Raw genomic sequence first — 435730 nt, forward strand, 5'->3', positions numbered from 1 at the left:
CCCTGCACCGCTCGGGCCGGATCGTCATCGAAATCTCCGACGACGGCCGCGGCATCAACCGCGAACGCGTCAAGAAGATCGCCATCGACAAGGGTCTGATCGCGGCCGACGCGCCCCTGACCGACGAACAGATCGACAATCTGATCTTTGCGCCGGGCTTCTCCACCGCCGCCGTCGTGTCCGACATCTCGGGGCGCGGCGTGGGCATGGACGTGGTCAAACGCTCGATCCAGGCGCTGGGCGGCCGCATCTCCATCAGCTCGGTTCCGGGCAAGGGCTCGACCTTCACCCTCAGCCTGCCGCTGACGCTGGCGGTGCTGGACGGCATGGTCGTCGCCGCCGCCGAACAGACGCTGATCGCGCCGCTGCCGGCCATCGTCGAGAGCCTGACCCCGCAAGCCGTCGACCTGCACTTCGTCGGCGGCGTGGATCCGGTGATCCGGTTCCGCGACCGCTTCCTGCCGCTGATCGACGTGGCCCTGATCATGGGCTTTAGCGAACAGCCGATGAACCCGACCGAAGGCGTCGCCGTGGTCGTCGAAACCGAAGGCGGCCAACAGGCGGCCCTGCTGTTCGACGCCATCCAGGGCCAGCGCCAGGTGGTCATCAAGAGCCTGGAAACCAACTACCAGCAGGTCGAGGGCGTCGCCGCCGCCACCATCCTGGGCGATGGCCGCGTCGCCCTGATCCTGGATGTCGACGTGCTGGTCACCGACATGCGCCGCAAATCCGTCCGTCCCGACTTCAAGCTCGCGAGCTGAACCATGACCGAAGCCAAAGATCTCCAGCGTGAACTGATCGCCTTCCGCATCGGCAGTCAGGAATTCTGCGTCGACATCATGTCGGTGCGCGAAATCCGCGGCTGGACGCCGGCGACGCCTCTGCCCCGTTCGCCGGGATACATGAAGGGCGTCATCAATCTGCGCGGCACGGTCCTGCCGATCATCGACCTGGGCGCGCGCTTCGGCCTGACGACCTCGGAACCGACGGCGCGCCACGTCATCATGGTGGCCCACATCGGCGGCCGCATGGTCGGACTGCTGGTCGACGCCGTGTCCGACATCCTGCAGATGAGCGAGGCCTCGGTCCAGCCGACGCCCGACGTCGCCAGCGATCAGGTGAAGACCTTCGTTAAGGGCATCTTCTCGATCGACGGCCGCATGATCAGCCTGATCGAACTGGATTACATCCTGCCGCAAGTCGAGGCCGAAGCCGCATGACCGCCGCCGCCGGCCGGGGATCCATCGTCGAGGGCGAGTTCGTCTTCACCGCTGAGGATTTCCGCCACATCGCCCAGATGCTGCACGCCCACGCGGGCATCGCCCTGAACGAGGGCAAGGCCGCGCTCGTGTATTCGCGCCTGGCCAAGCGCCTGCGCACCCTGGGTCTAACCAGCTTCCGCGACTACTGCGCCCTGGTCGAGGGCGTGGACGGCGTGGACGAGCGTCAGAAGATGACGGCGGCCCTGACCACTAACGTTACCCGCTTCTATCGCGAGCCGCACCATTTTGACGACCTGCGCGACCGGGTCATGCCCGAACTGGCGGCGCGCGCCCGCGCCGGCGGCCGGGTCCGCCTGTGGTCGGCGGCCTGTTCGAACGGGCAGGAGCCCTATTCGATGGCCCTGACCGTGCTGCAGGCCCTGCCCGAGGCGGCCGAGCTGGATGTGCGCATCCTGGCCACCGACATCGATCCCAATATGGTCGCCCAGGGCCATGACGGCGTCTATTCCGAAGAGGCGCTGGAGCCCGCGCCCGTCACCCTGTGGCGCAAATATTTCGACCGCGCCGATCGCGGCCAGTGGGTCGCCGGCGCCCAGCTGAAACGCCTGGTCAGCTTCAAGGAGCTGAACCTGATCGGCGACTGGCCCATGAAGGGCAAGTTCGACGTCATCTTCTGCCGCAACGTCGTCATCTATTTCGACGACGCGACCCAGGAGCGGGTGTGGAAGCGGTTCACCCCGCTGATGAACCCCGGCGCGACCCTCTACATCGGTCACTCCGAACGCGTCTCCGGCCCGGCGACCAGCCAGCTTCAGACCGCCGGCCTGACCACCTATCGCCTGGGTGGCGCATGAGCCCCGTCCGCGTCCTCGTCGTCGACGACAGCCTGACCATGCGCGGGCTGATCTCGGCCGCCCTGAAGTCGGATCCTGAGATCGAGGTCGTCGGCACCGCCGCCGATCCCATCGAGGCCCGCGCCGCGATCAAGGCGCTGAACCCCGACGTCATTACGCTCGACGTCGAGATGCCCAACATGAACGGGCTGGAGTTCCTGGAAAAGATCATGCGGCTGCGGCCGATGCCGGTGGTCATGGTCTCGACTCTGACGGCGGCGGGCACGGACGTCACCCTGGCCGCGCTGGAAATCGGCGCCGTGGATGCTGTGGCCAAACCGGCGGTCGCCAGCGTCGACGCTTTCCACGACCTGATCGGCAAGGTGAAGACCGCCGCCCGTTCGCGCGTCCGCGCCCGCGGCGATACGCCCGCCGCCGCCGAGGCGCCGCGCGCCTATCACGCCGATCCCAATCAGATTCTCGCCATCGGTTCGTCCACCGGCGGGGTCGAGGCCCTGCTGACGGTGCTCAGCGGCTTCCCGCTGGATTGCCCGGCGACCGTCATCACCCAGCATATGCCGGCGACCTTCACCGCCAGCTTCGCCGCCCGTCTGGACCGCGTCTGCGCCCCGACCGTGACCGAGGCGGTGGACGGCGCGCCGCTGAAGCCAGGCCACATCTATCTGGCCCCCGGCGGCGCAACCCATCTTGAGGTCTCGGGCGGCCTGACGCCGCGTTGCCGCCTGATCGCCAGCGATCCCGTCAACGGCCACCGCCCCTCGGTGGATGTGATGTTCGAATCCGTCGCCCGGCTGAAACGTCCGATGACCGGCGTCATCCTGACCGGCATGGGCCGCGACGGCGCCAAGGGCCTGCTGGCCATGCGCCAGGCCGGCGGCCGCACCCTGGGTCAGGACGAGGCGACCTGCGTCGTCTACGGCATGCCCAAGGCCGCCCATGAAATCGGCGCCGTGGAGCGGCAGTTGCCGCTGCACCGCCTGTCCACCGCCATTCTCGAACTGTGCGCCGATCCGGCTGCGCGGTCTGTCGCCTAATCGGGAGCGTAACCTATGCCCGCCGCCGCCTCACTTCACTGCCTGGTCGTCGATGATCAGATGACGATGCGCTCGCTGGTTCGCACCAGCCTGCAACAGCTCGGCGTGCGCGAGATCCGCGAGGCCGCCGACGGCGAAATCGCCTTGCGCGAGATCGTGTCCAAGCCCGCGCACCTGATCATCTCCGACTATAATATGCCGAACCTGGACGGTCTGGGCCTTCTGCGCGCCGTGCGCGCCCACCCGCCGACCTCCAAGACCGCCTTCATCATGCTGACGGGCCGCGCCGACCGGGAACTGGTGCAGCGCGCGGTGCAGTTCGGCGTCAACAACTATCTGGTCAAGCCTTTCACCGTCGCCCAGCTGAAGGGCAAGCTGGAAGCCGTCTTCGGTCCCCTGACATGAGTTTCGCCGCCCTGAAGGACACTGCCGAAAAACGTGTTCACGTCGGTCAGGGCGAGCACTTCATCACGTCCGATCCCAATGTCGTGCTCAGCACCATACTGGGGTCCTGCGTCGCCATGTGCGTGCGCGATCCGCTGGCGGGCGTGGGCGGCATGAACCACTTCCTGCTGCCCGAAGGCTCGGGCGCAGGGACCGACGCGGGACGTCGCTACGGCGCCTATGCGATGGAGCTTCTGATCAACGACATGCTCAAGGCCGGCGCACGGCGCGACCGGTTGGAGGCCAAGCTGTTCGGCGGCGGCCGCATGTTCGACAGCCTGCGCGACGTCGGGCGCAGCAACGCCGACTTCGCCGAGAAATTCCTGCGCGACGAAGGCATTCCTGTCGTGGGCGGCAGTCTGCGCGGCGATGGCGGACGGCGACTGCACTACTGGCCCGTCACCGGCCGCGCGCTGCAGCGCGCCGTCACCGACGTCGTCGCGCCCAAGCCCGTGCCCGTCATGGCCCCGGTCGACACCGGCGCCCTGGAACTGTTCTGAAGATGAGCGCCCCTCCCGAACACGCCGATCTGCTGGCCGCCGTCGCCGACGAGCTGATGCTGGTGCGCGAAGGCATTGACGGGATCGAGGCCCTGGTCAGCGCTCTGGTCCGCCGCGCCCCGCCCGAGGAACGCCCCAACGCCCTGACCCAGGCCCAGGCCCTGGACGCCCTGACCCAGCGTCTCGAAGCCTTGTCCGGCGTCCTGCGCATGTTGGGCGGCGGCGCCAGCCCGTCCGAGGCCGTCAGCCGCCTGTCGCTGGCGGACATGGCCGGCCGCCTTCGTCCCGCCGCCGGCGAGCATCGCCCGCAATCGACCGCCGACGCCGGCGACCTGATGCTGTTCTGACGCCATGGCCAAGAGCGATCGGGTCAATCTGGCGCACACCACGGTCCTTCTGATCGACGACCAGCCCACGTCGCTAGATATGCTGGGCTCCATCGTCCAGGGGTTCGGCTGCAAGGAGCAGATCAAATGCGCCTCGGCTCAGGCCGCCGTCGAACTGCTGGCGCGCCGCTCGGTCGATCTGATCCTGATCGACTGCATCATGCCGGACATGGACGGCTATGATTTCGTGCGCTGGCTGCGGCGCGACGCCCCCACGCCGACCCGCTATGTGCCCGTCATCATGATCCTGGGTCACGCCTCCCAGGCCAAGGTCCACCAGGGCCGCGACTGCGGCGCCAGCTTCATCGTCGCCAAGCCCCTGTCGCCGTCTCTGCTGCTGAAGCGCATCATCTGGCTGGGCGGCGAGGACCGGGATTTCGTCGAGTCCGAACACTACATCGGCCCAGACCGCCGGGTGCACAACTATGGTCCGCCTCCCGGCACCGACGGTCGTCGCGAAAGCGACCTGACCGGCGATCTGGGCGAGGCGGTCGAGGAAAACATGGATCAGGACGAGATCGACATGCTGATGAAGCCGATGAAGGTCAGCCTGTGACCGAGCCTGTCGCCGCGCCCAAACCCTCCACAGTCCGCCGCGTCCACACCTCGCTCCAGCGTCAGATGGCGCGGCCCGGCGGCCGCCTGATCGTCGAGGCCGAGTCCCGCGCCAACCAGGCGCTGGATGAACAGCGCGACCATGTCTTCACCCTGCTGACGGCCAACGTCGACGCCATCGACACCTTGTGCGCGACCCGCCCGCAGGATGCCCCGGACCAAATCTACGCCTTCGCCTCCGCCATGGTCGACATGGCCGGCTATCTGGACGTCCCGACTTTCTTCGAGGCCGCCTTCAGCCTGTGCGAGATCGCCGACCGGATGAAAAGCGCCGGCAGCTGGTCCTGGCCCTCGGTCGAGGTTCACGTCCGCGCGCTCCGCCTGACCCTGGCCGCCCAGGGTCAGACCAGCGCCGACTCCGACCGCCTTCTGGAGGGTCTGCGCGCCCTGACCGCCCACGTCCCGCCCGTCGGTTAACGGCCGTTCCGTTCTCGCGGAACAAGGACGAAACGAATCAGGACCGAATCGCTGACATCGCCCGTTTCGTCCTTTGTTCACCGCGATATCTTGTAGGTTAAGGTGCCTTAACCACAAACGCCCGACGCCGGGGTCGCCCGGCCGTCGGCCGACTTTTTCGCCGCCCTGACTTCCCCCCGCCGCCCCGACCCGCTACGGCGTCGGGTGTGGCCCCGTAGCTCAGCTGCATAGAGCAAGGCTTTCCTAAAGCCGAGGTCGCAGGTTGGAGTCCTGCCGGGGTCGCCATTGCACTGACGGGTGCATTCTAATCGTCGAGGGTCAGCTTGCCCTCGAAAGGAATCCGATCAATCGGCTCCCACGGGCCGCCTAGATAGCGCCAGACGAAAAGGCCTTCAGCGAGAATGTCGAACGGCTCGAACTCCAGCTGAAGCTGCTCAAGCAGCTGTTTGGCGTCTGCGGGTTCGACCTTGTTCTGGACCGTGATGTGAGGTCGGAACGGGGCCTGGTCCTGACGGGTCAGCCAGGGTGAAAAGGCCTCCGCGAGTTGTCTACGCAGTCGGTCCAGATCGGCGGACGCCAAGCGGTAGGCGACGCCACGCCCCAGGGACCACGGGCCACGTACATCGAGGCGGATGGGCGCCTGGCGTCGGCACGCCGACTTCAGCGTCTCCAACACGAAGCCTTCCTGGGCCCCGGGGAGAGCGTGGAACAGGGTCAGATGGGCCGGGACGACGTTGCGGTGGCGGGGAAAGTGCGCCTGGCGCAAGGCGTCGAACCAGTCGAAGGCGCCGTCGTCCAGGGCTGCGGTGATGATGAGCGGCGCCGGGTCTGCCAAGATCAAGCCTCCCGCCCGGCCAAGCCGCGCCGCCAGGCGTGGGCGGCCGCGCGATGCAGCGTCGCATGGCGACGCGCCAGACGATCAATACCGTGGTCATATCCACCGCCGATGACGCCGACGAGCGGCGCGACCGCCAGACAGGCTTCAAGCACATAGGCGTCGCGCTCAGCCAATCCCTCGTCGCTGAGCGACAGCCGCCCAAGCCGGTCGCTTTCGTGCGGATCGACGCCGGCGATGTAGAAGACGAGGTCCGGCGCAACGCATTGAAGCAGGTCAGGCAGAACCTCTTTGAGCCGGGCGACATAGGCCGCGTCGCCGGTTCCGTCGGGCAGGTCGATGTCCAGATCGCTGGGCCCCCTGCGCACCGGAAAGTTCTTTTCGCCATGCATTGAGAAGGTGAAGACGCGGGGCTCGTGCTCGAAGATGAAGGCGGTTCCATCGCCTTGGTGGACGTCCAGATCGACCACCAGGACCTGTCCGACTTCGCCACTGTCGATCAGGGCTCGCGCGGCCACGCCGATGTCGTTGAAGACGCAGAAGCCGGCGCCGCCCATCGGGCCCGCATGATGGCTGCCGCCGGCCGTGTTGCAGGCAAGGCCATGGCGAAGGGCGAGACGGGCTGCGGTCAGCGTGCCGCCGACGGCGGCCTGCGTGCGTTCGACGACGCTTTGCGTGATGGGCAGGCCGATGACCCGTTCGACTTTCGGCGGAACGCAGACGTCCAGCACCTGGCGCACATAGTCGGGATCATGCACGGCGGCGAGCAGCGAGTAATCCGCAGGTTCGGGCTCCCACAGCCCCTCTGGTCCGATCAGCCCTTCCTCTCCCAGCACCTCGACCAAGCGCGCATACTTCTGCATCGGAAAGCGATGACCCGATGGCAGTTCGGCGCTGTAGGCCGGGTGATAGACGATCGGGGGGAGGGGGCCTGGATTAGACATGGGTTTCGCAGACAACGCGCCGGCCATGATGAGGCTGCATCTGGAAGGACAGCCGAACCCTCTCGCCGAAGGCCTCAGTCCGCCAATCGATACCCTACGCCCGGCTCGGTCACGAGAAGAACGGGCTGGGCCGGGTCGGCCTCGAGCTTGTGCCTGAGCTGGCCGACGACGACGCGCAGATATTGAACGTCGTCGGCGTGGCCGGCGCCCCAGATGGTCTTGAGCAGGTCGGCGTGACCCAGGACCTTGCCGGCGTTGCGGGCGAGGTAGGCCAGGACATCGTATTCCTTAGGGCGCAGCTTCACCCGCTCGCCGGCGCGGGTGACGATGCGGCGGTCCAGGTCGATGACGACATCGCCGGCCGAGACGACCCCGCCCGCGACCGGCGTCAGCGCGCCCTGACGCAGACCCGCGCGGATGCGCGCCAGCAGTTCGCCGACGCCGAACGGCTTTTCGACATAGTCGTTGGCGCCGAGGTCCAGGGCCGTGATCTTTTCGGCCTCGCGGTCGCGGGCGGACAGGACGATAATCGGCCCCTGATAGAAGTCGCGCGCCCGCGTCAGGACGTCTTTGCCGTCCATGTCGGGCAGGCCGAGGTCCAGAACCACGGCGTCGGGGCTCCACAGGGCGATGGCGCGCAGGCCCTCCTGACCGCTGTCGGCGCGGCGGGGTTCATAGCCGGCGGCGTCCAGGGCGGGCGCCAGGAAGCGGTGGATCTGCGGCTCGTCGTCGATGACCAGAACCTGGGGGCGAACGGCGGACATCACAGCAGATCCGGGTGGGTGGCGATGGACTTGGGCAGGCTGATCAGGATGCGGGTGCCGCGCTTGCCGTCGGCGTCGTCCTGGATCGGGCTGGCGGCGGCGATGCGGCCGCGCATGGCCTCGACGAAGCCCTTGGCGATGGCCAGGCCCAGCCCGGCGCCCTTGGCCCGATCGGTGGATTCTTCCATGCGGCGGAACTTGTCGAATACCCGTTCCAACTCGGCGGTCGGGATGCTGAGTTGGGCCGAAAAATCGCGCGTGACCTTGCGTTGGCCCAGGCGGCGCGACACCCGGTCGGCGGCGGTGTTCAGGATATCGCGCACATCGGTCCAGTCGGTGCGTACGTTCAGGCCGCCGCCCTCCAGCCGGGTCATATCCAAAAGATCGCCGACATAGCGCGACAGGCGTTCGGCCTCTTCGCGGATGCTGAGCAACAGGTCATCGCGGACCTCGGGCTTCAGGGTCGCGCCATAGTCGATCAGGGTCGTCGCCGAGCCCAGGACGGTGGACAGGGGCGTGCGCAGGTCGTGACTGACCGAGTTCATCAAGGCCGCGCGGAAACGGTCGGCGCGGCGCAGGGTCTCGGTCTCCAGCGCCTGACCGGCCAGATCCGCGCGCTCCAGCGCCACGGCGCCCTAGTCCAGCAACGCCATGGCCAGACGTTCCTCGTCCGAGCCCGCCGCCACGGCCGAGGCGTCGATGCCCGCGACGCCGGCCCGGCCGCACACGCCCTGCAAGGGCTGAAACCGCCAGTGGGTCTGCGGCAGGGTGCCGGTGCCGTGGCCCGTCACCTCGCCGTGGGTCCAGGCCCAGCGGGCGGCGGCCATGGCGTCGGGGGCCAGGGTCACGCCCTCGGGGCTGGCCGCCGTCAGCACAATGTCCTCGCCGTCGGGCAGCAGGACGACGGCGCCCGCGCCGGCGGCGGCGGAGGCCTGTTCGGCCAGGCTGCGGGCCGTGGTCGCGCGATCCTGGCCGGCCGACAGGGTCTGGCTGGCGGCCAACAGGGCCGAGACGGCGGCGGCGCGGCGCTGGGCGGCTCTGGCCTGTTCGCGCACTCGCCCCGCCAGGGCGCCGGTGCCCAGAGCTACGCCCCAGAACAGGAGCAGCGTCAAAAAGTCGGTCGGCGAACCGATCAGGAAGCTGTAGCGCGGCTGGAGGAACAGAAAGTTGTAGGTCAAAAAGGCCAGGGTCGCCGCCGCCAGCGCGGGTCTGAGGCCGTTCAGCACCCCCGCCGCCACCACCGCCGCCAGATAGATGACGCCCAGATCGACCCGCTCGAACCGGGTATCGAGCAACAGGGCCGCCCCCGTCGCCGCCAGGACGAACCCCGCCCCGGCCGGATAGCCGCGCCAGTCCAGCGCCGCCCGGACGCCCGACTTGGCCGCCGGTTCGGGCGCGGTCAGATCGCCCTCGGTCACGACGTGGACGGCGACCCCTTGCGCCTTTCGCAACAGTTCGGTCGCCAAGGCCCGGCCGGTCCATTCGGCGAACCGCCCGCCGCGCGTCTTGCCGATGACGATCTGGGTGACGTTGTTGCGGTGGGCGTGGTCCAGAACGGCGCGCACCACGTCGTCGCCGCTGATCGTCACGGGCCGTCCGCCCAGCTGCTCGGCCAGCTTGAAGGCTTCTGACAGCCGTCCCGCCGACCGGGCGTCGACGCGCGATCCGCTGGGCCGCTCGACATGGGCCACCGACCAGGGGGCGTCCATCATCATGTCCGACATCCGCCGACCGGTCCGAACCAGCGAGGCGGTCATGGCGTCGCCGCCGACCAAGACCAGGATCCGCTCGTTCGCCGCCCACGGCCCCGACACGCCCCGTTCGCGCAGGTGGGTCAGCAGCTGGTCGTCCACCGTCTGGGCCGCCCGCCGCAGGGCCAGTTCGCGCAGCGCCGTCAGGTTCTCGATCTTGAAGAAGTTCTCGGACGCCACCCGCGCCGTTTCGGGCACATAGACCTTGCCCTCGGCCAGACGCGCCCGCAGGTCTTCGGGCGTGATGTCGACGACCTCGATGTCGTCGGCGCCGGTCAGGGCGCTGTCGGGCACGGCCTCGCGCTGGCGCACGCCGGTGATGCGCAGGATGACGTCGGACAGGCTTTCCAGATGCTGGATGTTCAGCGTGGTCCAGACGTCGATGCCGGCGTCGCGCAGTTCCTCCACATCCTGCCAGCGCTTGGGATGGCGCGAACCGGGCGCGTTGGAATGGGCGTATTCGTCGACCAGCAGCAGTTCGGGCCGTCGCGCCAGGGCGCCGTCGAGGTCGAACTCCATCAGGGCGCGGTCGCGGTGTTCGATGGGCGCCCGCGGCATGACGTCCAGCCCGCGCAGCAGGCTCATCGTCTCCTTGCGGCCGTGGGTCTCGACCACGCCGACGACGACGTCCAGCCCCTCGGCCTTTCGACGGCGTGCGGCGCGCAGCATTTCATAGGTCTTGCCCACGCCGGGCGACATGCCCAGAAACACCTTCAGCCGCCCGCGCTTGCGGCGCGGAACGGCTGAAGTCGCGGGCGTTTCGGGCGCCGTTTCGGGCAATCAGCCCTCCGCCCCGAAGCGGGCGTCCAGCGCGCGGTTGGTCAGCAGGACATTGACGTGCGGCTGGCCGATGAAGCCCAGGAAGGCCCCCTCGATGTGCGCGTCGATGATGCTCTGGACCTGTTGCACGGGAACGCCTCTGGCGCGGGCGATCCGCGCGGCCTGAAGCCGAGCGTAGGCCGGGGACACGTCCGGGTCGAGGCCCGAACCTGAGGCCGTCACCGCATCGGCCGGGATGACGCCGGGGCCGTCCTCGGCGCGGATCGTCTGGGCGCTTTCGGCGACGCGCGCGATCAGGTCCGGGTTCAGCGGCCCCATGTTGGAGCCGGACGAGGCGGCGGCGTCATAGCCGTCGCCCGCCGCCGACGGGCGCGGATGCAGATAGGTGGCGCCGACGAAGGGCTGGCCGATCAGGGACGAGCCGACGACCCGCCCGCCGGCGTCGCGCACCAGACTGCCGTTGGCCTGGTCCGGGAAGGCGACCTGGGCGATGCCGGTGACGGCCAGCGGATAGGCCAAGCCCAGCAGCAGGGTGAACAGAGCCGTCATGACGAGGGCCGGGCGAAGTTGGTTGACCATGGTCGTCGCCTCAGAAGGTCGCCTTCAGCGTGGCTACGGCGCGTGCGCCGTAGATGTCGCCGAAGTCGTGTTGGTCGGTGTCGTGATAGCGCAGGTCCAGCGCCAAATTGTCGGTGAGCTGATAGGCCGCGCCCAGGTTCCAGGTGGTGTAGTCCAGGTCCGACGACACCCACTGACGCCCGACGGCGCCCGAGACAGTCCATTTGTCGGCCGGGCTGACCGCGCCGTTGACCTCGGCATAGGTCGCCTCGTCCTCGGCCGCGCCGAAGAAGTCGGGCGAATAGTAGACGGCGGCGCCCAGGGTGGCCGGACCGACGGCGCGTGAGGCGGCGGCTTTGAACTCGACATAATCATAGTCGGCGCCGTCCGGCTGACCGGCGTAGAGATAGCCGATCACGCCGAAGTCCAGCGCATAGCCGGCGACCTCGGGCCGATAGCCGGCATACAGATCGACCTCGGCGTCCGTGTCGTCGCCGAAATCGACGTTGGAGGCCCAGCCGCCAGCGTAGAAGCCGTTCCTGGTCAGATCGACGCCGGCCGAAAGGGCGGGGTTTTCCTGGGTCTGGCTGACCCCGCGGAAGACGTAGTCGGAGGTGACGGCGACGTTGGCCGAAACGGTTGGGGCCGACACGTCCTGGGCCTTGGCTTCGCTGCATAGGCCGAGACCGGCGAGGCCGACGATACAGGCGGCGGCGAACCAGGCGTCGTTGCGGCCCGAGGCCTTGGAGAAGGATTTACGCATTGGATTTCTCTATTCGAACAGGATGAATGGCCATGGGATTGGAGCGGGTGCGCGGGTCGGTCTGCTGCAGCGTCGCCACGCCCCACATCACGGCGATGACCAGCACCGCCACGACGAGTTGCAGGATGCGAGAGACCTCCCGACGCATCACGCCAGACCCAGGCCGGAGATGAGCAGGTCGATCAGCTTGATGCCGACGAACGGGGCGATCAGGCCGCCCAGGCCGTAGATCAGCAGGTTGCGACCCAGAAGCGCGCCGGCTCCGATGGCCCGGTATTTGACGCCCTTCAGCGCCAGCGGGATCAGGGCGACGATGACAAGGGCGTTGAAGATCACCGCCGACAGGATGGCGCTCTCGGGGCTGTGCAGACGCATGACGTTCAGCGCGCCGAGCGACGGCAGGGCCACCACGAACATCGCCGGGATGATGGCGAAATATTTGGCCACGTCGTTGGCGACCGAGAAGGTCGTCAGGGCGCCGCGCGTGATCAGCAGTTGCTTGCCGACCTCGACGATCTCGATGACCTTGGTCGGGTCGCTGTCCAGATCGACCATGTTGCCGGCCTCGCGCGCGGCCTGGGCGCCGGTCTGCATGGCCACGCCGACATCGGCCTGGGCCAGGGCAGGGGCGTCGTTGGCGCCGTCGCCGCACATGGCGACCAGACGACCCTTGGCCTGTTCGGCCTTGATCAGGCGCATTTTGTCCTCAGGCGTGGCCTCGGCGAGGTAGTCGTCAACCCCGGCTTCCGAAGCGATGGCGGCGGCCGTCACCGGATTGTCGCCGGTGATCATGACGGTGCGCAGACCCATCCGGCGCAGGTCGGCGAAGCGCGCCTTTACGCCCGGCTTGACCACGTCTTTCAGGTGGATGACGCCGACCAGGACGCCGTTCTGGGTCACGGCCAGGGGCGTGCCGCCCGAGCGGGCGATCCGGTCCACGGCCTGGCGGAACTCGACCGGGGCCGAACCGTCGATCAGGTTCAGATCCTTTAGCACCGCATCGACCGCGCCCTTCCTCCAGCTGTCCTTGCCGACGTCCAGGCCCGACTGGCGGGTGACGGCGGTGAAGGGAATGGCGACGGCGCCGGCGGGCTGATCGACCGAGACGCCGGCGTTGCGACCCAGCTCGACGATGGAGCGGCCCTCCGGCGTCTCGTCGGCGAGCGACGCCATGACGGCGGCGGCCAGGGCGGCCTCGGGGCGCACGCCGGGAACCGGGATGACCTCGGTCGCCATGCGGTTGCCGAAGGTGATGGTGCCGGTCTTGTCGAGCAGCAGGGTGTCGACGTCGCCTGCCGCCTCCACGGCACGGCCCGAGGTGGCCAGTACGTTCACCTTCAGCAACCGGTCCATGCCGGCGATGCCGACGGCGGACAGCAGACCCCCGATCGTGGTCGGGATCAGGGTGATGAACAGGGCGCCCAGCACCATCGGATCCAGATCGACGCCGGAATAGGCGCCCAGGCCCACCAGGGTCACGACCGCGATCAGGAAGATCAGGGTCAGGCCGGCCAGCAGCACGGCCAGGGCCAGCTCATTCGGCGTTTTCCTGCGATCCGCGCCCTCGACCATGGCGATCATGCGATCGAGGAAGGTCGAGCCGGGCTTGGCGGTGATGCGCACCTTGATCCAGTCCGAAACCACTGTGGTGCCGCCGGTGACAGCCGATCGGTCGCCGCCGCTTTCGCGGATCACCGGGGCGCTCTCGCCGGTGATGGCGGCCTCGTTGACCGAGGCGACGCCCTCGACGATCTCGCCGTCCGAGGCGATCACGTCGCCGGCCTCGACCAGGATGATCGATCCGACTTCAAGCTCCGAGGCGTTGGTCGGGACCACGCTGCCGGTCTTCGGATCGACGATCAGCTTGGCCTTGGTGGTGACGCGGGTGGCGCGCAAGGAATCGGCCGCCGCCTTGCCCCGCCCTTCGGCGATGCTTTCGGCGACATTGGCGAACAGGACCGTGGCCCACAGCCACAGCGCCAGCTGCACCGCAAAGCCCGCCGACTGACCGCCGGCGATGGCCGCCGCCGCCGAGAGCGTGGACAGAAGCGCCACGATCCAGGTGGTGAAGATGACTGGGTTGTTGATCAACCTGACGGGGTTCAGCTTGACGAAGGCGTCGCCGACCGCGCGTCCGATCACCTGTCCCGAGAGGCCGCCCGCGAGAGGCGACGCACGGCCGCCCTCGCGCGGATCCAGAGTTATTTGTGTCATGTCAGGATGTCCGAAGGATCAGGCGCCGGCGACCGCGGCAAGCACCTGGAAGTGCTCGACGATCGGTCCCAGGGCGAGGGCGGGCAGGAACTGGAGGCCGCCGAGGATGAGGATCACGCCGATCAACAGGCCGATAAACAGGCCATTGTCGGTCGGCAGGGTGCCGGGGCTGGGCGCCAGCTTGGGCTTGGCCACCAGACTGCCGGCGATGGCCAGGACGGCGACGGCCGGAATGAACCGCCCGAACAGCATCCCCAGACCCAGGGTCGTGTTCCACCAGGGGGCGTTGGCGGTCAGGCCCGCAAAGGCCGAGCCGTTGTTCGCCGCCGCCGAGGTGTAGGCGTAGAGGATTTCCGACAGGCCGTGCGGCCCCTTGTTCAGCAGGCCCGCCAGCGCCGTCGGGAAGACGGCCGACACGGCGGTGAAGCCCAGGATGGCCAGCGGCAGGATCAGCACCGCGATCATGGCGAACTGGATCTCGCGCGCCTCGATCTTCTTGCCCAGATACTCGGGCGTGCGCCCGACCATCAGGCCGGCGACGAAGACCGACAGCAGGGCCATGACGACCATGATGGCGATGCCCGATCCGATCCCGCCGGGCAGGATCTCGCCCAGTTGCATCAGGAACATCTGCAAGCCGCCGCCCAAGGGCATGAAGCTGGCGTGCATGGCGTTGACCGAGCCGTTAGAGGCGCCGGTGGTGACCACGGACCAGACGGTCGAGGCGGGGGCGCCGAAGCGGACCTCCTTGCCCTCCATGTTTACCGAGGCGTCGACCTGGGCCGCGACCAGGGCGGGGGCCGGCTGGGTCTCGATCACATACATGGCCGCGCTGGCGGCGCTCAGCAGGATCAGGGCGGCCGCCGCCAGGGCGCGGATGTCGCGTCCCGCCATGGCGGTGCGGCCGAAGGCGAAGAAGGCCGCCCAGCCCATGACGTTGATCGCCACGGCGGTCAGCAGATTGGTGATGGCGTTCGGGTTCTCGAACGGATGGGCGCCGTTGACGTTGAAGACGCCGCCGCCGTTGATGCCCAGCTGTTTGATCGCCACCTGGCTGGCCGCCGGGAACAGCGGCAAGGTCTGGGATCCGCCCTCGACGCCGGTCGCCGTCACATGGGCCGCCAGGCTCTGGACGATGCCGAGACCCGAAAGGGCCACGGCCAGGATCAGGGCGGCGGGCAGCAGGACGTACAGGGTCGTGCGTGTCAGATCGGCCCAGAAGTTGCCGACGCCCTCGCCGCGATTGGCGACGAAGGCGCGCGCCAGGGCCGCCGCGATCGTCGCGCCCGTCGCCGCCGAGACGAAGTTCTGCACCGTCAGCCCGACCATCTGGGTGAAGGTCGACAGGGTCGCCTCACCGCCATAGCTCTGCCAGTTGGTGTTGGTCACGAAGCTGACGGCGGTGTTGAAGGCCAGATGCGGCGACACGCCGGCGAACCCTTGCGGGTTCAGCGGCAGCACGCCCTGCAGACGCAGGATCGCATACAGCAGGACAAAGCCCGCCAGGTTGAAGGCCAACAGGGCGCCGGCGTATCCCAGCCAGCCCTGGCTGCGTTTCGGATCGACGCCGGCGGCGCCGTAGAAGACGGCCTCGACCGGCTTCAGCACCGGATCCAGCCAGGTCCGCTCGCCGTTCCAGACGCGCGACATATAAACGCCGATGGGCCAGCCGAGCATTACGGCCAGCCCAAGGGTCAGGGCGATCTCGCCCCATCCTTGCATGTTCATGAAATCCGTCCCGGTTCCTCAGAACCGCTCGGGCCGCAGCAGGGCCGCGACCATATAAACGGCGACGACCAGCGCCCCCGCCCCCCAGAGCATGGCGATCATCGTCATACCCGCTTCAACGCTGTGGCCAGCAAGGCGAAGACGGCGAACGCCCCCGCACCCACCGCCAGAAAAATCACATCGGCCAATCCGGCCTCCTCGCTCAAGTTCGAGCGGGAACAGACCACCGGGCGGCATAATGGCGCGATGCGAGTCCGGGCCGCCGACCTAAAGGATTCATAAAAACAGAGAAGCTGGGTCGGTCGCAGCGCGGGCGACGTGTGAAGGGCCGGCGGGCGGACTTTCTAATGCAAGGACGCGCTTGAGGATGCGCCGCGCAGCGTCCGGCCGTGGAGCTGCAGATCAAACAAGAAAAGCGCGGCCTTGCGGCCGCGCTTCCAACTGTCTTTGTCGAGATGATCAGCCGCGACGGTTGTCGTAATCGCGGCGTTCGTAGCGGATCTGGGCCGAGAGGCGGTCGAAGCGACGGTCCAGGTCCTGGCGCTCCCAGGCGGTCAGGCCGCCGCGGCGGTAGTTGGCCTCCAGGCGCAGCAGGCTGTTGAACTCTCCGCGCAGACGGGTGGCTTCGCGGCGGCTCAGTTGGCCGTTGCGGACGCCCTGATCGATGCGGCGATCCAGGTTGGCCTGGCGGGCGTTGATCGACTGCCACGAGCCATAGCTGGCGTGATGGGGCGGGGCCGGGCGGTGGTAGGACTGGGCGAAGGACGGCGCGGCGACCGAGGCGGCGGCCAGGGCGATGGCGGGGACGATGAGCTTGCGCATGGCGATCTCCTCAAATGTTCTGCCGGTCGGGGTGACCAGCGATGAGGCGATTTGAGCACCCGGCGACTGAGCCGGTTCTGAACAGGATCGATCAGGTTCGGTTCATCTGGATGAAAAAGACGTCACACCGCCGTCTTCGGATTTGGTCTGCGGTTTGGAGCAGCGTTCGCTTTAAACTATACGACGTATTCAGCGCCCGTTCAGATGATCGGGACTAGATCGGTCGCCATGTTTCGTAAACCCGCCCCTCTCCTGATCGCCCCTCCGGCCTTGGCTCTGGCTCTCGGTCTGGCCTTTGCGCCCGTCATGACGACGTCGGCGCAGGCCCAGTCGCGCGACCAGGATCAGCGCTCGCAGGACCGTGGTCCGCGCGTCAGTCCTGACGAGGCCCGTCGTCGTGGCGGCGAGGCCGGCGGCGGTCGCCCGATCGACACCCAACCGCGCCGCGACGGCAACTATTCCGTCCTGGTCGAACGCGACGGTCGCGTGCGCGAGGTCGTGGTCGACGGCCAGACCGGACAGGCGCGTCCCGACAACAACAATCAACGTCGCAGGCCGAACTGATGCGCGTGCTTCTGGTCGAGGACGACGCGGATTTGTCGCGTCAGCTTAAGGCGGCGCTGGGCGACGCGGGCTATGCCGTGGACCATGCGCCGGACGGCGAGGAAGCCCATTACCTGGGCGAGAACGAACCCTATGACGTCATCGTCTTGGATCTCGGCCTGCCCAAGATCGACGGCGTGTCGGTGCTGGAGCGCTGGCGGCGCTAGGGCAAGACGACGCCGGTCCTGATCCTGACGGCGCGCGGCGCCTGGTCGGACAAGGTGGCGGGTTTCGACGCCGGCGCCGACGACTATCTGACCAAGCCCTTCCACACCGAAGAGCTGCTGGCGCGTCTGCGGGCGCTGCTGCGCCGCTCGGCGGGCATCGCCTCGGCGACCCTGTCGTGCGGCGGCTTGCGGCTAGATCCTCGCGCGGCGCGGGCCAGCGTCAATGGCGAGCCCCTGCGCCTGACCTCGCTGGAATACCGGCTGCTGCACTACATGATGATGCATCAGGGCCGCGTCATCAGCCGCACGGAACTGGTCGAACACCTTTACGATCAGGACTTCGACCGCGATTCCAACACCATCGAGGTGTTCATCGGCCGGGTGCGCAAGAAGGTCGGATCGGACCGGATCGAGACCGTGCGGGGCCTCGGCTATCGGCTGACGCCGCTGGCGGGCGAATCCGACCCGGCGTGACCGAGGCGACGGCTTCGAAACCCAACGCCGACGGGCTCCACGACTGGGGTCGCTGGTTCGGTCGCCCCGGTCGCTCCCTGACGCGCCGGCTGATCTGGCTGGCCTCGGCCTGGATCCTGGTCGCTCTGGTCATTTCAGCGCTGGTGCTGACCCAGGCGTTTCAGGAATCCGCCCTGCGGCGTCTGGGTGCCATGCTGAACGAGACGATCGACGAGATCGTGGTCGGCGCCAGTCGCACGCCGCAAGGCGAAGCCATTCCGCAGATCCAGGACGCCAGAACCCTGCGTCTGCTCTCGGGCAAATACTGGCAGATCATGGAGGTTCGCCCTGACGGACGGCTGGTCAGCCTGGCGCGTTCGACCTCGCTGTGGCGCTATGACCTGGCCCTGCCCGCCGATCTGCCCGCGCGTCTGGATGCGGCCTTCGGCGACGTCATCACCTTCAACACCACCGGGCCCAAGGACGACGCCGAGACGCGCGAACCGCTGCGCGTCGCCGCCAGCATGAAGTCCATTCCCCGGCACGAACATCCGGTCATCTTCATCGCCGCGCTGGATCGCTCCGACGTCGATGCGGACACGCGCCAGTTCGCAGGTGTGACCTGGATCGCCTTCCTGATCCTGGGGCTGGGACTGGTATCGGCGGTCTTTATCCAGGTGCGGATCGGCCTGCGCCCCCTTTTCGACCTGCGCAACGAGATCGCGGACGTGCGCAAGGGTAAGTCCGCCCGGATCGGCCGCTCCTATCCTCAGGAAATCCAGCCGCTGGCCGAGCAGGTCAATCGCCTGTTGGACCACAATCAGGAGGTCGTGGATCGCCAGCGCACCCACGTCGGCAATCTGGCCCATGCGCTGAAGACGCCGATCTCGGTCATGCTGGCCGAGGCGGGGACGAGCGAGGGCGATCTGCCCGAACTGGTGCGTCACCAGACCAAGATCATGCAGGGTCAGGTCGACCACCACCTGCGCCGCGCCCGCGCCGCTGCGCGCGCCGCCCACGGTCTGGGCGAGACGACGCCCGTCGCCGAGGTGCTGGACGAGCTGGCCGTGATGATCGAGCAGGTGTTCCGCGACAAGAACGTCGAGATCGACTGGCGTGCGCCCGACAGCCTGTCCTTCCTGGGCGAGCGTCAGGATTTGCAGGAAATCCTGGGCAATCTGATCGAGAACGCCGCCAAATTCTCCAGGCGACGGGTGCGCGTCTCGGCGGGCGGCAGCGGGTTGGGTCAGATGATCCTGGTGGTCGAGGACGACGGCGCGGGCCTGCCGGCGGATCAGCGCGACACGGTCATGCAACGTGGCGCGCGGCTGGACGAGAGCGCGCCGGGTTCGGGCCTGGGCCTGTCGATCGTGGACGACCTGACGCGCGCCTATGGCGGGCGGCTGATGCTGTCGGACAGCGACATGGGCGGGCTGAAGGCGGTTCTCGAACTGCCGGCCGCCCAGGTCGACTAGGGCTGCAGGTCGTCGCCCCGGCGGTAGCATTCGCACGCCGCCCGCTCCAAGGCCGCCCGATCCAGCACCGTGATCCGACCGCGCGAATAGGCGATGGCGCCCGCCTTCTGAAGCCCCTGCGCCGCCTCGTTCACCGTGGTCCGCTGCGAGCCCAGCATGGAGGCCAGATACTCCTGCGTCAGGTTCAGAGTGTCGCCCTCGACCCGGTCGTGGCAGCGCAGCAGCCATTTGGCGAACCGCTGCCCGGCATGATGCAGGGCGTTGCAAGCGGCCGACTGCTCCAACTCGCCCTGAAGCCGCGCCATGTAGTCGGCGACGGCGTCGCGCACGCCCGGCCGTTGGGCCGACAGGGCGCGGAACTTGGCGGCGTCCACCCGGCGCGCCGTCCCGGCGACCTGAGCCACGCTGCGGGTGTGGGCATGGTGCGGCACCACCGAGGCGACGACGCCCAGCACGCCTTCGCGCCCGATCATGACGGTCTCCACGGTCCGGCCGTCTTCCAGCACCGCGACCGACGAGCAGAAGCCGCTGTCGATGAAATGCAGGTGTTCGATGGCGTCGTCAGGCTCGCTGAACACATGGCCGGGCGCGAATTCCACCGGCGTGGCTATGGCGAGGAGAGCGTCGCGATCGTCGGGGTTCATCCCTTGGATCAAGCGGTTGCCGGACGAAAGGCGGTTCATGAGTTCGCGCATAAGGCGATCTGAGCGTGGCGTCTGTCGAATCTCGACACAGCGTTGCTATATATCACGCGGCTTTCTGGGGAAAAGTCGTGTCTTTACCGCGTTGTGTACGCGATCGGGCAAAGCGCGACGGGGGCTCAGCGGGTGACGCGGCCGACCAGACGGCCGGCCTCCAGCACCTCGACGCCCGTGCAGGAGGCGTGACGCGACAGTTGAGACCGCGCGGCTTCCAGCGCCGCCGCATCGTCGGCGCCGTCGAAGAAGTCGAGCATCGGACGGCGATCCGCCTCGTCGAAGAAATGGAACTCGTAGATGTTCAAGCGAACGGCTCCCCAAGGGCGCGAACCCTAACCTTATACGCCCGCCGGCGTCTGTCGGATGTCGACACAGGGTCGAAGCGGAGCCTTTGCCTTGGCCGGCGCGTTGAGGGCGTCCTGACGTGGGAGACATCATGAACGCCGCCAAGACCCTTCGCCTGCCGCGGCTGGCGACCCTGATCGAATGGGCGGCGCGGGTCGGCTATGGGGCGCGGGGCTTCGTTTACCTGTCGGCCGGGGCGCTGACCCTGCTGGCGGCGACGGACCGGATCGGCGATGCGGTGGGGACCAGCGGGGCGGCGGGCTGGCTGGCCGAGCAGCCGTTCGGCAAGGTCTGGCTGGTGCTGCTGGGAGTGGGCCTGTGGGCCTTCGTCGGCTGGCGGGTGTTGCAGGCGGTGTTCGATGCGGATCACGAGGGCAGCGACCTGAAGGGCTGGACGACGCGAGCGGGCCAGGCGGTCAGCGGCCTGTTCTACGGCGTGCTGGCGTCGGGGGTGTTCGAATATCTGGACGAGTTCGGCGAGGCGACGAATGCCTCGACGGCCCAGGCTGAAAGCGTGGCCGAGAACCAGGAGAAGGCGGCCATGCTGCTGGGGATGCCGTTCGGAGAAGTGCTGCTGATCGGGGCGGGGCTGGTGGTGCTGGGCGTCGGCGTCGGCAATATCGTCAGGGCCATTCGCGACGACTTCGACGACGCCCTGGCCTGTCCCAAGGCCTTCTGCGGCACGGCGACGGCGCTGGCGCGGGCGGGCTATGCGGCGCGGGGGTTCGCCTATCTGCCGCTGGGCGTGTTTGTGGTTCTGGCGGGGCTGCATGCGCGCTCGGGCGAGGTGACGACGACGGCGGCGGCGCTGGACGCGCTGGAGGCCCAGCCGGGCGGATCGTGGATCCTGGGGCTGACGGCGGCGGGGCTGATGGCCTTCGGCGCCTTCGCCTTCGTGGAGGCGCGCTGGCGCCGCATTCGTCCGCCCCGGGATTTGAGCCTGGGCTAGGCCTTGCCGGTCGGCGCAGCGTCGCCATATCCGGAAAGCAACACCCGCTGTTCCAGAAGGCCGCGCCATGAACGCTCCGCTCAAGACCCTGAAGATCGACTTCGTCTCCGACGTCGTCTGCCCCTGGTGCGTGGTGGGGCTGGGCGGGCTGGACACGGCGCTGGACGCGCTGAGGGACGAAGGGATCGCGGCCGACATCGCCTTTCAGCCGTTTGAGCTGAACCCCCAGATCGCGCCCGAGGGCGAGAACATCGTCGAACACATCGGCCGCAAATACGGCGCGAGCCCTGAGCAGTCCGCCGCCAACCGAGCCATGATCCGCGAGCGGGCCGGCGAGGTGGGCTTCGACATGCGCATGACCGACGACAGCCGCATCTGGAACACCTTCGACGCCCACCGGCTGCTGCACTGGGCGCATGAGACGGGGCCCGGCCAAGGAATCAAAGATGCTCAGAAGGCGCTGAAACAGGCGCTGTTCACCGCCCACTTCACCGAGAACCGCAATCTGACCGACGCCGGGGTCCTGACCACCGCCGCCGAAAAGGCCGGGCTGGACCGGGCCGAGGCGGGCGAGGTGCTGGCCTCGGGCCGCTACGCCCAGGCCGTGCGCCAGGCCGAGGACCTGTGGCGCGCACGCGGCATCACCTCGGTCCCGGCCGTGGTGGTCGAGGGCAAATATCTGATCTCGGGCGGCCAGCCGGCCTCGGTGTTCGAAGAGGCCCTGCGCAAGATCGCGTCTGAGGTGTGAGGGGGGTGAGTGGTGAGTGGTGATTGGTGAATGGGCGTGCCTCTTTTCACGAGTCACCACTCACGATTCACCATTCACGACCCACCTTCAGCCCGGCGGTTCGGCTTTAGACGCCGCCCCCGCAAAAACACCGTCTATTTCGTCTAATTCGTCTGATCTCGGGGCCGGTTTCAGGTCGTCGAGCGCCTTGAGGCGGGCCATCAGGGCGTCGCGGCCGGCGTAGTCGCCGCGTTTGAGGGCGCAGGCTTCGCGGGCGATCTGGCCGACCTGTTCGGCGACGGCGGCGGCGCGCTCGCCCAGGTCGGGTTCCTTGGGCTGGGCCGGGGGCGGCGCCGGCGGCTTCGGCGGGGGCGCAGACGAAGGTGCGGGCGAGGCGGCCGCCATCCGGGTCAGGTCGGCGTGCAGCCGCACCCAGCGCGCGGCCTCCAGCGCGCGCCCGGCCTGAAGCGCCCGGTTCAGCCGCACCAGGGCGTGGGCCGCCATGGCGCCATAGTCGGGCAGACCCTCGGCCGTCTCGGCCTCCAGATCGATGGGCTCGCGCAGCGGATCGGGCTGATCCTCGCGCCGCCAGCCTTCGTCCCTGGCGCGGGCGCGAAAGGTGCTGACCGCCATGCCATAGACGGCGCTGACCTCCTCGGCCGTGGACCCGGCCAGATAGGCCGTGCCCGCCGCCTCCCACGCCTCTTTCGACAGGCGGCGATAGGCCCGGTTCTGCACCCGGTCGGCTGCGCGCGCGGCGGGGTCCGAGGTGACCAGATCGGGCAGCCGCAACAGATGCATCGGCAGGCCGTGCGCGCGCCAGAAGGCCGCCTCGGCCTCGGGCGAGGAATCGTGATGCAGGGCGTCGCGATACGTCTGCTCCAGACCCGCCTCGCGCAGGATGCGGATCTGATCCAGCGCCTGCTGGGTCATCGCATCGTAAAACGGATCGCGCGGCCCCTCGAACCCGCCGTCGTCATAGCTGTGGTCGTCGTCCATCCCATCCCCGGCCTGTCGCCCGCGCCCGACACAGGACGCGCCGCCAATCTAAGGCCGCGCCGAGGCGTGATAGGATAGAGGGCGTCGATTTCGCGAAAGGCGAGGGATTTCAACGGCCGGGGCAGGGACGTCGTGCATAGGTAGGGCGGCTAGCTGTGCATTCCCTTCCTGTCGTCATCCTCCGGTCGGATGCTTTTCTTTCGTCATTCCGGGCGAACCCTCGCGAAAGCGAGGGGAGACCCGGAACCCAGCGGCGCCGAAGGCGATCTGTTCACGCAGGATGTGGGGCGTCAGTGTCCGCGACAGGGTCGCGCTCGCGCGCGCCGCTGGGTCCCCCGGTATGCGCCGCGAAGACGCGGCTTGCCGGAGGACGACGAAAGAAGAGATCAGGCCCGCTTCTTCGGCGCAGGCGCGGCGTCGGCGGCGGTGACCAGATGCCCCTTCCAGCCGGGAGGCGGCAGGAACTTGCCGGACTGCTCCTCGCGCGTGCCGTGCTTCGCCATCTCGGCGGCGCGGCGAGCGGCCTTCAGCGCGGTTTCGTGGTCGATCAGCATCTTGTTCATCGCGGTCCCCAATCTAGCAGATCGAGACCGTCGTCGCCATTGGCGTAGATCTTCCAGGCATCGACGGCGGGCTTGTAGGTCGTTTCGAGATACTCGGCGCTGAGCAGGAAGCGGCGGCGCAGGGTGTCCTCGGGAATGCCATGTCCCCCGCGCGCGACCCGGCGCGCGACGCGTGCAACCGAATAGTCGGCGTTGGGCAGGCGTAGATAGACCAGCTCCACCCGATAGCCGAGCGCCCGCCAATGGCGAATGCGCACGGCGTGCGAAAGTGTCGCCAGAGTGGTCTCAAGGATCACGTCCGCCCCGGCGCGCGTCAGCGCGTCCAGCCGCTCCAAAACCAGACGCCCCGCCGCCAGATCGCGTGCCGGGCCGTCGCCGGTCAGTCCGCGCGCGACTTCATCCGGGTTGACGAACTGAAATGCCTCCGTCCGCTCCCGCAGGAAGCCGTTGATGAAGGTGGTCTTGCCGGCGCCGTTCGGCCCGGCAAGGAGGACGAGGGTGGGCATCTGTTGCACATCTTGGCGTTGTGGGGCTGAATGCGACTCTTCACGAGGGGTGAGAAGCTTGTCAGAAATTGGCGAACACGAATTCGGCAGTCTATCGACGAGCCTGAAGCTTTCGATGGTGCAGGGATATCTGCAATCCTACGCCACGCTGATGCGGAGCAAAAACTTCAAGCTTTGGTACATCGACGCATTTGCGGGGACGGGTGAGATCACCAAACGCATTGCAGAAGAGGTCACCCTAGTTGGCCACACCCCTGAGTCATTGGATCGTCGCAAGGGGTCAGCGCAGATTGCTATAGATATAAATCCACCATTCGACCGCCTGATATTTATGGAGCAGAAGCCAAAACATGTAGCTGCGCTCGAAGCCCTAAAGGCAAAATATCCAGATAGAGATATAGCGGTCCATAGGGGTGATGCGAACGACCTCTTGAAGCTCGCTGAAGATTGGTATGGCTGGAAGAGCACCCGTGCTGTGGTGTTTTTAGATCCATATCGTCTTCAAGTGGATTGGGCGACATTGGAGGCAATCGCCCGCACCAAGGCAATGGACATCTGGTATCTGGTGTCGCTGTCTGGTCTTTATCGTCAAGCTACGAAAAATCCGTCTGACCTTTGTGAGGTCAAGAGGGCTTCACTCACTCGCTTCCTGGGCACCGACGCTTGGGAGCAGGCTTGGTATAATTCGAAGGCTCATCGAGACTTATTTGGCGATGAAGTCGTCGAGACAAAGCGCACAAGCGATCTTGCCGTTTTGGAAGATTTTGTATCTGCGCGCTTCAAGACGATCTTCCCTAGAGTTGCTGGTCCCAAGCGACTCTACAACGATCAGGGAGCTCCAATGTTTTCGCTATTTTTCTTGATGGCGAATCCAAGCCCGGCCGCATGGAACGCAGCTAAGCCGATAGTCGAACATTTACTGAAGGCTGGGTAGTTCATCCCATGTTTGCCCCAGGTAGGTTCGACCCGCCGTCTTTTTGTTCTTTCCGCCCCATTGTTTAAAGAAGAACGCGGTGCCAGCTGTCCGGCAGCGAAGGCGAATTTCGTCCACCCAAATCTGGTTCATTGGGCGCGCTCTAGGGCCTGACTCACCGCCGACGATAGCCCAATGGATGTCTGTCAGATCTGCATTAGCCACTGATCCAATCAGGGGTTCGAAGGACACGAACCGAATGATGGCGGGTGTGGCTCGCAGATCATCTAGACGATGTAGAACTGCGGAATCCTCGACGCTGGTGCCGAGCCAAACATGTTCAAGCGCAGGCAGACCTAAAGTCGTCAAAACCTCGCGCATCCGTTCGGGCCGCTTCGTGAGGATCTGGTAGGTGTGTTGCGGCGTCCGCTCCATGACCGACCAAACGCGCGCAATAAACTCTGCCGGAACGTCGGCGTGGAATAGATCCGACATCGAGTTGACGAAAATCTTGCGCGGTTTCCTCCACTTCAGCGGAATGTCGAGCGAGGCCTCATCCAGCCGGACTTTCCCTGTCCAGATGTAGCGTTGACCGCTCTTTCGCGTCAGTCCCTCATACTTTGGCACACGCATAGCCTCCAGCCGCGCGGCCATGCGCATGGCATAGCAATTCGTGCATCCAGGAGAGATGATGAGACAGCCCGCGACCGGATTCCAGGTCGCGTCTGTCCATTCGATGCTAGTCTCGGCCATGAGAACAAACCATGAACTAATTGCGTTTGAATCGCAACCGTCGCTGGTTTTTGGTTAACCGACTGACTCCAAGCGGTGCATTACACTTTCACCTCCACCACCCCGCCACTGGCGCGGAACTTCGCGCTCATCTCCGCCATGCCGGCTTCGGCTTCCGACAGGGAGGCGCCGGCGTCGTTTTGGGCGGCGGCGGCGTCGCGGATGTCCTGGCTGATCTTCATCGAGCAGAACTTGGGGCCGCACATGGAGCAGAAGTGGGCGGTCTTGTGCGCCTCCTTGGGCAGGGTGGCGTCGTGGTATTTGCGGGCGGTTTCGGGGTCCAGACCCAGGTTGAACTGATCCTCCCAGCGGAACTCGAACCGGGCGCGTGACAGGGCGTCGTCGTGCAGGCGGGCGGCGGGGTGGCCCTTGGCCAGGTCGGCGGCGTGGGCGGCGATCTTGTAGGTGATGACGCCGTCCTTGACGTCCTGACGATCCGGCAGGCCCAGATGCTCCTTGGGCGTGACGTAGCAGAGCATGGCCGTGCCGAACCAGCCGATCATGGCCGCGCCGATCGCGGATGTGATGTGGTCATAGCCGGGCGCGATGTCGGTGGTCAGGGGCCCGAGCGTATAGAAGGGCGCCTCGTGGCAGTGCTTCAGCTGCTCGTCCATATTCTGTTTGATCTTGTGCATCGGCACGTGGCCGGGGCCCTCGATCATGACCTGGCAGCCCTTGGCCCAGGCGATCTTGGTCAGTTCGCCCAGGGTGCGCAACTCAGCGAACTGGGCCTCGTCATTGGCGTCGGCGATGGAGCCGGGGCGCAGGCCGTCGCCCAGGCTGAATGACACATCATAGGCGCGCATGATGTCGCAGATGTCCTCGAAATGCTCGTAGAGGAAGCTCTCCTTGTGGTGGGCCAGGCACCATTTGGCCATGATGGAGCCGCCGCGTGAGACGATGCCCGTCACCCGCTTGGCCGTCATCGGCACGAAGGGCAGGCGCACGCCCGCGTGGATGGTGAAATAGTCCACGCCCTGTTCGGCCTGTTCGATCAGGGTGTCGCGGAACACCTCCCACGTCAGATCCTCGGCGACGCCGCCCACCTTCTCCAGCGCCTGATAGATGGGGACGGTGCCGATGGGGACAGAGCTGTTGCGGATGATCCAGTCGCGGATGTTGTGGATGTTGCGGCCCGTCGACAGGTCCATGACGTTGTCGGCGCCCCAGCGGGTGGCCCAGACCAGCTTGTCGACCTCGTCGTCGACGCTGGAGAGGACGGCGGAGTTGCCGATGTTCGCATTGATCTTCACCAGGAAGTTGCGGCCGATGATCATCGGCTCGACCTCGGGGTGGTTGATGTTGTGCGGGATGATGGCGCGGCCGCGCGCGATCTCTTGCCGGACGAACTCGGGCGTCACGAAGTCGGGGATGGCGGCGCCGAAGTCCTCGCCGTCGCGGATGCAGGGGTTGTTCTGCTCGCGGCGCAGGTTCTCGCGGATGGCGACATATTCCATCTCGGGCGTGATGACGCCGGCCTTGGCGTATTCGTACTGGGTGACCGGGCGGCCCTCGACGCCCTTGAAGACGCGGTGGTGGGAGGTGTCGAAGCGCGGGGCCAGGTGGCGGCCCGACGCATGGCCGTTGTCCTCGGGCTTGACCTCGCGCGGATTGGCGACCGGGGCGATGTCGCCGCGATCCCGCTGCCAGCTGGATTTGACGTGGGGCAGGCCGCGCTTGATGTCGATGGTCACGGTCGGGTCGGTGTAGGGGCCCGAAGAGTCATAGATGGTCACCGGCGGCTCGTTGGCCGAGGGGTGGACGGCGACCTCGCGGAAGGGGACTCGGATGTCGGGATAGAGTTCGCCGGCGACATAGACCTTGCGGCTGCCCGCCCGTTCGCCGGTCGGGATGGTCCCGGTCTCCTTCATCACCTGTTCGCGCGCGTCCTTGAGGGCGAGCTCGATGTTTGGCTCTTCGGGCAGGGCGGGGGGCGTGACTTGGATGTTCATGGCGGCCTCAAACGGTTTGAGGTCCGCCGACGTCGGGCGCGAGGGGTCCTGTGACGTCAGGACCGATAGCGTTACTCATCCCTTCGCCGGCATGACCCGGATCAGGTTCGACGGGTCAGAGGAGAAACCTCAATCTCAGCCGCTCGATTGCGACCCCCCGGAGAACGCATGCAGGCTAACCCGCGTCGCGACGGATGTCGAGTTGTCCGGCGCCACACATAAGTCGTTGTAGGCGCGGCGGATTTATTGGGCTATGCGCAACGCCTGGGCCGGGCGCCGGCGTCGGCGGAGTGAAACGAGGATATGAGCCTGAACCTGGAACGCGTCCTCTACACCAGCCGCGCGCGGGGCAATTCGGACAGCTTGCTGATGCAGGTGGACATCCTGGCCACGTCGCAGCGGAACAATGCGCGCGACGAGCTGACCGGGGCGCTGCTGATCCACGACGGACGGTTCCTGCAGGTGCTGGAGGGCGCCGCGCAGGATCTGGACCGGCTGATGACGCGGCTGGCGGGCGATCCGCGCCATGACGAGGTGGTGGTGATCGAGCGCAAGCCGATCCCGGCGCGCGGCTTTTCCGGCTGGGCCATGGCCAGCGTGCGCGTGACTCCGGCGCTGGAGGAGACGCTTCGGGCCACGGTGGACGGCGCCGGCGCGCCCCAGCAGACGGTCGAGCGGATGCAGGACGCAGTGCTGGCCCAGGCGGCCTGAACGCCCCCTAGGGCGCCGACCAGCCCTTGACCGAGACGGCCGCTGCGCGCGGATCGGCGTCGAAGCGGAGGTAGGCCTTGGCGTGGCCGTGGCCGGGGACGTAGTCCAGGCTGGCGGTCGCCGTCTGGTCGCCCAGCACCCCTTCGATATCCACGGCGGCGGCGGTGTCGTCGCCGTCGTTCTGGACCCGGACAGTCGCGACCTGACCTGCGGCCGTGACGTCTACGGCGACGATGCGAGCGCTGAGCGCGGGCGGGGCCGTGGGCTGCAGCGCCTCCCACACCACGATGCCGATGGCGGTCAGGGTGATGACGGCGCCGAGCAAGGCCATGCCCCATTGCAACAGAGGGCGGGTCGATGCGGCGGGCTTGTTCTTCGTGGGCATGGGGTCAGACCAACAGACGGGCGGCGGCGGCGCCGATGGCGGCGGGGAAGCCCAGGACGACCATGGTCTGGACCACGCCGGCGACGGCATGGCCGTCGGTGCGGCCGAACAGGAACAGGGTGAACAGGCTGACGGCCAGGGCGATGGCGTAGCCGGGCAGGGTGAAATGCAGGAAGGCCTTGATCGGATGATCGGCCTCTTCCTGACCGGCGAAGCCCGCCTTGAAGACGATCAGGTGGAGCAGAAGGACGGAGACGGCGATCAGGGCCAGGATGTGGGCGGGCGTCGCCTTGTAGGCGATCAGGATCATCTCCTCGGTCGGGGCCACGTTCAGGGCGAAGAACAGGGCGCCGGCCGCCATCAGGAACAGTTCGCCGAAATAGGAGGCCTGATCCTCATCCGTATCGCCCCCGCCATCGCCGCTGAGTTGACGCCGGGCCAGAAGCGCGCCCATGGCGCCGGGAATGGCCTGAAGCGCGACCATGCCCAGGCCTTCGCGCGGCGGCGCGTCCCATTCGACGACGCCGAACAGGATCAGCAGCACCGAGGCGGTGATGAAGCCGACAGCCAGGGCCACGGCGGTGTCCAGCGCATCGTTGACCGGGCCGCGTCGCTTGGAGAAGCCGGCGTAATAGGCCAGGCCGTAGAGCAGCGGCAGGCCGGCGACGATGAAGGTCAACAGCCGCCAGCGGTCCATGATCACGCCCTGCGCCCACATCTCCATCGTCATCAACAGCGGGATGTTGAACACCAGGGCGCCGGCGAAGGCGCGGCCCAGATCGCGGACATAGGCGCGCTCGCGTTGCAGATCCAAAGGCGGCGCGGCGGCGGTCATGCGGCGGCAACGCTTGGACATCGGCTTTGGCTCCGGGCCGCTTGTCGAACGGCGTTCAGGCGGCGTTCATTCGCAGCCAAGCTTAGTCGCGTCATCGAGGGAGAGGGGACGATGAAACAGATCAAGACGACCGCCATCCTGGCGGTCATGGCGTGCGCGGGATTGACGGCCTGCGCCTCGGTGGAGGTCGGCGGCGAGCCGATGGCCCTGTCGCCCGTCATGGCCGAACAGGCACGGATCGGCAGCGTCACGACCACGACCGGCTGGCTGGATGCCGAGGACGACTTCGCAGACACCTTCAACGACGAGGTGCTGAACGAAATGGGGCTGTGCGCCGGCGGCCGGCATCGGCTGAACCTGAACATCCATGTCGAGGCGCTGAGCCGGGCGCCGCGCCTGGCCATTCTGGCCGGCGATCGCGCCGAACACCGGATGCGGGCGACCGCCGAATTGCGCGACCCGGCGCAGGGCGGTCAGGTGGTCGGGCGTTATCCGCTGGTCGTGACGGTGGATGCGGGGGCCGGGGTGCTGGACGCCCTGATTGACCGGCAGGCGGTCACGTCCCACGCCTTCGCGCAAGCTCTGTGCGACGCCGCCTTCGTCGCGCCGACGCGTGTGGCCGAGGCCGGCGCGCCGGGCTGAGGCCGAGGGCGGGGCGAAGGGGCGGGCGGCCTGGGTCTGGCGCTTTTGAATGTCACGGGCGCGGGCTATCAAGACGGCGAACAGGAAATCGTCCCATGCATCTCGCCCGTTTCGCCCGCATCCGCCTGGCCCATCTGCCGACGCCGCTGGAGCCGCTGCCCCGGTTGTCGGAAGAGTTGAGTCTGGATCTGTGGATCAAGCGCGACGACTGCACCGGCCTGGCCGGCGGCGGCAACAAGACCCGCAAGCTGGAGTTCCTGCTGGGTGCGGCGTTCGAAGCGGATGCCGACACCCTGGTGACGCAAGGGGCGGTGCAGTCAAACCATGTGCGCCAGACCGCGGCGGCGGCGGCCGCGCATGGTCTGGCCTGCGAGATCATTCTGGAAGAGCGGACGGGGTCCAGGGCGACGGACTATGTCGGCAACGGCAATGTGCTGCTGGACCGGCTGTTCGGCGCAACCCTGCGCACCGTGCCGGGCGGGACGGACATGGTCGCCGAGCTTGAGAAGACGGCGGCCGAGGTGCGGGCGCGGGGCGGCAAGCCCTATGTCATTCCCGGCGGCGGATCGAACCCTGTCGGGGCGCTGGGTTATGTCGATTGCGCGCGCGAGATCGTGGTTCAGGCCGATGAGATGGATCTGGAGGTCCACCGCATCGTGACGGCGACGGGCAGCGCGGGCACCCATGCGGGCCTGGTCGCCGGGCTGGCGGTCATGGGGGCGGACATTCCCGTGCTGGGCATCGGGGTGCGGGCGCCCAAGGACAGGCAGGAGGCGAACGTCTTCAAACTGGCCGAGGAGACGGCCGCCCTGCTGGGCCAGCCGGGCCGGGTGACGCGCGAGATGGTCGTCGCCGACTGCGACTATGTCGGCGACGGCTATGGCCTGATCGACCAGGGGGTGATCGACGCCCTGACCCTGGCCGCGCGTCTGGACGGGATCGTGCTGGACCCGGTCTATTCCGGCAAGGCGATGAAGGGGCTGATCGCCCTGGCGCGCGCCGGCCGGTTCAAGGGTGAGACGGTGGTGTTCCTGCACACTGGTGGAGCGCAGGGGCTGTTCGGCTATCAGACCGAGATCGAAGGGGCGCTGTAGAGGCCGCGCGTCATGGACCTGCGCGAGGCGACGCTGGCGCTGCTGGCCGCCCGGGCCGAGGACGCCACCGTCTGCCCCAGCGAGGTCGCGAGGGTGGTCGCGGGCGAAGACGGCGCGTGGCGCGTGGCGATGCCTGACGTTCACGCCGCGGTGGACGCCCTGGTGGATGAGGGCGCGGTGCGACTGAGCTGGAAGGGGCGGCCGCTGGCGATGCGTGCGGGGCCCTATCGGATCGCGCGGGCTCGAGGCGGTGAAGACGGGGGCGGCGGGTGACGGGGCGCGATATCGAACCCGTCCCGCCCGCGCTGTCTTTGGCGGCGGTGTTTCTGCGGTTCTTGCGGTTCGGGCTGCTGGCGTTTGGCGGGCCGGTGGCGCAGATCGCGATGATCCGGCGCGAGCTGGTCGATCAGGACCGTTGGATGTCCAGCGCGCGGTTCAACCGGCTGCTGGCGGTGTTGCAGGTCCTGCCGGGGCCGGAGGCGCACGAGCTGTGCGTCCATATGGGCATGCGGGCGCGGGGGCGGATCGGCGGTCTGCTGGCGGGCTTGGGGTTCATGCTGCCGGGGCTGATCCTGATGCTGGGGATCGGCTGGGCCTATGTGGCGCTGTCGCCGGTCGTGAGCCTGCTGGCCGGGGCGTTTCTGGGGGTTCAGGCGGCGGTGGTCGCCGTGATCATGCGCGCCGTCTGCAAGATCGGATCGCATATTGTGGAGGATCGCTGGCTGTGGGCCATCGCTGTCGTCGGCTTTGCGGCGACCCTGGCCGGGGCGGCCTTCTGGATCGTGCTGGCGGCGGGCGGGGCGGCCTATCTTCTGGTCCGGGCCGGGCGGGTCGGCCTGGCGGGCGGGGTCGTGGCGCTGGCGGTTCTTGCAGCCTTGGCGATGCACGGGCTGGGGGACGGCGGGCCGGTGTTCGGACAGACGGCGGGGCCGGCGGGCGACGGCGGCTGGGTCGCGATGTTCTGGACGGGGCTGAAGGCGGGGCTGCTGACGTTCGGCGGCGCCTATACCGCCATTCCCTATGTGCGCGCCGATACGGTGGGGCGCGGGCTGATCGACGATGGGGCGTTTCTGGACGGGATCGCCTTTGCGGGGGTGATCCCGGCGCCGCTGGTGATCTTTTGCACCTTCGTCGGCTTCGTGGTCGCGGGCTGGGGCGGGGCGCTGGCGATGACGGCCGGGGTGTTCGCGCCCGCCTTCGCCTTTTCGCTGATCTTCTATGAGCGGCTGGAGGCGGTGGTCGAGGACCGGCGGCTGCACGACGGTCTGGCCGGGGTCGCCGCCGCCGTCGTGGGAATCATCGCCGCGACCAGTGTCGAGCTGGGCTGGGCGACCCTGCAGCGGGCGCCGTCGATGGCGGTGGCCGTGGCGATCTTTACGGTCGCCCTGGTGGTGGCGTGGGCCTGGAAGAGCCGCTACGCCGTGCCGGCAGTTCTGGCCGCCGCTGCGGTCGCGGGATGGGGCGTGATGCGATGAGCAAGATTCTGGGCGTGATCGGCGGCATGGGACCGGCGGCGACGGTGGCGTTTCTGGCGCGGGTGCAGGCGCTGACGCCGGCCGAGGGCGACGCCGATCACATCCGGGTGGTGATGGACCTGAACCCCCAGGTGCCCGATCGCAACACGCGGCCGGGCGAGGCCGAGGCAGTGCTTGGGCAGATGGCCGAGGGGCTGGCGGCGGCCGGGGCCGAGGTGATCGCCATGCCCTGCAACACCGCCCATGCCCAGGCGGGAGCCATCCGCGCGGCGTGCGAGGCGAAGAGCCTGCGCTTCATCGACATGATCGCGGCGACGGCGGACGCGGCGGCGGCGTCAGGCGCCAAGTGGATCGGCGTGCTGGCGACGCCGGGGGGCGAGGGGCTTTATACCGAGGCGCTGGCGGCGCGCGGTGTTGACACTGTGCTCTTGGAGGGCGCGGACCGCGAGGCCTTCATGGCGCTGGTCTATGGGGTCAAGCGCGGCGATGTCGGCGAGGCGGCGCGGGAAGGGATGTTGCGGCTGGCTCAGACCCTGGCGGACGCGGGCGCACACGGGCTGATCGCCGGCTGCACGGAGGTGCCGCTGCTGTTGAGGGCCGAAGATGCGCCGGTCCCCCTTACGGATTCGGCCGAGGTGTTGGCCCAGGCGTGCGTGACGGCGTGTCGGGTCTGAGGCGCGGTTGCGGCTTGCTCCGCGCGGCCCGCCTGCCTAGTCATGAGCTGTGTCTATTCAGTCCCTGATCATCGATTGCGACCCCGGCGTGGACGACGCTGTGGCGCTGTTTCTGGCCTTCGCCGCGCCCGAGCTGGAGCTGCTGGCCGTCACCACGGTCGGGGGCAATGTCCCCGCCGCCAAGACCCAGCGCAATGCGCGCATCATCCGCCAGATCGCCGGGCGCGAGGAGGTGCCGGTGTTCGGCGGGGCGGAGCGGCCGCTGAAACGTCCGCCGGCGGGGGCGAGCGAGTTTCACGGGGTCGAGGGTCTGGGCGATCTGGAGCCGTTCGAACCGACGGGGATCGTCGGCGACGGACCGGCCGCCAACGCCATCGTCGATCTGGTGATGAGCCGGCCCGAAGGTTCAGTCGCCATCGCCGTTCTGGGGCCGATGACCAATCTGGCGCTGGCGATGCGGCGCGAGCGGCGGCTGGCCGAACGGCTGGGGCCGGTGGTCGTGATGGGCGGGGCGCGGTCGGAAGGCGGCAATGTCACCGCATCGGCCGAGTTCAACATCTGGGCCGATCCCGATGCGGCGGCGGTGGTGTTCGGATCGGGGTGTCAGGTGGTCGCCTTCGGCCTGGACGCGACCCATCAGGTGCGCGCGACCGAGGCCCGGATCGCGGCGATAGAGGCCATCGACAGCGAGGCCGCGCGGGCGGCGGCGTCGACGCTGCGGTTCTCGCAGCGGGTGGAGCGCGAGATCGTGGGCTGGGATGCAGCCCCCTTGCATGACCCGTGTCCCATCGCCTGGCTGATCCAGCCTGATCTGTTCGAAACCAAGCCCTGCCGGATCGAGGTGGAGACGGGTTCGGACCTGACGCGCGGGCATACGGCGGTGGAGTTCCGGATCGATCCGGCGACGGCGCGGCATCGCTGGGCGGTCGCGGCGGACGCGCAAGGGGTGTTCGATCTGATCGTCGCCAAGCTGAAGGCCCAAGCTCTGGAGGCTGAGGCGCTGGAGGCCGGCGCATGAGGATCACCGTCGTCGGTTCGATCAACCTGGATCTGGTGGCCACCGCGCCCCAACTGCCGGCGCCGGGCGAGACGGTGACCGGGGCGACCCTGGCGCGGCATCCCGGCGGCAAGGGCGCCAACCAGGCGCTGGCGGCCGAGAAGCTGGGGGCCGAGGTCTGTCTGATCGGCCGGGTCGGCAACGACGCCATGGCCGGCGAGGCCCTGGCCCTGATGGAGGATCTGGGCGTCGATCTGGCGGGGGTGGAGGTGGATGTGGCGGCCCCGACGGGCGTCGCCCTGATCGCCGTCGATCCGACCGGCGAGAACCAGATCGTGGTCGCGGCCGGCGCCAACCACATGGTCACGCCCGAACAGCTGCCCCAGCGGATCGAGGGGGCGCTTATTGTACAGCTGGAGCTGCCGATCGAGACGGTCGAGGCGGCGGTGGGCCGGGCGACCGGCTTCGTCTGCGCCAATCTGGCGCCCGCCGCGCCGGTGTCGGAACTGCTGCTGCGCCGCGCCGACCTGATCGTCGTCAACGAGACCGAGGCGGCCTTCTACGGCGACGGTCTGCATCGGGGCGGCGGTCGAGTGGTGGTGACCAAGGGCGCGCGAGGCGCGGCCATGTATCAGCGCGGCGTCGAGATGGCCTGGGCGACCCCGCCCGCCGTCGAGGCGGTCGATGCGACGGGCGCAGGCGACGCCTTCGTCGCCGCCATCATGGTGGCTTTGCTGGAAGGCATGGACCCGGCCGAGGCCCTTCGCTTCGCCTGCGCCGCCGGAGCCTTCGCCGCGACCCGCCCGGGCGCGCAACCCTCGGCGCCGGAGCGCGATCAGGTCGAGGCGCTGCTCAACGCTCAATAGACGCGGGCGCTGACGGCGCCGCGTCGGCGCATGCCGGGATGAACCAGATTACCGCACGCCTTCACGAAACGGCTGCGCCAGGGTTCGGAAATTGTCGGCGCTGAAATGGTCTGGCCATCAAAGGTGAAGGCGATGGATGCGCCCTGCGCCAAGGGCTCCAAAATCTCGTCTGCGATCGAAAATGCGTATTCAAGGGCGGGATCGTCAGCATCGCCTTTCACCCGAGGTGAGCCTGTTCTGACCACCCCGTCGCCGACCCGCAGGTCCATTTCAGGTTGGGGCCATGCATCGCGGGGTGAAAATCCCCGCACGATGGCGGTCATGGATAGGCCTTTGCAGACTAGCATGACCTGCGGGGTCGCACTGTACGGTTTGGACGGATTGGGAACCAGGAAGGCGACGGCCGGGACGTTAGGGCTAAAGAATCCTCTCCATTCCTCCCCTCCAGAGCTATGCGCGGCCGACCCTAGCGGTGATGTGGGTTGAGAGGATGAGACAGCCGGATATTGAAACCTGCTGGTGACGAGGCCCGCCAATGCGGCCGCAAAAATTACTCCGAACGCCATCGCTGTTTTCCACAAACTGACCTTGCCGGTCGCTGCTCGATACGAGCCCGACCAGTGCCGCTCGGGCGTCTGGCGGCCAACACCGAATAGTTTGGGCCGAATTTCTTGTGGCGGCTGTGGAGCTTGATCGGCGAGACGGCGCGCCAACTCGCGGCTGCTGACTGCGCCGGTTTTACGCCGTGCCGATCGGAGCCTTTCGTTGACGCTATTGACCGACAGGCCCGTCAGATTGGCGATGGTCTTGGCGGTGTGACCCTGAGCCAGAAGACGCAGCAGGTCCTGTTCCTGGGCGGTGAGACGGTCGAGATTTAGAGACATGGAATGGCGCCGAACGGACATGCCTGTCGTTCCTAGGCAAAGGCGCCGAGAGCGGAAACTCCGAAGACGCCGCAGGCCGCTACGATTTTCTTGTGGCAGTCGAAATCGAGTCGATGCGCAACAAGGCCGAAAGAGGCACCGTTCACACGCAAACCTTCGGCGCGGCGACAGCTCGCCATATTTCCGCCAAGCACAACCTGCGATTTAAAGGAAATGGAGGGGCGAATGCTGACACGACGAGGATTAGGGCTGGCGGCCGTTGCGACGGGCGCGCTGGCTGTGCGACCTGCTTGGTCGCAGACGCCATTGAGCGCCGAGCAGCAGTTCATGGTCGAAGGGCGGTATCTGCCGCAGTACCTCGAGCTGAAGGCGCAGGCGGCCGCAGGCCGTCCGGCGGCGGGAGGCTTCCTGGCGCAGTATGCCGCCTTTCTTGGCGACGAGGCGACGGCGATCGGCGGCGATGAAGAGGATCGGCCGGCCGACGCCGAACTGCCAGACCTGTCGAATGCCGAGAGCCGCGATGCCCTGTACGCCATCGTCGAAGCCGCGACAGCCAGGCAGATCGTCATACTCAACGAGGCGCACAACATATCGGGCCATCGCGGTTTCGCGACGCGCGTCATGCGGGCGTTGAGACCGCTGGGTTTCGACACCTTCGCCGCCGAGACCTTCGTTCAGCCGCAGCAAGAGGCGGCGCCCACGATACGCAGATACAGGCGCGGCGATCCCTTCCATTCCGGTTTCGGATACTACATCGCCGACCCGGTCTATGCGGAGGCCGTAAGGGAGGCGGCGGCGCTCGGTTACACATTCGCGGACTACGAATGGCGCTGGGACCAAAGGCCGCCGGCGACGGTGTCAGGAGATGAGCAGATCGCCGCGCGAGAAGCGGCGCAGGCCAAAAATTTGGTCGAGACCGTGCTGAAAGACCGACCGGATGCGCGAATCTTCGTCTTGTGCGGCTATAGTCATGCCATGGAGCTTGAAGGGCGCGGGGGCCTGTGGTTCGCCGCTCGGCTGAAGGCGCTGACCGGCATCGATCCCCTGACGATCGAGCAGTCCTGGAACTGGCCTGCAACGCGGCCGCAAGCCGATGCGCCGCATGTCGCCGCTGTCTTGAAGCGCTTCCAGCCGACCGCGCCTATCGTTGTGTCGCGCAACGGGATCGCCTTCGCCAACAGCGATTTCGAAGGTCGAGTGGACCTGAGCGTCTTTCATCCGAGACTGGAGCGCGTGGCTGGACGGCCGGGCTGGCTTGCGGCTGACCCCCTGCGAAAGGCGGTCGAGGTCTCGATCCCGGCTTTTGAAGGCCCGGCCCTGGTGCAAGCGCTGCATATGCAGGAAGGCATGGTCATCCCGGCAGATCACTTTCTGCTGGAGGCGGGCCAGGCGCGGGGGACCATGATGCTCAGGCCCGGCGACTATGTTCTGCGGTTGGAAACGACGCGAGGGATTGAACCGGCGTTCGGGGAAATCGTCGTCTGATGCCGCCAGCGACCTAATGACCGCCTGACCCAAAACGGGTTGGCGCCGGCGCGCAGGCGGGGTTAGGTCTAGCCCACGGGTTTTGTGGGGACTTCAGACGATGATGATGCGTGGACGTGGGGTTGGGCTGGTTCTGGCGGCGGTGCTGCTGAGCGGCGTGGCGGGTGCGGCGTTGGCCCAGAACGCGGGGCCGGCTGCGGGACCGATGGTTTATCAGCAGCCGCCGGCGCCGATCGCGGACATCCTGGACGCCAAGCCGACGCCGTCGTCGATGCTGAGCCCGGATCGGCGGACGCTGGTGCTGATGGATCGGTCCAACCTGCCCAGCATCAAGGCCCTGGCCGAGCCGATGCTGCGGCTGGCGGGGACGCGGATCAATCCCAGGAACAACGGCGCGGCCGAAAGCCGGGTGGCGTGGCTGACGGGGCTGAGCCTGCAGGCGGTGGACGGCGGGCAACCTCGCGTCGTGGCCCTGCCCGACGGCGCGCGATTCACGGCGCCGCGGTTCTCGCCGGACGCCAAGTCGCTGGCCTTCGTGCTGGACCGGCCGACGGGGCTGGAGCTGTGGGTGGTGGATGTGGCCACGGCGCGGGCGCGTAAGCTGACCGATCCGGTGGTCAATATGACGGGCGGGACGGGTTATGAGTGGCTGCCCGACAGTTCGGGCCTGCTGGTCGAGGCGGTCCCGGCCGGGCGTGGTCCGGCGCCGGACGTGACGGCGGCGCCCACGGGGCCGAACATCGAGGAGACGGCCGGGCGGGTCGCGCCGGTGCGGACCTATCAGGACCTGTTGTCGAACCCCGGCGACGAGGCCCTGTTCGACCATTATTTCACCAGCCAGCTGACGCTGGTTCCGCTGAACGGCCGTGCACGGACGATCGGCGCGCCGGCGGTCTATCTGGATGCGTCGGTGTCGCCGGACGGCCAATACATCCTGCATGAGATCGCCAAGCGGCCCTATTCCTATGCGGTGCCGGACGACCTGTTCCCGACCGAGATTGTGGTGACGGATCTGAACGGTCGTGTGGTGCGCACGGTCGCCGACCTGCCGCTGCGGGACGACGTGCCGACCGCCTTCGACGCCGTGGCGCCGGGGCCGCGTTCGGTCGGCTGGCGCGCCGATGCGCCGGCGACCCTGACCTGGGTCGAGGCGCTGGACGGCGGGGACATTCGGCGTGAGGCCGAGTTCCGGGACCGGGTCTTCATGCAGGCCGCGCCGTTCACGAGCGAGCCGGTCAAGCTGATCGATTTGAAGGAACGGTATGGCGGGATCGTGTGGGGCCGGGACGACCTGGCCATCGTCAACAGCCGCTGGTTCAACACCCGGCACGAGACGCGCTTCGTGGTCGATCCGTCCAACCCCGGCGAGGGCCGGGTGTTGCTGGAGCGGAACTATCAGGCGCGCTACGACAATCCGGGTCAGCCGGTGACCCAGCCGAATGCTCAAGGGCGCTCGGTGATCCGCTTCGATCCGCAGGGGCGCATCCTGATGTCGGGCGCGGGGGCGACGCCGCAGGGCGAGTTCCCGTTCCTGGCCGCGATGGATCCGGCGACGGGACGCAGCGAACGGCTGTGGACCTCGGCCAATACGGATTACGAGGCGGTGGTCGGTTTCCTGGACGCGGACGGCAAGCGGGTGGTGACGCAGCGCGAGACGCGGCTGGATCCGCCCAACCTGCAAATCCGCGATCTGACGACGGGCCAGACGACGCGGCTGACCAACTTCCCCGATCCGGCGCCGCAGCTGGCCGAGGCGACGCGGCAACTGGTGACCTATGAGCGGGCCGACGGGGTCAAGCTGTCGGGGACGCTGTATCTGCCGGCCGGTTACGACAAGGACCGCGACGGGCCGCTGCCGATGCTGATGTGGGCCTATCCGGCCGAGTTCACCGACGCGGCGGTGGCGGGCCAGACGGTGGACGTGCAGAACCGCTTCGTGCGGCCGGGCGGGTCCAGCCATCTGTTCCTGCTGACCCAGGGCTATGCGATCTTCGACAACCCCTCCATGCCCATCATCGGCAAGGACGGGGCCGAGCCGAACGACACCTATGTCGAGCAGCTGACCGCCGACGCCCAGGCCGCCGTGGATGCGGTGGTGGCGATGGGGGTGGCGGATCGCGACCGGATCGCGGTCGGCGGCCACAGCTACGGCGCCTTCATGACGGCGAACCTGCTGGCGCACAGCGATCTGTTCCGCACCGGGATCGCGCGCTCGGGGGCCTATAACCGCACCCTGACGCCGTTCGGCTTCCAGTCGGAGCAGCGCAACTATTGGGAGGCGACCGAGGTCTATACCGAGATGTCGCCCTTCACCTATGCGAACAAGCTGAACGAGCCGATCCTGCTGATCCACGGCGAGGCGGACGACAACTCGGGCACCTTCCCGGTGCAGTCCGAGCGGTTCTATGCGGCGCTGAAGGGGCTGGGCGCGACCGCGCGTTACGTCACCCTGCCGCTGGAGGCGCACGGATACCGCGCGCGGGAATCGGTGGGTCACACCCTGTGGGAGATGACCCGCTGGCTGGACCAATATGTGAAGAACGCCCCGCCGAAGCCGGCGACGAACTGAGACGCCGCTCCAGGTCCGCTGAACTGCGTCATTCCGGGGCGTCCGAAGGACGAACCCGGAACCCAGGGGACTGTTTCCGGTGGCTGACGCGGCAGGCACCGCAGATGCTGACCTGGGTTCCGGGTTCCTCGCTCTGCTCGGCCCCGGAATGACGATCAGCGCCGGGTTTGTGAACAGGCCCGCGTCTCGTCACGGTCGTACGATCAGCCGCACCACCTCGCCGGCGTGGAGGCGGTCGAAGCCGGCGTTGATGTCGTCCAGGGGAATGACGCCGCTCATCAGGCGATCGACGGGCAGGCGGCCCTGGCGATACAGGGCGACGTAGCGGGGGATGTCGCGGCTGGGGACGCAGGTGCCGATGTATGAACCCTTCAGCGTGCGCTCTTCGCCGACCAGGGAGACGACGTTGACGGCCAGCGCCGCATCCGGCGGCGGCAGGCCGGCGGTGACGGTGGTTCCGCCGCGCCGGGTCATCTTCCACGCCGCCTCCAGCGCCCGGACCGAGCCGGCCATTTCGAAGGCGAAGTCGGCGCCGCCGTTCGTCAGGCCGCGGACCTGATCGACCGCATCGGGATCGGCGGCGTTGACCGTGTGGACGGGCCCCAAGGTGCGGGCCAGGGCCAGCTTGTCCTCGGACAGGTCGACGGCGACGACGGGGCTGGCGCCGCTGGCGAGAGCGCCGAGCACGCTGGCCAGGCCCACGCCGCCCAGGCCGATGACCACGACGCTCTGGCCCGCGCGGACCTGGGCGGTGTTCACAACGGCCCCGACGCCGGTCAGGACGGCGCAGCCGAACAGGGCCGCCTCGTCGAACGACAGGTGGGGATCGATCTTGACCAGCGAGCGGCGCGAGACGACGGCCCGCTCGGCGAAGGCGGAGCAGCCGAGGTGGTGGTTGACGGGCTCGCCCTCGCGGAAGATGCGCCGGGCGCCGGACAGAAGCTCGCCCCGGCCGTTGGCGGCGGCGCCGGGCTCGCACAGGGCGGGACGGCCGCCGGCGCACGGATTGCAGCGGCCGCACGACGGCATGAAGACCATGACGACGTGATCGCCGACGACGAGATCGGTGACGCCGTCCCCCAGCGCCTCGACCACGCCCGCCGCCTCGTGCCCCAGGGCCATGGGCAGGGGACGGGGCCGGTCGCCGTTGATGACCGACAGGTCCGAATGGCACAGGCCCGCCGCCTTGATCGCGACCAGCACTTCGCCAGGGCCGGGCGGGGCCAGGGTGACGGTCTGGACCGACAGGGGGCGGCTGTCGGCGTAGGGGCGGGCGGCGCCCATGTCAGACAGGACGGCGGCGCGGGTCGTCAGGGTCATCGGAACTCCCTTTGGCGCGCGCTGCGGCCAGCGCGTTCGTGATCAGGCGTGTACCGATAGGCGCTTGACCTAACGTCGTCCAAGCTAGAGCGTCGGGATCGAGAGCGACGGATCGCGTCGCCGAGGGAGACGACGATGCCGAAACGAGACGAGGGCGCGCTGGCGCAACGGGCGACCTACAAGGCCTTTCACATGGTCTCCACCCGCTGGGCCGACAACGACCAATACGGCCATATCAACAACGCCAAATTCTACGAGTTCGTCGACTCGGCGGTGAACGCCCATCTGCTGATCGCCAATGCGCTGACGGAATCGATCGGCCTGGTGGTGGATTCGGGCTGTCGCTACACCTCGTCGCTGAAGTTTCCCGATGTGATCGAGGTCGGGATCAAGGTCGATGCGATCGGCACCTCCAGCGTCACCTACGGCTTTGCGGTCTTCAAGCGTAGCATCGACGTTCCCGCCGCCATCGGCCATTTCGTCCATGTCTATGTCGACGCCGAAACCCGCCGGCCCAAGCCCCTGCCGGCGCGACTGAGAAGCGTGGTGGAGAATCTTCGCGCGGGGTAGGGGCTTTCGCCGTTCGCCTGAAATCCAGCGCCTGTTTGCGTGATGCCTATGCCTTCCGACCCCGCCGATCTCGATTACGCCTTCTATCTGAGCCTTACGGAGGCGGATGCATCAACGACCGGGGACAATCCGCGCGGAAGCCTGGAACAGGTCGTGTCCGTGCGCATCGCCTTTGTCGCGCGGGCGTGGATCACGCGGGCCAATGCGTTATTTCGCGGCCGAGGCTATACGGCGGCGCAGCGCGCCCACCTCTATGTTCTGGCGTCCAAGCCCAAGGGGCTGACGCAGTCGGAGTTGGCGGCGATCCTGCGGATATCGGAGGCGTCGCTGTCACGCCGCATCAAGCTGTCGATCGAAGAGGGGCTGGTGTCGCGCCATCCGCTGAGCGGCGACGGACGCGCCAACCTGATCCGGCTGGAGCCCAAGGGGCTGGACGCGCTGAACACCTCCGATCGTTTGGCGCGCGAGGATCGCACCCGACTGCTGGCCGGCGTCACCGACGAGGAACTGGCCATCACCGCCAAGGTCCTGAAACTGCTGACGGACCGTATCCCGCAAACGCCCGAACGGCCGGACGCATAGTCCTGTAGATCAGTCGTCCAGACGGCCGATCAGGAACAGGGCGCCGACGGCGGTCAGGGCGCCAAGGGTGAAGGCGGTGACGATGGCGCCGGTGGCGACGGCGGTGGAGACGGTGACCGGACGGGCTTCGTACCACTCGACGATGTCGGCCTCGTGCAGGTCCTCGTCCATATAGCCTTCGGCTTCATAGATGGTGTCGTCGGCGGTCATGACTTTACGCTCCGTCTGTCTCGCCCGGATCAATACGCCCAAACGGTCGAGGTTCCACCCCTGCTGCCTATCGTGACAGGATGACGCTCTTCGTTTAGGACCGCCCGCTCAGGTTCAGAACGCTCAAAGACGATCCCATGGCCGGCCACTCGAAATTCAAGAACATCATGCACCGCAAGGGGCGCGCCGATGCGCAGCGCTCCAAGCTGTTCTCCAAACTGTCGCGCGACATCACCGTGGCGGCCAAGTCGGGCCTGCCGGATCCGGCGGCGAACCCGCGCCTGCGCCTGGCGGTCAACAACGCCAAGGCCGAAAGCCTGCCCAAGGACGTGATTCAGCGCGCCATCAACAAGGCCTCGGGCGGCGACGTCGATACGATGGAAGAGGTCCGCTACGAGGGCCGGGGTCCGGGCGGCGTGGGCATCATCGTCGAGGCCTTGACCGACAACCGCAACCGCGCGGCGTCCAACATCGGCGCGGCCTTCAAGAAGAACGGCGGCGCCCTGAGCGAGATGAACTCGGTCGCCTTCATGTGGGATAAGGTCGGCAAGATCACCTACGCCGCCGAGGCCGGTTCGGAAGACGCCGTGATGGAGGCCGCCATCGAGGCCGGCGCCCAGGACGTCGAGAGCGACCTGGTCAAGCCCGATATCTATGAGGACGCGCCGGGCCACACGATCTGGACCGCCTTCGAAGACCTGAACGACGTGGCCGAGGCCATGTCCAAGGTGCTGGGCGATCCCAAGTCCACCGCCATCGTCTGGAAGCCGCAGTCCGAAGTGCCGGTGACCGGCGAGGCCGTCGGCACGCTGTTCAAGCTGCTGGACGCGCTGGACGCCGAGGACGACGTGTCGGCGGTCTATTCCAACGAGGACATCTCCGACGAGGACGCGGCCAAGTACGCGGGCTGACGTCAGGCGGGTTCGGCCGTCGCCCTTGACGGCCGAACCGGCGACCGACGCGGCGGAACGCGTCTCCACGCCAGAACGAGCGCCGCCAGCGCCGCCGCCATCGCGGCGAGGGCGAAGGGGGCGACGGGCAGCGTGCTGAAGCCTACCGCGATCCGCGCCCAGGCCGTCGAGGCCCCGATGGTCTCGAACAGCAGGATATGGACCACCATGATCGCAGCGACGATCAGGAAGGGCCAGCGCCCGCGGGGTTCGACCCAGGCGGCTGCAAGCGCCACGGCGATGGCGCTCAGTTCGCCCGAATGGAAGAAGCGTGGGATCGGCAGGCGCGCGATCACCGGCGGCAGCACCAGGATCGCCGTCGAGAGCAGGCAGGCCGCGTGGACGGCGATGTTGCGGCGTCGCGCCATGGCGACAGACACGAAGCCGACCAGGGCGACGGTCGAGACGATGTCATGCAATCCCAGACGGGCGCCCAGGGCGGCGTAGAAGGGATCGGTCTTCAGCGCGAACTTGGTCGCCATACTGTGCAGCACAAGAACGGCCGCGCCGGCGAACAGGGGCACGACGGCGAACACGGCCAGACCCGCCGCGCGATGAAGCCGACGATCCGCGCGGTGCGCGCTCCAGCTTTGAAGGCCGATCAGGGCCAGCCAGACCGTCGCGGTCATGCCGTGGGCATGAAAGGCGAAGGAGGCGGACGGCAAGACGCCGAAATAGGCGGGCCAGAAGGCCAACAGCACGACCGGCGCCAGCAGCAGCATGGCCCATGCGGCATGACGATACGGCATTTCTCTTCCACCAGCTTCCGACGGAGGATGTCACGCAGACCGCTGTTCGCCAAGACGACGGGCCACGCGAGTCGTTCGCACGGAACCGGGTCGTGCGCCGGGCGTAACGAGGCTTCACCGTTACGCCTGGAGCCCCCTATGGACATCACCCAGCTGATCCTCGACGACCATGCCGAACAGCGTCGACTGTTCGCGATCATCGAACAGATCGACCCCAAGGACACCGATGCGCTGAGCGCCGTCTGGTCGCGGTTGTCGGCGTTCCTGGATGTGCACGCCGAGGCCGAGGAGCGGTTCTTCTATCCCGAGCTGCTGAAGCAGGGCGAGGGCGCCAATGACGCCGAGGACGGCACGGTCGAGGGCGAGACCGAGGACGCCATCGAGGACCACAACAAGCTGCGCGACGCGGTCAAGGCGGTCGAAAAGCACAAGGTCGGGACCAAGGCCTGGTTCGACGCCGTGGGCGAGGCGAACGTCGTCAACTCCAAACACATGGGTGAGGAAGAGCGGCAGGGGCTGACCGATTTCCGTATGAACGCCGACGTCGAGACGCGCCATGCGCTGGCGGTCAAGTTCGCCGCCTTCGAGGCCGAGCACATCACCGGCGTCAAGCCGGTGAACAAGGACCCCGAGACCTATATCGAAAAGCACGGCTGAGGCGGCCGCTGCGACCACGATGTCGCAGCATCGTCCGTCCAAGGAACATCAGCGCCCGGCGCATCGTTGAGCGCGGATGAATCTGGGTAGTCTGGAAGGCGCCGTCCTGCCGATCCTCGGCGCGGTGATCGCGGGCGGGGTCATCGGCTTCGAGCGCGAATGGCGAGGCCGGGCGGCGGGCCTGAGAACGCATATCTTGGTCAGCCTGGCGTCGGCCCTGCTGATGCTGGCGGCCATGTCGCAGGCGGATTGGGCGTTCCGCGCCCTGCCCGACGAGAACATCGTCACAGACCCGACGCGGATGGCGCACGGCGTGCTGACGGGGATCGGCTTCCTGTGCGCCGGGGTCATCTTCCGCACCGGGTTTTCGATCCATGGGCTGACCACGGCGGCGTCGCTGTGGATCACTTCGGCGATCGGCATTCTGTTCGGGGCGGGCCTCTATGCGCTGGGCGCGGCGGCGACGGTGGTCACGGCCCTGATCCTGATCGTGCTGAAGCTGATCAGCGGGCGCTTGCCGGCGCGCACGGTGGTGGACGCCGAAGTGTGCTGGGAAAGGCGCGAGGCGTCGCCGGAGCCGGCGATCGAGGCGGCGCTGAAAGCCATCGATGCGGACGCGCGACACGACCGGTTCGAGCTGATCGATGGCCAGACCGTTCGACGGACTTGGCGTTTGAAGGCTGCCGAGGAAAGCCAGCTGAAGCGGCTGGCGGAACAGCTGTGCGCCATACCGGGCGTGGTCGCCTACAGCCTGGACCCGCGCGACGACTGAAAGCGTTCATTGCCCGATAACCCTCTTTGCGGCATGAGGGGAACGGATGGCGAACGAACCTGTCAGTATCATCGGCCTGGACCCCGGTCTGCGACGCACCGGATGGGGGGTGATCGCCTCGGACGGCGCGCGCCTGCGCTGGATCGCGCACGGGGTGGTGGCCCCGCCCGAGACCGCGCCGTTCAGCGAGCGGCTGCTGCATCTGTTCGAGGCGCTGGCAACGATCTGCGCCGAACACGGCTGCGAGGAGGCGGCGGTGGAAGAGGTCTTCGTCAATGTGAACCCGTCCTCGACGCTGAAGCTGGGTCATGCGCGGGCAGCGGTGATGCTGGCGCCGGCCAAGGCGGGTCTGACGGTGGCGGAATATTCGCCGAACCTGATCAAGAAGGCGGTGGTGGGCGCAGGCCATGCCGACAAGAGCCAGATCGCCTTCATGGTCAAACGGCTGCTGCCGACCGCGGGCGACGTGAAGGCGGATGCGGCCGACGCCCTGGCCGTCGCGATCACCCATGCGCAACTCAGGAAGCGGTCCCTGCTGGAAGCGATGCACCGGGGGACGGCGTGATCGGGCGGTTGAGAGGCGTGCTGGCCGAGGTCGGGGAGGCGGAATGCCTGATCGACTGCGCGGGCGTGGGCTATGTCGTGTCGTGCGGGGCGCGGACGCTGGGGCGACTGCCGGCGCCGGGCGACGAGGCGACGGTGCATGTCCATTCCCAGTGGAGCGAAGATGCGGGGCCGCGCCTGTATGGATTTCTGACGCGCGACGAGCGGCGGGCCTTCACGACCCTGCTGGCCATTCAGGGCGTGGGGCCCAAGGCGGCGCTGGCGGTGCTGGACGTTCTGCCGCCCGGCGAACTGGCGTCAGCGGTGGCGCGCGAGGACAAGGCGGCGGTGGCGCGGGCCAACGGCGTGGGGCCCAAGCTGGCGTTGCGGATCGTGACCGAGCTGAAGGGCAAGGCCTTGGGCGACGCCACCTTTGCGCCTGTCGCACCCGGCATGCACGTCGAGATCGCACCGCCCGTTCCGTCCATCACCGGCGAGGCCGTGTCGGCCCTGCTTGGACTGGGCGTCGCCGAGGTCAATGCGCGCCGGGCCGTGGATCAGGCGTTGATCCGTCTGGGCGAAGAGGCGGAGCTGTCGGCGGTGATCCGCGCGGCGCTGCAGGAGTTGGGGCGGTGATTGGAAGGGAGTGGCGAGTGGCGAGTGGCGAGTGGCGAGACGTGAGAAGTGCTAGTGAGCAAGAGGTGAACTGCGGCGCGTCTGCGGTCTTCCGGATCCGCTCACCCCTGCGCTCACTTCCCGGCTCACTCTTCACTCTTCACTCGCCACTCGCCACTCGCCACTCAACAGCCACTCGCCACTCGGGCCAGCCATGACCCGCGTCATCTCCCCCGAGGCCGAGACCGGCGAAGCCTTCGATCGCGCGCTGCGGCCGCAGACCTTGTCGGAATTCGTCGGCCAGTCGCAGGCCAAGGGCAATCTGAAAGTCTTCATCGATGCGGCGCGCGGGCGGGCCGAGGCGCTGGACCATGTGCTGCTGTTCGGACCGCCGGGACTGGGCAAGACGACGCTGGCGCAGATCGTGTCGCGCGAGCTGGGCGTGGGGTTCAGGGCGACCTCGGGACCGATCCTGGCCAAGGCGGGCGATCTGGCGGCGATCCTGACCAACCTTGAGCCGCGCGACGTCCTGTTCATCGACGAGATCCACCGCTTGAGCCCCCAGGTCGAGGAGATTCTGTATCCGGCCATGGAGGATCATGTGCTGGACCTGATCATCGGCGAGGGGCCGTCGGCGCGCTCGGTGCGAATCGACTTGGCGCCGTTCACGCTGGTGGGGGCGACGACGCGGGCGGGCCTGCTGGCCACGCCGTTGCGCGACCGGTTCGGCATTCCGCTGCGACTGGAGTTCTACACCCCCGACGAACTGACGGCGGTGGTGCGCGGCACGGCGCGCAAGATGGGCGCAGCCATCGACGAGGCGGGCGCGCGCGAGATCGCGTCGCGGGCGCGCGGCACCCCGCGCATCGCCGGGCGCCTGCTGCGCCGGGTGCGGGATTTCGCCTCGGCGGAAGGGGCCGAGACGATCTCGAAACTGGTGGCGGCGCGGGCCCTGGCGCGGCTGGAAGTGGACGAGGCCGGGCTGGACAGCCTGGACCGGCGCTTCCTGAAGGCGTTGATCGAGAACTATGGCGGCGGGCCGGTCGGGATGGACACCCTGGCGGCCGCCATCGCCGAGGCGCGCGACGCGGTCGAGGACGTGATCGAACCCTATCTGCTGCAACAGGGCTTCATCATGCGCACCCCGCGCGGCCGCATGGCCTGCGCCAAGGCCTATGCGCATCTGGGCCTCAGCGCGCCGACGCAACCCGCCGCCGGACCCGTGCCGGGCGACCTGTTCGAATGAAAGACGGCCTTTTCGAATATGATCCTGAAAAGGATGCAGCCAACAGGCTGAAGCACGGGCTGTCGCTGGAGGTCGCGCGTCGCATCGATTGGAACCACGTCACGGTCATACCGGACAGGCGTCACGACTATCAGGAGCCTCGGTACCAGATTTATGGTAAGGTGCTGGATAGGCTGCATGTGTTGATCGTCACGCCGAGAGGCGGCGTGTTGAGGATCATCAGCCTCAGAAAGGCTAATCGGCGCGAGGTAATCCAATATGGCTGATCCCAAGGACGACTGGCTGAACCCGGATCATTATGATGACGTCGATATCGACGATCCCGAGAACCCTGAACTAACCGAGGCGGATTTCGCCAAAGGGCGGCCGTTCCGGGACGTGTTCCCCGATATGTTCGCCAAATTGACATCGCAGGCCGTTGCACTCGAACTCTCTCCCGAGACCATCGCAGCCTTCGCCGAGGAAGGCGACGACTGGAAAGAGCGGATGGCGGCGACGCTTGCGGCAGCCGCTCAGGCCAAGCGAGCCGCCTAATCTCCGGTAGGCGGTTGCCAAGCGGGGCGGGCGGGGGTTTGCTGGGGGCGAACCGGAGCCGTCGTCCCATGATCCTGCGCACCCTGGCCGTGATGGCGTTTGCGGTCGGCCTGACCGGTCTGGCGCCGCCTGCGAGGGCGGCGGCCCCCGTCTTCACCGACAAGGCCTGTCCCGGCGATTGGCCGACGGGTCTGCGCGAGGTGCGGTGCGGGACCCTGACGGTGGACGAGGCGCGCGACGGGTCGGTCAGCGATCGGCGCATCGACATCGCGGTGGTCATCTTCAAGGCCAGCGCGCCCTACAAGGACGCCTCGGGCCAGGCGCTGCCGCCGATGGTGATGTTCCACGGGGGGCCGGGCGGGGCCCTGACGCCGGGGGCGGGGCGGATGCTGGCGGCGCTGCGTCGCAATCCGGAAGCCTTTGCGGTGGATCAGGACGTGATCCTGTTCGACCAGCGGGGCGGCGGGGCGAGCAACCCGTCGATGGACTGTCCGGGCGTCGAACTGACCGATGCGGGGCCGCCGTCCGACGAGGATCGCGACGGACTGATCGCCTGTCTGAAGGGCTATCAGGCGCAAGGCATCGACCTGAACCAGTACAACGCCGCCGCCATCGCCGACGACGTGAAGGACATGGCCCAGGCTTTGGGTCTGGCCAAGATCGACCTGTGGGGCGGATCGTACGGGCCGCGCATCGAGGCGGCGGTCATCACCCACCAGCCCCAGATCGTGCGCGCCGCCGTGATGGACAGCCCCTGGCCGCCCGAGGGCAACTGGGCCGTCGGCACGCCCGAACAGGTCTCGGCGGCGGTCAAGATCATCGTGGCCAAATGCGCGGCCCAGGCGGCCTGCGCGGCGCAGCATCCGGACCTTCAGGCGCGGTTCGAGGCCGAGGCGCGCAAATGGCTGGCCGGACCGGTGACAGGCAAGGACGGGCGCAGCTTCAACGTCGACGACCTGTCGGCCTTCCTGATGGACACGACCTATAGCGCGACGGGCGTGCGCAGCCTGCCGGTCGATCTTGACAAGATCATCGCCGGCGACCTGACGCCGGTCGCGGAGATCGCCGAGGACCGCACCTATTATTTCGAGGGCCAGCATATGGCCCACCTGTGCAAGGAAGAGCTGCCGTTCGAATCCAAGGCGCGGCTGGCGGCTGGGGCGGCGGGCGATCCGGTGGCCGAGGTGCTGGTCCCGTCGCTGTCGCGGCTGTTCGACGTCTGCGCGGCGGTGGGCGAACGGCCGGCGCTGCCGATCGAGAATCTGCCTGTCCAAACCGACATCCCGACCCTGTTCGTCGCCGCCGAGATCGATCCGGGCTGTCCGCCGCCGCTGACCGAGGCCGCCGCCAAGGGCTATTCGAACAGCCAGGTGGTGATCGTGACCAATGCGACCCACGGCGTCATCAACGCCAGCCCCTGCACGCGCAAGATGGCGCGTGACTTCCTGCGTGATCCGTCCAAGCCGGTGGATCGGACCTGCCTGCCCGCCGCCGACACGCCGCTGGACTTCACCCTGGATGCGCCCGCCGCATGAGGGTGATGCGCCATCGCAGCCGGCTTCAGCAGCGTCTTATGATCGCGGCGGCGGTGGTTCTCGCCCTGTGCGCGGTCGGCGTCTGGGTGCTGATGCAGCCGGCGAACACCCCGTCGCCCGAGCCGGCCGATGCGCGGGTGATGCGCCAGATCCGCACCCAGGCGGGGCGCGGCGCCGAGCTGCGCTACGCCGAGAATGGCGAAAGGCGATCGGTGTGCGGCTATGTCGGGCGCGTCGCGGGCGGGCCGGCGGTGGGCTTCGTCTCCATCCCCAATCGCATCCTGTTCAGCGACGACCCCCTGCCGACCGAGTTCCGCGAAATGCGCCAAAGCTACTGCCCCGGCTTCATGGCCGCGCCGAACCGCCGGCCGTGATCCGTCGTCGGTTGAAGGGGCCAGCACTCGTCCTGATCGCACAGATCACGGCGACGGCGGCGATCAGCCTGGTGGCGATCCGCACGGCCGGAGCGGGGACGGCGTCGGTTGCGGTCCAGGCGGCGGCGTTTCTGATCGGGGCCATGGCGCTTTGGGCGGCGTCGCGGACGGGGCGGCCGGGCCGGGGTCCGAGGTTGATCTCGACGGCGGCGATCCTGGTCGTCGCCGTCCTGACGCTGACGACGGGTGTGGAGATGCAGGGCGCGCATCGCTGGCTGGCGCTGGGGCCGGTTCTGATCCACCCCGCCTCGCTGCTGGGCGCGCCGCTGCTCTGGCTCGTGGCGCAGGATGCTGACGATGTGTGGACGGCAGGCGTCGCCGCCCTGGCGATCCTGACGTTCGGTCTCGGCTTCGACGGAGCCGCCAGCCTGGCTTCCGCCGTGGGGGCGACCGGGTTGCTGACGGCGGCGAGAGGGTCGTGGAAGACGCTGGCGCCGCTGGCGGCCCTGTCCTGGATTCTGGCGCTGTGGAGCCTGGCGCGTTCGCAGGCCCTGCCGCGCGTGCCCTATGTCGAGGATGTCGTGCCGACGGTCTGGGCGGTGGCGCCGGTCCTGGGTGTTGCGGCGGTGATCGCGCTGATCCTGCTGTCGGCCCCGTTGCTGTGGTTAGGCTGGCGGGCGCGCGGCTCCGGAGCCGCCGTCGGATTGGCCATGGCCGGATTTTGGATCGGTCTGTCGGCGGCCAATCTGCTGGGCGCCTATCCGGCGCCGGTGGTGGGATATGGCGCTTCGCCCGTGATCGGATGGCTTGTCGCGATCGGACTGGCTATGGCGTCTGCACGACGTACGAGGTTCCAGTGACCGCAATCTCCGACCAACCCACCGCCGGCCGTTTCGAGGGGCGCGATCACCTTTTGCCGGTGCGCGTCTATTATGAGGACACCGATTTCACCGGCCTGGTCTATCACGCCAACTATGTGCGCTATTTCGAGCGGGGGCGGTCCGATTTCCTGCGCGCCATCGGGGTGGGGCATGCCGATCTGCTGGAGGAGGCCGAGCCGCTGGCCTTCGTGGTGTCCGAGTTAAATATCAGATATCTGAAGCCCGCGCGGATCGACGACGCCCTGGTGGTGCGCACCGTCTACGAGCAGGTGAAGGGCGTGCGGCTGATCATCCGCCAGAGCGTGGAGCGGGCCGGCGAGGTGTTGTGCCGGGCCGAGGTGACGGCGGTGTGCATCCATCTGGACGGACGGCCGCGACGGCCGTCGAAGGGACTGGTCGAGAAGGTCACGCCGTGGCTGGCGGCCAGTGGAACCGCCGACTAGGATCGCGCCAACGAGGGGGAAACGTCATGGCCGCAGAAACCTACAAAATGTCCGCCAGCGCGGTGATCGTCACGATCCTGCTGTTCGTGCTGCTGATCGGCGGCGGGCTGGTGGGCTGTCCCTATTACAAGGTCTGGGAGCGCAAGATGGCGGGCCAGGCCGAGCTGCAATACCAGCAGGGGGCGCGCCAGGCCCTGATCGCGCAGGCCGCCGCCGAGGACGAGGCGGCGATCAAACGGGCCGAGGCGGCGACGCGCCGGGTCCTGGGCTGGACCGATGCGGCCAAGCGCGGCTGCGCCGAACTGGGCCGGGCGGGCGATCGCCAGTGCGAGGAGCAGCTGCTGAAGGACGCCGCCACCTATTCCATCGCCAAGGAAGGCCACGAGGGCGTCATCATCAGCGTCGGCGCCCCGGTCTCTGTCGCGGTCGATCCGAACGCGCGGCGGACGGCGTCCGAGTAACCTGCCGTTAACCCTTATGACGCGCCTGTCAGATGACGGGCGGACGGGTCGGGGCTAAACGGGCCGGACGCCACACAATGGTCACGTCCGCTCGGTCGAAGAGGGGACGTGACGATCTCGATTCCGCCCGGAGCGCCTGAATGACCACGCCTGTCGACGCCGCGATGATGAACCCGGTCGAGCTGTTCATGACCGCCGACTGGGTGGTCAAGAGCGTGATGATCGGGCTGGCGGCGGCCTCGATCTGGTCGTGGACGATCATCATCGACAAGGCGGTGCGGTTCACGGCGCTGAACAAGCGCGCCGACGACTTCGAAAAGTCGGTTCAGTCGGGCCGGTCACTGGAAGAGGTGGCGTCGCAGGCGGGGCCGGATCCGGACCACGCCCTGCCGCGCATGCTGGTGATCGCCCTGTCGGACTGGCGCGAGGCGCGTCAGCGCGGGGCGTTGAACGAGCACCAGGGCGAGCTGCTGCTGGTGCGGATCGACAAGGCGATGAACAGCCTGATCTCGCGCGAGGGCCAGCGGATCGAGAATGGCCTGGGCGTGCTGTCGGTGGTGGCCACGGCCTCGCCCTTCATCGGCCTGTTCGGCACGGTGTGGGGCATCATGAATGCATTCGGAAGGATCGCGGCGGCGGGCAACACCAATCTGACCACGGTGGCGCCGGCCATCGCCGAGGCCCTGTTCGCCACGGCCATCGGCCTGGCGGCGGCCATCCCGGCCTATATCGCCTACAACAAGTTTTCGATCGACGCGGGCAAGTTCACGGGGCGCCTGGAGGCCTTCGCCGACGATCTGCAGGCCGCCGTGGCGCGCCGCCTGGGCAGCCCGTTAGCCCCGCCGCCTCCACCGCCGCCGTCCAGCGACCTCAGCCTGAAGCGGGGCGTCTGAGCCATGGCCCTGGGCGGTGGTGCGAGCGGCGGTGGGCGCCGGGGACGCAGGGGGCGTAAAGGTCCTCTGACCGAGATCAATGTCACGCCTCTGGTGGACGTGATGCTGGTGCTGCTGATCATCTTCATGATCTCGGCGCCCCTGCTGACGGTGGGCGTGCCGGTCGAACTGCCCAAGACCGAGGCCAGCGCGGTCGAGATCAAGTCCGAGCCCTTGTCCGTCAGCATCGACCAGCAGGGCGCGATCTTCGTCGGCGACAGCGAGACGGCGTTCGACGCCCTGTCCACGCGCCTGCTGACCGAGGCGGGCGGCGCGGACAAGGCGGCCGAGCGGCCGGTGTTCGTTCGGGCTGACGGGCGTGCGCCCTATCAGGCTGTGGCGCGGGTGATGGCGCGGTTGAGCGCCTCGGGCTTCACCAAGCTGAACCTGATCACCGACACGGCGCCGGAGGCCTGAAGCCGTTGCGTCGGCCGAGCCCCGCCATCCTCGGATCACTGGCCCTGCACGCCGGGGTGATCGCGCTCGCCTTCGTGACCTTTTCGCACAAGATGGACGAGGACGAGACGCCGCTGGTCGCCTCGGTGCCGGTGACCATCGTGTCGGAAGAGGTGATCCAGGCGGCGCCGGCGGACAATCCGCAGCCCGAACTTTCGCCTGACGACGCCGCAACCGCCCCGGTGCAGCAGCCCGATCCCGTGCCGCCGACGCCGGAACCGACGCCGCCGCAACCCCAGCCGCGCCCGACCCCGACGCCGCCGCGGCCCACGCCGCCGCGCCCGGCGCCGACGCCCACGCCAACGCCGAAGCCCACGCCGACCCCGACGCCGCCGCGTCCGACGCCTCGACCCCAGCCGCCAACGCCTGCGCCGCCGACCAAGGCCCAGCCGACTCCGCGCCCGGCGACGCCCGCGCCCGCCCGCCCGGCGCCCCAGCGCACAGAGCCGAGCCTGGATCTGGACGCCCTAGCCGGACCGACGCGCCCGACCAACAATCGCGGCCGACCGGCGACGGGGCAGCAGGGGGCGGGCGCCGCGTCCCAGGCCACGGGCCCGCAGCTATCCGCGCTTGCTGGTCAAGTAAGCCCGCACTGGAACATCAACTGTGAAATGCCGGGCATGGACAGAATGGTCATCAGGGTGACTGTTCGCTTGACGGCAGATGGAAATATTGTGGGTTCTCCCACTTTGCAGAATCCACAAAGTGATGCGTCGTGGCGTGCAGCATCGGACGCAATGCTCAGAGCATTGCGCGCTGCCTCTCCGTTTAGGGTGCCCGCAGGTTTTCAGGCACAAGAAGTGCCCTTCCGGTTTGAAACCGCTAGAAAATGCGGAAATCGATAGAGGTCAGGTAAAGAGGCCTGTTCCCGACCGAATGTCGCCCCAATCGCCATGAAGCTGGCGGTTGTCATAACGTCCGATGATAAGGGCGAGACTGTCTTTCCAATGCTTGGGAGCAAATTATGCGTCTGAACCTTTTGATGGCATCCGCCGCCGTCGCCCTAGTCGCTGGGCCAGTATCGCTTAATCCCTTAAACGCCCAAGCTGCGCCTCAGAACGCGCAGACGCAGGATGTGGTGGTTGATGACGGCGTGCTGCGTCCCCTTCAGATCGCGGTTGTGCCGTTCGCCGGGACGCACGGGTCGGACATCTCCAATGTGGTCAGCGCCAATCTGAAGCGGTCGGGCTTCTTCGAGCCGCTGAACCCGTCCAGCTTCATCGAGACCGGCCTGACCCTGGCCAATGCGCCGAACTTTCCCCAATGGACCCAGATCGGCGCGCAGGCGGTGCTGTACGGCGGTGTGACGACGCGCGGCGACGGGCGGCTGGACGTCGGCTTCCGGCTTTATGATCCCTATCGCCAGTGCCAGCTGGTCAGCTATCAGTTCACCGCGACCCAGGAGCAATGGCGCCGGATCGCGCACAAGATTTCCGACGTCATCTATCAGCGCATGACCGGCGAGGCCGGCTTCTTCGATTCCCGCGTGATCTTCGTGTCCGAGGAGGGCACGCAACTGAACCGGATCAACCGCCTGACCATCGCCGATCAGGACGGGTTCAACCCGACCTATCTGACGCAGGGCGACGAGGTGATCATGTCGCCGCGCTTCTCGCTGTCGCAGCCGGATGAGATCACCTATGTGGCGCTGGGCAAGGATTACAGCCGCATCTACCTGTATAATCTGACGACCGGCCGGCGCGAGAGCCTGGGCGAGTTCGACGGTCAGGTGCTGGCGCCGCGCTTCTCCAACGACGGCAACAAGATCGCGTTTTCGATCATCCGGGGCGGCAACACCGACGTCTATGTGATGGACCTGCGCAGCCGCCAGATCACGCGCCTGACCAGCGACCCGGGCATCGACACCTCGCCGTCGTTCAGCCCGGACGGCAGCCAGATCGTCTTCACCTCGGACCGTTCAGGTTCGGCGCGCCTGTATGTCATGCGGTCGGACGGATCGGGCCAGCGGCCGATCTCGCGCGGCGGCGGCATCTATACGGCCCCGTCGTGGAGCCCGACCGGCAATCTGATCGCCTTCACCAAACAGGGCGGCGGCCGGTTCTCGACCGGGGTGATGAACGCCGACGGCTCGGGCGAGCGCATCCTGTCGTCCAGCTATTTCGAGGAAGGCCCGAACTGGGCGCCGAACGGTCGTTACGTCATGTTCGCGCGCCAGACGCCGGGCGGCGACACGCGTCTGTGGACCGTGGACCTGTCGGGACGCGTGGTGTCGCAGGCGGGCTATAACGGACGCGGAACCGACCCGGCCTGGTCGCCGCTGCTCGATCGCGGCCCGAGCAATCTGGGCGTGAACCAGGGCGCCGACAGCTGCCCCGCCTAAACGCCGCACCGACACCGTCGGAGCCTTAAAGCTCAACTGTGCGTTATCGCCTCTAGCGTCGAAAAATCGGCCGAGGCAGACAGTAAAGCCAAGCTTGAGGCCCGCCCTTGCCAGAAACGATACGTCAGGAGACGACCCAATGAAGACTTCCCGCATTCTCAAATTGGCGATGGTCGGCTGCGCCGTCGCCGCCATGGCCGCCTGCACCCGAAAGCCCCCGGTCGAGACCGGCGTGCCCGGTCCGAACGACGGCACGACGCAACCGACGGGTCCGGCCTATCCGACCGCGCCCACCGGGCCGGTGACCGGCGGAAACATGGGTTCGGCCGCGCCGGGCACCGAACAGGACTTCGTCGTCAACGTCGGCGACCGCATCTATTTCGACCTGGATTCCTATGAGGTCCGTCCCGAGGCCATGCCGCGCCTGGACGCCCAGGCTCAGTGGCTGCAGCGCTATCCGTCCGTGACGGTCCGCATCGAAGGCAATGCCGACGAACGCGGCACGCGCGAATACAATCTGGCGCTGGGCGCCCGCCGTGCGGAATCGGTGCGCACCTATCTGATCAACCGGGGCATTCCGGCCGGCCGGATCGACACCATCAGCTTCGGCAAGGAACGGCCGATCGCGGAAGGCTCGAACGAAGACGCCTTCGCCCGCAACCGTAACGCCCACACCGCCATCGTCTCGGGCGCGCCGCGCTGACGACCGGCTGATCGGCTGATCTGAAGGAGGCGCCGGCCGCAGGGTCGGCGCCTCTTTTCGTTTCCGCGCTTGTCCTGACGCGGGGCTGGCGGCAGAACCGTCATCACAGGGATCGGGGGATCAGCGGATGGATATCGAAGGGGCGGGCGCCGTCGTCACGGCCGGACTGGTCGCAGGCGCGATTGAAAAGCCGACGGGCAAGGCCGGCGAGGCCCACGCCCACGGCGTCTGTTCCGACTGCGGGGCCGAAACGAGCGGCAACTTCTGCGCAAACTGCGGCCAGCCGACCCACGTCCACCGCAGCCTGCTGCACCTGGGCGAAGAGCTGCTGCACGGGGTCATGCATTTCGACGCCCGGATCTGGCGCACCCTGCCGCTGCTGTGGCTGAACCCCGGCCGGCTGACGCGCGAATGGGTCGAGGGCAAGCGCACGCGCTACGTCTCCCCGCTGGCGATCTTCCTGTTCACCCTGTTCGTGATGTTCTTTGCGCTCAGCTTCATGCCGCACCCGGAATCCAAGACCGAAGGCGCCGAGATGGCCGAACGGATCGCGTCCCAGCGTGTCGGTCTGGCCGAGGCGGAAAAGGCCCTGATCCAGATGCGGGCCGAAAGCGGCGCCCAGCCGGACCCGACGATGCAGATGGCGATCAACGCCGGACAAAAGCTGGTCGATGACCGCCGCGCGGCCCTGGTCCGGCTGGAGACCGAGCAGCGCGACGGTCGCGCCGACGGTCTGAAGCCCGGCAGCTGGCAGGCCGGGATCAAGGACATGGCGACCGAAGAGGCCGGCGAAACCAAGCTGAAAGTCATGGGCAAGGACGCCGAGAAGGAGGGGCACGGCATCGGCGCCACGGTCCTGAAGAAGCTACAGAACCCGGACCTGGCGGTTTATAAGTTCCAGCAGACGGTGTACAAGTTCGCCTTCCTGCTGGTGCCCTTGTCGATCCCGTTCGTGGCCCTGCTGTTCCTATGGAAGCGCGGCTTCACCCTGTACGACCACGGGGTGTTCGTTCTGTATTCGCTGACCTTCATGGCCATGCTGCTGATGCTGATGGTCATCGCCGGAACCTTCTGGGGGACATTCGGCCTGGTGGTGATCAATCTGGCGGCGCTATCGATCCCGGTGCACATGTTCGCCCAGATGAAGGGCGCCTATTCGCTGTCCTGGTTCTCGGCCCTGTGGCGGACGATCGCGCTGTTGGTGTTCTGCAACATCGTGGTCGGCCTGTTCATCGCGGCCATGGTCTATCTGGGGCTGGGCCACTAGCTCGGCCTTGCGGCGGCCCCAAATCGGTGAAAGCTAGACGCATGACCAAGCTCTCGATCTCTCGTGCTCATCTGCTCGCCGCCGCCGCCCTTGGGGGTGTCCTGATCGGAGGCGGCGCGGTCGCCCAGCAGGTCCAGCCCAACATCATGGAGCGGACCGAGTGGGACAATCGCCGCCTGGACCAGCTGGACCGCAATGTGCGCCGTCTGGAGCGGGCGCTGACCCAGAGGAACGCCGTCGGCCAGCCCGTGTTGGTCGAGCCGGACCCCGAGGTGGTGACGCTTCAGGGGCAGTTCGCCCTGATGGACCGACGCCTGGGCGACCTGGAGGCCACGGTGCGCCGGATCAACGGCGACAACGAGCGGCTGACCTTCGAGCTGGACGAGGCCACGCGCGAGAACGAGACGCTGAAGACGCGTCTGGCCGACGCCGAGGGCCGGTTGCAGAAGCTGGAAACCCAGGCCGAACTGAATGCGCCGATCGAGGCGACCTCGCCCACCGGCGACGCGACCCGCGATCTGGCGGCGGCGGTGGCCCTGCTGGCGACCGACAAGCCGCGCGGCGAGCGGGCGCTGGAGACGGTGATCGCGGCCTGGCCCGATACGCCGCAATCGCGTGAGGCCAACTCGCGTCTGGGCGACCTGCGGGTGGCGGCGAACGACAAGGCCGGGGCGGTGCCCTATTACGCCGCCGCGCTGAAGGATTGGCCGCGCATCGGCTGGGCGGCGGATACGACGCTGAAACTGGCCGACGCCCTGTTCGCGACGCAGCGGAAGCCGCAAGGGTGCGCGGCCCTGGCGGAGTTCACGCGCCGCTATGCGCCCGCCGCTTCTGACCCGCAAAAGGCGCGGGCGGCCCAGTTGAAGACGACGGGTTCCTGCGCCTGACGGCTGACCCGGATCTCAGAGCGCGAGCGTTCGCGCGGCTGGATGCGCGACTGACGCGGGACACAGGCCGGCCGCTGGCGCTGGCCCTGTCGGGGGGCGGGGATTCCATCGCTCTGTTGCGGCTGACGACGGAGTGGGCGCGGACGCGCAGGCGTTCGGTGCTGGCCCTGACCGTCGATCATCGGCTGAATGCGGACAGCGGTGGCTGGACCGAGTTTGCGGCCTGGGCGGCGAGGGACGCCGGGGCCGACTGGCGCGGGTTGAGCTGGAACGCGGACAAGCCCGCGGCCGGCCTGACGGCGGCGGCGCGGGCGGCGCGGCATGCACTGATTGCGGATGCGGCGCGCGAGGCGGGGGCGTCGGTCGTCCTGTTCGCCCACACCGCCGACGACATCGCCGAGGCCGATCTGATGCGAAGCGAAGGCTCGACTTTGGGGCGGGTGCGCGAATGGTCGCCGTCTCCGGCCTGGCCCGAGGGTCGAGGCCTGATGCTGTTGCGGCCGCTGCTGGGCGAGCGGCGGCGGGGCTTGCGCGACTGGCTGGCGAGGCAGGGGGGCGACTGGATCGAGGACCCCGCCAACGCCGATCCCCGCTTCGGGCGCAGCCGGGCGCGGCAGGCGCTGGCGGGCGCGGCGCCGCAACCGGTCGAGCAGGCGGCGGCGCAAACCGGGGCGCTACCGATGATCAAGGGCGAGGCCATGGTGCATGTGGACCGTGACGTGGGCGCGCGGGCGCTGGCGGCGGCCCTGGTCTGCGTCGGCGGCGGATCGACGCCGCCTCGTGGCGCGCGGTTGGAAGCCCTGATGGCGCGGCTGAAGGCGGGCGAGGATTTCGCGGCGACCCTGTGCGGGGCGCGGATCGAGGCTGTCGGCGCGGTGGTGCGGCTGATGCGCGAGGCCGGCGAGTTGCGCAGGCGGGACATTTCGCCGCTGGCGCTGAAGCCCGGCGTCGAGGCGGTTTGGGACGGGCGGTTCCTCTTCTGCGCCGATCGTCCAGGCTGGTCTGTGGTTCCGGCGCGGGGGCGGTTGGCCAGTCTGTCGGACGCCGACAGGGCCGAGATCAATCGGTTGCCGGCGGGGACGCGCGGGGCCTGGCCTGTGTTGATCAGGGACGGCGCTGTGGCTCCGGTTCTTGCAGGCGAAGGGGTCGAACGGCGCGGCCTTGTTACGGAACGGCTCAGGCTGGCGCTGGACGAAACGACGCACGAAGACGACCTGATTTCCGCCACCCGATAGCGTAACGCTGATTAAGCCCCTATTTTCCCAGACAGACACATCCAGACCGTCGATCCCACCGGGGTCGCGGACGACCGAGGACCTCAATGAACCTGCGTAATCTGGCGATCACCGGCGTGATCATTCTGGCGTTGCTGGCGGGCTATGCGGCGCTGTCGCAGGGCGGCGCCATGAACGGCGTGACGGGCCAGCCGGCCGGCAAGCCCGAGGCCATCAGCTATTCCCAGCTGGTGCAGCGTGTGAACGCGGGCGAGGTCAAACAGGTGACCATCCGCCTGGACAAGGTGAACGGCGAGCTGAAGAACGGCGAACGCTTCACCTCCACCACCGTCTATCCGAACGAACAGCTGGTGGCCCAGATGCTGGCCGCCAACGTCGAGATCGACGCCAAGTCGGGCGGCCAGTCGATCTGGATGAGCCTGCTGCTGGGCATTCTGCCGATCGCGCTGCTGATCGGCGTGTGGATCTTCTTCATGCGCCAGATGCAGGGCGGGGCGAAGGGCGCCATGGGCTTCGGCAAGTCCAAGGCCAAGCTGCTGACCGAGCACAAGGGCCGCAAGACCTTCGACGACGTCGCGGGCGTGGACGAGGCCAAGGACGAACTGCAGGAGGTCGTCGACTTCCTGAAGGATCCGGGCAAGTTCCAGCGTCTGGGCGGCAAGATCCCCAAGGGCGCCCTGCTGGTCGGCCCTCCCGGCACCGGCAAGACGCTGCTGGCGCGCGCGGTCGCGGGCGAGGCGGGCGTGCCCTTCTTCTCGATCTCGGGTTCGGACTTCGTCGAGATGTTCGTCGGCGTCGGCGCCAGCCGCGTGCGCGACATGTTCGAACAGGCCAAGAAGAATGCGCCCTGCATCATCTTCATCGACGAAATCGACGCCGTCGGGCGTCACCGCGGCGCGGGTCTCGGCGGCGGCAATGACGAGCGTGAGCAGACGCTGAATCAGCTGCTGGTCGAGATGGACGGCTTCGAGGCGTCCGAGAACATCATCCTGATCGCCGCGACCAACCGTCCCGACGTGCTGGACCCGGCCCTGCTGCGGCCTGGTCGTTTCGACCGCCAGGTGGTGGTGCCGAACCCGGATGTCTCGGGCCGCGAACGCATTCTGCGCGTCCACATGAAGGACGTGCCCCTGGCCGCCGATGTGAATGTGAAGACCATCGCGCGCGGGACGCCCGGCTTCTCGGGCGCCGACCTGGCCAATCTGGTCAACGAGGCGGCCCTGATGGCGGCGCGCAAGGACCGTCGCATGGTCACCCACCGCGACTTCGAAGACGCCAAGGACAAGGTGCTGATGGGTTCGGAACGCCGCTCCATGGCGATGAACGAGGAAGAAAAGCGTCTGACCGCCTATCACGAGGCCGGTCACGCCATCGTCGCCATGAACGTCAAGATGGCCGACCCGGTGCACAAGGCGACCATCGTCCCGCGCGGCCGGGCGCTGGGCATGGTGATGCAGTTGCCGGAAGGCGACCGCTATTCGATGAAGTATCAGCAGATGATCGACCGGATCGCCATCATGGCGGGCGGCCGCGTCGCCGAGGAGCTGATCTTTGGGCCGGAGAACATCACCTCGGGCGCCAGCTCGGACATCGAACAGGCGACCAAGCTGGCCCGCGCCATGGTCACCCGCTGGGGCTTCTCGGACAAGCTGGGCACCGTGGCCTACGGCGAGAACCAGGAAGAGGTGTTCCTGGGCCACTCGGTCGCCCGCAGCCAGAACATCTCCGAAGAGACGGCGCGCACCATCGACGAAGAAGTCCGTCGCCTGGTGACCTCGGGCTGGGACGAGGCGCGCACGATCCTGACCACCAAGGCCGAGGATCACGAGAAGCTGTCGCAGGCCCTGCTGGAATACGAAACCCTGTCGGGCGAGGAGATCAAGGACCTGCTGGAGAAGGGCGTCGCGCCGAACCGCGACGAGAACAACTTCCCCAACGCCGGGCCTTCGGTCTCGGTGCCGGTGACGCCGGTGTCGGACGGCACGGACATCGAGGTTCCGGTCGCCGCGCCGGCCGCGACGAGCGTGCCGACGGTTCACTGAACCCAGGCCTGATCTAAATGCGGGAATCCCGCCGGGAGAGCGATCTCCCGGCGGGTTTTTCTTTGGGCGTCTGGCTGATCCACTGGCCAGCGCAACAACCATTTCGACGAACAAGTTTGCATCACAAACATGTCTGTGAGATATGGCGGTCTCAATTGTGGGAGGGACGTCATGTTGATATCGAAAGCAGAGCAGGGGGAACGGCTGCACGGGCTGGATGCGTTGCGCGCCGGGGCGCTGCTGCTGGGGGTGGTGCTGCACGCCAGCCTGTCCTTTGTCCCGCCGCAGATCTGGATTGTGGCGGACGACAGCCGGTCGATCGGCGCCGCCTGGCTGTTCTTCGCCATCCATCTGTTTCGCATGACGGCCTTCTTCCTTATCGCGGGTCTGTTCGCGCACAGGATGCTGGCGCGGCGAGGTTGGGCCGCCTTCGCCAGGGATCGGGCGGTGCGGATCGCCGGGCCGCTGGCGGCCTTCTGGTTTCCGGTCATGGCGGGGATCGTCACGGCCCTGGTCTGGAATGCTCATGCCAATGGTCTGGTGACGCCCGGCGCGCCGCCGCCGCCGCCGACCTATGACTGGACCAACTTTCCGCTGACCCACCTGTGGTTTCTGTGGGTGCTGACCCTGTTCTACGCCGTCGTTCTGATCGTTCGCGCGGCGCTGGCTGTGCTGGATCGAAACGGACGGGCGGGGCCGGTGGTGGACAGGATCACCGGCGCGCTGATCGGCCCGTGGACGCCTGCCGTGCTGGCCGTTCCGCTCGCCCTGGTGCTGTGGCTGGATCCGAAGTGGATCGCCTTCTTCGCCGTGCCGACGCCGGACGCGGGCGTGATCCCGGACACCCCCGCCCTGGTCGGATTCGGCCTCGCCTTCGGCCTGGGCTTCGTGCTGGACCGGCGGCGTGATCTGCTGGCCCGTATCGCCAAATGGTCGCCGCTGTTCCTTTACGTGGCGCTGGTTTCGGGCGTGACGGCCTACATCCTTGCGGGCGGACCGAGCATCGCGCCGATGGGCGAGCCGACGGCCGGCAAGGCCCTGGCCGCCGCCGTCACGGCGGTCGCCGTCTATGCCTCGGCCCTGGCGGCCATGGGACTGTGCGTGCGGTTCGCCTCGGGCCACAGTCCGGTTCGGCGTTACCTCTCCGACGCCTCCTACTGGATCTATATCGTGCATCTGCCGCTGGTCATGCTGGCCCAGGTCTGGGTGCAGGATTGGGCTGGGCCGTGGTGGGTGAAGCTGATCGGCGTGTCGGCGGGCGTCTTCGCCGTGTGCCTGGCGTCCTACGAACTGCTGATCCGCCACAGCTTTATGGGGCGGTGGCTGAATGGCCGGCGCGTGCCGTGGCGCAACCGGCCTGCGCCTGCGCTGATCCCCGCCGAATAATTTGCAAACCCTTCCGGCGGCGTCCATCCGAGGGACGCGCCCGTCGCACAGGAATCACACAGCGATGTCCGACAAGTCCCGCACCGGCCCCGAAGCCGACCTGGCCTTCATGAAGGCCATTGTTCAGGGCGGCAATAATCCCAGGGCGACCCTGACGCTGGGCGTCGCCTATCTGGCGGGCGGCCTGCTCTATGGTCTGCAATGCCTGTTCCATATCGGTCAGGTGTGGGGGATCGTGCGCTGGCCGCCGCTGGGAAATCTCAGCTTTGTGGTCGCCATCACAGTCGCCTTCCTGATCGTCCTGACCTGGGCCGTGCGTGACGATCGCAAGACGGGGACGGCCGGCCCGATCGTCACCCGCACGCTGAATGCCGCCTTCAGCGGCGCGGGCATGGCCAATCTGGCGATCATCATCGTGTTCGGCGTGGGCGCGCGCCGCGATCAGGACTTCGCCGTCTGGCTCTATTATCCGGCGATGATCTTCGCGCTTCAGTCGGCGGCCTGGTTCGTGGCCTACAGTCTGAAGAAGAAGCCATGGATGCTGGCGACGTCGTTGGGCGGCTGGATCACGTCGGTCGCGCTGGGCGTCCTAGTGCGCGACGCGGTGATCTATCTCTATGTCTGCACACTCGCCCTGTTCGTGCTGTTCGCGGGACCGGGCTGGATCATGACGCGTGCGGCGCTGAAAGCCCGCGCCGTCGATACGGACGTCGGCTGATCCATGGGGCTGGACGCGCTCGGCAAGATCAACGAGGTCATCCACGGCCGGATGCGGCTGGGGATCATGGTCTATCTGGCCGACGCCGAGGCCGCCGACTTCACCGAGCTGAAGACGGTGCTGGAGGCGACGCAGGGCAATCTGTCGGTCCATATCAAGAAGCTGGAGGAGGCGGGATACGTGGCCGTGGCCAAGAGCTTCGTCAACAACAAGCCCCTGACCCGCGTGTCCATCACTCCGTCAGGGCGCAAGGCCTTCGCCGCCTATCTGGAGGCGCTGGGCGGTCTGATCGGGCGGTCGGCATGACTGTGCAGGTGATGGGCATCGTCAATGTGACGCCCGACAGCTTTTCGGACGGAGGACGATGGGCCTCGACCGAAGATGCGATTGATCAGGCGATGCGGCTGGTCGCGGACGGGGCCGATGTTCTGGACATCGGCGGCGAGAGCACCCGGCCGGGAGCCGAACCGGTAGGGGAGGCCGAGGAGATCGACCGGGTCGCGCCGGTCATCGCCGGCGTCCGCGCGCGCTGGGGCGGAGCGATCAGCGTCGATACGATGAAGCCCGCCGTCGCCCGCGCCGCCGTCGCGGCCGGGGCGACGATGTGGAACGATGTGACGGCGCTGAGCCATGCGCCCGACAGTGCGGCGGTCGCGGCCGAACTGGCTTGCGACGTGGTGCTGATGCACATGCAGGGCGAACCCCGCACGATGCAGGCGGACCCGCGCTATGACGACGTGGTGGGCGAAGTCCGGGATTATCTGCGTGGTCGGGCCGAGGCGGCGATGGCGGCGGGCGTGGCGCGCGAGCGGATCTGGCTGGACCCCGGCATCGGCTTCGGCAAGACCCTGGCGCACAATCTGGCGCTGACGGCGCGGTTGGACGCGCTGATCGATCTGGGCTTTCCGGTGCTGTACGCCGCCAGCCGCAAGCGCACGATCCAGGCCATCGATCCGACGGCGACCTTGGCGACTGACCGGCTGGGCGGATCGCTGGCCCTGGCGCTGGAAGGCGCGCGGCGCGGGGCGCGGATGGTGCGGGTCCACGACGTGCGCGAGACGGTGCAGGCGCTGAAGGTCCAGGCGGCGGTGATGGAGGCGGTGACAGCGGCGGAGTGAAGGCCCGCGACGGACGGGCGCAGCCGGTGTAGAGGGCAGATCTGCAACAGCCTTGGTCCGTCTATGCCCCTGACCGCCTACATCGCCCCCATCGTCATGCTGTGCCTGTCGAACGTCTTCATGACCTTCGCCTGGTACGGCCATCTAAAGTTCGATCACAAGCCGCTGTGGATCCTGGTCATCGCCAGCTGGGGCATCGCCTTCTTCGAATACTGGCTGGCGGTGCCGGCCAACCGGATCGGCATTCAGGTCTATTCGCCGGCTGAACTGAAGACGATGCAGGAAGTGATCACCCTGTTGGTCTTCGCCGGCTTTTCGGTCCTGTATCTGGGCGAGAAGCTGACGGTGAACCATCTGGTCGGCTTCGCCTTCATCGCGTTGGGGGCCTTCTTCATCTTCAAGGGGCCGCTGGGCGGCTGATCGCGGCTTGCTCCGGACCGCGGCCTGTTCCATCTGGTCGCCATGTCCTGGGTGATGTCGATCAATCCATGGGCGACGCTGGTCGTCGCCGGTCTGCTGGAGGTCCTGTGGGCCTCGGGCCTCAAGAACGTGGGCGTCAGCCGGCCGTGCACCTCGCTGGGGGTTGTGATCGCGCTGGCGGGCAGCATGATCCTGTTGTGGGTCGCCACGCAGAAGCTGCCGATCGGTACGGCCTACGCCGTCTGGACCGGCATCGGGGCGGTGGGCGCGGCGGCGGTCGGCATCCTGGTCTATGGCGAGCCGGCGACGGCGGTCAGGGCCGTGTGCATCCTGCTGATCGTGGCGGGCATCGTCGGGCTGAAACTGTTTTCGGGAGCGGCGGCATGAGCGCGCTTCATCAAGGTCGGGTGCTCATTCTGGCCGGGTCGGACAGCGGCGGCGGCGCGGGCATCCAGGCCGACATCAAGGCCGTGACGATGATGGGCGGGTTCGCCGCCACCGCCATCACGGCCATCACGGTGCAGAACACCCTGGGGGTCCACGGGGTCCATCCGCTGCCGCTCGATCTGATCGCCGCGCAGGCGCGGGCGGTGCTGGAGGACATCGGGACCGATGCGGTCAAGACCGGCATGCTGGGCTCGGTCGAGGTGGTCGAGACGGTCGCGGCCCTGCTGGACGAGGCGGACGCCCCGGCGGTGGTCGATCCGGTCATGGTGGCCAAGGGCGGGCACCCGCTGTTGCCCGATGCGGCGGTCGAGGCGGTGAAGCGGCTGATGATCCCGCGCGCGGCCCTGCTGACGCCCAATGCGCCGGAGGCGGAGGCCCTGACCGGGATCGCGGTCCACGACCTGGACGGCCAGAGGCGGGCGGGCGAGGCGCTGCTGGCCCTAGGGGCGCGGGCGGTGCTGATGAAGGGCGGGCATGTATCGGGGCCGACGGTGATCGACCTGCTGATGACCGCAGACGGCGAAACGGTGCTGGAGGCCGAGCGGGTCGACACCCGCCACACCCACGGCACCGGCTGCACGCTTGCGAGCGCCTGTGCAGCCGGGCTGGCGATGGGCCGGCCGCTGGAGGTCGCGGTGGCGGAAGCCTGGGCCTATGTCGGCGAGGCCATCCGCCGGGCGCCGGGCCTGGGCGGCGGGCACGGGCCGCTGGATCACGGCTGGCCGGTGCGGGGATGAGCGAGCTGGAGGCGGAACTGGCCGCCATCGTGCGCGCCGACGCTGGTTTGATGCATGTGCTGACGACCGTGCGGGCGCTGGACCTGCCCGACTGGCGGCTGGTGTCCGGGGCGGTCTATCAGGCCGTGTGGAATGCCCGGACGGGCCGGCCGGCGGGCTATGGGGTCAAGGACTACGACCTGGCCTATTTCGACGCGTCGGACCTGTCCTACGAGGCCGAGGACGTCGTCATCAAACGCGTCGCCGCCGCCTTCGACGAGCCGTTCCGCAGCCAGGTCGAGGTCCGCAACCAGGCGCGGGTGCATCTGTGGTTCCAGAACCGGTTCGGCGAACCCTATGCGCCGTTGCATTCGACCGACGAAGCGCTGGGACGGTTCGTGGCGCCGACCTTTGCGGTCGGGGTGCGGCTGGAGGCGGACGAAAGCCTCAGCGTCGCCGCGCCGTTCGGGCTGGACGACGTGTTCGCCCTGACGATCCGGCCCAACCCGAACCGGCCGACGGCCAGGGGCTGGGCCAAGGCCGTCGACAGCGCGCGGGCGCGCTGGCCCGAGCTGACGGTGATCGAGCCCTAGAAGGGTCCGTGCTTGCCGTTCGAGGAGAACTCGGGCGGGGCGGCCTTGTGGACATATTGTTCGGCGACCAGCCAGGCCTTGAAGGGGCGAAGGCAGCCCAGGCACAGGGCGACCAAGATGGGCAGGGTCACGACCAGATGCACCCAGATCGGCGGATGGACGGTGAAGTCGAACACCATCAGCAGGATCATCCCCACCACCCCGACGGCCGTCATGACGAAGAAGGCCGGGCCGTCCGCCGGATCGGCGAAGGCGTAGCTGAGCCCGCACGCCGGACATTCCGTCTGAAGCGTCAGATAGCCCTTGAACAGCGGACCCTTGCCGCAGCGAGGGCAGCGACAGGCCAGGCCGGTCTTCAGGGTGCTGAGGCGCGGATAATCGGTCATCTGGCGACTATGGGCGTTTAAAACGGCGCTGTCGCGTGGACCGGTTGTCCTAAGGCCATCCCTCATCACGGTGAACGGCGGTTAACCGCGATTAAAGGCCTTGTGCGGCATGGGTCGGGAGATATGTCCGGGGCCTCGCCGACAAAGCGCATCCTGAAGACGACCGTGGCCGCCGCCACGGCCGGCGCCGTCGTGTTCGCGCCGATGGCGCCGCTGGCCCAGGAAGTCGGCCGGTCGCGCGATCCGCTGTCCATCAATATCGGCGCCAACGCCGAGTTCACGCGGGTCGAGTTCGGCGGCGTGATCGGGGTGCGTTCGCGCGTCAGCCGCGAGGGCGACAAGGTCGTCGTCCGGCTAGGGACCACCGCCGCGCCCGACGTTTCGCGACTGAAGGTCGATCCGCCGGCCGGGGTGAAGTCGGTCGAGACGCGGCCGAGCCGGAGCGCGGGCGGCACGGACCTGATCCTGACGCTGGAAGAGGGCGCGGATGCGCGCTCGGGCGTCGCGGACGGGGCGGTTTGGCTGAACCTGTATGCGCCCGGCAAGGCGCCGGAGGGCGGTGACGCCGCCAAGCCGCAGACGACCAAGGCCGTGGTGCCGGTGCGGGCCGAGACGGCCGGCGGCAAGACCGTCCTGACCTTCGACTGGGGCGCGCCGGTAGGGGCGGCCGTCTTCCGCCGGGGCGATGCGGTCTGGGTCGTGTTCGACACGGCCGCCCGCATGGATATGAGCGGCGCCAAGGCGCTGGGGTCGGCCAAGAACGCCCAGTGGGCGGCCGGGCCGGGCTATACGGCGCTGAGGATCGCCGAACCTGAGGGGCTGGGCGTCTCGGCGCAGGGGCAGGGCGGGACCTGGACCGTGACCCTGGGCGGCCCGGACGGTGCGGCGGGCGGGGTCGAGGTCGGCCGGTCCGACGACGGCGCGCCGGTGCTGGTGGCGCAGATGGCCGGGGCGACCAAGGCGGTTTGGCTGACCGATCCGCTGGTCGGGGACCGGTTCGCGGCGGTGACGGCCCTGGCGCCCGGCAAGGGCTACGCCGGCGGACGGCGCACGGTCGATCTGAGCCTGATCCCGACCGCGCAGGGCCTGGCGGTCGAAACGTCGGCCGACGACCTGAAGATCGAGGCGGCGGGCGATCTGGTGACGCTGAGCCGGCCCAAGGGGCTGGCGCTGTCGTCGCCGGCGGCCGGGCTGGAGACGGGCGACCACAATGCGGATGCGCCCAAGCGGGCGGCCTATCCGGCGCTGATCGACGAGGCCTGGGCCGCGACGGGCGAGGCGGGATTCTCGGACCGCTATCGCCGGCTGCAGGATGCCGCCGGGCTGGAGACCATTGCGGCGGCGGACAATCCGCGCGCGCCGATCGAGGCGCGGATGGCGCTGGCGCGGTTCCTGGTCGGGTCGGGCCTGAACTATGAGGCCATCGGGGTGCTGAACGCCCTGATCGCCAAGGCGCCCAACCTGCAAGGCGAGCCCGAAGTGCGCGGCCTGCGCGGGGTGGCGCGCGTCGGCGTCGGGCGGCTGGAGGAGGCCCAGGTCGATTTCGCGGGCGCGGCTCTGGCGGGCGATCCGGCGACCAAGGTCTGGCTGGGCTATATCGCTTCGGAAATGGGCGACTGGGAGGGGGCGCGTCGCAACTTCGCCGCCGGCGCCCCGGCCATCGACAGCTTCCCCAAGGAATGGCGCGCGCGGTTCGGCGCGGCCCACGCCATGGCCGCGATCCAGTTGAATGATCTCGCCGCCGCCCAGCAGCTGTTGGCCTATGTGTTCAGCCAGGATGCGCCGGCGGTCGATCAACTGACCGCGCGGCTGGTGCAGGCCCGGATGTTCGAGCTGAACGGCGACAAGAGCCGGGCGCTGGCGGTCTACAAGGCCGTGGCGCGCGCGCCGCTGGACGGGATCGCCACGCCGGCGAAACTGGGAGCCATCAGCCTGGAGCTGGACAAGGGCGCGATCACGCCGGATCAGGCGACCGCCCAGCTGGAACAGCTGAAATGGCGCTGGCGCGGGGATGCGACCGAGATGGCGGTCGTGCGCAAACTGTCGGGCATCTATCTGCAGCAGGGGCGATACCGCGAGGCGCTGGACGCTCTGCGTGGCGCGGGCAAGCGGATGGCGGGCGTGCCGGGCGCAGCTGAAGTGCAGGCGGATCAGGCCAACGCCTTCCGCGCCCTGTTCCTGGACGGGGCGGCGGACGGTTTGCAGCCGGTGCAGGCGCTGGCGCTGTTCTATGACTTCCGCGAACTGACCCCGATCGGGGCGGACGGCGACGAGATGGTGCGGCGTCTGTCGCGCCGGCTGATCGACGTGGACCTGCTGGATCAGGCCGCCGAACTGCTCAAGCACCAGGTGGACGAGCGTCTGGACGGGGTGGCCAAGGCCCAGGTCGCGACCAATCTGGCCACGGTCTACCTGATGGACCGCCAGCCGGAGAAGGCGTTGCAGGCCATTTGGGGCTCGCGCACCACCCTGCTGCCCAATGCGATGAACAGCGAGCGCCGGGCGCTGGAGGCGCGCGCCCTGATGGATCTGGGCCGGTTCGACCATGCGCTTGAGGTGCTGGACCGGGATCAGTCGAACCCGGCGCGCGAGGTGCGGGCCGACATCTTCTGGAAGCAGCAGAAGTGGGGCGAGGCGGCGCCGATCTATGAGGCGCGGCTGAGCGATCGCTACAAGACCGCGACCACGCCGCTGACGCCGGCCGAGGAAAGCTGGCTGATCCGGGCGGGCGTCGGCTATTCGCTGGCGGGCGATCGGGCCGCGTTGCAGCGGCTGAGCGGGCGCTTTGGGCCGATGGTTCCCGGCGCGCGTTCGGCGGCGGCGCTGCGGGTCGCGCTGGACGACAATCTGTCGGGCGTGGCCGGGACGGGCGACTTCGCCAATCTGTCCAGCCAGGCCGACACCTTCGTCGGCTGGGTCAACAGCGCCAAACAGGCGTTCAGAAAAGAAGCGGACGCCAAAAGCGCCGCCTGAAACTGAAACGGGCGGAGATCGCATCGCGACCCCCGCCCATAGAAGCGTCTATTGATCCTCCCCCGTGCTTTACGGGGGAGGGGGACCACGAAGTGGTGGAGGGGGCGGGCCCAGCACGGGTGATGCGGTCGCCCCCTCCACCGCCTGACGGCGGTCCCCCTCCCCCGCGATGCGGGGGAGGATCTATCGGCTTAGCCGTTGACGGCGTCCTTCAGCGGCTTGGAGACGCGGAAGCGCACGGCCTTGGAGGCGGCGATCTTGATGGTCGCGCCGGTAGCCGGGTTGCGGCCTTCGCGCTCGGCGCGGTCGGCGGTGTCGAAGACGCCCAGGTTCGAGATGCGGATGTCGCCGCCCGACTTCAGGGTCGAGTGGATGTTTTCGACGATCGCGGTCAGCACCTTGCCGGCGTCGGCCTGCGAAACACCAGCGTCCTTGGCGACGGCGGCGATCAGTTCGGCTTGAGTGGTCATAAGAAGCGTTTCCAGTGTTAGTCGCCCGATTCCGAGCGAGGACCGGGGGATCAACACGGATTTCCCTATGCTTTGCAAGCGCCGATGACGCTTAAAGCCATATGGGGCGGGGGATTATCCGGTACCGGACGCTCGCTGGAAGCTCTCGACCAGGCTTCCGGCGACCAATCGCCAGCCATCCACCAGCACGAAAAAGATCAACTTGAAGGGGAGGGAGACCACCACCGGAGGGAGCATCATCATGCCCATGGACATCAGCACGCTGGCCACCACCAGATCGATCACAAGGAACGGAACGAAAAGGAGAAATCCGATTTCGAACGCCTTCTTCAACTCGCTGATCATGAAGGCCGGGGTGACCACGCGCAGGGGCAGGTCCTGGACGTTCTGGGGCGGGTCGATCTTCGACAGACGGGTGAACAGGGCGAGGTCCCCGCGGTCCACCTGGGCCAGCATGAAGGTTTTTACGGGTTCGGACGCCTGATCGAAGGCCTGGGGCAGTTCGATCTGCTGATCCATCAGCGGACGGATGCCCGAATCATAGGCGTCCTGCCAGGTCGGGGCCATGACGATGGCGCTGAGGAACAGCGACAGGGACACCAGGACGGCGTTTGGCGGCGACTGTTGCAGGCCCAGCGCCGTGCGCAGCAGCGACAGGACCACGATGATCCGCACGAAGCTGGTGGTCATGATGACGATGGATGGCGCCAAGGACAGGACGGTCATCAGACCGACCAGCTGGACCACGCGCTGGGTCAGGCCGGCGCCGGTGCCCAGATCGATGTTCAGCGCCGAGCCGCTTTGCGCCGCCTGCTGAGCCAGGGCCGCGACAGGCCAGGCCAGACAGACCAGGGTGGTGAATAGCGACAGCAGGGCCGCGCGTTTCAGCTCGGCGCTGGTCGGCTTGACGAAGACGGCGGGCTTCACTGGCCGCCTCCCATTTTGCCGAGAGAGGGCTGACGCGGTTCGATCAGTTCGCGGCCTTCGCCCAGCAGGATCAGCCGTTCCTCGTCGTCGACGCGGACCAGAACCAGACGGCGGGCGGGGTCCAGCACCAGGGTCTCGACGACCTGAAGCCGGCGCTCGCCGCGCTCAGCATTCAGCCGGGCCAGGATCTGCGGCGCATAGCGGCGCGCAGCCCAGGCCGCAATTCCGATCAGGCCGAGGGTGAAGGCCAGGCCGAAGACCGCCCGGGCGAGATCGAGGAAATTCATGACGCTGCAAAGGCCCCGCGCAGTCCGCGCTCAGGCCGCGAATGTTAACCACCACGGTTAACGACCCGTTGAGATAACCCCCTATTAACCATCCAGGCGGCATTTTCTGCCCATCGCGCGCATCCGCGTCGCACGGGAGACCGCCATGGGCGTCGCCGACATTCCGCTGCTGGGGCAGATCAAGGGCCGGCTGGGCTGGCTGGACGCCCGCCAGCGGGTCATCGCCGAGAACGTCGCCAACGCCGATACACCGGGCTTCGTCGGGCGCGACCTGAAACAGCCGACCGACTTCGCCGCCGCCATGCGCTCGGGCGGGGGTCTGCAGATGGTGCGCACCAATGCGGCCCATATCGCGCCGGCCGGTTCGCCGGTGCGGTTCGCTCCGACCAAGGCGCCCGATTCGGAAACCACGCTGGACGGCAACTCGGTGGTGGTCGAAGAGCAGATGCTGAAGATGGCCGAGAGCCGCATGGCCTATGACGCCGCCATCAGCTTCTACCAGAAATCCATGTCCATGATCCGCATGGCCGCCAAGCGGCCGGGCGCCTGAGGCCGATGGCCGAGAAGGACTGACCATGCCTGATCCCATCCCCCCTTCGAACAGCGCCATGGCGGTGGCGGCCTCGGCCCTGAAGGCGCAGCAGTCGCGCATGCGCGTCATCGCCGAAAACATCGCCAACGCCCAGTCGACGGCGCGCACGCCGGGCGGCGAGCCCTATCGCCGCCAGATCCCGGTTTTCCAGGCCCGCGAGGTCGATGGGGCGACCGGCGTCACTCTGGCCGAGGTCCGGCCCGACCAGGGCGACTTCAAGATGGACTATGACCCGTCGCACCCGGCCGCGAACGCGCAGGGCTATGTTATGCGGCCCAATGTCGACACCCTGGTCGAGGCGATGGACATGCGCGAGGCGCAGCGCGCCTATGAGGCTAATCTGAACGTCATCGAGACGGCGCGGTCGATGGACAGCCGCACCCTCGACATCATCAAACGCTGAGGACTAGGCCATGAATCCGATGATGGCCGCCAAGGCCTATGCCGCCGTTCAGGGCGGCGCCATGCCGACCGGACTTTCGGGGGCGGCCCAGGCGCCCGGCGTCGGGGACGGCGGCTTCGCCGACCTGGTCAAGAACGCCATGACCGACATGACCCAGCAGTCGCGCGCGGCCGAAACCCAGATGACCCGCTCGGTCCAGGGCCAGGGCAATCTGATCGATGTGGTCACGGCGCTGAGCTCGGCCGAGGCGTCGCTGGAAACGGTGATCTCGGTCCGCGATCAGGTGATTTCCGCCTACAAGGAAATCATGGCGATGCCGATCTGACGGCAGATCAGAAGTAGCGTTCGCCGATCCTCAGGGTGTCGCCGGGCGAAACGCGCGCATCGGCGGTCAGCGGCTGGGCCTCTTCGACCTGTGATCCGGCGCGACGCACGAAGACGCGACGCGTGTTGGCGCGATAGGTGAAGCCTTGCGCCGTCGCCACGGCGTTCAGCACCGTCAGGTCCGGTAGATAGGGGTATTCACCCGGTCGATTGACCTCGCCCAGGATGTAGATCGGCCGATAGGTCAGGACCTGGGCGGTGACGCGCGGCTGGTTTAGATAGCCTTGGCTCAGGGCTTGAGCGACGGCGTCCTGAAGCTGGGCGCCCGTCAGGCCGGCGGCCTGAACCTCGCCGATCAGCGGCAGGGCGATCCGGCCGTTGGCGTCGATCACGAACTCGCCGCCCAGCGCCGCCTCGCCGAAGACATCGATGCGCACCTTGTCGGCGGAGGCTAGCCGATAGTCCGACACGCTCTGAGGCGCAAAGGCGGTCAGGCCCAGCGACAGCACCGCGATCAGCAGGCCGATGCCTGTCCTTGCCCCCATGTCATCGCCCCCGATCGTTTCGGGTGTGAAGGCTAAACGCGTCGGTTGTTCGGGTCTAGGGGCGGTCCGACAGGATACGGGCGGCGAGATCGCGCGCCTGGCCGCGCAGGTCAGGCACGGCCGTCATCTCCCAGAAGGCGCCGCGCGTCAGGGGGCCGATGGCGTGAAGGCCGCGCGCGGGTGCGCCTGCGCCGTCCAGCAGACCGCCCTCGTCATCGACCTGCAGGCCCAGGCCCAAGGGGTCGGGGCGACCGTAACCCTTGTCAAAGATGTCGCTGATCATCGGTTCGGTGCTCTTTGAGATCACGCCCAGCGGCCCGGTGCAGTTCACGACCAGATCGAACCGCGCCTTGATGGCGCGCTTCTTTCCGCGCGGACGCCACGAGACCTCGATGACGTCGGTGGCCTTCAGCTCTGTCAGCTTGCCGGCCAGGATCGTCAGCTCGCCGCCGGCCAGCATGGAATGGATGTCACGGGCCGGGCCGGGCGACAGGCGGTGACGATGCACGTCCCACAGGGGGCGCAGATGGCGCAGGAAGCGGCTGCGCTCAACCCGCGACCAGCGGCGCCAGATGTCGCGCGCGCAATGACGCAGGCGATCAAACACGGCGCGCCAGTCCGCCTCGGCCGTCGCAGCGCGGATCTGACGCAGGATTTCGGCGGGGCTGCCCGAAAAGGCGCCGACATAGGGCGTGGGCGGAACGGTGGCGTGGGCGCGGGGCAAAAGCCCGTGACGCGACAGGGCGGTCAGGCGGCGTCCGGGTCGGCGCAGGGTGATGGCTGCATCCACCATCGTCAGGCCCGAACCGATCAGCAGGACATTGCGGGCGTCGCGCGCCGTCTGGGGATCGAACCGCCAAGGGTTTTCGACATAGGCGGGGGAGGCGCGCACCGCGTCCTCGACGCCAGGGGGCGAGGCGGGCTCCAGATTGCCTAGCGCCAGCACGACCTGATCGGCCGCAACCTCTCCGTCGCTGGTCACGATGCGCCAGCCGTCGTCCCGGCGATCGATGGACTGCGCCTCGGCGCCGATCAGGGTCAGGCGGTCGGGCGCGTCGTCTAGCGCCTCGTCCAGCAGGGCTTGAAGATAGTCGCCATAGACGCCGCGGGTGATGAAGCCGTCCTGGGCGCGCCACGACGGCTGTTCGGCCAACCAGTCGGCAAGGTGACTGGGCTGGTCGGGAAAGGCGCTCATATTGTCCAGGCGGACGTTCAGCAGATGGCCGGGGTTGCCGGTGTCATAGGCGGTGCCTGGACCGAAAACGCCGCGCCGTTCGATCAGGGTGACGCGCACGTCGCGCGAGGCCTTCAGCAGATTGACAGCGGTCAGCAGGCCGCTGAAACCCGCGCCGACGATGGCGACATGCGGTCCATTCTGCTGCGGCACGCGCACCCCCGTTTCCCGTTTCCGTCGCTGTCGATAACACGCGGCGGTCCAGAGAGATCATGGCGATAAATATCTATCTGGCCAGTAGGAATAACGTGATCAGCGGTTGCGACCCCTGGCCTTGCGGATGTCGCGCAGGGCCAGTCGGGAGAGCGTCCAGGGCTCGACGCAGTAGCGGACGAACAGCCGTTTGGGGTCGTGCAGCAGGCGATAGGCCCATTCGACGCCCGCGCGTCCCATCCAGCGTGGGGCCGCGCTTTGAACCCCCGCCTCATAGTCGAAGGCGGCGCCGACCGACAGGATGACGCAATCGGGCAGGCGCTCGAAGTTTTCGGCGATCCAGAGCTCCTGGCGCGGCATCCCCATGCCGACGAACAGGATGTGGGGCTTAAAGGCCGTGATCCGATCCAGGACGGCGGCGTTCTCGGACGAACCGGGCCGGGCGTCGAAGAATCCGTGGTGGATCGCGATGTCGGCGTCCGGATAGCGGAGCTTCAGACGGCGGGCCGCCTCGTCGCCGACGCCGGGCGCGCCGCCGACGGATAGGACCCGCCAGCCCTGACGGTTCGCCACGCTCCAGAAATGGCCGCGCCAGTCCAGATAGGTGCAGCGGTGAAAGCCCCGACTGTGCAGGCCCAGGGCGCGCGAGAAGGCCAGCAGCGGCGTCGAATCGACCTCGATCAGATCGGCCCTATCGTAGAAGGCGCCGAGTTCAGGCCGCTTCTGCATCAGATACAGGCTGTGCAGATTGTGATTGGCGATGAGACTTTTTTCGCCCTGTTGCACCGCCTGCTGAATGTGGTGCAGCACCTCTTCCGGCTTCACCAGATCCATCGGTTGCCCCAGGATCGTGACCCGCTCGCGGGCGCGGCGTTTCTGGCGGAACGGCGCGCGCGGCCGGGCGCGACGCTCTGTGGCGAAGCGCTCCGGCGCAGAGGGGCTGAAAGACGGGTCCGCCATGCGGCGCTTCTAGGCGAGCTGGCCTCAAGACGGGGTTAGAAAACAGGCTTAGCGCCCATTAAGTCGCCACCGAACGCGGATCGAAAACGAAGTGCGGCCAGGCTTGCCGCGCTGCGTGCGCAAGAAATCTCGCAAAGGCGAAAAATCCTTGTTGACCCCGCCCGGAGCCTCCCTTAGAGGTCCGCGCCTTCCCGATGGAAACGCCGCAAGGCGCTGCCGACGGGGCCCAGATGGCGGAATTGGTAGACGCGCTGGCTTCAGGTGCCAGTGGCTTAACGGCCGTGGAGGTTCGAGTCCTCTTCTGGGCACCATCTTTCAGAAAGCGTCGCACCGAACGGTGCGGCGCTTTCTTTGTTTTGGCCTATCGGAATGCGCGCGGCGCATTCCTGCTTGAGGCCGTTTCGTGAATAAGCTTGCCCGTTTCGCGCGCCGTGTTCGCCGTGTAAGAGCCTGAGCATGACCGTTTACCTGCATGAGGGCGACCTGCCCGACGATCTGGACCTGGGGTCCGAGGTCGCCATCGATTCCGAGACGATGGGTCTGCGTTTTCGCCGCGATCCGCTGTGCGTGGTGCAGCTGTCGTCGGGCGACGGAAACGCCCATGTCGTGCGGCTGAACCGGCCCGCCTACGACTGTCCGAACCTGAAGCGGGTGCTGACCGATCCGGCGGTGACCAAGATCTTCCATTTCGGCCGGTTCGACATCGGCATGTTCCTGCTGCACCTCGGCGTCGAGACGCGGCCGGTCTATTGCACCAAGATCGCCTCCAAGCTGGCGCGCACCTACACTGACCGGCACGGGCTGAAGGACGTGGTGCGCGAGACGGTGGGTGTGGACCTGTCCAAGGCGCAGCAGTCCTCGGACTGGGGCGCCGAGACGCTGAGCCAGGCGCAGCTGGACTATGCGGCGTCGGACGTTCTTTACCTGCATGCGGCCAAGGCCAAGCTGGATATGATGCTGGCGCGCGAAGGGCGAACCGATTTGGCTGCCGAATGTTTCGACTTCCTGCCGACGCGGTCGGCGCTCGACCTGGCCGGCTGGGACGAGACCGACATCTTCGCCCACAGCTGAGGCGCGCTTGACCGAACACGGCGAACAGTCCCGCATCGAGGCCGACGAGGCCAGGGTCGCCCTGGCCGGCGCGCGCTGGCGTGCACGCTCGCGGCGGGTGAAGCTGTATCGCCGCGTTCTGCCGATCGTCATTCTGGTGCTGGCGGGCGGCGCCCTGACCTGGACCGTGTTCCGCACCGTTATGTCGGGGGTGGAGCGCAAGGCCAGCCAGAGCCAGGAAGTCCGCCTGGACGCCCCCCTGTTCCACGGTCAGGACGCGCAAGGCCGCGCCTTCACCGTCGGCGCGCAGGGCGCGGTGCGCGACCCCAATACCGGCAAGTTCAAACTGATCGGCCCGGCGCTGAAGCTGAACCTGGGCGGGCGCAAGGTCACCGAACTGACCGCCGACGGCGGCATCTATGACGAGCAGGCCAAGACGGTGACGATCGGTCCGAACGTGCGCATTTCGGACGGCGGGACGGGCTTCGTCCTGACCACGCCCGAGGCGGTGGTCGACACCTCGACCGGAAACGTCACCGGTTCAAAGGGCGTTCAGGGTTCCGGCCCTATTGGAACCATCAACGCATCGTCCTATGCGATCTACGATCAGGGACAGCGCGTCGTGTTCGACGGCGCAGGCGACAACAAGGTGAAGGGCGTTCTGACGCCCAAGGGGTCAGGCGGATGATCGTGACGAAGATTTCGAAGACGCTGGCCGTCGTCGCGGCGGCGGCCGTCGTGGGCATGCCGGCCCTGGTGGATGCCCAGGCCCAGGCGACCAATCAGCCTGTCGCCTATGGCGCGGACTCGGTCGAATACGCGCCCAACCGCATCATCCTGCGCGGCCGGGCCGAGGCGACGCAGGGCGGCAATCGCTTTCGCGCCGACACCCTGACCCTGGTCAGCGGCGAGGGCGGCGATCTGCAACGCGCCGAGGCCAGCGGGACGGTCTATTTCGTGACGCCGGACCAGTCGATGCGCGGCGACCGCGCCGTCTATAATCTGGGCAATGGCGAGATCGTGGTGACGGGCAACGTCATCCTGACCCAGGGCAAGAACGTCCTGACCGGCTCGCGCCTGGTCTACAACATCAACACCGAGACCGCCCGCATGGACGGCGCGCCGCGCGGCGCCGCCGGAAGCCGCGTGCAGGGCGTCTTCTATCCCAACTCGAACTGAGGCCGTCTGGCCGTCACGGACCTGAGCATTTGGCGCGCAAGGAACTGTCAGCCCTGAACCTGGACGAGCGGCCGCAACCGGCCGCCGTGGCGCCCGCGCCTGCGGAAAAGGGCCTGCGGGTGATGAATCTGGCGCGGTCGTTCGGCCAGCGTCAGGTCGTGCGCGACGTGTCCCTGACGGTGCAGCGCGGCGAGGTCGCGGGCCTGCTGGGTCCCAACGGCGCCGGCAAGACCACCTGCTTCTACATGATCACCGGCCTGATCCCGCCGGACTCGGGCGCAATCTGGCTGGACGGCGAGAACATCACCGGCCAGCCGATGTATCAGCGCAGCCGCATGGGCCTGGGCTATCTGGCGCAGGAAGCCTCGATCTTTCGCGGCATGACGGTCGAGCAGAACGTCAAGGCGGTGGTCGAGCTGAACTATCCGCGCGACCAGATCCGCGCCGAGACCGACCGGCTGCTGAACGAGCTGCACATCGACCATCTGCGCCATGCGCGGGCGACGGCGCTGTCGGGCGGCGAGCGTCGGCGGGTGGAGATCGCGCGGGCGCTGGCCGGACGGCCGTCCTTCATGCTGCTGGACGAACCCTTCGCCGGCATCGATCCCCTGGCCATCGCCGACATCCGCACCGTGATCCGTTATCTGGCCAGCCAAGGCATTGGCGTGCTGATCACCGACCACAATGTGCGCGAGACCCTGGACATCACCGACCGGGTATCGATCATCTCGAACGGCGCGGTGCTGTTCGAAGGCACGTCCGACGAGGCGATCCACGACGCCGAAGTGCGCCGGGTGTATCTGGGCGAAAACTACATCTGATCTGCGGGTGTCGTCATCCTCCGGCGAGCGTAGCGAGACCGGGGGGCCAGCGGCGCGCGACAGCGCGAACCCGTCGCAGACTAGGATTTTCCAACATCGAGCGGCTGAAGCATCGCCTGCGGCGCCGCTGGGTCCCCCGGTCTGCGCCGCGAAGACGCGGCTTGCCGGAGGATGACGAAAGGGTCTGAGGCCGCGTTCGTCTCGCGTTAACCGGTTCGGCGACATTCTGTCCCAGCAAGTTCCGGGCCACTCGGCGGCCGGGCGGGAAGATTTCGGACGTGATTGGGCAAAGGTTAGAGGTCAGGCAGGGGCAGGGGCTGGTCATCACGCCCCAGCTGCAGCAGGCGATCAAGCTGCTGCAACTGTCGAACCTCGAGCTGGAGGACTTCGTCGAGGCCGAGCTGGAACGCAATCCGCTGCTGCAACGCGAGGAGCCGGAAAGCGAGACGCCCGAACCGGTCGAGCGCGTCGAGGCGGCTTCGGACAGCGAAATGTCCTTCGGCGACGGGGTCGCGGACGCAGCGGCGTCCTCGATGGACGCCGGTTCCGACGACGTCTATGGCGACGCGGCGCCCGGCGAGCGCACCAGCGACCGGATGACCGACGAGGCCCAGCCGGGGCTGTCGGACTGGTCCAGCGCCGGCAAGGGCGGCCAGATGTTCGAAGGCGAGGGCGAGCGGCCCGACGCGCACGAGCTGACCCTGTGGGAACATCTTCAGGCCCAGGCGTCGAGCGCGGGTCTGTCGCCGGCCGACCACGGGATCGCCCTGACCCTGATCGATGCGACGGACGAGGGCGGCTATCTGCGCGGAGAGCTGGCCGAGTTCGCCGATCGGCTGGGCGTGCCGCTGGAGCGGATCGAAGCGGTGCTGGGCGTCTGTCACGGCTTCGAGCCGACCGGGATCATGGCGCGGTCGGTGCCGGAATGCCTGAAGCTGCAGCTGATCGAGCGCAATCGGTTCGATCCGGCGATGGCGGCGCTGCTGGACAATCTGGACCTGCTGGCCAAGCGCGACCTGGCAGGCCTGCGCCGCGTCTGCGAGGTCGATGGCGAAGATTTGACCGACATGATCGCCGAACTGCGGGCGCTGACGCCGCGTCCGGGCGCAGGCTTCGGCGGCGAGCCGGCGCAGACGGTCGTGCCCGATGTGCATGTGCGGCCAGACCCCGCCGGCGGCTGGCGGGTCGAGCTGAACGCCGACACCCTGCCGCGCCTGTTGGTCGACAAACGCTATCACGGCCTGGTCCAGGCCGGCGCGCGCTCGGATACCGAAAAGACCTTCGTCGCCGACTGCGCCGCCCAGGCCAACTGGCTGGTCAAGTCGCTGGATCAGCGGGCCAAAACCATTCTGAAGGTCTCATCCGAGATCGTGCGCCAGCAGGACGCCTTCCTGGCCTTCGGCGTCGAGTTTCTGAGGCCGCTCAATCTGAAGACCGTCGCCGACGCCATCGGCATGCACGAATCGACCGTCAGCCGCGTCACCTCGAACAAATATATCGCCACGCCGCGGGGCGTGTTCGAGCTGAAATTCTTCTTCACCGCCGCCATTCAGTCGGTGGACGGCGCCTCAACCCATTCGGCCGAAGCCGTCCGTCACAAGATCAAATCCATGATCGACGGCGAGGGGCTGGAGGGCGACGTTTTGTCCGACGACCGGATCGTGGAAATCCTGAAGGAAACGGGCATCGATATCGCCCGCCGCACCGTGGCCAAATATCGGGAAGCCTTGAGGATTCCGTCCTCGGTCGAACGTCGCCGGATGATGAAGACGGGCTGAAATCCACAGCCAAGCGTGACCACAAATCGGTGATCTGGATTGACACCAAATCGGGTCGGGCGCGTTCTATCGGCATGCAAGTCCAAGTCAGCGGCAAGCAAGTGGATGTCGGCGAAGCGTTAGGCTCGCGCATCTCCCAGGAACTCGAAGACGGGGTCGGAAAATACTTCGCCCGAGGCGGTGAAGACGCCGAGGTCGTGGTGTCCAAGGACGGCCACAACTTCAAGGTGGACTGTTGGGTCCGCCTCGCGTCGGGCCAGACCCTGGTGACGACCGGCATGGGCGGCGACGCCCACTCGGCCTTCACCGAGGCGCTGGATCGGCTCGAAAAGCGGGTTCGTCGCTACAAGCGCCGGCTCAAGGATCACCACATCGGACCCAAGGGTCTGTCGCCCGAGAAGACCGAAAACGCCGCCCGCGAAGTCGCACGCAGCATCGTGCTGCGTGACCCCGACAGCGTGGAAGACGATGTCTTCGGCGACGCGAGCGAGAACGACGGCCCGCCGCCGGTGGGCATGGTCATCGCCGAAACCGAGCACGAAATCCGCACCATCACGGTCGGACGGGCCGTGCTGGAGCTGGATATGACGGGCTATCCGGTCGTGCTGTTCCGCAATGCGGCGCACGGCGGTCTGGCGGTCGTCTATCGTCGCCCGGACGGCAATGTCGGATGGATCGATCCCGAACGGACGGCCAAGACCAACGGTTCGGTGAACTAAGCCTCAGTTTGACTTCGGCGCGGTTGTCTCTAAACGGGCGGCCGCGCCGTTGTCTGCTGCGTGTATCGAGGTTGTGTAATGGACATCGGTGATCTGCTCGCGCCCAAGGGCGTGGTGCTGCGCAGCGGCGCGTCGTCCAAGCGACAGGCGTTGCACGCGCTGGCCGAGGCGGCATCGCATGCGCTGGGCCTCGACGAAGCCCGTATCTTCGACGCCTTGATGGAACGCGAGACGCTGGGATCGACCGGGCTAGGATCCGGGGTCGCAGTGCCGCACGCGCGTCTCACCGAGGTCGAGAAGGTGACGGCGGTGTTCGTGCGCCTGGATACGCCTGTGGCCTATGACGCGGTGGACGACCGGCCGGTCGATCTGATCGTCGGCCTGTTCGCACCGCCCAAGGCGGGCGCCGAGCATCTGCGCGCATTGGCCGCGGTGTCGCGCGCGCTGCGGTCGCCCGAACTGCGGGAGCAACTGAGACAGGCGCGCACGACCGATGCGATCCGGGCCCTGTTCGTCAAGGACGCCACGGCCGCGACAGCGGCCTGAACTTCGGCGTGAACGGCGGCGCCTGCGCGCCGCCATGCATCAGATCAGTGAACGGAAACCGGCTCCAGCTCGTGTGCTACGGCGGCGGCGAAGGCGGTGTCGCGGTCGATCATGACCGCCAGACGCTCGCCGTCGGCGCTGTGGACGGCATAGAGCATCTGGCCGGGGTTCAGATCCACGTCCTTAATCTCGACCGCCTCTTCAAGCAGGTCCGAGGCCTTGATCTCGCGCACATACACCAGGTCGGGGGCGCCCAGTCCGGCAAAGTCTTCCTTAGTCATCGTCATCGGCGTCATTAGGACCGCCTCCTTCAGTTTTGACAACGCCCGGATCGCCGGGCGGTTCGAATGGTCGTGGTTTTCAGCCGGTCGTGATTGGAATACGTCGCACCTGGCGCTCCGCCTCGGGCCGGATCAGATCGACGTGGAGCAGGCCATGCTGCAGCCGGGCGCCCTCGACCTCCAGCCCGTCGGCCAGGACGAAGTTGCGGACGAAGCCGCGCGCCGCGATGCCGCGATGCAAAAAGGCCTGTTCGCCCCTGCCCGCATCGTCGCGCTTGCCGGCGATGGTCAGCTGGCGGCCGTCCAGGGTAATGGCCAGTTCGTCGGGCGCGAACCCGGCGACGGCCAGGCTGATGCGGACGCCCGCATCGCCGATCTGTTCGACATTGTAGGGCGGATAGGTTTCGGCCGCGGCCTTGGCGGCTCGGTCGATCAGGGCGCGGGTGTGGTCGAAGCCCAGCAGAAAGGGGCTGTCGAACAGGAGGGTGCGCGTCGTCGTCATCTGGGGTCCTTGCATCAGCGACCGAGCGGTCGGTCTCCCGCAATCGGCAAGACCGTCCGTCACAGATGAAGATGGGGGCTGGCGAGGGCGGGATCAACCGGCAGCGCCTGTGGGGTCAGTGGATGGCCTCGCCGTGCTGGGTATAGTCCAGCCCCTCGACCTCTTCGTCCTTGGTGACGCGCAGGCCCGTGGTGAACTTGCAGATCATCAGGACGACGAAGGTGCCCGCCGCGCTCCAGGCCATGACGCCGACCAGGCCGACAGCCTGTTTCCACACGGTCGCCCCCTCCGACAGGGCGTTGACGGTCGTGGTGGCGAAGACGCCGGTCAGCAGGGCGCCGACGATGCCGCCGACGCCGTGAACCCCAAAGGCATCCAGGCTGTCGTCGTATTTCAGCGCGTGCTTCAGCCAGACCGCGCCCGCATAGCAGGCCGGGCCGCCGATCAGGCCGATGAAGAAGGCGCCCTTGGGATCGACGAAACCGGCGGCGGGGGTGATGGCGACCAGACCGCCGACGACGCCCGACAGCAGGCCCAGCAGGGTCGGGCGCTTGCGATCGAACCATTCGAGGGTCATCCAGCCCAGAGCCGCTGCCGCAGCGGCCAGGATGGTGTTGAAGGCGGCGGTGGCGGCCAGCGCATCCGCCGCTCCCGCCGACCCCGCGTTGAAGCCCAGCCAGCCGACCACCAGCAGGCCGGTGCCGATGGCGCTATAGACCAGGTTGGCGGGGGCCATGTTGTCGCGCCCGAAGCCGTGACGCGGCCCCAGCACCAGGGCGCAGACCAGGCCTGCGATCCCGGCGTTGACGTGGACGACCGCGCCGCCCGCGAAGTCGAGCACGCCCAGCCCGCCCAGCCAGCCGCCGCCCCACACCTGATGGCAGATCGGCGCATAGACGATCAGGTGCCACAGGGCGAAGAACAGCAGGCTGGCCGAGAACTTCATCCGCTCGACGAAGGCGCCCGCGATCAGGGCCGGGGTAATGATGGCGAACGTCATCTGGAAGGCGACGAACAGCAGTTCGGGCAGGCCGGGCAGCAGGCTGTGGGCCGTCCGAGCGGTGACGCCGTTCAGGAAGGCCGCCTGCACGCCGCCGATGAAGCCGTTGACCGCCTCCGGCCCCTTGCCGAAGGAAAGGCTGTAGCCGACCAGGAACCACAGGACCGAGACGATGGCGAAGGCGGCCGCCGACTGGGCCACGACGCTGATGATGTTCTTCTTCCTGACCATGCCGCCGTAGAACAGGGCCAGGCCCGGCAGGGTCATCAGCAGCACCAGCGCTGTCGAGGTCAGGATCCAGGCCGTCGCCGCCGTGTCGATGACCAGCGGCGCCTGATGCGCCAGCAGGGCCGGGTCTGCCAGGGTTGGGGCCGCCAGGGCCGGTGAGGCCAAGGCCGCCGCCCCGGCGACGAGCGTGACGGCGAGGGCGGCGGATCGGGTCATGGCGGCTTTCTAGGGCAGGCGGTTCGGTGTCAGGCGGAGGTCTTCAGGCGTTCCGTGCGGGCGACGATGTCGGTCAGGGGCACGATGCGGACGAAGCGGTTCAGGCTGTTGTCCCAATCCGCCAGCAGACGCCGCGCCAGGGGCGAGGCGGTCGCCGCCAGATGCGCCTCGATCAGCGCACGCAGCCGGTCGGCCGCATCCGCGTCGATGTCGGCGACACCCGCCAGATCGCCGTTCAGAGCCCGCTCGGCATGGCCCGGCTGGTCCAGCACGAACAGCTCGCCGCCGCTCATGCCCGCCGCCAGGTTCCAGCCGACCGAGCCCAGGACGACCACGCGCCCGCCGGTCATATATTCGCAGCCGTGCGCGCCCAGGCCCTCGACCACGGCTTCGGCGCCGGAGTTCCTGACCGCGAACCGCTCGCCCGCCGCGCCGGCGACGAACAAGCGGCCGGAGGTCGCGCCATACAGGGTGGTGTTGCCGCAGATCAGCTGATCCTCGCGCCATTCCGGCGTGCGGATCGAGATTTCGGCGCCCGACAGCCCCTTGCCGACATAGTCGTTGGCCTCGCCGGTCAGATGCAGTTCCAGACCCTTGGCCGCAAAGGCGCCGAAGCTCTGGCCCGCGATGCCTTCCAGCCGCAGCTTCAGGCGGCCCGCCGGACCGTGCGCGCCGAAGCGGCGCACGATGGCCGAGGACAGGGCCGCGCCAACCGTGCGCTGGGTGTTGTTCAGCGGATAGGACAGTTCCAGCGTCTGGCCGCGATCCAGGAAGCGCACGGCGTCCTTCAGCACGGCGGCGTCCAGGCTGTCGGCGATGGGCTTGCGGGTCGTCTTGTCGGCCCATTTGCCGGCCGCTCCCTCGTCCACCTGAACCAGCAGCGGGTTCAGGTCCAGGTCGTCCAGGTGCGAGCCGCCGCGACGGACCTGACGCAGCAGGTCGGTGCGGCCGATGATCTCGTCCATCGTGCGCGCGCCGATGGAGGCCAGGATCTCGCGCGTCTCCTCGGCGATGAAGGTGAACAGGTTCACGACCTTGTCGGGCGTGCCGGTGAACTTCTCGCGCAGCCGCTCATCCTGGGAGCAGACGCCGACGGGACAGGTGTTGGAATGGCACTGGCGCACCATCAGGCAGCCCATGGCGATCAGGGCGGCGGTGCCGACGCCGTATTCCTCGGCGCCCAGCATGGCGGCGATGACCACGTCGCGGCCGGTGCGGACGCCGCCGTCTGTCCTCAGCGTGACCGAGCCGCGCAGATTGTTCAGCGTCAGCACCTGATGGGCCTCGGCCAGGCCGATCTCCCACGGCAGGCCGGCGTGCTTGATCGAGGTCTGGGGCGAGGCGCCGGTGCCGCCGTTGTGGCCGGCGATCAGGATGGCGTCGGCGTTGGCCTTAGCCACGCCCGAGGCGATGGCGCCGATGCCCGAGGCGGACACCAGTTTCACCGTCACCCGCGCATCGGGATTGATGGCCTTCAGGTCGTAGATGAGCTGAGCCAGATCCTCGATCGAATAGATGTCGTGGTGCGGGGGCGGACTGATCAGGGTCGTGCCGGGCACGGCGTGGCGCATCCGGGCGATGAACTCGGTGACCTTGAAGCCGGGCAGCTGTCCGCCCTCGCCGGGCTTGGCGCCCTGGGCCACCTTGATCTCGATCTCGCGACACTGGTTCAGATATTCGGCCGTGACGCCGAACCGGCCCGAGGCCACCTGTTTCACCGCCGAGTTGGCGTCGTCGCCATTAGGACGCGGGTGATAGCGTTCGGGATCCTCGCCGCCCTCGCCCGAGACCGAGCGGGCGCCGATGCGGTTCATGGCGATGTTCAGCGTCTCGTGCGCCTCTGGCCCCAGGGCGCCCAGCGACATGGCCTGGGTCAGGAAGCGGCGGCGGATGTCCGACACGCTCTCGACCTGGTCCAGCGGAATGGGCGCGCCTTCGCGGAAGTCTAGGAGGTCGCGCAGGGACAGGTCGGCCTGGGCGCGGACGACCTCGGAGAACTGCTTGAAGCGGCGATAGTCGCCGCGATTGCAGGCGTCCTGCAGCAGGTGGATGGTCTTAGCCTCGTGGGCGTGGGCCTCGCCGCCCGAACGGATCTTGAAGAAGCCGCCGATGGCCGGAGAAGGGACAGCCTCGCCCCAGGCGATCCGGTGCCGCTTCATCGCCGCCTGCTCCAGACCGGCCAGGCCGATGCCGGAGATGCGCGACGGGGCGCCGGGGAAGAACTCGGCGGTCAGCGCCCGAGACAGGCCCAACACCTCGAACTCGCAGCCGCCGCGATAGGCGGAGATGACGCTGATCCCCTTGCGGGCCAGGGTCTTCAGCAGCCCCGCCTCGATGCCGGCCTTGTAGTTCAGACAGGCGTCGCGCAGCGTCAGGCCGGGATACAGGCCCCGATCCAGACGCTCCTGGAACAGGTCCTGGGCCAGCCAGGCGTTGACGGTGGTGGCGCCGACCCCGACCAGGACGGCGAACCCGTGTGGGTCCAGCGTCTCGGCGGTGCGAACCACGATCGAGCAGTAGGAGCGCAGGCCTGCCTTGGTCAGGCGGCCGTGGACCCCGGCGGTGGCCAGGATCATCGGCGCGGCAAGACGATCCGCCGACCCGGCCTGGTCGGTCAGCACGATCAGGGCGGCGCCGTCGCGGGCGGCGGCCTCGGCCTCGTCCATGATGCGGTCCAGCGCGGCGCGAAGACCGGCGCCGAGGCGGGCGTCGTCGGACGGCAGGGCGTAGCTGCAGTCGATGACCACGGTCGAACCGGCGCCGACCGTGTCGATCATCCGTTCGTACATGCCGTTGGTCAGGACGGGGCTGTCCAGCACGAAGACGTCGGTCTGGGCCTCTTCCTCAGCCAGGATGTTGCCCAGGTTCTTGAACCGGGTCTTCAGGCTCATGGCGCCCGCTTCGCGCAGCGGGTCGATGGGCGGGTTCGTGACCTGGCTGAAGTTCTGGCGGAAGTAATGCGACAGCGGCCGGGGCAGGGCCGACAGCACCGCGGGCGGAGCGTCGTCGCCCATGGAGCCGACCGCCTCCTTGCCGTCGCGGACCAAGGCGTCCAGCAGCAGGTCCAGGTCCTCGCGGCTGTAGCCGGCGGCGATCTGGCGGCGGGTCAGGGCCTCGCCCGAGGCCGAGCGCGGCTCGGGTCCGGGGCCGATGATGGGCTCCAGATCGACCATGTTATCCAGCCACGCCTCGTAGGGGTGGGCGGCGGCTAGGGCGTCGACGGCCTCGTGCTCGTCATAGACCCGGCCGTGCTTCATATCGACGGCGATCAGCTTGCCGGGACCGATGTGAAGGCGGCGCTTCACCCGGCTCTCGGGAATGGGCACCAGACCGGCCTCGGAGCCCGCCATCAGCAGGCCGTCGACCGTCTCGACGGCGCGCAGGGGACGCAGGCCGTTGCGGTCCTTGCCCGCCACGATCCAGCGGCCGTCCGCGGCGCAGATGGCGGCCGGGCCGTCCCAAGGCTCCATCACCGCATTGCAATAGGCGTAGAAGGCCCGGTGTTCGGCGGGCATGACCACGTCGTCCTTGGCCCAGGCCTCGGGGATCAGCAGGGCCTTGGCCATCGGCGCGGGGCGACCGGCGTGGACCAGCACCTCCATGACATTATCCAGGGCGGCGGAGTCCGATCCGCCCGGCTGGACCACCGGCTTGACCTCGCCGTCGCGGTCGCCGAAGGCGCCGGCCGCCATGCGGATCTCGTGCGACTTCATCCAGTTCAGATTGCCCTTCAGCGTGTTGATCTCGCCGTTGTGGGCCATCATGCGGAAGGGTTGGGCCAGCTTCCATTCCGGGAAGGTGTTGGTCGAATAGCGCTGGTGGAAGACCGCATAGGCCGAGACGAAGCGTGGGTCCTCCAGATCGGGATACAGGTCGCCCAGCAGTTCGGCCCGCACCATGCCCTTGTAGGCGATCGAGCGCGCGGACAGGGTGCAGATATAGACGCCGGCCAGGTTCTCGGTCTTGACCGTCTTCTCGATACGGCGGCGGCACAGATACAGTTCGCGTTCGAGCGCCTCGCCGTCCAGCGGTTGGCCCGCGTCGTCCAGCGGCGGGGCCAGCATGATCTGTTCGATCTCGGGCCGGGTCGCGCCGGCCTTGGTCCCGACGACCGACAGGTCGATGGGCGTCTGGCGCCAGCCATAGATCCAGAAGCCGGCGCGCAGGGCCTCGGTCTCGACGATGGCGCGGGCGCGGTCCTGTGCGCCCAGGTCGGTGCGCGGCAGGAAGACCTGGCCGACGCAGATGGGCCCAGGACGCAGGGACTGGCCGATGGAGGCCACCTGTTCGGCGAAGAAGCCTTGGGGCAACTCCGCCATGATGCCGGCGCCGTCGCCCGACAGGCCGTCGGGATCGACCGCGCCGCGGTGGGCCACGGCCTTCAGGCTGCGGATCGCATATTCGACCACGTCACGGCGGGGGGTGCCGTCGATGGAACAGACCAGGCCGACACCGCAGGCGTCGCGTTCCGAGCTGCGGTCATAGGCGTTTCCGGCTTCCATCCGGTCGCGGGTGTCGTTGTACTTGTCTAACCAGGTCATGCCGCGACCTCCTCGGTGCGGGTCTTGAAGTAGCGGTCGATCTCAGCGGCGGCGTCCTGGCCTTCGCGCACGGCCCAGACGACCAGCGAGGCGCCGCGCACCGCGTCCCCGGCGGCGAAGACGCCGGGCAGGCTGGTGGCGAAACTGACCGAGCCCACCTTGATCGTGCCGTCATCACGCAGGCGCAGGTTCGGCTCATGCGCCGCGAACGGCTCGGGCGAGAAGCCCAGGGCCTCGATGACGAGGTCGGCCGGCACGTCGAAGTCGGCGCCGGGCACCGGCACGATGTCGCGACGCTGGCCGGGCAGGCCCTCCGTCAACTGCATGCGCGCGGCGCGCACGCCCGTGACCTGATCGCCTTGCGACAGCAGAGCCTTGGGCGCAGCCAGCCATTCGAAGACGACGCCTTCTTCCTCGGCGTTGACGACTTCGCGGGCCGAGCCCGGCATGTTCTCTCGGTCGCGACGATACAGGCAGGTGACGCTGGCTGCGCCTTGCCGGACGGCGGTGCGAACGCAGTCCATCGCGGTGTCGCCGCCGCCGATGACGACGACCCGCTTGCCGCGCGCCTCGTGGCAGCCGTCCTGTTCGGCGTCGCCAAGGTCGCGACGGTTCTGATGCGTCAGATAGGACAGGGCGGCGACGGTTGAATCCGGCCCGCGACCGGGCGCCGACAGGGTGCGGGGCTGATAGACGCCCATGGCCAGCAGGACGACGTCGTGGCGCTCGCGCAGCTCGGTCAGGGTCACGTCCTTGCCGACCTCGCAGCCCAAAACGAACTCGACGCCGCCGTCGATCAGGCGATCCACGCGGCGCTGGACGACGTGCTTTTCCAGCTTGAAGCCGGGGATGCCGTAGATCAGCAGGCCGCCGGCGCGGTCGTGACGGTCATAGATCGTGACCTGATAGCCCTCGCAGCGCAGGCGGTCGGCGGCGGCCAGACCGGCCGGGCCGGCGCCGACGATGCCGACGGTTTCGCCGCGTTCGGCCGCCGGGCGGATCGGCTCGACCCAGCCGTTGGCGAAGGCCTGGTCGCCCAGCCAGGCCTCGACCGAGCCGATGGTCACGGCGTCCCAGCCGGACTGGTTCAATGTGCACGACCCTTCGCACAGTCGGTCCTGCGGGCAGATTCGGCCGCAGATTTCGGGCATGGTCGAGGTCAGGGACGCCACGCGCCAGGCCTCGCGCGGCTCGTTCTCGGCCGACAGGCGCAGCCAGTCCGGAATGTTGTTCTGAAGCGGGCAGGCGTTCTGGCAGAAGGGCACGCCGCAGTCGGTGCAGCGCGACGCCTGTTTCTCGGCCGTCTCCGTGGACGGCGGAATCGTAATCTCGCCGAAACCGCGTGCGCGCAGTTCGGCCGAGGCCTTGGACAGGCGGCGAGGTTCGACGACGAATGTCCCGCCTTGCTTCAGGGTCTTATGCATATCTCGCATATGCCGCAAACGAGGCGTTAGAGGCAAATATTATTGCCGTTAGGCGTTCTCAGCGGAACAAAAAGAATAAATCGTCCAATCGGACACGTTTCGTCGTCAAAAGTTGCTGATGGTGGCCGTTTGCGCCGCAACAGGATTTTGTTCCAGGGGTGCGACAATAGGAACCGGCGCGGCCTCGAGGCGTTCGAAAGACGGATTTCAGCCGACCACAGAGAGTGCGCCCATGCCCCGATGGACAACCCCGACCGGCCTTGGGGGATGGCTGACGTTGCTTCTTGGGGTCCTACTGGCCGTGATCGGTCTGGTGCTGACGGTCGGCGGCGTTCAGCTCGCGATGCTGGGCGGCTCCTGGTATTATCTGATTGCAGGCCTGGCGCTGATCGTGTCGGGCCTTCTGCTTGTCTGGCGCGACGTACGCGGAGCCTGGCTCTATGGCGCGGTCTTCGTCGCCACGGTGATCTGGGCGCTGTGGGAGAAGGGCCTGAACGGCTGGGCCATGATCCCGCGCCTGGTCGGGCCGCTGGTCCTGATGTTCCTGGTGTTGGCGACCCTGCCGGTGCTGCGCTCGCGCGGCGGCGGCAAGACGGCGGGCCTTGGTGCGCTCGGGCTGGCGATCCTGACGGTCGTGTTCGGCCTGGTGGTCGGTCAGATCAATGCGCCCGGCGTCGACAGCCCCGTGCCCGGCGCGCGGGGACCGTTCGGCGATCCCGCCCTGATCAAGGCCGGCATGGACTGGCCCGCTTATGGCGGCTCGGATGCGGCCCAGCGCTATTCGCCGCTGAACCAGATCAACAAGACCAACGTCGGGCAGCTGGAGCGCGCCTGGACCTTCCGCACCGGCGACCTGCCCGGCGAACGCTTCGGCGCCGAGACCACGCCGCTGAAGATCGCCGACACCGTCTATCTCTGCTCGGGTCGCAACAAGATGTTCGCCCTGGACGCCAACACAGGTCGGCAGAAATGGGTCTATGATCCGAAGGTGGCGGACGAGCAGATCCCCTACACCGCCGCCTGCCGGGGCGTGACCTATTACGCCGCGCCCAACGTCGATCAGGCCCAGCCCTGCGCGACCCGCATCATCGAAGGCACGCTGGACGGCCGCATTATCGCGGTCGATGCGCGCACCGGCGTGCCTTGCCCGGCCTTCGGAACCAACGGCGCCGTCAGCATCAAGGAAGGGATCGGCAATCCCTATCCCGGCATGGTGTCGATCACCTCGCCGCCCGTCGTCGTGCGCGGCGTCATCGTCACGGGTCACCAAGTGCTGGACGGCCAGAAACGCTGGAACGCCTCGGGCGTGATCCAGGGCTACGACGTCGTAACGGGTCAGCTGCGCTTCGCCTGGGACATGATGCGTCCCGACATCACCACCGCCCCGCCGGCCGGCCAGACCTATACGCCGGGCACGCCGAACATGTGGACGACGGCGACGGGCGACGAAGCCCTGGGCCTGGTCTATCTGCCGATGGGCAACTCGGCCGCCGACTACTATTCGTCGCTGCGCCGGCCCCAGGAGAACCAATATTCCAGCGCCCTGGTCGCGCTGGATGTCACTACGGGCAAGCCGCGCTGGAGCTATCAGACCGTGCGCCGCGACGTCTGGGACTACGACCTGGGTTCGCAGGTGACGCTGGTCGACATGCCGACCGCAGGGGGCGTGACGCCGGCGGTGATCCTGCCGTCCAAGCGCGGTGAGATCTTCGTGCTGGATCGCCGCACGGGCCAGCCCCTGCACGGCGTTCAGGATCGTCCGGCCCCGCGCGGCGGCGTCGAACCGGCCCAGCGCGCGGCGACCCAGCCCTATTCGCTGTTCAACACCCTGGCCAAGCCCGACCTGCGCGAAGTCGACATGTGGGGCATGTCGCCGATCGACCAGATGATCTGCCGCATCCAGTTCAAGAAGGCGTCGTATCAGGGCCAGTTCACACCCCCGACCGCCGACCGTCGCTTCATCGAATATCCGGGCTACAACGGCGGTTCGGACTGGGGCAGCGTGGCGCTGGATCCGCGTCGCGGCGTGATCATCGCCAACTACAACGACATGCCCAACTACAACCGTCTGGTGCCGCGCGCCGAGGCGAACAAGTTGGGCTGGTTCCCCCGCGACGACCCTCGCTATCAGGAAGAGAAGACCGGCGAGGGCGCCAAGGCCGAAGGCGCGGGCGATCCGCAGATGGGCGTGCCCTATGCGATCGACGTCAACGCCGGCTGGCGGATGCCCTTCACCGGACTGCTGTGCAAGGAGCCTCCGTACGGCGGCATCCGGGCCATCGATGTCCAGAGCGGCAAGACCCTGTGGGATCGTCCGTTCGGCACGGCGCGCAAGAACGGGCCGTTCGGCATCCCCTCGATGCTGCCGCTGGAAATCGGCACGCCGAACAACGGCGGCTCGGTGGTCACGGCGGGCGGCCTGATCTTCATCGCCGCAGCGACCGACGACCTGATCCGCGCCATCGACATCGAGACGGGAAAGACCGTCTGGTCCGACGTCCTGCCCGCCGGCGGCCAGGCCAACCCGATGATCTACGAGCAGAACGGCCGCCAGTATCTGGTGATCGTGGCGGCGGGCCATCACTTCATGGAAACGCCAGAGGGCGATTATGTCATCGCCTATGCTTTGCCGCGGCGCGGCTGAGACCACGCACCAATCTCCCTCCCCCGCGGGGGAGGGTGGTCGCGTCAGCGACCGGATGGGGGCGGCTCGGAAACGAGCCGCTTTTTCTCATTCAGCGGGATATCGCCTGCCGCCCCCACCTCGCCTTCGGCTCAGCCACCCTCTCCGAACGAGGAGGGAGAACGTGCGCGACCTACGGCCTGATCTGGCCCTGGCCACGCACGACGTATTTGTAGGTGGTCAGCTGCTCCGCCCCCACCGGGCCGCGCGCGTGGAGGCGGTTGGTGGAGATGCCGATTTCGCCGCCGAAACCGAACTCGCCGCCGTCGGCGAACTGGGTCGAGGCGTTGATCAGGACGATGGCGCTGTCGACCTTGACGGCGAACCGCTCGGCGGCCTCGGCCTCGGTGGTGACGATGGCCTCGGTGTGGCCCGAGCCGTAGCGGGCGATGTGGTCGGTCGCGGCGTCCAGATCGTCCACGACGCGGACGGCGAGGATGGGGGCCAGATATTCGGTGATCCAGTCGGCCTCGGTCGCGGGCGTCATGGCGGGGACAATGGCGCAGGCCGATTCGTCGCCGCGCAGTTCGCAGCCGGCGGCGATCAGGTCGGCGGCGATAGGGGGCAGTAGGCGCTGGGCCGCCGCCCGGTCCACCAGCAGGGTCTCGGTCGCGCCGCAGACCGAGACGCGGCGCATCTTGGCGTTCAGAACGATGGCGCGGGCGGTCTCCAGATCGGCGGCCTCATGCAGATAGGTGTGGTTCAGGCCTTCCAGGTGGCTGAGCACGGCCGTTCGCGCCTCGGCCTGGACGCGGGCGACCAGGCTCTTGCCGCCGCGCGGGACGATGACGTCGATGGCGCCGCTCAGCCCGGTCAGCATCAGGCCGACGGCCTCACGGTCGGGAGTGTCGACCAGTTGCACCGCATCGGCGGGCAGGCCGGCCTCGGCCAGGCTTTCCGCGATCAGGGCGGCGATGGCCAGGGACGAATGCAGACAGTCCGAGCCGCAGCGCAGGATGGCCGCATTGCCCGAGCGGATGCACAGGGCGGCGGCGTCGGCTGTGACGTTGGGACGGCTCTCGTAGATCACGCCCAGCACGCCGATCGGGGTGCGGACGCGCGCGATGTCCAGGCCGTTGGCGGGGGTCCAGCGTTCGGTCTCGACGCCCAGCGGATCGGGCACGGCGGCGATGGTCGCCACCGCCTCGGCCATCCCGGCGATGCGGGCGGAGCTCAGCGACAGCCGATCGATCAGGGCCTCGGTCATGCCGTTCAGGCGGGCGGCCTCCACATCGCGGGCGTTGGCGGCGAGCAGGGCGGGTTCAGCGGCCGCCAACTTTGCCGACAGGATTTCCAACACGCGGGTGCGGGCGGCGGCGGGAGCTTCGCGCAAGAGCATGGCGGCGGCGCGGGCGCGCTGGCCCAGATCGAGCATTCGGGTCTTCAGATCGGTCATCGGTCGTCCAGCACCATGTCATCGCGGTGGATCAGCACCGAGGCCCCGCGATAGCCCAGCAGGGTCTCGATCTCGTCCGAGCGTCGGCCGCGAAGGCGCGCGGCCTCGTCGGCGGCGTAGGCGGCCAGGCCCACCCCGACGGCGCGACCGTCCGGGTCGAGCAGACGCACACAGTCGCCCTTTTCGAATCCGCCCGAGACGGCCGTGACCCCGGCGGGCAGCAGGCTCTTGCCTGCCTTCAGCGCCGTGACGGCCCCGGCGTCCAGCGTCAGGGTTCCAGTTGGCGACAGACTGCCGGCGATCCACTGCTTATAGGCGGCCATCGGCCCGTCGGGGGCGGCGATCAGGGTGGCGCGCGCGCCGTCGCGGATGGCGCTGAGCGGCGACAGGGTCTGGCCCGAGGCGATGATGGTGGCGCAACCGGCCGAACGCGCGATCTGGGCCGCCGCCAGCTTGGTCGCCATGCCGCCCGTGCCCACGCCCGCATCGGCGTTGGCGCCGCCGCCCATGGCCAGGATGTCAGGGCTCAGCGTCTCGATCAGGGGCAGATGGGCGGCGTTCGGATCGCGGCGCGGATCGGCGGTATAAAGGCCGTCCACGTCCGACAGCAGGATCAGCAGATCCGCTCGCGCCAACTGGGCCGTGCGCGCCGCCAGCCGGTCGTTGTCGCCGTAACGGATTTCCTCGGTCGCCACCGTGTCGTTTTCGTTGACGACGGGGATGACGCCGTGGGTCAACAGGGCCTCGACGGTCGCGCGGGCGTTCAGCCACCGCCGACGGCGTTCGGTGTCGTCGCGCGTCAGCAGCACCTGGCCCGCGATCAGGCCGTGCGGGTCCAGCGCCCCGGACCAGGCGGCCATCAGCAGCGACTGTCCGACCGAGGCCGCCGCCTGCTTGTCCTCCAGCCGTGCGCCGAGCGAAGGCAGCCGGCCCCGGCCCAGAGCGATCGAGCCGGACGAGACGACGATGACCTCGCGCCTCTCGGCCTTCAGCGCCGCCAGGTCCGAGGCGACGGCCGCCAGCCAGTCGCGCGTCGGCTGACGCGTGGCTGCGTCGATCAGCAGGGAGGATCCGATCTTGACCACGACCCGCCGGGCGGCGCCCAGCGCCGACGCAGCGTTCGGGCCGACGGGGAGGGCGGCGCGCTGGGACATGAAGCTTTCTGTAACGCCACGGTTCGGGCTTGTCTCTTGCCGTGTCTCGCCGCAATGCAGACGGATGATGGAATCCCTTTCCCCCATCGCCGCCGGCGGTCTGGGCAGTCTGGCGGCGGGCATGATGACGGCGGTGGGCGCCGTGCCTCTGCTGTTCTTCCGCAAGGCGGGGGTGCAGACCCAGAGCGCCCTCTTGGGATTCGCCGCCGGGGTCATGCTTGCGGCCTCCTTCTTCTCGCTGATCATTCCGGGCGTGGACGTGCTGCAGGCGGGCGGGGCCAGCCAAGCGGCGGCGGCCGGCGTCATGGGGGCGGCGGTGCTGATCGGGGCGACGGTGATCGGCCTGATGAACCGGTTCGCGCCGGTGGACATGCTGGCCATCGGACCGGCGGGATCGCGCGACCTGTCGCGGCGCATCTGGCTGTTCATCATCGCCATCACCCTGCACAACTTCCCCGAAGGCGCGGCCGTGGGCGTCAGCTTCGGCGGCGGCGATATGCATCAGGGCCTGTCCACCGCCATCGGCATCGGCATCCAGAACATGCCCGAGGGACTGGCCGTGTCGGCGGCGATGGCGACCCTGGGATACGGCCGCTGGCCGGCCTTTGCGGCGGCGCTGGCTTCGGGCCTGGTCGAGCCGGTCGGCGGCCTGATCGGCGCCAGCGTGGTCGATCTCTTGCCCGGCGCCCTGCCGTGGGGGCTGGGCCTGGCGGCGGGGGCCATGATCTATGTCGTCACCGCCGAGATCATTCCCGAGACCCGCGAGAAGTCCAAGGGCGAGGGGTCGATGATCGGCCTGATGATCGGCCTGGTGGGAATGATGTTCCTGGATATCGCCCTGGGATGATGGCGGCGAAACGCGGCGTGACCGCGCAGCGCGGCGTTACATCGATTTACATGGCGGGCGGGGGTTGAAGCCGTCGGGGCCGAGAGGCTAGGCCTCTCGCTTCGCTGCTCGATTGTCCCCCGAAAGGAGCGCCAGCCTAAATGACGCGACCTCTCAAGCCTGCGGCTTCCCGTAGAAATTTCTTGTCTGGCCTGGGGCTTTTGGCCCTGATGGGCGCCGGAGTTTTCCCCATGCCTGTTTCCGCCCAAGCGTCCCGCACCGTCGCCCGTCACCGCCAGAAGATCGAGGATCTGATCGCGGCCATGACGGTCGAGGAGAAGGCGGGCCAGCTGAACCTGCTGGCCGATCCGTTCCGCTGGATGCCGACGGCGGTGAACCCGCTGGACGGCACGGGCGATCCCGCGCGCGTCACGGCCCTGATCCGCGAAGGCAAGGTCGGGTCGCTGTTCAACGGCATCGGCGCCGAGGCGGGCCGCCGCATCCAGCGCGTGGCGATGGAGGAGAGCCGGCTGAAGATCCCGCTGCTGTTCGCGGCGGACGTGATCCACGGCCTGTCGACCATCTTCCCGGTGCCTTTGGCCGAGGCGGCGGCCTTCGACACCGAACTGGCGCGGCGCACGGCGCGGGCCGCGGCGGTCGAGACGGCTGCGTCGGCCGTTCATCAGACCTACGCCCCCATGGTGGATGTGGCGCGCGACCAGCGGTGGGGGCGCAACGTCGAGGGCGCGGGCGAGGACGTTCTGCTGAACAACCTGCTGGCCGCCGCCCGCGTGCGCGGCTTCCAGGGCGAAAAGGGTCTGGACGACCGTGACGCGGTCCTGGCCACCGCCAAACACATGGCCGCCTATTCCGCCGCCGTGGGCGGGGTCGAATACAACACCACCGACATGAGCGAGCAGACGTTGCGCGGGGTCTTCCTGCCGCCGTTCAAGGCGTCGGTGGACGCCGGCGCCCTGTCGATCATGAGCGCCTTCAACGACGTCAACGGCGTGCCGGCGTCGGGCAGCCGCAAGCTGTTGACCGACATCCTGCGCGGCGAATGGGGCTTCGAGGGCTTCGTCGTCTCCGACTACACCTCCGAGCAGGAGCTTGTGGCCCACGGCTTCGCCGAGGACGGCCGCGACGCCGCCCGCTTGGCCTTCAACGCCGGGGTCGATGTGTCGATGGTGTCGGGTCTGTATCTGGAACATTTGCCCAGCCTGGTCGCGTCGGGCGAGGTGTCGATGGCGCGGCTGGACGAGGCGGTGCGTCGCGTCCTGAACACCAAGGCGGCGCTGGGCCTGTTCGACGATCCCTATCGCGGCACCGATCCGGTGCGTGAAAAGGCGGTGGTCGGCTCGCGCGAGCACGTCGAGCTGTCGCGTGAGGCGGGCCGCAAGTCGGTCGTGCTGCTGAAAAACGATAACGGCCTGCTGCCGTTGAAGAAGAGCCAGAAGATCGCCCTGGTCGGCCCGTTCGCCGACGACGTGGACAATGTCTGGGGGCCGTGGACCATCTGGGGCGCGCCCGAGCGACGCGTGTCGCTGGAGGCCGGCTTCCGCGCGGCCATGAGCGATCCGCAGAACCTGACCGTCGCACGCGGTTCGGGCGTCGAGACGCCGCTGGACGGCGGGATCGAGCAGGCCGTCGCCGCCGCCCGCGACGCTGAGGTCATCGTCCTGGCCATCGGCGAAGCGACCAACATGTCGGGCGAGGCCCAGTCACGCACCGAGATCGTGGTGCCCGCGCCGCAGGTCGCCCTGGTCGACGCTATGGCGGCGCTGGGCAAGCCCATGGTCATCCTGCTGAGGAACGGCCGGGCTCTGGCGCTGGAAGGCAATGTGAAGAACGCCCAGGCCATCGTCGTGACCTGGTTCCTGGGCGAACAGCTGGGTCATGCCGTCGCCGACGTCCTGTTCGGCGATCACGGCCCGTCGGCGCGCCTGCCGGTCAGCTTCCCGCACAAGTCGGGCCAGCAGCCCTATTCCTACGACCGCAAGACCACCGGCCGCCCGGCCAATCCCGATCTGGCGAGCGAGGAATACAAGGCCCGCTATCGCGAGACGACGAATACGGCGCTGTATCCCTTCGGCTATGGCCTGACCTATGGCGCGATCAGCTATGGGCCGGTCGAGATGGAGAGCGACAAGCTGGCCTGGGCCGGCACGCTGGATCTGGCCGTGACCGTGACCAACACCGGGTCGCATCCGGCCGAGGAGCTGGTTCAGCTCTATATCCACGACCGGGTCGCCAGCCTGACCCAGCCGGGCCGATTGCTGAAGGACTTCAAGCGCGTGTCGCTGAAGCCGGGCCAGAGCACGAAGGTGACCTTCACCCTGAACGCTCGCCAACTGGGCTTCATCGGCGCGGACGAAACCTGGCGCATCGAGCCCGGTCTGTTCGACGTCTGGCTGGCGCCGCACGCCCAGGGCGGGGCCAAGGCGACGTTCCAGCTGATCGGTCCGGCGTCGATCACCGACGGGCGGTGACGCGCGCCACGTTGACGGGGCAGGCGGCAGGGCTTAACGACGCCGCCGTTTGCCTTCGGCCTTCGTATCGGCCGGATTCGATTTTAGGAGCGCGCCCATGACGACGAAGATTCTTCCGGGCGCCACCGGCGTTCTCGCGCTCGCGGACGGCACGATCCTGCAGGGCGTCGGCGTGGGCGCCGTCGGCTCGGCCCTGGGCGAGGTGGTCTTCAACACCGCCATGACCGGCTATCAGGAAATCCTGACTGATCCGTCGTACATGAGCCAGATCCTGGCCTTCACCTTCCCGCACGTCGGCAATGTGGGGACCAATGTCGAAGACATCGAGCAGATGGGCGGCGGGTCCGACACCTCGGCGCGCGGCGCCATCTTCCGCGACGTTCCGACCGATCCGGCCAATTATCGCTCGGACGCCAGTTTCGACGACTGGATGAAGCGGCGCGGCGTCGTGGGTCTGGCCGGGGTGGACACCCGCGCCCTGACCAAGATCATCCGCGACAAGGGCGCGCCACACGCCGTCATCGCCCACGACCCGGACGGAAACTTCGACCTGGAGGCCCTGGTCGCCCAGGCCAAGGGCTGGACCGGGCTGGTCGGTCTGGACCTGGCCAAGCCCGCCTCGACCCTGCAGGCGTTCGAATGGAACGAGGGTCTGTGGGACTGGCCGGAAGGTCATCCGAAGACCGAGGGCCGCAAGGACGTGGTCGTCATCGACTACGGCGTGAAGCGCAACATCCTGCGCGCCCTGGCCTCGACTGGCGCGCGCATCACCGTGGTCCCGGCGACGACGACGGCGGAAGAGGTTCTGGCCCGCAATCCCGACGGCGTGGTTCTGTCCAACGGTCCGGGCGATCCGGCTGCGACAGGCGAATACGCCGTGCCTGAAATCCAGAAGCTGGTCGCCAGCGGCAAGCCCTTGATGGGCATCTGCCTGGGCCACCAGATGCTGGCCCTGGCCCTGGGCGCCAGGACTGTGAAGATGGATCAGGGCCACCACGGCGCCAACCATCCGGTCAAGGATCTGACCACCGGCAAGGTCGAGATCGTGTCGATGAACCACGGTTTCACCGTCGATCGCGACAGCCTGCCCGACGCGGTGACCGAGACCCACGTCAGCCTGTTCGACGGCACCAACTGCGGCATCGCGGTCAAGGACAAGCCGATCTTCAGCGTCCAGCACCACCCTGAGGCCTCGCCCGGCCCGACCGACAGCCTGTATCTGTTCGACCGGTTCGCCGATCTGATGGGCGATCGCTGACGCCATGAAACAGGGGGCGGTTCGGTCGGACTATCTGGACTGGCTGGCCGAGGCGTTCGAGGTCGCTCGCCGGTTTACGCCCCTGCCGGACGGTGATGTCGTCGTCGGCTACGCCACCGGATACGACGCGGCCGATATCGCGCCCTTCGTCCTGTCGCTGCGGGCCGTGTTCGAGGGTCCTGTGGCTCTCGTCGTCGATGCTGAACCGGCCCTGCGCGCCTTTCTGGCCCAGCATCGGGTGACCGCCGTCGATGCGCCGGTCTGGCGCGGATGGGCGCCGCATCCGGTGATGCAGCGGTTCGTGGCCTTCGCTGGTTTGCTGGGCGAGCGGCCCGGCGCGGCCCTGGCCTGCGACGTGCGCGATGTGATCTTCCAGGCGCCGCCCTTCGATCCGGCGCCGAAGGAGCTTGAGGCCTATGTCGAGGCCGAGACGCCGCTGGCCGATCATGCCTTCAACATGAAGTATCTGCGCGCCCTGTTCGGGGAGGCCCAAGCGCGGCAGCTGGCCGACAAGGCCTGTCTGTGCGTCGGCACCCTCGTCGGGCCACGCGCGGAGGTCTCGCGGCTGTCGCGACTGATCCTGTCGCTGGCGGCGACGCCGCGGTCCGAGATCGGCGGGGCGTTCGGCGCCGATCAGGCGGCCTTCAACATGGCGATCCATCAGGGTCTGACGGCGATGACCGTTCGTCCCAACTACGGGCGCGTGGCGACCCTGGGCCTGACGCCCGGCGAGATGCTGAGGTTCGAGGGGGGCAAGGTCGTCAATCCGGACGCCAGCGTCAGCCCCATTGTCCATCAGCATGATCGCCATCCGCATCTTGAAGCGCCGGTCCATGCGCTGTGGGGTGGCGGGCTGGAGCTGCGTCGGCGGGTAAGGCCCAAGTCGGCGGGGCAGAAGTTCGAAAAGCTGAAAGCCTCGCTGCGCCGCCGGATGCCCGAACTGCGCTGAGCTGGCTGTGCCAGGCCCAGGCGCTGGCGACGATGGAGGACAGGTCCGACTGACGTGGCGCAAAGCCCAGGGCCTGGCGCGCCACGGTGATGTCCGACACAAGATGCGGCGGGTCGCCCGCGCGGCGCGCGCCTGCTGCGTCTGGCAGACGAAGGCCGCTGTGGGCCATGATCGTTTCCAGCACCTGCCGTACCGAATGGCCGCGACCGGCGCCCAGATTACAGGCGAAGAAACCGCGTCGATCGCCGAGCAACTGGGTCAGGGCGGCGAGATGGCCCTGGGCCAGGTCGCAGACGTGGACATAGTCGCGCACCGCCGTGCCATCGAGCGTCGGGTAGTCGGTCCCATGAACGGCGAAGTCGTCGATCTGGCCGCGTAGGGCCATCATGGCGCGCGGGATCAGATGGGTCTCAACCGGCCGATCTTCGCCGATCAGGCCTGACGCCGAGGCGCCGCCGGCGTTGAAATAACGCAGCGCGATCACATTCAGCCCGTGCGCGGCGCTGGCGTCCGACAGGATCTGCTCGCAGCCCAATTTGGAACGGCCATAGGGGGTGACGGGCGCCAGCGGCGTCGCCTCGGTGATCGGATCGTCGCCAGGATCGCCGTAGACGGCGCAGGTGCTGGAAAAGACCAGCCTGTTCACGCCCGCCGTTCGCATCCCGCCCAACAGGCCGAACAGACCGCCGACATTGTTGCGGTAGTAATCCAGCGGCGCGCGCACCGACTCCGGGACCACGGACGAGCCGGCGAAATGCATGACGGCGCAGATGTCGTGGGCGATCAGGGTGTGGCGCACCTTGTCCGCGTCCCAGACATCGCCCTCGACCAGCGGTCCCCAGCGCACGAACCGGCGACGGCCGGTCGACAGGTTGTCATAGGTGACGGGCCGATAGCCGGCGGCCGCCAGGGCCTCGCACACATGAGCGCCGATATAGCCCGCGCCGCCTGTGACCAGGATCGCCTTCGCAGATGTCAGCGCCGATCCGACTTCGCCCATTCGCACTTGTCGGATACCGAGGGTCGGTAAATCAACCCCAAATCACCATCGTGGGTATTCAGGCGTGTGAGACGACTATCAGGGGATCGGCGAGAAACTATGCTCTTCGCGCAGTGCGCTGGCTTTCCGGACGGCGATCGGCGCGGCATGCAGCCAGTAGTCGGCGTCTTCGAGACGCTGCTCCCTGCGGCGCTCCAGTCCACGCAGGCGGCGCAGGGCGGCGTTCTGGAGGAGGCGCGCATGCAGGGCGCGGGGCGACAGTTCGGCGATGGCGGGAGAGCCGGGGACGGCGACGGCGTCGGGGCCTTTGGGCTCCACCGCCGGACGGGCGATGGCGATAAACATGAGGATCTCGGTGCAGGAGGGAGAGGCGCTTCTGCGCCGGCTAACGAGGGGTTAACCACAGTCCCTGTGGATAGTTCCTGACTGCGTCCGAAAAAAGTCCATGAATCGAGAGGCTTACTGCCCGTTTCCGAACAAAATGGTTACCAAAATCTTAATCCGGGATCGGAGCGTTCGCTCGACGATGTTCGGGAAGGGCGCTGCAAATGCGCCGCCGGTGGCAGTCCCTAGGGGAGTCGAACCCCTCTTTTCAGGTTGAAAACCTGACGTCCTAACCGATAGACGAAGGGACCGCAGCCGGGGCGGCGCATGTGCCCCGGTTCGGCTCCTCCTGCAAGCAAAAAGTTACGCGGCCGCGGCGGTTGCGGGCACAAGCGCGTCCAGCGCCGGGAACAGGTCGGCGATCAGGTCCTCGACATGCTCCAAACCCACCGACAGGCGCACCAAGCCATCGCCGATGCCGGCCGTGGCGCGCTGTTCCGGCGTCATGGCGGCGTGGGTCATGGTGGCCGGGTGGGCGATCAGGCTTTCGACGCCGCCCAGCGATTCCGCCAGGGTGAATATCTCCAGCGTCTCGACCAGATCGCGCACGGCGTCCGTGCCGCCTTGCAGTTCGAAGCTGAGCATGGCGCCGGGGCCGGCCTGCTGGGCCGCGACCAGGGCGTGGTTGGGGTGCGACTTCAGGCCGGGATAGTGGACGGCCTTGACCGCCGGGTGGGCGGCCAGCTTTTCGGCGATCTTGCCGGCCGTGGCCTGTTGCCGCTCGATGCGCGCGAACAGGGTGCGCACGCCGCGCAGGGTCAGGTAGGCGTCGAAGGGCGAGCCGGTCACGCCGGTGCAGTTGGCCCACCAGGCCAGGGTCTGGTGATCCTCGGCGTCGGCCGAGATGACGGCGCCGCCGACCACGTCGGAATGGCCGTTAATGAACTTGGTGGTGGAGTGGACCACGAAATCGGCGCCCAGCTTGATCGGGTTCTGCAAGGCCGGCGACAGGAAGGTGTTGTCGCACACGACCTTGGCGCCCGCCGCATGGGCGCGGGTGCAGATGTCGGCGACATCGACCAAGCGCAGCAGGGGGTTGGAGGGGGTCTCGACCAGCACCAGCTTGGGCTTCAGGGCCAGGGCGGCCTCGAAGGCGACGGGGTCGCCCTGATCGACCAGCAACAGTTCGAAATGCCCCTTCTTCGCGCGGGCGTTCAGCAGGCGACAGGTGCCGCCGTAACAGTCGTGCGGCGCGATCAGCAGGTCGCCCGGCTCCAGCAGGGTCAGGGGCAGGTCGACCGCCGCCATGCCGGTGGCGGTAATGACGCAGCCGGCGCCGCCCTCCAGCTCGGTCAGGGTCTCGGCCAGCACGTCGCGGGTCGGATTGCCGGAACGGCTATAGTCGTACTTCCGCTTCTGATCGAAGCCGGCGAAGGAATAGTTCGACGACAGATACAGCGGCGGCATGACCGCGCCGTGGGCCGTGTCCGTATCCACGCCCGTGCGGGCGGCGATGGTGTGCGGATTGGCGATACGGGTCATGCTTTGATGTCCTTCAAGGCGGCGCGGAGGATGTCGCCGACGAAGGCGTCCTCCTTCAGAAAGGCGTCGTGGCCATAGAGCGAGGGCGCCTCGACGAAGCGCCACAGGGTCGGCAACCGCGCGGCCAGTTCGCGGATGTCGTCGATCGGCACCAGCCGGTCGGAGGTGAAGCCGATCAGGGTGACGGGGGTGGTGATGGCTTCCGGCGTCACGCTGTGGCGGTCCAGCGAGTCGGACATCGACAGCCAGCGCGCCGGGGTGGTGTGGGTCCGGTAGGCCTGGCCCCGCGCCGTCAGATAGTCGCATACGGGATAGGCGCCGCCGACCGCGCTGGGCGCCGTGGTGTCGAAGCGGTCGTCGAACTCCTCGGCCGTGCGATAGGTGGTCATGGCCAGTTCGCGGGCCAGGGCGACGCCGTCCTCGGGACGGCCGGCGGCGACGGCGAACTGCAGGATGCGGCGCTGGATGCCGCGCCAGGCGGTGGCCTGGGGATGGGCGCGATGGGCGGCCGACACGATGATCAGCTGCTCGGCCCAGTCGGGGAACAGTTCGGCGAAGGCCAGGCCGACCATGCCTCCGTATGAGCAGCCGACGAAGGCGGCGACGCGCTCGATCTTCAGATGGTTCAGGACCAGGGCCAGCAGGCGGGCCTGGTCCTGGGTGGTGATGGTGATGGCCTTGTCCAGGAACTCGGTGCCGGGGGCGAAATCGACGGCCAGAACTTGCAGGCGGCTCAGGTCGATGGGCCCGCGCACCGATACAGCGCCCGACCACCAGCCCAGGCCGTTGGTCTCCGTCCGGTGGACGAAGCGGCCGGCCGAGATGCCGCCGGCGACCACGACGACCGGCGCGCCGATCCGGCCATGCAGGCGGCCGACGATATTGGGCTGGTTCAGCTTTTCGCCCGAGGCGAGGCGGAAATCGGCGGGAATGGGAACGATGACGTCGCGGGCGCCGCCGCGCTCACGCGTCGGTTCGCGGACAGGGGTGAGGGCTGTCGCGCGGCGACAGTCGGGGTCTTCGAGCAGGGTGGTTTCGGCCAGTGTCATCTTCGTTCCGCATCGTTCTCGCTCAGCAAGTCTCGATGCGGTGACAGAGCGTGGAGCGTCGTCTCGTCGATGCTCCACTCATCTCTCGCGACCCCGAAGGACCCCGCAGGAGTTGGCACCGTTTCGAGCTGTGAGACCCGATGGTTGCCCCAGCGTCAAAGGGCCTAATCCCTCGGCTGGTCTTGATGAGTGACTTTACGTTGATGATCCGGGCGGTGCCGGTCAAGCGAAAAATTCAACCTCATTGATGACGGTCGGCCACCTCACGGGGGTGAAAACGCATCATAAGCGCCCTCTCTTGAAAAAATCATTCAATGCGACTTGACAGAGTCACGGTCGTCCGATCACCCTAGGCTCAGATTTCAACCGGACCTGCCCTGTGCAACAGCGCTCGCTCATCGCCGAAGTTTCGACCGTCGCCGGCCTCGCCGCGACGCGTTTCGGCATGATCCTCGGCGGCACGATTATCGGCGGTACGACCGGCACCACCACCATGCCCGAACGGGCGGGACGAGTTTAGCGCGCCGAACCCCGGCAACCGCAGAACCCGAACCCCGCCCGGTCCGCCAGGCGGGGTTTTTCTTTTCACCCCACCCCATCCCGACCTTTCCCGAGAACCCCGATGTCCGCCCAACTCGCCGTCGTAGAAAAATCCGAAAGCCTCGACCCCAGCAATCAGCCATCACCCGAGGTGGTGGTGTTGAAGTTCGGCTCGTCCATCCTGCGCAGCCCGGCGGAGGCGCCGCTGGTCGCCTCGGCCGTCTATGGCCATGTGCGGGCGGGCCGAAAGGTGGTGGCGGTGGTCTCGGCCTTCGGCGGGGCGACGGACCGATTGTTGGGCGAGGCGAGGGCGCTGGGTCTGGCCCATTCCAACGACCTGCTGCCCGGCTACGTCGCCCTGGGCGAGGAAAAGTCGGCGGCCCTGGTCGCCATTGCCTGCGATCGGATCGGCCTGGACGCCTGCGCCCTGTCGGTGCGGGAACTGGGCATCGTGGCGGAGGGCGAGCCGGAGCATTCGCGCCCCTGCGGCCTGCGGCCCGATCATCTGAAACAGGCGCTGGATCGCCACGAGGTGGTGGTGGTGCCGGGCTTCGGCGCGGTGCGGCCGGACGGCAAGGTGGCCCTGCTGGGACGGGGCGGATCGGACCTGACGGCGGTGTTCCTCGCAGCCGAGCTGGGGCTGAAGAAGGTGCGGTTGGTCAAGGATGTGGACGGCCTCTATGACCACGACCCCAATGACAAGACGGCCCCGGCCCTGCGCTATCGCCGCGCCTCCTGGGACGTGGCGCGCAAGCTGGGCGGCGCGCTGGTCCAGCACGACGCCATCGACCTGGGTGAAAGCCGCGGGGTCGAGATCGAGGTGGCCGCTCTGGACCGCGCCGACGGCACGGTCATCGGCGACAAGTCGGCGCCGCCCGGTCCCGCGCCCGCCCTGCCGCCGCTGAAGGTCGCGGTCGCCGGGTGCGGCGTGGTCGGCGGCGGCGTTCTGGCTAAGCTGCTTGACGATCCTCGCTATGAGGTCGTGGGCGTGCTGGTGCGCAATCCGAAGAAGGCGCGCGACGTGGACTGTCCGGCCTCGCTGTTCACCTCCAACCCGGCGGACCTGTGGGCGAAAAAGCCCGACATCGTGCTGGAGGCCCTGTCGGAAGGCGAGGCGGGCCATGCCGTGATCCGCGCCGCGCTCGAGGCCGGCTGCGATGTCGCCAGCGCCAACAAACAGGCGGTCAGCCGCGATCCGGGCGGCCTTCAGGCCCTGGCGGAGGCCAACGGACGGCGCATCTTCTGGTCGGCCTCGGTCGGGGGCGGATCGCCGATGATCGAGACGGTCCGCGCGGCCCGCGCGGCCGGCGAGGTGGTCGGCTTCGAGGCGGTGCTGAACGGCACGGTCAACTTCATGCTGGAGCGGTTGGGCGACGGCGCGGCCTTCAACGAAGCCCTGGCGGACGCCCGCGCGGCGGGATTCGCCGAGGAGGATCCGTCCTCGGATCTGGAAGGCCTGGATGCGGCGGCCAAGGTGCGGCTTTTGTGCCACGAGGCGTTCGGTCGCTCGCCCGATGGCGACGTGCCGCGCGACCACCTGACCGAGGCGACCTCGGCCGCCGGCGGGGTGCGCCAGATCGGCGCGGCTCATCTGAAGGACGGGGTGATTTGCCCGTCGGTGTCGCTGAACGCCGACCATGGCGACCCGCTGTTCTCGACCCTGCGCGGCGAGGGCAATGCGTTGAAGGTCTATGGCGCCGACGGCCGCGTGTGGCGCTGCCGGGGCCGGGGCGCCGGGCGTTGGGCCACGACAGAGAGCATCATGGCGGACCTGGCCGAGATCGTGCGTGCACGCCGCGCCGATGCGGGCCTAAACTAGAGCCATGGCCGTCTTCACCCCCGTTTCCCTTGCCGACGCAGAGGCGTTCCTGGCCGGCTACGACATCGGCGAAGTCGTCGAACTGACGGCCATCGCCGAGGGGGTGGAGAACACCAACTATCGGCTGGACACGACGCGCGGTCGGTTCGTCCTGACCCTGTTCGAGGGGCGGACGGACGAGGCGTCGCTGCCCTTCTGCCTGGGGCTGACGGCGCATCTGGCGGCGCGCGGCTTTCCTTGCCCGACGCCGATCGAGGACCGGTCGGGAGCATGGCTGGGACGACTGAACGGCCGGGCGGCGGCGGTGATCGAATGGAAGACCGGCGCCTGGCTGCGCACGCCGTCATCGGCGGATCAGGCGGCGGCGGGCGCGGTGCTGGCGCGGCTTCATCTGACGGCGGCTGATTTTGATCTGGAACGCGCCAATCCGGTCGGACCGGCGATGTGGCGTCGGCTGGTCGATCGGTGCGTCGAGGGAGAAGGGCGGGCGTCCGACGCGGATCGCGCGTTGTTGAGACAGGTCCAGGCGACGCTGGCGCGGCTGGGCGATCCCTTTGCGGACGATCTGCCGGGCGGGGCGATCCATGCCGACTATTTTCCCGACAATGTGCTGTTCGAGGACCACGCCGTGTCAGCGGTGATCGACTTCTATTTCGGCTGCACCGGCGCCTTCGCCTATGACCTCGCCATCGCCCTGTCGGCCTGGGGCTTCGACGCCCAGGGGCGGGCCATGCCGGACGCCCTGGCGGCCTTCCAGGGCGGCTATGAGTCCGTGCGGCCGCTGAACGCCGCCGAGCGGGAAGCCTTGCCGCGCCTGGGCGAAGCGGCGGCTCTGCGGTTCACCGTGACACGGCTGCATGATCGCATTTTCCACGATCCCGCCAATCTGGTGACGCCCAAGGATCCGGCTGTCTTCCTGCGTCGGATGGACCACTGGCGCGCGACCGAACCGGCCTGAGGCGGGCAAGAAGACGGCGCATCTGGTGCGCTTCGTTAACACGGCGAAATTGCACTGCACCCGGAAAACGCGTGCAAAGTGCAAGACAGTGCAATTTTACCTGACGGCGATGTCAAAGACCGGAGGCGTAGTGTCTCACGGTTTTCCAACTGTATGGTCGAATGTCGCTGGCGACCACCAAGTCATTGAAATCGCAATTCGCTGTTTGCAGGTTTGGGATGGATGCGATGGGCTTGTCTCTCGAAAGACATCCGAGTCCGCGCTGGAACCGAAAGCTTGGCCGGGATTTTGATGGTGCAACGGCGAAGTCCGCCGCTCCCCGAGGACGAAGATCATGACTGACGAAACCATCAACGGCGCCGCCTCGCAGGCGCAAGGCAAGTTCCAAAAAGGCGTCGGAAAGCTGGTCGGCGACCAGAAGATGCAGGTCGAAGGCGCCTATAACGACGCCAAGGGCCGCTCGCTGGAAACCTTCGGCAAGGCGATGGATTCGGTTGATCGCCTGGTCGAAAAGGTCCCCGCCGACTACCGCGACAAGGCCCGCACCGTCGCCGCCGAAGCGCGCAAGCGTCCGCTGGTCACGACCCTGTCGGTCGCCGGCGTCGGCCTGCTTCTGCTGCGCGCCCTGACCGGCGGCGGTCGTCGCTAAGACGTTCTAGTGGCGGCCTGAAAAGGCCGCCACGGCGTCACGCGCCGCGTCCATCGTCCCATCGACGATCGTCAACCGCTCGGGCTTGTCGCCCAGGGCGGCGATGACGTTTGCGGGTTCGGGTTCGAAGCCCAGGACGTTCGAGACGAAGTCGCCGAACTTGGACGGATGGGCGGTGGACAGGGCGACGACGGGGCCTTTCGAGCGGTCCTGGCGACGCGCGGCGGCCAGCGCCACGGCCGTATGCGGGCAGATGACGCGGCCCCAGGCCTGATGGGCGTGGGCGATCTCGGCGCGCGTCTCGTCCTCGTCGATGGAGACTGCCGAGACCTGATCGCGCAGGGAGGTGAGAAGGTCCGGATCGAAGGCGATGGCGCCGTCGCGGGCGAAGGTTTCGAACACGGTGCGCGTCGCCCCGGCGTCGCGGCCCGTCGCCTCGAACACCAGCCGCTCGAAGTTGGATGGCGCCTGCACATCCATGGAGACGCTGCCGCTTTCGACCGCCGGACGGCGTGAATACAGGCCGTCGTTCAGGGCGCGGGCCAGGGCGTCGTTCTGGTTCACGGCCGCGACGAAGCCGTTGGACGGCAGGCCCATCTTCGTCGCGGCGATGCCGGCGAAGGCGTCGCCGAAATTGCCGGTCGGCACGACGAAGGTCGCGGCCCCGCCCAGCTGGGCCGTGGCGGAGATATAGTAGGGGATCTGGCCGGCCAGCCGCGCCCAGTTGATCGAATTGACCGAGGACAGTCGGCCGCGTTCACGCAATGCCTCGTCGGCCAGCAGGCCCTTCACCAGACGCTGGCAGTCGTCGAAATCACCGCGGACGGCAAGGTTCAGGACATTGTCGGCCTCGACCGTCGTCATCTGTTTGCGCTGAACCGGCGAGACGCGATCCAGCGGGTGCAGCACGACCAGATCGACCGACTTGGCGCCGGCGAAGGCGCGCACGGCGGCGGCGCCGGTGTCGCCCGAGGTGGCGGTCAGAATGGTCAGACGCTCGCCCGAGGCGGCCAGGGCCTCGTCCGTCAGGCTGGCGACCAGCTGCATCGCCAGATCCTTGAAGGCGGCGGTCGGGCCGTGGAACAGCTCCAGCACGAACAGGCCCGGCTCCAGTTCGACCAAAGGCGTGACCAGCGGATGGTCGAACCCGGCGGTCAGTCGGTCCAGCGCGCGGTCCAGCGCGCCGGCGGGCAGGGCGTCGCCGATAAAGGGGGCGATGGCTTGCAGTGCGATCGCCTTGTAGTCGGCCGCTCCGGTCCAGGCGGCGGGCGACAGGCTGGGCCAAGCGGTCGGCATAAAGAGGCCGCCGTCGGGTGCGATGCCGCGCAGCAGGGCGTCGGTGAAATCCGTTTCGGGTGATTGGCCTCGGGTCGAGACGTAGCGGGCGCTGGAGGTGCTCATGACGCCGATGGTCGTAGCCAGACGAGGCGGCGGCGTCACCCGCTTTCTGGATGATTTTGTCGGGTTTTCGCGGGCTGTGGCCCGACAATCCGCGTCCGGGCGTAGAAGCGGGGGTTCAGGCGCATATTTTGCCGCCTCGTGTGCAATGTCGTCGGTCCTGCACGGGGGGTTGCGACATCGCCCCGCTGGCGCGGATCGCTGCGACGGTCCATGTCAAGCGGCATGAGACGACGCGATCTTCTGATCCGGCTGGGGCTGGTCGCCGGCGGGGTGGGCGGGGCCTGGTGGCTGCGCGACCATGTGGTCTGGCGCGGGCCGACGGTCGCGTTCGCCGCGAACGGCTCCAGCGGCTGGCTGCCCTATGCCGAGCCGCGCGCGCCGACCCCGACGGTCGAGGTGACCGTGAACGGACAGCCGGTGCGCGCCCTGATCGATTCGGGGGCGCAATATTCGGTCATCGATCGGTCGTTGGTCGAGCGGCTGGGCCTGACCCACGTCTTCAACATCCCGATGGTGGCTTACGGCGTCGGCGGCGACGCCCAGGTCGGACGCGGGACGACGCTGGATGTGGCGATCGGCGGCTTGCGGCTGACCGGATTGCGCGCGGCGATCCTCGGCCTGGGGCCGCTGGCCGGCGATCAAGGATTGGGTGCGGCGCTGATCCTGGGTCAGGACGTGCTGCGCGAACTGGTGCTGGAGCTGGACACGGCCGAGCACCGGGTCCGGTTCTTGCCGCGCGAGGGCTGGACGCCGCCGTCGTCGCTGAAACCTGTGCCGGTGACGCGGGCCGGCAAGGCCTTGCAGGCGGGCATCACCCTGGAAGGGGCGACGGTCAATGCGGTGATCGACACCGGCGCCTCGGCCGTACTGGCCGTCACGCGCGAGACCGCCGAGGCCGCCGGCCTGCTGGACGGACGCGAACGCACGCCGGGCCAGAGCATCGTCCTGGGCGGCACGGTGCGCGCCGAGACGGTCGTCGTGCGCACCCTGACCATCGGCGACGAACTGTATCGTCAGGCGGCGGTCGCCATCTATGACGACGTCGCGGTGCCGGGCTTCCCCAAGGCCCTGATCGGCATGGCGGCCTTCGAGAACCGCCGGCTTGCACTGGACCTGGGCGGCCCCGGCCTGTTCGTCGAACGGCCGATGGAGATCACGGTCGGCTAGGCGCTCAGCCCGCCAGAGCCGTCCCCACCACGGCCCTGGCCTCGGCCTGGACGGTCGCCAGGTGGTCGGGGCCGAGGAAGGATTCGCCGTAGATCTTGTAGACGTCCTCGGTGCCCGAGGGGCGGGCGGCGAACCAGGCGTCGGCGGTGACGACCTTCAGCCCGCCGATGGCCTCGCCGTTGCCAGGGGCCTTCGTCAGGATGCCGGTGATCGGCTGGCCGGCCAGGGTGGTCGCGGTCACGTCCGAGGGGCTGAGGGCGGCAAGCCGGGCCTTTTCCGTGCGATTGGCCGGAGCATCGACGCGGGCGTAGGCGGGGGCGCCGTACTGGTCGGTCAGACCGGCGTAGAGCTGGCTGGCGCTCTGGCCGGTGCGGCCCTGGATCTCGGCGGCCAGCAGGCACAGGAGGATGCCGTCCTTGTCCGTGGTCCACACCCTGCCGTCGTGGCGCAGGAAGGAGGCCCCGGCCGATTCCTCGCCGCCGAAACCGACGGTTCCGTCCAAGAGGCCGGGCACGAAGTGTTTGAAGCCGACGGGGACTTCCAGCAGGCGGCGACCCAGGCCGGCGACGACGCGGTCGATCATGGACGATGAGACCAGGGTCTTGCCCACCGCGACGTCCGCGCCCCAGCCGGGTCGGTTGGCGAATAGATAGGCGATGGCGGCGGCCATGAAATGGTTGGGGTTCATCAGGCCGGCGTCGGGGGTGACGATGCCGTGGCGATCCGCGTCGGCGTCGTTGCCGAAGGCGACGTCATGGGCCGAGTCGTCCTTCATCATGCCGATCAGGCCGGCCATGGCGCTGGGCGAGGAGCAGTCCATGCGGATCTTGCCGTCGGCGTCCAGCGGCACGAAGGCCCAGCGCGGATCGACGGCGTCGTTGACGACGGTCAGGTCCAGTCGGTGGCGCTCAGCGATCTCACCCCAATAGGCCACGGCCGCGCCGCCCAGCGGATCGGCGCCGATGCGGACGCCGGCGTTACGGATGGCGTCCAGGTCCAGAACGCTGGGCAGGTCGTCGATATAGGCGGCCAGATAGTCGAACCGACCCGCCGCCGCATGCGCCTGGGCGAAGGGAATGCGGCGCACCTCGGTCAGGCCGCCTTCGATCAGCTGGTTGGCGCGGGCGGCGATGGCGGATGTGGCCTCGCCCCCGGCCGGGCCGCCGGAGGGGGGATTGTATTTGATGCCGCCGTCACGGGGCGGATTGTGCGACGGGGTGATCAGGACGCCGTCGGCTTGGCGGCTGTTAGATCGGTTGTGCGTCAGGATGGCGTGCGAAACGGCCGGCGTGGGGGTGAAGCCGTCGCGGGCGTCGATCAACACCTCGACCCCATTGGCGATCAGCACTTCCAGCGTCGTGCGGAAGGCGGGTTCGGACAGGCCGTGGGTGTCGCGACCGAGGAACAATGGGCCATCAACGCCCTGGGCCGCGCGGTATTCGGCGATCGCCTGGGCGATGGCCAGGATGTGAGCCTGGTTGAAGGCGCCGTCCAGGCTGGATCCCCGGTGGCCCGAGGTGCCGAAGACGACCCGCTGCTGCGGATCGCCCATGTCGGGCCGGGTCGTCTCATAGGCGCCGAGCAGGGCGTCGAGATCGATCAGGTTTTCGGGGCGTGCGGTCGTGCCGGCGCGGTCGTGCATCGTCAGTCAATCAATCGTTTTGAAGGGGCGCGGCGATCAGGCGCCGCTGAAGGTGTCGCAGGACGCCGGGTCGCCTGACTGATAGCCGCGCTGCAGCCATTCGACGCGCTGCGCCGAAGAGCCGTGAGTGAAGCTCTCGGGAGAGACGCGGCCGCCGCTGCGCCGTTGCAGGGTGTCGTCACCGATGGCCTGGGCGGTCTTCATCCCCTCTTCAATATCGCCGGGCTCGAGCGCGACCTGACCGTTGGAAACGGCCGAGGCGTTCCGGGCCCAGACGCCGGCGTAGCAGTCGGCTTGAAGCTCCAGCGCCACCGAATACTGATTGGCTTCGGCCTGACCCGAGGCGCGCTGCTGGGCCTGGCGAACCTGATCCGAGGTGCCGGTCAGGGTCTGGACGTGATGGCCGAACTCGTGGGCGATGACATAGGCGCGGGCGAAGTCGGCGCCTGAGGCGCCAAGCTGGTTTTCCATCTCCTGCCAGAAGCCGAGGTCCAGATAGACCGTCTTGTCGGTCGGGCAGTAGAAGGGACCCATGGCCGACTGACCATAGCCGCAGCCGGTGGGTGTGCCCTGTTCGTACAGGCGAACTTGGGGGGGCTGATACCCTTGCAGCTTCGTGGCCCAGACCTGATCGATATTGGTGCGGACGACATCGACGAACCGGCCAGCCTCGTCTTCGGGCGTCCCGACCTTGCCCTGCTGCTCCGAAGCGCCGACGCCGCCAAACTGGCTGGCGATTTGCGTTGTGGTCGAAGGATCGATGCCGAACACGAGGTAACCGATGATGGCCAGGACGCCCACGCCCAAGCCGCCGCCTGCAATGGCTCCACCGCCCATGCCGCGTCGGTCCTCGATCCGACCGCTCGTGTCTCCGCCCTTCCAACGCATCTCGTATCCCTCCGCCCGATCCTGGTTAAGCTAGGCAGGAACGCGGGTGCAAGGGAAGGGATGCGTCAGTTCGGACGCTTCATTGGGGGCGGGCAAGCCAGTTGTCGATCTGGCTCATGCCCTGGGCTGTCTGCTGGCGGCGTTCGGCGGCGGACTGGCGCAGGGCCCGCTCCTGCTCGGGGCTGTAGAGCGGGCGGGGCGGCAAGGGCTGGGCGACGGTCGGTCCGCGTGCGCCTTCGATGGCGCGCAGGCGAAGCTGGGTCTCGATCTGCTGTTGACGCGCCTGATCGGCGTTCGACTGCGCCTGAGAACGCAGACGGTCGTTCTCATAGCGGTGCTGGTCGGCGATGGCGGCGGGGACGCCCCCCGGATAGGCGCCGTAGGGGCGGCCGGCCTGCGGATAGGTCTGGGCCACGGCCGGCGTAGCGGCAGCGGCCAACAGGGCGGTCAGGGTCAGCAGCGATCGCATGGATACGATGTGGGGACGCGGGTCATCGCCGCCAAGCGGAGCCGCAACCCTTTGAGTTTCTGTGGGTTCATCCCGCCGAACCCTTTTCACGAACGGAGCATTCCTCATGGCCCAATCCCTTTCCGGCAAGACCGTCGCCATCCTGGCGACCGACGGCGTCGAGCTGGTCGAACTGAATGAACCGATGAAGGCGCTGAAGGATGCGGGCGCGGTGGTCGAGATCGTGTCGCTGAAGGCCGGCGAATTCCAGGGCTTCGACCATCTGACGCCGGGCGACAAGGTCACGGCCGACAAGGCCGTGGCGGCGGTCGATGCCTCGACCTATTCCGCCCTGCTGCTGCCGGGCGGCGTCGCCAACCCGGATCTACTGCGGGCGGATGAGGACGCGGTGAAGTTCGTGCGGGCCTTCTTCGACGCCGGCAAGCCAGTCGCCGCCATCTGTCACGCGCCCTGGCTGCTGATTGAGGCGGGCGTGGTCGAGGGGCGCACGATGACGTCGTTCGAAAGCATCCGCACCGACCTGAAGAACGCCGGGGCCAATGTGGTCAATGAGGCGGTGGTGGTGGATCAGGGGCTGGTGACCAGCCGCTGCCCCGATGACATTCCCGCCTTCAACGCCAAGATGATCGAGGAATTCGCCGAAGGCCGCCACGAGGGGCAGGCCGCCGCTTAAAGGAGGCCGCCGCCTAAGGCATCGCCCAGACGGAGGACCGCTTGATCTCCTGGTCCTCCAGCTCACGCGATGTCGGGACGCGGTACTCGGCCAGAAAATCCAGGCCCGTGCGTGGGAAATAGGTGCGTCCCGGATCGCCGATCAGGACCCGCGTTCCCCTGGCGCGGGCCTGGGCCAGCCAAGACAGAACGGCGTCGGTCATCGGACGCTCATAGCAGATATCGCCCGCACAGATGACGTCCACATCCGGCGGGACGGCGTCCAGCAGATTGGTCTGGGTGAAGTCCAGCGTCACGCCGTTCGCCGTCGCATTGGCGGCGACGGCGGCCTGACAGAAGGGATCGATGTCGGCGCACAGGACATGGGTCGCCCCAGCCTTCATCGCCGCCACGCCGACCAGACCCGAACCGGCGGCGAAGTCCAAGACGCGCTTGCCCACGACCTCCTGCGGATGATCCAGCAGATACCGGCTCAGCGCCTGTCCGCCCGCCCAGGCGAACGCCCAGAAGGGCGGCGGCACGCCCATTTCGCCCAGTTCTTCTTCCGTCAGCCGCCAGATCGGTGTGATCTCGTCGGCCAGCCACAAAGAAATCTCCGGCGCGTGCGGCACGGGCTGAAGCCGGGTGTTGTCGCGGATGAAGGCGGCGGGATCGAGAACAGTCATTCCGACTGGCGCGTAACAGCCTTCAGCACGCTGGCATAGCCCATGATGCGGCTGGGATGATTACCTTGCCGCGCGCAACGTCTCTCTCTCGCAGATGACGCTAAAATGTTCGGCGTTCCTGACAAAAAGTCAGGTTGACATGACATTCGTCTGGTGTCAGGTTGTCCTTACAGAGGGAGACAAGACATGATGAAGGCATGGAATAGCGGCACGCCGGCCTATCGGCGCTATCTTATCCGCACGATGGCGTTCACGGCGCCTTACGTCGCGATTTGCGTGGCGATGATGACCACAGACGCCTTCGATGATCTGATGGGCAAGCCGGCGGCCTGGATCCTGGCGGCGGCGGTGGCTGCGCCGGTGATCGGTCAGATATGGGCGACATTGGCGCTGATGCGCGAGAGCGACGAGTTCGTGCGCGGCGTCACCGCCAAACAGTTTATCGTCGCCGCAGGACTGGCGATGGCCGTCGCCGCCTTCTGGGGCTTCGGCGAGAGTTTCGCCGGGGCGCCGCATATGCAGACCTGGCTGATCGTGCCGGTGTTCTGGGCGCTCTACGGCCTCGTTTCGCCCTTCATCCGGAGCAGCCGATGAAGAACCGTCTGAAGCTTCTACGTGTCGAACGCGGCTGGACCCAGGAACAGATGGGCCAGGCGCTGGGGGTCTCGCGCCAGGCGGTGATCGCCCTGGAGACCGAGCGGCACGATCCGTCGCTGGACCTCGCTTACCGGATCGCCGCCGTGTTCGAGCGGCCGGTCGAAGAGATTTTCGAAAACCCGCACGCGGGCTGACCGAAAAGTCAGAATAACCTTACAATTGGAGACTGTGATGTCGAACTTCATTCGCCCTTGCCGGGGCGTCTTCGCCCCATCGCGCCTTGCCATCATCCTGGGCGTCGTGATCGCCTGTGCTGTGGCCAGCGATCAGGCCCGCGCCCAAGCCGCGTCCCCTGCCGCGCCCCCTGTGGAGTCCGCCGCCGCGCCCTTTACCTCCGACCGGCTGTCGGTCGAGGTGGTGGGCCAAGGCCCTGACGTGATCCTGATCCCCGGACTGGCGTCTTCGCGTGAAGTGTGGCGAACGACGGCGGATCGGCTGAAGGCGACGCACCGCGTGCATCTGGTGCAGTCGGCCGGATTCGCCGGCGAACCCTGGACGCACGGCGACGGCCCGTTCCTGCAGCCCGTGGTGGACGAGATGGATCGCTATATCCGTCAAGCGAACCTGAACCAGCCGGCGGTCATCGGCCATTCCATGGGTGCGCTCGTCGGCCTGAGGCTGGCGCAGGCGCATCCCGAGGCCGTCGGCCGATTGATGAGCGTCGATAGCCTGCCTTTCTTTTCCGCCCTGTTTGGGCCTCAGGTCACGGCCGAGACGGCGCGCCCCTTCGCCGATCAGGCGGCCGGCAGCATCCTGAACACCCCGCAGGAGGCTTTCCGCAACGGCCAGACGCAGACAGCGGCGGGCTATTCTCGCAATCCGGCGACACAGGCGGACATCGTCGCCTGGTCGTTGGCGACCGACCGACACGCCATGGCCTCGGCGATGAAGGATGTCATGACCACCGATGCGCGGCCGGGGCTGGCGGACATGACAACGCCGGTGACGGCGCTTTACGCCGCCGATGCAGACGGCGGGGCGCCGGCGGCGATGGCCGATGCGATGTGGGCGCGAGAGTATGCGGCCTTGCCCGGCGTGAGCCTGATCCGCGTCGATGGATCGCGGCATTTCATCATGGCCGATCAACCGGCGCGGTTCGCCGAACTGATCGACGCGTTTCTGGCGAAGTGAGCCTTGAAGATCCTCCCCCGAGTAGCGCAGCGAAACGGGGGAGGGGGACCGCGCGTAGCGTGGTGGAGGGGGCGAAAACCGCACGAATCTGAACCGGCGAGAGCAGTGATGCGTCCGCCCCCTCCACCACTTTGTGGTCCCCCTCCCCCGCAGGCGGGGGAGGATTTACAGGCGTCAGCCGTTCTTCGGCGTCACGTCGCCGGCCTTGACCGGGGCGCCGTCGAACTGGTCGGCGTAGGCGGGGTTGAGCAGGGCGCGGAAGACGCTATGCGGCAGGGCGATCCAGTAGGGGCCGTCGGAGTAGGGGCCGATCTGATAAGGCCCCAGCAGGAAGGTCACGCCGCCCGCCTTGCCCGGCGTCGTGCCCGGCGTCAGCACGAACGGTGTCGAGACGGCCTTGGGGCAGGTCCACATCTTGCCGTCCAGCGTCGCGGCCTCCGAGCCCGGCGAGCGGGCCTGTTTGGCGGCGTTGGCGGCGGCGCACAGGGCGTTGTCGAGGACCGACAGGTCGGCGCCCGGCCGGAACAGGTCGGCGAAGCCCAGTCGCTTGTTGGTCGTCTTGTCCCAGATCACGGCGTCGAAGCTGGTGTTGGGATGGGCGCCGCCGGTGAACTCGAAATCGGTGCGGGCCAGGCTGACCAGTTTGCCGGTCTCGGCGCCCGGCGCGAAGGCGATGGTCTTTTCATAAGGATTCGGGCCGCCGCCGGCCTCGCTGAGATCGGCCTGGGCGCCTTCCTCGAACTGCTTCAGGTCGCGCACCGTGTCGGCATAGAGGGCGGCGTGCAGGGCGGGCGTGGTCTTGATCGCCTGGGGCAGGGTCAGTTTGACGGCGGCATAGGGGGTCTTGCTGTCATAGCCGACGGGGGTGTTCGACACGGCCGGCGCAGCGGCTGGAGCCGGCGCGGCCGGCGCCTGGGCCTTGTCTTCCTTGCGCTGGCAGGCGGCCAGAGATGCGGAAAGCGTGGCGGCGACAGCGGCGGACAACAGCAGGGTGCGGGCGGTGCGCGACATGGGAAACTCCATCATCGGGGGATCACAGGGAGATAGAGCCAAGAGCGATGGCGGCCAGCAGGATGACGCCGGCCTCGCGATTGGACTTGAACAGTTTCAGCGCCAGGGCGCCGTCGTTGCGGTCCAGCCGTATGACCTGACACGCCAGATGGACGGCGTAGGCGATCAGGCCGATCCAGAACAGCGGACCGAGATTTGCGGACAGGCCCGTCAGCGCAGCGAGCAAAACTGCCAGACCATAGAAGACCGCCACGCCCGGCCGCACGGCCGAGGCCAGGCGGCGGGCCGAGGATTTCACGCCGATCATGGCGTCGTCCTCAATGTCCTGAAGCGCATAGATGGTGTCGTAGCCCAGCGTCCAGAAGACGCCGCCGATCCACAGCAGGACAGCGGGAAGATAGGCCTGCCAGGTCAAGTCGATCGCATGGCCGCTGTCGCTGGCCGGGGACCACAGAAAGGGCCGGAACGCGCCCGCGAGATCGGGGGGCAGCAGCAAGGCGGCCGCCGCCAAGGGCAGGGCGGCGGCGAACCCCATCAGGGCCCCCCAGTTGAACGTCAGGCCCAGCCAGGCCTGGGGCCACCAGGTGATCCGCTTCATGAAGGGATAGGCCGCGACCAGGGCCAGCGACCCGACGCCCAGCCCGATGGCGACGGTCGGCAGAGTCAACAGGATCAAAAGGCTAATCAGGCTGCATCCCACCACGAAGGCCCAGGCCTGTTTGACGCTGATCCGGCCAGACGGGATGGGTCTCTGGGCGGTGCGGGCGACCTGGGCGTCGAAATCCCGATCGACGATGTCGTTGAAGGCGCACCCGGCCGCCCGCATCAGACAGGCGCCGATGCCGAAACCGATAAACAGCCACAGATCGTAGAGACCCGGCGCCTGCCGATACTGCGCCAGGGCCAGGGCGATCCCCTGCCAGCCGGGCAGCAGCAGCAGCCAGATGCCGATGGGCCGATCGAACCGCCCCAGCTTCAACCACGGCTTCAGCTCCTCCGGCGCATGCCGATCGACCCAGTTGGCGCCGGCGTCGGGGAGAGGAGCGAAAGTCATGCGGCTGACTTAGCGCGTAGGGCCCGAGGGGTGAAGGCGTGACCCCTTCTTTCGTCATCCTCCGGCGAGCACAGCGAGACCGGGGGACCCAGCGGCGCGCGGCAGCGCGAACCTGTCGAGCAATCCCTGTTTAACGAGAGTGCAGCAGAAGCATCGCCTTCGGCGCCGCTGGGTCCCCCGGTCTGCGCCGCAAGCGGCTTGCCGGAGGATGACGAAAGAAAAAGGGGCTGGTGAACCCAGCCCCTTTCCACGGTGGTCGTTGTGACCGTCAGTCCTGATAGACGTCGCCGGAGCCGGAGACCGTGCTGTTCAGGTTGGCGGGGCGGGTGGCCAGGGCCACGTCGCCGGAGCCGGCGATGGCGACTTTGACGTCGCCGGTCGGGGCGATGCGGGCGTCGCCGGAGCCGGCGACGTCCACCCAGGCGTCGCGGGTCGCCAGATCGCCGAGGGACGCATCGCCCGAGCCGGCGATGTCCAGCTTCAGCGCGTCGGTGCGACCCGAGGCGGTGACCTCGGCCGAACCGGCGATGTCGACCGTCAGCGAAGGCTGGTCATAGCCGGTGATCTGCAGGTCGCCCGAACCCTTGGTGTTGAAGCGGTTCACCTTGGGCGCGGTGATGACGACTTTCAGCTCGTCGCGCTCCGAGCGGGCGGAGAAGTTGCCGTTGTCCCAGCCGAACACCACCCGCTCGTCGCCGTCGCCCAGATCGAGGCGGCCGTCGACCAGACGGACCCGGTCGGTCAGACCCTTGGGGCCGGTGATGACGACGGTGTTGGCGTCACCCTGGACATAGTCGACGTCGATGCTGGAATCGACGGTCAGGGTCTCGCCGCCGGTCCAGGGCAGGGTGCGGGTGGTCAGAGGGCCGAGATCGTCGGTCCCGCCGCCCTTGACCCGCTCGAAGCGGATGGTCTCACCGTCCTGGTCCTTGATGGTCCAGGCCCAGCCGTGGCGCTGGAGGTCGTGGCCGCCGATCGCCAGCGCGCCGCCGACGGTGACCAAGCACAGCACCAGGGCGGCGCCGGCGATGATGAACAGGGTGCGGATCATGCCGAAGCTCCCGAGGTCGAGGTGGATTGAACGCTGGTCGGCTCAAGCGCCGGCTTCAGCAGGCGGTAGTGCAGGCGGGCGAACCAGACGACGCCGTTGACCAGCCAGATGGTGAAGATGGTCAGCAGGGCGCCGATGAAGACGGCGCCGGCCATCAGGCCCAGACCCATCAGGATCGCCGCGAACGGCCCGCCGGGGAAGCCGGCGAAGGGGCCCGCAACCATGATCACGCCGCCTGCGATGAACAGGCCGATAGCGGCGAGGAAGAAGCCAAACACGGTCCCGATCACGCCCATCAGCAGGGGCAGAAGGATCAGGATGTCCAGCGCCCCCAGGCCCAGGACCGCGAAGACGGCGCCGGCGGCGGCGGAGGGGTTCTTCTCCTGATGCCAGCGCTGGATGCCGGCCTCGGCCTTGAGCTCGCGAGCCAGGCGGACCGGATCGCCCAGCGCGGAGGCGACCTCGGCCTCGGTGCGGCCGGCGGCGATGCCGTCGTCGAAGTGGGTCTGATAGTCGGCGATGATGTCGTTGGCGGTCGTGGTCGGCAGGCCGACGAGGCCTTCCTTCAGACGATCGATGAATTCGGCGCGCGTCATTGAGCGGCTCCCTGATCGGCGTCGTTCGCCACGATGGCGTCGACGGCCTTGGTGAAGGCGGACCATTCGGCAGTCTGGGCGGCGAGGGCCCCCCGGCCCGCTTCGGTCAGTCGATAGTATTTGCGTGACGGCCCGGCGGAGGATTCGACCAGATAGGTCTCGACCTGTCCTTCGGACTGCATGCGGCGCATCAGGGGGTAGATCGTGCCTTCCCCCATATCGATCGCGTCCGACAAACGGCTGGCGATCTCGTAGGCGTAGCTGTCCGCCCGGTTCAGAAGGGCCAGGACGCAAAGCCCCAACACGCCCTTCTTCAGCTGTATCTCGATAGTTTCTGGCACCTCGGCTCTCCCGTTGATGACCATTGACTACGGCAAGGTATCTTGTGACGCAAGGTAGCTATCGAAACATGACAGCGATTTAATCGAGGCCGGCTGAAGGCGGCTTTGCGGCGTGGGCGCCGTTGATCGCTTGGCAAGCCGAAAGCGATCCGATAGGTGACCGAGAACGCCGGGCGTGGGAATCGCGCCAGCGTGATCTCTTGCGAGCCATTCGCAAGTATCTGCTGCATAACGGTTTTATGGGGAAGTCTCATATGGGGATGGGCAAGCGAGCCCAAGGGACGTTGAAGCAGGCCGCGACTTGCGCGTCCTCCATCGTTCTGGGCGCCGGACTGGCGATGTTCGCTGCGGCGCCGACGTGGGCGCAGGACCTGATGGGTCAGCCGACCCCGGGCGGCATCACGCTGCAACCGGCGGCGTCGCCGCTGAAGCATGATGCGCACTTCTTCCACGACGTGATCCTGATGCCGATCATCACGGCCATCACCCTGCTGGTGCTGGGCCTGCTGGCGTGGATCGTGTTCCGCTACAACAAGAAGGCCAATCCGACGCCTGCGCGCTGGAGCCACAACACCACGATCGAGATCATCTGGACCGTGCTGCCGGTGCTGATCCTGGTCTTCATCTCCCTGTTCTCGTTCCGCCTGCTGTTCGCCTATCACGACATGCCGTCGCCGGACCTGACGGTGAAGGTGACCGGCAACCAGTGGAACTGGGCCTATGAGTATCCGGACCAAGGCGTCGCGGAATACATCTCCAACATGCTCCCGGAAGAGGAAGCCAAGGCCAAGGGCGTGCCCTATCGCCTGGCCGCGACCGAGCCGATGGTCGTGCCGGTCGGCAAGACGGTCCAGCTGGTCATCACCGCCTCGGACGTCATCCACGCCGTCGCCCTGCCGGCGTTCGGCCTGAAGACCGACGCCGTTCCCGGCCGCATCAATACCACCTGGTTCAAGGCCGAGCGCACCGGCGTCTTCTATGGCCAGTGCTCGGAACTGTGCGGCGTCGACCACGCCTTCATGCCGCTGGAGATCCGGGTCGTGACCCAGGCCCAGTTCGAACAGTGGATCGCCTCCAAGGGCGGTTCGATGACGCCCAAGGTCGCCGCGCCCGCCGCAGCCGCCGCTCCGGTCGCAGCCGCGCCTGCGCCCGCCGCCGACGCCGCGACCCCGGTCGCCGCCCCCGTCGGCGCCACCGCCGACCAACCCGTTCCCGCCGCGGCGTCCGCCGCGCCGGCCGCCCAGTAAGAGGCGAACAGAGACACATGGCTGACGCTACCGTTACCCGCGACGCGACCCACATCGGTCACGCTCACGACGACCACCATCACGACCACAAGCTGGGCTTCTTCACCCGCTGGTTCCTGTCCACCAACCACAAGGACATCGGCACCCTGTATCTGATGTTCGCCATCATGGCGGGCATCGTGGGCGGCGCCCTGTCCGGTCTGATCCGCTGGGAACTGGCCGAGCCGGGCATCCAGATCTTCAAGGAAGGCTCGTCCATCCAGCTGCTGGGTCTCGTGGAGCAGTCCAAGCACGGCTATAACGCCGTCGTGACGGCCCACGCCCTGATCATGATCTTCTTCATGGTCATGCCCGCCATGATCGGCGGCTTCGGCAACTGGTTCGTGCCGATCATGATCGGCGCGCCGGACATGGCCTTCCCGCGCATGAACAACATCTCGTTCTGGCTGCTGGTCGCCGCCTGGTGCCTGCTGATCCTGTCGATGTTCACCGACGGCGGACCGGGCAAGGGCTTCGGCGGAGGCTGGACGGCCTATCCGCCGCTATCGACCACGGGCCACGTCGGCCCCGCCTTCGATCTGGCCATCTTCGCCCTGCACGTTGCGGGCGCCAGCTCGATCCTGGGCGCGATCAACTTCATCACCACCATCCTGAACATGCGCGCGCCGGGCATGACGCTTCACCGGATGCCGCTGTTCGCCTGGTCGGTGCTGATCACCGCCTTCCTGCTGCTGCTGTCGCTGCCCGTGCTGGCCGGCGCCATCACCATGCTGCTGACGGACCGCAACTTCCACACCCACTTCTTCGATCCCGCCGGCGGCGGCGACCCGATCATGTACCAGCACCTGTTCTGGTTCTTCGGTCACCCGGAAGTGTACATCCTGATCCTGCCGGGCTTCGGCATCATCAGCCACATCGTCTCGACCTTCAGCCGCAAGCCGGTGTTCGGATATTTGGCCATGGCCTACGCCATGGTGGCCATCGGCTTCGTCGGCTTCATCGTGTGGGCCCACCACATGTACACGGTCGGCATGAGCATCAATCTGCGCGCCTATTTCATCGCCGCCACAATGATCATCGCGGTGCCGACGGGCGTGAAGATCTTCAGCTGGATCGCCACCATGTGGGGCGGCTCCATCAGCTTCAAGACGCCCATGCTGTGGGCGATCGGCTTCATCTTCCTGTTCACCGTCGGCGGCGTGACCGGCGTGGTCCTGTCGAACGCCGGCATCGATTACAGCCTCCACGACACCTATTACGTGGTGGCGCACTTCCACTATGTGCTGTCGCTAGGCGCCGTCTTCGCCATCTTCGCGGGCTTCTACTACTGGTTCGAGAAGATGTTCGGGGTGAAGTACAACGAGTTCCTGGGCGCGACCCACTTCTGGATCATGTTCGTGGGCGTGAACCTGGTGTTCTTCCCGCAGCACTTCCTGGGTCTGCAGGGCATGCCGCGTCGCTACATCGACTATCCGGAAGCCTTCACCCTGTGGAACCACGTCTCATCGATCGGCTATGCCGTCACCGTCGTCGGCGTGATCGTCTTCCTGATCATGCTGGTCGAGGCGGCGATCCGTCGTCGCCCGGGCGTCGCCAATCCGTGGGGCGAAGGCGCCACGACCCTGGAGTGGACCCTGTCCTCGCCGCCCCCGGCCCACCAGTTCAACGAACTGCCGGTCATCAAGGCGGAAGAGCACTAAGCCTTTCCAGCGATATGAAATCGAAGGCCGCTCTTTCCGTCGGAAGGGGCGGCCTTCTTCATTTGGGTATGCTATGCGGCCCTCACCGATGACCGAAGTTCAGACCCGCCCCGCCATCTCGACCGCCCAGCCGGAGGATTTCTTCCAGCTGCTGAAGCCGCGCGTGATGTCGCTGGTGGTGTTCACCGCCGCGACCGGGCTGATCGTTGCGCCCGGATCGGTCAATCCGCTGGTCGCGGCCATCGCCATCCTGTGCATCGCCGTGGGCGCCGGGGCGGCCGGGGCGCTGAACATGGCGCTGGAGGGCGAGACTGACGCCCTGATGCGGCGCACGCGCGGCCGGCCGGTGGCGGCGGGGCGTGTGCGCAAGAACGACGCCATGGCCTTCGGCGTCATCCTGAGCCTGTTTTCGGTCATGCTGCTGGGGATGAATGCGAACTGGCTGGCGGCGGGTCTGCTGGCCATGACCATCGTCTATTACGCCGGCTTCTACACTCTGCTGCTGAAGCGCCGGACGCCCCAGAACATCGTCATCGGCGGAGCGGCGGGCGCCTTTCCGCCGGTGATCGGCTGGGCGGCGGCGACGGGCCATGCGCCGTGGCAGGCGTGGCTGCTGTTTCTGATCATCTTCCTGTGGACGCCGCCGCACAGCTGGGCGCTGGCGCTCTATTCGGCCGGCGACTACGCCAAGGCGGGCATTCCGATGATGCCGGTGGCCAGGGGCGCCAAGTCCACGCGGTTGCAGATCCTGCTCTACACCCTGGTCTTCGTGCCGGTCGCGATCGCCCCGGCCTTCGCGGGCCTGGGGGGGATCATCTATCTGGTCGTGTCGGTCGCGGGCGGCCTGGGTTTCCTGGGACTGGCGGTGCGTCTCTATCGTTCGCGCGCGGGCGACGAGCCGGACAAGGCCGAGGCCGTGGGACGCGAGGCCGCATTGTATGACGTCAAGGTCCAGGCCAAACCGGCGCGGGACCTGTTCGCCTTTTCCATCCTCTATCTGATGGCGCTGTTCTCGGCGCTGCTGGTCGAGGCCCTGTCCGGTCTGGGAGCGTAAAACCATGCGTCTGACGCCTGAGGAACTTCGCGCGCGCAAGCGTCGCAACGTCTGGATCGCCTCGGCGCTGGTGGCCTTCATCGTGCTGGTCTTCGCCACCACGGTGCTGCGCCTGCAACAGAACCAGGCGGCCGAGCGGGCGCTGGCTACGGCGGTGGAGACGTCCCAACCATGAAGGCGGGCCGCAAGAATCTGATCGCCATCATCTGCGTCTTCGGCGTGATGGGCATGACCGGGGCGGCGTTCGCGGCGGTGCCGCTCTATCGGATGTTCTGTCAGGTCACGGGTTTCGGCGGCACGACGATGAAGGCCGACAAGGCCTCCGACACCGTTCTGGACGAGACGGTCCTGGTGCGGTTCGACACCAATGTGCGCGGCGTGCCGATGACCTTCCGCGCCGAACAGTCGACCCAGCGGGTGCGGATCGGCGAGACGGGCCTGGCCTATTTCGACGTGACCAACACCTCGGACAAGCCGATCCAGGTGCGCGCCAGCTACAATGTCTCGCCCGAGCAGACGGGGCCGTATTTCCAGAAGCTGCAATGCTTCTGCTTCACCGACCAGACGCTGGCGGCGGGCGAGACGCGCCAGTTCCCGGTCCAGTATTTCATCGCCCCCGAACTGGCCACGGACCGTGAGGCCAAGGGCGCGCGCGACATCACCCTGAGCTACACCTTCTATCCGTCCGTGGACGCGCCCAAGGCGTGACTTCGAAGCCGGGCGTGGAATTTCCCGGCGTCGGCTGCGGCCTGGTGATCCAGCACGCCGACGGGCGGGTGTTGCTGTGCAAGCGGCTGAAGGCGCCCGAGGCCGGGTTCTGGAATATCGTCGGCGGCAAGGTCGACCTGATGGAGCGCTCCATCGACGCCGCGCGACGCGAGGCCGAAGAGGAGAGCGGGCTCAAGATCGGCGCGGTCGATTTCCTGTGCCTGGCCGAAGAGATCATTCCCGCCGACGGCCAGCACTGGGTGTCGCTGATCTATGTCACCCGCGACTTCACCGGCGAGCCGACGCTGACCGAGCCGGACAAGCTGTCGGAGATCGGCTGGTTCGCGCTGGACGACCTGCCCCAGCCGCTGTCGGCCTTTTCGGCCAAGGCGTTCAGAGCCTTGAACAAGGCGGAATAGCGGCACGGCTCTGGCGTCGGGGAAAATCGAACGCTATAGCCGCTATAACAACCGACTCTGGCCGACGAAGAGACGCGATTCATGGCTGACGCCCACGCCACTCCGCAGCACGACTACCACCTGGTGGCGCCCAGCCCCTGGCCCCTGGTGTCCTCGGTCGCTGCGACCATCATGTTCATCGGCGCGGTGATCTGGATGAAGGGCCTGGCCCCGGCGGACGGCGGCCCGATCGCCGCCAACTTCCTGGCCGAAGGCAAGCCGGGCGTCTTCTTCGCCGGTCTGGCCGGCGTGCTGATCTCGGCCTTCTGCTGGTGGGCGGACGTCATCAAGGAATCTAAGGCGGGCGACCACACGCCGGTCGTGTCGCTGGGCCTGCGCTACGGCATGATCCTGTTCATCGCGTCGGAGGTGATGTTCTTCGTCGCCTTCTTCTGGATGTTCTTCGACATGGCCCTGTTCCATGAATCGCGGGCGCTGACGCCAGAAGTCGGCACCTGGGCCGATACCGCCAAGGCCTGGTCGACCTGGCCGCCGAAGGGCGTCGAGGTCCTATCGCCGTGGCAGTTGCCGCTGCTGAACACCGTGACCCTGCTGCTGTCGGGCTGCACCGTCACCTGGGCCCACCACGCGATCCAGGTCGGCGACCGCAAGGGCGCCAAGATCGCCCTGATCATCACCGTGGCCCTGGGCGTGCTGTTCACCTGCGTCCAGGCCTATGAGTACAACCACATCCTGCACGAGAAGCTGTTCTTCAACGAAGAGGCCGTGAACTCGGGCCTGTACGGCTCGATCTTCTTCATGGCGACGGGCTTCCACGGCTTCCACGTCCTGATCGGCACCATCTTCCTGGCGGTCTGCCTGATCCGCCTGCTGAAGGGCGACTTCACCCCTCAGAAGCATTTCGGCTTCGAAGCGGCGGCCTGGTACTGGCACTTCGTGGACGTGGTCTGGTTGTTCCTGTTCGCCTTCGTCTATGTCGTCTTCGGTTGATCCAAGACGGCCCTGAAGACATCGCAGCGGCGCGGGACGAGCCATCGTCCCGCGCCGTCGTCGTTTTCGATACGCCGGTTCGCTGGGCGCTGCGGGGGCGGTGTCCCCGGTGCGGCCAGGGCGCGCTGTTCGCGGGCTTTCTGAAGGTGGCGCCCGGTTGCACGGCCTGCGGTCTGGACTATTCCACCATCCAGACGGGCGACGACCCCGCCAGCTTCATCATGCAGATCGCCGGCTTCATCGTCGGCTTCTCGGCCCTGTTCGTCGAAATCAAATACCATCCGCCCATGTGGGTGCATCTGATCGTCTGGCTGCCGCTGGTGGTCGCCTTGTCGCTGGCCCTGATGCGGCCGGGGCGGGGACTGATGATCGGCCTGCAATATCGGAACCAGGTGGATGGATCCTCCCCTGCGGAGCGGGGGAGGGGGACCACGCCTCGCGTGGTGGAGGGGGCGACCCCAGACTCGGTGCGAGGGTCCGCCCCCTCCACCGCTTCGCGGTCCCCCTCCCCCGTTCCGCTGCGCTACACGGAGGAGGATCTATGAAGCGTTTCCCCTGGATCCTGACCGTGCTGACGGTGCTGGGCCTGATCCTGCTGATCGGGCTTGGCGTGTGGCAGGTCGAGCGGCTGAAGTGGAAGGAAGGGCTGATCGCGGCGGCCGATGCGGCGGCGGCGAAATCGCCCGCGCCGCTGGAGCAGGTGCTGGCGGAAGGGAATCTGGAGTTCAGGAAGGCGTTGATCGTCTGTCCCGGCCTGGCCAGCGCGCCCTTCGTCGAGCTTCAAAGCATCCATGACGGCGAGGCCGGGGTGCGGCTGATCTCGGCGTGCAAGCCGGCGGGGGCGGATTTCACCCTGCTGGTCGATCGCGGCTTTATCGGCGACGGCGTGACGGCGCGTCCGCGCGTGGTGGAGACTACCCTGCCGCTGGTGATGGTCGGCGAGTTCCGCACCTTCGACAAGCCCGGCGCCCTGAGCCCGGCGCCGCGCGACGGCCGCTTCTACGCCCGCGACACGGCGGCGATGGCCAGGGCGCTGAATGTCGTGGGTCCGGTCCGGCCCGAGGCCGTCTTCGCCATCACCGCCGTCAATCCCGAGTTCCCGGCGCTCAGGCCGTCCGCGCCGCCTGCGGCCTTTTCCAACAACCATTTCGGATACGCCCTGACGTGGTTCGGACTGGCGATCGCGCTTGCGGGTTTCTATGTGGCCCTGCTTCGCCGTCGAATGAAGAAAGACGGTCCTCAAGCAGCCGCGCACCGCGTGCGCGGCGATAGGAAAGACTAAAGTCCTGACTTCTTCTCTGCACACCCTGTCCAACGGCGTCCGCGTCATCTGCGATCCGATGCCGGGGCTGAAGACCCTGGCCGTCGTCGTCACCGTCAAGGGCGGGGCGCGGTGGGAGCCGCTGGATCGGTCCGGCTGGTCGCACCTGTTGGAACATCTGGTGTTCAAGGGCGCCGGCGACATGGCCGCGCGCGAGATCGTCGAGCGGATCGAGGCCGAGGGCGGCACAATCAACGCCTCTACCGGCTATGAGCGGACCAGCTTCGAGGTGCGGGGGCTGGACGGCTCGCTGCCGCTGGCCATGCAGGTGCTGTCGGACCTGGTGTTTCGCCCCACGCTCGACCCTGCCGAGATCGAGCGCGAGAAGGACGTGGTGGCCCAGGAGATCGCCGAGGCTTTCGATACGCCCGACGACCATGTGTTCGAGATGGTGCAGACGCGCGCCTTCGCCAAGCAACCGCTGGGTCGCCCCATCCTGGGCTCGGTCGCCAGCCTGAAGCCGGCCGACAAGGCGTCGGTCGAGGCGTGGCGCGCGCGGCTGTATTCGCCCGACCGGATGGTGGTGTCGGTCTCTGGCGCGGTGGACGAGACCGAACTGCTGGCCCTGGCCGAGCGCTGGTTCGGCGATGCGGTCGCAACCCCGGCCGATGCGCCCGCGGCGGCCGCCTTCGTCGGCGGCCATGCCAAGCTGACGCGTAAAATCGAACAGGCCAATCTGGTGTTCCAACTGCCCGCCCTGTCCGCGACCGATCCGGCCCTGTCGGCCATGCGGCTGTTCGGCGAGATACTCGGCGGGGGTATGGCGTCGCGCCTGTTCCAGAGCGCGCGCGAGGAGCGGGGCCTGGCCTACGCCATCGACGCCTATCAGGAACCGTATCAGGACACGGGCGTGCTGGGCATCTACGCCGGGGCGGCGGCGGATCGGGCGAAAGAACTGGCCGAGGTTTCGGCGGCCGAGGTGCGGGCCCTGGCCGAGGTCGGGCCGACCGAAAAGGAGCTGTCGCGGGCCAAGGCGGTGATGAAGGCCGGCCTGTGGATGTCCGACGAAAACCCGATGAGCCGGGCCGGGCGCAACGCCGCCCAGACCCTGATCTTCGGCGCCCCGCGCGCCAGCCTGTCGATGACCGAACAGCTGGAAGCCCAGATGATCGAGGACGTGCGCGCGGTCGGCGGCCGTGTGCTGGCCTCGGGCCAGGCGGCCAGCGCCGTCCTGGGCCCGAAGTCGGCGGGACCGGCGGGCGAAGCCTTCGCGGCGGCCCTGTTCGGTGGGTAGGGTGTCGGCTGTTCTTTCCTAGTTCCCATCACTCTCGCGCGGAGGCTCAGCGCAACAGACTATCCCGCGGCGGCCGTCTGAATGTCTGGATCAGGGGATGGAGCAAAGATCTCTCCACCACCCAAAGCCGACGTGCGGACGAGCCGCTACGGCCTATCCGTTTGGACAGCGAAGGTATCCTCTAACAGGATAATATCCGACAACCATAGCGTCCCGAGGCTGTCCGACAGTCGAGATTTCTTTAAATTCCCAGCGTCGCTCTGGTCTCTGCTCAGAGGATTCCGTTGTTTCGAGGCGCATCTCTCTACCGCACACCCCGCCGTCTGTGATCCTGACCGCATGAATTACAATCCGGCTGCCATCTGCCGAGCAAAACGAAAGCTCAGTGAAATCAGGATCGATCTGCCTAGAAAGCTGTGCTTGATAGTGCGTCAGATTACGCTCTGCCGCCAAGGCTTTGAGCGCCGAATCGGCATTCGGAACCGAGCGGGTGTATGAAACCGAGGGCACGCAAGCTGACAAAAGCAACACGATGACTAAACCCGGCGTTTGCTGAGCAATACTTAGCCTCATGGCCACATGCCTTTCTTCCAATTGAGATAGCTTAGTTGCCTCAGTCTGCGTCCGCTTTCCACTTCTAACAGCACGCTGCAATGTCCGCTTCGTGCGCGTGCGGGCGAGCGGCCGGCCTAACGGAACATCCAACCGCCGGGATCGGTTATGCTGGCGCTTGAACCCGTCCAGCCCGGAGACCTTTCATGACCGTTCGCGTCGCCTTGATCGTCGGCAGCCTGCGCAAGGGCTCCTATTCGCGCGCCATCGGCATGGCGTTGAAGGCGCTGGCCGAGCCGGGACTGGAGATCGAGCCGGTCGAGATCGGCGACCTACCGCTCTATGACCCCGATCTGGAGACCGACAACCCGCCGCCGGCCTGGGAGCGGTTCCGCGAGGAGGTGGCGACGACCGAGGCGGTGCTGTTCGTCACGCCCGAATACAATCGCTCCATCCCCGGCGCGCTGAAGAACGCCCTGGACGTCGGCTCGCGCCCCTATGGCCACAGCATCTGGCAGGGCAAGCCCGCCGCCATCGTCAGCGTCTCGCCCGGCGCCGTCGCGGCCTTCGGCGCCAACCACCACCTGCGCCAGCCGCTGGTCTTCCTGAACATGCCCACGATGCAGCAGCCCGAGGCCTATATCGGCAACGTCGCCGACCTGCTGGACGAGAACGGCAAGCTGAAGAAGGACGACACCAAGACCTTCCTGAAAAGCTTCACCGACGCCTTCGCCGCCTGGATCGACAAGACGAAGGTCTAGATCTTCAAAGCCGAGAGGAGTTTCGCGGGGTCGCGTACCCGCATGTCGATTACGACCGGATCGCCCTTGGCGGTGAGTGTCAGCCGGACATTCATGCCCGTCCAGTCCTTACGTGCTTCGGCCCTGACGAGGGCGACAGGTTTGCGGAACTCAAGACCGAACGCCCCGTAGGGCATGAACAAGGTGATTGGGAAAACGGGCGAAAGCCAAAGCTCTCGGTCATCGACGACCACCATCAGGCAATTGCTCGCGCCGCCCCACTTGCCCTTCTGTTTACCGGAGGCGCGCGTGTCAGCGTAACGGGCCGAAGCGGGGGGCCTGGGCATGACGGGTTCGCCCCGTGCTCGTCGGCTATTCACCGCATACCAGATCATGACTGGCCAAGTGACGATCACGCCGATTGCCCAGATGGTCAGGAAGATGATCTCTGGTTTCATATGGCCAAGTTAGGACCGAGTTTGACCGAAGTCATCCGTTCCAGACGCAGAGCCCAAAATGAAAACGGCGGCTCCGTGAGGAGCCGCCGTCGCAGATCAGCTGTGAGGCTGAAATCAGCCGATGGTTTGCAGCTGGCCAGCCGATTCCTTGCCCGAACGCTTGTCGCGTTCCAGCTCGTAGGAAACCTTCTGGTTTTCGTCCAGGCCGCGCAGGCCGGCGGCTTCGACAGCCGAGATGTGGACGAAGACGTCCTTGCCGCCGTCTTCAGGCTGGATGAAGCCGTAGCCCTTGGTGGCGTTGAACCATTTGACAGTGCCGGTAGCCATTTTGAGACCTCCGTTAGAAATTGACCGAGGGAACGTCCCTGCGGCCTGTCGGGTCTGAATGGGAGCGGCCTTGACTCGTGCGTTCGCAGAGAGAGTGGGCGTTACGCAGAGAGATCGACGAGCCGTATGTGCGCAGATATTGGCTGTGGATGCAAGCTTGGGGCGACGGGTCCGAAAATCCAATGATCGGAACGGTTTAGCTTGGGGTGCGTTAACGAACAGCACGAAAGGCCATCCCCATGAACCGCACCCACGTCGTCGAGCGCGCCTATCAGCTCGCCCGCACCAACGATTGTCTGAACACCGGCGACGTCGTCAAGGCGCTGTCCGGAGAAGGGTATTCGGGCGCCGAAATCTCGCATTTCCAGGGCAGCTCGATCCGCGCCGACCTGAACCGCATCTGCAAGATGCCGAAGCCCGAAGCCGCCTGAGCCCTAATGCGCGCCGGCGCCGTCCGGCAGATGCATCTTCTCGAACCGCCCCACCCGCGTAACCAAGGTGCGGGCGGCGTCGTTCATGCCCGTGACCTGCACGTCCGCGCCCTGACGGCGATAGCGGAAGACGACCTTGTCCACGGCGGCGACGCCGGTCAGGTCCCACAGATGGGCGTCGCTGAGATCGATCTCGACGCGCGTGGGTTGGCCGTGATGCTCAAAGCTGGCGGCGAACAGATCGGCCGAGGCGAAGAACAGCTGGCCTGACACGTGGTAGCGCAGAACGCCCGGTTCCGGCGTCGGAACCTCGGTCACGGCGATGGTCTTGCCCACCTTGCGCATGAAGAAGATCGCCGACAGCAGCACGCCCAGGATGACGCCCTTGGACAGGTCGTGGGTGGCGACGACCGTCACGGTGGTGGCGATCATGACGATGGACGACTGAAGCGGGGTGGAGCGCAGCTTCATCACCGAGGACCAGTCGAAGGTGCCGATCGAGACCATGATCATGACGGCGACCAGAGCGGCCATTGGAATTTGGGCGACCCAGGTCTGAAGCGCCAGCATCAGAAACAGCAGGAATAGCCCGGCCCACAGGGTGGACAGACGCCCGCGCGCACCCGAGGTGACGTTGATCATCGACTGGCCGATCATGGCGCAGCCCGCCATGCCGCCGAACAGGGGCGACAGGATGTTGGCGATCCCCTGGCCGCGCGTCTCGCGATCCTTGTCCGACGGGGTGTCGGTGATGTCGTCGATCAGGTTCGCGGTCAGCAGGCTTTCCAGCAGGCCGACGAAGGCTAGGGTCGCCGAGATGGGCGCGATGATGACCAGCGTCTGCCACGTCAGAGGGACGGCGGGCAGGTGGAACATCGGCAGGCTGGTCGGCATCTGGCCCATGTCGCCAACGGTGCGCACGTCCAGCTTCAGCACGATCACCAGGGCGCTGATGGCGACGATGGCGACCAGGGGCGAGGGCACGGCCTTGGTCAGGCGCGGAAAGCCGTAGATGACGACCAGCGCCGCCGCGACCAGGGCGTAGGTGATCCAGCCTCGGCCGATCAACTCAGGCATCTGGGCCAGGAAGATCAGGATGGCCAGCGAGTTGACGAAGCCGGTCATGACGCTGCGGCTGACAAACTTGATGTAGCGGCCCAGCTTCAGCAGGCCGATGACGATCTGGAACACGCCGCACAGGATCGAGGCGGCGAACAGATATTCCAGCCCGTGGTCGCGCACGAGCGTGACCATCAGCAGGGCCATGGCGCCGGTCGCGGCCGAGATCATGGCCGGCCGCCCGCCCACGAAGGCGATGGTGACGGCGATGACCACGCTGGCGTAGAGGCCGACGGCGGGATCGACGCCGGCGATGATGGAAAAGGCGATGGCTTCGGGGATCAGGGCCAGGGCCACGACGGTCCCCGCCAGAAGATCGCGGCGAGGATTGGCGAGCCATTGCTGGCGCGCGGAGGCGATGATGGACATTTCAGGATTTCATCTGGATGAGCCTGACCGATGCTTCGGTTTCCGGCGGCTCGGTTTCCCAGCGGATCGGCGGCGGGGATAGCCACCCGTCGCCTGCGAACAGGGCCGGGTCCAAGGTGATGGCGTCCTGATGCGATGTTGCGCCGCAAAAAGCAAGCGTGACGGCTAGACCAGACCGTCCATCGCCGGCGCCTCGGCGGCGCTGCCGGGGAAGACGCGGGCGTCCAGGGCGGCGCGGTCGAGGCCCATGTGATCGCGCAGCACGCCCTTGAAGACTGAACGGATGTCCAGGGTCGGGGCTAGGTCGCGGTTCTCGAACAGGCGATTGTCGGCCAGCGTCGGCCAGTCGCCGATGGGGCCGCCACGCTTGACCGCACCCCCTGCCAGCAGAAGCGACGAGCCGGTGCCGTGGTCGGTGCCTTGGGTGCCGTTGGCGCGGGCGGTGCGGCCGAACTCGGTGGCGACGATGACCGCCGTGCGCGACCAGGCGTCTCCCAGGCCGCCCTTCAGGCCCGTGACCAGTTGATCGAGGCCCGTCAGCCGGGTCTGGAGCTGGGCGCGCTGGCCCGCGTGGGTGTCCCAGCCGTCCAGCGAGACGGCGACGATGTCGGCGCCCTCCGGTCCGGTCATCAGCCTGGCGACGGCCTGGCCCAGGCCCTGGACGTCGTTGCGACGCAGGCGTTGGTCGCCGCCCTCCATGCCGACCAGTTGCTCGGTCGCGAGACCCCCCGCCAGGTTCTGGCCCAGCATCGGATCCTCGACATAGAGGTCCTGAAGCAAGGAGGCGATGCGGTCGCCGTCGCGCACCAAACCGCCTGGCGCCCAGCTGGACACCGGCGCGTCGCCGCGCAGGATCAGCGGGGTCTGGGCGCCGATCGACAGGCCTTTCAGCGACGTTCCGCCCGCCGCGACGATGGCGCGGTTCAGCCAGCCGTCGGATTGCTGGCGCAGACCTTCGCCGCCGTTCTCCAGCACGTCCTGGGCGTCGAAGTGCGAGCGGATGCGCACGGGCAGGGCGACGGCGGGGGCGAACCGCATCTGGCCCTGACCATAGAGGGCGTGCAGGCCGGCCAGCGCCGGATGCAGGCCGAAGCCCTCGCTCAGGGCCGGGGCGCCGTTCGCCTCGCCGGGCGCGTCGATGGCCAGACCGCCGCGCAAGGGGACGTAGTTCGGATCGGCGTAAGGCACGGTGACGGACAGGCCGTCCATGGCGCCGCGCGCGATGACGACGACCAGCTTGTTGGCCGGGCCGCCGGTCTGGGCGGCGACGCGGCCGGCGAAGGCCAGGCCGACCCCGGCGGAGGCGGCGGCCAGCAGATGGCGGCGGTTCAAGTTGAGGGCGGTCATCGGCGTTGGAACTCCGGCGACATGAACAGAAGGGTGAAGGCCTCGGGCCGGCTTTCGGCGCGGGCGACGGCGAGGCGGGTGCGTTCGCCGAGGCGCGGGCCGAGGGCGGCTGCGGCGACCGCGTTTGGATCGCTCGCTTGCGCCAGATCGGCGGCGGTGCGCGACCAGTTCAGCCGTTTGACCAGGGCGTCGGGACCGGCCCAGTCGGCGGCCGTGTCGGGCCAGCCCTCGGGCGACGGGGGCGCGAACGGCGGCTGGCCCATGTCGAGCAGGGCCTGGCGCAACGGCTGGACCCGCTGAGGCCGGGTTCCCAGCGCGCGATGGGCCGAGACGATGAAGTCGTAGGGCGTCTTGATCTTGGCGGGCTGGGGCGTCCAGGTTTCGGGCGCGTCGATCAGGGCGCGGGCGACCTGGGCCAGATCGCCGCCGGAGCGGGTCCAGGCCGTTTCCAGCCGTGCGACCAGAGCGGGCGGCGGATCGTCGGCGACGAAATGAGCGGCGAGACGGCGCGACAAGCGTTTGGCCGTCGCCGGATGCCGCGCCAGGTCACGCAGTATGGCCTGACCCTGGGCCAGGCCCGCCGCGGGATAGGTCTTGCCCATCACCGTGCGGGCGCCGGGTTCGTGGACATTGGCGCGGAACACGAAGCCGTCGGGACCGGGCTCGGCTTGGGCGGCCATGTTGCGCGCGCGGCGCGGACGGTTGGGCTGACGCTGATCGCGGGCGGCGGGGATCGACCAGCCGGTCAGGGCGCGGGCCAGTTCGGTGACGTCGCCTTGCGTATAGCCGCCGTCGGCGCCGACGGTGTGCAGCTCCATCATCTCGCGGGCCAGGTTCTCGTTCAGTCCGGCGTTGCGACGCGCGCCGGCCATGCTGTCGGGACCGACTGAGCGGGCCTGATCCAGATACAGAAGCATGGCAGGATGCTGTTCGGCGGCCAGGACCAGATCCTCGAACCGGCCGAAGACGTGGGGGCGGATGGCCTCGCGCTCATACTGGCCGACGAAGGCGCCGCTGGCGAACTTGGCGGCCGAGACGGTCAGGGCGTTCGACCAGAACAGGGCCCAGCGCTCGGCGAAGCCGTCGTCGGTGGTCGCGCCGAGCTGGGCGCGGGCCAGGAACTCCTGCGCCGTGTCCTGGGTGATGTCGCGGCGGGCGGCCTGACGGGCTTCGCGCCGGGCGACGGCCTGCGGATCGGCGGCATCCGGCCTACCGGAAGCGGGGGCAGGGGAGGGGGCGGCCTCGGCCGTCGCCGGAGCGGCGGCGCGTCGGTCGCGGCGGGCGAGGCCGGCGTCGCTCTGATAGTCGATATATTGGGCGACGCGTTCGGCGGTGTCGGCGAACTGGCCCGAAGGCTGTGGCGCGCCCTGGCGACGAATCTGGGCCGTGGCCCAGCCGCGCGGATCGGCGGCGACGCGGTCGATCTCGCCAGGCCGGGCGCCCAGACCCAGGCGGGTCAGGGCGACGGCGGCGTCGGTCGGTGATGAAGCCATGGCCTTCTCCTCGTCCGTCCCCCGCACACTGTAACGCCTTTGGGCGAAAACTCCGTCGCGGGGTCGGATTTGGGAGTCAGGCCGGTTGGGCCAGGCCGGCCTCCGCGTCCGCGATCAGGTCGCGGTCGTCGACCTGCCACGGGTGGAAGTCGGGTTTGTAGAAGGCCAGGTAGTCGCCGATCATCCGGCGATACAGACCCGGCTTCAGCCACAGCCAGCGGAACAGGCCCAGACGCGCGCGCCAGCCGACGATGCCGTCCTGCTTCAGCAGCATGAAGGTCGTCTCGCGCACCGTGCGGGTGAACAGCAGGGTCGTCAGGAACATGGCCCAGCGCCGGATGCGCCAGCGCTTCAGCGGACTGAGGTCCCGGGTCGCGTGCAGGAAGACGTCATAGGCCACGCCCTTGTGCTCGATCTCCTCGATGGAGTGCCAGCGCCACAGGCGGGCCAGGTCGTGGGGCGAACCCTTCAGCAGCTCCGGATCGGCCAGCAGCCGATGGGCGAAGGCGGCGGTGAAATGCTCCAGCGCCATGGTCGCCGCCAGTTGAGCCAGGGCCGGACGGGCGCGGGCGATGTCCAGGCGGGCGGTGACATAGGCCTCGATCTCGGCGGTGTCGTAGCCGGCGCGTTCGGTGATGGCGTTGAAAGCCATGTGTTCGCGGGTATGGGCGCCCTCCTGGACCGTGAAGGCGCGGATGTCGGCGGCCAGGGCCGGGGGCGCGTCCTTGGCGAACCGCTTGACCGACTGGATGAAGAACCGCTCGCCGTCGGGGAAGGTCAGGCTGAGGGCGTTCATCACGGCGGTGCCGAACGGGTCGCCGTTCAGCCACCAGCGTGGCGTCGGAGCCTCGCGGTCGATATGCAGGTCGCGCGGCTTGATCTGGAGGTCGGCGGGGGTGGCGGATTTCGCCATGATTCTGCTCCTCGATTTCAAGCGGAGGATGGAGTTAACTGACATCAATGTCAACTAATAGTCCGGTGAAGCGGCGACGCGGGGCGGTGGCGCGCGAAGAGGCGCTGGAGGCGGCGCGCGACCTGCTGCTGTCGGGCGGGCCGGCTGCGGTGACGCTGAAGGCGGTGGGCGAGCGGATGGGCGTGGGTCACGCCAACCTGATCCACCATTTCGGCTCGGCGGCCGGGCTGCAGGGCGCGCTGATGGATGCGATGGTGCGCGATCTGGCGCAGCGGATCGAGGCTGGCCTGAACGAGGGCTTGGGAGAAGGGCGTGACGGCGTCGAGCCGGGGCGGCTGATGAGCGTCGTGTTCGACGCTTTTGGGCCGGGCGGCGCCTCGCAGATGGCGGCCTGGCTGGCGCTGGCGCGCGAGCAGGGCCGGGCGGAAAGCTTCGCCGAGGTGGTGCGCGATCTGGCCGAACGGCTGGCGGCCATGGCGCCCGAGGATCCCAGGGCGGCCGAGCGGGCCAAGGCCCTGGTGGTGACGGCGGCCTATATGGCCTTCGCCGAGGGACTGATCGGGGACATCCTGACGCCGATGCTGGGCGCGCCCGAGGGGCTGGGCCGCGACCTGGCGCTGAAGCTGACCGCGACACTTTTGGCCGAACCGTAAGGTTCAGAGCCGAATCTTGATGCTATAGTCCCCATCGATGGCGCTTCTGGACTGGATGAGCGATGTGGCCGGCCCCGTGATCCGGGGGGACGGCGTGATGCTGCGCCCGCCGCGCGCCGCCGATTACGCCGCCTGGTCCACCCTGCGCGACGGCTCGCGCGACTATCTGCAACCGTGGGAGCCGGCCTGGCCCGAGGACGACCTGACCAAGGCGGCCTTCCGGCGCCGGCTGTCGATCTATGCGCGCGAGATGGAGCTGGGCAACGCCTGGCCCTTCTTCGTCTTCGTTCAGGACGGCAAGACCCTGGCGGGGGCGGTGACCCTGTCGAACGTGCGGCGCGGCGTCGCCGAGACGGGGACGCTGGGCTACTGGATCGGTCAGCCGTTTTCCGGTCAGGGCGTGGCGACGGCGGGCGTTCGGGCCGTCGTCGGATACGCGTTCGACAAGCTGAAGCTGCACCGGCTGGAGGCGGCCTGTCTGCCCACCAATCACGGGTCGCGACGGGTGCTGGAGAAATCCGGCTTTCGCAACGAAGGTCGGGCTCGCGCTTATTTGAAAATTAACGGCGAGTGGGCAGACCATTTGTTGTTCGGCCTGGTCGAGGACGAGCGTTGACGGCCGGGGGCCGTCTGGAAGGGCGAGACGCGTGACACCACGATCCCGATCGCTGGCCTGGGACGCCACGACCGCCATCGAGGCGCTGGCCGCCGCCGAAACGGCCCTGTGGGTCTGGACGCCCGCGGCGGACGAGCTGCGGTTCACCGGGGCTACGCGATCGCTGGGCCTGGGGCCGCTTGCGCCGGAATGCACGGCCGCCGGTTTCGTCGCCCTGGCCATGCCGCAGGATCGCAGCCTGGCCGAACGGATGCTCAAACCTCAGGACGAGGGCGCCGAGATCGCCGTGCGTCTGCGCATGCGCGGGTCCGAGACCTGTCTGTGGCGCGGCGTCTGGCTGGAGGACGGCCTGCGCGCCGCCGGCGTCGTGGCGCTGGAGACCAAGTTCGCCGGATCGGACCGCGATACGCTGACGGGCCTTCTGGATCGTCGCGCCTTTCTGGCCCGCGTCAGCGAGGTGCTGACCCAGCCCGGCGAATACGAGATCGTGGTCGGCGACGTCGATCGGCTGCGGCGCCTGAACGAGGCGCTGGGGCATGAGCGGACCGACCTGGTGCTGTCGGCCCTGGGCTCGCGTCTGGCCGCCGCCTTCAACAAGGACGCCTCGGCCGCGCGGATCGGCGAGGATGAGTTCGCCATCATCGTGCCAAAGACCGCGTCCCACACCAGCTATCGCGTGCGCGACGCGCTGGAGCAGCCGCTGCGGGTCGCGGGCTTCGATATCTATCCGACCGTCTCGATCGGGGCGGTGATGGTGGAGGGCGGGCCGGATGCGCCCGACGCCGCCGAACTGTTGCGCCGGGTCGAGCTGGCGGTGGAATCGGCCAAGGGCGCCGGGCGCGGCGGATCGGCCGCCTATGGTCGGGCGCTGGAAAGCGACAGCCTGAGCCGTCTGGCGCTGGAGGCGGATCTGAGGAACGCCTTCGTGCGCGGCGAGATCGTGCCCTTCTTCCAGCCCATCGTGAACCTGAACACCGGGGCTGTCGCCGGCTTCGAGGCGCTGGCGCGCTGGCGTCATCCGCGCCGGGGTCTGGTGCCGCCGGACGAGTTCCTGGGCCTGACCGCCGACCTGGGCATGATGAACGACCTGGGCCTGCTGATGATGACCCAGTCGGCGCGGCAGCTGGCCGAATGGATCGAACGTCATCCGCTGGCCGGCAAGCTGTTCTGCAGCGTCAACCTGTCCGTCGGCGAGATCGAGCGCCCGCACCTGTGCGAGGACGTGGCGCGCATCATCAAGGAGACCGGCTTGCCCAAGGGCGCGCTGAAGCTGGAAGTCACCGAGGGCGACATAATGCGCGACACCGCGCGCGCTGCCGAGGTGCTGCAATCGCTGAAGGACGTCGGGGCGTCGCTGGCGCTGGACGACTTCGGCACCGGCTTCTCGTCCCTGTCCTATCTGGCGCGCCTGCCGTTCGATACGCTGAAGATCGACCGCTATTTCGTGCTGACGATGAACAAGGACGAAGGCTCGGCCAAGATCGTCAAGTCGGTGGTCAATCTGGGCCGTGATCTGTCGCTGGAAGTCGTCGCCGAGGGCGTGGAGAACGCCGAACTGGCCCGCCTGCTGCTGGACGCGCAATGCCACTACGGCCAGGGCTTCGGCTATGCCCCCGCCCTGCCGGCGCAGGAGGCCGAGGTCTATCTGGCCGAAAGCCTGGCCGACGGAACCGCGCCGCTGAAGCAGCGGTCGGCCTAGGGCTTAGATCGCGTTTAGCGGCAGGCGCAGGTAGCGCTGGCCGTTGGTGTCGGGGGGCGGCAGGTCGCCGGCGCGGATGTTGACCTGAAGCGAGGGCAAGATCAGTTGTGGCGCGCCCAGGGTGGCGTCGCGGGCCTCGCGCATGGCGACGAAGGCGTCTTCCGATACGCCGCCGCCGATGTGGATATTGTGCGCGCGTTGTTCGGCAACGGTGGTCTCGAACCGGTAGTCGGTGCGGCCCTGGGGCAGGTAGTCATGGCCGACGAAGATTCGGGTGTCGTCGGGCAGGGTCAGCAGGCGCTGGATCGAGCGATACAGGGTCCGGGCGTCGCCGCCGGGAAAGTCCGTTCGCGCCGTGCCGTAGTCGGGCATGAACAGGGTGTCGCCGGTGAAGACCGCATCGCCGATCCGGTAGCTGACGCAGGCCGGGGTGTGGCCGGGCGTGTGGATCACCTCCACCGTCAGGTCGCCCAGCATGAAGGCGTCGCCGTCCGCGTAGAGATGATCGAAAACGGCGCCGTCCGGGCGCACATCGTCGGCGCCGAACAGGGGACCGAAGGCGGACTGAACCTGGGTGATCCGCCCGCCGATGCCGATCGACACGCCCGTCGTCGCACGCAGATGCGCCGCCGCCGTCAGGTGGTCGGCGTGGGCGTGGGTTTCGAGCACGAGGGCCAAGGTCAGCGTTTCCGACCGCAGCGCCGCCATGACGGCGTCGATCGATCGCGTCGAGGTGCGGGCCGAGGGCGCGTCGAAGTCCAGGACGGGGTCGATGATCGCTGCCTGACCCGTCGCGGGGTCGCTGACCAGATAGGTGACGGTGTGGGTCGCGGGATCGAAAAAGCCGCGGACGTCGGGAGATTGGGCCATGGAGAACGCTCCTTTCGCGATCCAATATATTAGGCATTGCTTATTTAGCAAGTGCGCATATATTGCGCCCCATGATCGACCTTCAGACCATCGGACTTGAGCGTTTCCAGGCCAGCGCGGGCGAGGCGGCGGCGCTGCTGCGCGCGCTGTCCAACGAGAAGCGGCTGATGATCCTGTGTCAGTTGGGCGAGGGCGAGATGTCCGTAGGCCAACTGCTGCCCCAGGTCGGCCTGTCGCAATCGGCCCTGTCCCAGCACCTGGCCAAGCTGCGCGAAGAGGCGCTGGTCAGCACGCGTCGAGACGGCACGACCATCTTCTACCGCATCGCCGATCCGGCCGTCCTGAAGGTCATCGCCGTGCTGGCCGAAATCTATTGTCCCCCTGTTTCCTCCGAAAAGGCATGATTCCCATGAGCGTCCTGACCCCCCTCTCCCCCGCCGAGGTTTCGCGTCGGCTGAAGCAAAAGACGGCCGTGCTGGTCGATATTCGCGAGCCGGATGAGTTCGCCAGAGAGCATGTCGTCGGCGCCGTCCATGCGCCGCTGTCGGCCTTCGACGCCTTTACGCCCGCCGGCGTCGACAGCCGCGACGTCATCTTCACCTGCCGGACCGGCAATCGGACGGGCGTCAACTGCGAGCGTCTGGCGGCCAAGACGACGGGCCAAGCCTTTGTTCTGGAGGGCGGGCTGGACGCGTGGAAGGCGCAGGGCCTGGCCACCCACGCCGACCGCTCCAAGCCGATCGAACTGATGCGTCAGGTGCAGATGGTCGCGGGCGGCCTGATCCTGCTCGGCGCGGCGCTGGGCCTGCTGGTGCATCCGGCCTTCTGGGGTCTGTCAGCCTTCGTCGGCGCGGGCCTGTTCGTCGCGGGCGCGACGGGCTTTTGCGGCATGGCGCGGCTGCTGGCCGTCATGCCGTGGAACAGAACCGCGACCCGGCCAGTGACAAGAGCGGTCTGATCCGATGACGACCGAACTGACCCCGCTGGTCCTGACCGCCTTCAGCGGCGGCGTCGTCACCCTGCTGCTGACCCTGTTCGGCGGCGGCGGGTCGGTTCTGGCCGTACCGCTGCTGCTCTATGTCGTCGGCGTCGCCGATCCCCATGTCGCCATCGGCGTGTCGGCGGCGGGGGTGGCGCTGAACGCCCTGACGGCTCTGGCCGGTCAGGCCAGGGCAGGGCGGGTGCGCTGGCCCTGCGCGACCCTGTTCGCCATCACCGGCGCGGCCGGGGCCTGGTTCGGTTCGTCCCTGGCCAAGATAATCGACGGCCATCAGCTGCTGCTGATCTTCGCCGTGGCCATGGCGGCCGTGGGCGTGTCGATGCTGCGTCCCAAGGCGGCGGTCGCGCGGGACGAGCCCCGGCTGAACTGGTCCATGTCGCCGCGCGTCGGCATGGCGGGCGCCGGCGTCGGCTCGGCCGCCGGCTTCTTCGGCATCGGCGGCGGCTTTCTGATCGTGCCCGGCCTGATGGCGTCGACGGGGATGAGCCTGGCGACCGCCCAGGCGACATCTTTGCTCAGTGTCGCCGCATTCGGAGCGACGACGGCGGGCAACTATGCGCTGTCGGGCTGGGTCGATCCGGGCCTGGTCGCCGCCATGGCGGTCGGCGGGGTCGCCGGGACGGCGGCGGGTCTGCCGCTGGCGCGCCGGCTGGGGTCGAACGCCCGGCTTGGGCGCATCCTGTTTGCGGGCCTGATCCTGGTGGTCGCCGCCTATGTCGCGGTGCGCGCCGTCCTGGCGCTCTGACACCTCTGTTCAGCGGGCCGTCTTTCGACGACAGTTCCGCCCATGACCGACGCCAGACTGGAGATCGCCGCCGGCTTTGCGACCTTGCAGGGGCCCAAGGCGGATAATCAGGACTTCGGCGGCGTTCATATCGGCACGGCGGCCGAGCAGCGCGAGCATGGGGTGGTGGCGGTGATCGCCGACGGGGTGTCGGGATCCAAGGCCGGGCGAATGGCGGCGGAGCTGACGACGCGCAGCTTCATCGACGGCTATCTGGATCAGAACCCGCTGAACGGCATCGCCGCCAACGGCATCAAGGCGCTGAGGGGCTTCAACCGCTGGCTCCATTCGCGGGGACGGATCGATCCGGCCATGGAGGGGGCGGCGACGACATTTACGGCCCTGATCCTGCGCGGGCGCGAGGCGACGGCGCTTCATGTGGGCGACAGCCGGGCCTGGCATTTCCGCGATGGGGTTCTGACGCGGCTGACGGAAGATCACACGCGGGCCCAGCAGGGGCTCAGCCATGTGCTGTACCGCGCGGTGGGCATCGAGGCGGATGTGAAGCTGGACGTGCGGCAAGTGCGGCTGGAGCCGCACGACCGGCTGCTGCTGACCACCGACGGGGTCCATGGGGTGCTGGGCGATGCGGCGATCGCGAGCCTGTTGGGGCGGCGCAGTTCGCCCGACGCGGACGCCAAGGCGATCCTGGCCGAGGTCGAGGCGGCGGGGCCGCGCGATAACGCCACCGCCATCGTCATCGACGTGGTCCGCACCGGCGCGCCCGACTGGGAGGCGATCACGGCGGAAGCGGAAGGGCTGGCCATCCTGCCGCCGCCCGTCGTCGGCGATAATGTCGATGGCTTCGCGCTGCAGCGGGTCGTGGCGGACGGGCGCTATACGACCCTGTTTCTGGCCAAGGACACACTGGGCGACGGCGGCGCGGTCGTGCTGAAGTTTCCCAAGCCCGCTGTGGTGTCCGAGCGCGGCGCCCGCACCGCCTTTCTGCGCGAGGCCTTCATCGGCCGGCGCATCGACAGCCCCTTCGTCGGCAAGGTGCTGAGCCTGGATGCCGGTCGCCAGAGCCGCCTCTATATCGCCCAGCCCTTCCATGCCGGTCAGACCCTGCATGCGCGGCTGGCGCAGGAGGGGCCGTTCGAGATCGGCGAGGGGATCGGCGTGGCGCTGCGCCTGTCGCGGGCGGTTTCGGCCCTGCACCGGGCGGGGGTGACGCACCGCGACATCAAGCCGGACAATGTGATCCTGGAGACACAGGGCGGGCTGAAACTGGTCGATCTGGGCGTCGCACGCTTGCGGCTGGCCGAGGAGTTCGCCGAGGCCGAGGCGCCCGGCACCGCCGGCTATAAGGCGCCGGAAATGTATGCGGGCGAGAGCGGCGACGCCGCCACCGACCAGTTCGCCCTGGGGGTGACGCTGTATCGCCTGTTCACCCGCACCTATCCGTGGGGCGAGGTGGATCCGACCGATGCGCCGCGCTTTGACCGGGCGCCCGCACCGCCGACGCGACACCGGCCGGACATGCCCGCCTGGCTGGAGGCGGCCATCATGCGCGCCGTCGCCGTCGATCCGAACGAGCGGTTCGAGGATGTCGAGGAACTGATCCATGTGCTGGAAACCGGCAGCGCCGTCGCGGCTCCGCCGCCGCGTCAGCTGTCCTTGATCGAGCGCGATCCGGTGCGGTTCTGGCAGGGGATCAGCCTGGTTCTGCTGATCGCTTTTCTGGTGTCGATGGCGACGCGTTAGCGGCCCATACGCTCAACCTCAGCGATCGGATGTGCGACATTTGGCGATGCAGAAGCTTGGGAACCTGTGGCCGCCTTCGGCTTTTGTGACGGCGAGCGGGGATGTCGCGCCCGCACTTTCTCGGCACGAAAGCCTCCCCCAAATGATCAAGACACTTGCCTCCAGCGCCCTGGCCCTGGCCATGGTTTCCACCCCCGCCCTGGCCCAGTCCGTCGCCCCCGACTGGTCCGGCCCCTACATCGGCATCTTCGGCGGCTACAACCAGTCGAACGATGACGGCGACGAGATCCTGCGCTTCGACCGCAATCTGGACGGCAACTACGGCGACCAGGTCACCACGGCCGCCGGCGCCAATGCCTTCAGCCCCGGCTTCTGCGGCGGCATGGCGACCAGCACCGCGCCCGGCACCGGCTGCCGTGACGACAACGACGGCGTCGAAGCGGGTGTGCGCGCCGGTTATGACATGCAGTTCGGCAACTTCGTCGTCGGCGCCCTGGCCGAATACAGCGTCAACAATGTCCAGGATTCGGTGACCGGCTTTTCGACCACTCCGGCCTTCTACACCTTCACGCGCGAGCTGGAGAGCACCGCGGCCGCTCGTCTGAAGCTGGGCTATGCTTATGGCCCGGCCCTGATCTACGGCACCGGCGGCTATGCCTACGGCAAGTTCGAGAACAAGTTCCGCACCTCCAACCAGGCCAACAGCTTCACCGAAACCAGCGAGGGTGATGACGGCGACGGCTGGCAGGCCGGCGGCGGCGTGGAATACGCTCTGGGCCGTGGCCTGACGGTCAGCGGCGAATACCTCTACACCTCGCTAGACGTCGACAGCCCGGTGATCCGCGTCGGCAATACCGGCACGACCCCGGCGACCAACCCGTTCATCCTGGCGCCGAACACCACGGGCACGGACATGGTGCGCGGCAACGGTCGCTTCGGAACCCACATGTTCCGCATCGGCATGAACTACCGCTTCTAATCGTCAAGGGGGGCGGTCTGGCGTCAGGCCCGGCCGCCCTGGCTCGACAGCATGGCCGCGTCCACGCCCAGCTGGGCGAGGGCGCGCGTCCATTTCGACGTGTGTTCGCCGTCGAAAATCAGGTCCAGATCGGCGTCGGCGGTCAGCCAGACGTTGTCGGCCAGTTCTTCCTCCAACTGCCCCTCGCCCCAGCCGGCATAGCCCAGCAACAGGGCCGAGCGGCGCGGACCGGCGACCTCGTCGGTCATGGCGGCCAGCGCCTCGCGCGTGCCGGTCATCGCCAGACCGTCGCCAAAGGCCAGGGTGTCGTCGCCGACCGTCCAGTCGTCGGTGTGCAGCACGAAGCCGCGCTCGCGCTCGACCGGTCCGCCCATTAGGACCGCGCGACCGATGGATTGATCGGGCGCCGGCGCGTCCAGCTTGTCCAGAACCGTCTTCAGATCCACCCCCGGCGCCGGTCGATCCAGCCGCAGGCCCATGGCGTGATCCGGCCCGTGGGCGCAGATCAGGATGACGGCGTGTTCGAACCGGGCGTCGTCGATCCCGGGCATGGCGACCAGCAGTCGGCCGGTCAGGGTGGAGGCTTGGCTCATGATCCTGGCATCATCCGTCCGGAAAGCGGCGCAAGCAAGCCGAACCGGCGCTTGCGGTGTCGCCCGTGGTGTCTATGTGTCGCACACGGCCGTTCAAACGGGCCGGCCTCAAACCTCAGCGAGACAGACATGACCATCCAGATCGGCGATCGCATCCCGAACGCAACCCTCGCCCAAGCGACCGCCGAGGGGCCCAAGCCCGTCAGCACCGACGACATCTTCGCCGGCAAGACCGTGGCCCTGTTCGCCGTGCCCGGCGCCTTCACCCCCACCTGCTCGGCGCGCCACCTGCCGGGCTTCAAGGATCACTTGGCCGACATCCAGGGCAAGGGCGTCGATACGGTCGCCTGCATCTCGGTCAACGACGCCTTCGTCATGAAGGCCTGGGGCGAGAGCCAGGGCATCACCGACGACAGCATCGTCATGCTGGCCGACGGCAACGGCGAACTGACCCGCGCCCTGGGTCTGGTGCTGGACGGTTCGGGCTTCGGCTTGGGCGAGCGCTCGCAACGCTATTCAATGCTGGTCAAGGACGGCGTCGTCGAGCAGCTGAACATCGAACAGGGCGGCGAGTTCAAGGTGTCCTCGGCCGAGCATCTGCTGGCGCAGCTCTGAATTGGATCAATCCACGCTACCGCTTCGCTACTTGAGCGTGGATTGATCGTGAACTCGGATGTGTTCAGCCCGGAGAAGCGCAGCGCCGTGATGCGTCGCGTGAAGGGGCGGGACACGTCGCCGGAACTGGCCGTGCGCAGGATCCTGCGTGCGGCCGGGATCGGCTATCGACTGGGCGGCATGGGTCTGCCGGGTCGCCCGGATGTGGTGATGAAGGGTCGCAAGGTCGCCCTCTTCGTCCACGGCTGCTTCTGGCACGGTCATGATTGCGCCCGTGGATCACGCCAGCCCAAGACCAACGCCGATTACTGGATCGCCAAGATCGGTCGAAACCGCGTTCGCGACGCTGTTGCTGTCCAGGCGCTGGAGGCCTCGGGCTGGCGCGTGGTCGTCGTCTGGGAATGCGAGATAAAACGGCCTGATTTCGCCGCGCGTCTGACCGCGACCATTCGGGGTCAGGCGGCCTCGGTCGCGGCCTGAGCGGCGGTGTCGTTCAGGACGTGCTGCAAGGCGCCGATCAGGGCGGGCGGCGTCAGGGGCTTGGAGACGAAATAGGCCATGCCGGCCGCCTGACAGGCCGCGACGTCCTCGGGCGCGGTGTCGGCGGTGACGGCGACGACCGGGGTGGCGGCGTTGGGTCCGCCGCCGGCGCGCAGGCGACGGGTCGTCTCGCGCCCGTCCAGCTCGGGCATGCGCACATCCATGAAGATGATGTCGAACACCGCCTCCTGACAGCGTTCCAGCGCGATCATGCCGTCGGCGGCGGTGGTGATCTCGCAGCCCAGCGGCTGAAGGATCAGCTGCACCGCGCGGCGGTTGATGTCGTGATCGTCCACGACCAGCAGGCGCAGCGGTTGGTCTTCGGCCTCGTCGGCGACGGCTGGGTTCGCGACGACCGGCTCGGGCGCGGGTGCTGGTTCAGGCGCAGGCGAGACGGCTGCGGGCTTGGGCGCGGGCGCGACCGAGGGCGTCAGCGAGCGGGCGATGTCCAGGCGGCTTTCATCGACGACCTCGACGATCTGCGTCGCCTCGTCGCCACGCGGCAGGATCAGCGAGACGGTGAAGCGCGAGCCCTGACCCGGCGCGCTGCTCACGGTCAGTCGGCCGCCCATCAGGTCGATCAGGTTGCGACTGATCGCCAGTCCCAGGCCCGAGCCGCCGTAGCGGGCGGAGACGCCGTCCGCGGTCTGGTCGAACGGAGTGAACAGGCGGGCCAGTTGATCGCTCGTCATGCCCGGACCCGTGTCCACGATCTCGAACAGCAGGGCGTATCCCGACGGTTCCTCGGGCCAGGCCTGGACCCGCAGGGTGATCTGGCCCTGCTCGGTGAACTTCATGGCGTTGGACATCAGGTTGTTCAGCACCTGACGGATGCGCATGACGTCGCCCTTGACGTGGCGGGGCATGGCCGAGGCGCCTTCGATGCGCAGCTTCAGCCCCTTGGCGTCGGCGACGCCGCGCCACAGCATCAGGGTCTGGGCCAGCATCTGCCGCAGGTCGAAGTCCTTGGCCTCGACCGTCATCCGTCCGGCGCCGATCCGGGTGTGGTCCAGCAGGTCGTCCAGCAGGGCCTTCATCATCAGGCCGGCGTCGGTGATCAGGTTGGCGCTGTTGCGCGACTGGGCGTCGGGCGCGCGCAGCTCGGCGGCGCCGGCCAGGATCGCGCCGATCGGGGTGCGCAGGTCATGGCCGATCGCGGCCAGGAAGGTGGTGTGGTCGGCCAGGCTGCGCTCGGCCCTGAGACGGGATTCTTCGGCCAGGGCGTGGGCGCGAACGACGGTGACGCTGGCCTCGACCATGCGCTGGCCGGTGATGGCGACATAGAAGGTGAACAGCACCACGGCCGCTGCGGCCGACATGACCAGCGGGCCGGGCGCGTGCAGCGCATAGACGAAGAAGGGGGTCGCCAGCAGGAAGCCGACCTGGGGCGCGAGGCCGGCGACCATCACGGCCTGGCATCGGGTGGCGTTCACGATCGCCGTCAGCATGACCGCGGTCAGCATCAGGACGGCGCACACACCGCCGAACGCGCCGCCGATCCACCACAGGACCAGGGAAAGCGAGGAGAAGACGGTCGAATTGGCGAAGACGACGGCCAGGATCGCCAGCTTGCGGCCCGTGGAAAGCTCGTCGGGACCCTTCAGGATCGGTCGATAGACGACCACCTCCATGGCCTGGACAGCCATATACAGGACGACCCAGCCCAGGGTGAACCGCACCCCGACCATCGGGGTCACGACCAGGGCGACAGCCGCCGCCGCCACGACCCGTTGCACCGCCGCGCCCGTGCGCTGACGAACGGCGGCGGTCCAGCTGCTTTCAGCGATATCGACGGCGGTCGATTTCATTCAGGCCCTCGAATGACGAACGCAGATCGCTCGCATCGGTCACTCTAGGCCTATCGACACTAACGCTCCGTCAACGGGGCGCGCCGACCGCCTCGGCGGCTGTGGAAAAGCCGTCGGCGCGCAGGCGGGCGGCCAGATCACGCTTGATGCGGGCGACCAGGCCGGGGCCTTCATAGATCAGGGCGGAATAGATCTGGACCGCCGAAGCGCCCAAGCGGATGCGGGCATAGGCCTCGGCCCCACTGTCGATGCCGCCGACAGCGATCAGGGGCAGACGACCGGCCGCCGCCTCGGCCGCCGCGCGCAGGGCCTTTTCCGCGAACGGACGGATGGGCGCGCCGGACAGGCCGCCGGTTTCGCGGGCGTGCGGCGAGCGCAGGCTCTCGGGACGTTCCAGCGTGGTGTTGGACACGATCAGACCGTCGATCCGGTGGGCCAGAGACGCCTCGACGATCATGCCGATCTCATCGGCGATCAGATCGGGCGCGATCTTCAGGAAGACGGGTACGCGGTCAGGCGCGGCGACGGGACGGGCGGCGTCGATACGGCCCAGCAGGTCATCCAATTGCTCGCGGCCCTGAAGGGCGCGCAGGCCGGGCGTATTGGGTGAGGAGATGTTGACGGTGAAATAGGAAGCGCGGCCGGCGAGGCGTTGCAGACCGGCGACATAGTCAGCCGCCTTGTCTTCGGTGTTCTTGTTGGCCCCCAGATTGGCGCCGACCACGACGCCCCTCGGGCGCTGGTCCAGCCGCTCGGCGAAGGCGTCCAGCCCGGCGTTGTTGAACCCCATCCGGTTGATGATGGCCCGGTCCTCACTGAGGCGGAACAGGCGGGGCTTGGGATTGCCGGGCTGGGGCCGGGGCGTGACCGAGCCGCATTCGACGAAGCCGAAACCAAGGCGCGACAGGCCGCGCAAGGCCTCGCCGTTCTTGTCCAGACCCGCCGCCAGGCCGACCGGATTGGGCAGGTCCAGCCCCGCCAGCTGTGTTTTGAGGATCGGATCGTCGGCGGGCGGGACGGGCAGGGGGGCGAGGGCCAGTCCCCTGATCGCCAACTGGTGCGCCTGCTCCGGGTCTAGCTGACGCAGCAGGGCGGCGCTCACATTCGCCAGGCTCATGCGTCGTCCTCGAATGCCATCTCGCCGTCGGCCGTGACCGAGAAGGCGCGCGAGGCCGTGACGGTGGCGACGGGCAGGGGGGCGTAGAGATGCGGAAACAGATCGCCGCCGCGCGACGGCTCCCAGATCAGGTGGTCGCCGAACCGGCCGAGATCGACGGTCAGCAGCAGCAGGTCGCCGCGCCCGGCGAAATGCCGTCGCGCAGTCTCGGCCAACTGCGCCTCGGTCGACATATGGATGTAGCCGTCGGCCAGATCGACGGGCGCGCCGTCGTATCGGCCCTCGGCGACGGCGGCGCGCCATTCGGCGGCATCGACGATCTTGTAAGCGACGTCGCTCATGCGGATGGCGCGCCCAGCGACCGCGGCGTCAGGAAGCCTTCGTAGGTGCAGCGCCCCGCGACATCGACGCTAAACAGAGCGGCGGCGCCGGTCGGGAAGCCGGCCGACAGCTTGTCCACCACCGCCGGCGAGGCGGCGCTTTCGATCAGATATTCGGCGGCCAGCACGTGCACCCCTGGATTATGGGCCAGGATCAGCAGGCAGCCGGCCTCGTCCTCGCTGGCCTCGACGAAGCGGCGGATCACGTCGGAGGGGGCGTTGTAGAGGGCGTCCTCGTCGCGGACTTCCACATCGCCGAAGGCGTCGTGCATCTGCTCCCAGGTCTGGCGGGTGCGCACGGCGGTGGACACCAGGGCCAGGTCCGGCTTCAGGCCCCGCTCGGCCAGGGCGCGCCCCATCAGCAGGGCCTCGGCGCGGCCGGCGGCGGACAGGGGGCGGGCTTCGTCGCCGCCAGAGGGGGCGGAGGCTTCGGCCTGGGCGTGCCGCATCAGGATCACTCGGTGCATGGCCTTCGCCATAAGGCGGTTTCGTGCTGCCCGCCAGATGGGGCGACGGTCAACTCGCCGTCAGTCGCGGTGTTCGCCCCGCGAAGAGACGGAGGCGGCCGGCTGGGGCGCCAGGACGGGGGCCGCGACGCGCTGGGTATGGCCGCTGGGGCGGATGCGGGCATAGCTGTGTCGCGAGGCCTCCAGCAGGATCAGCCCGGCGGTTCCGGGAAAGACCCGGCGCCCGACTTGTTCGAACCCTTCGGCCAGCGGCAGCATCGGTCCCCAGGGCGGGACATAAAGGGTTTGGGACCAGGCCATCGGCTCCAGCCCGACATCACGCACCAACCGCTCCAGCTGGCGCCGGGTAAAGGGTCGGCCGTGACCAAAGGGGGTGTTGTCCGCCCGCGCCCACAGGCCGCCGCGCGCCGCTGCCGCCAGGATGATCCGCCCGGTCGGCGAAAGCGCGCGCACCGCTTCCAGCAGCAGGGCGGCGGGGTCGTCGGCCTCTTCCAGAGCATGGACCAGCAGGATGCGATCGAACGATCCGGCGGGGAAGGGCAGGCGGCGGTCGTCCACCAGCAGGGTGCGGTTGCGCCCGACCGTCGGCCAATGCTCGACGCCTTGCCCGCCCGGCATGGCCGCGACGACGCGCCGCGCGCCGACGAAGGCGTCTAGCCAGGGGGTGGCGTAGCCGACGCCCAGCACGTCGCAATCGGCCGCCTCGCCCCAGGCGTCGTCCAGCCGTCGCGCCACCAGCCGTCGCGCCAGCGCCCCGGTCGGCTCGCCGTAGAAGGTTCGAAGCTCGTCGATGCTGCGCCGCATGGGCCCACTATAGGCCTGTCGGCGGCCCTGCTGCTAGGATGGGCGCATGACCCTGGATGTGCATCTGTTTCCCTGCCGCAGCGACAACTACGGCTTCCTGATCCGCGATGCGGCGACCGGCGTGGTCGCGGCTGTCGATACGCCGGACGCGGCGCGCATTCTGGAGGAGCTTGAGGGCCTGGGCTGGGGGCGTCTGGACCTGATCCTGAACACCCACTGGCACCCCGATCACACCGAGGGCAACGCGCGGCTGAAGGCCGAATGGGCCTGCGAAATCGTCGGGCCGGAAGAGGTGCGCAAGATCGCGCCGCTGGACCGCTTGGTCGCTGACGGCGATGTGGTGATGGTGGGTGAGACGCGGTTCGAGGTCGTCGAAACGCCCGGCCATACGCTGGGCCATGTGGTGTTTCATGCGCCGGGGGACGATCTGGCCTTTACCGGCGACACCCTGTTCGCCCTGGGCTGCGGCCGGTTGTTCGAAGGCACGCCCGAGCAGATGTTCGAAAGCCTGCAGCGGCTGAAGGCCTGGCCCGACCAGACCGTGATCTGGTGCGCGCACGAATATACGGCGTCCAACGCGCGCTTCACCCTGAGCCTGGATGACCGGCCCGAGACCGCCGCCCATGCCGAGGCGATCTTCGCGGCGCGTGAGCGGGGCGAACCGACCGTGCCGACGACGCTGGGGGTGGAGAAGCGGTTCAACCCGTTCCTGACCGCGACGGACGCCGATCAGTTCGCCGCGCGCCGGGCGGCCAAGGACAGCTTCCAGGGTTAGCGGTTCAGGGCGTCGCCGCCGACGACCCGCACGATCCGGGCCGACGACGGGCGGCCGGCGATGCCGGCGTCGGCGTCAATGACGATCCGCAGCGTGCCCTGGACCAGGCTGACGCCGGGACGTCCCTGATCGGACACCACGACGCGACGTACCCGCTCGACCTGGGCGCGCAGGTTGGAGGACCGCGCCATGCGCACGATGGCGTCGCTGGCGGCCGAGACGGTGTCGGCGGCGACCTGTTCAGAGCCGGGCTGGATATCCACGTCGATGACGATCAGCCGGCCCATCGCCTGGCTGGCGCGGTAGCTCTGGCGCATGAAGTAGTCGACCAGCTGCGCGCCGGTCATGGCCGCGCTGGCCAGACCCGGCGCCTCGCCAACGCGCGAGGCGGGCGAGCCTTGGGGGGCGGTGGTCGTGTAAAGGGTGATCGCGCCGTCGGGCGTGACCTTCAGCACCTGATCGCCATTGTCGTTGCGATAGATGATGTCGCCGCGCGGCGCGGGAGTCGGCCGCAAGACCCAGATCTCGGTCGAGCGTTCCAGCCGCATCAGAGGCCGCGACCCGGAGGTGTCCAGGATGAACCCCTGACCGTTGCTGCTGACGTAGCGGGCGGTCGGCGGCACGGTCCGGCGGGACTGGGCCTGGCTTTCGGTCGGGACGACCACGGGCGCGGCGACGCCCACGCCAATGACCGCGATGGCGGCGACCGCCATCGCGGTCACGCGTGGCGACTTTTTCGCCCTGACCGATCCCAACAACTTCATGACAGACTTGATGAAACCCGCGCGCGGCGGATTTTGGGCGAAGCCCGCCTCAACCCACCAGGTACTGACCGCCGTTCAGCGACAGTGTGCAGCCTGTGACATATCCGGCACGCTCGCCCACCAGCCAGGACACCATGTCGGCGATCTCCTCGCCCTTGCCCAGGCGACCGACGGGGATGTGGCTGATGATGCCTTCCAGCACCTTGGGGTCCATGGCGCCGACCATTTCGGTGTCGATATAGCCCGGCGCGATGCAGTTCACGGTCACGCCCTTGCGCGCATTTTCCAGCGCCAGCGCCTTGGTGAAGCCGATCATCCCGGCCTTGGCGGCTGAATAGTTGGTCTGGCCGATCTGACCCTTCTGGCCGTTGATCGAGGAGATGTTGACGATGCGCCCGTGGCCCCGGTCGCGCATGCCGTTGATGACCTGGCGCGTCATGTTGAAGACGCTGTCCATGTTGACGCGGATGACATCGGACCACTGGTCGTGGCTCATCTTGTGGAAGAAGCCGTCGCGGGTGATGCCGGCGTTGTTGACCAGGATGTCGATGGGGCCGAGCTGTTCCTCGACCTCCTTCACCGCGCGGGCGCAGTCGTCGAAGCTGCCGACGTTGCCCTTGACCACCATGACGTCCAGCGCATCGGCGATGGCCTTGGCCGCCTCGTCGTTGCCGGAATAGCCGGCGGCGACCTTGAAGCCGTCCTCATGCAGGCGCTGAACGATCGCCTTGCCGATGCCCCGGGTCCCGCCCGTCACGAAAGCTACGCGCGCCATATCGTCTCCTGTCCCTGTGCAGACCCTTCAGAAGGCCTTGTCGCAGTTCAGGATTAACGTGCGAGCGCGAGCGCGCAAGGCGAGAATCTGACGCGACGGAAGTTTCATGCCTCCGTCGCGTTTCGTTGATCTTCGTCCCGGCGATCAGGCGGCCAGCTTTTCCATGTCGATGACGAAGCGATAGCGGACGTCGGATTTCAGCATCCGCTCATAGGCGTCGTTGATCTGATCCGGAGCGATGGTCTCGATGTCGCAGGCGATGCCGTGCTCGGCGCAGAAGTCCAGCATCTCCTGCGTTTCGCGAATGCCGCCGATCAGCGAGCCGGCGATGCGGCGACGACGCCACAGCAGCGGCAGGGCGAAAACCGGCAGGCCCTCGGTGGTCAGGCCCAGCATGATCATCGTGCCGTCGCGCGCCAGCAACTGGATGTGGCTGGCGATCTCGTGCGTGGCCGAAACGGTATTGATGATCAGGTCGAACTTCTCGGCCGCCGCCTTCATCGCATCCTTGTCGGAGTTGATCAGGAAGTGTTTGGCGCCCATCCGCTCGGCGTCGGCCTTCTTGCGGTCCGAGGTGGACAGGACGGTGACTTCCGCCCCCATGGCCGCCGCCAGCTTGACGGCCATGTGGCCTAGGCCGCCCAGGCCGATGACCGCGACCTTGGAACCGGGGCCCACGCCCCATTCCTTCAACGGCGAATAGGTGGTGATGCCGGCGCACAGCAGGGGGGCGGCGACGTCCAGGGCCAGGCTGTCGGGGATGGACAGGACGAAATGCTGATCGACGGTGATGTGGTCGGAATAGCCGCCCTGGGTGATGGCTTCCGAGGTGCCGCCCTTCTTGTCCTTGCCGCCATAGGTGCCGGTGAAGCCGGGGATGCAATATTGTTCGACGCCTTCCCGGCAGGAGGCGCATTCGCGGCAGCTGTCGACCATGCAGCCGACGCCGACGCGGTCGCCTTCCTTGAAGCGGGTGACGTTTGATCCGACCGCCTTGACCACGCCCGCGATCTCATGACCCGGCACCAGGGGGAAGGCCGTGCCGCCCGTCTCGCCGCGCGCGGCGTGCAGGTCGGAGTGGCAGACGCCGCAATATTTGATGTCGATCAGCACATCGTCCGGGCCCGGATCACGGCGCTCGAAGCTGTAGGGCGTCAGCGGCTTGTCGGCGGCGGTCGCGGCGAAGGCGCGTGTGGCGATCGGCATGGGAAAGTCCTTCAGGCTTTGCAGTGAGCCGGCCTCAGATGAGAGGGCGGCCGCGGGTCCGCAAGCGTACGGACCGCTATTTCAGCTTGGCGATCAGCGCCTGAGCCGCCGCAGGGTTCCGCACCTTCGCGCCCGAGATGAAATAGGCGAAGACCTCGCCGCGTTTAGCCCAGGCTTTCGCCTGATCCGCCACCGCCTCCAGCTCGGCCGCCGTCATGCCGGTCGGCTCGGCCTCGCGGCTGGACATCAGCCGGGCGTAGCTGAAATCGGCGGTCGCCACGTCGATCTGGGGCCAGGTCGGCTCCTCATCATCGACCGCATAGACGATGGCCGCGCCGTATTTGCGGGCCAGGTCATAGAACTGTTCGGTGGCGAAGGTCGGGTTTCTGACCTCAAGCGCGTGCCGCAGCCGCACCCCGTCCTTCTCCTTGGGCAACAGCTTCACGAAGCCCTCGAAGTCCTCGGCATCGAACTTCTTCGTGCCCATGAACTGCCAGTTGATCGGCCCTAGCTTGTCGCCCAGCTCGGTCAGGCCCTGAGACAGAAATTTGTCGAAGCTTTCCGCGCCTTCGGACAGCACCTTGCGATTGGTGCAATAGCGGCTGGCCTTGACCGAAAAGACGAAGCCGTCCGGCGTCTCGTCGCGCCATTTGCGCCAACTGTCGGGCTTGAAGGTCGAATAATAGGTGCCGTTGATTTCGATCGAGGTCAGTTTCGACGCCGCATATTCCAGCTCGCGCTTCTGAACCAAACCCTCTGGATAAAAGACCCCGCGCCAAGGCTCGAACGTCCAGCCGCCGATGCCGACATGGATGGGGTGGGTCATGGTTCGCTCCGTTCGTCGCTCGATCCGACGCCAGTTGCGTCGGACTGCCAGTCTTCCAGCGCGTGCCGAATGCGTCGGACGAACACGTCCGCATCGTCGATTCGATAGAGGATGGCGTGGCTTTTGTAGAAGATCACATGGGCGTCCGCGCTCAACTCTGGTCGAGCCGCCCCAAGACGTGGAAAATCCGCAAGCAAGTCCAGTTTCGCGAACAGACCCTCGATATAGTCATCGGCCTGACAGCTCCCGAACAGCTCGAGGCCTTGCAGATAGACCTGCTGCAAGTCCGCCCGCGCCGCGCGGCTTAGGCGGAGCATCAGGAGGCGCGACGCAACTGGGCGCGCAGTTCCTCGATCACTTCACGTGGCGACTGGTCGGAAACACCGGAGGCGTCGGCCTCTACGATCAGCCTTTGCCAATGCGCAATCTTCTCGGCCTTGACCTGCTCGCGGCGGATTAGGTCGCGCACCACGTCCGACGTGTTTGCGTAGCGCCCGGATTTCGCCTGTTCCTCGACCCAGGCCTTCATTGGATCGGGCAGTGAGATGTTCATCGTCGCCATGGTCAGCTTCCTATCAACGAGAATGGCCGCTTGGCAAACTTTGTCAATGTCGGATCAGGGCGCGGTCGCCGCCTGGATGCCAGCCAGCAGGCTGGCGGCCGTGATGGGCTTGGGGATGTGCAGGTCGGCGCCGGCGTCGCACGCCTGGTCGCGGTGCTCGCTCATGGCGTTGGCGCTGAGCATGATGATCGGCGTGCGGGCCTGATCGGGACGGGCGGCCTCGACCTGACGAATGGCGCGGGTGGCGGTCAAGCCGTCCATGCCCGGCATCTGCATGTCCATCAGGATCAGGTCGAAGGTCTCGGACTGGAAGGCGGCCAGGGCCTGTTCACCGTCAGCGACGGTGACGACCTGCATGGCGTGGGCCGCCAGGATCAACTGCACGACGCGCTGATTGACCGGGTGATCCTCGGCCAGCAGCACGCGCAGGGGCGCCAGGGGGCGGTCAGCCTCGGCCGCACGCGCGCGTCGTTGGGCATCGTGTTCGGTCAGCGAGGCGGCGCGCTTCAGGGGGATCTCGACGGTGAACCGGCTGCCGACGCCTGGGGTGGAGGCGGCGGAAATCCGCCCGCCCATCAACTCGACCAGCGAACGACAGATCGATAGGCCCAGGCCCGTGCCGCCGAACCGGCGCGTGATGGTGCTGTCCGCCTGGCTGAACCGATCGAACAGGCGGGCCGCGTGGTCGGAAGAAAAGCCGACGCCGGTATCCTCGACCCGCAGCGTCAGCTGGGTCAGGCCGTCGAAATCCTCGTCCACCGCAAGGACGACGCCGACCGAGCCCTGATGGGTGAATTTGATGGCGTTGGACAACAGGTTGTCGAGCACCTGACGGATGCGGGTGCTGTCGCCGACGAACATGCCGCGCGCATCGGCGTCGCGGCGGATGTCGAAGGTCAGTCCCTTGGCCTCGGCCTTCAACCGCATGACATCCAGCGGGGCGGCGATGGCCTCGTCCAGATCGAAGGGTCGGCTTTCCAGGTCCAGATGCCCGGCCTCGATCTTGGACACGTCCAGAATGTCGGACACCAGCCGTTCCAACGTCACGCCGGATCGTGCGATCAGGGCCACCATCTCGGCCTGCTCGGGCGTCAGCTCGGTGCGCGACAGGGCGTCGACGATGCCGATCACGCCGTTCAGGGGCGTGCGGATCTCATGGCTCATATTGGCCAGGAAGTCGGACTTGGCGCGGTTTGCGGCCTCGGCGGCGGCGGTGGCCTCGCGCAGGGCGCGTTCGGCAGCGACCTTTTCGGTCACATCGCGCGCGATGCCATAGATGCGGTCGCCCTGGCGATGGGCGCGCCACTCGACGGTGACGTAATGACCCGCCTTATGGCGATAGCGGTTGATCTGGCCGATGACCGGATCGCCCGGCCGCCGGTTTTCGACCTCGACGATGCTCTGGCGGGTCGCGGCGTGGTCATCCGGGTGGATCAGCCGCAGCAGGCCCTGGCCCTCGATCTCGTCGGGGCGATAGCCCAGCACCGTGAACCACGAAGCGCTGGCCTTGACCACGCGCCCATCCAGTTCGCGCACCACCAGCAGGTCCAGCGACACATCGAAGAAGGTGTCCAGATCGACATCGGCTGTGGGAAAGGCCAGGGCCGCAACGGGCGAACAGGTCATGGCGCACTCTCTCGAACTCAAACCCATGTTACGGCGCATCGGTTAAGCTCGCCTTTGCAGGGGATCGAAATGCGCCGACGGCGACGGCGACAGCCTATCCGAGCGGCGCCTCGCGATTCGAAGATTCGCTGGAGAAGCCGCCGTCCCTAGTAGGCGAAGTCGGCGTAGATGCGCTTCACGTCGCCCTGCCAGGCGCCGTGATACAGGTCCAACAGGCGCTCGGCCGGGGTGATCCCGCTGTCGGCGATGTCTTCGAGTTCCGACAGATAGCCGCGCTCGTCCACCATGCCGCCCGAGAATTTGGCGCGGTTCTTCAGCCCCTGTTTGGCGATGTTCACGAGATCGACGGCGATGTCGCGCACCGACCGGCCCGCCACCTCGGCCTTCAGACCCAGCCGGGTCACGTCGCGGCGCAGGCGTTCGTGATCGGCGATGTCCCAGTCCTTGACCAGATCCCAGGCGGCGGCCAGCGACGGCGCGTCGTACAGAACCCCGGCCCACAGGGCGGGCAGGGCGCAGATCCGGCTCCACGGTCCGCCGTCGGCGCCGCGCATTTCCAGATAGGCCTTCAGCCGCACCTCGGGGAAGAGGGTGGTCAGGTGGTCGTTCCAGTCCTTGATCGTCGGATATTGGCCGGGCAGGGCGGGCAGTTTGCCGGCCTGGAAATCGCGGAACGACTGGCCCGAGGCGTCGATGTAACGGCCGTCGCGCTTGGCGAAATACATCGGCGTGTCCAGCGCATAGTCGGCGTAGCGCTCGAAGCCGAACCCGTCCTCGAACACGAAGCCCAGCATGCCGGTGCGGTCGGCGTCGGTGTCGGTCCAGACGTTGGCCCGGGCCGACAGGAAGCCGTTGGGGCGGCCCTCGGTGAAGGGCGAGCAGGCGAACAGGGCGGTGGCGATGGGTTGAAGCGCCAGGGAGGTGCGGAACTTCATCACCATGTCGGCTTCGGAATCGAAGTCGAGGTTGGCCTGGATGGTGCAGGTGCGCAGCATCATGTCCAGGCCCAGGGTCCCGACCTTGGGCATATAGGTGCGCATGATGTCGTAGCGGCCCTTGGGCATGACCGGCACCTGTTCGCGCGTCCACAGCGGGTCGAAACCGGCGCCCAGGAAGCCGACGCCGATCTGGTCGGCGACCTGCTTGACCTCCATCAGATGCTGGCCGGTCTCGTTGCAGATGTCGTGGATGGTCAGAAGCGGCGCACCGGACAGCTCGAACTGACCGCCCGGCTCCAGGCTGACGGAGGCGACAAAGCCTTCGCTGTTTCTGCGCTCCAGTCCGATCAGGAAGCCGTTTTCCGCGACGGGCGACCAGCCGAAGCGTTGCAGCCCCTCCAGCATGGCCTTGATGCCGTTCGGGCCGTCATAGGCGGGGCGCGCCAGCGTGGTCTTGTCGAAGCCGAACTTCTCGTGCTCGGCGCCGATGCGCCACTGGTCCTTGGGCTTGATCCCCTTGGACATGGCCTCGATCAGAGCGTCTCTGGAAAGCGGCGCGTTCTCGGCCATCTGTAACCCCTGCTGTCGCGGCTAGATGGCGGCTAAAGCCAAGTTCCTCAAGGGGGCGAGCAGAGTATTCTATCGCGCCCAATCACCGACGGCCGCCTGCCACAGGGTCATGGCGGCGATGGCGGCGGTGTCGGCGCGCAGGATGCGCGGACCCAGCGACACGGCGGTGGTGAAGGGCAGGGACCGCAGCCGCTCGCCCTCTTCCGGCGAGAACCCACCCTCCGGCCCGATCAGGATGGACCAGGAGCCTTCGCCTGCGTCGCGCAGGGACGAGACGGCGGGCGCCCCGCCCGTCTCGTCGCAGAACATTAGCCGGCGTCCGGTTTCCCAGCCGTCCAGCAGGGCGTCCAGCTTGATCGGATCATCGACGGCGGGCACGTCCATCCGCCCGGTCTGTTCGGCGGCTTCCTCGGCGATGGCGTCCAGCCGGTCCAGGCGGATGCGGTCGGCGTTGGTGCGTTTCGTCAGGACCAGCCGCACCCGGCGCGCGCCCAATTCGACGGCCTTCTCCACAATGGTCTCGACGCGAGCCTTCTTCACCACCGCAACGATCAGTTCCAGATCGGGGCCGAAGGCCTGGGGTCGCACCTGTTCCTCGGCGCGCAGGATCACGCCCTTCTTCAGCACTTCGGCGACCGTGCAGCGCCACTCCCCGTCGCGCCCGTTGAACACCAGCAGATCGTCCCCTGCCTTCAGACGCATGACCTGGGTCAGATAGCGCGACTGGTCCAGCGTGGGCGCGACGGGAGCGGCGGCAGCGAGCGGCGATGTAACGTGAAGTCGGATCATCGGTCGTAGTGATAGCGGCATTGGGCGATCAAAAGCGCATCGTCGGTCACGCGATAGACGAGCCGATGTTCCTGGTCGATGCGCCGCGACCACCATCCCGCAAAATTGCCCTTTAACGGCTCTGGCTTTCCAGTCCCGGAAAAAGGCGTCCGCTGGCATTCCATGATCAGCCGATTGAGCTTTCGCAGCATCTTACGATCATGGTCTTGCCAGTGAAGGTAATCCTCCCACCCGTAGGTCTGGAAGGTCAGCTTCATCCTTCGATCAGTTCGCGAACCTGACCGCCGCCCGCGTCGAGTTCGGTGATCGCCTCACGCAACCGCGCGGCGTTCGCCGGGCTGCGCAGCAGATACTCCGTCTCCTGCCAGGACGCGAAGTCCTCCAACGACATCAGCACCGCCGCCGGCTTTCCGCCTTCGCGCGTGATGATGGTGTAGTCATGATCCGCTGTCACCCGGTCGATGGCCGCGGCGAGATTCTTGCGCAGTTCGGTGACGGACATCGCATTCATGGCCCAAATGTACAGAACTCTGTACATTTGGGCAAGCGGGCTGTCACAGCGTCCGCGCGATCAGCAGTTTCATGATCTCATTGGTGCCGCCGTAGATGCGCTGGACGCGGGCGTCCTTGTACAGCTGGGCGATCGGATATTCGTTCATATAGCCATAGCCGCCGTGCAGCTGGAGCATCTCGTCGATGGTCTCGCCCTGGATGTCGGTGACCCAGTATTTGGCCATGGAGGCGGTGGCCGCGTCCAGTTTGCCCTGCAGATGCAGGCCGATGCAGTGGTCGGTGAAGACCTTGGCGACGGTCAGTTTGGTCTTGACCTCGGCCAGTTTGAACTGGGTGTTCTGGAAGTCGATGACGCGCTTGCCGAAGGCCTTGCGCTCCTTGACGTAGGCCAGCGTCGCCTCAAGCCCGCGCTCGGCGGCGGCGACGCCCTGGACAGCGATGTTCAGCCGCTCCTGGGGCAGCTGCTGCATCAGCTGGACGAAGCCCTGGCCCTCGGTCCCGCCGATGATGTTGTCGCCGGGGACCTTCACGTCGTTGAAGAACAGTTCGGAGGTGTCGTTGGCCTCCATGCCGATCTTGTGCAGGTTGCGACCGCGTTCGAACCCTTCCGCGCCATCGGTCTCGACCACGATCAGCGAGGTGCCCTTGGCGCCCTCGGCCGGATCGGTCTTGGCGACCACGATCAGGAAGTTGGCCAGCTGGCCGTTGGTGATGAAGGTCTTGGAGCCGTTGACGACATAGCCGTTGCCCGACTTGACCGCCGTGGTCTTGACGCCTTGCAGGTCCGAGCCGGCGCCCGGTTCGGTCATGGCGATGGCGCCGACCAGTTCGCCCGATTGCAGGCGTGGCAGCCAGCGCTGCTTCTGTTCCTCGGTGCCGTAATGCCAGATGTAGGGCATGACGATCGCATTGTGCAGCGAAATGCCGAAGTGGTCCGCGCCCTTCCAGCCCAGCTGACGCATCAAGACGACCTCGTGCCGATAGTCGCCGCCGAAACCGCCGTCCTCTTCCGGCAGCGACAGACCCAAGAGACCCGCCTCGCCCGCGTCGTTCCACAGCTGGCGCGGCACCGAGGAGTCGGCGATCCATTGCTGCACCTTTTCGAGAGGCGCGTGCTCGTCGATCCATTTGCCGACGCTGTCGGAGAAGAGGGTGATCTCTTCTTCACGCATGAATTCGGGATCGGGGCTGCCCAGCACGTTCATCGGTTTCGTCCCTGAGGTTCGCGGGCTTTTGCCCGTCTGGTTGATAAGAAAAACGGGCCGGCGAGATCGCCGACCCGTTTCGTCGTCAGTCTGAGATCAGAACGCCTCGGCCGGCATGGCCATCAGCACGTCGGCGCCGGTCTTCATCTTCTTCAGATGGGCTTCGGCGTCGGGCAGGATGCGCTCGACGAAGTAGCGGCCGGTCTGAAGCTTGTTGGCGTAGTAGGGGTCGGTCGAACCGGCCTCGACCTGCGCTTGGGCCACCTTGGCCATCTGCGCCCACATATAGGCCAGCGCCGTCAGGCCGAAGACGTTCAGATAGTCCGTCGATGCGGCGCCGGCGTTGTCGGGGTTGGCCATGCCGTTCTGCATCAGCCACATGGTGCCGTCCTGCAGCTTGGCCTTCACATCGGCTAGGCCGTCGACGAAGGGCTTGATCGCTTCATTGCCGCTGTTCTCGGCGACGAAGGCGTCGATCTCGCCGAACCAGGTCATGATGGCGCGGCCGCCATTGGCGGGCAGTTTGCGGCCCACCAGATCCAGCGCCTGAATGCCGTTGGTGCCCTCGTAGATCATGGTGATGCGGGCGTCGCGGAGATACTGCGAGGCGGTGAAGTGTTCGGTGTAGCCCGAACCGCCATGCACCTGCATGCCCAGCGAGGCGACGTGGAAGCCCTTGTCGGTCAGATAGGCCTTCAGCACCGGCGTCAGCAGGCCCATGTAATCCTTGGCCTTCTGGGCCACGGCGGCGTCCTCGGACTTCTCCAGATCGGCGTGAAGCGCGGTCCACAGGATGAAGGCCTGGCCGCCTTCGACGAAGGCCTTGGATTCCAGCAGCATGCGGCGCACGTCGGGATGGACCATGATGCTGTCGGCCGGGCCGTCCGGGTTTTTCGGTCCGGTCAGGCTGCGGCCTTGCAGGCGGTCCTTGGCGAACTCGACGGCGGCCTGATAGGCGGCGGTGCCGATGGCCAGACCTTGCAGGCCGGTGCCGAGGCGGGCCTCGTTCATCACCACGAACATATTGTTCATGCCGCGGCCTTCTTCGCCGATCAGCCAGCCCTTGGCGCCGTCATATTGCATGACGGCGGTGGCGTTGCCGTGGATGCCCATCTTGTGCTCGAGGCCGGCGCATTCCAGGCTGTTGCGCTCGCCCAGAGAGCCGTCGTCATTGACCAGGAACTTGGGCACGACGAACAGCGACAGGCCCTTGATGCCCGGAACCGCGCCTTCGACGCGGGCCAGCACCGTGTGGATGATGTTGTCGGCGAAGTCGTGCTCGCCAGCCGAAATCCAGATCTTCTGGCCGGTGATCGAATAGGAGCCGTCGCCGTTCGGCACGGCCTTGGTGCGCACCATGCCCAGGTCCGTGCCGCACTGCGGCTCGGTCAGGTTCATCGTGCCCGACCATTCGCCGGTCGCCATCTTGGGCAGGTATTTCTGCTTCAGCTCTTCGGAGGCATTGGCGTGGATGCCGGCATAGGCGCCGGCGGTCAGGCCCGGATACATCGAAAAGGCGGCCGAGGCGCCAGCCGTCATCTGACCGAAGGCCGAAGCCACCACGCTGGGCATGCCCTGACCGCCGTACGCCGGGTCGGCGGCCAGCGCCATCCAGCCGGCTTCGGACATGGCCTTATAGGCTTCCTTCCAGCCCTTGGGTCCGGTCACCACGCCGCCTTCGGCCCAGTGGCAACCCTCCTTGTCGCCCGGATTGTTGATCGGGGCGATGACCTCCTCGGCGAACTTGGCGCCTTCTTCCAGAATCTGGCTGACCAGATCCGAAGAGACGTCCTGGAAGCCCGGCTGGTTGGTGTAGCGGTCGATCTCCAGCACTTCATTCAGGATGAAGGTGAAGTCGCGGACAGGCGCCTTGTAGGCCATGGATTAAGCTCTTGCTTTGAAGGGGTGGTGGTGGTCGTGGTTGAGACGCGCGCGCAGCAGCTTCTCATAGTCTTCGGCGCCCGGCAGCAGGTCGGGGCGGTGTTCGGACAGTTTGGATTCCATCCAGGCGCAGGCCTGTTCGGCTGTCTCGATGGCGCCTTCGATATCTTCCAGCTGCTGTTTCAGCGCCGCGATCTGGGCGCGGTGCCGCACCAGGGCCACGGCCATCTGGTGGACGTTGTGATCCTTCTGATCATAGAGATCCATCATGTCCTGGATCTCCTGAAGGGTGAAGCCGATGCGGCGGCCCCTGAGGATCAGTTTCAGCCGGGCGCGGTCGCGCGCGTCATAGACGCGGGTCTGGCCCTTGCGCGCGGGCGTCAGCAGGCCCTTGTCCTCATAGAATCGAAGGGCGCGCGCCGTGGCGCCGAACTCGCGGCACAGTTGGCGAATGGAATAGGTGCGGTGGTCGTCGGCGGTGGCCATACGCCGTCATAACTTGACGTGCGCGTAAAGGGAAGAGGCTTACGCGCACGTAAGGGTAAGCTTTTCTCTCTTGCTGACGATCAGGCATGAAAAAGCCCGGAGCCTGGGGGGAAGCTCCGGGCGCAAACGCCGGACTGCAGGGGGGAGAGGGGTCCGGCGTTCGATCTCTTTCAATCAGGCCCAGCAGCAATCAGGCCCTGCGGCGGCCCACCAGCACCGGGACGGTGATGGCCAGCAGGATGGCGTTGACCGCCGCTAGACCGAAGTCCTGGCTCAGCGCGTGGATCGTCATCATGGTCGCTTCCATGACGATCAGGCCGACCGTCGCCGTCAGCAGCAGCGGGCGACCCACCCGCCACGAGATCAGCGGGCTCAACACGCCCATGGCCAGAACGATCTCGACCACGCCCAGGCCGCGCACCATGTTCTCGGGCGCCACGGCGGGCCAGCCCATCAGATTGATCAGGTTGGTCATCGGCTCGGTCAGCTTGGCGTAGCCGGCGGCGATGAAGAACATCGCGACCCAGCCCTGCAGCGTCCAAAGGGCGATGTTGGCGTAGGCGGCGCTGTTGCGCGACGGCGCGGTGGTTAAGGTCGAGGTGGTCATCGGGGAAAACGTCTGAATGTCATGAACGGCTACGATCCAGTCTCGGGGCGTTCCCAAAGGCCGTTCGCTGAAGCTTACATAGCGGCGCTTCAGACGGTTGTCATCATGCGATGACATCAACTGATGACATCGGCTGATGACTTTCTGTTACGGGCCGGGGCATTGGGCCGATTCCCAATGCCCCACAAGGATTTGAAACGCGCAATTTCAGTCTTCGGGCTGCGGTCCCGGCGTCTGGACGATCAGGTCGCCGGGCTGGCAGTCCAGTTCGCGGCAAAGGGCGTCCAGGGTGGAGAAGCGCACCGCGCGGGCCTTGCCGGTCTTCAGGATCGACAGATTGGCCAGGGTGACGCCGACGCGGTCGGACAGTTCGGTCAGGGACATCCTGCGTTCGAGCAGCAGCCGGTCCAGTTGGATCATGATCATGGCGCGCGCTCCTCAGACCGTGGTCAGCTGTTCGTCGCGCATGGCCGACCCCTGTCGGAACACCTCGGCCAGGATGAAGACCACCAGAATGCCCAGCCAGGACCCCAGGTCGAAGTCATAGTCGGACGGCGACTGGCCGATGCTCTGCGGGGCGACGAAGACCAGCAGCAGCGCCGTCAGCTGAATGCCGATCAGGCCCAGACCCACGCCTTGCAGCCGTTTGACGTTGGCGAACTCGAAGGCGTCGCCCTGATTGACCGACAGCAGGATGCGCCGCAGCCGATTGATGATCCACCAGGTGAAGCCGCAGGCCAGGAAGGCGCCCAACAGCGTCAGACGCTCCGGCCAGTGCAGGTCGCGGGCCGTGCTGCTGTCCAGATCCTTCATTCCGTCGATGAAGCCTGCTGCGAAGTCCGGCGATATGACGCTGCCCAGCAAACAGATCGCCATGACGATCGTCGCCAGCATGACAAAGACGTTTGCGAACCCCAGGCACCAGCGCAGGGCGCTTGCGATTGAATATTTGCCGATCAGTTTCATCTCGAAAGCCCTTCCCTTCGGGTCGCCCTACGCGACCGCCTTGGTGACTATCGATATGGATTTATCGATAAACGGGCAAGAAAATTATCGATAAACGAGATGAAGCTTTCGTAAGGTTTGGTGTCAGGCCGTAAAGCCCCAGGCCAGACGCGCCGCCTCCAGCCGATCCAGCTTGGCCTGGAAGGGCGCCCAGTCGTCGGCGTCGGCTATGGCGGCCCAGATCGCCTCGACCTCGCCGATCAGCATCTCTTCCGGTTCGCGCGCGGCGAACATCGGATGTTCCAGCCGTTCGATCCGGTCCGGTTCGTGCTCCATCAAAGCAAAGCGGAAGGCGTCGAAGGCCTCGCCCTGATAGAGTTTCGCGCGCGGTCCCGACAGCGCGCGGGCCGAGGAGGCGAAGCCGCCGAACCAGTCGAAGAACAGCGGCTCCCACTGAAGGGCCGCGGCGCCCTCTCGCAGCAGGGCCAGGGTCGTATCGACCAGCCGCTGATCCGCCGCCTCGCCCAGGCTGTGGACGCCCAGCCGCATCAAGAAGGCGGCCCGCAGTTCACGAATATAGGCGGGACCGAAGCCGTTCAGCGCATCCGTCAATTTCAGGATTTGGGGCTCGGCATCGGCGACCAGTTTCAGACACCCGGCCAGCTGCGTCAGGTTCCAGAACACCGCCTCGGGCTGACGCGCGAAGGCGTAAAGGCCCGTCTGGTCGAAATGGGCGGCGGTGAAGGCAGGGTCGTATTCGGGCAGGAACCGCCACGGGCCATAGTCGAAGCTCTCGCCCGTGACGTTCAGATTGTCGGTGTTCAGCACCCCGTGTACGAAGCCCGCCGCGATCCAGCGGGCGGTCAGCTTCGCCGAGGCCTGGACGATTGCGGCCAGCAGACCGGGCGCGTCGCCGGCGGCGACGTCCGGATGATACAGGTTGCGCACGTGTTCGATCAGCGCCTCGATCTGATCCTTGCGTCCCAGATAGGCCGCGCGTTGGAACGTCCCGAACCGCACATGGCTGTGCGACAGCCGCACCAGAACGGCCGACCGCGTCGGCGACGGTTCGTCCCCCCGCTCCAGCGCCTCGCCGGTTTCGATCAGCGAAAAGGCGCGGCTGGTCGGGACGCCTTGCCCCTCCAGCATCGTCGCCGCCAGAACCTCGCGCACCCCGCCCTTCAGCGTCAGCCGCCCATCGCCGTCCCGCGACCAGGGCGTCTGGCCAGAGCCTTTGGTGCCCAGGTCGAGCAGCCGGCCTTGAGCGCTATCACTCGCGACGCGGTCGCTCGTTGCTTGAGCGCGCATCTGCGCCGCCAGAAACCCGCGCCCGTCGCCCAGATCGGGATTGTAGTGTCGGAACTGATGCCCGTGATAGCGCATGGCGATCGGACCGGGCTGTCCCGGCAACGGCTCGAACCGGCCGAACGCTGCGATCCATTCTGCCTCGCTCAGCCCCTCCAGCCCGACCTCGGCCGCCGCGCGGTCATTGCGAAACCGCAGGATCGTCTGCGGAAAATCCGCGGCCTGAACCGCATCGGCATAGTCCGCGCCCAAATCAAAGAAGCGCGGTTCGGGGCGATAGTCGGGAGAGACGGGCATGGCAGGCTAGGTGCGTGTCCGAGGAGGGGAGCGCAACCGCGCGCCCTTCATTCTTTTGTCGTCCTCCAGTTTCGCTCTGCCCGCCGCAGGATGACGAAGGGATGGGGCCAGCCATCCTATTCGCGTGAAGTCAGCCTAGTTGTTTCAATCCCTTATCGCCCGCCAATATCATCTTCCTGCCCACGCTTCCAAGCCGTGCGATCCTGTCTCGGTTCGTCCGCACAAAACGCATCGCACGGTCTGGGAGGGAAAAATCAGACGAATTAGACGAATTAGACGGTGTTTTTGCAGGCGACCGTCTGAATGGACGTTTGGGGTATCAGCCTGCACCCAGCAGGTCCGACCAGCGCCAGCTGCCCTTGCCCAGGGCCAGTTGCGCGCCGCCGGGGCGGTCTTCCAGCTTCAGGACCGCCAGGCCCGTCATGCGCTGGCTCTTGCACTCGGCCGGGGCGAAGGCGACCTCCAGGGCGATGGCCTGGCGCACCCCGGCCAGACCCTTGCCCGCCTGGTTGCGGCTTTGCAGCCAGTCGCCGTTCCAGACCAGGATGGCGCGTCCGTTCGCGTCCATGTCCTGAGCCGCGGCGATGACGGCGCGGCGCACGGCCTGGTCGTCACGCACGGCGTCCTGAACCCAGCGCACCATGTCGCAGGAACCCCCGCCCGAGCCTGATCCCGCGCCGGTCCCGCCAGAGCCGCCCGATCCGTCGCCGCCCGTTCCGCCGCCGCCGCCCGGACCTGCGCCGACCGTCATGGCGCCCGCGATCTGCGCTGCGCCCAGCAGGGGCAGGGGCGGGCCCGGCGGGGCGGGCGCGGCGGGCAGGGGTTCGACGTCGGGCGGACGTTTGCTGACCACCAGTCGCGGTCGCGCCGCCGCCACGGCCGGCGGTCGCCGCTGGGGCGCAGGTTTGGGCGGCGCGGCCGCCTGGGCGGCGGCGGCCGGCGCGTCGGGCTTGGGCGAGGGATCGGGCGCGATCACGCGCGCGGGCGGGGGAGGCGGCGGGGGCGGCTCGACCAGTTCGACCATCATCGGCGACGACTGCGGCGCCTCGACGATCGGCTCCGCACCGCCGCGCATCAGCAGCGCCAGCCCCAGATGCGCGGCCAGGATCGGCGTCGCCGCCAGCGCCCAGCGCCGTGTGCGCGCCGCGCTCAATCGCCGATCCGTGATGGGAGTTGAACACGCCGCCGCATGGTCATCGGGACAAAACGCCTGTAAAAAACCAACAGGCCCCGTTGAAAACATTCGGTCGCGTCAGGAAAGTGGCGTCGGCGTGAATACAACCGTGCGACTGCGCAGGGCGGCGATAGATGAGCGTGTCCGCCCTCCGGCATCGGCCGTCGGCGGCGCAACGTCTTCACTGAGGCGGTGGTTCCATGCTCATGCAAGAATAACGCGAATATTCGGTCTGCTTATGGTCAAGCTGACACGATGCCGCCCAAAGCGCGTCATTACTCCGCCTTGTCTCATACGCCATTTTCATCTTGCGCATGAACTGGGTGTGGCGCTCCCGGCAAGAAGGAGACAGAACTTGAGCAGATCGAAACTCAGGACGGCGGTCGTCGGCGGCGCCCTCATCGCCCTCGGCTTTGCGGCCAGCGGCTGCGCCAGCCATCGTTTCGTGCGTGATCAGGTCGAAGTCGTCGACAACCGCGTGACCACCGTCGAAGGCACCGCAGGCCAGGCCCTGCAACGCGCCAACGACGCGCACAAACTGGCCGAGGGCAAGTTCCTCTATCAGGTCGTGCTGTCGGACGATTCCGTGAAATTCCCCACCGACGCGGCGGCCCTGTCGCCCGAGGCCGAGCAGCGCCTGGCCCAGTTCGCCCAGCGTCTGCAGGGCGAGAACAAGAACGTCTATCTGGAAATCCAGGGCTACACCGACTCGACCGGCACGCCCGAGCATAACGACCAGCTCGGCGAGCAACGCGCCGAGGCCGTGCGTCGCTTCCTGAACCGCCAGGGCGTCGCCCTGAACCGCATGGCCACCATCTCCTATGGCCAGGAACAGCCGGTGGCCTCGAACGACACGCCCGAGGGCCGTTCGCAGAACCGCCGCGTAACCATCGTCGTCCTGGCCTAAGCCGCCTCGACCTCGAACGCCGGAACGGCGGCCGCCTTCGCAGCGGCCGCCGTTTTCGTCTCTACAGCGTGTCGAAGAAGGCCGGCACGGCCTGCGTCGCCAGCCCGTAAACGCCTTCGTCAAACAGGCGTGCCCCCGACGTCGGCTCCACGTTGATCTCGACCGTCCGCGCCCCGGCATACCGCGCCGCCTGCACGAACCCAGCCGCCGGATAGACCGCGCCCGAGGTGCCGATGGACACGAACAGGTCGCACCGCTCCAGGGCCCGCTCGATCCGCTCCATCTGAAGCGGCATCTCCCCGAACCAGACGATGTGCGGCCGCATGAGGCCGTCGGGATGATGCGGCGAGGCCTCGTCCGCCGCCATGTCCCCGGCCCAGTCCATCACCATGCCCGACCGTGTGCAGCGGCCTTTCAGCAGTTCGCCGTGCATATGGATCAGCTCGAACCCGGCGGCCGGCGGCGTCGCTTCATGCGCCCGGTCGTGCAGATCATCGACGTTCTGCGTCACCAGCAGGAAGTCGCCTTCCCACCGCGCCGCCAGATCGGCCAGCGCCCGGTGCGCCGCATTGGGCTGGACCTCAGCCAACTGCCGCCGCCGCTGATTATAGAAGTCCTGCACCAGCGCCGGATCGGCCGCATAGCCTTCCGGCGTCGCCACATCCTCCACCCGATGCCCGCACCACAGCCCGTCCGACGCCCGAAACGTCGGCACGCCGCTCTCGGCCGATATGCCGGCCCCGGTCAGGACGACGAGGTTCATGATCTGACTGTGTGCCAGCTCTATTCGGCATTCAGCAAGCGCCGAAGTTCGCCAGATAAGCGTTATAGTCGGGCCAGCGGAACCCCATTGGCGCGCGGCGTTGTTCCAGCCGTTCCGGGTCTTCCGTCGGGGCGGGGACCATGCGACCGGCGACGCATTGCATCTGGGTGCCATAGCGCTGCGGGCGATTTTCGGCGACCGCAATGCGGTCGTACATCATCGCGTACTGCCACTTCAGCGCGTCGCCATGGTCAGCCATCGCTTGCAGGGCGGGCAGGAAGCGCTTCTGTAATGCGGTGTCGGCATGTTGGATGACCAGAAAGGCTCCAGTCGCCGCATCCTGGCCGTAGACGGCGTTGGAGAACCAACCTTCCGCTGAAACGAGTGACAAGACGGTGGCGACGGTCTCTTCACTGAGAGCGTCGAGCCGCGCTTCGGCCGCAGCACGCGCGGTCCGTCGATCCGCCTCCGAAAGGGTGGAGAGATCAACGCTGTGCATCGCCTTGAGGGGTTCCTGATCCAGGGCCAGCGCCAGCTCCAACTGTTCGCGCGGCGAAGGGTTGTCGGGCAACGCCGCCTGTTTGGCTCGCGCGCTCGCAATCGCCTCCGTCAGGGGACGAAGCGCCGCTTCGACGGCAGGCGATAGATCGGTCAAGCTCAGGGCGGCTGCAAGGAACCAGGCCAGCATAATCGGTGTCTCTTCGTTGCCGGCCCAGACTATTGGAGCGAGTGGGTGATGCAAGTCTGTCGTGTGTCTCGATGGCGCCCGGTCTGCGGACGGATGCGAAAAATCGTCATGCATTCCAGCACGGACTAGCGCTTGCCGCGCCGCTCGTGACACACAGGCGTCAAACTAAGGAGCCCCCGCCATGAAAACCCGCGCCGCCGTCGCCTTCGAGGCCAAACGTCCGTTGGAGATCGTCGAGGTCGATCTGGAGGGGCCGCGCGCCGGCGAGGTGCTGATCGAGATCAAGGCCACCGGTATCTGCCACACCGACGCCTATACGCTGGACGGCCTGGACTCCGAGGGCGTCTTTCCTTCGATCCTGGGGCACGAGGGCGCGGGCGTGGTGGTCGAGGTGGGGCCGGGCGTGACCTCGGTCGCGGTCGGCGATCACGTCATCCCGCTGTACACGCCGGAATGCCGCCAGTGTAAGTCGTGCCTGAGCCGCAAGACCAACCTTTGCACCGCCATTCGCGGCACCCAGGGCAAGGGCGTCATGCCCGACGGCACCAGCCGCTTTTCCTACAAGGGTCAGGCCATCGCCCACTATATGGGCTGCTCGACCTTCTCGAACTACACCGTCCTGCCCGAGATCGCGGTGGCGAAGATCCGCAAGGACGCGCCCTTCGACAAGGCCTGCTACGTCGGCTGCGGCGTGACCACGGGCGTCGGCGCGGTGGTCAACACGGCCAAGGTCGAGCCGGGCGCCAACTGCGTCGTCTTCGGCCTGGGCGGCATCGGGCTGAACGTCATCCAGGGGCTGAAGATGGTCGGCGCCGACATGATCGTCGGCGTGGACATCAATGGCGACAAGGAAGAATGGGGCCGTCGTTTCGGCATGACCCATTTCGTCAATCCCAAGGATGTGCCGGACGTGGTGGCCCATCTGGTCCAGCTGACCGACGGCGGCGCGGACTACACCTTCGACTGCACCGGCAACACCGTCGTCATGCGTCAGGCGCTGGAGGCCTGCCACCGCGGCTGGGGCGAGAGCGTCGTCATCGGGGTCGCCGAATCCGGCAAGGAGATCGCCACCCGCCCGTTCCAACTGGTGACCGGCCGCGTCTGGCGCGGTTCGGCCTTCGGCGGCGCGCGCGGCCGCACCGACACGCCCAAGATCGTCGACTGGTACATGGACGGCAAGATCGAGATCGACCCCATGATCACCCACACCTTCGCCCTGGACGACATCAACAAGGCCTTCGACCTGATGCATGAGGGCAAGAGCATCCGCTCGGTCGTGGTGTTCTGACGCCTTGCGCGTCGCCGGGTTCGTTGTTTAAGAAAACGGACTGGAAGAGGGAGGTCTGACCATGTTCACCCACGTCACCGTCGGCGCCAACGACATCGAGGCGTCACGCCGGTTCTATGACGCCGCGCTCGGCGCCCTTGGCATCGAGCCGGGCCAGGGGCCGGACCCCAGGGGCCGTTACTGGTGGCGCACCCGCATGGGCGCCTTTGCGATCGGCGCGCCGATCGACGGCGAGCCGGCCTGCCACGCCAACGGCGGCACCATCGGCTTTCACGCCAAGACGGCCGAGATGGTCCAGGCCTTCCATGACGCCGGCGTCGCGGCCGGCGGTCGCGCCATCGAGGACCCGCCCGGCGAACGCAAGGGCCCCTTCGGCCCCATGATCCTGGCCTATCTGCGCGATCCCTCCGGCAACAAGCTCTGCGCCATGCACCGAAAGACCGACTGAGTGGAAACCACCAAGACCCACGCCGTCCACGGCGGGACCCTGCGCTATCTGAAGCACGACAGCACGGCGACCGGCACGCCGATGACGCTGTCGGTCTTCACGCCGGCGGGCGAGGGGCCTTTCCCGGTGCTGATCTGGCTGTCGGGCCTGACCTGCACCGAGGATAATTTCACCACCAAGGCGGGGGCCTACCAGGCCGCCGCCGACCACGGCGTCATCATCGTGGCGCCGGACACCAGCCCGCGCGGAGACGGCGTCGCCGACGATCCCGCCTATGATTTGGGTCAAGGCGCGGGCTTCTATCTGGATGCGACGCAGGCGCCCTGGGCGCCGCATTTCCGCATGGAGACCTACGTCACCGAGGAACTGATCGCGCTGATCGACGCCGAGTTTGCGACCACGGGCGTCCGCTCGATCAGCGGCCATTCGATGGGCGGTCACGGCGCCCTGACGCTGGCGCTGAACCATCCCGACCTCTTCCGTTCGGTCTCCGCCTTCGCGCCGATCTGCTCGCCCACCCGGTGCGCCTGGGGTGAAAAGGCCTTCACCGCCTATCTGGGCGACGACCGTGCGACGTGGGACCGCCACGACGCCGCCAAGCGGATCGCCGCCGGCGCAGCGCGCGGCGTCTATGACGACATCCTGATCGACCAGGGCGACGCCGACAGCTTCCTGACCGACCAACTGAAGCCGGAACTTCTCAAAGCCGCCGCCGACGCCGCCGGCCAGAAGATCACCCTGCGGATGCAGCCCGGCTATGATCACTCCTACTTCTTCATGGCCAGCTTCATCGCCGACCACATCGCCTTCCACGCCGAACGCTTGAAGGTCTAGGCGCCAGATGGGACGCCGGGGTTGGATCGCCGTCGCAGTCCTGCTGCTGGCAGGCCCGGCCTTGGCGCAAGAGCAGGTCGGCGATCTGGATTGGCGGCCAAAGGTGGCCTCGCCGGCTTATGCGACGGATGGGCCTGTCGTGCTTGTCGATCAGGGCCACGGCAGCGAGCAGACCATCGAAGGTCGTTATGCCGCCTTCGCCGCGCTTTTGCGGGCCGATGGATATCGGATCGAAGCCAGCCGGGAGCGGCTCGATGCGCCCGGCGCGCTTAATGGCGTGGCGGTGTTGGTCATCGCCAATCCGGCGCGACCGGCGGACGGCTCGCGCGCCTCGGCTTTTGACGACGCCGAGATCGAGGCGATCCGCCGATGGGTGGAGCAGGGCGGGGCGTTGCTTCTGGCCGCCGATCACGCGCCCCATGGTTCCGCCGCCGAAGCCCTGGCTGCCAAGTTCGGGGTGACGATGGGGACGGGTTATGCCTTCCAGCCCGTGGGCGACGACGTTACGGCCAATCTGGTCTTTCCGAGCGCGGCGCTTGCGGATCATCCGATCATCGAGGGCCGCAATCAAAGCGAGCATTTGAAGGTCGTCAAGAGCTTCACCGGGCAGTCACTGTCGGGGCCGGCAGACGCAACGGTATTGCTGGCGATGAGCGCAGATGCGCGAGAGGCTCCCGATCTCGGAGCCTTGCAAACGATCCGAACGCAGTTTCGGGCCGGCCAGGATCCAGCCGTCGTCCTTGCCGAGCTGTCGCGGCCCGCCTTACCCGCGCAAGGTCTGGCTTTGCGCTTTGGCGCGGGGCGGGTCGTCGTGCTGGGAGAGGCGGGGATGCTCACGGCCCAGGTCGTGCGTTTTACCGAACAGCCGGATCGCGAGCCCGTTCGCATGGGTTTGAACACAGCCGGTCATGACGATCAGCAGTTCGTGCTAAACCTGATGCACTGGCTGTCGCGTCTGCTCCCCTGATGCTAAGGGGCCGGGATGAGCGCTTCTGATCCCTACGAACCGATGTTTTCCGCCCTTTGCCGCGAGGTGGGTTATTGCCTGCATGCCAAGGGGCAGAAGCGGGTGATCGAGGCCCTGCCCAAAGGGCTGGACGCCGCCGTGCGCGCCGTCTTCGCGGCGGAGGGCGTGGACGAGCCCAATGCGCCGGGCGATGTGAAGCGCGCCGTTCGCGATTGCTTGAAGGCGAACTTGCCAACCGCCTAGCCTGGTCTGGTCAGGGCGTCGGCACAAGCTCGGTCGTGCTTCCCGAGGGCGTCGTGACGGTGCGGATGGTGATGGGCGCCTTGCCAGTCTCCTCGACGGTCGTCGTCGTCGAAGACCAAACCGTGTGACTGACGCGGCAGGTCTTACCGCCATAATTGTCCGCGCCGATCGCGGGGTCTTGGGTGCAGGTCGGCGTTTGCCTAGCCATATCCGCCGCCGCCTCGTCCAGCGCCTTGAAGCCGGCGCAACCGCTTCCTGAAAAGGCCAGCGCCAGCAGGGCGATTAATCCGATACGCGACATGACAGCCTCCGATTGACGGGTGGACAATCGCGCGCATCATGGGTCAATGCAAATGGCAAAGCTGAACAAAAACGCGACGAAATCGCTTGGGTCATACGCCATAGCCCCTAAATGGGGTTCAGGAACAAACCCGTCTTCAGGAGACTGACATGGCCTTCACCCTGCCCCCGCTGCCCTACGCCTATGACGCGCTGGAGCCGGCCATCGACAAGGAGACGATGACCTTCCACCACGACAAGCACCACCAGACCTATGTCGACAACCTGAACAAGGCCGTCGACGCCGACGAAAACCTAAAGGGCAAGTCGCTGGAGGAAATCTTCACCAGCATCTCCACCGCGCCCAAGGCCGTGCGCAACAACGGCGGCGGTCACTGGAACCACAGCCTGTTCTGGGAACTGTTGGCCCCGGCCGATCAGGCGGGTGAGCCCTCGGCCGAGCTGAAGGCCGCCATCGACGCCGATCTGGGCGGCATGGACAAGTTCAAGGAAGACTTCAACGCCGCCGGCGCCGCGCAGTTCGGTTCGGGCTGGGCCTGGCTGATCGTGCAGAACGGCAAGCTGAAGATCACCTCGACCCCGAACCAGGACAATCCGCTGATGGACGTCGTGGACGAGCGCGGCGAGGTCATCCTGGGCGCCGACGTGTGGGAGCACGCCTACTATCTGAAATATCAGAACCGCCGCGCCGACTATCTGAAGTCGTTCTGGACGGTGGTGAACTGGAACAAGGTCAACGAACTCTACGCCGCCGCCAAATAAGGCCGGTCCAGCCCAGAGATCGAGAGATGACGACGCCCGCCGGAACCTCCGGCGGGCGTTTTCGATTGCGTCATCGCAAACGGAGATCGAAGCGATGCGGATGATGATGACGGGGGCTGCTTTCGCGGCCCTGATGCTGGCGGCCTGTAACCCTCAGGCGAACGGGCAGAAGCCCGGCGATCCCGCTCCGCCCAATCCCACCCAGCCCGTCGCCGCCCCGGCCGAGAAGCCCGTCTATCGCTTCAAGATCGGCGCGTTGGACGCCATCGCCCTGTTCGACGGCGAAAACCCGGTCAAGAACGACAACCAGACCTTCGGCGTCGGCCTGACGCCGCAGGCGGTCGCCGCGCCGCTCACCGCCGCCGGACAGCCGGCCGATCCGATCATGCTGGAGATCCATCCGCTTCTGGTCCGGAACGGCGCCCGCACGATGCTGTTCGACACGGGCCTGGGCGAGGGCAAGGGCCAGTTGATGGATAGCCTGCAAAAGGCGGGCGTCGATCCGGCCTCGATCACCGACGTGCTTATCTCGCACGGCCACCCGGACCACGTCGGCGGCCTGATCCGCAATGGCGGCCTGGCCTTCCCCAATGCGGCGATCCGGATGTCACAGGCGGAATGGGCATCCATCCGCGCCAATCCTGAGCTTGCCGATCTGGTGCGGATCATCACCCCCAAGGTCCAAGCCTTCGAGCCGGGCGGCGAGGTCGCGCCGGGCGTCCAGTCTCAGGACACGGCCGGACATACGCCGGGGCACGTCGCCTATCTGATCGCCGACGGCCAGAACCAGCTGCTCTACACCGGCGACCTGATGCATCACTGGATTCTGTCGGTTGAACATCCGGACTGGAAGGTCGGCTATGACGACGATCAGGCGGCAGGCCTGAAGGCGCGGCTGGACGAGGTGACGGCGCTGCGCAACTCCGGCGCCCACATCTACGCCTATCACTTCCCGTTCCCGGGCCTGGGCAAGGTGGCGACCCGCGAAGGCCGCGCCATGTTCATCTCAGAAGCGCAGTCTGCGAAGGACTAGATGCGAAGGTCCACGCCGTGCCGGGTGCGCGCGTTCATGCGCTCGGCATGGTGCTGGCGGACCATGCGGCGCTGGCGCAGCATCTCATGGATGCCGTCGGCGAGATCCAGCAGCTGGTGGTCGCTCAAAGGCTCGACCAGATCGACCAGCTGCGTCTTCAGCGTCTGCATGGCCTCGTCGGACAGGCCGGTCTGAAAGCTTTTGGGTTCGGTCTGCATTCCACTCCTCCTTGTCCTCATGCGTGGTTTGGTTGCATCGAAGGAAGGGCGGGGCGACGGGATCGTTCCATTCCATCGTGCTTAACGGCCCGCCGTGCTTGACTCCGCCGCCCTCGCTGGCCATAAGCGCCGCCTTCCATGGGTCCGCTTCGGCGGGGCCGGGATGAATGACGGAAGATGCGTGGACCGCCGTTGAGATCGCATTCCCAATCCAGGGGATGCCGGGCCGTATCGTCGAAAAGAGAATAGAATGTCCAAGCGCCACAGCGCCAAGTACAAGATCGACCGGGCCATGGGTGAGAACCTGTGGGGCCGCTCCAAGTCGCCGGTCAACAAGCGTTCTTATGGTCCCGGCCAGCACGGCCAGCGTCGCAAGTCCAAGGTTTCGGACTTCGGTCTGCAACTGAAGGCCAAGCAGAAGCTGAAGGGCTACTACGGCAACATCACCGAGAAGCAGTTCGCCAAGACCTATGACGAGGCCGCCCGCCGCAAGGGCAACACCTCGGAAAACCTGATCGGTCTGCTGGAATCGCGCCTGGACGCCATCGTCTACCGCGCCAAGTTCGTCCCGACCGTCTGGGCCGCCCGCCAGTTCGTCAGCCACGGCCACGTCCTGGTCAACGGCAAGAAGGTCGACATCGCCTCCTACCGCGTGAAGCCGGAAGACGTCGTCACCGTGAAGGAAAAGTCGCGCAACATGGCGCTGGTGCTCGAAGCCCAGCAGTCGTCGGAACGCGACGTGCCGGATTACCTGGAATTGTCGGACCGTTCGTTCTCGGTTCGCTACGTCCGCGTGCCGGAACTGTCGGACGTGCCGTACGCCGTGAAGATGGAACCGAACCTGGTCGTCGAATACTACGCTTCGTAAGCGAAGCTTACGAAGCTTTCTTCAAGGGGGCTATCGCCCTTTGGGCTGCTTGAGCCCCGTGGCGGTCCCTTTGAAGTGTTCAGTTTGGAGGGCCTCGGATTCGTCCGGGGCCTTTCGTTTTTTTATCCTGTTCCCTCCCGGGGCGAACAGGCGCATTCTCGGCCGGTTCAGGCTTTGAGGCAGGGGAGGTCGTCAGTTGCGCGACTCCATCATGAAACGCTTGGCTTTGATCGCCGCCGCATCGGCGGGCCTGGCCGCCTGCGCCAGCCGCGGCGAGCCCACCGTCTCCACCGCGGGCATGCCCGGCGCGCTGGAGCCGATCCATGCCGCCGCCTTCACCAAGGATCAGGCCGTCTTCTGGGTCAGTTCGAACGGCTGCACCGCCAAGGAAGACCTGATCCCGATCGTCAGCCTGCAGGGCGGCAGCGCCGTCATCACCCTGCGCCGCATCGACGAGGACAAGTGCAAGCAGGACCTTGTCCAGGGCGTCGAGCTGAAGTGGTCGTTCGAGGAGCTGGGCCTGACGCCCGGCTCGCCCGTCAGCGTCAACAACCCCTATCAGATGCCCCGCTCCTGAAAACGGCCGTAGCGTTTCGTTAAGCCTGTTCGAGCGCGTCTGATTAAGCAACGTCCGCTACGACGACAGACCGTCCCCCCAAGGTCTGTAGCTTCATGCGCTTTCTCACCTGCCTGACCGACGACCATAATCTCTGGCTCGTCGCGTTGGCCGCCGGCCTGTGCCTGATCGGTTCGATCATCACCTTCCGCCTGTATCGCCGCCTGCGCGCCGCCGAAAAGGGCACGCGTTTGGCCTGGGCCTTCATGGGGGCGGTGGCGACCGGGGCGACGATCTGGTGCACACATTTCGTGGCGATGATCGCCTATGAGCCCGGCGTCACCATCAGCTACGGCCCCGTGCTGACCGGCTTGTCCCTGGGTGTCGCCATCGCCGGCAGCGCGCTGGCGCTGTGGGTGGCCTCGCGCCGGATGCCTGCCTCGGCCGAGATCGGCGGCGTGCTGTTCGGCCTGACCGTGGTGGCCATGCACTATACCGGCATGGCGGCCTTTGCGACCGACGCCGTCATCCACTGGTCGGCCGGCTATGTCGCGGCATCGGTGGCGGGGGCGGTCGTCCTGGGCGCCCTGGCGTTCAATCGCGCCCGGCAGTCCGGCAAGGTCGTTCCGGTCGTGCTGATGGTCCTGGGCATCGTGGCTCTGCACTTCACCGGCATGGCCGCCATGACGATCGTGCCGGTCGGCGCGCTGGTGGATATGGGCGCTGTCGGATCGACCAATCTGGTGCTGGCCTTCGCCGTCGCCGCTGTCGGCCTGATGATGCTGGGCACCGGCGTCGCCAGCCACGCCCTGGACGTGCAGTCCCGGGTTCAGGCCAAGGCGCGCCTGGATCATCTGATCGAGGGCAGCGTCGATGGCATGGTGGTCGAACAGGACGGCGTCATCCTGGCCGCCAACGCCGCCTTCGCCGATCTGGCGGGCGTCCCCCACCACACCCTGGTCGGCGAGCCGCTGTCGCGCTGGATCGCCGGCGTCGCCGATCTGGCGGTCAACGGCCTCAGCCAGTCCAAACTGGTCGCCGAGGGCGGCGCGGACATCCCCGTCGAGATCGCCGTACGCCGCGACTGCGGTGTGGATCACGTCATGATCTACGCCGTGCGCGACCTGCGCATGCGTCAGGCGCAGGAGCGTCGCATCGCCCATCTGGCGCGCAACGACAGCTTGACCGGCCTGCCCAACCGCTCATCCTTCCTGGAATGGCTGACGCGCCAGACCGCCGACCTGACCGTTTCGAACAAGGTGGCCCTTTTGGCCATGGACCTGGACCGGTTCAAGGAGGTCAACGACGTTCACGGCCATGCCGCCGGCGACCAGCTGCTGATCCAGATCGCCGAAAGGATGCGCGGCTGCCTGCGCCACGACGAGTTCATCGCGCGCCTGGGCGGGGACGAGTTCGTCGCCGTCGTGCCGATCCAGCACAAGGACGATGCTCTGGATCTGGTCGCGCGCCTGCGCGACGCCGTCACCACGCCGGTGGTGCTGGACCATGCCGAGGTCGCCTGCGGCCTCAGCACCGGCATCGCGATCTGGCCTGACGACGCCCACGACCCGTCCGCCCTGATCAATGACGCAGACCTGGCCATGTACCGCGCCAAGGCTTCGCTGGGGACCGACGTCTGCTTCTACGAGGAGGAGATGGACGAGGCGGTGCGCAATCGCCGTCGCATGGCCCAGCAGATGCGCGAAGCTCTGGATCAGGGCCAGTTCAGCCTGAACTGGCAGCTGCAGGCCGCCGTCGATACCGGCGACATCACCGGCTATGAGGTGCTGCTGCGCTGGATCCAGCCGGACGGGACCTTCATCTCGCCGGCCGATTTCATTCCTCTGGCCGAAGAGAACGGCCTGATCCTGCCGATCGGCGAATGGGTGCTGCGCACCGCCTGCGCCGAGGCCGCCAGCTGGACCGAACCGCACAAGATCGCCGTCAACCTGTCGCCGGTCCAACTGGGTCACGTCGACCTGCCGCGCCTGGTGCATCAGGTGCTGGTCGAGACCGGCCTGTCGCCGTCGCGGCTGGAGCTGGAGATCACCGAGACGGCCATGATCACCGACATGGAGCGCACGACCCACGTCCTGCGCCAGCTGAAGCTGCTGGGCGTCTCCATCGCGATGGACGACTTCGGCACCGGCTATTCGTCCCTATCGACCCTGCGCGCCTTCCCGTTCGACAAGATCAAGCTGGATCGCTCCTTCATGTCCGAACTGGACGGCGGACCTCAGTCGGCCGCCATCATTCGCGCCGTCCTGGCCCTGGGCGAGAGCCTGCATATCCCCGTCCTGGCTGAGGGCGTCGAGACGCTGGAGCAGTTGGCCTTCCTGCGCGACCAGGGCTGTGACGAGGTTCAGGGTTATCTGCTCGGCCGCCCGCAAAAGACGGCCGATGCCGAGGTTCAAGCCGCCGCACGCGTTCTGTGGGCCGTCGATCCGTCGATGGAAAAGGCCGCCTGATCAGGTCGGGCTGTTGACGCGATCATAGGCGGGCCAAACCCCCTTGCCGGCGCCGCGATACTGGACCGGCAAGCCTTCCTCCTCTCCCAGGGCGACGGCCGCATGGTGCGCCCAGTGCGGATCGTCCAGCGCCGCGCGCGCGATGGCGATGAAGTCGGCCTGACCGGACGCCACGATCTCCTCGGCCTGCTGCGGATCGAAGATCATGCCGACGGCCATCACATTGGCTTCAGGCGTCGCCGCCTTCACGGCCTGGGCGAACCGCAACTGATAGCCCGGCTCGCCGCCCGGAATCTTCGCCTGCGCGACGTTCCCGCCCGACGTCAGGTGCAGATAGTCATAGCCCATGTCGTGCAGCGCCTGACCAAAGGCCGTCACCTCGTCCAAGGCGATGCCGCCCTCGACCCAGTCCGAGCCGTTGAAGCGCACGCCCAACGCCTTGGTCCGGGGCCAGGCGTCGCGCAGGGCCTGGGCGACCCGCAGCGGGAAGCGTGCCCGGTTCTCATAGGATCCGCCGAACTCGTCGGTGCGGTGGTTGGATGCCGGCGACAGGAACTGGGTCAGCAGATAGCCGTGGGCGGCGTGCAGTTCGACCAGGTCGAACCCGGCCCGATCCGCCCGCCGCGCGGCGTCTTCGAACGTAGCGACCACGCGGTCCATGTCGGCCGGGGTCATGGCGGTCGGCGTGTGCCAGTCATCCTTGAACGGTTCGGCCGAGGCGCTGAAGGTTTCCCACGCGCCGTCTTCGGCCTCCAGGGCGCCGCCGCCCTTCCACGGCGCGCTGGTTGAGGCCTTGCGTCCGGCGTGGGCCAGTTGGATGCCGATGGCTGTGTCGCTGTAGGTGCGGATGTCGCGGATGATCCGGGCGAAGGCCTCTTCCTGGGCGTCGTTCCACAGGCCGGTGTCGTCCGGCGTGATCCGTCCCGCCGCCTCGACCCCCGTCGCCTCGACGATGACCAGTCCCGCGCCGGAGATCGCCAGTCGTCCCAGATGCTGCACGTGCCAGGGCTGGGGCACGCCGTCGATGGCCGAATACTGGCACATGGGCGCGATGGCGACGCGGTTCTTCAGCGTCAGGGGGCCGACGGCGCGGGGCGAGAACAGTTGGCTCATGAAAGGTGATCCGTGGGAGGGGAGGGGGCCTGTAGCTATGGCGGTTGCGGTCACGTTCAACCCCGATCCTTTCCGATTGTTCACCCAGCTTTCCGATTATTCACGTGTGCGCGCCCGGCCCACGCGGCACAAAAGGGTCAAGCTTCAACTGGGGAACACACCAATGCTTCGTCTCGCTCTCGCCATCGCCATCGCCGCGCCGCTGCTGTCGGGCTGCATCATCGTCTCGACCGAAAAGCCGACCACGCGCGTCATCACCGCGCCGGCCTCGGGCCAGTGATGCGCGGCCTGGTCAAAGGTCTGGTGGTCGCGGCCCTGGTCGCACCGCTGCTGTCGGCCTGCGTCATCTATGACAGCGATGCGGGCGAGAACGTCTCGGTGAACCTGCGCCGCGACGACGCCCCGCCGGCCGAGGCCATCCGCGAAGCCCGGTTCGCCGACGGCGCCTTGGTCGCGCGCGTCGATTCCAACGGCTGCACCCAGGCGTCGGATTTCGAGGTGTCGGTATCGGATGGCGCGCCGGTCGAGATCACGCTTCGCCGCACCAAACAGGACCTGTGCAAGGCCCTGGTCCCGGACGGCGTCGAACTGCGCTGGACCTATGCCGACCTGGGCCTGGAGCCCGGCACGGCGGCCCGCATCCTCAATCCGCTGAAGTAGGCGTCTCGAATACGACCAGCATGTCTGGCGGAATGCGCTGCGGCCTCAGGGTCGCAGCGTCCACCAGCACCCATTCGGTGACGCCCTGGGCGCAGACGCGACCTTGGGCGTCCTCGATGCGGACGTAGCGGGTGAAGCGCGGTCCCTGCGGATCGCCGACCCAGGTGCGGGCGACCACGCCCTCGGCGCCCGGCGCGATGCCGCGCAGATAGTCGATCTCATGCCGGGTCGCGACCCACGACCATTTCGCCCGCGTCGCCTCGTCGAAGCGCGCGTTCCAGTGGGCCGTGCCCGCATCTTGCAGCCAGCCGACATAGACGACGTTGTTGACGTGGCCGTTGGCGTCGATGTGCTCGGGCCGCACGTCCAGCGGCACGACGAAGACCTCGCGGTCTTCGCGCGGCGTGAGGGTCTTCCTGGCCATCAGGTCTCGCCGAGCGGCACGCCCTTCTCGACCATCAGGGCCTGAAGTTCGCCGGCCTGGAACATCTCGCGGATGATGTCCGATCCGCCCACGAACTCGCCCTTCACATACAGCTGCGGAATGGTGGGCCAGTCGGTGAAGCTCTTGATGCCTTCGCGCAGGGCTTCGTCCTGCAGCACGTCCACGCCCACGAAGCCGGCGCCGACATGATCCAGGATCTGCACCGCCAGGGAGGAGAAGCCGCAGCGCGGCTGGTCCGGCGTGCCCTTCATGAACAGAACCACGTCGTTCTGGGCGACGGTTTCGCCGATGAAGGCGTGGACGGGATCGGCGGCTTGGGCGGTGTCGGTCACGGATGCGGGCCTTTCGTGAAGCCCGTCAGCTAGGGAGCCGAACGGTCGCGGTCAAGGCGTCCTCGACGTTCTGCACAGCCGGGAAGGACGGTCAGGCCGCCTGATTGGCCAAGACGCGCGCCATCTCGATCTGCGCGGCCAGGCCCGGCGGCATGTCCCTCTCGGGCGCCGCGGCCAGTGTCGCCAGCCGATCGGTGTCGGTCGGAGTGACGATCACGCTGGACACCGACGGGTCTGTCAGCACGTAGGACAGGCAGATCGCCTCGGCCGTCCAGTTCTGGGTGCGGTACAGGAAACCGAAGGCGTCCTTCTTGGGCGTATCGACGGGACGCTTGTCCTTGCCGAAGCCGAACAGCCCCTTTTTGAAGATCGGCGCATCGGGCGCCCGCGCGCGCCGGTCGGCGTAGAAGTCATAGGCGAAGACCGCCATGTCCTGCTCGCGCGCCGAGCGGATGCGGTTTCGGATCTTCCAGTCGGCGTTGATGTCGAACGGCGTCAGCAGGGCGTCGAACGCCCCTGTCGACACATAGGCGTCCATCACGTCGCCGCCGCCGGCGATGCCCAAAAGCTTGATCCGTCCGGTGGCGCGCATGGCCTTCAGCGCGCTGAGCGACGATTGCGCCAGTTCGGTCTCGCCCGGCTCGTGCAGCACCGCAACGTCGATCCAGCCCAGGCCCGAGAAGTGCAGCACCCGATCGATGGCCGCCGTCATGCCTTGTGCGGAGAAGTCGCGCTGCTGGTCGCGACCGTCGCCGGCGCCCAGCGTCAGGCTGACATAGACCAGCTTGCGATCCACATGCGACAGGGCCTCGCCCAGCACTTCGGCCGCCACCGGGTCGGCGGTCTCCAGCCGATAGCTGTTCACCCCCGCTTCCAGCGCCGAATACAGCAGGTCCAGCCCGGCCTCGCGCCCGCGCTTCAGCACGCCGGCGCCGAAACTCAGCGTCAGGTTCGAGATGGCGGAGCCGGAGACGCCGAAGGGGCGATAGCGCATGGCCTTCAGCCCTCCTTGGCCGGCGCGGAGGTCTCCAGCGCCAGGGCGTGCAGTTCGCCGCCCATCTGACCCTTCAGCGCGGCATAGACCATCTGGTGCTGACGCACGCGCGGCAGACCGGCGAAGGCGCTGGACACGATCCGCGCGCGATAGTGGTCGCCGTCGCCCGCCAGATCCTCGATCTCGATCTCGGCGTCGGCGAAGGCGTCGACCAGATGCTGGCGCAGCGTTTCCACGGACATGGGCATGGCGGGCACTCACACTTCGTTGGACGCCAGTTTGCCCGGTAATCCTTAATGGCGGCCTACGCTCCGTAGCGCTGCCGTTCGAACAGCTGCACCGGATGATCTTTGTAGGTCGCACTCGCATAGGGGCGATAACCGACCCGCGCCGCCAGCTTCAGCGAGGCCAGGTTCTCGGGCGCGATCATGCAGACGGTTCGCCCCTCCAGCCTCCGGTCGGTCCAGTCCAGGGCCGCCGTTAGCGCCTCGGCCGCATAGCCCCGCCCCTGAAACCCCGGCGCCACGCCCCAACCCAGCTCCGGCGCGTCGAACGGCGGCTCCAGCTCGCGGCGATAGTCGAACACCCCGACGCTGCCCAGATAGGTTCCGTCGTCCCGCAGCCGGATCGTCCAGTTGCCATGGCCCGTCGCCGCCCAATGGCCGAGATCGCGCAGCAGCCGGAACCACACCTCCTCGCGGCCCAGCGCCCGGCCCATGATGTGGCGCGTGAAATCCTCATCGGACCACAGCGTCAGCAGATCGTCGAAATCCTGTGTCGAGACGGGGCTCATCACCAGCCGCTCGGTCGTCAGAATCCTGTCGTTCACATCAGGCCCAGTTGCTTGAAGCTGGCCACCCCGTCGCGGCCGACGACCAGATGGTCGTGAACCTCGACGTTAAGGGCGCGGCCGGCCTGCACAACCTGTTTCGTGATCTCGATGTCGGGGCGGCTGGGGGTGGGATCGCCCGACGGATGGTTGTGCACCAGGATCAGGGCGCTGGCCGACAGCTCCAGCGCGCGCCGCACGACCTCGCGCGGATAGACCGGCGCATGATCGACCGTGCCGCGGTTCTGCACCTCGTCCAGGATCAGCTGGTTCTTCTTGTCCAGATACAGCACCCGGAATTGCTCGCGCGGCTCGTGCTGCAAGGCGACGCGGACATAGGCCAGCAGCGCCGTCCAGGACGAGATCACCGGCCGCTTGGCCGTCGGCTCCTTCGCGATCCGCCGCGTCACGTCGAAGATCAACTGAAGGTCCAGCGCCACCGCCCGCGTCGCCTTGCCGACAGCATATCCCATCGACCGCGCCACCTGATCCTCGATCGCCTCATGGCTTGCCGCGCCGATCCCCTCCAGCCCTCCGAACCGCGCCAGCAGATCCTTGGCCAGCGGCTTGGTGTCCTTGTAGGGCACGCTGCGAAACAGCAGCAACTCCAGCAGCTCATAGTCGGGCAGGGCGCCCAGGCCTCCTTTCGCCGCCCGCTCACGCAGCCGGTCTCGATGACCGCTGTGGCGCGGCTTGGGCTTGTCCCCGACTTCGGACGCCTTGTCGTCGAGCATGATCCCTCCCGCTCAACGCAACCTGTGCGTATTGCGATTGGGGATCAAGGGTTCAGTTCGGTCGGAACAGCCCCGCCGGAGACGCCGTAAAGATTTCCAGCCCGTCTTCGGTCACCCCGATGGTGTGCTCGCACTGGGCCGACAGGGACTTGTCGCGCGTCACGGCGGTCCAGCCGTCGGACAACACCTTCACGTGCGGCTTGCCCAGGTTCACCATCGGCTCGACGGTGAAGAACATGCCGGGTTTCAGCACCGCGCCCTCGCCGCGACGGCCATAGTGCAGGACATTGGGGCTGTCGTGGAAGACGCGGCCGATGCCGTGGCCGCAGAAGTCGCGCACCACGCTCATGCGCTGGGCCTCGACGAACTTCTGGATCGCATAGCCGATGTCGCCGAACGTATTGCCCGGCTTGACCTGCTCCAGGCCCAGATCCAGCGACTGATAGGTCACGTCGATCAGCTTTCTGGCCCGCGCATTGATCTCGCCCACCGCATACATGCGGCTGGAATCGCCGTGCCAGCCGTCCACGATCACGGTGTGGTCGATGTTGACGATGTCGCCGTCCTTCAGCACCCGGTCGCCGGGAATGCCGTGGCAGACGACGTGGTTGATCGAGGTGCAGACGGTCTTCTCGTAGCCCTTGTAGCCCAGGCAGGCGGGCAGGCCGCCGTTGTCCAGGGTGAACTCGCGCACCAGATCGTCGATCGTGCTGGTCAGGACGCCCGGCTTCACATGCGCCGCGATCATGTCCAGCGCCTCGGCGACCAGACGGCCGGCCTTGCGCATGCCCTCGAAGTCTTCCGCCTCATGGATGCGGATGGCGCTGGAGCGGACCAGGACGTCGGTTTCGAGTTCGGGCGTTTCGTACATGGGGGCGATCGGTCTGCAAAAGGCGGGATACGGCGCAATCCGTTCGCCGCAGATGGGCGTTATAGCATGAAACCTCAAGCCTGCCCCCGGATTCCCGCATGACCGACGCCGCCTCAATCGCCTCTGCGCCGACCGCCGCCGTCCTGGTCATCGGCGACGAAATCCTGTCGGGCCGGACCCAGGACACCAACACCAACACCATCGCCCGGTTTCTGGCGGCGTTGGGGATCGACCTGATGGAGGCCCGGGTCGTCAGCGACGATCACGGCCGGATCATCGAGGCGTTGGACGCCCTCCGCTCACGCTGGGACTATGTGTTCACCACCGGCGGCATCGGTCCGACCCATGACGACATCACCGCCGACGCCGTGGCGGCCGCCTTCGGCGTGGCCCTGCCCGAACATCCCGACGCGCTGGCCATCCTGTCGCGCCGCTATGGCGACGAATTCAACGCCGCGCGCCGTCGCATGGCGCGCATCCCCGAAGGCGGCGTTCTGATCGCCAATCCGGTCACCGACGCGCCCGGCTTCCAGATCGGCAATGTCTTCGTCATGGCCGGTGTGCCCAAGATCATGCAGGCCATGCTGGAGGATGTGGCCCCGCGCCTGCGCACCGGCGCCATCGTGCATGCCCAGACCCTGAAGGTCACTGGCGTGGGCGAGGGGGCGGTGGCCGACGTGTTGCGAGCGGCGGCCAATCAGCGCCGTGACCTGTCTTTCGGCAGCTATCCGTTCGGCCATGGCAGCGTCGGCGAGATGGGAACTCAGCTGGTCATTCGTGGCCGCGATGCCGATCAGGTCGATGCAGCGGCGCATGATTTGATCGCAGAACTGCGTAATCTGGGCATCGACGTTGCCGCTGCGTAACCTCGCAAAGCCGTGATCGTGTGCGGCTCAGGCGCCACGGTTTCGCCTGTTTCCGGTCCGATGGGGGCCTTGCCCGCAACGCTTTCGCGCCGCGAACGCTGAGAGGGCTCCTCCCCTGATCGACCGCGCGTAATGCGGCCGACGTTGACTTAGGTGTATGAAATGACCTCCAGGAACTTCGCCCGCATGGGCGGGATCGCCCTGACGACCGCCCTGCTGGCCGGCGTCGCCGCCCCGGCCATGGCCGGCTCCTTCTATGTCCAGGAACAATCGACCCGCGGCCAGGGTCGCGCCAACGCCGGCGTCGGCGCCGACAAGGGCGTCCAGTCGCTGTGGTGGAACCCCGCCGCGATCGCTGGCACCCAGCGCGAAGTCTACCTCGGCGCCCACGGCCTGATCTTGGACTCCGACGTCGACAACACCGGTTCGACCCTGACCTACAACGTCCCGGTTCCGGGCGTCGGCGTCGTCAGCCGTTCGGCCCCCGTCAACGGCGACCCGCACGTGCATGACGTGGTCGAAAGCGGCATTGTGCCGAACTTCGCCGTCTCCATGCCGATCGGCGACCGCTTCAATGTCGGCCTGGCCGTCCAGGCGCCCTACAACTTCACCACCAAATATCTGCCCGACGACTTCGCCCGTTACGACGCGCTGACGTCGGAACTGCGCTCGGCCAACGTCAGCCTGGTCGCCGCCATGACGGTCACCGACTGGCTGGACCTCGGCGTCGGCTTCGACGCCCAGTACGCCAAGGCGACCCTGTCGTCCGCCCTGCCGAACGTGCCGATCCCGGCCGTCCTGTCGCCGGCCTATGTCGTTTCGCCGTCGACCGACGGTCGCAACCAGTTGGAAGGCGACGGCTGGGATTACGGATGGAACGCCGGCGCCCAGATGCACTTCGGCAAGCTGGACCTGGGTCTGTCCTACCGCTCCAAGATCGAGCACGAGCTGGAAGGTTCGGTGAACATCTCGGGCCTGACTGGCGTCCTGGCCGGCGCCAACGTCTCGACCGATGGCGGCGCGTCGTTCACCACGCCTTGGTACGCCACCGTCTCGGCCCGCTACGCCGTCAACGATCGCCTGACCCTGAACGCCCAGGTCAATCAGATCGGCTGGAGCGAGTTCGACGCCATCCGCGTCGCCTACACCGGCGGCGGCTCCACCATCGTTCAGGACTATGACGATGTCACCACCGGCGCGATCGGCTTCGACTACAAGATCGATCCGTCCATGACCTTCCGCGCCGGCCTAGGCTACGACCCGACCCCGACGCCGGACGATCACCGCACCGCCCGTATCCCGGACGGCGATCGCTGGCTCTACGCCGCCGGTCTATCCAAGACGATCGGCAACATGACCTTCGACGGCGCCGTGACCTACATCGACATCGACACCGCGACGATCAACGACACCCGCGACGTCTATGGCAACGGCCTGGTCATCTCGAACCTGCGCGGCGAAGCCCAAGGCTCGGGCGTCGGCTTCTCCCTGGGCGCGACCTGGAACTTCTGAGGTCCGCTCAGCCCCGGCTGACATGAGAACGGCGGCTCCTTCGCAGGAGCCGCCGTTTTTTTATTCCTCCACCGCGCAGCGGGGAAGGGGGACCGCGCGAAGCGGGGTGGAGGGGGCGGAAACGGGCTCGATCTCCGACATTTGGTGCCGTGCGACGTTCGCCCCCTCCACCGCTTCGCGGTCCCCCTCCCCCGCAAACGGGGGAGGATCTAGGTCAGCCCTTGGCGGCGCCGCCGTAGCCCTTGCCGCCGTTCGAGGGACGGCGACGGGGGCGGCGCTTCATCTGACCTTCCGCCGGCTTGGCGTTGTCATTGATGGAGGGCACGCGCTCGCCGGCCAGGGGGTTGTAGACGCGCTCGGGACGCGGGGCCGCCGGGGTTTCGCCCGGACGGTTGCGACGCTGGCGGTGCGGCTGGCCGCCGCCTTCCGGACGCACGCCGTCGCGGTGGGGATTGCGACGGCCGCGACCACCCCGTCCGCCTTCGTTGCGCTCGCCGCCTTCGCGTTCGGGCAGGGTCGCCTTCTTGCCCACGCCGGTGGCCATGATGGTGGCGTCCAGCTGGCCCAGGGCCTTGTCGTTGCGGCGGTCGATGGCCGGGATCTTCTGGCGCGTGACCTTTTCGATGTCGCGCAGCAGCTTCATCTCGTCGCCGGCGACGAAGCTGACGGCGGTGCCGTCCTTGCCCGCCCGCGCGGTGCGGCCGATGCGGTGGACATAGCTTTCCGGCACGTGCGGCAGTTCGAAGTTCACGACGTGCGAGACGCCGTCCACGTCGATGCCGCGCGCGGCGATGTCGGTGGCGACCAGCACCCGCAGCTTGCCCTTCTTGAACGCTTCCAGCGTGCGTTCACGCTGGGGTTGGCTCTTGTTGCCGTGGATGGCCCCGGCCTCGACGCCGCCGGCTTCCAGATAGGCCGCGACCTTGTCGGCGCCGTGCTTGGTCTTGGTGAAGACCAGGCAGCGCGTATATTCGGGATCGCTGAACATCTCGGTCAGCAGGGCGCGCTTCCTGCCCTGTTCGATATAGACGACCGACTGGCTGATGCGCTGCACCGTGGTCGACTGCGGCGTGACCTGGACCTTGACCGGGTCCTTAAGCAGTTCGCCCGCCAGCTTGCCGATCTCGGAGGGCATGGTCGCCGAGAAGAAGAGGTTCTGGCGCTTGGCCGGGATCTTGGAGACGATCTGGCGGATCGGCTTGATGAAGCCCAGGTCCAGCATCTGGTCGGCCTCGTCCAGCACGAAGATCTCGGTCGAGGACAGGTCCAGGTTCTTCTGCTGGATGTGGTCCAGCAGGCGGCCGGGCGCGGCGATCAGGATGTCCAGACCCTGTTGCAGGGCCCGCTCCTGGGCGCCGTATTTCACGCCGCCGAAGATCACGGCGACCCGGAAGCCCAAGTGGGCGCCGTAAGCCTTGAAGCTGTCGCCGATCTGGGTGGCCAGCTCGCGCGTGGGGCTCAGGACCAGCACGCGCGTCGTGCGCGGCCGGGGCGGAATGCGGTTTTCGGCCAGGCGATGCAGGATCGGCAGGGCGAAGGCGGCGGTCTTGCCGGTTCCGGTCTGGGCGATGCCCAGCAGGTCCTTGCCGGCCATGACGTCGGGGATGGCCTTTTCCTGGATCGGGGTCGGCTTGGTATAGCCGGTCGAGGCCAGGGCCTGCAGCAGGGCCTTGTTCAGGCCCATGGATTCGAATGTGGTGCTCACAGCAATGTATCTTTCGCGTAGCGGCAGGGCGCTATCAGCCATGGCATGACGCCGTCGGGCCGCGCACCGCCAGTCCCGACGGGGCCTCGGGGAGGAGGCCTGCGGGGTGGATCGGGCGCCGCCCCGCGTGTCCGGGCAGCGAATGGATATGAGGGGCCGGCGGCTTCTACAGACAGGTCCGAAGGGGACCCACACGCGCTGGAGACGCCGGAGATCGCGAGTGTGCGACGCCGCGCAAATGGGCGCTTATCGCCGATAAGTCAACTGTCGCACACATCAGGGCGCGTATCGCGTCGCCGCCTCGGGCAGGCCGTCGGGCAGGCCGATGGCCGCGCGCCAGTCCTCGGGATGCAGCCGCGCCATCTCCAGATCCAGCCACGCCAGCGGCTTCAGCGCCCCGTCCGCGTCCCAGAACCGCTCGGCCCACGGCTGGCCCATCTCGATCGCCCGCGCCCGGTCCCGCGCCGTCGCCTCGGGCCCCAGATGCGTCGCGCGCCAGTGATACAGCCACGGAATATGCCAGTGCGGCGCCCGGCTCAGCCGCTCGTCCGTCATCGCCGCCGCCAGACATTCCGCCAGCGCCCGCGCGTCCTCCAGCTGGGCGGTAAAGGCGTCGCGCCGCTGCTGGATATGCCGGTCCCAGCCCTCGGCCGGCTCGATCGGCGCCAGCGTCGGCTCGGGCCGTTTCCAGCCCTCCGCCTCGCGCCGCTTCCACAGGGCGTGCACCCCGACGTCATAGCGTGCGGCGACCGATCGCGCGGTCTCGCCGTCCTCCCACGCCTTCCTGACCTCGGCCCAGACGGCGTCCGGCCGGATCTTGCGATGTATGCCCTGGCTCATGGGACAGGGGTGTCGCACGCCCCTGCGTCATCATCGGTCGCACCCGCGCCTCATGCACAGCTGGCGCGTGACCCCTGACATGTCGCGATGTGGAAAATCAAATCTCTAGCCTCGAAAATCGGCCTTCTTCCGGCCTGGGGTAGAGACCGCCCCATAATGCTCGCATGGAAAAACGCCGCTACAAGATCAAACCGCCCGAGGTCTGGACCCAGGTCCGAAAAGACTATCTGTCCGGCCTCGACGCCAAGACCGTCGCCGCCCGCCACGACGTGACCGAGGCCTCCATCCGCGCCCGCGCGACGAAGGAGGGCTGGTCCCGCCATCCGCGCAGCGAGGCCGCGGCGCCCGCGCCCCAGCCCCTGTCGCCTCAGGACGCGGCCGACCTGTCGCCCGAGGACCCCAATGATCCCGCAGCCCTGGCCCGCGCCGCCGCCCAGGCCTCGGGTCGCGCCCTGCACGCCCAGGACTTCGCCCAGGCCCGCGCCCTGGCGGCCCTGGCCGAGACCTATCGCAAACTGGCCGACCGCGACGGCCCCGGCCGCGCCGCCCGCCTGACAGTGAAAAACGCGCCCCTGCAACTGGTCTTCGACATCCTGACCAATGAGGCCGAGGCCGAGCGCCGCTTCGCCATGAACACCAGCGACAAGAGCGATTGGGAATTGCGCGGCCAGTACTGGCAGGCGAAGCAGAAGCTGGAGCGCGCCAACACCGAATGGGGCCACGCCCAACTGGCCCGCCGCGTCCAGCTGGACCGCCGCATCGCCGCGCTCGAGGACCAGCTCCGCGCCGCCGGCCTCGACCCCGTCATCGAACGCGAACAGGACCGCCGCATCTCTCAGGGCCTCGACCTCTTCCTCGGCCCCCTGCGGGGGAGAGTGACGATGGAGGAATGGGAGAAGACGCTGGATGAGTTGTGACGAGTTCCGCTGAAGCGCCGGCAGAGCGCTTTGCCGACTACCCAAACTTCGAGGTTTGGAAGAACGTGTGGGTGTGCTTAGTCTACGCACTAAGCCTTTGACCATTATCGAAACGCCGACTAACTGCGCAGACTCGAAGGCAGGCCCTAGCTGCGATACAAGTTGCTAGCTTGCCAGACTCTCCCCACGGGCAGGCCATTTATCGGATCCTGATTTATGCTGAAGAATCTAAAAGTTGAGCGCTTCAAGTCTATTTATAGTGCGGACTTAGATTTTGGGCGCGCAAATCTTATCGTGGGTCCAAATGGAGCTGGTAAGTCCAATATTCTTGAAGTTCTCGGTATATTAGCTGCGGCGCTGTCTCGTGGTATTGACCAAAATGCGCTGGGATTGCGTGGCGTAAGACTATCCTTACCGCACCTATTCAAGTCCGCTTTCAAAAATCAGCGCCTTCCACAATCGTTTCATCTTGTCGCTCAGTTTGAGCATGGCCGTTACGAATGTGCTATCAGGTCAGGCACTAGTAGCCCATATTTAGGGTTTCACTCTGAAGCTCTTTATGATGGTGAAGAAAAAGTATTCGGGAGGGGGCCGAATGGCTCTAGGGTATACGGCAAGAATAGTGGATTGAACCGAGCAAATCTTTCAAACTTGGACTCAAATAGAAGTATTTGGGACGTTCTTGGGATATTCTTAGATATTTCAAAGGAGTTTAGGGCTGAAATAGATCAAATTGCTGATTATGCCATTTACGCACCTCAGACCGCCGTCATGCGCGGGGTTGCAATTGATTCGCGCGTAAATGAACCCCTCGGTCTGACCGGTGCGGGCCTTGCGCAGGCCTTTCAGGATGTTCTCGCCCAGATGGGGAAAAATCCTGCCGATAGGACGCGCCTGATGCAGATTATCAATATAATCTGGAAGCCGGGCTGGGCTGACAATATCCAAGTACGTTCATTTGATGAATCAATAGTGCCGCCACAAGTTCACTCTGAGGGTATGCTGATTTACATCAGAGATAAATTCATGAGTAAGACAAGGAATTTCCTTAGTCCTTATGACGCTAGTGAAGGAACGTTGTATCTAATATTTGTCGCAACGCTGCTGGCGCATTACGATGCGCCTAAGATGTTCGGCCTTGATAACGTTGACGGAACGCTGAATCCCAACTTGGTCAGGCAGCTCACCGATCATATCGTAAATATAAGCTGCACTAAGCATGGAGACCGCGTCCAGCAGCAGGTGTTTATGACTTCTCACCATCCGTCCGCTCTAGATAGTTTTGATATATTTAACGACGATCATAGAGTATTTACTGCTAACAGAAACGACAAAGCGTCGAATCCTGTCGGTTCAACTACTTTTAGGGCTATTAGGCCGCCCAAGGGCGTAAGCAAAGATGACTGGGTTCTCACGCACAATGGTAGAAATCTATCTCAACTTCTGCTAGAGGGTCGGATTCCTGGAGCTTTGTTCTAACGATGAAAGTCGGTGTAGTTTGCGAAGGGATTCACGATTTCCCTGCCTTGGATGTTCTGGTACGCGAACTCGCAAATGCTGCAGGAATTGCGGATGTAACTTGCTCTAGGTTGCAGCCAAATGGCGACGCGACTTCTAACGCTGGTGATGGTGGGTGGACAAAGGTGGCTGCTTGGTGTGAGGATCATACCGGCAGAACACTCGATACTTTCTTAGGCGCTCCGCTTTTTGAAGGTGATGAAGTATTTGACATACTTGTTATTCACTTAGATGGCGACATTGCGGAGAAGTGTGCCGAAAAATATGCGGTGAATTTGCCTCATCCAATCACTGTTGATTCCCGAATTAGAATCTTGGCTGATCTCATAGATCAGTGGCTTGCGCCGAAGCCCGAATATGCTGCTAAAATAAAGGTGGCGATCCCAACACTTATGACCGAAACGTGGATGTTGGCTGGCTTGTCGACACAAAATCACGCTTGGGAAAGTATTGCTGCTAAAGAGCTGTTTTTAGCGGAAACGGGTTACGTCGAAGGTTCACCAAAGGCGGATCATTACATCGCCAAAGCGCTCCAACTTGTTGGAAAAACCCCACAAATCCGTCAGCGTTGTTCGAGCTTTGATGCTTTCGCGCAGCAGATTCCTTGAACCATACGCCTGGACGGATCACCGCCCCTTCCTGAACCGCTCCTGCGCCTCCGCCGCCGCTTCCGCGCGCCAGCGTTTCGGCGCCGACTTGTCGACGGTTTCGCCGGCGCCGGTCAGGGCTTCGTTGGCGAACTCCAGGTCCATCAGCTTCATGCGCTTGATCTCGTCGCGCAGGCGGCCGGCTTCCTCGAACTCCAGGTTGGAGGCGGCCTCGCGCATGCGGCCTTCCAGGTCGCGCAGGGCGGCCTGGAAGTTGGAGCCGACGAAGGGTTTGGAGGCTTCGGCCACGCCCGGTTGGGTCAGGCGATCCATCTCGCGCGACTCATAGGGGCTGTCCATGATCTCCTTGATGTCGCGCTTGACCGTTTCGGGCGTGATGCCGTGTTCGGCGTTGTAGGCCATCTGCCGTTCGCGGCGGCGGTCCGTCTCGGCGATGGCGCGCTCCATACTGCCGGTCATGCGGTCGGCGTACAGGATGACGCGGCCGTCCACATTGCGCGCGGCGCGGCCGATGGTCTGGATCAATGAGGTCTCCGAGCGCAGGAAGCCCTCCTTGTCCGCGTCCAGAATGGCGACCAGGCCGCACTCGGGGATGTCCAGCCCCTCGCGCAGCAGGTTGATGCCGATCAGACAGTCGAACGTCCCCAGCCGCAGGTCGCGCAGGATCTCGATCCGCTCCAGCGTGTCGACGTCGGAGTGCATGTAGCGGACGCGGATGCCCTGCTCATGCATATATTCGGTCAGGTCCTCGGCCATCTTCTTGGTCAGGGTGGTGACCAGGCTGCGATAGCCCTTGGCCGTCGTCGCCTTGACCTCGTCGATGACGTCGTCGACCTGGTTGCGGGTCTTGCCCGAGACGGGGCGGATCTCGACCGGCGGGTCGATCAGGCCGGTGGGGCGGATCACCTGCTCGACGAAGACGCCGCCCGCCTGTTCCATCTCCCACGGGCCGGGGGTGGCTGACACGTGCACCGTCTGGGGGCGCATGGCCTCCCATTCCTCGAACTTCAGCGGGCGGTTGTCGATGCAGGAGGGCAGGCGGAAGCCGTATTCCGCCAGCGTCGACTTGCGGCGGTAGTCGCCCCGGAACATGCCGTTGATCTGGCCGATGGTGACGTGGCTCTCGTCCACGAACAGCAGGGCGTTGTCGGGGATGTATTCGAAGAAGGTCGGCGGCGGCTCGCCCGGCGCGCGGCCGGTCAGCCAGCGGCTGTAGTTCTCGATGCCGGCGCAGCTGCCGGTGGCCTCCATCATCTCCAGGTCGAAGCGGGTGCGTTGCTCCAGGCGTTGCGCCTCCAGCAGCTTGCCGTTCTCGACCATCCAGTCCAGCGTCTCCTTCAGCTCCGCCTTGATGCCGGCGGCGGCCTGGTTCAGCGTCGGGCGCGGGGTCACATAGTGGCTGGCCGCATAGACGGTGATCTCGTTCAGATCGGCCGTCTTCTTGCCCGTCAGCGGATCGAACTCCTGGATCGCCTCCAACTCGTCCCCGAACAGGCTGATCCGCCACGCCCGATCCTCCAGGTGGACCGGGAAGATCTCGATCACGTCGCCCCGCTTCCTGAACATCCCCCGGTCGAAGTTCAGGTCGTTGCGCTTGTACTGCAGCGCGATCAGATCCGCCCGCAGCTTCGCCTCGTCGATCTGGTCCCCCACCTTCAGCGTGAACGTCATCGCCGTATAGGTCTCAACCGACCCGATCCCGTAAATACAGGACACTGACGCCACAACAATGACGTCTTCCCGTTCTAGTATAGCTCGCGTCGCAGAGTGCCGCATCCGGTCAATCTGCTCATTGATGCTTGAATCTTTCTCAATGTACGTATCCGTACGCGGAACATAAGCTTCTGGCTGGTAGTAGTCGTAGTAGCTGACGAAGTATTCGACCGCGTTGTCGGGAAAGAACGATTTGAACTCGGAATAGAGCTGGGCCGCCAGCGTCTTGTTCGGCGCCAGGATCAGGGCAGGGCGCTGGGTTTCCTCGATCACCTTGGCCATGGTGAAGGTCTTGCCCGAGCCGGTGACGCCCAGCAGCACCTGGTCGCGATCCCCAGCCTGTGCCTGGGCCACTAGTTCGGCGATGGCGGCGGGCTGGTCGCCGGCGGGCGTGTATTTGGTTTCCAAGCGGAAGCGGCCGCCCTTCTTCTTGCCCTCGTGCGAGGGGCGGTGCGGCACCCAGTCGGCGGGCGCGGCGACCGGCTCCTCCGGCGTCAGGCGCGGCCCGGCGACCGGAGCGAACATCGGCATTTTTCCGGTGTCGCGCAGGAAGGCGGCCGACGCCTCCTGCACCCCCGGATTTGGCACGTGAACGGGCTTGGCCGGCTTGGCGGCGGCGGGCTTCGGCGTCGAAGAACGGTTCATGAACAGAACTTAGTGCGTGAGGATGTCTCCCGCCATAGCGCGCTGACCTCCGCCTAGTTGCGGTCGGCCCAGCTTGACACCCTCGCACAGTATGTCCCATACACTGTGTATTACACACTATGTGGCGCACGGAGATGACGGGTGAGCGAAAACGACGAGGCGTTGCTGTTCGAGAGTCTGCGGCTGGAACTGAGGCGCGGGTCGTTGATCCTGGCCGTGCTGGCGAGCCTCAGGCGCGAGCAATACGGCTATTCGCTGCGGGTCGCCCTGGGCGAGGTCGGGGTCGAGATGGAGGAGAGCACCCTCTATCCGCTGCTGCGCCGGCTGGAGAGCCAGGGGTTGCTGGACAGCGAATGGCGCGAGGAGGAGCGGCGCCGGAAGCGGTTCTACCGCCTGTCGTCGCGCGGGGAGGCGATGCTGGAACGGCTCGCCGTGGAATGGCGCGGCCTGTCGGCCTCGCTGGAGAAGATGCTGTGAATATCGGGGAAAGAGGGAGAGACCGGCATGGACCTGGTCGAACGTTATCTGAAGGCCGTGGCGGCTCAGCTGCCGAAGGACAACCGCGAGGACATCGTCGCCGAGCTGAGCGACGAGATCATGGGGCGTCTGGAGGCGCTGGAGGCCCGACTGGGACGGGCGCCGACCGACGACGAGGTCGAGGCCCTGCTGCGCGAAGTGGGTCATCCGCTGACCGTAGCGGCGCGTTATCGCCCTGGACCGCAGGCGCTGATCGGGCCTGAGCTCTATCCGTGGTGGATGTTCGGGCTGAAAGTCGGGCTGACGGTTATGGCGGCCGTCACCCTGATCGGCCTGGCGGTGCGGGTTCTGGTCGGCGACGTCTATGTGGGCCAGGCGATCGGGCAGGGGATCGCCAGTCTGATCAGCGGTGCGATCACGGTCGTCGGTTTGCTCACCGCCGTCGGCTTCGTTCTGGAGCGTCAGTCGAAGAAGCCGGACTTCATCGCCAAATGGCGCGTCAAGGATCTGGGCCTGTTTGAGCTGGGTGGCGATTTCGACGCCGAACAGTGGGGACAGAAGCTGGCGAACGGCGACTGGTCGGGACGGAACATGAGTCAGGCCAAGTCAGGCCGCGCCGTGCGCAAGAGCGCCGAGATGTCGCCCGTGGCGCGTGCGGTGGCCAGCGCCATCGGCTGGACCGTGGTGCTGTTGTGGTGGACGGGCCTGTTGCAGGTGGCGCCGATCCGGCCGGAGGAACTGGCCGGTGTCGTCGACGGCGTCGATTACGGGCGCATTCTCGCCGACATGGTGCGGGTCGCCTATTGGCCGGTCGCCCTCTTCGCCGCCTGCCGTATCGGCTTCGATCTGATGCGAGCGGCGTCGGGTGGCAATGTGCGGGTCACGGCGCTGGGCGACCTGGCTTTCGGGATCGCCGCCGCCTGGGGCCTGCTGTGGGTCTGGTTCTGGTCGGCGCTGTCGCCGCTGATCTGGGTCGGCAGCGTCACCGAATTCGTGGATCGGATTCGGGTTCTGATCGGCCGCTCCGGCGACGATGTCGGCGGGGTGGCGACGATCCTGATGGTCGTGGTCGTCTGGGCCTTTGCCGCAGAGGTGGTGCGGGTCATCCGGGCGGCGGCGCGACTGGTCGTCGGTCGATAAGGCGACATCCCCTCTTGACGGCGTGTAACCTATAGGTGATATGTCACCTCAAGGTTACTTCAGGAGGAAGTTGTGAACAAGGATGAAAACGCCGCGGTTCTGCGGGTGCAGTCGAGCCGGCGTCGATACTGGTGGGGCGGCGTCGCCATGCTCGTCATCGGCGCCGCCGCCCTAACGGGCGGCGCGGGTTTCGCGCTCATGCATGGAACAGAGGGCGATCAGGCGACGACGGCGGGCGTGGCGGCGGGCTTCGGCCTCGGGCTGATGATCATTGGGGCCATGATGGCGTGGTGCGGCCGCCCCGGTCAGCCCATCGATGTGGCGGAGAGCCGGGAGGGCGCCCGCCGCGAAAAGCTGCAGCGGGAGCGCACCCGACAGCTGGTGCTCTTTCCCCTTGTGCTGCTGCTGTTCATGGCTCAGGCGCATCTGGCCATGCAGCGGGTTCTGGGCGGGGACCACAACCTGGGCGCCTATGTGCAGATCCTGCTGCCGGTTCTGTACGGCTGGCTGATCCCTGTGCTCGTCATGGGCTGGGATTGGAACGCGCAGAAGAACCGCCGCTTGATGGAAGACGAGCTGACGCAGGTTCTGCGGGCGCGATCAATGATCCTGGCCTTTGTCGTGCTGATGGGCGGGGTGACCGTGGCGCTGGGTCTGGGTCTATGGCGCGCAGACTATGGCGTGCTGGCTCTGCCCTATGTCCTGGCGCTGGGCGGGGCGTCGGCGGGCCTGCGGTTCGCCTGGCTGGATCGCGAGGCCGGTCGCGATGGGTGATCCCAGGCTCGGCTCGCGGCTGAAAGAGGCACGCACCGCCGCGGGCCTGACGCAGCAGGGGCTGGCCGACAAGGCCAGCGTCTCGCGCAAGACCATCAATACGGTGGAGAACGGCGTCTTCGTGCCCTCGACCGTTCTGGCCTTGGAACTCGCCCGGGCCTTGGACACGACGGTCGAGGCCTTGTTCTTTCTGAGAGACTGATCCGATCCATGTCCGAAAACCGCGAGACATCGTCGGGCGGGCGGCGCATCCTCCGGGCATGGATCAGTTGTTGGATCAGGAGGCTTGCTGGCGCGCCGTCGTGGCGCGGGACGCCCGTTTCGACGGGCGCTTCTTCACCGGCGTCACCTCGACCGGCATCTATTGTCGGCCCGTCTGCCCGGCGCGGACGCCGAAGCGCGAGAATATGGTCTTTCACCCCAGCGCCGCAGCGGCCGAGGCTGCGGGCTTACGGGCTTGTCTGCGGTGCAGGCCGGAGACGGCGCCGGAAATGGGCGCTTGGCGCGGCACGTCCAATACCGTCAGCCGGGCTCTGGCGCTGATCGAGGCGGGCGCGCTGGATGTCGACGACACGGACGCCCTCGCGACACGGCTGGGCTTGGGCGAGCGACAACTGCGCCGCCTGTTCCGTCAGCATCTGGGCGCGGCCCCGGTCAGTGTGGCCCAGACGCGGCGCGTCCTCCTGGCCAAACAGTTAATCCACGAGAGCGACCTGTCGATGGCTAAGGTGGCGATGGCGTCAGGGTTCGGCAGCGTCCGGCGCTTCAATGAGACATTTCAGACCCTTTACGGTCGTGCACCGTCCGACCTGCGGCGTCGCAAGGTCGAGGCGGAAGCGGGTGGGGTGATCAAGATCGGTCTGTCCTACCGCCCGCCCTATGACTGGGACGCCATGATGACCACCTTGACGACGCGCGGCGTCGCGGGCGAGGCGGTTGTCGATGGCGTCTGGACCCGGCGGCTGCGCCCCGACGTGGATGGCGCGGAGGGTGCGGTGACGGTGCGCCCCGCCGAGCCGGGCAAGGCGGCGGTCGAGGCACGGATCGACAATCTGAAAGCCTTGCCGGGCGTACTGGCGCGGGTGCGGCGCGTGTTCGACCTCGCCGCCGATCCCGAGGCGGTCACGCGCGACCTGTCGGCCGACCCCGTTCTGCACGCCGCAATCAGGGCCACGCCGGGGTTGAGGCTTGCGGGCGACTGGATCGACGCCGGCGAGGATGCGCCCAGCGACCGGTTGGCGACGACGGACGCCGCGCTGCTGGCGCGCGCCGAGCGGTGGCGGCCGTGGCGGGCCTATGGCGCACTCTATTGGGCCCTGAGCGAGGAGCGGCGAGATGACCAAGCAGCCTGACATGCATCTGACCCTGGATCGCATCCCGTCCCCGGTAGGCGAGGTGCTGGTCGTCACCGACGCCGACGGCGCGGTACGCGCGCTTGATTTCCACGATTACGAAGCCCGTCTGCGCCTGCTGCTGCGTCGACACTACGGTGAGGTCGTGCTGACCGAAGGCCGCGCGCCGGAGCCGGTGCGTCGGGCGGTCGAGGCCTGGTTCGGCGGCGATCTCACCGCCTTCGACGCCATCACGGTCCGCACCGGCGGCACGGAGTTCCAACGCGCGGTGTGGAAGGCGTTGCGCGACATCCCGACCGGCGAGACCCGCACCTATGGTCAGCTCGCTGCGGCCATCGGCGCGCCCAAGGCCGTCCGCGCCGTGGGTCTGGCCAACGGCGCCAATCCGGTCGGCGTCATCGTGCCCTGCCACCGCGTGATCGGCGCGAACGGGACCCTGACCGGCTATGCGGGCGGACTTGAGCGCAAACGCTGGCTGCTGGCGCATGAAGCGGGCGGCCGGCTGCTTTAGCCGCGCGTGAACCGTTCGGGCGGCAGGGCGGCGTGGGTGAAGCGGGCCTGACGCACCGCGCCCTTGAAGTAGTTCACGCGGTTGATGCGGCAACCGACCGAGGCGCGGCCTGGCCCTTGCGGCTTGAACGCCACCGGGTGTTCGCCCTGCAGGACGCCGTCGACATAGGCCCGGTACAGGACGCCGTCGAAGGTTTGCGCGACGTGGAACCACTGTCCGCACGGATGGAGCCGCTCGGGGAAAATCAGGGTGTGGTTGTAGCCGGGCCCGCGCGTGAAGGCGTCCAGGTACCAACGGTCCTGAACCACGCGGATCTCGAACAGGAAGCGCGTCTGCGACGGCGGCTGACCGGCCGGCGCCTCTTCGGCGAGATGAAACCAGCGTTGCTCGAAGGCGCCGCCGTCGGGTCGGAACAGGGCTTCGAAGGTGAAGGTTTCGGCCCCGGCCAGCGGATGCTGATCGATGAACAGGGCATCGTCCACGCCGTCGAACCGAACCGCTTGGCCGAAGGGGCTGTCGATCAGGCCCGGCGCGCCCTCCACGCGGGTCTCGATCCCCCCGATGTCGGCCAGGCGATCAAAGGTCCATACCGTCTGGCGCGGCGATGCAGCCGTCATGGTCGCGCACCCCGGCAGCATCGCAGCCGCGGCGCCCGATGCGCCCAGGGCCATCAGGCGGCGGCGGTCCAGCGGCAGGACGTCAGGCATGGTTCATCTCCCGGCGGTTTTGTCGCGCGACACTATGGGATCGGCGGCGCGAGGCAACGGCCTGCGTCCCGGTTCGTTGTCTCGATCCCTACACACTGGAGTATCGACGATGAAACTTTCCAATGGCGCGCTGGTGGCGGTGGTCGATGGCGAGAAGCTGGCCCTGTTCAAGAATACGAACGCTTCGGACATCAAGCTGACGCCGCTGGAAGCCCCGGCCATTGCGGATCGCGTGTCGGGTTCGGCCGGCCGCCGATCCAATGAGGCGAACCCCGACAATGACACCCAGGCCGAGGACGGTTTCGCCATGGGCGTCGCCGAGGTGCTGAACAAATGGTCGGTTACCAACAAGATCGACGAACTGCTGGTGATCGCCGCGCCCAAGACGCTGGGCGAACTGCGCAAGCATTGGCACAAGGACCTTCAAGCCAAGCTAGTCGGGGAGATCGCCAAGGACCTGACGGGCCATTCCAGCGATCAGATCGCCGCCGCCATCGACAAGGCGTGAAGACAGACGGGCGCTATACGTGGCGCCCGTCGCTTGATCAGGCGGCGCGTCTCGACTGCGCCGTCTGACCTAGATCAAAGCGACTGATCAGACCCTCCAGTTCGCCGGCCTCGTTTGTCAGGGCGTGGCTGGCGGCGGTGGATTCCTCGACCATGGCGGCGTTCTGCTGGGTGAACTGGTCCATCTGATTGATCGCCACATTGATCTCGCCGATGCCGACCGACTGTTCGCGCGTCGCGGCGGCGATCGTGCGAACCAGGGCGTTGGCCTCCGCCACCTGGACAGCGATTGCGCTGAGGCTGTCGCGCGTCAGCGACACCTGATCGGATCCGCGCTGCACATTGCTTTGCGACAGGGCGATCAGCGCCTTGATCTCCTTGGCGGCGCTGGCCGACCGTTCGGCCAGGCCCCTCACCTCGGAGGCGACGACGGCGAAGCCGCGTCCGGCTTCCCCGGCCCGGGCGGCCTCGACGCCGGCGTTCAGGGCCAGAAGGCTGGTCTGGAAGGCGATCTCGTCGATGACGCCGACGATCTGATTGATCTGGGTCGACGACTGCTCGATCTCCGACATGGCGCCGATGGCGTCCTGCACCACGGCCTCGCCCTTGTCGGCCGCCGCCTGAGCGGCTTGGGTGATGTCGCGCGCGCGCTCGGCGTTTTCGGCGCTGCTGCGTACCGTCTGCGTCAGCTGGTCCAGCGCGGCGGCGGTCTGTTCCAGACCGGCCGCCTGCTGCTCGGTGCGGCGCGACAGGCTGTCGGCGGCGGCGGCGATGTCCTGACATCCGCCGCGCATCGACTGAGCCGTGGTCCAGATGCCGGTCATCGTCGTGTGCAACTGATGCAAAGCGGCGTTGTAATCTTCCGGGATGCGACGCGTGTCGGCGGTGAAGCCCGCCTCCGGCATTCGCCAGGCCAGTTCGCCGGCGGCGAGGCGCGACAGACCTTCGCCCAAAGTCTCGACGGCGCGCGTTTGCGAGGCGGCGAAGAGCTCCGTCTCCTCGGCGTGCCGGCGACGATCGGTTTCGGCGGCCGCACGTTCGCGCTGTTGCTGGTCGCGCCGCGCCAGACCGTCCGCAAGCTCGAGCCGGAACCCTTCGAGCGCCCGCGCGATCTGGCCCAGTTCGTCGGCCTTGTCCGCACCGGCGACGGGGATGTCATAACGCCCTTCGCTCATGGTCCGCACATCGGCCGTCAGACGCGCAAGCGGGCGTCGGATGAGACGGTCGCTGGTGATCAGTAGGGCGACGATGATGGCGGCGATGATCAGAACGCCGCCGACCAGAAGCATCAAGGCCAACTGCCGCGCCGGGGCCTCGATCGTCGCGACGGGAATGTCCAGTACGACGACCCAGGTCGCCTTTTGACCGGGCAGGATCACAGGCTGCACCAGACGTCGAACCGGCTCGCCGTTCACGCTGACGCCCTCGACCGCCTGGGCCTGGCGTTTGGCGATGACGTTGCGCACGATGTCCGCGCCAGCGTCCGCATAGGCTTGGCCTCGCACGGCGGCGTCCGGATGGGCGACCCAGACGCCCTTGTTCGACACCAGGGTGACGCGACCCGTGCCCAGCGGCTTCATCGCCGCCAAGCGCTGCGACAGGTTGGCCAAGGTGATGTCCAGGCCCGCGACTCCGATGATGCGGCCGTTGGCGCGCACCGGATAGGCGACCGAGGTCATCGCGACTTTGCCGCCGCCAATGTTCTCTTCGTACGGCTCGACCACGACCGGCGCGCCGCTGGCCATGGGCTCGGTATAATAGGCCTGTTCGAAGTCCGAGCCGTCAGCCTCAGGCTCCAGGGAAATCTGACCGTCGCGGCGCACCCAATAGATTGAAAGTCGTCCGTTGACGTTCGAACTGCTCGCCGCATCCCTGATGTGGGCGGCGTCGGCCCCGACGGCGTCCGGGGCGGCCATGAACCAGGCGCCCATCACCTGATCGGTGGCTTCGGCGTTCGGCTTGACCAGCGCCATATAGGCGGCGCGGTCGGTCAGTCCCGTCTGTCGTGCGGCGCCCAAGGTCGCGGCCAGGGTCTTGGCGCCCGTGCCGGCCGAGATGATCTCGTTGCGGATTTCTTGCGAGGCTTCTAGCGCAGCGCTTTCGGCGTATCGGCCGGCCATGTCGCGGACGATCGCGCCGGAATAGGCCGTCACGCCGATAGCGGCGACGATCATCAAGGCGCCGATGGCGAGCCCCGCCACGACGGCGAGCGTCAGGGCGATGGACAGGCGATTGAACGAGAACATGACGGGCTCCGTAGGCCTGTACTCATGCGCCGCCGCCCGCAAACGCCCGGTTAAGGTCGCACTACGTAGTTACGCGCCGTCCAGAAACAGGCGGCACGCCGGATTGGCGGTTTCGTCGACGTAGGGGTAGCCCAGATCGGCCAGGGCGGCGGTCAGTTGATCCTGTTCCTGGGGCGGCACGCTGATGCCCGCCAGCACACGACCGACGTCGTCGCCGTGATTGCGATAGTGAAACAGCGTCAGGGCCCAGGCGGGTTGCAGGCTATTCAGGAACCGCAGGAAGGCGCCGGGGCGTTCTGGGAACTGGAAGCGCAGGATGCGTTCGTGGGGCAGGCCGACGGTGCGGCCGCCCACCATGTAGCGGACATGCAGCTTGGCGGTCTCATTGTCGCTCATGTCCTCGACCGCATAGCCGCCAGCGCGGAGGGTCGCGATCAGATCGTCGCGCTCGTGCGGGCCGTTTCGCAGGGCGACGCCGACGAAGATTTGCGCCTGCCCGTCGCCGGACCAGCGATAGTTGAATTCGGTGACCGAACGACCGTCCAGACTATCCAGGAATCGACGGTAGTCGTCGCGGTCGTCCTTCATCGCCACGGCCAGCAAGGCCTCGGCGCCCTCGCCGATTTCGGCCCGTTCGGCGACGTGGCGCAACCGGTCGAAGTTCAGATTGGCGCCCGAGTTGACGGCGATCAGACTGCCGCTTCCGGGATGGGCGGCGGCCCAGGCCTTCAGCCCGGCCAGCGCCACGGCGCCCGAGGGCTCGGCGATGGCGCGGCTGTCGTCGAAGATGTCCTTGATCGCGGCGCAGATGGCGTCGGTGTCCACCAGCACGATCTCGTCCAACAGATCCTTGCACAGGCGGAAGGTTTCGGTCCCGGCTCGACGCACGGCGACGCCGTCGGCGAACAGACCGACCTCGTCCAGGGTCACGACCTGGCCCGCGTCGATGGCGGACTTCATCGTCGGCGCATCCACCGGCTCGACGCCGATGATCCGGGTCTCCGGACGCAGGAATTTGACGATGGCGGCGACGCCTGCGGCCAGACCCCCGCCGCCAATGGGCACGAAGACGGCTTCGATCGGGTCGGCGTGCTGACGGGCGATCTCGAGCCCCACCGTGCCCTGGCCTGCGATGACGTCGGGGTCGTCGAAGGGGTGGATGAAGGCCGCGCCGGTCCGGCTCTCCAGTTCACGGGCGTGGGCGTAGGCCTCGTCGAAGCTGTCGCCTTGCAGAACCACGTCGCCGCCCAGGGCCCGGACAGCCGCGACCTTGATGCCGGGCGTGGTGGTGGGCATGACGATGGTGGCGGGAATGTCGCGACGTGCGGCCGCCAGGGCCACGCCTTGCGCATGATTGCCGGCCGAGGCGCAGATGACGCCCTTGGACAACTGATCCTCCGACAGGCCGGCGATCTTGTTATAGGCGCCGCGGATCTTGAACGAGAAGACCGGCTGCAAGTCTTCCCGCTTTAGCAGAACGGGCCGCTCGAGCCGGGCCGACAGGCGGCGCAGCGGGTCGAGAGGCGTTTCCTCCGCCACATCATAGACGCGGGCGGTGAGGATGCGGCGGATGGTGTCCTGCATGGAAATGTCGTGAATAGGCGCTTAAAGGCAAAGAAGTAGGCTGCCGTCTAGGCGATATCCGCACTGTTGGGAACGGTTTTTGCACATCGCAGTCGTCGGTGAGTTGCGGAAATAGGAATGCATTTCCTCTTGCACAGCGCCCGCATCGGCCTACATTGCGCCTGCTTATGCTAAATGTGAGCATAAGGGTATGGAGATGATCATGGCTGACGGCGCCTTTGGTCTGACGAAAGAGTTGGAGCGGGAGACCGCCGGGGTGTGGGCCAAGGTCAAGGACCACGTCACGCCGCTGGAATGGCCTGCGCAGGCGCGGCTGATCAGCGAGATCAACCGGCTGAAGCGCGAGCGCGACGCCGTGATCCTGGCCCATAACTATATGACGCCCGAGATCTTCCACGGGGTCGGCGACTATGTCGGCGACAGCCTGGGGCTGGCCAAGGAGGCCGCGCGGTCGGATGCGAGGGTGATCGTCCAAGCGGGCGTTCACTTCATGGCCGAGACGTCCAAGATTCTGTCGCCGGAAAAGACCGTGCTGATCCCCGACCTGCGCGCCGGGTGCTCGCTGGCGTCCTCCATCACCGGAGCGGATGTGCGGCTGATCAAGCAGCGCTATCCGGGTCTGCCGGTCGTGACTTACGTAAACACCACCGCCGATGTGAAGGCCGAGACCGACATCTGCTGCACCAGCGCCAACGCCGTTCAGGTGGTGGAATGGGCGGCGAAGGAATGGGGCGTGGACCGCGTCATCCTGATCCCCGACGAGTTCCTGGCGCGCAACGTCGCGGCCCAGACGACAGTCGGCATCATCGCCTGGAAAGGCCGTTGCGAGGTGCATGAGCGGTTCACGGTGGACGATATCGCCGAGATGCGCGCCGCCTATCCGGGCGCGGAAATCCTGGCGCACCCCGAATGCCCGGAAGATGTGCTGGCGGCGGCGGACTTCGCCGGATCGACGGCGGCGATGACCGACTATGTCGAGGCGCGCCGGCCCAGACAGGTGGTGATGATCACCGAATGTTCGATGGCCTCGAACGTGGCCGGCGACGTGCCGGGCGTGCAGTTCATCGGCCCGTGCAACCTGTGCCCGCACATGAAGCGGATCACGCTGCAGAACATCCACGACTGCCTGCTGAACATGCAGTTCGAGGTCACGGTGCCGGCCGACATGATCGAGCGTGGACGCCTGGCGGTGCAGCGAATGATCGACCTGCCGCCGCCCGCCATTCCCGCGCGCTACGACCTGGTCAAGGCGCGCCACCACGTCGATGTGGAGCTGATCTGAGCGTGACGCGGCGATCGGTCCCGGCGACGGGGCGGATCCTTGCGCCCATCTGGACGCCATGAGCAACACAGACACGACAGATCAGACGCCTGACCGTACTCTTGGCCGCACGCCGGGACCGTGGGACGCCAGGCCTGAAACGACACGGGCGCGTGAGACTGCGCCGGCGCCCGCAGCCGAAGCGCCGATCGATAAGGACCAGAGCCTGGTCTGGGCGATACTGTCCACGGCGCTGATGGGCGGCTTCCTGTGGTGGATCACGGGCAGCGCCATCGTGGCGGGCGCGGTGCTGATCGGCCTGTTCGTCCATGAGGCGGGCCACGCCCTGGCGATGAACAAGCTCGGCATGGGGCCGGCCCGCATCTACATCATCCCGTTCCTCGGCGGCCTGGCCAAGGCGCGGCGTGAGCCGAAGAGCGAGTGGGACGGGGTTCTGGTGTCGTTGGCCGGACCGGCGTTCGGCCTGCTGGCGATGATTCCCTTCGTCGGGGTCTGGATGGTTCTGGGGCAGGGCGAATGGCTGATGGGCGCCTTCTTCATCGCCATGCTCAATCTGGTGAACCTCGTGCCGGCGCCGCCTCTGGATGGATCCAAGGCTCTAGGGCCGATCCTAACGCGTGTGCATCCGCGTCTGGAGCAGATCGTGCTGCTGGTCATCGGTGTCGCGGTGGTCTGGTGGGGGCTGACGACCGGGCGGTTCATCCTGGCCGCCTTCCTGGCCCTGTCGGTGTTTAGTCATCTGAAGCGCGGCGTCTGGCGTGCGGCCTGGGGCACGCTGAGCTGGTCCGAGGCGGGCAAGAGCCTGGCCCTCTATCTGCTGACCCTGGCGGTGTGCGCGGCGGCGGCCGTCGGCGCCCTAATGCCGATGACCGCGGGCGATCCGTCCGGCGCAGTGCAGTTGGGCCTCAACTACCTGGGCTTTGGACGATGAACCGAACGCGGCATGACGGACCTCTGATCGTCGGGGCGGGCCTGGCGGGGCTGTCGGCCGCGCTGGAGGCGGCGAAGGCTGGGGCCAAGGTTCTGGTCGTGACGCCCGAGCCTTTGCTGAACGCCTGTTCGTCCGCCTGGGCGCAGGGCGGGATGGCGGCGGCGCTGACAGGACAGGACTCGGCCGCATTGCACGCCAGGGATACCGAGGCGGCGGGCGCAGGTCTGGTCGAGCCGGTCGCGGCGCGCGCCCTGACCGACGCCGGGCGCGAGACGGTCGAGTGGCTGGCGGCCCTGGGCGCGCCGTTCGACCGGAATGCGGACGGCGGCTTCGTCGTCAGCCTGGAGGCGGCCCATTCCGTTCCCCGCGTGGCCCGGGTCGGCGGCGACGGGGCGGGCCGGGCCATCCTGTCGGCCGTCGTTGCGGCGGTGCGGGCCGAAAAGTTGATCGAGGTCTGGGACGACGCGCGGCTGAAGGCCCTGTCGCAGGACGCCCACGGCCGAGTGGTCGGGGCGGTGGTCGTGCGCGGCGACCGCCTGGTCGAGATCACGGCGACGGCGGTGGTGCTGGCCACGGGCGGGGCGGGCGGTCTGTTCGCAGCGACCACGACCCCGGCGGCGTTGAAGGGCGAGGGGATGGCCCTGGCCGCGCGCGCCGGCGCGGAAATCCTCGATCCCGAGTTCGTGCAGTTTCACCCCACGGCTATCGACGTTGGACTGGACCCCGCGCCGCTGGCGACCGAGGCTTTGCGGGGTGAGGGCGCGCGACTGATCGATGGTCAGGGGCGCTTTCTATTGGGCGAGGCGGACGACGCCGATCTGAAACCGCGCGACGTGGTGGCGCGCGCAGTTCATGCGGCGTGCGCCGACGGGCGAGGAGCCTTTCTGGATGCACGCACGGCGATCGGGGACGAGTTTCCTCATGCGTTTCCCGCCGTCTTCGGTGCCTGTATGCGCGCCGGTCTGGACCCGCGCGTCAGCCCGATCCCGGTGATGGCGGCATGCCACTATCACATGGGCGGGATCGCCGCCGATGCCGACGGCCGCACGACGGTCGCGGGCCTTTATGCGGTCGGAGAGTGCGCGGTGACCGGCGTCCACGGCGCCAACCGGCTTGCGTCCAACTCCCTGCTGGAAGCGGCGGCCTTCGGTCGACGCGCGGGCCGGTCGGCGGCCCAGGAAGTCGGCGGCGGCCGCCCCTTGGCGGCTGACATCTCGCCCGACCTGCCGGATGCGGCGATGGCCGAACTGCGGACCGCCATGACGGCTCATGCGGGTGTCGTGCGTGCTGCGCAGGGACTGCAGACCCTGATCGCCCTTATCGACCGGCTGGAGAGCCGGCACGGGCCGGCGGCCGTCCTGTTGGCGGCGAGGCTGATCGCCAAGGCGGCTTTGGACCGGCGCGAGAGCCGGGGCGGGCACTACCGGTCGGACTATCCGCAGACGGATGGGGCGGCGGTGCATACGCGAGTGCGGATTCCCCACCCGGCGGCGCTGGAGGCGGCGGAATGAGACGACTTCCAGAAGTTCTGATCGAGCCTGTCGTGCGGCTGGCGCTGACCGAGGATCTGGGTCGAGCCGGCGATGTGACCGCCATGGCCTGCATCCCAGAGGGTGCGCGGATGAAGGCGGCCTTTGCAGCCAGGAAGCCCGGTGTTCTGGCGGGCATCGACTGCGTGCGTCTGGCCGTTCTGGCCATGGACCCCAGGGCATCGGTCGATTTGAGATTGAGAGACGGCGACGCCTTTGACGCGGGCGCCGTGCTGGCTGTTGTCGAGGCCGACGCGCGCGCCTTCCTCTCGGCCGAGCGAACGGCGCTCAATCTGGTCGGACGGCTCAGCGGCGTGGCGACCTTGACGCGCACCTATGTCGAGGCCGTCGCCGGGACGAATGCGCGGATCGCGGACACGAGGAAGACCACGCCGGGGCTGCGCGCGCTGGAGAAGCACGCCGTGGCCTGCGGCGGCGGGATTAATCATCGCTTCGGTCTGGATGACGCCATCCTGATCAAGGACAATCACGTCGCCGTCTGCGGCGGGGTCGCCGAGGCGGTGCGCCGGGCCAGGGCCTTTGCGCCGCATCTGATGAAGGTGGAGGTCGAGGTCGATGGGCTGGATCAGCTGGACGCCGTATTGGCCCTGATCGAAGAGGGCGCGGCGCCCGATGTCATCATGCTGGACAACTTCAGCCTCGACGACCTGCGCGCCGCCGTTGCGCGCGTCGCAGGGCGGATCGTGCTGGAGGCTTCGGGCGGGGTCGATCTGACAGCGGTGCGCGGCATCGCCGAAACGGGCGTGGACGTCATCTCGGTGGGCGCCCTGACCCATTCGGCGCCGGTTCTCGATATTGGCCTGGACGCGCTCTGACCGCTTGCAGGCCTCCGCCGATCAAGCGGGGCTGGAGGCCGTCTCGGCGACGTCGGTCTTGGCCGGCGTGTCGTTCGCCCGTGCGGGGCGGGAAGCCGGCTGGGACGCGGCGGCGCGTGTGGCGGCAGGCGAAGACGTCGTCGACTGGGCCGCCGGCGCGGGCAGGGCGCGACCTTCCTGCGCGAGCACCATCGAATAGGCGACCGCCTGTCCGGCCTGACGCGCGGTCTCGACCGGGTTCAGGCCGGCCTGGATCAGGCGCGGCTGGTCCGCCGGCGCCGCGCGACGGGCGGCATAGGTGAAGGTGCCGCCGCTGCTCGAACGGCCGCCGAAGCGATAGAACAGATGGCTGCCGACCTGGCTGACCTGCACCAGCGACGAACGCCAGCCCGGCGTCACGGCGGTGGTGTGGAAATGGGTCGCATTGCCGACGCGCGAGAAGACCGACCCCGACATGGCGTTCGAGGCCACGGTCCTGGCGCGGTTCCAGGCGGCCTGATTGACCCGGCCGCGCATCGCGCCGGAGCAGGTGAAGGAGAACTGGCAACCGGTGCTGCGCGCCGCGCCCTGGAAGACGACGCCGCAGACGGTCTTGGGGAAGGCGGGGTGGCGCACGCGGTTCAGGACCACCTGAGCCACGGCCTTCATGCCGTCGGCGCCTTCGCCACGGGCTTCGTAATAGACGGCCTGGGTCAGGCAATCGAGATCGCGGCTGGCGTCCAGGGCGTTGGCCACGCGGAAGGCGGGCGCGGCGGTCGGTGCGGTCAGGCTGGCGCGGCGAAGATTGGGATCGCCCGGCGCGCGGAGTTGTTCGAGACGAGCGGCCAGCAGTTCGGCCTGTCGATCGCGCTGGGCCGAGCCCGCGCTGGTGTAGGGATCATGACGGCGCGCGATGGTCAGGGCGCTGGCGTCGAGGCCGCCGGCGGCGGCGGCAAGGGCTTCTTCCGTGAAACCGGCGGCGGTGGCGCCCTGAATCCGTTCGGCCTGGGCGCGCAGCGTCGTCGCGCGCGCCGTCGTGCCGCCCAGATAGGCGCATCCGATCGCCAGTCCCAACAGACCGCCAAAGGCTGCAGCCGCCGTCATGGGCTTGATCTTGGCCACACGATCGGCGCGCAAAATGGCGCGCGTCTGCGAGGAATGCGACAACGAGGTAGTCCTGTTCAGCAGGGCGAGAAACGCGGCCCCCGGGGTAGTCTTGCCGGCAAGGCGACCCATTGCGGTCGCGGTCCAGCCTGCAAATTCCGGCGCTCGGCTCACTGGCCCGGGCGTCGAGGACGGGCCTTTAGCCAGCCTTTTATGGCCTCAATGTGTTCGATTCGCAATCCTATGGTTAACGCGTCGATTTCGGTGGGCATTTTTTAGTCTCGGCGCCCTGTGTGGCTGCAAACCGGCAAGGTCGGATAAATCTATCGCTTGAATACTGTATCCGACTACAGTGAGACTTGTTATCTGTAGATATGTTGCAGCGCGACAGACTAAAACGTACATATCAAATCTGTTTAGAAATGTGGCCTGGAGTGTCCACGCAACTAGAACCCAAGCCAGGAACCGCTGTGCGGCGTTTGCGTTGAAGCGTGGCCTTTGGAGAGAAGCCCATGACAAAAATCATAACCCTGACCGCAGCCGCTGCGGCGGCGCTCGCCCTGTCCGCCTGCGGCACCACCATCGAGCAGAAGGCCGCCAGCGGCGCCATCGCCGGCGCGGTCGTCGGCGGGCCGGTCGGGGCCGCCGTTGGCGGCGCGGCCGGAACGGCTGTCGGTCAGGCGCAAAAGCCGAACTAAGACCGCCTTGATCGACGCACGCTCTTATCGCCGCGCTTGCGATACGGGCCGCGTCGCTTATCTGATTGAGGTGTTGCGGCCGCGCCGCCGCGACGCTTCAAATGACGCATCAGGCCGATTTGCGGGCTGCGAACCTTGATTTTCGCGCGCTTATCGGCTTTGTGCGCCCCGCTTCGGGCCGTGCGTGGCGCAGCCTGACCCCCGACGACCGCCCTGGTCGCTCACAAGGAACCCTGACGCTTTCGCATGAAAGATCTGAAGACCGGATTCTCCGACCGCATTACCGCCCAGCAAGAGGCCAAGAAGGCCCTGCTCGCCAAATTCAAGCCCAAGGCCGCCGCGCCCGATCCCGAGTTCGAGCTGCTGGCCGAAAAGCGCGCCGCCGAAAAGGAAGCCCTGCGTCAACAGCACGAACTGGCCAAGGCCGAGCTGCGTCGCGAGAAGGCTGAAAAGGAAGCCGCGCGTCTGGCCGCCGAACTCGCCGCCCAGGAAGAGATCGACGCCGAGAAGCGCGCCGACCGCAAGGCGCGCAAGCAACTGACCAAGGAAGAGCAGAAGGCCAAGCGCGACGCACGCTACGCCGCCCGCAAGGCCCGCCGCTAAATCCAGCTGCAGCTCCAGACAGATCGACGCGTCGCATCGCTGCGGCGCGTTTTTCTTTGGCTGTCAGATCGCCGGAGCAGCGCTTAGGCGTTCCAGCAGGGCGCGCAACTGGTCCGACGAATAGGGTTTTCTCAGCAGCGGCCAGACCGTGTCGGCCAGCACCGCATCCACGTCTTCGCCGACGTAGCCCGAGGTCAGGGCGATCCGCAGATCCGGCCAGCGCGCCGCCGCCTCGCGCGCCAGTTCGATCCCGCTCATGCCGCCGGGCATCACCACGTCGGTCAGCATCAGATCGAAGTCGTCGGCCTGAAGGAACTTCAACGCATCGTCGCCCGTCTCGGCCCAGTCGACCTCCAGCCCGAAGCCTTCCAGGATTTCCAGCGCGATGGCGGCCACGCCCGCGTCGTCCTCGACCAGCAACATGCGCCCGCCCTGGACCAAGGGGGCCCCATCGGCGGCCAACATGTTCGACGTCATCGCGGCGGCCTCCGCCGACAGCGGCGGCAGGAAGATGCAGATCTTGGCCCCACGGCCCGGCTCGGAGATGATCTGGACGCCGCCGCCCGACTGCCGCGCGAACCCATAGACCTGGCTCAGCCCCAAGCCCGTCCCCTTGCCGACGCCCTTGGTGGTGAAGAAGGGTTCGAACACCCGGTCGCGGATGTCCGGCGACATGCCTTCGCCGTTGTCGGCGACGCTGACGCAGACGTAGTCGCCGGCCGACAGTTCGGCGATCTGTCCGGCCTCGACGGTGCAGGCCCGCGTCTGCACGGTGATGCGGGCCTGGCGACCCTTGGCCCCGGTCACATCGCCCAGGGCGTCGCGCGCATTGACGATCAGGTTCAGCAGCGCGGCTTCGAACTGGGCCGGATCGACATTGGCGGGCGCGCCGCCGCGCTTCAGCTTGACCTTGAAGTCCACCGCCTCGCCGACGGCCCGACGCAGCAGCGGTTCGCTCTCGCGGATGAGGGCGTTGAGATCGATCGGCTCGGGCCGCAGCGCCTGACGACGCGAGAAGGCCAGCAACTGGTGCGTCAGGCTCTCGCCCCGTCGCGCCGCCGCCAGCGCCGCCTCGCCCAGCTTCTTGCGCTTGGCCGCATCCTCGCTGCGCAAGATGATGTCCAAGGCGCCGATCACCACGGTCAGCAGGTTGTTGAAGTCGTGCGCGACCCCGCCGGTCAGCCGCCCGACGGCCTCCATCCGCTGGGCGTGGACCAGTTGCGCCTCGGCCTGGGCCTTTTCGATCAGGGCCTCGTCGACCCGTTCTTCCAGCAGTTCATTGATGCGTTTGAGGTCGTCTTCGGCCCGCTTGGCGTCGGTCACATCCAGACAGGCGCCCACATAACCCTGGAAAAGGCCCGAGGCGTCGAAGCGCGGCACGCCTTCGGTCCGCAGCCAGCGCGGGCCGAGGGTCGGATGATTGATCCGCGTCAGCGCCTCGAACCGATCCCGGGCCTCGAAGGCGCGCATGAAGGCGGCGGCGAAGACCCCTTCATCGTCCGGGTGGATCAGGCGTCGCCAGCTGTCGGGCAGGTGCGCATCGGCCTCCACGCCGAAGAAGGTGCGATAGCGCCTGTTGGCGAACACCATCTGAGCGGCGTCGTCACTCATCCAGATCAGGGCGGGCGCGCTGTCGGCGACGGTGCGGAAGCGGTTCTCGGATTCCTCCAGTCGCGCCTGGGCCGTGCGCATGTCCGTCACGTCGAACGCCACGCCCACGAAGCCGACAACCTCCTGACCCGCCAGACGGGGGCGGGAGAAGGATTTCAGCCAGCGCCATTCGCCATCGTGACGGCGATAGCGCGCCTCCATCGAAAAGGGCTCGCGCGTCGCTTCTCCATTCACGGACTCCGCCAGAATGCGCGCCTGATCCTCAGGATGCAGCACGTCGCGCCAATCCAGGTTGAGAACGGTCTGATAGTCCGAGCCATGGAAATCGACATAGGCGCGGTTGACGAAGGCGCGCGTCCGATCCTGTTTCGTGACCCAGATCAGAACCGGGGCGGTGTCGGCGATGGCGCGGAAGCGCTGCTCGCTCTCACGGGTCTCGTTTTCCGCGCGGGCGCGCTCGACCTCGGCCCAGGTGCGCGCGGCGACCTCCTCGACAAGGCTGACCTCAGCCTCGGTCCAGTCGCGCGGGGTCGCGGAGTGGACATAGAGGAACGCGCGCAAGCGACCGGTGCGGATCAGCGGCGCGCGCACCAGGGCGCGGGTCTGGATGGCGTCGAAGGCGTCGGCGACCGCCGCCGTGCGAGGATCCTCGCGCACATCTGAAATCTGAATGGTGCGGCCTGCGTTCAGGTCCGCGATCAGACCCTCGCCAAAGGCGTTCAGGCTGAACTGACCCTGAGCGCTTTCGACGCCGGCGGTCCAGTCGCGGCTCATGGACACGACGCCTGCCGCCTGATCCACCTCGCCATAGCCCACCCGGTCGACATCCAGCAGGGCGCCGAGCGTGCTCTCCACATCGGCCATGATGTCTTCGGGATCGGTTAGATCACGCAGCCGGTCGCTGAGATCCAGCAGAAAGGCCTGACGTCGCGCGGCGCGCGCTGCGGCATCCAGCGCCTCACGGGTTTCGGTCACGTCGAAGGAAATGCCGGCATAGCCGACGAAGGCGCCTTGCCCATCGAAGCGCGGACGCACGGCGGCCCGCATCCAGCGCCAGACGCCGTCCTGTCCTTGAACGCGCGCCTCCATCTGGAAGGGTTTGCGATCAGCCGCGCCGGCCTTCTCGGCCGCCTTTACGGTTTCCAGATCGTCGGGGTGCACGGCTGTCTTCCAGCCGCCTTCGCGCAACGCCTCGATGTCCAGCCCATGCAAGGCGAAGACGGCGGCGTTGACGAACTCGAACTCGCCCTTGGCGTCCAGCAGCCAGATCGGCGAGGGGGCGGTATCGGCCAGCTCGCGGAACCGGGTCTCGCTTTCGCCCAGCCGCGACAGGGCCTTGCGCAGCGATGCACCCACCAACGCGAAGAACAGGCCGACCAGAACGAAGTTCCAGGTCGCCGCACCGCCGATGGCGTCAAGCACGCCATCGCGACCGGTCGCCGTCAGGGCGACGATCGCCCAGCCGCCGCCGGTGCAGACCAAAAGCGCCGCCATGGCGCCGGTCCAGCCGGCCGCCAGAGCCGCCAATGTCACCGCCGGCAACAGGATGGTGAAGCCGGTCACCTCGCCATACAGCGGCGACGCCGCCGCCCGGATCGCCAGCCCGGCGAGCGCGATGCCGATCCCGATCAAAAGACGACGCGACGCAGAGGTCGCGGGCAAGCGCGCCAGGCCGACCAGCCAGCGATCCATGCCTGCGATCCGCCCTTTCGATCCGCCTGCGCTCATATCGTCGGTTCGCCCCACCAGCGACGCGTTTGCGCCGCTGGAACATAGCTTTACACCTTGCGTTTGGGGCGACCACCCCTGACGCGCAAAGGGGTGCGATAACGGCGGTCGTCGTGGCGCCGGAAAATGGCCTATAAGTCGGACTAAACGCGCGATCTCAGCGAAAGGCCGTTGCGCCGATCGCGGCTGTTGGACCCTGAATGACCCGGTTGCCCTGGAAGACGATGTGGAAGGCGCTGCGGCGTTCGGCGGCGGCCTTGCCCGCGGCCGGCGCGGTGCTGGGCGTCGCCATGGCGGCAGGGTCTAGCGTGCGTGCCGATATGGACCGGACCGCTGAGGCGGTCTCGCGCATCACCGGCGGCGATCTCGGCGTGGGCGGGTTGGCGGCGATCAAGGGGCGTCTGACCCCGTCGCAGCTGGCCGTCGCCATGCGGCATGATCCCAACCTTCTGCAGCCGGCCCTCTACGGGCTGACGCCGGGTTGGGAGAGCCTGACGCTGGCCGGAAAGCCGGGTCTGGAATTGGGTAAGAGCGGCCTTGAGGCCCAACGTCTGAACGCGGCCATGGCGCCCGCGTCAGGCGCGCTGCGTCCCGCCTTGCCGTTCGTGTTCAAGGGTAGCGCCGAGGATCGCAGGCGGGCTTTGCGCTGCCTGACCCAGGCCGTTTATTACGAGGCGGCGCTGGAGCCGGACAATGGCCAGGCGGGCGTGGCTCAGGTGGTCCTGAACCGCGTGCGCGATCCGAACTACGCCAACACCGTCTGCGGCGTGGTGTTCGAGGGCGCCGAACGCGTCACCGGCTGTCAGTTCAGCTTCACCTGCGACGGCTCGCTGGGCCAGGCGCCGGTCGGCTGGGCGTGGGACCGGGCGCGCAAGGTCGCAGAGCGGGCGCTGAACGGCGCCGTGGCTCAGGACGTCGGCACCGCCACCCACTATCACGCCGACTATGTGCATCCCTGGTGGGCGCCGACGGTGGCCAAGGTGACGCAGATCGGCGCGCACATCTTCTATCGTTGGAAGGGCGTCTATGGCGAAACGGCCGCCTTCCGCAAAACCTATAATGGGCGCGAGCCGGCGATCGACGAGGCGCGCTTCTCGCGTCCGCGCATGACGATCGCGGCCGGCTCTGCAACCGGCGGCGCCGATCCCGATGCGCCGGTCAAGGACGCGCCGTTGAAGACGGTCGAGATCGATGGTCAGCAGCGGGTCGTCGGCGTGGTCAGTCTGGGCGGTCGTCGCCTGCCGACGCGTGACGAAGTCGCCGCCATCAACGCGCGTCTGAACGCCCTGGAGCGGCCCGCAGCCGCCACAAAACCGGCCGCTCCGGCCCCGGCGGGCGTCACGACAATGGATGTGGAGGAAGTCGGTCGCCCCGCGAACTGACATCCAGCATTGCAACGCTTCGTCACTCCGAGCATTGATGTCGATGGCCGGGCCTGACCGGCCCAGCGAGGACGCCTGCTTGACCCACCCCGAAGTCGATTGTCCGAGGTGGGACGAAGCCGACCGTCTGAAGGCCCTGACGAGCTACGGCGTGCTGGACACGACGCCTGAAGGGTCGTTCGATGATCTGGCGTCGCTCGCCGCGCGCATCTGCGAAGCGCCGATGGCCGCCGTCAGTCTAGTCGACTCCCAGCGTCAGTGGTTCAAGTCCGAGGTCGGTCTGGGCGTGCGCGAAACGCCGCGCCCGCTGTCGTTCTGCGCCCACGCCATGCTGGGCGACGACGTCATGGTCATCCCCGACGCGATCCAGGATGACCGCTTCATCGACAATGACCTGGTGACGGGCCCGCCGCACATCCGTTTCTATGCCGGCTATCCGCTGAGGACGCCCGACGGCGTGCCGCTGGGCGCCCTATGCGTTTTGGATGACACGCCGCGCCCGCAAGGTCTGACCGAGCTTCAGTTGATGGCGCTCAAGACCCTGGCGCAACAGGTGATGACGCAACTGGAGCTGCGTCGCGCCTTGTTGGACCGTGACCTCAGCGACCGCACCGCGCGGCTGGCGATGGAGGCCTCGGCCTATGTCGGGGCCTGGGACTGGGACATTCCTGAGAACCGCGTGATCGCCGACGAACGCTTTGCGCGGATGTATGGCGTGAATCCCGAAGCGGCGCGCGAGGGCGCGGCCATCGAGGTTTTCACAAGCAACGTTCACCCCGACGACGCCCAGCGCGTCGCCGACGAGATCGACCGGGCCCTGACGGGCGACGGCGCCTTCGTCAGCGAATATCGTCTGGGCCAGGGCGATGACGTGCGTTGGGTTCTGGCGCGCGGGCAGGTTTATTTCGACGCGGAGGGTAAGCCGATCCGCTTCCCCGGCGTCGCGGTGGACATCACTGAGCGCAAGACCATCGAGACGGATTTGGCCGAAACCGCTCGTGCTCTCAGTGAAAGCGAGACCCGGTTTCGGGTTTTGGCCGACGCCATGCCGCAGATGGTATGGTCCACCCAGCCCGACGGTTTCCACGATTACTACAACGCGCGTTGGTATGAGTTCACCGGCGTGCCGGTCGGCTCCACGGACGGCGAAGGTTGGAACGATATGTTCCACAAGGACGATCAGGAGCGGGCTTGGACAGCCTGGCGTCACTCGCTTGAGACGGGCGAGCCCTACGAAATCGAATACCGCCTGAAGCATAATAGCGGCGTCTATCGCTGGACGCTGGGACGTGCGGTGGCGATCCGTGACGAAGACGGGCAGATCACGCGGTGGTTCGGCACCTGCACCGACATCGATGAACTGAAGCGGCTGGAGCAGGGCCGCGAGCTGGTCAGCCAGGAGCTGAGCCACCGGATCAAGAACATCTTCGCCGTGGTCACAGCCCTGGTCGCCTTGTCGGCGCGCCAGTATCCGGAGGCCAAGGCGTTTGCCGCCTCGCTGCACACACGCATCGCCGCTCTGGCCCGGGCGCATGAGTTCGTGCGACCGCACACCGAAACGTCCAAGACCACGATCGGTGCGACGACGCTGCATTCCTTCCTGTCCGACCTGTTCAAGGCCTATACGGACGAGACGGGCGGCGCGCGCGTCGTCATCCGGGGCGAGGACGCCGTCTTCGACGACCAGGCGGCGACTTCCGTGGCTCTGCTGTTCCATGAGCTGGCGACCAACGCCGCCAAATACGGCGCCCTGTCCGAGCGCGGAGGCGTCGTGACGCTCGACACGGAACGACAGGAGGATCGCTTCGTCCTGACCTGGTCGGAAACGGGCGGTCCGGTCATCCAGGGCATGCCGCAGCGCACCGGCTTCGGCTCCTCGCTGGCCAGTCTGTCGGTCGAGGGACAGCTGGGCGGTCGGTTGTCGCGCGCATGGCGACCAGAGGGTCTTCAGGTCATCGTGGATCTGCCGGCGACGGCCTTGTCCAGGCGACGCGCGGCAGGCGGGTATTCAAATTAGTCCTCTATTGAAACCTATCCCTCACACTGACGTTACGTACGTTCCCGAACCCCCGATCGAGCCATGACTGCGCGTATCCTCATCATCGAAGACGAAGCTCTCGTTGCGATGGAGCTCAGGTTCGTCCTGGAGGATCTCGGTCACGAGGTTCTGGGCGTCGCCGCGACCGCACAGGCCGCGCGCGATCTGGTGCGCGAGAACGACGTCGATCTGGCCCTGGTCGACATCCACCTTTCCGATGGTCCGACAGGGATCAATCTGGGTCGGGAACTGGGCCAGGACATGGGCGTCTCCGTCCTGTTCATGACGGCCAATCCCGGCATGGTGCGCGAGGGCGTCGCCGGCACCATCGGCGTGCTGTCCAAGCCGACGGACGAGCATGCCGTCCAGACCGCCGTGGACTATGCCCTGCGTCGGCGTCAGGGCCAACCGGTCGATTACGCGCCTCCGGGTCTTCAACTCTTCGGCTAACCGCCGCCGGGGCGGTTGCGGTCGCAGCGATGCGGCATATGTCGAGGGCTCCCCCAGAGGAGACCTCCCCATGACGACCCTTTCCAAACGCAAGCTCGGCTCCAGCGGCCTGGACATCGCCCCCCTGGTGTTCGGCGGCAACGTCTTCGGATGGACGGCGGACGAGGCGACGTCATTCGCCCTGCTGGACGCCTTTGTCGAGGCCGGCTTTGACGCCATCGATACCGCCGACGCCTATTCGCGCTGGGTTCCGGGCCACTCCGGCGGGGAAAGCGAGACGATCATCGGCAAGTGGCTGAAGGCGCGCGGCCGGCGCGACGACGTGAAGATCCTGACCAAGGTCGGATCGGACATGGGGCAGGGCCACAACGACCTGTCGCCCGGCTGGATCGAGACGGCGGTCGAGGCGTCGCTGCGCCGGCTCCAGACCGACTATATCGACCTGTATCAGACCCACTGGCCCGATCCGAAGACGCCGCAGGAGGAGACGCTGCGCGCGCTGGACAAGCTGGTGCAGGCCGGCAAGGTGCGCGCCATCGGCACGTCCAACCATTCGGCCGAGCAGGTGTCCGAGGCTTTGGACATCTCGCAGCGCGAGAGTTTGGCCGCCTATGCGACGATTCAGCCGCACTACAACCTCTACAGCCGCGATACGTTCGAGGGCGGGTTGCAGGATCTGGCCGTCCAGAAGGGCCTGGGCGTCATCACCTACTTCAGCCTGGAGAGCGGCTTCCTGACCGGCAAATACAAGACCGTCGATCAGATCGCCGGGACCAAGCGCGAGGGCATGCTGAAGGACAAGTTCGACGAGCGCGGCGTGCGCATCCTGGCGGTTCTCGACGCGGTGGCTCAGAAGAACGAGGCCACGCCCGCCCAGGTCGCCTTGGCCTGGCTGCTGGCCCAGCCGGGCGTCACGGCCCCGATCGTCAGCGCCACCTCGACCGAACAACTGGCTGACACGCTCAAGGCGGCGACGCTTAGGCTGTCAGATGAGGATCTGGCGGAACTGACGGAGGCCTCGGCCTACTGATCGCGCAGGATCGGGGTCACCAGACCCCGATCTTCTCCGCCTCGGCGTGGCTGATGGGGTGGTGAGCCTTGGCGTGGTCCTCTTCGGCGAGGAAGCGGCTGACTTCCAGGGCGGCCATACAGCCCATGCCGGCGGCGGTCACCGCCTGGCGATAGACGTCGTCCGTCACGTCGCCGGCGGCCCAGACGCCTTCGATCTCGGTCGAGGCGGTGCCGGGCTTGACCCTCAGATAGCCGCCGGCGTTGGTCTCGAGCTGGCCCTTGAACAGTTCCGACGACGGGGCGTGACCTATGGCGATGAAGACGCCGTCGGCGGGGATTTCCCGGGTCGAGCCGTCCTGGACGTTCTTGAGCCGAACGCCGGTGACGTTCTTGGCCATGCCGTCCACAACGCCGACGATCTCCTCGATCGCCGAGTTCCAGATCACCTCGACCTTGGGGTGGGCGAACAGCCGGTCCTGCAGGATCTTCTCGGCGCGAAACTCGTCGCGGCGGTGAACGACCGTGACCTTGGAGGCGAAGTTGGTCAGGAACAGCGCCTCTTCGACGGCGGTGTTGCCGCCGCCCACGACCACGACTTCCTTGCCGCGATAGAAGAAGCCGTCGCAGGTCGCGCAGGCCGAGACGCCAAAGCCCTGATAGGCGGCCTCGCTCTCAAGCCCCAGCCATTTGGCCTGGGCGCCCGTGGAGATGATGACGGTCTCGGCCAGCATCTCCTCGCCGCTGTCCAGCGTCAGGCGGAACGGCCGTTGCGACAGGTCGGCGGAGACGACGATGTCGTGGATGACCTCGGTTCCGACATGCAGGGCCTGGGCCTGCATCTGCTCCATCAGCCACGGGCCCTGGATGGTGTCGGCGAAGCCGGGATAGTTCTCGACGTCGGTGGTGATGGTCAGCTGGCCGCCCGGCTGGATGCCAGCGATGACGACGGGGTTCAGCGAGGCGCGGGCGGCGTAGATGGCGGCGGTCCAGCCGGCGGGACCGGAACCGATGATGGCGACGCGAACGGTACGAGCTTGGGTCATGGCCCCTATTTAGGCGGTGATTCCCGTTTGCGCGATGCTAGTCTCGCCCGACATGAAGGGGAGATGGGGATGACGAACAAGAACGCGGCCTTCTTGCCGATTGGGATCGGTCTGGGCCTGTCAATCGGCGTGGCGCTGGGCGTGGCGTTGGACAACGTTGGCCTGGGTCTCGCTCTGGGCACGGCCATCGGATCAGGGTTCGGCGTGGCTCTGATGGGGGCGGCGAACATGAAGGCCAAAAAGGGCGGCGGATCGGACGGCGGCGCCATCATGCCGTCATCGGATACGTCCCAGCCCAGCGACTCTGACTGCAGCGCGGACAGCGGCTGTGACGGCGGCGGCGGGGGTGGCGGCGACTGAAAAGGCCGTTTCAGAATCTTTTTGTGCACTTTTGTGCAGATTTTTGCGAACCGTTCTTAGAAGGCCTGCTGTTGACGGTCGTCACCTTAGGGCGTGACGGCGTCAGGAACGGACGTGGGTCTCGCTATCGCGTCTGCATCGCTTCCAGAACGGCGCGCGCGGCGCGGTCGGTCTCGGCCAGCGGCTCGTAGGTCCAGCCGTCCAGCGCGCCGTCGAACGGACGGGTGGCGCCGCGCGATTGCAGGTCGTCGTGCAGGTGGGCGAACTTGTCGCCGGCCTTCAGCGGGATCATCGGCAGGACATGGACCGGCTTGCCGGTGGAGGCGGCCTCGGCCGCCATGTTGGCGCTGTCCTCGGTGACCAGGATGTGATCGGCGAAATGCAGGAAGCCGAACAGGGGATTTTCGCCTGTCCCATCCCAAATCCAGCCCGGCAGGTCCGAAAGGCGCGCCGTCATGACGGCCTTGGCGGCATCGGGCGTCCGGCGTGAGAAGGTCAGCATCAGTGCGCCGCCGGATGCTCGTACGGCGTCGGCGATCTGGTCGGCCAGTTCAGCCGCATGGGCGGGGGGCAGGTCGAAGGCCTTGGACTTGCCGCCGATCAGCACCGCGATGCGCGGATGGGGCAGTGGGGCGATCCGGTCGGCGAAGGCGGGTGCGGCCTGGGCGATCCGCTGCGGCGTGATGCGGTGGGGCGAGCCGGTGATCTCGAAGACATTGTCGCCCGACAGACCGTCATGGGCGGGGGCGACGATCAGGTCGTAGCGGTCGTTGGCCCAGCGGGGATCCTGGGTCTGAACGATAAAGGTCTTGCCGCCGCTCCAGGCCTTGATGCGGGTCGACAGCGGCAGGGTCGCGCGACCCGTGGCGATCCACAGATCGGGCCAGGGGCCGGTCAGCGGCGCGGACGCCAGCATCGCCGGGGTCTTCAACGCCGACGGGAGGCGGTCGAAGATCGGCCGCCAGCGGATATGTTTGATCGTGATTTCGGCCGGGGTCAGGCGCTGAACGGCCTCGGCGAGACCCAGGGCCTGATTCTCGATGCCGGCGCGGCCGTCGGAGACGACCCAGATGGCCAAGGGATCGGGAGAGAGGGGGCGCGCGGACGCCGCCCCCGCCACTGTTACTTCCACTCGACCTTGAGGATCTCGTACGCCTTCACGCCGCCGGGGGTGTTGACCTCCACGACGTCGCCGACCTCCTTGGAAATCATGGCGCGCGCGATCGGCGAAGCGATCGAGATCTTGCCCTTCTTCACATCGGCTTCGTGTTCGCCGACGATCTGATAGGTGGCCTCTTCCTCGGTGTCTTCGTCCACCACGGTGACCGTGGCGCCGAACTTGACCTGGCTGCCCGACAGTTTGGACACGTCGATGACCTGGGCGCGGCTGATCTTGTCCTCGATCTCGGCGATCTGGCCTTCGATCCAGCCCTGACGCTCCTTGGCGGCATGGTATTCGGCGTTTTCGGACAGGTCGCCGTGCTCACGCGCCTCAGAAATGGCGGCGATCACGCTCGGCCTTTCGACCGACTTCAATTGCTTCAGTTGATCGTCGAGGACGCGGTAGCCCTCGGCCGTCATCGGCACTTTTTCCATTGTGTCGTGATTTTTCTGGTTCGCCCGGAGACTGGAAAGACGCGAGATAAGCACACAAAAGGCCGCGGGGCGGGCGCGGCCGGGCATCAAGACTAGGGTTTCTCGCTCAGCAATTCAAGAGCGTAACGCCCGCCCCGGTTGACCCCTCAGGCGCGGGCCGGCGGTTCGGGCTTGTGGTCGCGCCGGAGGACGCCCTTGATGAGGCTGTAGGCCAGCCAACCCACGGCGGCGAGGCCGGCGAGCATGAAGATGCCGGAAATCAAGGCGGCTCCTGCCGCCATGAAGGCGAGGACGAAGGCGACGGCCGCAGCCAGTCCGGCCACGATCTGAATGGTTTGAAGGCGCATGAGACCTTAACGCCCTCGACCACGGCGGGTTGCGCCGTCGCGATCACGATCCGATCACGCGTAGCTGTAGGGACCGCCGCGTTCGAGCGCGCGCTGATAGGCGGGCCGTGCATGGATGCGGTTCAGGAAGGCCTTCAAACGGGGCTTGGTCTCGGCATCGAAGGCGCGGTCGGCGCCCGCCTCGACCGGAAAGCTCATCATGATGTCGGCGGCGGTGAACTGATCGCCCGCGAACCATTCCGAGCGGCCCAGTTCGTCTTCCCAAAAGCCGACATGGGTGCGCAGTTGCGGGTCGACGAAACTGGCGATCGCCTTGTTGGCGACGCCATTGACGATGGGTTTCAGCAGAGCGGGGGCGCGGCGCGGCAACATGCTGAAGACCAGCTTCAGCAGCAGGGGCGGCATGGCCGACCCCTCGGCATAGTGCAGCCAATAGGTGAACCGACGGCCGTCCTCGGTTCCCATCGCCGGACGCAGGCGGCCTTGGCCGTAGGTATCGAGCAGATATTCGACGATGGCCCCGGTCTCTGCGACCTTGACCGCGCCGTCCTCGATGACCGGCGACTTGCCCAGCGGGTGTATCGCCAGCAGTTCGGGCGGGGCCAGTCGGTTGCCGGGGTTTCGTTCGTAGCGCACGACCTCATAGTCGAGGCCCAGCTCTTCGAGCAGCCACAGGACGCGTTGCGAGCGGCTGTCGTTCAGATGGTGGACTTTGATCATGGGTCGGCTCCGGGGTGGGGGCGAGGCGTGACTATTCGCAACGCCGCCCCAGAAGTCGAGCGGCGATTGCGGCCTCAGCGCGGACGGCGACCGCTCCAGCGTCCGCGCGGTTGCGGAGTGACCTTGGGCTTGGCGCCCTCGCGCCGGCTGCGCCACACCTCATAAGCCAGGGTCGCCAGGGCCAGTTTGCCGGCGTGGCGTCCGGCGACGCGACGGCCGCCTTTGGAGAGCAGCAGGCTGCCGAGGAGGGGAACGAGCTTGTGCAGACGGGACATGATGGAGTTCCTTTCGTCGCATCAACGCGCTTTGTGCGACCGGGGTTCGCCCTGCGACGACATGAACTGTCAGCGATCGACAGAAGGTTTGGCGCGCGCGATGCGCCAAGCGGTGCTAGCGCTAAGGGCATGAGCCAATCCCGCATCGCCGCCTTCTTCACCTCCCTGAGCTTTTTCGTCATCGCGGCCCTGGTCGCCGGCGTCGTCGTCGGCGCCCTGGCGCAGGGGTCGCAGGCCGCCTGGCTGACCGGCGCCTTGGGCGTGGTCGAGAGCCTGGGCCAAGTGTGGCTGAACGCCCTGCGCATGACGGTCATTCCCCTCGTGTTCAGCCTGCTGGTCACCGGCATCGTGTCGATCGCCGATGCGGCGGCGACGGGACGGATTGCGGTGCGGTCGCTGGTGGTGTTCGGCGTGCTGCTGGTCGGGGCGACGATCTATGCGATCCTGGCGGGCCTGGGCCTGCTGGCGGTCTGGCCGATCGATCCGGAGGCGGGGCGTGGGCTGCTGGCGGGCGTCAGCGCCGAATCCCTGGCGACCGTGGGCGAGGCGGCGCGCACCGACGGCCTGCGCGCCTTCCTCGCCAGTCTGGCGCCGGCCAATGTCATCAAGGCGGCGTCCGATGACGGGGTGCTGGCGGTCGTGGTCTTCGCCGTCGCCTTCGGCTTCGCCGCGACGCGGATCAAGGCCGAACTGCGTCGGCCGCTGGCGGGCTTCTTCGAGGCGGTGGCCGAGACCATGGTGGTCATCGTCCACTGGGTGCTGCTGGCGGCGCCGTTCGGCGTGTTCGCCCTGGCGCTGGGCGTGGGTTTGCGCGCGGGCCTGGGGGTGGCGGGGACGCTGGCCCACTATGTCGCCATCGTCTGCCTGAGCCAGATCGGCCTGATCCTGATCATCTATGTCGTGGCGATCGTGTGGGGGCGGATTTCGCTGGGTCGTTTCGCGCGCGCCGTGGCCCCGGCCCAGGTCGTCGCCGTCTCGACCCAGTCGTCGCTGGCCAGCCTGCCGGTGATGATCGAGCGCGCGCGCGACTGGCTGGGCGTGCCGCAAACCTCCGCCGGCCTCGTTCTGCCGCTGGCGGTGGCGGTGTTCCGCATCACCAGCCCGGTCGCCAACCTGGCGGTCTGTCTCTATGTGGCGCAGTTGCACGGGGTGGAGTTGGGGCTCGGCGTGCTGATCGCCGGCGGGCTGACGGCCATCGCCGTGTCCATCGCCTCGGTGGGCCTACCGGGCCAGGTCAGCTTCTTCGCCGCCATCGGCCCCATCTGCCTGGCCATGGGCCTGCCGCTGGGCGTGCTGCCGCTGCTGCTGGCGGTCGAGGTCATCCCCGACATCTTCCGCACCGTCGGCAACGTCACCGCCGACCTGGCCGCGACCCGGATCGTGGCGGGCGAAGATCGGGCAGGCGAGGACGGTCGCGCTACAGAATGACCCAGGCGGCGCCGCCCGCCAGCAGGATCAGGTGGAGTAGGACGATCAGGCCGAACTGCGTCCTGAACGGCTCCTTGCGCGTCTTGTGGCGCAGGATGTGCTGACCCATCCACGCGCCCAGCCCGCCGATCAGGCCGAACAGTAACAACGTGGACTCCGGCGTGCGCCACAGGCCGACCCTGGCGCGCCGCTTGTCCCTGGCGAAGGCGAGAAACCCCAATACTTCGCCGCACAGGATGGCGATCAGGGCGAGGTCGAGATTGGACATCGGCGTATCTCCGGTGTTCGGCCGCTACATCCTCGCAGCGTGCGGCCGAAAACCGGAGATTTCGTCAACGTCAGGAGTAGTCCTGGATCGCCCGCACATCCAGGTCGCCGGCCTTGATCGCGCCGATGGCCTGGGCCGCCGCCAGGGCGCCGGCGGTGGTGGTGTAGTAGGGCATCTTCATCATCAGGGCGGTGCGGCGCAGCGAGAAGCTGTCCTGCAGCGACTGCTTGCCCGAGGTGGTGTTGAAGACCAGCTGAACCTCGCCGTTCTTCATGGCGTCCACGATGTGCGGGCGGCCTTCCAGCACCTTCTTGACCAGTTTCACCTCCAGCCCCTGTTCGACCAGATAGGCGTGGGTGCCGCCGGTGGCCATCAGACTGAAGCCTTCGGCCAGCAACGTCCTGGCGGCGTCGACGATGAAGGGCTTGTCCTCGTCCTTGACCGAGATGAAGGCGCAGCCCGAGGTCGGCAAGGTGGTCCCGCCGCCGATCTGGGACTTGGCGAAGGCGCGGGCGAAGGCGGGGGCCATATCGGCCTCTCCCGGCCGCTTGAAGTCCAAGCCCATGACCTCGCCGGTCGAACGCATTTCCGGGCCCAGGACGGTGTCCACCCCGGCGAAGCGGGCGAACGGGAAGACGGCCTCCTTGACCGCGATATGGTCGTAGGGCTTGTCCGTCAGACCGAACGACTTCAGCGGCACGCCGGCCATGACCTTGGCGGCGATGGAGGCGATAGGCTGGCCGATGGTCTTGGCCACGAAGGGCGCCGTGCGGCTGGCGCGCGGATTGACCTCCAGCACGAAGATGCGCGGGGCTTCGCTGTGCGGCTCCTCGATGGCGAACTGCACGTTCATCAGGCCGCGCACCTTCAGGGCCTTGGCCATTTCCGTGGTCTGGCGTTTCAGCTCGTTCACGATCTCTGGCCGCAGCGAGAAGGGCGGCATGGAGCAGGCGCTGTCGCCCGAGTGCACGCCGGCTTCCTCGATATGTTCCAGCACGCCCGCGACAAAGACCGTCTCGTCGTCGCACAGGGCGTCCACATCGACCTCGGTGGCGCGGTTCAGATAGTGGTCGATTAGGACGGGATCGTCGCCCGAGACGCGCATCGCCTCGTGGACGTAGCGGTCCAGTTGCTCGCGGTCGTGGACGATCATCATGCCGCGTCCGCCCAGAACGTAGGAGGGGCGCAGGACGACGGGATAGCCGACCTCTTCGGCCTTCCTCGCTGCCTCTTCGGCCGAACGGGCCAGGCCGTTGGGCGGCTGGCGCAGGCCGACGCCCTCCAGCATCTGCTGGAAGCGTTCGCGATCCTCGGCCAGGTCGATGGAGTCGACGCTGGTGCCCAGGACCGGAATGTTGTCCTCTTGCAGGGCGTGGGCCAGCTTCAGCGGGGTCTGGCCGCCGAACTGGACGACGCAGCCGATCAGCTCGCCATTTGAACGCTCGACCTCGATCAGCTCCAGCACATCCTCGGCCGTGAGGGGCTCGAAATACAGGCGGTCGGAGGTGTCATAGTCGGTCGAGACGGTCTCGGGGTTGCAGTTGACCATGATCGACTCGACGCCGATCTGGTCGAAGGCGAAGGCCGCGTGGCAGCAGCAGTAGTCGAACTCGATCCCCTGGCCGATCCGGTTCGGACCGCCGCCCAGGATGATGGCCTTCTTCTTGTCCGACGGCTCGGACTCGCACTCAGGGATCTGGCCCAGCGCGCCGGTCTCATAGGTCGAATACATATAGGCGGTGGCGCTGGCGAACTCGGCGGCGCAGGTATCGATCCGCTTGAACACCGGGCGGACCTTCAGGCCGCGACGGACGGTCCGGACGGATTTTTCGCTTTGGCCGGTCAGCTGCGCCAGACGGGCGTCGGAGAAGCCCTTGGACTTCAGCCGGCGGAACTCGGTCGGGTCGGTCGGCAGGCCCTTGACGCGCACATGGCCTTCCTCGCGCACGATGTCGGCGATCTGGCGCAGGAACCAGGGCTCGTAGGCGCAGGCGGCGTTGACCTCCTCGACCGTCAGGCCGTGGCGGAAGGCCTGGGCGATAACGCGGATGCGGTCGGGGGTTGGAACGCCCAACGCCCGCACGACGGCGGCGCGGGCGGTCGCATCATCCTCGGCGCCGGCCACCCCTTCGATCTCGACCTCGTCGAAGCCCGACAGGCCCGTCTCCAACCCGCGCAGCGCCTTCTGCATCGATTCCTGGAAGGTCCGGCCGATGGCCATCACCTCGCCGACCGACTTCATCGAGGTGCCCAGTAGGGGCTCGGATCCCGGATATTTCTCGAAGGCGAAGCGCGGGATCTTGGTGACGACATAGTCGATCGACGGCTCGAAGCTGGCCGGCGTCACCTGGGTGATGTCGTTGGTCAGCTCGTCCAGGGTGTAGCCGACCGCCAGACGCGCCGCGACCTTGGCGATGGGGAAGCCGGTGGCCTTGGACGCCAGCGCCGACGAACGCGACACGCGCGGGTTCATCTCGATCACGACCATGCGGCCGTCGGCGGGATTGATCGCCCACTGCACGTTCGAGCCGCCCGTCTCGACGCCGATCTCGCGCAGCACATTGATCGAGCCGGTCCGCATTCGCTGATATTCCTTGTCGGTCAGCGTCAGGGCGGGGGCGACGGTGATGGAGTCGCCCGTATGGACCCCCATCGGATCGACGTTCTCGATGGAGCAGATGATGATGCAGTTGTCCGCCGTGTCGCGGACGACCTCCATCTCGTATTCCTTCCAGCCCAGCACCGATTCCTCGATCAGCACCTCGGTCGTCGGCGACAGGTCCAGGCCGCGCAGGACGATCTCCTCGAACTCCTCGCGGTTGAAGGCGATGCCGCCGCCGGTGCCGGCCAGGGTGAAGGACGGGCGGATGACGGCGGGCAGGCCGACGAACTCAAGCCCCTCCAGCGCCTCTTCCATCGAATGGGCGGCCTTGGAGCGGGGCGATTCCAGTCCCAGCTTGTCCATGGCGTCACGGAACTTCTGACGGTCCTCGGCCTTGTCGATCACCTCAGCCTTGGCGCCGATCATCTCGACCCCATGCTTGGCCAGGGCGCCGGATTCATGCAGGGCCAGGGCGGTGTTCAGCGCGGTCTGGCCGCCCATGGTCGGCAGCAGGGCGTCAGGCTTTTCCTTGACGATGATCTTCTCGACCATCTCGGGCGTGATCGGCTCGATATAGGTGGCGTCGGCCACCTCCGGGTCGGTCATGATGGTGGCGGGGTTCGAGTTGACCAGGATGACCCGATAGCCTTCCGCCTTCAGCGCCTTGCACGCCTGAACGCCGGAATAGTCGAACTCGCACGCCTGGCCGATGACGATCGGGCCGGCGCCGATGATGAGGATGGACTTGATGTCTGTGCGCTTGGGCATCGCCAGCTCTTCTTCTTATTGAACGCTAGTGGGTCACGACCGCGCATTCCCAGCCGTCATACTCCAGCTGGAAGGCCGCGGCCCAGGTCTGCATCATGGCCGAGGTCGCCGCAAACGACGCCTCGTCCACCGCCATGGTCGTTTCGAGCACCGTCATGTCGTCGGCGCCGCGCGTCAGGAAGCCGGCGCGCCGTGCGACCTCGTTCAGGTCGCCGTGGTCGCCCTCGCCATAGAAGTAGAACAACGTATGGCGCGGCGTCATGCCGCTGTCGCCCTGTTCGGCCAGCGCCGCGCGCACCATGGCGTCGCGTTCGTCATGACGGATGTCCGAGGCGTCCAAGGGAGTGCGTCGTCCTTCGTTCTCTGTCGTTCTCTGGGCGCGCGAGAAGTCCCCGCAGAGCCTGGCCCTGCGACGCTCACGTCTGCTTGTCGGTTAAGCGGCCCGTTTAGAGAGGGAGGGGCGAGGGGGCAAGACCTTAAGCGTCTGCGATCGCCGCGATCCAGTCGGGGAGTTCGTCGATGCGGGCGAGGGAGACGTAGCGGGGCTCGTCGACGGGAGCATCGGCCAGTTCGTGGGCCCAGGTGACGTGGTAGGGGATGTGGACGCCGAAGGCGCCGGCGGCGATGGCGGGAAGGACGTCGGACTTCATGGAGTTGCCGGCCATGACGGCCTCGGCCGGGCCGGTGCCGTGGCGGGTGAAGACCCGTTCGTAGGTGGCGCGATCCTTTTCGGAGACGATCTCGACGGCGCTGAACAGGTCGCCCAGGCCTGAGGCCGCTAACTTGCGCTCCTGATCCAGCAGGTCGCCCTTGGTGATCAGGACCAGGCGGTATTTTTCGGACAGTTCGGCGACGACTGCATCCACGCCGGGCAGGGTCTCGACCGGGTGGGCCAGCATCTCGCGACCGGCGGCCAGGATCTCGCGCACGACATGGGGCGGAGCCTCGCCGTTCGTCAGCTCCATCGCCGTCTCGATCATCGACAGGGTGAAGCCCTTGATGCCGTAGCCATAGAGCCGCAGATTGCGTTGCTCGGTTTCGGCCAGGCGCGCCTCAATGGTCGCCTCGTCGCCGTGGTCGGCCAGAAGATCGACGAACCGCGCGTGGGTCAGGCGGAAGATCGTCTCGTTGTGCCAGAGGGTGTCGTCGGCATCGAGGCCGACAGTGGTGATGCTCATGCCGCGCCCCTATCATGGGATGAACGCGGAAGGGAGACGCGATGAACGGATCGGCGGTGGTGATCGGGGCGACGGGCGGTATCGGCCGGGCGATGGTCGAGCGGATCGTGGCGGACGGCGCGTTCGATACGGTGTGGGCCGTGTCGCGGTCCGGCGCGGATGTGGCGGGCGCGCTAGGGCTGGCGGCCGATCTGGAGGATGAGGCCAGTCTGGCGTCCGCCGCCGAACGGATCGGCCAGGGACCGCCCCCGACCCTGATCGTCGTGGCGACCGGGGTGCTGCACGACGGACTTCAGCCGGAGCGGGCCTTTCGCCAACTGGATGCGGAACACCTTTTACGCGACTACCGCGTCAATGCGGTGGGGCCCGCGCTGGCGGCGAAACATCTGCTGCCGCTGATGCCGCGCGATCGGCGGGCGGTGTTCGCGGCCCTGTCGGCGCGGGTGGGATCGATAGGCGACAACCGGCTGGGCGGCTGGCACGCCTATCGCGCGTCCAAGGCGGCGCTGAACATGATCCTGCGCAATCTGTCGGTCGAGATGGCGCGCAGTCATCCGCAGGCGGTGATCGCCGGTCTGCATCCCGGCACGGTGGCGACGGATCTGAGCGCGCCGTTCCAGAAGGGGGTGGCCCAGGGGAAGTTGTTCCCAGCCGACTATTCCGCCGGGCGGCTGCTGTCCGTGCTATCGACCTTGACCCCCGCCGACAGCGGCGGCGTCTTCGCCTGGGACGGGGCGCGGGTGCCGGAATAGCGCGCAGTCGTGACTTGAGCGGAACGGTCAACTGACGTCAGATGGTCGTCATGCGTCTGAGCGTTTCCGCCCGGCTTTTCAGCCTTCTGTTGCTCGGTCTGCCGTTGAGCGTTCCGGCCGTGGCGCAACCGGTCGATGCGCCCGCCGTCGATCCGGGCGCCGCCGCGGCGCCCTCGCGTGACCGCGTGAGGCTGAATCAGCGCGTGTTCGATCGGGTGTGGAGCGAGGTGCGGCGGGGCTATTACGATCCGACCCTGCACGGCGTGGACTGGACCACCGCGCGGGCGACGTTCCGGCCCCAGGCCCTGGCGGCGAGCGACGAGCGGGGGCTGTACCGCGTCATCAATGCGATGCTGGATCTGCTGGACGACGGTCATGCGGCGGCCAATCCGCCGGCGGCAGTGCGACGTCAGGAGGCGCAGTTCGCCCGGCGCGCCGTGATGGGCCTGACCCTGATGCGGGGCGAGACGCCGGACGACTGGACCGTCGAACGTGTCCGGCCGGGTTCGCCGGCCGAGGCGGCGGGGGTGCAGATGGGCTGGGCCCTGAATTCGGTCGACGGGAAGCCCTGGGGACCGGATGTCGAGACCTATGACGGGATTCCGGTGCAACTGGTCCTGACCGACGATGCGGGGCAGAGGCGTGAGATCGCCCTGACGCCGCGGGTGATGGAGGCCATCGAGCCGTTCACCGCTGACAAGTCGCGGCCGGGGGTGCTGGTGCTGCGCGTCGAGCAGTTCGACAAGGGGCTAGGCGCCTGGATGGGCAGCGAACTGGAAGGCTTGCCGCCCGATGTCGATGTGGTGCTGGACCTGCGCGGCAATCCCGGCGGGCGGCTGATGGAGGCGGAATCGGTCCTGACCTGTTTCCTGCCGCGCGATCAGGTCTGGGCGACCCGAACGGGACGCAGCGGCCGGCCGGTGGTGCTGAGGGCGGCGGGCGACTGCGGCGACCGGCGCGATCCCCTGGCCAATGATGTGGCGGTTCTGGTGGATCAGGGCAGCCGCAGCGCCGCTGAACTGACGCCGGCCGCCTTGCAGGAGGCGCGGCGCGGCATCGTGGTGGGCGAGAAGACCGGCGGATCGGTGCTGATCGCCCAAGAGACCAATCTGCCGGACGGCGGGCGGCTGACGCTCAGCCGGGCGGACTTCGTGACTTCGGGCGGGATTCGGCTCGAGAAGCGGGGCGTGACCCCGGACATCGCCGCGCCGCGCACCGTGGCCCAGCGCCGCGCGGGCGACGACCCGACGCTGGAGGCGGCGATCGCCGCCCTTCGGGCGGAGGAGCGGGCGAGGGCTTCGACCCCCGCCAGCAGTTTCTAGATCAGCAGCACTTGAACCCGCCGGCGCCGCCGAAGCGGCGCTGCTCGTGCAGGCGGAAGAAGGCGGTCTTGTCCAGCGGCGGCTGGTCGGGATGGGTCGCCGTCGCGTGATCGACATAGGCCTGATAGTCCGGCTGACCGATCATGGCGCCGGCCGTGCGCCGGACGCCGCGACCCCACCGCAGGGCGGTGTCGCGGCACAGGCACAGCAGGTCATCCTGAACGTCAGGCACGGGCCGCATCCGCCGCCTCGTCGGCCGCCGTCAGTTGGTGGCTTTCCGGATATTCGCGGACCGTCGGGCGGTTGTTCGCATAGGCCTTGCGGCACGCCAGGACGCCATAGACGACCATGGTGACGACCACGAACAGGAAGCCCGCTGTCAGGGTCGAGTTGACGTAGTCGTTGACCACGATGCGGTGCATGTCGCCGATGCTCTTGGCCGGGGCGATCAGTTCGCCGGCGCCCAGCGCCTCCTGATATTTGCGGGCGTGGGACAGGAAGCCGATGCGGACGTCCGGGTGGAACAGCTTCTGGAAGCCCGCCGTCAGGGTGCAGATCAGCAGCCAGGTCGCCGGGATCGCCATGACCCAGGCGAACTTCTCGCGCTTCATCTTGAACAGAACGACGGTGCCCAGGATCAGGGCGATCGCCGCCAGCATCTGGTTGGCGATGCCGAACAGCGGCCACAGGCTGTTGATGCCGCCCAGCGGATCCACCACGCCGGTGTAGAGGAAATAGCCCCACAGCCCGACCGTCAGGGCAGTGGCGACGACGTTGGCGCCCCAGGACTTGGTCTCGCGCATCTTGGGCACGGCGACGCCCAGCAGGTCCTGGATCATGAAGCGGCACACCCGGGTGCCGGCGTCGACCGTGGTCAGGATGAACAGGGCCTCGAACAGGATGGCGAAATGATACCAGAAGGCCATCATGGCCTTGCCGCCGATCATGCCCGACAGGATGTGGGCCATGCCGACCGCCAGGGTCGGGGCGCCGCCTGCGCGCGACAGGATCGAATGCTCGCCCACGTCGCGCGCCAGCTGCTCAAGCTCTCCGGGCGTGATGTGGAAGCCCCATTGCGCCACGGCGGCGGCGGCCGAAACCGCGTCGTTGCCGATGACGGCGACCGGGCTGTTCATGGCGAAATAGACCGCCGGATCCAGAACCGTGGCGGCGATCAGGGCCATGACGGCGACGAAGCTTTCGCACAGCATGGCGCCATAGCCGATCATCGGGATCTGGCCTTCGTTCTCCAGCAGTTTGGGCGTGGTGCCCGAGGAGATCAGGGCGTGGAAGCCCGACACCGCGCCGCAGGCGATGGTGATGAACAGGAAGGGGAACAGGGCGCCGGCGAAGACCGGGCCGGTGCCGTCGATGAAGGGGGTGATGGCCGGCATCTGCAGGTGCGGGCGCACGATCAGGATGCCGACCGCCAGGGCTACGATCGCGCCGATCTTCAGGAAGGTCGACAGATAGTCGCGCGGCGCCAGCAGCAGCCACACCGGAATGACGGAGGCGATGAAGCCATAGACCATCATCAGAATGGCCAGGGTCGGGCCGGTCAGGGTGAAGGCCGGGCCCCAGAACGGATCCGCGGCGATATGGCCGCCGCCGATGATGGCCAGGATCAGCAGAACGACGCCGATGACCGACACCTCGCCCACGCGGCCCGGCCGCAGGAAGCGGGTGTACAGGCCCATGAAGATAGCGATGGGGATGGTGGCGGCGACGGTGAAGGTTCCCCACGGGCTTTCGGCCAGGGCCTTCACTACCACAAGGGACAGAACCGCCAGGATGATGATCATGATCATCAGGACGCCGATCTGAGCGATGATGCCGGGGATGTTGCCCATTTCGGTGCGGATCATGTCGCCCAGCGACTTGCCGTCACGACGCGTGGACATGAACAGAACCATCATGTCCTGCACCGCGCCGGCCAGCACGGCGCCGACCAGAATCCACAGGACGCCCGGCAGATAGCCCATCTGGGCGGCCAGAACCGGCCCGACCAGCGGGCCTGCGCCGGCGATGGCGGCGAAGTGGTGGCCGAACAGGACGTTCTTGGGCGTCGGCACATAGTCCAGCCCGTCGTTGCGACGCATGGCCGGGGTCAAGCGCGCGGGATTCAGCTGCATGACCTTGTTGGCCAAGTAGCGGCTGTAGAACCGATAGGCGATCGCATAGGTGCAGACGGCGGCGACCACCATCCAGACCGCGCTGATGCTTTCACCCTGATGCAGGGCGATGATGCCGAGGGACACCGCCCCCAGGATGGCGATGGCGCCGAAGATTATGGGTGTGCTGAGTTTGCCCACGACAGATCCCTCCCGGCCGGCTGACTGCGACCCTCGCCCTTGGTTTGCACCACAATCCGGGACAAGGCCAATCGACTAAAGTCGTAGAAATGAACGAGGAGCGGGCGTCTCCTCCCCATTTATGGGGAGGTGGCTCGAAGCGCAGCGGAGAGACGGAGGGAGTCTTCACCGCATCGCGGGCGCCTGCGGGGATTCCAGAACCCCTCCACCGCTTCGCGGTCCCCCTCCCCACAGGTGGGGAGGAGACGGTGGTGTCAGCCCCGAACCACCTTCACACAGCCTGCGGCTTCACGCGCGCGGTCGCGGGCCTGTTCGACGTCGGCGCCGCGCGCGGTCGCCACGCCCATGCGGCGGCGCTCGAAGGCTTCGGGCTTGCCGAACAGACGCAGGTCGGCGGTCGGGACCGACAGGGCCTCCGCGACGCCCTCAAAGGCGATTCCTTGCGCGTCCAGACCGCCGTAGATGACGGCGCTGGCGGCGGGCTCGCGCTGGGTCACGTCGACGGGCAGACCCAAGATGGCGCGGGCGTGAAGTGCAAACTCGCTCATCGTCTGGCTGGCCAGGGTGACCAGACCGGTGTCGTGTGGGCGGGGCGAAACCTCGGAGAACCAGACCTGGTCGCCCTTGACGAACAGTTCGACGCCGAAGACGCCGTAACCGCCCAAGGCCTCTGTGACCTTCGCGGCGATGTCCTGGGAGGCGGCCAGCGCAGCGGGCGTCATGGCCTGCGGCTGCCAGCTTTCGACGTAGTCGCCCTTGACCTGTCGGTGGCCGATGGGCGCGCAGAAATCCGTGCGGGTCGAGCCGTCGGCGCCGCGCGAGCGGACGGTCAGCAGCGTGATCTCGAAGTCGAAGTCGATGCGTCCCTCGACGATGACGCGGGCGCCGGCGACCCGGCCGCTGTCCTGCGCATAGGTCCAGGCGTCGACGATTTCATCGGCGCTTTCGACGAAGGACTGGCCCTTGCCCGACGAGGACATGACCGGCTTGACGAAGTTGGGATAGCCGACGGCCTCGGCGCCGGCGGCCAGTTCCTCGGCCGAGCCGGCGAAGGCGTAGGGGCTGGTGGGCAGGCCCAGCGCTTCGGCGGCCAGTTTGCGGATGCCCTCGCGGTTCATCGTCAGTTGCACCGCGCGAGCCGTCGGGATCACCGTCGCCATGCCGGCGGCCTCGATATCGGCCAGGACCTTGGTGGCGATGGCCTCGATCTCGGGCACGATGAAGTGCGGGGCCTCGGCCAGGATGACGCCGTTCAGCACCTGGGCGTCGGTCATGGGGATGACGTGGCTGCGGTGCGCCACCTGCATGGCCGGGGCGTTGGGATAACGATCGACGGCGATGACCTCGACGCCGAGCCGCTGAAGCTCGATGGCGACCTCCTTGCCCAGTTCGCCCGAGCCCAGCAGCATGACGCGCACGGCGGTGTCGGAAAGCGGGGTGCCGAGTTTCATGGGCGTCAGGCTCCGATAGCGGGTTCGATCAGGTCCCAGGCGTTGCCATAGAGGTCTTCGAAGACCACCACCTTGCCATAGGTTTCATGTCGCGGGGTTTCGCGAAAGTGGACGCCGGCGGCAAGCCAGGCGTCGTGGTCGCGCATCAGGTCGTCCGTCTCCAGAAACAGCCAGACCCGGCCGCCGGCCTGGTTGCCGACCTGAGCCTTCTGCGCGTCGGTCGTGGCGCGCGCCAGCAGCAGGCTGGTCTCGCCGCCTTTGGGGGTGACGCGCACCCAGCGTTTGCCGCCGCCCATGTCGGTGTCTTCGCTGAGCTCGAAGCCCAGCTTTCCGACATAGAAGGCGACGGCCGCGTCATAGTCGTGAACAAGCAGGCTGATCGCGCCGATGCGGCTCATGGCTTCTGCTTTCAAAAAATCTCCCCCGTAAAGCGTCGCGCACGGGGGAGTGATCCAAGTTTTACAGCCGCGCCTTGACCGCCGCGACGATGGCGTCCGAGGTGATGCCGAACTTCTCGTACAGAACCTCGGCCGGGGCGGAGGCGCCAAAGCCGGTCATGCCGATGAAGGCGCCGTCTTCGCCGATGAAGCGTTCCCAGCCTTGCTTGATCGCGGCTTCCACGGCGACGCGGACCGTGCCGCGACCGATCACAGAGGCCTGGTAGGCGGCGTCCTGCTGTTCAAACAGTTCGAACGAGGGGACCGAGACGACGCGGGTCGCCACGCCTTCGGCTTCCAGCGTCTCGGCGGCCTTCAGCGCCAGGGCCAGTTCGGTGCCTGTGCCGAACAGTGTGGCCTGGGCCTCGCCATTGGCGGCCTTGATCTCATAGGCGCCCTTGGCGGACAGGTTTTCGGTCGTGGCGACGGTGCGGACGGCCGGGGTCTTCTGGCGCGACAGGGCCAGGGCCGACGGCGCGGTCTTGGTCTGCAGGGCGACCTGCCAGCATTCCATGGCCTCGATGGTGTCGGCGGGGCGGAAGACCATCAGGTTGGGGATGGCGCGCAGGGCCGCCAGATGTTCGACCGGTTGGTGCGTCGGGCCGTCTTCGCCCAGGCCGATCGAGTCGTGGGTCAGGACATGGATGGCGCGCACGCCCATCAGGGCGCCCAGGCGGATGGCCGGGCGGCTATAGTCCGAAAACACCATGAAGGTGCCGCCGTAGGGAATGACCCCGCCGTGCAGGGCCAGTCCGTTCATGGCTGCGGCCATGCCGAACTCGCGGATGCCCCAGTTGACGTAGCGACCTTCATAGGTCGGCGCATCCAGGATCGGCGTACCCTTGACGAAGGTGTTGTTCGAGCCGGTCAGGTCGGCCGAGCCGCCGACCAGTTCGGGAATGGCGGCGAACAGTTCGTCCAGCGCCGCGCCCGACGACTGGCGCGTCGCCTGGGCCGGCTGGGTCTCGACCAGTTCGGCGATCTTGGCGTTCAGGGCGTCGAAGGCGGCCTCGGGCAAGTCGCCCTTCATGGCGCGGGTGAAATCGGCGGCCTGGGACGAGGCGTCGAGGCGGGCCTCCCACTTCTTGCGGTCCTTGGCGCCGCGACGGCCGACCTTCTTCCAAGCGTCGGCGATGGTCTGGGGCATTTCGAACGGATCGTGATCCCAGGCCAGGCCCAGGCGCGTGGCGGCGATCTCGGCGGCGCCCAGGGCCGCGCCGTGGGTCTTGTGGCTGCCTTCCATCGTGGCGGCGCCCTTGCCGATCTTGGTCTTGCAGGCGATCAGGGTGGGCTTGTCCTGACGCATGGCCCACTTCATCGCGCCCTTGATGGCGTTCATGTCGTGACCGTCGATGGCCTTGACCGCCCAGCCGGCGGCCTTGAAGCGGGCCTTCTGGTCGGTCGCATCCGACAGCGAGACCTTGCCGTCGATGGTGATCTCGTTGTCGTCCCACAGGACGTGCAGCTTGTTCAGCTTGTAGCGGCCGGCAAGCGCGATGGCTTCCTGCGACACGCCTTCCATCAGGCAGCCGTCGCCGGCGATGACCCAGGTGCGGTGATCGACCAGATCGTCGCCATACTTCGCCGCCAGATGGCGCTCGGCCATGGCGAAACCGACCGACGTGGCCAGGCCTTGGCCCAGCGGGCCGGTGGTGACCTCGACGCCCGGCATATGGCCGTACTCCGGGTGGCCGGCGGTCTTGGAGCCCCACTGACGGAAGTTCGACAGTTCTTCCTTGGTCGCGCTCTTATAGCCCGTCAGGTGCAGCAGGGCGTAGATCAGCATCGAGCCGTGACCGGCCGACAGGATGAAGCGGTCGCGGTCGGCCCAGTCGGGGCGCGAGGCGTCGAACTTCAGGAAGCGAGAAAACAGCACCGTGGCGACGTCGGCCATGCCCATCGGCATGCCGGGGTGGCCGGACTTGGCCTTCTCGACGCCGTCCATGGCGAGGACGCGAATGGCGTTCGCCATCTGCTCGGGCGTGGCCTTTGGTGCGGTTTTGGCGTCGGTCACTGTGGAGACCTCTGTTGGGAAGGCGGAAAAAGGGGGCGCGCCCCTTTACCCCGGCGCGTCCTCGGCTTCTATACGGAATCTAAAGGAGCGACCGATGGCAGACGCCACCACGGCCGCACGGGCGCGTATCGACCGCGCCCTGGCCGAACTGGAACGCAAGATTTTGGAGCTGAAGGCGCGGCCCGCCTCGGCGCCCGCGATCGCGGACGACGATCTGTTCGCGCCGCGCGCCACAGATCAGCGCGTCGCCGAGCTGGAGGCCGCCGGGCGCGAGGCGTCCGAGGCGCTGGGCCGCGCCGCCCAGGCCGTGCGCGAAGCCCTGGCCGAAAGCGAGGCCGGCTGATGGCGACGGTGACGGTCGAGGTCAATGGACGCCCCTATGCGGTGGGCTGCGCCGACGGGCAGGAAGAGCGGGTCCGCATCCTGGCCAAACAGTTCGACAATCAGGTGCGTCAGGTCGCAGGCGACGTTGGCCATGTCGGCGATCTGAGGCTGTTTCTGATGTCCGCGCTGATCCTGGCCGACGAACTGCATGAGGCGCGGTTGAACGCCGGCAAGGCGGGAGCTTCGTCAGCGGCCGCCCCAGCGGCGGCTTCGACGGACGGGGTCGCCGAGGCGCTGAACGCCGTCGCCGCGCGGATCGAAAAGATCGCCCAAAACCTCTAGTCGATTATTCGTCTGCGGATGCTGGCGTCGGGGCCGGCGAAGGCCTATCTTGATTGACGGCGGGTCATGCTGCGGCTCACGTCGAAGACAACATATCCTTCTGACCTTAATTCACTCTACGGGATCTGTCCCTGTCCGGGCTCGAGGGCTTGGGCATACGGAGCCCACCTGGCTACCCAGGTCGAGAGGATTTAAACGTTCTTCACGGTTCGCGCGGCGCCGCCACCCTCTCCCTGTGATGTGCTATCGCTCGCCGCGCGGCGGCTCGCTGCATGAGCACGCGTAGGGGCGGTTCGATGATCCAAGACAAGCATGAACTCCGATCGGCCGCCCGCGCCTTGCGCAAGCGTCTGGCCGAGGCTGATCCTTTAGCCGCAAGCCGGGCGGCCGACCATGCCGATGCGCTTCCCACCGCCCAGGTCGTCGCGCTCTATCGCGCCATGGGGTCAGAGCTGGATACCGACGCCCTGGCCGTAGCGCTGGAGGCGGCGGGCTGCCGCCTGTGCCTGCCGGTCGTGGTCCAGCGCGACGCGCCGATGGCGTTCCGCGCCTGGTCGCCCGGCGAGCCGCTGGAGATGGACGCCGCCGGATGCCCCGCGCCGCTGCCGCTGGCCGACGTCGTCATGCCGGACCTGATCCTGACGCCGCTGCTGGCCTTTGATGATCAGGGCGGGCGCCTGGGGCAGGGCGGCGGCTTTTACGACCGCACCTTCGCCGCCCAACCCGACGCCATGCGTGTCGGTTTCGCCTATGCCGGTCAAAGGGTCGAACGGCTGGCGCTAGAGCCTCACGACATTCGACTGCATGGCGTTCTGACCGAGACCGGCTATACGGCTTTCGAATGAGACTTTTCGCATGAGACTGGCATTTTTCGGCGACGTCATCGGCAAGTCCGGCCGTGACGGCATCAGCGATCATCTTCCGGGCCTGAAGCGGGACCTGAAGCTCGACTTCGTGGTCGTGAACGCGGAGAACGCCGCCGGCGGCTTCGGCATCACCGAGAACACGGCGCGCGAGCTGTTCATGGCCGGCGCCGACTGCCTGACGCTGGGCAACCATAGCTGGGACCAGCGCGAGGCCCTGACCTATATCGTGCGTGAGCCGCGCCTGATCCGGCCGGCCAACTATCCGCGCCTGATGGATGCGCCGGGCGCCGGGGCCAATCTGTTCGAGACCCATTCGGGCCGGACGGTCCTGGTCATGAATGTGTTGGGCCGGGTGCATATGGACCCCATGGACGATCCGTTCGGGGCGGTGGAGCGCGAACTGGCGGCGGCGCCGCTGGGCGCGGTGGCGGACGCCGTGATCGTGGATATGCATGCCGAGGTCACGTCCGAGAAGATGGCCATGGGCCATTTCTGCGACGGGCGCGCGTCGCTGGTAGTCGGCACACACACCCATGTGCCCACCGCCGACTGCCAGATCCTGCCCGGCGGAACGGCCTATCAGACCGACGCCGGCGGCTGCTGCGACTACGACAGCGTGATCGGCAACGAGAAGGAAGAGCCGCTGCGCCGCTTCACCACCCGGATTTCGGGCGGCCGCTACATGCCGGCCTCCGGCCCGGCGACCGTGTGCGGCGTGTTCGTCGAGACGGACGATCGAACGGGGCTGGCGTTGCGGGTCGAGCCGATCCGCGTCGGCGGACGGTTATCTCAGGCGATCCCGGTCGTCTGACGCGCCCGGCGACGGTCGATCACGGTCTGGCGCACGGCCTTCAGCTCGGCCGCGCGGCGCTCGGGCGTATGGGTCGCCAACACATAGGCCTGTGCGGATCGCGCCAGCGCCAAGCGTTCCTCAGGTGACGAAATCAACCGTTCCATCGCCGCCGCCAATGTCTTCGGCGTCACTGCATCGACATAGAGGGCGTGCGGCCCGCTGGCTTCGCGGAGACCGCCGCGGCCGGACGAGATCAGGGCTGCGCCCGCTGCATGGGCCTCGATCGCCGTCAGTCCGAACGGCTCGTCCCAGACGGACGGCGTCAGGGCGATGGCCGCCGTCTGCATCCGCCGGCGCACCTCGCCCAAAGGCGCGGACTTCAGCACCTCTACCCGGTCGCCATACCTCTCCAACGGCGCGACATGCCGAGCCGCCCAGCGCGCGTGGTCGTCCCAGTCGTTCAGCATCAGCACGGCGCGCCAGTCGGGGTGGGCGTCCAGGACGGCGGGCAGGGCGGCGCACAGCACATCGACGCCCTTTTCCGGCATGGCGCGCCCGGCGAAGGCGATCACCGGCTGTCGATCTTCGGGCGAGGCCAGCCAGGCGGTCGCGTCGATGGGATTGGGCACGGCGAACGCCCGGTCGTGCAGATCAGGGAAGGTGCGCATGAAGGCGTCCCGCTCCGCCACGCTGACGAAGACCAGGCCGTCCAGCCGCTCATAACGCGCCCGATAACGCCAGCGGTCGATGGGGTGGCGCGGCGGGCGCAGGGCGTTGTGGCGATAGAGTAGGTGAGGCGTCTCGGGCAGGACCTGCTGCACAGCCAGCGCCTGTTTCACCTGCTGATGATGCTCGATCACATCGGGTCGAAAGTCGCGCAGCCGCTCGATCAGGGTGCGCATGCGGCTGCGCCCCGCCGGCAGGACGTCCACGCCTGGCGCCGGACCTTCGTCCGCGCCTTGGCAGCAGAAGATGCGGGTCTCGCCGCCCTGATCGACGCTCGCCATCGTCCTCACCACCGTCTCCATTGAGTTCGGCTGGCCTTCAGAAAACAGGCAGCCCGGAGGGAGCAGGATGGCGGTGCGCAACGGTCGGCATCCGGTGGAAAGGACGGTGCGCCCTATAGACTGTTCGTGGCGGAACCGCGACGATTCCGCTTCGTCACGCCCTGCGTCGCGCCCTCAGCCGCAGTCGCATGGGGTCGCGGCTGCGCAGGGTGATCTGGTGGACCGGACGGGGTTCCACCGTCGTCAGAGCCTCGACATCGGCGACGCGAAGAATGGCGGCGAGCGCGATCATCGCCTCCTGCAGGGCGAAGGCGGCGCCGATGCAGACGCGGGGTCCGGCGCTGAATGGAATGTAGGCGTAGCGGTCGATGGCCTTGCGGTTTTCAGGCAGGAAGCGCTCAGGCTTGAAGGCGTCGGGGTCGTCCCACAGCAGCTGGTGACGCTGGAGGATCCACGGCGAGATGATGACGGTGGCGCCGGCCTTGATCGTCTGTCCGCCGATCTCGTCGTCGGCCAGCGCCTTGCGGGCCATGGTCGGGGCGGGCGGAAACAGGCGCATCGTCTCCTCCAGCACGGCGCGGGTCCAAGGCAGGGCCTCGGCCCATTTTGGATCGGAGACGTCGAAGGCGTCGGCCTCGGCCTGGAGCCAAGCCAGATAATCCGGCTGGCGCGACAGCAGATGCAGGGTCCAGCCCAAGGCGCGGGCCGTCGTCTCGTGTCCCGCCAGGATGAAGGTCAGGATGTTGGCCGCGACCTCTTCGTCGCTCAGGCCCGGACCGCCGTTTTCGTCGCGGGCCAGCAGAAGCGCGCTGAGCAGGTCGTCGGGCGGCGCGTCGCCGCTCTCGATCTTGGCGCGGCGGGCCTCGACCAGCTTCGTCACGCGCTGCTCGAAGAAGCGGGCCGAGCGGAAGCTGGCCAGGCGGCCCAGGCGCGGGGCCCAGTCCGGTGCGCCCAGCACGTCAAGCGGATCGATCCGCGCGCCGTTGGCCAGAAACTGGTTCAGCGCCCGCTCGAACCCGCGCGCCTCGCCGCCCAACTCGTCCGAGAACATGGTCGCCGACAGAATGTCGAAGGTCAGGCCAGACATCTCGCTGTCGATATCCAGCACCCGCCCCCGCGCCGACAGCGACCATGCGGCCACACGCGCGTGACAGACCTCGGCCATCCTTGCGTTCAGCGTCGCCATCTTGGCGGGGGTGAACAGGGGCGCGAGGATACGCCGGGCGCGACGCCAGACCTCGCCCTCGGTCAGCAGCAGGCCCTCAGCCAGCATCGGCCCCAGCACACGCCGTTGCAGATCGCCCTTCACATAGTTGGCGGCGTTCTCGGTCAGGACGTGCCGCACGCCCTCGGGATGGCTGACCACCAGAATTTCGCCAAAGGCCGAGGATCCATACAGTTGCGGCTCGGTGAAATGCCGCTCGGACCACATCTGGATCGGATCGCGCCAGCTGATCCACAGGAAGGGCAGCAGCGACAGCGGCTTGCCCGCGCGCCGGGGCGGTATCGCAGGGCGGAAGGGTGTCGTTCCGTCGGCCATGCGCAACAGTTAGGCGCTGTATGCAGCCTTCGAAAGACCTTTAGCGCACTATTGCGCCGTCGGCGCCCAGGCCTTCATCTCGGCGATCTCGCGCGTCTGGCTGTCGACGACGCTCTGGGCCATGCGGCGGATTTCCGGGTCGCGGCTGTCGCGCAGGGCGACCTTGGCCATGGAGACGGTGCCTTCGTGGTGGGCGATCATCTTGGCGACATAGGCCTGGTCGATCGTCTGACCAGAGGCGGCGGCCATCTTGCGGTGCATCTCGGCCTCGGAGGCGGCGAAGGCCCGATCTCCAGGGGTGACGCCGGGCGTGGGGCCGCCCATGTCGTGACCGGCGTGACCGGCCTGCATCTGTTCGGTCGTGCGCGCCGCTGCGGCCTGATGGGCGGCCGACGCATCACGCAGCGCCTGCTCCACCGGATCGCCGCCGCCGTCGCAGGCGCTCAGCAAGCCCAGCAGCGCGAGCGGCGCCAGAACACGGATCATGCGGCGTCGCCCAGCCAGCCCGGCATCCAGCCTTCGTGCCATTCGCGCAGGTGGGCGACGGGGATGCTGAACAGTTCGCCCTTGTCGCCCTTGGAGGCGAAGGCGGCGCCGCCCGCATGGCCGACGACCGAAGCGTGCAGACCCGCCTCGCGCGCCTTGGCGATGATGGCGTCGGCGTCGGGCACGGCGACCAGGTAGCGGGCCTGGTCCTCGGCGAACAAGAAGATGTGGGCGTGGGCCGCGCTGGAGGCGTCAAGAGTCACGCCGACGTCGGAAGCCAGCACCAGATCGGCTGCGGCGCCGATCAGACCGCCGTCCGAGAGATCGTGAACCACGGTCAACTCGCCGGACTCGATCAGATCACGCACGAAGTCGCCGGTCTTCTTTTCCAGCGGCAGATCGACGGGCGGCGGGGCGCCGTCCTCGCGGCCCAGGACCTCGCGCAAATAGATGGACGCGCCCAGTTCGCCCTGGGTCTGGCCGATCAGTACCAGCGCATCACCCTCCGCCATGGTCGAGAAGCCGGTCACCACGTCGTAGTTGGGCAGCAGGCCGACGGCGCCGACGGTCGGGGTCGGCGGAATGGCGACGCCATTGGTCTCATTATAGAGCGACACGTTTCCGCTCACGACCGGGAAGACCAGTTCGCGGCAAGCCTCGGCCATGCCGTCGATGGCGCGCACGATCTGGCCCATGATCTCCGGGCGCTGCGGATTGCCGAAATTCAGATTGTCGGTGATGGCGATCGGGCGCGAACCGACGGCGGTCAGGTTGCGCCAGGCTTCGGCCACCGCCTGTTTGCCGCCCTCGTAGGGGTCGTTCTGGACGTAGCGGGGAGTGCAGTCCGAAGTGACGGCCAGACCCTTGTCCGTGCCATGCACGCGCACCACGCCGGCGTCGGCTCCCGTTGAGGAGTCCTGCAGCGTGTCGGCCATGACGTGGCGGTCGTATTGTTCCCAGATCCAGCGCTTGGAGGCCATGTCGGGGCAGGCGACGACCTTCATCACCGCATCGGCCCAGTTTTCGGGGGCGGGAATGTCGGCGTGATTCAGTTTGGGCTGAAGCTCCGGTTGGACCCAGGGGCGGTCATACAGGGGCGCGTCGTCGAAAAGCGGCGCCAGCGGCACGTCGCAGACGGTTTCGCCGTGATGCTTCAGCACCAGATGGCCGGTGTCGGTCGTCTTGCCGATGATGGCGAAGTCCAGGCCCCACTTCTGGAAGATGCGATAGCCGACATCTTCATAGCCGGGCTTCAGCACCGCCAGCATCCGCTCCTGGCTTTCCGACAGCATCATCTCATAGGCCGTCATGCCGGTTTCGCGCTGCGGCACCTTGTCCAGGTTCAGTTCGATGCCGACGCCGCCCTTGCCCGCCATTTCGACGGAGGAGGAGGTCAGGCCCGCCGCGCCCATGTCCTGAATGGCGGCGACGGCGCCCGAGGCCATCAGCTCCAGCGTGGCCTCGATCAGCAGCTTTTCGGCGAAGGGGTCGCCGACCTGAACAGTGGGGCGTTTGGCCTCCGACTCGTCGTCGAACTCGGTCGAGGACATGGTGGCGCCGTGGATGCCGTCGCGGCCGGTCTTGGAGCCGAAATAGACCACGTCATGGCCCGCCTCGGGCGCGGCCGAATAATAAATCTCGTCGGCGCGGGCCAGGCCGACGCACATGGCGTTGACCAGGATGTTGCCGTTGTAACCCTTGTGGAAGTTGGTCTCGCCGGCGACCGTGGGCACGCCGACGCAGTTGCCATAGCCTCCGATGCCGGAGACGACGCCCTTGACCAGACGCCTGGTCTTCTCATGGCCGGGATCGCCGAAACGCAGGGCGTTCAATAGGGCGACCGGACGCGCGCCCATGGTGAAGACGTCGCGCATGATGCCGCCCACGCCCGTCGCCGCGCCCTGATAGGGTTCGATGTAGGAGGGGTGGTTGTGGCTCTCCATCTTGAAGATGCAGGCGTCGCCGTCGTCGATGTCGATCACCCCGGCGTTCTCACCCGGCCCGCAGATGACGCGCTCGCCGGTCGTGGGGAACTTGCCCAGGTGGATTTTGGACGACTTGTAGGAGCAGTGCTCGGACCACATGACCGAGAAGACGCCCAGCTCGACGTGGTTCGGCTCGCGCCCCAGTCGATCGAGGACGACCTGATATTCATTAGGGGCCAGGCCGTATTCGGCGGCCAATTCAGCCATGGTCTTTTGCGGAGCGCTCATGGGCGGCGCTTCTAGCCGCAGATGGGCCGAATGTCAGCCCGCGCGGCGCAACATCGGGGAACATCGTCTATCGCAGGTGGTTGATCCCGGCGACAGTCAAAGGAGCCGCCATGACCGATACCCCCATCGACCCCGCCGCCACCCCCGAAGACGACGACCTGCCAGAGATCGCCGCCGACGACGCCGGCGCTTCCGCCCTGGCCGAACGGGCTCAGAAACAGGCCGAAGACGCCGAGGAGGACGAGGCGTGAGCAAGCCGCACACCGACCGCATCGTCCCGGCCGCAGGCCAGCAGATGGACCGTTCGAACGATCCTGAAACCACCGCAGAGATGGACGCCGCAGCGCCCGAAGCCGCGCTTGCCAGCCGTCGTCAGCGGCTGACCGGCTCGGCCGTCGGGGTCGGCAGCGTCGGCTTCGACGAGGCCGGCGCCTTCGATGTGGGCGCCGATGACCACGCGCCTCAGGACGACGCGGTCACCGACGAGCCTTGAGGCTTAGCGAGCCCGCTCGACGCCGGGTCGCAGGCGGAAGGTCAGCAGCAGGCCGCCGATCAGCAGGACGATCGCGCCGGCCAGGGCCGTGAAGGCGACGGCCGGCTTGTCCGCCTGTTCGGCGACGAAGGCGCCCAGAAGACCCCAGGCGGTCGGCAGCGGATAGGCGAGGGTGCGCAGCACAGCGGTCACCGCCAGGGCTACGACCGTGACGGCGACCACGGCGACGATGGCCCACAGATCAGGCGACAGGGCGGCGGGCAGGGCGTTGAACGCAGTCGCCGTCGTGATCAGGTTCAACGGCGCAGCCACCGTCAGCCAGCCCGCCAGGGCCGCCAGAGGCCAGACCAGCAGGATGCGCTCGCGATCGAACATCCGCAGCGCTCGGATATGGCCGGATACGGCCAGCATCGGCAGCAGCAGCGCGATCAGCGAGGCGAAGATCACGCCCACGCTGGCGGCCTTCAGGTTCAGGGCCGCGACGATGATCCAGAACCCGATGCCGAAGAAGGCGACGGCGGACGGCAGGCCCATTCGGCCCAGCAGCGGACTTTCACCCGTCTGCGGCAGGGCCTGACGGATCGCATAGGCCAGAATGCCGATATAGATCAGGCCCCATATCGAGAAGGCATAGCCCGCAACGCGCAGGGTGCTGTTGCCGTCGGCGGCGAACTCGGCCTGGTTCAGACCCAGGCCCGCCAGGTTCTGAACCAGGGGCACGATGATGGCGAAGAGCGCGGCGGCCAGGACGACCAGACGACGGGTGCGTTGGCGGGGCGTGGGACGGATTATGGAGGACATTCGATTTCCAGTGCGACGCGTGTTCCCGCCTTTACGCCTCGCTACGCCAGAAGGTTCACCGCGAGCGGCAGAAAAGTGAAGCTTGCATTGGCCGCCGGCGGCTTCATCCTGCCCGGCATGACGCTCAAAGCCTCCCTGCCGGCTCTGTTGATCGCGATAATCGTGGCAGCGGGCCAGGCGTCCGCCCAGACAAGCGGAGCGCCTCTGCCGGCCTCGGTCCAGACCGCCTGGTCCCGCGTTCGCGCGGCCCTGACGCCCCAGCAGCAGGCCCATGAGGTGCGGGGTTTCCTTTCGGCGCTCGCCAACGAAAACCGACGGCCGACAACGCCGGCGCTGGATGCGCGCGATATCGCCTCGGGCCGCGCCGTGTCGCTGGACGATCCGGCCCTGCTGCAGCGCCCTCAGGCGCATGAGGTCACGGTGACGGTGGACGGTCAGTTCCTGATCTTCCGCCCGCTGTCGCGCTCCAGTCTGGAGCCGTTTTTCGGCCGTTAGGAACAATCGGCCCCACCGCGTGGTTGTCAGGGGCAATCCACACGCAGGAGCCCATCATGGCCGATACCGAAAACACCCAGCCCTCGCTCGAAGACGAAGTCGCCGCCAACCGCGCTATCGAACAAGGCCTCGGCGTCGGCGCCCGCGAACTGGCCGCCCAGCGCGAGCCGGGCGGCGTGATCACGCCGGACGAGGACGAAGGTTCTGAAGACGGCGTATCGACTGACGCTGACGAACTGGACGAAAGCCTGGCCGTTCAGGGCGTCGACGACGCCGACTGATCAGGCGGCGGCGTAGATGCTCTGGAACAGGGTCGCGCCGTCGGCCGAGCCGAGCTCGGCTTCGAAGGCGCGGTCCGGGTGGGGCATCATGCCGAGGATATTGCCGCGCGCGTTCTGGATGCCGGCGATATCGTTGACCGAGCCGTTGGGGTTGTCGACGTAGCGGAAGACGACCTGACCCTCGCCCTCGATCCGGGCCAGGGTTTCGGCGTCGGCGAAGAAGTTTCCGTCGCCGTTGCCCTGTGTCATCGTTACTTCGCGCTGGCCCTGATAGCCGGCGGTGAAGCGCGTCTGGCCATTGGCTACGGTCAGGGCGATCGGCTTGCAGACGTATTTCAGTCCCTTGTTGCGCAGCAGGGCGCCGGGCAGCATTCCGGCTTCACACAGGATCTGGAAGCCGTTGCAGATGCCGACCACGGCGACGCCGTCGTCCGCAGCCTTCTTGACCGCCTGCATCACCGGCGACTGGGCCGCCATGGCGCCGCAGCGCAGATAGTCGCCGTAGGAGAAGCCGCCGGGAATGACGATCAGGTCCAGACCCTGGGGCAGTTCGGTCTCGGCGTGCCACACCATCGAGACCGGCTCGCCGGTGGAGCGTTCGACGGCGACCTTGCAGTCGCGATCACAGTTGGAACCGGGGAAGACGATGACGGCTGCGCTCATGGCGCGGGCCTTTAGCAGGCTTCTTTCGCCTTGTCAGGCCGTCGCGCGCGCCCGGCCGGTCAGCCAGGCGATCATGAAGATGACGAAGCCGCCCAGCGACAGGCCCATGCCGACCCAGCCGGTCGAGGCCCAGCCATAGCCGGCCGCGATCGCCATCCCGCCGAGCAGCGGGCCGACGGCGTTGGCCGTGTTGAACGCCGAGTGATTCAGCGCCGCCGCTAGGGTCTGGGCGTCGCCGGCGACGTCCATCAGCCGTGTCTGCAGGATCGAACCCAGGCCGCCTCCGCCGCCGATCAGGAAGACCACGACCATCACCGCCCACAGGTGGGGCGCCGCCAGCGGATACAGGGCCAGCGCCGCCGCGCTCCACAGCAACAGGCCGCCGGCCGCCTTGAACCCCAGATGATCCGCCGCCCAGGCCCCCAGGATATTGCCCAGGAACATGCCGACGCCGAACACGGCGAAGACCCAGGGCAGGACGCCGGGGCTGGCGCCCGTCACCGCCTCAAGCGTCGAGGCCAGATAGGCGTAGACTGCGAACATGCCGCCAAAGCCGATGGCGCCGACGCCCAGCGTCAGCCAGACCTGGCTGCGCTTCAACGCGCCCAACTCGCGCCACGGGCTGGCGTCGGGGTGGGCCGGATCGCGCGGCGCGAACAGAGCGACCAGGGCCATGGTCAGAACCGCCAGCACGCCGACGATGGCGAAGGTCCAGCGCCAGCCGTAGGCATGGCTGATGATGTTGACGACGGGCACGCCCAGAACGGTCCCCACCGTCAGCCCCATCAGGATGGTCGACACCGCCCGCGTGCGAAAATGCAGCGGCACGATGGAGGCCGCGACCAGGGCCGCCACGCCGAAATAAGCCCCGTGCGGCAGGCCGCTGAGGAAGCGGAAGACCAGCATCCAGTGATAGGTCGGGGCCAGGGCGCTGGCCACATTGCCGATGGCGAACAGGGCCATGAAGGCGATCAGCAGCAGCCAGCGTGGGTAGCGTGCGCCCAGGACCGCGAGGATCGGCGCGCCGACCACGACGCCGGCGGCATAGGCGCTGATGACATGGCCAGCGGTCGGCGCATCGACGCCCAGCCCGGCGGCGAAGTCCGGCAGGATGCTCATGGCCGCGAACTCGGTCACGCCGATCGCGAACCCGCCCATGGCCAAGGCGATCAGCACGAGGGCGACCGCCCCGCGCGAGCGGACGGGAAGGGGAGTGTCGAGGGCGGCGTCGGTCATGTTGCGCTGCAAACTAATCAGCGTTCATGACGCCACAAGGGCGACGCCGCCCCGCACCGATCACGCTTTGTTTTCGTAGGTCGCGGTGATCGACGCCTTGGCCAAGGTGTGGAAATGCAGGTTGAAGCCGAACACGGCGCCGGAGTTGTCGGCCGTCACGTCCAGGCTCTCAACATCCACGGCGAAGACGGTGAAGATGTAGCGGTGCGGGCCATGGCCGGGCGGTGGGGCGGCGCCGCCGAAACCGGGCTGACCATAGTCGGTACGGCCCTGGATCGCGCTGTGGGGCAGATGCCCGCCTGGCGAGCCGGCGCCGGCCGGCAGCTCTGTCACATCCGCCGGAATATTGGCCACCGTCCAGTGCCAGAAGCCCGAGCCGGTCGGCGCATCGGGATCAAAGCAGGTGATCGCATAGCTCTTGGTCCCCTCCGGCGCACCGGACCATGACAGTTGGGGCGATTGGTTGCCCTTGGCGTGCACCTGGGCGTCCGGAAGCACGCCGCCGTCTTGGATGTCGGTGGAGGTGAGGGTGAAGGTCATGGGCGCTCCGTCAATAAGCCGTCTGCTAAACTGGCGTCGATGCCGAAGGATGCAACCGTCTCCTCCCGCGACATGGGAGAGGAGACGGCAGACTTTACGCCGTCTCGATGCGGTAGCTTTCGATCACCGTATTGGCGAGCAGCTGCTCGCACATCTTCTTGGCTTCGCCTTGCGGGTCTTCGGCGCCGGCGAGGTCGAACTCGATCAGCTTGCCGACGCGGGCGTTGGAGACGCCCGACCAACCCAAGCCCTGCAATGCGCCTTCGACGGCCTTGCCCTGAACGTCCAGCACGCCCGGCTTGAGAAAGACGTGAACCTTGACCTTGCTTGAAGCGGTTGGGGCCATCAGTGCAGTCCTCCCTGGATCACCGTCGGCATGCCCTTCATGATGCCCAGGCGACGCGCGACTTCGGTATAGCTTTCAATGACATTGCCCAGGTCGCGGCGGAAACGGTCCTTGTCCAGCTTCTCGCCGGTCGAGGCGTCCCACAGGCGGCAGCTGTCGGGGCTGATCTCGTCGGCCAGCAGGACGCGGCTGAAGTCGTTTTCCCACACCCGGCCGAACTCGATCTTGAAGTCCACCAGGGTAATACCGACGGCGCTGAACAGGCCCGACAGATAGTCGTTCACCCGCACCGTCATCGCCAGCATGTCGTCCAGCTCCTGGGTCGAGGCCCAGTTGAAGGCGGTGATGTGCTCTTCGGTGACCATCGGGTCGTTGAGCTCGTCCTTCTTGTAGTAGAATTCGATGATCGAGCGGGGCAGGGGCGTGCCTTCCTCGATGCCTAGGCGCTGGCTCATCGAGCCGGCGACGATGTTGCGGCACACGACTTCTAGCGGAATGATCTCGACTTCACGGATCAGCTGTTCGCGCAGGTTCAGCCGCTTGATGAAGTGGTTGGTCACGCCGATGCCGTTCAGGCGCGACATGATGAACTCGCTGATCTGGTTGTTTACCACGCCCTTGCCTTCGAGGACGGCCTTTTTCTGCGCGTTGAAAGCGGTGGCGTCGTCCTTGAAATACTGGATCAGGGTGCCGGGCTCGGGTCCTTCGTACAGGATCTTGGCCTTGCCTTCGTAGATCTTCTTGCGCTTGCTGTTCATGGTCCGGTCCCGGCTTACGGGCGCCCTCCAGAAACAAAAATCGCGCGGCCATATGTGGAGGGGGAAGACCCGGTCCTGGCGGCGCGTTTCGGAATCGTTCGGGCAGTCAATCTCGTTCGCGGTCTCCTTAGCCGAAGGCGGCCCTCGATACAAATGAGGATGGCCGGCGGCGCAATGATTGGGGACAGGATGTCCATGCGACGCAAGTCAGGTTGCGTTCGCGGGCGGGCGGTCTATAGACGGCGCTTGCCCCGACGTTACCGGGGTGGACGGAGCTTTGCTGAGCGAAATGACGACCTTCGACGATCGGGAAAAGGCCTTCGAAGCCAAATACGCCCTCGATCAGGAGCAGGAGTTCAAGGCCATCGCCCGGCGCAACCGGATGCTGGGCCTTTGGGCTGCGGAAAAGATGGGCCTGTCGAGCGAAAGCGCGGACCAGTACGCCGCCGCCGTGGTGCGCGCCGACTTCGAGCAGCCGGGAGACGAGGACGTGTTCCGCAAGGTCGCCGGCGACTTCAAGGCCTCGGGCCTGTCGGTCTCGGAGGGCGAGATTCGCTCCAAGATCGACGAGCTGGCCTCGATCTCGCGCGAGCAGATCCGCGCCGGCGAGTAATCGCCTTGGTCTTTCGAATAATCTGAGAAATCGAAAGGGCCGCACCCGGGGGAAAGTGCGGCCCTTTCTTCTTGCCGGGGACGTTGGGGGGATGTCTCACCCGGCGTACTGTGCGTCTCGCGCCCCTGAAGAACACCAGGGTCGAGATTTGGTTTCAGGCGTCGCCGCCCGAAACCAAATATTTTTTTTACGGCATCAGAACCGTGTCGACGACGTGGACGACGCCGTTTGATTGACCCACGTCGGCCTGCGTTATCGTGGACTTGCCGCCCTTGGCGTCGGTGATGACCCAGGTGTTGTTCGGGCCGGCCGAAACCTTCAGTTCTTCACCTTGAACCGTCTTCAGCGTGGCGGTGCCGCCGTTGGCCTCGGCCTGGGCGGCGATATCGGCGGCCGTCAGACGACCGGCGACCACGTGGTAGGTCAGGATCTTGGTCAGATCAGCCTTCATCGCCGGCTGCATCAGGCTGGTGCGCGTCGCCTCGGGGATCTTCTCGAAGGCGGCGTTGTCAGGGGCGAAGACCGTGAACGGACCCGCGCCTTGCAGTGTGTCAACCAGGCCGGCGGCCTTCACGGCGGCGACCAGGGTCGTCAGGTTGGAGGCTTTGGAGGCGTTGGCGACGATCGTTTCGTTCGGGCTCATGGCCGCGCCGCCCACCATCGGGTCGGTCGCGGGGGCCATGGCGGCGCCGTCGGCCGGAGCCATGGCGGTTGATTCCGCCGGCGTCGTGGCGGCCGGCTCGTTGTTGCCGCAGGCGCCGAGCGCCATCAGCGCGCCGCCGGAGACGGCGACAAGCATAAGATTGCGAAGTTTGGTCATGTGTTTCGTTCCCTTTGGGCCGCTCTCAAGGCGGTAACGGGAACGTTACGCGCGACACCGCACAATGGATGCATGCCGCGCGACAAGACATCGCAGCTTCACCATTGAGTTTTCATTCGCAGTTCTATGCTGCTTTGCAGCAAGAGACCTATCGTTCGATCAGATCAGTCAACAAATTCCAGATGTTCGCCTTGCCTGCCAGTGGAATCGCATGAGCTGGGCTGGATGAAGGCAGGTCGATAAGGCGAACCCCTGCGACGTCGCCGATAATGCGCCGTCCCAGCCTTGCCGCCAGCTTTCCGTTGAAGGCGACCGCCCTCAGCCGCGGCAAGCTGCCGATCAGGCCGCGCAGATCAGCCGCCTCCGGCGAGCGGATCGCCGCATCCAGACTGCCCGACCGCTCCGCCGACGCAATCACATCCCACAGCCCCACGCCGCGCGCCGTCAATCGATCCAGCCGCTGCTCATAGCGGAGGGCTAGAAGGTCCTCGCCCAACACGCCGCCGATCAGGGGCCAAAAGGCGTTGCGCGGATGGGCGTAGTACTGCGCCGCCCTCAGCGAGGCGTCGCCGGGCAAGCTGCCCAGGATCAGCAGCCGGGTTTCCGTATCGACAACGGGTGCGAACCCCAGCCTGCGATCGCCGGTATGGTCCGTCACTTGACCGGCGGGTCGTCGCGCAGCCAGCCGGTGATCGAGCGGCGCTTGCCGTCGGCGTAGGCGGCGACTGGTGCGACAGAATGCTGGCGGGGCGTCTTGAACACCGTCCAGACGTTGAAACCCGGCTTGAAGCCGCGCTCGATATCGCCGTTGGCGTCGTGAAACAGCAACTGGCCGCCCCAGTCCGGCCGCCAATCGCGAGACAGGCCCAAAGTATAGGCCGCCCGTCGTTCGCCAACGCCCGTGTCGTCGTGCTGGGTCAGGAAGTCGCCGGGTCGGAACCAGGTGGCTTGCGCGTCGATCTTGGTCACGCTCGCTTCGCCGGTCACGGCCTTGGCGAATGTGGTGAAGGGCGTGTCGTTGAAGAACTGCACCAGGGCGTGCGTCGCATGGCCTTCGTCCTTGCCGGTCAGCAAGGTCGTGATGATCGGATAGGCCAGATAGATGAAGGAGAAGCCGTCGCGACCCTCCGCCAGCGCGCGCTGTATCTGGGCCCCGATCGCATCGCGGCCCATGGCCTGCATGTCTTGCGGCGACAGCAGCTTGCCGCCCTCCGGCGTCTTCAAGGACAGATGCCAAGCCGTGTCGTGTTCGAGCGCAAGCTCCAGCCATTCGGCGCTCGCGGCGTCCAACAGATCGGGCACCTGCACCATCCCATCGCGCGCATAGGCCGCCGCATAGTCGCGGGGATCGAGCCGGGGATTGAGCCGGATTGTCTTGTTCAACGCGCGTTGACCGTGATTGTCACGACCATCGTCCTGCCGACTGAAGATGCGGATGGAGCCGATTGTGTTTGGGCGATACAGCGCAGAGTTTCCAGATCGCGCACGCTCATATGACGGTCGTCAGTCAAGTCGCAGCCGCCCAACTGCCTGCCCTCACTCACCACGCACCGCATGTCTGTCTTGATCGAGCGCGCACCCTTGTGACGCCGCAGGCAGACTTCAGCCCGGGCGTCATCAGACAGCAGAGCGTTAGGTGCATACACCGACCAGCCGATGTAGCTGATCTCAGGCGTGTTGGCCTGAATGAACAGAGCGAGCAGCGCGGCGATCATGCCTCATTGAACACCCGCTTGAACACCACGTCCACGTTCTTGGTGTGGTAGCCGAGGTCGAACAGGGCTTCGAGCTGGTCGGCTGGCAGGGTGACGCGATCGTCGGCCTTCAGGAAATCCAGGAAGGCGCCTTCGCCGCGCCAGACCTTCATGGCGTTCTCCTGCACGGCGGCATAAGCGTCTTCACGCGACACGCCGGCCTGGGTCAGGGCCAGCATCACCCGCTGCGAGTGCACCAAACCGCCCAGGCGGTCGATGTTCTTCTGCATGTTCTCCGGGTAGACGTTCAGCCGCTCGACCACATTGGCCAGACGGTGCAGGGCGAAGTCCAGATGGATGGTGGCGTCCGGGCCGATGCCGCGCTCGACCGAGGAATGGCTGATGTCCCGCTCATGCCACAGGGCGACGTTTTCCATCGCTGGGGTGACGGCCGAGCGGACCAGACGGGCCAGGCCGGTCAGGTTTTCGGTCAGGATCGGATTGCGCTTGTGCGGCATGGCCGACGAGCCCTTCTGACCCTTGTCGAAGAATTCCTCGGCCTCGAGGACTTCGGTGCGTTGCAGGTGGCGGATCTCGACGGCGAGGCGCTCGACCGAGCTGGCGACGACGCCCAGGGCGGCGAAGAAGGCGGCATGACGGTCGCGCGGGATGACCTGGGTCGAGACCGGCTCGACGGTCAGGCCCATCTGGTCGGCCACGTACTGTTCGACGGCCGGGTCGACATTGGCGAAGGTGCCGACGGCGCCCGAAATGGCGCAGGTGGCGATCTCTTCCTTGGCGGTGATCAGGCGGCGTTTGGCGCGCTGGAATTCGGCGTGATAGCCGGCCAGCTTCAGGCCGAAGGTGACGGGTTCGGCGTGGATGCCGTGCGAACGGCCCACGGTCGGGGTGTATTTATGCTCCTTGGCGCGGGTCTCCAGCGCGGCCAGAACCCGGTCGACGCCCTCGATCAGCAGGTCCGAAGACCGCGCCAGCTGAACCGCGAAACAGGTGTCCAGCACGTCCGAAGAGGTCATGCCCTGGTGCAGGAAGCGCGCTTCCTCGCCGACGATCTCGGCGACGTGCGTCAGGAAGGCGATGACGTCGTGTTTTGTGGTGCGCTCGATCTCGTCGATGCGGTCGGCGTCGAAGGTCGCATCCTTGCCCTTGGCCCAGATGGCCTCAGCCGATTCCTTGGGGATCACGCCCAGCTCGGCCATCTTCGTGGCGGCGTGGGCCTCGATCTCGAACCAGATCTTGTACTTGGTTTCCTGGGACCAGATGGCGGCGGCGACGGGGCGGGAGTAGCGCGTGATCATGGGCGGGTCGTGTCGGTCGTGGGCGGCGCGGAGTCAAGGTTTGCGGGACGGCGCGGTTGACTTTGCCGGCCGTTGTCCCAGATTCAGCGCGCTTTCAGGAGGACGACCTCCCCCACATGGGACAAACGCCGGGACGACCCGACGCCATGCAGGGAGAATGTCATGGCCTGGGTATTCCTTCTTTTCGCCGGCCTGCTCGAAGTCGTCTGGGCGTTTCTGATGAAGGCGTCGGCTGGTTTTACGCGACCGTGGCCGGCGGTGGGGATGATCGTCTTCATGATCGGTTCGTTCGGTCTGCTGTCGCTGGCGATGAAGACCCTGCCGCTGGGCACCGCCTACGCCATCTGGACCGGCATCGGCGCAGTCGGCGCCTTTGTGGTCGGCGCGGTCTTTCTGGGCGAGCCGCTGACGACGCTCAGGATCGCGGGCGTCGCCCTGGTCGCATCGGGCCTGGTTGTGCTGAAGCTGGCGGCGAGCCATTGATGACGGCGACAGGAGACGCGTGATGGAACTGGTGATCGGCGACAAGGCCTATTCGACGTGGTCGCTGCGGCCGTGGCTGGTGCTGAAACATTGCGGCGCGGCCTTCGACGAGATCATCGTGCCGTTGAACCAGCCCGACACCGATCAGAGCATCCGCGAGCATTCGCCGTCCGGTCTTGTCCCGGTGCTGAAGGTCGAGGGCGAGGTGATCTGGGATTCGATGGCCATCGCCGTCTGGGCGGCCGAACGCTATCCGCAAGCCCGCCTCTGGCCTTCGGACGCCCATGCGCGCTGGCTGGCGCGTTCGGCGGCGTGCGAGATGCATGGCGGCTTCACCGCCTTGCGCACGGCCTGTTCCACCGGCCCGGATCACTGGATGGTCGGCCCCAGCCGGGCGCCCGCGCCGGACCATCCGGGACTGGGCAAGGATTTGCGCCGGATCGTCGAACTGTGGCGGAGCCTGCGTGAGCGGTTCGGCGCGGGCGGCCCCTATCTGTTCGGCGACTGGTCCGTGCCGGACGCCTTCTTCACGCCGGTCGCCGCCCGCATCCGCCATTTCCAGCTGGACCTCTCAGCGCACGGAGACGACGGCACGGCCCGGGCCTATGCCGAGACCTTGCTGGCTCATCCGCATTTTCTTGAGTGGGAAGCCGACGCGCTGGGCTTAACGCACGACAACCATCCCGGCTGACGCCGCGTTAAGCGGACGCCGTTATCTCTATGGGGATGACGCGCCCGATCCTGCCTAGCCCTCCGACCCAAGCCGCTGCGCGTGGCCTCAATCCCGTCATGGCCTATGGGCTTGCGGCCCTTGTCGGGGCGGCGTTTTGGGCCAGCCTGCTGTTTGCGGTCTTCTGAGAGTTCAGCGCGCGCCGGCGATGGGCGTCGTCTCGGCGATCAGGACCGGCTCGGCCTGCGGCGGCGGGGCGACGTAATCCAGCGCCATCGGCACGGCGCGCGCGCCCGAGGCCACGGCGTCCAGCGTCTTCAGCGGGCCGCCGAACAGCCGCTGATAGATCCAGTAGCTGGCCATGACCTTTTCGACGTAGTCGCGCGCCTGGGGCACGTCGATCGTCTCGATCAGCAGCAGGGGATCGGCGTCCGCGCCCAGTTTCCTGACCGCCGCCAGCATCGGTCCGGGACCGGCGTTGTAGGAGGCCACGGCCCGCAGCAGATCGCCCTGGAAGGCCGGCAGGGCCAGCATCTTGTTGATGTAGGCCTGGCCCAGACGCATGTTGACCGCCGGAACCAGCAGCTTGGTCGGGTCCGAGACGAAGGTGCGATCGCCGGTCATCTCGGCTGCCGTCGTCGGCATGACCTGCATCAGCCCATAGGCGCCGACGCTGGAACGGGCATTGGGATTGAAGTCGGTTTCCTTGCGCGCCAGGGCGTAGACCAGCGCCCGCTCGATGACGAAGCCGCCTTCGGGCGTAAGGTCCGGCATGGGATAACGGGTCGCGTCGATGCGCGTGGCGTCCCCGTTGTTGACCGGCAGGATGGCGCGCGCCAGGGCCGTCCACATCTTGGCCGCATCGCCGACGGCGGTGCGCAGCCCCGACCGCAGCTCGGTCTCGGCATCGGCGTTGCGCCCGACCTCATAGAAGGCGACGGTGCGTTTGGCGCGGGCGTCGGCCTGGACGAAGGCTTCCAGGGCGGTCGGCTCGACGGCGGCGCTCTGGGGCACATAGGCGGCGCGGCGCAGGCGGGGCTCGGCCTCATAGGGGCGAGGGCCCATATTCTCGATCGTCGGCTCTTCGCCCAGCTGACGCAGCGCAATCTGGCCGTAGAAGGTGGCGGGCCACTGGGCCGACAGACGCAGATAGTCGGTGACGCGGTCCTGACGCCCCGACTGGGCGGCGGCGCGCGCGGTCCAGAAGGCGGCGCCGGCGCGCACCCAGGCATCCTCGGTCGGATCGTTGGCGACGCGTTCGAAGGCGGCGAAGGATTCGTGGAACTGGCCCAGACGCCATTCCGCCAGGCCGACCGTCCACCAGTCGCCGATCTGGCGCCCCAGGGCCGAGGCGCCGGTCAGGTCGTCGTTGTTGTAGGCGACGCGCGCCGCCTTGGCCGGATCGGTGACGCCGCCGTCGCCGGACACGGCGCTGACCAGACTGTTCCAGGTGCGGCCCAGCACGCCGCCAGGACGCACCGGCTCGGGCGCGCCGTCGGGGCGACGACGCAGCGCCAGCGTATAGACCCGGTCTGCGCACGGCAGATCCGAATAGGTCTCAAGCCAGGCCGTCAGCTCCTCATAGGTGGCGACATGATCGGGATGGAACAGGCTTTCGAATTCGACCTGCCCCAGCAGCACGCGGTCCTGCGCCTGACGGGCCGCCGTGCGGGCCGTCTCGATGTCGCCGCGTCGCAGCGCGTCGAAGGCGGTGGTGTAGGAGATCCTGTCGGCCGAACTCAGCGCGGTGGGGCGCCCGGAACCGGCTCCGGCCTCGGCGGTTGATCCGTAGGGCGTCTCGGCGGTTGCAGCCGTCGTGGCGGCGCAGAACGCAAGGACAAGCGTCGACGCGAGGATCGCGCGGCGGAACAGAAACATAAGCGGCGGCCCCCTCGTTGGCGACGCGCGTAAGATACAGGCGCGTGTATGGCGATCGGTCGTCAGCATTCGAACATGCCGCGATTAGCCTTGTTCTTCAACCGAGTCCGTTTCAAGGCGGACGGCCAGCGAAAGCAGGTCGCTCCAGACCTGTCGTTTCGCTTGTGGCTGGCGCAGCAAAAAGGCGGGATGCAGGGTCGGCATGACGGGCGCCGACACCGCCCCTTCCAGCAGACGCCATTCCTTCCAGGCGCCGCGCAGTTTCATGATGCCTTCCTCGGCGCCGAGCACCGACTTGGCCGAGGCTGCGCCCAATAGCAGCACGGCTCTGGGCTTCAGCAGGGCGAAGGCGCGCTCGACGAAGGGCGCGCACACCGCCTGTTCCTGCGGGCTGGGGGTGCGGTTGCCGGGCGGGCGCCAGAAGACCGTGTTGGTGATGAAGGCCTTGTCGGTCAGGCCCGCCGCCACCAGCATCCGGTCCAGCAGCTGCCCGGCCTTGCCGACGAAGGGTTGCCCCGCCCGATCCTCGTCCCCGCCGGGCCCTTCGCCGATAATCAGGACCGAGGCGTTGGGGGTGCCGCGTCCGAACACCGATTGCGTCGCGCCCATGCCGCGCAGCGGACAGCCCTCGAACGCTGCGACCGCTGCCGCCAGGTCCTGAAGTGTCGCGGCGCCGGCGGCCAGCCGCCGCGCCTCGGCCAGGGCATCATCGGCGTTGACGCCAGCCAGGGGCATGACGACCGAGGCCGTCGCCCTCTGCACCGCCTTGACGGCCGGCGGCGGGGCGATGTGGGTGTGATCGACGGGCGCATCGCCATAGCAGGCGTCGACCCCCGCGTCCCGCCAGAAGGCGAGCAGGCTTTCGACTGCAGCGATGTCATGGGGTTGCGCGTTCATGTCTCGAACCACCGATAAGCCTTGACCGCCCTCGCGTCACCTTCCGATAAGCGGCATAACCACACAGATAACCGGGATTCAGGGGAAACCATGGCCGAAGACGCCATCGAAGGCGGCGCGGAAAACGCCCGTCAGGACGCCATCATCGACAATCTGCCGCCGCTGGAGGCGCTGAACGACGTCGAGCGCGAGATCATGGAATATGACGTCGTGATCGTCGGCGGCGGTCCGGCCGGCCTGTCAGCGGCCATCCGCCTGAAGCAGCGCGCGGAAAAGGACGGCAAGGAAATCACCGTCGCCGTTCTGGAAAAGGCGGCCGAGGTCGGCGGCCACATCCTGTCGGGCGCGGTCATCGATCCCAAGGCGCTGAACGAGCTGTTCCCCGACTGGAAGGAACGCGGCGCGCCGCTGGAGACGCCGGTCACGAAGGACAAGTTCCTGCTGTTGGGCCCGCAAGGGTCGGCGTCGCTGCCGATGCCGCTGATGCCGCCCTTCATGCACAATCACGGCTGCTATATCGCCTCGCTGGGCAACGTGACGCGCTGGCTGGGCGAGCAGGCCGAGGCTCTGGGCGTAGAGGTCTATCCCGGCATGGCCGCCAGCCACGTCGTCTGGGAAGAAGAGACGGGTCAGGTGAAGGGCGTCGTCGCCGGCGTCTTCGGCATCGACCGCGAGGGCAAGCCGACCGGCGATTTCCAGCCCGGCATCGAACTGCACGGCAAATATGTCTTCATCGCCGAGGGCGTGCGGGGCTCCCTGGCCAAGACAATCATTGCCAGGCACAAACTTCAGGACGGCAAGTCGCCCCAGAAATACGGCATCGGCCTGAAAGAGCTGTGGCAGGTGCCGGCCGACAAGCATCAGCCCGGCCTGGCCCAGCACACGACCGGCTGGCCGCTGGACGAACACACCGGCGGCGGCAGCTTCCTGTATCACTTCGGCGATCGCTACGTGGCCGTCGGCTATGTGGTTCACCTGAACTACAAGAACCCGTTCCTGTCGCCGTTCGACGAGTTCCAGCGCTTCAAGCACCACCCCGAGATCGCCCAGCACCTGGAGGGCGGGACACGCATCTCCTACGGCGCGCGCGCCATCACCGAGGGCGGCCTGCAGTCGATCCCGAAGCTGAGCTTCCCCGGCGGCGTGTTGATCGGCTGTTCGGCCGGCTTCGTGAACGTGCCCCGCATCAAGGGCAGCCACAACGCCATGAAAACCGGCATGCTGGCCGCCGACTCCGCTTACGACGCCGTTCAGGCCGGGCGCGCGGGCGACGAACTGGTCGAATACCAGACCGCCTTCGAAAAGAGCTGGGTCTATAAGGAGCTGTCGGTCGTCCGGAACGCCAAGCCGCTGCTGTCCAAGTTCGGCACGACGCTGGGCGGGGCGCTGGGCATGTTCGACATGTGGTGCCGCACCCTGTTTGGCGGTCTGTCGCCGATCCCGACGCTGAAGCACGAAAAGACCGACGCCGCCTCGACCGGCCTGGCCGCCGACCACAAGGCGATCGCCTATCCGAAACCGGACGGCAAGCTGTCGTTCGACAAGCTGTCGTCGGTGTTCATCTCCAACACCAACCACGCCGAGGACCAGCCGGCCCACCTGAAGCTGCTGGATCCGTCGATCCCGATCCGGGTCAACCTGCCCAAATACGGCGAGCCGGCGCGGCTCTACTGCCCGGCGGGCGTGTACGAGGTCGTCTATGGCGACGAGGCGGCCAAGGCCGATCCGCGCTTCGTCATCAACGCCCAGAACTGCGTCCACTGCAAAACCTGCGACATCAAGGATCCGTCGCAGAACATCGTCTGGACCACGCCTGAGGGCGGCGGCGGTCCCAACTATCCGAACATGTGACGGAACGGGGCAGGGGCGGTGTTCCGCCCTTGCCCGCCGCTGCAAAAGCGTGAAGGGTCCGGGCATGATCGCCTCCCGTTCTCGCCTGTTCGCCGCCTCCCTGACCGTCCTCGCCGTGGCGCTTGCCGGCCACGCCTCGGCTCAGGAAACGACGCCGCCCGCCCCGACGCCGGACACCCATCCGCCGGCCGTCATCCTGGAGCCGGGCCAGACGGCGCCGGGCCAGGCCACACCAGGTCAGGCGCCGACCGAGGCCGCGCCCGATCCTCACATCATCATCACCGATACGCCCGCGACGCCGGCGATCCCGGCCGTCTGGGCGCCGATCCCGACGAACGCCGAGGGCCGCAGCGCCTATGGCCTGTATCTGGCGGGCAAGCTGGCCCTGATGCAGGGCGAGGGGGCGATGGGCTCGGACTATTTGGCCCAGGCGGAACGACTGACGCCGGAACAGCCGCGCGTGCGCGAACAGGCCTTCACCTCCGCCCTGCTGACCGGCGATCTGGACGTGGCGGCCGCCCTGGCCCCGACCGATGCGACGGCGTCTCCGGCGTTTGTCGAGGGCGGGCGGCTGGTGCGTCTGGTGCAGGATTTCGTGCGCGGAGACGCCAGGACGCCGAACGCCGAACTGGCCCGTCAGCCCATCGGCGCCCCGCACGCCCGCGCCGGTCTTCTGGTCGCGCCGTGGATCGCGGCCGCGGCGGGCGACTGGACCCGGGCGCTTCAGCCGGTCCCGACCGCCGGCGATCCCCTGACCCTAGCCTTCGCCCGCATGAACCGCGCCGCCCTGCTGGAAAAGCGCCGCGACTATGCCGAGGCCGAGGTCGAGCTGAAGACCGCGTCCGAGGTCGCCGGCGTCGGCGCCCTGTTCAAACGCCCCTATGGCGAGTTTCTGGAACGGCGCGGTCGCCGCGACGACGCCGTCGCCCTGTATGAAGCCGCCATGGCGGCGCAACCCGTCGATCCGGGCGTGGGCCGGGCGCTGCAACGGTTGAAAGACGGCGGGCGCCCGCCCGCCTTGCCCGACTTCCGCGAAGGCGCCGCCCAGGGCCTGATCACCGCCGCCGCCCAGGCCTCGGCCGAGCGCGGCAACGAGTTCGCCGCCGTTTATCTGCGCCTCGCCCAGAACCTGCACGACGATGACGAGACGGAATATCAGCTGGCGCAGGTGCTCTCGCGCGCCGGTCTGAAATCCGCCGCCCGCAACGCCCTGTCGCGGGTCGGGACCGCCGATCCGCAGCTCTACGCCGCCGCCCGCGCCCAGCTGGCCGTGGCTCTGGAAGAGGACGGCCACTCGCAGGACGCGCTCACCGAACTGCGTCGCGCTGCGGCCGCCAGCCCCGACGATCGCCAGATCGCCCTGGTTCTGGCCGGTCAGCTGATGCAGCTGAAACAGCATGACGAGGCGCTGGCCCTGCTGGATGGGCCGCTGTTGAACACCGCCGATCAGGGCGCCAGCGTTCACTTCCTGCGCGGCGCCGCCTATGAGGCGCTGGGTCGTGTTCCCGAGGCCGAGGCCGAACTGTGGGCCGCGCTTCAGACCGCGCCGAACGACGCCGACATGCTGAACTACCTCGGCTATCTCTGGGTCGATAAGGGGCTGCGGGTTCAGGAAGGCGCCGAGATGATCGCCCGCGCCCATGCGCTGGAGCCCGACAACGGCAATATCCAGGATTCGCTGGGCTGGGCGCAGTTCAAACAGGGCCAGTACGAAACCGCCGTCGACACGCTGGAAGAGGCTGTCGACAAGGAGCCGTCCAACGCCGAGATCAACGATCACCTCGGCGACGCCTATTGGAAGGTCGGTCGTCAACGCGAAGCCGTCTGGCTGTGGAACCGCGTCCTGGTGCTGGAGCCCGAACCCGAACGTCGGGTCGAGGTCGAACGCAAGATCGCCAATGGGCTGGATAGCGTGCCGAGCGCTCAGGGCGTCGCGCAATAGGTCATGCCCGCCCTGACCGCCCTGGCGCCGGCCAAGATTAATCTGTTCCTGCACGTCGGCGCGGTGGACGCGGGCGGCTATCATCCGCTGTCCAGCCTGGTCGCCTTCGCCGACGTCGGGGATCGCGTGTCGGTCGAGCCGGCGGATCGTCTGTCGTTGACGGTCAACGGGCCATTCGGCGGCGGACTGGGCGCGACGAATGACAATCTGATCCTGCGCGCGCTGCGCCGATTGGGCGAGGCCTGCGATATCGGAGAGCCGAATCTGAAGGTCACGCTGGACAAGCATCTGCCCATTGCGGCCGGGCTGGGCGGCGGATCATCCGATGCGGGCGCGGCGCTGAAGCTGGCGCGCGGCGTCCTGGCGCTCGATCTCGACGACGCCGCGCTTGAGGCGGTCGCGGGGGTCGTTGGCGCGGACGGGCCGATGTGTCTGCGGATGCGCACGGCCTGGGCCGAGGGGAGGGGAGACGTGCTGACCGACGAACCCCGCCTGCCGCCGCTGCCGGCCGTGCTTCTGAACCCTGGCGTCCCCTCGCCGACCGGCGCCGTCTATCGCGCCTATGACGCAGGGCCGGTGCGGGTCGCCGATAAACCCGCGCCGCCGCACGACTGGTCCATCGCCGCCGTCATCGACTGGCTGTCGGCGCAGCGCAACGATCTTGAAGCGCCTGCGCTGGCCCTGACGCCGGCGATCAACGCGGCCCTGTCGGCGGTGGCGGCGACCGATCAGGTCGCCCTGACCCGCATGTCCGGCTCGGGCGCGACGGTGTTTGGTTTGTATCCCAGCGACGACGCGGCCCAATCCGCTGCGTGCGCTTTGTCCGGCGCACATCCTAAGGCCTGGGTCAAAGCAACACAGCTGTCCGTACAGCAACGCTGAAGCTTTGTGGCCGAATGCTGGCGATCAGGCTGCGAAACCGGCGATTTCGCCCAGGTCTCGCCCAAATCATCACAAACGTTACGCATTGTTTCGAAATCTCGGAACCAGATCACGGCGTTCTGATTTGAGTCGGCAGTTCCGATGTCTGGAACGGGTCGCCGTCTCCCCCGTGGCGATCCTCAAACAGGAAAAAGGAAATCGCCATGCTTCGCGCAAAACTGCTTGCCGCCACCGCCGTCGTCAGCCTGATGGCCGCCCCCGCATTCGCCCAGGACATGACTGCTCCGGCGACCACGACGACGCCCGCCCCGGCGACCATGCCGCAAACCGATCCGGCCACGCCGGCCATGCCGCAGACGCCGGCGCCGACGGCTGAAGCGGCCGCCGCCACGACCACGACTGCAGAGGCGACCACGCCGGTGGCTGGCGAAACCGTGGTCGACAAGCTGAAGGCCAGCGGTCAGTTCACCACCCTGCTGGCCGCACTGGACGCCGCCCAGTTGACCGACACCCTGGCCAGCCGCCCGGCCATCTCGATCTTCGCCCCGACCGACGCCGCCTTCGCCGCCGTGCCCGAGGCCGAGCGTACGCGTCTGATGGACCCGGCCAACGCCGCCGAACTGCGCCAGCTGCTGCTGTATCACGTCATCGTCGCCGACGTGACGCCCGACCAGATCATGGGCAAGAGGGGCGGCGTGGAGACGGCTGCCGAAAGCCAGGTTCTGCTGGACGGCACGGGTTCGGCCATCAAGGCTGATGGCGCGACCGTCGTCAGCGCCGAGCTGGACGCCTCGAACGGCGCCATCTTCCCGATCGACAAGGTGCTGAACCCCGCGAATTCTATGGCCGCCATGGGCGATGAAGAGGCCGCCACGCCCGCCGAAGCCGCTGCGCCGGCCGAGGCTGCTCCGGCTGCTGAAACGACCCCGGCTCCGACGGCGCCGAACGGCCAGCCTGCCGCGATGACGACGACCACGTCCTCGTCGCCGGTCGTCAACCCGACCGATGGTCAGGTCGACACCCCCGCCACCCCGCCAGTCGATGCGGCTGACCCCGCCGCCGACGGCGCGGCCGAAGCCAAGCCGACCCCGAACTGATCAGGGTCATCCACGCGCTCGCTCGGTAGCGTGTTGAAGCGGAAGGCGGCGGGCCCTATGGTCCGCCGTCTTTTTTGCAGCCCCTCCCCACGAGCCCGATTTGACCACCTCGACCGAGCCGCTTGCGTTTCAGGACCTGATCCTGACGCTCCACCGCTATTGGGGCGAGCAGGGCTGCGCCATACTGCAACCCTATGACATTGAGGTCGGGGCCGGCACGCTGCACCCCGCCACCGTCCTGCGCGCCCTCGGCTCCAAGCCGTGGAAGGCCGCCTATGTCCAGCCCAGCCGCCGCCCCGGCGACGGCCGCTATGGCGAAAACCCCAATCGCCTCCAACACTATTACCAATATCAGGTTCTGCTCAAACCGAACCCGGCTGACCTTCAGGAGCTGTATCTCGGCTCGCTGGCGGCCATCGGCATCGATCCGAAACTGCACGACATCCGCTTCGTCGAGGACGACTGGGAAAACCCCACCGTCGGCGCCTGGGGCCTGGGCTGGGAGGTTTGGTGCGACGGGATGGAGGTGACGCAGTTCACCTATTTCCAGGGCGTTGGCGGCATAGAGGTCGATGTGGTGTCGGGCGAACTGACCTACGGGCTGGAGCGCTTGGCCATGTATGTCCAGGGCGTGGACAACGTCTATGATCTGAAGTTCACCAAGGAGGGGCTGACCTACGGCGAGGTCTTCCTGGAGAACGAGCGCCAGCAGTCGGAAGCCAACTTTCACGGCTATGACGTGGACGGTCTGAAGCGCCGGTTCGAGGATATGGTGGGCGAGGTTCAGCGCCTGCTCGACATGCGCGGCCCGCAGGATCAGCCGCTGGTCCTGCCCGCCTATGATCAGGTGCTGAAGGCCAGTCACCTGTTCAACCTGATGGACGCCCGCGGCGCCATCGCCGTCGCCGAACGCCAGAGCTACATCGGCCGCATCCGCGAACTCTGCAAAGCCTGCGCCCTCGCCTACGTCGAACAAGAGCGGAAAACCGCCTGATGCCCCAGCTGCTTCTCGAAATCTTCTCCGAAGAAATCCCCGCCCGGATGCAGCAGGGCGCCGCGCGCGACCTTCAGCGGATGGTCTCCGACCGGCTGAAGGCCGCCGGCCTGACGTGGGAGGCGCTGACGACCTATGCCGGTCCGCGCCGCCTGACCCTGGTCATCGACGGCTTGCCCGCCGCCACGCCGGACCGCGAGGAAGAGGTCAAGGGTCCGCGCGTCTCGGCCCCGGAACAGGCGCTGGAAGGCTTCCTGCGCAAGACTGGCCTAACACGCGATCAACTGACCGAACGCGACGGCGTCCTGTTCGCCGTCCTGTCGTCCAAGGGGCGCGCCACGACCGATCTGGTCGCCGAGACGGTCGATCAGGTCATCCGCACCTTCCCCTGGCCCAAGTCGATGCGCTGGGGTGCCGGCACGCTGCGCTGGGTGCGTCCGATCAAGCGCATCCTGTGCCTGTTCGACGGCAAGGTGGTCCCGTTCGAGATCGACGGGATTCAGAGCGATGCGATCACCGAGGGGCACCGCTTCATGGGTTCCGGCGAGTTGCTGCGCGTGAGTGACTTCGTCGACTATCGCACTCAGCTGGAAAAGAACTTCGTCCTGCTGGACGTCGCCGACCGCAAGCTGCGAATTCTGGAACAGGCCAAAGCCGCCTGCGCCGCGCGCGGCCTCGCTCTGGTCGATGACGACGGCCTGCTGGACGAGGTTGCGGGCCTGGCGGAATGGCCGACGCCGATCCTGGGCGACATGGACCCGCAGTTCCTGGCCCTGCCGCCGGAAGTCGTGCGCCTGTCGATGAAGGTGCACCAGAAGTATTTCGCCGTCCGCGATCCGTCGAAAGAGGGCCTGGCGCCAAACTTCCTGGTCGTCGCCAATGTCGAGGCGACAGACGGGGGCAAGGCCCTGGCCGCGGGCAACAGCCGCGTGCTGAGCGCCCGCCTGAACGACGCCCGCTTCTTCTGGGACGAGGACCAGAAGGTCGGCTTCGACGCCTGGAACGCCAAACTGTCCGGCGTCACCTTCCACGCCAAACTGGGCACCCTGGCCGAGCGCGTCGAGCGCATCGCCGCCCTGGCGCGCGAAATCGCACCGCTGGTCGGCGCCGACGCCGACGAGGCCGAAACCGCCGCCCGCCTGTCCAAGGCCGATCTGCTGTCGGGCATGGTCAGCGAATTCCCGGAACTGCAGGGGATCATGGGCGGCTATTACGCCCGTCTCGCCGGCCATTCCGACGCGATCGCCGACGCCGTACGCGACCACTACAAGCCCCAAGGCCCCGCCGACACGGTCCCGACCGCGCCGGTCACGGTCGCCGTCGCCCTGGCCGACAAGGTGGACACCCTGGTCGGCTTCTTCGCCATCGACGAGAAGCCCACAGGCTCAAAGGATCCGTTCGCCCTGCGGAGAGCGGCGCTGGGCATCCTTCGCCTGATCTTGAACAATGAAATCCGTCTTGGCTTGACGAACGACGCCTTCGCGCCGGCGACCGCATTGATCACCAAGCAGGGCAAGGTCGAACGTCAAGTCGATAAGCTGTCTCTGTCGTCAGAGCTGGCGTCCTTCTTTGCCGACCGCTTGACCGTCTTGCTGCGCGATCAGGGCCAGCGCCACGACCTCGTCGCCGCCGTCTTCGCTCTGGGCGACGACGACCTCGTCCGCATCGTGCGTCGGGTGGAGGCGCTGGCCGCCTTCCTCGCCACCGACGACGGGGCCAATCTGCTGGCGGGCTACAAGCGCGCCTCCAACATCCTGCGCGCCGAGGAGAAGAAGGGCTCGCTGCCGACCGGCATGGTCCAGACCGGCCTGCCGAACCAGCCCGAGGCCGAGACCACCCTGGCCTTCGCCGTCGGCGCCGCCCGCACCGCCGTCGAGGCCGCGCTGGAGACCGAGGACTTCGCCGCCGCCATGACGGCCTTGGCGCGCCTGCGTGCGCCCGTGGACCGCTTCTTCGACGACGTTCTGGTCAACTCAGGCGTCCCCGCCGAACGCGAAAACCGCCTGAAACTGCTGGGCCAGGTCCGTGCCGTCATGGGCCAGGTCGCCGACTTCGGCCAGATCGCGGGGTAGAGCAGAACGCCTCCGTCTCTCCGCTGCGCTACGAGCCACCTCCCCATGGAATGGGGAGGAGACGGGACTTCGCCGCATCGTCTCCTCCCCACTTGTGGGGAGGGGGACCACAAAGTGGTGGAGGGGCTCTTAACTTCGGATTCGGTCCCTCGCCCTGTCGCCGATGAAATCGAGCACGTCACCCAGGTCCGTTCGCACCTGTTCGGCTGAGACGCGGATTACCGCAATGCCCTGGGTCGCAAGCCAGCGCGTGCGCCGGGCGTCATGTTCGCCTCGGCCTTCATGGCTTTCGCCGTCGACCTCGACGGCGAGCATCGCCTCGGCGCAATAGAAGTCGAGCACATAGACGCCCGCCGGATGCTGACGGCGGAACTTCAGCCCATCCAGCGCGCGGCGGCGCAGGTGGACCCACAGTCGGGCTTCGGGCGGGGTCAGAGCGCGGCGCAGGATGCGAGCGCGCGAGACGGAGCCTTCGTGCGTCAAGAACCCCTCCACCGCTTTGCGGTCCCCCTCCCCATTTCATGGGGAGGAGACGATGACGTCAAGGTTGTGCGCGCACGTCGCCCGGAAACCGCACATCCCCTCACGCATTGTTACATCCGCAATGGTCAAGGCCGCTCTCACGCGCTAGATCATGCTGCATGTGCGAGCGGGGCCAACCCGCCGGACGATCCGAAAAGCTCAGGGACTGCATGATGACTCAGTGGGTGTACGGCTTCGGCGGAGGCTCCGCCGACGGCGACGCGTCGATGAAGAACCTTCTCGGCGGCAAGGGCGCCAATCTGGCGGAAATGTCGTCGCTGGGTCTGCCGGTTCCTCCGGGCTTCACCGTCACCACCGAGGTCTGCACCCACTACTACGCCAACAACGAGACCTATCCGGCTGATCTGGACGCCCAGGTCCAGGCCGCCCTGGCCAAGGTCGAGGGGGTGGTCGGCAAGACCTTCGGCGATGTCGACAACCCGCTGCTGGTCTCGGTGCGGTCCGGCGCGCGCGCGTCGATGCCAGGCATGATGGACACGGTGCTGAATCTGGGTCTGAACGACCAGACGGTCGAGGGGCTGGCGAAACTGTCGGGCGACCGTCGCTTCGCCTTCGACAGCTATCGCCGCTTCATCACCATGTATTCCAACGTCGTGCTGGGCCTCAGCCACGACGATTTCGAAGAGGTGCTGGATCAGCACAAGGATCGCCTGGGCGTCACGGTCGACACCGACCTGACCGCCGCCGACTGGGAGAAGGTGGTCGCCGACTACAAGGCCGTGGTCGAGCGCGAACTGGGTCACGCCTTCCCGCAGGATCCCAATGACCAGCTGTGGGGCGCCGTGGGCGCCGTGTTCGAAAGCTGGATGAACGACCGGGCGAAATTCTATCGCCGCATGCACGACATCCCCGAAAGCTGGGGCACGGCCGTCAACGTCCAGTCGATGGTGTTCGGCAATATGGGCGAGACGTCGGCGACCGGCGTGGCCTTCACCCGCAACCCCTCGACCGGCGAGGCGCGCCTGTACGGCGAGTTCCTGATCAACGCGCAGGGCGAGGACGTGGTCGCCGGCATCCGCACGCCGCAGTCCCTGACCAAGATCGGCCGCGAGGAGATGGGCGAGACCGCCCCCTCGATGGAAGAGGCGATGCCCGAGGTGTTCGCCCAGTTCGTCGACGTCGTCGGCAAGCTGGAAAGCCACTACCGCGACATGCAGGACATCGAGTTCACGGTCGAACAGGGCCGTCTGTGGATGCTGCAGACCCGAAACGGCAAGCGCACCGCCAAGTCGGCGCTGAAGGTCGCCGTGGACCTCGCCGCCGAGGGCGTCATCTCTCAGGAAGAGGCCATCAGCCGGGTCGAGCCGTCGGCGCTGGACCAGCTGCTGCACCCGACGCTGGACCCCGATGCGGCGCGCACCGTGGTCGCCGCCGGCCTGCCGGCCTCGCCCGGCGCGGCGACGGGCAAGATCGTCTTCGACGCCGACGAGGCCGAGCGCCTGGCGGGTCTGGGCGAGGCGGTCATCCTGGTGCGTGAAGAGACCAGCCCCGAAGACATCCACGGCATGCATGCGGCGCGCGGCATCGTCACCGCCCGCGGCGGCATGACCAGCCACGCCGCCGTCGTGGCGCGCGGCATGGGCCGGGCCTGCGTCTCCGGCGCCGGCGAGATCCACATCGACGAGGCTAAGGGCGTGTTCACCGCGCGCGGCCGCACCTTCAAGGCCGGCGAGGTCATCACCATCGACGGCTCCAAGGGCGAGGTGCTGGACGGCGCCGTGCCGATGATCGAGCCCGAACTGACCGGCGACTTCCAGACCCTGATGGGCTGGGCCGACGACGTCCGCCGCCTGAAGGTCCGCGCCAACGCCGAGACCCCGCTGGACGCCAAGACTGCGCGCGGCTTCGGCGCCGAGGGCATCGGCCTGTGCCGCACCGAGCACATGTTCTTCGATGACACCCGGATCGCCGCCGTGCGCGAGATGATCCTGGCCGACGACGAGAAGGGCCGTCGCGCGGCGCTGGCCAAGATCGCGCCGTTCCAGAAGTCGGACTTCGTCGAACTGTTCGAGATCATGGCCGGCCTGCCGGTGACGGTGCGGCTGCTGGACCCGCCGCTGCACGAGTTCATTCCCCACACCGAGGAAGACATCGACGCCCTGGCCGCCTCGTCCGGCATCGACGCCGAGAAGCTGAAGCGCCGCGCCAAGGAGTTGCACGAGACCAACCCCATGCTGGGTCACCGCGGCTGCCGGCTGGGCGTCGCCTATCCCGAAATCTACGAGATGCAGGTCCGCGCCATCATCGAGGCGGCGCTGGAGGTCAAGCAGAAGTCGGGCGCCGCGCCCCTGCCGGAGATCATGCACCCGCTGGTCGCCCTGGGCCTGGAAATGAAATATCTGCGCGAGCTGACCGACCGCACGGCCAAGGCGGTGTTCGAGGAGACGGGCCAGAGCCTCGACTATCTGGTCGGCACGATGATCGAACTGCCGCGCGCCGCCATCCGTGCAGGCGACCTGGCCGAATACGCCCAGTTCTTCAGCTTCGGCACCAACGACCTGACCCAGACGACGTTCGGCATTTCGCGCGACGACTCCGGCCGGTTCCTGCAGGCCTATCTGGACAAGGGCATCTTCGAAACCGATCCCTTCGTGCGGTTGGACCAGGACGGCGTGGGCGGCCTGATCGAGATCGCCGCCGAGCGGGGGCGCAAGGTCCGGCCCGAGGTCAAGCTGGGCATCTGCGGCGAACATGGCGGCGACCCGTCGTCCATCGCCTTCTGCGAACAGGCCGGGCTGGATTACGTCTCCTGCTCGCCCTACCGCGTGCCGATCGCCCGTCTGGCGGCGGCCCAGGCCGCGCTGAACGTGGAGCGCGAGAAGGACCGATAAGCGATCCTATACCCGTCATCCTCGGGCTCGACCCGAGGACCGGCGGTCCCGGCGCTGGTGAAATAACGGCGACGCACAGTGTGTCCGACGTCCGATCCTCGGGTCGAGCCCGAGGATGACGGATAAAAAAAGGAAAGGCGGTCTCGATCGAGGCCGCCCTTTTTGCTGCGGCGCCACAAAGTCGCCAATCTTGACGGAACGCTGTATGTGTCCCGGCGTCCACAGGCATTCGTCGTGTTTTCGCGCCTCTGGAACAGATGACGCTGTGACCTATTTAAGCACTCGCTGGATGGGGCTGATGATCGGCTCGGTCATCACATCTAGGAGTTAATAAGAAACAATGCGTAACATTCTTCTCGCTGCTGTCGCCGTTTCCGCAATCGCCGCTCCGGCCTTTGCTCAAACCAATCCTGAGCCGCGTGGTTACGGCTCGTTGGGCTACACTCATCTTGAAGGCGACAATGCAACGACGGGTGCCGTCACCGGTCGTCTCGGCGTCAACCTCAACCGTTACATCGCTGTGGAAACCGAAGCCTCGGTCGGCGTGAAGCATGACGACTTCACCGTCGCCGGCGTCGATGGCGAGATCAAGCACGAGTGGGACGCCGCCGGTTACGTAGTCGGCAAGGTGCCGGTCTCTGACAAGCTGGAACTGTTCGCACGCGGCGGCTACGGCCACACCGAGCTGAAGCAGAAGTTCCCCGGCGCCAACACCGACGTGGGCGGTGACAGCTGGAACTACGGCGCCGGCGCCAACTACTACCTGGACGGCGTCAACGGCGTGCGCGCCGACTGGACCCGTCGCGACTACCGCGACAACGGTGGTGAAGCCGACGCCTATTCGGTCAGCTACATCCGTCGCTTCTGATCTGATCGATCAGTCATAACGACGAAGGCGCGCTCCGCAGGGAGCGCGCCTTTTTCGTTCAGGAGAGTGAAATCAGCCGAAGTCGCCGGCCAGGGCCCAACGCTGCGAGCCTTCGCCGAACGGGCGAACGAACCAGTCGCGATAGTATTCGAAGGTCTCGATGATCTTTTGGCGAAGATCGGGCGGATTGACCGCTTCGCCGCGCTGGCGCTTCATCGCCGCCACGCAATCGACCACCATGTTCTGATGCGCCGAGCCACCCATGCTCTTCAACACGGTGGCGATATCATGAGCCAAGCTTTCCAGGACCTGCTTGGGCGTCTTGTGAGCCATCTGGGACATCCCCTGTTCTCGACAGGAGAATGGGTGACAAAAAGTCGTGAAAGATTCAAGCGTGGCCGGGCGAGAATCATCATGGATGCGAATTAACCTGACATAACGCGGGTCGCGCGATTTGGTTCTCGCAAGGGAGAAAACCATGACGAATTTCGATCCGGCGGCCGCGACGGCCCAGTGGCTGGCGACCTTGTCGCCCCAGGAAACGGCCCGGGCCATCGCCTATACCCACGGTTCGCACTGGCTGATCCTGTGGAGCTTCCTGGTCTCGGCCCTGGTCGCCTGGATTATCGTGCGCACCGGCCTGCTGGTCGCGATCCGCAGCCGGATCGAACGTCGCCGTCGCCGGCCGATCCTGGCCAGTTTCGCCGTCGCCCTGGTCTATTCGGCCATGAGTTGGGCGCTGACGCTGCCGTGGGCGATCTATCAGGGCTGGTGGCGAGAGAAACAGTATGCGCTGACCAGCCAGGCGTTCGGCGGCTGGCTGGGCGAGGCCGTGATCGGCGCGGCCATCTCGATGGTGGCGACCTCGCTGCTGCTGGTGGCCATCTATGCCCTGATCCGGCGGGCGCGCCGGTTCTGGTGGGCCTGGGCGGCCGGTGTGACAGCGGCCTTCATCGTCATCGGTCTGGTGCTCGCGCCCCTGGTGATCGAGCCGATTTTCAACACCTATACGCCCGCACCGAACGGGCCGGTGCGCGATGCCGTCGTGACCCTGGCCAAACAGACCGGCACGCCGTCGGACAAGATCTTCATCTACGACGGCTCCAAACAGTCCGACCGCTACACCGCCAATGTCTCGGGCCTTTTCGGCACGGCGCGGGTGGCGATGAGCGACACCATGTTCAAACAGGGCGCGGATCTGGCCGAGGTGCGCGGCGTGGTCGGCCACGAGATGGGCCACTATGTCCGGGCGCACATTCTCTGGACCGTCGGCATTCTGGTCCTGTGGTCGGTGCTGGCCTTCTGGCTGACCGACCGGCTGTATCCCGTGGCGCATCGTCTTTTGAGGGCGGATCGCGTGGGCGACATCTCCGACCCTGCGGGCTTGCCGGTCCTGGCCTTGGTATTGGCCTTCCTGGGCGTGCTGGGCACGCCGGTCTTCGCCACCATGACCCGCACGATGGAGGAGGACGCCGACCACTTCTCGCTGGTTCACGCCAATGAACCGGACGGTCTGTCCAAGGCCCTGATCAAGACCGCCGAATACCGCGCCCCGTCGCCGTCGGCGATCGAAGAGTTCCTGTTCTACGATCACCCCAGCGTGGAGAACCGCATCCGCCGCGCCATGGAATGGAAGGCGACGCATCCCGCCCAAGCCGCAGCAGGGCAACCGACGCGTCGCTAGGGCATTGAAGGCTTCGCCATTCCAAGCGGAGCCTTCGCCCCATGATCGACCTTTATCGCGGCCTCGGCCTGGGCGTTCCGGCCCTGATGGACATCGCGCCCCTGATCGCGCGGGTCGTGGTCGGGGGAATGTTCTTCCTGTCCGGCTTCTACAAGCTCTTCACCCCGGCCCAGGCCGAGAAGATGAGCAAGACGATGGTCAAAGCCGGCATCGCCGCCCCTCGCCAGACCGCCAAGTTCGTGTCCGTGTGCGAGTTCGCCTTCGGCGCCCTGCTGATCATGGGTCTGTTCACCAGCTTCGCGGCCCTGGTGCTGCTGATTATCAGCCTGGTCGCCCTGGTGACCGTGGCGTCAAAGTCGGTGGAGGGGACCAGCCTCGGCTATCGCCTCTCCAGCTATTTCGATCTGCCCGAGACCCTGCTGATGGTCATTCTGATCTGGCTGATCGCCAATGGACCGGGGCTGTGGAGCCTGGACTTCGTCCTGTTCCTGCCCCGGCTTTAGGGCTTCAGGCGGCGCGCTTCCTGACGAACACCGTCCCGGCCGAATAGCCGGCGCCGAAGCTGCAGATCAACCCCGTATCGCCCGCCTCGAACCCGTCGTTGTGCAGGTGGAAGGCGATGATTGACCCGGCCGAGGAGGTGTTGGCGTATTCGTCCAGGATGATGACGTTCTCATCCGCCGAGGGTTCGCGACCCAGCACCTTCTTGCCGATCATCGTGTTCATGTTGATGTTGGCCTGGTGCAGCCAAAGCCGCTTTAGCTCATGCGGATCCAGGCCCAGTTCGCCGGCGTGATCCACGATCATGTCCGACACCATCGGCACCACGTCGCGGAAAACCTTGCGGCCCTGCTGGATGAACAGCTTGTCGTTCTGGACGCTGTCGTCGGCCTCGGGGCTGTCCAGATGCGCGGTGTCGCGCGCGTTTCGGTTCAAGAAGCCGAAGTTGTTGCGGATGTTGTTCGAGAAGGTCGTCTTCAGCCGCGTGCCCAGCACGTCCCAGCCGCCGGGTCCCGCCGTATCCGACGACTCCACGATCACCGCGGTGGCCACGTCGCCGAAGATGAAATGGCTGTCGCGATCGGTGAAGTTCAGGTGGGCCGAGCAGACCTCCGGATTGACCATCAGCACCGCCTTGACCGAGCCGCCGGCGATGAAGTCCGCCGCCGTCTTGATGCCGAAGGTCGCCGAGCTGCACGCCACATTCATGTCGAAGGCGAAGCCCTCGATGCCCAAGGCCTGCTGAACCTCGATGGCCATGGCCGGATAGGCGCGCTGCATGTTTGATGCGGCGCACAGGACGGCGCCGATTTCCGAGGCCGGCTTGCCCCACGCCTCGATCGCCTGACGCGCCGCCTTGACCGCCATCTCGGCCAGGATCGAGATTTCGTCGTTGGAGCGTTCGGCCAGGTTCGGGGCCATCCGCTCGGGGTCGATGATCCCGGCCTTGTCCAGCACGAACCGGCTCTTGATGCCCGACGCCTTCTCGATGAACTCGGGCGAGGAGTGCGACTTGGCCTCCAGTTCGCCGGCCTCGATCTGGGCGGCGTGGCGCGCGTTCCAGCCGTCGGCCCAGGTGTTGTAGCTGTCGACCAGTTCGGCGTTGGAGACCGATTGTTCGGGGGTGAAGAGGCCGGTTGAGGCGATCACTGCATTCGACACTTTGGTGTTCCTATCGCTCGGCCCGCGGGGCCTCGCTGCTTGAGGAAGTCTATCGCGCGTCCAAGAGACTCGCTGTTGAGGACAGTCCGTTTCCTATCAGAACGCGTCAATAGGACGGCGGCGGCCTGCGGTCGAGACTGGCGATGATCCCGGCGGCCCAGCGCTGCACCTGACCGCGCGGCGCCTTGGGCGTCGGCTGGTCGCGCGCGGCGATCAGCCGGTCCACCAGATCCTCGGCCTCGCAGGGCCAGCCCTCGGGCGTGACATAGAGGGGATAGGCGATCAGGGCGGCGTGGACCAGGTGATCGACGCTGGCGCGGCGGCTGCGGCGCTCGAACGTCAGCCGGTCGTCGGTCAGCCCCCATCCGGCATAGAAGGGCCGGCCATAGACCGACACCGCCTTGCCCCGCATCAGAGCCTCGAACCCGGTCAGGGAGGTCAGGGTCGCCACCCGGCGACAGGCGTTCAGACAGTCGACGATATCCAGCCCGTCGCCCACGGCATCAACCGAGGCCATGGCCCCGGCGTCCAGCCGCCCCGGCCGGTTGCCCGCCAGCACGTCGGGATGATTGCGATAGACCAGGAAGGCGTCCGGATGATCGCGCCGCGCCGCCTCCACCAGGGCTGAGTTGGTGTTTAGATCGGGCGCACAGCCCAGCAAAATCGATTTGTCGTTCTCGACCTGGCCGACGACCAGCAGGATGTCGCGATCAACGGGCCAGTCCGTCGGCGCCTGGCCCCGCAGATTGTATTTCGACAGGCCCGCATCGACCACGCGCGTACGCAGGGCGGCGGCCCGCGCCAACTGCATCGGCGACAGGTCCGAGGTCTCGATCAGGGTTTCCAGCCGCGAGGGCCGCGACGGATCATAATAGACTCCCTGATCGTCCAGGGCGACCGACAGGGCGCCGACGAAATCGGACCCCAGGCCCCGGGAACGGATGAAGCCGTCCTCCATCCGCACGGTCGGGCCGCTAAAAGCCGCCGCCGCCTGACGCGTCGCCTCGCTCTCCTTGCCCGCCCACCAGATCAGCCGCCCATCGGTCGCCTTGGCGTGGGCGGCGGCGCGCGACGGCGACATGAAATAGCGCATCGACGCCTTGGGCGAGTTCAGCAGGCGACGCACCGGCGGGCGTTTGGCCGGCGCAAACCCCACCGCCGACCACGAACCCGCCAGTCGGTCGGCCCGGTCGCGCAGGGCGATCAGCCGCTCCAGCGCCTGCTCGGCCTCGCACCTGTCGCCCGTCACCGGATCGACATAGCGGCTGTAGGCGATCAGGGCGGCGGCGGCGACCTGTTCGATCGACCGCGCGATGCCGCGCCGCCCCGTCTCGACCGCATCGGTCGTCAGACCCCAGCCGGAATAGAAGGGCGCCCCGAAACACCGCACCGGCAGCCCTCGCAACAGGGCTTCGAACCCCAGCGCCGAGGTGACGCAATAGACCGCATCCACCGCCGCCAGCAGGTCGGCGGGCCGCACATCCGTATCGACCAGGGTGACGCCCTTCAGGTCCGTCACGCAGCCGCGCTTTTTCCCCGCCGCCACGGCCGGATGGCGTTTGATGATCAACTGGGCGTCCGGTTCGTCGCGCCGGGCGGCGGCGATCATGTCGTCAAAGCTCTGAGCCGTGGCGAGCCCACAGGCGATGGAGGCGTCGCCGAACGTCTGGTCCACAATCAGCACGCGCCGACCGGGCTTCAGCAGGCCCGGATCCAGCGGCCCGCCCATATTGGTCTTGGACACGCCCGACGCCACGATCCGGTCGATCAGTCCTCGCGCCCGCGCCGTCAGGGCCGCGTCGCACCAGTCGCCGGCCGTCTGGATCAGATGCTCCAGCCGGCTCGGCCGCGTCGCATCGTAATAGACGCCCAGATCGTCGACGATCAGGCTCAGGCTCGTCGCCCCCGCCTCGCCGATCCCGACCGAGCGTAGGAAGCCGTCCTCCAGCGCCACATAGGGCCGCCCGGTCTTCTCGGCCCACTGTCGCCCCGCCGCCGCCGTCGGCTTCATCCCCCAGCCCAGCACGGCCTGAACTTCGTCCCCCGGCAGGCGACGCAGGTCGTAGTCGGCCAGAAACACGTCGAGGAAAGGCACCTTCAGCACGCCGGGCGCACAGACCCAGGCCGGAATTTTCGAAGGCGTGTCGGAGGGTAGGGGCAAGGCGGGTCCGCTGTGGTTCGCCGCGAGCTTTACGGCGGTTGCATCGACGCGACTAGGCCCGATCCGCCCGCGCCAGCAAGGCCTTGGCCTGCTCCAGATGCAGCCGTTCGACCATCGCCCCGTTCACGCGGATCGCGCCTCGCCGCTCGGCGTCTGGGGCGTCGAAGGCGGCGATGATCGCTTGCGCATCAGCGATTTCGGCTTCGGACGGCGAGAAGGCGGCGTTGGCGGTCGCGATCTGCGACGGGTGGATCAGGCTCTTGCCGTCGAACCCATACAGTCGCCCCTGCAATGCCTCGGCCGCCAGGCCTTCGGCATCCTCGATCCGGTTGAACACCCCGTCGATGGCCAGCAAGCCATTGGCGCGCGCGGCGGCGACCAGCATGGCCAGCCACGGCTTGAACGGCTCGCGATCCGGCGACGCCCTGGTCCCCAGCGCCTTGGCCAGGTCGTTGACCCCCAGCATCAGCCCGTCCAGCGCCCCGTCCGCCGTCGCGATATCGGCTAGGGCCATCAAGGCGCGCGGCGTTTCGATCATGGCCCACAGGGCGCAACCCTTGGCCAGGCCGGCGGACAGGGCGTGCACGGCCTCGGGTGTCTCCACCTTGGGCGCGACGACCAGCGTGGCCCCCGCCGCCTTCATCGCCGTCAGGTCGTCCAGCCCCCAGTCGGTGTCCAGCCCATTGATCCGCACGCCCAGGCGCGGCCCGAACCCGCCACCCCGAACCGCCGCGACGGCGGCGTCACGCGCGTCGGCCTTGGCCTCGGGCGCCACGGCGTCTTCCAGATCCAGCACGGCGACATCGCAATCCAGCGTCCGCGCCTTCTCGATCGCCCGCGCATTGGAGGCGGGCAGATAAAGGACGCTGCGGACCCGGTCGTTGCGCATCAAACGCGGCCCGTCACGGGCACCAGGGCGCCGGTCATGGCCCGGCTTTCGGGCGAGGCCAGGAACAGGATCACCGCGGCCAGATCGGCCGGCGCGACCCAGGCCGCCGGGTCGGCGTCGGGCATGTCCTTGCGGTTCGTCGGCGTGTCGATGATCGACGGCAGGACGGCGTTGACCGTCACCTTTGTCGTCTTCAACTCCTCCGCCAACGCCTGGGTCAGGGCGTGGACCCCGGCCTTGGCCGCCCCATAGGCCCCCATGCCGGCCCCGGCCTTCAACGCGGCGGCCGAGCCGACGTTGACGATCCGACCCTCGGGCGAGGCCTTCAGCGCATCCAGCGCCGCGCGGCTGGCGTTGACGGCGGTCGCGACGTTCAGCGCGTGCATCCGGTCCCACGCCGGTTCCGCATCGTCGGTCGTCTGCCAGACGAAGCCGCCGGCGATGTTCAGCAGGGCGTCCAGCCGTCCGAACCGCGCGATCACGGCGTCGACGGCCTTCTGCGCCTGGCCGGCGTCCGTCAGGTCGACCCCGCCGACCTCCAGTACGCCTTCAGGGACGGCATGGCCCGAGGCGTGGTCGATCACCGCGACCTGCCAACCGGCTTTCAGCGCCGCCTCCAGCACCGCCCGGCCTAGGACGCCGTGTCCGCCCGTGATTGCGATTGTTCGCTGCGTCATCCGATCCTCCATGTCGCCGGGGACCATAGAGCCGGCTGCGGCCGGATCAACCGGCCCCGATCAAGCGTCGGCGAACACCTTCGCCATCAACCGCTCCAGCGCCTCCTGATCGTCCGTATCGAAGGCGGCCGGCGTCGTCGCATCCACGTCGAACACCGCGATCAGCGCGCCCGAGGCGTCGCGCACGGGCACCACGATCTCGCTGGCCGAACGGCTGTCGCAGGCGATGTGGCCGGGGAAGGCGTGCACGTCCTCGACCAGCTGCGTCTGGCCCGTCGCCGCCGCCGCCCCGCACACTCCGCGCCCGAACGCGATACGCAGGCACCCCAGCGTGCCCTGGTAGGGCCCGACCACCAGTTCGTCCGCCTCGTCCGGCGCGACGACATAGAAGCCGGTCCAGAAATAGTGCTCGAACGCATCGGCCAGCATTGACGCCACCGTCGCCATTCGCGCCGTCACATTCGGCTCGCCGTCCAGCACGGCCAGGACTTCCGCCTCGACCTCCAGATAGCGCGCCGCCTTGTCGGCGGGACGATCGTTGCGGGCGACATAGGCCATGGAAAACCTCCGGAGCGGGACAGGCTGGCGATATAGGCGAGCGGCCGGCCGAAGGGGAGGGGCGCCGTCATTCGCCGCCGCTTGGCCGGGAACGCTTGCATGCGCCCCCGTGTTGGCGCTGGGAGACAACGACGGAGGCTCGCGTGACATCCGCCCCTTCACGATCGCTCAGCCTGATCGCCGCCCTGATGCTGTCGGCCGCCGCGGCCGCCTGCGGTCAGGACGCCGGCGCGCCTGGGCCCGCTGACGCGACGCAGACCCTCGCGCCGTCCGCGCCAGAGCCGATGGCGCCGCCTCCGGAACCGGCGAAGGCCGGCGCAAGCCCCGCCGCTTCGTCATCAGAACCCACGACCCCCACGGCCTCGCGCAAGTCCTGTTATCTTTCGGTCGATGGCAAGGTTCTGCTCGACGAGCCGTGCCTCGTCTATCCGTTCGGCGACGGCGGCTATACGATGAACGCCTGGTCCGAGGGCAAGCCCAAGAACTCCCATTTCGCCGTCGTCGTCCTGATGGCCGACGGCACGGCCGACGCCACCTGGAACGCCGACCCCGACGACGACAAGGCCGGCGATCGCTTGGGGACCGTGCGCCTAGACGGCGACTGCTGGATCAACGACCGCGCGCGCATCTGCGTGCGGTAATCACGCGCCACGCCACCTGCCAAAGGCGCGCACGGCGCCTCAAGCTTGAGCGCAAGAGATTGGTTTATCCCAAACAATCCGGCTGGGACGAAACGTCCCAAGGCTAAAATGTGGTTGACGACAACGCGAAACACCTTCGATTTGTGCGTCGGAGTTGCGTCGCGGGGGCGCAGTAGAGTCGTCGGCCGCAGGCCGCAGGGGTAGGTTTTGAGTTTCAGTTTTAAGGGCGGTCTGCTGGCCGCAGCGGCGGGCGTCGCGATCATGGTGGGCACGACGGCGGCGGCGCAGACCGCTCCGGCGCCCACGGCCCCGGCCGGCGGCTTCTACATTGCCAACGGCACGCGCACGACGAACTATCAGACGGCCATCGCGTCCTGGCGCGCGGACAGCCAGTTCGCGGTCGATTATTCCAAGGGCTTCCTGGGGCTGGAACACGCCTACGCCATGGGCCTGAGCGGGCGCGGACAGACCGTGGGGGTCAATGACGCCGGCGTTTACATGGCCCACCCCCTGTTCGGATCGGCCGGCAAAGTGACAGGCCTGCGCAGCCAGGCGGTCGCCGGCTATGGCAACGACGGCATGATCAATCCGCGTCGCCAGTGGGAAGGTCACGGCACCCACGTGTCCGGCACCATCGCCGGCGATCGCGTGGCGGGCCAGCCGATGTTCGGCAACGCCTTCAACGCCAAGCTTTACGCCGCCACCGCCAACTTCTCGGCCGGCGACTTCCTTTGGTACAAGGACGCGATAATCGACGGAAAGATCGTCGCCACCCAGAACCAGAACATCGTCGACCTGGCCAATACCGGCCAGGTGCGCATCATCAACAACAGCTGGGGCAGCGGCAACTCCCTGCCGTTCAACGCCTCGCTGCCGACCGTGCTGGCGTCGTTCAATCGCAACTACGGCGACTTCTACAAACCGGTTTTGGACAAGGACGTTCTGGTCGTCTTCTCGGCCGGCAACGGCTATGGCGTCCACGCCGGGATCGATGCGGCCGCACCGCTGAATGATCCGCGCCTGCGCTCCAACTGGCTGTCGGTCGCCAACTATTCCAGCTTCACCGCCGCCGACCCCTCGACCAGCTTCTGCGGTCAGACGGCGACCTGGTGCGTCGCTGGACCGGGTTCGGCCGTCGTCTCGTCGGTGCCCGCTTATACGATGGACCGGGCGGGCATCCTGGCCCTCTATCCGCGCGCCAACTACGCCAGCCTGTATTCCGCAACTACGGTTACCGCCCTTCAAACCGCGTCGGTGAACCAGTTCATCGGCGTTCTAAACGCCTATTTGGCCGCTCGCGCCGCTGGTGGCCCGACCTACAATGAAGACGCATGGCGCCGCGAAGTCGGACGTCAGGCGGCTGCCATCACCTTGGTTTCGGGGGCGCGGCTGGGTGATCCGGACGGCTTCACCTCCGTTCTGGCAGGGCTACTGACCTCGACCAACAACATGGCGCTGCTGACCCCGGCCTTCTCGGGCGCGGTTTTGCAGTACGCCAATGACGAGCTTCAGCGCGTGCTGAACCAGTACATCAAATATACGGGCGGCGGTTATGCGGCCTACACCGGCACGTCGATGGCGGCGCCAAACATCTCGGGCTTCGCGGCCCTGCTGATGGAAAACTTCCCCGAATATTCGACGGCGCTGATCTCGGACATTCTGGTGTCCAGCTCCAAGGATCTGGACGCGCCGGGTGTCGATCTGCGCTCGGGGTGGGGCGCGCCGCAGATGGACGTGGCCCTTCGCGGACCGACGGCGTTGCGCGACACCCGCGACGTCACCGTCGCCGTGGGCACAGTCGATATCTGGAGCAACAACATCGGCGATGCGCGCGACCGCTATTCGGCCGAGGTCAAGGCCAACTTCGGCAATGACATCGGCGGTCTGGTCAAGAAGGGCGGCGGTCAGCTGATCATGACGGGCGCCAACGACTACAGCGGCCCGACCCGGGTCGAGGGCGGCCTTCTGACGGTCAACGGCAGCCTGCTGCGATCCAGCGCCACCGTCGGCGGCGTCGGCATGATCGGCGGCACCGGTCGTCTGGCGAACCTGACAGCGGAAAGCGGCGGCGTGGTGTCGCCCGGCGACGGCGTCAATCCGTTCGGAACCCTGACGGTCGCCGGCAACCTGAATTTCAAGCCGGGCTCCTTCCTGTGGATCCGCTCCAGCGTGAACGGCGCGGCCTATTCTCGCCTGAACGTGGGCGGCACGACCAAGATCGACGGCGGCCAGGTCATCCTGAAGGCCGACAATGGTGAATGGAATCTGCGCACGCGGATGAACATCATCAACTCGACAGGCGCGGTGACGGGCACGTTCAGCGGCGCCCAGAGCGATCTGGCCTTCCTGGCCCCGGTGCTGACCTATTCGACCAACGGCGTGGTCCTGACGGTCCGGCGCAACGATGTGACCGTGGCTTCGCTGGGTCGGACGGACAACCAGCAGTCGGTCGGCGGCGCGCTTGACGTCATGATCAACAACACCGCGACCGGGACCAACCACGATCTGTCGCTTGAAAACGCCCTGCTGGACGCCAGCGTGCCTGCGGTTCAGGGCGCGCTCAGCGGCCTGACGGGCGAGGTCCACGCCACCCTGGGCGGCCTGGCCGTTTCGGACACCCGCGTCATCCGCGACGCCATGTCCGAGCGCGGACGCAGCCAGGGCGCGGCCACCTACGTCGGCAACGGCGTGTCGGTCTGGGGCAGCGGCGTCTTCGGCAACGGCCAGGGCTCGGCGCGTGACGGCCTCGCGGGCTTCCGCAACGAAGCCTCCGGCTATCTGGTCGGGGCCGAAAAGGCGCTGGCGAACGACGTCCATGTCGGCGTGGCGCTGGGTGAAACCCGCTCGGAACTGCGCTCGCCGCGTCTCAGCTCGACCGGCCGGGTCACCAGCGAGCAGATCGGCGTGTATGGCGGCGCCGGCGTCGGCGACTTCCAGATCCGCGTCGGCGGATCGTGGGCCAGCGCCGATGTCCGCACGGATCGCACGGCCCAACTGAACGCCTTCACCAACGCCCTGGTCGGCGACTACGACGGCGACGTCTGGCAGGCCTATGGCGAGGTGGCGTGGAGCCGCGCTGTCGGCGGCACGATGTTCGAGCCCTACGCCGGCTACAGCCACGTCGAATACGACGCCGACGTTGTTGAGACGGGCGGCGACGCCGCGCTGTCGGGCAATGTGAAGCAAAAGGCCGATCTGTTGACCGCCGGCTTCCGCACCCGCACCGTGCTGGCGGGCGGCGAGGGGCGTGCGCGTCTGTCGGCCGTGACCCACCTGGCCTACACCCATGACCTGAACGGTGACGGGCCGGTCTTCGACGCCGCCTTCGCCGACGGCCCGCGCTTCCTGATCGACGGAGCCAATCCTGGCGACGACGTCATCTCGGGCGGTCTGGGCTTCAACATCCAGGCGACCGAACGCACCGCGATCGAGCTGGGCTATACCGGCCTGTATAAGGACGAGTATCGCGACAACCGCATCTATGGTCGGTTCAGCGTCAAGTTCTGATCTGAAGTCAGGATAAGACGGCGGCGGCCCCGATCTTCGATCGGGGCCGTTGTTGTTTGCGCCTAGTTGGTCTGGGCGGACAGGGCGTCGTTGTCCTGGGTGAACGGTCGATCCCGCTCGGCCGTGCGGTTTTCGATCCAGACACCCCGGCGCCCCGTCACCCGCTCGACCGCCTCCACCGCGCTGCGAATAAAGACGGCCGGGCTTTCCGCTTCATTGGAGCGTCGAACGGGTATCGCCGGATCGCCCTCCAGCAGGGTCGAGGCATAGACGTTCAACTGATGCCCCCGGCGCCGTCCATCGCGATACGGAAACAGGCACAGGGTGTAGTGCTGCTCGATCCGCGCCTGCACACGCTGAACCGCCTCCGCGCGCCAGCTCGCGCTCGTGCACATCACCGTTCGCGGCGCGCTCAACCAACCGGCGGGGGCGCGTGTCGCCGGCCCTTGCAAGCCAAAGGCGCTCTGCGCTGTCGGATCGACCAGGGTGAAGCGGCCAGCCGACCGCGGCGCATCGGCCATGTTTAGCTGACGATAGGTCGCTTGCATCGGCAGACGATCGAGATGGCGCTGCAGGGCTTGCGCGATTTCACGACCGCTGCGCGACGTCTGGAAATCCACGATCGCATAGGCTTGATCTATGCTTTGCCGATCCGTCCGCACGGACTGAGCCGCAGCGCAGGACGCCTGACCCAGCGCAATCAGCGCCACAAGCGCCGCAGACCGTCGAGAGATCGCCATAGGCCATCACGTTCACGACCGACTGATCTGTCAAGGCGTGCCTCGATATGGGTTTCGGGACCACTTGAAACCGGATCGAGCGCTGAACGAATTTGCACAGACTTTCTGCGACCAAAACTCCGCTGATCACCGGACAATGCCTCAACCGGTTTTGGATCTGGGTCGGCTGTAGTGCGGCGCGGCGCCAAGAGAGGGAACGACTCGAAGGCTGCCTCAGTCTGACATGCATTGGCTGAGTTTAGGCGGCTAGGCGAATGCGATCCCCTACGCGCTAACCCACCTCGTCGCCGACAGGCTGGTGGGTGAAGCCCTTTGTCCCGCTCAAGGACTTGGCGTCACGGCTGATTTCGACGTCGCTTTCGGCATAGGCGATCAGCAGGCGCGACAGGTCTTCCAGCGCGCTTTCGTGAATGCGTTCATAGCCGTGGCTGGCGTCGATGCCGAAGGTGACCAGGGCGGTCCGGATGTCGGCGCCGGCTTCCAGAGCCGAAGCCGAGTCCGAGCGATAGTATCGGAAGACGTCCTTCTGGTGCGGGATGTCGTGGTCGCGGGCCAGTTGAACCAATTTGCGTGACAGGTGCCAGTCGAAGGGGCCGGTCTGGTCGGCCATGGCGATGGTGACGCCGAACTCCGACGAGTTCTGGCCAGGTGCGGTCGTGCCGTTGTCGACCGTCACCATGGCGGCGACATCCGGGATCAGCACGGACGAGGCGCCCAGCCCGACCTCCTCGGCGATCGTGAACAGCCACCAGGTATCGACCGTCGGCGTGCGATCTTCGCGGATCATGCATTCCAGCGCGGCCAAAAGGGTGGCGACGCCCGCCTTGTCGTCCAGATGGCGCGAGACGACGAAGCCGGTATCGATGAACTCGGGCTGCGGATCGATGGCGACGATGTCGCCGACATCCACGCCCAGGGCCAGGGTGTCTTCGCGGCCGTGGGTCACGGCGTCGATGCGCAGTTCGACCTGGGCCCAGTTCACCGGCTGGGTGTCGACCTCTTCGTTGAAAGTATGGCCCGACGCCTTCAACGGCAGGATGGTGCCGCGATAGGCGCCGCCCTCGGAGAAGATCGTCGCCCGCGCGCCCTCGGCGAAACGCGACGACCAGTGACCGATCGCGACCAGTTCCAGTCGGCCGTTCGCCTTCACCTGTTTGACCTGCGCGCCCAGGGTGTCGACGTGGGCGACGATGGCGCGCGCCGGTTTTGGCGTCCGGCCCGGCAGGCGTGCGCGAAGGGCGCCGCGGCGGGTCATCTCATAGTCGAGGCCCAGCCGCTCGAGTTCTCGGCACAAGTGCCAGACGGCCTCGTCCGTATAGCCGGTCGGGCTGGGGGTGTTCAGCAGGTCGGCCAAGCGGGCCTTCAGGTAGTCGAGGTCTATCGCGGGGCGGGCCAAGGGGCCTCCTTCAGGCTTCGGGTCGCGAAAATGTCCGCGCAGCGGCCGGTGCGGACAGTGGAAAGAGCAGATCCACGAAACGCTCGGCAGTCGGTTGGGGTTCGTGGTTGGCCAGGCCGGGGCGCTCATTGGCTTCGATGAAGGCGTAGTCGGGTTCGCGCGGCGACTTCACCATCAGATCGATGCCGGTGACCGGAATGTCGATGGCGCGCGCGGCGGCGACGGCGGCGCGGATCAGGGCGGGATGCACCTCATCCGTCACATCATGGATGGTGCCGCCCAGGTGCAGGTTGGCCGCCTTGCGCACCAAGATCTCGGCCCCTTCCGCCGCCACGTCGTCGAGACGATAGCCGGCCTCGGCCAGGGTGCGTTCGGTCTCGGCGTCGATCGGGATGGTGGATTCCCCACCGGTGGCGGCGGCGCGACGACGACTTTGGTGTTCGACGAGGGCGCGCAAGGTCGAGCGGCCGTCGCCGAAGACGCGCGGCGGACGACGCAGGGCGCAGGCGACGACCTTGTAGTCGATCACCACCAGCCGAAGGTCCTCGCCCTGAACCTGTTCCTCGACCAGAACCTCGGAACAGATGCGGCGCGCCCGAACCAGAGCCGTCTGGACCTCGCTCATCGTCGTCAGGCCGACCGCGACGCCTTGCCCCTGTTCGCCGCGCGCCGGTTTGACGACCAGGGCGCCGAACTTGCTCAGCGCTGCATCGATGGCCGACGGGCTTTCGGGATCGATCCTCTCGGGAACGCGCACGCCGGCCGCCTCGACGATGCGTCGCGTCATCCGCTTGTCGTCGCAGATGCTGAGCGCGACGGCAGAGGTCAACTCCGACAGACTTTCGCGACATCGGACCGAGCGGCCGCCCCAGTTCAGGCGAAACAGCCCGCCCTCACCGTCGATGATCTCGGTATGGATGCCGCGCCGACGCGCCTCGTCGACGATGATCCGGGCATAGGGGTTCAGGTCGTGGTCGTCGGTCGGGCCGACGAATAGGGCCTCGTTGATCGGGTTCTTGCGTTTGACCCCGAAGAAGGAGACGCGACGGAAACCCAGCTTTTCGTACAGGGCGATGGCCTGTTCGTTGTCGTGCATGACCGACAGGTCCATGTGCGCCAGACCTTGGGTTTTGAAGTGCTCGGCCAGACGCCGAACCAGGGCTTCGCCGACGCCCGGTTGGGTCGCCTGGGGATCGACCGCCAGGCACCATAGCGAAGCCCCGCATTCCGGATCCTGAAAGGCGCGGGCGTGGTTGACGCCCGTCACGGTGCCGATCACAGCCCCCGTCACAGTGTCCTCGGCGACGAAATAGGTCAGGGTCCGGTCGTCCCGATGCGACCAGAAGAAGTCTGGCGGAACCGGCACCATCTTGCGCTTGGCGTAGATGTCGTTGACCGCCTGCGCATCCGTTTCCGACGTCAGACGACGCACGGTGAAGCCTCGGGGCTGGCGTCGGCTGTTGCGATAGGTCGCCAACTCTAGCCGATAGGTGTGCGACGGATCCAGGAACAACTCCTGCGGCGCCGAGGCTAGCAGGACGTGCGGATTGCTAACGTAGAAGGCGATGTCGCGCCGGTCCGGCCCTTCGGCGCGCAGGGCCTCGACCAATGGCTCGGCCGTCTCGAAGGTCTGGGCGAACAACAGTCGGCCCCAGCCGCAGTCCAGCACGGCATCCGGGGTCGGTCCGTCGCCCGACTGCACCGGGGGCTTCAGGCCCTCGTGCCGCAGACGTTTCAGCCGATGCGCCTTTGATCGCTTGGGGCGGATATCAGACGCCATGCTGCTGCATCCACATTTCCAGGACGGCGACCTGCCAGAGTTCGGAGCCGCGAAGGGGTGTGATGTGCTCGGTGGGATTGGCGAACAGGGTGTCCAGATAGCCCCAGTCGAACAGGCCGCGGTCGCGCGCCGCCTGATTGGTCAGGGCCTCGCGCACCATCTCCAGATATGGACCCAGGATGTATTTCAGCGCGGGCACGGGGAAATAGCCCTTCTTGCGGTCAATGACCTCGGAGGGGATCACCAGACGCGCCGCCTCTTTCAGCACGCCCTTGCCGCCTTGCGCCAGCTTGTGCTCGGGCGGGATGCGGCCCGCCAGTTCGACCAGTTCGTGGTCGAGGAAGGGCACGCGCGCCTCCAGGCCCCAGGCCATGGTCATGTTGTCGACCCGCTTCACCGGGTCGTCGACCAGCATCACCTGGCTGTCCAGACGCAGGGCCTGGTCGACCGGCGTCGCTGCGCGGCCTCGCGCAAAATGGGCCTCGACCAAAGCGCGGCTGACGTCGGTGTCGGCCATATAGGCGCCGTTCAACTGGGTCTTCAGCGTGTCGTGACTGCGGTCGAAGAAGGCCTTGGCGTAGGTTCCGACCGGATCGGTCGCGCCCAGCATCGGCGGATACCAGTGATAACCGGCGAACACCTCGTCCGCGCCCTGTCCCGACTGCACCACCTTGATGTGTTTGGAAACTTCCTGGCTCAGCAGGTAGAAGCCGACATTGTCGTAGGAGACCATCGGTTCCGACATGGCGCCGATGGCGCCCGGCAGGGCCTCCATCAGCCGCTGGTGCGGCACGAAGATCTGGTGATGCTTGGTCCCGTGATGTTTGGCGATCAGATCGGAATAGACGAACTCGTCGCCCTTCTCGCCATTGGCCTCTTCGAAACCGACCGAGAAGGTCATCAGGCCCTTCTGACCCAGTTCGGCCAGCAGACCGACAATCAGGCTGGAATCCACCCCGCCTGACAACAGCACGCCCACCGGCACGTCGGCGACCATGCGGCGCTTCACCGCTTCGCGCACACCGTCGAGGACCCGGTCGCGCCAATCCTCGGCCGTCAGGGCCGCATCCTCGGGATGGCGGGTCATGTCGGGCTGCCAGTAGAGGCGGTCCTTGGCCCGTCCATCCGCCTCGATCACGCGTATGGTCGCCGGCGGGAACTTCTTGACACCCTTCAGGATGGTGTGCGGCGGCGGCACGACCGCGTGGAAGGTCATGTAGTGGTGAAGGCCGACGGGATCGATGGTCTTGTCGATATCGCCCGCCGCCAGCAGGGCCGGCAGGGTTGAGGCAAACCGCAGACGCTTGCCGTGTTCGGCCAGATACAGCGGCTTGATGCCGAAGCGGTCGCGGGCGATCACGGTGCGGCCGGTGTCGCGCTCATGCAGCACGAAGGCGAACATGCCCTTGAACCGCTCGACGCAGGCTTCGCCCCACGCCTTCCAGGCCTTGATGATGACCTCGGTGTCGCCGTGCGAGAAGAAGCGGAAACCCATCCCCTGCAGTTCTTCGCGCAGTTCGGGATAGTTGTAGATGCAGCCGTTGAACGCCAGGGTCACGCCCAGGTCGGCGTCCACCATCGGCTGCTGCGCCTTCTCCGACAGGTCGATGATCTTCAGGCGTCGGTGACCCAGCCCCACCGGGCCGCGCACAACAATGCCCAAGCCATCCGGTCCACGGGGCGAGAGCGCATCGGTCATGCGTTGAACGGCGTCGGCATCGGCCGGTCGTCCGTCGAAATTGATCTCGCCGCTAAGACCGCACATGGATCCTCCTTGAATTGTGGAAGCAGCGGGTACAAATGGTTAGGACACGAAAGAGTTCAACCCGAATGGCCGATATTTCCCATGAGCCAGGCCCTGACGTGGCGGTTGACGCCACCGCATCCCTCGTCCGGTCGGTCCGACGCATCGCCCAGGCGATTGATGTTCGGTCTCGAGAAATTTCACGACTGACCGGGCTGACGCTGCCGCAACTCCTCGTGCTGCAATCCGTCCGCGCATTGGGTGAAGTCAGCACCAGCGCCATATCGCGGGACGTTTCCATGTCGGCGCCGACCGTCGTCGCCGTACTGGACAAGCTCGAAGCCAAGGGCATGGCCGCCCGCTATCGCTCGACCGTCGATCGCCGCGTCGTCCATGTGCGTTTGACTGACGCGGGGCGGCAGGCGTTGAATACGTCCCCGGGCCTGCTCGGCGACGGCTTCCTTGCCGCCTTGGCGGAACTTCCACACGGCGAGCGACTGGCAATGGCTCAAGCTATCGAACGCTTGGCCGTTTTGATGCAGCCGCGCGACACTTCGGCCTCTTCGAAGCCGCACCATGAGGCTGTCAGGCCCTCATAAGCGGCTCGGGATGTCGAGCCGGCGAACAGCCGGAAACGGTGATCCTGACCTGTCTGTTCCAACGCTATCTTCTGACCTCGAGCCAATCACAGAGGCCAAAACAGCAAGATGAGCGAGGGCCCCGTGACCAGAACGAGCGCGCTCAAAGGCGCGCCCAACCTGGGGTAATCAGAAAACTCATAGCCGCCAGGTCCCATAACCAGCGTGTTGCACTGGTGACCGATGGGCGTCAGGAAGTCGCACGCGGCGCCGACCGCGACCGCCATCAGGAACGGGTCTGGATTGTAGCCAAGCTGCTTGGCCAGCGTCGCTCCGATCGGGGCGACGATCAGAACGGTCGCCGCATTGTTCAGGAAGGGCGTAACCGCCATTGAGGCGAGCATGACGCCTGTAATCGCGACAACGCCCGGCAAACCTGTGAACACGTGGCGAAGCAGTCCCGCGATCAGGTCGGACCCTCCCGTGGATTGTATCGCGTCCGAGACGGGAATGAGGGCTGCGATCAGAACGAGCAGGGGTCCATCGAGGGCGGCGTAGGCCTCACGCATCTTCAAGCCGCCCAATGCGACGATGACGACGGCGGCGCCGAAGAAGGCGACGGCGACTGGAAGCAGGCCAAGGCCGACGAGCGTCATGGCGCACGCAAGAACAACGGCTGGCATGAAGCGCCTGCGCACGCTTCCGAGTTGAACCTGACGCTCCGCCAGGGGGAGTAAATCCAGCGCCCTCAGCGCGACCGGCAGCGCCTGTTCGGCGCCTTGAAGCAGGATGATATCGCCGGGGGCCAGTTTCGCCGTCCGCAGATGCTGGGTGAGTTGAAAGCCGCTTCGCGACACGCCCAACAGATTGATCCCGTGCTTGCCGTACAGATCCGAGCTTCGAACAGACTGCCCTTGCAGCGGCGAGTTTCGGCCGATGACCGCCTCCACGATCGCAATCTCCTCGGATGCGGTCGCTATGGGAACCGGGCGATCATCGCGGATGAGATTCATCTGAGCCCGACTGACGAAGCCCTCCAGCGCCTGCTGCTCGCCTTCGATCAGCAACGCGTCACCCGCCTTGACGACGACATTGCCTCTGGGACTCAGCCGCCGTTTCCCTGAACGGATCAGCGCCATGATCTTGACCTCGTCGTCGCCGAGGGCGGCAAGAGCGGACACGGTCATAGACCCCGGAGCCCAGCCTTCAGGCGCCCTGACTTCCGTGGCATAGGCGTTGGCGGCCAAGGCCGCGCTCATGGACGTTGCGCCCTGTCGATCGCGGGGCAACAGGCGATAGCCGAACGCCAAAAACGCCAAGGCGATCAGCGTGAGCGCCAGGCCCACGGGTGCGTAGTCAAACATGGCGAAGGGTTCGCCGACGATGCCCTGGCGCACTTCGGCGACGATGATGTTCGGGGCGGTCCCGACAAGGGTGACCATGCCGCCCGCCATGGCGCCGAAAGCCATCGGCATCAGGAGCCGGGAGGGAGACGACTTCGTCTGGCGCGCCACCTGAAGCGCCACCGGCATCATGATCGCCAAGGCTCCGACATTCTTCGTCGCCATGGAAAGCAACGTCACGGCACCGGTCAGAACCGGGACCTGGGAGCGCTCAGTCTTTAGCAGCGGCATCACCCGCCGCATCGCGAGCTCAATTACCCCCGATCGGGCGAAGGCGGACGAAACGATCAGCGCGCAGGCGATGATGACGGTGACGTCGTTTTTGAAACCGTCAAATGCAGCCTCGGCGGGGATGATGCCGATCGCCAATCCTGCAACCAATGCGACGACCGCGACCAGGTCGTAACGAAACCGACCCCAGATGAAGGCGCCGATTGTCAGCCCGACAAGGCCAACGGCCAGTCCCTGTTGAAACGTCACTCGCCTAGCGCCCTTGCATGATCAGCGTGCAGCGTAGGCTCAATGCTAGAAGGCAGCCAGCCCTCTGGATCATGGGTGCTGCGCCAGGGTCTGTCCGACGAACAACCTGTCGCTCGGCGCTGTGGCGGCGCCGTTCATCTTCTTCGCCGCGAGACGATTCGCTCCTGTGAAGCCCGCTTCCGCCGGCGCCGCCGCCGGTCTTCTGGCCGCAGGGCTGGCCGCCACCGTCTATGGCCTGCATTGCCCCGAGCATACGGCCGCCTTTGTGGCGGTCTGGTACACCTTGGGCATAAGCCTTGTCGCAGCCCTTGGCGCTGCTTTGGGTCGTTTCACCTTCCGCTGGTGAGTGTGTTTTGCGCGATACTGCCGTGAAGCGGTCTTGAGCCGTTTTTGAGCGGTCTCGACAGACAGATTTGGTAGGCCCGGAGGGACTCGAACCCCCAACCAGACCGTTATGAGCGGTCGGCTCTAACCATTGAGCTACAGGCCCCCAAGGCGCGTCTCGGCGGTGACGTTCGCCTAGCAGGCGCGGGCGCGGCTTGCCAAGCGGGGGCGGGCAAGAAGGCGATCTTTCGCCGATTTCACGAAGATGAACGGAAACTGCCAGCCAGGTGCGGGCGTTGGTTCAGGCGAAAACGGCCAAGGTCGTTGCAATGGATCGGCGAACGCGCCGGTCCTGGATCGCTTACGGAGAAGACTGCATGACCCGCACCCTGGCCGCCGCCCCCCTGAAGACGGTTTCGCTGAAGACCGTCGCTTTCGGCGGCGCCGTCGCCGCCGCCGCCTTCCTGGCCGCCGCCACGCCCCGCGCCATGGCCCAGACCGCTGAACCCTCGATGGGAGCCATGCACATGATGCAGCCCGCGCCGTCTCTGAACCTGTCGGCCTACGGCGAGGTGAAGGCCGCGCCGGACATGGCCACCATCACCTTCGGCGTCCAGACCGAGGCCGTCACGGCTCAGCAAGCCATGCGCGACAATGCTGCGCAGATGACGCGGGTCGTCGCCGCCCTGCGCCGCGCGGGCGTCGCTGAACGCGACATCCAGACCTCGGGTCTGAATCTGTCGGCGCAATACGACTACGTGCAGAACGAGCCGCCCAAGCTGCGCGGCTATCAGGCGGTCAACCGAGTGACGGTGGTCATCAATGACCTGAGCAAGGTCGGCACGACGGCCGACGCCGTGGTCGCCGCTGGCGTCAACCAGATCGACGGCATCAGCTTCGGCCTGAAGGATCCGACCGCCGCCGAAAACCAGGCGCGCCAGCTGGCCGTGCGCAACCTGCAGGCCAAGGCCCAGCTGTACGCCCAGTCGCTGAACGTCCAGCTGTCGGGCATCCGCAACCTGACCGAGGGCGGCGGCTATACGCCCCAGTCGCCGATGCCGATGTTCGCCGCCCGCGCCGTGTCGATGGATCGGGCCGAAAGCACCCCGGTTTCCGCCGGCGAACTGACCGTGCGGATCGACATCACGGGCGTCTACGACATCGCCCGCTGATCGCATCGGCCGGATAGAGAAAAGGCCCGCCGTCGCCGGCGGGCCTTTTTGCATTCTAAGAGGGGAAGCGCCTCAGCCGGCGGTCTTGATCGCGTTGGCGTCGTCCAGCAGGACCACGTTCGGGTTCCACTGGCGGGCTTCTTCCTGGGGCAGCTGGCCATAGGTGACCACGATCACCTTGTCGTTCTTCTGCACCAGGCGGGCGGCGGCGCCGTTGACGCCGATGACCTTGGAGCCGCGCGGCGCCTCGATCGCATAGGTGGTGAAGCGCGCGCCGTTGGTGATGTTCAGCACATCGACCTGCTCATGTGGATAGATTCCGGCGGCGTCCAGCAGGTCCATGTCGATGGCGATCGATCCCTCGTAATCGAGATCGGCCTGGGTCACCGTGGCGCGGTGCAGCTTGGACTTCATCAGGGTGACCAGCATCGTGCGGTCTCCAGCAAGAAAAACGCGGGGCGCAGGCCCTCGCTCACAGGCGGCTCATATAGGGATTTCCGGCCCCGGCATCAATCCGCACGCTGCGCCGCAGCAATCGGGTGCGGATGCGAACGCCAGGTCGACCGACGGATTGCACGCGTGTCATTTGACGACGGCCCGCGTCCCCCTATGCTGGCGACGCCATTTTCGGCCTGCGAGCGCGCGTTTTCCCTCCGATGAAGCAATTCTTCCTGACGGTCCTTGGTGTCTTCACCGGGCTGATCCTGTTCGTCGTCGTCATTCCCGTGGTGCTGCTGACGGTCGCTGTCGCCTCGTCGTCCAAGCCGACGACGCCGGCGACCACCGTGCTTGAGCTGGACCTGCGCGGCGGCGTCAGCGACCAACCGTCGTCAAATCCGTTCGCGGCCTTCGGCAGTTCCGGCTTGGCCCTGACGGACGTGGTCGACGGCCTGCATCAGGCCCAGAGCGACAGCAGCGTCAAGGCTCTGCTGATCCGCCTGCCGGAAAGCGGCATGACGCCCGCCACCGCCGACGAACTGCGCCAGGCCATCCATCGCTTCCGCAACGCAGGCAAGCCGGTCATCGCCCACAGCCAGGGCTTCGCCCCGTCGGGCGCGGTGATGTCCACCTATATGGTCGGGGCCTCGGCGTCGGAGCTGTGGATGCAGAACACCGCCGGCTTTCAGGCCACGGGCTTCTCGGCCGACAGCCTGTTCCTGGGCCGCGCCTTCCAGAAATACGGCGTCAAACCCGAGTTCGAACAGCGCTACGAATACAAGAACGCCGTCAACGAATACACCCAGAGCGACTACACCGGCCCGCACCGCGAGGCGATGACGGCCTGGATGACGTCGATCTACGACACCGCCCTGGCCAACGCGGCCAAGGACCGCAAGACGACGGCCCCGGCGCTGAAGACGGTGATCGAGGCCGGCCCCTATTCGGCGGAACAGGCGCTCAGCAACCGGCTGATCGACAAGGTGGGTCAGGTCGAAGAGGCCGAGATCGCCATCAAGACCCGCGCCGGCAAGGGCGCCGAGATCGTCGAGTTCGGCAAGTACGCCAGCCAGAAGGGCGAACGCACGGGTTCGGGCAAGAACGCCATCGCCATCGTGGGCGGGGAGGGGGCCATCGTCACCGGGCGCGGCGGCGGCGCCAGCTTCGGCGGCGGCTCGTCCATCCATTCCGATGACACGGCCGAGGCCATCTACGACGCGATCGAGGACAAGAGCGTCAAGGCGATCGTCTTCCGCGTCTCTTCGCCCGGCGGTTCGCCCGAGGCGTCCGAGCAGATCCTGGCCGCCGTGCGCGCGGCGCGGGCGGCGGGCAAGCCGGTGGTGGTGTCCATGGGCGCCTATGCGGCCTCGGGCGGCTACTGGATCAGTTCCGAGGCCGACTGGATCGTGGCGCAGCCCACGACCCTGACCGGCTCGATCGGCGTGTTCGGCGGCAAGTTCGTGCTGGCCGATGCGCTGGGCCGGTTCGGCGTCGACATGCGTGAGCTGACGGTGGGTGGGGAATACGCCGACGCCTTCTCGCCGACGCAGGAATTCACCCCCCAGCAGCGCGCGGCCTTTGCCGGTTCGATGGACCGGATCTACGACGACTTCATCGCCCGCGTAGCGACGGGCCGCAAACTGTCGCCTGACCGGGTGCGCGAAATCGCCAAGGGGCGCGTCTGGACCGGCGCCCAGGCCCTGCCGCTGGGTCTCGTCGACCAGCTGGGCGGTGTGACCGAGGCGGTGAACAAGGCCCGCCAGTTGGCCAAGATCCCCGACAATGAGCCTGTCCGCTTCAAGCATTTCCCCAAGCAGCAATCGCTCTTCGAGGCCCTGTCGGAAATGTTCGGCGTCCAGACCGAGGCCGCCAAGGCCCTGGTCATGCTGGGCGGCGTCATGGCCGATCCCCAGGCCCAGGCCGTGATGCGCCGGATCGACAGCGACAGGATGCGCAGCCAGGGCGCGGTGGTTCTGGCCGACCAGCCGATCTTTTGACGGGGCGCGGCGCACGCGACCGTGCGTCGCGGTCCATTGACCGCAGGCCCCGATGGACCGACATTGCGTGTCAGGCGTTCCCCGGATCGCCTGAAAGGATGATCCATGTTCCAGCCTGAACGTCTCGCCGCCATCGGCCATGCCGCCCGCCGCCGTCCCAACGGCCTGGTGGCGTCCGTCATGTGGGTCGCCGGCATGATCGCCGCCGTCTGCGCCATGGCGGTCGGCGCCGTCCTCGCCGTCTTCACCGCTGCGGCCGTGGCGGTCATCGCCCTGTTCGCCGGGGTTCTGGTCTTCCTGGTCGGTCTGGTCATGCGCACCCGCCGCAATATCGCGCCGCGTCGCCGCAACAGCGATCCCGACCTGATCGAGGCGCACAAGGTGGACGGCGCCTGGGTCGCCTATGGCTGGGAGCGCAACGGCCGCTGAGCCGACGCCGCCCATGACGTCCTACATCGACGCGCCTTCGCCCAACTTCGACGCGCGCCGTGCGCCGCCGGACATGCTGGTGCTGCACTACACCGGCATGCAGACCGGCGAGGCCGCCCTTGCCCGCCTGCGCGACCCCGAAACGAAGGTCTCGGCCCATTATCTGGTCGAGGAAGACGGCCGCGTGTTCCAACTGGTGCCCGAGGAACGCCGCGCCTGGCACGCCGGCCGCGGCGTCTGGCAGGGCGAGGACGACTGCAACGCCGCCTCCATCGGCATCGAGATCGTCAATCCCGGCCATGAGTTCGGCTATCGCGCCTTCCCCGAAGCCCAGATCGCGGCCGTCATCGCCCTGATCTCCGACATTCGCAGCCGCTGGACCATCGCCGACAACCGCATCATCGCCCATTCCGACCTGGCGCCGGATCGCAAGGAAGATCCGGGCGAGCTCTTCCCCTGGAAACGTCTGGCCGAGGCCGGGCACGGCCTGTGGTTCGAACCGGCGGCCGAACGGGTGCAGGCCCTGGGCGGCCTGTTGCAGAAGGGCGATCAGGGCATCGGCCCGATGGTGCTCAGTGCCGGGCTGCATCGGTTGGGCTACGGGCTCAAAGCCAGCGGCGATTACGACGCCGCCGTGGAAACCGCGGTGCGCGCCTTCCAGCGTCATTGGCGCCCGGCCCGCGTCGACGGCGTCGCCGACGGCGAAACCCGCGCCCGTCTGGTCGGCCTGCTCCAGCTGGCCAGCGCCGAGAGCGTCACGGGCGTATTGAATTGACGTTCGCGCCGCTAACGCGCATCTAGCGCGCGCCAGACGGCTGGGCGGTCGCGGCGGACTTCGCGTCCGTCGAGGAAAGTCCGGGCTCCACGGTGAAAAGGCGGCGGATAACTTCCGCCCGGGGTGACCCGAGGGATAGCGCCACAGAAAGCAAACCTCCGGCCTTGCGAGGCCGGTAAGGGTGAAAGGGTGGGGTAAGAGCCCACCGCGGACCTGGCAACAGGGACGGCATGGCAAGCCCCGCCTGGAGCAAGACCAAATAGGGACATCGCGCGGGCTCGCTCGCGGGGCTCACCGCCTCAGATGTCCGGGTAGGTCGCGAGAACCGATCAGCAATGGTCGGTCCAGAGGAATGATCGTCGCCGTTCTCAAGAACGGAACAAAACCCGGCTTACAGGCCGTCTGGCATTTTTCTTGGCCTACCGCGCTTCGCGCTGCTTGAGGCCGGCATTTTTCTTCGGCCCTATCGGCCTTCGGCCTACTTGAGGCCCGTAGGGTTGGGCGTTGGCGCCCTCCCGAAGCGCATCGCGTAATCCGAACTCGGATTATCCCCGCATTTCAGCGTTCTGGCGGCGTTCCCGCGCGTTGGCGGGCGTTAACCTATTGTCTGGCAATGGAAGGTTAGAACAGCTCACAGCCTGTGAATACTTCGTTTGTTCCGTGTATGTTCCAGCTGTTCGAGCGTGCTTAAGTCGTCACACGTCAAAACATGGTTAAATCTTGGCTTCGATCCCATTGAGGCCCATTTCATCCCATGCTATCCCAGCTTCATGATTTGGGGCTGAGAGGCGGGCGCGGCGGGCGTTCGTCAGGGCATCTAGGGACGGGCCGAAGGGCTCGATTGGACAGGGCGTGTTTCTCTCGACCTATGAGAAGCAGCTGGACGGCAAGCGCCGTCTCCTCATCCCCAACGATTTCCGCACGACCGAAAACGGCGCCGCTGGCGGCGTCTTCATCTTCCCTTCGATCGAGGCCGACTGTCTGGAAGCGGGCGGCGACCGCCTGTTCGCCGTCTATGCCGAGATGATCGAGGCCCTGCCGTTCGGCTCCGAGGAGCGTTCGGCGCTGGAGTGGCAGGTGATGGGCGAGCAGGTGCGTCTGGCCTATGACTCCGGCGGTCGGATCACCTTGCCCGAAGCGCTGTGCGCCGAGGCGGGCTTGGGCGAGACCGTCGTCATCGTCGGCCTGAACGACCGGTTCCAGATCTGGTCGCGCGAGAAATGGGCGGCGCGCCGCGCCGAACAGCGCGCCCTGGCCAAGGCCGGCATGGCCCAGATCGGCGCCCTGAAGCTGGCGGCCCAGATGAAGCTGGCGGGAGGCGGATCGTGACGGACGCTTCCCCCAATTCTCCCCACGCCCCCGTCTTGCTGGCCGAGGTGATCGAGGCCCTGGCGCCCGCGCCCGGCGACGTCGTGATCGACGCCACCTTCGGCGCCGGCGGCTATACCCGCGCCATCCTGAAGACCGGCGCCCAGGTCGTCGCTTTGGATCGCGACCCGACGGTCCAGCCGCACGCCGACGCCGTCGCCAGCGACTTTCCCGGCCAGTTCCAGCTGATCCGCACCCCCTTCTCGGGTCTGGCCCAGGCCTTCGCCGACAGCGGCAAAGCGAAGCTGGACGGCTCCGTCTTCGATATCGGCGTCTCGTCGATGCAGCTGGATCAGGCCGAGCGCGGCTTCTCCTTCATGCGCGACGGTCCGCTGGACATGCGCATGTCCGATGAGGGTGCGACCGCGGCCGACATCGTCAACACCTGGGACCACGGTCCCCTGGCCCACATCTTCAAACTGTATGGCGAAGAGCGTCAGTCGGGCCGCGTCGCCACCGCCATCCTGCGTCGTCGCGCCGAACAGCCTTTCACCCGCACCCTGGATCTGGCCGAGGTGGTCGAAAAGGCCCTGGGCGGCCGTCGCGGCGCGCCCATCCATCCGGCGACCCGCGTGTTCCAGGCCCTGCGCATCGCGGTCAACGACGAACTGGGCGAGCTGGAACGCGGTCTGGAAGCGGCCGAGGCGACGCTCGCCCCCGGTGGACGCCTCGCCGTCGTCACCTTCCATTCGCTGGAAGACCGCATCGTCAAGGCGTTCCTGACCGAGCGCACCGGCAACAGCCCCGCCGGTTCGCGTCATGCGCCGATGGCCGTCGATCCGCGCAAGCCCAGCTTCACGCTTCAGTTCAAGGGCGCGCGCGAGGCGGGCGACGAAGAGCGTTCCACCAACCCTCGCGCCCGCTCGGCCAAGCTGCGTGCCGCCGTGCGCACCGACGCCCCGGCCTGGGGTCGGATCGATGGGAGAGCGGCGGCATGACCACGGCGCCCTTCTTCACCTATTCCCGCACCGCCCTTCAGCGCCTGTTCGACTGGAAGGTGCGCGGCGTGCGCTGGGTCGAGATCATCGGCGTGGTCCTGGTCGCGATCATGATCGTCTCGGTCTATGCCGCCAAGGCCGCCGCAGCGCGTGAGAGCAGCCGCATCGCCCAGATCGAACAGGACATTCGCGAGAACGGACAGCGCGTCCGCCTGCTGCGCGCCGAGGTCGCCCGTCTGGAACAGCCCGCGCGTCTGGAAAGCCTGTCGCGCCAGATCGGCATGGCGCCCGTCGCCGTCGCCCGTCAGGCCAAGGAAGGTCAGCTGACCGCCCTGAAACCTGTCCCCGCTCAACCCGCCGCATCTGCTCCCGCAGCCGCGCCGGCGCCCGCCGCCGTCGCCGACGACGCGCCCGTCCCAACGCCCTCGCCGGAGCCGGCGCAATGAGCGTTCAGGATCATCGTTATCACCGCCCGGCGCCGGGCGCCGATTTCCAGGAACGGCTGCAAGGCCGCCTGTCGCCCTTCTGGCGCTGGCTGACGGAACTGGTCTGGCGGCTGGAGCACGGCTTCGAGCGCGCCCGCGCCGACGCCCGCCCGGAAGAGGACACCCGCGTCCGCATCTTCCTGATCCTGATCGTCTTTTCCTGCGTCTTCGGCGGCCTGGCCATCGGCGCGTCCTACAAGGCCCTGTTCGCCCCAGCCAACGGTCTGGGACGCGGCGTCAATCCGAACGCCCTGGTGCGCGGCGACCTGACGGATCGCAATGGCGAGCTGCTGGCCACCAACATCGTCCACTACGGCCTCTACATCGACCCGGCCGAGATTTGGGATCGCGACCTGGCCTATCGCCAGATTCGCCGCGCCCTGCCGCGCATCTCGGCCGAACGGCTGAAGAAGGTGCTGGGCGGCGACCGTCGCCTGATCGCCCTGACCGGCCTGACGCCTCAGGAAAAGGCCGCCGTCCACGACCTGGCGCTGGGCGGCGTCACCTTCGAGCCCGAGGATCGTCGCGCCTATCCGCTGGGAACCTCGGCCGTCCATCTGATCGGCGACGCCGACACGGGCGGGCAGGGCGTCTCGGGTGCCGAACTGGCCTTCAACGACGAGATCCGCGCGGCCGGTCAGCGCGGCGAGGCCTTCCCCCTGTCCATCGACCTGCGCGTGCAGGGCGTTCTGGAAAACGAACTCGCCGCCGCCGCGATCAAGAACCAGGCCAAGGGCGCCGTCGGCATCGTCACCGACGTCCAGACCGGCGAGGTGCTGGGCATGGCGTCCTGGCCGACCTTCAACTCGGCCGATCGCGGCGCGGCGCCCGACGGCGCCACCCTGAACCGCGCGGTTTCGGGCCACTACGAAATGGGCTCGGTGTTCAAGACCTTCACCGTCGCCGCCGGCCTCGACACCGGCCGGGCCGACATGAACACCCTGTTCGACGCCTCCCAGGCCTTCCAGATCGGCGATCGCAAGATCAAGGACTTCCACGCCCAGAACCGGGTGATGACCCTGGAAGAGGTCTATCTGCACTCCTCCAACATCGGCACGTCGCAACTGGCGGTGCAGATGGGACCTAACACCATGCGGGACTATTTCCGCCGCCTGGGCCTGCTGGACGCCGCCAGGATCGAGCTGAAGGAATCGGCCAAGCCGGTCGTGCCGCGTCGCTGGGACAACTCGACCCTGGCGTCGCTGTCCTTCGGCTATGGCATCATGATCACCCCGGCCCAGATGGTTCAGGCCATGGGCGCCCTGACCAATGGCGGTCGGATGATCCCGCTGTCGCTGCGCAAGGGCGGCGCCCGCAACGTCCAGCCGCAACAGGTCGTGACCGAAGAGACCTCGCGCGCCATTCTCGACCTGCTGCGTCGCAACGTGGTCAAGGGTTCGGGCGGCTTCGCCGACGCGCCGGGCCTGCGGGTCGGCGGCAAGACCGGCTCGGCCAACAAGCTGGTCGGCGGTCGCTATGACCCCAGCCACGCCCTGGGCTCCTTCGCGGCTGTCTTCCCCGTCGACGGCCCGCTGAACGGCAAGCGCTACGCCATCCTGATCGTGATGGACGAGCCGGGGACCTATCCCAAGACCGGCGCCTATGTCGCTGCGCCCGCCGTGCACAATATCGCCGACCGCATCGCCGGCTTCCTGGGCGTCGAACGCCGCGACGACCGCTGGCGCACGGCCTCGGGCGAGAAGATCCCGCAGTATCAGGACGTGGCGGGGGACGGGCTTTGAGCGCGCTTCATCTGTCCGACCTGCTGCGTCGCGACGTGACCTCGGATCCGGTCATCACCGGCGTCACCGCCGACAGCCGCAAGGTCTCGCCCGGCGCCCTGTTCGTCGCCCTGCCGGGCACGGCCGCCGACGGCCGCGCCTTCATCCCCCAGGCGCTGGCGCAAGGGGCCGCTGCAGTTCTGGCGCCGACCGACACGCCGGATGGCGCGGCGCCCGTTCTGGTCACGTCGGGCGACGTGCGCCGGGCCTACGCCATCGCCGCGCGCGGCTTCTACGGCGCCCAGCCCAAGACCTGCGTCGCCGTGACCGGCACCAACGGCAAGACCTCGGTCGCCACCTTCTGCCGCCAGATCTGGGCCGGGATCGGCCACAAGTCCGCCAGCATGGGCACGCTGGGGGTGATCGGCCAGAAGGGCGTCAAGACCTACGCCCTGACCGGCCCCGGCCTGACCAGCCCCGACGCCGCCGAGGCCGCGCGCCTGATGGCCGAACTGGCCGCCAAGGAGGTGACGCACGTCGCGCTGGAGGCCTCGTCCCACGGCATCGACCAACGCCGCCTGGACGGGGTTGCTCTAAAGGCCGCCGCCTTCACCAACCTGACCCAGGACCACCTCGACTATCACGGCACCATGGCGGACTACCGCGCCGCCAAGATGCGCCTGTTCGAGACCCTGCTGCCGCGCGGCCGCACCGCCGTGCTGAACGCCGATTCCGACGCCTATTCGGTCTTCGCCTCCGCCTCGATCATGGCGGGTCTGGGCGTCATGGGCGTGGGCGAGCGTGGGCGCGACCTGACCCTGATCGGCCGTCGCGCGACGCCTGAGGGTCAGCGTCTGACCATCGACGTGCGCGGCGACATCCGCGAAATCCTGCTGCCTCTGGCCGGCGCGTTTCAGGCGTCCAACGCCCTGGTGGCGGCCGGTCTGTGCATCGCCGCCGGCGATCCCGCCGACGCCGTCATCGGCGCGCTGGAAGGCCTGACCGGGGCGCAAGGCCGCCTGCAACGCATCGACGGCGGCCAGGAAGGCCAAGACACAAAAGGAAGGGGCGAGGTCTATGTCGACTACGCCCACACGCCAGACGGGCTCGAGACGGTGCTGAACGCGCTTCGCCCCCACGCGACCGGCCGCCTGATCGTCGTCTTCGGCGCCGGCGGCGACCGCGATCGCGGCAAACGCCCCCTGATGGGCGAGATCGCCGGGCGTCTGGCCGACATCGCCATCGTCACCGACGACAATCCGCGATCCGAAGACGCCGCCGCCATCCGCGCCCAGGTCCGCGCCGGCTGCCCGGACGGGATCGAGATCGGCGACCGCCGCGCCGCCATCGAGGCCGCCGTCGAAATGATGCGTGACGGGGATGTGGTGGTCATCGCCGGAAAAGGGCATGAACAGGGTCAGATCGTCGCGGGCGTGACCCACCCCTTCGACGACGCCACTGTCGCGTCCGAGGCCCTGTCTCTCTATGCCTGAACACTCCGCCCGCCCGCTCTGGTCGGCCGCCGAAGTCGCCGCCGCCACGGGCGGCGTGCTGCAGGGCGACGATCGCCCGATCACGGGCCTGACCTACAACAGCCGCGAGATCGTCCCCGGTGATCTGTTTCTGGCGCTGAAGGGCGAACGCGACGGGCATCAGTTCGCCAGCGGCGCCTTCGCATCGGGCGCCGCGACCGCCCTGGTCGAACATCCGGTCGAGGGCGGCCCTTGCGTCGTCGTGCCCGACACCTTGCGCGGTCTCGAAGCCCTGGGCGTCGCCGCCCGCGAGCGCGCGCCCCATGTGAAGCGCGGCGCCGTCACCGGCAGCGTCGGCAAGACCAGCGTCACCCAGGCGATCAAGGCGGGCCTCGACCTCGCCGGCCTCGCTCACGGCTCGATCAAGAGCTACAACAACCACATCGGCGTGCCCTTGACCCTGGCCCGGATGCCGGTCGAGACCCAGCGCGCCGTGTTCGAGATCGGCATGAATGCGCCGGGCGAGATCGCGCCCCTCTCGCGTTTCGTCGCCCCCCACGCCGCCTGCGTCACCACCGTCGGTCCGGTGCATATCGAGGCCTTCGCGGACGGCGAGGCGGGCGTCGCGCGTGAAAAGGCGACCATCTTCCAGGGTCTGGTGCCCGGCGGTGCGGCGGTGGCGAACGGCGACGTCGCCTTTTCAGCCGTCCTGTGCGACGCGGCCAAGGCGGTCGGCGCGCGCCTGCTGACGTTCGGATCCGACGCCGGCCATGACGCCCGTCTGCTGGACTTCCGGCCGGATACCGAGGGCGCGGCGGTCGCCGCCGAACTGTTCGGGCGACGCATCGACTATCGTCTGGCCCAGTCCGGCGCCCACTGGGGCCTGAACAGCCTGTGCGTCCTCTTGATGCTCGACGCCCTGGACGTGCCGCTGGAGACGGGTCTTGAAGCCCTCGCGGGGTTCCAGCCTCTGGCCGGACGTGGCCAGACGCGCACGGTCACGACGCCGGATGGCGCCTTCACCCTGATCGACGAAAGCTACAACGCCAATCCGCTGTCCATGGCCGCCGGGTTCAAGACCCTGGGCGCGCGCTCAACCTCGGGCCGCCGCGTGGTGGTGCTGACCGACATGCTGGAGTTGGGTGAGCAGAGCCGCGACCTGCACGAAGGTCTCGCCGCTCCCATCGACGCCGCCGGCCTCGACCTGGTCCACGCCGCCGGTCCCGAGATGCGCTGGCTCTACGACGCCCTTCCGGTCTCGCGACGCGGCGTCTGGCGCGCGACGGCGGCGGAACTGGCGGCCGAGGCGGCCCTGTTGGTCGCGCCCGGCGACATCGTCATGGTCAAGGGTTCGAACGGCTCCAAGGCCTCGCTGGTGGCCCAAGCCTTGGCGAACCTCAGTCGCGCCCAAGGCGTCCCCTCAAGCAGTGACGCCCCGCGGGCGTCGCGGTAGGGAAGAAACATGTTTTACCTGCTCTATCTCTACTACGCCGACGTGGCGCACCAGTATCCGCTGCTGAACCTGGTCCAGTACCAGACGGTGCGCGTGGCCCTCGCCATGGCCACCGCCATGATCGTCGCCGTCGCCATGGGCAGCCGCTTCATCAATTGGATCCGCGCCAAACAGGGCCGGGGCCAGCCGATCCGCGACGATGGCCCGGTGTCCCACCTGTCCAAGGTCGGCACCCCGACCATGGGCGGTCTGATGATCCTGGCCGGCATCGGCGTGGCGGTGCTGCTCTGGGGCGACCTGACCAATCCCTACATCTGGATCGTCAGCTTCGTAACGGCGGCCTTCGGCGTGCTGGGCTTCATCGACGACTACGCCAAGGTGACCAAACAGACCTCGGCCGGCCTGACGTCCAAACAGAAACTCCTGGCCCAGACCGTCGTCGCCGTCGTCGCCGGCGTCCTGACCGTGCTGTGGATGACCGTCTCGCCGACCTCGCCGGGGCTCGAGACGTCGATCGCCTTCCCCTTCTTCAAGGCCGTGCTGCTGAACATCGGCTGGTTCTATGTGGCCTTCGCCGCCTTCACCATCGTCGGCTTCTCCAATGCGGTGAACCTGACCGACGGTCTGGACGGACTGGCGACCGTGCCGGTGATGATGGCGGCGGGCGCGTTCGGCGTAATCAGCTACCTCGCCGGCAACTTCGTCTTCGCCCAGTATCTTCAGGTCCACCACGTGCCTGGCGCGGGCGAACTGGCCATCTTCTGCGCAGCCATGATCGGCGGCGGCGCGGGCTTCCTGTGGTACAATGCCCCCCCGGCCAAGATCTTCATGGGCGACACCGGTTCGCTGGCCCTGGGCGGCGCGCTCGGCGCCATCGCCGTCACCACCAAGCACGAACTGGTCCTGGGCATCGTCGGCGGCCTGTTCGTCATGGAGGCCGCCTCGGTCATGATCCAGGTCGGCTATTACAAGCTGACCAAGAAGCGCATCTTCCTGATGGCGCCGGTCCACCACCATTTCGAGAAGATGGGCTGGCCGGAATCCACCGTCGTCATCCGCTTCTGGATCATCGCCGGCGCCCTGGCCCTGCTGGGCCTGTCGACGCTGAAGCTGCGCTGATCCGATGATCCCCGTTCCCGGCTTTGAAGGCAGGCGGGTCGCGGTCTTCGGCCTGGGACGGTCGGGGATCACGGCCGCGCGCGCCCTTCAGGCCGGGGGCGCGATCCCGATCCTGTGGGACGACGGCGAGGCCGGCCGGGCGCAGGCGAAAGGCGAGGGCTTCACGGTCGAGGACCTGGCCGCCGCCGACTGGTCCGAGTTCGCCGCCCTGGTCCTGTCGCCCGGCGCGCCCCTGACCCATCCCAGGCCGCACTGGACCGTGGACCTGGCCCGCGCCGCCGGCGTGCCCGTCCTCGGCGACATCGAGCTGTTCGCCCGCGCCCTGGCCGCCCGGCAGAAGGATCAGCGGCCGCGCGTCGTCGCCATCACCGGCACCAACGGCAAGTCCACCACCACCGCCCTGATCGGCTGGGTGCTGAAGTCGGCGGGCCTGACGGTCCACGTCGGCGGCAATATCGGCGTCGGCGTCCTGGTACTGCCCCAACCCACGCCCGACGCCGTCTATGTCATCGAGGTCTCCAGCTATCAGCTGGACCTGACCACGACCTTCGCCCCCGATGTCGCCATCCTGACCAACATCTCGCCCGACCACCTGGACCGCCACGGCGGCATGGACGGCTATGTCGCGGCCAAGCGCCGGATTTTCGCAGGGCAGGGGGCAGATGGTGTGGCCTTGGTCGGCGTGGATGAGGATTGGGGGCGGGGGATCGCTGCCCGACTTTCCCAACGTGTGATCGCCATTTCTTCTTCCGCTCATCCCCGCGAAAGCGGGGACCCAGAGCTTTCGTCGGAACACCATGCCGGGGATCACCACCCAACCTCATCTCAGTCTGCATATCGCCCACAGAACTGGGTCCCCGCTTTCGCGGGGATGAGCGGCATCAAGGCTGTGCCCGGTGCGATCTGGAGCGAAGATCGCGAACTCGTAAACCTCACCGCCGCCCGTTCGCTTCCCGGCCGCCACAACGCCCAGAACGCCGCCTTCGCCTATGCGACCGCCCGCGCTCTGGGTGTCACCCACGACGCCGCCGTCGCCGTCCTGCTGTCCTTTCCCGGCCTGGCCCATCGCATGGAGGCGGTCGGCCGCCTCGGCTCCGTGCGCTTCATCAACGATTCCAAGGCCACCAACGCCGACGCCGCGCGTCAGGCGCTGGCCTCCTACCGTTCCGTCTTCTGGATCGCCGGCGGCGTGCCAAAGGCCGGCGGCATCGCGGACCTCGCCGACCTCTTCCCCCGCATCGCCAAGGCCTATCTGATCGGCGACGCGGCCCCGGCCTTCGCCGACACATTGGCCGATACACCGCACATCATCGCCCACACCCTCGACGCCGCCGTGGCCGCCGCTGCCGCCGATGCGGCCTCGGCCGGCGGCGATCAGATCGTCCTTCTGTCCCCCGCCTGCGCCAGCTTCGATCAGTTCAAGGACTTCGAGGCGCGCGGCGAGGCCTTCCGCGCCGCCGTCCTGGCCCTCGGCGCCGTCCCGGAAACCGCGTCATGAGCGCTCCTTACACCCCCGCCTTTTCCCGCAACGACCAAAGCCATGTGGCCCAGTGGTTCTGGACCGTGGATCGCGGCCTGCTGGGCGCGGCGCTCGCGCTGATGGCCCTGGGCGTGGCGCTCAGCTTCGCCTCCAGCCCCGCCGCCATCCTGGCTGATGAATCGATCACCGACCCCTTCCACTATTCCTGGCGGATGATGGTCTTTTCGGGCGTGGGGCTCAGCATCATGCTGACAACCTCGCTGATGTCGCCGCGCGGCGTGCGACGGATCGCCGTCCTGGCCCTGTTCGGCGCCATCGTCGTGATGATGGCCTTGCCCTTCATCGGCGACACGGTGAAGGGGGCCGCCCGCTGGGTGAACTTCGGCCCCTTCAGCCTGCAACCGTCCGAGTTCGCCAAGCCCGGCCTGATCGTCTTCGCCGCCTGGATGTTCGCCGAGGCGCAAAAGGGGCAGGGGGTGCCCGGCGTCACCATCGCTTTCGGCTTCTACGCCCTGACCGTCTCCCTGCTGTTGATCCAGCCCGACATCGGCCAGACGCTTCTGATCACCACCACCTTCATGGCCGTCTTCTTCATGGCGGGCGTGCCGTTCAAATGGATGGCGGTTCTGGCCAGCCTGGGCATGGCGGGGCTGGTGTCGCTATATTTCGTCTTTGGCCACATGCGCGACCGCCTCAGCCGCTTCTTCTCGCCCGAGACCACCGACACCCACCAGATCGACAGCGCTTCGGAGGCCATTCGCGCCGGCGGCCTGCTCGGCCGGGGCATCGGCGAGGGCGTGATGAAGCGCCGCGTGCCCGACCTGCACACCGACTTCATCTATTCCGTCGGCGCCGAGGAGTTCGGCCTGATCCTCAGCCTGATCATGATCAGCCTCTACGCCTTCATCGTCATTCGCGGCATGCGCCGGGCCATGAAGCTGACCGACCCGTTCGAGCAGACGGCGGCGGCGGGCCTGTTCATGCTGATCGGGCTACAGGCCTGCATCAACGTCGCGGTGAACCTGAACCTGATCCCGACCAAGGGCATGACCCTGCCCTTCATCAGCTATGGCGGCTCCTCAATGCTGGCCATGGGCCTGACCATGGGCTTTGCCCTAGCCCTGACGCGACGCCGCCCCGGCGCCTACGAACCCGGCGCCAGCCTGACCCTGGGCCGGCGGCTCCTTTGACCTTCGTCATCCTCCGGCGCGAAGCGACAGGGGGACCCAGCGGCGCGCGTGAGCGCGAAACTGTCGCGGACTAAGCAAGTCGAACATCTCGTGGCGGACGCATCGCCTCCGGCGCCGCTGGGTCCCCCGATCTCGCTCCGCTCGTCGGAGGATGACGAAAGAAGATTAGCCAGCATTTTCCCGACTAGACGTCCCCGTAATATCAAACGCCTGACGCCGACCAGCGACCGTCTCCTGCCCACGCTACAAAACCGTGCGATCCTGTCGCCGCCCCGTTCCTCGCCGCACCGTTCCCCACCGACTTTAGACAGATTAGACGAATTAGACGGTGTTTTTGCCTGCCCACCGTCTGAACTTAAGACTATTCAGACCTTCTTTTTCGGAGCCTCGCCCATGACCAAGCTCTGCGTCGTCGCCGCCGGCGGCACCGGCGGCCATATGTTCCCGGCCGAGGCCCTGGCGCGCGAGATGGCGGCGCGCGGCTGGCGTGTTGTCCTGGCGACCGATCACCGGGGCGAACAATACGCCCACGCCTTCCCCGCCGAGGAACGGCTGGCGCTGGACGCCGCCACCGGCTCCGGCCCCCTGGGTCTGATCAAGGCCGGCGTCGCCATCTTCAAGGGCGTAGTCCAGGCGCGAGCGGCCTTCGACCGGCTGGGCGCCGACATCGTCGTCGGCTTCGGCGGCTATCCGTCCGCCCCGGCCCTGGTCGCCGCCGTCACGTCCCAGCGACCGACGGTGATCCATGAACAGAATGCGGTCCTGGGCCGCACCAACCGCATCCTGGCCCCCTATGTCGGTCAGGTCGCCTCGTCCTTCCCGACGCTGGAACGTGCGCCGGCCAAGGTGCAGGGCCGATCCCATGTCGTCGGCTCGCCGGTGCGGTCCGAGATCCGCGCCCTGTTCGACCGCCCCTATGCTGCGCCCGCCGCCGACGGCCCGATCCATGTGCTGGTGACCGGCGGCAGCCAGGGCGCCCGTATCCTGTCCGAGACCACACCCCGCGCGCTGGCCGCCCTGCCGGAAGCCCTGCGCCGCCGCCTGAAGGTGCAGCAGCAGTCCCGCCCCGAGACGCTGGAGGCCGCGCGTCAGATCTATCTGGAGGCCGGGATCGAGGCCGAGGTCGCCCCCTTCTTCCGCGACATGGCTGACCGGCTGTCCAGGGCGCATCTGGTCGTCGGCCGCTCCGGCGCCTCGACCTGCGCCGAACTGGCGGTCGCGGCCCTGCCGTCCGTCCTGATCCCGCTGAAGATCGCCACCGACGACCACCAGCGCCTGAACGCCAAGGCCCTGACCGATGCGGGCGCGGCCGAGGTCATTCTGGAAGACGACCTGACCGTCGATCGCCTGGCCTCGACCCTGACCGGCGTCCTGTCCGACCCGGCGCGCCTGTCGGCCATGTCCGCCGCCGCCCGCAGCGTCGCCATCCCCGACGCCGCCCAACGCCTGGCCGACCTCGTCGAGGCGACGGCTCAACCGCAAAGGCCCTGATGCGTTAGGGAACCCATGCCTCCCGAGATCATCGCCGTTACCCGCCAGATCCGCGCCCTGTGGCACCGGTTCGACTGGCTGCCCGAATGGGCGGTCATCGGCCTGGTCCTGCTGGTCTTCGTCGGCGGCGGCTGGCTGACGCACAAGATCGCCTTCGCCATCCTGCGTCGCGTCGTTCGCAACAAGGATCTCTTCTGGCGCGGCGTGGTCGAGCGCGCGCGGGTCAAGCTGCGCGTCCTGATCATCATCATCGGCATCGGCATCGGCGTGACCGTCTCGCCGATGGACCCCGGCCCGTCCGAGGATATCCGCAGCGCTCTGCTGTTCCTGTTCATCCTGACCCTCGGCTGGATGGCGTCGGGCGTGCTCGACATGTGGTCGGTCATGCATCTCAAGCGGTACAATATCGCCGTCGAGGACAATCTGCTGGCCAGGAAGCACCTGACCCAGACCCGCATCCTGCAGCGGGTCGCGAAGGTCGTGCTGTTCATCGTCACCGTGGGCCTGGCCCTGATGACCATCGCCGGCTTCCGTCAGTGGGGCGTCAGCCTGCTGGCCTCGGCCGGCGTGGTCGGCATCATCGCCGGTCTGGCGCTTCAGCCGATCCTGACGAACATGGTCGCCGGCATCCAGATCGCCCTGACCCAGCCCATCCGCCTGGACGACGCCGTCATCGTCGAGAACGAGTGGGGCAATGTCGAGGAGATCACCTCGACCTATGTGGTGGTCAAGCTGTGGGACTGGCGCCGGATGGTGCTGCCGCTGTCCTATTTCATCACCAAGCCCTTCCAGAACTGGACGCGCGAGAACGCCCGCCTGATCGGCGTGGCCTTCTTCTACGTCGATTACGAAGCGCCCATCGACCGGCTGCGCATCGCCTTCGAGGGCATCGTCAAGGCGTCCAAACACTGGGACGGCGACGTGCAGGTGATGCAGGTGACCGACATTACCGAACGCGTGCTTCAGGTGCGCTGCCTGGCCAGCGCCCGCTCGGCCCCGGTCGCCTTCGACCTGCGCTGCGAGATTCGCGAGAAGCTGATGGCCTTCATGCGCGACGAATGCCGCGAGGCCCTGCCGCGCGACCGTATCGAATGGCCGCAGGGGTCGGACAAGCCGTCCGAGGGAGCGATCAGTCCGCCAGCGCCCTTTGTCCCTGGCTGATGGCCTGCTGCAGCGTCAGCGCTTGAGCCGGCTGTTCGGCTCCGCAGGCGATGGCCAGCAGCTCGGCTGCATCCCCGCCCGGCGCGGCGTCATAGGCGGGGGCGGCGTCCGGCGTCGCCGGCCCTTCCGTTCCGTCCGCCTTCAAAGACGAGAAGTCCAACCGATCCGCCGTCCTCGCCCGACAGTCGAACGCCCACCGCGACCAGCCGCCGACATAGGTCACGTCTCCGACCTTGAAGCCGGCCTCGGTCACCTGCAGCTCCCGCATCCGCGCCACGTCGCCCTCGCGTTCGATCGAGGCCGCGTCGGCATAGATGGCGAACCTTCCCACGCCGGTCGGGACCAGAGCGGGGTCAGCCAAGGCTGGCGAAGCGAGAAGGCTGATCGCCATGCCGATCCTCCCCAGCGCAGCGGGGGAGGGGGACCGCGAAGCGGTGGAGGGGGCGAATGCAGCACGAGCTTTGACCAAGGGAGAAGAAGCCTTTCGGCCAGGCCTGCGCGCGATCCGCCCCCTCCACCACGCTACGCGCGGTCCCCCTCCCCCGGTACGCTTCGCTTCTCGGGGGAGGATCGTCCTCATGCGACCAGGGTCTCCGCCTGTTTCAGGTCCACGCTGACCAGCTGGCTCATGCCGCGCTCGGGCATGGTGACGCCGTACAGCCGGTCCATTCGGCTCATGGTCACAGGGTTGTGGGTGATGACGATGAAGCGGGTGTCGGTGCGGCTGCGCATCTCGTGCAGCATCCGGCAGAAGCGGTCCACATTGGCGTCGTCCAGCGGCGCGTCCACCTCGTCCAGCACGCAGACCGGCGCGGGGTTGGCCAGGAAGACGCCGAAAATCAGGGCCGCCGCGGTCAGCGCCTGCTCGCCGCCGCTCATCAGGCTCATGACCGACAACCGTTTGCCGGGCGGACAGGCGTAGATCTCCAGTCCCGCCTCCAGCGGGTCGTCGCTCTCGACCAGCTTCAGCTCCGCCTGCCCCCCGCCGAACAGGGCTTCGAACAGGGTCTTGAAGTTGGCGTTGATCACGTCGAAGGCCGCTACCAGCCGCTCGCGGCCCTCGGCGTTCAGCTCGTCGATGCCGTCGCGCAGCTTGGCGATCGCCTGGGTCAGGTCGATTCGCTCCGACTTCATGCTGTTCAGCCGCTCGCCGTATTCGACCGCCTCGTCCTCGGCGCGCAAGTTGACGGCCCCCAGGGCCTCGCGCTCGCGCTCTAGCCCGTAGAGCAGGCTCTCGGCCCCGGCGGCGTCGGGCGGCCGGGCGATGGCGTCGTCATTCAGCTTCTGACCCAGCTCCTGCGGCGACATCTGCGCCGTCTCGCGCAGGGTGGTTTCGGCCTCGGTCAGCTTCTCGGCGGCGGCCTCGGCGCGGGCGGCCAGGCCGGCGCGCGCCTCGCGGGCCTGGGACGCGGCGGTCTCGGCGGCGCGCGATGCGCGGTCGGCCTCGCTCGCCTCGGTCTCGGCGACGGCCATGGCGTCCGACGCCGCCTGTTTCCTCTGTTCGGCGGCGACCAGCGTGTCCAGCAGCTTGCCGCGCTGTTCAGCGAAGCCTTGAGGCGCGACCTCGGCCTGCTTCAGCAGCGCGGCCGTCCGGTCGGCGTCCTTGGCCAAGGCGGCGACGCGGCCGGCGCTGTCCCTGGATCGCGTCACCCAGCCCTCGCGCGCGCGGGTCAGGCTGCCCAGCCGCTGCTCGCGACCCTGACGATCGCGGGCCTCGACATCGCGGTCCGAGCGGGCTGTCTGGGCGGCGGTGCGGGCGGCGTCGGCCATGGCGCGGGCGGCGGTCAGTTCGTTGCGCAGACCGGCGATCGTCTCGGACGGGGCGTCGGCGGTCTGGGCGACGTCCAGGGCGGCTTGCGCCTCGGCTGCGTCGGCCGCCAACCGGGTCACGGTGTCGTCCAGCGCCTGGGCGCGCGCCTCGCGTCGGGCCTGCTCACGGGCCAGAGTCTCGACGCGGTCGCGGGCGGCGGTCACGGCCTTGTCGGCGGCGAAGGGCCTCAGGCGTGCGGTCTTGACCGCCTCTTCGGCGACGCGAAAGGCTTCCGTCGCCGACTTCTGGGCCGCGTGCGCCTGATCCAGCGCTGGTCTGCCCTTGTCGATCTCGGCTTCAAGCTCGGCCAGGCGCGTGCGCTGTGCCAGCCGCACGGCGGCCGGACGCGGCGCCTCGGCGCGGCTGACGAACCCGTCCCAGCGATAGAGGTCCCCCTCAACCGTCACCAGGCGCACGCCGGACGGCAGGGCCTGAGCCAGCCGAGCGGCGTCGGCCTTGGGGGCGACGCCGCACAGGGCGAGGCGAGCAGCCAGCTGTGCCGGCGCCTGGACATGGTCGGACAGGGGCGTGATCCCGGCGGGCCAGGACGGGGAGGGCGCATCCGCCCCGCCCCAATAGGCGGCGGCCTTGGCGTCCAGGGCCGCGTCCAGATCGTCGCCCAGGGCGGCGGCCAGGGCGGCCTCGAACCCCTTGTCGGCCCGCACCTTGTCCAAGGCGGGGGGATGGTCGCGCTTGCCGGTGACCAGCAGTTGGGCCAGGCCGCGCGCCTCGGTCTGAAGCCGGCCCAACCGGTCCTCTGCGGCGCGGGCGGCGGTGCGGGCCTCTTGTTCGGCGCGGGCCAGGTCGCCGCGTGTGGCCTCAGCGGCCTCGACGGCGTCGCGCGCCGCGGCAAGGTCGGCCTGCGCCGTTTCCAGCGCCTGGCGGGCGGTTTCCAACTCGGGCGTTTCCAGCGGCCCCAGAGCCTCGCGCTCGCGGCGGGCCTGATCATGCTGGGCGATGACGCGGGCCAGTCGAGTCTCGGCGTCGCGTTTGCGGGCTCTCTCGGCGTTGGCGCGGGCCTCGACGGCGGCCAGCATACCCGCCAGCCGTTCGACCTCGCCGTCGGCGGCCTTGCGGGCGTCCTCAGCGGCGGTCAGAGCCTTGTCCAGTTCGGGACCGCGTTCGGGGGCGCCGGCGATCTCGGCCTTCAGCCGGGCCAGTTCGTTGTCGAGCCGGTCCAGTTCGCGCTGGGCGTCGGCGGCCATGCCGTCTTCGCGCGCGGCGTCGGCGGCGATGCGGACGGCCTCGGCCTTGAGGCGATCCACTTCCGCGCGGGCGGCCTGTTCAGCCATGTCCAGCCGATCGCGCTCCAAGCTGGCGCGATGCAGCAGCGCGGAGGCGACGGCGTCTTCTTCCCGCGCGGGCTTCAGGGCTTCCTGGGCGGACAGGGCGGCCGTCTGGGCGGCGGCGGCGGCGGTCGTGGTGTCGGCCACCGCCCGGTCGGCCTCGCGCAGTTCGGCGGCGGCGGCCTCTGCGGCCAGGCGCGCGTCGTTCCAGCGCACATAGAGCAGGGCGGCCTGAAGGGCGCGGATCTCTGCTGAGATCTTCTTGTATTTCTCGGCCTGACGGGCTTCGCGCTTCAGCCGGTTCAGCGCCGTCTCCAACTCGCGGCCGATGTCGTCCAGCCGGTCCAGATTGGTCTCGGCGGCCTTGAGGCGCAGCTCGGCCTCGTGCCGACGGGTGTGCAGACCGGCGACGCCGCCCGCCTCTTCCAGGATGCGCCTGCGGTTCTGCGGCTTGGCGGCGATCAGTTCCGAGATCTGGCCCTGACGCACCAGGGCGGGCGAGTTGGCGCCGGTCGAGGCGTCGGCGAACAGCAGCTGCACGTCGCGGGCGCGCACCTCCTTGCCGTTGATGCGATAGGTCGAGCCCTGGCCCCGGTCGATGCGGCGCGACACCTCCAGCATGGGGCTGTCGGTAAAGGGTTGGGGCGCGCGGCGTTGGGCGTTGTCGATGGTCAGGCTGACTTCGGCGTGACTGCGCGGAGGCCGGCCAGCAGCCCCGGCGAAGATGACGTCATCCATGCCCTGGCCGCGCATGGCCTTGGCCGAATTGGCCCCCATTACCCAGCGCAGGCTTTCAAGGACGTTGGACTTGCCGCAGCCGTTGGGACCGACGACGCCGGTCAGGCCGGATTCGATGTGCACCTCCGCCGGATCGACGAACGACTTGAAGCCGACGAGCCGGAGGCGCTGGAACTGCATCGTCCCGACGGACTACCGAAGCAGCGGATCGACGGCGGCCGACAGGGCCTCCAGCGAATGCTCCATCACCATCGTCCCGTTGACGAAGAAGGTGGGCGTGCCGGTGACGCCTGCGGCGCGCGCGCCTTCGATCTGAGCGTCGAGGGCCGTACGGATGGTTGGACCGTTCAGGCAGGCTTCGATCTGCTCGCGGGTCTTGCCGCTGGCGGCGATGCCGGCCGCGAACCAGGGCTGGGCGCCGGTGGTCTGCAGATTGGCCTGATCGCGCATGAAGACGGCCGCCACGTCGAAATAGCGTTCGGGCGCGGCGCACATGGCGACCGCAGCCGCGGCGGCGGCGACATTGGCGGGCGGGGTCGGCAGGTTGCGGTGAACCAGCCGGACCTTGCCGGTATCGATGTATTTGGCCTTGAAGGCCGGCAGCACGGTGTTGTGGAAGTCCGCGCAGTGCGAGCAGGTGAAGGACGCGTATTCGATCACCGTCACCGGCGCATTCGCCCGACCCAGGATATGATCCTGAGCCGTGACGGGCGGGGGTGCATCGGCGGCGAGCGCCGGCGTCGCCAAACCGCCGGACAGGGCGGCGAGGGCGGAACCGGCGGCGATGAAGGCGCGTCGCATCATCTGATTAGGCCTCGGTTACTTGGCCAGGGCCGCGTCGATGGCGGTGGACAGGTCGGCCAAGCTGGCGCCTTCGCCGCCGGGCGAGATGACCTGCGTCTCATTGACATAGAAGGCCGGGGTGCCGGTTACGCCCTGGGCGCGGGCGGCCTGAACGCGCTTCTCCATGGCGGCGACGGCGTCCTTGTCGGTGACGCAGTCGTTGAACTGCTGCTCGGACAGGCCGGCGGCCTGGGCGGTGCGCAGCAGCCAGTCGCGCGGCGAGGAGGTCAGCATCTCCTGCTGCGTCGCCATCAACTGGTGGACGACGTCGAAATACTTGTCCGGGCCGGCGCAGCGCGCGACCAGGAAGCCGGCGGTGGCGGCGTCGACCGGCGGGGTCGGCAGTTCGCGGAAGACGTAGCGGACCTTGTTGGTGTCGACGTATTTGGCCTTGAACGCCGGCCAGGTGTTCTTCTGCCACAGGGCGCAGTGGGGGCAGGTGACCGAGGCGTATTCGACCACGGTGACCTTGGCGCCTTCGGGCGCGCCCAGACCCATGTCGCCCTCGGCCGCACCCTTGGCGCCGCCGCCGCACGCGGCCAGAGCCATGGTCGCCAGTGCGGCGCCGGTGATGGCCGCACGACGGCTCATGCGGGCGAAGCGGGATTCAGTGTCGGCCATGAAGGTTCCTCGGATCGGATCGTTGGCGATGATCGCGCGATTCCCCGGGAATGGCGCAACCCTGAACTAGTCTGGAACAGGTGCGGCGAAGTTTGGGCCATTCTAATAATGCGGCCACGCCGACGCATCTGGTAGTTTGTTGTTATGTCCTCAAACCTGAAATCGCGGATTCCTGCAAGCGTCCACGCCTACGTCAGATTCTCCACCGACCGTCAGAAAGACGGCGACTCCATCGCCCGCCAGCGCGCGTCAGCCCAGGCTGAAGCCGACAAGCGCGGGTTGAAGATAACGGAATGGATTTCCGACGAGGGCAAGTCAGCCTTCAAGGGCGCCAATCGCAAGGTTGGCAACCTGTCGAAATGGCTGGCCCGCCTGGACGACGGAGAGATTGCGCCGGGTTCGATCCTGATCCTGGAATCGATTGACCGGCTGAGCCGCGAAGCGGTGATGGATGCCCTCGATACCTACACCCGGATCATCAACGCCGGGGTGACGGTCATCACGACGATGGACGGGCAGGAATGCAATCGTGCGAACCTGAACGCTCAGTGGACCGGCTTGATCATCACGCTCTCCAAGATGGCCGTCGCGAACGAAGAGTCGGAAAAGAAGTCGGTCCGTTCGAAGTCAGTTTGGAAAGCAAGGCGGGCTGATCCGTCCGCTAAACGGATGGTCGCGTTCCTTCCGCAGTGGCTTGAGACGGTCGATAGGCCGCGCCCGGATCGGGTCGCGCTTATCCATCGCATGGCTCATGAGGTCGTTGAGTTGGGCTATGGCACCGGCAAGGTGGCGCGCCGTCTGAATCAGGATGGCATCCCATCATGGGGCGCGCCTCGCCGGGATGGTCGCCTGCCGTCGTGGCACAACAATAGCGTCCTCAACATCCTGCGTGGACGCTCAGTGCTGGGTGAACATCAGCCGATGATGGACGGGCCGGATGGGAAGCCCGTTGTGGCCGGGCCGGTTGAGCCGGACTATTTCCATCCCGTGATGGAGCCAGCGGTCTGGCATCAGGTTCAAGCCGCGCTGGACAAGCGATCGTTCAAGGGTTCGCGAGGACGAAAGGGCAATGACTACGCCAACCTGTTCTCGAAGTTGGGCCGGTGTCACCACTGCGGATCGGCTTGCCATCGCTCGTCAGCCGGGGGGCAGAATGTCTATCTTCGATGCTCGGCGGGCGTCCGTGGTGTCTGCACGAATACCAAAGGCGTCCGTTATTTCGAGTTCGAAGCCAAGTTCCTAGACCTCGTGCTGGCCACGAAGTTCCATGGTGGTCGGGTCGATGACAGTCAGGCGGTCGCCCGCCTCGCTGAAGCCGAACATGCTCGCGCTGCTTTGGCCGTCCGGATGGATTCTATCGCTGAGCAGATGATCGAACGCGCAGGTTCGCCAACGTTGGGACGCCTTCTCGACAAGGCGGAAGCCGATGCCCGCGATCTGGATCAGGAGATCATCGACGCCCGCAAAGGCCTGGACGCCATCCGTTCGACCCCGGCTCAGAACGAGAGCCAAGCCGCGCTTGCAGCGGAACTCGCCAAGCTAAACGAGCCGGGCGCCGACCGCTTCGCCATTCGCTCACGCTTGGCCAGGGCCATCGCGGATGTCACCCAATCACTGACCTTCGATCAGGGCGGCGTCGCGCACATCGTGCTCGAAGATGGCGTCTCGACTTACGAGTTCGACGTCAAGGACGGCATCACGCACCGTTCGGAAACGCTCACCAAATCGGGCGCGATGACGAAGGTCGAAGTCCGAGAAGTCACGTCGCTGGACGAAGCTAGGGCGTTGAAGGCCGCGCTCGCAGCCTAGTCCTTCTGGAAGGCGCGGATCATGGCGATGACGGCGTCGCGCTCTGGTTCGCGCAAGTCCTGCCATAGCTTCAGAATGGCGCGTTCAGAGTGGCTGATCGCCTGGGGATCGGGGTCGCCATAAAGGTCGGCCACGTGGCAGTTCAGAGCTTCGGCGATAGCGAGCAGCGTCGCCGCCGATATACGGTTCACGCCGCGCTCGTATTTTTGGACCGGCTGGAAGGTGACGCCGATGGCGGAGGCCAGTTGGGCCTGCGTGACCTTCAACTTGTCACGGCGCGCACGGACCTCGCCACCAATCCGAACGTCTATTTCTGAAGCGATATGAGCCATAGCCCCCCATGCTCCGGCTAAGCTGCGATGTCACCAACCATATCGACCAAATCGTCAGCGGCGATGTGGCCATAGCGATCCGCCGTGATCTGGATCGAGGCGTGTCCGGCTAGCCTGGACACCATCGCGAGCGGGTATTTCCGCATAGCCCGCGTCAGTGTGGTGTGCCGCATTGTGTGGAAGCGAACGAGGCTGAAGTCATAACCGCGCTCGGTCATGCGACGGCGAACCGTCCGCCACATCCGGAACAGTTGGCTCGGGCGGAAAGGGAAAAGGGCGCCGTTGCCTGCCTTCAGCTTCAAAACCGGTAGAAGGCCGACGATCTCCGGCGTGATCGGGACCACGCGGGGCTTCTTCGATTTGGTCGTATACCGCTCGAACTGGACGAAGGTGGCAGGCTTGCCGCCAACAGTTCGCGTCTCGAAGTGACCCGCATGCACCCGCAGGGCTTCGCCTCTCCGACATGCCGTCGCCAACAGGAAGCGAACCATCGCGTCGAACCGCGACCAGTCCCGGTCAGGTTCTTCCAAGGTGAGCCGAGCGATCTCCTCGAATAGGGCTGACGCCTCGGCGTCCGCCGCGATCTCTAGACGGCACGACCGGCACGTGAGGGTCAGGCTCCAACCGCGTCGCTGCATCGCGTGAATGGTCGGCGCATAGCCTTGCCAGTTCTCGCGGTTCCACATCCGGTAGCGAGCATTGAAGCCCATTACCGTCCGCCCTTCGCGGCCCAGGCCTTCTCAGCACGAGCCAGGGCCTGCCGGTGGGCCGTCTCGTGGCCGTCGTCCCAATGAGCAGGATTGAGCCTGATCCGCAGAATAGGATCACTGGACCTGGACTGGCGACGCTGCACCGCAACTTCTTTGGCGTAGACGCCGCACTTGCTGCATCGGAATCGCAGGCGTTGGAGAGGATCGTCGGCCAACCTCGCGCCGATCCGCCAGACGTTGGCCTCACGGATCAAGCGGCATCCGGCGCAGGAGAACGTGATGTAGACTTCGGAGTCGGCGACAAGGTCACGAGCCGTGACGTTGTAATCTCTCCAGTCAGACTCAGGGCGGGCAAGCAAGACGAGACTCGGGTTGGGACGCCACGACCCACGGGGTCCATAACCGATTCTGATTTAGGAATGTTCCCGTATTGTTCACGTTCGTGTGGATGTTCGCTTTCGCGCAGGACCGGGCGCGACGTGAACATGTAAGGAACGCTTCGAAATTCTGGTGGACATCGAGATCGCAGCTCACCCAGAAATTCGCGGTGTCATCAGGGTTTGACCAAGGCAAACAATTTAACTGCTTTTCGAAACCCAAATCGCTATTGACCCGAATCGCGAAAACGGCCCCATTGCCCGAAGGGCTGACCAAGTTTTTTCAATGAACTGGTCTGCCCAATGTTTCCCAAGAAAACCAAACCACTGCCCGTCCCGCCTGCTCCGCGTCATTCGTTTCGGATGCGAACGAAGGACACGGAGATTGAGGCGCACGGTTACGGCCTGATCGTTGCGATGATGGCCGTGATCCTAATCATCGCTGCTCTCGGCTTTGGTGCTGTCGTGGGGCCGACCTTGGTGTCGATGGTCAAACAGTCAGCGCAGGCCGAACCAGCTACGCCGGTTAAGCCACCCGCTTCCTAGCGATCTCGCAATACTCCGCCGACTGTTCGAGCAAGATCGCCGAACGCTGATGGAGCTTGGCCGCGACGCCCGTCGTGCCTGACCCACTAAACGGGTCCAGGACGGTGTCACCGAGATTGGAGCAGGCCAGGACGATCCGCTCGATCATGTCGTCTGGGAACGGGCAGGGATGCGCGGTGCGCTTCTTGGAGTTGCCGTTGACCTTATTGAACGTCCAAACATCCACGGGCAGCGAGTAGTGCTTGTTGTTCCGTTTGTCGCCCGGCTTTGGAGGCTCCTTGACGGCGTCGAGATTGAACGTCCGCGTTCCCCCCGGCTTCACCCAATACATCCAACGCTCCGACTTGATCGAGAACCGAGACTTACTCGACGCCTGACGCGACGAAGGATTCCAGACGATCTCCTGGATGAACTGGAGGCCGACCCGTTCGCCAATCGGGAACAGGTAGTAGGTCATCGGAACGCGCCGGAGCCATTTGTCAGCGCGATAGTAGCCGACGTTGATCCAAAGGGCGCCGCCCGGTTTCAAGACACGCGCGGCGTGGTCGATCCAATTAAGAGAGATATCCTGGAACTGGTTAAGCCCGCCATAGGCGTCCCCGGGTCACGTCGTCCGTCAAGCTGGTGTAATTTTCTGGATGGCCTGAGGGCATGATCAGGCGGCTTTTGTGGTTATGCTGAGGATGGGATCGATCTCCTCCTTGTCGATCTGTGCGAATGCCTCGACCATCATGTAGCGGCTTGATGTCTGCCATTCGTCATTTTGCTCGAACAGTACGGCGCCGATCAAACGCGTGATGGATGCCTCATTGGGGAAGATCCCGACGACATCGGCGCGTCGCTTGACCTCCTTGTTCAGGCGTTCAATTGGGTTCGTGCTGTGCAGCTTGGTGCGATGCTGGCGCGGGAATGACATGTAGGCCAGCACGTCGTGCTCGCTGGCATCCATGAGATCAGCCAGTTTTGGCCAGCGCGGGCGCAGTTGCTCTGCGACCTTTCGCCAGGTTTCGCCGGCATGGGTGCGGTCGGGTTGATCGAAGGCCTGCCGGATGGCAGCGGCGACGACGGTATGCTGGCCACGCGAGAGACATGGGCCAGGGCGTTGCGCATCCAGTGGACGCGACAGCGTTGCCAGGTTGCTTCGAAGACCCGGGCGATGGCGGCTTTGAGCCCTGTATGCGCGTCGCTGATGACCAGTCTGACGCCTCCCAAGCCGCGAACACGCAGGGATCGAAGGAACTCGGTCCAGAATGTCTCGGCCTCGGACGGGCCGATACCGAGGCCGATGATCTCACGGCGTCCCTCGGTGTTGGCGGCCACGGCGATTATTGCCGCGACTGGTACGATCCTTCCGCCCTGGCGCACCTTCAGATAGGTGGCGTCAAGCCAGAGATAGGGCCATTCGCCGGTGAGCGGGCGGTTCAGGAACTCGCCGACACGTTCGTCGATGTCCTTGCACAGCTTCGACACCGTGCTCTTCGAAATGCCGCTCAGCCCCATGGCCTGCACCAGCTCATCGACGCGGCGGGTCGATACGCCACTGATCCACGCCTCCTGGATGACGGCCACCAGCGCCTGCTCCGAGGTCTTGCGCGCTTCGAGAAAGCCCGGGAAGTAACTGCCTTGACGCAGCTTGGGAACCCGCAGGTTCAGCGTGCCCAGACGGGTATCGAGAGCGCGCTCTCGATACCCGTTACGCCACGTCGTGCGTTCGCCGCTGCGCTCGTGCTTGCCAGCGCCGATCAGGCCTTCGACATCCGCCTCCATGATCAGCTGCAGGACGGCCTCGGCAATGCTGCGCAGAAAGTCTCCCTGATCGTGCTTGGCCAGAAGGTCGGACAGGTCCATGTTCGTCTTGGTCATCGGGGTCTCCATGTGGTCCGGGGTTGAAGTCGGCAAACTCCACCTCGACCATACACCTCGATGGCCACCCAGGATCACACCGTGGACGGCACTGAAATTACACCAGCTCCTCGGACGCTACCCGTCCCCGTAGGCCATGTCATGATCGGGGTAGGGAGGCGAAGTGACGATCAGGTCTACCGAATCTGCATCCATTTCCAGCATCAGGTCGATGCAGTCTCCGTTCCGGATTTCAACGCTTGGCAGCGGGTTGTCGTTGGCCAAACGGGCGGAGAGGATGACAACATTTTCCAGATCGAAGATGGCTGCGTTCAAGGATTTTCCTTCCATGTTTCGGGCGACTTGTAGAACCAATGTGCCATAAATCATTGATTTGTCAAGGAAAAATGTGAAAAGTTTTTTTGGTGCGGTGAGTGCCGTGCCGGAAACGTAAAATATTTTATGTTTTGTCCGGCCTATCGCAGCCGTCGTCCCTGACCCCGCTTCGGACGAGTGTCGAACATCCGCGCCAGAGGCGTGTTGGCGAAGAACTTCTTCTCGAATTCACGCGCCGCCTTGGCCTGAGCGTTGGCTTCAGACTTCAGGATGTCGGCGTTCATGAAGGCCTTCCAGTGATCGACGGCCTGCGCCAGCACGTCGATGCGGTCGTCGTGCTTCACGGCTCCACGTGCGCTGGTCATCCGGCACATCTGATACAGGCCGTTGTAGTCGCCCTGGCCGAGTTGGGCCTTGATCACGTCCTTCGATATGACCAACCGGTGCTGCTTCAGCGTCGGCTCTAGCGCGCCAATGATCCGCAGTTCCTTCTGCTTCGTCACCTTGATGCCGGACAGGCCGCACCGCCAGCGGGTCGAGAACCGGCGATGCAGGAACGGCTGAAGCATCTGACGGTAGAGCCCGTCGCCGAAGTTATCTTCGATCACGACCTCTCGGACCTCTTCGGCCTTGGCCAGTTCAGCCAGCGCATCGAGCGTCGCTTCGCTCGTGCCGTCGCGGAAGCCGCCCCAGGCCCGGACATAGATGCGGCCTTCGAGATACTTGGTCACGACGTATGCGGTTTCGTCCGAGCCGGAGCCTGCTGGGTCCACGTGCAAGACGGAGCCGGTATAGTCGGCCCAATGCTCGCTGACGCTCTTCAGGATCGGCCCGTAGAAACGGTCGCCCGTGAATCCCGGACTGACGAAGTCGAGTTGCTGTTCGTCGCTCGATCCGTAGGACATCGCGACCGGCGCACGCTTCGGATCGACATCCCAGACGATCAAATCGCGGGTCTTCAGCGGATACCGCTCCGCGTCCGATAGCTGGGTGTCCAGCATGTAGTGGAGCGTCCACGAGCCCGTGGTCGCATCGAGTTCGGACACGCGAAGCGCGCGGTCGTCGAAGCGTTGGGGGTCAGTCGGCGCGCCGCCTAGCTGGGATACATCCGACTTGCACAGGCTGGCGCCGTCGCGGCAGTAGCCTTCCCATTCCATGCATGCCGCGAGAGCCATGAATGGGCTATCCGCAGTGGCCCAGAAGCGTTGGCCATCCAAAGGATTGGACGCACTGTCGAGGATCAAAGGCTCGTTGGCCCAGAACCAGTCCATCCGCTCTTCGGTCGATACCTTATCGATCCCGAACAGACCGGCGATATGGACGGCCAGCGCACCGGCTCCGGCATCGCCGATGGAGTAGCCGTCTGCGAATTCGAGAAGAGCCTTGGCGATGTCGTCGCCCTGCGGGTGGGGACCGCCGACAGGGATCGGATAGACGCGCCCCCTGAAGTCCAGGCTATGCGGAAAGAAGATCGCATCTTCGTCAGCGAACTTTTCCGCCACCCAGATGCGCTGGCTCACCGCCAATCGCTTCGACAGGTCTTTGTTGTTCAGATCGTGGAGGCCAGCGGCTTCGCGTTTCCACTGCTTCTTGGACTCTTCGTTGTAGTGGAATTCGTCCGGCGTCGCCGGGATCGGGCGTGGATCGCGGGCGGGCAATCCGCCGAGTTGGCCGCCGTTGTCCCAGATTTCCTTCATCACCGCGAAGACGGGCTGGTTGATCCGCCATGCCGTGTTCTGAATCGCGTTCACCGCCGCATAGACGGCAGGCATGTCATGGGCGGCGAGGTCGTCGTGGTAGGGGCGATACGACTGTTTCACCAGACGCTGGCCCGGCGACCGCGTCAGATATCCGCCTTTGAATGGCGATGACCAAGGCCGTGGCGGGATGATCATCGGCAAGTGGATCGGCTCTAGGAGTTCGCACCGGGCATGCTGGTCTTCGAGCCAGCGGCGCGCCGCCTCCGTCGTCCGGACCCATTTGCCGTGCTGGTTGTCCTCGTCGATTACGAACAGGCCGGTCGAATCGCAGAGCAGATTGATCAGGTGGAAGCCGGTCCGCAGCCGTGTCTTCAGATCGTATTCGGTATGGGCGCCATGCTCCGCCATTGTCTTGCGGATCGCCCGCCGTTTTTTTGCGGAGTGGGATCGAGATTTTTGGTTCGCTTTGACCAGTCCGTTGAAGGCGTCGCGGCGCACCTGCCGGAGTTCGGACAGTTCGATGTGGTCGATAAGGGCGTTGGCGACGGCACTCGCCGTGGCGGTTGCGCGCATCTTCCTTGCGGAGCAGTCCAGCACGACGCGGGCCGTGAGGTAGGCGGCCTCCTCTGCGCCGATGTTCGACAAGATCGCGAAGGCGTCGAGGTGACGACCGGCGCCGCCCGAGCCGACACGGCTCACGAACTCTTCGATGGCCCGGGTCAGCGTCGAGACGGTCAGCTTGAGAAGCTGGCGTCCTGGCGGAAGGTCCGCCTCGCTATTGGTGGAGGATGGCTCGGACCGCCACGGAAGGGGGCGGGAGCTTTGGTAACGGCTGGCACCAAGGGCGCGAGCCTCGTCTTCAAGCGCGCGTTGACGCGCCAGTTTTTGGCGGAATGTTTCGTTGGGCTTTCTCACCCCATATTTAGTTGGGGAGGAGGAAACCCTCGTTTCTAAGCTAGGCGGGGGTCGTCAGGATTTACCGGCGTGGCATCTTCGGGGAGGTGGATAATCATGTCCCAGAAATAGACCTGCGGCTTGATCTGATCGCCGACTGCGTCGATCCGCTTTGTGATCTCGTCCAGCCGTTCGACGGAAAAATCTTTGTGGGTTTTGTTGTTCGAGATGAGTTCGTAGTCCCCTTGGAAGGGGTTCTGCTCGAAGTGGCCGTGAGCGACGATGTTGCGAAGCCGGTTCAGTTCTTCGAGTTCGTCAAAATCGATCCCTTCCAAGCGAAGTTCGGGCCTGATCCCGTGTAACATTCGCAGGTTGTCGAGCCTCCGGGCGAATAGCCCCTGCGTCAGCTTCTCAAGCTCCTTCTGATCCCCAAGGTCTTTTAGAACGCATTCGATCAGCATGGTCAAAAACCGATCCACGTCATTGTGCGCGAGGATCAGCCGACCGAGAGCCGCCTCATAGTCCTTCCTGATTTGAGGATCGGCCCACGCGATGTCGTCGTCGTCATAAGCGTCAGACGTGTCGCCAAGGGGCATTTCGTGGGTCATGCTTCAACAATCCTGCGCAGGCGAAGCCCTGGGACCATGGGGCCTGATCGCGGCTAAAGCGATTTGCGGATTGAAAAAGACTTGCGGCGAAGTTTTGTCAACAGCGCCTTATCCGCGCGCCCAGGCCCGATCGATCGCGGGTGCGGGGATGAAACTTTGCGGTCTGTCCTGGCGCGGCGGCGGATCGCTTAGGCCCTGCTGGATGAAGCGCATCGCCGAAAGCAGGCCGGACCGCGAGAAGGGCTTGGGGATCACGCCATGCGCGCCCAGGAAGTCCTCGGGGATCATCTTGGGGTTGGCCGTCAGGAACACCACGGCGGTGGACGGCCAGCGGTCCTTGATCAGGCGACACACGTCCAGACCGCTGGAGTTATCCGCCAGCTGGATGTCGACGAAGGCGATGTCGGGCGGCGCGTCGAGCGACAGCGACTCGACCTCGCTCAGGGACATGGCCTCGCCGACCAGCCGGTGGCCTTCGTCCTCGAGCATCGCCTCGAGGTCCATCACAAGCAGGGCCTCGTCCTCGACGACCAGGATGTCGAAGTGGGGCCCGGCCGCGCGCACCTAGCCGCTCACGGGAAATTCGACGACCGCGCGCGTTCCGGGGTCTGCCGGCAGCCACAGCGTCTTGCCGCCGATCTGCTTTGAAAGACGACCGATCAAGGTCTTGCCCAATCCCTGATGCGCGGCGCCGGGAATGCCGGGGCCGTCGTCTTGAACAACGACCTGGCCGCCTTGTTCCGTCTTCTTGGCCGAGACGATCAATCGGCCGCCCCGATCGTCGGCGAAGGCATGCTTGATCGCATTGGTCAGCAGTTCGTTGATGATCAGGCCGATCGACGAGGCGTGGGTTGAAGGGATGAACATCGGCTCGACATCGACGGAGACCTCGATGTCGCTGCGTCCGGTCGATCCGATCACATCGGCGACCAGGGTGTTGGTGAAGGCCCCGACGTCGAACTGGGTAACGTCCTCGGACTGATAGAGCTTGCGGTGAACGGTCGCCAGGGCGTCCACCCGCTCCAGCATGGAATCCAGGGTTGCGGTCAGGGCGGGATCGGACAGGGAGCGCGATTGCAGCCGCAGCAGCGAGCCGATCATGGTCAGGTTGTTCTTGACCCGGTGATCGACCTCATGAAGTAGCAGGGTCTTTGCGGTCAGGGCTTCCTGCAGGTCGGCGGTGCGGGCGGCGACCTCGCGCTCGACGACGGCCTTTTGCTTTTCGACCAGAACCTGGGCCTCGACGCGTTCGGTGACGTTCAGTTGCGAGGCGAAGAAATACTCGATCTCGCCCTCGGCGTTACGCACGGGGCTGATGAACAGGGCGTTCCAGAAGGTGCTGCCGTCCTTGCGATAATTCAGCAGATCGATGTGGATGTCTTCGCCGGCCTCGATCGCCTCGCGGATCTTGGCCACGGCCGCCTTGTCGGACTTGGGTCCCTGCAGGAAACGGCAGTTCTGGCCGACGATCTCATCGCGCTCATAGCCGGTCAGATCCTGGAAGGCCTTGTTGACGAAGACGATCGGATTGTCGGGCAGCGCGGATTGGTGATGACCATTGGCATGCGTGTGCCGCGCACGGCGGCGGCGAACGGGTCGCCGCGACCGATCTCGTGTTCGACAAGATCGGTAAGTCGCCAGTCGTCTTGTTGCTTCATCGGGCTCGGAATCCAGGCGCGCGACCGGGATATGCCGTGCGGAGTTCTAATCTTTCCCGTCCTACCTACAGCAGGCGACAAGGCCTGCCAACCGAGGCGCAGGGGTCAGTCGCTGTCGATGTCGGAGCGCGACAGGGCGACGCGGCCGAGGCGCGCCAGGGCGGCGCGTAGATCGTCGGGGGCTGCGGCGATGGAGGCGGCGAGGTCGGCCTCGGTCTGGGCGGGGAGCGGCGGCGGCTTGGCGCTGCGTTTGGGACGGGCGGCGGCCTCCTTTAAAGGGGCGACCGGACCCTGGGCGATGCGCAGCCGATCCACCGTCCCGGCGCCCAGGAACAGGTTGACGCGGGCCAAGATGTCCTCGGACTGGTGCTGGATCAGCAGGGCGGCGGCGCCGGCGACGCGCAGTTCCAGTACGCCGGGCGAACCGCCCTTCCCCTTGGTCAGTTTCTGCGGACGGGTGACGCGGGCCAGGCGATCGCCGACGATCTCGCGCCAGCGAGGCTCCAGCGCGCCGGCCCCGCGTCCGAACTGCTCGTCCAGCTTCTTGATCAGGGGCGTCAGCGCCTTGCCCGCGCGCGGCGCCGGTCGGGGGACCGGACGGGTGCGGCGGCGAGACAGGATCTCGCGGACCTCGGCGTCTGTGGGCAGCGTGCGGCGCATGGGTCTATATAGCCCGACCGATGCCTGACGTCTCTCCCGACATAGACCTGATCCGCTCCCGGCTGCTGGCCTGGTACGACGCCCATGCGCGCAGCCTGCCGTGGCGAGCCGCCGTCGGCGCGCCGCGGACCGAGCCGTACCGTGTCTGGCTGTCGGAGGTCATGCTTCAGCAGACGACCGTGCCGCATGCGACGCCGTATTTCCACGCCTTCACCACGCGCTGGCCGACGGTCTCGGACCTGGCGGCGGCCGAGGATGCAGAGGTTATGGGGGCCTGGGCGGGGCTGGGCTACTATGCGCGCGCCCGCAATCTGCTGGCCTGCGCGCGGGCGGTGGCGGGCGAGCATGGCGGCGTGTTTCCGGATACCGAGGCGGCGCTGCTGGCGCTGCCGGGCGTGGGCGCCTATACGGCCGCCGCCGTCGCGGCCATCGCCTTCGACCGCGCGGCCAATGTCGTGGACGGCAATGTCGAGCGGGTCATGGCGCGGCTGTTCGCGGTCGAGACGCCGGTCCCCGCCGAGAGGCCCGAACTGAGGCGGTTGGCGGGGCTGTTTGTCACCGACGAGCGGCCGGGCGATTGGGCGCAGGCGTTGATGGACCTGGGCGCTACGGTGTGCCGGCCCAAGTCGCCGTCGTGCGGGACCTGTCCCGTGGCCAGCGAATGCCTCGGCTTGGCCACGGGCGATCCGGCCCGGTTTCCGATGAAGGCGAAGAAGGCGGAACGGCCCTATCGGCGCGGCATTGCCTATGTGCCGATCGACGATCAGGGGCGCGTTGCGGTCGAGACGCGACCCAAGAAAGGGCTGCTGGGCGGAATGCTGGGCCTGCCGACCAGCGACTGGACCACAGGTGAGCCCGCTCCCGCAGCGCCCGTCGAGGCCGACTGGCGCGAGGCGGGGGCGGTGGAGCACGTCTTCACCCACTTCAGCCTGACGCTGACGGTGATGACCGCGCGCGTCGATGCGGACGGCCTCTATCGCTGGATGCCGATTGAGGCGGCGCGGGCCGCCCTGCCGACGGTCTTCGCCAAGGCGCTGGACCGGGCGAGCGCGCCTGATCTGTTCGGCTGAACCCTATCGCAACGTGCGGATCGAAACCTTGCCCCGCTTGTGATGCGGGATGACCACCGCGCGACCGTCGGCGTGCTGGATGTTCAGATCCACGACGGCGCCGCCGACTTCCAGGCCGGTGATCTTCAGACGATCCAGACCGGCCGGCAGGACGGGATCGGCCAGATCGACCGTCTCGGTCCAGGCGTCGATCGACAGGCCCAGGGTCGCCTGAAGCATCAGGAAGACCGATCCCGCCGCCCAGGCCTGGGGCAGGCAAGCGACCGGATAGGCGATCGGCGGCTCGCCCGGCTCACGCGGGAAGCCGCAGAACAGTTCGGGCAGCCGCAGATGGAAGTGGGCCGCCGCCGCGTAGATCTCGGCCAGGATTTCCGCGACCGCATCGCGCTCGCCATAGGCGGCCATGCCGGCGGCGGCCATGGCGGTATCGTGCGGCCAGACCGAGCCGTTGTGATAGCTCATCGGATTGAAGCGAGCCTGTCCGACCTCCAGGGTGCGGATACCCCAGCCGGTGCGGAACTCGGCGGTCAGCAGGCGGTTGGTGACGCGTCGCGCACGTTCCAGCGACGGCAGGCCGGTGAACAGCAGATGGCCGGCGTTGGAGGCGATGGCGCGACATTGCTGGCCGTCGCCGTCGAGGGCCACGGCATAGAAGCCCTCATCCTCCATCCAGAACTTTTCCTCGACCAGGGAGCGGACCTGTTCGGCGCGCATCCGCCATTCGGTCGTGCGGTCGTCGTGCAGGCGCTCGCCCAGATCGCCCAGCGCCTTCCAGGCGGCGAAGGCGTAGCCCTGAACCTCCAGAAGCGCGATCGGACCCTTGGGGAAGCGACCGTCGGCGTGGAAGATGGAATCCTCGGAATCCTTCCAGCCCTGGTTGGACAGGCCGGTGTCCGCGCCGCGCTGATAGTCGATCAGGCCGTCATTGTTGCTGTCGCCATAGTCGCGCATCCAGTCGGCGGCCGCGATCAGATTGGGCCAGAGCGTGCGGATCAGATCGAGATCGCCGGTGCGGTTCGCGTAGGCGCCGGCCAGGGCCACGAACAGACAGGTGGTGTCGACCCCGCCATAGTAGAGACCGAACGGCACCTCATGCAGGGCGCTCATCTCGCCGCCGCGGGTCTCGTGCATGATCTTGCCGGGCTGGCTGTCCCGATAGAGCGAGGTCTCCGTCGCCTGGCGCGAGGCCAGATAGGTCAGCACGCCCTTGGCCAGCGACGGATCCAGCCAGAGCATCTGCCAGGCCGAAATGATGCCGTCGCGGCCGAACGGGGTCGAGAACCACGGCGTGCCTGCATAGGGATAGGGTCCGGTCGGCAGGTCGGTCGTCAACAGCGCCATGTCGGCGCGTGACTGGTCCAGCCAGTCGTTGAAGCGCGGACTGCGCGGGCCGCGCACCGAGGCGCCGCGCCGGCGTTTGGCGCGCATGGCCAGGCGGGCCTGGATGGCGTTCTGGCGCCAACGGTCGGCGTCCGGCGTCTCGCAGGCGTCCACGCCGCATTCGATGAACAGGTCCAGCGAGCGGCCCTTGGGCAGGCTGAACATGAACTCGGCGCGCTGATGCGTCAGGCGGGCGGGCGGTTCGGAAAAGGCGATGCAGCTGGACCGGTCCACGTCGTCCAGACCGGTGTAGCGGAAGGTGACGCGACGCCCGTCGGTGGTCGGCGTGTGGATGGTCCCGCGCTTGGCTCGCGGCGTGCCGCGCACCTGGAAGATATCGAAGAAGTCCGCGCCGAAATCGAAGGCCAGCGGCAGCAGGATGTCCTCCACCCCGTGGTTGACCATGCGGATGCGCTCGAACATCCGCCGGTTCCACAGAAACCGCCGGCGCTCGATATGCAGGACACCGGCCGGCGCCGACCGGCCGCCCATCGGGGGCAGGGGACGATTGGTGGTGTGGCAGGAGAAGAAGACGTTGTCCTGGCTGACGCCGGACGACAGACGCGACGGCTTCAGCAGACCCACCGTCATGGCCCAGCGCGACAGGACGCGGGTGTCGCCCGCGAACAGGCCGTCGGCGCCGCCCTTCATGTCGCCCCATCCGTCGGCGACCAGGAAGGTATCGCCTTCCTTCAGCGCCATCAGCTGTTCGAGACCCGTGGCCTCGACCGATTCACCGGCGGTCAGTTGAGTGGAATAGGCGTCGTCCATGCGGTCTCTTCCCCGTCGTTGTGAGGCCTTGGCCGAACGTGTCGCACCCGAATGCGGCGCTCAGGGGCCGCTTACAGACTTTAATGGGCAAGTCGCCGACGGGTTCAGGCGAACCTGTGCTTTTTCATCGACAGAGACCGGGCGACCTTCATTTGATCAACCGTACGACCCCGATGGACCGCGCGATGTCGCGGAAGGCGGCTTCCAAGGCGGCGCTGTCTTCGGCCAGGAAGGCATGGTCGGAATCGCTGGCGCAGCTCCTCAGCAGATTGCGCCCGTTCTGCGTGGGCACGTTCAGGCCGACGGTGAAGACCTCGATCTTGTTCGACTTGGCATAGGTGCAAATCGAACCGAAATCGGCATCCGTCGCCGCCAGCTCATTGGCTTTGTTCGTGGCGACGTGCGCGCCGTCCGACGAGCGGTAACGCAGGGTGTTCACACCGTCGGTCATAAGCACCAGTATTTTGCGCGGCGTGCGGTTTGCGGGATCGTAGGCCCCGGCTTCCTGGAACGGCGCGGTGGGCGACAGCAGATTGATGCCCCAGATCAGGCCGGATGGAATGTGCGTCTCGGGCTTGTAGCCGCCGACATTGATGACAAGGTTTTTGATCGCGTTCAGGACGCTGGATTTGCTCTTGGACAGGGGGCTGACCGCATTCAGGCAACTCTGGCCTGTCGTCAGGAAACCCTTGTAGGGCGTCGCCGGCGACTGGTCGTTCAGCCGCGTCGTGCCGACGTTTCGCGAATAAACGCAGCCGAACCACTTGTAGCTGACGTTGCAAGCATAGGGCGGGACGGTGACCGTCTTGACCACCTGATCCTTGTAGCAGGTGCCGGTCTCGCTGACGCCGTCACGCACGGTGGTGCAAGGGTAGGGGGTGCCGCCGCTATAGGTCGTCTTGGTCGTGCAGGTGCGCTCCTGAACATAGTCGTCGGGCACGGAAATCCACGGGGCCTTGCGATTGGCAATCCCGACATTGACGTAATCCGCATAGGGCACGACGCCGATCGAGACCTCGTCGCTTTCGGTCGCCATCAACTCGTTGACCAGCAAACTGGCCGAGGTCTTCAGCGCATCGATCCGCTTGATCGACCGGCTGTCCTTTTCGCTCATGGACCAGGTGTTATCGAGCACCAGAACGGTCTCGATCTTCTGCGCCACGCCGCGCGTCGCCTCGGACAGGGCGTTGATGTCGAACTGTTTGACGCCGGCCAGACCCGCAAAGATGGGTTTGACCCCGCCCTTGAAGGTCACCCTTACGATCTTGCCATCGACATATTGGGTGCCGGTCTTCCAGCCGTCGATCAGTTGGCCGGTCTTCAGATTGGCCTCCAGATAGGGACCGCTGACCGCTTCCAGCTCCTTGACCGTCTGGGCGCGGGACGCCGCTGCGCCCAACGCTGCTGCATCCAGCGCTTCCTGGACCTGGTTCCTGACCGAGACATAGCGATTGATGTCGATAGCCAGGCCGACCATCAGTGCCAGGCCCATGGCGGACAGGGCGAAAAAGGTCGCGATGTTGCCCGCGGTATTCCGGCGCAGATGCGCCAGCCGCCGCCTCATCGCTGTCCATTGCATGGTGGTCGCCCCGATTTGGGACGACCGTAATGGATAAGCTTAACTTTTGGGTGAACGCCGTTACAAATTCAGGATTGCAACGGCGTCCCGACCGAGTTGATTTCAGGCGGTGGCGGCGAAGCTGCGCTCTTCACGCGGACGAAGCGGCGTGACCACGTCATCCAGCGCAGCCTCTGCGAACGGACGGCGCGCCAACAGGTCGCCGTAGACGTCCAAGTAACGACGCGCCATGGCGGTGGCGGAAAACCGCAGATCGAAGCGCGCGCGGATGGCCTCCCGATCCAGCAGATGCGCGCGCCCGGCGGCGGCGATCGCCTGTTCCATCGTGTCGACCAGGAAGCCCGTGGCGCCGTCCTCGATCACCTCCGGCGTCGAACCGCAGCGGAAGGCGATCACGGGGGTGCCGCAGGCCATGGCCTCGATCATCACCAGTCCGAAGGGCTCCGGCCAGTCGATGGGGAAGAGCAGAGCATCGGCGCCGCCGAGGAAGGCGGACTTCTGATGGTCGCCGATCTCGCCGATGAATTCGATCAGCGGATTGCCCTCGACCAGCGGGCGGATCGTCTCCTCCCAATAGCGTTTGTCGGCGGCGTCCACCTTGGCGGCCATCTTCAGGCGCTTGCCCAGTTTGGTGGCGATCTCGATGGCGCGGTCGGGGCGTTTCTCGGGCGAGATGCGACCCAGGAAGGCTAGATAGCCCTCGGACTTCGGCGAGAAGATGTACTGTTCGCCCGGCATGCCGTGATGGACGGTGGCCTTCCAGTTGGCGAAATGCAGCGGCTTGCGCTGATCGTCGGAGATGGAGACCAGGCCGAATTCGCTCCAGCGCGCATAGACGCCGGGCAGGTCCTTCATATCCAGACGGCCGTGCAGGGTCGTCAAAGTCTTGTCCGCATATTTCTGGAACAGCGGGAAGTGGACCATGTCGGTGTGGAAGTGGATGACGTCGAACTCGTCGGCGCGGTCCAGAACTTCGCCCAGCATCGACAGGTGGGCGGCGAGGTCGGATTTCAACGGCGCCGGATCCAGACGGATCGCCTGGTCGCGCACGGGCACCAGGCGGGCCTTGGTCTGGGCGTCGGCGCTGGCGAACAGGGTCACGTCGTGGCCCAGATCGACCAGGGCGTCGGTCAGATGCGCCACCACACGTTCCGTGCCGCCGTACAGCTTGGGAGGCACGGCCTCATACAGCGGGGTGATCTGCGCGATTTTCATGGTGATGTGCTCCGACACCGCATCCTGGCGGGCCGTTGACATTAATGGTCTCGCAACTGCGAAGTTCCGTCGCGCCTAATGAATTTTCACATAGGTTTCGTGGGGTTACAGCGACACTGACCCATATCGAGTGTGCGAAATCGTACGTAGTGGCGACGGATTGCTAGTTAAGTGATTGATGTGGCTCATGCGACGCGCGGTCGCAGCGGCTCACATCGCGGCGCGAACCTCCGAGCGCAGGGCGTCGATAGATTTCAGCCCCTGGTCGGTCTTGAAGCGCCAGTAGGTCCAGCCGTTGCAGGCCGGCGCATTCTCCAGCAGCGCGCCCAGCTTGTGGATCGAGCCGCTGAGCGAGCCGTGAACCAGCGAACCGTCCGCGCGAACCCGCGCCTCGCGCTCGCCCTTGGGGCAGTACAGGCGGTCGCCGGGTTGCAGCAGGCCGGCCTCGACCAGGGCGCCGAACGGCACCTTGGGCTCGGCGCGCTTGGAGCCTGTGACCATCAGATCTTCGGGGCGGGCAGGGATGACCGAGGCGATGCGGGTTTCGGCGACCTCAGCATAGGTCTCGTCACGCTCGATACCGATGTAGTGGCGGCCCAGGCGTTTGGCGGCGGCGCCGGTGGTGCCGGTGCCGAAGAAGGGATCCAGGATCACGTCGCCGGGCCGGGTCGCCGACAGCAGGACGCGGTGCAGCAGGGCTTCGGGCTTCTGGGTCGGATGGGCCTTCTTGCCGTCGGCGTCCTTGATCCGCTCCTCACCCGTGCACAGGGCGAAGGTCCAGTCGGAGCGCATCTGGGTGTCTTCGTTGAAGGCCTTCAGCGCATCATAGTTGAAGGTGTAGCGCTTCTGATCCCGCGACTTGGCGGCCCAGATCAGGGTCTCATGGGCGTTGGTGAACCGGGTGCCCTTGAAGTTCGGCATCGGGTTGGACTTGCGCCAGATGATGTCGTTCAGCACCCAGAAGCCCAGATCCTGGATCGCCGATCCCAGGCGAAAGACGTTGTGATAGCTGCCGATCACCCAGATCGAGCCTTCCGGCTTCAGGACGCGGCGGCATTCCGCCAGCCAAGCGCGGGTGAAGGCGTCGTATTCGGCGAAGCTGGCGAACTTGTCCCAGTCGTCATCGACCGCATCGACCTTGGAGTTGTCGGGCCGCAGCAGGTCGCCGCCCAGCTGCAGATTATAGGGCGGATCGGCGAAGACCATGTCCACCGAGGCGTCGGGCAGGCTCTTCAGCACCTCGATGCAGTCGCCACGGTGAATGACGTCGGTCTTAAGCTCGGACATGGAACGCGGCCCCGCAACAGTGAGACCGCTATGGTGAATCCTTGTGGTTAAGGTGGATTAAACGTCAGGGTCAGCCGGACGCATATTGCAGTCCGACCGCACCATCCACAGCCTTCTCGGGCCAGCGTGTTCCTGATTTGTTCTATTCATGCTCTAACCGCTTGCGGCGGTCGGCGGCGTGATGGAGGATCAGATGAACGACGGAATCCTGGCCCATATGATGGCCGAACTGGATGCGGAGCTGGCGCGGGCGGAGCCGTCCTTGCCCGCCCATCCCGAACATACGCGCCAGACCGAGATTATGCGCGCCTTGGCCCTCGGGCTGGGGAACTTCGAGCGTATGCGGGCGCACGACGTGCATCTGCTCGCCGCCAGCCTGTCGCCGCGATCGGCCTGATCCGGCGTCAGGGCTTGCGCTTGAACGTGTCGCCGATCTCGGCGGCGTCCGGACCGTCCGGTCCCGCGCTTTGGCGCTCGGCCTGACCGACCGCCTTCGTCGCCTTGTCGGAGGTCAGGGCGTCCGGCTTCCCGGCCGGATCGGCGCCGTTCTCTTCACGACCCTTGGTCTGTTCGCGGTCCATGGTGCTCTCCGTTGCTGGGAGAGGTAGCGCGATGGAGAGCGGCGCGTTCCGTCAGCCGGCCGTATTCACCTTCGCCACCACCGACATGCCCGGCGCCAGACGCTCGGCGGCGGGCTGGTTCGGGTCGATGCGGATGCGGACCGGGATGCGCTGGGCCACCTTGGTGAAGTTGCCGGTGGCGTTGTCGGGACGAATGACGCTGAACTCCGATCCGGCGGCGGGGGCGATGCGTTCGACATGGCCGCGCAGGGTCTGGCCGCCCAAGGCGTCGACGGTGATCTCGACCGGCTGGCCGACGCGGATGTTCTTCATCTGCGTCTCCTTCATATTGGCCGTGACCCAGACCACGTCCGGCACCAGACCCATCAGCTGGGTTCCCGCGGTTACATACTGGCCCTGGCGTACGCCGATCTCGCCCAGACGACCGGCGCGGGGGGCGACGATGCGGGTGTTGGCCAGATCGATCTGGGCCAGGCGCACGGCGGCCTGGGCGTTCTCGACGGCGGCGGCCAGGCTGTCGCGGCCGACGACGGCGGAGGTGACGCCGGTCTGAGCGATGCCCTCGGCGGCGCGGGCCTGGGCGACCTGGGCCTGGGCGCTGCGCAGGGCGGCTTCGGCGACGTCCACATTGGCCTGGGCGACCCAGCCGCCGGCCTTCAGGGTGCGGGCGCGGTTGGCGTCAGCCTGGGCCCGCGTCAGCGTGGCTTCGGCGGCGGCGATGGAGGCGCGCTGCTGAGCCACCGATCCGCGTGCCGACGCCTGGGTTTGGGTCGAGTTGGACAGGGCCGCCTGGGCCGAATGCAGGCTGGCCTCCGCCTGCTCCAGCCGCTGGCGATAGATGCGGTCGTCCACCTGGGCCAGCAGCTGCCCCTGTTGGACGGTCTGGAAGTCCTGGACCGGCACCTGAACGACATAGCCGTTCACCTGCGGGCTGATGATCGTCACCTGGCCGCGCACATAGGCGTTGTCCGTGCGCTGGATCGCGCCCCGGAAGGGCGGCAACTGCCAGGCGTACAGCACCATCAGCACCCCCAGCAGGGCGACCCCGGCGGCGATGACAGTCCACATGACGTTCTTCTTCGGCGCAGGCGCGGGCGGAGCGGCGGCGGGCGCCTGCGGGGCGGCAGGGGCGGAAGAGGCGGGGGCGGGCGGGGCGGCGTCGGTCATTGTGGGTCTCGGTTCAGTCGGCGGCGGCGACGGCGGCGCTTTGGACCGCAGCGTCTGCATTGTTGTTGTTCTTGGCGTCGCGGCGCGCCTTCCAGCGCGGCCGCAGGTGGGTGACGGTCACCCAGGCGGAGCCCAGGGCCGCGATCACGGCGATGACCAGAAAGACGTCGTTGTAGGCCAGCACATTGGCCTGCTGCGTCACCTGGCGACCCAGCAGCACGGCGCCTTCGGCGTTCGCCAGCGCGGGGTCCGTTATCGTCGAGGCATAGGCGCCCGACAGCTGACGCAGCCGCAAGGCGACCTGCGGGTCCAGCGCCGAAATCCCGGCCGCCAGCTGGTTGGAATGGTATTTCTCGCGGATGATCTGAAGCGTCCCCGTCAAAGCCGATCCCGCCAGACCGCCGACGTTCTGAAGCACGCTGAACATGACGATGAAGCTGATCAGGTTCTGCTTGCCCTGGGTCAGCACCTTGACGATGCCGATCATCAGCGCCGGGCCGATGAACATGGCCGAGGCGAAGGCGATCAGGGCTTGGCTGAAATACAGCTGCGCCGGGCGCGTCAGCACGGTCGAATGACTGTCGATCCAGGCGCCGACCGCGATCAGCGCCAGGGCGATGGCGATCGGCTTGTTCAGCTTCTCCATGTTCAGGGTGAAGGCGCTGACCAGGGTGCCGGCGATCATCGACAGCAGGATGACGACGAACAGGCCGTGAAGCTGATCCGGTCCCAAGCCGACGACGGTCAGGAAGCCCACCGCGCCGGAGGTCTGTTCCGACAGCACGATGCGGATCAGCAGGATCGCCCCGAACAGGCGCAGCAGGTCGGGCCCTGTCAGCCAGCGGGTGTTGATCAGCGGGTTCTTGCGATTGTGCTCGACCAGGAAGGCGGCGGTCAGCAGGATGACGGACCCGATCAGGGCCCAACCGATCCAGGCGGCCTGCGTCCACCAGACGATCCGCCCCAGACCCAGAGCCGCACAAAGCAGGGCCACACCTGGCGCAAACAGGGCGAAGGTCAAAAAGTCCAGCCGGTCGAACACCCGCAGCCGCTCGGACGGCGGCAGCTTGACCACCTGCACCGCGCCCCAGGCGACCAGGCACAGGCCCAGCTCGAACAGATAGAAGGCGCGCCAGTCGCCCAGCTGCAACAGGCCGGGCATGACGAGGCGCGAAATCGGCACGGCGAAACTGGCTAGGCCGATGCCGATGATCAGCCCCTTCAGCCGATGCGCCGCCGGAAAGGCCTGGATGATGTAGAGGAAGCCCAGGCTGGAAAGGCCTGCGCCCGCCATGCCGGCGATGGCCCGCACCAGCAGGGTCGATTGATAGTTGTCCACGAACAGGTGGGCCGCGCAGACGAGCACGAAGGCGCCCAAGAAGATCTGGGTGAACAGGCGCAGGCCGTACTGCATCCGGAACTTGACCAGGATCAGGTTCATGCAGGCGTTGGTCATGACGAAGACGACCGGCAGCCAGGCGGCCTCGGTGATCGTGATCCCCAGCGAACCTTGCAGGTTTTGGATATTGGCGGTGACGGCGGCGTTGCCGAGCGATCCGACCATGGCGACCAGCAGGCCGGTCAGGGCGTACTGGATTCGCATCGGCCAGGAGTGATCGGGCGTGGCGGGCGAGCCGGGCATCATCGGCCGCTCGTGCGGCTTCAGCGTCTCGATATACTGTTCCCAGGGCAGGTGCCAGTTGTTGCGGGCCATCAGCGCGCCCCTCCGCGCGGTCTCAGGCCGTCAAGAACAAGCGCGCGGGTGCGCAGCGACACGGCCTGACGCTCCGCTTCGTCCGCGCCCTGAAAACCGGCGCCCAGCAGGGTGGCGATCAGACGGATGTCCATCGGCCGCAGGTCCTCCCTCACCAAGCCGGCGGCCTGGGCCCGCTTCAGCGGTGCGGCGCCCGCCTCCATCAAGCTCTGCCGCAAGGGTGTAAGCGCATCTGGCGACCGCACGTTCCGCACGACGCCGGCCAGTCCCGCATTGCGCACCATGTCCTCGGCCAGCCGGTCCAGGAACCAGAAGAAGGCCTGCGGATCATCGCCCTGTTCGGCGGTGCGCCGACCCAGGTCCGCGACGTCGGCTTCCAGCACCGCCAGAGCCAGTTCCGTGCGGTCGGAGAAGTGCCGATAAAGGGTGCCGCGTCCCACCCCAGCCCGCTCGGCGATCAGATCCAGCGGCGCATCCAGCCCTTGGTCGGCGAAGACCGCGCGCGCGGCCTCCAGCACCGCCGCCCGGTTCAGAGCGGCGTCCTTGCGGACAGGTTTTTCAACAGGGCGCGTCATGGTGAGGCGCGTAAATGGACACGACTGTCCGTTTTGCAAGGGGCGGCTAGAGCGCTTTTTCCAGCACCACGAAATCCAGCTCGGGCCGCGGCGGATCGACGGGGAAGGGGCGGGTTTCGCCGGTCGGGGCGTAACCGCGTCGTTCGTACCAAGCGATCAGTTCGGCCCGTCGGTGGATGACCGTCATCTCCATGCGGCGTGCGCCGAAACGCGCGACCGCTTCGCTTTCGGCGGCCGCGAGCAGACGACGGCCGAGGCCGGACGCCTGCAAGGTCGGCTCGACCGTCAGCATGCCGAGATAGGCCAGGTCGTCGCCGGCGCGTGCGACCTGGACGCAGCCGATCAGCGCGCCGTCGCGATGGGCCACCAGGATGACCCGGTCGGGATCGGCGATCAGGGACGCCAGCTCCGCTGCGCTGGTGCGATCATCGAACAGCAGGTCGGCTTCATGCGTCCAGCCGGCCTTGGCCGTTTCGCCGCGATAGGCGCGCTCGATCAGCGGATGCAGCGCGGTGACGTCGTCGGACGTCGCCGCGCGTATGGCGATCGGCGTCACCGGCTGACGCCGAGCTCCGTCAGCAGATGATCCATCCCATAGACATCGCGCAGGGCCACGGTGACGGCCTGGGTGGTGACGATCACGCTGCGGTTCGTGTTGCGGTCGTAGCCATAGGCGTTGCGCTGGGTCAGGACGGTGGAATCGAAGTTGGCCCCGATGATCTCGCCCCGGGCGTTGACCGCGGGCGAGCCGGACGAACCGCCGATGGTGTCGGTCGAGACGGCCATGTCCATTACCGCGTTAGGATCGATCCGGTCCTTGGCGGCCATCAGCTTGGGCGCGACCTTGAACGGTTCGGCGCCGGTGGCGCGGTCCCACAGGCCGGCGAAGGTGGTGAAGGCGCCGAAGCGCTGGCCCGGCACGTCGGAGCCTTCGACCTTGCCATAGGTCAGGCGCAGGGTGCCGGTCGCGTCGGGATAGACGGCGTCGCCATAGGCGGCGAAGCGAGCGGCGGCCAGCTGTTCAGACGCGCGGTCGGTCGGCGCCTTGACCTTATTTTCCCATTCCGTGCGGACGGCGCGGGCGTCGGCGTCGATCGACAGCACATACTGGATCATCGGATCGTCCGACGCCTGAACCGCCGCCAGACCGCCGGTCCACAGGGCGCGACGCACGGCCGGATCGGCCAGCTTGGTGCCGGCGACGACGCGGGCCGACAACTCCTCGGGGCTTTCCTTGCCCAGCAGGGTGCGAACGTAGGGGCTGTCCACCGTCAGCCATTCGCGCGTCTTGGACAGCCACCATTCCAGCCGGATCTGCTCCAGCTCGGGATAGGTCGGCCGCTCGGCGAACAGACCGGATTCGACGCCCGGCAGGCGGCTGTCGGCGAACTCGGCCAGACGCTGGTCCGACGGCTTGGCCCGCTCCTGCGCGCCGCGCACGATGGCCTTGGCCCACTGGAACAGCTGCGATCCGCCGGCGACAGAGGTGGTGCCCAGGCCCGTGCCGCCTTCCAGCAGGGCGGTCGGCGCATAGAGTTCGCGCGCGATGGGCTGGACCGCTTCCAGCGCACCCCAGGGATCGGGACCATTGCCGTTGGCGGCGGCGTAGCGCTGCATGAAGTCGACCTCGGCCGCCGCCTTGGCCTGGATGAACTGGGCGTCGGTCAGGGCGCGCATGCGGCCCAGGCCACGCTTGTAGGTGTTCTCCACGCCCACGATCGGGTCCATGGCGATGAAGGCCTGGTTCTCGCCCTCTTCGGCATAGCGGATCAGACGACCACGCAGCTCAGAGGCGATCAGCTGATCCAGCGGCAGGACCACGTCGCGAATTGTGGCCAGCTGGTCCATCGTCAGCAGGCGCTGGGTGGCGCCGGGATTGCCGGTGATGAAGACGGCCTCGCCCTCGGTCGGCTTGTCGGCGTTCCAGGCGAAGTGGACCGGCGTCTCGACCGGCTTGCCATCCTCGTACAGGCGGATGAAGGCGGCATCGATGGCGAAGCGGGGGAAGGAGAAGTTGTCCAGATCGCCGCCGAAGGTGGCGGCGCGGTCTTCCGGCGCCCAGGCCAGGCGCACATCGCTGTATTTGCGGTATTTGTAGAGTTTGAACTGGCCGCCCCGGTACAGGCTGACGACCTGGCAGCGGATCTTGGGATCGTTTCCGCAGGCTTCGGTCTCGATCCGGCCGGCCTCGGCCTCGCGCGCCTGGGTGAAGGCCTGGCCCTCAAGCCCTTCGCCGGCCTTGTGCATCCGCTCGGTGACGTCGGAGATGTCGGTCAGGATCTCGGCCGTGGCGCCGGGGCATTTGCGCTCTTCCTCGCGCGTCCTGGGCGTAAAGCCCGTCTCGCCATACTGCTGTTGCGGCGTGGACAGGTTGGCCACGCAGGTGGCGACGCAGTGGTTGTTGGTCATCACCAGACCCTGGGCTGAAACCACGCCCGCCGAACAGCCGCCGAACTTCACCGACGACAGCCGCACCCGATCCAGGAAGGCCTGATCGATATTGGTCCCCAGCGTCTGATTGGCGCGGGCGATGGGGAAGTTGTCGTAGGTCCACATCCCTTCCTCGGCGCTGGCCGAGCTGGCGGCGGCGAACGCGAGAACGGCGGCGGAGGCGAGGAGAAGAGGGCGCATGGAAAACTCCTGATCCTTCTCCCCTTGGGGGAGAAGGTGAGCCCAAAGGGCTCGGATGAGGGGGCTCTGTCCGCATTCAAAATGGAAAAAGGGGGCCTGGGTCAACCAGCCCCCTCATCCGTCTCGCTTGCGCGAGCCACCTTCTCCCCCGAGGGGAGAAGGATTTTCAGCTTAGCGACGCACGCCCAGTTCGCGCAGCAGGCGCGGCTGGTTGTAGACGTTGCGGAGGGCCTCGGTGATGGCGGCGGTCGAAACCGTCACCGTGCGGTTCAGCTCGGGATCGTAACCGAAGCTGCCGCCCAGCGAGTGGATGTTGCCGTCGAAGGCGGCGCCGATGACTTCGCCCTTGGCGTTGATCACGGGCGAGCCCGAGTTGCCGCCGATGATGTCGTTGGTCGAGACGAAGTCATAGACGGTCGACTTGTTGACCTTGCCCTCGGCCGCCAGCCAGTCCTCGGCCGCGTTGAAGGGCTCGGCGCCGGTGTTGCGCTCGTACAGGCCGCCGATCTGGGTGAAGGGTTCGACCGTCACGCCACGATTGGTCCAGCCCTTCACCTGGCCGTAGGACAGGCGCAAGGAGAAGGTCGCATCGGGGTACAGGTTGGTGCCGTAAACCGCGAACCGGGCCTGGGCGATCTTTTCGCCAGCGCGGCTGGTCGGGCCGGACACGGCCGATTCCCACTGGGTGCGGACGGCTTGAGCCGCATCGTCATTGGCCAGCACGAACTGGAGCAGCGGGTCGCCCGAAGCGGCCAGTTGCTCCGGCGTCATGGCCAGGGCCTGGGCGCGGAAGGCGGGATCGGCCAGACGCGTGCCGTCGACCAGACGCTCCGCGATCTGCTCGGGGCTTTCCTTGCCCAGCAGCGCCTTCACGTTCGCATTGTCGACCGTCAGATACTCGCGGGTCTTGGACAGCCAGAAGTCGAGATAGATCTTCTCCAGATCGTTCGAGATCGGCGTCTCGGTCGCCAGGCGACGACCCAGCGAGGCGATGTCGGCGTCCGAATAGCCGGCGCGGCGTTCAGCAACGGGCTTGGCGCGTTCCTTGGAGGCGCGGACGATGGCCTTGGCGTAGCTGTACAGCGACGAGCGCTGACCGGCCGCCGATTCCAGCTGGCGGTAGGGCAGATAGAGGTCGCGCTGGGCGCTCGAGGCGCGTTCCAGATCGGCCCACGGATCGCCGATGCGTTGAGCCAGGGCCGGGTCGGCGGCGACGCGCTGGCGCAGCTCCTGCTCTTCGCGGCGCTTGGTGGCCATGAAGGCCGGGTCGGTCAGGGCGCCCTGCTGACCGTAGTTGACCTTGAAGCCGTTCTCCAGGCCGAAGATCGGATCGACCGAGACGCGCTTGGCCTCTTCGCCGGTGGTCGAATACTCCAGCAGGCGACCGCGTAGTTCCGAGGTCTGGATCAGGCTGATCGGCAGTTGCTGGTCGCGCAGGGTTTCCAGCTGGGCCACGGTGAGCAGGCGCTGTGTCGAGCCGGGGTTGCCGGCGACGAAGGTGACGTCGCCTTCCTTGGGCGCATTGGCGTTCCAGGTCAGGTGGTTCGGCGTGGCGACCGGCTTGCCGTCCTCGTAGATGCGCAGGAAACCGGCATCCAGGGCGTAGCGGGGGAAGTTGAAGTTGTCCGGGTCGCCGCCGAAGAAGGCCGCCTGGAACTCGGGCGCGAAGACCAGGCGCACGTCGTCATACTTGCGGAACTTGTAGAGCTTGTACTGGCCGCCGCGGTAGAAGCTGATGACCTGGCAGGTCAGCTTCTGGTCGTCGCCGCAGGTCTCCTTCTGGATCTTGTCGATCTCGGCGGCGCGGGCCTGAACGAAGGCGGCGCCTTCAAGACCGGCGCCGGCGCCGGTCACGCGGTCGGTGACGTCGACGATGTCGGTCAGAATCTCGGCCGTCTGGCCGGGACACTTCTTCTCTTCCTCGCGGGTGGCGGGCATCCAGCCGTTCTTGACGTAGTCGTTCTGAGCGGTGGACAGATCCTGAACGCAAGACACGACGCAGTGGTGGTTGGTCAGCACCAGGCCTTCGTTCGACACCAGCGAGGCCGAGCAGCCCTGCAGGCGGACCGCGGCGTTGCGCACACGGTCCAGCCAGGCCTGGTCGATGTTGGTGCCATACTTCTCGTTCACCGTGGCGATGGGGAAGTTATCGAAGGTCCACATGCCCTCGTCGGCGCGCGCGGAGGTCGCAGGCGCGGACAGGACGGCGGTGGCGGCGCCGAGCGCGGCCAGAGAGGCGGTGAGACGAAGCGAGGGCAAGGACATGAAGGCGTGTTTCCCAGAGCGTGGGACGGCCTGTCCCATCTGTTATGTTGTAACTAGCGCCGACGAAGGGTGGGCGCCAAGAGGCTGTAAGGCCCTTAATCCCCCGATTTCGAACCCGCAATGACGAGGGTTCACAAGCCTTACCCCGATTTAACTTGGCGGTGAGGGGGCGCACGGTCAGATAGGCGCAAGTACCGGGGGTTTATCGACGACAATGTCGCTTGCGCTATCAACACTGCTGTTCGAGTGGCGTCGCTATATGGCGGCGGTCATGGCCCTGGCCCTGTCCGGGCTTCTGGTCCTGGCGATGACCGGCGTCTTCATCGGCATCGGCAAGGGGTTCACCGCCACCATCGAGCGGTCGAACGCCGACATCTTCATCATGCAGCCCGGCGCCAAGAGCCTGATCGGCGGACCGTCGGGCGTGCCGCGTCGGTTCATCCCCCTGGCCTACAACCACCCCGAGGTGGTTGAGGTCATGCCGCTGGACGGCGCCGGCGGCACCTTCCAGAACATCAAGAACGTCGATCCGACAAAGAGCCAGGCGGACAATGCGTCGCAGGGCGCGCCGCGTCAGAAGTTCGTCCAGGCCAGCATCATCGACACCCGTCCCGGCTCGGTGACCATCCCGACCGACTATTCGCAGGAACTGGTCGATGCGCTGCGCCAACCCTACACCGTGGCGGTCGATGAGACGGCCCTGACGACCCTGGGCGTGAAACTGGGCGACAAGGCCCTGTACAACGGCCAGACCGTCACCGTCGTCGGCGTGACGCGCGGCTATCCCAACATGATGCAGCCGGGCGTGGTGATGTCGCGCGACACCCTTCGGATGCTGGGCCAGGCCGACACGGGTCCGCGCGTCGGACCCCTGATGGTCAAGCTGCGTGATCCGGCACGTGCGCCCGTCGTGGTGGCTCAACTGAACGCCATGGGCGCCGGTCAGTGGAAGGCCTGGACCAAGCAGCAGCTGGCCGACGCCAACGCCGGCGCCATGTTCGAGGAAGGCATTCTGGTCATCATCATCGGCGGCTGCGTCGTGCTGGGCGTCATCATCGGCGTGGCCATCACCTGGCAGACCCTGCGCGGCGCCATCATGGCCAACATCAAGGAGTTCGCCTCCCTGCGGGCCCTGGGCGTCAGCATGGGCTCGCTACGTCGGATCGTGGTCGAACTCAGCTTCTGGGTCGGCGTCGTCGGCGTCATCGCGGCCATCGTCCTGACCTGGCTGGTGTCGCTGCTGGCGATGATGGGGGCGGTGATCATCGCCCTGCCGCTGTCGCTGCTGATCATCGTGGGCATCGGCCTGATCGCCATCGCCATGGTGTCCGGCCTGCTGTCGCTGGGCATCCTCAAGAACAGCCAACCGGCGGACCTGCTGCGATGAACGTTCATACAAAGGTTCACGGCAAGCACGGCGACTTCGCCATCGAGGCCAAAAGCCTGGTCAAGCGGTTCAAGTCCGGCAAGGCCTGGGTGGATGTGCTGAAGGGCGTCGATTTCGATGCGCGGCATGGCGACCTGACAATGGTCATGGGGCCTTCCGGCTCGGGCAAGTCCACCCTGATCGCAGCCCTGTCGGGCCTGCTGAAGCCCGAAGAGGGCCGGGTGGACGTGTTGGACGTCGACGATCTGTGGAAGCTGTCCTCGGGCCGGATCGACAAGTTCCGCCTGGATAACTGCGGCTTCATCTTCCAGGGCTTCAACCTGTTCCCGGCCCTGACCGCCTTGCAGCAGGTCGAGACGGTGCTGAAGTTCCAGGGGCTGACCGCGGGCCAGGCCAAGAAGCGCGCCACGATCGCCCTTGAAGAGGTCGGCCTGGGCCACCGTCTGCACCAGCGGCCGGCGGCTTTGTCGGGCGGTGAAAAGCAGCGCGTCGCCATCGCCCGCGCCCTGGCCAAGGATCCCAAGATCCTGTTCGCCGACGAACCCACCTCGGCCCTGGACGGCGAAAACGGCCAGGTGGTCATCAAGCTGCTGCGCCGCGCCGCCACCGAACACGGCGCCGCCGTCATCTGCGTGACCCACGATCCACGCCTGGAGGCCTGGGCCGACCGGGTCATCCACATCGAGGACGGCAAGATCCTGGACGACCAGCGCCGCATCCCCGATCCGAACGCCATCCTGGCGTCCCACTAACCGACACGACGATTTCCCTTAGGACGACACGCCAATGCCCGGCTTTCTGAAGAAAAAACGCACCTGGATCGGCTTGCTGCTGGTGATCGTGCTGGCGGTCGGCTTCATGCTGTTCCAGTCCGCCGCCAAGACCAAGAAGGCCGAGCAGGAAAAGGCGGTGGCGACCAAGGTCGACAGCCCCTATGCGGCCATCGCCAACGGCAAGGTCGACGTCGAGGGCGGCATCATCCAGATCGCGGCCCGTCGCGGCGGCATCGTCCGTGACGTCCTGGTTCAGGAAGGCGATCGCGTCGTCGCCGGTCAGATCCTGGCCCGTCAGGAAGACGACGAGGCGCGTCTGGCGGTTCAGGCGGCCGCCGCCGCCGTCAGCCAGGCCGAAAGCCAACTGGCCCAGATCCGCGTGGACATCCGCACCGCCCAGCGCGAGCAGGAACGTCTGCAGCGCCTGGTCGCCACCAACTTCGTCGCCGCCCAGCGCATGGACCAGGCCCAGGACGCCATCGCCACCGCCCAAGCCCGCCTGGGGTCGCAGGTCGCCGCCGTCCAAACCGCGCGCGCTCAACTGGATCAGGCCCGCTACAATCAGGAACTGACGGTCATCCGCGCGCCAACCAACGGCCGGATCGTGCGCCGCTACGCCAACCCCGGCGCCGGCGCTTCTACCCTGAACGTTTCCAACATGTTCGATCTGGAGCCGGACGCGCCGCGCATCGTCCGCGCCGAGGTGGTCGAGAGCGACCTGCCGAACCTAACCGACGGCCAGGCCGTCGAGATCAGCCCCGAGGGCGACGCCAGCAAGGTCTATATCGGCGCGGTCATGCGTCGGGCCGCCGTGTTCGGCGCGCGCAAACTGGCTTCTGACGACCCCTCGCAGCGCAGCGACGAGCGGGTGGTGGAAGTGGTCGCCTCGGCCGGCGATGCGCCCCTGCTGATCGGACAGCGGGTGCTGGTCAAGTTCATGAAGCCGGGCGAGACCGCCGGGGCCAAACGCGCCGTCGCCGCCGGCGTCGGGCCCAGCGAGGCGATGAAGACGAAATAAGACGTCGGATCAGCGGCCCAGCCCTAGTTTCCGGTGAAATCGCCCGGCCGCTTTTCCAGCACGGCGGCGACGCCTTCCTGATGGTCCTCGGTCAGGTGGGCCAGAGCCTGCATCGCCGCCGACATCTCCAGCATCTGGTCGAAGGTCGTGTCGCGACCCTGACGCAGCAGGGTCTTGGCCATGCGCAGGGCCTGGGGCGGCTGGGCCGCGACCTGGGCGGCGACAGCCAGAGCTTCGTCCATCAGGCTGTCGTGCGCGACCACGCGATTGACCAACCCCCATTCGGCCGCCGTCGCGGCGTCGATGGAGCGGGCGGTGAACAGCAGTTCGGCGGCGCGAGCATAGCCGATGTTGCGCGGCAGCAGCCACGATCCGCCGTCGCCGGGAATGATGCCCAGCTTCAGGAAGGGCACGCCGAAGCTGGCGCGCTCAGACGCGATACGGATATCGCCCAGGCCGGCGATATCGCAGCCCAGCCCCATCGCCGGCCCGTTGACGGCGGCGATCAGTGGAACCTCGAGCCCATACAGAGACCGCACGATCCGGTGGACGACGCGGCGATAGCGTTCGCGGATGGCGGCGCCTGACCCCTCGAACAGATCGCGCCCGTCCCGCATCGCCGTCAGATCGCCGCCGGCCGAGAACGCCCGCCCGGCGCCGGTCAGGACCACGCAGCGGATCGACGGATCGGCGTTGACCCGCTCGCACGCCGCCGCGACCTCGTCGCCGTCGCCCAGATCGGGCAGGGCGTTCAGCCGCGCCTCGCGATCCAGCGTCCAGATCAGGATCGCGCCCCGCTTCTCTTCGGTGATCAGGCCCATGCATCGTCTCCGTCTTCGCGCCCGTCATCGACCGCGAACGCCGCGTCAGGCAAGCCCGGAATTGCAAAAGCCCCGGCGAGACCGGGGCTTCTTCAGGCTGAGGGCCGAGCGGGCCGTCAGCGTTTCTTGATCGTATAGGGTACGAAGTTGGACGGATGGCTGACCACCCGGCCCGAGTTCGACGGCATATGCCGACTGTTGACCAGCATCCCGCCCCAAAGGGCGAAGGACATCATGGCGTGTTGGAGGTTACGCTCCTTATCGTTCATCTTGGCGTCTCCTTTCGCAGAACGATGAAAAGAGACGCGTCGTACCAATGGGATTCCACCGTCAGTCGTTTCGCGTCATCAGCCAATATAAGACAGTTTCGTGAATTTGCAACTTTATTCGTCAGGAGTCGGAGTGATTTTCGCCGCTGTGTCACAATGAGCGCGACGACCCCGAACCGGCCCAGACCGCCCAAGGCCATCGCCACGCCCTGCGTCATGGTGTGCGCGGTCGATGGCGAGAGCGGCCTGTGCCTGGGCTGTTTTCGCACCCTGAAGGAGATCGCCGGCTGGCGGGCGCTGAACGACGCCGAGCGCGCGGCGGTCATGGCCGAACTGCCGTCGCGCCGTAGTCAGGTCGATCCGGCCAAGCTGGGCTAGCGCGGTTCGCGGCTTAAGCTTTCGTCAGCCACGTCGTTTCACCCCATCCAAACGCCGCGCCTTTAGGACAGAGGCATGGTTCGCATCGATACCCAATCTGTCGTGGTTCTCGGCTTCGCGCTCATGGCGTCGTTCGGCACGGCCCTGACGATCCGCCATCTGGAAGGCGACGGCATGGCCCAGGCGGCGACGCCCGTGGTCGATGCGGCGATCGGCGCCTCCGGAACCGACGCCCAGGTGGTCAAGGGCGCGGACGGCCACTATTGGGCCGAGGCCAATATCGGCGGCAAGGCGGTGCGGGTGCTGGTGGACACCGGCGCCAGCGTGGTCGCCCTGACGCGCGCGGACGCCCTGAGACTGGGCGTCGATCCCGAGCCCGAAGCCTTCACCGGCAAGGTCCAGACGGCCTCGGGCGTCGTGCGCGCCGCGCCGGTTCAGCTGAAGACGGTTTCGGTCGCGGGCGCGCGGGTGGACCGGGTCGAGGCCCTGGTGGTCGAGCAGGGGCTGGAATACTCCCTGCTGGGCATGAGCTATCTGGGCCGGCTTTCCGCCTTTTCCGCCACGCCGGCCGGGCTGACGCTGCGACCCTAAAGGTCGCGCATCTGGCGACGGGCTTCGCTGAAATACTGCCAGCCGGTCCACAGGGTGATGATGGCGGCGAACCAGATCAGGAAGATGGCGAAGGATTCGAACGCCGGCTGCCAGGCCAGCGGCGATCCGTCGTCGTTCTGTAGACCCAGGGCGCCCCACAGCAGGGTCAGCTGAAGCGCGGCGAGCGCCACCATTTGCACCGTGGTCTTCCACTTGGCGGCCAGGGTGACCGGCAGTTCGATGCGGCCGGCCATCGTCTCGCGCAGGGCCGAGACGGCGAACTCCCGGAACAGGATCAGGCCGCAGGGCAGGGCGATGCCGGGCAGGGACCCCGAGGCCAGGACGCCCAGGATGGCCCCGGTCACCAGCACCTTGTCGGCGATGGGATCCAGAATGGCGCCCCAGCGCGTGGTGGCGTTCCAGCGGCGGGCGAGGTAGCCGTCGACCCAGTCGGTCGAGGCGGCGATGACGAAGATCCAGAAGGCCCAGACGCTGAACCGCCCCTGGGTCTCCGGCGACAGCCAGGCCTCCAGCGCGCCCGGCGCGGCCCCGGCCATCATGGCGAACATCACCACCCCGGCCGCCAGACGCAGCCCAGTCAGGATGTTGGGAATGGGGTTGGCGCGGTGGGCGGAGGTCATCGTCATGTCCGTTGCAACGCGCCGGGTGTGGCACGGTTCGCCGCTCAATCCAACGGTTCGAACCGGGGCTTGTCGGTCAGGGCCGTAAGCGCGCCCTCGGCGATGCCGAAATGCAGGCCGCTGAGCTGAAGTTCGCCCTTGGCTTCGCGCTCGGCGATCCAGGGGAAGGTGCGCAGGTTCCGGATCGACAGCCGCACGATGGCCTCTTCGGCGGCGCGTTCCAGTTGGTCGGGGTCGACGGTTTCGGCGACGTGCTGGACGACGGGGGCGCCTTGGGCGATCCAGGGGGCGACGAAATCGGCGACGATTTCAGGGGCGCCGTTGATCATGGCGTTGACCCCGCCGCAGTGGGCGTGGCCCATGACTACGATCCGCTTGACGCCCAGCACCTTGACCCCGAACTCCAGCGCCGCCGACACGCCGTGCAGCTTGCCGTCCGGCTCATAGGGCGGGACCAGGTTGGCGACGTTGCGCACGACGAACAGCTCGCCTGGCTTGGCGTCGAAGATCAGCGCCGGATCGGCGCGGCTGTCGGAACAGGCCACGATCAAAGTGTGCGGCTTCTGGCCCTTTGTCGCCAGGGTTTCGTACTCGGCGCGGGCCGTCGGCCAGTGCTCGGCGCGGAAGCGGCGATAGCCGGCGGTCAGTTCGTCTTCGATGTCGCTCATATTGCGCCTGTAGCGTTTTGAGGGGCGGCGATAAATGGTGTATACATGTCTATACGAAGGAGGTGGTCATGCCCGTCACCAGTCGAACATTCCGAAGCGGCAACAGCGACGCCGTTCGGCTGCCGAAGGAAATCTCGTTCGGGCCGGGGGTCGAGGTCGAGATCGAACGCAAGGGGGATGTCGTCACCATCTCGCCCAAGCAGAAATCCGTCAAAGAGATGCTGGCCAAGCTGCGCAGCCTGCCCAAGCCCGACAGCATCGGCGTGCGCCATGAGGTGGAAATTCCCGAGCGCCCGGGTCTCTGACGCGTGGCCTATCTGCTGGACACGAATGTCGCCATCCACTTGCGCGATGGCGATGCGGTGATCGATGAGCGCGTAGACGCTTTGAGCCCGCCGCTTCTGCTCTCCATCGTCAGCAGGGTGGAGCTGGAGGCCGATCTCGGCCGGATGGACGCCAGCGCCGACGAACGACGAGCGAGACTGGACGCCCTGCTGGATGCCTTGCCGGTGCTGCCCTTCGGCGCGGCCGAGGCGCAGGCCTATCGCAAAATCGTCGAAACCTGCGGCTTCTCGCGGCGAAAGGTGCTCGATCGCATGATCGCGGCGCAGGCGATCACGGCGGGCGCGACGCTGGTCACGCGCAACGGCGACGACTTTCGCGACATACCCAACCTGATCCTGCTGGAGTGGTGACACGGTTCAGGCCTTCCGGAAGAAGGCGTGGATGCGTTCCGCGAGGGGTTGGTTGATGCCGTCGACCTTGACCAGATCGGCCAATGAGGCGCGGCTGACGCCCTTGGCCGAGCCGAAGGCGTGCAGCAGGGCCTTCTTGCGGCCGGGGCCGACGCCTTCGATCTCGTCCAGCGGGTTCTTCTTGATGTCCATCGAGCGACGCTTGGCGTGGGCGCCGTTGGCGAAGCGGTGGGCCTCGTCGCGCAGCCGCTGGAGGTAGTAGAGGGCCGGTGATTTCAGCGGCAGCATGAAGGGCGCCTTGCCGGGCATGAAGAACTTCTCCATGCCGGCGTCGCGATCGGGCCCCTTTGCCACGCCGACGACGGTGATGTCGTCCAGCCCGCCCAGATCGGCCATGACCGCCAGCACCTCCGCCAACTGCCCCGCGCCGCCGTCGATCAGCAGCAGGTCGGGGCGGACGACGTCTTCGCCCTCTTCCTCGTCCTTGACCAGGCGTGAGAAGCGGCGGCGCATCACCTCGCGCATCATGCCGTAGTCGTCGCCGGGCGTCAGGTCCTCGCCCCGGATGTTGAACTTGCGATACTGCGACTTCTGAAAGCCTTCGGGGCCGGCGACGACCATGCCGCCCACCGCATTGGTCCCCTGAATGTGCGCGTTGTCGTAGATCTCGATCCGCTCGGGCCGGCTCTCCAGACCGAAGGCCTCGCACACCTCGTCCAGGATCTTGCCCTGAGCCGAGCTTTCGGCCAGGCGGCGGCCCAGGGCCTCGCGCGCATTCGTCAGGGCGTGGTCGACCAGCGCCAGCTTCTCGCCGCGCATCGGACGGACGATCTCGACCTTGCGGTCCGCCTTCATCGAGAAGGCCTCTTCCAGCAGTTCCAGCTCGTGCGGGCGCACGTTGGACAGGATCAGGCGCGGGATCGGCTTGTCCTCGTAGAACTGGCCCAGGAAGGCGGCCAGGATCTCGGGATCGGTGTCGGTCTTGTCCACGCGCGGGAAATAGGCGCGGCCGCCCCAGTTCTGGCCGGCGCGATAGAAGAAGACCTGGACGCAGGCCTGGCCCCCGTCGGAATGCAGGGCGAAGACGTCGCCTTCGGCCACGCTGTCGGCGCTGACGGAGTTCTCCATGGCGATGGCCGACAGGGCGCGGATGCGGTCGCGCACGCGGGCGGCCTGTTCGAAATCCATCTCGTCGGACGCCGCCTGCATCTCCTTGGACAGGCGGCCGATGACGGCACGCGACTTGCCGCGCAGGAACTGTTCGGCCTCGGTGACCAGTTCGCCATAGTCCTCAAGGCTGATCAGCCCGGTGCACGGGGCCGAGCAACGCTTGATCTGGTGCAGCATGCAGGGGCGGGTGCGGGTCTCATAGACGCTGTCGGAACAGGACCGCAGCAGGAAGGCCTTTTGCAGGGTGTTCAGTGTGCGGTTGACCGCCCAGGTCGAGGCGAAGGGGCCGAAATAGTCGCCGGGCGTCGTGTGGGCGCCGCGATGCTTCCTGACCTGGGGCGCGCGGTGGTCGCGGCGGATCATCAGTTCGGCGAAGGACTTGTCGTCGCGCAGCACCACGTTGAAGCGGGGCTTCAGCTTCTTGATGAAGTTGGATTCCAGCAGCAGGGCCTCGGTCTCGGTGGCGGTGACCACCAGCTCCATCGACCGGGTCTGCGACACCATCAGGCCGATGCGCTGGGTGTGAAAACGCCCCTGCGCATATTGGATGATGCGCTTTTTCAGCGACTTGGCCTTGCCGACATACAGGCACGACCCGTCCTCGCCATACATGCGATAGACGCCCGGCTTGTCCGGCGCCCGGCGCGCCTCGTCGGCGATCAGGGCGGCGGCTTTCAGTTGGGAATCAGGCGTCTCCTCGGTCATCGCGCCCGATATAGGGTCAAGAGCGCCGGACCAGAAGGACGCCGGCCAGAACAAGCCCCACCCCGGCGATGCGGCCGATGTTCAGCGGCTGGCGCGGCACGCCCAGCGCCCCGAAATGATCCAGCGCCAGGCTGAGCAACAGCTGGCCGCCGACCATCAGGGTGATGGTCATGGCCACGCCCAGGCGCGGCACGCCCCAAGCGGCCGCGACCACGAAACAGGCGCCGTAGGCCCCGCCCAGCCAGGCATACCAGGGCAGCGCCCGCGTCGCGGCCATGTCCGGCCGGGTGTGCAGGATGGCCGCCAAGATTCCTAGCACCGTGGTGCCGACCGCAAACGAGATGAAGGCGGCGTTGACCGGGGAGGCCACGGCGGTCGCCAGCTTGGCGTTGGTCGGGGCCTGAAGCGCGGTCGCGCCGCCGGCCAGGATGACGACGAGGATGGCGAGCAGGGACGGGTTCATGGCCCTTGGCTAGCATGGCGACCGCCGATTGTTACCCCCGGATGAAGCGGGCGGCGCGTTCGCCTTCGGGATGGCCGGCGACGCCGAAGTCGCGTTTGATGGTCATGTGGCTGTTGTCCGGCGCAGCGACGACCTCTGCGCGGCCGCCGACCCGGATCAGAGCCTCAGCCAGGCCGCGACTCTGGGTCGTTGAATCCTGCCGCCGGGCGACGTGGAAGATGAGGAAGGGCGGGTAGGTTACGCCGGATCGGACACGCAAGGTGGGCGACAAGGCGGCTGCCTGATCGCCGAATGCCTGATCGTAGGTCCGGTCCAGCCACTGATTGATCGGGCCGGTCCCGCGCGACGCCGTGGCGTCATAGCCGGCGCCATCCAGCAGGATCACATTCGCCAGATCCGACGGCTTCAGCCCGACCGCGCCCAGATAGTTCGGATCGATTCCGACCAGCGCGGCCAGATGGGCCCCGGCCGAATGGCCCAGCAGATAGATCGGCCGTCCGGGCAGGCGGCGCTTCAGATCGGCGACGGCGGCGGCGACATCCAGGGCCGACTCGAGCGCGCTGACGGCGGGCGCCAGCCGATAGCTGGTTGAGGCCAGGGTAAAGCCGTGCCGCTGAGCATAGTCCGGCAGGGCGGCGACATTGGTCCGTTCGCCCCGCGACCAGCCGCCGCCGTGGACGAACATCAAGATCGGTCCCGTCCCTCCGTCCGCATAGAGATCATAGGCCTGAAGCGGGTCAGGACCGAAGGTGAAGGTATGGGCGGGCGCGACGACCGGGCCGGAGGTCGGCATGCGACGCTGTCGACGATCGCTGCGGGTCTGGGCGAGGGCGTGGGAGGGGAGGGTGGCGCTGACGGCCAGGCCGATAAGGGCCAGACGACGCGAAAGAGGCATGGTGCGATCCTTCCGAACAGGCTTGACCATTCTGAAACGCAGCGAGGGGTGGTTTCCGTCTCACCAATCCGGATCGATCGGGGAGCCGTCGAAGATTTCGGCCAGACGCGCGCGACAGCCCCGGTTCACGTCGTCGGGCAGGGCGGAGGGCGAAAACCAGCCGATCTCGGCGATCTCGCCGTGACTGGTGCGTTCGCCCACATCGAAGGCGTCGATGCGGAAGACGGCGACGTGGTCGCCGGGAAAGAATCGCTCGTTGGAATGGATCGAGATCAGGCGCGGCGCCCCGCGCGCGACCAGCCCGGCCTCTTCACGCAGTTCGCGCACCACGGCGGCGTGGGTGGTCTCGCTCCGGTCCACCCCGCCGCCCGGCAGCCACCAGCCCTTGAGATAGGTGTGCCGCACCATCAGCACCCGCCCGCGCGCATCCACCGCCACCGCCCGCACGCCCAGCGTCTTGCCGCGCGTCAGACGCGACCAGGGGAGAACAGTGGACGAGTGAAGGGTTCGACGTGGATGCGCTAGGTCATCGGTGGGCCAACACTATGGAAATTCGCCGTGTTTCAGCACTAGCGTATCCATTTGGGGCCGCAAACGACCTCAAAAAATCGATTTGTTATAACATTGCAATCTGAAGTGTGACTTATGCGTGGCAATATTGGCACGGCGTGACGCTGTTTTATGACGGTCGTGTAATAATCGTGGCGAATGCGGCGCGTCTGCTTAGGCTCCCTTTCACCACACCCGCCCTGGGTGTGCGCCGGGGGCCATCGGCATGGGGATGTCGATCGGTCGTCGGGCTCTTTTCAAGGAGGGGTTCGTTTTGAACAGTCGCAGTATCCGTCAACGCCTTTTGGCCAGCACCGTCGTAGGCGGCGCCTTGCTGGCCGCGATTCCCGTCATGTCGCTGGTCGCCCTGCCGAGCGTGGCGCACGCGCAGTCTCAGACGGGCGCGCTTCGCATTTCCATCCAGGCGGGTGGTCAGCCCGTGGCTGGCGCAACGGTGACCGTTAATTCTTCCGTCAGTCTGGTGACGCGTAGCGGCGTGACAGACTCTGCCGGTTTCGTGCGCCTTTCGGGCCTGGATCCTGCAATCAACTACTCTGTCAATGTCGTCGCGCCTGGCTATGATGCCTTCACTGCGAACAACGTCGCCGTTGTCAGCGGTCAAGAGCGTTCTCTCGGCTACGCCCTTACGGGGGGCGACGTCTCGACCCTGGGCGATATCGTCGTAACCGGCACGTCGCTGGCCTCCGTGGACGTCACCTCTGCGACGGTCGGAACGACGTTGACCTTGGGCGTGGTCGAGTCGCTGCCGACGGGGCGCAGCTATCAAAGCTATCTGCAACTGGTTCCCGGCGTGAAGCCCTCAAGCGGCGGCAACCCGTCCTCGCGCTCCGGCATCAACTATTCGGACATCGGCGGTGCGACCGGCACTTCGACCGATAACGTCTACTATCTGGACGGTGTCGACGTGACCGACCCGTCGACCGGGACGTTCGGAACCAACTTCAACTCGGAAATCATTCAGGAACAACAGGTCATCGTCAGCGGCGTGCCCGCCGAATATGCTGGTGGGTCCGGTCTGATCTCGCGCGTCGTCACCAAGTCCGGCGGCAACGAATTCCACGGTTCGTTAAACTACTACTTCCAGAACGATGGATTGGTCGCCAAGGACGAGCATACCACTTCGGGCGGTTTCTCTACCTATGACACCGCCGCGACCCTGGGCGGGCCGATCATCCGCGATCGTCTGTGGTTCTATGGTTCGTACCAGAAGAAACACCGTGAAGATGAGGTTCTGGACGTCAACAGCGGCAATGTTCTGCGCACCGTCACCAATGACGGCGAATACACCTTCGGCAAGCTGACATGGCAGATCACTGACGATGATCGTCTAACGGCTAGCTATTTCGAAGATCCGACCAGCATCAGCGGATCCAACTCTTCGGCGACCTTGAATAATCGCGATGTAGCGCAGGAGCAGGGGGGCAAGAACTATAAGGTCGAATACGGCCGGACCTGGGGCGATCTGCAACTCGGCGCCTATTGGTTCCGTCACGAAGGCGAAGTCACGACGAGCGCTGCGGACCAGTCGGTGCGTGATACCGTCACCTTCCGGAACTCGGCCGGATCGACCCTAGCTCAGCGTCAACTGGGTGGCGCAGGTTCGAATCTGGAAACGCATCGCAACCGCGACGAGTTCGGTCTGAACTTCGAATATTATCTCGACACCGCCTTCGGCAGCCACACCTTCAAGGGCGGCTATATCAACACCGAGAACGTGTATGAGGAAAACGGGACTGTTCCGGGCGGCGTAACCTATCAGTCGCTGGCCCCGATCTATTCGGGCACCACCTACCTCGATTACACGACAGCCAGCGGCGCGAACGCATGGACTGGTCGTGCGATCGTGCAGGCCGACAATGCGCGGGTTCTGGCCGCCATTCAGGGCAACGCCACGGCGCGTGCGGCGGTCGACACCAACCTGGACGGCACCGTCTCCCAGGCCGAATTGAACGCCTATCGCTTCACCAACACGGCCGGCGCGCCCTACGGCAACGTCAATGTCTATCGCGCCCTGCGCACCATCAGCGCGCCATACTCCGTGAAAAGCGAAGGCCAGAGCCTGTATCTGCAGGACACCTGGACCCTCAACCAATTGACCGTCAATGCTGGCGTTCGAGCCGAAAAGTGGGAGCATTTCGCCTCCGACGGCTCCAAGACGGCGACCTTCGATTGGGAATATGCGCCGCGTCTGAGCGTCGTCTATGACGTGCTCGGAGACGGTCGTTCGAAGGTGTTCGGTTTCGCGGGCCGCTATTACGATCCCATCCGTAACAACATGTCGGACTTCGCAGGCGCCCTGACCGGTCCGGTCGATGAAGAGCAGATCAACATCAACGGCACCTGGGTCACCTTCCGCACCCGCGGCGGCGCGACCACGCCGGACGCCCTGTTCTCGCCAGCGACCAAGACGCCTTATACCGATGAGTTCATGCTGGGCGCATCGACCACCTTGGGCTCCAGCGTCGGCCTGACCGCGACGGTCACGCGTCGTGAGACGCGCGACATTCTGGAAGACTTCGATCTGACGCTGTATTCCGACCCGACGCTGACGGCCGCCACGGCGCCCTTCGGTTACGCCTATCCGGGTTCGTTCTACTATCTGCCGTATTCGTACTTCGGCTACGCGTCCAAGCCGAACTCGAACTACGTCATCGGCACGCTGCCGGGCGGAGAGCGCAACTACACCGGCTTCGAAGTCACGGTCACCAAGTTCAAGACCGACAACTGGCAAGGGCAGGCGTCCTATACGTACAACAAGGCCGAAGGGAACTCGAACTCCGACTCCAACGCCGACTTCCAAGGCGACTGGATCGCACTCGACCCCCGCGCGCCCAACATGTACGGACCGCAACCCGGCAACATCGAACACCAGTTCAAGGCGTATGCCTCGTACGACTTTAACTTCGGTCTTCAGGTGTCGGGCGTCTTCAACTGGAACAGCGGCGCGCTCTATACGCCGGCGCAGTTGATCAGCGGCCGCTATCTGCCGCTGATGGACAACGGCTCGACGTCGGGCGGTGTGCAGGACACCTTCGTGCTGCCGAACAACGTCGGTTCGGCGACGGGTCCGTCGTATTACACCTTCGACATGCGCTTCCGTTATCAGCGGCCGCTGCCGATCGGAAACGCCGAACTGTTCCTGGACATCTTCAACATCCTGGACAACCAGGCCGCCACCGCCGAGCAGAAGCTGGTCGCGGGCAGCGGTCAGTACGCCTTCGGCGAAGCCAATGCGTGGGTTCAACCGCGTCGTGCCTATCTGGGTGTTCGCTACACCTTCTGATGAAAATCAGGCTGGGCGTCGCGGCTTGCCGTCTGCGCCCGGCTTGTCTTCAAACCTCAACTGCGGCGGCCGGAAAACTTCCGGCCGCCGTTTCTTTTGCGTTGCGCGGGGCGACGAAGATCGGGTCCGCCCGTCGTTCGGCTTGAACCCCACTCCGTCCCGCTCTAAGCCAAGACGGACAACAGGAGCATTCCATGCTGGCTCTCGGCATCATCTTCGGCTTCATCGCCGTTCTGGCGGCGTTCAACGTGTTCGAGTTCGGTCGGGTTGACTGAGGCGGCTGCTCGCTCTGAGCGGGGCGTCGCCCTGGTCACGGGCGGGGCGCGGCGGATCGGACGGGCCATCTGTCTGAAGCTGGCCCAGGCCGGGTTCGACGTGGCGATCCATCATCATGCGTCGGGCGACGACGCCCGCAGCCTGGCCGACGAGATCGCGGGCCTGGGGCGGCGCACGTGCCTGTTGCAGGCGGACCTGACGGACGAGGCCAGGGTGCGGGCGCTGATCCCCGCGGCGGTCGAGGCGCTGGGGCCGGTCAGCGTGCTGGTCAACAACGCCTCGGTGTTCGAGGACGACCGGATCGGCGAGCTGACGCGCGACAGCTGGGACCTGCATCTCGATACCAATCTGAGGGCGCCGATCGTGCTGGCCGAGGCGTTTGCGGCGCAAGCCGTCGAGGGCGCCATCGTCAATCTGCTGGACCAGAAGGTGCTGAAGCCGGATCCGCGCTTCTTCTCCTACAGCCTGTCGCGCAACGGCCTGTGGTGGGCGACCCAGACCCTGGCCCAGGCGCTGGCGCCCGGCATTCGGGTCAATGGGGTGGGGCCGGGGCCGACCCTGCCGTCCATCCATCAGACACCCGAAGAGTTCGCCGCCGAGGCGCGCGCCACCCTGCTGGAAACGCCCGGCAGCCCCGAGGCGGTGGCCGAGGCGGTGCTGTGGCTGATTGACGCCCGGATGGTCACGGGCCAGATGATCGCCGTCGACGGGGGCCAGCACCTGGCCTGGCGCACCCCCGACATCCAGGAGTAGCGCGTGGTTTCCTCTCCTCTGGCGACGCCGGCTCCGGCGGACGATCGGCTGCGTTTCGAGCGGCTGAGCGTGTTCGTGCGCGGGCTGGAGGTCGAGGCCGGGATCGGGGTCTATGACCACGAGCAGGGGCGGCTGCAACGGCTGGTGATCGATGTGACGCTGGAGCTGGAGCCGCGTCCGATCGAGCGGCTGGGCGACACCATCAACTATGAGACCGTGGCGGACGCCGCGCGCGCCATCGCCGCCGAGGGGCATGTGGGGCTGGTGGAGACCTTCGCCGAACGGCTGGCGCGGGCGTGTCTGGAGGATGGCCGGGTGCAGCGGGCCACGGTGCGGATCGAAAAGCCGGGCGCCCTGGCGGCGGTGGCGGCGCCGGGCTGCGAGATCGTGCTGGGGCGGTAAGGGCGGTTGCTTCGCGCCGCGCCGACCGCCATTGTCGTCGCCAGATTCCAGCCGGGCGTCCGGCGTGACAGAAGCGTTGTTCATGGCCGAACCCGGCGACCCGAAAGACCCAGCAGCGCCCCGCGATCACGACCACGATCATGACGCCGAGGTCGGCTTCGTTTCGCCCGCGTCGCTGGCGGGCCGTGCGCGTGAGCGCCAGCCGGAGCCGTTTCCCACAGACGAGCGTGAACCGGACCTCTTCGACCCACCCGAGCCCGGGCCCTTCGACCGGTCGGGCCCGACGACCCGGCCGACGGCGCCGTTTCCGCCCCGGTCCGAGCCGAAGCCTGTCGAGGCCAAGCCGGCGCCGGCCGTACGCGCGGTGCGCCAGCGTCTGACGGCCGAGGCTGCGCCGCGTCGTGAAGGACCGGTCGTGCCGATGCGGCTGTATGCGGTCTATGTGCTGATCCTGCTGGCGGTGCCGACGCTGGGCGTGTCGTGCCTGGTGGCCCTGCTGGCGGTGATGCGGCGCGATCGGTCGACGGATCCGCTGGAGCACAGCCACGCCGTCTATCAGCAGCGCACCATTCTGGGCGCCGTCGGGGCGGCGGTCGTCGGGGCCCTTCTGATCGTGGTCAACATCGGCGTGCTGGTGCTGTTCGCCCTGGCGATCTGGGTCCTGGCGCGCGGCGCGTTCGGGGTGCTGAAACTGAAGAGCGGACAGGCCGTTCCTCACCCCCGCAGCCTGTTGTTCTGAAGGACCGACGATGACGAACGAACCCAATTTCATCGCCGGGCAGCCGTCCGAGGGCAAGGTCGGGGCGCTGATCGCCTGGGCCCTGTTCATCCTGTCGATCCCCAGCGCCAATGTGCTGGTTCTGATCGGGCTGGTGGTGTCCTATGTCACGCGCGGGACGGCGACGGGCGTAGCGCGCCAGCATATCGAGGCGCAGATCCGGCTGTTCTGGTCGGTCTTCTGGTGGACCATCGCGGCCTGGGTCGGGATCTTCGTCAGCGCCCTGGCGTCGGTCGTGCTGATCGGCATTCCGTTCCTGCTGCTGTTCCTGCTGGTCTGGTTCCTGCTGAGCGTCTGGTTCACGGTCAAGAGCGTGATCGGCCTGCTGAACCTGCTGAACGACAAGCCGATCTAAGGGCCGATCCGAAGCTCGCGGAACGTCCCGCCGGCCTTGGTGGTTGATCCGTCAAAGGAGAATCCGATGGGACAGTTCAAGGACGTCGAAAGCGACAATCGATTTGAACAGGCGTTCGACGACGACAAGGGCGCGGGCCTGGTCTGGGCCGACTATGCCGTCAAGGGCGATGCGCGGATCATCCTGCATGTTGAGGCCGAACCGTCGCTGCGCGGATCGGGCGCGGCGGGGCGGTTCATGCAGTCCCTGGCCGATCACGCGCGCCAGACGGGGCTGAAGCTGTTTCCCCGGTGCAGCTACGCCGTCGCTTGGCACAAGCGGCATCCGGATTACGACGACGTCTTGGCCTAGGCGATGCCGCCGCCCCGCAATCGCAGGGCGGCGGTTTCGGTTCAGCCGCCGGCGTAGCCGCCGATGATCGGTAGAATCTCGCCGGTGATGAAGCTGGACATCTGGGGCGAGGCCAAAAAGACGTAGGCGGGCGCGATCTCTTCGGGCTGGGCCGGGCGTTTCATCACCGTGTCGGCGCCGAAGTTCGAGGTCGCTTCGGCGTCCTTGTCGGCGGGGTTCAACGGGGTCCAGACCGGGCCGGGCGCGACGACGTTCACGCGGATGCCACGCGGCGCCAGATGCGTGCCCAGCGAACGGGCATAGGCGTGGATGCCGCCCTTGGTCAGGGAATAGTCGAGCAGATCCTTATTGCCCATCAGACCCGTGACCGAGCCGGTCATGACGATGGCGCCGCCGGCCTTCATGTGCGGGACCGCCGCCTTCGTCATGTTGAAATAGCCGTAGAGGTTGGTCTTCAACGTGCGGTCGAAATGCTCGTAAGTCAGGTCCTCGAAGGCGGGGACGTGTTCCTGGAAGGCGGCGTTGGGCACCAGGACGTCCAGCCGGCCGAAGGCGTCCAGCGTGGCCTTGACCGCCATCTCGGCGAAGGCGGGATCGGAGACGTCGCCCTTCAGCACGACGGCGCGGCGCCCCTCGGCCTCGACGGTGGCCTTGGTGGTTTCGGCGTCGGCGTCCTCGTCCAGATGGCAGATGACGACGTCGCAGCCCTCGCGCGCGAACAGGACGGCGACGGAGCGGCCGATGCCGGAATCGGCGCCGGTGATCAGGGCGGCGAACCCGTCCAGCTTGCCCGATCCCTTCCAGAAGGGCGCATCATAGAGGGGCGCGGGATCCAGCGCGGCCTCGTCGCCCGGCTTGGTCTGGTGTTGTTTCGGGAAGGGCGGTTCGGGGTAGGAGCGGGCGCCGGCCTGCATCGCGCCGGACGGCTTGTCATCGCCGGACGCCTTGTCCTTGGCGTCAATGTCGCGCTGGATGGCGCGTTCCTGATCGGCGATGTCTTCGGCGCGCGCGTGGGTCCGGTCGTCCATGGATGTCGTCTCCTGAAGATGGGGTCTTCAGGAAAGCGGACGGGCCGGCGGGTCGTTCCGACGGCCCAGCTTCGGTTATCAGCCGACGCGGTGGACGATGGTCTTGATGGTCTCGGCCTTGGTCGGCAGATCGGCGGCGAGGCGCGAGGCGATCTCGCGCGCGCCGACGGGATAGGCGTCGCCGCCGTCGGCGATGGCCTTGGCCTTGGCGGCGGCTTCGAGCAGCAGCCGTTCCAGCGCCTCGATCTCTTCCAGCGCCAGGGCGTGGGCTTCGAGCTGAAGACGTTTGACGCGGTCGGCCGTGGTTTCGGGCGCGCGCATCAGGTCATAGACGGCGGACTCGGATTCGACGATCCGCAGGTCGGGCTTGGTGTCGGCGCTGGTCTTCTTGGTCATGGAATCAGTCCGCAGCAGGTGGCTGAAATCCAAGAGTGAACGCGAACCTTTCCGCCGTCGAGCGTGACCGTAACGGTTGTGGCGGCGCTGTGGCCGCCACGCATCGGTTTTGGATCGATCAGAGTTCCGGCGCGCGGGCCGGGACCATCGCCGGCGCGGCGACGGGGGCCAGGACGCCGCCGGCGACCGCACGCAGCGGCGAGCGCGGCGTGTGCAGGACGGCCGGCGAGACGCTGACGCCGTCCTGAACCGGGGTGACCAGATAGCCCTTGGCGGCCAGCTTGTCGCCCGAACGGACGCGCGAGGTCCACACGGTGATCGGGGCGGCCAGCAGCAGCGGCAGGACGATCGGGGCGAACCAGGTGGCCAGGTCGGGGCGGACGGCGAGCGGGATCATGAAGCCCACGCCGGCGATCATCTGCCAGCGCATGGCGCGCAAAGCGTCCGACCAGGCCAGGCCGTCAGCCTCGCGCTGCTGGGTCGACCAGCCGGTGTCGTGGCCCGAGACGATCTGGATGAAGGCCTTGGTGTTGGCGACCATCAGGATGGGGGCCAGGATGGCCGACAGGGCGATCTCGGCCGCCATGCCCTTGGCGATGGCGCGACGGCCGCCGAAGGCGCGCAGCTCGGCCGGACGGCTGAGGACCAGGGCGGCGCCCATGAACTTGGGCCCGATCAGCAGCACGCCGGACAGGAAGGAGGCCAGCATGAAGGGCGTGAACTGGGGGTTCAGGATGTAGAAGAAGCTGGTCCAGTCGACCGGATAGAACATCTGGATGAACAGGCCGACCATCAGCGACGCCAGCCACAGGGGCGACGAGAGATAGGCCATGCAGCCCATCAGCAGCTGAAGACGGCTCATCGGCGACAGGCCCTTGGCCGTGATCAGGCCCAGGTGCTGCAGGTTGCCCTGGAACCAGCGGTGGTCGCGGCGGATGAAGTCGGTGATCGACGGCGGGGTCTCTTCCCACGATCCGTCCAGCGAGGCGGTGACGTGGACGGCCCAGCCGGCGCGGCGCATCAGGGCGGCCTCGACGACGTCGTGGCTCATGATGTGACCGCCGAAGGGCTTCCTGCCCTTCAGGTGCGGCAGGCCGCAGCAGGCGGCGAAGGCGCGCGTGCGAATGATGGCGTTGTGGCCCCAGTAGCTGGATTCCGAACCGGTCCAGTAGGCCAGGCCGGCCGCGGCGACGCGGCCGTACAGGCGCACCGAATACTGTGAAACGCGCGCGAAGATGGTGCGGGCCTTGATGATGACCGGGGCGGTCTGGATCAGGCCGACGCCGGGGTTGCGCTCCATGGCGTCGACCATGCGCAGCAGGGTCTCGCCGGCCATGGTGCTGTCGGCGTCCAGGACGATCATATTCTCATAGGCGCCGCCGAAACGACGGACCCATTCGGCCAGGTTGCCGGCCTTGCGCTCGGCGTTGTCGGTGCGCCGACGATAGAAGGCCTTGGAGTTGGCGGCCATGCGGAACGCCTGAAAGACCGAACGCTCGGCGGCGGCGGCGTCTTCCTTGGTCGAATCGCTGAGCACGAAGATGTCGAAAGCTGACGAGGCGCCCAGGCGCGCCAGGCAGGAATCGATCTGGGACAGGCGCGCGAAGGACGAGCGGGCGTCCTCGTTGTACAGCGGCATCAGCAGGGCCGTGCGGGTGCGCGGCATCGGCGGATGCGGCGAGAAGGCGAGGTCCGCCTGATCCTTGCCGCGCAGCATGACGAACAGCCCCATCAGGCCGCTGACGAACCAGCAGGAGATGGCGGTGATCAGGACCATGAACAGGCTGAAGGCCAGGATCTCGGTGCCGTCCCAACCCTTGCGGGCATAGAGGTAGAAGGGGGTGATGGCCGACAGGCCGGTCAGGACGATGGTGCCGGCCAGCAGGGCCAGGCGGCGCGTCGCGACCGTGCGCGGCGAGGTCGCGGGCGTCACGTCGGCGACAGCGTCGGGCGCGGACAGGGACTGAACCGGCATGGCCAGCGGCGCCTCGTCGGGCAGCCACGACCAGCTGGGCGTTTGCGCGCCGTGGATCGTCGTCTCGATTTCAGCCTGTTCGACAGGCCGGATCGCCAGCTTGTTCATGCCGCTCTGGACGCCCCCGAGTGAACCGGATGTCGTCCCGAGGGCTGGGGACGACGCGGAGTGCTGCACTGCAACACGACCTGCATAATCGATCACATTCGCGCGATTTTCAATCACGCAATGTTGATGAAACCAAAAAATGTGGGGGTGAAGTCAGGCCGGAACGTCGAACGAGGCGGTAGCCCGGCGGCCGTGCGGCGACTCCGTGGCGACCGAAAGCAGTTTACGGTCCAGGACCCAGGCTGCAACCCCCACCCAGCAGACCAGGACGATGGCGTAGAGCCGCTCCCACCAGCCGACGTTGGCGTCATTGACCGTGCCGGGGAAGACGAGGTGCTTGGTCAGGACCGTCAGAATCGCCATGACGACGAAGGTGACGACGAGGAAGAGCTTCAGGCGCGGCACGTCCCGGCGTTTGGCCAAGCCCCATAGCAGCAGCATCGGCGCCAGCTGGATGCCCAGGGCCAGATTGATGATCATGTGGCGTGGATCGGGCCAGGGCCAAAGGGTCGAGGCCGACATGCCGCCGCCGGCCAGGATGAAGACGATGGCGATGACCCAGGCCGCGACCCGCGCGCCGGTCAGGGCGTAGATGGCCAGACCGAAGCCGATCCCCGCCAGACCGGCCATGACGCCGGCGACGAAGACCCCGCCGTTGAAGATGATCGGCGCCTTGGCCGTCGCCCCGCCCAGTTCGCTCAGATACTGGGTGGCATTGTTGAAGCCGGGGTAGGCCAGGATGGCCACGGCGACCACCGTCAGGGCCAGAAGCGGGGCTGCGACGCCCACGCCCAGCAGGCGACGACGGCGGTGATAGCGTACCTGAGGCTTCAGCAGGGCCTGAAGGTCCAGCGGCCAGGGCCGGCCGTCCAGCGGCTTCAGCCCCCACAGCGGGCGAATCGCCGGGATGCGCCGCACGACCTCATAGATCGCCAAACTGCCGACGAAGGTGACGGCGATCAGGGACAGCAGTTCGACCGGCGCCGGCAGATTCGCCGGGCGAATGATCCAGACGGCCGCCACCAGCACCGTCTGGTGCGCCAGATAGAGAGGGAAGGTCGCCTGGGTCAGATAGTTGAGCGCAGGGCCGCCCCGGTCGCGCAGATGGCGATAGCCGAAGCCCAGGATGGCGACGATCACCGCCCATTGGTCGATGCCGTAAACGGCGGCCTTGGGCACGCCCCAGAAGGCCCGCGCGCCGGGATGCCAGACCTGCACCATCATGATCGGCAGGGCGACGGCCGCCAGGGCCAGGGCGATCCAGCGATAGCGCTCCATCGTGCGCCACAGGCTCTCACGCCCCACGATGCTGAAGCCGAACAGGAAGGCGACCAGCGACAGGGCGTGATTGTACCAGTCGTTGTGCAGGGTGTTGGTCAGGCCGAACCAGGGAAACAGCAGCCACCGGATGGCGAACAGATAGAGGATCGGCACAATCAACAGGCGTGGGCCTGTCAGCGCCTTTTCCAACCCGTTCCCCAGTCGGTCGATCAGGCCGGGCTGGCGCCACAGAACCACGGCGATCAGGCTGTAGACCGCGATATAGACGATGAACCACAGATGGTTGACCGGCACGCCGTCGGCGAGACCGCTCCAGCCGAACTCATGGCCCAGCCAGGCGACGAAGCCGGCGACGCCGCCGGGCCAGCCGCCCTTGTCCATTGACTCGATCCACGACTGGATCGGCACCAGAACCAAGGCGCCGAAGATCAGGGGCGGGACCAGCCGCTCGAACCGGGCGCGGGCGACCTCGCGCGGGGTGCGGCGGAACGTCATGAACCGCAGGGCGGCGCCGGACACCAGAAACAGCAGGGTCAGCCGCCAGGGATTGGTGACCAGGATCGCCTCGCGCATCCACTCGAAGGTGTGGGCGCTGTGGATGTGCCAGTCATAGACCCCGTAAACCAGGCCCACATGATACAGGATCAGCAGGCCGAAGGCGCCGACCCGGATCCAGTCGAGATCATAACGGCGCTGGGTCGGGGAAGCGGACGGGTTCACGGCCGCGTCTATGATCCGCGTCTGCGCATCAGGCAAGACGCCGGATGGACGCGGGGCGGATCAGGCCGCAGCGAGGGGACGAACCCGGATGTCGTGTTCGTGGGCGCGGGCCTTGGACAGGTCATGCCTGGCCTGCATTCGCATCAGGGTGTCGGCGCTGACGCCGAACAGCTTTTCGAACCGGATGGCCATTTCGGCCGACACGCCCGACTTGCCGTTTAACAGATTGCTGGCGGCCTGACGCGTCACGCCCAGCGCCTCGGCCAGGGCGGTGACGCTGAGATCCTTTGGGGTGACAAGCTCGTCGCGCAGCCAAGAGCCGGGATGAACTGCGAACGCGGAATGTAGTCGAATGGCCATCAGTGATAATCCTCCAAATCCATGTCCTCGACGCCAAGGGTTTCGTTGATGCGGAACGTCAGGCGCCAGTTCCGGGTGAGCGTCAAAGACCAGGTTCCGGCCCGATCTCCCGTCAGTTTGTGGGCGCCGAAATTGGGCGGGACCAGCAGCTCGTCTTCCGTCGCGATCGCATGGATATAGGTCAAAATATTGGTGAGGCGGCCGATCAGCGCGCCGGGCAGGCCCTTGGCCTTTCCGGTTTCCGCGAACTGCCGCAGCGCCTTGTGTCTGATGCTGTCGATCTGCACGAGCCAACATCGTCATCAATGTGACGCCTGTCAAGTGACAGTTGACAGGCTTAGGCGGAGGCGGTCAACCCCAACGCCTTCAGCGTCGCTGTGATCGAGGCGTCCTGTTCGGCGCGGTACAGGGCCATCTCGTCCTGGACCGGGCGGCCCAGCGCCTGTTCGAAATCGGCCTTGGCGGGATCGACGGCATAGGCGGTTTCGCGGGCCTCTGACCCCAGGTTGGACTGGAAGATGCCGGCGGCGCTGACAGGCAGGAAGTCTTCGTAGGTGATGGGCTCGGCGACGACGTGGCCCGAGGAGATCAGGGCTTCCAGGTCGGCGGTCTCGGCGCGGCCGGCCAAGCCCTCAGGCGTCGGGCGATAACGGAACCAGGCGAGGTCTGCGCGGCGCAGGGTGTCCCAGTCGTCGGGCAGGGCGGAGAAGTCCTTCTTCGCCAGGGCCGCGTCATACAGGGCGCGACCAGCGGGGGTCAGGGCGCAGCCGCGCTGTTCGATCTCGCCGAAGCGGGCGGTGTGGGCGCCGGCCGTGGGGCCGTCGGCGCCGGGGAAGGTGATCGCCTCCTGCAACGCCTTGAAGCTGGTCTGGCGCAGCAGGATCGGACAGGCGCGGGCGGGCGGACCCTCGATGGTTTCCTTCGGGCTGATGCCGCGCGCGGGCATGGCGGCCTGGGCCGCGTCGATATCCAGTGTGCGCGGCGTCAGATGGTTGATGTGCGGCCCCTTGAAACTGACCACATCGGCGATCAGTCGGTGGGCGGCGACCAGCCGTTCGTAGGTCTCGGCGCTGACGGTCGCCTGGGCGTGCCAGCGGAAGGTCTCCAGCAGTTCGGACACGAAACGATCGGCCTGAGCCTCGTCCAGACCGCCGGCGGTCTCCGCCGTCTCGATCAGCTCACGCGCGCCGGGGGTGAAGATGTCGCGACGGGCCAAGGTCTCGGCCGCCTCTGCACGCAAGGCTTCGTCCTCGATCAACTCCAGCCGCAGCAGCGAGGTGAAGACCCGGAACGGATTGCGCGCGAGCGCGGCCGGATCGACGGGGCGGAAGGCGGTCGAATGCACCGGCACTCCGGCGGGAGCGAGGTTGTAATAGCTGACCGGCTCCATCCCCATGACCGCAAAGGCGCGCGCGATCGTGGCCAGTTCATCGGCCGTGCCGACGCGGATGGCGCCGTGGCGCTCCTCCGACAGACGCGCCAGTTCGCCGGACGCCGCCAGCCGGTCGGCTCCGCCGGCATCCGCCTTCAACGCCTGCGCATTGATGTCCGCCACCAGCGACAGCAGGTCGCCGTATTGCGGCACCTCGGCCCGGTACATGGCGGACAGGGCGGCCGAAAACCGGCTGCGAATCTCGTCAGGATGGACGAAGGCGGACATGAGCGCTCCCATTTTTCGCCGATCCATAGGCCGACTGGCCGCCGGTTGAAACCCGGCGGCCGTCGCAAGGGTCAGGCGTCGACGCCGACCCCGATCGGGCAGACCACGCCGGTCCCGCCGATGCCGCAGTATCCGGCCGGGTTCTTGGCCAGATAGCCCTGGTGATAACCCTCGGCGTAGAAATAGTCGCCGGCCGGCTCGATCTCGGTGGTGATCGTCCCGCGCCCGGCCTGGGTCAGGGCGGCCTGATAGGCGTCGCGCGAGGCTTCGGCCTCGGCCTGCTGCTCGGCGTTCAGCGTGTAGATGGCCGAGCGATAGGTGGTGCCGATGTCGTTGCCCTGGCGCATGCCCTGGGTCGGGTCGTGGTTCTCCCAGAAGGTCTTCAGCAGTTCGGCGTAGGTGATGACGCTCGGGTCGAACACGACCTTGACAACCTCCGTATGACCCGTGCGGCCGGTGCAGGTCTCTTCATAGGTCGGGTTGGGCGTGATGCCGCCGGAATAGCCGGCCGAGGTCACCCAGACGCCCGGCAACTGCCAGAAGATGCGCTCCACGCCCCAGAAACACCCCATGCCGAAGATGGCGGTCTGGAAACCGTCGGGATAGGGCCCCTTCAGCGGATGGCCGCTGACATAGTGGTTCACATCGGTGTCCAGCGGCTCGGCGCGGCCGGGCAGGGCGGTCTCGGGCGTGGGCATTTCGGCGGTCTTCTTGAACAGCATTTGCGGCTCTCTCATCGGAAAATGGCGTTGAAGTCCATATGGGGATGCGACAGGCGCTTGCCGAGGGGGCGAGTGTGTTCTATCAGGCCCGCCTCCCGCCGGATCGACCTCCGGCGGCGCGCAAGACGCAGCGTGAAACGGACAGGTGGCGGAGTGGTCGATCGCGCACGCTTGGAAAGCGTGTGTAGGTGAAAGCCTACCGAGGGTTCGAATCCCTCTCTGTCCGCCACGCCGCTGTCCGCCGAAGCGAGGGTGCAACCCCAAGTCAGGTTCCCAGCCGGTTGTGACTGTCACCTGATCTTGGGCACTTCGGCGAAGATTCTCTGTGCGACCCAGGTCAGAAGCCGCAGCAGCACTGGCGCGGTTCTTTCTTTATGGACGCTCACCTGTCACCCCCTGTCTGTCAGCGGGCCTCGTCATGGATGACCGCGCGCTTGTCGGGCTGCTCGCAGGCTTGGCGAGGTTTGAGAACGCCTGAGCGTCTCACGCCCCAGAGACTTCGGTCGCTTCACTCTCGCGGGATCGGTTGCGACGCAACATCCCGGAAGGACTGGGAAGGCGCGGCTTGCCGGCGCAGGCCAACGTCTTGTCGGCCGAACGGCCTACATCGGCTCGGTTGATCCGATCTCCGCCAACCAGTCGCTGAGCAGATCGTGACGGATCGGACCGTCCGACAGCACGATGTGCGCCTGAGGGCCGGCCGGAGGCACTTCGGACGGCGGATAGCCGAAACGTTCGCGGAACAGGCGGTTGAAGTGGCTGACGGAGGTGAAGCCATAGCTCCAGGCGATTTCAGCGATGGAAGGTTTCAGGTCGATCCGCTGTCTCAAGGCCTGGCGGGCGTGGTGCAGGCGACGCTCCTGGACGAAACGGTTCACGCCCCCGACCCGTTCGAAAGAGCGATACAGGGTCGCGCGCGACACCCCTGCGGCGGCGGCGATGTCGGCCGGGCCGAAGGCGACGTCTCCGGCGTCCAGCCGGGTTTCGATGAAATCCACCGCAAGACGCCGCACGGTGCCCTGGATGGTGGATATTTCCGGCGAACCGATGGACGTCTCAATGCCCGCGACCCGGCCGATCACCAGCAGCAGCGATTGGATCGCCGCATCAAGGGCGGCGTCGCTCAGGTCAGCCGCCTCCTGCGCCAGAATCTGCATCTGGCCCTTCACCAGCCTGACGCCGGGCAGTTCGGGCGACAGGATCCGTCCATGCATTTCCGGTCCCAGCAGAGGGGGCGGCGCCAGGTTGCGCGGCACCATGATCGCCAGCAAATCGACCGTCTCCAGCCTTGTCGAGGACAGCCGCCCGAAATCTCGTATCTGCAGGGCGCCCGGCATGGCCTGGGCGCGTCGGCCGTCATATTCGCCGACCGTCGCGGTCCGGTTGATGACCAGGTTCAGGCCATCGACGGACGAGCGCCTCAACAGGTCGGGGCCGCGGCTCAGGGTCTGCTGCACGGAACGGCCGGTGCCGATCCCGCCGACCGCGCTGAGGGTGCTGCGCATATGATTGTAGAAGTTGGCCTGATCCTCATCGCTGATGCCCGACACCTCGTAGATGTCGGCCATGGCGATCAGATAGCGTTCCAGCGCATCCGGCAGGGTGGCGGTGGAAACATCCCAGGCGATCGTACGAGGGTAGGGCACGCGAACTCCTGGATCACGAAAGGAAAGCGCGAGCCATTCCCCTTGATGCGCAATTCACCGGCCGGATGTAAAGACGGTTGATCTTGAACGATTTTGTCAAACCCTGTGCGTCTCACCGGCGTGAGACGTACAGGCGTTCCTCGTTCCCCATGCACATGGCATCCGGCGGTCATGAAGGCGTCGGCGGAGGGCCGAACGTCTCGTCGGGGAAATTCATTGGCCAGCTTATTCAATCTTGCAGGCGTCGCCGCTGTCGCCTGCCTGGCGCTTGCGGCGCCCGCGACCGCGCAGAACTACGTCGCCAATCCGAGCTTTGAGAGTCCGGCCATCGCGCCGGGCGGCAGTACGGTCGGCGACATCCCCGGCTGGACGGGAAGCCTGGCCGGCCCTGTCCCCTTCGGCATCGGTTACGAACGCGCTCAGTTGATGACTCCGAACGGCAATCAATGGGCCTATACAAACGACGGCGCCAACGCCATCGCCCAGCAGACGACCAAAGCCGTGGTGGCTAATGAGGTCTACGAACTCACCGCCGAGTTCGGGCGGCGCACGGACAATCCCGCTGTCACGCCCAGTCTCGAACTCTGGGTCGGCGGCACGGTTACAGAGGGTGGTGTCGTTGGCGGCACGCGTGTCGGCACGCAGAGCGTCACGCCCGGCTCGGGACAGTTCGCGCCCGCCACGGTGCGGTGGACGGCGCCGGCTGCCGGTCCGCTGATCGGGCAGCGCCTCAGCGTACGACTGGCGAACAGTTCGGGCGCCCAGGCCAACTACGACAATGTCAGCCTGACCGCGACGCCGGGCGTGGCGCCGGTTCCGACCCTGTCCGAATGGGCGATGATCCTATTCGCCGCCATGCTGGGCGGCGGCGCGTCGCTCTACATCCAATACCGACGCCGGCTCGCCTAAATTTTAGGCCTCGAGCCCGCCCCCTGTCTGTCGGGGCGTCGGTGACAACACTGTCCGACTGGAAACCGCCTTGACCAACACCGCCCGCACCCTCGCCCTCAAGCTTCGGGCCCGCATCAAGGCCGCGTTTCTCGCCGGCGTCGTCCTGCTGGCGCCGGCGAGCGCCTTGGCGCAGACCGTCACCACCTATGCGACCGGGGCGTATGCAGGCTCTAGCATGTCATTCGATAGCTCTGGGGCGCTATTCGTAAGCGGCTTCAATGCGCAAGACGTCTATCGCGTCCCGCCCGGGGGAGGTGAGGCGACTGTTTTCGTAACTCGGTCATCCGGTATCGGTGAAGCCGTGATCGGGCCAGACAATTCGCTCTACACCGTCGTGGAAGGTGGAATGGTCGCTCGCTATGCGCCGGGATCCACGACGCCCGATCCGACACCTTATGCAACGGGCGTGACAACGTATCGGTTCAACAGTCTCGTCTTCGACAGCGCAGGTCGGCTTTACGTGATTGGTATTGGTTCCTCTGACCGTAATGTCTATCGGGCGCCGATTGGCGGCGGCGCGGCGACGGTGTTCGGATCATTACCCGACGGCGCAATCGCCGGGGCGATTGCGGTGGGGCCTGGCGGTGAAGTTTTCGTCTCAGAACAAGCGAGCCGCAGCGTTCTCAAAATTGCACCTTCGGGCGGGCAATCGACGATCTTCGCAACAGGTGTGGGGGTAAGCGGTGGACTTGCGGTGGCGCGCAATGGCGATGTCTACGTCAACGACTACTTCAACGGGTTGATCCGGCGCGTTCCCGCATCGGGCGGCGCCGGCGTCGTGATCGCCACCATCGCCGATCAGCCTGGAGGACTGACGCTGCGTGGTGACACGCTGTACGTCAGTGCTTACGATTCTGGCTATGTTTATCAGGTGGCCTTGCCCTCTGAACCAGCACCCGTTCCCACGATGACGGAATGGGCGATTATCTTGTTCGCCATGATGCTTGCGGGCGGGGCGGCGCTCCATATTCAGCGCCGGCGTCAGTTCGCCTAGGCTGGTCCAGAACGCCCGCACCGTCACGGGCAGGGAGCGCGTCAATGCCGAGAGCCACGTCGATGCTGAAATCGCCGGCGGTCCAGTATCTGGGTCTGTTCCTGCTGATCACCGTGGCGCTGTTCAGCGTTCTGGCTACGCCCTGGGCCGAGCGCCTGTTCGTCGCCCCCTTCACCCGCAGCCTGGTGCACGCCTGCGCTATGCTGATCGATCTGGTCGACGATCGGGTGATCGCAGACGGCGCCATTCTGCGCTTCGATGACGGCAAGGGCGCCGTGCAGGTGCTGGCGGGCTGCAACGCCGTGGAGGTCTGCGCCCTGCTGACGGCCGCGATCATCGCCTTTCCCGGCAAGCTGCGATACGGCCTGATCGGCGCGGCCGCCGGCATCGTCGCCCTTCAGACCATCAACCTGTTGCGCATCATCAGCCTGCTATACCTCTCGCGCGGGTCGCAAGAGGTTTTCGAATTCTTTCACCACTATGTCTGGGACGCCATGATCGGCCTGGAGGGGTTGCTGATCTTCTTCTTCTGGACCCGGTGGCAGGCGCGGCGCGAGGTCGCCGATCGGACCGCCGCTACGCCGGTCGCGGCATGAGCCGGATGTCGCGTCCAGCCGCCCGCACGCCCGAAGACGCCGCGCGTCGCCGTTTCGCGCTGGGGGCCGGCCTGTCCCTGATCGTTCTTCTGCCGCTTTGGTGGATCTGGGGTGCGGACCTGATCATCGCGGCGCTGCGTCCGATTGCGGGGGTCGTCTTCCGCCTGTTCGGACTGACCGGAGCGATCGAGCCGATGGCCGGCGGCGGCTGGGCGGTCGGAACGCATCTGACCGAATCGGGCCGTCCCATCACCCTGCCGCTGAGTCAGGAAGCGCTGCGCCGCATGATGCTGGGCTTTCCACTGCTGGCCGCCTTCATGATCGCCCCGCCGCGTGTGGAGAGGGTCTGGCGAATGGCGGCGATCGCCGTTCCGGTCCTGTGCCTCGTCTTCATCCTCTTTCTGGTTCTGGCCGTCTGGGGCGACCTGGCCCCGATGCTGAGCCCGGATTTGGCGTCGGAATCGCTGGGCGTCCGCGTTCGCGCCGATCAACCGCCCTTGCCCGGCTTGCTTGCGCAGGTGGCGATCATCGGACGCTATGTGGCCTATTCGATCGCACCCCTGCTGACGGCCCTGATTTTGTGGGCCACGCTCAATCCCAGGGCGCTGAAGGCCCTGGTCGCCGATATCGGGGCGTAGCGCGATCAACCGGGGGTGGACCGGCAGCGCAAGTTTTCGTCTGAACGATTCGGCGGAGGCGGCCGGTCCGGCCCGTCAGCTTCGCCGAGCCGGACAGGCCGCCCGTCAGGTGATCCGAAGGGCGCCGTTTCGTCCGAGCTCGGCTCTCGGCTCCGTCGCCTCAGACGGCATGCTGACGGCGGTGAAGATAAAGCGCCGCCGATCCCGCCAGAACTGCGCCCAAGATGATCATCGCCCATTCGGAAAGAGTCGGGATGGCGGCTGGCGGAGCTGCGACCAACAGCTGCAGCGTACTTTCCTTCTGAATATTGTAATCGGCGAGCGTACGGCCGTCATCCAGTTCCCGCCCGGCGAACACGAGCCGCATGTCCATCGGATCTATGCTGGTTTGATCCTGGATCAGGATTTTCACATTTTCGATGGAATCGCTCGGTTCCACATCAAGGGTGAGCGTGCTGCTACCTGTCGCGACAAAAATTTGCATGGCGGCGGCTGGCGAAACGGCGGCCAGGGCCAAGCAGAAGCTTAGCAACAATACTCTCAACGACTTCAAGATTCGGTATTCCGTAAACAAAACATGGCGATGAAGCCGGCGGTTGCGTGATGATTAGAGTTGGAAGCCGTCAAAAGGCAAGGGGGACGGCCGGACACTGTCGCTAACCCGTTTGAAAAGACGAGGCTGGATCGCGCCAGGTGCGCACACCACTAAAGGCGCTCGACGCCGCAGCCCTGCAAATACAACGCACCGCAGGTTCTCCGGCAAGACGATGAGAGCGCCAGCCGGCCGCCGTGCCTTTCGATCACGATGCATGACGCCGCGGCGTAACCCCGACCGGTCAGCTCTCTGCAAGCGTCCGTTTCCACGCCGGATAGTCGCGGGTCAGCAGGGTTTCGGGCCATTCGCCGACGTAGCGATAGCCGTTACGGCGTTCGTGGTCGATCTGCATCAGGTCGCGCCGGATGATGGAATCGCGCCCGATGTAGATGGGGCGGCCGTCTTCCAGATCGTAGAACCGGGCCCAGATGCGCGCGCCGGGCTTGGGAGCCAGGATGCGGTCGCGGCGGCCTTGGGCGTCGGTGACGAAGATCTCGGTCGTGTCAGCGAGCGCGGCGCTCTCCAGCCAGGCGACGGCGCCGTCCACGGCGGCGACGACGTCGGGACCGGGGTCGGGCAGGCTCATCAGGAAGCGCACGATGCCGACGCTTTCCTGACCCGACAAGGACGGGGGCTCGAAACGACGCGCCCAGGCGGGCGCCAGGGTCCGGGCGTCGTGCTGGGCGCACCAGCCGGTCAGGACGCCGTCGCGCCGCACCTGAGTCTTCAGCAGGGTCTCGACCCCGCGCGCCACGGCCTGACGCGCCCGCTCGCGCCGCGCTTCGTCGACGAAGCCATGGGGCGCCGCGCCGTCGCCCACATCGCGCAACAGCTCGAGCACATGGACCATGGCGTCGTCGTTGTAGGTGATCTGGTCGTGATAGCCGCCGCGCAGCGGATAGAACTGGGCCCAGCCGCCGTTGGGCTGTTGCGCCGCCAGCAGATAGTCGAGACCCCGGTCGAAGGCGGCGCGGCTTTCGGCGTCCCCGGCCGCGATCGTTCGCGCCAGAAAGGCCAGCGGCTGGGTCGTGCCGCCATTGTCGATCGTGTTGGTCAACGCGGGGTCCGCATCGGGGCGGGGCGGGGCGAACAGGTCGGTGTTCTTGGGCCAACCGCCTTCGGCCGATTGATGCTGAATGACGATCGCGGCCAGACGATGGGCCTCGGCCGATCCATACCAGCCGGCCGGACGGCGCAGGGCGGCGCTGTTCCAAGCGGCGGCGGGCGAGGCGGCGACGGTTTCCTGCGCCGACGCCGGCGCTGACGTGACGCCGGCCGCGATCGCCAGGGCGCCGAGGATGAGGACCGTGTGCTTCATCGAGAGCCTTTCGGGTTCGGCAAGAAGAAGGGGACGCCGATGTTTCGCGGCGTCCCCTGAAGGGACAGCGTCCCGGGAGAAGTCAGCTGTCGATCGTCATCAGAACACGAACCGCGCGCCGACGAAGTACTGGCGCCCGGTCGAGCCATAGTTGTTGACCACCGGATCGGCCTGATAGGCCCAGCGCGTATCGGTCTGATTGGTCAGGTTCAGCGCCTCGGCGGTGAAGGTGACATTGTCCGTCAGCTTGTAGGTGAAGGCCGCATCCACGTTCAGCGTCTCTTCCGAGCCGATGAAGTCGTTGATCAGCGGCGAGTCGCACACGCCCGGATCGCAACCGCCCGACGCCAGCGGATAGGTGGTCTGATAGGCGGCGCGATAGGCCGACGAGACACGCGCGCTCCACTTCTCGACCTCATAGAAGATCGTGGCGTTGAACGACTTGGGCGAGGCGCCTAGGAAGGGCGCCGTGCCGGTCAGGTTGCGGGCCGGGTCCAGGATGTATTCCAGCTCGGATTCGATCTGGGTGTAGTTGGCCTGGATGCCGAAGCCGTCGAACGGCGCGGGCAGGAAGGTGAAGTTCTGCTGATAGGCGATCTCGAAGCCGTCCAGCTTGCCGCCCGGCGCGTCGTTGTACTGACGCACCTGGAAGGGCAGGTCCTGGTCGATATAGGCCCGGCGACTATCGGAGGCGACATCGGTCAGGCCGTCATAGGCGGCGCGCAGATTGGCGATCTGTTCGGCGTTGAAGATCTCGCTCAGCTTGCCTTCGCGCAGCACCACCTGCGGGAAGCTTTCGATCTCCTTGTGGAAGACCGCGACCGACAGGATAGCGTCGCGCGCGAAATACCATTCGACGTTGAAGTCCAGGTTGGAGGCGCGGAACGGCTTCAGCTTGGTGTTGCCCAGGGTGATCGCCGCATTGGATCCGTCGAACTGGGCCGGGTCCGCGCCGATGCCGACCGGAACGGTGAAGGCCGTGACGCCGGGCTGTAGCGCCGTCATCTGCGGGCGGGCCATGACCTTGGCCGCCGCGAAACGCAGCATCAGCTTGTCGTTCAGTTCCCAAACCAGGTTCATCGACGGCAGGGTGTCGTTGTACTGGTTGTCGTTCTCGACCGGACGGCCGCTGGGCGAGCGTCCGCGGGAATCGATCTTGGTCTCGGCGCGACGCAGACCGGCGTTGCCGCGCAGTTCGCCCATGAACAGCGGCACGCGGAAGTCCATCTGGCCATAGTAGGACAGGCTGTCCTCATCGACCCAGAAGGTGTTGACCCCGCCGTTGCGCAGGTCCGACAGACGCCAGTCGCCCCAGGCGTTGATACAGTCGCAGTCGAAGCCGAAGCGGTTCTTGAACGCTTCCAGATTGGGCGCGAAGAAACTGGTCGGCGTGCCTTCGGGCACGTTCAGTCCGTCGCCCCAGCTGACCAGCTGTCCCATCTGGCCGACGGTCGTGGCGGCCGCCAGTCCGGAGCGCACGCCCTCAAGCAGGGACGGGTTCATCGTGTCGCTGATCAGCCGCTCGTAGCGCGTGTAGTAGAAGTCGAACTTGCGCTTGCCGATGCCGAACTTGAACGTGAAGTCGTCGTTCAGATCCCAGACGAAGTCGGCCTTGGTGGTTTGGTAGCCGTTCTCGGTGATGGTCCGGTAGTTGCGAATGGCTGAATAGCCCTTCACGAAGTCCCAGTTGTTCGGATTGGCGACGTCGAAGCCGAACTTCATGATCGGCATGTCGCCGCCTTGGCGGTCGTCATAGACGAAGTAGTCGTTGCCCGCGACGCCCTGGCCCGAATCCAGCCGGATGAAGTCGACCAGCAGGCCGGTGTTATCGTTGGTCGACTTGGAATCGCCGACCAGCAGCGACATGCGGAAGGTGTCGCTGAACTCATGCTCGATGTTGATCGAGTTCTGACGGAATTCGGTAGTGTAGCCGCCCTGATCGACCGCCGAGCGGAAATCGACATTGCCCAGCACCAGATAGTTGGCGTTGGCGCCCGTCTCGCTCAGTCCCGCATCGATCAACCGCACCGACGGCCGCCCGATGAACGCGCCGCGCATGGCCAGATACTGGGGGTGCGCGACGTAACCGACCGATCCTGGCTGGTTGTAGTAGTCGTAGACGTCCAGGTTGTTGGGATTGAAGCTGCCCGTTCCGGCGGCCAGGTTCTGGTTGGTTGCGCCGGGCGCCGTGGTGAAGATGGGCGTTGAGCCATACAGCGACTGGCCGCAGTCGATGGCGTCGCGGAACTCGGTCGCGGCCTGGGTTGCGCAGTTGGCGTAGGCGGCGCGACGGTTGGCGTAGGAGTTGTTGGTCGCGCTGGTCGTCGGATAGGTCTGATAGCTGAACGCCGTGGTGGTGCGGTTGCCGTTGGTGTTGTTGCGGTTCAGGCCCACCGGTCCAATCTGGTAGTTGGTCGAGATCTGCGTCATCTTCGAATACAGATTGTCGAAGTTGATCGTGGTCCGCTCGGTCGGACGCCATTGACCCGACAGGGTCACCCCCAACCGGTCCTGCTCCACGTCGCGGTGGTTCAGCGTCGCCAGCGCCGGGATGCGCACCAGCGAGCCGCGCGTCGCACCGCCGTTGATCAGATTGTAGGCGGCCGGGTTCGAGCCGATCAGATAGTTGCGCGCCTCCGGATTGGTGACGCGGGGCAGGGCGGTCGCGGGATTGGTGCCGATGGGCAGGGCGAAGCCCTGGTGATCGCCGGCCGCGTTGGTCCCCACATTGTTGAAGGTCGCGCCGCGGTAGGTGTAGTCGAACGAGCCGACCTGACGCGAATAGCTGTCGATCGCCTGGGTGCGCTCATTGTAGGCGACCGAGCCCAGGAGGCCGAACTCGCCGATCTTGCTGGTCCAGCGATCGGACGCCAGCAGAGCGAGGCGCGGATTGTGAGTGCCGCCGTTTTCGTAATAGGCGTCCTGAAGCGTCAGGGCCAGGCGACGTTCCTTGAAGTCGAACGGACGCCCCGAGATCAGATCGACCGTGGCGCCCAGAGAGCCCTCGTCCGTCTGGGCGTCGGCGGACTTCTGAACCTTCAGCGAGTTGAACAGCTCGGAGGCGAAGGTGTTGAACTGGAAGCCCCGGTCGCGACGCAGGGCGCCGTCGGCGTTGCTGGCGCCTGAGGTGGACAGGGTTTCCAACCCGTTCAAACGCACGCGGGTGAAGTCGCCGCCTAGGCCGCGCACTGAGATCGAGTTGCCCTCGCCGTTCTCGCGGTCGATGGACACGCCCGGGATGCGTTGCAGCGATTCCGCCAGGTTCGCGTCCGGGAAATCGGCGATGTCCTCGGCGTTGATGACATCGACGATGGTGTTGGAGCGGCGCTTTTCTGTCAGGGCGCTGGCCAGCGAGGCCCGGATGCCGGTGACGACAATTTCACCCACTTCGGTGGCTTCCTGGCTCTGGCTCTCCTGAGCTTGAACCGGGGCCGCGAACAGCATGGCCCCCACAACGAGCGCCGCTGGCGAAACGGCCGCGCACAGGTATCCCGTATGTTGGTTTCGCATAGTTCCCTCCGCTCTTGTCGTACTCCGTGCCTCTTGGCGGGCCGGATGCCGACAGTCCCCTGTCCCTCAAATATCGAGGAACTCCATAATCTCGTGATGAGATCGACGCGCCCTAAGCGTCAATGTCACCGGTGTCATAAAACGAAAACCTGTGTTTCGCCACACCAAAAATGTGCTCGCTTATTACAGCGCTCTGAACTTGAAATTCTTGAACCGCGCCTCGCCCTCGCCGGCGGCGTATATGCCGGGCCGCAACATCATGAAGCCGCCGCGGACGTTCTGGTTGTAGCCCGAGACCTCCATGCCCCGGTCGAATCTCTGCCAGGTCACCCCGTCGCCCGAGGTGTCGAAATAGACGTTCTGATAGGCGTTGGTCAGGCGGATGAACATGCGCCGGCCGTGCGGATTGGCCGGACGCCCCCGCTCGATCCCGTACTGGTGGGTGACATAGCGGGTCGCGTCGAAACCGAGGCCCGCATACAGGGCGCGGTCGTAGAACAGGATCAGGCCCGCCACCGCGCCGGGGTCGATCTCGATCTCGCATTCGATCTGATAGGCCTGTTCGCCCTGGACGAAGGTCAAAGGCGAGCAATCGACCGGCGCCTTGCCCTTGGCCTTCATGTGCAGCACGCCGTTCTCGCGACGCAGGCGGTCCTTCTCGTTTGGCTGGGGGTCGTAGAAGCTCCACTGGATGCCGAACTTGTCGGTGGAGAAGTCGTCTGACAGGGCCATGCCGTGCGGTACGGCCTCGCCGCCTCGGGGCTTGGCGATCGGCTGAGACAGGTCGCCGCCCTTGGCGCGGAACCAGCCGTCGTCGGTCCATTCGATGGGGTCCAGCAGGGTCTGGCGGCCCAGGCTCCAATAGGCGTTCTCATAGCCGTGATAGACCATCCACCAGTCGCCGTCGGTCGGTCCCTCGACCAGGGTGGCGTGGCCGCGCGACCACCATTTTTCGGCGCCCGAGGCGGTGCGGACGATGGGGTTGTGCGGGCAGTCCTCCCACGGGCCATTGATCGACTTCGACCGGGCGGCGATGACCATGTGGCCGGTCGGCGGGCCGGCCGTGCCGCCGATGGCGGTGATCATGTAGAAATAGTCGCCGTGCTTCAGCAGCTTGGGCCCTTCCTGGGCAAAGCCTTCGACGATCCAGTCCTCGGGATAACGCCAGGCCTTGTAGACGCCTCGCTCGACCGGGCCGTCGGTGGCCAGGCCGTCGTCGGTCAGCCGAACCCTGTCGCCGCCGTTCAGGAACAGATAGCGTTTGCCGTCCTCGCCGACGATGTGGCCGGGGTCGATGTTGGCCGGGATCTTCAGGTCGATCGGCTCGCTCCACGGCCCCTCGATCCTGTCCGCCCAGATGACGTAGTTGGAGCGATACTCGGTGAAGCGGGCCGGGATGTAGCAGTAGAACTTGCCTTCGTGCTTGATCAGCTCCGGCGCCCAGACCGAACCGATGTTCGTCGTCAGGGCCGCGACGACCGGCTGCCAGTTCACCAGATCGCGCGAGTGCCAGATGTGGATGCCCGGCACCGACTCGAACGACGAGAAGGTCATATAGTAGTCGTCGCCGTCCTTCAGGATCGACGGATCGGGGTGGTCGCCCGACATGATGGGGTTGAGGAAGGTGCCGTTCCCCAGATCGGCCATCCGCTGGCCCTCGATCCCGCGACGCCATTTCATGGACGCCCATTCACGACCCAGGGGCGCGGCCTCCTCGTTCGTCTGGGCGAAGGTTGAACGCACGGGCAGGGCCGCGGCGGCGACGCCTCCCAAGAGGCCGGTCAGAGCGGCGCGGCGGTCGACGGGGTTCATGGGCGGTCCAGTTGTTGTTGTCATTTGCAGCAGCAAGCGACGACTAGGATTGCGCGAAATGACACCGATGGACAGAGTGGGATGTCGGATTAGTCTCTTTTGCGATCTGCTGGCGGGGAATGGACGCGTGGGCATGCGCCGTCAGATCATTCGCAACGGTGTGGGTCTTCTCGCTTCCGCACGAACGCTATCTCGGCCGCAGGAGCTTCGGATCCGTGCGATGAGAGTCTGGCCGCGCGCCACAGAAATCACGACCCGACACTTCAGCCTTTTCGGCCAAATAGGACTGCTTTGAACGCCCAGTGGGAGTCGTGGCCGATACGTCGCCTGATCTGCGACGGCGCCATATTATGTGGGCAAAGGTCGCTCCTAGGCCGCCAAGGCGGTCGCAGATGACGCCAGCCATTCCAGTTCATCGCCGTAGGGATGGCAGTGGGCTAGGACGCGAGTTTCGCCGGTGGGCCAGGCCGTCAGGCGTAGCTCGACGTGGCTGCGGTCTCGGGTCCATTCGAAGCTGATCCAGAGCAGCGGGTGGTCGGCGTCGGCGCGGCGGCCGGCGGTCGACAGCAGCGCCGTGATCTGACGCCGGTCGTCGTCGCTGAGATATTGCAGAACCATGGTGTGCATGACGACGCGGCAGCGCCCGACCGCCTGCGGCTCGGCCAGCCGGTCGGCCAGCCAAGTCACGGCGTCGCCTTGATCGATACGCGGCGGATGATCGGCGGCGATGCGTAGGGCGTTCTCGAGGCGTTGGGTGCGCGCCGGTTGGTCAGCCCAGGCAAAGGCCAGCAGTCGCTCGCGATGCGCCGGGTCCGCGGCGTTCAGTGGGTGCAGGTCGACGCCGCGCGCCGCCGCAATGGAGACCGGGACGACCTTGGGCGATGGACCCTGCCACAGGGGCTCGATCTGCACGTCCGAGAAAGGATCGCCTGCTGACGCCGACCCCAGAGCATAGGCGTAGCGATCCAGATTCAGGTTCAGGCCGCAACTGGACCCGAGCTCGAGCAACTCGAAGGGCATGGCGCGATCCAGAGGCGCGGCCATCAGCGCGCTCATCAGCGCGGCGGCGCGCGCCACCTCGTTCGTTTGCGGCGGATGGAGGATCCAGTCGGCGATGTATCGATCGTTCCGGGCCAGAGCGTCGGCGACGGCCGCGTCGAAGTCGGTGTGTTCGCGACGATAGAGGCTGGTCAGGGCGTAGGACCGGCCCGCCCGCGCCAGGGCGTGCAGAGCGCCGTTCAAACGGAGAGCCAGGGCGGCTGCGGCCTGATCCCCCGGCCAATCATACAGCCGTGCGGCGGTGAGCGGCGCGTGAGACAGTTGCCGGCTCGCGGCCTCGAGAACGCCGGCGACGAAGGGCGACCCCATGGCGCGGCAGCGGTCGGCCTGGGCCGCGAGTTCCTGGGTGAAACGGTCGGCGACGGGGCAGATCATCCAGTCACCGATGGCATCGTCGCGCATTCCGAGTAAAACGAACTGTTACTTATCTGTCCCGGCCTGAAGAAGTATTCGCCCGGAAGTTGCGGCCCGGCGTTGCTTGAAGCGGTGACGGGAAGGGTGACTTACCTATGATCACCTCGCTTAACAGCGCGTGAATCTCACGAAGTTCAGGTCCGGTCGATGTAAACGGCCGGGTGTCGCCAGCTTAACTATCTTTTTAGTCGTTTCGTCATAGGGGTGGATAGTCACCTGAAAAACAGGGTGTTTTGCGTGGCTCGAACAAGGATCGGGCTGTGCGCAGTGGCGTCAGCTGAGTAATTGGCTGCCCCTAGGTAAGTATAAGTGCGTAACGGGGGCGAGCTCATGATGTCCAAGATGCGAATTCCGAAGAAGCTGCGGCTTTCTTTCACCCTGATCTGCGTCTCGGCGGCGGTCATGATGGCGGTTTTCTTCGCTACGATCATGATGATCCGCGCGTCCATCGAGAGCAACAATCTAAGCCGCACGATCGAGGCGCAGGCGATGTCGCTGGAAACCGCGATCCTGCGTCAGAACAGCCAGTTTCGAGGCTTTCTGGTCACCGGCGACGAGACCTATCTGAAATCCTACTACGAAGGGCGCGACGAGTTCGACAAGGTCGTCGTTGAACTGAAGGGACAGCTGGGAGATGCCGAAAAGCAGGCCCTGCTCGAAAAGTCGCGCCTGGCCACCCTGGCCTGGAGAGCCGATTGGGGTGATCGCATGATCGCCGAAGTCCGCGCCGGCAAGCGTGAGCAGGCCCAGCAAGAGGTGCGCGACGCCGGCAAGAAGGTTCTGGTCAGCGACGCCGTCCTGCCTCTGCGAGAACTGCGTGAGGCCGAAGCCGCCGTCACCGAGAACAATCTGGAACGTCAGCAGGCTGCGATCGTGACCGCGATCATTGCGCTGATCGTCGGCGGCATCGCCCTGATCACGATCGCCATGGTCCTTTCGGCCATGCTCAGCCGCATGATTGCGCGTCCGATCACGGTCCTGACAGAGGCCATGGGGCAGCTGGCCAAGGGCGACAACAACATCGTCGTGGACGCCAGCCATGCCGATGAACTGGGCGACATGGCGCGCGCGGTTCTGGTGTTCCGGGACACCGCGCTGGCCAAGGCCGAGGCCGAACGGGCCAAGGCGGCCGCCGATCTGGCCAAGGACGCGGCCGAGCGCGAGAAGATCGTCGCCGACGCCGCGCAACGTCACGTCGTCGAGGAACTGGACACGGCTCTGGAGGCTCTGGCCGCCGGCGACCTGACCCACACTATTCGCACGCCGTTCGCCCCGGAATATGAGCGTCTGCGCACGGCCTTCAACGTGGCGGTGCAGGGTCTGGAAGAGAGCCTGGCCAGCGTCGCGGGGTCGGCCCAGAGCGTTCGCCTGGGCGCCACGCAGATCTGCTCGGCGTCCGAAACCCTGTCGTTGCGAACCGAACAGCAGGCGTCCAGCCTTCAGCAAACCACCACCGCCACCAATCACGTCACCGACATGGTCGGCGACACGGCGCGCAGCGCGGCCAACGCCCGCAACGCCATCACCCTGGCCAATGGCGACGCCGCGGACGGTCGTGTGATCGTCGAAGAAGCGATCGTCGCCATGGACGCCATCAAGGCCGGATCGCAGGAGATCGGCGAGATCATCAACATGATCGACGCTATCGCCTTGCAGACCAATCTTCTGGCCTTGAACGCCGGCGTCGAGGCCGCACGGGCAGGCGATGCGGGACGCGGGTTCGCCGTTGTCGCCGGCGAGGTGCGCGAACTGGCCAAGCGCACCGTCGACGCCGCCAAGGATATCAAGCAGCTGATCAGCAAGTCGTCGGACGAGGTGCGGCTGGGCGTCGATCGCGTGGGCGAAACCAGCGAGATGCTGGCGCGCGTCGTGTCCAAGATCGGCGACGCCAACACCCTGATCGTGGACATCGCGCACGGGGCGCAGGTCCAGTCCGAGAACCTGAAGCAGGTCAACAGCGCCGTCGGCAGCATGGACCGCATGACCCAGCAGAACGCCGCCATGGCGGAAGAGGCGACGGCGGCTGCGCGCATCCTGGCGACCGAAGCCGACGAGCTGGCGACCCTGGTGTCCAGGTTCCGGCTGAACACGACGACTTCGGCCGCGCCGGCGCCTCGCCGAGACACCGCGTCCGTCCCGAGGCCGGCGCCCAAGGTCATCCGCACGGTCGGTGCGCTCGCCCTGTCGAGTGAAGCGGCCGATGACGACTGGAACGAGTTCTAATATATCGATCCAGTTGAGTCTTGTAGAAACCGGCGCAACAATCCGAACTTCATAATCGCCGTTATGTCAGTATTAATCCGTAGTCTGGCATTATAAATCATCAAACACATCCGTGTTTTATTGATAACAGCCATGCAAGAAACTGCATGGAAGAATTTCCGAACGAAAATCAGTTGTCCAGTCTCTGTACTGCAAGACAGCGCCTTGGAGGCTTCCTTGAAATCCCTGTACCTCACGGCCGCGTTTGCGCCGCTTATCCTCGCCATGCCTGCTCATGCGCAGACGCAACCTGCGCCGCAGCGCCAGACGGCCTGGGAGGCCAGCCGGACGCGGGCCAATAACGACGTGATCGTGACGGGGGTGGCCAAGGCGCGCGACAGGCTGGACAGCGCGACGTCCACCAGCTCGATCAACAATGTCGAGATCGCCAAGATCGGCGCCTATTCCATCAACGACCTGTTCCGCACCATCCCCGGCATTCGCGCCGAGGCCAGCACGGGCGAGACCAACGGCAACTATACGATCCGCGGCCTGCCGATGGTCAGCACCGGCGCGAAGTATCTGCAGTTCCAGGAAGACGGTCTGCCGGTTCTGGAGTTTGGCGACATCCTGGCGTTGGTGCCGGACTACTTCATGCGTTACGACTTCAACGTCGGCCAGATCGAGTCCATCCGCGGCGGGTCGTCCTCGACCTTCGCATCAAACGCGCCGGGCGGCGTGATCAACCTGATCTCGCAGACGGGTGAGGTCGAAGGCGGCTCGGTCCAGGTGTCTTCGGGCCTGGATTACGACACCTATCGCGGCGACTTCAGCTATGGCGGTCACCTGAGCGACACCGTGCGCTTCCACGTCGGCGGCTTCTATCGCGAAGGTGAAGGCCCGCGCGACGCCGGCTTCACGGGCAACAAGGGCGGCCAGATCAAGGCCAACATCACCAAGACCTTCGACGGCGGCTACGTGCGTCTGTACGGCAAAATCCTGGATGACACCGTCATCGCCTATGGGCCGACGCCTCTGCTGGTGTCCGGCACGAACGACGATCCCAACTACAGCGACGTTCCGAACTTCTCGATGACGCGCGACACCCTGACGTCGCGCAACACCACGGTCTTCCCGCTGCTGGACGGCGACAATAACCTGAAGCGCGTCAATCTGCAGGACGGCAATCAGGTTCAGTTGCGCGCGCTGGGCTTCCAGACCCGCTTCAACCTGCATGGCTGGACGATTTCCGAGCACATGCGCTACGCGCAGCAATCGGGCGATCAGTCCTTCAACTATCCGCTGGCCGTGGTGCCGGCGGCCCAGGCGCCGCTGGCGTTCGGCCGTCGTCCCGGAACCCTGGCCTATGCGACGGGACCGCGCGCCGGTCAGGCGATCACTAGCCCGACGACCCTGAACGGCAACGGCCTGCTGGCCTATTCGACCCTGGTCCACACCGATATCGACAGCCTGGACAACTTCACCAACGATCTACGCGCCAACCGCGTCTGGAAGATCGGCGGCGGCGACCTGACGACCACCGTTGGCGTCTATTCGGCCCAGCAGGATCTGAATTTCGATCGCCAATATATCCCCTTCCTTCAGGACGTGGTGGGCGGTGGAAACTCGGCCCTGGTCGACATCTTCAATACGAACGGCACGCCCCGCACGCAGGACGGCGTCGTCAACTTCTTCGGTCCCTCGGGCGCCGGGTCCAACTCGCGCACCGATGTGACCTACAAGGTGCTGGCGCCCTACGCCTCGCTGAACTACCGGCTTGGCAAGCTGGCGCTGGGCGGATCGATCCGCTTCGACAGCGGCGACGTCAGCGGCCGCACCGTCGCCAACGGCCTGACCGACGTTCGCACCATCGACGTGGACAACGACGGCGTCATCTCTGAAGCCGAGCGCACCTTCGCCTTCGCCCCGGCCGCCAGCGCCACCCCGGTCGACTACGACTACGACTATGTCTCGTATTCGCTCAGCGCCAACTACCGCGTCTCGGACAGCTTCTCGACCTTCGCTCGCTACAGCGAGGGCGCACGTGCCGCAGCGGACAAGATCCTGCGTTCGCCGGCCATCAGCAATGTCGACGGCGACCTGCTGCAGGCCGACGCGGCCTATGATCCGGTGAACCAGGCCGAGATCGGCATGAAGTACCGCGCCAACGGCCTGTTCGCCAACGTCACGGGCTTCTGGGCTGAGGTCAGCGAGACCAACCAGCAGATCCGCGCGGATGCCGGCGGCGTCACCCGTCTGGTGCTGGTCCAGCGCAGCTACGAAGCCAAGGGCGCCGAGTTCGAGGCCGGCGTGCGTCACGGTCCGTTCAGCCTGACCGGCAGCGCCACCGTCACCAGCGCCGAGATCACCAAGGCCGAGGATGTGGCCCTGGTCGGCAACTCGCCGCGCCGTCAGGCCGACCTGATCTTCCAGGTCATGCCGCAGTACGAGACGGACCTGTTCACGGTCGGCGCCAGCGTCGTCGGCACGACCGAGAGCTATGCGCAGGACGTCAACCAGTTGAAGATGCCGGGCTACGCCACGGTCAACGCCTTCGTCCAGGTGCGCCCTATCGACCGCGTCGTGCTGTCGCTGACCGCCAACAACCTGTTCGACGAAACCGCCCTGACGGAGGTGTCAGCCGACAGCCTGCCCGCCAGCGGCGTGGTCCTGGCCCAGGCCCTGCCTGGCCGCACTGTCACCGCGGCCGTGCGCTTCTACTTCTGATGCAAGGCAGGCTTCCGGGCGTGAGCCCGGAAACCTGTTCCGTCAGAGCCTATATCCAGTGACAGGGAGCGGCGTTGTTCAGAAGCCGAGCGGATTCGAAGATCAGATGATCGGCGGACAGGGGCTTGGGGATGACGACGTCGGCGCCGGCGCGTGAGGCCAGATCGCGATGGTTGGACGAGGCGTTGGCGGTCAGCATGGCGATTGGGAGCCTGTTGACCTCGCGCTGCTGTTCGCCTCTGCGGATGCTGCGGATGGCCTCGACCCCGTCCATGATCGGCATCTGCATGTCCATCATGATCAGGTCGTAGGCGTGCGCCGACCACAGATCGATGGCTTCCTGGCCGTTTTCGGCGACATCGATCTGACAGCCGAAGCCGCTGAGAAGCGCCTGGACGACCTGCTGGTTGACGAGATTGTCCTCCGCCAAGAGGATCCGCGCGCCATAAAGTCGATCCAGCGCCTCCACATGGCTCTCGCTTTCGCGGGTGATCTCGCCGCTGGGATCCATCGGCAATTCGAGAACGAAGAGCGTTCCCCGACCCGGCTTTGAACGCACCCTGAGGCCGCCGCTCATCAGCTCCGCTAGACGACGACTGATGGAGAGGCCAAGGCCCGTGCCGCCGAACCGACGCGAAATGGAATCGTCGGCCTGGCTGAACGGCGAGAACAGCTGTTTGGCGGTCGATCGATCAAAGCCCATGCCGGTATCGGCGACGCGGATGCGAAGACGCCGGGACGGTCTCGAGTAGCGCGCATCGACCAGCACCTGGCCGACCGCAGTGAACTTGATGGCGTTGGAGACCAAGTTCAGCACGATCTGACGCAGGCGGGCCGCGTCCCCCATGAGATGGGTCGGAAGACCGTCGAACCGGGAGATCAGCTCAAGTCCCTTTTCGCTGGCCAGCGGCCGCATCAGATCCACCGCGCCGGAGATGGTGTCGGACGGCGCAAAGGGTTCGTCGACAAGGTTCATCTCGCCGGCCTGGATTTTGGACAGGTCCAGCACGTCGTCCAGGATGCGCCTCAACGTCTCGCCGGACTTGATGATCAGATCGACCTTCTGGCGCGCGTCGTCGGGCAGGTCGGCGCCTGACAAGGACTGCGCCAGGCCCAGGACGCCGTTCAACGGCGTGCGGACCTCATGGCTCATCGTCGCGAGAAAGGTGTCGCGCAGCGCCGCGGCTCTTTCCGCGACCAGCCGCGCTTCCGAAAGGGCCTCCAGAGCCAGCACATGCTCTGTCACCTCGAAACGGATGGCCGTGTAGGACGTCGGGCCCTCGGGACCGCTGAGCGCCGGCACGATGGTCGTATCGACCCAGTAGAGGCTGCCGTCCTTGCGGCGGTTCCGCAACGTGCCGGTCCACACCTTGCCGCTGCGGATCGTGCGATACAGATTCTGGAAGAAGGCCTTGGAGTGCAGGCCGGAGTTCACGATCCGATGGGTCGAGCCGATCAATTCTTCTCGGCTGTAACCGCTGACCGCCACGAACTTCTCGTTGCAGTCGGTGATGACCCCATGTCGATCGGTCGTCACCAGGATAGCCGCGACTTCGAGCGCTCTTCGAAGTTCAGCATCGGGCGCGCCTCCCGTGCTCATCCCCAGCGATCGTGTCGCCGTAACAGGGTGGGCGGGATGTCTTCTGACCGACGCCATCGGCTCTTTCCGGTTGTTGCCTCGCCACTTTGTTTCCAAAGGCTTGCTCGGCAATCTAGGATTGCGCCGACGTGAAATCATTTCCTTCTGGATGCGCTGTTAGGAGTTCGATAGCCCTAAGGGTTGACCCTCGTCTATCTTGCAGGTTGCGGCCAATCCTGTCACACCAGACCTATGGGTGTTCGGGGGACGATGGACGAGTTCACCGTGCGGGCGTTCGATGATCCCGCGATGGCGTTGTATGCGCTCGACACCGCCTTGCTCGAACTCGATCGCCAGCTTGATCGCGTCCTGCGGGCCGATGGTCAGAGCAATGCCGCTGTCCGCGCCTTGAGCCTGATCGCCGGCGAGGGCCGTCGCGGCGTCAAACAATGCGCTCTCGGATCGACGCTTCAGGCGCCGCCGGCCTCGCTGTCGCGTCTGGTCGATCATCTGGTTCGCGCCGATCTGGTCAAGCGTTCGCCCCATCCGAACGACCGGCGCGTCACCATGCTGGAAATCACCGAGGCAGGCCGCGCTGTTCTGGACGATCGGCGGTCGCAATACGGGCGTCTTGCCGGACTGTTGACCAGCGAGGGTCTGAAGACCGCCGCCCAGCTGGTCCCGCTGCTGCAGGCCATGGCGAAGGACGTCGGTCACGCCGCGACCTGACGTCAGACCGGCGCAAACAATGCTTCCGCTGTGAAACAGTCTACAGGCTGAAGAGACTTCAACCGGCCTTTAGATCGAACCTCGTTCAACTGACCGCCATGCAAGGGGGCCGTCATGTCGGACGCAATGAATCTGGACCAGAGACTTCGCTTCTTGAAGCTGGACAAGGCCGCGAGGTCCCGTCTTGCTGACGCCAGGCCCGTCATCGAGGCGGCGCTTCAGCCCAGCCTCGAAGCTTTTTACGCCCAGGTTCGCGCGACGCCGGACGTGGCCCGCTTTTTCGGTGCGGAAAGTCAAATCGCCGGCGCCAAGGACGCCCAGGCGCGACACTGGGGCCTGATCGCCTTGGGCGCCTTTGATCCGGCCTATGTCGAGGGCGTGCGCCGCATCGGCCAGACCCACGCCCGCATCGGCCTGGAGCCGCGCTGGTATATCGGCGGCTACGCCCTGGTCCTGGAAGGGCTGATCGAGGCGATCGTCACGTCCCACGCCAAGACACGGTCGCTGTTTTCGAAGCGCGACGACGGCAAGGCCTTGGCGGCGACGCTCGCCAGCGTGGTCAAGGCTGCCATGCTCGACATGGATTTCATCATTTCGCTGTATCTGGAAGCCTCCGAGACCAAGCGCCTGGAGGCGGACCAGAAGCGCGCAGAGGCCGAGGCCGAGCAGACGCGGGTGGTGGAGGATACCGCGGCGGCTCTGGCGGCTCTGGCGCAGGGCGACCTTCGAACCCGCATCGCGTCGGACTTCACCGGCGGCTACGCGCGTCTCAAGACCGACTTCAACACCGCCATGCAACGTCTGGACGACGCCATGGCCGAGATCGCCGGCAATACGGGCGCCATGCAATTGGGCGCCGCCGAAATCAGCGAAGCGGCCGACGACCTGTCGCGGCGCACCGAGCATCAGGCGGCGACGCTGGAGGAAACGGCGGCCGCGTTGGACGAGATCACCGCCACGGTGAAGCGGGCGGCCGAAGGCGCCAGTCGCGCCGCCGCGGTCGTGGAAACCTCACGTCAATCCGCCGAGCAGTCGCGCGAGGTGGTCAGCCGCGCTGTCGAGGCCATGACCGCGATCGAACAGTCTTCGTCTCAGATCAACCAGATCATCGGCGTCATCGACGAGATCGCCTTCCAGACCAACCTTCTGGCCTTGAACGCGGGCGTCGAGGCCGCGCGCGCAGGCGACGCCGGCCGAGGATTCGCAGTGGTGGCCTCCGAGGTTCGGGCCCTGGCGCAGCGTTCCGCAGAGGCGGCCAAGGAGATCAAGTCGCTGATCACCACCTCGTCCGTCCAGGTGAAGTCCGGCGTGACCTTGGTCGCGGAAACGGGCGAGGCCCTGTCGTCCATCGTCAAGCGCGTCGCCGAAATCGACGAGCTGATGAACGAGATTACGGCCTCGACGCGCGAGCAGTCGACGGCGCTGGAAGAGGTCAACACCGCCGTCAACCAGATGGACCAGGTGACCCAGCAGAACGCCGCCATGGTCGAACAGTCGACGGCGGCCAGCCATAGCCTGACCTCTGAGAGCCGTCAGCTGTCGGATCTGGTCCAGCGCTTCAGCCTGACGCGCGAAACCGCGCTGAGCAGCCGAGCCCTCGCCGCGCCGGCGCCGCGCAAGCCGAGCGCGGCCCGGCCTACGCGCCCGGCCGCCCTGCGATCCTCCGGCTCGGCCGCCTTGGCCGTCGTGGAGGAGGCGGACACGGCCGGCTGGGAGGAGTTCTGAAAATGAGCGAAGGAAGCGCGAGCTACCGGATGACCCTGGCCTGCGGGCGGCTTTTGATGCTCGACGAGATCAATGCGGTGACGTCGCGCTGGAACGAAGCCCTGGCCGCCAGCCAGACCGACGAACAGACCTTCCAGACCATATCGATCGCCTGGCGCGAAATGGGCGCCTTTATCAGCCGCGCCGTCTTTCAAAACGCCGCCGACGTTCGCCGACTATCGCTGGAACACCGTTGCCAAAGCGCTGGAAACGACAACGGCTGACTGACGGAGCTTCCTAATCAGCTGCGACCAAAACAACTGGTCGGCGTGACATCAGCATGATCATCAGCAGACCGAGGGCGGACGCGCCGGCGCCGGCCAGAGCAACGGCTGGGTAGCCGAGGCCGCCGGCGATGACGGCGCCGCCCAGAGCGGCCCCGATGGCGTTGCCGAGATTGAAGGCGCCGATGTTGACAGCCGAAGCCAGGTTCGGGGCGTCACGCGCTGCATCCATCACGCGAACCTGAAGCGGCGGCACGAGCGCGAAGCTGGCGATGCCCCACAGGAAGATGAGAACGGCGCTTACGTTGGCGAAAGGCATGGCCACGGCGAAGGTCAGCAGGACCATCGACAGGCCGGCGAGGGTGACGATCAGCGTGCGATCGACGGAACGGTCAGCAAACTTGCCGCCGATCCAGTTGCCGACGGTCAGGCCAAGCCCATAGAGGACGAGCATCGCGGTGATGAAACCCAGCGACGCGCCGGTCTGTTCGCGCAGGATCGGCGTGATGTAGGTGAAGACGGTGAACATGGCGCTGGAGCCGATAACTGTCAGGGCCAAGGCCGACAGGACGCGTCTGCGGCCAAGCACGCGCAGTTCAGCCAACATGTCGCCGGCGGAAGGTGCGGCGGCTTTCGGCAGGGTCAGGGCGAGGGCCGCCATCACCATGACGCCGATCATCGCAATGCCGCAGAAGCTGGCCCGCCATCCCAAGGTTTCCCCAGCCCAGGTGGCCAGAGGCACGCCCACGACATTGGCGATGGTCAAGCCCATGAACATGGCAGCCACCGCCCCGGCCTTGCGGTCCGGCGGCACCAAACCGGCGGCGACAATGGCGCCGACGCCAAAGAAGGCGCCATGGTTCAGCGACGTGATGATCCGCGCGATCATCAGCAGGGCGTAGTTGTCAGCCAGCGCAGACAGCGCATTGCCAATCGTGAAGATGCCGGCGAGACCTATGAGCAGGGTGCGGCGCGGAACGCGGCCCGTGGCCAGGGTCATCAAGGGCGCGCCCAGGACGACGCCCAGAGCGTAGGCGCTGATCAGCAGACCGGCCGATGGAATAGAGACGCCCAGATCGGTCGCGATGACGGGCAACAGCCCCATCGGGGCGAACTCGGTCACGCCGATGCCGAACGCGCCGGCGGCGAGCGCCAGCAGGGGAGGGTTGAGTTTCATAGGATGGAAATCCGCAGACCAATAAGACTTGCGCACAGATGGACGCGGTCGTGCCCAGCGGTTAGGCCTTTTGGAAGCGAAGGATTTTTGAAATGCACGCAAAGGCGCCGTCAGCGGGCGCGGATCGCGCCCGCGACATGGAGGTGTTCGCGGCTGTGGCTGCGGGCGGCAGCTTTTCAGCGGCTGGTCGGGTTCTTGGGCTGACGCCATCGGCCGTAAGCCGAACGATCGATCGGATCGAGGCGCGACTGGGCGTGCGGCTCGTTCTGAGGACAACCCGCGCCTTGACGTTGACGGTCGAGGGCCAGGCCTATCTGAGCGCCGCAAGGAGAATTGTCGCCGACCTGGATGAGGCCGAGCAGTCCATCTCGGACCAGGGCGCGCCGCAGGGACGCCTAAGGGTTAGCGCATCCCTGGCGCACGGTCGGCAGGTGGTCGTGCCGCTGATCGGCGCGTTCGTGGCGCGCTACCCGCAAATCCTCGTCGATATCAATCTGACGGATACGGTCGTGGATGTCGCGGCCGGACAGGCCGATGTCGCCATTCGCTTCGGACCGCTGCTGGACAGTCCGCTGACGGCGCGACGGCTGGGTGAGACAGGGCGAACGATCGTGGCGTCGCCGACCTATCTCGCGCGTCGCGGCGTGCCGTACGTGCCAGAGGACCTGCACCAACATGACTGCCTGAATTTCAACTTCCGAAGACTGGAGCCCGTGTGGCCTTTTCGACGGGACGGTCGTGACTATGCGCTGACGGTTCGCGGCCCCGTGGAAGCGAACAATGGCGAGAGCCTGACGCAACTTGCGCTGGCCGGCGTCGGCGTAACGCGCGTGGGCAACTTCAGCGTCGCCGAGGCCATTGCGAAGGGTGAGCTTGTGCCGCTGCTTGAGGATTTCAATCCTGGCGATCGTGAGCCCATCCATGCCGTTTTTGTCGGCGGCGCCAGCGTTCCCGCTCGCATCCGGGTGTTCGTCGATTTCTTGGTCGATCAACTGCGGCCACGGTCGGTTGCAAGAGATGCGACCGAAGTCGCCCCTGGTGCTGACACGGGGTGATCGCGGCAAATCGTCGTGGAAATGATCCGTGCGGAACCGTCGCAGCTGGCATGGCTTTTTCCTTTCACGGGGATCAGGAGATCCGGCAAGCGGTTGGGGGTACAGCTTTGAGTTGGATGCCGTATTGCGGTCCTGCGCCAGCCCTTGGCGAGTGGCGCTGGAATCTTGATCCGATCTTGCTGGCCATCCTCGTTGCAGCCGCGGGCCTGGTCCTCTGGCGGCTGGAAGGGCGGCGGCGCGGTTATGGCCTGGCGGCCGTAGCGGTATTGGCCGTTGGATTTGTGTCCCCCCTGTGCGCCCTCAGTTCGGCGCTGTTCTCGGCGCGGACGGTGCATCATGTGCTGTTGGTCGGCCTCGCCGCGCCCTTGCTGGCGGCCGCCCTGCCGATAAGACGATATGGATCGCTGATCCTGGCGACGGCGGTGCAGGCGGTGGTGTTCTGGGCCTGGCACGCGCCTGACGCCTATGGCGCCGCCCTGTCGAAAGATGCGGTCTATTGGGTGATGCAGATCAGTCTGCTGGCGAGCGCCGGCTGGTTCTGGTGCGCGGCGCGGTCGGCGTCTGCGCCGGCGGCCGTCATCGCCCTGTTGGCGGCCATGCTGGCGATGGGGCTGCTCGGGGCGGTGCTGACCTTTGCGGGGCAGGCGGTCTATGCGCCCCATGCCTATTCGACCCTGGCCTGGGGCATGACGCCGCTCGAGGATCAGCAGGCGGCCGGGCTGATCATGTGGGCGCCGGCGGCGGCGCTGTATCTATTCGCCGCTCTGTGGCGGCTGGGTCGGATGATCGGCCCCGACGCCAAGGCGCATCCCGCATGATCGAAAGACTGTTCAGGCAGCTGCTGGAATGGGCGGCGGGTCACCATGACGAGGGTCGCTATTCGCCCGTCGGCATCGGCTTTCACTGGGTGATGGCGGGGCTGGTGATCTTCCAGCTCGGTTGGGGTTGGTGGATGGGGCGCCAGCCGGTGGGCGGCGCCATGATGGCCGCCTACGACCTGCATTTCGCGATCGGCGTGCTGATGCTGATCCTGGTGATCGGCCGGCTGTCGTGGCGTTTGCTGGCGCCCGACCTGATCAACGATGCGGACAAGCCGGGTTGGGAGAGCATGGCCGCCCATGTGACCCACTACGTGTTCTACATCTGCCTGTTCGGCCTGCCGCTGTCGGGCTGGGCCATGATTTCGGCGACGGATCGGACGCGCCAGCTGGAGACGTTGGGGTTCATCAAGTGGCCGCTGCTGCCGCTGCAGGATCTGTCCAACACCCAGCTATGGGCGATCGAGGCGGCGGCGGAATGGATGCACTGGGGACTGGTCATCACCCTGCTGCTGATGATTCCGATCCACGCCGGCGCGGCGCTCAAGCACCATCTGATCGATAGGGACGACGTGTTTCACGCGATGCTGCCGGTCGTGCCGCTGCTTCGACCGAAGCGGACCCGGTGGCAGCGGCGCTGGCGCGCGCTGGAGAAGCGGGTTGCGTCGACAGCCAGGACGCTATGGCGCGGGCTTCTGGGTCCGAAAGCGATTTGACGGCGGCCGCCATGACGCCGCGTGGGTCGTTGCGACGTTTGCCCGCTTTCCAGCGGTCGATCTGTTCCAACGTATAGGCGGCGGGCTGACCGGCGATCTGCGGATTGCCGCCTTGGCCCGAGCCTTGACCCCGATCGCCGTGACATGAGGCGCAGGCGACGATGCCGCGCGAAGGGTCGCCGTGCAGATAAATGGCGGGCGCGGGCGCCATCGACACGGGTGTTTGCGTCGGCGGCGCGGGCAGGGCGGCGTAGTAGGCGACCACCTCGCGTCGGCCCTGCTGGTCCAAGGCCTTGGTGATGCGCGTCATGGCGTCGTCGGGACGCAGGCCCGATGCATAATCTTCCAACTGCTTTTGCAGATAGCCGGGGTCCAGGCCCGCAAGCCGCGGGGCGGCGACCCCGTCCCCGCCGCCGTCCAGGCCGTGACAGGTAAAGCAGGCGTTGGCCGCCCCGCCGGCGCCGCCGCTCATGGCGATGACCTGACCATTCGCCGTGAACGTGCGATCCGTCTGGCCCGGCGTGGAGTCGCAGGCGGCCAGGCCGGTCAGCAGCACAAGGACGGAAAGGGAGGCGCGCACGGCGGTGCAACACCTGCTTATGGCGAAGGTTCCTTGTGGCGATGCGCCGAGGCTCCATGTCGCAGTCGGGAACCTCCGTCCGACAAGGGGATTGCTCTGGCGAAGCTTTGGGGGGCGGATGGGTTTTCGGACAACGGGCGAGGTGATGGGACGACGGGCGGCGGCCTGTGCGCTGGCGCTCGCCCTGTGCGCCTGCGTGGACAAGTCCGACCTGCCCCGGCCGGTGGTTCAGGCCGATCCGGCCGCCGGACTGGCCGTGATCAAGGAGGTCGGTTGCGCCGCCTGTCACCGGATCCCCGGCGTCGCCTGGCCCGAGGGCCGGTCCGGTTCGAACCTTGCGGGGTTCGGCGCGCGTCCCCTGATCGCCGGACGTCTGCCGAACCAGCCCGATACTCTGATCCGCTGGCTGATCGACGCGCCGTCGATGGACCCCGGAACGGCCATGCCGCCCATGCCCCTGACGCAAGACCAAGCCCGCGACGTTGCGGCCTATCTGTATACGCTCGATGAAGACTGACGTCCCTCCCGGAATCGCCGGCTGGCCGCCGCCCGTGCTGGATCCGGCCGGGCCATTCGCCGGACCGATCCAGACCGTGGCCTGGGTTCTCTTCATCATGGCGGCAGTGGTCATGGTCGTGATGGCCGTGGCGCTCGGCATCGCCCTGTTCGGGCCGCGCAAGTGGAAGCGGCGGGTCGGCGGCGAGCGCCTGATCTGGATTGCGGGACTGGTTTTCCCGGTGGTCGTTCTGACCGGACTGCTGGTCTATGGGCTGACCACGACCGCGCGGGTGGCGGATGCGCCCAAGCCCGGCGAAATGCGGGTGCGCGTCACCGGCGAAATGTGGTGGTGGCGCGTCGCCTATATCGATGGTCAGGGGCGCGAGATCGTGCAGGACGCCAACGAGGTCCATATCCCGGCCGGCCAGCCTGTCGTGTTCGAGCTGGAAAGCGCGGACGTGATTCACAGCTTCTGGGTGCCGCGCCTGGGCGGAAAGACCGACATGATCCCCGGCCGCCGCAACTTCATGCGCCTGCAAGCCGATGCGCCTGGTACCTATGGCGGCCAGTGCGCCGAATATTGCGGCGGTCCTCACGCTCTGATGGGGCTGGTGGTCGTCGCCCATGCGCCGGACGACTATGCCGCCTGGTTGGCGCGTCAGTCGCGGCCGGCCGCCGTCGTGCCCTCGGCCCAGGGGCCGCTCGCCTTGATCGACCAGGGGCGCAACGTCTTCGCCGCCTCGGGCTGCGCCGCCTGTCACACCATTCGCGGAACCGAGGCGAACGGTCTGGCGGGACCGGACCTGACCCACGTCGGCTCGCGCCAGACGCTGGGCGCCGGCATCCTGCCGAACAATCAGGGGACGATGGCCGGCTGGATTTTGGACAGCCAGAGCCTGAAGCCCGGCAATCGGATGCCGTCCTATGCGGTCCTGTCGGGCCAGGACGTGCGCGCCGTTGCCGCCTATCTGGAAAGCCTGAAATGAGTTCGGAAACCGGGTTCGATCCCGAACTCTACAAACGCTTCCCCACCACCGAAGCCCGGCCCAAGGGCGAGCTGGAGCAGCTCGACGAGGTCTGGTGCGGCCCGCGGCGGCCGTGGGAGTGGATCACGGCGATCAACAATAACTACATCGGCGTCTATTACGTCGGCGCGGCCATGCTGTTCTTCGTGCTGGCGGGCGTACTGGCGCTGTTGATGCGGACCCAGCTGGCCCTGCCGGTGACGGGCTTCCTGGCGCAGGAAACCTACAACCAGATCTTCACCATGCACGGCACGGTGATGATGTTCCTGTTCGCGGTGCCTGCGGTCGAGGCGCTGGGCGTGCTGTTGCTGCCGCAGATGCTGGGGGCGCGCGACTTGCCGTTCCCGAGGCTGAGTGCCTACGCCTTCTGGGCCTATCTGGTCGGCGGGCTGTGCTTCTTCGCCTCGTTGTTCTTCGGCCTGGCGCCGAATGGCGGCTGGTTCATGTATCCGCCGCTGACGTCGATGACTTACTCGCCGGGCATCAACGCCGACTTCTGGCTCCTGGGCATCGGCTTCATCGAGATTTCGGCCATCGCCGGCGCCATCGAGATCATCGTCGGGGTGCTGAAGACGCGCGCGCCGGGCATGACGTTGGACAAGTTGCCGATCTTCGCCTGGGCCATGCTGATCTTCGCCTGCATGATCATCATCGCCTTCCCGTCGATCATTCTGTCGACCCTGCTGCTGGAGCTGGAACGCGCGCTGGGCTGGCCCTTCTTCGATGCGGCCAAGGGCGGCGATCCCATGCTGTGGCAGCATCTATTCTGGTTCTTCGGCCATCCCGAGGTCTACATCATCTTCCTGCCGGCGGCGGGTGCGATGTCGACCCTGATCCCGGCTGTCGCCCAGACCAAGCTGGTCGGTTATCGGCTGGTGGTCCTGGCCATGCTGGCGACCGGCTTCATCAGCTTCGGCGTCTGGGCGCACCACATGTTCACCACGGGCATGCCGCAGATCTCGATCAACTATTTCAGCGCCGCCTCCATGGCCGTCAGCGTGCCGGCGGGCGTGCAGGTCTTCGCCTGGATCGCCACCCTGGCGGCGGGCAAGATGCGGTTCAACACGCCTGGCCTGTTCGCGGTCGGGGGGCTGGTGATCTTCGTCATGGGCGGACTGACCGGGGTCATGGTCGCCATGGTGCCGTTCGACTGGCAGGCCCACGACAGCTATTTCATCGTCGCCCACCTGCATTACGTCCTGATCGGCGGGATGGTCTTCCCGCTCTTCGCCGCCATCTACTACTGGACGCCGATGTCCAGCAGCCGGCCGCTGAGCGAGCGGTGGGGCAAGTGGATCTTCTGGCTGATGTTCGTCGGTCACAACGTGACCTTCATGCCCATGCATTTGACCGGGCTGATGGGCATGCCGCGGCGGGTCTATACCTATCTGCCGGATCGGGGCTGGGATCTCCCCAATATGATCTCGACCGTCGGCTCCTTCATGTTCGGCCTGGCGGTGGTGTTGTGGATGATCGACATGATCCGCAACTTCCGGCCCTTCGGCGACAAGGACGCGGGCAATGTCTTTGGCGGGCCGGGGCTGGAGTGGCTGCCCGCAGGTCGATACTCGCTGCGCTCCGTCCCGGTGATCAAGAGCCTGTATCCGGTGTGGGACCAACCGAACCTGGCGCGCGACGTCGAGGCTGGCCGCTACTTCTTGCCCGGCGCCCCGCGCGGCGAGCGCGAGACCATGATCACAAGTCCGATCAACGCCGAGCCTCAATATCTCCAGCGGATGCCACGGCCGTCCAGCTGGTACGTCTGGGGGGCGATCTTCACCGCCGGCTTCTTCCTGATCCTGACGATCCAGGCCTATGTCGCTTCCTTGGTCAGCGGCGTGCTGGCCGTCTACTGCATCGTCAAATGGTGCTGGGGATTGGATCGCCCCAGCGGTCCAGCGACGGTGGATGTCGGCGGCGGCGTGCGACTGCCGACCTATGTGTCCGGCCCCAGCAGCCACGGCTGGTGGGCGATGGTCATCACCCTGATCGTGTCGGGCATGGTCGCGATCATGGCCTGCTTCTCCTACGTCTTCCTGTGGAGCCGGCGGCCGGACCTGTGGCAGGCGCCGCCCGAGATCGGCTCCCTGCCTTTGACTCTGGGTCTGCTGGCGGCCGCCGGACTCGGCGCCTGGGCCTCGCAAGGCGCGTTGAAGCTGGACCGGCCGCGCAGCGCCGGCATCGCCTCTGTCCTGATGCTGGTCGCCACCCTGGCGGCGGGCGGCGCCTTTGCGGCCGAGGCCTCGGCCTGGTGGAATTCGGGCCTGCGTCCCGACGCCTCCAGCCAGGGCGCGACCGTCTATGCGCTGTTGGCCTGGCAGGGGACATTCGTCGGCATCTCGTTGTTGATGGGACCGTTCGTCCTGCTGCGCTGGCTTTGCGGCCTGGTCTCGCCGCACTATCCGGCGACGATCGAGGTGGTCGCCCTGTTCGTGGTCTTCACGGCGGTTCAGGGCGCAGCGACGACCCTTCTGATCCGCCTGTTCCCGGGCGTCGGCGCATGAGGTTCTGGCTGCTGATGCTGGGCGGGCTCCTGATCTGGGCCGCCCATTTCCTGGGCCTGTATCTGCTGTCCAGCGCCGCCGACGTGGCGCGCGGGGATGCCGGCGCGTGGAATGCTTTCGGACTGACTTTCAGCGCCTTCTGCCTGGCAAGCATTGGCGCCTTATGTTGGAAATGCCTGGTTGCCCTGCGTGCAAAGCCGGGAGCGACACGGTCCTTCGGCTTGCGCCTGGCGATCGCCGGCAGCTTGCTTGGCGCGATCGGCGTTGTGTTTCAAACTCTGGTGCTCGTCGTCGGTGGCAGAATGTGAAGCTGATTGTGCGGCCTGATCTCTACCGACAATCAGGCCGCATAGTATTTTCTGTAGGCTCGGTAATCATAGTCGGCTTGGCCATAGCCTAGACCGGCCTGCGCCCGGACATCAACCTGGCTCAGGGTCACGCCGAGGGGGCTGGCGCCCGCCTGATGCAGGATGCGCAAAGCGGCGGCGACGGCGCGCGCGGGCGTTTTTCGCCAGCGGGCGAGCAGGACGACGCTGTCGGCTTTCGCCGCCAGGATGCGGGCGTCGGCAAGGACCAGAACGGGCGCGGTGTCGATGACGATCAGGTCGAAGGCCTGCCGCAGTTCATCGAGCAGGGCGGTCATCGGCGGGGCGCCGAACAGGTCGTCGGCCGACAGGCCTGATCCCGACAGGGGCAGAACCTGCGCGCCGGAGACCGGGTCCAGCACCGCGACGTTTCTCCAGGCCGCTGCGCCATGCAGGACCTCGGCCAGGCCGTGGTCGGGGTTCAGGCCCAGCATTCGCGTCACGCCGCGCCGACGCGGGTCGCCGTCGATCAAGAGAACGCGTCCGCCGGAGCGCGCGGCGACGCGCGCCAGACAGACGGCTGTGGTGGTCTTGCCTTCGCCGGGCAGGGCGGAGGTGACGGCGACCAAGCGCGCGGACGGCTCGCCCACGACGCTGACGATGGGGGTGATTGAGGTGCGCAGCGCCCGGAAGGCCTCGGCGAAGACCGACAGCGGGCGTTGGACGACGAGGTCGATCGGATGCAGCGTCTGATCCTCCGCCGCCGCCACGGATGAGGCGAGGGGAACGGCGCCGACGGCGCCGACGCCCAGCCTGCGCTCGATGTCATCGGGGCCGCTGAGGCCGGTCTGCATGGCGTTGGCGATTATGACAGCCCCGGTTCCCGCCGCCGTGCCCAGCAACAGGGCAAGCGCGAGGCTGATCATCAGGTTCGGCGCGCTTTGCGCGGTCGGAGGCGTGGCGCGCGAGACGATGCGGGCGTCCGCCTGTTCGACGCCGGTCTGGGCGCTGGTCTCGCGATAGCGATCCAGGAAGGCGCGGTAGATGGCGCGGGCGGCCTCGGCTTCGCCCTCCAGTTCGCGCAGGCGCACCGAGGCGACGTTGTTGTCGGCCAAGGCGGCGCGCGCGGCGTCCAGGCTGGACTGGACCGAGGCGGCGCGTTGGCGGGCGACCTGGGCCTGGGCGTCCAGATTCGAGACGACACGGCGGATCTCGGCCTGGATCTGCGCGTCGATGTCGGACAGCTCCTGACGAGCGCGGATCATGTCGGGGTGCAGCGGGCCATAACGGACGGAGAGGTCCGCGACGCGGGTGCTGATCGCCGCGCGCTGGCCGCGAAGATTCTGGACGACGGGAGATGAGAGGGCCTCGCCGACATCGTCGCCGTTGGAGCCGGCCGCCATTTGGGCGCGGGCGGTGCGCAGGCGGGCGTCCTGTTCGGCCTGCTGTGCGCGGGCCAGAGCGAGTTGCTGGTTGTAGGCCGAGATCTCCTGCTCCGTCAGGGTGGCACCCTGGGCGCTGAGCAGGCCGTTTTCGATCCGGTAGGCGGAGACGGCGGCGTCGGCGGCCTCGACCTGGCGGCGCAGGTCTTCCAGCCGGGCGCCCAGGAAGGTGTTGGCCTGGGCGTTGGCGTCGAACTTGGCGGTGAGTTGAGACTGGAGATAGGCGCCGGCGAAGGCGTTGGCGATGCGGGCCGCCTTGGTCGGGTCTTCGGAGGTGAAGCTGATCGCCATCGAATAGGTCAGGCCGACGCGGCGCACGGTCAGGCGCCGACGGACGGCGTCGATCACCTGTTGACGCTCGATCTCAGCATTGGTCGGCGCAGGCGTGGCGCGCGACAGGTGTTGGGTGAGGGGCGAGGATCGCAGGCGGGCGTTGAACTCCGGATCGCGGATCAGGCCCAGCGTCTGCACGACCTGGGCGGCAAGCTGGGGTGACTTCAGAACCTCGACCTCGGTGTCGACGATGGCCGCTTCGGCGTCGAGCGCCGACAGCACGGCCTGTCCCGCCACGACCTGTTCCTTGCGGGTGTTAATCTGGAGGCTGGCGGTCGCGGTATAGACCGGCGGCTGGCCCAGCATCAGCGCCAGTACGATCAGACAGACGGCAGCTGCGACGGCGATAAACAGACCGAGACGACGGCGGAAGGCGGCGATCAGGGCGTGGAGGTCGATGGCGTCGTCCGCCGGCTGGCCGGGACTGCCGATCGCGGTGTCGTGGTAAGTCATCGCGCCATCGAACGGTGATCGTCCCGTCTAGTGGTGCGATGATGCCTCCAGGTTGTCAATCTTCGCGCCGTGGCCGTGCGATTAGAACTGGGAGACGACCGCGATGGACAGGCGCGTCGAGCGATATGTGGGTCCTGCCGCCATGCCGGACGAGGATTGGTCGAGATAGGCCAGGCCGGCGGTCAGGCCGTAGCGACGATCGAGGCGATAGATGGCGCTGAAGCTGGCGGCGAAGCGGGTGTCGGTGCGGTCGAGGCCGTTGTAGTCGTCTTCGCTCCACGCCGTTTCCGCCGTCAGGATGAGATTGCGCAGCAGTTCGTGGTCCACGCCGATCGACACGTCGGTGCGCAGGGCGCCGGCCGAGCCGATCACGCCGGTGTCCTCGACGCTGCGCCCGGCGGTGGCGGTCAGGGTCGTCAGTTGCGTCGGAAACCACGACAGGCGCGCACGACCGCCGATACCATCGAGATCGCCATAGGCTGAGTCTTTGAAATCCTGGCGGATATAGCCGGCGGCGACCTCGCCCCGGATCAGCGCACCCAACTCGAAGTCCACGCCAGCCAGGGCTTCGTGGCCGGACGAGGATCGTTCCGGGGACCCTGACACGATGCGATAGTCGCGGTCATCGCGGGCGACCTGGACGAACAGGGCTGCCGCGGGAGAGAGGGCGTAGTCGGCGCGGCCGGTCAGGCGGGCGACGGTGCGATCCCGGTCGTCCTGTTCGATGACGGCGCCGGTAACGCTCAGTCCATCGCGGTAGTCGTAACCAAGGACGGCGGCATTGGCTGACAGGCGTAATCGACCTCGCGTGCGCGTCGCCGCTAGCGAGGCGGAAGCCAGATCGAAGGCGATCGGGCGGCGAGCGGCGGGATCGGCGCCGGCGGCCGTGCGGGCCTCATGATCGCGGGCGTAGTCGGCGGCCAAGGTGACGTCGACGCCTCGAACGACGTCCAGACGGCCGGCGCCGCCCAGGCTCCAGTCGGTCGTGTTCTCGCTGTCGAAATCGAGATTCCGGGCGATTTCGGCGCGGGCGCGGGTTTCAAGTGCGTGGCGCGACCAGTGGGATCGGACGACGACCTCAGGCATCAGGCGCAAGGTCGTTGCAGGCTGACGGTTGTCTTCGGCCGCAAAGACATTGTCGTCATGGACGACGCCCGACTGAAGCCGGGGAAAGGCCGTGAAACCGCCGGCCCGGATGCCCAGCGGATCATAGGCGGGTTGCGGCCGGTCGCGCACGGCGACCGCGCGGTTGCGAACGAAGAGGTCGATTTGTGCGTCCTGAGCCGAGCGCAAAGCCTGGGCCGAGGCGTCGGTTGCGCCGAACAGCATCAGGGCGACGCCCGCCGGCAGGATTTCGCGTCGCATCGGCCCCCCAGCCTTCTTGCATCAACCGTTCTCGTATTGACGCCACCAGGCGACGAACTTTTCCAGTCCGATCTTCAGCGGGACCTTGGGCTGATAACCGCACAGGGCGTTCAGCTTTGAAATGTCCGCATAGGTGGCGGTGACGTCGCCGGGCTGCATCGGCCGCATGATCTTGTTCGCGCTGACGCCCAACGCGGTTTCCAGAGTAGAGATCATCTCCGTCAGGCCGACGGGCTGGCTGTCGCCGATGTTGTAGACCTCATGGACGCCCCGCGCGGGGGGACGGTCCAGAACGGCGACCACGCCGTCGACGATGTCGTCGATATAGGTGAAGTCGCGCGCCATCCGGCCTTCGCCATAGACCTCGATCGGCTCGCCGCGCACGATCTTCTGGGTGAAGCTGAAATAGGCCATGTCGGGCCGGCCCCAGGGTCCATAGACTGTGAAGAACCGCAGGCCCGACTGCGGAAAGCGATAAAGCCTGGCGTAGCTCTGGCTCATCAATTCGCACGAGCGTTTGGTCGCGGCGTAGAGCGACACCGGGTGGACGGTCGGGTCGTCCTCTCGGAAGCCCGAACCCTCCAGAGGCCGGTCGCCATAGACCGAACTGGACGAGGCATAGACTAGGTGCGTCACGTCGTTGTGCCGCGCGGCCTCCAGCATTGACAGATGGCCGGCCAGGTTGGACCGCTCGTAGGCGAAGGGGTTCTCGAGGGAGTAGCGGACCCCGGCCTGGGCCGCGAGGTGGACGATCTGCTTGACCCCGGCGTCCGCGACCAGCGCGCGCATCTGCGCGTGGTCAGCGATGTCGGCGCGGACCATCTTGAAGCCGTCTCGCTCTTCGAGCCGGGCGGCGCGGGCGGCCTTCAGGCGCGGATCATAGTAGTCGTTGAAGACATCGACGCCGATCACCTGCTCGCCCCGGTCCAGCAGACGCTCGGCGACGTGCATGCCGATGAAGCCGGCCGCGCCTGTGACGAGGATCGGCGCGCCCATCAGCCGCGCCCGATGCCCATGTAGCGGAAGCCGCGATGCTTCATGTCCTCGGACCGATAGATGTTACGCAGATCGACCAGGACCGGCTGTTTCATCAGCAGCTTGATGCGGTCCAGATCCAGGGCGCGGAACTGGTCCCATTCGGTGACGAGGACGACGGCGTCGGCGCCGACGACGGCGTCATAGGCGCTGTCCTTCATCTGGATGTCGGGCAACAGCTTGGCGGCCTCGTGCATGCCTTCGGGATCGAAGGCCTGGACGGTCGCGCCGGCGGCGATCAGGGCAGGCGCGATGTCCAGCGACGGGGCGTCACGCATGTCGTCGGTGTTGGGCTTGAACGTCAGGCCCAGGAGGGCGATCGTCTTGCCCTGGACGCTCGTGCCCAGGGTCGCGGCGACGCGGTCGGCCATGGCCTTCTTGCGGGCGTCGTTGACCTCGACCGTGGCCTCGATCAGCTTTGTCGGGGCCCCATATTGCTGGGCGGTGCGGACCAGGGCGATCGTGTCCTTGGGGAAGCACGAGCCGCCATAGCCCGGTCCGGCGTGCAGGAATTTCGAGCCGATGCGCTTGTCCAGGCCGATGCCGCGTGCGACCTGCTGAACGTCGGCGCCGACGGCTTCGCACAGGTCGGCCATCTCGTTGATGAAGGTGATCTTCATCGCCAGGAAGGCGTTGGCGGCGTATTTGATCAGCTCGGACGTGCGACGGCCCACGAACAGCAGCGGGCTCTCGTTCAGGTTCAGCGGACGGTAAAGTTCGCTCATGACCTTCTGCGCGCGGCCGCCGGCGTCGCCGGTTATGTCGTCGATGCCGATGACCACGCGGTCGGGACGTTTGAAGTCGCCGATGGCGGCGCCTTCACGCAGGAACTCGGGGTTGGAGACGACGGCGAAGTCGGCGTTCGGATTGGTCTTCTTGATGATGGCTTCGACTTCGTCGCCCGTGCCGACCGGAACGGTCGACTTGGTGACGACGACCGTGAAGCCTTCGATCAGGCCGGCGATTTCTTCAGCGGCGGCGTGGACGTAGGACAGGTCGGCATGACCGTCGCCGCGCCGCGTCGGCGTGCCCACGGCGATGAAGACGGCGTCGGCCCGGCGAATGGCCTCGGCGCCGTCCAGGGTGAAGAACAGTCGACCCTCGCGCACATTGGCGGCGACCAGATCATCCAGCCCCGGCTCATAGATCGGGATTTCGCCCCGCTCCAGCCGCTCGATCTTGGACGGGTCCTTGTCGATGCAGGTGACGACATGGCCGAAGTCGGCGAAACAGGCGCCGGAAACCAGGCCCACATAGCCCGTCCCAATCATCGCTACGCGCATCGAAATCCCTCATCAGCCGCGAGCCGACCTTTAGCGGTGCGGTGCGCCCGGGGACAATGGCTTTTGGTTTCGCGGTGCAACGGGTCTGCAGCCGACGCCATCCAGCGTCGGCTGCAGGATCAGAGCTAGAGGACGCCGATCATCGAGGCGACCAGCGGGTGACGGACGATGTCGCGCTCGGCCAGACGCACCACGGCGATGTCGGGTACGGCCTCCAGTCGCGCCGAGATGTCCGACAGGCCCGAGATGCCGGGCAGCAGGTCCGACTGCTGCGGGTCGCCCGTCACCACCATGGTCGAATGCCAGCCCAGGCGTGTCAGCAGCATCTTGAGCTGGACGTAGGTGCAGTTCTGCGCCTCGTCGACGACGATGAAGGCGTTATTCAACGTGCGGCCGCGCATATAGCCGACCGGGGCGATCTCGATCAGACCTTCGGCCATCAGCGCCTTGACCCGCTTCATCGACAGACGATCGGACAGGGCGTCGTAAAGCGGGCGCAGATAGGGGGCCAGCTTGTCTTCCATGTCGCCGGGCAGGAAGCCGATGGATTCGCCGGCCTCGACAGCGGGGCGGCTGAGGACAATCCGGCCCACCTTGCCCGCCTCCAGCGCCTCGACCGCCTTGGCGACGGCGAGGTAGGTCTTGCCGGTGCCTGCGGGACCCAGCGCCATGACCAGGTTGTGGTGGTCGATGGCCTCCATCAGCTCGCCCTGGCCCTCGGACTTGGGCTTCAGCGTCTTCAGATAGCCTTGGTCGCGGTCGTCGTTCGAAGGATAGGGCGACCACCCTGATCGCTCGTTATGCGGGGCGTGAAGCCGACGAACTTTCGACTCCTCCATGAAATCACGCGAATCCAGGATTCCGTGTTCACGCGTTTGACGCTTGGTTGCAGCACGCTTGGTCATGGACGCCTCCAGGGCATGAAAAAAGGCGGACCCGAACGGGCGCCGCCTTGGATGGTCTTGGGGAGGAAGAGGTCGCGGCCTGCAGAGCGGCGGCCCGGATCGACAGCAGAGCCGTCTGCAACGGGGTGCGCCCGCCGCCGAACAACCGAACCAGGATCCCAACGCGCCACGCGAAAGCCCCGACTTGATGACCGGATCGGGCTTGATCCGGTTTCGGATCCGGGGCCGAAATGGCGACCCACGAATCGCATCAACAGAATGATGCTATCGTGGTTAGCGATCCGTTAAAGCCCTCGTTTTCAAAGATTAGGCGGTGTACAGATGACCATTTACGCCTTGGGCGACAGCAAACCGCAGCTTCCGCCGCAGGGCGAATACTGGGTGGCGCCAAGCGCATCGGTGATAGGAAATGTGATTCTCCAGTCCAACGCCAGTGTCTGGTTCGGCGCCGTGCTGCGCGGGGACAACGATCCGATCACAGTGGGGCCTGACAGCAACATTCAGGACGGCAGCGTGCTGCACACCGACATGGGTTCGCCGCTGACGCTGGGGCGCGGCGTGACGGTGGGGCACAAGGCCATGCTGCATGGCTGCGAGGTCGGGGACTACAGCCTGATCGGCATCGGGGCGGTGGTGCTGAACGGGGTCAAGATCGGGCGCAACTGCATCATCGGCGCCAATGCGCTGATTACCGAGGGCAAGATCATCCCGGACAACAGTCTGGTGGTGGGCCAGCCCGGCAAGGTGGTGCGGGAACGTGACCCGGCGCACATCGCCGTGCTGCAGATGTCGGCCGAACACTATGTGCAGAACTGGAAGCGGTTCGCGGCGGAGCTGCGGCCTCTATGATCGGCTGAGGATGGTTCGCGCCGCCGCCGCATCGGCGTCTATCTGGGTCTTCAGGGCGTCGAGACCGTCGAAGGTCTCCTCGCCGCGCAGCCAGGCGACCAGTTCAGTGTCCAGCGTCTGGCCGTAGAGGTCGCCGTCGAAGTCGAACAGCCAGACCTCCATCAGCGGGGTTTCCAGCGCATACATGGGACGCACGCCCAGGCTGGCGACGCCGTCGATAACCCGCCCGTCCGGCAATCGGCTGCGGGTCGCATAGACGCCATAGGCGGGGCGCATATAGTCGCCGAGTGCGACATTGGCCGTCGGCACGCCGATGGTGCGGCCGCGCTTGTCGCCGTGGATCACCTCGCCGCGAATAGCGAAGGGGCGGCCCAGGATGGCGGCGACGCGGGCCATGTCGCCGGCCTTCAGGGCCTCGCGCACGGCGCTGGACGACAGTTTCAGCCCGTCCGCGTCATCCAGCCGTTCGGCGACCGACACGGTGAAGCCCAGCCGCTCGCCATAGGCGCGCAAGGCCTCGGGCGAGCCGGAGCGGCCCTTTCCGAAGGTGAAGTCGAACCCGACGGCGGCGTGGCGAATGCCCAGACCCTCGGCCAGAACCCGCTCGGCGAAGGCGGAGTCGGTCATGCCGGCCATCTCGGCGTCGAAGGGCAGAAGATACAGGATCTCCACACCCAGCGGCGCCAGGGCCTCGGCCATCTGATCGGCCGTCATCAGTCGAAAGGGCGCGGCGTCCTTCTGGAACCAGCGGCGAGGATGAGGATCGAAGCTGACGACGCCCAACGGCGCGCCCAGCCGTTCCGCCGCGTCACGTGCGCCGGCGATGACGGCCTGATGCCCGCGATGCACGCCGTCAAAGGCGCCGACGGCGACCGCCGCGCCTTTCAGCGCGTCCGGCAGGTCGCGCCAGTCGCGGACAATCTGCATCAACGCTGGGACGGTTTGCGCCGGCGCGGGACGCGGACGACGGCGACGCCGTCCATGATCATGGTCTCGCCGACAAAGCCTTCGCAGCTGAGCTTGACCCGCGCGCTCTCGGGCTCGACCTCGATCACGGTGATCAGGATGCGCACGACGTCGTCAATCCGCACCGGCTGATGGAAGGCAAGGGTCTGGGAGATGTAGATCGAGCCGGCGCCCGGCAGGATGGTGCCGACCACCGCAGAGCCGAACGAGGCGCTGAGCAGGCCGTGGGCGATCCGGCCGCGATAGGCGGTCTTGGAGGCGAAGGCCTCGTCCAGATGCACCGGGTTGAAGTCGTCGGACGCCTCGGCGAACAGCCGAATGCGGTCCTCCGTCGCGACGACGATTTTCTCGGCCGCCATGCCGACGTGAAGTTCGTCCAAGATGTAACCACCGGACGGATGCTGCTGAACCAATTCGACCATGGATGAGGCTTTAGCGGCGGTGCGACAAAATGGCGAGCCTTACCAGTTCAGTTCGAGCGCGGCGTATCGCGCATAGGTCGTTTCCGCCTTCAGCAAAGCGGCGGCGCGGGCCGGGTCGAGCGCGCCGTCTTCGCCCTTGGCCTGGTCGCCGTGGATGCCTTGGGCGATGAACAGGCAGTCCAGCCCTTGCGCGTTTGCGCCCATCACGTCGGTGACGACGCCGTCGCCGATGCACAGGACGCGCGAGCGATCGACGGGCCGGCCCAGCAGGCCTTCCGCCTCCTTGATCGCCAGGTCGTAGATCGGGGCGAAGGGCTTGCCCGCCATGACGACCCGGCCGCCCTGCGATTCATACAGGTCGGCCAGCGAACCGCCGCAGTAGATCAGCTGGTCGCCGCGTTGGACGACCCGGTCGGGATTGGCGCAGATCAGTTCGATGTCGCGTGCGGCGCCGACGGCGAACCGCTCACGGTAGTCTTCGGGCGTCTCGACCGTGTCGTCCACCGGGCCGGTGACGGAGATGAAGGCGGCGTCCTCAGGCGACGCGGCGCGCTCAAGGCCAAGGCCGGCGTATAGTGGCGCGTCACGTTCGGGGCCGACGATCCAGGCCGGGCCGGGCGCGCGCTTGGCCAGTTCAGCGCGGGTCGCATCGCCGGAGGTGACGAAGGCCTTCCACGCCTCGCGCGGCACGCCCAGCCCGTCCAGCTGAGCGATCACGTCGGACGCCGGGCGGGGTGAGTTCGAGATCAGCACGACATGGCCGCCCTCGCGGTTGAACCGCGTAAGCGCCTCGCACGGCGCGGCCCAGCTCTCGCGGCCGTTATGGATCACGCCCCACACGTCGCAGAGCAGGATGTCATAGTCGCCGGCGACGGCGCCGAGGTGGGGCAGGGCGTGGGGGAGGGTCATGGGCTGGTCCTTAGCCCTTCTCGTCTTGATGGAGAAGGTGTGGCGGACGCTCGTCAATTACACGGACCGATTTGGCGACCATCGGTAAACTTCAATCGAATTTCTGGGTCTACCCAGGCTTCGACGCCATTGCCGCGATAGTAATCTTCGGCGATACCTCCGCGCACGAACCGTAGTCGGACAGGCTTTAATGTGGGGCTGCTGATCTCAAGGACCTTACCGCCGCCAAATGTGCGTAGCGTCAGATCGACAGCTTCACCAGGCTGGCATTCAAGAGTTTCCGTCCGGTCCGACATCAGGAATTCCGGCTCGGAGCTGCAAGCGGACAACAGCAGGCACGCGGTAAGCGAACCGACGTGCCGCAAGCGCATGACTAGCTGAAGCGCCTGCGCTGCTCGGCGCTGCGCAGGGTGGAGCGCAGGAACTCGGCCGGGGGGTCGGTTTCGGCCAAAACCTGTTCCTTGATGGCGCGGGGTTCGCCGAACAGGTGGCCCTGGCCCATGCCGACGTCGAGCTCGAGGATGTCGACGACCTGGCGTTCGTTCTCGACCTTTTCGGCGATGACCTCGACGCCGTAGCGGCGGGTCAGGGCGGCGAAGTCGGCCGCCTGGATGTCGGGCATGGAGCGCAAAGGCGCGCCGCCGTCCAAGTCCAGCAGTTGCTCGATCATCAGGTCGGCCGCGACCTTGATGAACTTGACGTCCGAGCGCTGCAGGTCGGCGAAGTCGAGGTCCAGCGTCTGCACCTTGTCCAGCGAGAAGCGGAAGCCCAGGTCAGCCAGCTTGGCCATGTTGCGCGCCTCGATAGCGCCGCGGGCGTCGAAGGTGGCCTGACCCAGTTCGAAGATCAGCGCCTGGTTCAGGTCGCGGTTCTCGCTGAGGAAGTCCAGGAACTGCGGGAAGAAGGTCTCGTCGCCCAGCGAGGTCAGGGCCACGTTGCAGAAGACGCCGACCTTGCGATCCTGACGCGCCAGCCGCCGCACGATCTGGGCGCAGCGGAACAGCAGCAGATTGTCGATCGCCGGCACCAGGCCCTCGCCCTCGGCCAGGGACAGATATTCGGCCGGCATCATAACGCGGTCGGTGGCGTCCCGCAGCCGGGTGAAGCTCTCGTAGAAGATCGTCCGGCGCTGAGGCAGAGAGACGACCGGCTGCAGATACAGATCGACGCGCCCTTCGCTGAGCGCTTCGTGGATGGTGCGCAGCAGTACGTTGGACTGGGCCATGCGGCGGCCCTCGAAGGTCTCGACGCCGATATGCGGTGCGGCGGCCAGGCGCTCGTCGATGCTTTCGCTCATCTGCTGGACCAGCGATTCCAGCATACGGACCTCGCCGGTCAGGGCGTCGGTGTCGGACAGGACGCCGGTCTCGATGGCGTGCGCCAATTCGGTCAGGGCGCCCTGGGTCGATTCCATCGCATCGGCGAGCAGGCGGTGGGCCTCGCGGACCTGACCGATTTCCTTCTTCAGGACGCGGCGCTCGGCGATGCCGGTGACGATGCCGTGGAAGGCGCCCAACAGTCCCAGTGCGCCGAGCGTTCCGGCCACGCCTGCGCCGATCCCTAAGCCCGCGCGCCATAGAAAGGCGCCCACGGTCATGCCGAGGAACAGATAGGCGAAGTAGAGAAAGCCCGTTGTTACGTTGCGCATCGGCTGGCGGTCGGCCACTCCCGGATGGAATCGCCTGAGTATCAGGCTATCAATGTCATTCGGCTAGAGCGGGGCTGCAAATATCCCCGCCAAACCTACGGGAAACGCAATGGAACTGTTCGATCTGACCGGCAAGGTCGCAATCATCACCGGCTCATCGCGGGGAATCGGCAAGGCCATCGCCGAACGGCTGGCCGAACATGGCGCCAAGGTCGTCATTTCGTCGCGCAAGGCCGGGCCGTGCGACGAGGTCGCCGCCGAGATCAACGGCAAGTATGGCGAGGGTCGGGCCATCGCTGTTCCCGCCAACATCGCCTCGAAGGAGGATTTGCAGCGGCTGGTCGATGAGACCAACGCCGCCTTCGGCCAGATCGACATCCTGGTCTGCAACGCCGCGACCAATCCCTACGCCGGGCCGATGGCGGGCATCGCCGACGACCAGTTCGAAAAGATCCTGCAGAATAACGTCATCTCGAACCACTGGCTGATCCAGATGGTCGCGCCGCAGATGGTGGAGCGCAAGGACGGGTCGATCCTAGTGATCTCGTCCATCGGGGGCCTGCGCGGCAATGCGTTGATCGGCGCCTACAATATCTCCAAGGCGGCGGACATGCAGCTGGTGCGCAATCTGGCGGTGGAGTGGGGGCCGTCGAACGTGCGGGTCAACTGCATCGCGCCCGGGCTGGTTCAGACCGATTTCGCCAAGTACCTGTGGGAGAATCCGGAGCTGCTGAAACAGGTTACCGAACCGGCGCCGCTGAAAAGGATTGGCCAGCCCGATGAAATCGCGGGCACGGCGGTCTATCTGTGCAGCCCTGCGTCGGCCTATGTGACCGGCCAGACCCTTGTGGTGGACGGTGGATTGACGATTGCCTGGTGAAGACACGCGCTCAAGCCGCCCAACGGGCGGTAGCGCGACAAGCGTGAAGCAGGATCTGATCTGGCGCCTAGAGGCCTTCGGCTTTCAGGCGCTGTTCGGCTTTCTGCGCCTGTTGGGCGTCGAGCGGGCTTCGGGGTTGGGCGGCTGGCTGCTGCGCACCCTGGGGCCGCTGACCGGCACGCAGAAGACGGTGATGCGAAACCTCCGCATCGCCTTTCCCGACATGGGCGAGGCGCAGCGTCAGGCGCTGGCCCTGGCCCAGTGGGATCAGACGGGGCGGACCTTCGCCGAACTGGCGGTCATGGATCATCTGACGCCAGAAGGCGGGCGGGTCGAGGTGGTCGGAATGGAGCGGCTGCACGCCCTGCGCAACAGCGGCAAGCCGGCCGTTTTGATCTCGGGCCATCTGGCCAACTTCGAGGTGATGGCGGCGGTGATCATGGCCTCGGGCGTGCCGTGTCAGGTGACCTATCGTGCCGCCAATAATCCGTACGTCGACGCCCTGATCCGCCAGAGCCGGGAGCGTTACGGCATCCGCCTGTTCGCGCCCAAGGGCGACGGGACGCGCGAGCTGATGGCGGGGATGAAGCGCGGCGATTCCATCGCCCTGCTGGTCGATCAGAAATACAATCAGGGGCCGGAGGTGGAGTTCTTCGGTCAGCCGGTGAACGCCTCGCCCGGAGCGGCGAGGCTGGCGTTGAAGTTCGACACGGTCATGCTGCCGCTGTCGGTGGTGCGCCTGCCGGGCGTGCGGTTCCGGGTGACGGCGCACGAGCCGATCGTGGTCAATCAAAGCGAGGACAAGGCGGCCGATACCCTGGCCGGCATTCAGGCCGCCAATCGCTTCGTCGAGGATCGGGTGAAAGAGCATCCCGTGGACTGGTTCTGGGTCCACAAGCGCTGGCCGGACAAGGTCTATGCGGCGTTGGACCGCGAGGCGTCCGATCCTCGACGGTAAGGCCCGGCGTAGTCGGGCGTATCGCGGCGTCGACGGCAGGGGCCGATATAGCCGTCGGCCTTGATGAAGGGGCGGGGCCGCATAATGACGGCGTTCAGGCGATCCAGCACGGCCTTAGCGGTGATCGGCTTGACGATGAATTCGGTCACCCCGGCGTCGCGGGCCTCGTAGACGCGGCTGCGTTCGGAATGGCCGGTCATCATGATGATCGGCAGAAACGGATTGGGGCTGTTGGGGCTGGTGCGGACCAGCCGTGTGAATTCGACCCCGTCCAGCGGAAACATGTTGAAATCGACGATGGCCAGATCGATCGCGTGGCGACGCAGCAGATCGAAAGCCGTGGCGCCTTCTGACGCCTCATAGACGTTGCGGATGTCGGCCGAATGCAGCACGGCCGACGCGATGGCGCGCATGTTCTGATTATCGTCCACAAGCAGGACGTTCAGCGATTTCAGAGAAAACATCGGGCCCCGCCAGATCTTCGATCGAGGCTAAGGGGATATGCGTAGTCTCGCAAGAGGAGCCTTTGATCAGGCTAGACTTTCTGGAACACGCGCCCCGATCATGAGTGACGGATCCAGGTTGCGATCGCGCCATTTCATGCGCCAGCACAGGTGGGGGCCGGTGGCGCGGCCGGTCATGCCGACGCGACCCAGCGGATTGCCGCGACGGACGCGCTGGCCCAGCGCCACGTCAAGCTGCGACTGGTGCAGATAGCAGCTGATCAGGCCCTGGCCGTGGTCGATCAGGGTCAGGCCGCCCTCGAAATGCATGTCGGGGCGGACGAAGGCGATGCGGCCGTCGGCGGGGGCGCGGATCACGCTGCCCTGGGGGGCGGCCAAGTCGATGCCGTAGTGGGGCCGGGCGGGCGTTCTGTTCAGGACGCGCTGAGCGCCCCAGGCGCTGGAGACCCGGTAGCTCTCCAGCGGCCAGATGAAGCCATTCTTGAAGTCATCGGCGTCGATGCGGCTGGCGAAGCCCTCGGTCTTCAGCGCGACCTCCTGCTGGATGCGGGCCAGCAGAGCGGGATCGCTGGGCTCGACGGTCGAGGGCGGCAGGCCGTTCACGCTGGTTGACGGGAAGGCGTAGGGAGCGATGTCGAGCGTGCGGCGGGCGGACCGGTCGCCGGACCGGGCCTCGATTTGGGTGGTCGGACCGGCGTCGCGGTCGAAGCCGATCACGAAGAGGCCGGCGGCCGAGGCGGTGGTCAGGGCCTCGCCGTCGACGAAGATCAGGGCGCGCGGCGCGGTGCGACCGAAGGCATAGCCGCCCTGACGCCAAGCGCCGTTCAGGGCCAGCGGCAGGGCGTTGCGGTCTTCAGCCATCAACGGCGCGGCGATCAGGCTGGCGCCCGCGCCGGTCAGCAGGGCGCGGCGCGACGGGATCATGTGGCGGCTTGCATCGACGCGATGAATTCGGCGGGACCGTAGTAAGGCTGCTGGCGGGTCGGGCTCCAGTAGCGGAGGACTTCGAGCGGAATCGGTTTGTCCGTGACGGCGCAGCGCACGAAGCGGCCGGGCTTCAAGACGGCGAACTCGCCGTCGCCATAATGAAGAACGGCCTGATCTGCGGCGATTTTGTCCATGAGCAGACGATAGCGGGCGGCGGGCGGCGCGGAAAGGGGCTCAGGGCGCCGCGACCGCATCCGTGATCGGACCGTCCCCGGCTGCGGGTCGGATCGCGCCGGCTGCGGGCGGCTTCGCCTTGCCGCCCATCCGGTCGGTGAACAGGAAGACGAAGGGGTTCAGCGAGATCGACAGCAGGGCGGCGGCCAGGATCAGATCGTGGGTCTCGCGGCTCATGGCGCCCAGAGACACGCCGAGCGCGGCCAGGATGAAAGAGAACTCGCCGATCTGGGCCAGGGACGCGGCGACGGTGAAACCGGTCGGCCGATCCAGTTTGAAGGTCTGGGTGATGACCAGGGCCGCGACCGACTTGCCCACGATGACGATGCCCAGCACGCCCAGGACCGCCCACGGCTGGCGCACCACGATCATCGGGTCGAACAGCATGCCGACCGAAACGAAGAACAGCACGGCGAAGGCGTCGCGCAGCGGCAGGGACCGCTCGGCCGCATTGTGACCCAGGGGCGAGGCGTTCATCACCAGACCGGCCAGGAAGGCGCCCAGCGCGAAGGAGTGGAACAGGAAATAGGCCAGCCAGGCGATTCCCAGGGCGATGGCCAGGACGCCCAGCGTGAAAAGCTCACGCGACTTGGTGTGGGCGATGCGGATCAGCAGCCAGGGAATGACCTTGCCGCCGACGACCAGCATGCCGACGACGAACAGCACGACCTTGAGCAGGGTCAGGCCGACGTCGGTCCCTAGCGCAGCGAAATCCGTCTGGGTTCCGGCCGGAACCAGCACCATGGGCAGCATGACCAGGGCGATGACGATGACCAGATCCTCGACGATCAGCCAGCCCACGGCGATGCGGCCGATCTCGCCCTTGACCTGTTTGCGCTCCTCCAGCGCCCGCAGCAGGACGACGGTCGAGGCGACGGATAATGCAAAACCCATCAGCAGAGCCTCGACATCGCCCAGGCCCAGCACGAACCGGCCGAGCCCCCAGCCCAGCACGGTGGCGACGCCGATCTGAACCAGGGCGCCGGGAATGGCGACCTTTCGGACCTGCATCAGATCCTTGGGCGAGAAGTGCAGGCCGACACCGAACATCAGCAGGATGACGCCGATCTCGGCCAACTGCGGGGCCAGTTCGGTGTCGGCGACGAAGCCGCCCGTATAAGGGCCGACGATCACGCCCGCGACGAGATAGCCCACCAGGGGCGACAGTTTCAGCCGATGCGCCAGCATGCCGAACACGAAGGCCAGGACAAAGCCCCCAACCAGGGTGAGAATCAGGCTGTCGGCATGCGGCATCAGGGCTCCTGTCGCGAGCGAAGGTGTGATTTGGGTAGGCTTTGCAGTTGGGGCGCGCGGGGCGGTTTGACAAGATGACGCAGTGTCGCGCGGGACGGAAAACGGCTTCGTCTTCGCGGCGTTCGGCCTGCGAAGTCTGGAGGGCTGGGCGGAGCGCCGGGCCTTCGCCCGGAGTTCTGTTGTGTTGTTACCGTTTCGACGAAGGGTGTGACGCTCCGCGCGGATGGTTGGCCTGCAAGCTCGGGGCGCCGAGCGGTGGCGGTCTTATCGCCTAACCCCATAAGCCTGCGACGGGCGGGTCGGAGCAGCGATCCCCGATCCCCGGTTCGGCCGAGTATCCCCCTCGACCCTGCGACGCGACTGCGGACGCCGGGGCGATTCCCCGGCCGATCAGCCCCGGCGCCGCGATGGGATTTCACCATCGCCCCCGTTCCATCCGCTCCCGCCGCCGCAAGGTCGCAGGCCTTACGAGCCCTCCGGTGCGACGAGACAGGGCTATTATGGGGCCGTTTGACCCCGTGGATGGGAGACGGGGGACATAAATCGGCAAGCGGTTGAAATCGCTGCGGATGGACCAGCGGCATTGCGCTGGCTTAGCGAAGTCTCCTCCCCATTTCATGGGGAGGTGGCTCGAAGCGCAGCGGAGAGACGGAGGGGCTCTTCACCGCATCACCGATGCCAGTGGGACTTAAGAGCCCCTCCACGGCTTCGCGGTCCCCCTCCCCACGCGTGGGGAGGAGACTTTGGTGCGATCAGGCGTGCGTCTGGTCCCAATACCGAACCGCATCGGCGTCGCGGGCCGAGAGGTCGGGGTAGGCGGGGTCGGAGCCGACGTCGGGGACGCGGCGCCAGGAGCGGGCGCATTTGGGGTGGTCGGCGACAGCAACCGTGACCGAGATGGTCTCGCCTTCGACAAGATCTGCACCCGATGTGCGGAAGATTTCGGCCGCGTCGAGGCCTTCGAAGGGGGCGAAGGCTGAGGCCGGGGCGGTGACGGTCGGCCACGCGTCCAGGGCGCCGCCGATCAGCTTTTCGCGGCGGGCGGCTTCAAGCGATTCATTGACCACTTCGAGGACTGTATTGATCGCCGCCCAACGCTCGGCTTCGGCCGGGTTGCTCCATTCCGCCGGGGTGTCGGGGATCACCCGCGCGCAGTTGGAGCCGACGTCGGGGAAGCGCGTGGTCCAGGCCTCTTCCATGGTGAAGGGCGTCAGCGGGGCCAGCCAGGCGGTGAGGCGCATGAAGACTTCGTCCATCACCGTGCGGGCGGCGCGGCGACGCTGGCTGTCGGGGCGGTCGCAATAGAGGGCGTCCTTGCGGATATCGAAATAAAGGGCCGACAGATCGCCGGCGCAGAACTCCAGCACCGGACGGACGACGTCCTGGAAGCGGTATTCGGCGTAGGCGGCGCGGACCTGGGCGTCGAGCTCGTGCAGGCGGTGCAGGACGAACCGCTCCAGCGGCGGCATCTGGTCCAGCGGCAGGCGTTCGGCCTCGTCGAAATCGGCCAGGGCGCCCAGCAGGTAGCGGACGGTGTTCCTGAGCTTGCGATAGGCGTCGACCGTGGTTTGAAGGATCTGTTTGCCGATCCGCTGGTCGTCCGAATAATCGACCAGGGCCACCCACAGACGCAGGATGTCGGCGCCCGATTCCTTGATGATGGTCAGGGGGTCGGTGGTGTTGCCCTTGGACTTGGACATCTTCTCCCCCTTCTCATCGAGGGTGAAGCCGTGGGTCAGGACCGCCTTGAACGGGGCGCGGCCGCGCGTGCCGCAGCCTTCCAGCAGAGACGACTGGAACCAGCCGCGGTGCTGGTCGGAGCCTTCCAGGTAAAGGTCGGCGGGCCAGTGGGCGGGACGGTCGCCGGTATAGCCGTTTTCCGGCAGGCGTGGGTCGAGCGTGAAGGCGTGGGTCGAACCGGAGTCGAACCAGACGTCCAGAATGTCCTCGACCTTTTCGTAGCGGGCCGGGTCGTGGGCGCCCAGGAAGTCGCTGTCGGGCGCGGTGAACCAGATGTCGGCTCCGTGTTCGGCGACGGCCGCGACGATGCGAGCGTCGACCTCGGGGTCATGCAGGGGCTGGCCGGTCTGTTTGTCGATGAACATGGCCAGAGGCGTGCCCCAGGCGCGCTGGCGGCTGACCAGCCAGTCGGGACGGCCCTCGACCATCGAGCGGATGCGGTTCTTGCCGGCGACCGGATGGAAGGCGGTGGCGTCGATGGCGTTCAGCGCCGTCTCACGAAGGGTGTCGCCGCTCTTCAGGGGCTGATCCATGCGGATGAACCACTGAGGGGTGTTGCGGAAGATGATCGGGGCCTTCGAGCGCCAGCTGTGCGGATAGGAATGCTCCAGCCGCCCGCGCGCCAGCAGATTGCCGGCCTCGATCAGCTTTTCCATCACCGCGCCGTTGGCGGGACCGAACTTGCCGGTCTTCTTGCCTTCGGTCTCCAGCACCTTCAGGCCCGCGAACAGGGGGACGCCGGGATAGTAGGCGCCATCTGGGTCGACGGTGTCGGGCACCTCGTGATGACCGTGGGCCTTCCAGACCTCGAAGTCGTCAGCGCCGTGGCCGGGCGCGGTGTGGACGAAGCCGGTGCCGGCGTCGTCGGTGACGTGGTCGCCGGCCAGCAGGGGCACGGAGAAGCCGTAGCCGCTGTCGAGCGCGGCCAGCGGGTGGGCGGTCTCAAGGCCCGACGGATTGATGTCGTAGACGCGGGTCCAGGCGGCGATCTTGGCGGCCTTGAACACCTCCTCGGCCAGCTTGTCGGCCAGGATCAGGCGATCGCCGGGCTTGGCCCAGGGCGCGAACTCCAGGCCCTCCTCCATGGCCGTGACCTCATACAGGCCATAGGCGATCTCGGGGCCGTAGGAGATGGCGCGGTTGGCCGGGATGGTCCAGGGCGTGGTCGTCCAGATGACGATGGACGGGGTGCTGGAGCGGAAGGCCAGCAGGTCATCGGGATGGTCGTCCGATGCCGCGATGACCGGGAACTTCACCCAGATCGTGGGCGAGACGTGGTCGTGATACTCGATCTCGGCGTCGGCCAGGGCGGTGCGCTCGACCGGCGACCACATGACTGGCTTGGAACCGCGATAGAGCTGGCCCGAGTTCTTGAACTTGTGGAACTCGGCGACGATGGCCGCTTCGGACGTAAAGTCCATTGTGGCGTAGCGATTGGCGAAGTCGCCGACGATGCCCAGCCGGTGGAACTGATTCTTTTGCAGGTCGATGTATTTGCCGGCGTATTCGCGACAGGCGCGGCGGAACTCGTCCTTGGACACCTCGTCCTTGCGGCGGCCCTTGGCGCGGAACTGTTCCTCGATCTTCCACTCGATCGGCAGGCCGTGGCAGTCCCACCCGGGGACGTAGTCGACGTCGTAACCCAGGAGGAACCGGCTACGGACCACAAAGTCCTTCAGCGTCTTGTTCAGGGCGTGGCCGATGTGGATGTCGCCATTGGCGTAGGGCGGGCCGTCGTGAAGAACGTAAAGGGGGGCATTCTGCTTCTGCCGCTCGGCGCGCAGGGTCCCGTAGAGGTCGCCCCACTGTTCCAGGATGACCGGCTCCTTCTGGGGCAGGCCGCCGCGCATGGGGAAGGGCGTCTCGGGCAGGAAGACGGTGTCGCGATAGTCGCGACCGGAGGGGGTGTCGGTGGTGTGTTCGGGGGCGTCGGCCATTGGTCGTCTCGGCGTCTTGAAATTAGGTCGCTGTTCTCTTCGCCCTATCGCGCTTCGCGCTGCCTGAGGGCTTTCGATCCCGGCGTGCACGGGGCCATGAGGCCCAGGAGCGCTACGCCGGGCGGCTAATCGAAATCAGGCGAATGGAGACGCGGACGGTCATTGTGCGGGCGGTCTAGCAGACGGATGCGGCATTGCGCCATCCCGAAGCGCGCGCCGTATCAACGGAAACGAAAGGCTTTTGCGGTTTTGTGACGGGAGGATCGGCCGGAATCTTGTTCGGCCGACACGATATTCGCTTGGGAGTTCCCGCCGATGCGGCTGCGGATCACGAAATGGATGCTGGGCCTGGCGGCCGGTCTCGTCGTCTCGGCGGGCGCCGGAGCCGCGCTGGCGCAATGCACGTCCGGCTGTCAGCCGCCGCCCTGCACCTCGTGCGAGCCGCCCCCTCCGCCTGAGCCGCCGCCCTGCAACGGCGGCGGAAACTGCGGCCCTGGCGGCGGTGGAAACTGGAACGGCAACATTAACACCAACGTCAATGTGAACGTGAACCTTGGCGCGAGCGCCAGTGCGAACGCGGGCGCCGGGGCCAACGCCAACTCCGGCGCACGGTCCTACGTCAATGCGCGCGCCGGCGGGTTCTCGGGCAGCTTCGGGGGAGGCGGCGGCGCGGCCTATGTCAGCGTCGATCAGCCCTATCCGACCACCATCCAGGGCCTGGCCGTCGAGGGCGTGATCGCCCAGACCGTGCGCACTCCCTACAGCGCCTTCCGCAGCATGATGAAGCGGGTCGTCATCCAGGCCGTCTGCATCGACGACCGCCAGGTGCCGCACCCCGCCTCGCAGGTGCGGCCGGATCGCGAGATCGCCGAAGGGTTCGAGGGCGAGCTGTATCGCTGCCTGTCGGGCACCTGGCTGCAGGCCACCATCGCCGACTATAACGGCGACATCAGCTTCGATCACGGCACGACCCTGACCTGCCGCAAGCATGAGGCGCTGTGGTACGGGACGGGCGGCAAGCTGGAATGCCGGCCCGAGAAGCCCGAGCGGGATTGCAACGAGCGTTCGCTGCTGCGTCGCTACGGCGCCGGGATCAAGATCCTGACGATGTACCGCGAAGAGGAATATACCGAATACCGCGAAGAACAGGTCGAGAGCGCGACCGTGCTGACCGGGGTGATCACCCTGGACGGCGGCGTCGGCGGCCGGGTCTTCTGAACCGGACCTGAACACGCCCGTTCAGCCGCCGATCAGGCGGGACGTGAGATAAGGCGACCGTCGGCTCTCCGTCGACGATCCTGACGACTGGCCCCGGTTCGCGAGAACCGGGGCCTTTTTCGTAAGCCTTACTGAGCCGCTGATTGAGCGGTGACGGTGGCGCGCCAGGCGCTGTCGGACTTCAGATACTGGCGAGCCAGGGCCTGAATGTCGGCGGCGGTGACGGCTTCCAGGGTGGCGATCTGGTTGCGGGTCTGGTCCAGCGTCGCCGGGTCGCTCTGGGCCTGCGACAGCTGGGTCAGCCAATAGCCGTTGTCGGCCATGCTGCGACGGATGCGCTCGACCGCAGGACGACGGGCGCGGTTCAGTTCGTCCTCGCTGATTGGATTGTCACGCAGGTCGGCGGCGATGGCGTCCACCGTCTCGAACAGCTTGGGCAGGGCGGCCGGCGGGGTTTCCGCGGTCACCGAGATGAAGCCGTAGCCCGGATAGGTGTCCGAGGCGGTCGAGCCGGCGCTGGGCGAATAGGCCAGGCCCTGTTTCTCGCGGATCTCGTCGTTCAGGCGCAGTTGCAGCACGTCCGACAGGATCGACAGCTGACGCGCGGTCTTGCGATCTTCGACCTGGTCGGTGGTCGGCCAGGCAACGAAGCCCAGCGCCTGTTCGGCGGGTCCGGTGTGATACAGCTGAACCGGCGTGGCGGTCGGAGCCGGGAACTTGCGCACCGTCGAGCCAGCGGGCGGCGTGGGCGCCTGACCGCGCGAGGGCAGGGCGCCGAAGGTCGAGCCGACGGCGGCGATGACCGCGTCGACGTCGACGTCGCCGACGACGGTGATCTCGACCGGACCCTGCGCCAAGGCCGAGCGAACGCCCGAGCGGATGTCGTCGATCTGGATCGCGGCGATCTGCTCGGCGGTCGGGGTCGTCTCACGCGCGTCGCCGCTGGCCAGCAGGCCCGAAGCATCGCGTTGGAAGACGCCGCGCGGCGTGGCGCCCAGCTGAGCCAGGATTTGCGGGAACATGGCCTTGGTCTGCTCGAACGAGGCGCCGCGCAGACCGGGATCAGTCAGGTAGGCGGCCAGGACCTGAAGCTCCAGCTGGAGATCGGCGGGCTTGGTGGCGCCGGCGAAGATATAGGCGTCGCCGGCCTGATTGACGGCGGCGCTGTAGGTGCGGCCGCTGAGGACGCGGTTCATCTCGTCCAGGCTGAGCTTGCCCAGACCGCCGGGCGCCAGGACGGTGCTGGCCATCGACAGGGGCGACAGGGTGTCGGCAGGCAGGCCCAGTTCGCCAAGACCGGTGCGGGCGCTGACCAGAATCTGATCGGCGCGGAAGTCGGTCTTCTTGATGTTCAGCAGCGTGCCGTTCGGGAAGCGAACCAGGGTCGCACCCAGGTCTGCGACTTCGGAACGGGCGGCGGGGACCGCCGGGGCGCCGAAGTTGTCGTAGGGCCATTTCAGTTCGGCCTCGGCGGCGCGGGCTTGCACCGGGGTGTTGCGCGAGGCCTCCAGCGCAGCGGTGACGGCGGCCTCGCCACCCTCGACCGGCACGGGCGAGCTGAACAGAAGCAGCGGGCCCTGGCCCTCGAACACCGCCTTGGTGGCCTGATTGACCTGGTCGACGGTCAGGCCTTCGACGGCCTTGTTGAACAGATCGAGGTTGGTCTGGGGCGAGCTGAAGACCTGGTCGTCGTTGACGGCGCCCAGGAGGCCGGTCGCCAGCGCCGGGGTCGAACGGGTCGCGGCCGAGGCGACGGCGTTCTGAAGCGCGGTGCGGGTGTTGACGATCTCGCGTTGAAGCTCGGCGTCGCTGACGCCGTATTCGGCCAGACGACGGCTTTCCTGCTCGACGCTTTCCAGCGCGCGCTGCCAGCCGCCCGGATTGAAGGCGACCGACAGGGTGCCGGCGTCCAGACTGTCGAACAGCGACTGATAGCCGGCGCCGGCGCCGATGAAGGGCGGGTTGTCGGCGCGGGCGATCTCGCCCAGGCGACGGTTCAGCACAGCCAGACCCAGGCCGCGACGGACGTCGGCGGCGCGTTCGGCGGCCGTGTCGGGGCTGAGGTCAGGGGCCTTGATCCAGTTGATCTGGATGGAGGACTGGATGCCCGGCTCGACCAGGATGCTGGTCTGCGGTTGACGCGGGGCGACGGTTCCCAGGTCGGGCTCGGGACCATCGGCGGCGGTCGGCTTCCAGTCGCCGAAGGCCGCGCGGACCTTGGCCTCCATCGCATCCACGTCGAAGTCGCCAACGGCGATAAAGGTGGCGCGCGAGGGGCGATAGTAGGCGTCGTAGAAGTCGACGAAGCGCTGGCGCGGCGCGGTGCGGATGATGTCGAGGTCGCCGATCGGCAGACGTTCCGACAGACGCTGACCGGGGGCCAGAAGGCCGAGCTGGGTCTTCAGCACGCGCAGTTGCGGGGTGTCGCGGGTGCGTTCCTCGCCGACAATGACGCCGCGCTCGGAATCGATGGCGTCCGGCGCCATCAGGGCCGCCGACATCATCTCGCGCAGGATGTGAAGGCTGGGATCGACCGTCTCATCCTTGGTGTTGGGCAGCTCCAGCATGTAGGCGGTCTGGTCGAAGCTGGTGAAGGCGTTGGTGTCGGCGCCGAAGGCTAGGCCCAGGCGTTCGAGGATGCGCAGCATCTCATTTTCCGGCACGTCCTTGGTGCCGTTGAAGGCCATGTGCTCCATGAAGTGAGCCAGACCCTTCTGGTCGTCGCGCTCCATCAGCGAGCCGGCGTCGATGCGCAGACGGAAGGAGGCCTGGCCCGGAGGCGTCGCATTGTGCAGCAGGGCGTAGCGCATGCCGTTGGGCAGCAGGCCGTAACGGACGGCCGGATCGGCGGGGATGTCGCTGGCGGCCTGAGCCCAGGGGGCTGACGGCGCGACCTGACCGGCGGCGGCCGCAGCGGGCGGCGCGGTCTGGGCGAGAGCAGGGGCGGCGAAAGCCCCGGTGGTCAGGGCCAGTCCCGAGACGGCGACAAGCAGCAGATGACGCGCAGAACGCATGATATCACTCCGAAACCGCAACCCCCGATGGCGCGATGCCGGATGTGTAAAGTGTGCTTGCCTTCGCCACAAGCGGGGCTGGCGAACCTTACCGACTTGTCATGTTCAGATCAGCCGCCGGGGCGGCTGATGTAGAAGCTGGCGCTGTTGCCGACGGCGTTGGCGCCGACCACGGCGGTGCGTCCGGACGAAACCGTGGCGTTGGTGGTCGCGGTGACATTGCCGCTGTTGGTCTGGGTGTTGTTGACGTTGACGTCGCCGCCGCACTGGGAACAGGCATAGCCCGTCACCGTATTGCCGACCGCGTCGGAGCCGACATAGGCGTCATAGCCGTTGACGCCGACATAGGTCGCGTTGGCCTCGACCCCGCCGGTGTTCAGCTGGGTGTTGTCCAGCTTCAGATAGATGTCGTTATTGCCGGCGACGGTCTCGTTGGCGACGCTGCGGGCCGCCAGAACCGTCTGGCCCTGGAGATTGGTCTGGACGCGGGCGTCGGCGCGGACGCGGCCTGCGTTGGCCTGGTCCGTCTGGATCAGCATGGAGCCGCCGGCGTTGGCGGTGATCGCCTGGTTGGCCCCGGCGTTGGCGCCGACCGTCAGGTCCCAGCCGTTGTCCACATAGACGTCGGTGCGCGCCTCGGTGGTCGAGGCGGCGTTCGATTGGCGAATGGTCAGATCCTGGTGCGAGGCGCCGGTCGTATTGGTCTGGACCGCATTGGCGACGGCCTGGGACGAGAAGGTCGCGGGCGCCGGAATGTACTGAATGTCGGCGACGGTCTCGGCGAAGACGGTGGTCTGGGCCCGCTGGTCGATGACGCCGGTCAGGGACGACGAGGGGCCGCCCAGGGCGACGGTGTTGGCGACGGCGGTGCTGGTCGCGAAACCGCCTTGCAGTATGCGGCCATTCGGCGCCTGGACATAGGTTCCGGCCTCGACCCGGTCGCCGGTCGCGGACTCGCTGGAGTCCACGGCAAAGGTCGCGCGATCGGTGGTGACGCCCAGGTAGTTGCCGCGCGCGGTCGTATCGACGCTGAGCTGGCCGTCGGCCTCGCCGCTCGCGACCACATTGCTGCGGGCCAGCGTGGCGCCGGTCATCGACTGGCGCGAGACCAAGCCGGCGGAGGCGGCCGTGACCCCGCCCGCGAGCGCATTGCCTTGGGCGCTGTTGCTGACGGTCACCTGATCGACGGACAGGTCGATGTCCACCAGGCCGGTGACGTCGCCGGTCTGGATCTGGGTGCTGGAGCAGGTTTCGCCGGCTTGCGGATCGCAGGCCGGCGTCTGCTGGGCGCTCGCGTCAGTGGCGAGTGCGGCGAACGTCGCCGTCGCGGCCATCATGCCAACGAGACGGATCGGCGCGAGTCTGGCCATTGTTGGTGTCCTGAGTGGGATAGGCCGGATAATAGCCGCCGGTCGGGCCGACCGTGGAATCGCCGAGCGGGTCGTTGGCGGGGTTCAGGCAGATTTCGGGGCCGGGCGCGCCATAGAGGTTGGCCATGAACTCGACCGTGGCCCGTTCGACCAGGGCGCGGACGGCCAGTTGCGTCGGCTCCATCCCGCCCGTGCCGGCCGAGATGTCGAAGACGTTGCCGTTCAGGAAGTCGAACACGCCGGCCGAGATTTCGCGGCCGATGATCTGCTTCTGATAGGAGACGACATCGACGACCTCGAGCGTGGTCGTCTGGACCAGGCGCAGGTCCATGGCGATGTTCATCACATAGACGCGGTGATTGACGATGCCCGAGCCGGGGCGGTTGCTGTCGACCTCGCCCCCGGCGATGTCGAAGCCGCCGGAGCGGATGTTGTAGTTCACCTCGGTGATGCCGCCGACGACATAGAAGTCGGAACCCGGAACCTGACCCGCCAGGATGCGGCGGTACTGGGTGTCCTCCGGCCCCTTGGCGTCGGGAGCCTGGTCGCCGATCAGCTTGTTGTTGGCGTAGCGCAGCTCAAGCTCGGACACCGAGGTGTCGTAGCGTTCGACGATGCGAGCGCCGGCCTTGGCCAGCGCCGAGTTGGCCATCAGGGAGGCGCCGCCGGTGATCTGGCGGCCGCCGTCGGACGACACCGTGCCGGTGTAGTCGCTGATCCGGCCCACCGCCATGCGCGGCGAGGGCAGGTTGTAGCGACGCGCGTAGTCGGCCAGGCAATACAGCGCGGCGGAATAGGGCGTGGGGTTTGCGGTCACCGGCGCATTGCCGATCGGCGTCGCATATTGTCCCGACGGACCCGCGACCGGGCTGACGCAGCCGGCGAGCAGAAGGGCGACGGCCGAGACGGCGGCGGACCCCTTGATGAGATGACGGCGGCTCATGGCAGGTTGATGTTCCCGTTCAGGGCCGTACCGGCGTTGATGGCGCCGGTGTTGGTCTGGGTCGAGTTGACGATGACGGTGTTGCGGCTGCCCTGGACCACCACGTTCAGCTGATTGCCGATGGCGGTGGAGCCGCCGATGGTCGTGCCGCCGTTGCTGGACGCGCCTGCGCCGGCATAGGCCGAGGCCGCGCCGCCGGACTGGCTGGAATAGGACGAGGCGCCGGACTGGATGATGCCGTTGACGATCAGCCGATTGCCGTTGGCGTCACGCGTATAGCCGGTCGCGGCCGTATTGGCGGCCGTTCGCGCGCCGCCATAGCCCTGCTGGAAGCGCGCAGCGCCGCCCGAACCCGTCGACTGCGCGATCGCCGGCACGCTTGCAGCGGCGGCGAAGGCCATGACGGCGGTGGATAGAAACAGCCTCTTGGCGGGCATTCCGGGGTTCCTCGCGCACAAACGGACGCCGGACCACGAGCGTGATCCGCACCCCAACCTGCATTAAGGTTATTAAGAAGCGCTTGATGTGACGCAGGTCACTGAGCATTTGTGGCGTCATGTCAGACGCATCCGGTCGATTCGATCCGCCGAACAGCCGCCCGGCGCGAGAGCCGATGTTCAACGTGCCGCTGGTCGTGCTGCTGATCGCGGCGTCGATGCCGACGCTCTTCTTCTTCCAGCGCGACCTGCCCGACATGGGCATGAGCATGGCGTTCGCGCCCATTGATCTGGAGCAGGGACGGTGGGGCGGGCTACTGACGGCCATGCTGCTGCACGGCGGCTGGACCCACGCCATCATGAATGCGGTGGCGGCGCTGGCGTTCGGGACGCCGGTGGCGCGGCTGTTCGGGACTAGGATCGGTCCGACGGTCTTTCTGCTCTTCTATCTGGCGTGCGGCGTCTTGGCGTCGCTGGGCTATGGGCTGATCCATTGGGGATCCAGCGAGCCGATGGTCGGCGCGTCCGGCGCCGTCTTCGGCCTGATCGGCGCCGCGACACGGCTGCTGGGCGGACAGGGCAGGGTGCTGCCGATGGGGGATCGCCGCGTGGTCGGCGCGGCCATCACCTGGATGGCGGTCAACGCGGTGACCGGAATGATCAGCGGACTGCCCGGCGCCGAGGGCGCCAGGATCGCCTGGGAGGCTCACGCGGTCGGGTTCTTCGTCGGCTTTCTGGCCATCGGTCCCTTGGGGCGGATGTTCGGGGCGGGGGCCGCGCCTGATCGCTGAGGCGCGTTGATTCCGGACGGGGGCTGAGCGATCATCGCTGCCTGAGCGGCCCTGTCGCCATTCCGGCCCAGCGGTCGTCTCTTATAGAGAGAAGGGACCGCGATGTTCGTCGCCGAAATCCTCAAGACAAAGGGAAACGCCGTCTTCTCCATCGCGCCGGATCTGACTGTGACGCGGGCGTGCGAAGAACTGGAGCAGAAGCGGGTCGGAGCGTTGGTCGTCTGTGACGGCGACCGGGTGGTCGGCGTGTTCTCCGAACGCGATGTGGTCAAGGCGCTGGCGGCCGATGGCGCCGATGCGCTGGACCGTCCGATCGCCGACTACATGACGGCCAAGGTGATCTATGCCGAACCGGCCGAGGAGATGTCGGCCTTGATGACCCGCATGACCGATCGGCGCATCCGGCATCTGCCGGTCATGCAGGCGGATCGTCTGGTCGGCGTCATTTCCATCGGCGACGTGGTGAAATGCCAGATCGCCGAACACGCCCATGAGGCCGAGAGCTTGCGGACCTATATTGCAGGCTGAGAGGCGCGTGCGCCGTTGGCCGATTCCGGTTTTGCGAGAAACTTTCCTTTCGTGTCAGAATCCGCTTGCTGACAAATCAGCCTCTCCGTATAGAGCCGCCTCGCTCGGAAACGGGCTGGCCGGCGGGGCCGCGGGGGGGTGAAGGTCTCCGAGGTCCCACGGAAGAAAGAAGCGAAAAACTTCTTGCTTTCATCGGTTGGTTTCACTAAGTTCCGCGCTCCAATCGAATCGCCGACGGGTTTTCAGAGGTAAGCCTCGCTTTCCTCCGGTGGTTTCTTGCGGTCTGAAGGGTTCGCTCTTCTCTCCGAAAGATCTCTGAAAAGAGCGGTTGACACGGGGTTTGCGGTTCTCTAAATCGCCGCCTCCGCCGACGACACGGCGTTAAACGGTCGGGCCTCTCCGGAGGTTCCAGGGTCTTTGACATTGTTGATTTGGAAAGAGAAACGCAGGCGGCGGTGTTCTTGCGATAGTCCTCAGAGGCTATCATACGACACTGACTATCTGCGGTCTTTTTGAAAAGATACCATGCGTCGGTCTTTGGATCGATGACGTGGGAACTCGTCAATAAAATACGTAGAACTAATGCCAAGGACGACTTCGGTCGGTCCGATGCTTAGGTCAGAAGTCAACTCAA

General features: G+C 66.9%; 432 protein-coding genes, 5 tRNA genes, 2 other RNA genes, 7 pseudogenes, 2 riboswitches and 1 other annotated feature (1 of these 449 cut by a window edge). Of the genes and pseudogenes, 226 read left to right on the forward strand and 220 right to left on the reverse strand.

What is annotated here, in order from left to right; translation table 11 throughout:
* The 10 genes from ABIB58_RS03400 to ABIB58_RS03445 all read left to right on the forward strand — a co-directional run.
* Positions 1-761, forward strand: the end of a protein-coding gene (locus ABIB58_RS03400) for a chemotaxis protein CheA (protein ID WP_354039099.1). The gene continues 1498 nt to the left of window position 1, outside the view; 761 of the gene's 2259 nt are visible here — the last part of the coding sequence; its start codon lies beyond the left edge, outside the window; its stop codon occupies positions 759-761.
* Positions 762-764: 3 nt separating this feature from the next.
* The gene (locus ABIB58_RS03405; RefSeq protein WP_039246217.1) at positions 765-1220 is read left to right on the forward strand and encodes a chemotaxis protein CheW; all 456 of its coding nucleotides are present in this window, start codon (positions 765-767) and stop codon (positions 1218-1220) included.
* A complete protein-coding gene (locus ABIB58_RS03410) occupies positions 1217-2077 on the forward strand; it encodes a CheR family methyltransferase (RefSeq protein WP_045811562.1) in 861 nt (286 codons plus the stop codon). The genes ABIB58_RS03405 and ABIB58_RS03410 overlap by 4 nt, the downstream gene beginning before the upstream one ends.
* Positions 2074-3111 carry a protein-glutamate methylesterase/protein-glutamine glutaminase gene (locus ABIB58_RS03415; protein ID WP_354039102.1) on the forward strand — a complete coding sequence of 346 codons (1038 nt, stop codon included), beginning with the start codon at positions 2074-2076 and terminating at the stop codon, positions 3109-3111. Before ABIB58_RS03410 ends, ABIB58_RS03415 begins: the two co-directional genes overlap by 4 nt.
* A 15-nt stretch (positions 3112-3126) precedes the next feature.
* Positions 3127-3516, forward strand: coding sequence for a response regulator (locus ABIB58_RS03420; protein ID WP_039246211.1), 390 nt, complete (start codon positions 3127-3129; stop codon positions 3514-3516).
* The gene (locus ABIB58_RS03425) at positions 3513-4055 is read left to right on the forward strand and encodes a chemotaxis protein CheD (RefSeq protein WP_045811564.1); all 543 of its coding nucleotides are present in this window, start codon (positions 3513-3515) and stop codon (positions 4053-4055) included. Before ABIB58_RS03420 ends, ABIB58_RS03425 begins: the two co-directional genes overlap by 4 nt.
* Positions 4056-4057: 2 nt before the next feature.
* The gene (locus ABIB58_RS03430) at positions 4058-4402 is read left to right on the forward strand and encodes a DUF8776 family protein (RefSeq protein ID WP_161639456.1); all 345 of its coding nucleotides are present in this window, start codon (positions 4058-4060) and stop codon (positions 4400-4402) included.
* 4 nt (positions 4403-4406) lie between these two features.
* On the forward strand, positions 4407-4997 hold the full coding sequence (locus ABIB58_RS03435; protein ID WP_045811566.1) for a response regulator: 591 nt from the start codon (positions 4407-4409) through the stop codon (positions 4995-4997).
* Positions 4994-5473, forward strand: coding sequence for a hypothetical protein (locus ABIB58_RS03440; RefSeq protein WP_354039106.1), 480 nt, complete (start codon positions 4994-4996; stop codon positions 5471-5473). The genes ABIB58_RS03435 and ABIB58_RS03440 overlap by 4 nt, the downstream gene beginning before the upstream one ends.
* 208 nt (positions 5474-5681) lie before the next feature.
* Positions 5682-5758: transfer RNA gene (locus ABIB58_RS03445), tRNA-Arg, on the forward strand.
* Between the two features lie 19 nt (positions 5759-5777).
* On the opposite strand, the gene ABIB58_RS03450 is transcribed toward ABIB58_RS03445, so the two are convergent.
* From ABIB58_RS03450 to ABIB58_RS03500, 11 genes and pseudogenes are all read right to left on the reverse strand, one after another.
* Positions 5778-6308: a 2'-5' RNA ligase family protein gene (locus tag ABIB58_RS03450; protein WP_354039108.1), complete on the reverse strand. Its 531-nt coding sequence runs from the start codon at positions 6306-6308 to the stop codon at positions 5778-5780.
* A 2-nt stretch (positions 6309-6310) separates the two neighbouring features.
* Complete coding sequence (locus ABIB58_RS03455) at positions 6311-7252, reverse strand: histone deacetylase family protein (protein WP_354039110.1); 942 nt, start codon at positions 7250-7252, stop codon at positions 6311-6313.
* 74 nt (positions 7253-7326) lie between these two features.
* Positions 7327-8016 (reverse strand): response regulator, encoded by a 690-nt coding sequence (locus ABIB58_RS03460; RefSeq protein WP_354039112.1) that lies wholly within the window; start codon positions 8014-8016, stop codon positions 7327-7329.
* Positions 8016-10547: pseudogene (locus ABIB58_RS03465) on the reverse strand (DUF4118 domain-containing protein). Before ABIB58_RS03465 ends, ABIB58_RS03460 begins: the two are co-directional and overlap by 1 nt.
* Positions 10548-11126 (reverse strand): K(+)-transporting ATPase subunit C, encoded by a 579-nt coding sequence (gene kdpC, locus ABIB58_RS03470; RefSeq protein WP_045811570.1) that lies wholly within the window; start codon positions 11124-11126, stop codon positions 10548-10550.
* A gap of 10 nt (positions 11127-11136) precedes the next feature.
* Complete coding sequence (locus ABIB58_RS03475) at positions 11137-11868, reverse strand: TorF family putative porin (RefSeq protein WP_354039115.1); 732 nt, start codon at positions 11866-11868, stop codon at positions 11137-11139.
* Positions 11861-12016, reverse strand: a complete 156-nt coding sequence (locus tag ABIB58_RS03480; protein WP_153923133.1) for a hypothetical protein — start codon at positions 12014-12016, stop codon at positions 11861-11863. Before ABIB58_RS03480 ends, ABIB58_RS03475 begins: the two co-directional genes overlap by 8 nt.
* A complete protein-coding gene (gene kdpB, locus ABIB58_RS03485; RefSeq protein WP_354039117.1) occupies positions 12016-14082 on the reverse strand; it encodes a potassium-transporting ATPase subunit KdpB in 2067 nt (688 codons plus the stop codon). Before kdpB ends, ABIB58_RS03480 begins: the two co-directional genes overlap by 1 nt.
* Before the next feature lie 18 nt (positions 14083-14100).
* Positions 14101-15810 carry a potassium-transporting ATPase subunit KdpA gene (gene kdpA, locus ABIB58_RS03490; protein ID WP_354039119.1) on the reverse strand — a complete coding sequence of 570 codons (1710 nt, stop codon included), beginning with the start codon at positions 15808-15810 and terminating at the stop codon, positions 14101-14103.
* An 18-nt stretch (positions 15811-15828) separates the two neighbouring features.
* A complete protein-coding gene (locus ABIB58_RS03495; protein ID WP_105625212.1) occupies positions 15829-15918 on the reverse strand; it encodes a potassium-transporting ATPase subunit F in 90 nt (29 codons plus the stop codon).
* Positions 15919-16269: 351 nt separating this feature from the next.
* Positions 16270-16632: a hypothetical protein gene (locus tag ABIB58_RS03500; protein ID WP_039244144.1), complete on the reverse strand. Its 363-nt coding sequence runs from the start codon at positions 16630-16632 to the stop codon at positions 16270-16272.
* 228 nt (positions 16633-16860) lie between these two features.
* Here ABIB58_RS03500 and ABIB58_RS03505 point away from each other — a divergent pair, with 228 nt between their 5' ends.
* The 3 genes and pseudogenes from ABIB58_RS03505 to ABIB58_RS03515 all read left to right on the forward strand — a co-directional run bounded on the left by ABIB58_RS03505 (position 16861) and on the right by ABIB58_RS03515 (position 19330).
* The gene (locus tag ABIB58_RS03505) at positions 16861-17196 is read left to right on the forward strand and encodes a hypothetical protein (protein WP_055806585.1); all 336 of its coding nucleotides are present in this window, start codon (positions 16861-16863) and stop codon (positions 17194-17196) included.
* Positions 17196-17876, forward strand: a pseudogene (locus tag ABIB58_RS03510) (response regulator transcription factor). The gene ABIB58_RS03505 and the pseudogene ABIB58_RS03510 overlap by 1 nt, the downstream one beginning before the upstream one ends.
* The gene (locus ABIB58_RS03515; protein ID WP_354039123.1) at positions 17873-19330 is read left to right on the forward strand and encodes a sensor histidine kinase; all 1458 of its coding nucleotides are present in this window, start codon (positions 17873-17875) and stop codon (positions 19328-19330) included. The pseudogene ABIB58_RS03510 and the gene ABIB58_RS03515 overlap by 4 nt, the downstream one beginning before the upstream one ends.
* Here ABIB58_RS03515 and ABIB58_RS03520 read toward each other — a convergent pair.
* Positions 19327-20013 (reverse strand): Crp/Fnr family transcriptional regulator, encoded by a 687-nt coding sequence (locus ABIB58_RS03520; RefSeq protein WP_039244474.1) that lies wholly within the window; start codon positions 20011-20013, stop codon positions 19327-19329. The genes ABIB58_RS03515 and ABIB58_RS03520 overlap by 4 nt on opposite strands.
* A gap of 137 nt (positions 20014-20150) precedes the next feature.
* Positions 20151-20333: a hypothetical protein gene (locus ABIB58_RS03525; protein ID WP_045811576.1), complete on the reverse strand. Its 183-nt coding sequence runs from the start codon at positions 20331-20333 to the stop codon at positions 20151-20153.
* 131 nt (positions 20334-20464) lie between these two features.
* On the opposite strand from ABIB58_RS03525, the gene ABIB58_RS03530 reads away from it, so the two are divergent.
* Positions 20465-21322 carry a DUF1206 domain-containing protein gene (locus ABIB58_RS03530; protein ID WP_045811577.1) on the forward strand — a complete coding sequence of 286 codons (858 nt, stop codon included), beginning with the start codon at positions 20465-20467 and terminating at the stop codon, positions 21320-21322.
* Positions 21323-21389: 67 nt separating this feature from the next.
* Positions 21390-22070 (forward strand): DsbA family oxidoreductase, encoded by a 681-nt coding sequence (locus ABIB58_RS03535; protein ID WP_045811578.1) that lies wholly within the window; start codon positions 21390-21392, stop codon positions 22068-22070.
* Positions 22071-22157: 87 nt separating this feature from the next.
* Here ABIB58_RS03535 and ABIB58_RS03540 read toward each other — a convergent pair whose 3' ends face one another.
* The 3 genes from ABIB58_RS03540 to ABIB58_RS03550 form a co-directional block, all read right to left on the reverse strand.
* Complete coding sequence (locus tag ABIB58_RS03540; RefSeq protein ID WP_354039127.1) at positions 22158-23048, reverse strand: hypothetical protein; 891 nt, start codon at positions 23046-23048, stop codon at positions 22158-22160.
* 386 nt (positions 23049-23434) lie between these two features.
* Positions 23435-23611, reverse strand: coding sequence for a hypothetical protein (locus ABIB58_RS03545; RefSeq protein ID WP_157076466.1), 177 nt, complete (start codon positions 23609-23611; stop codon positions 23435-23437).
* Positions 23608-24117, reverse strand: a complete 510-nt coding sequence (locus ABIB58_RS03550; RefSeq protein ID WP_354039129.1) for an ATPase — start codon at positions 24115-24117, stop codon at positions 23608-23610. Before ABIB58_RS03550 ends, ABIB58_RS03545 begins: the two co-directional genes overlap by 4 nt.
* A gap of 58 nt (positions 24118-24175) precedes the next feature.
* On the opposite strand from ABIB58_RS03550, the gene tcmP reads away from it, so the two are divergent.
* Positions 24176-25051, forward strand: a complete 876-nt coding sequence (gene tcmP, locus ABIB58_RS03555; RefSeq protein ID WP_354039131.1) for a three-Cys-motif partner protein TcmP — start codon at positions 24176-24178, stop codon at positions 25049-25051.
* On the opposite strand, the gene ABIB58_RS03560 is transcribed toward tcmP, so the two are convergent.
* Positions 25034-25783, reverse strand: a complete 750-nt coding sequence (locus tag ABIB58_RS03560; protein WP_354039133.1) for a DUF5131 family protein — start codon at positions 25781-25783, stop codon at positions 25034-25036. The two genes, tcmP and ABIB58_RS03560, sit on opposite strands and share 18 nt — an antisense overlap.
* A gap of 80 nt (positions 25784-25863) precedes the next feature.
* A complete protein-coding gene (thiC, locus tag ABIB58_RS03565) occupies positions 25864-27693 on the reverse strand; it encodes a phosphomethylpyrimidine synthase ThiC (protein ID WP_354039549.1) in 1830 nt (609 codons plus the stop codon).
* A gap of 141 nt (positions 27694-27834) precedes the next feature.
* Positions 27835-27944, reverse strand: a riboswitch (TPP riboswitch).
* A 133-nt stretch (positions 27945-28077) separates the two neighbouring features.
* Between thiC and ABIB58_RS03570 the strand changes: the two genes are divergently transcribed.
* A complete protein-coding gene (locus ABIB58_RS03570) occupies positions 28078-28485 on the forward strand; it encodes a BLUF domain-containing protein (RefSeq protein ID WP_045809679.1) in 408 nt (135 codons plus the stop codon).
* 7 nt (positions 28486-28492) lie between these two features.
* Here ABIB58_RS03570 and ABIB58_RS03575 read toward each other — a convergent pair whose 3' ends face one another.
* On the reverse strand, positions 28493-28870 hold the full coding sequence (locus tag ABIB58_RS03575) for a hypothetical protein (RefSeq protein ID WP_354039135.1): 378 nt from the start codon (positions 28868-28870) through the stop codon (positions 28493-28495).
* A 4-nt stretch (positions 28871-28874) separates the two neighbouring features.
* Positions 28875-29726 (reverse strand): TIGR02587 family membrane protein, encoded by an 852-nt coding sequence (locus ABIB58_RS03580; RefSeq protein WP_354039137.1) that lies wholly within the window; start codon positions 29724-29726, stop codon positions 28875-28877.
* Positions 29727-29816: 90 nt separating this feature from the next.
* Here ABIB58_RS03580 and ABIB58_RS03585 point away from each other — a divergent pair, with 90 nt between their 5' ends.
* From ABIB58_RS03585 to ABIB58_RS03615, 7 genes are all read left to right on the forward strand, one after another.
* The gene (locus ABIB58_RS03585; protein WP_354039139.1) at positions 29817-30347 is read left to right on the forward strand and encodes a hypothetical protein; all 531 of its coding nucleotides are present in this window, start codon (positions 29817-29819) and stop codon (positions 30345-30347) included.
* A 95-nt stretch (positions 30348-30442) separates the two neighbouring features.
* Positions 30443-31441, forward strand: coding sequence for a D-cysteate sulfo-lyase (gene cuyA, locus ABIB58_RS03590; RefSeq protein WP_354039141.1), 999 nt, complete (start codon positions 30443-30445; stop codon positions 31439-31441).
* A gap of 12 nt (positions 31442-31453) precedes the next feature.
* Positions 31454-31714, forward strand: a complete 261-nt coding sequence (locus ABIB58_RS03595; RefSeq protein WP_354039143.1) for a DUF3253 domain-containing protein — start codon at positions 31454-31456, stop codon at positions 31712-31714.
* The gene (gene chrA / locus ABIB58_RS03600) at positions 31711-32916 is read left to right on the forward strand and encodes a chromate efflux transporter (RefSeq protein ID WP_354039145.1); all 1206 of its coding nucleotides are present in this window, start codon (positions 31711-31713) and stop codon (positions 32914-32916) included. Before ABIB58_RS03595 ends, chrA begins: the two co-directional genes overlap by 4 nt.
* Positions 32913-33590, forward strand: a complete 678-nt coding sequence (cuyB, locus tag ABIB58_RS03605) for a cysteate racemase (protein WP_354039147.1) — start codon at positions 32913-32915, stop codon at positions 33588-33590. The genes chrA and cuyB overlap by 4 nt, the downstream gene beginning before the upstream one ends.
* Positions 33591-33639: 49 nt before the next feature.
* Positions 33640-34608, forward strand: a complete 969-nt coding sequence (locus ABIB58_RS03610; protein WP_045809684.1) for a nucleoside hydrolase — start codon at positions 33640-33642, stop codon at positions 34606-34608.
* Positions 34605-35453, forward strand: coding sequence for a ribokinase (locus tag ABIB58_RS03615; RefSeq protein ID WP_045809685.1), 849 nt, complete (start codon positions 34605-34607; stop codon positions 35451-35453). Before ABIB58_RS03610 ends, ABIB58_RS03615 begins: the two co-directional genes overlap by 4 nt.
* Here ABIB58_RS03615 and ABIB58_RS03620 read toward each other — a convergent pair.
* Positions 35447-36358 carry a helix-turn-helix transcriptional regulator gene (locus ABIB58_RS03620; RefSeq protein ID WP_231576548.1) on the reverse strand — a complete coding sequence of 304 codons (912 nt, stop codon included), beginning with the start codon at positions 36356-36358 and terminating at the stop codon, positions 35447-35449. The two genes, ABIB58_RS03615 and ABIB58_RS03620, sit on opposite strands and share 7 nt — an antisense overlap.
* 204 nt (positions 36359-36562) lie before the next feature.
* On the opposite strand from ABIB58_RS03620, the gene ABIB58_RS03625 reads away from it, so the two are divergent.
* Positions 36563-37822 carry a hypothetical protein gene (locus ABIB58_RS03625; RefSeq protein ID WP_354039151.1) on the forward strand — a complete coding sequence of 420 codons (1260 nt, stop codon included), beginning with the start codon at positions 36563-36565 and terminating at the stop codon, positions 37820-37822.
* 100 nt (positions 37823-37922) lie between these two features.
* Positions 37923-40391: a S9 family peptidase gene (locus tag ABIB58_RS03630; RefSeq protein WP_082064332.1), complete on the forward strand. Its 2469-nt coding sequence runs from the start codon at positions 37923-37925 to the stop codon at positions 40389-40391.
* A gap of 189 nt (positions 40392-40580) precedes the next feature.
* On the opposite strand, the gene ABIB58_RS03635 is transcribed toward ABIB58_RS03630, so the two are convergent.
* Positions 40581-41711, reverse strand: a complete 1131-nt coding sequence (locus ABIB58_RS03635) for a zinc-dependent alcohol dehydrogenase family protein (protein WP_354039153.1) — start codon at positions 41709-41711, stop codon at positions 40581-40583.
* A gap of 135 nt (positions 41712-41846) precedes the next feature.
* Here ABIB58_RS03635 and ABIB58_RS03640 point away from each other — a divergent pair, with 135 nt between their 5' ends.
* Positions 41847-42281: an acyl-CoA thioesterase gene (locus ABIB58_RS03640; RefSeq protein ID WP_354039155.1), complete on the forward strand. Its 435-nt coding sequence runs from the start codon at positions 41847-41849 to the stop codon at positions 42279-42281.
* Positions 42282-42329: 48 nt separating this feature from the next.
* Positions 42330-42863 carry a MarR family winged helix-turn-helix transcriptional regulator gene (locus tag ABIB58_RS03645; RefSeq protein ID WP_354039157.1) on the forward strand — a complete coding sequence of 178 codons (534 nt, stop codon included), beginning with the start codon at positions 42330-42332 and terminating at the stop codon, positions 42861-42863.
* 9 nt (positions 42864-42872) lie between these two features.
* Here the strand turns inward: ABIB58_RS03645 and ABIB58_RS03650 are convergent, their stop codons facing one another.
* Complete coding sequence (locus tag ABIB58_RS03650; RefSeq protein WP_055753936.1) at positions 42873-43073, reverse strand: hypothetical protein; 201 nt, start codon at positions 43071-43073, stop codon at positions 42873-42875.
* Between the two features lie 137 nt (positions 43074-43210).
* On the opposite strand from ABIB58_RS03650, the gene ABIB58_RS03655 reads away from it, so the two are divergent.
* Complete coding sequence (locus tag ABIB58_RS03655; protein ID WP_045809692.1) at positions 43211-43984, forward strand: YebC/PmpR family DNA-binding transcriptional regulator; 774 nt, start codon at positions 43211-43213, stop codon at positions 43982-43984.
* Positions 43985-43986: 2 nt separating this feature from the next.
* Here the strand turns inward: ABIB58_RS03655 and ABIB58_RS03660 are convergent, their stop codons facing one another.
* Positions 43987-44772, reverse strand: coding sequence for a hypothetical protein (locus ABIB58_RS03660; protein ID WP_045809693.1), 786 nt, complete (start codon positions 44770-44772; stop codon positions 43987-43989).
* A 138-nt stretch (positions 44773-44910) separates the two neighbouring features.
* On the opposite strand from ABIB58_RS03660, the gene ABIB58_RS03665 reads away from it, so the two are divergent.
* The 14 genes from ABIB58_RS03665 (at position 44911) to ABIB58_RS03730 (ending at position 54182) form a co-directional block, all read left to right on the forward strand.
* Positions 44911-45429, forward strand: a complete 519-nt coding sequence (locus tag ABIB58_RS03665; RefSeq protein WP_017506442.1) for a hemerythrin domain-containing protein — start codon at positions 44911-44913, stop codon at positions 45427-45429.
* A gap of 76 nt (positions 45430-45505) precedes the next feature.
* Positions 45506-46201: an MgtC/SapB family protein gene (locus tag ABIB58_RS03670; RefSeq protein ID WP_045809694.1), complete on the forward strand. Its 696-nt coding sequence runs from the start codon at positions 45506-45508 to the stop codon at positions 46199-46201.
* 46 nt (positions 46202-46247) lie between these two features.
* Positions 46248-46766 (forward strand): crossover junction endodeoxyribonuclease RuvC, encoded by a 519-nt coding sequence (ruvC, locus tag ABIB58_RS03675; protein ID WP_045809695.1) that lies wholly within the window; start codon positions 46248-46250, stop codon positions 46764-46766.
* A complete protein-coding gene (gene ruvA, locus ABIB58_RS03680) occupies positions 46763-47380 on the forward strand; it encodes a Holliday junction branch migration protein RuvA (RefSeq protein ID WP_185224503.1) in 618 nt (205 codons plus the stop codon). The genes ruvC and ruvA overlap by 4 nt, the downstream gene beginning before the upstream one ends.
* A 193-nt stretch (positions 47381-47573) precedes the next feature.
* The gene (gene ruvB / locus ABIB58_RS03685) at positions 47574-48605 is read left to right on the forward strand and encodes a Holliday junction branch migration DNA helicase RuvB (RefSeq protein ID WP_045809697.1); all 1032 of its coding nucleotides are present in this window, start codon (positions 47574-47576) and stop codon (positions 48603-48605) included.
* Positions 48602-48871 carry a BrnT family toxin gene (locus tag ABIB58_RS03690; RefSeq protein WP_045809698.1) on the forward strand — a complete coding sequence of 90 codons (270 nt, stop codon included), beginning with the start codon at positions 48602-48604 and terminating at the stop codon, positions 48869-48871. The genes ruvB and ABIB58_RS03690 overlap by 4 nt, the downstream gene beginning before the upstream one ends.
* Positions 48864-49139 (forward strand): BrnA antitoxin family protein, encoded by a 276-nt coding sequence (locus ABIB58_RS03695; RefSeq protein WP_052689450.1) that lies wholly within the window; start codon positions 48864-48866, stop codon positions 49137-49139. Before ABIB58_RS03690 ends, ABIB58_RS03695 begins: the two co-directional genes overlap by 8 nt.
* A 68-nt stretch (positions 49140-49207) precedes the next feature.
* Positions 49208-50674 (forward strand): alpha/beta hydrolase, encoded by a 1467-nt coding sequence (locus ABIB58_RS03700; protein ID WP_354039163.1) that lies wholly within the window; start codon positions 49208-49210, stop codon positions 50672-50674.
* A gap of 5 nt (positions 50675-50679) precedes the next feature.
* Positions 50680-51048 carry a hypothetical protein gene (locus tag ABIB58_RS03705; RefSeq protein WP_354039165.1) on the forward strand — a complete coding sequence of 123 codons (369 nt, stop codon included), beginning with the start codon at positions 50680-50682 and terminating at the stop codon, positions 51046-51048.
* The gene (locus ABIB58_RS03710) at positions 51045-51908 is read left to right on the forward strand and encodes a hypothetical protein (RefSeq protein WP_354039167.1); all 864 of its coding nucleotides are present in this window, start codon (positions 51045-51047) and stop codon (positions 51906-51908) included. Before ABIB58_RS03705 ends, ABIB58_RS03710 begins: the two co-directional genes overlap by 4 nt.
* Before the next feature lie 5 nt (positions 51909-51913).
* The gene (ybgC, locus tag ABIB58_RS03715; RefSeq protein WP_045809878.1) at positions 51914-52372 is read left to right on the forward strand and encodes a tol-pal system-associated acyl-CoA thioesterase; all 459 of its coding nucleotides are present in this window, start codon (positions 51914-51916) and stop codon (positions 52370-52372) included.
* 26 nt (positions 52373-52398) lie between these two features.
* Entirely contained in the window at positions 52399-52833 is a 435-nt protein-coding gene (locus ABIB58_RS03720) for a hypothetical protein (RefSeq protein WP_045809702.1), read from the forward strand.
* 140 nt (positions 52834-52973) lie between these two features.
* A complete protein-coding gene (gene tolQ / locus ABIB58_RS03725; RefSeq protein WP_354039169.1) occupies positions 52974-53726 on the forward strand; it encodes a protein TolQ in 753 nt (250 codons plus the stop codon).
* A 3-nt stretch (positions 53727-53729) separates the two neighbouring features.
* Positions 53730-54182: an ExbD/TolR family protein gene (locus tag ABIB58_RS03730; protein ID WP_066554427.1), complete on the forward strand. Its 453-nt coding sequence runs from the start codon at positions 53730-53732 to the stop codon at positions 54180-54182.
* Here the strand turns inward: ABIB58_RS03730 and ABIB58_RS03735 are convergent.
* Complete coding sequence (locus ABIB58_RS03735; protein WP_354039171.1) at positions 54157-54663, reverse strand: hypothetical protein; 507 nt, start codon at positions 54661-54663, stop codon at positions 54157-54159. The genes ABIB58_RS03730 and ABIB58_RS03735 overlap by 26 nt on opposite strands.
* 16 nt (positions 54664-54679) lie before the next feature.
* Here ABIB58_RS03735 and tolA point away from each other — a divergent pair, with 16 nt between their 5' ends.
* The 15 genes from tolA (at position 54680) to ABIB58_RS03805 (ending at position 68094) form a co-directional block, all read left to right on the forward strand.
* Complete coding sequence (gene tolA, locus ABIB58_RS16400; RefSeq protein ID WP_502909730.1) at positions 54680-55066, forward strand: cell envelope integrity protein TolA; 387 nt, start codon at positions 54680-54682, stop codon at positions 55064-55066.
* 119 nt (positions 55067-55185) lie between these two features.
* Positions 55186-56562 carry a Tol-Pal system beta propeller repeat protein TolB gene (tolB, locus tag ABIB58_RS03740; protein WP_045809705.1) on the forward strand — a complete coding sequence of 459 codons (1377 nt, stop codon included), beginning with the start codon at positions 55186-55188 and terminating at the stop codon, positions 56560-56562.
* A gap of 139 nt (positions 56563-56701) precedes the next feature.
* Entirely contained in the window at positions 56702-57265 is a 564-nt protein-coding gene (gene pal, locus ABIB58_RS03745; RefSeq protein WP_039246161.1) for a peptidoglycan-associated lipoprotein Pal, read from the forward strand.
* A gap of 127 nt (positions 57266-57392) precedes the next feature.
* Positions 57393-58532, forward strand: coding sequence for a DUF3667 domain-containing protein (locus ABIB58_RS03750; protein ID WP_045809706.1), 1140 nt, complete (start codon positions 57393-57395; stop codon positions 58530-58532).
* 41 nt (positions 58533-58573) lie between these two features.
* Entirely contained in the window at positions 58574-59419 is an 846-nt protein-coding gene (locus ABIB58_RS03755) for a tol-pal system YbgF family protein (RefSeq protein WP_045809707.1), read from the forward strand.
* Positions 59420-59469: 50 nt separating this feature from the next.
* A complete protein-coding gene (gene tilS / locus ABIB58_RS03760) occupies positions 59470-60654 on the forward strand; it encodes a tRNA lysidine(34) synthetase TilS (RefSeq protein ID WP_255360386.1) in 1185 nt (394 codons plus the stop codon).
* 86 nt (positions 60655-60740) lie between these two features.
* Positions 60741-62696, forward strand: a complete 1956-nt coding sequence (gene ftsH / locus ABIB58_RS03765; protein WP_039246156.1) for an ATP-dependent zinc metalloprotease FtsH — start codon at positions 60741-60743, stop codon at positions 62694-62696.
* Positions 62697-62867: 171 nt separating this feature from the next.
* Positions 62868-64082, forward strand: a complete 1215-nt coding sequence (locus ABIB58_RS03770) for an acyltransferase family protein (protein WP_045809709.1) — start codon at positions 62868-62870, stop codon at positions 64080-64082.
* A 64-nt stretch (positions 64083-64146) separates the two neighbouring features.
* Positions 64147-64800: a hypothetical protein gene (locus ABIB58_RS03775; protein WP_354039175.1), complete on the forward strand. Its 654-nt coding sequence runs from the start codon at positions 64147-64149 to the stop codon at positions 64798-64800.
* A gap of 3 nt (positions 64801-64803) precedes the next feature.
* The gene (locus ABIB58_RS03780) at positions 64804-65106 is read left to right on the forward strand and encodes a winged helix-turn-helix domain-containing protein (protein WP_045809711.1); all 303 of its coding nucleotides are present in this window, start codon (positions 64804-64806) and stop codon (positions 65104-65106) included.
* A complete protein-coding gene (gene folP, locus ABIB58_RS03785; protein ID WP_045809712.1) occupies positions 65103-65918 on the forward strand; it encodes a dihydropteroate synthase in 816 nt (271 codons plus the stop codon). The genes ABIB58_RS03780 and folP overlap by 4 nt, the downstream gene beginning before the upstream one ends.
* Before the next feature lie 63 nt (positions 65919-65981).
* A complete protein-coding gene (locus ABIB58_RS03790; protein WP_017506765.1) occupies positions 65982-66338 on the forward strand; it encodes a DMT family protein in 357 nt (118 codons plus the stop codon).
* Positions 66339-66380: 42 nt separating this feature from the next.
* Positions 66381-66725 (forward strand): DMT family transporter, encoded by a 345-nt coding sequence (locus tag ABIB58_RS03795; RefSeq protein ID WP_354039179.1) that lies wholly within the window; start codon positions 66381-66383, stop codon positions 66723-66725.
* Positions 66722-67522 (forward strand): bifunctional hydroxymethylpyrimidine kinase/phosphomethylpyrimidine kinase, encoded by an 801-nt coding sequence (gene thiD / locus ABIB58_RS03800; protein ID WP_354039181.1) that lies wholly within the window; start codon positions 66722-66724, stop codon positions 67520-67522. Before ABIB58_RS03795 ends, thiD begins: the two co-directional genes overlap by 4 nt.
* Positions 67519-68094: a nucleotidyltransferase family protein gene (locus tag ABIB58_RS03805; protein WP_354039183.1), complete on the forward strand. Its 576-nt coding sequence runs from the start codon at positions 67519-67521 to the stop codon at positions 68092-68094. The genes thiD and ABIB58_RS03805 overlap by 4 nt, the downstream gene beginning before the upstream one ends.
* On the opposite strand, the gene ABIB58_RS03810 is transcribed toward ABIB58_RS03805, so the two are convergent.
* Positions 68091-68480 carry a DUF983 domain-containing protein gene (locus tag ABIB58_RS03810; protein WP_039246144.1) on the reverse strand — a complete coding sequence of 130 codons (390 nt, stop codon included), beginning with the start codon at positions 68478-68480 and terminating at the stop codon, positions 68091-68093. The two genes, ABIB58_RS03805 and ABIB58_RS03810, sit on opposite strands and share 4 nt — an antisense overlap.
* Before the next feature lie 123 nt (positions 68481-68603).
* Between ABIB58_RS03810 and ABIB58_RS03815 the strand changes: the two genes are divergently transcribed.
* Positions 68604-71453: a tetratricopeptide repeat protein gene (locus tag ABIB58_RS03815; RefSeq protein WP_354039186.1), complete on the forward strand. Its 2850-nt coding sequence runs from the start codon at positions 68604-68606 to the stop codon at positions 71451-71453.
* A 191-nt stretch (positions 71454-71644) separates the two neighbouring features.
* Here the strand turns inward: ABIB58_RS03815 and ABIB58_RS03820 are convergent, their stop codons facing one another.
* The 3 genes from ABIB58_RS03820 to ABIB58_RS03830 all read right to left on the reverse strand — a co-directional run bounded on the left by ABIB58_RS03820 (position 71645) and on the right by ABIB58_RS03830 (position 73137).
* Positions 71645-71923 (reverse strand): HU family DNA-binding protein, encoded by a 279-nt coding sequence (locus ABIB58_RS03820; protein WP_017506838.1) that lies wholly within the window; start codon positions 71921-71923, stop codon positions 71645-71647.
* Positions 71924-72037: 114 nt separating this feature from the next.
* Entirely contained in the window at positions 72038-72850 is an 813-nt protein-coding gene (gene fliP, locus ABIB58_RS03825; RefSeq protein ID WP_185224517.1) for a flagellar type III secretion system pore protein FliP, read from the reverse strand.
* Positions 72847-73137, reverse strand: a complete 291-nt coding sequence (locus tag ABIB58_RS03830) for a FliO/MopB family protein (protein WP_185224518.1) — start codon at positions 73135-73137, stop codon at positions 72847-72849. Before ABIB58_RS03830 ends, fliP begins: the two co-directional genes overlap by 4 nt.
* Before the next feature lie 145 nt (positions 73138-73282).
* Here ABIB58_RS03830 and flgB point away from each other — a divergent pair, with 145 nt between their 5' ends.
* Genes flgB through fliE form a run of 3 tightly spaced genes read left to right on the forward strand, consistent with a single transcriptional unit; the run spans position 73283 to position 74457 of the window.
* Positions 73283-73687 (forward strand): flagellar basal body rod protein FlgB, encoded by a 405-nt coding sequence (gene flgB / locus ABIB58_RS03835; RefSeq protein ID WP_354039189.1) that lies wholly within the window; start codon positions 73283-73285, stop codon positions 73685-73687.
* A gap of 25 nt (positions 73688-73712) precedes the next feature.
* Entirely contained in the window at positions 73713-74132 is a 420-nt protein-coding gene (gene flgC, locus ABIB58_RS03840) for a flagellar basal body rod protein FlgC (RefSeq protein ID WP_369796239.1), read from the forward strand.
* Between the two features lie 10 nt (positions 74133-74142).
* Positions 74143-74457, forward strand: coding sequence for a flagellar hook-basal body complex protein FliE (fliE, locus tag ABIB58_RS03845; protein ID WP_066626823.1), 315 nt, complete (start codon positions 74143-74145; stop codon positions 74455-74457).
* Positions 74458-74464: 7 nt separating this feature from the next.
* Here fliE and ABIB58_RS03850 read toward each other — a convergent pair whose 3' ends face one another.
* The 3 genes from ABIB58_RS03850 to ABIB58_RS03860 form a co-directional block, all read right to left on the reverse strand.
* On the reverse strand, positions 74465-75001 hold the full coding sequence (locus ABIB58_RS03850; RefSeq protein ID WP_354039192.1) for a polysaccharide biosynthesis/export family protein: 537 nt from the start codon (positions 74999-75001) through the stop codon (positions 74465-74467).
* A 55-nt stretch (positions 75002-75056) separates the two neighbouring features.
* Positions 75057-76394, reverse strand: a complete 1338-nt coding sequence (locus ABIB58_RS03855; protein ID WP_354039194.1) for an FAD/NAD(P)-binding protein — start codon at positions 76392-76394, stop codon at positions 75057-75059.
* 93 nt (positions 76395-76487) lie between these two features.
* Positions 76488-77348 carry a WecB/TagA/CpsF family glycosyltransferase gene (locus tag ABIB58_RS03860; protein WP_045809721.1) on the reverse strand — a complete coding sequence of 287 codons (861 nt, stop codon included), beginning with the start codon at positions 77346-77348 and terminating at the stop codon, positions 76488-76490.
* A 224-nt stretch (positions 77349-77572) separates the two neighbouring features.
* On the opposite strand from ABIB58_RS03860, the gene ABIB58_RS03865 reads away from it, so the two are divergent.
* The 8 genes from ABIB58_RS03865 (at position 77573) to ptsN (ending at position 83441) form a co-directional block, all read left to right on the forward strand.
* Positions 77573-77659: transfer RNA gene (locus ABIB58_RS03865), tRNA-Leu, on the forward strand.
* A 145-nt stretch (positions 77660-77804) separates the two neighbouring features.
* Positions 77805-78419, forward strand: a complete 615-nt coding sequence (locus tag ABIB58_RS03870) for a ribonuclease D (RefSeq protein WP_045809722.1) — start codon at positions 77805-77807, stop codon at positions 78417-78419.
* Positions 78420-78426: 7 nt separating this feature from the next.
* Entirely contained in the window at positions 78427-79086 is a 660-nt protein-coding gene (lptC, locus tag ABIB58_RS03875; RefSeq protein ID WP_045809723.1) for an LPS export ABC transporter periplasmic protein LptC, read from the forward strand.
* Positions 79083-79577, forward strand: coding sequence for an LptA/OstA family protein (locus ABIB58_RS03880; protein ID WP_045809724.1), 495 nt, complete (start codon positions 79083-79085; stop codon positions 79575-79577). The genes lptC and ABIB58_RS03880 overlap by 4 nt, the downstream gene beginning before the upstream one ends.
* Positions 79578-79606: 29 nt before the next feature.
* Positions 79607-80398 (forward strand): LPS export ABC transporter ATP-binding protein, encoded by a 792-nt coding sequence (gene lptB, locus ABIB58_RS03885; protein WP_174087076.1) that lies wholly within the window; start codon positions 79607-79609, stop codon positions 80396-80398.
* A gap of 278 nt (positions 80399-80676) precedes the next feature.
* The gene (gene rpoN / locus ABIB58_RS03890; RefSeq protein WP_045809725.1) at positions 80677-82176 is read left to right on the forward strand and encodes an RNA polymerase factor sigma-54; all 1500 of its coding nucleotides are present in this window, start codon (positions 80677-80679) and stop codon (positions 82174-82176) included.
* A gap of 74 nt (positions 82177-82250) precedes the next feature.
* Positions 82251-82895, forward strand: a complete 645-nt coding sequence (hpf, locus tag ABIB58_RS03895; protein ID WP_045809726.1) for a ribosome hibernation-promoting factor, HPF/YfiA family — start codon at positions 82251-82253, stop codon at positions 82893-82895.
* A gap of 78 nt (positions 82896-82973) precedes the next feature.
* The gene (gene ptsN / locus ABIB58_RS03900; RefSeq protein ID WP_039244754.1) at positions 82974-83441 is read left to right on the forward strand and encodes a PTS IIA-like nitrogen regulatory protein PtsN; all 468 of its coding nucleotides are present in this window, start codon (positions 82974-82976) and stop codon (positions 83439-83441) included.
* 44 nt (positions 83442-83485) lie between these two features.
* Here the strand turns inward: ptsN and ABIB58_RS03905 are convergent, their stop codons facing one another.
* From ABIB58_RS03905 to ABIB58_RS03925, 5 genes are all read right to left on the reverse strand, one after another.
* Entirely contained in the window at positions 83486-83737 is a 252-nt protein-coding gene (locus ABIB58_RS03905; protein WP_017506777.1) for a DUF1150 family protein, read from the reverse strand.
* Positions 83738-83801: 64 nt separating this feature from the next.
* Entirely contained in the window at positions 83802-84224 is a 423-nt protein-coding gene (locus tag ABIB58_RS03910) for an Hsp20 family protein (RefSeq protein ID WP_045809727.1), read from the reverse strand.
* Between the two features lie 115 nt (positions 84225-84339).
* Entirely contained in the window at positions 84340-85668 is a 1329-nt protein-coding gene (locus tag ABIB58_RS03915) for an ammonium transporter (RefSeq protein ID WP_045809728.1), read from the reverse strand.
* Positions 85669-85697: 29 nt separating this feature from the next.
* Entirely contained in the window at positions 85698-90209 is a 4512-nt protein-coding gene (gene gltB, locus ABIB58_RS03920) for a glutamate synthase large subunit (protein ID WP_045809729.1), read from the reverse strand.
* Positions 90206-91633: an NAD(P)-dependent oxidoreductase gene (locus tag ABIB58_RS03925; protein WP_354039202.1), complete on the reverse strand. Its 1428-nt coding sequence runs from the start codon at positions 91631-91633 to the stop codon at positions 90206-90208. Before ABIB58_RS03925 ends, gltB begins: the two co-directional genes overlap by 4 nt.
* A 232-nt stretch (positions 91634-91865) precedes the next feature.
* Between ABIB58_RS03925 and ABIB58_RS03930 the strand changes: the two genes are divergently transcribed.
* The gene (locus ABIB58_RS03930; protein ID WP_354039204.1) at positions 91866-94277 is read left to right on the forward strand and encodes a membrane-bound PQQ-dependent dehydrogenase, glucose/quinate/shikimate family; all 2412 of its coding nucleotides are present in this window, start codon (positions 91866-91868) and stop codon (positions 94275-94277) included.
* Positions 94278-94449: 172 nt separating this feature from the next.
* Here the strand turns inward: ABIB58_RS03930 and ABIB58_RS03935 are convergent, their stop codons facing one another.
* Together ABIB58_RS03935 and proB are read right to left on the reverse strand one after the other, a co-directional pair.
* Positions 94450-95712: a glutamate-5-semialdehyde dehydrogenase gene (locus ABIB58_RS03935; protein WP_354039206.1), complete on the reverse strand. Its 1263-nt coding sequence runs from the start codon at positions 95710-95712 to the stop codon at positions 94450-94452.
* The gene (gene proB, locus ABIB58_RS03940) at positions 95709-96866 is read right to left on the reverse strand and encodes a glutamate 5-kinase (RefSeq protein WP_354039208.1); all 1158 of its coding nucleotides are present in this window, start codon (positions 96864-96866) and stop codon (positions 95709-95711) included. The genes ABIB58_RS03935 and proB overlap by 4 nt, the downstream gene beginning before the upstream one ends.
* Positions 96867-96933: 67 nt before the next feature.
* On the opposite strand from proB, the gene ABIB58_RS03945 reads away from it, so the two are divergent.
* From ABIB58_RS03945 to ABIB58_RS03960, 4 genes are all read left to right on the forward strand, one after another.
* Positions 96934-97713, forward strand: coding sequence for a ZIP family metal transporter (locus ABIB58_RS03945; RefSeq protein ID WP_295184523.1), 780 nt, complete (start codon positions 96934-96936; stop codon positions 97711-97713).
* A 230-nt stretch (positions 97714-97943) separates the two neighbouring features.
* Positions 97944-100181, forward strand: coding sequence for a glycoside hydrolase family 3 N-terminal domain-containing protein (locus ABIB58_RS03950; RefSeq protein WP_045809736.1), 2238 nt, complete (start codon positions 97944-97946; stop codon positions 100179-100181).
* Positions 100182-100278: 97 nt separating this feature from the next.
* Positions 100279-101439 carry a glutamine-hydrolyzing carbamoyl-phosphate synthase small subunit gene (carA, locus tag ABIB58_RS03955; protein WP_045809737.1) on the forward strand — a complete coding sequence of 387 codons (1161 nt, stop codon included), beginning with the start codon at positions 100279-100281 and terminating at the stop codon, positions 101437-101439.
* 4 nt (positions 101440-101443) lie between these two features.
* Positions 101444-102388 (forward strand): hypothetical protein, encoded by a 945-nt coding sequence (locus ABIB58_RS03960; RefSeq protein WP_231576550.1) that lies wholly within the window; start codon positions 101444-101446, stop codon positions 102386-102388.
* A 10-nt stretch (positions 102389-102398) separates the two neighbouring features.
* On the opposite strand, the pseudogene galE reads toward ABIB58_RS03960, so the two are convergent.
* From galE to metX, 5 genes and pseudogenes are all read right to left on the reverse strand, one after another.
* Positions 102399-103388: pseudogene (galE, locus tag ABIB58_RS03965) on the reverse strand (UDP-glucose 4-epimerase GalE); the annotation flags it as partial.
* 78 nt (positions 103389-103466) lie between these two features.
* Positions 103467-103733 (reverse strand): hypothetical protein, encoded by a 267-nt coding sequence (locus ABIB58_RS03970; RefSeq protein ID WP_045809738.1) that lies wholly within the window; start codon positions 103731-103733, stop codon positions 103467-103469.
* Between the two features lie 215 nt (positions 103734-103948).
* Positions 103949-104023: transfer RNA gene (locus ABIB58_RS03975), tRNA-Glu, on the reverse strand.
* Between the two features lie 52 nt (positions 104024-104075).
* Positions 104076-105254 carry a cystathionine gamma-synthase gene (gene metB / locus ABIB58_RS03980; RefSeq protein ID WP_045809739.1) on the reverse strand — a complete coding sequence of 393 codons (1179 nt, stop codon included), beginning with the start codon at positions 105252-105254 and terminating at the stop codon, positions 104076-104078.
* Positions 105251-106303, reverse strand: a complete 1053-nt coding sequence (gene metX / locus ABIB58_RS03985) for a homoserine O-succinyltransferase MetX (RefSeq protein ID WP_045809740.1) — start codon at positions 106301-106303, stop codon at positions 105251-105253. Before metX ends, metB begins: the two co-directional genes overlap by 4 nt.
* A 75-nt stretch (positions 106304-106378) precedes the next feature.
* Positions 106379-106495, reverse strand: a riboswitch (SAM riboswitch).
* Positions 106496-106682: 187 nt separating this feature from the next.
* Here metX and ABIB58_RS03990 point away from each other — a divergent pair.
* The 4 genes from ABIB58_RS03990 (at position 106683) to ABIB58_RS04005 (ending at position 110269) form a co-directional block, all read left to right on the forward strand.
* Complete coding sequence (locus tag ABIB58_RS03990; RefSeq protein ID WP_017505697.1) at positions 106683-106823, forward strand: hypothetical protein; 141 nt, start codon at positions 106683-106685, stop codon at positions 106821-106823.
* Positions 106824-106925: 102 nt separating this feature from the next.
* Entirely contained in the window at positions 106926-108662 is a 1737-nt protein-coding gene (locus tag ABIB58_RS03995) for an amino acid kinase family protein (protein WP_354039213.1), read from the forward strand.
* A 4-nt stretch (positions 108663-108666) separates the two neighbouring features.
* Positions 108667-109620, forward strand: coding sequence for a homoserine kinase (gene thrB, locus ABIB58_RS04000; RefSeq protein ID WP_354039215.1), 954 nt, complete (start codon positions 108667-108669; stop codon positions 109618-109620).
* Between the two features lie 334 nt (positions 109621-109954).
* Complete coding sequence (locus ABIB58_RS04005; protein ID WP_039244733.1) at positions 109955-110269, forward strand: CsbD family protein; 315 nt, start codon at positions 109955-109957, stop codon at positions 110267-110269.
* A gap of 6 nt (positions 110270-110275) precedes the next feature.
* Here the strand turns inward: ABIB58_RS04005 and thrC are convergent, their stop codons facing one another.
* Complete coding sequence (gene thrC / locus ABIB58_RS04010) at positions 110276-111709, reverse strand: threonine synthase (protein ID WP_354039217.1); 1434 nt, start codon at positions 111707-111709, stop codon at positions 110276-110278.
* A 183-nt stretch (positions 111710-111892) separates the two neighbouring features.
* Between thrC and ABIB58_RS04015 the strand changes: the two genes are divergently transcribed.
* Complete coding sequence (locus ABIB58_RS04015; protein ID WP_354039219.1) at positions 111893-112837, forward strand: retropepsin-like aspartic protease; 945 nt, start codon at positions 111893-111895, stop codon at positions 112835-112837.
* 4 nt (positions 112838-112841) lie between these two features.
* On the opposite strand, the gene pgm is transcribed toward ABIB58_RS04015, so the two are convergent.
* From pgm to ABIB58_RS04030, 3 genes are all read right to left on the reverse strand, one after another.
* Positions 112842-114479 (reverse strand): phosphoglucomutase (alpha-D-glucose-1,6-bisphosphate-dependent), encoded by a 1638-nt coding sequence (gene pgm, locus ABIB58_RS04020; RefSeq protein ID WP_354039221.1) that lies wholly within the window; start codon positions 114477-114479, stop codon positions 112842-112844.
* Positions 114480-114515: 36 nt separating this feature from the next.
* Complete coding sequence (gene ypfJ / locus ABIB58_RS04025; protein ID WP_242077261.1) at positions 114516-115367, reverse strand: KPN_02809 family neutral zinc metallopeptidase; 852 nt, start codon at positions 115365-115367, stop codon at positions 114516-114518.
* 79 nt (positions 115368-115446) lie between these two features.
* A complete protein-coding gene (locus ABIB58_RS04030) occupies positions 115447-115836 on the reverse strand; it encodes a hypothetical protein (RefSeq protein ID WP_354039224.1) in 390 nt (129 codons plus the stop codon).
* 106 nt (positions 115837-115942) lie between these two features.
* Here ABIB58_RS04030 and ABIB58_RS04035 point away from each other — a divergent pair, with 106 nt between their 5' ends.
* Entirely contained in the window at positions 115943-116509 is a 567-nt protein-coding gene (locus ABIB58_RS04035; protein ID WP_161638283.1) for a type 1 glutamine amidotransferase domain-containing protein, read from the forward strand.
* A 13-nt stretch (positions 116510-116522) separates the two neighbouring features.
* Here the strand turns inward: ABIB58_RS04035 and ABIB58_RS04040 are convergent, their stop codons facing one another.
* Positions 116523-117173, reverse strand: coding sequence for a class I SAM-dependent methyltransferase (locus tag ABIB58_RS04040; protein ID WP_354039226.1), 651 nt, complete (start codon positions 117171-117173; stop codon positions 116523-116525).
* A gap of 186 nt (positions 117174-117359) precedes the next feature.
* On the opposite strand from ABIB58_RS04040, the gene ABIB58_RS04045 reads away from it, so the two are divergent.
* The 3 genes from ABIB58_RS04045 to ABIB58_RS04055 are packed head-to-tail and all read left to right on the forward strand — an operon-like array spanning position 117360 to position 118961.
* On the forward strand, positions 117360-117767 hold the full coding sequence (locus tag ABIB58_RS04045; protein WP_045809750.1) for a hypothetical protein: 408 nt from the start codon (positions 117360-117362) through the stop codon (positions 117765-117767).
* The gene (locus ABIB58_RS04050; protein WP_039244155.1) at positions 117764-117964 is read left to right on the forward strand and encodes a helix-turn-helix transcriptional regulator; all 201 of its coding nucleotides are present in this window, start codon (positions 117764-117766) and stop codon (positions 117962-117964) included. The genes ABIB58_RS04045 and ABIB58_RS04050 overlap by 4 nt, the downstream gene beginning before the upstream one ends.
* 37 nt (positions 117965-118001) lie before the next feature.
* On the forward strand, positions 118002-118961 hold the full coding sequence (locus tag ABIB58_RS04055) for an alpha/beta fold hydrolase (protein ID WP_185224544.1): 960 nt from the start codon (positions 118002-118004) through the stop codon (positions 118959-118961).
* 174 nt (positions 118962-119135) lie between these two features.
* On the opposite strand, the gene ABIB58_RS04060 is transcribed toward ABIB58_RS04055, so the two are convergent.
* From ABIB58_RS04060 to ABIB58_RS04080, 5 genes are all read right to left on the reverse strand, one after another.
* Positions 119136-119972 (reverse strand): DUF3298 and DUF4163 domain-containing protein, encoded by an 837-nt coding sequence (locus tag ABIB58_RS04060; RefSeq protein WP_205196084.1) that lies wholly within the window; start codon positions 119970-119972, stop codon positions 119136-119138.
* A 22-nt stretch (positions 119973-119994) separates the two neighbouring features.
* Positions 119995-121026: a UbiA family prenyltransferase gene (locus ABIB58_RS04065; RefSeq protein ID WP_185224546.1), complete on the reverse strand. Its 1032-nt coding sequence runs from the start codon at positions 121024-121026 to the stop codon at positions 119995-119997.
* 268 nt (positions 121027-121294) lie between these two features.
* Entirely contained in the window at positions 121295-122077 is a 783-nt protein-coding gene (locus ABIB58_RS04070; protein WP_185224547.1) for a GIN domain-containing protein, read from the reverse strand.
* A complete protein-coding gene (locus ABIB58_RS04075; RefSeq protein WP_045809754.1) occupies positions 122074-122673 on the reverse strand; it encodes a DUF1700 domain-containing protein in 600 nt (199 codons plus the stop codon). Before ABIB58_RS04075 ends, ABIB58_RS04070 begins: the two co-directional genes overlap by 4 nt.
* Positions 122670-123014 carry a PadR family transcriptional regulator gene (locus tag ABIB58_RS04080; protein ID WP_039244893.1) on the reverse strand — a complete coding sequence of 115 codons (345 nt, stop codon included), beginning with the start codon at positions 123012-123014 and terminating at the stop codon, positions 122670-122672. The genes ABIB58_RS04075 and ABIB58_RS04080 overlap by 4 nt, the downstream gene beginning before the upstream one ends.
* 260 nt (positions 123015-123274) lie before the next feature.
* Between ABIB58_RS04080 and coxB (ABIB58_RS04085) the strand changes: the two genes are divergently transcribed.
* From coxB (ABIB58_RS04085) to ABIB58_RS04135, 11 genes are all read left to right on the forward strand, one after another.
* A complete protein-coding gene (coxB, locus tag ABIB58_RS04085) occupies positions 123275-124261 on the forward strand; it encodes a cytochrome c oxidase subunit II (RefSeq protein WP_045809887.1) in 987 nt (328 codons plus the stop codon).
* A gap of 17 nt (positions 124262-124278) precedes the next feature.
* Positions 124279-125961 carry a cytochrome c oxidase subunit I gene (ctaD, locus tag ABIB58_RS04090; protein WP_017505719.1) on the forward strand — a complete coding sequence of 561 codons (1683 nt, stop codon included), beginning with the start codon at positions 124279-124281 and terminating at the stop codon, positions 125959-125961.
* Positions 125962-126049: 88 nt separating this feature from the next.
* On the forward strand, positions 126050-127015 hold the full coding sequence (gene cyoE / locus ABIB58_RS04095; RefSeq protein ID WP_039244888.1) for a heme o synthase: 966 nt from the start codon (positions 126050-126052) through the stop codon (positions 127013-127015).
* 4 nt (positions 127016-127019) lie between these two features.
* The gene (locus ABIB58_RS04100; protein ID WP_017505721.1) at positions 127020-127190 is read left to right on the forward strand and encodes a cytochrome c oxidase system small membrane protein; all 171 of its coding nucleotides are present in this window, start codon (positions 127020-127022) and stop codon (positions 127188-127190) included.
* Positions 127187-127723: a cytochrome c oxidase assembly protein gene (locus ABIB58_RS04105; protein WP_045809756.1), complete on the forward strand. Its 537-nt coding sequence runs from the start codon at positions 127187-127189 to the stop codon at positions 127721-127723. The genes ABIB58_RS04100 and ABIB58_RS04105 overlap by 4 nt, the downstream gene beginning before the upstream one ends.
* A gap of 14 nt (positions 127724-127737) precedes the next feature.
* Positions 127738-128142: an NUDIX domain-containing protein gene (locus ABIB58_RS04110; protein ID WP_156146726.1), complete on the forward strand. Its 405-nt coding sequence runs from the start codon at positions 127738-127740 to the stop codon at positions 128140-128142.
* A gap of 81 nt (positions 128143-128223) precedes the next feature.
* Entirely contained in the window at positions 128224-129132 is a 909-nt protein-coding gene (locus tag ABIB58_RS04115) for a cytochrome c oxidase subunit 3 (protein WP_055806286.1), read from the forward strand.
* Positions 129129-129677, forward strand: coding sequence for a DUF983 domain-containing protein (locus ABIB58_RS04120; protein WP_045809759.1), 549 nt, complete (start codon positions 129129-129131; stop codon positions 129675-129677). Before ABIB58_RS04115 ends, ABIB58_RS04120 begins: the two co-directional genes overlap by 4 nt.
* Positions 129674-130414: an SURF1 family protein gene (locus ABIB58_RS04125; RefSeq protein WP_354039235.1), complete on the forward strand. Its 741-nt coding sequence runs from the start codon at positions 129674-129676 to the stop codon at positions 130412-130414. Before ABIB58_RS04120 ends, ABIB58_RS04125 begins: the two co-directional genes overlap by 4 nt.
* A gap of 58 nt (positions 130415-130472) precedes the next feature.
* Entirely contained in the window at positions 130473-131687 is a 1215-nt protein-coding gene (locus ABIB58_RS04130; RefSeq protein WP_354039237.1) for a M16 family metallopeptidase, read from the forward strand.
* A 758-nt stretch (positions 131688-132445) separates the two neighbouring features.
* The gene (locus ABIB58_RS04135) at positions 132446-133000 is read left to right on the forward strand and encodes an NADPH-dependent FMN reductase (RefSeq protein ID WP_185224554.1); all 555 of its coding nucleotides are present in this window, start codon (positions 132446-132448) and stop codon (positions 132998-133000) included.
* On the opposite strand, the gene ABIB58_RS04140 is transcribed toward ABIB58_RS04135, so the two are convergent.
* Together ABIB58_RS04140 and ABIB58_RS04145 are read right to left on the reverse strand one after the other, a co-directional pair.
* Positions 132997-133437 carry a hypothetical protein gene (locus tag ABIB58_RS04140; RefSeq protein WP_039244875.1) on the reverse strand — a complete coding sequence of 147 codons (441 nt, stop codon included), beginning with the start codon at positions 133435-133437 and terminating at the stop codon, positions 132997-132999. The genes ABIB58_RS04135 and ABIB58_RS04140 overlap by 4 nt on opposite strands.
* 114 nt (positions 133438-133551) lie before the next feature.
* Positions 133552-133764, reverse strand: a complete 213-nt coding sequence (locus tag ABIB58_RS04145) for a cold-shock protein (protein ID WP_017505731.1) — start codon at positions 133762-133764, stop codon at positions 133552-133554.
* A gap of 239 nt (positions 133765-134003) precedes the next feature.
* Between ABIB58_RS04145 and ABIB58_RS04150 the strand changes: the two genes are divergently transcribed.
* A complete protein-coding gene (locus tag ABIB58_RS04150; protein ID WP_017505732.1) occupies positions 134004-134195 on the forward strand; it encodes a hypothetical protein in 192 nt (63 codons plus the stop codon).
* A gap of 3 nt (positions 134196-134198) precedes the next feature.
* Here ABIB58_RS04150 and ABIB58_RS04155 read toward each other — a convergent pair whose 3' ends face one another.
* The 4 genes from ABIB58_RS04155 to ABIB58_RS04170 all read right to left on the reverse strand — a co-directional run bounded on the left by ABIB58_RS04155 (position 134199) and on the right by ABIB58_RS04170 (position 139436).
* Positions 134199-135683 carry a SulP family inorganic anion transporter gene (locus ABIB58_RS04155; protein ID WP_502909727.1) on the reverse strand — a complete coding sequence of 495 codons (1485 nt, stop codon included), beginning with the start codon at positions 135681-135683 and terminating at the stop codon, positions 134199-134201.
* Positions 135684-135735: 52 nt separating this feature from the next.
* Positions 135736-135799 (reverse strand) — a sequence feature (sul1 is cis-regulatory element that is thought to sense ions involved in sulfur or methionine metabolism; They are found in Alphaproteobacteria).
* A gap of 49 nt (positions 135800-135848) precedes the next feature.
* A complete protein-coding gene (locus ABIB58_RS04160) occupies positions 135849-137030 on the reverse strand; it encodes a DUF1501 domain-containing protein (protein ID WP_354039240.1) in 1182 nt (393 codons plus the stop codon).
* Positions 137027-138523, reverse strand: a complete 1497-nt coding sequence (locus tag ABIB58_RS04165; RefSeq protein ID WP_354039242.1) for a DUF1800 domain-containing protein — start codon at positions 138521-138523, stop codon at positions 137027-137029. The genes ABIB58_RS04160 and ABIB58_RS04165 overlap by 4 nt, the downstream gene beginning before the upstream one ends.
* A gap of 76 nt (positions 138524-138599) precedes the next feature.
* A complete protein-coding gene (locus tag ABIB58_RS04170; RefSeq protein WP_066549725.1) occupies positions 138600-139436 on the reverse strand; it encodes a metal-dependent hydrolase in 837 nt (278 codons plus the stop codon).
* Positions 139437-139483: 47 nt separating this feature from the next.
* Here ABIB58_RS04170 and ABIB58_RS04175 point away from each other — a divergent pair, with 47 nt between their 5' ends.
* Genes ABIB58_RS04175 through ABIB58_RS04185 form a run of 3 tightly spaced genes read left to right on the forward strand, consistent with a single transcriptional unit; the run spans position 139484 to position 142404 of the window.
* Positions 139484-140089 carry a TetR/AcrR family transcriptional regulator gene (locus ABIB58_RS04175; RefSeq protein WP_354039244.1) on the forward strand — a complete coding sequence of 202 codons (606 nt, stop codon included), beginning with the start codon at positions 139484-139486 and terminating at the stop codon, positions 140087-140089.
* A 37-nt stretch (positions 140090-140126) separates the two neighbouring features.
* Positions 140127-140705 carry a GNAT family N-acetyltransferase gene (locus tag ABIB58_RS04180; protein ID WP_284876867.1) on the forward strand — a complete coding sequence of 193 codons (579 nt, stop codon included), beginning with the start codon at positions 140127-140129 and terminating at the stop codon, positions 140703-140705.
* Between the two features lie 31 nt (positions 140706-140736).
* Positions 140737-142404, forward strand: a complete 1668-nt coding sequence (locus ABIB58_RS04185; protein WP_045809768.1) for a putative bifunctional diguanylate cyclase/phosphodiesterase — start codon at positions 140737-140739, stop codon at positions 142402-142404.
* Between the two features lie 3 nt (positions 142405-142407).
* Here the strand turns inward: ABIB58_RS04185 and ABIB58_RS04190 are convergent, their stop codons facing one another.
* The gene (locus tag ABIB58_RS04190) at positions 142408-143274 is read right to left on the reverse strand and encodes an MBL fold metallo-hydrolase (protein WP_045809769.1); all 867 of its coding nucleotides are present in this window, start codon (positions 143272-143274) and stop codon (positions 142408-142410) included.
* 71 nt (positions 143275-143345) lie between these two features.
* On the opposite strand from ABIB58_RS04190, the gene ABIB58_RS04195 reads away from it, so the two are divergent.
* The 5 genes from ABIB58_RS04195 (at position 143346) to ABIB58_RS04215 (ending at position 147741) form a co-directional block, all read left to right on the forward strand.
* On the forward strand, positions 143346-143678 hold the full coding sequence (locus ABIB58_RS04195) for an ArsR/SmtB family transcription factor (protein ID WP_045809770.1): 333 nt from the start codon (positions 143346-143348) through the stop codon (positions 143676-143678).
* Between the two features lie 5 nt (positions 143679-143683).
* Positions 143684-144232 (forward strand): rhodanese family protein, encoded by a 549-nt coding sequence (locus tag ABIB58_RS04200; RefSeq protein WP_197070965.1) that lies wholly within the window; start codon positions 143684-143686, stop codon positions 144230-144232.
* A 4-nt stretch (positions 144233-144236) separates the two neighbouring features.
* Positions 144237-145019 carry a sulfite exporter TauE/SafE family protein gene (locus ABIB58_RS04205; RefSeq protein ID WP_045809772.1) on the forward strand — a complete coding sequence of 261 codons (783 nt, stop codon included), beginning with the start codon at positions 144237-144239 and terminating at the stop codon, positions 145017-145019.
* Positions 145020-145061: 42 nt separating this feature from the next.
* Positions 145062-146762 (forward strand): bifunctional protein-serine/threonine kinase/phosphatase, encoded by a 1701-nt coding sequence (locus ABIB58_RS04210; protein WP_045809773.1) that lies wholly within the window; start codon positions 145062-145064, stop codon positions 146760-146762.
* Between the two features lie 142 nt (positions 146763-146904).
* Positions 146905-147741, forward strand: coding sequence for an outer membrane protein (locus ABIB58_RS04215; RefSeq protein WP_045809774.1), 837 nt, complete (start codon positions 146905-146907; stop codon positions 147739-147741).
* A gap of 23 nt (positions 147742-147764) precedes the next feature.
* Here ABIB58_RS04215 and ABIB58_RS04220 read toward each other — a convergent pair whose 3' ends face one another.
* Positions 147765-148334, reverse strand: coding sequence for a YqgE/AlgH family protein (locus ABIB58_RS04220; protein ID WP_039244846.1), 570 nt, complete (start codon positions 148332-148334; stop codon positions 147765-147767).
* A gap of 129 nt (positions 148335-148463) precedes the next feature.
* On the opposite strand from ABIB58_RS04220, the gene ABIB58_RS04225 reads away from it, so the two are divergent.
* A complete protein-coding gene (locus ABIB58_RS04225) occupies positions 148464-148949 on the forward strand; it encodes a peroxiredoxin (protein ID WP_039244844.1) in 486 nt (161 codons plus the stop codon).
* 48 nt (positions 148950-148997) lie between these two features.
* On the forward strand, positions 148998-149429 hold the full coding sequence (locus tag ABIB58_RS04230) for a very short patch repair endonuclease (protein WP_197070966.1): 432 nt from the start codon (positions 148998-149000) through the stop codon (positions 149427-149429).
* Here the strand turns inward: ABIB58_RS04230 and ABIB58_RS04235 are convergent.
* The 5 genes from ABIB58_RS04235 to ABIB58_RS04255 all read right to left on the reverse strand — a co-directional run bounded on the left by ABIB58_RS04235 (position 149405) and on the right by ABIB58_RS04255 (position 154065).
* Entirely contained in the window at positions 149405-151297 is a 1893-nt protein-coding gene (locus ABIB58_RS04235; protein WP_354039246.1) for an ATP-binding protein, read from the reverse strand. The two genes, ABIB58_RS04230 and ABIB58_RS04235, sit on opposite strands and share 25 nt — an antisense overlap.
* 70 nt (positions 151298-151367) lie before the next feature.
* On the reverse strand, positions 151368-152414 hold the full coding sequence (locus ABIB58_RS04240; RefSeq protein ID WP_354039247.1) for a quinone-dependent dihydroorotate dehydrogenase: 1047 nt from the start codon (positions 152412-152414) through the stop codon (positions 151368-151370).
* Positions 152411-152755, reverse strand: coding sequence for a DUF952 domain-containing protein (locus tag ABIB58_RS04245; protein WP_045809776.1), 345 nt, complete (start codon positions 152753-152755; stop codon positions 152411-152413). The genes ABIB58_RS04240 and ABIB58_RS04245 overlap by 4 nt, the downstream gene beginning before the upstream one ends.
* Entirely contained in the window at positions 152752-153261 is a 510-nt protein-coding gene (locus ABIB58_RS04250) for a SixA phosphatase family protein (RefSeq protein ID WP_045809891.1), read from the reverse strand. Before ABIB58_RS04250 ends, ABIB58_RS04245 begins: the two co-directional genes overlap by 4 nt.
* Positions 153262-153321: 60 nt before the next feature.
* Positions 153322-154065, reverse strand: coding sequence for a methyltransferase domain-containing protein (locus tag ABIB58_RS04255; protein ID WP_045809777.1), 744 nt, complete (start codon positions 154063-154065; stop codon positions 153322-153324).
* Positions 154066-154111: 46 nt separating this feature from the next.
* On the opposite strand from ABIB58_RS04255, the gene gloB reads away from it, so the two are divergent.
* Complete coding sequence (gene gloB, locus ABIB58_RS04260) at positions 154112-154840, forward strand: hydroxyacylglutathione hydrolase (protein WP_045809778.1); 729 nt, start codon at positions 154112-154114, stop codon at positions 154838-154840.
* Here the strand turns inward: gloB and ABIB58_RS04265 are convergent.
* From ABIB58_RS04265 to ABIB58_RS04355, 19 genes are all read right to left on the reverse strand, one after another.
* On the reverse strand, positions 154837-155553 hold the full coding sequence (locus ABIB58_RS04265; protein WP_231576566.1) for a DUF4908 domain-containing protein: 717 nt from the start codon (positions 155551-155553) through the stop codon (positions 154837-154839). The genes gloB and ABIB58_RS04265 overlap by 4 nt on opposite strands.
* Positions 155554-155653: 100 nt before the next feature.
* Positions 155654-156379, reverse strand: coding sequence for an acetoacetyl-CoA reductase (phbB, locus tag ABIB58_RS04270; RefSeq protein ID WP_039244832.1), 726 nt, complete (start codon positions 156377-156379; stop codon positions 155654-155656).
* 144 nt (positions 156380-156523) lie between these two features.
* Positions 156524-157585, reverse strand: coding sequence for an NAD(P)-dependent alcohol dehydrogenase (locus ABIB58_RS04275; RefSeq protein WP_354039251.1), 1062 nt, complete (start codon positions 157583-157585; stop codon positions 156524-156526).
* Between the two features lie 76 nt (positions 157586-157661).
* Positions 157662-158411, reverse strand: a complete 750-nt coding sequence (locus ABIB58_RS04280; protein WP_354039252.1) for a DUF72 domain-containing protein — start codon at positions 158409-158411, stop codon at positions 157662-157664.
* Positions 158408-158728, reverse strand: a complete 321-nt coding sequence (locus tag ABIB58_RS04285) for a type II toxin-antitoxin system RelE/ParE family toxin (protein ID WP_045809782.1) — start codon at positions 158726-158728, stop codon at positions 158408-158410. Before ABIB58_RS04285 ends, ABIB58_RS04280 begins: the two co-directional genes overlap by 4 nt.
* On the reverse strand, positions 158728-158973 hold the full coding sequence (locus tag ABIB58_RS04290) for a type II toxin-antitoxin system ParD family antitoxin (protein WP_045809783.1): 246 nt from the start codon (positions 158971-158973) through the stop codon (positions 158728-158730). The genes ABIB58_RS04285 and ABIB58_RS04290 overlap by 1 nt, the downstream gene beginning before the upstream one ends.
* Before the next feature lie 54 nt (positions 158974-159027).
* Positions 159028-160599: an ATP-binding protein gene (locus ABIB58_RS04295; protein WP_039244795.1), complete on the reverse strand. Its 1572-nt coding sequence runs from the start codon at positions 160597-160599 to the stop codon at positions 159028-159030.
* Positions 160600-160745: 146 nt separating this feature from the next.
* Complete coding sequence (locus ABIB58_RS04300; protein ID WP_354039254.1) at positions 160746-162107, reverse strand: glutamate--cysteine ligase; 1362 nt, start codon at positions 162105-162107, stop codon at positions 160746-160748.
* Between the two features lie 69 nt (positions 162108-162176).
* A complete protein-coding gene (locus ABIB58_RS04305; protein ID WP_354039256.1) occupies positions 162177-162896 on the reverse strand; it encodes a 16S rRNA (uracil(1498)-N(3))-methyltransferase in 720 nt (239 codons plus the stop codon).
* Positions 162893-163153, reverse strand: coding sequence for a Txe/YoeB family addiction module toxin (locus tag ABIB58_RS04310; RefSeq protein WP_354039258.1), 261 nt, complete (start codon positions 163151-163153; stop codon positions 162893-162895). Before ABIB58_RS04310 ends, ABIB58_RS04305 begins: the two co-directional genes overlap by 4 nt.
* Positions 163150-163398 (reverse strand): type II toxin-antitoxin system Phd/YefM family antitoxin, encoded by a 249-nt coding sequence (locus ABIB58_RS04315; protein WP_354039260.1) that lies wholly within the window; start codon positions 163396-163398, stop codon positions 163150-163152. Before ABIB58_RS04315 ends, ABIB58_RS04310 begins: the two co-directional genes overlap by 4 nt.
* A gap of 52 nt (positions 163399-163450) precedes the next feature.
* Positions 163451-164614: an acyl-CoA dehydrogenase family protein gene (locus ABIB58_RS04320; protein ID WP_354039262.1), complete on the reverse strand. Its 1164-nt coding sequence runs from the start codon at positions 164612-164614 to the stop codon at positions 163451-163453.
* Between the two features lie 96 nt (positions 164615-164710).
* Positions 164711-166495 carry an acyl-CoA dehydrogenase C-terminal domain-containing protein gene (locus ABIB58_RS04325; protein WP_354039263.1) on the reverse strand — a complete coding sequence of 595 codons (1785 nt, stop codon included), beginning with the start codon at positions 166493-166495 and terminating at the stop codon, positions 164711-164713.
* 3 nt (positions 166496-166498) lie between these two features.
* Positions 166499-166981 carry a MerR family transcriptional regulator gene (locus tag ABIB58_RS04330; protein WP_039244783.1) on the reverse strand — a complete coding sequence of 161 codons (483 nt, stop codon included), beginning with the start codon at positions 166979-166981 and terminating at the stop codon, positions 166499-166501.
* Positions 166982-167171: 190 nt separating this feature from the next.
* The gene (locus ABIB58_RS04335; RefSeq protein ID WP_354039266.1) at positions 167172-167588 is read right to left on the reverse strand and encodes a DoxX family protein; all 417 of its coding nucleotides are present in this window, start codon (positions 167586-167588) and stop codon (positions 167172-167174) included.
* A gap of 207 nt (positions 167589-167795) precedes the next feature.
* Complete coding sequence (locus tag ABIB58_RS04340) at positions 167796-168014, reverse strand: helix-turn-helix domain-containing protein (protein WP_039244779.1); 219 nt, start codon at positions 168012-168014, stop codon at positions 167796-167798.
* Between the two features lie 12 nt (positions 168015-168026).
* Positions 168027-168554 carry a DUF2975 domain-containing protein gene (locus ABIB58_RS04345; protein WP_354039268.1) on the reverse strand — a complete coding sequence of 176 codons (528 nt, stop codon included), beginning with the start codon at positions 168552-168554 and terminating at the stop codon, positions 168027-168029.
* Positions 168555-168677: 123 nt separating this feature from the next.
* Positions 168678-170135, reverse strand: a complete 1458-nt coding sequence (locus tag ABIB58_RS04350; RefSeq protein WP_354039270.1) for a protein adenylyltransferase SelO family protein — start codon at positions 170133-170135, stop codon at positions 168678-168680.
* A gap of 319 nt (positions 170136-170454) precedes the next feature.
* Positions 170455-171288, reverse strand: a complete 834-nt coding sequence (locus ABIB58_RS04355; protein ID WP_354039272.1) for a hypothetical protein — start codon at positions 171286-171288, stop codon at positions 170455-170457.
* Between the two features lie 376 nt (positions 171289-171664).
* Between ABIB58_RS04355 and ABIB58_RS04360 the strand changes: the two genes are divergently transcribed.
* Positions 171665-172216, forward strand: a complete 552-nt coding sequence (locus ABIB58_RS04360) for an OmpA family protein (protein ID WP_039244254.1) — start codon at positions 171665-171667, stop codon at positions 172214-172216.
* Between the two features lie 61 nt (positions 172217-172277).
* On the opposite strand, the gene ABIB58_RS04365 is transcribed toward ABIB58_RS04360, so the two are convergent.
* Positions 172278-172979 carry an NAD-dependent deacylase gene (locus ABIB58_RS04365; protein ID WP_045809794.1) on the reverse strand — a complete coding sequence of 234 codons (702 nt, stop codon included), beginning with the start codon at positions 172977-172979 and terminating at the stop codon, positions 172278-172280.
* 31 nt (positions 172980-173010) lie between these two features.
* Positions 173011-173667 (reverse strand): DUF6624 domain-containing protein, encoded by a 657-nt coding sequence (locus ABIB58_RS04370; protein ID WP_052689458.1) that lies wholly within the window; start codon positions 173665-173667, stop codon positions 173011-173013.
* A 181-nt stretch (positions 173668-173848) separates the two neighbouring features.
* Between ABIB58_RS04370 and ABIB58_RS04375 the strand changes: the two genes are divergently transcribed.
* The 5 genes from ABIB58_RS04375 (at position 173849) to ABIB58_RS04395 (ending at position 177447) form a co-directional block, all read left to right on the forward strand.
* Complete coding sequence (locus ABIB58_RS04375) at positions 173849-174955, forward strand: S-(hydroxymethyl)glutathione dehydrogenase/class III alcohol dehydrogenase (protein WP_045809795.1); 1107 nt, start codon at positions 173849-173851, stop codon at positions 174953-174955.
* Positions 174956-175016: 61 nt separating this feature from the next.
* Entirely contained in the window at positions 175017-175403 is a 387-nt protein-coding gene (locus tag ABIB58_RS04380; protein ID WP_045809796.1) for a VOC family protein, read from the forward strand.
* The gene (fghA, locus tag ABIB58_RS04385; protein ID WP_045809797.1) at positions 175404-176237 is read left to right on the forward strand and encodes an S-formylglutathione hydrolase; all 834 of its coding nucleotides are present in this window, start codon (positions 175404-175406) and stop codon (positions 176235-176237) included.
* A gap of 7 nt (positions 176238-176244) precedes the next feature.
* Complete coding sequence (locus tag ABIB58_RS04390) at positions 176245-177204, forward strand: DUF4350 domain-containing protein (RefSeq protein WP_045809798.1); 960 nt, start codon at positions 176245-176247, stop codon at positions 177202-177204.
* Positions 177205-177219: 15 nt separating this feature from the next.
* Positions 177220-177447, forward strand: coding sequence for a hypothetical protein (locus tag ABIB58_RS04395; RefSeq protein WP_045809799.1), 228 nt, complete (start codon positions 177220-177222; stop codon positions 177445-177447).
* A gap of 10 nt (positions 177448-177457) precedes the next feature.
* Here the strand turns inward: ABIB58_RS04395 and ABIB58_RS04400 are convergent, their stop codons facing one another.
* On the reverse strand, positions 177458-177748 hold the full coding sequence (locus tag ABIB58_RS04400) for a hypothetical protein (RefSeq protein ID WP_045809800.1): 291 nt from the start codon (positions 177746-177748) through the stop codon (positions 177458-177460).
* Positions 177749-177897: 149 nt separating this feature from the next.
* On the opposite strand from ABIB58_RS04400, the gene ABIB58_RS04405 reads away from it, so the two are divergent.
* Together ABIB58_RS04405 and ABIB58_RS04410 are read left to right on the forward strand one after the other, a co-directional pair.
* Positions 177898-178509: a superoxide dismutase gene (locus ABIB58_RS04405; protein ID WP_017504687.1), complete on the forward strand. Its 612-nt coding sequence runs from the start codon at positions 177898-177900 to the stop codon at positions 178507-178509.
* A gap of 94 nt (positions 178510-178603) precedes the next feature.
* Positions 178604-179542 carry an MBL fold metallo-hydrolase gene (locus tag ABIB58_RS04410; RefSeq protein ID WP_354039278.1) on the forward strand — a complete coding sequence of 313 codons (939 nt, stop codon included), beginning with the start codon at positions 178604-178606 and terminating at the stop codon, positions 179540-179542.
* Here the strand turns inward: ABIB58_RS04410 and ABIB58_RS04415 are convergent.
* The gene (locus ABIB58_RS04415; RefSeq protein WP_354039280.1) at positions 179539-179760 is read right to left on the reverse strand and encodes a hypothetical protein; all 222 of its coding nucleotides are present in this window, start codon (positions 179758-179760) and stop codon (positions 179539-179541) included. The genes ABIB58_RS04410 and ABIB58_RS04415 overlap by 4 nt on opposite strands.
* A gap of 250 nt (positions 179761-180010) precedes the next feature.
* Here ABIB58_RS04415 and rpsD point away from each other — a divergent pair, with 250 nt between their 5' ends.
* The 3 genes from rpsD to ABIB58_RS04430 all read left to right on the forward strand — a co-directional run bounded on the left by rpsD (position 180011) and on the right by ABIB58_RS04430 (position 183652).
* The gene (gene rpsD / locus ABIB58_RS04420) at positions 180011-180628 is read left to right on the forward strand and encodes a 30S ribosomal protein S4 (RefSeq protein ID WP_017504690.1); all 618 of its coding nucleotides are present in this window, start codon (positions 180011-180013) and stop codon (positions 180626-180628) included.
* A gap of 196 nt (positions 180629-180824) precedes the next feature.
* Entirely contained in the window at positions 180825-181205 is a 381-nt protein-coding gene (locus ABIB58_RS04425) for a hypothetical protein (RefSeq protein WP_082464942.1), read from the forward strand.
* Positions 181206-181300: 95 nt separating this feature from the next.
* Complete coding sequence (locus tag ABIB58_RS04430) at positions 181301-183652, forward strand: bifunctional diguanylate cyclase/phosphodiesterase (protein ID WP_354039283.1); 2352 nt, start codon at positions 181301-181303, stop codon at positions 183650-183652.
* On the opposite strand, the gene ABIB58_RS04435 is transcribed toward ABIB58_RS04430, so the two are convergent.
* Positions 183653-184765, reverse strand: a complete 1113-nt coding sequence (locus tag ABIB58_RS04435; protein ID WP_354039285.1) for an NADH:flavin oxidoreductase/NADH oxidase — start codon at positions 184763-184765, stop codon at positions 183653-183655.
* A 279-nt stretch (positions 184766-185044) separates the two neighbouring features.
* Between ABIB58_RS04435 and ABIB58_RS04440 the strand changes: the two genes are divergently transcribed.
* On the forward strand, positions 185045-185425 hold the full coding sequence (locus ABIB58_RS04440; protein WP_205196280.1) for a hypothetical protein: 381 nt from the start codon (positions 185045-185047) through the stop codon (positions 185423-185425).
* On the opposite strand, the gene ABIB58_RS04445 is transcribed toward ABIB58_RS04440, so the two are convergent.
* The 7 genes from ABIB58_RS04445 to map form a co-directional block, all read right to left on the reverse strand.
* The gene (locus ABIB58_RS04445) at positions 185409-185849 is read right to left on the reverse strand and encodes an acyl-CoA thioesterase (RefSeq protein ID WP_153925945.1); all 441 of its coding nucleotides are present in this window, start codon (positions 185847-185849) and stop codon (positions 185409-185411) included. The two genes, ABIB58_RS04440 and ABIB58_RS04445, sit on opposite strands and share 17 nt — an antisense overlap.
* The gene (grxD, locus tag ABIB58_RS04450) at positions 185849-186202 is read right to left on the reverse strand and encodes a Grx4 family monothiol glutaredoxin (protein ID WP_185225374.1); all 354 of its coding nucleotides are present in this window, start codon (positions 186200-186202) and stop codon (positions 185849-185851) included. The genes ABIB58_RS04445 and grxD overlap by 1 nt, the downstream gene beginning before the upstream one ends.
* A gap of 91 nt (positions 186203-186293) precedes the next feature.
* Positions 186294-187196 (reverse strand): aldo-keto reductase family protein, encoded by a 903-nt coding sequence (locus ABIB58_RS04455; RefSeq protein ID WP_185225373.1) that lies wholly within the window; start codon positions 187194-187196, stop codon positions 186294-186296.
* A gap of 5 nt (positions 187197-187201) precedes the next feature.
* On the reverse strand, positions 187202-187444 hold the full coding sequence (locus ABIB58_RS04460) for a BolA family protein (protein ID WP_045809808.1): 243 nt from the start codon (positions 187442-187444) through the stop codon (positions 187202-187204).
* Between the two features lie 56 nt (positions 187445-187500).
* On the reverse strand, positions 187501-188025 hold the full coding sequence (locus tag ABIB58_RS04465) for a GNAT family N-acetyltransferase (protein WP_082064340.1): 525 nt from the start codon (positions 188023-188025) through the stop codon (positions 187501-187503).
* Entirely contained in the window at positions 188022-188759 is a 738-nt protein-coding gene (gene radC, locus ABIB58_RS04470; RefSeq protein ID WP_045809809.1) for a RadC family protein, read from the reverse strand. Before radC ends, ABIB58_RS04465 begins: the two co-directional genes overlap by 4 nt.
* Before the next feature lie 52 nt (positions 188760-188811).
* Positions 188812-189630 carry a type I methionyl aminopeptidase gene (map, locus tag ABIB58_RS04475; protein ID WP_045809810.1) on the reverse strand — a complete coding sequence of 273 codons (819 nt, stop codon included), beginning with the start codon at positions 189628-189630 and terminating at the stop codon, positions 188812-188814.
* A gap of 98 nt (positions 189631-189728) precedes the next feature.
* On the opposite strand from map, the gene ABIB58_RS04480 reads away from it, so the two are divergent.
* Positions 189729-190496, forward strand: coding sequence for a competence/damage-inducible protein A (locus ABIB58_RS04480; protein WP_045809811.1), 768 nt, complete (start codon positions 189729-189731; stop codon positions 190494-190496).
* A gap of 162 nt (positions 190497-190658) precedes the next feature.
* On the forward strand, positions 190659-192008 hold the full coding sequence (locus ABIB58_RS04485; protein WP_045809896.1) for an OmpP1/FadL family transporter: 1350 nt from the start codon (positions 190659-190661) through the stop codon (positions 192006-192008).
* A 214-nt stretch (positions 192009-192222) separates the two neighbouring features.
* Here ABIB58_RS04485 and ABIB58_RS04490 read toward each other — a convergent pair whose 3' ends face one another.
* Together ABIB58_RS04490 and ABIB58_RS04495 are read right to left on the reverse strand one after the other, a co-directional pair.
* Positions 192223-193713 (reverse strand): DEAD/DEAH box helicase, encoded by a 1491-nt coding sequence (locus tag ABIB58_RS04490; protein WP_354039291.1) that lies wholly within the window; start codon positions 193711-193713, stop codon positions 192223-192225.
* 276 nt (positions 193714-193989) lie between these two features.
* Entirely contained in the window at positions 193990-194553 is a 564-nt protein-coding gene (locus tag ABIB58_RS04495; RefSeq protein ID WP_354039293.1) for a hypothetical protein, read from the reverse strand.
* A 164-nt stretch (positions 194554-194717) separates the two neighbouring features.
* On the opposite strand from ABIB58_RS04495, the gene ABIB58_RS04500 reads away from it, so the two are divergent.
* The 3 genes from ABIB58_RS04500 (at position 194718) to ABIB58_RS04510 (ending at position 197596) form a co-directional block, all read left to right on the forward strand.
* On the forward strand, positions 194718-195470 hold the full coding sequence (locus tag ABIB58_RS04500) for a hypothetical protein (RefSeq protein WP_354039295.1): 753 nt from the start codon (positions 194718-194720) through the stop codon (positions 195468-195470).
* Between the two features lie 216 nt (positions 195471-195686).
* Positions 195687-196949, forward strand: a complete 1263-nt coding sequence (locus ABIB58_RS04505) for an AAA family ATPase (protein WP_354039297.1) — start codon at positions 195687-195689, stop codon at positions 196947-196949.
* Between the two features lie 2 nt (positions 196950-196951).
* A complete protein-coding gene (locus ABIB58_RS04510; protein WP_354039299.1) occupies positions 196952-197596 on the forward strand; it encodes a hypothetical protein in 645 nt (214 codons plus the stop codon).
* An 18-nt stretch (positions 197597-197614) separates the two neighbouring features.
* Here ABIB58_RS04510 and uvrB read toward each other — a convergent pair whose 3' ends face one another.
* On the reverse strand, positions 197615-199954 hold the full coding sequence (gene uvrB, locus ABIB58_RS04515; RefSeq protein ID WP_354039301.1) for an excinuclease ABC subunit UvrB: 2340 nt from the start codon (positions 199952-199954) through the stop codon (positions 197615-197617).
* A 141-nt stretch (positions 199955-200095) separates the two neighbouring features.
* On the opposite strand from uvrB, the gene ABIB58_RS04520 reads away from it, so the two are divergent.
* The 6 genes from ABIB58_RS04520 (at position 200096) to ABIB58_RS04545 (ending at position 204208) form a co-directional block, all read left to right on the forward strand.
* Positions 200096-200431, forward strand: a complete 336-nt coding sequence (locus ABIB58_RS04520) for a PadR family transcriptional regulator (RefSeq protein ID WP_354039303.1) — start codon at positions 200096-200098, stop codon at positions 200429-200431.
* A gap of 27 nt (positions 200432-200458) precedes the next feature.
* On the forward strand, positions 200459-201571 hold the full coding sequence (locus tag ABIB58_RS04525) for an HAAS signaling domain-containing protein (RefSeq protein ID WP_354039305.1): 1113 nt from the start codon (positions 200459-200461) through the stop codon (positions 201569-201571).
* 72 nt (positions 201572-201643) lie between these two features.
* On the forward strand, positions 201644-202345 hold the full coding sequence (locus ABIB58_RS04530) for a hypothetical protein (protein WP_354039307.1): 702 nt from the start codon (positions 201644-201646) through the stop codon (positions 202343-202345).
* Positions 202338-202547, forward strand: coding sequence for a helix-turn-helix transcriptional regulator (locus tag ABIB58_RS04535; RefSeq protein ID WP_017504712.1), 210 nt, complete (start codon positions 202338-202340; stop codon positions 202545-202547). Before ABIB58_RS04530 ends, ABIB58_RS04535 begins: the two co-directional genes overlap by 8 nt.
* Positions 202548-202605: 58 nt before the next feature.
* Complete coding sequence (locus tag ABIB58_RS04540; protein WP_354039310.1) at positions 202606-203697, forward strand: bifunctional transcriptional activator/DNA repair enzyme AdaA; 1092 nt, start codon at positions 202606-202608, stop codon at positions 203695-203697.
* The gene (locus ABIB58_RS04545) at positions 203681-204208 is read left to right on the forward strand and encodes a methylated-DNA--[protein]-cysteine S-methyltransferase (RefSeq protein ID WP_045809821.1); all 528 of its coding nucleotides are present in this window, start codon (positions 203681-203683) and stop codon (positions 204206-204208) included. The genes ABIB58_RS04540 and ABIB58_RS04545 overlap by 17 nt, the downstream gene beginning before the upstream one ends.
* Here the strand turns inward: ABIB58_RS04545 and ABIB58_RS04550 are convergent.
* Complete coding sequence (locus ABIB58_RS04550; protein WP_045809822.1) at positions 204205-204915, reverse strand: LamG-like jellyroll fold domain-containing protein; 711 nt, start codon at positions 204913-204915, stop codon at positions 204205-204207. The genes ABIB58_RS04545 and ABIB58_RS04550 overlap by 4 nt on opposite strands.
* A gap of 109 nt (positions 204916-205024) precedes the next feature.
* On the opposite strand from ABIB58_RS04550, the gene ABIB58_RS04555 reads away from it, so the two are divergent.
* A complete protein-coding gene (locus ABIB58_RS04555) occupies positions 205025-205423 on the forward strand; it encodes a host attachment family protein (protein ID WP_354039313.1) in 399 nt (132 codons plus the stop codon).
* Between the two features lie 37 nt (positions 205424-205460).
* Here the strand turns inward: ABIB58_RS04555 and ABIB58_RS04560 are convergent, their stop codons facing one another.
* Positions 205461-207668, reverse strand: a complete 2208-nt coding sequence (locus ABIB58_RS04560) for a methyl-accepting chemotaxis protein (protein ID WP_045809823.1) — start codon at positions 207666-207668, stop codon at positions 205461-205463.
* A gap of 69 nt (positions 207669-207737) precedes the next feature.
* Entirely contained in the window at positions 207738-209252 is a 1515-nt protein-coding gene (ilvA, locus tag ABIB58_RS04565) for a threonine ammonia-lyase, biosynthetic (protein WP_045809824.1), read from the reverse strand.
* 190 nt (positions 209253-209442) lie between these two features.
* Here ilvA and nadA point away from each other — a divergent pair, with 190 nt between their 5' ends.
* The 4 genes from nadA to nadC are packed head-to-tail and all read left to right on the forward strand — an operon-like array spanning position 209443 to position 213830.
* On the forward strand, positions 209443-210534 hold the full coding sequence (nadA, locus tag ABIB58_RS04570; RefSeq protein WP_231576555.1) for a quinolinate synthase NadA: 1092 nt from the start codon (positions 209443-209445) through the stop codon (positions 210532-210534).
* Positions 210535-210592: 58 nt separating this feature from the next.
* Positions 210593-211465, forward strand: coding sequence for a metalloprotease (locus ABIB58_RS04575; protein ID WP_045809825.1), 873 nt, complete (start codon positions 210593-210595; stop codon positions 211463-211465).
* Positions 211462-212976, forward strand: coding sequence for an L-aspartate oxidase (locus ABIB58_RS04580; RefSeq protein ID WP_045809826.1), 1515 nt, complete (start codon positions 211462-211464; stop codon positions 212974-212976). The genes ABIB58_RS04575 and ABIB58_RS04580 overlap by 4 nt, the downstream gene beginning before the upstream one ends.
* On the forward strand, positions 212973-213830 hold the full coding sequence (gene nadC / locus ABIB58_RS04585; protein WP_045809827.1) for a carboxylating nicotinate-nucleotide diphosphorylase: 858 nt from the start codon (positions 212973-212975) through the stop codon (positions 213828-213830). Before ABIB58_RS04580 ends, nadC begins: the two co-directional genes overlap by 4 nt.
* A gap of 21 nt (positions 213831-213851) precedes the next feature.
* Here nadC and ABIB58_RS04590 read toward each other — a convergent pair whose 3' ends face one another.
* Positions 213852-214976 (reverse strand): cell wall hydrolase, encoded by a 1125-nt coding sequence (locus tag ABIB58_RS04590; RefSeq protein WP_082064342.1) that lies wholly within the window; start codon positions 214974-214976, stop codon positions 213852-213854.
* A gap of 449 nt (positions 214977-215425) precedes the next feature.
* Here ABIB58_RS04590 and ABIB58_RS04595 point away from each other — a divergent pair, with 449 nt between their 5' ends.
* Both ABIB58_RS04595 and ABIB58_RS04600 read left to right on the forward strand, forming a co-directional pair.
* Positions 215426-215611 (forward strand): hypothetical protein, encoded by a 186-nt coding sequence (locus ABIB58_RS04595; protein WP_045809828.1) that lies wholly within the window; start codon positions 215426-215428, stop codon positions 215609-215611.
* A gap of 246 nt (positions 215612-215857) precedes the next feature.
* Entirely contained in the window at positions 215858-216214 is a 357-nt protein-coding gene (locus tag ABIB58_RS04600) for a DUF6481 family protein (protein WP_045809829.1), read from the forward strand.
* 63 nt (positions 216215-216277) lie between these two features.
* On the opposite strand, the gene ABIB58_RS04605 is transcribed toward ABIB58_RS04600, so the two are convergent.
* Positions 216278-219517, reverse strand: a complete 3240-nt coding sequence (locus tag ABIB58_RS04605) for a PAS domain S-box protein (RefSeq protein WP_354039319.1) — start codon at positions 219515-219517, stop codon at positions 216278-216280.
* A 236-nt stretch (positions 219518-219753) separates the two neighbouring features.
* On the opposite strand from ABIB58_RS04605, the gene ABIB58_RS04610 reads away from it, so the two are divergent.
* The 4 genes and pseudogenes from ABIB58_RS04610 to ABIB58_RS04625 all read left to right on the forward strand — a co-directional run bounded on the left by ABIB58_RS04610 (position 219754) and on the right by ABIB58_RS04625 (position 224453).
* Positions 219754-220935: a cell wall hydrolase gene (locus ABIB58_RS04610; protein ID WP_354039321.1), complete on the forward strand. Its 1182-nt coding sequence runs from the start codon at positions 219754-219756 to the stop codon at positions 220933-220935.
* A 79-nt stretch (positions 220936-221014) separates the two neighbouring features.
* Positions 221015-222952: a PAS domain-containing protein gene (locus tag ABIB58_RS04615; RefSeq protein ID WP_354039323.1), complete on the forward strand. Its 1938-nt coding sequence runs from the start codon at positions 221015-221017 to the stop codon at positions 222950-222952.
* Between the two features lie 48 nt (positions 222953-223000).
* Positions 223001-223423: pseudogene (locus tag ABIB58_RS04620) on the forward strand (response regulator); the annotation flags it as partial.
* A 70-nt stretch (positions 223424-223493) separates the two neighbouring features.
* Positions 223494-224453, forward strand: a complete 960-nt coding sequence (locus ABIB58_RS04625; RefSeq protein WP_354039324.1) for an aldo/keto reductase — start codon at positions 223494-223496, stop codon at positions 224451-224453.
* Positions 224454-224469: 16 nt separating this feature from the next.
* On the opposite strand, the gene trxB is transcribed toward ABIB58_RS04625, so the two are convergent.
* Complete coding sequence (gene trxB, locus ABIB58_RS04630) at positions 224470-225477, reverse strand: thioredoxin-disulfide reductase (protein ID WP_045809834.1); 1008 nt, start codon at positions 225475-225477, stop codon at positions 224470-224472.
* Positions 225478-225546: 69 nt separating this feature from the next.
* Here trxB and ABIB58_RS04635 point away from each other — a divergent pair, with 69 nt between their 5' ends.
* The gene (locus ABIB58_RS04635) at positions 225547-225837 is read left to right on the forward strand and encodes a glycine zipper domain-containing protein (protein WP_354039327.1); all 291 of its coding nucleotides are present in this window, start codon (positions 225547-225549) and stop codon (positions 225835-225837) included.
* 124 nt (positions 225838-225961) lie between these two features.
* On the opposite strand, the gene ABIB58_RS04640 is transcribed toward ABIB58_RS04635, so the two are convergent.
* The 5 genes from ABIB58_RS04640 to ABIB58_RS04660 all read right to left on the reverse strand — a co-directional run bounded on the left by ABIB58_RS04640 (position 225962) and on the right by ABIB58_RS04660 (position 228775).
* Positions 225962-226969, reverse strand: coding sequence for a mitochondrial fission ELM1 family protein (locus ABIB58_RS04640; protein ID WP_197070968.1), 1008 nt, complete (start codon positions 226967-226969; stop codon positions 225962-225964).
* Positions 226960-227433 carry a transcription elongation factor GreA gene (greA, locus tag ABIB58_RS04645; protein ID WP_017504734.1) on the reverse strand — a complete coding sequence of 158 codons (474 nt, stop codon included), beginning with the start codon at positions 227431-227433 and terminating at the stop codon, positions 226960-226962. The genes ABIB58_RS04640 and greA overlap by 10 nt, the downstream gene beginning before the upstream one ends.
* Before the next feature lie 146 nt (positions 227434-227579).
* The gene (locus ABIB58_RS04650; RefSeq protein WP_045809837.1) at positions 227580-227780 is read right to left on the reverse strand and encodes a hypothetical protein; all 201 of its coding nucleotides are present in this window, start codon (positions 227778-227780) and stop codon (positions 227580-227582) included.
* Between the two features lie 54 nt (positions 227781-227834).
* Positions 227835-228500: a glutathione S-transferase family protein gene (locus ABIB58_RS04655; protein ID WP_045809838.1), complete on the reverse strand. Its 666-nt coding sequence runs from the start codon at positions 228498-228500 to the stop codon at positions 227835-227837.
* A 74-nt stretch (positions 228501-228574) separates the two neighbouring features.
* Positions 228575-228775: a cysteine protease gene (locus ABIB58_RS04660; RefSeq protein ID WP_336978893.1), complete on the reverse strand. Its 201-nt coding sequence runs from the start codon at positions 228773-228775 to the stop codon at positions 228575-228577.
* A 129-nt stretch (positions 228776-228904) separates the two neighbouring features.
* Here ABIB58_RS04660 and ABIB58_RS04665 point away from each other — a divergent pair, with 129 nt between their 5' ends.
* On the forward strand, positions 228905-230203 hold the full coding sequence (locus ABIB58_RS04665; protein ID WP_354039331.1) for a dicarboxylate/amino acid:cation symporter: 1299 nt from the start codon (positions 228905-228907) through the stop codon (positions 230201-230203).
* Here ABIB58_RS04665 and ABIB58_RS04670 read toward each other — a convergent pair.
* The 4 genes from ABIB58_RS04670 to ABIB58_RS04685 all read right to left on the reverse strand — a co-directional run bounded on the left by ABIB58_RS04670 (position 230193) and on the right by ABIB58_RS04685 (position 235019).
* Positions 230193-230471: a DUF1294 domain-containing protein gene (locus tag ABIB58_RS04670; protein ID WP_354039333.1), complete on the reverse strand. Its 279-nt coding sequence runs from the start codon at positions 230469-230471 to the stop codon at positions 230193-230195. The two genes, ABIB58_RS04665 and ABIB58_RS04670, sit on opposite strands and share 11 nt — an antisense overlap.
* 70 nt (positions 230472-230541) lie before the next feature.
* Entirely contained in the window at positions 230542-233841 is a 3300-nt protein-coding gene (gene carB / locus ABIB58_RS04675; protein ID WP_354039335.1) for a carbamoyl-phosphate synthase large subunit, read from the reverse strand.
* Positions 233842-233866: 25 nt separating this feature from the next.
* On the reverse strand, positions 233867-234181 hold the full coding sequence (locus ABIB58_RS04680; RefSeq protein WP_354039337.1) for a ribonuclease E inhibitor RraB: 315 nt from the start codon (positions 234179-234181) through the stop codon (positions 233867-233869).
* A 136-nt stretch (positions 234182-234317) separates the two neighbouring features.
* The gene (locus ABIB58_RS04685; protein WP_045809842.1) at positions 234318-235019 is read right to left on the reverse strand and encodes an HAD family hydrolase; all 702 of its coding nucleotides are present in this window, start codon (positions 235017-235019) and stop codon (positions 234318-234320) included.
* A gap of 41 nt (positions 235020-235060) precedes the next feature.
* Here ABIB58_RS04685 and ABIB58_RS04690 point away from each other — a divergent pair, with 41 nt between their 5' ends.
* A complete protein-coding gene (locus tag ABIB58_RS04690) occupies positions 235061-235771 on the forward strand; it encodes an SDR family NAD(P)-dependent oxidoreductase (RefSeq protein WP_354039339.1) in 711 nt (236 codons plus the stop codon).
* A gap of 50 nt (positions 235772-235821) precedes the next feature.
* Complete coding sequence (locus ABIB58_RS04695; RefSeq protein WP_354039341.1) at positions 235822-237093, forward strand: S41 family peptidase; 1272 nt, start codon at positions 235822-235824, stop codon at positions 237091-237093.
* A gap of 1 nt (position 237094) precedes the next feature.
* Here the strand turns inward: ABIB58_RS04695 and ABIB58_RS04700 are convergent, their stop codons facing one another.
* From ABIB58_RS04700 to tkt, 5 genes are all read right to left on the reverse strand, one after another.
* On the reverse strand, positions 237095-237325 hold the full coding sequence (locus tag ABIB58_RS04700; protein WP_502909728.1) for a YbdD/YjiX family protein: 231 nt from the start codon (positions 237323-237325) through the stop codon (positions 237095-237097).
* Entirely contained in the window at positions 237318-239405 is a 2088-nt protein-coding gene (locus ABIB58_RS04705) for a carbon starvation CstA family protein (RefSeq protein ID WP_354039343.1), read from the reverse strand. The genes ABIB58_RS04700 and ABIB58_RS04705 overlap by 8 nt, the downstream gene beginning before the upstream one ends.
* Before the next feature lie 254 nt (positions 239406-239659).
* Entirely contained in the window at positions 239660-240856 is a 1197-nt protein-coding gene (purT, locus tag ABIB58_RS04710) for a formate-dependent phosphoribosylglycinamide formyltransferase (RefSeq protein ID WP_045809846.1), read from the reverse strand.
* Between the two features lie 5 nt (positions 240857-240861).
* Entirely contained in the window at positions 240862-241254 is a 393-nt protein-coding gene (locus ABIB58_RS04715; protein ID WP_045809847.1) for a VOC family protein, read from the reverse strand.
* Positions 241255-241315: 61 nt separating this feature from the next.
* Complete coding sequence (gene tkt, locus ABIB58_RS04720; protein WP_354039345.1) at positions 241316-243307, reverse strand: transketolase; 1992 nt, start codon at positions 243305-243307, stop codon at positions 241316-241318.
* 94 nt (positions 243308-243401) lie between these two features.
* Between tkt and ABIB58_RS04725 the strand changes: the two genes are divergently transcribed.
* The 5 genes from ABIB58_RS04725 to ABIB58_RS04745 all read left to right on the forward strand — a co-directional run bounded on the left by ABIB58_RS04725 (position 243402) and on the right by ABIB58_RS04745 (position 245650).
* The gene (locus ABIB58_RS04725) at positions 243402-243650 is read left to right on the forward strand and encodes a hypothetical protein (RefSeq protein WP_295186643.1); all 249 of its coding nucleotides are present in this window, start codon (positions 243402-243404) and stop codon (positions 243648-243650) included.
* Complete coding sequence (locus tag ABIB58_RS04730) at positions 243650-243973, forward strand: cell division protein ZapA (protein ID WP_295206912.1); 324 nt, start codon at positions 243650-243652, stop codon at positions 243971-243973. The genes ABIB58_RS04725 and ABIB58_RS04730 overlap by 1 nt, the downstream gene beginning before the upstream one ends.
* Before the next feature lie 63 nt (positions 243974-244036).
* A non-coding RNA gene (gene ssrS, locus ABIB58_RS04735) (6S RNA) lies at positions 244037-244197 on the forward strand.
* Positions 244198-244269: 72 nt separating this feature from the next.
* Positions 244270-244818, forward strand: coding sequence for a 5-formyltetrahydrofolate cyclo-ligase (locus ABIB58_RS04740; protein WP_354039348.1), 549 nt, complete (start codon positions 244270-244272; stop codon positions 244816-244818).
* 10 nt (positions 244819-244828) lie between these two features.
* Positions 244829-245650, forward strand: coding sequence for a TIGR00282 family metallophosphoesterase (locus tag ABIB58_RS04745; protein ID WP_354039350.1), 822 nt, complete (start codon positions 244829-244831; stop codon positions 245648-245650).
* On the opposite strand, the gene ABIB58_RS04750 is transcribed toward ABIB58_RS04745, so the two are convergent.
* The 4 genes from ABIB58_RS04750 to purL all read right to left on the reverse strand — a co-directional run bounded on the left by ABIB58_RS04750 (position 245629) and on the right by purL (position 250878).
* Positions 245629-246720, reverse strand: a complete 1092-nt coding sequence (locus ABIB58_RS04750) for a glycosyltransferase family 4 protein (protein ID WP_354039352.1) — start codon at positions 246718-246720, stop codon at positions 245629-245631. The genes ABIB58_RS04745 and ABIB58_RS04750 overlap by 22 nt on opposite strands.
* A gap of 73 nt (positions 246721-246793) precedes the next feature.
* Positions 246794-248179 carry a cytochrome P450 gene (locus tag ABIB58_RS04755; protein WP_354039354.1) on the reverse strand — a complete coding sequence of 462 codons (1386 nt, stop codon included), beginning with the start codon at positions 248177-248179 and terminating at the stop codon, positions 246794-246796.
* A 48-nt stretch (positions 248180-248227) separates the two neighbouring features.
* A complete protein-coding gene (locus tag ABIB58_RS04760) occupies positions 248228-248665 on the reverse strand; it encodes a DUF305 domain-containing protein (RefSeq protein ID WP_185225339.1) in 438 nt (145 codons plus the stop codon).
* Positions 248662-250878, reverse strand: coding sequence for a phosphoribosylformylglycinamidine synthase subunit PurL (gene purL / locus ABIB58_RS04765; RefSeq protein ID WP_354039357.1), 2217 nt, complete (start codon positions 250876-250878; stop codon positions 248662-248664). Before purL ends, ABIB58_RS04760 begins: the two co-directional genes overlap by 4 nt.
* A gap of 110 nt (positions 250879-250988) precedes the next feature.
* Between purL and ABIB58_RS04770 the strand changes: the two genes are divergently transcribed.
* Together ABIB58_RS04770 and ABIB58_RS04775 are read left to right on the forward strand one after the other, a co-directional pair.
* Positions 250989-251129, forward strand: coding sequence for a hypothetical protein (locus tag ABIB58_RS04770; protein ID WP_185225337.1), 141 nt, complete (start codon positions 250989-250991; stop codon positions 251127-251129).
* Positions 251126-251371, forward strand: a complete 246-nt coding sequence (locus ABIB58_RS04775) for a Tat pathway signal protein (protein ID WP_354039359.1) — start codon at positions 251126-251128, stop codon at positions 251369-251371. Before ABIB58_RS04770 ends, ABIB58_RS04775 begins: the two co-directional genes overlap by 4 nt.
* A gap of 3 nt (positions 251372-251374) precedes the next feature.
* Here the strand turns inward: ABIB58_RS04775 and ABIB58_RS04780 are convergent, their stop codons facing one another.
* On the reverse strand, positions 251375-252172 hold the full coding sequence (locus ABIB58_RS04780) for a TspO-related membrane protein (RefSeq protein WP_185225335.1): 798 nt from the start codon (positions 252170-252172) through the stop codon (positions 251375-251377).
* Positions 252173-252247: 75 nt separating this feature from the next.
* Here ABIB58_RS04780 and ABIB58_RS04785 point away from each other — a divergent pair, with 75 nt between their 5' ends.
* Together ABIB58_RS04785 and ABIB58_RS04790 are read left to right on the forward strand one after the other, a co-directional pair.
* Positions 252248-252667, forward strand: a complete 420-nt coding sequence (locus ABIB58_RS04785; RefSeq protein WP_205196276.1) for a hypothetical protein — start codon at positions 252248-252250, stop codon at positions 252665-252667.
* A gap of 56 nt (positions 252668-252723) precedes the next feature.
* Positions 252724-252948, forward strand: a complete 225-nt coding sequence (locus ABIB58_RS04790) for a hypothetical protein (protein WP_045809857.1) — start codon at positions 252724-252726, stop codon at positions 252946-252948.
* Here the strand turns inward: ABIB58_RS04790 and purQ are convergent, their stop codons facing one another.
* The 5 genes from purQ to purC form a co-directional block, all read right to left on the reverse strand.
* Positions 252949-253611: a phosphoribosylformylglycinamidine synthase subunit PurQ gene (purQ, locus tag ABIB58_RS04795; protein ID WP_039244422.1), complete on the reverse strand. Its 663-nt coding sequence runs from the start codon at positions 253609-253611 to the stop codon at positions 252949-252951.
* A 33-nt stretch (positions 253612-253644) separates the two neighbouring features.
* Positions 253645-254847 carry an MFS transporter gene (locus ABIB58_RS04800; RefSeq protein ID WP_354039363.1) on the reverse strand — a complete coding sequence of 401 codons (1203 nt, stop codon included), beginning with the start codon at positions 254845-254847 and terminating at the stop codon, positions 253645-253647.
* Between the two features lie 60 nt (positions 254848-254907).
* Positions 254908-255387: a YbhB/YbcL family Raf kinase inhibitor-like protein gene (locus ABIB58_RS04805; RefSeq protein WP_185225333.1), complete on the reverse strand. Its 480-nt coding sequence runs from the start codon at positions 255385-255387 to the stop codon at positions 254908-254910.
* Between the two features lie 94 nt (positions 255388-255481).
* Positions 255482-255733: a phosphoribosylformylglycinamidine synthase subunit PurS gene (gene purS / locus ABIB58_RS04810; RefSeq protein ID WP_295206900.1), complete on the reverse strand. Its 252-nt coding sequence runs from the start codon at positions 255731-255733 to the stop codon at positions 255482-255484.
* Positions 255733-256491, reverse strand: a complete 759-nt coding sequence (gene purC / locus ABIB58_RS04815) for a phosphoribosylaminoimidazolesuccinocarboxamide synthase (RefSeq protein ID WP_039244425.1) — start codon at positions 256489-256491, stop codon at positions 255733-255735. The genes purS and purC overlap by 1 nt, the downstream gene beginning before the upstream one ends.
* A gap of 289 nt (positions 256492-256780) precedes the next feature.
* Between purC and ABIB58_RS04820 the strand changes: the two genes are divergently transcribed.
* Complete coding sequence (locus tag ABIB58_RS04820; RefSeq protein ID WP_354039366.1) at positions 256781-257104, forward strand: DUF1476 domain-containing protein; 324 nt, start codon at positions 256781-256783, stop codon at positions 257102-257104.
* Positions 257105-257291: 187 nt separating this feature from the next.
* Here the strand turns inward: ABIB58_RS04820 and ABIB58_RS04825 are convergent, their stop codons facing one another.
* The 5 genes from ABIB58_RS04825 to purB all read right to left on the reverse strand — a co-directional run bounded on the left by ABIB58_RS04825 (position 257292) and on the right by purB (position 260937).
* Positions 257292-257924: a fasciclin domain-containing protein gene (locus ABIB58_RS04825; protein WP_055752966.1), complete on the reverse strand. Its 633-nt coding sequence runs from the start codon at positions 257922-257924 to the stop codon at positions 257292-257294.
* Between the two features lie 148 nt (positions 257925-258072).
* On the reverse strand, positions 258073-258582 hold the full coding sequence (locus ABIB58_RS04830; RefSeq protein WP_354039369.1) for a DNA-deoxyinosine glycosylase: 510 nt from the start codon (positions 258580-258582) through the stop codon (positions 258073-258075).
* Positions 258579-259307: a 2OG-Fe(II) oxygenase gene (locus tag ABIB58_RS04835; RefSeq protein ID WP_235968974.1), complete on the reverse strand. Its 729-nt coding sequence runs from the start codon at positions 259305-259307 to the stop codon at positions 258579-258581. Before ABIB58_RS04835 ends, ABIB58_RS04830 begins: the two co-directional genes overlap by 4 nt.
* Positions 259304-259639, reverse strand: a complete 336-nt coding sequence (locus tag ABIB58_RS04840) for a hypothetical protein (protein WP_354039372.1) — start codon at positions 259637-259639, stop codon at positions 259304-259306. The genes ABIB58_RS04835 and ABIB58_RS04840 overlap by 4 nt, the downstream gene beginning before the upstream one ends.
* Positions 259636-260937, reverse strand: a complete 1302-nt coding sequence (gene purB, locus ABIB58_RS04845) for an adenylosuccinate lyase (RefSeq protein WP_185225328.1) — start codon at positions 260935-260937, stop codon at positions 259636-259638. The genes ABIB58_RS04840 and purB overlap by 4 nt, the downstream gene beginning before the upstream one ends.
* 162 nt (positions 260938-261099) lie before the next feature.
* Here purB and ABIB58_RS04850 point away from each other — a divergent pair, with 162 nt between their 5' ends.
* Positions 261100-261420, forward strand: coding sequence for a DMT family transporter (locus tag ABIB58_RS04850; protein WP_185225327.1), 321 nt, complete (start codon positions 261100-261102; stop codon positions 261418-261420).
* Positions 261421-261442: 22 nt separating this feature from the next.
* Positions 261443-262111, forward strand: coding sequence for a glutathione S-transferase family protein (locus ABIB58_RS04855; RefSeq protein WP_354039375.1), 669 nt, complete (start codon positions 261443-261445; stop codon positions 262109-262111).
* A gap of 171 nt (positions 262112-262282) precedes the next feature.
* Here ABIB58_RS04855 and ABIB58_RS04860 read toward each other — a convergent pair whose 3' ends face one another.
* Positions 262283-263968 carry a lytic transglycosylase domain-containing protein gene (locus tag ABIB58_RS04860; RefSeq protein ID WP_354039377.1) on the reverse strand — a complete coding sequence of 562 codons (1686 nt, stop codon included), beginning with the start codon at positions 263966-263968 and terminating at the stop codon, positions 262283-262285.
* Positions 263969-264052: 84 nt separating this feature from the next.
* On the reverse strand, positions 264053-264865 hold the full coding sequence (locus ABIB58_RS04865; RefSeq protein ID WP_354039379.1) for a uracil-DNA glycosylase: 813 nt from the start codon (positions 264863-264865) through the stop codon (positions 264053-264055).
* A gap of 195 nt (positions 264866-265060) precedes the next feature.
* Here ABIB58_RS04865 and ABIB58_RS04870 point away from each other — a divergent pair, with 195 nt between their 5' ends.
* From ABIB58_RS04870 to glyS, 6 genes are all read left to right on the forward strand, one after another.
* On the forward strand, positions 265061-266716 hold the full coding sequence (locus ABIB58_RS04870) for an electron transfer flavoprotein-ubiquinone oxidoreductase (protein ID WP_354039558.1): 1656 nt from the start codon (positions 265061-265063) through the stop codon (positions 266714-266716).
* A 64-nt stretch (positions 266717-266780) separates the two neighbouring features.
* On the forward strand, positions 266781-268658 hold the full coding sequence (locus ABIB58_RS04875) for a tetratricopeptide repeat protein (protein WP_354039381.1): 1878 nt from the start codon (positions 266781-266783) through the stop codon (positions 268656-268658).
* Positions 268659-268661: 3 nt separating this feature from the next.
* Entirely contained in the window at positions 268662-269540 is an 879-nt protein-coding gene (locus ABIB58_RS04880) for a 4-(cytidine 5'-diphospho)-2-C-methyl-D-erythritol kinase (protein WP_354039383.1), read from the forward strand.
* Between the two features lie 203 nt (positions 269541-269743).
* Complete coding sequence (locus tag ABIB58_RS04885) at positions 269744-270637, forward strand: fasciclin domain-containing protein (protein ID WP_354039385.1); 894 nt, start codon at positions 269744-269746, stop codon at positions 270635-270637.
* Between the two features lie 100 nt (positions 270638-270737).
* The gene (locus ABIB58_RS04890) at positions 270738-271631 is read left to right on the forward strand and encodes a glycine--tRNA ligase subunit alpha (RefSeq protein ID WP_039244438.1); all 894 of its coding nucleotides are present in this window, start codon (positions 270738-270740) and stop codon (positions 271629-271631) included.
* Positions 271631-273703 carry a glycine--tRNA ligase subunit beta gene (gene glyS, locus ABIB58_RS04895; protein ID WP_045809872.1) on the forward strand — a complete coding sequence of 691 codons (2073 nt, stop codon included), beginning with the start codon at positions 271631-271633 and terminating at the stop codon, positions 273701-273703. The genes ABIB58_RS04890 and glyS overlap by 1 nt, the downstream gene beginning before the upstream one ends.
* Before the next feature lie 129 nt (positions 273704-273832).
* Here glyS and ABIB58_RS04900 read toward each other — a convergent pair whose 3' ends face one another.
* A complete protein-coding gene (locus ABIB58_RS04900) occupies positions 273833-274186 on the reverse strand; it encodes an endonuclease domain-containing protein (protein ID WP_039244543.1) in 354 nt (117 codons plus the stop codon).
* 209 nt (positions 274187-274395) lie between these two features.
* On the opposite strand from ABIB58_RS04900, the gene ppdK reads away from it, so the two are divergent.
* Both ppdK and ABIB58_RS04910 read left to right on the forward strand, forming a co-directional pair.
* Entirely contained in the window at positions 274396-277077 is a 2682-nt protein-coding gene (gene ppdK / locus ABIB58_RS04905; protein ID WP_156146730.1) for a pyruvate, phosphate dikinase, read from the forward strand.
* A 340-nt stretch (positions 277078-277417) separates the two neighbouring features.
* Positions 277418-277945 carry a porin family protein gene (locus ABIB58_RS04910; RefSeq protein WP_039244441.1) on the forward strand — a complete coding sequence of 176 codons (528 nt, stop codon included), beginning with the start codon at positions 277418-277420 and terminating at the stop codon, positions 277943-277945.
* A gap of 72 nt (positions 277946-278017) precedes the next feature.
* Here ABIB58_RS04910 and ABIB58_RS04915 read toward each other — a convergent pair whose 3' ends face one another.
* Positions 278018-278287 (reverse strand): hypothetical protein, encoded by a 270-nt coding sequence (locus ABIB58_RS04915; RefSeq protein ID WP_017504786.1) that lies wholly within the window; start codon positions 278285-278287, stop codon positions 278018-278020.
* Positions 278288-278423: 136 nt separating this feature from the next.
* Between ABIB58_RS04915 and ABIB58_RS04920 the strand changes: the two genes are divergently transcribed.
* Together ABIB58_RS04920 and ABIB58_RS04925 are read left to right on the forward strand one after the other, a co-directional pair.
* Positions 278424-279629 (forward strand): M48 family metallopeptidase, encoded by a 1206-nt coding sequence (locus tag ABIB58_RS04920; RefSeq protein WP_045809873.1) that lies wholly within the window; start codon positions 278424-278426, stop codon positions 279627-279629.
* A gap of 41 nt (positions 279630-279670) precedes the next feature.
* Positions 279671-280132, forward strand: coding sequence for a DoxX family protein (locus ABIB58_RS04925; RefSeq protein WP_354039390.1), 462 nt, complete (start codon positions 279671-279673; stop codon positions 280130-280132).
* A 4-nt stretch (positions 280133-280136) separates the two neighbouring features.
* On the opposite strand, the gene ABIB58_RS04930 is transcribed toward ABIB58_RS04925, so the two are convergent.
* The 5 genes from ABIB58_RS04930 to msrC form a co-directional block, all read right to left on the reverse strand.
* A complete protein-coding gene (locus ABIB58_RS04930; protein WP_354039392.1) occupies positions 280137-281291 on the reverse strand; it encodes a beta-ketoacyl-ACP synthase III in 1155 nt (384 codons plus the stop codon).
* Positions 281292-281397: 106 nt separating this feature from the next.
* Positions 281398-283452, reverse strand: coding sequence for a capsule polysaccharide biogenesis protein (locus ABIB58_RS04935; protein ID WP_354039394.1), 2055 nt, complete (start codon positions 283450-283452; stop codon positions 281398-281400).
* Between the two features lie 52 nt (positions 283453-283504).
* A complete protein-coding gene (locus ABIB58_RS04940; RefSeq protein ID WP_185225314.1) occupies positions 283505-284341 on the reverse strand; it encodes an HpcH/HpaI aldolase/citrate lyase family protein in 837 nt (278 codons plus the stop codon).
* Positions 284341-285018 (reverse strand): SDR family NAD(P)-dependent oxidoreductase, encoded by a 678-nt coding sequence (locus ABIB58_RS04945; protein WP_185225313.1) that lies wholly within the window; start codon positions 285016-285018, stop codon positions 284341-284343. Before ABIB58_RS04945 ends, ABIB58_RS04940 begins: the two co-directional genes overlap by 1 nt.
* 60 nt (positions 285019-285078) lie before the next feature.
* Positions 285079-285576 carry a free L-methionine (R)-S-oxide reductase MsrC gene (msrC, locus tag ABIB58_RS04950; RefSeq protein ID WP_354039397.1) on the reverse strand — a complete coding sequence of 166 codons (498 nt, stop codon included), beginning with the start codon at positions 285574-285576 and terminating at the stop codon, positions 285079-285081.
* A gap of 143 nt (positions 285577-285719) precedes the next feature.
* Here msrC and ABIB58_RS04955 point away from each other — a divergent pair, with 143 nt between their 5' ends.
* Both ABIB58_RS04955 and ABIB58_RS04960 read left to right on the forward strand, forming a co-directional pair.
* Complete coding sequence (locus ABIB58_RS04955; RefSeq protein ID WP_185225312.1) at positions 285720-286217, forward strand: hypothetical protein; 498 nt, start codon at positions 285720-285722, stop codon at positions 286215-286217.
* Positions 286218-286424: 207 nt separating this feature from the next.
* A complete protein-coding gene (locus tag ABIB58_RS04960) occupies positions 286425-289724 on the forward strand; it encodes a S8 family serine peptidase (RefSeq protein WP_354039399.1) in 3300 nt (1099 codons plus the stop codon).
* Between the two features lie 62 nt (positions 289725-289786).
* Here ABIB58_RS04960 and ABIB58_RS04965 read toward each other — a convergent pair whose 3' ends face one another.
* From ABIB58_RS04965 to ABIB58_RS04980, 4 genes are all read right to left on the reverse strand, one after another.
* The gene (locus ABIB58_RS04965) at positions 289787-290464 is read right to left on the reverse strand and encodes a hypothetical protein (protein ID WP_045809602.1); all 678 of its coding nucleotides are present in this window, start codon (positions 290462-290464) and stop codon (positions 289787-289789) included.
* A gap of 271 nt (positions 290465-290735) precedes the next feature.
* The gene (locus ABIB58_RS04970; RefSeq protein ID WP_185225310.1) at positions 290736-291860 is read right to left on the reverse strand and encodes an osmoprotectant NAGGN system M42 family peptidase; all 1125 of its coding nucleotides are present in this window, start codon (positions 291858-291860) and stop codon (positions 290736-290738) included.
* A gap of 10 nt (positions 291861-291870) precedes the next feature.
* Positions 291871-293640 carry an N-acetylglutaminylglutamine synthetase gene (gene ngg / locus ABIB58_RS04975; RefSeq protein WP_354039402.1) on the reverse strand — a complete coding sequence of 590 codons (1770 nt, stop codon included), beginning with the start codon at positions 293638-293640 and terminating at the stop codon, positions 291871-291873.
* The gene (locus ABIB58_RS04980) at positions 293630-295405 is read right to left on the reverse strand and encodes an N-acetylglutaminylglutamine amidotransferase (RefSeq protein ID WP_045809605.1); all 1776 of its coding nucleotides are present in this window, start codon (positions 295403-295405) and stop codon (positions 293630-293632) included. Before ABIB58_RS04980 ends, ngg begins: the two co-directional genes overlap by 11 nt.
* A 65-nt stretch (positions 295406-295470) precedes the next feature.
* Between ABIB58_RS04980 and ABIB58_RS04985 the strand changes: the two genes are divergently transcribed.
* A complete protein-coding gene (locus ABIB58_RS04985; protein ID WP_045809606.1) occupies positions 295471-295983 on the forward strand; it encodes a MarR family winged helix-turn-helix transcriptional regulator in 513 nt (170 codons plus the stop codon).
* An 86-nt stretch (positions 295984-296069) separates the two neighbouring features.
* On the opposite strand, the gene ABIB58_RS04990 is transcribed toward ABIB58_RS04985, so the two are convergent.
* Positions 296070-297845, reverse strand: a complete 1776-nt coding sequence (locus ABIB58_RS04990) for an SLC13 family permease (RefSeq protein ID WP_045809607.1) — start codon at positions 297843-297845, stop codon at positions 296070-296072.
* Between the two features lie 64 nt (positions 297846-297909).
* Here ABIB58_RS04990 and ABIB58_RS04995 point away from each other — a divergent pair, with 64 nt between their 5' ends.
* Positions 297910-298191, forward strand: a complete 282-nt coding sequence (locus tag ABIB58_RS04995) for an NrsF family protein (protein ID WP_045809608.1) — start codon at positions 297910-297912, stop codon at positions 298189-298191.
* 68 nt (positions 298192-298259) lie between these two features.
* Here the strand turns inward: ABIB58_RS04995 and ABIB58_RS05000 are convergent.
* Positions 298260-298335 (reverse strand) — tRNA-Ile (locus tag ABIB58_RS05000).
* A gap of 211 nt (positions 298336-298546) precedes the next feature.
* Between ABIB58_RS05000 and ABIB58_RS05005 the strand changes: the two genes are divergently transcribed.
* Positions 298547-299341 (forward strand): SIMPL domain-containing protein, encoded by a 795-nt coding sequence (locus ABIB58_RS05005; RefSeq protein WP_045809638.1) that lies wholly within the window; start codon positions 298547-298549, stop codon positions 299339-299341.
* A 72-nt stretch (positions 299342-299413) separates the two neighbouring features.
* Here the strand turns inward: ABIB58_RS05005 and panD are convergent, their stop codons facing one another.
* Positions 299414-299770: an aspartate 1-decarboxylase gene (gene panD, locus ABIB58_RS05010; protein WP_039246844.1), complete on the reverse strand. Its 357-nt coding sequence runs from the start codon at positions 299768-299770 to the stop codon at positions 299414-299416.
* Positions 299771-299997: 227 nt separating this feature from the next.
* Here panD and sppA point away from each other — a divergent pair, with 227 nt between their 5' ends.
* From sppA to ABIB58_RS05090, 15 genes are all read left to right on the forward strand, one after another.
* Entirely contained in the window at positions 299998-301776 is a 1779-nt protein-coding gene (gene sppA, locus ABIB58_RS05015) for a signal peptide peptidase SppA (protein ID WP_354039405.1), read from the forward strand.
* A 105-nt stretch (positions 301777-301881) separates the two neighbouring features.
* Positions 301882-302205 carry a hypothetical protein gene (locus tag ABIB58_RS05020; RefSeq protein ID WP_017504540.1) on the forward strand — a complete coding sequence of 108 codons (324 nt, stop codon included), beginning with the start codon at positions 301882-301884 and terminating at the stop codon, positions 302203-302205.
* Positions 302206-302218: 13 nt separating this feature from the next.
* Positions 302219-302980: an N-acetylmuramoyl-L-alanine amidase gene (locus ABIB58_RS05025; RefSeq protein ID WP_354039408.1), complete on the forward strand. Its 762-nt coding sequence runs from the start codon at positions 302219-302221 to the stop codon at positions 302978-302980.
* Positions 302981-303012: 32 nt separating this feature from the next.
* Positions 303013-303390: RNase P RNA component class A (gene rnpB, locus ABIB58_RS05030), an RNA gene on the forward strand.
* A gap of 442 nt (positions 303391-303832) precedes the next feature.
* Complete coding sequence (locus tag ABIB58_RS16405) at positions 303833-304309, forward strand: division/cell wall cluster transcriptional repressor MraZ (RefSeq protein ID WP_502909729.1); 477 nt, start codon at positions 303833-303835, stop codon at positions 304307-304309.
* On the forward strand, positions 304306-305286 hold the full coding sequence (rsmH, locus tag ABIB58_RS05045; RefSeq protein WP_354039410.1) for a 16S rRNA (cytosine(1402)-N(4))-methyltransferase RsmH: 981 nt from the start codon (positions 304306-304308) through the stop codon (positions 305284-305286). Before ABIB58_RS16405 ends, rsmH begins: the two co-directional genes overlap by 4 nt.
* Positions 305283-305732: a cell division protein FtsL gene (ftsL, locus tag ABIB58_RS05050; RefSeq protein WP_045809643.1), complete on the forward strand. Its 450-nt coding sequence runs from the start codon at positions 305283-305285 to the stop codon at positions 305730-305732. Before rsmH ends, ftsL begins: the two co-directional genes overlap by 4 nt.
* Positions 305729-307513: a peptidoglycan D,D-transpeptidase FtsI family protein gene (locus ABIB58_RS05055; RefSeq protein WP_185225553.1), complete on the forward strand. Its 1785-nt coding sequence runs from the start codon at positions 305729-305731 to the stop codon at positions 307511-307513. Before ftsL ends, ABIB58_RS05055 begins: the two co-directional genes overlap by 4 nt.
* A complete protein-coding gene (locus tag ABIB58_RS05060) occupies positions 307510-308985 on the forward strand; it encodes a UDP-N-acetylmuramoyl-L-alanyl-D-glutamate--2,6-diaminopimelate ligase (RefSeq protein ID WP_354039412.1) in 1476 nt (491 codons plus the stop codon). Before ABIB58_RS05055 ends, ABIB58_RS05060 begins: the two co-directional genes overlap by 4 nt.
* Positions 308978-310417, forward strand: coding sequence for a UDP-N-acetylmuramoyl-tripeptide--D-alanyl-D-alanine ligase (locus ABIB58_RS05065; RefSeq protein ID WP_354039414.1), 1440 nt, complete (start codon positions 308978-308980; stop codon positions 310415-310417). The genes ABIB58_RS05060 and ABIB58_RS05065 overlap by 8 nt, the downstream gene beginning before the upstream one ends.
* A 9-nt stretch (positions 310418-310426) precedes the next feature.
* Positions 310427-311536, forward strand: a complete 1110-nt coding sequence (gene mraY, locus ABIB58_RS05070; RefSeq protein WP_017504532.1) for a phospho-N-acetylmuramoyl-pentapeptide-transferase — start codon at positions 310427-310429, stop codon at positions 311534-311536.
* 4 nt (positions 311537-311540) lie between these two features.
* Positions 311541-313034: a UDP-N-acetylmuramoyl-L-alanine--D-glutamate ligase gene (murD, locus tag ABIB58_RS05075; RefSeq protein WP_354039417.1), complete on the forward strand. Its 1494-nt coding sequence runs from the start codon at positions 311541-311543 to the stop codon at positions 313032-313034.
* The gene (locus tag ABIB58_RS05080; protein ID WP_039246861.1) at positions 313031-314206 is read left to right on the forward strand and encodes a peptidoglycan glycosyltransferase FtsW; all 1176 of its coding nucleotides are present in this window, start codon (positions 313031-313033) and stop codon (positions 314204-314206) included. The genes murD and ABIB58_RS05080 overlap by 4 nt, the downstream gene beginning before the upstream one ends.
* 393 nt (positions 314207-314599) lie before the next feature.
* Positions 314600-315697, forward strand: coding sequence for an undecaprenyldiphospho-muramoylpentapeptide beta-N-acetylglucosaminyltransferase (gene murG, locus ABIB58_RS05085; protein WP_354039419.1), 1098 nt, complete (start codon positions 314600-314602; stop codon positions 315695-315697).
* 15 nt (positions 315698-315712) lie between these two features.
* Positions 315713-316858, forward strand: a complete 1146-nt coding sequence (locus tag ABIB58_RS05090) for a mechanosensitive ion channel family protein (RefSeq protein WP_354039421.1) — start codon at positions 315713-315715, stop codon at positions 316856-316858.
* On the opposite strand, the gene ABIB58_RS05095 is transcribed toward ABIB58_RS05090, so the two are convergent.
* The 4 genes from ABIB58_RS05095 to ABIB58_RS05110 form a co-directional block, all read right to left on the reverse strand.
* On the reverse strand, positions 316827-317249 hold the full coding sequence (locus ABIB58_RS05095; RefSeq protein ID WP_354039423.1) for a surface-adhesin E family protein: 423 nt from the start codon (positions 317247-317249) through the stop codon (positions 316827-316829). The two genes, ABIB58_RS05090 and ABIB58_RS05095, sit on opposite strands and share 32 nt — an antisense overlap.
* Before the next feature lie 185 nt (positions 317250-317434).
* Positions 317435-320872, reverse strand: coding sequence for a chromosome segregation protein SMC (smc, locus tag ABIB58_RS05100; protein ID WP_354039425.1), 3438 nt, complete (start codon positions 320870-320872; stop codon positions 317435-317437).
* Positions 320873-320884: 12 nt separating this feature from the next.
* A complete protein-coding gene (locus tag ABIB58_RS05105) occupies positions 320885-321496 on the reverse strand; it encodes a DsbA family protein (protein ID WP_354039427.1) in 612 nt (203 codons plus the stop codon).
* A gap of 15 nt (positions 321497-321511) precedes the next feature.
* Positions 321512-322156 (reverse strand): DsbA family protein, encoded by a 645-nt coding sequence (locus ABIB58_RS05110; RefSeq protein WP_039246870.1) that lies wholly within the window; start codon positions 322154-322156, stop codon positions 321512-321514.
* 144 nt (positions 322157-322300) lie between these two features.
* Here ABIB58_RS05110 and ABIB58_RS05115 point away from each other — a divergent pair, with 144 nt between their 5' ends.
* Positions 322301-323965 (forward strand): recombinase family protein, encoded by a 1665-nt coding sequence (locus ABIB58_RS05115; RefSeq protein WP_045809654.1) that lies wholly within the window; start codon positions 322301-322303, stop codon positions 323963-323965.
* On the opposite strand, the gene ABIB58_RS05120 is transcribed toward ABIB58_RS05115, so the two are convergent.
* From ABIB58_RS05120 to ABIB58_RS05165, 10 genes and pseudogenes are all read right to left on the reverse strand, one after another.
* Positions 323962-324297 (reverse strand): helix-turn-helix domain-containing protein, encoded by a 336-nt coding sequence (locus tag ABIB58_RS05120; protein ID WP_045809655.1) that lies wholly within the window; start codon positions 324295-324297, stop codon positions 323962-323964. The two genes, ABIB58_RS05115 and ABIB58_RS05120, sit on opposite strands and share 4 nt — an antisense overlap.
* A gap of 17 nt (positions 324298-324314) precedes the next feature.
* Positions 324315-325007 (reverse strand): tyrosine-type recombinase/integrase, encoded by a 693-nt coding sequence (locus ABIB58_RS05125; protein ID WP_045809656.1) that lies wholly within the window; start codon positions 325005-325007, stop codon positions 324315-324317.
* A 903-nt stretch (positions 325008-325910) separates the two neighbouring features.
* Positions 325911-326501: pseudogene (locus tag ABIB58_RS05130) on the reverse strand (DNA-methyltransferase); the annotation flags it as partial.
* 84 nt (positions 326502-326585) lie between these two features.
* A pseudogene (locus ABIB58_RS05135) lies at positions 326586-327793 on the reverse strand (IS256 family transposase).
* Between the two features lie 117 nt (positions 327794-327910).
* Positions 327911-328108, reverse strand: coding sequence for a hypothetical protein (locus ABIB58_RS05140; RefSeq protein ID WP_354039431.1), 198 nt, complete (start codon positions 328106-328108; stop codon positions 327911-327913).
* A gap of 140 nt (positions 328109-328248) precedes the next feature.
* On the reverse strand, positions 328249-330507 hold the full coding sequence (gene terL / locus ABIB58_RS05145; RefSeq protein ID WP_354039433.1) for a phage terminase large subunit: 2259 nt from the start codon (positions 330505-330507) through the stop codon (positions 328249-328251).
* Positions 330508-330758: 251 nt separating this feature from the next.
* Positions 330759-331310 carry a hypothetical protein gene (locus ABIB58_RS05150; RefSeq protein ID WP_045809659.1) on the reverse strand — a complete coding sequence of 184 codons (552 nt, stop codon included), beginning with the start codon at positions 331308-331310 and terminating at the stop codon, positions 330759-330761.
* Positions 331311-331418: 108 nt separating this feature from the next.
* Positions 331419-331874, reverse strand: coding sequence for a response regulator (locus ABIB58_RS05155; RefSeq protein ID WP_045809660.1), 456 nt, complete (start codon positions 331872-331874; stop codon positions 331419-331421).
* Complete coding sequence (locus tag ABIB58_RS05160) at positions 331875-332999, reverse strand: PAS domain-containing protein (protein WP_354039563.1); 1125 nt, start codon at positions 332997-332999, stop codon at positions 331875-331877.
* 74 nt (positions 333000-333073) lie between these two features.
* Complete coding sequence (locus tag ABIB58_RS05165) at positions 333074-333628, reverse strand: DUF721 domain-containing protein (protein WP_039246876.1); 555 nt, start codon at positions 333626-333628, stop codon at positions 333074-333076.
* Between the two features lie 20 nt (positions 333629-333648).
* Here ABIB58_RS05165 and mutY point away from each other — a divergent pair, with 20 nt between their 5' ends.
* Positions 333649-334698, forward strand: coding sequence for an A/G-specific adenine glycosylase (gene mutY, locus ABIB58_RS05170; protein ID WP_354039436.1), 1050 nt, complete (start codon positions 333649-333651; stop codon positions 334696-334698).
* A 3-nt stretch (positions 334699-334701) separates the two neighbouring features.
* Here mutY and ABIB58_RS05175 read toward each other — a convergent pair whose 3' ends face one another.
* From ABIB58_RS05175 to ABIB58_RS05190, 4 genes are all read right to left on the reverse strand, one after another.
* Complete coding sequence (locus ABIB58_RS05175) at positions 334702-336849, reverse strand: amylo-alpha-1,6-glucosidase (protein ID WP_354039438.1); 2148 nt, start codon at positions 336847-336849, stop codon at positions 334702-334704.
* A 148-nt stretch (positions 336850-336997) separates the two neighbouring features.
* Positions 336998-338428, reverse strand: coding sequence for a pilus assembly protein TadG-related protein (locus ABIB58_RS05180; protein ID WP_354039440.1), 1431 nt, complete (start codon positions 338426-338428; stop codon positions 336998-337000).
* A 102-nt stretch (positions 338429-338530) separates the two neighbouring features.
* Positions 338531-339643 carry a glycosyltransferase family 4 protein gene (locus ABIB58_RS05185; protein ID WP_045809673.1) on the reverse strand — a complete coding sequence of 371 codons (1113 nt, stop codon included), beginning with the start codon at positions 339641-339643 and terminating at the stop codon, positions 338531-338533.
* A 210-nt stretch (positions 339644-339853) separates the two neighbouring features.
* Positions 339854-340930, reverse strand: a complete 1077-nt coding sequence (locus tag ABIB58_RS05190; RefSeq protein ID WP_295206862.1) for a site-specific DNA-methyltransferase — start codon at positions 340928-340930, stop codon at positions 339854-339856.
* Between the two features lie 193 nt (positions 340931-341123).
* On the opposite strand from ABIB58_RS05190, the gene ABIB58_RS05195 reads away from it, so the two are divergent.
* Positions 341124-341327, forward strand: coding sequence for a hypothetical protein (locus tag ABIB58_RS05195; RefSeq protein ID WP_228763748.1), 204 nt, complete (start codon positions 341124-341126; stop codon positions 341325-341327).
* A gap of 7 nt (positions 341328-341334) precedes the next feature.
* Here the strand turns inward: ABIB58_RS05195 and ABIB58_RS05200 are convergent, their stop codons facing one another.
* From ABIB58_RS05200 to ABIB58_RS05230, 7 genes are all read right to left on the reverse strand, one after another.
* Positions 341335-341511 carry a hypothetical protein gene (locus ABIB58_RS05200; RefSeq protein ID WP_017505124.1) on the reverse strand — a complete coding sequence of 59 codons (177 nt, stop codon included), beginning with the start codon at positions 341509-341511 and terminating at the stop codon, positions 341335-341337.
* Between the two features lie 51 nt (positions 341512-341562).
* Positions 341563-342678 carry an HlyD family secretion protein gene (locus ABIB58_RS05205; RefSeq protein WP_354039443.1) on the reverse strand — a complete coding sequence of 372 codons (1116 nt, stop codon included), beginning with the start codon at positions 342676-342678 and terminating at the stop codon, positions 341563-341565.
* A 13-nt stretch (positions 342679-342691) separates the two neighbouring features.
* On the reverse strand, positions 342692-344392 hold the full coding sequence (locus ABIB58_RS05210; RefSeq protein WP_354039445.1) for an MFS transporter: 1701 nt from the start codon (positions 344390-344392) through the stop codon (positions 342692-342694).
* The gene (locus ABIB58_RS05215) at positions 344392-344967 is read right to left on the reverse strand and encodes a TetR family transcriptional regulator (RefSeq protein ID WP_354039447.1); all 576 of its coding nucleotides are present in this window, start codon (positions 344965-344967) and stop codon (positions 344392-344394) included. Before ABIB58_RS05215 ends, ABIB58_RS05210 begins: the two co-directional genes overlap by 1 nt.
* A 46-nt stretch (positions 344968-345013) precedes the next feature.
* The gene (locus tag ABIB58_RS05220; protein WP_354039449.1) at positions 345014-345523 is read right to left on the reverse strand and encodes a GNAT family N-acetyltransferase; all 510 of its coding nucleotides are present in this window, start codon (positions 345521-345523) and stop codon (positions 345014-345016) included.
* Positions 345520-347598, reverse strand: coding sequence for a S46 family peptidase (locus ABIB58_RS05225; protein WP_354039451.1), 2079 nt, complete (start codon positions 347596-347598; stop codon positions 345520-345522). Before ABIB58_RS05225 ends, ABIB58_RS05220 begins: the two co-directional genes overlap by 4 nt.
* A gap of 171 nt (positions 347599-347769) precedes the next feature.
* Positions 347770-349863: a S46 family peptidase gene (locus tag ABIB58_RS05230; protein ID WP_354039453.1), complete on the reverse strand. Its 2094-nt coding sequence runs from the start codon at positions 349861-349863 to the stop codon at positions 347770-347772.
* 214 nt (positions 349864-350077) lie between these two features.
* On the opposite strand from ABIB58_RS05230, the gene ABIB58_RS05235 reads away from it, so the two are divergent.
* From ABIB58_RS05235 to ABIB58_RS05245, 3 genes are read left to right on the forward strand one after another with little or no spacing between them, the layout of a single operon-like run.
* Positions 350078-351250 (forward strand): ABC transporter permease, encoded by a 1173-nt coding sequence (locus ABIB58_RS05235; protein ID WP_354039455.1) that lies wholly within the window; start codon positions 350078-350080, stop codon positions 351248-351250.
* Complete coding sequence (locus tag ABIB58_RS05240) at positions 351247-352002, forward strand: ABC transporter ATP-binding protein (RefSeq protein WP_039248125.1); 756 nt, start codon at positions 351247-351249, stop codon at positions 352000-352002. The genes ABIB58_RS05235 and ABIB58_RS05240 overlap by 4 nt, the downstream gene beginning before the upstream one ends.
* A 34-nt stretch (positions 352003-352036) precedes the next feature.
* Positions 352037-353041 carry an HlyD family secretion protein gene (locus ABIB58_RS05245; RefSeq protein ID WP_354039458.1) on the forward strand — a complete coding sequence of 335 codons (1005 nt, stop codon included), beginning with the start codon at positions 352037-352039 and terminating at the stop codon, positions 353039-353041.
* Between the two features lie 23 nt (positions 353042-353064).
* Here ABIB58_RS05245 and ABIB58_RS05250 read toward each other — a convergent pair whose 3' ends face one another.
* Together ABIB58_RS05250 and ABIB58_RS05255 are read right to left on the reverse strand one after the other, a co-directional pair.
* Positions 353065-353862 (reverse strand): crotonase/enoyl-CoA hydratase family protein, encoded by a 798-nt coding sequence (locus tag ABIB58_RS05250; protein ID WP_354039460.1) that lies wholly within the window; start codon positions 353860-353862, stop codon positions 353065-353067.
* Positions 353863-353978: 116 nt separating this feature from the next.
* Positions 353979-354131 carry a hypothetical protein gene (locus ABIB58_RS05255; RefSeq protein WP_017505113.1) on the reverse strand — a complete coding sequence of 51 codons (153 nt, stop codon included), beginning with the start codon at positions 354129-354131 and terminating at the stop codon, positions 353979-353981.
* A gap of 156 nt (positions 354132-354287) precedes the next feature.
* Here ABIB58_RS05255 and ABIB58_RS05260 point away from each other — a divergent pair, with 156 nt between their 5' ends.
* Positions 354288-354509 carry a DUF1289 domain-containing protein gene (locus ABIB58_RS05260; RefSeq protein WP_354039463.1) on the forward strand — a complete coding sequence of 74 codons (222 nt, stop codon included), beginning with the start codon at positions 354288-354290 and terminating at the stop codon, positions 354507-354509.
* Between the two features lie 75 nt (positions 354510-354584).
* Positions 354585-355100, forward strand: a complete 516-nt coding sequence (locus tag ABIB58_RS05265) for a retropepsin-like aspartic protease family protein (RefSeq protein ID WP_354039465.1) — start codon at positions 354585-354587, stop codon at positions 355098-355100.
* On the opposite strand, the gene pgsA is transcribed toward ABIB58_RS05265, so the two are convergent.
* The gene (gene pgsA, locus ABIB58_RS05270; RefSeq protein WP_026108402.1) at positions 355097-355741 is read right to left on the reverse strand and encodes a CDP-diacylglycerol--glycerol-3-phosphate 3-phosphatidyltransferase; all 645 of its coding nucleotides are present in this window, start codon (positions 355739-355741) and stop codon (positions 355097-355099) included. The genes ABIB58_RS05265 and pgsA overlap by 4 nt on opposite strands.
* Before the next feature lie 44 nt (positions 355742-355785).
* Positions 355786-356409: a carbonic anhydrase gene (locus ABIB58_RS05275; protein ID WP_045811951.1), complete on the reverse strand. Its 624-nt coding sequence runs from the start codon at positions 356407-356409 to the stop codon at positions 355786-355788.
* Between the two features lie 68 nt (positions 356410-356477).
* On the opposite strand from ABIB58_RS05275, the gene ABIB58_RS05280 reads away from it, so the two are divergent.
* Entirely contained in the window at positions 356478-356714 is a 237-nt protein-coding gene (locus ABIB58_RS05280; RefSeq protein ID WP_045811950.1) for an antitoxin, read from the forward strand.
* Positions 356715-356717: 3 nt separating this feature from the next.
* The gene (locus ABIB58_RS05285; protein WP_045811949.1) at positions 356718-357104 is read left to right on the forward strand and encodes a PIN domain-containing protein; all 387 of its coding nucleotides are present in this window, start codon (positions 356718-356720) and stop codon (positions 357102-357104) included.
* Between the two features lie 6 nt (positions 357105-357110).
* On the opposite strand, the gene uvrC is transcribed toward ABIB58_RS05285, so the two are convergent.
* From uvrC to ABIB58_RS05305, 4 genes are read right to left on the reverse strand one after another with little or no spacing between them, the layout of a single operon-like run.
* Complete coding sequence (gene uvrC, locus ABIB58_RS05290; RefSeq protein WP_045811948.1) at positions 357111-358979, reverse strand: excinuclease ABC subunit UvrC; 1869 nt, start codon at positions 358977-358979, stop codon at positions 357111-357113.
* 16 nt (positions 358980-358995) lie between these two features.
* Positions 358996-359442, reverse strand: coding sequence for a DMT family transporter (locus ABIB58_RS05295; RefSeq protein ID WP_017505105.1), 447 nt, complete (start codon positions 359440-359442; stop codon positions 358996-358998).
* 31 nt (positions 359443-359473) lie between these two features.
* Entirely contained in the window at positions 359474-360337 is an 864-nt protein-coding gene (locus ABIB58_RS05300) for an alpha/beta hydrolase (protein WP_354039470.1), read from the reverse strand.
* Between the two features lie 60 nt (positions 360338-360397).
* Positions 360398-360784 (reverse strand): NUDIX domain-containing protein, encoded by a 387-nt coding sequence (locus tag ABIB58_RS05305; protein ID WP_369796299.1) that lies wholly within the window; start codon positions 360782-360784, stop codon positions 360398-360400.
* A gap of 376 nt (positions 360785-361160) precedes the next feature.
* Between ABIB58_RS05305 and ABIB58_RS05310 the strand changes: the two genes are divergently transcribed.
* From ABIB58_RS05310 to ABIB58_RS05335, 6 genes are all read left to right on the forward strand, one after another.
* A complete protein-coding gene (locus tag ABIB58_RS05310; protein WP_354039472.1) occupies positions 361161-364190 on the forward strand; it encodes a TonB-dependent receptor in 3030 nt (1009 codons plus the stop codon).
* A 267-nt stretch (positions 364191-364457) separates the two neighbouring features.
* Positions 364458-365219: an SDR family oxidoreductase gene (locus tag ABIB58_RS05315; RefSeq protein WP_354039474.1), complete on the forward strand. Its 762-nt coding sequence runs from the start codon at positions 364458-364460 to the stop codon at positions 365217-365219.
* Positions 365220-365222: 3 nt separating this feature from the next.
* The gene (folB, locus tag ABIB58_RS05320) at positions 365223-365621 is read left to right on the forward strand and encodes a dihydroneopterin aldolase (protein ID WP_242077060.1); all 399 of its coding nucleotides are present in this window, start codon (positions 365223-365225) and stop codon (positions 365619-365621) included.
* 82 nt (positions 365622-365703) lie between these two features.
* Entirely contained in the window at positions 365704-366360 is a 657-nt protein-coding gene (locus ABIB58_RS05325) for a hypothetical protein (RefSeq protein WP_354039477.1), read from the forward strand.
* Between the two features lie 10 nt (positions 366361-366370).
* The gene (locus tag ABIB58_RS05330) at positions 366371-366754 is read left to right on the forward strand and encodes a membrane protein (protein WP_017505097.1); all 384 of its coding nucleotides are present in this window, start codon (positions 366371-366373) and stop codon (positions 366752-366754) included.
* 66 nt (positions 366755-366820) lie between these two features.
* Positions 366821-367105: a GNAT family N-acetyltransferase gene (locus ABIB58_RS05335; RefSeq protein ID WP_354039480.1), complete on the forward strand. Its 285-nt coding sequence runs from the start codon at positions 366821-366823 to the stop codon at positions 367103-367105.
* A gap of 41 nt (positions 367106-367146) precedes the next feature.
* On the opposite strand, the gene ABIB58_RS05340 is transcribed toward ABIB58_RS05335, so the two are convergent.
* From ABIB58_RS05340 to msrA, 8 genes are all read right to left on the reverse strand, one after another.
* Positions 367147-368133: an SDR family oxidoreductase gene (locus ABIB58_RS05340; RefSeq protein WP_354039482.1), complete on the reverse strand. Its 987-nt coding sequence runs from the start codon at positions 368131-368133 to the stop codon at positions 367147-367149.
* 78 nt (positions 368134-368211) lie between these two features.
* Entirely contained in the window at positions 368212-368529 is a 318-nt protein-coding gene (locus ABIB58_RS05345) for a hypothetical protein (protein WP_026108401.1), read from the reverse strand.
* A gap of 118 nt (positions 368530-368647) precedes the next feature.
* Positions 368648-370612 (reverse strand): glucans biosynthesis glucosyltransferase MdoH, encoded by a 1965-nt coding sequence (mdoH, locus tag ABIB58_RS05350; protein ID WP_354039484.1) that lies wholly within the window; start codon positions 370610-370612, stop codon positions 368648-368650.
* Between the two features lie 153 nt (positions 370613-370765).
* Entirely contained in the window at positions 370766-372613 is a 1848-nt protein-coding gene (locus ABIB58_RS05355; RefSeq protein ID WP_354039486.1) for an acyltransferase family protein, read from the reverse strand.
* Between the two features lie 60 nt (positions 372614-372673).
* Positions 372674-372973, reverse strand: a complete 300-nt coding sequence (locus ABIB58_RS05360; protein ID WP_045811940.1) for a HigA family addiction module antitoxin — start codon at positions 372971-372973, stop codon at positions 372674-372676.
* The gene (locus tag ABIB58_RS05365) at positions 372973-373260 is read right to left on the reverse strand and encodes a type II toxin-antitoxin system RelE/ParE family toxin (protein WP_045811939.1); all 288 of its coding nucleotides are present in this window, start codon (positions 373258-373260) and stop codon (positions 372973-372975) included. Before ABIB58_RS05365 ends, ABIB58_RS05360 begins: the two co-directional genes overlap by 1 nt.
* A 50-nt stretch (positions 373261-373310) precedes the next feature.
* The gene (gene hglS, locus ABIB58_RS05370) at positions 373311-374633 is read right to left on the reverse strand and encodes a 2-oxoadipate dioxygenase/decarboxylase HglS (RefSeq protein ID WP_082064537.1); all 1323 of its coding nucleotides are present in this window, start codon (positions 374631-374633) and stop codon (positions 373311-373313) included.
* Positions 374634-374704: 71 nt separating this feature from the next.
* Positions 374705-375355, reverse strand: a complete 651-nt coding sequence (gene msrA, locus ABIB58_RS05375) for a peptide-methionine (S)-S-oxide reductase MsrA (protein WP_039248158.1) — start codon at positions 375353-375355, stop codon at positions 374705-374707.
* 139 nt (positions 375356-375494) lie between these two features.
* Between msrA and ABIB58_RS05380 the strand changes: the two genes are divergently transcribed.
* Positions 375495-375584, forward strand: a tRNA-Ser gene (locus ABIB58_RS05380).
* A 373-nt stretch (positions 375585-375957) separates the two neighbouring features.
* Here the strand turns inward: ABIB58_RS05380 and ABIB58_RS05385 are convergent.
* Positions 375958-377001: an AraC family transcriptional regulator gene (locus ABIB58_RS05385; RefSeq protein WP_354039490.1), complete on the reverse strand. Its 1044-nt coding sequence runs from the start codon at positions 376999-377001 to the stop codon at positions 375958-375960.
* Between the two features lie 216 nt (positions 377002-377217).
* Here ABIB58_RS05385 and ABIB58_RS05390 point away from each other — a divergent pair, with 216 nt between their 5' ends.
* From ABIB58_RS05390 to ABIB58_RS05405, 4 genes are all read left to right on the forward strand, one after another.
* Positions 377218-377910 (forward strand): IPTL-CTERM sorting domain-containing protein, encoded by a 693-nt coding sequence (locus ABIB58_RS05390; protein ID WP_354039492.1) that lies wholly within the window; start codon positions 377218-377220, stop codon positions 377908-377910.
* A gap of 70 nt (positions 377911-377980) precedes the next feature.
* The gene (locus ABIB58_RS05395; protein WP_354039494.1) at positions 377981-378946 is read left to right on the forward strand and encodes an SMP-30/gluconolactonase/LRE family protein; all 966 of its coding nucleotides are present in this window, start codon (positions 377981-377983) and stop codon (positions 378944-378946) included.
* Between the two features lie 44 nt (positions 378947-378990).
* Positions 378991-379542: an exosortase H gene (gene xrtH / locus ABIB58_RS05400; RefSeq protein WP_354039496.1), complete on the forward strand. Its 552-nt coding sequence runs from the start codon at positions 378991-378993 to the stop codon at positions 379540-379542.
* A 5-nt stretch (positions 379543-379547) separates the two neighbouring features.
* Positions 379548-380180 carry an exosortase H-associated membrane protein gene (locus ABIB58_RS05405; RefSeq protein WP_354039498.1) on the forward strand — a complete coding sequence of 211 codons (633 nt, stop codon included), beginning with the start codon at positions 379548-379550 and terminating at the stop codon, positions 380178-380180.
* A 160-nt stretch (positions 380181-380340) separates the two neighbouring features.
* Here ABIB58_RS05405 and ABIB58_RS05410 read toward each other — a convergent pair whose 3' ends face one another.
* The 5 genes from ABIB58_RS05410 to ABIB58_RS05430 all read right to left on the reverse strand — a co-directional run bounded on the left by ABIB58_RS05410 (position 380341) and on the right by ABIB58_RS05430 (position 388876).
* Positions 380341-380697, reverse strand: a complete 357-nt coding sequence (locus ABIB58_RS05410; RefSeq protein ID WP_295242542.1) for an IPTL-CTERM sorting domain-containing protein — start codon at positions 380695-380697, stop codon at positions 380341-380343.
* 319 nt (positions 380698-381016) lie between these two features.
* Entirely contained in the window at positions 381017-382093 is a 1077-nt protein-coding gene (gene pelA, locus ABIB58_RS05415; RefSeq protein WP_045811108.1) for a pectate lyase, read from the reverse strand.
* Positions 382094-382192: 99 nt separating this feature from the next.
* Positions 382193-385603 carry a TonB-dependent receptor domain-containing protein gene (locus tag ABIB58_RS05420; protein ID WP_354039501.1) on the reverse strand — a complete coding sequence of 1137 codons (3411 nt, stop codon included), beginning with the start codon at positions 385601-385603 and terminating at the stop codon, positions 382193-382195.
* A gap of 183 nt (positions 385604-385786) precedes the next feature.
* Positions 385787-387415 carry a family 43 glycosylhydrolase gene (locus ABIB58_RS05425; protein ID WP_354039503.1) on the reverse strand — a complete coding sequence of 543 codons (1629 nt, stop codon included), beginning with the start codon at positions 387413-387415 and terminating at the stop codon, positions 385787-385789.
* Between the two features lie 369 nt (positions 387416-387784).
* Complete coding sequence (locus tag ABIB58_RS05430) at positions 387785-388876, reverse strand: DUF2332 domain-containing protein (RefSeq protein ID WP_354039505.1); 1092 nt, start codon at positions 388874-388876, stop codon at positions 387785-387787.
* A gap of 354 nt (positions 388877-389230) precedes the next feature.
* On the opposite strand from ABIB58_RS05430, the gene ABIB58_RS05435 reads away from it, so the two are divergent.
* Entirely contained in the window at positions 389231-391111 is a 1881-nt protein-coding gene (locus tag ABIB58_RS05435; protein WP_354039507.1) for a methyl-accepting chemotaxis protein, read from the forward strand.
* A 216-nt stretch (positions 391112-391327) separates the two neighbouring features.
* Complete coding sequence (locus ABIB58_RS05440; protein ID WP_354039509.1) at positions 391328-393817, forward strand: TonB-dependent receptor domain-containing protein; 2490 nt, start codon at positions 391328-391330, stop codon at positions 393815-393817.
* A 49-nt stretch (positions 393818-393866) separates the two neighbouring features.
* Here the strand turns inward: ABIB58_RS05440 and ABIB58_RS05445 are convergent, their stop codons facing one another.
* Entirely contained in the window at positions 393867-395417 is a 1551-nt protein-coding gene (locus tag ABIB58_RS05445; protein WP_354039511.1) for a PAS domain-containing hybrid sensor histidine kinase/response regulator, read from the reverse strand.
* 249 nt (positions 395418-395666) lie between these two features.
* Here ABIB58_RS05445 and ABIB58_RS05450 point away from each other — a divergent pair, with 249 nt between their 5' ends.
* The 3 genes from ABIB58_RS05450 (at position 395667) to ABIB58_RS05460 (ending at position 398113) form a co-directional block, all read left to right on the forward strand.
* Entirely contained in the window at positions 395667-396125 is a 459-nt protein-coding gene (locus ABIB58_RS05450; protein WP_052247585.1) for a MarR family winged helix-turn-helix transcriptional regulator, read from the forward strand.
* Between the two features lie 114 nt (positions 396126-396239).
* On the forward strand, positions 396240-397850 hold the full coding sequence (locus ABIB58_RS05455) for a methyl-accepting chemotaxis protein (protein WP_354039514.1): 1611 nt from the start codon (positions 396240-396242) through the stop codon (positions 397848-397850).
* Positions 397851-397852: 2 nt separating this feature from the next.
* Complete coding sequence (locus ABIB58_RS05460; RefSeq protein ID WP_156146798.1) at positions 397853-398113, forward strand: hypothetical protein; 261 nt, start codon at positions 397853-397855, stop codon at positions 398111-398113.
* A gap of 13 nt (positions 398114-398126) precedes the next feature.
* On the opposite strand, the gene ABIB58_RS05465 is transcribed toward ABIB58_RS05460, so the two are convergent.
* The gene (locus ABIB58_RS05465) at positions 398127-399290 is read right to left on the reverse strand and encodes an MFS transporter (RefSeq protein ID WP_045811111.1); all 1164 of its coding nucleotides are present in this window, start codon (positions 399288-399290) and stop codon (positions 398127-398129) included.
* A 137-nt stretch (positions 399291-399427) separates the two neighbouring features.
* Between ABIB58_RS05465 and ABIB58_RS05470 the strand changes: the two genes are divergently transcribed.
* From ABIB58_RS05470 to ABIB58_RS05480, 3 genes are all read left to right on the forward strand, one after another.
* Positions 399428-400345 (forward strand): LysR family transcriptional regulator, encoded by a 918-nt coding sequence (locus tag ABIB58_RS05470; protein WP_231576644.1) that lies wholly within the window; start codon positions 399428-399430, stop codon positions 400343-400345.
* Positions 400346-400521: 176 nt separating this feature from the next.
* Positions 400522-401163, forward strand: coding sequence for a cytochrome c oxidase assembly protein (locus tag ABIB58_RS05475; RefSeq protein ID WP_231576642.1), 642 nt, complete (start codon positions 400522-400524; stop codon positions 401161-401163).
* Entirely contained in the window at positions 401160-401879 is a 720-nt protein-coding gene (locus ABIB58_RS05480) for a cytochrome b (RefSeq protein WP_045811114.1), read from the forward strand. The genes ABIB58_RS05475 and ABIB58_RS05480 overlap by 4 nt, the downstream gene beginning before the upstream one ends.
* A 7-nt stretch (positions 401880-401886) precedes the next feature.
* Here ABIB58_RS05480 and ABIB58_RS05485 read toward each other — a convergent pair.
* A pseudogene (locus tag ABIB58_RS05485) lies at positions 401887-402351 on the reverse strand (c-type cytochrome); the annotation flags it as partial.
* Between the two features lie 226 nt (positions 402352-402577).
* Between ABIB58_RS05485 and ABIB58_RS05490 the strand changes: the two are divergent.
* Genes ABIB58_RS05490 through ABIB58_RS05505 form a run of 4 tightly spaced genes read left to right on the forward strand, consistent with a single transcriptional unit; the run spans position 402578 to position 406794 of the window.
* Entirely contained in the window at positions 402578-402976 is a 399-nt protein-coding gene (locus ABIB58_RS05490; protein WP_045811115.1) for a c-type cytochrome, read from the forward strand.
* Positions 402966-403943: a cytochrome c oxidase subunit II gene (gene coxB / locus ABIB58_RS05495; protein WP_045811116.1), complete on the forward strand. Its 978-nt coding sequence runs from the start codon at positions 402966-402968 to the stop codon at positions 403941-403943. Before ABIB58_RS05490 ends, coxB (ABIB58_RS05495) begins: the two co-directional genes overlap by 11 nt.
* Positions 403940-406486: a cbb3-type cytochrome c oxidase subunit I gene (locus tag ABIB58_RS05500; RefSeq protein WP_354039518.1), complete on the forward strand. Its 2547-nt coding sequence runs from the start codon at positions 403940-403942 to the stop codon at positions 406484-406486. The genes coxB (ABIB58_RS05495) and ABIB58_RS05500 overlap by 4 nt, the downstream gene beginning before the upstream one ends.
* Positions 406483-406794, forward strand: coding sequence for a hypothetical protein (locus ABIB58_RS05505; RefSeq protein WP_045811118.1), 312 nt, complete (start codon positions 406483-406485; stop codon positions 406792-406794). Before ABIB58_RS05500 ends, ABIB58_RS05505 begins: the two co-directional genes overlap by 4 nt.
* Before the next feature lie 32 nt (positions 406795-406826).
* Here ABIB58_RS05505 and ABIB58_RS05510 read toward each other — a convergent pair whose 3' ends face one another.
* The 5 genes from ABIB58_RS05510 to ABIB58_RS05530 form a co-directional block, all read right to left on the reverse strand.
* Positions 406827-409019: a GumC family protein gene (locus ABIB58_RS05510; protein WP_354039521.1), complete on the reverse strand. Its 2193-nt coding sequence runs from the start codon at positions 409017-409019 to the stop codon at positions 406827-406829.
* Positions 409020-409100: 81 nt separating this feature from the next.
* Positions 409101-410384: an outer membrane beta-barrel protein gene (locus tag ABIB58_RS05515; protein WP_045811120.1), complete on the reverse strand. Its 1284-nt coding sequence runs from the start codon at positions 410382-410384 to the stop codon at positions 409101-409103.
* A gap of 21 nt (positions 410385-410405) precedes the next feature.
* Entirely contained in the window at positions 410406-411383 is a 978-nt protein-coding gene (locus ABIB58_RS05520; RefSeq protein WP_354039566.1) for an SDR family NAD(P)-dependent oxidoreductase, read from the reverse strand.
* A complete protein-coding gene (locus ABIB58_RS05525) occupies positions 411380-412702 on the reverse strand; it encodes a UDP-glucose dehydrogenase family protein (protein ID WP_045811122.1) in 1323 nt (440 codons plus the stop codon). Before ABIB58_RS05525 ends, ABIB58_RS05520 begins: the two co-directional genes overlap by 4 nt.
* Before the next feature lie 125 nt (positions 412703-412827).
* Complete coding sequence (locus ABIB58_RS05530) at positions 412828-413619, reverse strand: PhoH family protein (RefSeq protein ID WP_091752533.1); 792 nt, start codon at positions 413617-413619, stop codon at positions 412828-412830.
* 309 nt (positions 413620-413928) lie between these two features.
* Here ABIB58_RS05530 and ABIB58_RS05535 point away from each other — a divergent pair, with 309 nt between their 5' ends.
* The gene (locus ABIB58_RS05535) at positions 413929-414456 is read left to right on the forward strand and encodes a gamma carbonic anhydrase family protein (protein ID WP_045811123.1); all 528 of its coding nucleotides are present in this window, start codon (positions 413929-413931) and stop codon (positions 414454-414456) included.
* Here ABIB58_RS05535 and ABIB58_RS05540 read toward each other — a convergent pair.
* The 4 genes from ABIB58_RS05540 to tipF form a co-directional block, all read right to left on the reverse strand.
* The gene (locus ABIB58_RS05540) at positions 414451-415383 is read right to left on the reverse strand and encodes a bifunctional riboflavin kinase/FAD synthetase (RefSeq protein ID WP_045811124.1); all 933 of its coding nucleotides are present in this window, start codon (positions 415381-415383) and stop codon (positions 414451-414453) included. The two genes, ABIB58_RS05535 and ABIB58_RS05540, sit on opposite strands and share 6 nt — an antisense overlap.
* Positions 415383-415844, reverse strand: a complete 462-nt coding sequence (locus ABIB58_RS05545; protein WP_017506733.1) for a MaoC family dehydratase — start codon at positions 415842-415844, stop codon at positions 415383-415385. Before ABIB58_RS05545 ends, ABIB58_RS05540 begins: the two co-directional genes overlap by 1 nt.
* A 39-nt stretch (positions 415845-415883) precedes the next feature.
* Complete coding sequence (locus ABIB58_RS05550) at positions 415884-416753, reverse strand: TIGR01459 family HAD-type hydrolase (RefSeq protein ID WP_354039525.1); 870 nt, start codon at positions 416751-416753, stop codon at positions 415884-415886.
* A gap of 373 nt (positions 416754-417126) precedes the next feature.
* Entirely contained in the window at positions 417127-418401 is a 1275-nt protein-coding gene (gene tipF / locus ABIB58_RS05555) for a flagella assembly cyclic-di-GMP phosphodiesterase TipF (protein WP_055754202.1), read from the reverse strand.
* Positions 418402-418510: 109 nt separating this feature from the next.
* Between tipF and ABIB58_RS05560 the strand changes: the two genes are divergently transcribed.
* Positions 418511-419281 (forward strand): SDR family NAD(P)-dependent oxidoreductase, encoded by a 771-nt coding sequence (locus ABIB58_RS05560; protein WP_295166408.1) that lies wholly within the window; start codon positions 418511-418513, stop codon positions 419279-419281.
* 43 nt (positions 419282-419324) lie between these two features.
* Entirely contained in the window at positions 419325-420239 is a 915-nt protein-coding gene (locus ABIB58_RS05565) for a lysophospholipid acyltransferase family protein (protein WP_354039528.1), read from the forward strand.
* Here ABIB58_RS05565 and ABIB58_RS05570 read toward each other — a convergent pair.
* From ABIB58_RS05570 to ileS, 5 genes are all read right to left on the reverse strand, one after another.
* Entirely contained in the window at positions 420197-420703 is a 507-nt protein-coding gene (locus tag ABIB58_RS05570) for a response regulator (protein ID WP_354039530.1), read from the reverse strand. The two genes, ABIB58_RS05565 and ABIB58_RS05570, sit on opposite strands and share 43 nt — an antisense overlap.
* A 66-nt stretch (positions 420704-420769) precedes the next feature.
* Positions 420770-421627, reverse strand: coding sequence for a M23 family metallopeptidase (locus ABIB58_RS05575; protein ID WP_354039532.1), 858 nt, complete (start codon positions 421625-421627; stop codon positions 420770-420772).
* Positions 421624-421824: a DUF2093 domain-containing protein gene (locus tag ABIB58_RS05580; protein ID WP_185225624.1), complete on the reverse strand. Its 201-nt coding sequence runs from the start codon at positions 421822-421824 to the stop codon at positions 421624-421626. Before ABIB58_RS05580 ends, ABIB58_RS05575 begins: the two co-directional genes overlap by 4 nt.
* A gap of 40 nt (positions 421825-421864) precedes the next feature.
* A complete protein-coding gene (locus ABIB58_RS05585; RefSeq protein ID WP_185225625.1) occupies positions 421865-423118 on the reverse strand; it encodes a cation:proton antiporter domain-containing protein in 1254 nt (417 codons plus the stop codon).
* Between the two features lie 752 nt (positions 423119-423870).
* On the reverse strand, positions 423871-426795 hold the full coding sequence (ileS, locus tag ABIB58_RS05590) for an isoleucine--tRNA ligase (RefSeq protein ID WP_354039535.1): 2925 nt from the start codon (positions 426793-426795) through the stop codon (positions 423871-423873).
* A gap of 315 nt (positions 426796-427110) precedes the next feature.
* Here ileS and ABIB58_RS05595 point away from each other — a divergent pair, with 315 nt between their 5' ends.
* Positions 427111-428013 (forward strand): hypothetical protein, encoded by a 903-nt coding sequence (locus ABIB58_RS05595; RefSeq protein WP_354039537.1) that lies wholly within the window; start codon positions 427111-427113, stop codon positions 428011-428013.
* Positions 428014-428141: 128 nt separating this feature from the next.
* Here ABIB58_RS05595 and ABIB58_RS05600 read toward each other — a convergent pair whose 3' ends face one another.
* From ABIB58_RS05600 to hfaA, 4 genes are all read right to left on the reverse strand, one after another.
* Entirely contained in the window at positions 428142-431027 is a 2886-nt protein-coding gene (locus tag ABIB58_RS05600; protein ID WP_354039539.1) for a M16 family metallopeptidase, read from the reverse strand.
* Positions 431028-431137: 110 nt separating this feature from the next.
* Positions 431138-432397: a holdfast anchor protein HfaD gene (gene hfaD, locus ABIB58_RS05605; RefSeq protein WP_354039541.1), complete on the reverse strand. Its 1260-nt coding sequence runs from the start codon at positions 432395-432397 to the stop codon at positions 431138-431140.
* Positions 432324-433340, reverse strand: coding sequence for a holdfast anchoring protein HfaB (gene hfaB, locus ABIB58_RS05610; protein ID WP_039247049.1), 1017 nt, complete (start codon positions 433338-433340; stop codon positions 432324-432326). The genes hfaD and hfaB overlap by 74 nt, the downstream gene beginning before the upstream one ends.
* Entirely contained in the window at positions 433337-433777 is a 441-nt protein-coding gene (hfaA, locus tag ABIB58_RS05615) for a holdfast anchoring protein HfaA (protein WP_045811132.1), read from the reverse strand. The genes hfaB and hfaA overlap by 4 nt, the downstream gene beginning before the upstream one ends.
* Positions 433778-433896: 119 nt before the next feature.
* On the opposite strand from hfaA, the gene ABIB58_RS05620 reads away from it, so the two are divergent.
* A complete protein-coding gene (locus ABIB58_RS05620; protein ID WP_205196322.1) occupies positions 433897-434568 on the forward strand; it encodes a rhomboid family intramembrane serine protease in 672 nt (223 codons plus the stop codon).
* 102 nt (positions 434569-434670) lie between these two features.
* Positions 434671-435096 (forward strand): CBS domain-containing protein, encoded by a 426-nt coding sequence (locus tag ABIB58_RS05625; protein WP_354039544.1) that lies wholly within the window; start codon positions 434671-434673, stop codon positions 435094-435096.
* Positions 435097-435730 lie beyond the last annotated feature (634 nt).

The organism is Brevundimonas sp. UYEF29, assembly GCF_040546195.1.
Taxonomy (GTDB): domain Bacteria; phylum Pseudomonadota; class Alphaproteobacteria; order Caulobacterales; family Caulobacteraceae; genus Brevundimonas; species Brevundimonas huaxiensis.

Excerpts from the sequence above, each read along its gene's own strand:
- ABIB58_RS03405 (WP_039246217.1), top strand. The coding sequence starts at position 765 with ATGACCGAAGCCAAAGATCTCCAGCGTGAACTGATCGCCTTCCGCATC.
- ABIB58_RS03410 (WP_045811562.1), top strand. The coding sequence starts at position 1,217 with ATGACCGCCGCCGCCGGCCGGGGATCCATCGTCGAGGGCGAGTTCGTC.
- ABIB58_RS03415 (WP_354039102.1), top strand. The coding sequence starts at position 2,074 with ATGAGCCCCGTCCGCGTCCTCGTCGTCGACGACAGCCTGACCATGCGC.
- ABIB58_RS03420 (WP_039246211.1), top strand. The coding sequence starts at position 3,127 with ATGCCCGCCGCCGCCTCACTTCACTGCCTGGTCGTCGATGATCAGATG.
- ABIB58_RS03425 (WP_045811564.1), top strand. The coding sequence starts at position 3,513 with ATGAGTTTCGCCGCCCTGAAGGACACTGCCGAAAAACGTGTTCACGTC.
- ABIB58_RS03430 (WP_161639456.1), top strand. The coding sequence starts at position 4,058 with ATGAGCGCCCCTCCCGAACACGCCGATCTGCTGGCCGCCGTCGCCGAC.
- ABIB58_RS03435 (WP_045811566.1), top strand. The coding sequence starts at position 4,407 with ATGGCCAAGAGCGATCGGGTCAATCTGGCGCACACCACGGTCCTTCTG.
- ABIB58_RS03455 (WP_354039110.1), bottom strand. The coding sequence starts at position 7,252 with ATGTCTAATCCAGGCCCCCTCCCCCCGATCGTCTATCACCCGGCCTAC.
- ABIB58_RS03460 (WP_354039112.1), bottom strand. The coding sequence starts at position 8,016 with ATGTCCGCCGTTCGCCCCCAGGTTCTGGTCATCGACGACGAGCCGCAG.
- kdpC (WP_045811570.1), bottom strand. The coding sequence starts at position 11,126 with ATGGTCAACCAACTTCGCCCGGCCCTCGTCATGACGGCTCTGTTCACC.
- ABIB58_RS03475 (WP_354039115.1), bottom strand. The coding sequence starts at position 11,868 with ATGCGTAAATCCTTCTCCAAGGCCTCGGGCCGCAACGACGCCTGGTTC.
- ABIB58_RS03480 (WP_153923133.1), bottom strand. The coding sequence starts at position 12,016 with ATGCGTCGGGAGGTCTCTCGCATCCTGCAACTCGTCGTGGCGGTGCTG.
- kdpB (WP_354039117.1), bottom strand. The coding sequence starts at position 14,082 with ATGACACAAATAACTCTGGATCCGCGCGAGGGCGGCCGTGCGTCGCCT.
- kdpA (WP_354039119.1), bottom strand. The coding sequence starts at position 15,810 with ATGAACATGCAAGGATGGGGCGAGATCGCCCTGACCCTTGGGCTGGCC.
- ABIB58_RS03495 (WP_105625212.1), bottom strand. The coding sequence starts at position 15,918 with ATGACGATGATCGCCATGCTCTGGGGGGCGGGGGCGCTGGTCGTCGCC.
- ABIB58_RS03500 (WP_039244144.1), bottom strand. The coding sequence starts at position 16,632 with ATGCGCAAGCTCATCGTCCCCGCCATCGCCCTGGCCGCCGCCTCGGTC.
- ABIB58_RS03505 (WP_055806585.1), top strand. The coding sequence starts at position 16,861 with ATGTTTCGTAAACCCGCCCCTCTCCTGATCGCCCCTCCGGCCTTGGCT.
- ABIB58_RS03520 (WP_039244474.1), bottom strand. The coding sequence starts at position 20,013 with ATGAACCGCCTTTCGTCCGGCAACCGCTTGATCCAAGGGATGAACCCC.
- ABIB58_RS03530 (WP_045811577.1), top strand. The coding sequence starts at position 20,465 with ATGAACGCCGCCAAGACCCTTCGCCTGCCGCGGCTGGCGACCCTGATC.
- ABIB58_RS03535 (WP_045811578.1), top strand. The coding sequence starts at position 21,390 with ATGAACGCTCCGCTCAAGACCCTGAAGATCGACTTCGTCTCCGACGTC.
- ABIB58_RS03540 (WP_354039127.1), bottom strand. The coding sequence starts at position 23,048 with ATGGACGACGACCACAGCTATGACGACGGCGGGTTCGAGGGGCCGCGC.
- ABIB58_RS03545 (WP_157076466.1), bottom strand. The coding sequence starts at position 23,611 with ATGAACAAGATGCTGATCGACCACGAAACCGCGCTGAAGGCCGCTCGC.
- ABIB58_RS03550 (WP_354039129.1), bottom strand. The coding sequence starts at position 24,117 with ATGCCCACCCTCGTCCTCCTTGCCGGGCCGAACGGCGCCGGCAAGACC.
- ABIB58_RS03560 (WP_354039133.1), bottom strand. The coding sequence starts at position 25,783 with ATGGCCGAGACTAGCATCGAATGGACAGACGCGACCTGGAATCCGGTC.
- thiC (WP_354039549.1), bottom strand. The coding sequence starts at position 27,693 with ATGAAGGAGACCGGGACCATCCCGACCGGCGAACGGGCGGGCAGCCGC.
- ABIB58_RS03570 (WP_045809679.1), top strand. The coding sequence starts at position 28,078 with ATGAGCCTGAACCTGGAACGCGTCCTCTACACCAGCCGCGCGCGGGGC.
- ABIB58_RS03575 (WP_354039135.1), bottom strand. The coding sequence starts at position 28,870 with ATGCCCACGAAGAACAAGCCCGCCGCATCGACCCGCCCTCTGTTGCAA.
- ABIB58_RS03580 (WP_354039137.1), bottom strand. The coding sequence starts at position 29,726 with ATGTCCAAGCGTTGCCGCCGCATGACCGCCGCCGCGCCGCCTTTGGAT.
- ABIB58_RS03585 (WP_354039139.1), top strand. The coding sequence starts at position 29,817 with ATGAAACAGATCAAGACGACCGCCATCCTGGCGGTCATGGCGTGCGCG.
- cuyA (WP_354039141.1), top strand. The coding sequence starts at position 30,443 with ATGCATCTCGCCCGTTTCGCCCGCATCCGCCTGGCCCATCTGCCGACG.
- ABIB58_RS03595 (WP_354039143.1), top strand. The coding sequence starts at position 31,454 with ATGGACCTGCGCGAGGCGACGCTGGCGCTGCTGGCCGCCCGGGCCGAG.
- cuyB (WP_354039147.1), top strand. The coding sequence starts at position 32,913 with ATGAGCAAGATTCTGGGCGTGATCGGCGGCATGGGACCGGCGGCGACG.
- ABIB58_RS03615 (WP_045809685.1), top strand. The coding sequence starts at position 34,605 with ATGAGGATCACCGTCGTCGGTTCGATCAACCTGGATCTGGTGGCCACC.
- ABIB58_RS03620 (WP_231576548.1), bottom strand. The coding sequence starts at position 36,358 with ATGTCCGTTCGGCGCCATTCCATGTCTCTAAATCTCGACCGTCTCACC.
- ABIB58_RS03625 (WP_354039151.1), top strand. The coding sequence starts at position 36,563 with ATGCTGACACGACGAGGATTAGGGCTGGCGGCCGTTGCGACGGGCGCG.
- ABIB58_RS03630 (WP_082064332.1), top strand. The coding sequence starts at position 37,923 with ATGATGATGCGTGGACGTGGGGTTGGGCTGGTTCTGGCGGCGGTGCTG.
- ABIB58_RS03635 (WP_354039153.1), bottom strand. The coding sequence starts at position 41,711 with ATGACCCTGACGACCCGCGCCGCCGTCCTGTCTGACATGGGCGCCGCC.
- ABIB58_RS03640 (WP_354039155.1), top strand. The coding sequence starts at position 41,847 with ATGCCGAAACGAGACGAGGGCGCGCTGGCGCAACGGGCGACCTACAAG.
- ABIB58_RS03645 (WP_354039157.1), top strand. The coding sequence starts at position 42,330 with ATGCCTTCCGACCCCGCCGATCTCGATTACGCCTTCTATCTGAGCCTT.
- ABIB58_RS03650 (WP_055753936.1), bottom strand. The coding sequence starts at position 43,073 with ATGACCGCCGACGACACCATCTATGAAGCCGAAGGCTATATGGACGAG.
- ABIB58_RS03655 (WP_045809692.1), top strand. The coding sequence starts at position 43,211 with ATGGCCGGCCACTCGAAATTCAAGAACATCATGCACCGCAAGGGGCGC.
- ABIB58_RS03660 (WP_045809693.1), bottom strand. The coding sequence starts at position 44,772 with ATGCCGTATCGTCATGCCGCATGGGCCATGCTGCTGCTGGCGCCGGTC.
- ABIB58_RS03665 (WP_017506442.1), top strand. The coding sequence starts at position 44,911 with ATGGACATCACCCAGCTGATCCTCGACGACCATGCCGAACAGCGTCGA.
- ABIB58_RS03670 (WP_045809694.1), top strand. The coding sequence starts at position 45,506 with ATGAATCTGGGTAGTCTGGAAGGCGCCGTCCTGCCGATCCTCGGCGCG.
- ruvC (WP_045809695.1), top strand. The coding sequence starts at position 46,248 with ATGGCGAACGAACCTGTCAGTATCATCGGCCTGGACCCCGGTCTGCGA.
- ruvB (WP_045809697.1), top strand. The coding sequence starts at position 47,574 with ATGACCCGCGTCATCTCCCCCGAGGCCGAGACCGGCGAAGCCTTCGAT.
- ABIB58_RS03690 (WP_045809698.1), top strand. The coding sequence starts at position 48,602 with ATGAAAGACGGCCTTTTCGAATATGATCCTGAAAAGGATGCAGCCAAC.
- ABIB58_RS03695 (WP_052689450.1), top strand. The coding sequence starts at position 48,864 with ATGGCTGATCCCAAGGACGACTGGCTGAACCCGGATCATTATGATGAC.
- ABIB58_RS03700 (WP_354039163.1), top strand. The coding sequence starts at position 49,208 with ATGATCCTGCGCACCCTGGCCGTGATGGCGTTTGCGGTCGGCCTGACC.
- ABIB58_RS03705 (WP_354039165.1), top strand. The coding sequence starts at position 50,680 with ATGCGCCATCGCAGCCGGCTTCAGCAGCGTCTTATGATCGCGGCGGCG.
- ABIB58_RS03720 (WP_045809702.1), top strand. The coding sequence starts at position 52,399 with ATGGCCGCAGAAACCTACAAAATGTCCGCCAGCGCGGTGATCGTCACG.
- tolQ (WP_354039169.1), top strand. The coding sequence starts at position 52,974 with ATGACCACGCCTGTCGACGCCGCGATGATGAACCCGGTCGAGCTGTTC.
- ABIB58_RS03730 (WP_066554427.1), top strand. The coding sequence starts at position 53,730 with ATGGCCCTGGGCGGTGGTGCGAGCGGCGGTGGGCGCCGGGGACGCAGG.
- tolB (WP_045809705.1), top strand. The coding sequence starts at position 55,186 with ATGCGTCTGAACCTTTTGATGGCATCCGCCGCCGTCGCCCTAGTCGCT.
- pal (WP_039246161.1), top strand. The coding sequence starts at position 56,702 with ATGAAGACTTCCCGCATTCTCAAATTGGCGATGGTCGGCTGCGCCGTC.
- ABIB58_RS03750 (WP_045809706.1), top strand. The coding sequence starts at position 57,393 with ATGGATATCGAAGGGGCGGGCGCCGTCGTCACGGCCGGACTGGTCGCA.
- ABIB58_RS03755 (WP_045809707.1), top strand. The coding sequence starts at position 58,574 with ATGACCAAGCTCTCGATCTCTCGTGCTCATCTGCTCGCCGCCGCCGCC.
- ftsH (WP_039246156.1), top strand. The coding sequence starts at position 60,741 with ATGAACCTGCGTAATCTGGCGATCACCGGCGTGATCATTCTGGCGTTG.
- ABIB58_RS03770 (WP_045809709.1), top strand. The coding sequence starts at position 62,868 with ATGTTGATATCGAAAGCAGAGCAGGGGGAACGGCTGCACGGGCTGGAT.
- ABIB58_RS03775 (WP_354039175.1), top strand. The coding sequence starts at position 64,147 with ATGTCCGACAAGTCCCGCACCGGCCCCGAAGCCGACCTGGCCTTCATG.
- ABIB58_RS03780 (WP_045809711.1), top strand. The coding sequence starts at position 64,804 with ATGGGGCTGGACGCGCTCGGCAAGATCAACGAGGTCATCCACGGCCGG.
- folP (WP_045809712.1), top strand. The coding sequence starts at position 65,103 with ATGACTGTGCAGGTGATGGGCATCGTCAATGTGACGCCCGACAGCTTT.
- ABIB58_RS03790 (WP_017506765.1), top strand. The coding sequence starts at position 65,982 with ATGCCCCTGACCGCCTACATCGCCCCCATCGTCATGCTGTGCCTGTCG.
- ABIB58_RS03795 (WP_354039179.1), top strand. The coding sequence starts at position 66,381 with ATGTCCTGGGTGATGTCGATCAATCCATGGGCGACGCTGGTCGTCGCC.
- thiD (WP_354039181.1), top strand. The coding sequence starts at position 66,722 with ATGAGCGCGCTTCATCAAGGTCGGGTGCTCATTCTGGCCGGGTCGGAC.
- ABIB58_RS03805 (WP_354039183.1), top strand. The coding sequence starts at position 67,519 with ATGAGCGAGCTGGAGGCGGAACTGGCCGCCATCGTGCGCGCCGACGCT.
- ABIB58_RS03810 (WP_039246144.1), bottom strand. The coding sequence starts at position 68,480 with ATGACCGATTATCCGCGCCTCAGCACCCTGAAGACCGGCCTGGCCTGT.
- ABIB58_RS03815 (WP_354039186.1), top strand. The coding sequence starts at position 68,604 with ATGTCCGGGGCCTCGCCGACAAAGCGCATCCTGAAGACGACCGTGGCC.
- ABIB58_RS03820 (WP_017506838.1), bottom strand. The coding sequence starts at position 71,923 with ATGACCACTCAAGCCGAACTGATCGCCGCCGTCGCCAAGGACGCTGGT.
- ABIB58_RS03830 (WP_185224518.1), bottom strand. The coding sequence starts at position 73,137 with ATGAATTTCCTCGATCTCGCCCGGGCGGTCTTCGGCCTGGCCTTCACC.
- flgB (WP_354039189.1), top strand. The coding sequence starts at position 73,283 with ATGGGCGTCGCCGACATTCCGCTGCTGGGGCAGATCAAGGGCCGGCTG.
- flgC (WP_369796239.1), top strand. The coding sequence starts at position 73,713 with ATGCCTGATCCCATCCCCCCTTCGAACAGCGCCATGGCGGTGGCGGCC.
- fliE (WP_066626823.1), top strand. The coding sequence starts at position 74,143 with ATGAATCCGATGATGGCCGCCAAGGCCTATGCCGCCGTTCAGGGCGGC.
- ABIB58_RS03850 (WP_354039192.1), bottom strand. The coding sequence starts at position 75,001 with ATGGGGGCAAGGACAGGCATCGGCCTGCTGATCGCGGTGCTGTCGCTG.
- ABIB58_RS03860 (WP_045809721.1), bottom strand. The coding sequence starts at position 77,348 with ATGGCGGACCCGTCTTTCAGCCCCTCTGCGCCGGAGCGCTTCGCCACA.
- ABIB58_RS03870 (WP_045809722.1), top strand. The coding sequence starts at position 77,805 with ATGACCGTTTACCTGCATGAGGGCGACCTGCCCGACGATCTGGACCTG.
- ABIB58_RS03880 (WP_045809724.1), top strand. The coding sequence starts at position 79,083 with ATGATCGTGACGAAGATTTCGAAGACGCTGGCCGTCGTCGCGGCGGCG.
- hpf (WP_045809726.1), top strand. The coding sequence starts at position 82,251 with ATGCAAGTCCAAGTCAGCGGCAAGCAAGTGGATGTCGGCGAAGCGTTA.
- ptsN (WP_039244754.1), top strand. The coding sequence starts at position 82,974 with ATGGACATCGGTGATCTGCTCGCGCCCAAGGGCGTGGTGCTGCGCAGC.
- ABIB58_RS03905 (WP_017506777.1), bottom strand. The coding sequence starts at position 83,737 with ATGACGCCGATGACGATGACTAAGGAAGACTTTGCCGGACTGGGCGCC.
- ABIB58_RS03910 (WP_045809727.1), bottom strand. The coding sequence starts at position 84,224 with ATGACGACGACGCGCACCCTCCTGTTCGACAGCCCCTTTCTGCTGGGC.
- ABIB58_RS03915 (WP_045809728.1), bottom strand. The coding sequence starts at position 85,668 with ATGACCCGATCCGCCGCCCTCGCCGTCACGCTCGTCGCCGGGGCGGCG.
- gltB (WP_045809729.1), bottom strand. The coding sequence starts at position 90,209 with ATGACCTGGTTAGACAAGTACAACGACACCCGCGACCGGATGGAAGCC.
- ABIB58_RS03925 (WP_354039202.1), bottom strand. The coding sequence starts at position 91,633 with ATGCATAAGACCCTGAAGCAAGGCGGGACATTCGTCGTCGAACCTCGC.
- ABIB58_RS03930 (WP_354039204.1), top strand. The coding sequence starts at position 91,866 with ATGCCCCGATGGACAACCCCGACCGGCCTTGGGGGATGGCTGACGTTG.
- ABIB58_RS03935 (WP_354039206.1), bottom strand. The coding sequence starts at position 95,712 with ATGACCGATCTGAAGACCCGAATGCTCGATCTGGGCCAGCGCGCCCGC.
- proB (WP_354039208.1), bottom strand. The coding sequence starts at position 96,866 with ATGTCCCAGCGCGCCGCCCTCCCCGTCGGCCCGAACGCTGCGTCGGCG.
- ABIB58_RS03945 (WP_295184523.1), top strand. The coding sequence starts at position 96,934 with ATGGAATCCCTTTCCCCCATCGCCGCCGGCGGTCTGGGCAGTCTGGCG.
- ABIB58_RS03950 (WP_045809736.1), top strand. The coding sequence starts at position 97,944 with ATGCCTGTTTCCGCCCAAGCGTCCCGCACCGTCGCCCGTCACCGCCAG.
- carA (WP_045809737.1), top strand. The coding sequence starts at position 100,279 with ATGACGACGAAGATTCTTCCGGGCGCCACCGGCGTTCTCGCGCTCGCG.
- ABIB58_RS03960 (WP_231576550.1), top strand. The coding sequence starts at position 101,444 with ATGAAACAGGGGGCGGTTCGGTCGGACTATCTGGACTGGCTGGCCGAG.
- ABIB58_RS03970 (WP_045809738.1), bottom strand. The coding sequence starts at position 103,733 with ATGTTTATCGCCATCGCCCGTCCGGCGGTGGAGCCCAAAGGCCCCGAC.
- metB (WP_045809739.1), bottom strand. The coding sequence starts at position 105,254 with ATGACCCGTATCGCCAATCCGCACACCATCGCCGCCCGCACGGGCGTG.
- metX (WP_045809740.1), bottom strand. The coding sequence starts at position 106,303 with ATGACACTGGCCGAAACCACCCTGCTCGAAGACCCCGACTGTCGCCGC.
- ABIB58_RS03995 (WP_354039213.1), top strand. The coding sequence starts at position 106,926 with ATGTCCGCCCAACTCGCCGTCGTAGAAAAATCCGAAAGCCTCGACCCC.
- thrB (WP_354039215.1), top strand. The coding sequence starts at position 108,667 with ATGGCCGTCTTCACCCCCGTTTCCCTTGCCGACGCAGAGGCGTTCCTG.
- ABIB58_RS04005 (WP_039244733.1), top strand. The coding sequence starts at position 109,955 with ATGACTGACGAAACCATCAACGGCGCCGCCTCGCAGGCGCAAGGCAAG.
- ABIB58_RS04015 (WP_354039219.1), top strand. The coding sequence starts at position 111,893 with ATGAGACGACGCGATCTTCTGATCCGGCTGGGGCTGGTCGCCGGCGGG.
- pgm (WP_354039221.1), bottom strand. The coding sequence starts at position 114,479 with ATGCACGACCGCGCCGGCACGACCGCACGCCCCGAAAACCTGATCGAT.
- ypfJ (WP_242077261.1), bottom strand. The coding sequence starts at position 115,367 with ATGCGTTGGAAGGGCGGAGACACGAGCGGTCGGATCGAGGACCGACGC.
- ABIB58_RS04030 (WP_354039224.1), bottom strand. The coding sequence starts at position 115,836 with ATGCGATCGCTGCTGACCCTGACCGCCCTGTTGGCCGCTGCCGCTACG.
- ABIB58_RS04035 (WP_161638283.1), top strand. The coding sequence starts at position 115,943 with ATGGCCCAATCCCTTTCCGGCAAGACCGTCGCCATCCTGGCGACCGAC.
- ABIB58_RS04040 (WP_354039226.1), bottom strand. The coding sequence starts at position 117,173 with ATGACTGTTCTCGATCCCGCCGCCTTCATCCGCGACAACACCCGGCTT.
- ABIB58_RS04045 (WP_045809750.1), top strand. The coding sequence starts at position 117,360 with ATGATGAAGGCATGGAATAGCGGCACGCCGGCCTATCGGCGCTATCTT.
- ABIB58_RS04050 (WP_039244155.1), top strand. The coding sequence starts at position 117,764 with ATGAAGAACCGTCTGAAGCTTCTACGTGTCGAACGCGGCTGGACCCAG.
- ABIB58_RS04055 (WP_185224544.1), top strand. The coding sequence starts at position 118,002 with ATGTCGAACTTCATTCGCCCTTGCCGGGGCGTCTTCGCCCCATCGCGC.
- ABIB58_RS04060 (WP_205196084.1), bottom strand. The coding sequence starts at position 119,972 with ATGTCGCGCACCGCCCGCACCCTGCTGTTGTCCGCCGCTGTCGCCGCC.
- ABIB58_RS04065 (WP_185224546.1), bottom strand. The coding sequence starts at position 121,026 with ATGACTTTCGCTCCTCTCCCCGACGCCGGCGCCAACTGGGTCGATCGG.
- ABIB58_RS04070 (WP_185224547.1), bottom strand. The coding sequence starts at position 122,077 with ATGATCCGCACCCTGTTCATCATCGCCGGCGCCGCCCTGGTGCTGTGC.
- ABIB58_RS04075 (WP_045809754.1), bottom strand. The coding sequence starts at position 122,673 with ATGACGCGCGCCGAATTCATCGATCGTCTGAAGGAAGGCCTCGTCGGC.
- coxB (WP_045809887.1), top strand. The coding sequence starts at position 123,275 with ATGGGCAAGCGAGCCCAAGGGACGTTGAAGCAGGCCGCGACTTGCGCG.
- ctaD (WP_017505719.1), top strand. The coding sequence starts at position 124,279 with ATGGCTGACGCTACCGTTACCCGCGACGCGACCCACATCGGTCACGCT.
- cyoE (WP_039244888.1), top strand. The coding sequence starts at position 126,050 with ATGACCGAAGTTCAGACCCGCCCCGCCATCTCGACCGCCCAGCCGGAG.
- ABIB58_RS04100 (WP_017505721.1), top strand. The coding sequence starts at position 127,020 with ATGCGTCTGACGCCTGAGGAACTTCGCGCGCGCAAGCGTCGCAACGTC.
- ABIB58_RS04105 (WP_045809756.1), top strand. The coding sequence starts at position 127,187 with ATGAAGGCGGGCCGCAAGAATCTGATCGCCATCATCTGCGTCTTCGGC.
- ABIB58_RS04115 (WP_055806286.1), top strand. The coding sequence starts at position 128,224 with ATGGCTGACGCCCACGCCACTCCGCAGCACGACTACCACCTGGTGGCG.
- ABIB58_RS04125 (WP_354039235.1), top strand. The coding sequence starts at position 129,674 with ATGAAGCGTTTCCCCTGGATCCTGACCGTGCTGACGGTGCTGGGCCTG.
- ABIB58_RS04130 (WP_354039237.1), top strand. The coding sequence starts at position 130,473 with ATGCCGGGGCTGAAGACCCTGGCCGTCGTCGTCACCGTCAAGGGCGGG.
- ABIB58_RS04135 (WP_185224554.1), top strand. The coding sequence starts at position 132,446 with ATGACCGTTCGCGTCGCCTTGATCGTCGGCAGCCTGCGCAAGGGCTCC.
- ABIB58_RS04140 (WP_039244875.1), bottom strand. The coding sequence starts at position 133,437 with ATGAAACCAGAGATCATCTTCCTGACCATCTGGGCAATCGGCGTGATC.
- ABIB58_RS04145 (WP_017505731.1), bottom strand. The coding sequence starts at position 133,764 with ATGGCTACCGGCACTGTCAAATGGTTCAACGCCACCAAGGGCTACGGC.
- ABIB58_RS04150 (WP_017505732.1), top strand. The coding sequence starts at position 134,004 with ATGAACCGCACCCACGTCGTCGAGCGCGCCTATCAGCTCGCCCGCACC.
- ABIB58_RS04155 (WP_502909727.1), bottom strand. The coding sequence starts at position 135,683 with ATGTCCATCATCGCCTCCGCGCGCCAGCAATGGCTCGCCAATCCTCGC.
- ABIB58_RS04160 (WP_354039240.1), bottom strand. The coding sequence starts at position 137,030 with ATGACCGCCCTCAACTTGAACCGCCGCCATCTGCTGGCCGCCGCCTCC.
- ABIB58_RS04165 (WP_354039242.1), bottom strand. The coding sequence starts at position 138,523 with ATGGCTTCATCACCGACCGACGCCGCCGTCGCCCTGACCCGCCTGGGT.
- ABIB58_RS04170 (WP_066549725.1), bottom strand. The coding sequence starts at position 139,436 with ATGGCGAAATCCGCCACCCCCGCCGACCTCCAGATCAAGCCGCGCGAC.
- ABIB58_RS04175 (WP_354039244.1), top strand. The coding sequence starts at position 139,484 with ATGTCAACTAATAGTCCGGTGAAGCGGCGACGCGGGGCGGTGGCGCGC.
- ABIB58_RS04180 (WP_284876867.1), top strand. The coding sequence starts at position 140,127 with ATGGCGCTTCTGGACTGGATGAGCGATGTGGCCGGCCCCGTGATCCGG.
- ABIB58_RS04190 (WP_045809769.1), bottom strand. The coding sequence starts at position 143,274 with ATGGCCCAATCTCCCGACGTCCGCGGCTTTTTCGATCCCGCGACCCAC.
- ABIB58_RS04195 (WP_045809770.1), top strand. The coding sequence starts at position 143,346 with ATGATCGACCTTCAGACCATCGGACTTGAGCGTTTCCAGGCCAGCGCG.
- ABIB58_RS04200 (WP_197070965.1), top strand. The coding sequence starts at position 143,684 with ATGAGCGTCCTGACCCCCCTCTCCCCCGCCGAGGTTTCGCGTCGGCTG.
- ABIB58_RS04205 (WP_045809772.1), top strand. The coding sequence starts at position 144,237 with ATGACGACCGAACTGACCCCGCTGGTCCTGACCGCCTTCAGCGGCGGC.
- ABIB58_RS04210 (WP_045809773.1), top strand. The coding sequence starts at position 145,062 with ATGACCGACGCCAGACTGGAGATCGCCGCCGGCTTTGCGACCTTGCAG.
- ABIB58_RS04215 (WP_045809774.1), top strand. The coding sequence starts at position 146,905 with ATGATCAAGACACTTGCCTCCAGCGCCCTGGCCCTGGCCATGGTTTCC.
- ABIB58_RS04220 (WP_039244846.1), bottom strand. The coding sequence starts at position 148,334 with ATGAGCCAAGCCTCCACCCTGACCGGCCGACTGCTGGTCGCCATGCCC.
- ABIB58_RS04225 (WP_039244844.1), top strand. The coding sequence starts at position 148,464 with ATGACCATCCAGATCGGCGATCGCATCCCGAACGCAACCCTCGCCCAA.
- ABIB58_RS04235 (WP_354039246.1), bottom strand. The coding sequence starts at position 151,297 with ATGAAATCGACCGCCGTCGATATCGCTGAAAGCAGCTGGACCGCCGCC.
- ABIB58_RS04240 (WP_354039247.1), bottom strand. The coding sequence starts at position 152,414 with ATGAGCCTGGCGAATGTGAGCGCCGCCCTGCTGCGTCAGCTAGACCCG.
- ABIB58_RS04245 (WP_045809776.1), bottom strand. The coding sequence starts at position 152,755 with ATGAGCGACGTCGCTTACAAGATCGTCGATGCCGCCGAATGGCGCGCC.
- ABIB58_RS04250 (WP_045809891.1), bottom strand. The coding sequence starts at position 153,261 with ATGCACCGAGTGATCCTGATGCGGCACGCCCAGGCCGAAGCCTCCGCC.
- ABIB58_RS04255 (WP_045809777.1), bottom strand. The coding sequence starts at position 154,065 with ATGCGGCGCAGCATCGACGAGCTTCGAACCTTCTACGGCGAGCCGACC.
- gloB (WP_045809778.1), top strand. The coding sequence starts at position 154,112 with ATGACCCTGGATGTGCATCTGTTTCCCTGCCGCAGCGACAACTACGGC.
- ABIB58_RS04265 (WP_231576566.1), bottom strand. The coding sequence starts at position 155,553 with ATGGCGGTCGCCGCCATCGCGGTCATTGGCGTGGGCGTCGCCGCGCCC.
- phbB (WP_039244832.1), bottom strand. The coding sequence starts at position 156,379 with ATGGCGCGCGTAGCTTTCGTGACGGGCGGGACCCGGGGCATCGGCAAG.
- ABIB58_RS04275 (WP_354039251.1), bottom strand. The coding sequence starts at position 157,585 with ATGCCGATCGCCACACGCGCCTTCGCCGCGACCGCCGCCGACAAGCCG.
- ABIB58_RS04280 (WP_354039252.1), bottom strand. The coding sequence starts at position 158,411 with ATGACCCACCCCATCCATGTCGGCATCGGCGGCTGGACGTTCGAGCCT.
- ABIB58_RS04285 (WP_045809782.1), bottom strand. The coding sequence starts at position 158,728 with ATGCTCCGCCTAAGCCGCGCGGCGCGGGCGGACTTGCAGCAGGTCTAT.
- ABIB58_RS04290 (WP_045809783.1), bottom strand. The coding sequence starts at position 158,973 with ATGGCGACGATGAACATCTCACTGCCCGATCCAATGAAGGCCTGGGTC.
- ABIB58_RS04295 (WP_039244795.1), bottom strand. The coding sequence starts at position 160,599 with ATGACCTGTTCGCCCGTTGCGGCCCTGGCCTTTCCCACAGCCGATGTC.
- ABIB58_RS04300 (WP_354039254.1), bottom strand. The coding sequence starts at position 162,107 with ATGGCCGAGAACGCGCCGCTTTCCAGAGACGCTCTGATCGAGGCCATG.
- ABIB58_RS04305 (WP_354039256.1), bottom strand. The coding sequence starts at position 162,896 with ATGATCCGACTTCACGTTACATCGCCGCTCGCTGCCGCCGCTCCCGTC.
- ABIB58_RS04310 (WP_354039258.1), bottom strand. The coding sequence starts at position 163,153 with ATGAAGCTGACCTTCCAGACCTACGGGTGGGAGGATTACCTTCACTGG.
- ABIB58_RS04315 (WP_354039260.1), bottom strand. The coding sequence starts at position 163,398 with ATGTCCGTCACCGAACTGCGCAAGAATCTCGCCGCGGCCATCGACCGG.
- ABIB58_RS04320 (WP_354039262.1), bottom strand. The coding sequence starts at position 164,614 with ATGAACGTGCTGGGCAGCCCCGATCCCGAATTCATGCGTGAAGAAGAG.
- ABIB58_RS04325 (WP_354039263.1), bottom strand. The coding sequence starts at position 166,495 with ATGGCCTACAAGGCGCCTGTCCGCGACTTCACCTTCATCCTGAATGAA.
- ABIB58_RS04330 (WP_039244783.1), bottom strand. The coding sequence starts at position 166,981 with ATGGCCACCGCCGACGACCACCGCACCTATTCCATTCGCCAACTGTGC.
- ABIB58_RS04335 (WP_354039266.1), bottom strand. The coding sequence starts at position 167,588 with ATGACCACCTCGACCTTAACCACCGCGCCGTCGCGCAACAGCGCCGCC.
- ABIB58_RS04340 (WP_039244779.1), bottom strand. The coding sequence starts at position 168,014 with ATGATCATGATCCAACTGGACCGGCTGCTGCTCGAACGCAGGATGTCC.
- ABIB58_RS04345 (WP_354039268.1), bottom strand. The coding sequence starts at position 168,554 with ATGAAACTGATCGGCAAATATTCAATCGCAAGCGCCCTGCGCTGGTGC.
- ABIB58_RS04350 (WP_354039270.1), bottom strand. The coding sequence starts at position 170,135 with ATGCCCGTCTCTCCCGACTATCGCCCCGAACCGCGCTTCTTTGATTTG.
- ABIB58_RS04365 (WP_045809794.1), bottom strand. The coding sequence starts at position 172,979 with ATGAACCTCGTCGTCCTGACCGGGGCCGGCATATCGGCCGAGAGCGGC.
- ABIB58_RS04370 (WP_052689458.1), bottom strand. The coding sequence starts at position 173,667 with ATGCTGGCCTGGTTCCTTGCAGCCGCCCTGAGCTTGACCGATCTATCG.
- ABIB58_RS04375 (WP_045809795.1), top strand. The coding sequence starts at position 173,849 with ATGAAAACCCGCGCCGCCGTCGCCTTCGAGGCCAAACGTCCGTTGGAG.
- ABIB58_RS04380 (WP_045809796.1), top strand. The coding sequence starts at position 175,017 with ATGTTCACCCACGTCACCGTCGGCGCCAACGACATCGAGGCGTCACGC.
- ABIB58_RS04390 (WP_045809798.1), top strand. The coding sequence starts at position 176,245 with ATGGGACGCCGGGGTTGGATCGCCGTCGCAGTCCTGCTGCTGGCAGGC.
- ABIB58_RS04395 (WP_045809799.1), top strand. The coding sequence starts at position 177,220 with ATGAGCGCTTCTGATCCCTACGAACCGATGTTTTCCGCCCTTTGCCGC.
- ABIB58_RS04400 (WP_045809800.1), bottom strand. The coding sequence starts at position 177,748 with ATGTCGCGTATCGGATTAATCGCCCTGCTGGCGCTGGCCTTTTCAGGA.
- ABIB58_RS04405 (WP_017504687.1), top strand. The coding sequence starts at position 177,898 with ATGGCCTTCACCCTGCCCCCGCTGCCCTACGCCTATGACGCGCTGGAG.
- ABIB58_RS04410 (WP_354039278.1), top strand. The coding sequence starts at position 178,604 with ATGCGGATGATGATGACGGGGGCTGCTTTCGCGGCCCTGATGCTGGCG.
- ABIB58_RS04415 (WP_354039280.1), bottom strand. The coding sequence starts at position 179,760 with ATGCAGACCGAACCCAAAAGCTTTCAGACCGGCCTGTCCGACGAGGCC.
- rpsD (WP_017504690.1), top strand. The coding sequence starts at position 180,011 with ATGTCCAAGCGCCACAGCGCCAAGTACAAGATCGACCGGGCCATGGGT.
- ABIB58_RS04430 (WP_354039283.1), top strand. The coding sequence starts at position 181,301 with ATGCGCTTTCTCACCTGCCTGACCGACGACCATAATCTCTGGCTCGTC.
- ABIB58_RS04435 (WP_354039285.1), bottom strand. The coding sequence starts at position 184,765 with ATGAGCCAACTGTTCTCGCCCCGCGCCGTCGGCCCCCTGACGCTGAAG.
- ABIB58_RS04440 (WP_205196280.1), top strand. The coding sequence starts at position 185,045 with ATGCGCGGCCTGGTCAAAGGTCTGGTGGTCGCGGCCCTGGTCGCACCG.
- ABIB58_RS04445 (WP_153925945.1), bottom strand. The coding sequence starts at position 185,849 with ATGGCCAGGAAGACCCTCACGCCGCGCGAAGACCGCGAGGTCTTCGTC.
- ABIB58_RS04455 (WP_185225373.1), bottom strand. The coding sequence starts at position 187,196 with ATGCGCTATCGCCCCTTCGGCGTCTCCGGCTCCGCCATCTCGAACCTG.
- ABIB58_RS04460 (WP_045809808.1), bottom strand. The coding sequence starts at position 187,444 with ATGCCCATGTCCGTGGAAACGCTGCGCCAGCATCTGGTCGACGCCTTC.
- radC (WP_045809809.1), bottom strand. The coding sequence starts at position 188,759 with ATGCTCGACGACAAGGCGTCCGAAGTCGGGGACAAGCCCAAGCCGCGC.
- map (WP_045809810.1), bottom strand. The coding sequence starts at position 189,630 with ATGTACGAAACGCCCGAACTCGAAACCGACGTCCTGGTCCGCTCCAGC.
- ABIB58_RS04480 (WP_045809811.1), top strand. The coding sequence starts at position 189,729 with ATGACCGACGCCGCCTCAATCGCCTCTGCGCCGACCGCCGCCGTCCTG.
- ABIB58_RS04485 (WP_045809896.1), top strand. The coding sequence starts at position 190,659 with ATGACCTCCAGGAACTTCGCCCGCATGGGCGGGATCGCCCTGACGACC.
- ABIB58_RS04495 (WP_354039293.1), bottom strand. The coding sequence starts at position 194,553 with ATGAGCCAGGGCATACATCGCAAGATCCGGCCGGACGCCGTCTGGGCC.
- ABIB58_RS04500 (WP_354039295.1), top strand. The coding sequence starts at position 194,718 with ATGGAAAAACGCCGCTACAAGATCAAACCGCCCGAGGTCTGGACCCAG.
- ABIB58_RS04505 (WP_354039297.1), top strand. The coding sequence starts at position 195,687 with ATGCTGAAGAATCTAAAAGTTGAGCGCTTCAAGTCTATTTATAGTGCG.
- ABIB58_RS04510 (WP_354039299.1), top strand. The coding sequence starts at position 196,952 with ATGAAAGTCGGTGTAGTTTGCGAAGGGATTCACGATTTCCCTGCCTTG.
- uvrB (WP_354039301.1), bottom strand. The coding sequence starts at position 199,954 with ATGAACCGTTCTTCGACGCCGAAGCCCGCCGCCGCCAAGCCGGCCAAG.
- ABIB58_RS04525 (WP_354039305.1), top strand. The coding sequence starts at position 200,459 with ATGGACCTGGTCGAACGTTATCTGAAGGCCGTGGCGGCTCAGCTGCCG.
- ABIB58_RS04535 (WP_017504712.1), top strand. The coding sequence starts at position 202,338 with ATGGGTGATCCCAGGCTCGGCTCGCGGCTGAAAGAGGCACGCACCGCC.
- ABIB58_RS04540 (WP_354039310.1), top strand. The coding sequence starts at position 202,606 with ATGGATCAGTTGTTGGATCAGGAGGCTTGCTGGCGCGCCGTCGTGGCG.
- ABIB58_RS04545 (WP_045809821.1), top strand. The coding sequence starts at position 203,681 with ATGACCAAGCAGCCTGACATGCATCTGACCCTGGATCGCATCCCGTCC.
- ABIB58_RS04550 (WP_045809822.1), bottom strand. The coding sequence starts at position 204,915 with ATGCCTGACGTCCTGCCGCTGGACCGCCGCCGCCTGATGGCCCTGGGC.
- ABIB58_RS04555 (WP_354039313.1), top strand. The coding sequence starts at position 205,025 with ATGAAACTTTCCAATGGCGCGCTGGTGGCGGTGGTCGATGGCGAGAAG.
- ABIB58_RS04560 (WP_045809823.1), bottom strand. The coding sequence starts at position 207,668 with ATGTTCTCGTTCAATCGCCTGTCCATCGCCCTGACGCTCGCCGTCGTG.
- ilvA (WP_045809824.1), bottom strand. The coding sequence starts at position 209,252 with ATGCAGGACACCATCCGCCGCATCCTCACCGCCCGCGTCTATGATGTG.
- nadA (WP_231576555.1), top strand. The coding sequence starts at position 209,443 with ATGGAGATGATCATGGCTGACGGCGCCTTTGGTCTGACGAAAGAGTTG.
- ABIB58_RS04575 (WP_045809825.1), top strand. The coding sequence starts at position 210,593 with ATGAGCAACACAGACACGACAGATCAGACGCCTGACCGTACTCTTGGC.
- ABIB58_RS04580 (WP_045809826.1), top strand. The coding sequence starts at position 211,462 with ATGAACCGAACGCGGCATGACGGACCTCTGATCGTCGGGGCGGGCCTG.
- nadC (WP_045809827.1), top strand. The coding sequence starts at position 212,973 with ATGAGACGACTTCCAGAAGTTCTGATCGAGCCTGTCGTGCGGCTGGCG.
- ABIB58_RS04595 (WP_045809828.1), top strand. The coding sequence starts at position 215,426 with ATGACAAAAATCATAACCCTGACCGCAGCCGCTGCGGCGGCGCTCGCC.
- ABIB58_RS04600 (WP_045809829.1), top strand. The coding sequence starts at position 215,858 with ATGAAAGATCTGAAGACCGGATTCTCCGACCGCATTACCGCCCAGCAA.
- ABIB58_RS04605 (WP_354039319.1), bottom strand. The coding sequence starts at position 219,517 with ATGGATCGCTGGCTGGTCGGCCTGGCGCGCTTGCCCGCGACCTCTGCG.
- ABIB58_RS04610 (WP_354039321.1), top strand. The coding sequence starts at position 219,754 with ATGACCCGGTTGCCCTGGAAGACGATGTGGAAGGCGCTGCGGCGTTCG.
- ABIB58_RS04625 (WP_354039324.1), top strand. The coding sequence starts at position 223,494 with ATGACGACCCTTTCCAAACGCAAGCTCGGCTCCAGCGGCCTGGACATC.
- trxB (WP_045809834.1), bottom strand. The coding sequence starts at position 225,477 with ATGACCCAAGCTCGTACCGTTCGCGTCGCCATCATCGGTTCCGGTCCC.
- ABIB58_RS04635 (WP_354039327.1), top strand. The coding sequence starts at position 225,547 with ATGACGAACAAGAACGCGGCCTTCTTGCCGATTGGGATCGGTCTGGGC.
- greA (WP_017504734.1), bottom strand. The coding sequence starts at position 227,433 with ATGGAAAAAGTGCCGATGACGGCCGAGGGCTACCGCGTCCTCGACGAT.
- ABIB58_RS04650 (WP_045809837.1), bottom strand. The coding sequence starts at position 227,780 with ATGCGCCTTCAAACCATTCAGATCGTGGCCGGACTGGCTGCGGCCGTC.
- ABIB58_RS04655 (WP_045809838.1), bottom strand. The coding sequence starts at position 228,500 with ATGATCAAAGTCCACCATCTGAACGACAGCCGCTCGCAACGCGTCCTG.
- ABIB58_RS04660 (WP_336978893.1), bottom strand. The coding sequence starts at position 228,775 with ATGTCCCGTCTGCACAAGCTCGTTCCCCTCCTCGGCAGCCTGCTGCTC.
- ABIB58_RS04665 (WP_354039331.1), top strand. The coding sequence starts at position 228,905 with ATGAGCCAATCCCGCATCGCCGCCTTCTTCACCTCCCTGAGCTTTTTC.
- ABIB58_RS04670 (WP_354039333.1), bottom strand. The coding sequence starts at position 230,471 with ATGTCCAATCTCGACCTCGCCCTGATCGCCATCCTGTGCGGCGAAGTA.
- carB (WP_354039335.1), bottom strand. The coding sequence starts at position 233,841 with ATGCCCAAGCGCACAGACATCAAGTCCATCCTCATCATCGGCGCCGGC.
- ABIB58_RS04685 (WP_045809842.1), bottom strand. The coding sequence starts at position 235,019 with ATGAGCATCACCACTGTCGGCCTCGATGCCGACGACACCCTCTGGCAC.
- ABIB58_RS04690 (WP_354039339.1), top strand. The coding sequence starts at position 235,061 with ATGAACGGATCGGCGGTGGTGATCGGGGCGACGGGCGGTATCGGCCGG.
- ABIB58_RS04695 (WP_354039341.1), top strand. The coding sequence starts at position 235,822 with ATGCGTCTGAGCGTTTCCGCCCGGCTTTTCAGCCTTCTGTTGCTCGGT.
- purT (WP_045809846.1), bottom strand. The coding sequence starts at position 240,856 with ATGAAACTCGGCACCCCGCTTTCCGACACCGCCGTGCGCGTCATGCTG.
- ABIB58_RS04715 (WP_045809847.1), bottom strand. The coding sequence starts at position 241,254 with ATGAGCCGCATCGGCGCGATCAGCCTGCTTGTTCACGACTATGACGCG.
- ABIB58_RS04725 (WP_295186643.1), top strand. The coding sequence starts at position 243,402 with ATGGCAGACGCCACCACGGCCGCACGGGCGCGTATCGACCGCGCCCTG.
- ABIB58_RS04730 (WP_295206912.1), top strand. The coding sequence starts at position 243,650 with ATGGCGACGGTGACGGTCGAGGTCAATGGACGCCCCTATGCGGTGGGC.
- ABIB58_RS04740 (WP_354039348.1), top strand. The coding sequence starts at position 244,270 with ATGATCCAAGACAAGCATGAACTCCGATCGGCCGCCCGCGCCTTGCGC.
- ABIB58_RS04745 (WP_354039350.1), top strand. The coding sequence starts at position 244,829 with ATGAGACTGGCATTTTTCGGCGACGTCATCGGCAAGTCCGGCCGTGAC.
- ABIB58_RS04755 (WP_354039354.1), bottom strand. The coding sequence starts at position 248,179 with ATGGCCGACGGAACGACACCCTTCCGCCCTGCGATACCGCCCCGGCGC.
- ABIB58_RS04760 (WP_185225339.1), bottom strand. The coding sequence starts at position 248,665 with ATGATCCGTGTTCTGGCGCCGCTCGCGCTGCTGGGCTTGCTGAGCGCC.
- purL (WP_354039357.1), bottom strand. The coding sequence starts at position 250,878 with ATGAGCGCTCCGCAAAAGACCATGGCTGAATTGGCCGCCGAATACGGC.
- ABIB58_RS04770 (WP_185225337.1), top strand. The coding sequence starts at position 250,989 with ATGACCGATACCCCCATCGACCCCGCCGCCACCCCCGAAGACGACGAC.
- ABIB58_RS04780 (WP_185225335.1), bottom strand. The coding sequence starts at position 252,172 with ATGTCCTCCATAATCCGTCCCACGCCCCGCCAACGCACCCGTCGTCTG.
- ABIB58_RS04790 (WP_045809857.1), top strand. The coding sequence starts at position 252,724 with ATGGCCGATACCGAAAACACCCAGCCCTCGCTCGAAGACGAAGTCGCC.
- purQ (WP_039244422.1), bottom strand. The coding sequence starts at position 253,611 with ATGAGCGCAGCCGTCATCGTCTTCCCCGGTTCCAACTGTGATCGCGAC.
- ABIB58_RS04800 (WP_354039363.1), bottom strand. The coding sequence starts at position 254,847 with ATGACCGACGCCGCCCTCGACACTCCCCTTCCCGTCCGCTCGCGCGGG.
- ABIB58_RS04805 (WP_185225333.1), bottom strand. The coding sequence starts at position 255,387 with ATGACCTTCACCCTCACCTCCACCGACATCCAAGACGGCGGCGTGCTT.
- purS (WP_295206900.1), bottom strand. The coding sequence starts at position 255,733 with ATGGCCCCAACCGCTTCAAGCAAGGTCAAGGTTCACGTCTTTCTCAAG.
- purC (WP_039244425.1), bottom strand. The coding sequence starts at position 256,491 with ATGAACAGCAAGCGCAAGAAGATCTACGAAGGCAAGGCCAAGATCCTG.
- ABIB58_RS04820 (WP_354039366.1), top strand. The coding sequence starts at position 256,781 with ATGACGACCTTCGACGATCGGGAAAAGGCCTTCGAAGCCAAATACGCC.
- ABIB58_RS04825 (WP_055752966.1), bottom strand. The coding sequence starts at position 257,924 with ATGACCAAACTTCGCAATCTTATGCTTGTCGCCGTCTCCGGCGGCGCG.
- ABIB58_RS04840 (WP_354039372.1), bottom strand. The coding sequence starts at position 259,639 with ATGATCGCCGCGCTGCTCGCTCTGTTCATTCAGGCCAACACGCCTGAG.
- purB (WP_185225328.1), bottom strand. The coding sequence starts at position 260,937 with ATGATCACGCGCTACTCCCGCCCCGTCGCCGCCGCCATCTGGTCCCAG.
- ABIB58_RS04850 (WP_185225327.1), top strand. The coding sequence starts at position 261,100 with ATGGCCTGGGTATTCCTTCTTTTCGCCGGCCTGCTCGAAGTCGTCTGG.
- ABIB58_RS04855 (WP_354039375.1), top strand. The coding sequence starts at position 261,443 with ATGGAACTGGTGATCGGCGACAAGGCCTATTCGACGTGGTCGCTGCGG.
- ABIB58_RS04860 (WP_354039377.1), bottom strand. The coding sequence starts at position 263,968 with ATGTTTCTGTTCCGCCGCGCGATCCTCGCGTCGACGCTTGTCCTTGCG.
- ABIB58_RS04865 (WP_354039379.1), bottom strand. The coding sequence starts at position 264,865 with ATGAACGCGCAACCCCATGACATCGCTGCAGTCGAAAGCCTGCTCGCC.
- ABIB58_RS04870 (WP_354039558.1), top strand. The coding sequence starts at position 265,061 with ATGGAATATGACGTCGTGATCGTCGGCGGCGGTCCGGCCGGCCTGTCA.
- ABIB58_RS04875 (WP_354039381.1), top strand. The coding sequence starts at position 266,781 with ATGATCGCCTCCCGTTCTCGCCTGTTCGCCGCCTCCCTGACCGTCCTC.
- ABIB58_RS04880 (WP_354039383.1), top strand. The coding sequence starts at position 268,662 with ATGCCCGCCCTGACCGCCCTGGCGCCGGCCAAGATTAATCTGTTCCTG.
- ABIB58_RS04885 (WP_354039385.1), top strand. The coding sequence starts at position 269,744 with ATGCTTCGCGCAAAACTGCTTGCCGCCACCGCCGTCGTCAGCCTGATG.
- glyS (WP_045809872.1), top strand. The coding sequence starts at position 271,631 with ATGCCCCAGCTGCTTCTCGAAATCTTCTCCGAAGAAATCCCCGCCCGG.
- ppdK (WP_156146730.1), top strand. The coding sequence starts at position 274,396 with ATGATGACTCAGTGGGTGTACGGCTTCGGCGGAGGCTCCGCCGACGGC.
- ABIB58_RS04910 (WP_039244441.1), top strand. The coding sequence starts at position 277,418 with ATGCGTAACATTCTTCTCGCTGCTGTCGCCGTTTCCGCAATCGCCGCT.
- ABIB58_RS04915 (WP_017504786.1), bottom strand. The coding sequence starts at position 278,287 with ATGTCCCAGATGGCTCACAAGACGCCCAAGCAGGTCCTGGAAAGCTTG.
- ABIB58_RS04920 (WP_045809873.1), top strand. The coding sequence starts at position 278,424 with ATGACGAATTTCGATCCGGCGGCCGCGACGGCCCAGTGGCTGGCGACC.
- ABIB58_RS04925 (WP_354039390.1), top strand. The coding sequence starts at position 279,671 with ATGATCGACCTTTATCGCGGCCTCGGCCTGGGCGTTCCGGCCCTGATG.
- ABIB58_RS04940 (WP_185225314.1), bottom strand. The coding sequence starts at position 284,341 with ATGCGCAACGACCGGGTCCGCAGCGTCCTTTATCTGCCCGCCTCCAAT.
- ABIB58_RS04945 (WP_185225313.1), bottom strand. The coding sequence starts at position 285,018 with ATGACGCAGCGAACAATCGCAATCACGGGCGGACACGGCGTCCTAGGC.
- msrC (WP_354039397.1), bottom strand. The coding sequence starts at position 285,576 with ATGGCCTATGTCGCCCGCAACGATCGTCCCGCCGACAAGGCGGCGCGC.
- ABIB58_RS04965 (WP_045809602.1), bottom strand. The coding sequence starts at position 290,464 with ATGGCGATCTCTCGACGGTCTGCGGCGCTTGTGGCGCTGATTGCGCTG.
- ngg (WP_354039402.1), bottom strand. The coding sequence starts at position 293,640 with ATGGCGTCTGATATCCGCCCCAAGCGATCAAAGGCGCATCGGCTGAAA.
- ABIB58_RS04980 (WP_045809605.1), bottom strand. The coding sequence starts at position 295,405 with ATGTGCGGTCTTAGCGGCGAGATCAATTTCGACGGACGACCGGCCGAT.
- ABIB58_RS04985 (WP_045809606.1), top strand. The coding sequence starts at position 295,471 with ATGGCCGATATTTCCCATGAGCCAGGCCCTGACGTGGCGGTTGACGCC.
- ABIB58_RS05005 (WP_045809638.1), top strand. The coding sequence starts at position 298,547 with ATGACCCGCACCCTGGCCGCCGCCCCCCTGAAGACGGTTTCGCTGAAG.
- panD (WP_039246844.1), bottom strand. The coding sequence starts at position 299,770 with ATGCTGGTCACCCTGATGAAGTCCAAGCTGCACCGCGCCACGGTGACC.
- sppA (WP_354039405.1), top strand. The coding sequence starts at position 299,998 with ATGAAGCAATTCTTCCTGACGGTCCTTGGTGTCTTCACCGGGCTGATC.
- ABIB58_RS05020 (WP_017504540.1), top strand. The coding sequence starts at position 301,882 with ATGTTCCAGCCTGAACGTCTCGCCGCCATCGGCCATGCCGCCCGCCGC.
- ABIB58_RS05025 (WP_354039408.1), top strand. The coding sequence starts at position 302,219 with ATGACGTCCTACATCGACGCGCCTTCGCCCAACTTCGACGCGCGCCGT.
- ftsL (WP_045809643.1), top strand. The coding sequence starts at position 305,283 with ATGACCACGGCGCCCTTCTTCACCTATTCCCGCACCGCCCTTCAGCGC.
- ABIB58_RS05055 (WP_185225553.1), top strand. The coding sequence starts at position 305,729 with ATGAGCGTTCAGGATCATCGTTATCACCGCCCGGCGCCGGGCGCCGAT.
- ABIB58_RS05065 (WP_354039414.1), top strand. The coding sequence starts at position 308,978 with ATGCCTGAACACTCCGCCCGCCCGCTCTGGTCGGCCGCCGAAGTCGCC.
- mraY (WP_017504532.1), top strand. The coding sequence starts at position 310,427 with ATGTTTTACCTGCTCTATCTCTACTACGCCGACGTGGCGCACCAGTAT.
- murD (WP_354039417.1), top strand. The coding sequence starts at position 311,541 with ATGATCCCCGTTCCCGGCTTTGAAGGCAGGCGGGTCGCGGTCTTCGGC.
- ABIB58_RS05080 (WP_039246861.1), top strand. The coding sequence starts at position 313,031 with ATGAGCGCTCCTTACACCCCCGCCTTTTCCCGCAACGACCAAAGCCAT.
- murG (WP_354039419.1), top strand. The coding sequence starts at position 314,600 with ATGACCAAGCTCTGCGTCGTCGCCGCCGGCGGCACCGGCGGCCATATG.
- ABIB58_RS05090 (WP_354039421.1), top strand. The coding sequence starts at position 315,713 with ATGCCTCCCGAGATCATCGCCGTTACCCGCCAGATCCGCGCCCTGTGG.
- ABIB58_RS05095 (WP_354039423.1), bottom strand. The coding sequence starts at position 317,249 with ATGGCGATCAGCCTTCTCGCTTCGCCAGCCTTGGCTGACCCCGCTCTG.
- smc (WP_354039425.1), bottom strand. The coding sequence starts at position 320,872 with ATGCAGTTCCAGCGCCTCCGGCTCGTCGGCTTCAAGTCGTTCGTCGAT.
- ABIB58_RS05105 (WP_354039427.1), bottom strand. The coding sequence starts at position 321,496 with ATGATGCGACGCGCCTTCATCGCCGCCGGTTCCGCCCTCGCCGCCCTG.
- ABIB58_RS05110 (WP_039246870.1), bottom strand. The coding sequence starts at position 322,156 with ATGGCCGACACTGAATCCCGCTTCGCCCGCATGAGCCGTCGTGCGGCC.
- ABIB58_RS05115 (WP_045809654.1), top strand. The coding sequence starts at position 322,301 with ATGTCCTCAAACCTGAAATCGCGGATTCCTGCAAGCGTCCACGCCTAC.
- ABIB58_RS05120 (WP_045809655.1), bottom strand. The coding sequence starts at position 324,297 with ATGGCTCATATCGCTTCAGAAATAGACGTTCGGATTGGTGGCGAGGTC.
- ABIB58_RS05125 (WP_045809656.1), bottom strand. The coding sequence starts at position 325,007 with ATGGGCTTCAATGCTCGCTACCGGATGTGGAACCGCGAGAACTGGCAA.
- ABIB58_RS05150 (WP_045809659.1), bottom strand. The coding sequence starts at position 331,310 with ATGACCCACGAAATGCCCCTTGGCGACACGTCTGACGCTTATGACGAC.
- ABIB58_RS05165 (WP_039246876.1), bottom strand. The coding sequence starts at position 333,628 with ATGCGCCGCACGCTGCCCACAGACGCCGAGGTCCGCGAGATCCTGTCT.
- mutY (WP_354039436.1), top strand. The coding sequence starts at position 333,649 with ATGCCTGACGTCTCTCCCGACATAGACCTGATCCGCTCCCGGCTGCTG.
- ABIB58_RS05175 (WP_354039438.1), bottom strand. The coding sequence starts at position 336,849 with ATGGACGACGCCTATTCCACTCAACTGACCGCCGGTGAATCGGTCGAG.
- ABIB58_RS05180 (WP_354039440.1), bottom strand. The coding sequence starts at position 338,428 with ATGCAATGGACAGCGATGAGGCGGCGGCTGGCGCATCTGCGCCGGAAT.
- ABIB58_RS05185 (WP_045809673.1), bottom strand. The coding sequence starts at position 339,643 with ATGAAAATCGCGCAGATCACCCCGCTGTATGAGGCCGTGCCTCCCAAG.
- ABIB58_RS05190 (WP_295206862.1), bottom strand. The coding sequence starts at position 340,930 with ATGTCCGAGCTTAAGACCGACGTCATTCACCGTGGCGACTGCATCGAG.
- ABIB58_RS05195 (WP_228763748.1), top strand. The coding sequence starts at position 341,124 with ATGAACGACGGAATCCTGGCCCATATGATGGCCGAACTGGATGCGGAG.
- ABIB58_RS05200 (WP_017505124.1), bottom strand. The coding sequence starts at position 341,511 with ATGGACCGCGAACAGACCAAGGGTCGTGAAGAGAACGGCGCCGATCCG.
- ABIB58_RS05205 (WP_354039443.1), bottom strand. The coding sequence starts at position 342,678 with ATGACCGACGCCGCCCCGCCCGCCCCCGCCTCTTCCGCCCCTGCCGCC.
- ABIB58_RS05210 (WP_354039445.1), bottom strand. The coding sequence starts at position 344,392 with ATGGCCCGCAACAACTGGCACCTGCCCTGGGAACAGTATATCGAGACG.
- ABIB58_RS05215 (WP_354039447.1), bottom strand. The coding sequence starts at position 344,967 with ATGACGCGCCCTGTTGAAAAACCTGTCCGCAAGGACGCCGCTCTGAAC.
- ABIB58_RS05225 (WP_354039451.1), bottom strand. The coding sequence starts at position 347,598 with ATGCGCCCTCTTCTCCTCGCCTCCGCCGCCGTTCTCGCGTTCGCCGCC.
- ABIB58_RS05230 (WP_354039453.1), bottom strand. The coding sequence starts at position 349,863 with ATGTCCTTGCCCTCGCTTCGTCTCACCGCCTCTCTGGCCGCGCTCGGC.
- ABIB58_RS05235 (WP_354039455.1), top strand. The coding sequence starts at position 350,078 with ATGTCGCTTGCGCTATCAACACTGCTGTTCGAGTGGCGTCGCTATATG.
- ABIB58_RS05240 (WP_039248125.1), top strand. The coding sequence starts at position 351,247 with ATGAACGTTCATACAAAGGTTCACGGCAAGCACGGCGACTTCGCCATC.
- ABIB58_RS05245 (WP_354039458.1), top strand. The coding sequence starts at position 352,037 with ATGCCCGGCTTTCTGAAGAAAAAACGCACCTGGATCGGCTTGCTGCTG.
- ABIB58_RS05250 (WP_354039460.1), bottom strand. The coding sequence starts at position 353,862 with ATGGGCCTGATCACCGAAGAGAAGCGGGGCGCGATCCTGATCTGGACG.
- ABIB58_RS05255 (WP_017505113.1), bottom strand. The coding sequence starts at position 354,131 with ATGAACGATAAGGAGCGTAACCTCCAACACGCCATGATGTCCTTCGCC.
- ABIB58_RS05260 (WP_354039463.1), top strand. The coding sequence starts at position 354,288 with ATGAGCGCGACGACCCCGAACCGGCCCAGACCGCCCAAGGCCATCGCC.
- ABIB58_RS05265 (WP_354039465.1), top strand. The coding sequence starts at position 354,585 with ATGGTTCGCATCGATACCCAATCTGTCGTGGTTCTCGGCTTCGCGCTC.
- pgsA (WP_026108402.1), bottom strand. The coding sequence starts at position 355,741 with ATGACCTCCGCCCACCGCGCCAACCCCATTCCCAACATCCTGACTGGG.
- ABIB58_RS05275 (WP_045811951.1), bottom strand. The coding sequence starts at position 356,409 with ATGAGCGACATCGAAGACGAACTGACCGCCGGCTATCGCCGCTTCCGC.
- ABIB58_RS05280 (WP_045811950.1), top strand. The coding sequence starts at position 356,478 with ATGCCCGTCACCAGTCGAACATTCCGAAGCGGCAACAGCGACGCCGTT.
- uvrC (WP_045811948.1), bottom strand. The coding sequence starts at position 358,979 with ATGACCGAGGAGACGCCTGATTCCCAACTGAAAGCCGCCGCCCTGATC.
- ABIB58_RS05295 (WP_017505105.1), bottom strand. The coding sequence starts at position 359,442 with ATGAACCCGTCCCTGCTCGCCATCCTCGTCGTCATCCTGGCCGGCGGC.
- ABIB58_RS05300 (WP_354039470.1), bottom strand. The coding sequence starts at position 360,337 with ATGCCTCTTTCGCGTCGTCTGGCCCTTATCGGCCTGGCCGTCAGCGCC.
- ABIB58_RS05325 (WP_354039477.1), top strand. The coding sequence starts at position 365,704 with ATGGCCGAACCCGGCGACCCGAAAGACCCAGCAGCGCCCCGCGATCAC.
- ABIB58_RS05330 (WP_017505097.1), top strand. The coding sequence starts at position 366,371 with ATGACGAACGAACCCAATTTCATCGCCGGGCAGCCGTCCGAGGGCAAG.
- ABIB58_RS05335 (WP_354039480.1), top strand. The coding sequence starts at position 366,821 with ATGGGACAGTTCAAGGACGTCGAAAGCGACAATCGATTTGAACAGGCG.
- ABIB58_RS05340 (WP_354039482.1), bottom strand. The coding sequence starts at position 368,133 with ATGGACGACCGGACCCACGCGCGCGCCGAAGACATCGCCGATCAGGAA.
- ABIB58_RS05345 (WP_026108401.1), bottom strand. The coding sequence starts at position 368,529 with ATGACCAAGAAGACCAGCGCCGACACCAAGCCCGACCTGCGGATCGTC.
- mdoH (WP_354039484.1), bottom strand. The coding sequence starts at position 370,612 with ATGAACAAGCTGGCGATCCGGCCTGTCGAACAGGCTGAAATCGAGACG.
- ABIB58_RS05360 (WP_045811940.1), bottom strand. The coding sequence starts at position 372,973 with ATGGCCATTCGACTACATTCCGCGTTCGCAGTTCATCCCGGCTCTTGG.
- hglS (WP_082064537.1), bottom strand. The coding sequence starts at position 374,633 with ATGTCCGCCTTCGTCCATCCTGACGAGATTCGCAGCCGGTTTTCGGCC.
- msrA (WP_039248158.1), bottom strand. The coding sequence starts at position 375,355 with ATGCTGTTCAAGAAGACCGCCGAAATGCCCACGCCCGAGACCGCCCTG.
- xrtH (WP_354039496.1), top strand. The coding sequence starts at position 378,991 with ATGCCGAGAGCCACGTCGATGCTGAAATCGCCGGCGGTCCAGTATCTG.
- ABIB58_RS05405 (WP_354039498.1), top strand. The coding sequence starts at position 379,548 with ATGTCGCGTCCAGCCGCCCGCACGCCCGAAGACGCCGCGCGTCGCCGT.
- pelA (WP_045811108.1), bottom strand. The coding sequence starts at position 382,093 with ATGAAGCACACGGTCCTCATCCTCGGCGCCCTGGCGATCGCGGCCGGC.
- ABIB58_RS05420 (WP_354039501.1), bottom strand. The coding sequence starts at position 385,603 with ATGCGAAACCAACATACGGGATACCTGTGCGCGGCCGTTTCGCCAGCG.
- ABIB58_RS05425 (WP_354039503.1), bottom strand. The coding sequence starts at position 387,415 with ATGAACCCCGTCGACCGCCGCGCCGCTCTGACCGGCCTCTTGGGAGGC.
- ABIB58_RS05430 (WP_354039505.1), bottom strand. The coding sequence starts at position 388,876 with ATGCGCGACGATGCCATCGGTGACTGGATGATCTGCCCCGTCGCCGAC.
- ABIB58_RS05435 (WP_354039507.1), top strand. The coding sequence starts at position 389,231 with ATGCGAATTCCGAAGAAGCTGCGGCTTTCTTTCACCCTGATCTGCGTC.
- ABIB58_RS05445 (WP_354039511.1), bottom strand. The coding sequence starts at position 395,417 with ATGAGCACGGGAGGCGCGCCCGATGCTGAACTTCGAAGAGCGCTCGAA.
- ABIB58_RS05450 (WP_052247585.1), top strand. The coding sequence starts at position 395,667 with ATGGACGAGTTCACCGTGCGGGCGTTCGATGATCCCGCGATGGCGTTG.
- ABIB58_RS05455 (WP_354039514.1), top strand. The coding sequence starts at position 396,240 with ATGTCGGACGCAATGAATCTGGACCAGAGACTTCGCTTCTTGAAGCTG.
- ABIB58_RS05460 (WP_156146798.1), top strand. The coding sequence starts at position 397,853 with ATGAGCGAAGGAAGCGCGAGCTACCGGATGACCCTGGCCTGCGGGCGG.
- ABIB58_RS05465 (WP_045811111.1), bottom strand. The coding sequence starts at position 399,290 with ATGAAACTCAACCCTCCCCTGCTGGCGCTCGCCGCCGGCGCGTTCGGC.
- ABIB58_RS05470 (WP_231576644.1), top strand. The coding sequence starts at position 399,428 with ATGGAGGTGTTCGCGGCTGTGGCTGCGGGCGGCAGCTTTTCAGCGGCT.
- ABIB58_RS05480 (WP_045811114.1), top strand. The coding sequence starts at position 401,160 with ATGATCGAAAGACTGTTCAGGCAGCTGCTGGAATGGGCGGCGGGTCAC.
- ABIB58_RS05490 (WP_045811115.1), top strand. The coding sequence starts at position 402,578 with ATGGGTTTTCGGACAACGGGCGAGGTGATGGGACGACGGGCGGCGGCC.
- coxB (WP_045811116.1), top strand. The coding sequence starts at position 402,966 with ATGAAGACTGACGTCCCTCCCGGAATCGCCGGCTGGCCGCCGCCCGTG.
- ABIB58_RS05500 (WP_354039518.1), top strand. The coding sequence starts at position 403,940 with ATGAGTTCGGAAACCGGGTTCGATCCCGAACTCTACAAACGCTTCCCC.
- ABIB58_RS05505 (WP_045811118.1), top strand. The coding sequence starts at position 406,483 with ATGAGGTTCTGGCTGCTGATGCTGGGCGGGCTCCTGATCTGGGCCGCC.
- ABIB58_RS05510 (WP_354039521.1), bottom strand. The coding sequence starts at position 409,019 with ATGACTTACCACGACACCGCGATCGGCAGTCCCGGCCAGCCGGCGGAC.
- ABIB58_RS05515 (WP_045811120.1), bottom strand. The coding sequence starts at position 410,384 with ATGCGACGCGAAATCCTGCCGGCGGGCGTCGCCCTGATGCTGTTCGGC.
- ABIB58_RS05525 (WP_045811122.1), bottom strand. The coding sequence starts at position 412,702 with ATGCGCGTAGCGATGATTGGGACGGGCTATGTGGGCCTGGTTTCCGGC.
- ABIB58_RS05535 (WP_045811123.1), top strand. The coding sequence starts at position 413,929 with ATGACCATTTACGCCTTGGGCGACAGCAAACCGCAGCTTCCGCCGCAG.
- ABIB58_RS05540 (WP_045811124.1), bottom strand. The coding sequence starts at position 415,383 with ATGCAGATTGTCCGCGACTGGCGCGACCTGCCGGACGCGCTGAAAGGC.
- ABIB58_RS05545 (WP_017506733.1), bottom strand. The coding sequence starts at position 415,844 with ATGGTCGAATTGGTTCAGCAGCATCCGTCCGGTGGTTACATCTTGGAC.
- ABIB58_RS05550 (WP_354039525.1), bottom strand. The coding sequence starts at position 416,753 with ATGACCCTCCCCCACGCCCTGCCCCACCTCGGCGCCGTCGCCGGCGAC.
- tipF (WP_055754202.1), bottom strand. The coding sequence starts at position 418,401 with ATGCGCAACGTAACAACGGGCTTTCTCTACTTCGCCTATCTGTTCCTC.
- ABIB58_RS05560 (WP_295166408.1), top strand. The coding sequence starts at position 418,511 with ATGGAACTGTTCGATCTGACCGGCAAGGTCGCAATCATCACCGGCTCA.
- ABIB58_RS05570 (WP_354039530.1), bottom strand. The coding sequence starts at position 420,703 with ATGTTTTCTCTGAAATCGCTGAACGTCCTGCTTGTGGACGATAATCAG.
- ABIB58_RS05575 (WP_354039532.1), bottom strand. The coding sequence starts at position 421,627 with ATGATCCCGTCGCGCCGCGCCCTGCTGACCGGCGCGGGCGCCAGCCTG.
- ABIB58_RS05580 (WP_185225624.1), bottom strand. The coding sequence starts at position 421,824 with ATGGACAAAATCGCCGCAGATCAGGCCGTTCTTCATTATGGCGACGGC.
- ABIB58_RS05585 (WP_185225625.1), bottom strand. The coding sequence starts at position 423,118 with ATGCCGCATGCCGACAGCCTGATTCTCACCCTGGTTGGGGGCTTTGTC.
- ileS (WP_354039535.1), bottom strand. The coding sequence starts at position 426,795 with ATGGCCGACGCCCCCGAACACACCACCGACACCCCCTCCGGTCGCGAC.
- ABIB58_RS05595 (WP_354039537.1), top strand. The coding sequence starts at position 427,111 with ATGCGGCTGCGGATCACGAAATGGATGCTGGGCCTGGCGGCCGGTCTC.
- ABIB58_RS05600 (WP_354039539.1), bottom strand. The coding sequence starts at position 431,027 with ATGCGTTCTGCGCGTCATCTGCTGCTTGTCGCCGTCTCGGGACTGGCC.
- hfaD (WP_354039541.1), bottom strand. The coding sequence starts at position 432,397 with ATGGCCAGACTCGCGCCGATCCGTCTCGTTGGCATGATGGCCGCGACG.
- hfaB (WP_039247049.1), bottom strand. The coding sequence starts at position 433,340 with ATGAGCCGCCGTCATCTCATCAAGGGGTCCGCCGCCGTCTCGGCCGTC.
- hfaA (WP_045811132.1), bottom strand. The coding sequence starts at position 433,777 with ATGCCCGCCAAGAGGCTGTTTCTATCCACCGCCGTCATGGCCTTCGCC.
- ABIB58_RS05620 (WP_205196322.1), top strand. The coding sequence starts at position 433,897 with ATGTCAGACGCATCCGGTCGATTCGATCCGCCGAACAGCCGCCCGGCG.
- ABIB58_RS05625 (WP_354039544.1), top strand. The coding sequence starts at position 434,671 with ATGTTCGTCGCCGAAATCCTCAAGACAAAGGGAAACGCCGTCTTCTCC.